This window comes from Bacillus sp. MMSF_3328 (assembly GCF_030733525.1).
Lineage (GTDB): Bacteria > Bacillota > Bacilli > Bacillales > Cytobacillaceae > Bacillus_AB > Bacillus_AB infantis.
The window spans coordinates 1-447898 of the sequence record NZ_JASHIV010000002.1; the positions used below are offsets into that span (position 1 = coordinate 1).

The window sequence follows — 447898 nt, forward strand, 5'->3', positions numbered from 1 at the left end:
TAGTAATGTTATAATAGGTAGATATCTAACTTTAGGACTGTAAAGGATTAAGGGATTCTTGTGAATAAACAGCGTTTATTATTCTAATAGTAAAAAATAAAACCGGGAAAGATTCCCGGTTTTATTTTTTTCCTATGTTTCAACTTAGTAATCTAATACAATGCCTGACCCGGCGTTTTTATGTGCAGTCCCCCATTATATTCTTTCTATATTAATGCCCAGCTGTTTTGTTTTCCTGCTCTTTATGCTGTGCAGACATTCTTGTCTTCTGTCCAAAGGAAAGTCATAAGGGCCCTTGACCAGGGTGTCCGCATGCTGGAATGGAATATGGCCTGCCTCTTCGATCAGCTCTCCGTCTTGAATGCATTCATACAATAAGCAGCGATTTTTCATATGTTTTTGCATGGACTCACCTTCACTTTCCTTTTCTTGCTTCTATTCTAAAGCAAAAGAGCTGAATTTTCACAAAAATAAATTCCCATTTTTTCTTTTCTTCCGCATATATTTCTCCCGGCTGTACAAAAAATATAACGATACTTTCCAAGGAGGAATGAAAATGAATATTGGCAGGGCAAAAGAAATTCTTATGTCTGCTGATCCTATTAAAGTCAGCTATGAAGGTGAATCTGTAATCATACAGCATGTGGATGAAAGGACAAGGACAGCGAGGATATATTCCAGGGCTGAACCTGAAAAGGAATTGGATGTATCTGTCCTGAATCTGATCGAGGGTTGAGATCATATTTTTAAAATATTATGAAAGTTCATTGACTTTTACTGGTTTAATATTGTAAAGTATAGAAAATTCAATAACTGTATTTCTTATCAAGAGAGGCAGAGGGTATGGCCCTGTGAAGCCTCAGCAACCTTCAATGGATAATATTGAAAAGGTGCTAATTCCTGCAGGTCCTTTATGGGCTTGAAAGATAAGAAGAATGACAAGTGCTGCATCCAAAAAGTCTTCTTCTTATAGAAGACTTTTTTTATTTTCCATGGAGCATGAAAGCATTGTGCAAAAAAGGAGTGAACATATTGGTGAAAACAGAAACATTATTGGCGCAGCTTGGCAATCGAAGCGATCAGCATACAGGAACCGTCAACCCTCCGGTTTATTTTTCTACAGCTTACCGACATGAAGGACTCGGCAAGTCCAACGGCTATGATTATGTCCGGACGGGAAATCCAACTAGGGAAATACTTGAGCAGGCAATTGCCAGCCTTGAAGGAGCTGATCAGGGTTATGCCTGCAGTTCGGGCATGAGCGCCATCTCCGTTGTTTTATCTCTATTCCGTTCAGGTGATGAGCTGGTGGTGTCAAAGGATCTTTATGGAGGCACCTACAGGCTGCTTGAGCAGGGTTTTGCCAAATGGGGGCTGGTTACAAAATACGCAGATACCTCTGATATCCATGCGGTAAGCAGGCAAATCTCGCCTCATACGAAAGCAATATTCCTGGAAACGCCGACCAACCCGCTCATGCAGCAGGCTGATATTGAGGCTATGGCTGCAATCGCCCGCCAGCATGGAATTCTACTGATCGTCGATAATACCTTTTTTACGCCGGTCCTTCAGCAGCCAATCAGACTGGGGGCCGATATCGTCATACACAGTGCTACAAAATATCTGGGCGGCCATAACGATGTGCTCGCAGGCCTCATTGCGGCACGAGGAGAGAAGTTATGTGCCTCCCTTGCCCATCACCATAATGCTGCAGGAGCAGTGTTAAGCCCATTTGATTCCTGGCTCCTGATGAGAGGGATGAAGACCCTTGCCCTCCGGATGAAGAAGCATGAAAGCAATGCTCGTAAACTGGCTGAATACTTGAACAGCCATGAATATGTAGAGGAAGTGCTGTATCCCGGAAAAGGCGGAATGCTCTCCTTCAGAATCCTTGAAGAAAATTGGGCAGATCTATTCCTGCAGAAGCTGAACCTTATTACTTTCGCCGAAAGTCTTGGCGGAACTGAAAGCTTTATTACTTATCCTGCCACACAGACACATGCTGACATCCCGGAAGAGACCCGATTAGCCAATGGAATCTGCGGCAAGCTCCTTAGATTTTCTGTTGGCATCGAAGATCCGGAAGATTTGATGAAAGATTTGGAACAGGCCTTCAGTGGCTGTGTGGAAGGGGAGAATGCAAAATGAACGAAGACTGTTATAGATTCGAAACAAAGCTATTGCACAATAAACATAAAACAGACCCGGTTACAGGGGCTGTAAGCGTCCCGATTCATCATGCCTCCACCTTTCATCAAAAGGATCTTGAGTCTTTTGGCAAATATGACTACTCAAGAAGCCTAAATCCGACAAGAGAGGCGCTTGAAGAAGTAATTGCAGGACTTGAAGGCGGAACCAGAGGATTTGCGTTTTCTTCCGGTATGGCGGCCATCTCCACTTGCTTTCTTCTTCTTTCCCAGGGAGACCATGTCGTCATTTCAGAGGATGTATACGGAGGCACCTACAGGATGGTCACAGAGGTCCTCTCGCGCTACGGAATTGATTACACCTTCGCAGATATGACTAATTTAGAAGAAGTAAAAGAGGCTGCCCTTCCACATACAAAACTATTCTATGTTGAAACACCTTCCAATCCCCTCTTGAAGGTTGCCGATATTAAAAGCATTGCTGAGATTGCCAGGGAAAAAGATGCTTATACGTTCGTTGACAATACTTTCATGACCCCCCAACTGCAAAAGCCGCTGGACCTTGGGGCAGATATTGTCCTTCACAGTGCGACGAAATTTATCTCCGGACACAGTGATGTCGTTGCCGGCCTTTGTGCAGTAAAAGATCCAGTGCTGGCTGAGAAAGTGGCCTTTCTGCAGAATTCCTTTGGTGCTGTCCTTGGTGTGCAGGATTGCTGGCTGGTGCTGAGGGGTTTGAAAACCCTTCATGTCAGACTGCAGCAGTCCATGATAACAGCAGAGAAAATTGCTCTTTTCCTTGAGAATCACCCACTTGTGAAAAAAGTGCATTACCCTGGGCTTGAGAGCCATCCGCAGTTTAAGCTGCAGAGAGAACAGGCTGCCGGGCCGGGAGCTGTGCTGTCTTTTGAGCTTGAAGACGAAGATGCGCTGCGGAAATTCTCTGATGCTCTGGAAATCCCGGTTTTTGCAGTAAGCCTGGGCGCTGTCGAGTCGATACTCTCCTGGCCAGCCCGGATGTCTCATGCCTCCATGCCTGCACCCGAAAGAAGCAGGCGCGGAATATCCGACTCCCTTCTCCGCCTTTCTGCAGGCCTCGAAAATCCGGATGATTTAATACACGATTTCAGCAGAGCACTTTCTGCCGCAGAGAGAACATGCCATACAGCGAGGGTAAAACTATGAGTCTGCTGGATAAAATGGAAAAAGAGATCATCATAGCAGATGGAGCGATGGGCACTCTCCTCTATTCCTATGGTACAGATTTCTGCTTTGAAGAACTTAATGTATCACAGCCAGGCCATATTCAAAATATCCACCAAGCTTATATAGATGCAGGTGCAACTTTGATCCAGACCAACACCTATGCAGCCAATTATCTCAAGCTGCAGCGCTACGGACTGGAGGACCATGTAAAGGAAATAAACAGTGCCGCTGTCACTGTTGCGAGGAAGGCTGCGGGAAATCATGCCTTTGTGGCCGGAACGATTGGCGGAAACCGCGGGATCAAACCCCACTCAATATCTATAGAAGAAATAAAAAGGAGCTTCAGGGAGCAGCTCTACTGCTTGCTGATGGAAGGGGTGGATGCGATCCTTCTTGAGACCTATTATGATCTCAAGGAACTGGAAACTGTCCTTTCGATCGCGAGGAAAGAAACAGCCCTCCCTCTCATTGCCCAGGTGTCACTGCAGGAGACGGGTATTATGCAGGATCACACTCCCATAAGCGAAGCGCTGTCCAGGCTGGATGCGCTCGGCGCGGATATCGTCGGGCTCAATTGCCGGCTTGGCCCCCATCATATGCTGCTGACGCTTGAGGAGGTGCCCCTGCCACAGAAGGCTTACCTGTCCGCATATCCGAATGCCAGCCTGCCTGCATACACGGATGGAAAATTCCATTACGAAGGCGATGCAGAATATTTCAGGCAGTCTGCCAAAGCTTTCAGGAACCAGGGGGTAAGGCTGCTTGGAGGATGCTGCGGCACCACTCCTGCTCACATCCGTGCATTTTCAGATGAATTAAAAGGATCTCCTCCTTTAGAGAAAAAGGAAGTCAGGGAACCAAAGGCTAAAATTCGGATTATGCCAAAAGAGGCCCAAAGGGATCTTCCCCCGCTCCAGGATCTTGTGAAAAAGAGACAGTCAGTCATCGTTGAATTGGATCCGCCAAGGAAATTGGAAACGGATAAATTTTTTGCCGGGGCTAAGGCTCTTCAAGACGCAGGCATTGACGCAATTACACTTGCCGATAATTCGCTTGCATCCCCCCGGATCTCAAATGAAGCACTCGGCTATTTGGCAAAGAACAGGCTGGGGCTTCGTCCGCTCATTCACCTGACGTGCAGGGACAGGAATATCATTGGGCTGCAATCCCATTTAATGGGCCTTCATACACTGGGACTCCATGACATTCTTGCCATTACCGGAGATCCTGCAAGGGTCGGCGATTTTCCCGGCGCATCTTCCGTATATGATATGTCCTCCTTCGAGCTGATTCAGATGATCAAGCAGCTGAATGAAGGCCGCTCGATTTCAGGCAAGGATCTTGGACAAAAAGCTGCATTTTCTGTTGCTGCTGCCTTTAACCCAAATGTCCGTTCTCTTGAGAAGGCAGTTCAGAGGCTCGAAAAAAAGGCGGAGTGCGGAGCGGATTATTTTATATCCCAGCCTGTATTTTCGGAAGAGAAGCTTATGGAAATATATGAGGCTACCAAACATATGGAACAGCCGATCTATATCGGCCTCATGCCTCTGACGAGCAGCAGGAATGCTGATTTCCTTCATAATGAGGTGCCGGGCATCAAAATATCCGACAAAATCAGGGAACGTATGAACAGCCTGAAAGATGACCCCCTCCAGTCAGTCCGCGAAGGGATCAGCATAAGCAAAGAGCTGATTGATGCAGCAGCAGAGCTGTTCAATGGCATCTATTTAATCACCCCGTTTATGAAGTATGAACTGACAGCGGAGCTTGCCGCATATGCGCGCAGCGAGAAGCTGAAGACAGCCAGGAGGAGCAGGAATGCCAAAGATTTCTCTATCTGAAAGAATGAATAATAAAATCCTGATCATGGATGGCGCCATGGGAACGATGCTGCAGAGAGCTGATCTTTCTGCTGAAGATTTTGGCGGCGAACAGTATGATGGCTGCAATGAATACTTGAATCTTACAGCACCGGGGGTTATTAAAGAAATCCACCTTGCCTATCTTAAGGCCGGTGCCGATATAATTGAAACCAATACTTTCGGGGCCACAAGCATTGTCCTTGATGAATACAGCCTTAAAGAAAAAGCCTATGAAATCAACAGAACTGCTTCTTTGATTGCAAGGAAAGCGGCTGATCAGATCAGCACTCCTTCATGGCCGCGTTTTGTTGCCGGATCTATGGGACCTACTACAAAAACACTTAGTGTCACAGGAGGAACGACATTTGAAGAGCTGGCATTGTCATATGAGGAACAAGCCTGCGGATTAATTGATGGCAAAGCGGACCTCCTCCTTCTTGAGACCAGCCAGGATATGCTCAACGTGAAAGCAGGATATATTGGGATACAAAATGCCTTCAAAAAAACCGGCATCACTCTCCCCCTTATTGTTTCAGGTACAATTGAACCTATGGGGACGACACTCGCGGGCCAGTCAATTGAAGCTTTTTATATTTCCCTAGAGCATATGAAACCGCTGGCTGTCGGCCTTAATTGCGCTACAGGACCTGAATTTATGCAGGAGCATATCAGGTCATTATCTTCGCTTGCAGATGCTGCTGTCAGCTGTTATCCAAACGCCGGGCTGCCTGATGAAGAAGGGCGCTACCACGAAACACCTGAATCGCTCGCAGAAAAGCTTGCAGGGTTTGCCTCACAGGGCTGGCTGAACATCGTCGGCGGGTGCTGCGGAACTACACCGGAGCATATCAAGGCAATTGCAGATAAAATGGAACATTTTGCACCGCGGAAAATCTCTGCAGCATCTGCCCATAAAGTATCAGGCATTGAGCCGCTCATCTATGATGACCCAACCCTCCGCCCCATCATGGTCGGCGAGCGGACAAATGTCATAGGATCCAGGAAGTTCAGAAGACTGATTGCCGAGGGAAAGTTTGAAGAAGCGTCAGAAGTCGCGAGGGCACAGGTCAAGAATGGCGCCCATGTTATTGATATATGCCTTGCTGACCCTGATCGGGATGAACTGGAAGATATGGAAAACTTCATTAAAGAAGTAACTAAAAAAGTAAAAGCACCGATTGTAATAGATTCTACAGATGAGAAAGTTATAGAAAAAGCCCTTATTTACCTGCAGGGAAAATCCGTGATCAACTCTATCAATCTGGAGGATGGCGAAGAAAGATTTGAGGCTATTGCCCCTCTTATACGCCTGTACGGGGCAGCAGTGGTAGTCGGAACCATAGATGAGAAAGGCATGGGAGTGAGTGCAGATAGAAAGCTTGAAATTGCTTCCCGCTCCTATACCCTTCTGGTTGAAAAATATGGGATTCCTCCTGAGGACATCATTTTTGACCCGCTCGTCTTCCCGGTTGGGACAGGTGATGAACAATACATCGGTTCGGCAGAAGCGACTGTTGAGGGTATCCGCCTAATAAAAGAACGCTTTCCAAAGACACAAACGATTCTTGGCATCAGCAATGTTTCTTTTGGCCTGCCTCCGGTTGGAAGGGAGATTCTTAATTCCGTCTTCCTCTATCACTGTACCCAGGCGGGATTGGACTATGCAATTGTGAATACAGAAAAACTTGAGCGGTTTGCCAGTATAGCAAGTGAAGAAATTGCTTTGGCAGAAAAGCTGTTATTTGAAACTACGGATGAAACACTCGCACAGTTCACAGAATTTTACCGGGGCAAGAAAAAGGAAGAAAAAAGCCTTCTTCCTGATATGAGCCTGGCTGAACGCCTTGCCTATTATATAAAAGAAGGTACAAAAGAAGGCCTCTTGGAAGACCTTAAAGCAGCCTTACTGGAGTACAGTTCCCCTCTTGAAATTATAAATGGACCCTTGATGGATGGGATGAAAGAGGTCGGCCGACTGTTCAACGACAACCAGCTGATTGTCGCCGAAGTGCTGCAGAGTGCAGAAGTGATGAAGGCCTCGGTTTCCTATCTTGAACCATTTATGGAGAAAGGAACTTCATCAGGCAAAGGGAAAATCATTCTTGCCACTGTAAAAGGAGATGTTCATGATATAGGCAAAAACCTTGTTGATATCATTCTCAGTAATAATGGGTACGAAGTAATCGACCTTGGCATCAAAGTATCACCTTCTGAGCTAGTTGAAGCAGTAAAAAAGGAAAAGCCCAATATGGTCGGACTCTCTGGCCTGCTTGTTAAATCCGCACAGCAGATGGTCATCACCGCTTCTGATATGAAACAGGCAGGCATTGATATCCCTATTCTCGTCGGCGGTGCGGCACTATCAAGGAAATTCACAGATACGAAAATATCGAGAGAATACAATGGCCTCGTGATGTATGCCAAAGATGCGATGAATGGATTATCAATAGCCGATCAGCTCCGTGATGAGCCGGAATACAACAGGCTCCTTGCCGAGCAAGAGGCAAAGCGGTCCCTCCCCCTCCCTTCTGCTTTAACAGAAAGAAAAACAGGAGCTCTTGCTGCACTTAAGGTGAGGCCTTCAGTCCGGTCTGATGTACCGGTTTTTGTTCCGCAGGATTTGGAGCGGCATGTCCTAAGATCCTATACACTTGGGCATATTGAGCCTTATATTAACCGGCAGATGCTTTTAGGGCATCATTTGGGGCTTAAGGGCAATATCAGCCGTCTCATTGAGTCAGGTGATGAGAAGGCATTGAAATTGAATGATACTGTAGATTCCCTTATCGTGCAGGCGAAAACTGAGGGCTGGATCATACCTAGTGCTGTCTATCAATTTTTTCCTGCTCAATCTGACGGGAACAAGGTCATCATCTATGATAAGGACGACCACAGCAGGATATTAGAGGTATTTGATTTTCCAAGACAGCAGACTGAGCCATTTTTGTGCCTTGCCGATTATTTGAAGCCTGCTGGTGGCGGGGAAATGGATTATGTCGCCTTTTTCTCTGTTACTGCAGGCAATGCTGTAAGGGAGACTGCCGAAATACTTAAAAAGGAAGGCCGCTTTCTTGAAAATCATGCCCTGCAGGCTTTGGCGCTTGAAACGGCAGAAGGTTTTGCTGAACTTGTCCACAGGCAAATACGTGACCGCTGGGGCTTCCCTGATCCTGTAGACTTTACTATGAAAGAGAGGTTTTCAGCAAAATATCAGGGACAGCGCTTTTCATTCGGCTATCCCGCCTGCCCGGAGCTTGAAGATCAGCGGAAGCTTTTTGATCTGATCAAGCCGGAGGAAATTGGCATAGACCTGACAGAAGGATTTATGATGGAGCCGGAAGCTTCGGTTTCAGCCATGGTTTTTGCCCATCCGGAAGCACGCTATTTTAATGTATTGAAAAACTGATATGGAGGCCTGCCAGTAACGGCAGGCTTTTTCGCTGTGCAGGCATTTAAAATTTTTAATCTTGTGTAATTAATGTTTGATTGACATACAGGAGCTGCGATGCTGTATTTTTTGTAAGGCTCTATTCGCATTGATTTTTGCTTTTTCGCAATCGTTATTTAAGCTCAATCCCCGCCCATCCATTAAAGAACGGAGGCTTCCCGGACCTGAATGGTAGATTCAGTGACAGGCTGAAATATAAGCGGAGAAATTCCCTCTGAGCTTGAAAAGCCTTTAAAAACAGTTTAAATAGAGGGAGAAATTCCGACTAACGACTCCAAAAACAGGAAAATGGGCTACTTTGCTCTTCTTGAACGGAAATTCTCCGCTTATTTCAAGGTTTGCTGTTCCCTCAAATAATTAAAAGAGACAATCTTTACGAAAAGAGCTCTAACGGGGGAGTATTTTTTACAAAAAAAGTAAATTATATAATGACTTCTTCTATTGAGGTGCAGAAAATGAATATTACTTTATCCATTATCCTGGCTGTTTGCGCCGGCTATTTGAAAGCATGGAAAAACTGGCGTGTCTTCCACCCTACCATGCTTTATACCTCTGTATTGGTGTTATTGTATAATTTTATCTGCAAAGATCATCTTTTGTGGAAGCACAGAAGCATTCCATTAGAATCACATTTTGCTGGCGAGCTGTTTCATGCATTCGCCATACTTCCGACCATAACAGTATTATACTTGACATTCTATCCGGAGAAGCATGGCCGGCTTCGGTATATTATCCTTTGGAGTGTCCTTTCCTTTGCAGCTGAATTCCCCTTTGCTGCAACAGGGATGATTGTTTTTGAGAATGGCTATCAATATTGGATGGAGCTTCTTTTTTACCCGGTGATGTACATCATGATCAGGCTTCATCATATTCGGCCATTAGTGTCCTACGGCCTGTCAACTGTGATCATCCTTTTGATGGTCTGGCTTTTTAAAGTGCCGGTCCAGCTTGCCTTTTAAATCAGGTGGCTATCTTGTACAATAGTCAGTATACTCATTTGTTTCTGACTACTTAGAGAAAGCTGGTGCAAATATGCATTATCATACCTATGCTGCAGGCGACAGCTGCATCATCCTTGAATTTGGCAGCAGCATCGACCCGGGAAGCAATCAAAAGGTCAGGAAAGCGGCTTCCCTTTTATCCAAAAAACCTTTCAGGGGCATGATTGAATGCGTTCCTGCCTTTCATACACTGGCTGTTCATTATGATCCTTATGCCGTCGGAACCTTATCTCCCTTTGAAGCAGCCTCATCCTTGATTGCTGAAATGCTTGCAGAGAAAATACAATTGGATGTCCACTCTCCGCGGCTCTTGGATATCCCCGTCTGCTATGAAGGAGCCCACGCCCCGGACCTGCCTTTTGTAGCCCGTTCAAATGGATTATCGGAGAAAGAAGTTATAGAGATACATAGTAAAAGAGACTATGAGATTTACTTTCTTGGCTTCTCACCCGGCTTCCCTTTCCTGGGCGGGATGGATCAGCGCATAGCGGCTCCGCGCAAAACTTCCCCAAGATTGAAGATTCCCTCCGGCTCGGTGGGCATTGCCGGCGGGCAGACAGGGATATATCCTTCGGAGACCCCTGGAGGCTGGCAGATTATCGGAAGAACACCGATAGCGTTATTCGATCCAAAAAGGGAAGAACCCAGCTATCTAAAGCCCGGAGACCGTTTGCGTTTCATTCCGATCAAAGAAGCAGAATTTCAGTCAGGGGGCGGCAGCCTATGGGAATAAAAGTTCTGAAGCCGGGACTGATGACAACTGTCCAGGATGCAGGGAGGAAAGGATACCAAAATCTCGGCGTATCGCCTTCAGGTGCGATGGATCTTTTCTCTTACACGCTTGCCAATCTGGCAGCAGGCAATTTCAATGATGAAGCAGCTCTTGAAATTACCTTGATTGGCCCCCGGCTGCTTTTCGAAAAAGATATCATCTTCAGCTTCTTTGGCGCTGAAACAGAAGCAAAGCTGAGCGGCAGCAATATTCAAGGCGGAAAGCCGATCGCCGCAAAAAAAGGAGATGTTCTTTCTTTTGGCAGGATGAAGGCAGGGTGCCGTACATATCTGGCCTTCCATGGCGGCATCTTGGTGCCTCGCCAGATGGGAAGCAGGAGCACATATCTGAAAGCAGGATTCGGCGGCCTGGATGGCAGGATATTAGAAAAGAACGATGTCCTCCCCATCAGACAAACCTCCTGCAGATTCAGCAGAAGCTGGAGCTTCTCACCCTCGCTCGCCTCTTATCTTCATCAGGATCAGATCAGGGTGATGCCCGGCAGGCAGTCTGAATGGTTTTCTTCTGATGCTATAAACCAATTTTCAGAACAGGAATTTACGATTTCTCCAGATTCTGACAGGATGGGATACAGGCTGAAGGGCCCTTCACTAGCAAAGGCAAGGGAAATTGAAATGATAACTGAACCAGTATCATTTGGAACAGTGCAGGTGCCTGCTGACGGCAATCCGATCATTCTGATGGCTGAAAGGCAGACAACAGGCGGGTACCCGAAAATCGCTCAAGTCCTGTCGGCAGACCTTCCTATACTGGCACAGAAAAAACCGGGAGATAAGATCAGGTTTGCGCCTGCCTCCTTGGATGAGGCACAAATGGCATATTTGGAACAGGTAAAAACAATAGGATCCCTTACAAAAACCGTCAATGAAAAATGGCAGAAAGAGGTGCACATTGTTGAAGAAAATTGACTTGAACTGTGATCTTGGCGAAAGCTTTGGAAGCTTCAAGATCGGATCTGATGAGGAAATCATGGCTTATATCACATCCGCGAATATTGCCTGCGGGTTCCATGCCGGAGATCCAGGGACAATGCGCAGAACAGTGAAGCTTGCCCTTCAGCATGGGACTGCCATTGGTGCACACCCGGGTTTGCCTGACCTCCAGGGGTTTGGCCGCAGAAAAATGGAAATTAGTCCGGAAGAAGCCTTCGACCTTGTCCTGTATCAAATTGGCGCACTCTCAGCTTTTGTGAAAGCAGAAGGCGGAAGGCTCAGCCATGTAAAGCCACATGGGGCGCTCTATAATATGTGTGCGGGAGATAAACGGCTTGCAGAGGCGGTAGCAAGGGCTGTCCAGAGTGCGGATGAGGAACTCGTGCTTTTTGGGCTCCATAACAGTGAAAGCACCTCGGCAGCGGAAAGGATTGGAATCAGAGCTGCGCAGGAGGTGTTTGCGGACAGGAGATATGAAGATGACGGTACGCTTGTTTCGAGATCAAGCAGTGATGCCCTGATCACTACTGCGGAAGAAGCAGTCGGCCAGGTACTGAGAATGGTTCTTGAAAACAAAACTGTCAGCCGGAACGGAAAAGAGATCATGATTAAAGCAGACACCATATGCCTCCACGGCGATGGTCTCCAAGCGCTCGAGTTTGCGGCGACGCTTCATGCCGCCTTAAAGGACAGAGGCGTTGAGGTTGCTTCATTCACATAAAAAGGGGGTCTCCCCCCTTTTTTCACCCTTCAGCATTGTGCTCTTCCCTGGATCTTTCTTCTTCTTCATCAACAAGAATATATGCAATCTGTTCTTCCATTACATGATGGAGGGCATCAAGCTCTTCCTCGCTCATCAGCTTCTTTTCATCCTTCATCTTTCTTCCTCCTTTTCGATAGGCATATGACAGGGCGCAGCCCTTTTGTACTTTCTCCTTATTTTTCCCTAATTAAACTTAAGCTGAAACTCTCATCCTCTTCTTATTCTTCCAGATAACGAAGCTCCGTTATTAAAAATGTCCCTTTTTCCCCCTCCTATGCAATAAGAGGTTTTCTTCGCTCCGTCATGTGCTATGTAGTAAGTAAGCTCGAAAACGTTATCCAGCAGAGAGCCAGTAAAAAAAAATCGGGGAAGTGTTAAGATGCAAAGCGTCTATAAATGCAAAAATTTTACTAAGACCGGAAAAGTCCTTCTTCCAAGTCCCTGGAGAAAAAAATTCGACCTTCTTCCAGGCCGGCTTGCCGACCTGGAGTTTGAAGATGAAGACAAGAAGATCTTAATCAGAAAAGCAGATCCGAAGAGTACTGAAAATAAAAGGCTTGTTTCTGATAATGGTTCCATCCATATACCAATGGAGCTGAGAAATCTGCTCGACCTAAAGGATCAGGAGGAATACTGCCTCTTCATTGATGAACAGGCCAAGCAATTCATTTTGCAGATCATGCCGGGCAAGACGGGTTAGCCCCCTTTTCTCCCGAAAAACAATGTAGGCAGCACCTGCATCAGGTCTGAAGCAATCTGTTTTTCTATTTTCCACCGCTTTCCTGGATAGCGCATTCCTGCCGGCAGCAACCTAAGATCAGGAGGTGGAAGCATGGACCCCATTAAGCCGGGAAGTGAAAAAATGCCAGATTTCAGGGAGCTGGATGACAGGCTCATTGCAGAGCATTCTTCGGTGCCTTTCCTCGTCATCAAGACCAATCTGGATCCTGAGAACTCAACAATAGAAAATCCATATTACAAAAATGAAAAACTGACAGACCGGATTGCCTTTGAGAGTTATTTTGATGAAGAGCAGCAGTAAGAAAAGCCCTGGATAACCAGGGCTTTTCTGCTTTTACAGCTTCAAAAGCCTGTCAGTAATATTCATAGCCGCAGCTGCCATGGTCCCCATACAGCATGGAGATCATCTTTTCTGAATCCTCTTCTGATACCTGCCGGTAATCATGGGCAAAAGCCTTGAATGTGTCGCAGAATCCTACATTATTTTCGCCTACACTCTCAGCCCAGCTGGAAAAATTACGGTAATCTTCAAGCGGATCATAAGATTCGAATTCGGCCACTTTATCATTGGATCCCAGTGTGGTGACTTCAATCCCTTTATAAGAATTAGGATCATGTTCTTCATACTTCACGCATGCATAGAAAATCATGCAGTCCAGCCCCTTTTTAATCTCTAGTTTGGGCCGGACAGGACATTTTATGCATTCCCGTCGACATATTTGCCATGGTCCGGTACAGCCAGATCGCCAAAATGATCGGCAAGCTTCTGCAGACCCTCTGCCAATTCCGGGCCGGACATCGGACGGCCATGCCCTGTTCCAGCGGCCGAAGGGTTCAAAGCAGCCAGCTTGATGACAGATTCTTCTGCGGCTTTCCAGTCGGTAGTTAGGTAACGGGGCGGCCCGTTCACTTCTTCTTCCTGGACAAGAACTTTATAAAGGGAATCCTGCCTCACCGTCACAAAAGCATCCCCTGCAATGAGCAGGCTGTCATCTTCTCTGAACAGGGATACATGGCCAGGAGAATGTCCTGGTGTATGGATCCATTTCCAGCCCGGCAATGGAGGAACAAAACCATTAGAAGGAAGCGGATGGATATATTCACTAATATCAATCCCTTCATGCGGAAAGAGCGGTGACATCTTGGCAATCATCCCGCCCTCGACACTGGCATCAGGCTTAGGATAATCTTTCTCCCCTGTCAGATATGGAAGTTCAAGCTCATGTGCATAAACTGGCACTTTCCAGGTTTTAAGCAGTCCGATTATCCCTCCAATATGATCAAAATGCCCATGGGTCAGGACGATTGCTTTCGGTGCGGCTCCCACGCCATAGAGATCTTCTGCTGCTTCAATAATTTTTTCAGCTGATTTTGGCATGCCTGCATCTATCAGCACCCAGTCACCTGAGCCATCGCTTAGCTCAGCATAAAAGACATTAACAATTTGAATCGGCAGGCAATGGACATCAGGGGTGATATTTTTCATATCTCCGCTTGTTGCAGAAGCAACCGGGAGAAAACGGTTGGATGATGAACTTTCTTTCATGGAATCAGCTCCTCTGCTAGTCTGCCTATCTTTACCCTTCTGAAGCCGAATTAGTCGCTCATACGCACTGTTTCAGGCGAAAAAAAAAGCACCCTGCCAGGATGCTCAGCCAGCCTGATTAATAGGCCTTGCCCGCAGCAATGCGGTATTGCCTGATGAAGTCCTCAGGGCTGATATAAACTTTATAGGGATAAAGGCCATGGTTTGTATGCAAGTATAAAAACCCGAAAGAAGACTGTTCCCGGTAGGAGACATCATAGATATCAGCCAGCCGGAACTCGCGGTCTTCTGCAACGACCCGGTCATCATAAAGGTGGAGGTGATATTCCGTTTCAATCACTTTTTGTACATTCCACTCCACTTTTCTGCTGTATATTCGATAAGGATGCGAACAGCGGTGTGCCAAATCGGTCAGTTTCCCTCCTTTATTAATATAGAGACAGGATTGCCTGGAACCCGGTTATGTATCATGGTAAATGAAGCTGCCCCGCTATTTCAACTAAAATGCGGCCCGGCTCAATGCCGGGCCTTGCCCTGCTAACGCCTGCTCTTGCTTTTTCGGTAGACGAGAAAGGCGACCACAATTGCCGCAATAATAATCAGCGGCAAGAATGAAAGCACAGTCTGCCAAAACGGATGTGTAGAGTCCATAAAATAATTCCTCCCTGTCCTTTTTATAGGTTTTACCCTATCCTGATAAGAAAATTCCATTACCGCCAAAACTTTATGATTGTGATTTTAAATAAATAGGATTATCATTTTCACTATAACTAAAACGTTCTGCTGGGGAGGCGATGAGTTTGGGGCAGAGAAACTGAAAATCGGAGAGATTGCAAAAAGGGCGAATGTAACGAAGCGGACGGTAGATTATTACACACAAATCGGCCTTATTAAAGCAAGACGGTCTGCTTCCAACTACCGCTACTATGATGCAGAAGCTCTTGACACCCTTAAATATATCGAACAGTGCAAAAGGAACAGCTTTTCACTGGAAGAAATAAAGAACAGGCTAAAGGAAAAAGAATCAGATCTTATCGATTATGAAACACTTAAAGTAAAGATATCCGGTTTGGATAAGGAGCTTTCCGAGCTGCTCCAAAATCTGGAGGATAAAGGACTGAAGAAGGAAGCTCTTAAAAAGCACCTTTCTGCTGAAAGCATATCCCTCATGCAGACCATTCTCCTGTTATTGATGTAGCCCTCCTGCCGGAACTTACAGTAGACTTTTTTACTCATCCAGGAGGTGTAAGCCTTACTCTGTAAGGCGATTCGTTGGACATATTTATCAATTTGGTATTAGTTGCACTTTTAATTGCTTTAACCGCTTTTTTTGTGTCAGCAGAATTTGCAATTGTCAAAGTCAGAAGTTCGAGGATTGACCAGCTGATTGAAGAAAATAAACCTGGGGCCCAGGCGGCCAGGCATGTGATTACCCATATGGATGAATATCTTTCTGCCTGCCAGCTGGGTATCACCATCACAGCGCTGGGTCTTGGCTGGCTTGGAGAGCCCACTGTCGAGAAGCTGCTTCATCCCCTTTTTGAAAGTTTGGAGCTTAATCCATCGCTAACCCATCTTTTATCTTTCGGAATTGCCTTTGCTTCCATTACTTTTCTGCATGTAGTGGTCGGCGAATTGGCTCCAAAGACCATGGCCATTCAGCTATCAGAAAGAATTACCCTGTTGTTTGCAAAGCCGCTGATTTTGTTTTATAAGCTGATGTTCCCTTTCATTTGGGCGCTCAATGGTTCAGCCAGGATCCTTACCGGCCTGTTCGGGCTTAAGCCTGCATCAGAAAATGAACTGGCCCATTCAGAAGAAGAGCTCCGGATCATTCTTTCCGAAAGCTATGAGAGCGGAGAAATCAATAAATCAGAGCTGACCTATGTAAATAACATCTTTGAATTTGATAACAGGCTTGCCAAGGAAATCATGGTGCCGCGGACTGAAATCGTCAGCCTTTCAATCGATGACAGCGTGGAGGATATCCTCGGTACCATCCGCGAGGAAAAGTACACACGCTATCCGGTCATAAATGGAGATAAAGACAATATTGAAGGAATCGTCAACATCAAGGACATCCTGACTGCCACTGTAAAAAGGGAAACGCTGACAGGTTCACCCATCACAGCTTTCATGAAGCCTGCCATCAGGGTCATTGAGACAATACCGATTCATGATCTTCTCCTTAAAATGCAAAAGGAGCGCACCCATATGGCCCTGCTGCTGGATGAATATGGAGGGACAGCGGGGCTTGTGACAGTAGAAGATATCATAGAAGAAATTGTCGGTGAAATCCGTGATGAATTTGATGCAGATGAAATCTCCGACATCCGCAAATTGGCTGAGGGGCATTATATCATCAGCGGAAAGGTTCTTATTGAAGATGTCAATGATCTCCTTGGCACAAACCTGCCTGAAGAGGATGTTGACACATTTGGCGGCTGGTTCCTTTCCCAGCGGTATGATGTCGTTCAGGGGGAAGAAATCATCGAGGAAAACTATTCCTTTACAGTCAAAGAACTGGAAGGCCATCATATTGTTTTTATAGAGGTCAGGAAACTGGCTGAAGAAGAAAGCCCTGAGTAAGGGCTTTTTTTTTGACTCCAACACTGCCCTCCTTACTCTTTTGCTGCCCGATAGGTGCATAAGCTTGTGACCAGCCCTACTGTCAGGACCGTGATAAGGGACAGCATGAAAGTATCGCCTGAAACCAGCAGGCCTCCGATTGATATGACAAGGCAATCAATCAATAAAATCACTATTCCCACATTTATTCCTGAAAGGTCTGCGATAAATTGCGCCAGCAGGTCTGTTCCCCCGGTGCTGGTGCCATAGCGGAGCATTAAGCCTATGCCGAGGCCGACCAGCGCCCCGCCGGCTATAGAGCCGATTGCAGGGTCGATATATGGAAGTGACCGGCTGACCGGGTTCATGATATCGATTAAAATGGAAGACAACAGCAAACCGTGCAGGCTGTTGAAAAAATAACCTCTATCCTTGAACCAGGCAAGAGCAAATATCGGAATGCTCATCAGCAGGATGGACAATCCTGCTTCAAATCCCCATAAGTAGTTGCAGATCAAACCCAGCCCGATGACACCGCCGTCGAGAACCTTGTTAGGGATTAGAAAACCGTTTATTCCCAAAGATAGAAGTAGGCATCCAGTAAGGACGATAGCCGTTTTTTTTAAAATCATGATTGAACACTCCTGGCTGATGCATGTCCTCTAGTATATGAAGCCAGTCCCCGGGATAGTATGAGCTTTTTTCATAACTGTCCTGGTTTAGGTGAATAGTAAGGAAAGTAACCTAATCTTAGGAGGATATTATGGTAAAGCAAACGCCAGATATGCCGGCATATGTTGGAAGCGAATATGACCGGCTGAAAAAAGTGGTTCTATGTGAACCGGAGCATATGACAATCAAAGATGTGATCAACGAGACCCAGCGCCATTTTCTGAAAGAAGGCATTGATATTGACAAGGCATTGGAGCAGCACCGCAATTTTGTCAAAACACTAGAGCAATACGGTGTGGAAGTTTCCCTCCTACCGGCCAGGGGCAAATATCCTGAACAGGTATTCACGAGGGATATCGGTTTTACGCTTGGCCAAACGGTGTTTGTGGCCGAAATGGCAAGCAGGATCAGGCAGGGAGAAGAGGATGTGTTCAAGGAATGGCTGGAGAAGGAGAGAATTTCCTATTTCAACCTGATAGGAGAAAAAATTGAAGGCGGAGATATCGTCATAGACCGCGACACTGTTTATGTTGGCTTGAGTGACAGGACAAATGAGAAAGCCGCTGCCCATTTGAAATCACTTCTGCCTGATCATGAGGTAATTACGGTCCCTTTTACAGATAAATTCCTTCATCTGGATTGTGTCTTCAATGTCATATCTGAAGACGAAGCCTTGATTTTCCCAGGAGAAATTGAGCCGAAAGCACTGGAATACATCAAATCCAGGTATCACCTGATAGAAGTAACCAAAGAAGAACAATTTTCCCTGGGCACGAATGTATTATGCATCGGGGACAAAAAGATCTTCAGTCTGACGGTAAATGAAAATGTCAACAGCCAGCTGAAAGAAAGAGGCTTCGAGGTGATCGAAGTGGATATAACGGAAATCATTAAGTCCGGGGGAGCCTTCCGCTGCTGCACCCTTCCTGTGTTGAGAGAAAGTCCCGGAATCAGAGGATAAAAATGATCATCAAGCCTCCCTTCCTTTCATAAGATTTATATATGACTGGTTGGGAGGCATAATCTGTGATAAATCTTTTACCTGCAATCATCCCTATACTATTATTGCTTATGATCATTGAAGAGGGATCCATATTTGGAATTTGCCGCTATATGAATGGACCAGGTAAATTCGAGAAATCATTGGCCGCCGGACTGAAACAGGCAAAGCAGAAGTTTTCAGAAAAAAATTAGCTCCGCGGACCAGGAACCCATTGTTTGAGTGACCTGGATATTATAAAATAAATACATTCCATAAAGACAGGAGTGTAGATTAAATGGCTAAATCCAAAGCGAAGAAGCTGCGCGCTAAAATGGTGCGTGAAGGAAAAAGAAATCCGGAAAGCAAAAGAAGCCCTTATGCATTGATTGCTATGTCTGAGAGAAGGACAAAAACAAAGAAAGATCTTTTATACAATTCCAAACATAAGGGCCAATCTGGGTCTTTTTATTTTGCACTTCGAATGGTGATGTCCGCCTAAAATACATAGCCTGGCAATTATCAGGAAAATTATCCTAACTTCTGTTATACTTTTTACAGGAAGAAAGCGAAAGCGAAAGGTGAATTCTGTGACAAAAAAAAATATCCAATTCTGGTCCCTTCAGATCCTTCTGATTGTGGCCATCATTTACGTATCATCCAAAATCTCCTTTTTATTTGAACCAATCGGAATCTTTGTGTCTACCTTGTTTTTCCCGATTATCATCTCAGGCTTCCTTTATTTTCTGCTTAACCCGGTCGTCAATTTCCTCCAGGCAAGAAAACTGCCGAGGACCCTTGCCATCATAATCATCTACCTGATTATCATCGGGCTTATCGTCCTGGTGATCGGCAGCCTTGTTCCTATCATTTCAAAGCAGGTTACAGCATTATTCAATGATCTGCCGACATATGCACAAAGAACAAGAATCTACATAGAAAATCTTTCAAGCTCGCAGCAGTTCAAATGGGTTATGAACCAGGACTATGTCCCGATTGAAAATCTGGAAAGGTCATTGATGGAGTTTGCCAACACAATCCCTGACAGGGTGACAAATGGAATTTCCAATGTATTCAGCCTTGTCGCCAATATTACAGTCACGATTGTAACGGTTCCCTTCCTGCTCTTTTATATGTTCAAGGATGGCGGAAGATTTCCGGCTGCCATATCCAAATTCCTCCCTCTTTCTTATCGGAGTGAAGGTTTAAAGACACTGAAGGAGACAGGTGAAACCCTGGCAGCATACATACAGGGACAGGTGACCGTAGCTTTATTCGTCGGGACTCTGGCCTTCATCGGCTATATGATCATTGACCTGCCATATGCCCTCGTTCTGGCGCTGATTGTCGCTGTTACGAATATCATTCCTTACGTCGGTCCATTTCTCGGCGGGGCGCCTGCTGTATTGATCGCACTGTTCGATTCCCCGGCCAAGGCCATCCTGGCGATTATCGTCATTGCCGTTGCCCAGCAGGTTGAAGGGAATATCCTATCTCCTCTGATACTCGGCAAAAGACTTGATACACATCCTGCTACCATTATCATTCTGCTGCTTGTGGCAGGAAACCTTGCAGGAATTCTGGGCATGATCCTTGCAATTCCGACGTATGCGGTTGTAAAAACAATTGTCATGAACTTTGTCCGGTTCCTTCGGGCAAAAAGAGAAAGTGTTGTCTCGGGCTCAGATACTGCCCTATAAAAAAGGAAGCAAACTCAGTTGAGTTTGCTTCCTTTTTATGGTGTTCTTACCTATTTTCCTTTTTTACAATTCTATCCCGCTTTTTTTGTCATATTCCATCAGCCAGGCATCTCTCCATTCACCTTCATGGTATTCGTTTTTCGGGAGAAGCTTTCTTTTTTGCATTCCGCAGCTCTCATAACAGGCAATGGCCCTTTCATTCCATGTCTGGGGATCCATGACTACCAGGTCTGCTCCCTTTTCTTTTATTAAATAGCTGATCATTGACTGAACGAGCAGCTTCCCGATTCCTTTTCCCCAACATTTTGACTCCCCGATGAACTGGTCTGTACCATAGACAGAAATACCCGGAAGGTATCCGTATTTCTCCCTTTCTTCTTCTTCCAGCGGATAAAACTGAATATATCCCAGTTCTGTTTCTTCCCATTCAAAAATACAGGCTGCCACATGCCGGTCCCGATTATAGAAATGCTCATCTACCATTTGCAGTGAATGAGGATTGTCTCTGCCTTCGTAATATTCCAGTACTGACGGATCCTGCAGCCAGCGTACAAGGTTTAATTTATCCCTTTCTTCCAGTTCTCTTACTTTCAGGCTGCCATTTTCAAATAATACACTCATTATAAGCCTCCACATTAATATTCACTCTATTATAAGAATTCTATAATCTTCTGTTCTTTCCTGTATGAACTCAGTTTTTTCTGTCAATAGTGGTAGAAAACACAGGAACGGGGTTCATAGATGAAGAAAGGCATTTATTTTATCAATGAAAAACTGGCAGCCGGAGATTATGCGCCTGAAATTGTACAGGAAATCCAAAAGAAGGCAGCGCAAAATTATATGAAATTAAACGGGATATTTCCTGTCAAGCTGAACCGCTGGCAGATTAATGAGCATTATGAAAACCTGCATGCCCTTTATTATGACTTAAAGGAAGGCAGAATGATGCTGGACTGCCTCGTATGTTATAATGAACAATCTGCTTCTGACTTCGCTGCTGCCTATCCAGCCAGATGGCTGCTGCTGAAAAGTTTTTTCCATGAAATATGCTTTTCAGAGGACCGGCTGCTGCCTGCAGCAGAGTAGATCAGAACAGAAAACCTCACATATGCGTTTTTAATATAGCGAAATAGGAAATATACATATTATAAAAACGAAATAGGAGGTCTGTCATGAAAAAATCGAAGTTATTGAAACCAATAGCAGCCGCCCTTCTGATGGTGCCGCTTGCTGCCTGCGGGAATGATGAGAATGAAGTCCAGGATCCGCCCCCTAGCGCACCTAGCCAGGAAGATGATTTGAATACAGATAATAAACAGCCGGTTGAGGATTTCTCCCGCATCAATTTTACAGATTTTGAGCTTGATGCTGAGTATCCGGATATGAAATCGTATGAAGTTGATTACGAATATGATCGAAATAATACGATGGAAGCTGAGATCAAAGATGGTTTAAATGATGAAGAATTAAACGGAGATGAAGCGCTGGACAAGCTGCTGGAAGCATTCAAGCAATTTACTTTTGATGAAGAGTCTTCTGAGGATGAGGTACTGGTACAGGTAATACAAGGCCTTGATCTTAACGAAGACTATGAAAATATTGAAGTTGAAGTAACTTTTACGGATGGTACAGAAAAAACTTATTCAAAATAAACGAAATCTGAAGGGACAGCTGGACTTAGCCCTTCAGATTTTTTACTGTGTTCCTGAATGGGAAATAAAAGGCTCTGCTGCTGAAAACGGTATTTGCGGCCCTCCTTCTATAATCTGAACAGTTATCCTCCGCTTAACTTTCTGGCATGATTCTTTGTGTTTAAGGCACAATAACAGAATCACGGGAAGGCGGTGAGCCATGTTGAAAAAAGAATCCATTTTTATTACCGTGTTTGTTTTATTAACCATGCTCCTCTGTGTTCCTTCAGGCTCAGCTGTATTCAGCGAACACCATCCCAACATGCAGCTCAGGATCATGGAGACGACGGACCTTCACTCTTACATATTGAATTACGAATATAAAAGCGGAAAAAAAGTGAAGAGCTTCGGATTTGTAAAAACCGTTAGCTTAATCAAAAAAGCGCGCCTGGAGAGACATAATACCCTTCTTTTTGACAATGGCGATCTAATCCAGGGAAGTGCTCTGGGAGATTATATTCATGAGCATCCCGGCCTGCCTCACCCTATTATCAGCATTATGAACGAGCTGCAGTATGATGCCGCGGCACCCGGCAATCATGAATTCAATTACGGGCTGGGCTATCTTAATAAAAAGCTGAAAGAGGCAGCCTTTCCTTATGTTAACAGCAATCTCTTTATCCAGGGTACAGAATCATTCCAGGAAGAGCTTCCCTATTTCTCCCCTTATGTGATTCTTCATCGGAACTTTACGGCAGATGATGGCAGAAAATATCCTGTCAAAATTGGTGTGATTGGTTTCATTACACCTGTTGTCCTGAAATGGGATGAAGAACATTTAAAAGGAAAGCTCAGCAATAAATCAATGGTCGAGTCAGCTGAGCATTATATTCCGATTATGAGGGAAAAAGGCGCAGATGTCATAATAGCACTGGCACATGCTGGTCTCGAAGCTGATGAACAGGTTAAGGATAAAAGCAGGAATTCAGTGCTCGGGCTGAGCAAGGTGCCTGGAATTGATGCCATTATGTTCGGCCATACCCACCAGGTCTTTCCGTCTCCTAAACTCAGGGACAGCAGCGGTCTGATCGATTCGGAAGCAGGCACAATCAATGGAATTCCGGCTGTACAGGCAGGTTCCTGGGGAAGCCATTTAGGGATTATAGATTTCAGCCTGGCTCTTGATGAAGGAAAGTGGAAAGTTGTATCAGCAGATTCCGAAGTCCGCCCCGTCTTTCTGCCTGATACACCGGGCCTTTCAGGCGGCATTGAAAACGATCAGAGAGCAGAACAGCTCGCAGAGGAGGTTCATACTAAAACAAAAAAGCATAAATGAGTGAACTGCAGGTAAATTTACTTTACTTCCAATCTCTCCTATTTTATACTAAAATGTATGAAATTAGACCTATTTCGATAGTAGGGGTGACTATTTATGCTGAAAGACAGCGAATATTTGCTTTTTATTAGGGAAATTGGCAGATTGATCACTGACTTTGAAAAATGCAAAGAGCCTGATATCCAGCAGAAAATCCTCCAGGATATAAAACTGCTGGGGTTTGCTCTCCAATAGTATAAGGTTAAAGATCTGCATTAGACTTTAAGACAACTAATGAAATTAGAAATCCCCTTCAGGCAAACAGAAGTTGTGATTGGGGGGAAACCCTCTGCTTCTGTTTTTCAATGAGCAAGTGGGCTTTGGGGGCCCTGACTAAGACCGTCTGATTCACTTTTCTGTAGCTAGATGGTGTTAGTCGCACTGACTAAGACCGTCTGATTCGCTTTTCTGTGGACAAGAGGGTATTAGTCGCTCTGACTAAGACCGTCTGATTCACTTTTCTGTGGCTAGATGGTGTTATTTGCTCTGACTAAGACCGTCTGATTCGCTTTTCTGTGGACAGACGGTTTTAGTCGCTCTGACTAAGACCCTCTGATTTACTTTTCTGTGGCTAGATGGTGTTAGTCGCTCTAACTAAGACCGTCTGATTCGCTTTTCTGCGGCTAGAGGGTATTAGTCGCTCTGACTAAGACCTCTGAATCGCTTTTCTGCAGCCAGAGGGTGTTAGTCGCTCTGACTAACACCCTCTGATTACTTGTCTCCGGACTGTTTTGAGTTTACCCCCTCTCTTTTTGTTCTTCCCTCCTCTTTTCATATACCTGCAGATTCATATAGATGGTATTCAGAACTGGCACTGGTAAACGGTGTTCAGCCGCTGCATCCAGGAGATATTTAAAGAAGTGGGCTGACTCGGTCTGCAAGCCTTTTTCCATGTCTCGCTGCATGGAAGATTTCATATGATATCCGACTGCATTTATTTTCTTAATGATATTTTCTTTTGCATCATCCGGAAGATTCGCTCCCAGGCTTTTCATGACAGGAAGGATTTCCAGAGCAAGCCCCTCTATGATGCTTCTCCCCTCTGCTGTATCCCTTATAGGACCGACTGGCGAACGTGTCAGCGTTGTAAGCCCGGACATCATGCTGATAAAAAGATACTTGCTCCACATTTCACTCACGATCTCACTGCTGTACCGGAAAGAAGCCTTTGTTCCAGCAAGTGCTTCACGTATTCGGGAAATCCGCCCGGTCTCCCTCCCGTCAATTTCGCCAAAAACAACCTCCTGTATATCGCTTTTCTGAACAATTTCTCCTTTTTCATCCAATGTTGATTCTATGAAGCAAAGACCTCCAAGGAGCCTCTCCTTTCCAAAGGCCCTTTCAAGCGTGTCCATATGTGCAATGCCATTCAGCAGCGGAAGGATGCATGTACCTTCTCCAGCAAAAGGCTTAATATTTCCGATGGCTTCCTCAAGGTGATAGGCTTTCACAGAAAGCAAGATCAAATCAAAGTTTTCTTCTGAAGGAAGCCCTGTTCTCAGAAGCTTTGGTTTCAACATCGCATCTCCATGTACGCTGTTGATGACCAGGCCGTTCTGCTGAAGCTGATCGTATTTCTTTTCCCTTACTAGAAAGGTAACATCTTCTCCTTTTTCAAGGAGCCTGCCTCCGAAATACCCTCCTACTGCTCCTGCCCCTGCAATCAATATACGCATATTCTTACCTTCCTTTCTCAGAAAACGGCTGCAAAACTAAATCCTGCATCATTCCGTTTATTTCCAGCATTATTTTTAATTTTAGCACAGCATCTAAGCAGAAGAGCCCGGAAATGCTCATCCAGGCTCTTACGCATAATTGATCTTAAGCAACTCTTCCTGTGATATCTTCTTCGAGTGCGATATTGTTCTTTCTTGCCCTTCCTGCAGCGTTATAGAAAAGAACAGTGATAATAACCGTAGCAATCGCAGCCCCTAAATACGATATATTCATTGAAAGGCCAAATCCGATTTTTGCGTTCAGGATATAAGTGACGGTGGCCATTGTCATGAAGATGCCCGGTATCATGGCAATCCAATAATTTTTTCTGGCAATGAAAAGGTACATGCTTGCTACCCAAAGGGCGATGACAGCAGTAGACTGGTTTGCCCAGGAGAAGTATCTCCAAAGAATCTCAAAGTCAATCTTTGTCAGTGCAAATGATATTACAAACAGCGGCAGGGCGATAACCAGGCGGTTGCCCAGCTTCTGCTGGCCGAAGCGGATATAGTCGGCAATGATCATCCTTGCACTCCGGAAAGCAGTGTCGCCTGATGTGATCGGCAGGACTATCACTCCGAGCACAGCCAGTGTTCCGCCGACAGCACCAAGAGTCAGTTTTGAAGCTTCACTTACTACTGCGGCAGGCCCGCCTGCTGCAAGCAGTTCATTCAAGCCTGCAGAGCCATTGAAAAGGCTCATTGCAGCTGCAGCCCAAATCATGGCAATAACGCCTTCTGCAATCATCATGCCATAGAAAATCTTTCTGCCTTGGTCCTCATTTTCTGTTGTCCTCGAAATGATTGGGGTCTGGGTCGCATGGAATCCGGATAAAGCCCCGCAGGAAATTGTCAGGAACAGAAGCGGGAAGATCGGTGCATTATCAGGATGCATGTTTGTCAGATTGATTTCAGGGATAGGCGCACCGCTGATGATGAGCGAAGCCCCTACTCCAAGCGCACTGATCAAAAGCAATGCTCCAAAGATGGGATAAAAGCGTCCAATGATTTTGTCAATCGGCAATAGTGTCGCCAGTATATAGTAGATAAAGATGGCACCAAGAATCAGGCCCATGCTCATCCACCCGTTCATCAAATTGTGAAGAAGCCCTGCCGGGGAAGTAACAAATACAGTTCCCACAAGAAGCAGCAGCAGAATGGCAAATGCATTCACAACATGCTTCATAAAGCTGCCGAGAAATTTTCCGGCCAGTTCCGGCAAGTGTGCACCCCTGTTGCGGATGGAAATCATACCTGTCAGATAATCATGGACAGCACCGGCGAAAATGCAGCCGAGCACAATCCACAGGAAAGCAACTGGTCCATATAATGCACCCATGATAGGTCCAAAGATCGGACCAACACCTGCTATATTCAGCAGCTGGATGAGAGAGTTTTTTTTCGTATTCATCGGCAGATAATCAACGCCGTCTTTGTGCGTATAAGCTGGAGTCTGCCTCTCCTTTTTAACGCCGAATACTTTTTCTACAAATTTTCCATAAGTGAAATACCCTGCTATAAGTAAAATGATGCCTGCTATAAAAGAATACAATTGAAATGCCTCCTTTTGTAATCGCTTACAGAAAGTATAAGGCACCTGGAGGAAAATGTGGCGGAATTGTGGCCAACATGTCAATAATCTGTCTTAAGATGCTGAAATAGAGAGGTGAAATGCAGGCACAATACTCCTGCCTGCATCACTAAATTTCCAGCCTGCTCCTTAATCCTTTGGCATAATTCCGGCTGACAGATAATATTTCTTCAGACCCCTCCACTTCAAGCTGGTAAGCGCCGTTAAACCATGGAGTCAACCTTGATACATAGGGCAGATGGACGATTGTGCTTTTATGTATGCGGAAAAAAGGAAATTGCTGCAGCCTGCTTTCAAGCTCCTTTAAAGGAGTTTTAACAGAATAGCTTCCGTTTTTCGCAACAATCCTTGAAACTTTATCATCACGAGAAATATATAGGATGGACAATGGGTCTATATAAGAGATATTGCCATCTTCCTCCACTGCCAGTTTCCCCGGGTTCACGGCTGCGGCTGTGCTGTCGCCTTCTTCTGCAAAAATCTTTCTGAGTCTTGATACAGTTTCTTTAACCAGCTCTTCGTCAAAGGGCTTCAGCAGATAATCAACCGCTTCATAGCGGAAAGCTTCTGCCGCAAACTGCGGGTAAGCTGTCGCAAAGATTATTTTTGGCACTTTTTTTAAATCATTCAGCGATCGGGCGGCTTCCATGCCATTCATTTTTGGCATTTCAATATCCAAAAATACAGCATCCGGCTGCAGCTGCAGACACTGGATGACTGCCTGTTCACCAGATTCTGCTTCCCCTATTACCTGAAGGTCTCCATATTCGTTCAGCAGGTGAACAAGCTCCTGCCTGCTGTATGGCTCATCGTCCGCAATCAGTATGCTGATTTTTCTTTCCATGCTATTCTTCTCCTTTGTCCGGCAGCACGAATGAGACTGTCGTCCCTTCATTCAGCCTGCTGTCAAAATTAAGTCCGGCTCTTTCCCCAAAGAGCATCGCCAGCCTCCTGTTTACATTATAAATTCCAAGTCCTGTCCCAGTCAGGGAAGGTACGATGCCCCTTGCCAGCTGGTGAAGGCGTTCTGTTTCGATACCTGCTCCATTGTCAGAAACGGAAACTTTTGTCCCTTCTTTTTTAACAGCAGCAGAAATAATGATCCTGCAGTCAGCTTCCTTATCCTTGATGCCATGCTTGACTGCATTCTCTACTAGCGGCTGGAGTGTCAGCGGCGGAATTTGAGCAGAAAGTGCTTCCTCTTCTATCCGGAATTCAGTTTTAAGCCTGTCAGAAAATCTTGCTTCCTCTATTTCCAAGTAGGCTTGTACATGCTTTAATTCTTCCTTCAATGTTGTACGTTCCAAAGTTGTACCCGTAAGATTCTGCCTCAGGAAATGGGAAAGCGACAAGAGCAGCTTGCGGGCTTTCTTTGGATCAATGCGAATCAGGGAAACAATTACATTCAAAGTATTAAACAAAAAGTGCGGGCTGATTTGTGCCTGCAGTGCCTTGATTTCTGCATCCTTCGCAAGCTGGTATGCTTTCTCTCCCCTTGCAGCATCGAGCTGATTGCTAAGGAGCATGCTCAGACCGGAAATTAATTCAATGACTACATTGGTAATTTCTTTTTCTGACTTAAAATAGAATTTCAAGGTGCCGATGGTCTGTCCCCTTTCCTTCAGCGGAGCAATGGCGGCAGCACCAAGCGGGCATGACGGACTGCTGCAGCTGATATCATTCCTGCCGGCAATGATCAAGGCTCCTTGGCCAAGCACCTTTCTGGTTATATCTGTTTGAATCAGATGTCCTGATTTGTGATGGTCATCAGCCACACCAATATGAGACAGGATGCGTTCATCATCTGTAATCGACACGGCGCTTGCATTGACTTCGTGGTAAAGGATGCGGCATACCTCTTCTGCCGCATCGCTGGTCATCCCTTTTCGCAGATGCTTCAAAGTCTGGCGTGCCAGGCGCAGGGATTTCTGCGCCTGGATGGCTGCAGCTTTTTCCTCTTCATTGACCACGCTTTTGATGATCAGCAGGAAAATGGCACAGCCGACTCCATTGGCGAGAATCATGGGCAGACCGATGGTTTCGACCAAAGCTGAAGCTTTGCTATAAGGCCTTGAGAGAAGAAGGATGATAAGCATCTGCACACTTTCGGCCAGGGCTCCGATAAAAAACGCTGTCGACAGCTTCACATGCCTGTTTCTCTTATGCAGGATGCTTGCAATGATCCCAGCAAAGATTGAAGCCAAGCCGCAGGAAAAAGCTGTAAAGCCGCCCAATGTAAAACGGTGGACTCCTGCCACCAATCCGGCGCCAATCCCTACCCTGTACCCTCCGAATAGTCCGGCAAGAACCACGCCGATCACCCTGGAGTTTGCAATGGCTTCATCTGAAGATAGCTCTGACGCCCAGCGGCTGAACTGCAGGGTATCCGTGTCAAAACTGACACCGGTATAGGTGCCGAATATACCGAAGAATCCAAAAAAAAGAACAGCGACCCACCGCTGTTTTGCCGTCAATGATTCCTGGTATATCATTTCGCGGAAAAAACGGAATCTGGTCAAAATGAAGGCAATGGTAACAATCAGGCCAAGCCTCTCGAGCATTGTCAGCAGCAGCTCGAACATACGGACACCTTCTTCCTACCAGTTAATTGCCCCTATTTTACTATAATTTCTGAAGCTTTACTATTATCCAGAAAAAGAGAACATAAAAAAGCACCTGCCGGAAAGGCAGGTGCTTCACTATTCAGGCTAATATTAAAAGCGCAACCATGACAACAGATGGGAGGCCGTAGTAAAGAGCATTTTTGATTAAGATCTCATTAGTATCCTGGTTCTCCCACCCTTTGTATTCTGGACGCCTGCGGGTATACCACTCGCCATATGTCTGCATGATTATCACCCTTTCTTTTATTAGTTCTATACCCGTGCAGGCAGAAAAGTACACATTTGGATTACAAGAAACGGATTAGATAATTTTCAAGCCCGGCTGGAAAAAGTACTTCCCTCTCATCAATAAAAGAAATAACTGGTATCCATTTTGCTTCCGACTTTCTCCCATTTTCGTTCACTGGAATGGACTCTTTTTCGTATAGTGACTCATTCACAAGCTCGGCCTCATAAAGCTGTGTCAATTCATGTCTCGTGATTCCATTAATAGAGTAAATGTTTTCTATGCAGGCAATATAATTCACTATATTGATCTCTGCTCCTATCTCTTCCATGAACTCTCTTTTCAAAGCATCTATCGAGGTTTCCCCAAGTTCTATTGTTCCTCCGAGCGGGCGGTAAAAGACTCCCTCACCCTTTGAATGCTTCCCGCTGAGCTTTTCCGCCAGGATGCGGCCGTCCTTATAAATAATGCCCAATGTATTTGCTCTTGGCCTGTCCACCATCATTCGAACTCCTTTAGTAAACTAAATATAATTTCAGTTGACATATAGTCGTTTTCCATCTTATTCTTATTTTAGTATAAAACAATTCTGGGAGGCATAATTCATGAAAAAGAAATTGACGCCGCTACATCTTTCATTGGCCGGTATGTTTACTGCCCTGATGGCAATTGGAGCAAATATCACATCATTCGTCCCATTCATGGTTATCGGAGGGGTCCCTATTACCCTGCAAACATTCATCGCGATCCTCTCTGGCGCCATCCTTGGCAGCAGGCTGTCAGCCATCGCCATGACTGTATATGCCTTGGTTGGCATCGCTGGTGTCCCTGTGTTTGCAAAATTCGGCTCCGGCTTTGCGACTGTCATCAGCCCGACATTCGGCTTCATCCTTACATATATTCTTGCAGCTTATGCAACAGGGAAGATAATTGAAAAAAATTCAAGCAAAGCATCTTATATCACAGCTGCGCTTACGGGACTGGCCATCAATTATATATTAGGGACAAACTATATGTATCTAGCCTATAAACTATGGTTTGCAGCACCGGAAGGCTTCACTTATGCGATGGCATGGATCTGGATGCTGGTTCCGCTGCCTAAGGATATCATACTTTCCGTACTGGCCGGCCTTCTTGCACTAAGACTGAATCGGAATGCGCTTTCTGGCAGCCGTTTGAATAAACTGAAACAGTCAGCATGATGCCATAAAGATTCTGTCATGATGGGCAGAATCTTTTTACTTTCAGCAGGTGCTGGAATTGTTTGTCCTTCCCGGCAGTCCGGCTGCATATACTATAGCAAACTGCTTTTGGGAGGTACTTATGTTTCAGCTTTTGGAAAAAACCATAATCATGATGGCTTCACTGAGGATTTTTTCGGGAAGCCTTGAAATTTTGGCTGCATTTCTGATCATCAAATACAATGATATTGAAAAAGCACTCGTATTGAACAGCTCTCTCGCCCTCGTTGGCCCGCTAATCCTGATTGCAACAACCACTATAGGGCTCATTGGCCTTGCCGATAAGGTTTCATTTACCAAGATGCTCTGGGTATTTGCCGGTGTCGGCTGCATATTGTATGGAGTGAAGAGCTGAGCGCAGCTTATATATGGATTGTAGGCTTATTAAAAGCTTAATTAATTAATTATCATTTTTCCAATCCCTTAGCTTTCAGCTGGAGTGGTGCCGTTGATTTCCGTGCACTTCGCTTTCTGCGGGGAGGCGCTGCTTTACCGAAGGACTCTGCGTGCCTTTCACTCCAATCAGCAGGGGTTTAATAATTTTTTGGGTTTTTGAAGAGGCCCTATAGGATCTGCAAAGACTAAAAGCTATTTTATTTTAAGCAACGGCTTCACCTCTGGAGAAAAAGTATATCCAATTAATGTTATCCAACATGGAAAAGGACCTGCCCGCTCATTACCGCGGCCGGTCCTTTTGTTATTTTTCAGCAGCTGCAAGTGCAGCATTGATATCAATCAGGCCATTGCCGAAGTAAGCATCCCTGCCTTCTTCCCCAATATCCCTCGCTGTACCTTTTATAATATTCATGACCTCTCTATTGGACAGATCAGGATTGACTGAAAGAATGAGCCCTGCAAGTCCTGCGACATGCGGGCTTGCCATGGATGTGCCTGAAAGGGCTGCATACTGATTTTTAAAATAGGTGCTTGGAATATACACACCTGGTGCAGTCACATCAATATAATAACCATAATTAGAAAAATCAGCTTTTTCACCCGTATAGCTTACAGCCGACACACTGAGCACTTCCGGAAAGGCAGCCGGAAATGATGGCTGTTCAGAGTTGTCATTCCCTGCAGCTGAAATGAGGACTGCTCCTTTGTCATAAGCATACCGGATCGCTTCCTCCAGGAAAGCAGACGGCTGGTAGTTGCCAAGGCTCAGATTGATCACATCTGCTCCGTGATCCGCTGCCCAGATAATGCCCTTGGCGATATCGAATGTATAACCGTAGCCCTTGCTGCCCATTGCCTTAACCGGCATGATCCGATTATTCCAGGTTATGCCTGCAATACCTTCCCCATTGTTAGTTTCAGAAGCTATAATGCCTGCAACGTGAGTTCCATGGCCATTGTCGTCGTCAAAATCGCTGCTGTTCTGCATAACATTATAGCCCTTCATCAATCGTCTCCTGAGATCAGGATGATCTATATCCACCCCTGTATCGACAACGGCAATAATGATATCTTCGTCACCCTTTGAGATATCCCAGGCTTTCTCAATATCGATGGCAGGCAGGTTCCATTGGTACTTTTCTCTATAAAGCAGGTCATTCGGAAGCTGAGTTTCATTTTGCATCAGGATGAAGTTAGGCTCTGCATAGGCGACATCAGTCCGTTCCCTGAAAAACTGCAGAAGGTCTGCGGTTGTCATACTGTCAGACTGAAAAACAAATATGGAATCCATGTGCCGGAAGAATTCTGCATCAAGTCCGGCTGCCAGACTGTCAAGCTCATCATCATCAGGAGGAGCGGAAAATTTAACAGTAGCTTCATGCTCTTTATAGTGGCTTTTCTCCTTCAGGTTATGATGGATGATCTTCACATCGTCATCCCCGTTCAGGATTGTTTTAATTCTTTCGCCCTGTTCTATTGCATTGATTCTCAGCAGGCGGCTTGAGCTTTGTTCTAAAGATTGTGTACGACCGGAGAGCTCCCCTTCATCTTTCCTTTCCTGGTTGTTGCCCGGCAGCTGGAATAACATCATAACAGCCGCAAACAACGCTGCAGCACTGATGAGGGCTGTGATTATTCTTTTCATTAAAGTGCACCTCGGGTTGTCAGTTTTCTCTTAGCGTGCTCATGAATGCTGCTAATCATGATGGTAAACATTCACATCGGACACAGCCTTAAGTTTGAATACAGGGAGTATACAAAAGCATCTTTTATAAAAAGCTAACAAAAAATCAACATCAAAGGAGACTGGAATGATCATTCGTATCTGGCTGATTTACTTATGGGATTTCCTTGATCCTGTCTATTATTGCTGTACAAGGTTGTTTCATTTAAAGCTGGAGGAAAAGTACAGCGTATTCCGGGTCAGAAAGACGAAATATCGAGGTCCCGATATCATCCTCTCAGACGGCTCCTCCCTCAAAAAAAATGATATTGTCATCAAAATCCATCTTCATAATTCGAGGCTTCTAAAGCAGCTTGTCCACATTAAAAGCCCGGTATCCAGAGGCAGAGCTTTAATCAGAATTGTCGGCGAATCCATGCCCTGTCTGGCTCTGCATCTTGAAAAGCATCCTGACAGCGACTTAATCAAGGGTGTCATAGGCATCACCATGATTAACAAAGGCTACCAGATTCTTGGCTTTGAACGTCATCCTTTGACACACAGGGGGTATATTCTCCTTAAGCAGCTGATGCAGGCACCGATTTATTTTTTGTCCCAGCCTAAAGCTAAATGGAAGGACTTAAAGGATGCAGCTCCTGCGTATCTCGTCATGACAAAGCAGCAGCTCGCAGCAAAATATCGTCAGTCCCTTGTACAGCAATAATAGCTGACTATTTTAGATCCTGCATTTACAGCTTTCTGCTGCATAGAAAAGGCACACTTCTTTTGGAAGTGTGCCTCATTATTATCTAATCCCTTTTCCATGTGGTGATGTTGTCAGTTTCAAGGATTCCCATCCTGACATCCCCGACATCCGGATCTTTGAAGAGCTTATCCCGGACCCTGTAGATAATATCATCTGCTATGGCCAGGGAAAGGCCGGCTTTCAGCTCAATATAGCTTTCAATATGATACTTCCTTCCTTCCTGGAGGATGCGCATATCTTTAATATCAACCACGTCCGGATCTGATAGGATGGTATCTGCCACCCGGTCTTCAATTTCCTTTGGTGCCGCAACACCAATCAGTCCAAGAGTATTTTCATATCCAATTTTGATGGCAATTCCCACCAGCAAAAATCCAATCAGGATTGTCCCTACCCCATCCAGGAAATAGAAGCCTGTCAAATGGGCAAGGATGATTGAAATAAGTGCCAGCAGAGCCCCGAAGGTCGCGATGATATCTTCATAAAAGACAAGTCTTGTAGGCGGTGCAGCAAGGCGGACATTCTTAAATGAAGTCGTAAATACGCTGAATCCCTTTGCCCCGCTTTTTGTTTCATGGGCAATCTCTTTCATTGCCTTCACAAGGACTCCCCCATCTGTCAAGATGGCAAGAATCATGATAATGATGTTCAGCCACAAATCAGAAGACTCATGGGGATGGACAATAAGGTCCCATCCTTTATGAATGGTTTCGTATGCCATAATGGAAATCACAATAACCGCGATCAAAACGAATAAATTGACCACACGGCCAAATCCGCTTGGAAATCTTTTTGTTGCTTCTTTCTCGGATATGGCGCTTCCGAAGAAGACGAATCCCTGGTTCAATGCATCCGCAACCGAATGAAGGGTCGTAGCAAACATGGCACCGCTGCCGCTTATTGCTGCTGCGACTCCTTTGGCGATGGCTAAAGCCGTATTCCCTACAGCTGCAATCCCTGAAGACTTATTCCCTCTTTTTAAAAACGCAAGCAGTGACATCACCCTCTATCTTTGTAGTCTTTGTTTTAATATTTATTTACCATGATAGAGCGAAAACCAAACCTCTCAAATAAAAGGGTGGCAATCATTAATTGATGATGCCGTTACCCGAAATAAGGATGCGGACCTCCGGTTTTACATCCACCTTTGCATAATAATCACTCCCCTTTATGTTTTCCCATATATCCGGGTGGAAAGCGATTAATTCTCTTCCAACTCCCAGTAAGTCAGCTTTTTCCTCTTTAAGAATACTGAAAACCCCCTTTGCATCATCAGACATTTTTTGCGAAATTTCCCTGGCAAGCTCCTTGGCAATCTTTTTTTCGTGCAGATGATCGAGGGGATATTCCTCAATATTAATGTCAATCGACAGAACTGCCTTGAATACTGCCCTGCCATAGCTATAGGTATAATGAAGGTCTCTTTTAACTTTGTTGACAGCAAAAGTGACCGTTTCGCCTTTTGACAGTTTATAAGCGAACCTGCATTCTTTGTTCATCTTGTCCATGAACAGCATCAAAAGACTGCTTTGCTCAGGGGTTATGACCTTTCCGGTAAATATCCTGTCATGAAACAGTGCGCTCCCGCTGACTTCAATCTTTTTATTCTCATCATTATTTTTAATATAAGGAACCATAAAGTCTTTGCCCTCGTCGAAGAGGATGGTACAAATATTCTGCACTGTCAGCTCCTGGATTTCGGTGCTTTTTTCACTGTTAAGAAGCAATTCATACAAAAACTCCCCAAGCAAGGGTTCATTTTTATGATTCTCCGCCAGCAGAGCGCCTGCACTTCCGTCAGCTACTGCCACTTTAGCAATGATGGGCGTCCGCGGAATACGGTAGACGATATCAAGGACTGTATAGATATCCCTTTTAGCCAGCTCTTCTCCAAGGATCAGCACTTTGCTTTTGGAAGGGTCAAATTCCCCCGCAAGTGACCGGTTGATTGTAAGCCTTGTATCCCGTATATTCAAGCCCTCTCCCTTTGCAATTTCATTGGTGGCCTCCTGCTGGGGATTAGGAACCTTGGTTGTATTGCGGATGATTGAAGTAGTTTCGTATTTACCGTCCTCAGTCAGATCAAAGGCGGAAATATAAACAAGGCGGGAATTTTTCAATAGCCTTTCATCCCAGCAGCCGCCTAGAATCAGCACTATGATAAGCAGCCATGCCAGCTTAATGGTCCTCAAAGGCCCGCACCCCCTTTCTTTAAAAATGCTGCTGCGATATGCAGGACTAAAGGAAGGGCAGAACTGAAAATAAGCCCGGCAAAGGACACCGCCCTGCCAATGCTGGTTATCTCCATTTCCCCTTGCGGAATAAAGGTTAGGATGAAAATGATGCCTGTAGCAGCAAGGACGGCTCTTCTGTGCTTGATTTTAAGCAGCTTGGAGAGGCCCATTCCTGCCAGGTATGTATAGCTGATAATCGTTGTTGCAGCTGCCGTCATCCAAACGGTTATAAAGACGAGATCAAGCCTTTCTATGATCTTGAAGGTGATGGCTTTAAGCATGTACAGGACAGGTTCCGGGATGAGTACGATCTCCTTCGGGCTGAACATGATAATGCTTGCCATAAACAGATATAAATAAAATACACTGATCACTATCTGGGCCAAAAAGGCTCCCTTTACTGCCCCCTTTTTTTCCGGCTCCCTGACGAATGCCAGGAAAAACAGTGCCGTTTCTACGCCGAGAAAACCATATACTGCTTCTTTTGCCCCCCTTAAAATCGGGAGAACTCCTTGTGAGGCAACAGGGAACATATATCGATAATCAATTTCAGGCTCCTTAAAAATGAATAGAGAAAGGATGAAAAGAAAGACAATGAATACCGAAGTGAATGAAAACAGAGAGACGATGCTGCTAAAGGAGCCGCTGCAGGCAGAAACGGCTATGAACATCAAAAGAAGAATAAGAAGCCAGCGAGGTGTATCAAGCAAAACCCACCGGCCGATGATATCGGCAAAGTTCAGATAAACCAGCAGAGCTGTAGATACAAAATAGCATATATAGCCGAGATTGATCAGAGCCCCGCCCCATTTTCCAAACACCTTCCCTGAGAAATCAAACAGTGTCTGATGGGGGAAGCGCCTGCAAAGCAGCCAATAGAAATAAATCAAGGAGAAAATAGCAGCGGCTGCCAGCAATAAAGATATCCAGCCGTCATTTTTTGCGGCCATATAAAGTGAATATGGCATGGACAGTATGCCTGCCCCTATTTGGGTCTGCAGCAGGAGGAAAAATAAATCCTGCTGGTCAATACGTGTCTTCACTTTCATTTCTTTTCCACCCCCTCGAGCTCCCCTGTTTAGTTAAAGAAGCTGCCATTGAATCCTTCGGCCTTTTCTTCATAAGCCATACAGGGACCCTTATGAATGTGTCTTTCAGCTCCTTCAGCCTGAGTGGTGCAAAAGGACTGAAATACGGAACACCAAATGATTTAAGCTGAGCTAGATGGATCACCAGCAGAAGCAGGCCGAACACAATGCCGATGAAGCCGAATATGCTTGCCAGAAGCATAAGCGGGAACCCGATAAACCGGAGGGTATTGCTCATTTCAATAGATGGAATGACAAAGGATGCAATTGCGGTCAAGGCCACTACTATGATCATGACATTGGAAACGAGGCCGGCTTCCACCACTGCAGTCCCAATAACAAGCCCTCCGACTATGCCAATGGTTTGTGCAATCGGCTGCGGCAGCCGTACTGCCGCTTCCCTCAGCAGTTCAAGGGCCAGCTGCATGAACATTGCTTCTATGACTGGAGGCACCGGCACAAAATTCAATGACGCCTGAAGTGTGTAAACAAGTTCAATTGGAACGATTTCATGATGATAGGAAACAACCGCCACATAGAAAGCAGGCAATATCAGCGACAAGATAAATGAGATAAGCCGCAGAAACCGGAAAAAGGAGCCCAGGTACCAGCGGTTGTTATAATCTTCCGGAGATTGAAAGAAAGCAAAAAATGTCACTGGCATGATCATCACAGAAGGGCTGCCATCCGTAATGAGCACAGCCCTTCCTTCCATCAAATGTGCAGCAGCTCTGTCCGGCCTTTCTGTATTCAATATCTGTGGAAACGGAGAAAAAGGATGGTCCTCGATGCAATCCTGGATAAATCCTGGACTCTGAATGCTGTCCATGGAAATGCTGGCAAGCCTTTTTGTAATCTCGGTTATCAGTTTTCCGGAGGTGAGGTTTTCTATGTAAATAAGTGCAGAAGCGGTATTGGTCGCTTTGCCGATCGTTATATATTTTACATTTAAATTGGGATTCTCGATGCGCTTCCTGATCAAAAGGAGGTTCTTGCCGATGTTCTCAATGAATCCTTCGTGAGAGCCCTGGATAATATGTTCATTGGCCGGGTCAGAAATTTCTCTGGAAAGGCTGGAAGCTGCAGAAAGAAGCACACCCTCGGAAGAATCATGCTCCATGGCAAAGCAATATCCTGTCAGAATCCCTTTCAGTGCATCACTCAGGATAGAAGTGCGTTGAACCTCCTGTGTTTGCGCCTGTTTCTCTATGAGATTTCCTGCTGATAGTGAAAGCGGCTTGATGATTCTTTCCTCAAGCCTGGCATCATCAACCATGCTGGAAAGAAAAAAGAGATAAAGAGTCCTTCCCTCTGCTTCAATGATCCTTTCCTTGAAGTCATCAGAGCCTTCCATCTTCTTCCTGACATGATCAGCGGATACCAGCTCTTCAGGCATTTCTTCAGGCTTCCATTGATACTTTTTTTCAGTAGTGTTTTTCTTTTTAAAAGCCATTGCTTACACCCCGGTTATGCTCTTTCTTTCAGTGCTGGATGTTTTTATTATGCAGTTTTGCCGGTAATTTACTCGTGTACTTTTTCCTTAACAAAAAAAAGAATGGGAATTCCCATTCTTTTTTCAGTCAAGCCTTGATAAGGCTTTGCGGGCAAGCAGCGATATGGTCATATCATCCATTGGAGGATTATGAAGGCCTGCCCTGATATCCAGATAATATTGCTGCAGAGGATTCTGTTCAGAAAGGCTTCTTGCGCCAACGACCCGAATTGCAAGGTCAGCAACTGTTAATGCTGCATTTGTAACAGCCAGCTTTACAGCACCGAGAAGAGGCTGCATGGACTCTCTTTCATTTTCTGCGGCCCTGTCCCATCTGTCTGCCGCTGCATAAAGAAACTCTCTTGCCCGCATCAGTTCAAGCTCGATCTCCCCTATTTTCTGCTGGACAGAAGGGATATCGCTGATGGTTCCCTGGATGCTATTGGGAGAATAACTTTTAGCAAAGCCAGCCGCAAAATCCTGGGCTGCTTGTGCAATGCCAAGATATACCGCTGGAATATGAAGAAGCCAGCCATTCGCCTTTTTGTCCTGCCCCAATATTTCAGCCAGGAATGTCTTATCAATGGAAACCTCATCAAGCACAAGATCATGGCTGCCGGTGCCTCTCATACTGACACTGTCCCATGTCTCCTCGATCGACAAACCTTCAGCCTCTCTGGGAACAAGGAAATTTCCTGTCTTGTCTTCACTTGGAATGAAGGCGCTGACAATAAAATAATCCAGAGCCGGAGCCATCGTTGTAAAGGTCTTTCTGCCGCTGATCACCCAGCTTCCACCCTTGAGGACTGCTGTAGTCTGGGGCCGCCCGCCCCGTGTCGGGCTGCCTGTCTGCCTTTCCGTTGCGGCACTGTTTATCAGCTTCCCGTCCAGGATTTCACGGCAAAGAAAGGAAAAAAGTTCGTCATCCCACTTCCTTTTCTCTCCCAGATTTTTCGTTATCCCCATATGCCATCCGATTGCAAGTGCAGTAGAACCATCTCCTTCTGCGAGCTTTTCCTGCAGCCTGATCATTTCTAGCAATGAGATACCCTTTCCGCCCCGGTCTGCCGGAACAGTAAGGGATGTGTAGCCGGAAGCTTTCAGGTCTAAAATATTTCTATGTGGGAAGCTCCCTCTATTTTCCTTTGATCGGCTCCGCTCCTTGAAGATGGCGGACAGCTCTTTCATCTGTTCGTATCTGTCTGCTTCACCCGCAGCTTTGATAAAATCGCGCACATTACTCCTCCTTAACTTTTCCATACAAAATCACGTTACTACTATTATTAATCAGATGGGGTTAGTGTGCAATTATTGTGAATTAAAATTGGGGGCAGGATGTGCTTGGTGCCACTATTGTGATATGAAATAAAAAAATAGTGGTCAAAGCCGGTGGAGGTAAAACCACTACCGTGAAGAAAAACAACGAAAATAGTGGCTTCAGCCGGTAGCGCTGAGACCAATATTTTGAAGAAAAATGAAAATAGTGGCTCCAGCCACAGGAGCTGGGACCACTATCCTGAAGCAAAATAAAAATAGTGACTCCAGCCACAGGAGCTGGGACCACTATCGTGAAGAAAAACGAAAATAGTGGCTCCAGCCACAGGAGCTGGGACCACTATCCTGAAGAAAAATGAAAATAGTGGCTCCAGCCGGAGGAGCTGGGACCACTATCCTGAAAAAAATAAAAATAGTGGCTCCAGCCGGAGGAGCTGGGACCACTATCCTGAAAAAAATAAAAATAGTGGCTCCAGCCACAGGAGCTGGGACCACTATCCTGAAGAAAAACGAAAATAGTGGCTCCAGCCACAGGAGCTGGGACCACTATCCTGAAGAAAAATGGAAATAGTGGCTCCAGCCGGAGGAACTGGAACCACTTTCCTGAAGAAAAATGAAAATAGTGACTCCAGTAAGATGTGCAGGAATCAACCACAATTTATTAAAAAAGAAACTCGATACCTCCGCTTCACTGACTGCTAATGCTTCGGATATTTACTCACCACATGAATCGCATTGATGATTCTTTTATTGATCCATTTCCGGTTTTCCTCTGTGTTCAGCTGTTCAAATACCATTTTCCTGCCTTCTTCTGTAGTTACATAATGGTTTGGCAGATTATTGAGGCTGATGGCGATAATATCGGCGCGGCACTTCATACATTGGCAGAAGGTTTGATAATCCGGGCTCAGCATAAGGACTTTTACGAGTGTTGCGACAATTTCTTCCATAACATTAACGTATTCCGGTTGTTTCAATCAATCTCCCGCCTTTTACAAGATGTCTGGTGGAACGGTAATTAAGTAAATAACGAATAAGGGCATAGACTGCACTCTTTTTTTCAATACTAATACACAATGATGACAGGCTAACTAATTATAAAGGAAGTGAGCGGTTTGAAAAAGTCGATACTGATTATATTATTGTTAAGTTTCCCTGCTCTGCTTTCCCCTTCTGCTGCAAATATCCGGCATATCTCAGCTGCACAGCAGACGCCAGCATATGCCAAATGGGGAAAGCTAGCGATGACCAATACAAAAATAAAGTATCCCGGAGCAAGAATCCTTGATTATCTTCATGTAGGCAGAACAACACAGGGATCCAACTGTACAGAAACCTTCAAACTTTGGCTTGCCAGGGACAATCGGGAATTCGGTGTCTTTGTCCGTATAACTTTTGATGAAAAAACAGAAAAAATCCGAGCAATTACCTATCAGGAGACGCCAAGATAGATAGGAGAAAAAATGCTGATAAGCATTAATTTATACCTATATGGCCCGAAAAGCAAGAAGCACGAAGAAAAAATCCGGGAAAAGTTCTCCGGGATTTTTCTTCGTGCATTTTTTCTTTATAATGATATAAAAAGGAGGCTGAATCAATGGCAGAAGAAGAAAAGACACAGCCGCACATTATGAAGGATCTGGATGAAGAAACCTTATTCATTGTATCGCAGACATTTAAAGCATTATCCGATCCGACCAGGCTCAGAATCCTGAACCTGCTTTTTCAAGGGGAGCACTCAGTGAACGAAATTGCTGAAAAACTTACTCTGCTTCAATCGACGGTTTCCCATCAGCTGCGGTTTTTAAAAAATCTCAGGCTGGTTAAATTCAGGCGTGAGGGCACTACCTTATATTATTCCCATGATGACGAACATGTGATGGGGATCCTCCTGCAAACCATCGAGCATGCCAGCCACCATTAATTGCATGTGCCATGCGCACTTGGGCAGCCTTTTTCATATCTTTCCACCTGGATGGTGCTGTGGTCGATTCCGTACTGGTTATGAAGGGCAGTCTGTGCTTCCCTAAGGACTTCATCGTGACGGCCTTCCTCTGTAATAGCGATATGGCAGCTGAGCATCGGCACTCCTGATGTGATCGACCAGATATGGAGATCGTGAATTTCTTTTACAGATGCGATGCCTTCCAGAGAGCTGCGGATGCTGGAGGCGTCAATCTGTTCAGGTGCTCCTTCCATCAATATATGGAAGGAATCCTTTGTAACTCTCCATCCGCTGATAATGATCAGGATGGCAACGATGACGCTTGCAATCGGATCTGCAATGCCCCAATTAAAGAAATAAATCAGCAAAGCTGCGGTGATGGCACCTACAGAGCCCAGCATATCGCCAAGTACATGGAGAAAGGCGCTTCTTACATTCAGGTTCTCATCTTTGTCGCCCTTCATCAGTATCCAGGCCGCAATGATGTTGACAATAAGGCCGAGAACCGAGATAGCAAGCATCCCCATGCTTTGGACTGCCGGCGGGTCCATAATCCTTTGGACGGCCTCATAAAAGATGTAAATGGAAATCGCGATCAGCGTCAGGCCATTCAATGCAGCTGCAATGATTTCAAATCTCTTATAGCCATAAGATTTTGCTGCAGTTGCCTGCTTTTCTCCAAGCTTTATAGCAAAAAAGCTCAGTCCCAGGGCGACAGCGTCGCTGAGCATATGGCCGGCATCTGATAAAAGAGCTAGGCTGTTTGTCAGGATGCCCCCTATAACTTCAACGACCATAAAAGAAGCGATGATGATAAATGAAAGAAAGAGCGCCCGTTTGTTGCTTGAATGTCCGTGAGAATGTCCGTGTCCATGATTATGATGGTGTCCCATTTCATTCCCTCCTTATATGAGTATATGTACATATATTATGCTATAAGTATGAAGGATGTTCAAATATTTTCTGGAGCTATCATTTATTTTCCCTGCTTTTTTCCGCATTTAAACCGTTTTATCTTCTGTTTCAAAAACCAGGACTAAATGAACTCATAAAAAGACGCCCTATTCCAGGCGCCCAGTCAGCTGTATATTCCAGGTAATAGATTATATTTGCCTGCTCTCCAAAGCCGTACCGTTCCCCTCATATTTGAGGGATCCTGTATACTCCACAATATCAGCAATGGCATTTTCACCTATCACAATATGATTTCCCCTTACCATCTTCACATTCGTATTTTCGAGATGTATATCTTCACCTTCTATCAAAGCTGCTTCAAGCCGGGAAGGAAAAAAAGATTGGAGCAGCCCTCTGAGCGGATTGTCTTTCTTTTGCCTGATTAGAATGCTTTTTCCTCTCATCTCTTGCACTTTGCACTCGCCCATGATAAAAGACTCTATGCTCTCTGCCGCCAAATGGCTGCCGATTATAAATTGGCCTTTTGATTTAAATTCCTCTGTTTCGACACCGCCGCCTGCAGTAAGCCTGCCATTAACAATAATTTTTCTGGATGCGAGCCTTCCGCCGATTCTTCCTTTTCCATTTACCTTAATTTCGTCCGCAACAGCCACATCGCCGGAAAAGCCTGCGCTCCCGTCGATAGACAGCGCTGCCCCTGAGAAGCTTCCGGCAATCGACGCATTTCCATTGATTTTAGCTTTTTCAAAAGATAGCAGATCTCCGTTGAATTGTCCTGAACCATTGCAATCAAATATGCGGCATTCAATATTGCCATTGACAGTGCCTTTTCCGTTGATGCTTACCTTATCATAGCTCCCGCCGTCCGAAGACCCAACCCCATTTATGGACAGCTTCCCTGCTCCTTGTAAAATCATTATGATCTCCTTTTAGAGTAGATTTTTGTATATCATATCATAATGATGGAATATTCATTATAACATTTTGAATATTTTAATATTTAATGAAACATTTTCAGCTCTTTCATCGTATAGATGACGAGGTGATAGTTATGAGCAGGAATACGATTGTCTTTATAGCTGCTTTAGCAGCTGAAGCTTTGGCCGCATGGGGAGTGGCAGCATATTTTTCTGTAAGGTTTATTGAAGTGCTCTTCTTTATTGGTGCCGCATTTGCTGCAGTCACTTTTATTTTTTCAACAAGCGGCGGTTCGCCCCAGAGGCACATCAACAGCATGGTGGGCGCCCAAACGGGGATCATCCAGAAAGATGAACCCTTCTTCTTCAGAAAAGGCCCGGTCTTTTTTGCATCTCTCGTCCTTGCTGTCATCGGCTTGATCTTCTTCGTCCTTCTTATTGCAGGAATCATTCCGCCAGCCTAGAAGAGTTCAGAGCATCGGGCGCGCCTAACGGCTTGCCTCTTGCTGCATAAAAAAATGCACCTCAGGCTTAAAAGCAGGGTGCATTTTCTAATTATAATTCAGCTTTCATGCTCAGCCCCATTTTCGCCAGGGCATTTTTCAATGTGCTATGTGTGTTGATTTTGCTGAAGTCGATTCCAAGCTGGATAGATGTCATGGCAACTTCCGGGCGGATGCCTGAGATGGTGGTCTTGATGCCTAGCAAGTCCAGCGTCTGGACGATATGATAGATTTGCTGCGCTACCATTGTATCAACGATCGGTACACCGGACAGATCGATAAACAAATAGGAAAGCTTAGCTTCTGTGCACTGAAGGGGCACGCTCTCTAATATTGCTTTGGCTCTTTCTGTATCAATATCGCCTATCAAAGGAAGAACGCCAATGGATCCGATGATCGGGATAATGGGTGCACCAAGCTGATGAATGAGATCCTGCTGTGCTCTCAGCCTGTTTCTGGTAATTTTGTAATACTGTTCAGCAAATTTCTGTGTGAGAATGTCAAAAGCTGAATGAATGACCAGACTCCACTGGAGGATATCCTCCTTGACAATCTCATCGTTCTTTTTCGCAAATTCCTCCACAAATTCCCAGTATGTATCTCTCACCTTGCCTAAAGCTGATATTACCTCATAGATCGGAGTATCGGTATCTGCCCTGCTTTCAGCAACTGTGCTCGCCCATTCCTGGACCAATTTTTCGAATAAAGACCGGTCATCCAAAAGAATGGTCGAAACGGTCTTATTAGTGAAGGCATTTTGCTCACGGAGCATTCTTTCAATCTTTATATCCGCTTCTGCTGAATAAATCGATCCTTTATCTTTTGCCCTGGTGCTCAGCCATTTGTCAGTAATTCTCTGAGAATTATTGCTGAGATATTCAAATAACATTTGGTTTTTCTGCATAATCAGCCTTCCCTTTATCTGGACTATTCTATATGAATATTATCATTATCTGCCTTTTGTATGATAAAGGTTTGCTTTTAAACAGTCAAATATTTGCAATGGGCATCATGCTGATACAGCCAGATTTTTTCCCTTCCCCTGTTAAATTTTGCTGGACATTTATGCTGCCCGTGAATATAATAATCTTTAAATCATTGGCAGATATTAACTCTTATACAAAGGCATTGAAGAGAAAAAGTAAAACAGATCCGTTTTTCCCAGAGAGCTTCGGCAGGTGAAAAGAAGCAAAAGCGGCTGTTTGAACAATGGTCTCCGAGCCCCGTACTGAACGCGATCTTCGCCAGTAGGCTGCGGCAAGTAGTGGTACTTGTTATCAAACCCACAGTATAAGGGCATCTATATGCCCCGTACTTGCAGAGGCCGAAAGGCGAATAAAGGTGGTACCGCGGGCAAGCCCCGTCCTTTTCTATATGTATAGAAAAGGACGGGGCTTTTTTATTTTATCCTAAGATCTGCCAATGGAAAAATGAGGAGGAGATTGAACATGGCAATTTTTATTGGCGGGGCATGGCCCTACGCAAACGGTTCCCTTCATCTTGGGCACATTGCAAGTCTGCTGCCCGGAGATATCCTTGCAAGATATTACAGAATGAAGGGCGAAGAAGTCCTGTATGTTTCCGGGAGCGACTGCAACGGAACACCCATAGCGATCAGGGCAAAACATGAAGGCAAATCAGCGAAAGAAATTGCTGACCGCTATCACAGGGATTTCGCAGCAAGCTTTGAACAGCTGGGTTTTACTTATGATTTATATACAAGGACAGATGCCCCGCATCATCATCAGACTGTACAGGAAGTATTTCTGTCGCTCTTGGAAAATGGCCATCTTGTTCCAAGAACGATAGAACAAACTTATTGCCGGACATGTGTCCAGTTTCTGCCTGACAGGTATGTAGAGGGAGTCTGCCCTTCCTGCGGCAGCCAAGCACGCGGGGATCAATGCGATGCCTGCTCAGCCATCCTTGAGCCGGCCGACCTTCTGGATAAATCCTGTAAAATATGCGGGACACCGCCGGAAATGAAAGAAACTGATCATTATTATTTCAGGCTGAGCCATTTTCAGAAGCAGCTTGAAGAGCTGTCCGAGGAGGCACGCTCCCGCCATTTGTGGAGGGACAACAGCAGCAGCCTGACAAGAAGATATTTAACTGAGGGGCTTCTGGACCGGGCTGCAACTAGGGATTTGGATGTTGGGGTGCCAGTCCCTATTGAAGGAATGGAGAAGAAAAAAATTTATGTATGGATTGAAGCGGTGATTGGCTATCTTTCTGCCAGCAGGGAATGGGCCCGCCAGCACGGCAAGGATGGCAGCAGGTTCTGGGGTAGTGATGTTATATCCTATTATGTGCATGGGAAAGACAATATCCCTTTCCATACCATCATCTGGCCAGCTATTCAAATGGGGATAGGGCTGCCTGGGGAACCAGCGCGGATGGTTTCCGGCGAATATCTTACACTAGAGAAAAAGAAGCTTTCAACAAGCAGGAATTATGCAGTCTGGGTCCCTGACATACTTGAAAGATATGAACCGGATTCAATCCGGTATTTCCTTGCTGTCAATGCTCCTGAGAACAGGGATGCTGACTTTTCCTGGCGGGAATTCGTTTACAGCCATAACAGTGAGCTGCTTGGGGCATATGGCAATCTGGTCAACAGAACTTTTAAGTTTATCGAAAAATATTATGACAGCATGATACCGGATGGAAAATTAAGTGAAGCTGTACAGGAGGATATTAAGCATTTATATGAGAAAACCGGAGAAAAGATCGAAGGCGCAAAGCTAAAAGAAGCGCTTGAGGATATTTTCGCCTTTGTACGCTCGGCCAATAAATATTTTGACAGTGAACAGCCCTGGAAAACGATTAAAAGCGACCCGCAAAAATGTGCAGATGCATTGCAGACCTGTGTGTACATCATCAAAAATCTGGCAAGGCTTCTGAACCCCTTCCTCCCTTTCTCCAGCAGGAAGATAAATAACATGCTGCAGGTGAATGCGCATACGCTGGAATGGAAAGAGGTTCGGGCTGCAGAGAAAAGGCTCGGCACTATCGCCCCCCTTTTCAGCCGCATAGAAGAAGGAAGGATCCCAGAGGAGCTGGATAGGCTGGAAGCAGCCCGTAGGAAATAGCTGCTGAAGAAGGTGCCTTATTTCATGAATACAGAGGTGGCTGAAAGCCACCTTTTATCGTATAAGCATTCTGTTTTTTCTATGCTCCTTTCGTGCCCCTGCTGAAGCAAACAGCCTGATTTCTTCCTCAGAATGAGGCAGCACCCCGGATACTGGAATGGGCTTGCCGTTTTCATCCACGGCAACCATGGTTAAAAAGGATTCGGTCGTCAGCGTTCGAATCCCTGTTAAAAGATTGGCTGCATGCACTTTCACATAGACTTCCATGGAGGTTCTCCCTGTTGAGGCAACAAAGGCTTCAAGAGTAAGGGCGTCACCGACTGAAGCTGAAGACAGGAAATCCACAGAGTCGATCGAAGCTGTTACTACCATGCTGCCGGAATGCTTCATTGCAGTAATGGCAGCAATTTCATCAATATAGGATAGCACTTTGCCGCCGAAAATTGTCTGAAGATGGTTTGTATCCGGCGGAAGCACCAGCCTGGTCTGAATGGTGCGGGAACGGTCTGCTGGATAAGCTTTTTTCATAGGTTTCACTCCTCGGGCTTATTGTATGAAAAAAATAAAAGGCATCCTTCATAGAGGATGCCTGCACATAAAAAATTTAACAAATAACAAAACTTTGCCATATTAAAAGCGCATCACTCTCCTATCACCCGTAGGACGGTTGTGTACTTCTTTATGGCAGGTCTCCTGGCTCAGCATCACAGACTCCTTCCGCCTTCCCGTCCGCTAAGGAACAGTGGCATCGAGGGAGGAGCCTCCGCATTACAGTGGCGGGACCGCGCCGGAATTCAACCGGCTTCCCTTTTAAGCTTGCAGCATGCTGCAAAGCACCATAAAGCATTTATTCAATTAAAGAAATCATATCATATTCTATCATTATCGGATATAGATTTCGGAGAACATTAAAAATGGGATTCAATCTTTTCAAGATCAAGTATCAGGGAATTGATCTCCTCGGAAGAGATGCGCAGCGGCATCTGGTCATTCAAGGTGATGACCTGGCCTCCCTCTTCGTCCCTATGCCTGTAGAGGTAGTCAAGAAGCTGGATAGCCTGATCCTTGGTCAAAATGGACTGAGTCTTAAAGTGTTTGATCATGCTGATGGAAAAATGTTCTGCCTGATCATCATATTCCCCTGAAATGATGTTTCCGCTGATATAATACATGACTGCCTCCTCCTGTTTTTAAGACTAGGATCCCCTGACAGGACGGAAATCATGCTAGAATGCAAAAAAGCGGCCGGAGACTCCTCCAGCCGCTGCTATTATTTACTATGCATTTTGAATTCCAAAAATAGTTCATTATAATGTGCGAGCATTTTTTTCCCAAGGTTCTCGTACACTTCCAGCTTTTCGGTCATTTCCGGGTCCGGATAGAAGCGCTTGTCACTGACAATTTCCTCCGGCAGGTAATTCAGCGCCTCTTTATTCGGCGTCGAATAGCCTACATATTCGGTATTCTGGGCAGCGACTTCCGGATCAAGCATGAAGTTCATGAACTGGTGGGCGGCATCCACGTTTTTTGCCGTTTTTGGAATGACCATATTATCAAACCACAGGTTCGTCCCTTCCTCAGGGAGAACATACTCAATATTGTCCTTTTTCCACATCAGCTCTGAAGCAGTTCCTGACCAGACAACACCTATGGCTGCTTCATCGTTTTCAAGCAGCATCCGGATTTCATCCCCGACAATGGCTTTGATATTCGGAGTAAGGGTATCAAGCTTTTCCTTCGCTTCCCTCAGATGCTTCTTATTTTGATCATTAAGGGAATAATTGAGGGAATTCAAGCCCATTCCCATAACTTCCCTTGCACCATCAATTAGGAGAATCTGGTTTCGCAGATCTTCATCCCAAAGGTCATTCCAGCTTGTAATTTCTTTGTCCCCAAGCAGATCTGTGTTATAGGCTATGCCGACCGTCCCCCAGAAATAAGGGATAGAGTATTCATTTTTTGGATCGAATGCCAAGTCCATGAACCTCGGGTCGATATATTTCAAGTTTGGAATTTTTGAATGGTCTACCGGTAAAAGCAAATCTTCTTCTTTCATTTTTTCAATTGCATATTCAGACGGAACCGCTATATCGTAGGCTGTCCCGCCCTGTTCAATCTTGGTCATCATGGCTTCATTGCTGTCAAAGGTTTCATAAATCACCTTGATGCCTGTTTCTTTTTCAAAGCGGTCCACGAGTTCTGCATCGATATAGTCTCCCCAGTTAAAGACCGTCAGCGTATTTCCGCTAGAATAGCCTTGTGAGGAATTAAGCCGGGAGACTGCATACAGCAGAAGTGCAGAAATGACAGCAATGACCAGCAGGGCTTTACCGAGCTGTTTCATTTTTTGACCCCCATTCCAGTCGGCTTCGCATTTTTCTGGGTGATGAAATAATAGCCGATCACCAGTATAAGTGTGAACAGGAACAGCAGCGTGGAAAGTGCATTGATGTTCAGCGAAACCCCGCGCCGGGCCAGAGAGTAGATTTCAACCGATAAAGTGGTGAAGCCATTCCCTGTTACAAAGAAAGTAACTGCAAAATCATCAAGTGAATAGGTTAGGGCCATAAAAAAGCCCGCAAAAATGCCTGGTGTGATATATGGCAGAACGACCTTGGACAGAACATCAAAGCGGCTTGCCCCTAGATCCCTCGCAGCGTCCACAAGTGTAGGGCTCATTTCCTGGATTTTAGGCAGCACCATTATAACTACAATCGGAACGCAGAAAGCAATGTGAGAGAGCAGGACCGATGTAAATCCGAGCTTGATTCCGATCATCGTAAACAAAATCAGGAAGGAAGCACCGATGATAACATCGGGGCTGACGATCAGAATATTGTTCAAAGATAAGAGTGTGCTCTTGACCTGCCGCTTTCTTACATAAAAAATGGCAAGTGCACCGGCCACTCCGATGATCGTTGATATGGCAGCCGACAACAGGGCAATGATGATTGTGTTCAGCACAATTATCAATAGCCTTGCATCAGCAAAAAGCTCTTTATACCAGTCCAGCGTGAACCCTTCGAAATGTGACATTGTCCCGCCGCTGTTAAAAGAATAAAACATTAGATAAAATATTGGCGCATAAAGAACAAAAAATACAAGGATCAGATAAAGTGATGACCATTTAGATAATTTCCCCATGCTATGCCCCCCTCCTGCGATTTCCGGTCAGCAGCATGATGATCACCATCGTAAGGATCAGGAATACGGCAATGGTGGAGCCCATCCCCCAATCCTGAGTGACAAGGAAATGCTGTTCTATGGCCGTGCCCAGGGTGATGACCCTGTTCCCTGCAATCAGGCGGGTAAGCATGAAGAGGGAAAGTGCAGGGATGAATACAACCTGGCAGCCAGATTTGACGCCATCCAGCGTCAGCGGGAAAATAACCCGTGTAAAAGTAGTCCATGGTGATGCCCCCAAATCATTGGATGCATCGATGAGCGATGAATTCAATTCGTTAAGCGAATTGAAAATCGGCAAAATCATAAAAGGCAGGAAGATGTATACCGATACAAAAACAAAACTGAAATCGGTAAACAGAATCTGCCTTGAACCTATTCCGATCACCTCAAGGAAGCTGTTGGCTGCCCCGTAAGTTCCAAAAATGCCGAGAAAAGCATAAGCCTTGAGCAGCAGATTGATCCAGGAAGGAATGATGATCATCAGAAGCCAGAGCTGCTTATGCCTGGTCTTCGTAAGCAGGTAGGCAGTCGGATAGGCAATCAGTAAAGAAAAGGCAGTGATCAGGAACGCATACCAGAAAGAGCTCAAAGTCATTTTCAGGTAAACGGGCGTGAAAAATTTCTGGTAGTTCCCGAATGTGAACTGCCCTTCTATATCAAAAAATGAATAATACAGCACCAAAAACAAAGGGGTCACGACAAATAAAACGATCCACAGCAAATATGGGATCAGATACAGGTTGCGTGTCTGATTAGTTCTCATGGCTTTCCTCTTGATAAGCCTCCAGCCTGCGGTCAAATTCTTCCTCAGATTCTCCCGGCCTCATGACATGGATGGCTTCCGGATCAAAATGAAGGCCTATTTCATCCCCTACTTTTGCCTTTCGTGTAGAATGGACAAGCCATTCATTCCCATCTTTATCAAAGCAGGAAATTTCATAATGAACTCCCCTGAATAGCTGTGAATCTACACGTACCTGAAGTTTGCCCTGCTCGCTCGGAGTAATTTCCATATCCTCCGGCCTGATGACCACTTCAACCCTTTCATTCAAATCGAAGCCGGCGTCTACACATTCAAATTTCCTGCCTGCAAATTCAACCTGATAATCGGTTAGCATGGTCCCTTCGACGATGTTGGACTCACCGATGAAGTCGGCCACAAACCGGTTGACAGGCTCATCATAAATATCAGTTGGCGTTCCGCTCTGCTCAATCCGGCCTTTGTTCAGCACAAAGATTTCATCAGAAAGAGCAAGCGCCTCTTCCTGGTCATGGGTGACAAATATAAACGTAATGCCAAGCCTTCTCTGAAGCTCCCGCAGCTCGTACTGCATTTCTGTACGCAGCTTCAGGTCCAGTGCAGAAAGGGGCTCATCCAGCAGGATGACTTCCGGTTTATTGACAATCGCCCTCGCAATCGCGACACGCTGCCTCTGCCCTCCTGACATCTCTTTGATTTCCCTCTGTTCATATCCTTCCAGGTTGACAAACTTGAGCGCCTCTTTCACCTGCTCATTGATTTGCTGGTTTTTCATTTTTTTGATGCGCAATCCGAATGCCACGTTTTCAAATACATTCAAATGCGGGAAAAGTGCATAGTCCTGGAACACGGTATTGACCTGCCTCCTGTTGGCAGGCACTTTATTGATTTTTTGTCCATTGAAGAAAATGGATCCTTCTGTCGGTTCGATGAAACCCGCAATCAGGCGCAGGATCGTCGTTTTTCCGCAGCCTGAAGGACCAAGGAGCGTGTAGAACTTTCCCCTTTCTATATCAAAGCTGACGGCGTCCAGAACCGGACTGTCATTGTCGTATTGTTTTGTAACATCTTCAAAGCGGATAATAAACTTATCTGTCATTTCAATCTCCTTTACTATATTAATAGTCCTTGTACCTCTAGAAGTTATGCCTTGTAGGCCAGTTTATCACTTTAGTATAATAGCGTAACTTATTATATACCAAAATTTGTCGAATGAAAGCATTTTTCAGCAATTCTCTTCAAATTCCCTTTTTTAAAAACAAAAGCAGTCGCTTCTGGCCGATTCGCCAGAAGGGACTGCTTTATGCACATGGTTATCAGTTCGCCAATTTATGCTCTTCCGCAGCCGAATATACCTGTTTCCTCTGTACCAGGCGCGGCGCTGCAGAAAGGAGGAGCCACAATACGGCTGTACATAAGACAGCTGACCCGAGCATCGTTATCCCATTAATCATGAGAGAATATACAAAAGGAGACATCCCTTCAGGTGCATAGCTTCCAAAGAAAATCATACCTGCAAGAAAGTGCCAGAAATATCTGCCCGCACTGCCAAGGAAAATGGCTGCAGCTGCCCATCCCAGAGCCTTACCCTTCCTGCCTTCAGCAAGGCTTTTTTGGATGGCAAGAGCTAAGAAGCCGGCACAGCCAATAAAGGCGAAAGCAACGAAGTATTCAATGAAAGTCTGCAGGGGCGTCACTATCCAGGCGTCGCCCATGACAATCTGGAGAATCCCCCATAAGAATCCGGAAATGGAGCCCGCTTTCCAGCCCCATCGCAATGAAAGTATGAAGATGGGCACCATTGCAATGGAAATGGATATTGCAGGCGTTAGTTTAATAGAAGGAAGCAGATCAAGAATAACAGCGAAAGCTGCAAAAAAAGATGCTTCAATCAAGGCAACCAGCCCTAATTTTTTCATAAAAAATTCTCCCCTTTTGTCCGAATTAACGCAAACCTCAAGGGAGAACTGATCAGGAAGCGGGCATACCTTCACCCATCCATCCACATCCCTGCGCTAGAATTATCTAACAGGTTCAAAGGGTCAGAACAAAAGTTCACTCTCAGCATTAAGCTCCCCTTGTGGTTACGTTATGTAATTAATACTATAATGCATTATATCTCATTCCATCAGGCAGGAAAAGGGCATATTCTGAAAAATCGTTTTGTCATGCCGGTCCTCCTTTCTCTTTTTCGAGCTTTTCATAAAGTTCAAGACTTTTGCTGCTGAGATACTCCAGCAGCTTAGGGTGCTGTCTGAAATAGTCGACAAATTCCCTTTGTTCTCTCTCCTGGAACTTAAGCACCTGTTCATAATGCTTGCTGCAATAATAAATCGTCCGGTCCCTGTTCCACTCCTTGAGGGGGATCAGGTCCCCCGCTGCCTGGCAATAAAGGCATTTTTTCATATGATCCTTCCTCTAAGTACAGATTAAGCTCCAGGCAGGAAAAGTTGTTTCCCGTCCATACTTTAGTATATTACAGAACGTATGTTCTATTCAATTCATCAGTTTTACTGGTTTTTATATGATCTAATCGGGTATTCAATTAATATATGAAGTATTCTGGTAATTGTTTAAATTTTCAAATTATAAGATTTTACATGCATACAGGAAGGAGGCTTTAAGATGAAGAATATCCTTGATATAAAAGGCAGGCTGAATCCATATTGGTTCAATAAAGTTATTTTCAAGGTTTATATCGCTGACGCAGTGGATGAGAAAACAGTGGAATTGGAAGGTCAGAAGCTTGTTGTGGTCAATGAAACTGAAAAATTGAAGCCCGGCGAGAAGCTCAAAGTCGAGTTTCTGAACATGTGGTTTGTTTATAGCCGGATACCACGCGCAGATCAGCCAGCCAAGCAGCCGCTTTAACTCAAAAGCCGCTTTTTTCTTCTCCTTCCTTCTTTTATTTTTATATTTCACTAGTGATGTTCTTCACTTTCTTTTATAATATGAAAATAAAAGAAAAAAGGAGATTTAACCTTGGATAAAGAAATCATTAAGTTTATCAGAAAGAATTATAATCTTTCACAGCGTGAATTCGCCAAAATGATTAATTGCAGCTTTTCACTGGTTGCTTTGATTGAAATCGGGAAACGCAATGTTTCAGACAATATAGAAAAAAAGATTAAAAATGCGTTCGGACTTGAAGCGCAGGATATTGAATCCATTACCAGCATCATTAAGGAAATCGGCCGCGGTATGCCTCCTTTCAGCTAAAAAGCCTGGATGGGAGGAAATACCTTTGCTTAGCCCTCCCCGCTTTGGCCGTTTTCCAGCTGGATTACTTGATACAGCGCAACAGATTTCCCTCTTTTAATAATATTCTACTAGTATTCAGATCCCCTTCAGATTTGATTTTCTCACCTTTCAGTTTTAATCTTGATTCTGAACCTGTCCCTTGCCAAGGAACATCCCTGATGCAGTCCTGACAGGAGAAATAAGGTGAAAATAGTTTGCCTCCCCAGGGGAAGAGATCAGGATTGGCTTCATTGTCCCATAAAGCCTTATTTTAATATATTCTGACTCTGTTCCTATCAGCGCATCCGCCAGATAACTCCCATTTATTACTGCTGAAGCTTCTGTTTCTCCTCTGATGCTCTGCAATTCCTGCACCTCCTCGATCATGCCCATTTCAGACATTGGGGAAGATATAGTGATGGAGTTTTCATCCTTGGCTTGGATGGAAACAAGAGAGCTTCATTTTCTCCAGCAAATATCATCGTCCGCTTGACACCTTGAAGAAGGTGCTTCCTATTGATGACTAACTCTGTTTTGCACCCTTCCGGCTTCAGTTTCTCAGAAGAGGGAAATCTGCCGGTCAAAAGCGAAGAGCAGAAACGGAATGTTGATGTGGCGAATACGGCCTGTGAATCAGATATATAAATGGCTGCTTCTCCGCTTGGTGACTTGCCTATCAATTTGAGCAATTCTGCTGCATTTCTTGCCGGGAGAGTAAATGACTGGCTGAACCCAGCAGAGCCGTCAGCTTTCCACATGGCAAGCCGGCTTGAATCTGTCGCCGTGAATGTCAGCCCGTTTTCATCAAATGCCAGATTGATGCCTTCCAGGATTGGCCTTGAGCTTGTTTTGGCCGCAGATGCAGCTGTATTCCTCAATCCTGCTGCAAGATCAGATGCTTCCAATGGATATATATAAGGAAACTCTACATGTGCTCTATCAGGAAACTGGTCTAGCGGGAAACCCGCAATCGCTGCGGAAATCTGCTTGTCCATTGAATTAATCAGGATTTTATGTGAAGTGGAAGCTTTGATGCTTAAACGGCCAGGTATTTTCCTGATGACTTCAGAAAGCATTCTTCCATCAGCTGCCAGCTTTCCATATTCCAATATATCCAGGCCAGAATCCCTGCAGTTTATTAATGGGTGCTCAAAGATCACAGAGCGGTCCCCGTTTCCGGAAGAGACAAAAAGGCCTCCGCTGTGTGCTTCTATCATAACGAGTTTGCCAGCGGCACTATGGCTTCCCCCTGCGATTCTTGCCGCCTCACTGATGCTTTCAAAAATACTCTCACCATTTACTTTAAATTCCATCAGGTCCACCTCCTTTGATATGAGAATAGCTCTCTTTCACTGCTAAATCCGCCTGCCTCTTTTAGACATTTCTTTTTTCCGCAATAAATCTTCTGCAGCCGTAAGGCTCCGCGTCAGCCATTCAGGTGCATCCGGCTGTTCAAGGATTTCTCTGATGCTCATCCACATCACTTCCTCGTTTTCATCAGGACAAACTGGACTGGCTTCACCGCTTTTGTATTCACACAGAAAAACAATGTCAATCACATGATATCCGTCATCCGTAATGAAAGAACTGCTGCATACATACTCCATTCCATCTTTAATCAGTACACCTGTTTCCTCCAGGATTTCTCTTTTTACTGTTCTTTCCAAAACATCTGTGGAATGACCTTCCTTCTCCGCCTTGCCTCCGATCAGAGCCAGCATTCCCCCGGCATGGCTTTCCTGGCTGCTTCTTTTTCCGATCAGCCATTTACCTCCTCTGTGGACTGCTCCTTCAACATTTACTATGAACATCACTTTCACACCTCTGCTTTATGTTAAATTTTCTTTCAACACCGAAGCTGCTATATAGTTCTTCAACCGTCCGAATCAAATAAGTCGGCGATGCATCAGCAGATTGAAAGAATTCATCCTCGGTACCATATCCGTAAAGGACAGCAGCTGAATCAATGCCTGAGTGATTTGCGCCGATCACATCATATTTCCGGTCACCAATCATTAAAATATTTTTCTTTTCATATTCCCTGAAATGCAGAAGCACGGATGATATGATATCCTTTTTATCCGAATAGCTGCCATCAAGCGAAGCACCTTCTATGTAATCAAAAATATGTGAGATTTGAAAATGAGATAAAATTCTTTCAGCAAACGCTATAGGCTTTGAGGTGGCGACGCACAGTTTGCAGTCTTTTTCTTTTAATGATAAAAGCAATTCTGATATTCCGGGATATAATTCGTTTTCATATAATCCTTTTTCTGTGTATCTCTCCCTGTAAAACTGCACCGCTTCGTCTGCTTCCTCTCTACTGAAAAGGCAATGTTCCTGAAAGGAATGGTGAAGAGGCGGGCCGATGAAAAGTTTGAGAATCTCCACGGGCGGAACAGGCCGACCCATCTTTTCTAAAGCATACCTGATCGAGCGTGCTATTCCCGGATATGGATCTGAAAGGGTCCCATCAAGGTCAAAAATAATAAGCGAATATGGTTTCATGTATTCCTCCTTTCCCTCACTTAATATTACCATAATTATCAAAACATTCAGGGAGTTATATAAGGGAAAAAAATAGACAGCTTATTAATGGAAGCTGCCTACCTTTTAAATACAATATATTTCTGTCCCAAATAATTCAACACTGTATATAATACAGTTCCCAACAGGACTGCCGCCGTTTCTGGATAGAATGCCAGATGATTGTCCAAAATCAATACCAGCTTCTTTGATAGGCTGTAGGAAATAAAATAGCAGCTTGCCGCAAGGCTCGCAAAGAGAAGACCGCTTTTTATAAAAGGCTGTGAGCTTTTAAATGTATAAGCTTTATTAAGAAAATAGCTTGTCACAGCACCAGCAGCATTTCCGAGGAGCGTGGAGAACCAGTACCCTGTCCCTGCCAACAGTAGAATATAAATGCTGCCTAGCCCAATCAGTGTATTGATTAGGCCGACAAGGAGGAACCGGACAAGTGTATCAGTTGGTTTCAGGAAGCTGGCGATACTTGATGCTGAATCCTTCATCCTGCTCCATCTCCCTGTTTTTCAGCTGAAGTGACGCAGGCAGTGTGTAGGTATCAATTTCGACTATGAATTTTGGCCGCCTTTTAGTTTCTTTGTAGATCTTCCCTATATATTCCCCGATCATTCCTATTGCGGTAAGCTGCACTCCGCCTATGAGCCAGATGGATGAAATGAGAGATGTCCAGCCGGCTTCAGTGCTGCCGGTAAACTTTAGAAAAAGAAAATAAGTCCCAAAAAGGATGCTGATTACAGAAGATACAAGACCTGCCATTAAAACGAGCCGGATCGGTGTCACCGAAAAGGAAGTCAATCCATCAAGGGCAAAGGATAGCATTTTTTTCAGCGGATACTTCGTCTCCCCGGCCATCCGCTCTTTCCGCTCATACATGACCTGGTCTGAGCGGAAGCCGATCAGGGGTATAATGCCTCTCAGGAACATATTTGCCTCCCCAAAATGTGCCAGCTCCTCGGCAGCGCGCCTGCTTAAGAGGCGGAAATCAGCATGATTATAGACCAGGCTGGCGCCAAGCTTTGCCATCAGTTTATAAAAACCCTGGGCAGTCGCCCGTTTGAAAAAAGTATCCTTTTCCCTTTTACTCCTAACTCCGTAGACTATATCACAGCCTTCATGATATTTAACCAGAAATTCCCTGATGGCACAGGGATCATCCTGAAGGTCTGCATCGATCGTGACAATGCAGTCCGAAGATTTCATGCTGGTGAAAATTCCTGCTAAAAGGGCATTTTGGTGCCCTGAGTTCCTGGACAGCTTAAGCCCTGTCACCCGTTCAGATTTCAGGCTTTCTTTATGGATGAGATTCCATGTCCTATCCCTGCTCCCGTCATCAACAAACAGAAGCTTGCTCGAGCTGGAAATCAGTCCTTCAGTTTCAAGGTCCTCCAGAAGCCTGCCAAGTTCCGCCATCGTATATGCCAGCATCTCTTCTTCGTTATAGCAGGGTACAACGATAGTTAATATAGTTTCAGTCATTCTGCTTCCTCCTAGATGTCTATATTGCCTTATACAAATAAATCTTCCAGGCAGCATCCCCGGATGTGAATTCTCTCTCCAGCTCCAGACCGTTTTCCATGCTGTTCATAATCGGCACGGCAGAAAAAAAATATTCACCTCCCATTTCTTTGAAAACAGCAGTATCCAATTTGAGATTTTTGAGCTTTTTATCAGAAGTTTTTTTGAACATATAATGCTTCCCCAGTTCTGCTGTAAAGATATAGCATCTCCCTCCCCATTCATCAAAATAGCGGCGAATGGTCTTATTTTTTGCCAATTCCTCCGCAATTATTTTCCTGAACTGGTGCTTATAGGTGAGCGGGTAGAAATTATTATACGTGTCCAGCGTATAAAAGCCGTTATACTGGGCAATTGCCGGATGGATGCCTATGCTTGCAACCCGGTAATCCTCCTTTGGCCTGTCTATGTAATTTCCTATTTCTTCGAATAAACTTTCTGCGTAGAATTCTTTCACCGAGGGCTTTCTGCTGTAAATAATTTCGTCATTGAAAGCTCCAAGCAAAAGAATCTGAGCGATAATGACGGCAAGGATGCTTTTTCTGCTTTTCGACGATGTCCAGACGATCCTTAAAGCGAGCGCAAATCCTATATATATGACAAGCGGCCGCAAAAAGTGAAACCTGGCAAAATTGAAGGTGTCCATAAAATGAAACCGCTCTGTCAATGGAAGCCATCCTTTATAAAACCAGAAAGCGTACCAGAAGGACAGAAGAAAATTAAAGGCAAACAAACATACGTAAATTCGCTCCTGCCTCCAGCTTTTATTCTTCCAGACAAGGAATAAAGCATAAAGGGTGACAGGCAGGATAATGAGCCCGTGAACTGTCATGACATGGGTATGGCCCAGAACAAAGTTTTTAAAGGCAAGCCTTACGCAATGGGCGAACGTAAGCCGAGCATGAAAATATTCATCACGGCTGTTGTCTTCTTCCAGAAAAAGAAATGAGTGGACAAGGCGGTATTCAACCAGCAGATATAAAAATGTCATGCCTGCAATAGCCGCAAGAAATCGCAGATTTGTGCCTTTTCCCCTGATAAGGTCAACCAGCCATAATCCTCCCATTGCTGCAAGGAAGAAGAAAAATCCGAGAACAAAGCTGGAGTAAAAAGGAAGCAGGGTGAGCGCCAGATAGCTTTTCCAGTCTGACTTCCCCTTCCGTATATTCAAAAATGCCCATAAGGCAAGGGGCATACCGAGAGTGCTCAGCATTCCGGATGGCCAAAATGGAGTCAGCGCGAATGCAAGTGCTGCCCCCACCCTGATGGCTGACCATTCAGGTGATCTGATAAAATGAGTTTTCAGCAAAAGATACATGCCCATGAATGCAGCACATCTTGTAAGGAGCTGATTAAGGGCATAGGCTGTCATGGTCGGAAAAATAGAAAACAGCCAAACGATGCCGCTGAGTTCAGTGCCAAAGGCATTGCGCGGCAGGCCGTTGATGACCTGCGGGATGACAGCCTCTGCCGTTCCATAAGTCTGCCCGCTTTCTCTGAGGACTTTATACCATGCCAGGTTAGAATCCAGGTTGTCATGGACTCGTATATGCGCATCTTCCCCGAGAATGAATAAGGGACTTACATACAAGGCAATGGCAGCAAGCGCCATGATGATATTTTTTCGGTCTTTCAGGAATAGATTTCCGGTCAATTCATACACCCCGCCAACTCTTGCATTGGTATTAAATTGTGCGGGCATCAGGAGAACTATTCCTTTTTTTCCTGATTAAAAGGTGCATATCCCGTTTGTCCCTGTTCATATGTTCAGTTGAGTGCACTTAATTCAGCTAAAATTCTGCTGGGAGGTATCAAGCATGATCAGAAAAGCGGTCATTCCGGCGGCCGGTCTTGGCACCCGTTTTCTGCCCGCCACCAAAGCCCAGCCAAAGGAAATGCTGCCGGTTGCCGACAAGCCTGCCATCCAATACATCGTGGAGGAAGCCATTCTTTCCGGCATTGAGGATATTATCATCATTACGGGAAGAAACAAACGTGCAATTGAAGACCATTTCGATAAGTCTATCGAACTTGAACTGATACTGAAGAAAACCGGCAAAACCGAACTCTTAGAAAAAGTGGAAGCAGCTTCGAATCTTGCTTCAATCCATTATGTAAGGCAAAAGGAACCATTGGGACTCGGGCACGCAGTTCTTTGTGCAAAACAATTCATCGGGAATGAGCCTTTTGCTGTCCTCCTCGGTGATGACCTGGTTGATTCCGGTACCCCTGCTCTCTTGCAGATGATCAGCCAATTCAAAGAAACTGGAACGTGCATGATCGGTGCAAAGGAAGTTCCCTGGGAGGACGTTTCCAAATACGGGATCATCGACTATTCCTTCAAAGCAGGCAATCTTTGTAAAATCGAGCAGCTGGTCGAAAAGCCTTCGAAGAACTCTGCTCCGACCAATCAGGCTATCATCGGGCGCTATGTTCTTACACCAGAGATATTTACTGTACTGGAGTCCCTTCAGCCTGACTTTTCTGGAGAAATCCAGCTGACTGAAGCTCTTTCGCAGCTTCTGAAAAAAGGGCCCATGTATTCATGTCTGATAGAAGGCAATCGCTATGATACCGGGGATAAATTCGGCTTTCTTCAGGCTTCAATCGAGTTTGCGCTTAAGAACGAAGAGATTAAAGAAAAGCTGGAGCGATATTTGTATAGTTTGCGGGAGAGAGAGAAGAGGCCGGAGAGCTGAAAAAAGACACTCTTTGGTGGAGTGTCTCAGAATCTAAAAAAAATGAAGCCAAACTGAGCGGCAAAATTAAAACTGGGAATTTAAGGGGAAAACTCGTTCTGGGAAAAAGTGAAGAGGACTTTCTAAAAACGGTAAGGCTTGAAAAAAGTTAATGACACATCAACGTGCAGCCGAGTCATGTATCCCCACGATGGATACATGATTTCTTTTATTCTTCCTAGTCATGTATCGCAGGAGCCTGTTGGGATACATGACTTTCTTTTTTTCTCCCCACTCATGTATCCCAGGAGCCTGATGGGATACATGACCATCCTTTTTTCTCCCTACTCATGTATTCCGGGAACCTGATGGATACATGACTCTCCTTTTTTTCTCCCCACTCATGTATCCCAGGAGCCTGATGGGATACATGACTTTCTTTTTTTTCTCCCTACTCATGTATCTCAGGAGCCTGATGGGATACATGACCATCCTTTTTTCTCCCTGCTCATGTATCCCAGGAGCCTGATGGGATACATGACCATCCTATTTTTCTCCCTACTCATGTATTCCAGGAACCTGATGGGATACATGACTTTCTTTTTTTCTCCCTACTCATGTATCTCAGGAGCATGATGGGATACATGACCATCCTTTTTTCTCCCTGCTCATGTATCCCAGGAGCCTGATGGGATACATGACCATCCTTTTTTCTCCCTACTCATGTATTCCGGGAACGTGATGGGATACATGACTATCCTTTTTTTCTCCCCACTCATGTATTCCAGGAGCCTGATCGATATATGGCTTTCCTTTTTTCCGCACGCCAAAAGACACTCCGCACAGGGAGTGTCTTTTGGCGTGTCATTTTTCAGTTGAAAACAGCTTTTTCTTGTCCCATCTGCCGTATTTATAGTACGAAAAAGCAATCACGCTGCTGATCATAAAGCTTGTTCCCATTCCGTATGCGATCCCCTCTTCCCCCATCCATTGTGAGAACAGCCAGGTCAAAGGGTATCTCAGCACCCAAAAGGAGATGATATTGAGCACAAGCACCTGGAACATGGCACCTGCAGCCCTTACTATGCCATTTAATACAAAATTAAGCCCGAGGAACGGATAAAAGAAAGCAATTGATACAAGATAGCCTGTACCAAACTCAACGGCTCCAGGCTCGGTAATGAACAGGGATATTCCCGCTTTTGCTAATAGCACAGCCGCTCCGGCAATCAAGAGCATTATGCCTAAATTGTAGAGTGAACCATAGAGCGCAATCTTATGGACCCTTTTCCACCGGCCTGCCCCAATATTCTGTCCTGCCATGCTGTTGACAGCTGTGCCGAGCGCCGAAGCCGGCAGCATGATCAGGCTGTCAATCCTCTGGGCTGCCCCAAAGCCTGCAACCGTGTCCGCCCCGAAGGAATTCACCACACTCATAATGGCCATTACACCCGCTGAGATCACCATCATCTGGAGTCCTGATGGTATGCCTAATTTTAGTATCGTCCACACTTCATCTTTACCGGGCATGAACGGTATCGAAAAAGGTGCGAGTTTTCTTTTTAAAACAATATACATGCCAGATATGAATGCGATCCCCTGGGCGGCAAGAGTGGCATAGGCAGCTCCATCGATCCCCCATCCCAGGATAGAAATGAACACAGGGTCCAATATGCTGTTTAGGACCACCGCGACCAGTACAAAAATCAGCGGCGTCCTGCTGTCCCCCAGAGAACGAAGAATCGTCCCGATAAAATTGTAGCCGAACAAAAAAAGGATGCCGAGGAAATTAATCTTTAAATACGAGTCTGCTTCAGCAATCATCGCCTCTGGGGTATCAAGCCACTGGAGAATAGGCTTTGAAGCAAAATAGCCTGCCGCTCCCAGCGCAAGGGAAAGCAGTGTGAGGATAATCACAAAACTGTTTAGATATTGCCTCAGACCTTTATCATCATCTCCTCCTTTTTGCTGCGACAAGATTGTCAAAGCTGCATTATTGATACCGATAATAAATGACAGCACCGTAAATATGACGGTGCTTGAAACCGCAATGCTGCCGAGTGACGCGGCTCCAAGCAGATTCCCCACCCAGAGGCTGTCAACAAACTGGTAAGAAACCTGCAGCAAGTTCGTCAGCATGATGGGAGTAGAAAAAATAAACATCTGCTTCAGAATATTCCCTTGTGTAAAGTCTTGCTGGGACATAAAAACCACACCTTCAATAATGATTGCTTCTATTATTTCTCTTTTTATGTATAAATTCTACTCAAACGTTTCGAATATCGGATTATTGCTTCACCATGGAATTTTTTGGTTTATATTTCGGTATAAGGGGGAATTTTCCATTTGGTATCTACTAATCAATCAATAAGGAGGACAAGATGGAAAAACAATTTTATGCCGCGAAAGGAAAACTCTTTCTGTTTATGCTGGTTGTATTGGCTGCAGGTGTATTTTTTGCCTGGCTGGCTGCAGATATGGTTTTACATGAAGAAAACAGGGAAACTTTTATGCTGATTATCTATTTACTGTTTGCTGTTTTATTGTTTGGATGTGCCCTGCTTTTTGCAGGAATGATTTATGACAAAGCCCCCTTGGTTTCTTTCAGCACAGAAGGTCTGGAAGTCAATGGTCCAGGCGGCCCCGGTCTCATCGTCTGGGAAGATTTTGAGGGTATCTTTCCATATGAGGTTCAAGGCAATGCTTTCCTTGGGGTTATCTTGAAGGATGAAGAAAAATACATTGAAAGGCTTCCAGCGAGAAAGAAAAGATTGGTGAAGATCAATCAAGGAACCGGTTTTCCACCTTTTAATATTAGTATGAATTCCCTTAAACAACGGAAGGAATTCATTGAAGAGCTGGAGAAAAGGGAAATACCGATTCTGGTTGTTGAGGAAGAACTGGAAAAAGAAAACATATAAAAGAATATCCCCCCTCGCTGATTGAGGCGGGATATTCTTTTCATATATTCATCTCTTTGCTTTTTTTAGGGGCCTTTGGCCAGATAAAATAACTAATGCAATAAATCAAATCTGCTGCTAGAACAATCGACCATATTTTCACGACACCGGATAGTGCTTCCGTTCTCCCAGGATCATCTATGATTAGCACGGTTCCCATCAGCAAGGCAGCTCCGATAAGATATGCGGCTCCATGCCTCGCAAAGCCTTTTATATTATGCCTTGCATGATCCATACCATATCTTTTTTCCGGCCGTTTCCCCTTTTTGGCGATGTAATATAAAAATCTTTCATCCGCCCACTGAATCATACTTTTTCCAAAGGCTATCGACACACCGATATATACGGCAGCCAATGCATGTGCCTGTGTTGCTTCTGAGCCTCTGTATAAGTCCGCACCCGCTGCTGCCAGCAGGATCAGATCTACAACAGGAGTCATCGCGAGCAGGATGAGACCGGTTTTCTTTTTTCCGAAAAGATAACGCATACAAAGGCCGGCCAGGATTAAAACCCAAAAGCCGACTTCACACCCTATGATAACCCACAATATCCAGTTCATACTTTCCCCTTCCAGTACTATTGTTGTTTAAACTCATCATAACACCACACTTTTAGTGATACAAGTGTATTATTAAAAATTGAAACCTGTTTTACGGTCTGCTACACTGAGACTATGCCTAAAATAGTTGATCATGAACAAAGGAAAAAAAGAATCGTCCAGGCCACCTGGCAGGTTATTTTGGATAAAGGGGTGGAAGGTGCGTCTGTCCGCAATATTGCAGCGGAAGCCGGTGTTTCTCTTGGCGCCCTGCGCCACTATTTCTCCACACAAGATGAACTGCTTGTCTATGCAATGAAACTGGTAAATGAAAATGTGATAAACAGGGTTTCGGAGATTGCATTGAAGGATTTGCCCCCAAGGGAAAAGGTTTATCAAGTCCTGCTTGAAATTGTTCCAACCACTGATGAGAAAATGGCAGAAATGGAGGTGTGGTTTGCGTTTGTTGCATACAGCAGGCAAAAGGAAGAATTTCGAATCCTGAAGCAGGGAATATATACGGGGATTGTTCAGATGATGGATTTTCTAAAGTCCCATGGAGAGCTGAAGGATGGCCAGGATCATGATCTTGAGACTGAAATGTTATACAGTTTCATTGACGGGCTGGCCCTGCACAGTATGCTCGAGCCTGAACGTCTGAAACCGGACAGAATAGAAAAAACTCTCCGCCGCTACCTGGATAGAATCCTAAAATGACCACAGATGACCGGATCTTTTAAAATCCGGTCATTTTCAGCATTGATTCAGTTCATGAAGATGCATATGACTGCTGCTCCCTGAAAGCTTTGAGCCATTCTGATGTGCACTCGATCAGCTCCGCAAAGCAGCGCCCGGCTGAATAGGTATGGCAGGCTCCTGTAACATAATGCAAGGAACATGATCCTTCCTTCCGCTTCCTGAATTCTTCCGCATATCTTCCTGAGTGGGATACCGGAATATCCTGGTCTGCTGTTCCATGTACAATCAGGACATCGCCCCTGTATGCCGCAAGCTCTTCCAAAGGTTCATATCTCTTCAGCGAAGAAAAGTAATTGTCCGTTAGCTGATAGCCCAAATAATCAAGTGAAGCTCCCTTGTCCAGTGCCTTTACCTTTTCACTGCCGACAATGCAGACGATATCCTGATATGGTCTTGCAGAAGCCGACCATATGATAAGCTTCCGGATGCGGACATCTTTTGCAGCAGCCAGCACGGCAACGGCTCCGCCGAGGCTATGGCCGATGAGAGAAATTGAATGAGGATTTGCATAATCAAGCTTCACTGCAAAATCGATAGCAGATAAAGTCTGCTCCAGCAAATCGGGAAGACCTGTTTCTCCGTACTCACCCGGACTCTCCCCGCAGCCCTCATAATCAAAGCGGAGGACAAGATACCCATCTGCAGTAAGACGGTTGGAAGTTTTAACAAATAGCCTGTCGACACCAATACGGCTTCCTGTAAACCCATGGCAGATGATGACCAGGGGATAGCGGCGGTTCTTGCTGAATCCTGCAGGAAAATCCAGCGATCCGCACAAGTGCTTATCCTTCCAGGGTATTAGAATACTTTCTGACATATATAGTCCCTTCCCTCTATTCATTAATATGTGATCTGTTTTCCTGATAAAGTTTTAACAGTTCTTCGTACGGCACCTGAAATAGCTGGCGGCCTTCTTGTTTGTATATACCCATGGACAGCAGCTCTGAAATCAGCTGGTCCTTTTTCTCTTCTTCTTTTATCATTATAGTTTCTTCCTTCATTAAAAAAGCCCCTTCTGACCGGTGGCCCGGAAGCAGAAGAGGCTTTATGCGCGTATGGCTGCCGCTTCTCTCATCTTCCAAGCTTCCGCTTGTTGGATTTGGCACAGTTCTCGCAAGGAGTCTGCTGCCGAGGCTTCATAGGGCCAATTCCCTCCGCCTCTCTGGATAAGAGTATTCCTATAAGTTTTGTTGGAATTAAATATACGCTACTTTCTTTTGATTGTCAAGATGTACTGCTGCAATTTCCTGTTCAGCTTTTTATTCAGCTGATATAGCCAATAGGTTTCCTGTCCGAAAGTGAAATGCAAATCACAGGTCCCGATTTTAACGGCATGAGTGTATATATAATGCCCCCTCTGGAACATCGGAAACCAGAAGAACTCTTTTTCAGTTACATCCATATGGAGTCTAAACCCTTGGATGAAGTCATCATATTCAAAGGCAAATCTCTTGAAGCGAAAGCAACAGTCTATCACTTCTTTCAGTCTATTTTCTATTCTTCTTGAATAAGAATAATAGAAGGTATATGGGAGGTGGGAATGATGCAGGGCAATCGCATTCTATCTTTATGGTACGCCCTTCTGGCAATTGCGTTCTGGGGTGTTTCATTTGTTTCAGTCAAATGGCTGGTATATTATTTGGCACCGGGTGCCCTGGTTTCCTTAAGATTTATGATTGCTGCCATCTTCCTGGGCTGCCTTCTCACAATATTCAAAGAATCCTTTTACATAAAAAAAGAGCATTTCGCCCATGTTTTTATTCTTTCGGTACTTGGGGTGTTCATCCATCAAATGGTACAAGCTTCTGCCATGCTCACCCTGGATGCCTCTGCTGCCGGGTGGATGATCTCTTTCACACCTGTTTTTACTAGTTTGCTTTCCTTCCTTTTCTTATCTGAAAAGCTTTCGCTCCTTAAAATTGGGGGAATGATGATTGCCGTTACAGGGGTTCTGGTTATCTCTGCAGAAAATTCAGGGGGTACGCTTCAATTCAGTCCTGGTCTTGGTTATTTCCTCCTGCTTTTCAGTACCTTTAATTGGGCTGTTTATTCGATTTTGTCCAAGAAATTTGCACTTCCCTATTCTTCTCTTGCTGTCACCTTTTGGACAAGCCTGATAGGCTGTTTGGCGACTCTGCCATTCCTTTTGAGAAATCGGGGGTATGAATTACTGTATACCCTCCCTTTGGACGGGTGGCTGCACCTGCTGTTTCTAGGCATTTTTGTATCGGCCCTGGGCTACTGGTACTGGGGAAGGGCGCTTGAGGTGCTCGAAGCGACACAGGTTTCGGTCATGATGTATTTGGAACCGCTGTTTACACTGCTGGCAGCAATCCTTATTCTCGGGGAAAAAATCCCATTATACAGCAGCATCGGCGGAGTTCTGATCATCATGGGAGTGTCGGCTGTTAACAAGCCGGTACTCGGCTTCCTTATGAAAAAGCTTTTTAAATACCCTGTAAAATAGAATTTAAAACCCTTTACCAAAAATTACATGTTTTTTCCCTTGCATAAATCTATACAGTCCGAACAAGTTTTCCTATAATGGAGATAGATTCATTTAGGAGGGAAATTGTTGAAATCCACTTTCAAAAAAATTTCGAAACCTGTCCCCCTTATTTCATTGGCCATTCTAATTGCTGCTGCTGCGCTGTGGTTCAGCCTATCCGGCAGCAAAGAAGTTACCATTCCCTTTTCTTCCATAGAAAATATCATTCAGGATCATCCTAGTGAAACTGTCCTATTAAAAGAAATGAAAAATGGCACTCTCCATTTGACCGCAGGTACAGCTGAGTATGTGTCACAGGTGCCTCCAAACAGCCAAATGGTTGCTAAACTGATTGAAAATTACAATATCCAGTACAGCTATTCTTCCGCAAATCCATTTACATTCTGGATTTTGGGTGGAACACTGATCCTTTTTGCAGGGATTGGCCTTTACCTTCATAAATCCGGCAAAGGAATATCCACCGCCAATTCGATGAAAAACAGCGCCAGCAAGGCAAAGCCCCTTCCTTCCATCACAATGGATGATATTGGCGGCCTTCAGGATGAAATGAAGGAGGAAATCCTCCAGACACTTTCCATCATTAAAGACAGGGAAGCATCAATCCAGCTTGGTGTGAAGCCGCCAAAGGGAATCCTGCTTTATGGACCTCCGGGTACAGGCAAGACGCTGCTTGCCCAGGCGATTGCCAAGGAAATCGGCGCTTCATTCTTTTCAACCAGCGGATCTTCTTTTAATGAAATGTTCGTCGGCGTAGGCGCCTCAAGGGTCCGAAGCTTATTCCAGAACGCCAGAAAGCACTCACCTGCAGTTGTCTTCATTGATGAAGTCGATGCCCTTGCAGGCAAGCGGAAGCAGCATGGCGGGGACGAAAGCGAGAAAACATTGACTGAGCTGCTTGTCCAGCTTGACGGCGGCCATTCAAATGACGGCATCCTGTTCATCGCTGCTACAAACCGCAAGGATATGCTGGATGATGCATTCCTCCGTCCAGGCAGGATTGACTTCTCTTTCCTAGTTCCGCTTCCGGATACAAAAGGAAGGCAGGAAATCATCAGCATTCACACAAAAGGCAAGCTTCTGGCAGAAGATGTAGCAGCTTCCCTGCCTGCACTGGCAGAAAGCACTTCCGGCTTCTCAGGGGCTGACATCAGCTCTCTCTTTGAGACAGCCAGCAGAAGGGCCATCCGGAACGGGAAAGAAAAAATAGATAAAGAAGACCTTGATTTTGCCATTGACCGGACGGTGCTTGGAAGCACAACACGCCCGCTTCAGGACCCCGAGACTAAAAAGAGGGTTGCCATCCATGAAGCCGGACATGCCTTGATTGCCGCCATCACCAAGCCTGGCTCAGTAAGAAAAGCAACAATCATACCACGTGGACAGGCGCTCGGATATGTTGCACCCATACCAAAGGAGCTTCATCTGTCCACCAGCAGTGAGCTGCTTGACCAGGTCAGCATGATTCTTGCTGGCGGAGTTGCAGAAAGGCTGTATCTCGGCGAGCATAGCATCGGTGTCAGCGGCGATGTCCAGCAGGCCAAGCATATACTTGAGCAAATGGTGGAAATCGGCTTATTCCAGGACGGTTTCAACCTGACCTTTGTCAAAGCGGAAAAGGAAGCCAAGATGCAAGAGCTGTTCCAGCAGGCTCTAGCTAAAACAGAAATGCTCATTAAAACGAATGAATATGAATTTGAATGCCTGGTTGCGGCCCTTCTGAAGAAAGAGACACTGGAAGGTGCAGAGGTTCAGGAAATTGTTGGCGAACCATCGAAGCAGCATGAGGCAGAACTTGTGACAGTATAGAATCAGCAGAAAGCAGCCCTCGGCTGCTTTCTTTTTTTTGATAAAAAACGCTTTGCCTATATTCCAGTATAAAGCATTGAAGAACAGCCATACTAGCGGTGTAGGAATTGCAAAGGTTTATCAGAAAAAATAGAGGCTCCTGCCGGGTACAGTCCCTATAAGCCATGCCTCATTCGTTCATTGATGAAGAATAAGTTGATGCTGTTTCTATTTAGAGTCTGAAAGGAGAATTCAATATGAAAGAACAATTAGAGCACATTAAACAGCTGCTGGAGGAAAATTTTGATCATCCTGAGTCACTGGATCTGGATTCGTGCATCCAAGAACTTGAAGCACTACAAGAAACAGCCGGGAATAAAAAGATTATGATCCAGGATCTCATCAACAGTCTGACCCATGCCCGAAACAGCAGTAAAGAGCTTCTGAATGAAGGGACCCCTTCCTCATCAGCAGCCTTCGGCCAGGCGTACCGGGCAGTTGAACAGGCCATCTCTTCGGTTTCTTTCACAGATAACGACCCATATTAAAAAAAAGGAGCGTTTCCGCTCCTTTTTTGCTGTTTTTCTCCATCTTAAAACAATTCAGCAGCTGATGCACCTGCAGGCAGCTCGAATGGATTTTCTTTGTTGATGCGGTCATAAAACATGATGCCGTTCAGATGGTCAATTTCATGCTGGACGATGACAGACGCAATCCCTTTTAGGCGCATCTCTACCTGCTCCCCTTTTTCATCGGAATATTTGATCTTGATTCTTTCATAGCGGGGAACATAGCCTTTAACCTCCCTGTCAACAGAGAGGCAGCCCTCACCCTCCGGAAGATAAACCATTGCAGCAGAGTGGCTGATGATTTTAGGGTTAAAGACCCTCAGCTCTTTTACTTCCCCTTTTTCATCCCTGAAGAAGGCAGCAAACATTCTCTTATCCTCCCCTATCTGGTTGGCTGAAAGGCCGACTCCGGGCCTGAGCTGATATTTGTAGGCCAATTCAGGATCCTGGCTGTTTTTTAGATATTCCATCATCATCTCCATGATAACATGGTCTTCCTGATTGAGAGGGACCGCCACTTCAGCTGTTTTTTGCCGAAGTATAGGATCTCCTTCTCTGACAATGTCTTTCATTCTAATCATTTTTCTGTCCTGGCTGTCCATAACTACCATTCCTTTGTTTTTTGTAATGTGTAAAGTCCTCTGCAGGCTCTTTAAAATGCCGTCTATCCATTTTCAAAATATTTGCTATAATGTTTTTGACAGGACTTTAAGTGTGGAGGCTGATGAAGTTGCGGGAGTTTGCTGAAAATCTATTTCTTCATTTTTTTATCATGATGATCATCCCGCTTATGCACAATGTTAGCATAAAGCATGAAAAAAGAGCATGGGTCATGTTTTTTGCTGCTGCTGCCTCCCTGGTGCTGACACTGGCATTTCCTGTGAGAATGTCCAATGGCCTTGAATTTGATATGAAGTTCATACCTGTATTTTTTTGTTTTTTCTATCTTGGACCTGTCGGAGGGTATTTGTCAATCGCGGCCCTTCTGATTCTCATGGCCCTTTTTAATATAGATAATCTTTATGTAACTCTCATAAATTATTTTATTATATCAATACCGATGCTGTTTATCCGGAAAAAATATCAGAAGATCAACATCCTTGGTAAAACCTTGGTTGCTTTTGCTTTTTACTTTTTAATCACGTTTACCAGGCTGATATATTTCCTGCAGACTGGCCATATTCAGCATGCAGTGAACCTTGCCCTTTTCTTTCTTTTATCATTTATAAGCCTTTGTGCTGCCATTTATATTATGGAAATGTACAGATTGCACTCAGAAATGGCTGAGAAACTACAAACAGCAGACAAATCCAATGCGATCAGCCAGCTTGCAGCCTCTGTTGCCCATGAAATCAGAAATCCCATGACGACAATCAGAGGATTTCTGCAGCTTATGAAGGAAGAGCAAAACCTGACGGACGGCCAGCGGTCATATGTAGCAACTTCACTTGAAGAGCTTGACAGGGCGAATCATATTATTTCAGATTTCCTTTCGCTCGCAAAACCTTCGATATCCTCAAAGGAAAAGCTGCCGGTAACAGATCTAGTGAGGGAAATTTCCGAATTCATCAGGCCTTTTGCCCTTTTATCCCAATCAGAAATCAGATGTCGTACCCAGGATGATTTATATATATGGCAATGCAAATGAATTTAAGCAGCTGATGATCAATCTTATAAAAAATGGGGTAGAATCAATGCCTGACGGAGGTTCTATCATTGTGACCGCAGAGCAGGATCAGAAGGAAGTTTCCGTAAAAATAAAAGATGAGGGCTCAGGTCTTTCACCTGGACAGCTCAAACAGCTGGGCAGCCCCTATTATTCAACTAAAACGAAAGGCACTGGCCTGGGGCTGCTTATTTCATTTGATATCATCAAACGGCTTGACGGGCATTACGAAATCATCAGCGAAAAGAATAAAGGGACTGAATTTATACTGATTTTCCCTGCACCTGAAAGAGAATCCAGCGGACAGCATCCAAATCAGCCATTGTAACCAAAGGAATACTGCCCAATAAGGCAGCGTTCCTTTTTATATAAGCAGTGCGTCCTCAAACGGAGCAAAAAAGACTCCTTTTGGCCCCAGCATATCTGTTTCTGAATCTCTTTTTTCTCCTTTTACCTCATATTCACCTTCAGGGAAATAATCGAACATTCCGCTCGATTTATGAAGCTCTATAAAACAGTCATGAAGCTCACACATTAATGTCTGGTATTCTTTATTGTCTAAGGGGTCTCCGTATTCATCCAGCTTAAAATTGGCCTTTATCAGCTCTTCAAATTCCAGATTGCCTGAAGAAGCTACATACAGGTCTACATCGCTGCAGTCTATGCAGAGCAGCATCGGGTCGTCCTTGATGTCCAAATACGCTTTTTCCACCATCTTTAACAGCATATCCTCTATTTCATCTGCATTTATAAGTGTTTTGGCTGTTTGCAGCATGAATATTACACCTCCAAAACCGAAACCATCCAATAGTACATGAGGTTTCGTCTGGGTTCTATTATAACAAATCGCACCCAATAAGTCGTCTTTCGAGCTGATGCGCCATAAAACGCCAGCATGCTTATTTTTTCGGTAAGAAAAAGGGCAGGCGTGTCAGATTATGCGCTTTCCCAAGAAATATTTCTTATTTCCTGTTAGGGGATATGCTGCAGGCGGAATGTTTTGGGTCTATCAGGGTAGATTGTTATTATACAAATGTGTACTTGGAAAGGAGAATGTAACATGAAAATTCTGATTGTTGGAGCAAATGGGCAAATAGGCAGACATCTGATTGAGAAACTGGCAGAAACTGAACATAAGTCAGTTGCCATGGTTCGTAAAGAAGAGCAGGAAAGCGAATTGAGAGAACTCGGTGCCGATGAAGTGGTCATTGGTGACTTGGAAAAAGACTTCTCGCACGCTTTCGAAGGAGTGGACAGTGTTATATTCACTGCGGGTTCCGGCGGGCACACAGGTGCGGATAAGACCATACTCATAGACCTTTGGGGTGCAATCAAGACGATTGATCAGGCGAAAGAGCATAATATCAGCCGCTTTCTTCTTGTCAGCAGCATGAATGCGGACACTCCTGATACAGGGATAGAATCCATGAAGCATTATTTTGTGGCTAAGAAACTTGCTGACGATCATCTGCGTTCATCAGGGCTGGATTATACAATCGTACGTCCGGGCGGACTTCTTAATGAGCCTGCGACGGGGAAAATTCTGCTGGAAGAAAAGATCAAGGAATTCAGCTCAAGGGAGATCACCCGTGAAGATGTCGCTGCGGTCCTGGCAGAAGCGGTTGACCTTGAGAATACCTATAAGAAAACATTTGAAATCCTGAACGGGGAAACACCGATTAAGGAAGCATTGAAGCAGGTATAAGGAAGAAAGCCAAAAGCAGGGTTGCTGCTTTTGGCTTTTTATATTTGTGTGAGATAGGATTTAGAAAAAGAATCTTTAGACTTTATCAATACTCCACATTGGAATGATATAGGTCGTTGAAGATAAGATACCTGGTAAAAAAAGCCAGTGTAGTCTGCTTCTATTTTGGTTTACCAGTAATAGGGGTGTTGATTTCCGTTCCAGGCACTTCGCTTTCCGCGGGGCGGCGCTGAGCCCTCTTCGCTCCGCTCATGCGGGGTCTCAGCCTTGCCGCTATCTCCCGCAGGAGTCTACGTGCCTTGCACTGCCATCAACTGTTCTCTGTTATTTTTTCTCAATACTTCTAGCCGATTACGGCTGTACTATAACCGCACCAATCATACCCCTCTCATATTCCCCCACACAAATGTATGCAGCTGGGGCAGAACCCTGACTTCTTTCATTTCTTCTTCAAGCATTGCTTTTTCGATCAGCCAGCTGTATTTCTTCAGCTGCTGGCTCAGGAATTCGTCATTATTTGCAGCAGACAAATGTTCGTTGCCTGCCTGCAGGTAAAGTGGAATTCCTGGATATCGCTTCATTACCTTTTTGCTGTATTCAAAATCATTCTCGTCAAAAATAACCACCTTCAAGCTCACCTGGTGTGTAAAGCGATCTGCCAGTCTTTCAAAAATATCATCAAGAATTTCGAAGTCTGTTATCATGCCAGAGCTTGGCGGCTTTGGCGAGATTGTCAGCTGATCTATGGAATAGAACCAGTCCTGCCAGCGGCTGCCCTGTGTTTCCAGACAGAGTTGAATATTTTCTTTTTTTAACAGGCTAATCAGTTTGTCGAGATTTTTAAGGAGGGCAGGATTGCCGCCGGAAATCGTGACGAATGAGAAGCCTTCCCCGCCGATTGCCTTAAGTTCATTCCAGATTTCTTCTGCATCCATCTGTCTGATCAGCTCCTTGCCTGTTCCATCCCAAGTGAAGGAAGAATCACACCACGAGCATGAATAGTCGCACCCGGCGGTCCTGACGAACATTGTCTTCTGGCCGATGACCATCCCCTCACCCTGGATGGTAGGCCCGAAAATCTCCATGACTGGAATCTTACTCATTCTCCATCCACTCCCTCCTCGCCTCTGCATAACTGGTCGGAGTTTCAAACAATCTCACGAATTCGACCTTTGCATCCTGCTGCGGCGAGTAATCCTTTAGGCAGGCAGACATTTGCTCATAAATCCAGACAACCATATTTTCAGCTGTGGTGTTCATCGGAGGAAGTGTTTCATTCAGATATTTATGGTCAAGGTGGACTTCAATTTGTTTTTTCCATATTTCTTTAATATCTCCAAAGTCTATCAAAAGGCCAATTTCATCCACATACCCGCTGATTCCGAAGATGACCTTGTAGGTATGCCCGTGAAGGTTTTTACATTTGCCTTCATAGCAATGGAGATGATGGGCAGCATCAAAAGTGAATTCCTTGCTTACTAATACTCTTTTTCTATGATATCTTAGCTGGTTTTGCTTTATATCTTCATTTATCTTCTGAAGCTTGTCGACGATCCGGAAGCCATACATATCAGACTCCCTGCCTTTCAGCAAGATAGTCTTCCAATCCGCGCTTGCGCAGCCTGCAGGCAGGACATTCCCCGCAGCCGTCAGCGATAACACCCTCATAGCAAGTCAGAGTCTGCTTTCTTACATATTCAAGCGCCCCCAGCTCGTCAGCCAGCTTCCATGTTTCCGACTTATTCAGCCACATGAGCGGTGTGTGAATGACAAATTGGCTATCCATTGAAAGATTCAATGTGACATTAAGCGATTTAACAAACTGGTCGCGGCAGTCGGGATAGCCGCTGAAATCTGTTTCGCATACGCCTGTAATGATATGCTTCGCTGCAACCTGGCTGGCAAGCACCCCTGCAAAAGATAAAAACAGCAGGTTCCGGCCTGGGACGAAGGTTGAAGGAAGCTCCCCCTCCTTCTCCTCTACCTTGATATCCTTCCTTGTCAAAGCATTAGGAGCCAGCTGATTTAAAAGGCTCATGTCAAGGACATGATGCTGGATAGCTAGGTCAGCGGCAATTTTTCTGGCGCATTCGAGCTCGGCAATATGCCTTTGGCCGTAATCAAAGGTGACTGCCTCCACCTCTTTGAAGTTCTTCTTAGCCCAAAAAAGGCAGGTCGTGCTGTCCTGGCCGCCGCTGAAGACGACGATTGCTTTTTCGTTTTTCATGGTTTGATCTCCTTTAACAGAAAAACAGCACCACTAAGAAAGCGGTGCTGTTTTCCTTAGTTTTTTTGAGAGGGTAGCTAGAACCTCTACCGTTTCAAGAACGGATTTTTATGCAGTTGTCGAAAATGACAGGTTTTATTCTACCATAAATATATGAGTCTATAAAAGATTGATTCTCTTTTTCTTAATAAAAATGTTTGATGCATGAGACACGTGGTATATAAATAATGCAAGCCAAAATATTAAAGGAGGGACTGGAAGCGATGGATCGCAGAACAGCGACTTCAAAATTGGTATTTGGCGCTGCACAAGAGGAAACTTTTACAGACAGGTCAATTGGGACACTTGTCCTGAATCGATATACGTAAACATCGATTCGGCTTTGATGTCTGGTTTCCATGATCCTTTTTCTCGTTAATGGCTATTACGAAGCTGTCTTTGCCTTTTAATCCCCATCCTCCGTGACATGGAGGCAAGGCCAAAACTAATCAGGAGGGACTGGTATCGATGATTCGGTTAACAGCGACTTCTCGTTTATCGTTTGGCATTGAGAGAAAGATCAATTTTGCTTACCGGTCAAAGGGTCCGCAGTTCTATGGCCGCTATATGATAATACGGTAAGGAGCAGAAAGCGCCGGCAGAATCCGGCGCTTTTTGTTTTATGCCGGAAAAATGGATTTCTCCCCTTTTTTGTGCTAGAATCCCCTTTAAATAACCAGCCGCAAGGAGTATTGACATGACAGCTTATCAAATTATTTTTTTGGATATTGACGGCACCATTCTTCGTCCTGATGATACCATACAGGAATCGACCAGGCATGCAGTCGCACAGGCAAAAGAAAAAGGCATCGAAGTGTTCCTTGCCACCGGCAGGCCATTGCATGAAATAGCAGAAATCGGAAAAGAGCTGAACATTTCCTCTTTTATCGGATATAATGGGGCCTTTGCCGTCCACAAAGGCAAAACGGTCCTGGATAAGCCGATGGACCGGCCAGTGATTGAAGAGTATTTGCAGACGGCAATAGAGTATAATCATCAAGCAGTGCTTTATTCGAGTGAACAAAACTTATTGACCGACAAAGATGCCGGTAAAATGAAAGACTTCCTTGCCAAGTTCCATCTTAACAAAAACGCACTGATCAAGCCTGAGCACTTCGATCAGATTCTTGGAATGACAGTCCTCTCTCTTAAAGAAGGAGAACAGCATCTTTATGAAAGGAATGGAATTCACCTTTCCCAGGTTAATGTAGATGGAATGCGCGACTGTTATGACGTGATCCGCGATACAGTCAATAAAGGTTATGCCCTGGAGGTCGTCATGAAAGAGCTTGGCATCCCCCGGGAGGCCTCGATTGCTTTTGGCGACGGAATGAATGATAAAGAAATGCTGAAATATGCCGGTGTAGGAATCGCAATGGGCAATTCACATCCTGACCTGTTGGAGTATGCAGACAAAAAGACGACCACAGTGTCAGATTCCGGCATTTTTAATGGGCTGAAAGAGCTTGGAATAGTAAATTGAATTGCAGCTGGAAACTATTTCCGGCTGCTTATTTTATTGGATTTCAGCTCTTCTTCCAAAGCCAGCATCGTTTCAGAGAGCTGCATCGTAATTTGCGACAGTTCATCTTTATCTTTTTTGCCGCTGCTCAGGTCGATAGGCTGTCCGATTTTAAGCAGGATAGGCTTGCCTGACAGCAGTGCTTTGACGCTTTCAGGTCCATAAAAGGCAGCAGGCACGATCACCGTCTTTGCCATGCTTGCAATTGTGACAGCCCCCCTTTTCAGGGATGCCTCCTCGCTCGACCTTGTGCCTGATGGAAAAATCCCGACTGTCTTCCCCTTTCTCAGAAGCTGGAGAGGAATCTTCAGTGTGCTTGTGCCAGGGTTTTCCCTATTAACAGGAAAAGCATTGATGCTTGTCAAGAACTTGCCTGCCAAACTCTTTTCAAACAGTTCTTTTTTTGCCATGAAGTGAATCTGCTCCGGGAAAACTCCAGCACCAAGTGCGACTACATCGACCCAGCTCCTGTGTGTACAGGCAATTACATACCCTTTTTCATCCGGCAGATTTTCCTTCCCTTCTATAATGAACTTCCCTCTTGATTTAAAAACTGCATTAGCCAGCCGGGCAAAAAAATTATACATCATGCTGACCCTCCCTTGTTGACAAGATTTATCATTATTTTAACACCAATTATTAGTATCTGGTACTAAATTTTACGAAAATAAAGAACGGGCTATTTAGGAGCCCGTTCTTTCCTCATTCAAATGAATCCACTTCAAGGAGGTCCCAGGAAGTAATGAAGCCTTGCGGTTTTTCATTATATCCGCCATGCTCTGTAACAATGATCCCTTCCAGCTTTTCATTCTTTGCATGATGGTCCTCGAACATATTTTCAATTTCAAAGATATCTAAATCTGCTGGAGCAAAGGCGATTTGATGCTTGAATTTCTTGTTATACAATTCCTTGATTTTCACTTCCTTAAGGCTGACAGTATCCTCAGAGAAATGCTCAGACATCCATTTCACGATTTCTGCTGAAGTAAGGAGCCAGCTGTATTCTTCTTTTTCGTTATAAATTGGGAATTGTGAATGCGAGAAACTATTGATAACCGAAAGCACATCTGAAAGCTTCCCTTCTTCATAAAAATAAAAGACCGGCTTGGCTGCTACCGAGATTGCAGTTTTAGGCTTTTCAAAATAATCGGCAATCTTTTCGATCTTTTCAACTGTTTCCAGATGGGGCTCTGCAATATAATAGCCAAGATCTATTTTTTCATGGACGATTGCGTTTCTCAGCTTGGCGAATTGGAAAAGATCAACCTCGTAACTTCTTACAAGTGAATGGCTTTTCCCCAAATCGACCAGCTTATGAAATTTGTCAGTGCGCGCGTTTTTAACTGATTGCTTCAATGCTTTGTGAATACGATTGAACGCAGCTTCAAAGCGCTCAGACAGGTTTTTCTCTGCTGTTTCTGCCATTATAATCTCTCCCAGGAATAAAATCTTTCGTTCATTTATTCCCTGATTCGCTGAAAAACTAACATCGGAAAAGAAAGTATTGATTTTCCTCATTAATATAATCTCAGCAAATATACTGAATGGATACTATTTTGTGACAATCTCAGATGGTTTAGATTCATTGCCGGATGAGCTGACTGCTGTGATATAGAAGGATGTTGCTTCTTCATTATCAATAACCATGCTCTTTCTTTCATGAGATGAAATACTGGCTGCATGGATGAAGTCTCCATTTTCTGTGCTGCTGTAAATGCGGTATCCTGAAATCTCACCGCTTCTGACTGCATGCCAGGTAAGCAGGCCCCCGCTTATTTTTACATGTTCAGGCGGTGGCGGTACTACCAAGGTTTCTGCTTTGTCTTCCTGTCCTGACTTAAGTACTGTGTAAACAACAAGCCTTTCTTCATGCGTGTTTGTTTTACGATTGTAAGTACCTGTGCACGTTATAAGGTTAAGCCTCCGTTCGTCTGAAGGACCAAACACTTCGCTGATGGGTGCGCGGTCATAAGGATAGCTTTTTAATTGCTGAACCTCAAACGTATAGCTTAGTCCATCCTGTGCTGTTACAATCACTGCATCCCCTTTTACAAGATCTTTTAAATAGAAAAAAACTGCGGGTCCTGCTTTACTGTCTACATGTCCAGCTATGACACTGCTTCCTTTTTCTCCAGGTTTTATTCCCGGTTCGAACCATCCGGCGGATTCGTTGTCATCAGGAACCCCCATTGCGCCATTCTCCAGGACGCCTACCTTGCCGACCGGGGCCTCGATTCCCAGAGAAGGGATTTTTATTGCTGCTGGTTCTATCCCTTTCAAATTCTCTTCTTCCTTGGTTTGAATCTTTATATCTACTGACTGGAATTCGTTTTTAATTTGTGACTTTTTTAGTTCCAGCTCCTGCTTTTGTTTAATTATGGGGGGATCCTCTATATCATTGCTGTCCTTATAGCTAAAGCCTCCGATGATAAAACAGATCAGGCTGCCGGCAAGCAATACGGCTGGTTTTTTCATGGCTTCACCTCTCTGTGTCGCGGTTAAATCAAAACCGGGAAGAGGCCAGCGAACTTCCCAATTTTGCTGCAATTATTTTACTGCTTTTTTTCTAAGAGAAAATACTCCTCCTGCTGCAAGCATCACACCGAGTACACTCCATAAAATTGTGGCTGCATCTGCAGGATTGCTTGCTCCGCCCAAGCCTGTCTTGGGCATAGTTTCCGGCATGGCTGCTTCAGCAAATTTTTCAGGCATTTGTGTAACAATTGCATTTCCCAGTACTTCCCCGATCGTGAACATAGCAGCAAATCCTTCACGGAAAGTTCCTGCTGACTCCTCATAATTGCCGGCTTTATATTGGTCAAAAGCCATGAGGACCTGGTTTTCATGGGCTTTTACAGCCGCTTCAGCGTCAGCTGCAGGAAGATTGCCGTCTGTTGCCGCACCGAGGAATCCGCCGAAATCTTTTGCAAATTGGTCAAGCTGTGCCCTGGCTGCTTCGGCAGCTTCTTTATCTCCTTCAAGCTCTGCTGCTGCAATTTTGCCCTGGGCATTAATGTGGTCAGTCTGCCAAACTTTTTCAAACTGCTGTGCACCAGCTTCACCGTAAATGCTGCCTATGGCCGCCTTGAAGTCTGCAGTGTTGGCATTTTCTGCCCAAGTGATGAAATCATAATCCTCTGACTGAGTATATCCTTTTTCCAATCCCATGACTGCCAATGCAAAGTGTTCGGAAGCGAGGCTATTAAGGGCTGACCTCAAATCGGCCGCTGGCGTGTCAGAAGACAAATTTGCAAACTTTTCCGGCATTTGAGCTGTGATGGCTGATGAAAGTGCTTTGCTGATGGAGAACATATGCTTGTACCCTTTACGGAAGCTTTTGTATGCTTCCTCGTATTCACCCTCAACATAATGATCAAAGGTTTGAATGACTTGGTCTTCGTGGAGGCTGACTGCTTTTGCAGCGGCTTCTGCCGGCAGCTTCCCTTCTGTTGCCTTGCCTAGGAAGGTGGAAAACTCTACAACAAATTCGTCCACTTCTTTTTCTGCTTCCTGTCTGGCAGCTTCATCATTATTCTTAGCTGCTTGCACGAAGGTGTCTGCATAGCCGTTATGTCCCCGGAAAATCCTTTCAAACTCAGCAGCTCCTTCCTCACCGTATATGGAGGCAATTGCCGGTGTCATGTCGAGTGCATTCTGGTCCAGCGCTTTTGTAAGTGCTTCCGCATCCGTGGCACCTTCAAAGGATTTGGTCATGGACGAAACGGCAAGTATATAATGCTCTGATAAAAGCTGATCAAGTGCTGCCCTTAGATCGGCTGCTGGTGTTTTTACCGTTGGGGTCTGTTCTGCGGCAGATCCTGCAGAAGGGAATAAAAGTGAAAGCCCCAGTACAGGAATAATCATTTTTTTCAGGTTTTGTTTCAAATTCATGTGATGCACTCTCCTTTTCATAAGTTATTTTTTTGATTACATCTACTAAACGCAGCGGATTTTCTTTTGGATCACATTATAGAGACATTTTTTAATATTTTCTCAATATGAAAACATGCAGGAAGTTTTTATAGAGCCATTTACACTTCATTTCTATCTAAGAAGCCGGATGCTTCAACCTGCCCACCGGCATATAAAGAAAGCCGGCTCCCTATTCGGAAAGCCGGCCTTTTATTGCTATAATTCAGAGCTTAAGACGATCTGCCCCTCTGGCAGGGAGTTGCCTGCTCTTGGCTCCAATGTCACTGCTATGGTATCCCAGTTTTCACTGCTGCTGTCTGCTGCTTGATAAAAGGCTGTACCTTTACTGGTGCTGTCTGGTACAAATGAACCTGCTGGAACAGGATTGCCGCCATTAATCAGCCACACCTGGTATACCTGTTCTCCTTCAGTCTGTTCTAGCCCTTCTGCATTAACAATGACTTTCAAGCCATTACTCTCCTGTATGAGATAGGCTTCAGCATTGCCGTCGAAGTTTTCCCCAGGCTGCAGGGCAATAGAAGAGATTTTTTCTTCCGCCCTTTGTACAGGCTCTTTCTCAGAGAGCTTTATTACTGCATAGCCATTTCCAATGACAGATAGAAGGAGTGCAGCAGCTAATGCTGGCATCTGCCATTTTCTCTTCTGTTTTGAAGTCAGTCCTGCCGGCTCATCAACTTTGTCTTCCTTAGCTGCTGTCTGCTTTTCTTCATTTTGGAATATTTCTTTAAATATACGGTCTTTCATGCCCTTTGGAGGCTGGACTTCCTCTGAAAGGAAGGGAAGATGGCAGGATAGCATTTTCAAATCCTCCATTTCTGCCCTGCATTCTTCGCAAGTCAGCAGATGCTGTTCGAATGCCTGTTTTTCTTCCTCTGAGAGTGTGCCATTAAAGTAGTCAATTGATAGTTCGCAATAATCTTTGTTCATGCCTTCTCCCTCCCTTCCGCAGCATCAAGAAATTTTCGGAGATTCCTAAGTGCCAGCCTTGCCCTGCTTTTGACAGTTCCAAGTGGAATATTGCAGGATTCAGAAATTTTCTGCTGTGTGAAACCTTTAAAATAAATAAGATCAATAATCCCTTTTTGGTCTTCAGACAGTTTTGAGACTGCACTATGTACCTTCATTCTTTCTTCTTTCCACTCTGTCTGCTCTTCCGCCGAGCTTTCCAGGCTGGCGGCCGGCTGAATTTCGTCAATAGGAACAGGACCCTTCTCCTTTTTCCGGATGATATCAATAGCTGTATTGCGCGCCATTGTAAACAGCCATGAACTGAATTTTCCTTTGTCTTCGGTATAATGTCCCTTGCCTCGCCAGATTTTTAAGAACACTTCTTGAAGGGCTTCCTCTGACAAATCTCTGTCTTCTGTCATTTTATATAAGAAAGAGAATAGGATTTTCTCGTATTTGTCATACAAATCCTCTAGTGCCTGCTTATCTTTACGAAGTATCTTTTCATAAAGCAAGCTGTCATTGCTTCTGCTCATCGTATTCCTCCTTCTTTTCAGGTTAGCTCTATCATTATATCGGAAAGTACTGTGCAGGAAGTAAATCAAATCTGCCCGCTCTATGCAAAAAACGAAAAGAAAAGGAATTTGGATCAGTTAAGATTATATTTTTTTCATATTCATGGCTTCGTCTTAAAAGGGTCATATTTTGTTCATACTTTTACGATACACTGATCTTGTGGCTGCAGGCCGCCTGCTTTTCCCCTTTTTAATATGGCCCTGCCTCTTTATCTTTGCTAACGGATATAGAGGCGGGCAAGCAAATGAATACCTCCCTTATCCTTCTGTTAAGGATTTTCCCGCCCGGCCAAAAAGCCGGGCATTTTTGTTATCAGCCTGAAGGTTAAATAGTGTGAATATTACGCCAATGAGGATATAATAAATACAGGCGATTAGAATACTATTTATTATTCTGCTCAAAGGTTTTAGGATGAACACAATTGAATATACTGTTTAAGATATGAGTGTATAATCCTGCTGCCGGCAGTACAGCCAGCTGCCAGGCAAGAAAAGGAGGGATGCGGGTGACGGAATTGGAAATTGGACAGCAGGCAGTTCTATTGAGAGAATCACACCGGAAAATGACAAAAGGAAAAATTCTCAAACGTGCTCTCCTCATTACGATAGGAGCAATCCTTATGGGAGTCGGGCTGGAGATTTTCCTCGTTCCCAACCAGGTCATTGACGGAGGAATAGTCGGCATTTCAATCATGCTGTCCCATCTTACAGGCGTTAAGCTCGGACTGATCATCTTCCTGCTCAATATCCCCTTTTTCTTTATCGGCTACAAGCAAATCGGAAAAACATTCGCGATTTCCACACTTTATGGTATTTTCATCCTTTCTATTACAACTGCCCTCCTTCATCCAGTGCCTGCTTTCACACAGGATATCCTCCTGGCATCTGTATTTGGGGGAATCGTGCTTGGAATCGGGGTCGGCATTGTCATCCGGTACGGAGGCTCCCTTGATGGAAGTGAGGTTCTCGCCATACTGGCCAATAAGAAACTTCCATTTTCAGTTGGGGAAATTATCATGTTCATCAATCTGTTTATACTTGGAAGTGCAGGGTTTGTCTTTACATGGGACCGGGCTATGTATTCTCTCATTGCTTATTTTGTTGCTTTCAAAACCATTGATATTACAATTACAGGACTGGAAGAATCCAAATCAGTATGGGTCATCAGCGACAACTACAGGCAGATCGGGAATGCCATCAACAGCCGCCTTGGGCGGGGTGTAACTTATCTTTCTGGAGAAGGCGCCTATTCCGGGGATGATAAAAAAGTGATATTTTGTGTCATTAACAGACTGGAAGAAGCAAAGCTGAAAGAAATAGTTGAGGGGCTTGATCCTTCTGCTTTCCTTGCCGTCGGAGACATTGCCGAGGTTCGGGGAGGAAGATTCAAGAAGCAGGATATTCATTGAGGATGTCCCGGACAGGATAGCCTCATTTTTTTGTGGATTTTTAAAAATAAATGAACGAATTCAGTTTTGAACCGTCTTATCTTTGTACTTATAAATTTTAAGAGGTGTTCATGATGACAGAATTCTATATCTTTTGGCTGGCTTCGGTATTTGGAGCCATACTTGTCATTCCTTACCAGACCAAAATATTGCATGGCCGCATCCTGGAAGCGGCAGAAAAGCAGCCGAAAAAGAAGCTGCCTCCCCTCCCGGTGCTTGCACTGATTGGTGCAGTGCAGACTGGAGTCCTCCTGGGGGCAGCCTCATTTACAGGCACCTATCTGGCTCCAAAGACAGATTTGCAATGGCCGCTGCTGGACTATTATTTATATGGCACGAGGATATCTTTTTCAATATGGCCTGTTATGCTGCTTAGTATCCTTGGCGGTGCAGCATCCGCCTTGGCAATCCTGCTGCTGGACCGGATATTCAGCAAAAAGATGCCTCAAGCGGAAGCGGAAACACCGACAAGAAAACAAGCTTTTCTTGCTTCCTTTTACGGCGGAATATCGGAAGAAGTGCTGATGAGGCTGTTTCTGATGACATTGGTTGTCTATATGCTTTCATTCCTGTCCAGTGGAGGCTGGATCTACTGGACTGGAATAATCTTGGCTGCCTTCTTGTTCGGTGCAGGCCATCTTCCGGCAAGCTATCAGATATACGGGAAATCATTCATCGTGACGCTGCGGACTATTCTCCTCAATATGGTGCCCGGCATCCTTTTTGGCTACTTATATTGGAAGTATGGGATTGAAATGGCCATGCTGTCCCATTTTTGTGCAGATATCGTCCTTCATGTCATCCTAGCCCCGCTTGCCGCAAATTCAAGGAAGCAGTAAGGACCAGCGATTCCTGCAGCTGAACACATTTTTAGATATGACAGCGGCAAGATGTATTTAGATTTCTTTAGGCAGTATGTACTCTTCCATCCAATCAGCAGACTTTCCTTCTGCAGTAAATCCTGCCGCATCCCGAAAACTTGGCGGGTACGGCCTGCTTCGAATATGCCCGCAAACATGCTGGAGGACATCTTCATATATAAGGGCATTACATTGCCTGAACCACTGTTCGATCGTTTCATTTCTAAAGCGGCATAATGGATAGCTGCTTTCTATTAACATTAGTATTTTAAAAACTTCTGTTTTTTCCATGCTTTCTCACCTGCTTTCTGCCTGATATCATCTTGGCAAATAATCGTGAAAGCTAAACAGAATTTATAATCATTTATAAACTGAAAAGAAAGGTGATAAGATGGCTGCTATTATAAAAATGCTGGAACAGCCTCCGCTGGACTTGCTGCTGCTGGCAGATCCTTCTGCTGAAGCTGTCAGGGACTATGCAGCTAAAGGAATTTGCTGGGGAGCGTACGAGGGGGAAGATCTGGCAGGAAGCTGCATCCTTCTTCTTACCAGGCCAAAAACAGCAGAGATCATCAATTTGGCCGTATATGAACACGCGCGGAGCCGTGGAATTGGGACACAGCTATTGAAGCATGCGATTAAATATACAGAGTCATCAGGATGCCTTACCCTGGAAATCGGAACAGGGAATTCAAGCTTACAGCAGCTTGGATTATATCAGAAGCATGGATTCCGGATAACAGGAATCGATTTTGATTATTTCACCAGACGTTACCCTGATGAAATCTGTGAAAACGGAATAGTCTGCCGGGACATGATCAGGCTCAGCTTGCACTTTTGACCCTCAATATGTTTCCCCGGTTTCGCTTTTCGTGATTAGGGAACAATATAGTGAGAGAAAATGGACAGGAGTGAGGAACATGGACAAATTGTACACAGCAAAAGCAACGGCTGAGGGCGGACGCAGCGGGAAGGTACGTACTGATGACGGCAATCTTGATTTTAACCTATCCATGCCAAAGTCTTTAGGCGGAAATGGAACAGAAAATGGAACGAATCCTGAGCAGCTTTTCGCAGCCGGCTATGCCTCCTGCTTTGATGGTGCCCTTAATCTAGTAGCCCGGCAGGACCGTAAGAAAATTGAATCAAAGGTAACAGCTGAAGTGACAATCGGGAAAGAAAACGATGGCGGCCTTGCCCTTGCGGTGGTTTTGAATGCGGCAGTCAGCGGCGTATCCCTTGAGGAAGCGAAGGAGCTGACAGAAAAGGCACATGGTGTCTGCCCTTATTCCAGAGCTACAAGAGGCAATATAGAAGTTACTGTAAACACAGAAACCTATTAAGCGTGAAGAATCCCCCGGATGATCCGGGGGATTTTCCTATTCTTCTATAATGTAACAATGACCGGGCCTTCTTTGGTCACTATAAGGGTATGCTCGATTTGAGCGACAAAGCTTTTTTCTTCGGTAACGTAGGTCCATCCATCACCAAGCTCCACTACTTCCTCAGCTGCTGTTGAAATGAACGGCTCAAACGCAATGACCATCCCCTCCCTGAGAAGCCCTGTATCCCATGAATCAAAATAATTAAGGACATGGTCAGGTTTTTCATGCAGTGAACGGCCGATTCCATGGCCAGTCAGGTTCATGATAACTGTAAATCCTTCATTGACAGCTGTCTGATGAACAGCTTTTCCTATTCCGTTCAGCTTTTTTCCCGGCCTGATTTTTTTAAGGCCGGCATCAAATGCCAGCTGGGCTGTCCTGCAAAGCTTTTTCAAGGTGTCATCAGCTTCGTCTCCTGCCACAAAAGAAAGGCCTGTATCCGCAAAATAGCCATTCTTTGATCCCGAGACATCTATATTGACCAGATCACCGTCCTTGATGATGCGGCTGCCCGGTATTCCGTGAGCAACCTCTTCATTTACACTGATGCATGTGTAGCCGGGAAAGTCATATTCTCCCTTTGGACCGGATATGGCCCCGTATTGTTCGAAAAGCCTGCCGGCATGCTCATCAAGCTCTTTTGTAGTAATGCCAGGCACTGTCTTCTCAATCAGTTCATCTCGGATTTTTGCAACAATGCTGCCGATCTCCTTAATTCCATTAATATCTTCTTCAGTTTTCACTATCATCTTTCGTGTTTCCCTTCTCTTTGAAATCTCTATATAAGATTACCACAAATTTTTTCTAATCAAAAACCATTATGAACAAGGTCTATCAGTGCATCAGATTGTTTTGAACTCATTATTGTAAAACTATGGTTAATATGTATTTCAGCAAAGCCAAGATCAAAGAAAAACGGCACCTGTATCAGGCTGCCGCATGTAACCGCATTCAGGAAACTGATATCCTAAAAAGAGGAGCCATGCTGGGTATATAGCTCCTCCTATTAGGGATTATCAAGATTGGGTATCCAATCCCTATCAGCATACTACCTCCTTTTTCGAATTGAGGCAAAAATGAATGTGCTGACAAGTAATTTTTTATGTAAAATACAAAAATCCCTTAACATTTCTAAATATTCTGAATATAATATAGAAAAATAAGGTATAAAAACATGCCGATGCTATAACAATATGTAAAGAAAAGGAGGTGAACAGCATGGGTCTTCTACAATCCTTCCAGGACTGGCTGGCTGCAAGGGAAGAAAACCGGATTGCCGGGATGCGGGCGGTCGACAAATGCCCTGACTGCTTTGGCCGCGGGTTCAATGCGTTCCATGCAAATGAATATGTGTATTATACCAATTCACTAGAATGCCCTGGCTGCAGCGGAAGCGGGCTTTATTCAGCCTGGGAGGAAAACAGGCAGTTTTAGCGGTCTAGCTGAATTTGGGACAGGCATCGATATGCTTGGTCCATGCTTTTCCTCTCTTCTGCTAAAAAATAGAAAACAGCCAATTGCTGAGTTTACTATGATCTATACTCCATTTAATAAAAGCCATGCGGTTAAGCATGGCTTTTATTCGCCCCCGGTTTCCTCTATCCAATTCTGAGACCATTGTTCAATTTCATAGAGTACTGGTTTAAGCGCCTCCCCTTTTTGGGTCAGCGAGTATTCTATCCTGACGGGTTTTTCCGGAAATACCTGCCGATGGACTACACCTTGCTTCTCCAAATCCTTCAGCCGCTCAGACAAAACTCTGCCGCTTATAGAAATAGAAGATTCTATAGTGCAGAATCTTTGCGGCCCTTGTGAAAGCTGATATATGATCAGCCCTGTCCACCTCTGGCTGAGTATGCTCATAGCCTTTTCAAATCTGGGGCAAATCTTTGAAGCGTTCATCTGAATTCACTCCTATAGCTACAGTATACATAAAAAAAAACAATTATAAAATTTTTGCTTTTCGTATGGCATTCTTCTTGACTGAATGAAGTTATTTTCATACACTAACTTACATAAAGTAAGTAGATTACAAAGGAGCTACTATTATGAATTTCCATGAAGCACCACTCACTTATGCTTCCCAAATAACACTCAAGGTCAGTGACCTTGAAAGATCGATTCTTTTTTATAAAGAAATAATCGGGTTAAAAGTGCTGCGGGAGGATACAGGAAGTGCTGAACTTACTGCTGACGGTAAAACAGTTCTGATTGTACTGGTGCAGCCGCCAGCTATAGAACAAAAGTCAGCCAGGTCTGCAGGCCTCTACCATTTCGCCCTCCTGCTCCCGGACCGCCCATCTCTCGCGTCAGCACTGGCACATCTGATCCAGACCGGCTGGCCTTTGCAGGGTGCTTCCGACCATCTTGTCAGTGAAGCGATTTATCTGGCCGACCCTGACGGAAATGGGATTGAGATATACGCGGACCGGCCCACAGAATCCTGGACCTGGGAAGGCGGAATGGTCAGGATGGACACTGCTGCACTGCATGCCGGGGAGCTCCTCGCCATGGAAGAAAAGATGCCTTGGAAAGGAATTCCGGGAGATACCATCATGGGCCATATTCATCTGCATGTGTCGGATCTGAAAGCAGCTGAAGAGTTTTATGTAAAGGGGCTGGGCTTCAATATTGCAGCTGAATACGGCGGGCAGGCTCTCTTTCTTTCCACAGGGAACTATCATCATCATATTGGCATTAACACATGGAATGGGATTGGTGCACCGCCGGCCAGAGAAAATGCTCCAGGTATGAAAGATTTTAAATTGCTCTATCCCGATACAAAATCAATCAGAGCAGCAGCAGAAAGGATCAGGAAGCTGGGCCAAAATGCTGAAATTCAAGGAGAGTTGGTTTTAACTGCAGATCCTTCAGGGAATAGGATTATATTATCACTCTAATTGGGTTAAAAAAATGAAATATTATTGTTAGCCTGCGTTTCTTTTTCACTCAGCTCTTATCCCAGAGATTAGGAGGAAGCTGGAATGATTTATGAAATGATAGCAGAGATTAAAATTCCCGAACTTAATGAAGGAATCGTTTGGTACAGTCCTTTTTTCAATAGAAAACCGGATCTGCTGCGGGATGGCGGCTTTGCAGAATGGTCTGTTGCTCCCGGCTGCGGTTTCAGGCTGGTCCAGGGACAGCCTGATTCAAAGAACAGCCTGCTCCGTTTAGGGGTATACAATCTTGAAACCGAGCTAAAACGCCTGAAGAAAGAAATCGGCATTGAGGTTGACGATCTTCAGATCAAAACCGAGCAAAGCATGCAAACCCGCTGGTGCACCATTAATGATCCCTGGATGAACAAAATTGGGTTATATGAATATTTAAATGAAAAACTCAAAAGCCAAGTGATTTTTTCTATACAGGATGATTGGAATGCTGCAGGTCCAGCTTAGATGTGAAGCTGGGCTGGATATGCAGTTTACATAATACATTTCTAGTCAACTTATTTATTGTTTGCCAGAATTCGCCAGAACAGCCTTTCCCAATTCCGCCATCCTATCCTGTCTTTCAGCTTCAGCGTGAAAGCTGTTCCCTTTCCTACTGGGTACCTCAGCCTTGTATTCTTTCTCCCGGCAATTTTCCCGCACAGCTCGGCCACTTCTGCGGGATCTCCGTATTTTTCAGAGCTTTTATTTAAATAATTTTCAAGCTGTGAATAGTATGCATAATAAGGAGAATCTGGCTGAAGAGACCGACTAGAAACCTTTTTACCTGTTGACCAGATGCCTGTATTGTATGAACCAGGTTCAATGAGAACAACATCAACATTAAAGGGCTTCATTTCAAGTCGGAGGCTTTCAGCCCACCCTTCGACTGCATGTTTGGAGGCGACATAGGGAGACAATCCCGGAAAACCCATTTTTCCGCTGATGCTGCTGATGGTGATGATCCTTCCCCTCTTTTGTTCACGCATATAAGGAAGGACAGCCTGAGTAACAGCAAAAACGCCAAATACATTGGTTTCAAACTGGCTCCTATATTCAGCAAGTTCAACTTCCTCTGCAAACCCTGCACCGGCAAATCCAGCATTATTAACCAGGAGATCAACTGAGCCAAGACCCTCCAGGTAGGTGCGGAACCGGAGAATAGATTCATCTGAAGCTACGTCGAGCTCATGCAAGTTTATCTTATCCACTGCCCCTGCCTTTTCAGCCTGTTTCAGCAGTTCTGCAGAGCTGGACTTGTCCCTCATTGCAGCTGTCACGCTATAGCCCATTTTTGCGAGCTCAATGGAAATTAGAAGCCCGAATCCCCTGGATGCCCCTGTAACAATGGCATTCTTTTTCCCGTTCATTCTCTTTCATCCTTTCCTTCGGTACACTTAGATTAGAGCACAGCAAAAAAAATCCGGCCAGGCCGGCCGGATTTTTTTATTGTCTATTCTGCGACCACTTGTTTGACCGTTGCATTTACACTTTCGCGATTCATCTTTTCCTTGCCTTCTGACAAGGCAGAAAGGGTCCCATGTGCAAGTGCAAGCGGAATCCTGCAGAAATTCAGGATCGGGGCAGACTTGATATCTTTTATATATGCATCTGCAAGTGCAAGATTCCTGCGGGCGTAACTGAACATCTGGTCATTGTCCCAGCCATCGGGATAAAAGCTAACGCCCCGCTCTTTATCTTCGATTTTGTTGCGGAGGATATTGACAGATTGGAGACCGCGGCCAAATGCAATCGCCAGGTCCTTTTTCGTTTCTGTATTATCATGCCATTTCCAAATGTCGGAAAGCATGACGCCGACAAGGCCCGCCACATAAAAGGTATAGTCATCGAGATCTTTTTCGTCCCTGATATTCCAGCCCTTCATCGTCCAGTCAGCCATGCCCTTTGCCATTGTGCTGGTAGAATCAAGAACCTTTTCTTTGATGCTTGCTGGACAAAGCCTGATCCAGTCATACAGGCGCAATGTCACTTCAGGCAGCTTGGATTTATACGGCTTGAAAAGGGATTTCATATCCTCGGCATTTACAGGCTTCTTCAGCAATTCACTGATTGAACGCAAAAGGTGGTCCTTTGACTCCGCTTCAAGTTCGGGATGGTCTTCAATCTCATCTATAGCCCTCATGCATAAATAAGCGGATGAAACGGTTTCCTTCAGGCCCGGGGACAGATAACTGATCGGGATCAAAAAGGTCCGGCTTGTCTCTTTCAGCATTTCATAGGCTTCTTCATGTAGCTTGGCAGTGTCATTCATATCCAATGTTCCCTTCATAATAGAAATATCTATCTTAAATCCTACCATAAAATCATCTTTTTGTTATGTAATAATACTTCCCAATCAAAATATTGGCTGAAAGGCAGGAATTTTATCATACATTCCTGGCTAATACCCCTTTATGCAGGATAGTAACCCACATGTACTATTGAAGGAAACGGGTGGAAAAAGCCCATAAAGTAATGAGCTCTTCCATTTTGGCATAAAGATATTTTAAGCGAAATAGATATCTTGTTAAAACATTTAAATGTCTATCTCTTTAAATCTCTTACTTATTAATAATTATTATAAAAAAGTATTGATTTTTTATTGAGAAGTGATATCATTGATTACATGGAACAAGCAATCTATTAAACTAAGAGGTGATGTTTTGATGACAAATAATAAACTGACTACAAGCTGGGGCGCCCCTGTTGGCGACAATCAAAATTCAATGACGGCTGGATCCCGCGGGCCGACCCTTATTCAGGATGTACATCTTCTTGAAAAACTGGCCCATTTTAACCGTGAACGTGTACCTGAGCGTGTGGTCCACGCCAAAGGAGCAGGTGCGCATGGCTATTTTGAAGTCACAAATGACCTGACTACATATACAAAGGCTTCATTCCTTTCTGAAGTCGGCAAGCGCACTCCGCTGTTTATCCGTTTCTCCACTGTAGCGGGGGAGCTCGGTTCAGCAGATACAGTCCGTGACCCGCGCGGTTTCGCTGTGAAATTTTATACAGAGGAAGGCAATTATGACATCGTCGGCAATAACACACCTGTTTTCTTTATCCGGGATGCGATTAAATTTCCTGATTTCATCCATACGCAAAAGCGTCATCCGCAGACACATCTGAAGAATCCGAATGCTGTCTGGGATTTCTGGTCCCTTTCACCTGAAAGCCTTCATCAGGTAACCATCCTGATGTCTGACCGCGGCATCCCTGCTACATTAAGGCATATGCACGGTTTCGGAAGCCATACCTTCAAATGGGTCAACCAGAAAGGCGAAGGTGTCTGGATCAAATACCACTTCAAGACTGAGCAGGGTGTTAAAAACCTGGCGCCTGAAGCTGCTGCGAAAATAGCCGGGGAAAATCCCGACTACCATACTGAGGATCTCTTCAATGCGATTGAAAATGGTGATTATCCTTCATGGAAGCTTTGCGTGCAGATCATGCCGGAAAAAGATGCTGAAACATACCGTTTTGATCCGTTTGACGTAACGAAAGTGTGGTCCCAGAAGGATTATCCTCTTATCGAGGTAGGCCGGATGGTATTGAACAAAAATCCTGAAAACTATTTTGCGGAAGTCGAGCAGGCAACCTTCTCTCCTGGCACTCTTGTCCCGGGTGTTGATGTTTCTCCTGATAAAATGCTGCAGGGGCGCCTGTTCGCTTACCATGATGCACACCGCTACCGTGTAGGTGCGAATCATCAGGCACTGCCGATCAACCGTGCCCGGAATGAAGTGAATAATTATCAGCGCGACGGCCAGATGCGTTTTGACTCAAATGGCGGCGGATCAGTCTACTATGAGCCAAACAGCTTCGGAGGCCCTAAAGAAACACCGGAAAATAAGCCCGCTCCTTTTGCCGTAACAGGTGCTGCGGACAGCGTTTCTTACGACCATAATGATCATTACACACAAGCTGGAGATCTTTACCGGCTTATGAGTGAAGAAGAGCGTTCCCGTCTTGTGGAAAATATCGTCGGTGCCATGAAGCCTGTTGAGAGCGATGAAATCAAACTTCGCCAAATTGAGCATTTCTTTAAAGCAGATCCTGAATATGGAACTAAAGTAGCAGAAGGACTGGGCCTGCAGGTGCCTGTAAAAGCATAAATCCTTGTCTGAATCTGCCCTTCTCTATTCTCAATAATCGACAATATTCTCAATTACAGGCACCTGCTTCGGCCGGTGCCTGTAATTATTTTATGAAAAGGCTCATCGCATGAATGGCTGTTATTTTGCCATTCATAACTGAATAAGGAAATCCACAGGTTGAAAATAAGTGGAGTCATTCCGGCTATCAGCTGAAAAACTTGAAAATGGGCAACTTCGCTCTGCTTTATCGGAAATCCTCCGCTTTTTACACCCGCCAGAGTTATAGTCAGCAGCCTAACCGGAGAATCTACGCTTATTTTAAGGCTTGCTGGTCAAAAGACCGGATTGTGAATTGCTTCTTAAAGAATGGTCATTCGTACAAGCTGCTGAAGCAATATAACCATCCACAGGAGAGTAAATCCACGAAATGAGCCTCTGGCGACAATCTATCATGATCTTGAATTGTATGTGGAACTGCAGATTTGGACGAACTTCCTTATGGAACCGCCCCTTCTTCGGAACATGCAAGGAATGTGAAGATGCACTTGTCTCAGAATAATCAATGCTGAATGAGAAGGTGAAATTAATGATTAAGAAGATATGCCCTAAATGCCAGACAGCTGAAAAACAATTGAAGCACAGCATAATCTGCAAGTGCGGCAGCCGGCTGAGGGCGAAGAATTAATACGAAGAATGGTGTTTTAATATGATGATCATAGAATTTCCTGAATGCCGGGCCAGCCAATAGAAGCACGATAAATAGTGCTCTTTTATTGGCTGGCTAATTTTATGCAGGGCACCGCCGAAACTTTAAAAGATGTAATCAAGACCAGCAGATCATTTCCCGGCAAGTTCATCTCTTTCTGGACATGGCGGCGGCTGTTCGAACCATTTGTTTTGGATAAGCAGGTCAAGTCCGTCCTCTGAATAGGCTGTTGTATCTGCAAAGCATCTCATATAATAAGACGCAACATCCCTCCTCAGTGTCATGGACAGTGCCTGCCCGTAGCGTGCCACCCCCAAGGCATTGAGAGTAGAAACCAGGAAAAGCATCAATTGATCTGAATACGGAGCATCAGTAGATTTTGTTACTTTCGAGTCCCAGGTCATCCCATTTGGCACCAGGTCCTCTTCAAGCAGGCTCTGTACTTTAGAAACAAATTCTGAAGCAAGTTCCCTGCCCCTTATGAAATATTCTTTTATTTGCGGGTCTCTTACGGTTTGGATGAACCCTGTAAGCAGCTCCTTGCCCATCTGGTTGGTGATGCCGTTATCAAACAGCTGGGCGGCTTCGATGGCAAGAAGCGGCCTTCTTTTTCCCATCCACCCCTTGACAAAGCTATGTTTTTCTACGATATCAAGCTTGTCTGGATATGGGATATAAGGAGGCCGCACAAATATCCCCTTCCCTTTCATGGTATCAAGAATCTCTTTCAGCACATGGTTAGCTTCCTCATAGAATTCAGAATAGAGTATGAAAACATCTTCTCTGGAAGAAATGTTCAGGCCCATGGTATGGGAAAGGACTGCAAACCTTGCTGCATTAAGCATGATATCACAATAAAACATATCGGTATATAGGCGGGCAGCATTCAGGTTAACATGCTGGTCAGCCGGAAAGGCACGGGGCACCGGAATATTTTCCTTGGCAAACAGCTGTGCCACTCTTTCCATATGGCTTTCCGCCAATTGGATGGTATGCTCCAGGCAAGCCTTGATATCCTGGTCGTCCACTCGCTGGAAAAAATGATATATCAAACAGATGGTTGCGCTGTCGTCCATATAAGTGTTCCACAAGTAAGCTATTTCAGCACTGGTCAGCCTTGGGTCATGATGTAATTCCATCTTCCGATCCTCCTTTGATAATGGTAGTATGTGCGAATGGTTTAAAGAAATTACAGTAATATGGAATTAAATTGGGAATCATTATATTTAAATTGAGTCAGCAGAAATCTTTTACCATTGAATTTTGCTCAAGTTTGCATATAAAAAACGCCCGGGAAGATTCCGGGCGCTGCCTTTGGGATTATATTTAGATTTAATCAGATGTTTTCTCTGAAATTTAAATTCTGACCAGCTTTTTTCTCCTGTATTATTTAAATTTACCTGCTGGAACCTTTCTGGATAAAAAAGTGATGGCGAGCAGCAGAATAATAAACAAGAGTGCCGTTAAAAAACTGCTTTCTCTGAAAACATTTTCAGCAAGCCTTTTTAATTTGTGAATGAGAGGCTCTTTTACTGCTTCTTCACGTTCATCCCTATATTGAACATGTTTGACAGTCGAGCCGGACAACACAGGCTCCCATCCATCCTTGCCTTCTTCGAGCCAAATTTCTATTATATCCCCCTTTGCGATATCCATCGGTGCAGGACCGGTGAATTGGTCAGCCATCCAGGAAGGAATATAATGATAATAAACCTCTAAGGCTACGTCCTGGTCAAAGCTTCCGGGCGCTTTTATTACTTCTGAGGGTAAAAGGGTCATTTTCCTGATCTGGAGAAATTTTTCGTTTGGCAAATCCTGAAAGAACGCATCTTTTTCCACCTTGCCAACGATATGCAATGGAGCCTGAAGCTTCATTTCTTCCACTTCAGCTGGATCGGGTGCAGCGAGAGCCTCTTCTCCTTCGTTTAAAATGAATAGAGCAAGAAGAACAGTTAAGGCCCTGACGATGGTTTTCATGAGAACCTCCCTATATATAAGCTTATTTATACAGCCGAAGATGCCCGACGATCATTTTGGCTTCTTCTTTATCCATCGGCGGCAGGGCTGATGCAGTGAGGCTTCCGGGAGCAACCTCTGTCCTTCCGGCATCTTTGATTGTTACATAGCCTTTCTCTTCAAGTTTCTTGAGCTCTGCTTCACGGCCGGAGAGCATAATTTTTGTTTGTCCGCTCATCAGCCATTCTTTGAAAAGTGGTTCTTCCATATAAGTGAGCACACTTATGGCTGCTGCATGGGCAGCCTGGGCAGCAGCTTTCCCGGCAGACATTTTTAAGTCAGAGTTAATCACATAATATTGCACAATTTGTTTCATATTGACCCTCATTTATTTCGTTTAGTTATATTCCAGCTCCAAATACATCCATGATTAAAGAGACTGCCAGCGGGCCAACGAAAATGGCAATGATCAGCCAGACGCCAGTTTCCATGCGTATTTCCTTTTTATCCAAAGACAGCTTTTTCATAGCAAAGTCGGTTAATAGCAGGATGAACCCGATGGTGACGAAGATGGATAAGGTCTTCAGGGAATGCGGCTGGATATTTTCATAAGCAAAAGCAGCAGCCAGCCCTGACGAGACAAGGATAGCTGGATTAATAACAGTCGTCAGTTTCATAGGTCCTCCACTTTTTTTCAGATGGTTTTTAACTGGTTGATTTTGTAAGTTCCCTTGTTTTCTCATAGTAATGCATATGTGAAATTCTGTCCAGATAAGAAATTCTTTTTTAATAGCGGCTTAATTTAAATATGCCTTTTTTTATGGACAAATAACAGAACCAAATCGCCTGCAGGAAGAACAAGGTCCCAAATACTTGTGCAGGAAGCAAAAGAGAAGCAGAAAGATTGGTTGCATCCCCTGCTGCCTGAGGAGACATCAAGCTCAGCAGCATGATCTCAAAGGCACTTGTGACGGATTCAACGAGCATGATCGATGCGATCAGGAGCAGGATATTTTGTATGAGCGAAGGGCTTCCTTTCTTTAAAAGAAAAGCAAAGCCGGCACCAAAAGAAATCAGCCAGAAGATCCCGTAAGCATTCCGCACCCAGAAAACCAGGTTAAGAATGATAAAGCCGAGCAGAATCAGAATCAGCACTTTGTCCTTTTTCTTCCCCAGTAGCCAAAAGGCGATAAAAGCCATAAAAGATGAAAAAACATATCCGGCAGCTCCAGTAAACACTCCCCCGAACCAATTAGAATGTCTTGTGTATGTGACACCTTCTGTATTGGCAAAAAGGGAGATATGATGGACTTCTCCCCCGAACAGGGCTACAAGCGCATGGCCGGATTCGTGGATGAGCGTATTGATGATGCCGGAATAGTCGCCGATGACCGGCATTCTTGTAATAAGGACGGCCAGTATTAAAAATATAAAAAACCGCCAGCTGAATTTGCTGCGAATAAAATTCATCCTTAGTCCTCTTTTCCTGGTATTCTTAGAGAAAATTATACCGGATATAACTTTAAAAAGCTTTTGTGGCTATTACTTTTTAAGTCTCTAAAAATGCTAACTATATAAACCACTTTGCCTGCAGCCTTATTTTAAGTTAGCTTTTCCATGCAGGCTGCTGATTTCCGTTCCAGGCACTTCGCTTTCCGCGGGGCGACGCTGAGCCTCCTCAGAGCAAGCTCTTGCGGGGTCTCAGCCTTGCCGCTATCTCCCGCAGGAGTCTGCGTGCCTCCACTGCAATCAACAGGGTTTAATAATTTTGTTGGCTAGTTTTCAGTGATAAACTGGGTAGTTCCTCCACGGCTGGATTGGCTGTACTAAAAATATTTCACTTACTTCTATAAGGAAATAAATAACTTTCCCCCGAAATCCCTTCATTTTGTCATCTAGTTACATAAGTTTTTCTTATGATTAACTATAATATTCTGATCATTCCTCACTTTCTTTTCAAAAGTTAAAATAGATAATAGCAGATACATAAGGAGGTTTATTATGAAGGCGATACATGTTACAGCGTATGGCGGCCCAGAGAATATGATTCTGGCAGAAGCTGAAAGGCCGGTGCCTGCTGCAGGGGAAGTTCTGATAAAAGTGAAGGCGGCCAGTGTGAATTTTGCCGATATCAAGACGAGATACGGAAAAAAAGGAGGCGGTCCACTCCCTTATATCCCGGGTATAGACTGTACCGGCACGATAGAAGCTTTAGGGAACGGTGTGGAAGGTCTTATTCCAGGTCAGCGGGTAATTGCGTTTCCTTCTAAAGGATCTTATGCCGAATATGCCCTTGCCCCAGCCATGCTGACCTTCCCCATCCCGAAAAGCATTTCAGATATACAGGCTGCAGCATGCCCGATTGCCGGAATAACGTCACTTAAGCTGCTTGAAGATATAGCACGAATCCAGCAAGGAGAAACCGTACTAGTGCATGCCGGCGCTGGCGGAGTCGGGACTACAGCCATTCAGCTTGCCAGGATACTTGGCGCTGGAAAAGTAATCACAACGGCTGGTTCCCCTGAAAAAACAGCATATGCCTTGGAAGCAGGAGCCGATTACGGAGTGTGTTATACAATCGAAGATTTTCCTGCAAAAGTAATGGAATGGACAGAAGGTAAAGGGGCTGATGTGATCCTTGATTCTGTTGCCGGTACAGTGACAGAAAAAAGTCTGGATTGCCTTGCACCTTTTGGAAGGCTTGTCAATTTCGGCAATGCTTCGGGAAATGCCGGAACTGTAGAGACAAATGATCTTCACAGCAGCTGCCGCTCCCTCCTTGGCTTCAGCTTTGGGACGGTGCGCAAAAAGAGGCCGCATCTTGTAAGGGCTTCAGCTGGAAAAATTATCGGTTTGCTGGAAACCGGCCGGCTCAGCATGAAAATTGGAGAAACTTTCAGCTTGTCTGAGGCAGCGGAGGCCCATACCAGGATAGAGAGCAGGCAGAGCCTGGGGAAAACTGTCCTGATAATAGACTAAAGATTCATAGCCTGCACCTATTTGCAGGCTATGAATCTTCTATATCGTCACACTTCTTTTAAGGCTTGCAGCAGCTTCCTTTATATCTGCAGCCTGGCTGATGCTTGTTATGACAGAAACGCCGTCTGCCCCGGCCAGAATAACAGCACGTGCATTGTGCGGTGTGATTCCGCCTATTCCTACAACTGGTATTGTGATAGCAGACTCTCTCAATTCCTGTATGAGAGCCATTCCCTGAACCGCCTTGGCATCTGCTTTTGTTGACGTCGGATAGATGGGGCCAAGACCCAGATAATCTGCGCCAGCCCTGACAGCTTCGTTCGCTTCCACAAGTGTATGGGCAGATACCCCCAAAATCTTATCCCCGATTTTCTCCCGTACTGCTTCGGCCGGCTCGTCCTCCTGCCCAATATGGACGCCGTCTGCGCCGATTTCACATGCCAGTTCTATGTCATCGTTGATGATAAAAGGAATGCCCCCTGTCCTGCACATCCGCTGAAGCTGCTCTGCAAGCACGTATTTTTCTTGCCTGCCAAGACATCCTGCCCCTTTCTCCCTGTACTGAAAAAGGGAGATCCCGCCTTTAATCGCCTCTTTCATAACCATATCCGGATTCTTAGTGCAGTTCGTGCTTCCCATGATAAAATAGACCTTTAACAGCTCTTTCATTCTTTGACTGTCAATTCGCGCCATATGCCAAGCCCTCTGCTTTCTGTCTATTGTTATATGCCCAGTGGTTTGTCGGGCCGTGGCCGCTCCCAAGGAGAAGATCATCTTCGATGGCTGCCTGGATGAAGTCTTTTCCAAGCCGGACACTCTCCTTTACAGAAAGCCCCTTCGCCAGTCCTGCCGTGATTGCTGCTGAAAAGGTGCAGCCGGTCCCATGGGTATTGACTGTATCCACCCTCCTGCCTTCAAACACATCAAAGCTGCTTCCATCAAAAAGCAAATCAGCAGCAGCTTCTTGATTTCCTGTTTCATGCCCCCCTTTAATGACTACATTGTGAGCGCCGAGCGCACATAATCTCCTGGCTGCTTCTTTCCGTTCGGCTAAAGAAGAGATTTTCATGCCGGTTATTGCTTCTGCTTCAGGAATATTAGGGGTGATGATTAGTGCGAGCGGGAGTAAATGTTCCTTCAGGGCTGCCATGGCGCTTTCCTGCAGGAGGCTAGCCCCTCCCTTGGCAATCATCACAGGATCGACGACCACCTTTGTCCATTGATAATGGCTGATAACAGCAGAAACAGCTTTAATGATGTCTGCATCAAAAAGCATGCCCGTTTTTAAAGCATCCGTCCCCATGTCGCTTCCAATGCTCTCTATCTGTTTACCTACAGCTTCGGCCGTCATCGGGAAGACCGCCTGCACGCCAGTGGTATTCTGAGCGGTGATTGCTGTCAGTGCTGACATGCCATAGACACCAAGTTCCTGGAAGGTCTTAAGGTCAGCCTGGATTCCGGCTCCGCCTCCACTGTCCGAACCCGCTATTGTCAATGCTTTGTTAATATTCATTTATATTTCTCCTTTGAGGACAGTAATGTCCGTCCTGTTTTCAAGATCCTCACCCTTAAGCAGGGCAAGGCTGTTAAGCAGCTCTATTTGAAAGGTTCCAGGTCCTTTGTTTCCCGCTGCTTCTGCAGCCATTTCTGCCGCTGCAGAGTATACAGCCAGCGCAGCCGCCGCGGCTTTCAGTGAGTCTGATTCAATTGCATGGAAAGCGCCTATCACCGATGACAGCAGGCAGCCCGTTCCTGTAACTTTCGTAAGGAGGCTGCTTCCGCCACTGATCCGGACAACTGTTATTCCATCAGAAATGATGTCCTCCTTCCCTGTAATAACAGTTACGGTGTTGAACAGTTTTGCAGCAAGAAGGGCTGTCTCTTCCGGGTTGCCGGCTTCCCCGCCGTCAACACCTTTAATTTCTCCTCCTTTTCCGGCAAGGTGAGATATTTCGGCTGCATTGCCGCGCAAAATGGAGATCGGCAGCTCTTCGAGAAGGTTTCTGCCTGTTTCAGTCCTGTAAGCTGTTGCACCTGCCCCGACCGGGTCAAGGATGATCGGCACTGAGTTTCTGCCCGCTGATTCTCCCGCAAGTTTCATAGATTTTACCACAGGGGAAGTAAGAGTGCCGATGTTCAGGACCAGCGCCCCTGCAATGCCGGCCATATCGGCAGCTTCTTCTGCAGCATGAGCCATGACAGGCGATGCCCCCAGCGCCAGCAGGCCGTTAGCGGTAAAATTGGTGACAACCATATTGGTGATATTATGTACAAGCGGCTTTTCAGCCCTAAGCTTTTCCAGCATCACTGCTATCTCTATTGTATTCATTCCCTTTTCTCCTTTCAGCAGCAAAAAAGCCAGGCCCTGAAAAGGACCTGGCAATTGTGCATAAAAATATAGCAAATAGTTCCACTTCGCTACTTTCCTACGCTGGCATCATCCAGATCAGGTCCAAAGGGTTAAAAAACGGGCCAGTTTTTCTCTCAGCCTGCTTTCCGCAGGCACCCCCAGTAGTTGCTTATTAGATTGACAATTACATAGTATCTTTTTTTGTCCCCGGCGTAAAGCGATAATCATTTACTAAACCATTTCTGCGGCAAAATGATAGATTGGCAGTTCAATGAAAACGGAAGTCCCTTCTCCTTCATTGCTCTCGGCCCAAACTTTACCATTATGCCTTGCGATGATTTCCCTTGTAATCGAAAGTCCGATGCCATTTCCGGCCATCCTGCTGTTACTGCTTGCCTTGGTATAGTTCCTGTCAAAAATAAATGGAAGCCTTGCAGCCGGGATGCCGCTGCCGGTATCTGACAGGCATATCCTGACACTTCCGCCCTGGGATGCCAGCCTGGCGCTAAGGATCAAACCGCCAGTCTCTGTATGCCTGATGCTGTTTGAGACCAGATTGGAGAAGGCCTGCAGCAGACGGGCGGGATCTGCCTCCACCAACGGAACATTCTCAACATTCGTGTTTTCCAGATCCAGGACAAAATAAAGTCCTTTCTTTTCGGCTTCAAATTTAAATTGCTTCCTAATATTGACCAGCATCTGGCCAAGGGGCAAATAATCCATCTCAAACCGTATTTGGCCAGCCTCCATACGGGAAAGATCAAACAAGTCGCGGATCAGGACATTCAGTTCATTCAGGCGGCTGACACTTCGCTTAAGAAATTCTCTTTTTTGCTCTTCTGATTCGGCAATACCCTCCTGCACAGCTTCTATATAGCCCTTAACGGCAGCAAGCGGAGACCTTAAATCATGAGAGATGTCTGATAATATAGTGTTCTTTGCCTGCCTTGAGCGGTCGAGTTCTTTATTGGCCCTCTCCAGGCGGATATTTGCTTCATTCAGCTCTTCGGTCCGCCGGGCAACCCTTGCTTCCATCCTCTCATACAGATCTGCATTTTCCAAAGATATGGCTGCCTGAGAGGCAATCAATTCAAGAACCCGGAGATTTTCTTTTGTGAATGCATGCGAAATCTGGTTGTTTTCCAGGTACATCATACCCTTTACTTCACCCTTATTCAGGATCGGCAGGCAAATGAGCGACTTCAACAGCATCCTTTTGACATAAGGATCCCCTGAAATCAGACTGTTTTCACAGGCATAATCAAGAATGATTCCTTCTCTGCTCAGCTCTGCAAGTTCTATTGCCTGTTCGGACAGCATTTCTCTTCCTTGGACCGGCTCGAAGCGTTTTGGCCGTTCACCCCCACCGGCATACTCCCCGATCGTCCAAATTCCATCCCGTTTAAAGAGCAGAATCCCCCTGTCTGCTCCGCTGTAATGCATGGTAACCTCCATTAGCCGGGCCAGCAGATTTTCAAGCACTACTTCCCTGGATATGCTCTGGGCGGCGGAAACAAGGGCATACTCATCAAACTGAATGGAATGACTGGTTTCCGGTTCCTTCGGTAAGGAAATTTTAACCTTCTTCCGAAGATCATCAGCCTTGGCTTCTGCACCCCAAAGGCGATAGCATTTAAAAGCTTCTGAGAAAAAGGAACTTGCCATCCTGCTATATCCCTGCGCAGAAAAGTATCGGCCTGCACATTCATTTGCAAGGGCAGCATCCTGCAGGAAGCCGTTCTTTTCGGCTTCCTGAATGCTTTCATCATAAATATTAAAAAGATTGGAATCCCTCTTGGCAATCCTTCGGTATTCTGCTTTTAAAAGCAAGTATTTATGACGGAAATTCGACGGGGAAAGAGCTGCCCAGCGTTTCATTTTTGATATAGAGTCCTTCAGTTTAGCCAAATGAAGAGCTTTTTTCTTTTTCTGCTTTTCATGTTCATAAAAACGGACAAGCCATAAACCATGATAGAAATGGTATTCAGGGACAATGACAAGCGTCAGCCTTTTGCTGATAAGCGGTGCCAGTTTCTGAATCAGTTCATCGGCATATTCAGTTTTCTGAAAAAGATAGCTCATCTGCAGCCGGATCGTATAATGGATGATTTTTGCAGAGTCATCATCGAGCACAGGAGTAAAGGTCCAGTCATGACTCTCTTTTTCCTTCTTCAAATAGAGGACCCATTCCTCCATCTCCGTCAAAAAACCGATTGAAATAGGATATTGAATCCTATTGACGAACATGATCTGATTCCGGATCCCATCCAGCGCCTCTTCAAGCGGCGATCCTTTCATAAATAATGTGATGACGATGAATGAACTATTAGCACCGGCAAGATGGATATTTCCTGCATCCAGGCAGTATCTCTGTGAATCCGTGAGGTGGTGGAGATTTTCTGAAATCGGGTGTCTCCAGTGGCTGACAAAGCTTCCAAAGACAAACTGCACACGGCCTTTAATGCCTGTGACACCAAAATGCTGAGACAGTTTGATCGCCAGCCTGCCATAGTCGTAGCTGCCCTTGAAATCGCTGAATCCCGCGCTTAATATCAGGCTGTAATTATTGAATACAAGGGCACTTAAGTCGGTTAATCCGTTGTTGAGCGTGTAGTTTAGTGCCTTCAGCATCAGCATGGTGGCAAGATTCTGGTCTGCATGGTAGGATGGAGCGTTCAGGTTGATGAGCGTCTGCAGGATTTGCCTTTTGTCCCGGTCCACCATTTCAGGAAGGGACATTATGTCTTCTTGTGATTTACCGCTTAAAGCAAATTTTGCACGGAGAAACTCCATCACAATAGCATGTTTGCCGATGCTTGGTGCAAAAGTGATTCCGTAAAGCTTAAGGCCTTCTATTCCTGAGCTGACCGCCTCTTTCACCCTGTGCATATGAGTGAATAAAGTGATTTGCAGATTATAAATTGATAACTTCTCATAATCAGTTTTTGCATTTTCAAGCACTATAGCGAAGGTTCTTTCAGCTTCAACCAATTTTCCTGTCAAATAAAAGCATTCACCAAGACCTTTGAATATGCGGAAAGTCAGTTCATATTTCCCGTTCCAATCTTCCCCGGCGAGCTTAAGTGCAGCCTGGAAATAAGAAAGCGCTTCCCGAAAGGCAGCAGCATCCTTGGCAAGTTCTCCTGCAGCGGCATTCCATTCTGCCAGCGGAGCCCTTTCTTTCATTTCAAGCTGTTCACTGCAGATATTCAAATGGTGGACAATCTGGAAAAGGCGTGACGGTGTATTCTCCTTCATGCCGACAAGCAGCCTGCCGATTTTCAAATGGGAGGCATTCTGTTCTTCCAGGTTCATAGACTGATAGACTGCCTGCTGGACGGTATCGTGAAGGAAGCTGTACTCTGTTGGCATAGCATTCACATAGCCGCTGGAATGAATATATTTATATAAAGGATCTCTAGGGAGAATAAAGCCAGATTCAAGGGCCAGCCAAAGAGATTCAGCGAGCCACCCTGGACGGTCTTTGAACAGGAGGGAAAGCGTTTTGAAATCAAATCTGTTGCCAAAGCAGGAGGCAGCCTTTAAAACCTCTTTTGCTTTTTCAGGCAGCTTCTGGAAACGCTCCAGCATAAAACCGGATATTCCGTCATCCACTGGCCTTTCCATTATTTTTCCGATATCAGCTTTCCATTTTCTTTCTGCTGGATCCCTGGTAATGAAGCCATCCTCAAAATATGAAAATAAAAGCTGGCTGATGAACAGCGGGTTGCCCCCGGTTATCCTGTGTAAGAGCCCTCCGAGTTCCAAAACCGTTTTCCCATCATCTCTCAGGGCATTTCCTACCCATGCATAAATCTCCTTTTGACTGAGCGTGCGAACCGGGATATGATGAATCTCTGCTGCTCCTTCTTCCAGCCTGGCAAGTGTCCTTCTTACTGGATGCCTGGACCCTGTTTCATTGTCCCTGTATGCACAAATAAGCATAAAATGGGGAATCATGCCCTTCAGCAGGAGATATTCGATCAGCTCAAGCGAAGCAATATCCGCCCACTGAAGATCATCAAGAAAGAGAACAAGCGGATGCTGTTCATCTGCAAACAGGCATATAAACTGGTGGATATGAAACAAAAATTGCTGATGGGCGTCGGCTCCATTTGGCCCTTCTTCAACCTGCTCTCCCATAAGCAAGCCCAGCTCTGGAAGGACTGAGAAAAGGACCGCATAATTTCCGGTAAAGCCGTCCTTCAATTTAGATGCCCACATCGCTCTGCGGCTTTCGCTCTCAAGCATTACCTGGAGAACGAGAGAACGGAATGCTGCAATGATCGGGGCATAAGGCATCTGCCTTTGCAGCATGTCATATTTTCCGGAAACAAAATAGCCTTTTTCCCGGATGAGCGGCTTTTGGATCTCGTGTACAAGAGCCGTCTTTCCCATCCCCGGTGAACCTGGCAGGAACACGGCGCCTGTACCCCCCCGGCTGACCTCCTCAAAAACATGAAGGATTTGTGCTTTTTCATTGTCACGTCCATACAGCTTCCTTCCGGGTTCAAACAGCATACTATCATCGTCTTTCCCAAGTGGATACACTTCTTGCCGCTTCCCGGACTTTAGATTTTCGAGGGCACGGAGAAGATCGGCGCGTATCCCGAAAGCGCTGCCGTATCGATTTTCAGGCATTTTTTCAAGCAGTTTCATGATAATTGACGCAATTACAGGTGGAAGATCAGGATTTGAATCACAGGGATTCTTCATACTTTTTGCCAGATGCTCGTACACAAGCTCAAGCGGTTCCTTCGCCTTGAAAGGCAATTCACCGGTAAATAATTCGTAAAATACTATTCCTGCTGAGTAGAAATCTGAACGATAATCAACTAGCCTGTTCAATCTTCCAGTCTGTTCAGGGGATATGTAAGGCAAATGAGCCAAATTGGCCAGGCTGGCAGCGTTCAAGGAAGGATGTTCTTCTTTTAATAGCGTCGACTGGCCGAAACCAGTAATTTTAATCCTGCCATCAACGGGGTTAAAAAGGATATTTCCCGGATTGACCGATTTATGGATAATATGCTGCTGGTGTACCTGCAGGATTGCCCCGGCCAGTTTTGCTGAAATGTCCAGCATCTCTGTAAGATCGGCATTCTTGATGCTGAGTTCACTTAGTGTTATACAAGGAAAGTATTTGCAGACCAGATATGGCTTTTTTAAGTGTATGATTAACTCTTCTGCTTTTAGGATGCTGTCTTCTTCCATTTCCTTTGTAAGCTGGTATTCGTGAACAAGAGCAGCAATCTCCATATCTGACAGCACATCGTTTTTATATGTCTTTATCAGCACCTGCTCCCTGCTTTTGACCGAGTAGCCTTTCAGGAAGATAAATTCTTCATTTGCAGTTTCTGCGGCAATCAGCTGGTATCCAGGTATATTAATGTTCTCAATCATAATGGTCACCCTCTTATTTAAGCGAAACTTTAATACGGCTTTAATAAAACTTTAACTTTCCATTTTATAATATAGCCAACGAGAAGAATGGTCTGGAGGTAAAGTATGAAGAAGGAAGAGAAAACGCTCTCTTATGAACAGGATTTGTATGAATGGATATGTTTGATGGCAGAAGCAAGAAAGCTTGGCATGACGGCTGAGGAAGTCAGGGAATTCTTCAAATCCGCCAAAAACCTCAACCTCCATTGAATTTATAGCCCATGCCCCTGACTGTGATAATATATTCCGGCCGGGCCGGGTCCTGTTCGATTTTCTTGCGGAGATTGCTGATATGGACCATAACAGTCCTGATATCCCCAAAGCTGTCTTTTCCCCAAATGGAATCGAATAAATGCTCTGCACTGAAGACACGGCCGGCATTTTCAGCGAGGCAGCAGAGCAGCTGAAATTCCTTTGCAGCCAGAGAGATGGGCTTTCCCTCCCTCGTCACTTCACAGCAGTCCCTGTCAATAGCCAGCTCTCCAAATATTAATGCCCGTCCATTACTAGCAGCCTTTGGGCTTCCTGACAGCTCTTTATATCTTCTAATATGGCTCTTTACCTTTGCAACGAGCACTGGCGGGCTGAACGGTTTCGTTATATAGTCATCGCCGCCTATCCTGTGACCTATTATCTGATCTATATCATCTTCCCTTCCACTAAGGAAAAGGATCGGAACCTTTGTCTTTGTTCTGATGATGCGGCAAACCTCAAATCCATCCATGTCCGGCAGCGCCACATCCAGGATGATCAAGTCCGGCTCCAGGCTTCCTGCCAGCTGCACCGCCTCTGCACCTGTTGCTGCAAAGGCAAGCCTAAAGCCTTCCTTAGATAAATAAGCCTTTTGAATATTCTGAATGTCAGGATCATCATCAACCAGCAGAATTAATTCACCAGTCATAGCACGCTTCCCCCTTTTTAAGCACAAGGAAAAAATTAACACTACTGATATATTATAGCACTCATTAGAGGTTTTATTGTATAAATCTTCTGACAGCAGGATTTATATGTTTGATGAGCTGGTCCCGGGGTAAAAAAGGAAGGAAAGCCAATCTATCGAAGGGACTGATAAACGATGAATCGATTAGCAGCGACTTCTGGTTTTGGCATCTTAATGGAAGGTTCTTTTGTTTTCCGTTCACAAGGAACCCTGGTGCTTAATCGGTGGACTTAGAACCGATTCGGCCCCAAAGCTGAACCTTCCGTGCCCCTCTAGGGGAAACTTAGCTGCTTATGCAGCAGAAAGCGCAGGCCATATGGCTTGCGCTTTTTCTATTGAAGATTGCAGCAGGAAACCGCACTTCTTGGGGTATCAGCAAAAAAATGGTAAGATATATTTAGGAAAACTAAACAAACAAAGAAGGTTGCAACATGCAAATCATTTCAAATAATAAGGGGTTCCTGGCTGCTTTTTTCATCGCTCTTGCCGGCGGTATAATTTTTACTCTCCTTCACCTGCCGATTCCCTGGCTGCTGGGCAGTCTGACGGCCATTCTTGCTGCCAGCCGGTTCATCCCCTTCAAGCTGGAATGGCCAAGAAAGCTGAGGGACGCAGGGATCCTCATGGTCGGATACAGCATCGGTCTGACATTCACAAAGGATGCAGTCAGCCAGATGTCAGGAAAACTGCCTAGCATGCTTGCCATGACCCTGCTTACCATTGCATTCTCGGTCCTCCTTGCCGTCATCGTTTCCCGCATATCCGGAATTGATTTTCCGACGGTCCTTACAGGAAGCATTCCTGGCGGGCTTTCGCAAATGCTTGTTTTTGCAGAAGAATCAGAAGGGATTGACTTGACGACAGTTACGTTTCTGCAGGTTGCAAGGCTGCTGATGATCGTCTTCTTTGTCCCTTTTTTAGTATTAGGTCCGCTTTTATCAGGAGAAGCGGGGCCTGCTGCTATCCTTCAGGAAGAAATACCGCAATGGAGTGCCTTGTTTCCGGCTGTCATACCCTTTATCTTCGCTTCACTGGCAGGTGCTTATCTGGGGAAAAAGTTAAGGCTGCCGACACCTTATCTGCTCGGCCCCATTGTCGCAACCGCTTTGATGGGGATATATTTTACGAGAGGACCTGCGCTTCCTCCTTCCCTGCTGGATCTGTCCCAGTTTTTCATCGGCGGCCATATCGGCCTCCTTATGAGGCCGGAAAAGCTCCATCACAAAACTAAAACCATCTCACTTGCCCTTTTAAGCGGCGCTCTGCTTATCGGTTTATCCCTTTTATTAAGTATCCTGCTGGCATTCGAGTACGATCTTTCATCTGCCACCAGCTTTCTCAGCCTTGCTCCAGGAGGAATGGACCAAATGGGAATCCTGGCACACGAGGTTCATGCAGATCTGGCCACAGTCACCGGCTATCAGCTTTTCCGGATCTTTTTTATCTTTTTCGCCGTCCCCCCTGCACTGCGCTGGTATTTCCGCCTTCGGACACGCAAGAGAACGGCAAAGAGGGCCTGACTATGACCATAGCAGTTCAGATAATGTAAAAATCACAGCCCAATAAACATGCGTTTTCGTAATGTAAATAGCAGGGTAATTAACACACCAAAAAAGCCTGGAATGTCCCCAGGCTTTTTATTTTTTTGACTTTATTCAGTAAACGCTCTCAATCGCTGAATGGTAGAACTGTGATTTGCGTTAAACTTTTTGATTTTTAAACAATGAAGTCAGGTTTTCTGCAATAGAGTGTTATAGAGGGAGAAATTCCTTTTATGTAATCGAAAACGCGAAAAACAGATTGCTTTTATTTGCATAGAGGGAAAAAACCCTCTTATTTTACCCAAAAACGACTTCTGACCTGCAATTAACAGTAAAATCTCCCCTTATTGCCTGTCACTTGTTACTCACTTTGTAGTTTCCCAGCTGTTGTATCTGTTATGATCGATCGTAATTGTATGAGCAGATCAAACTCTCAAGAAAGTTAAATAACACCCTAAATGGCACGATACAATCTTCATTGCCAATGTGCTATTTGGGGTGCTTGTTTCTTTGCCATTTTAGTTGTGCTGTCTTATCAAACAACCATATGTTTTATGCACTGAAATGTATGCTGACACATATGCCATTTACAGTATTTCTACAAGAACGCTCTGATCAGGCACTCTTTAGTATTATGTTGCTTTAATTTATAGTTACAGCGTGGCTGCCCATCATCTTCCATGCTTCGGCGAAAGCTTCTTTTTCAGCCTTTCTGTCTTTCGTTCCATAAGGATCATTAACATAGATATGATCCTCATCATAGCCAGTGATCACGACACTGTGCATGTTGAATGTCACCTCTACCGCTCCCTCGGGCGTGTCCCATTTTTCAAAGGAAGCAGCCGGCGTTAAACTGGCCGTTGTTATAATCCATACGGGCGAGCCCTCACTAACCTTTTTAAGGATTTCTTCAAAGTCCCGGCCTGTCAGGTTTTCCGCCTTATCGCCGGCATAAGACTGAGCCAGCTTGAGAATGGGTCCGCTGTAGACGCCAAGTCCAGGCCCGTTGGCCATGTCACCCACAAACCCTGTGTTTGGGCTGCCATAGCTGCCGTTACTATAGCGGAGCGGGACGGTATCTATATTGTCCGCCAATTCATTTTTCGTAACCTTATATCCTTTATAATTCATAAGCATGGCTAGGCTTGTCACCTCACAGCCGTTATAAAGCCGGGGGGCGGCCATTTGGTTGAACAATGGGACATCCAGCATCACTTCCTCCTTTATAATTTCATTCTTCGTTATCGGCGCATTCTTTGCTTTACTATGTAATTCTGCTGCCAGGGCCTTTCCCGGCTGCTCGTTTTCTGCATCCATCCAATGGTAGCCTCCCAGAGTAATAGAAAGACCCACTGTGGCGGCAATAGCGATTCCCCAAGCTTTGTTCATCTGCAAATTCTCCTTAGCTGCATACATTCTAGTAGTTTTATTATTAAGTCTGGAGAGGGGACTTTCAAGAAATTTGCCTCAATTTTAAAGTTAACTTAACCCTTTCGACACAATCCCTCCCTTCTTTTCCAGTTAAGTATAGATATGGGCGCCTCTGCTGATACTGCCATCCTCCCCTTTTTTCTGCCAGTTTCGTGCAATTTCTCTTTCTATGATAGATTCCGTCTAGTTTTGTGAGCTTTTGTCAGACGGCAGGAAAAAAGACAGCACTGCGGAATATAACAGGCAATGATAAAAAGCGGCTCTAATACGTTAGGTAAAATCATGTTTTATATTCAATATAATTGAAAGGATGTTTTTTATGGAAACTCAATTTATGAAAGCTTACACGATTAAAGAGGTATCAAAGAAAATAGGAGTTCCTTCCGGTACACTCCGGCAATGGGAAAAAGATTTGAATGGCCTTCTTGTAATTCCCCGGTCCAAGCAGGGGGTGCGCTTTTTTACTGATACAGAAATTGAGCTATTGGGAAAAATTAAAGAGATGCGCGAGAAAAATCTCAGCAAGGAAATGATCCGCCATCTTATGCAGATCCACCTGGACGGGCGCGGCGAAGAAGATGCCGCCCCATTGCCGGCATCTCCTCCAGCCGTTACAAGAAGCTTTGAGGCGAATCCTGTAAATGATATGGAACTCTTTATGGAAGCCCTTGATAGCTACAAAGAAAGCTTTCTTGCTGATATCCGTGCTGAAATCAGGAATGGCATCCGAAAGGAAGTGCTTGAAGAAGTAAAAAAAGAGATTTCCAGGGGATCGGTGCACACAGTCAAAACAATATCCGATTCTATTTATAAAACAGCTGAAGGCACGAAATCCCAGCTTAAAAGCCTGTCTCACAAAATCGAACAGGTTTCAGAAGATACCTCCGAAACATTCGGAGCTTTTTCAGAAGAGGTTGCGAGGGCTTCGGAAGGCACTTCTGAGCAGATCCGCCAATTGACGGCACGTGTGTCGGATTCCTCGGAAGCGGCTTCTGAAGAATTCAAAACGATGATCCACTATATTTCAAAATCTGCGGAAATAACGAATCACGAGATTACCAGCCTCATTGATACACTGAATAAGGACCGTGATGCCTATCTTCATGCCATGAATGAAGAGAGAGAGCAATATCGGGTGGATATCAAACAGCGAGAAGATATCTTCCAGGATTTTGTCGTCGGCTTCCGCCAGGCAGCTGCTGCAGAGGAAAAGGCAAAAAAAGGCTGGAAATTCTGGAAATAAGCCTATATTCCTGATTGATCATCTGAGACATTGGCACGAAATTTCTGCAGCCTGACAGTTATTGTTATATTTTAACATCCTCTTTATGCTACGCTTATTTTATGCATTAGTACTAGCAAAGGAGCGATTAGCGTGTTTAATGGAAACCATCAAGACAACCCGGAAGCATACAGGATTTTTTCAAAAGAGTTTATCCAAAACCCTTATCCCGGCTACCGTAAGCTCAGAGAAGAACAGCCAGTCTATAAAACCGTCATGCCTGATGGACAGACAGGCTGGGTCATTACGAAATATGAAGACGCAGTTGCAGCATTGAAGGACAAGCGCTTCATTAAGGACTTTTCCAAACTTTACGGCGGCCAGATGGATCATGAGAGCATCTTTACAGAGAATATGCTCTTCTCTGATCCTCCTGACCACAAACGGCTTCGCGGTCTGGTCCAGAAAGCATTCACTCCGAGGATGATTGAAAACATGCGCGGCAGGATCAAGGAAATAGCAGACCAGCTTCTGGACAGGATGGAAAACAAGGAAGAAATCACCCTGATCGATGATTATGCTTTCCCCCTTCCGATCATTGTCATTTCGGAAATCCTTGGTGTCCCAACAGAAGACCAGGACAAGTTCAGGATCTGGTCCAACTCTTTGATTGAAGGGTCAAATGGCGAGAATTGGAATGAAATCCAGCAGCATATGAATGAATTTGTCCAGTACCTGGGCGAATGGTTTGCATTTTTGCGCGATAATCCGCGTGATGACTTGATCAGCCAGCTTATCAATGCTGAAGAAGGCGGGGATAAGCTGACAGAAAAAGAATTGTATGGCGTCGTCTCCCTGCTGATTATTGCGGGCCATGAAACCACCGTCAACCTGATCGGAAACGGGATCCTGTCCCTGCTTGAAAATCCAGATCAGCTAAAGCTTCTGAGGGAGAAACCGGAACTCATCCATAATGCCGTAGAAGAACTTCTGCGCTACAATGGGCCTGTAGAATACAGCACGTCCCGCTGGGCAATAGAGGATGTCGAATTCCAGGGGCAGACGATCAGAAAAGGCGAGCTGGTCATTGCTGCACTGAATTCTGCCAATCGCGATGATGAGAAATTTGCGGATCCGGACGTACTGGATATTACGCGGGAGAAGAGCCCCCATCTTGCTTTTGGCAAGGGCATCCACCTGTGCCTCGGTGCACCACTGGCTCGTTTAGAAGGCGAGATAGCCATCCTAGCCCTGCTGGAAAGGTTCCCGGAAATCGGTCTGAATGCTTCACCGGATGAGCTAGAGTGGCGCCCTGGCATGATTGTCAGAGGCGTTAAAGAGCTTCCTTTGAGGGTCAGATAAAAATTAAAAGCAGCACCCCTGTCAGGGTGCTGTTTCACTTTAAGATTCTGTCACTTTCAAATAAATCTCTTCATATTCCTCAAAATCCAGCACCTCGATAACGTCAGACCAATGAAGGACCGTCCCGATAAAATCCTTGATATCAAGGCCGGGCATTTCATATGTCTCATCTTTATTTACAGTGCCTGTGGCATCTTCAATGAAAGTTACTTTATATCCCCTGTCATAAGCGCTGATGCTTGTAAAGAGACAGCAGAATTCTGTATTGAATCCGGTGATCACCAGCTTTTCGACATCCATTTTCTGCAGCAGCTCTGCCAGATTCGTCTCAAAAAAGGCACTCGGGGTCCTTTTGTCAATCACATAATCTGGATAATCGGCAAATTCCCCGATGATTTCAGCTCCTTCACCTTTTTCATACAGCGGGCTTTCTTCAACTCCATCCAGATGTTTAAGGAATATGACCGGTCTGCCCCTGTCTTTAAAATCCATTATAACTTTTTCCATTTTTTGCAGTTCATCTGAAAAATCCCCTGTCGTAACAATACCATTCTGCACATCTATCACCAGCAATGCTTCCATTTTTTCTCCCCCCTAATTGGCAATCCTCTACCAATTCTTCATTAGATTCGTAATCTCCTTCTATAAATAAGAAATCCAGGGGTGATGAATGTCCATTTGCCGGATGCCTTGCTTCAGCCAATACCTTTGTTCTTTGCTGAGAAAATCCCTCGCACTATGAAAATCTGCTTGATCTTTGGGACGGGCTTTCAGCTTGAAGAGAAGTACAACTTGCGGGTTTAGATAGGGGATATCATCTTCTGTGAACAGGATGGCTTCGGCAACTGGGCAGGAAATCCCAAAGTTGCGGCGGAAGATCCACCTTCCTTCTTCACGCTCGCTCAGGAGAATTTCCGTCTGTTGATTATGTACTCTATCTACTGCGTGAATTTCATGTACCGGAAGATTGAGGTATTCTCCATTCCAGGTGATGAGAGACCCATTGACAGCCTTGCGAAACTCCCAATCTGCGAGTTGGTCCCTCAAAGCTTTCTGGTCTTCCCGGAATATGCCGATTTCCAGATCTGCATGCGGCCTGGTCTGTTTCCCTATAAAAAGATCAATCGCCCAGCCGCCCGCAACAAACCAAGGCCTCTCAAATCCGTCCATCCATCCAGCTGCTTTTTTACACTCCGGGAACATTGGCCCATTCCTCCTCTTTCTTTCAAAGAAAAAAACCGGATGGATTGCATCCGGCAGATTTCTGGACTAGCGGCTTTTTTCTTTGAGAAAGAAGCTTCCCAAAGTGGTTATGCTGGAAACCAGCATGAAGAAAAACGCAGTGCCGGCAAGCCAGGAACCTTGAAAAATCAAACATATAGCCAGGGCACTGAAAAAAATGATCAGGCTGAGATCCATCAGACCTTCCTTTGTCATAGAATTACCTGCCTTTCGTTGTTCAGTAACTCTTTGTTGTCATTTTTTCCGCTCAGACGGTCTTTTTAAACATAATGCTGAAATAATGCCATACAGCACCAGCAGGACTCCAGCTGCAAGAAAGGCTGCGGCAGCTTTTGGAATGTTTTGTTCGGAAAGGCTGTCAGCCATTTCAAAGCCCAGGAATTGTATGCCGATCCCGTCACCATCAACATCTGTCCCTAGGTGCATAAGCTCTATGCCTTTACAGGACAATGCTAAGCCTAAAATAGTCAAGAAGATTAGCAGGACAGCTTTCATTTACAGCACTCCCTTTTTTAAGGCAGTTTGTCTCTTTATTCGGGCTGGTGCATGTCATTCCCTCCTTTTTGGCAAAAGAAATAGGTTTCTGCATCCAAAATTCTGTTATAGCTCTCTTCATAGGCTGTTTGTTTAGTTTTTTCAGCGTTCCAAAGGAAAAAGAATAGAAATATAAGTGCGGCCAGGACAAAAATTGCTCCGTACATTAGATAATGCATCACAATGGATAGGGTCCTGTTTTGTTTGGGAAGGCGGTATAAAGTGAAGTGTATTTGTTGCTTGATAGAGTGCGGCAGATATGACGGCTCATTTTGCAGAATTCTTTTCAGCTGTTCATCCTTGCATTTATCATGCATTGCCGATCCCCCTCTCCTCAGAAAGATAGACAGACAATTTGGCCCTTGCCCGGTTCAGCCTTGATTTTACTGTTCCTGTGCTGATTTCCAGCAGCTCTGCAATTTCCTTGACGGAGAAATCCTCATAATAGTAAAGGATGACTGGTGCACGGTGTTTTTCATCCAGCTCACCGATTGCTTCGCTAATGCTTTGGGCCGGATCGCCGAGAAACCGGTCTGATAGATAATATTCAATATCCTCCACAGGCACGACTGTTTGTTTTTTTCTCAGGATGTTATGGCACTCATTGATGAGGATGCGCGTGATCCAGGTTTTAAAATATTTGGGCTGCTTCAGTTTGCGGATGCTGCGGAAGCTCTTCAGGATCGTTTCCTGAATGGCATCTGCACAATCATTATCATTGGACAGCAGGCCTCGCGCCACCCGGTAAAGCGATAGTTCGCAAGATTCGATCAGTCTGACGAAAGATTCCTCATTTCCTTTTTTGGCAAGAATAATGTCTTTTTCTGAAAACACATTTATCTTCCTCCCTTTGCACATTAGACATTTTTTCGAATGCAAAGGTTCCATTTTTTATCTAAATTGGGCTTAATTACTTATGGAAATTGGAGAAAAAAGGAGCTTTTTGGGCAAATGGTATTCCCGATTTCTAATCAGTCCCAGGCCTAGGCAGGCCTGAGCTTCAGCCGTTTAGGAGAAAAGATATCCGATGCAAGTATTTTGAGCAATATATTAAATGAAAGGTGAGAATGGTGCAAAAAAATGTTCATAAAAAAAGAAGGCCCAATTTCGGCCTTCTCTCATTACCTCCTGCCGCGGCCAGGTCCCCGGCTTCCATTTGAAGCTGGACCCCGGTCTCTGCGACCGCCTGTTCCATCTGAACTTCTGGAGCGCTGGCTGTCACGGCTCCGCTCCCCGCTTGAGCGTATGCCATCAGGCCTTGGGTTTCTTTCAGCAGATCGCCCACCTGACGATCTCCGGCCATCACTAAGAGAGCGCCTGTCCCCTGATCGGCGGCCATTCTCTCTCCGCTCGTCATGTGTATAGCTGCGGATTTCGCCATCGGCTCTGCGTCCTTCACTCGAACGGTTGCGCCTCTCCCCTGATCGGGTGCTGCGGACTTCCCGGCTACCCCGCCCTTCCGTCCGGCCGCCAGTCCTTCTCCGTGATTCAGCGCCGCCAGCCCTGCGGTCCCTGTCAGAACGATTTTTAGGTTTATCTCCACTGCTGCTTTTTTCCCCATCAGCTGTTGTATTGGCAGTCGCAGTGCTTTCTTCTTTAGGCAGTCTTATATTCAGCTCCTGCTCGATCGCTTTTAAAGCCGCCTCATCTTTTTCTGCGTAGAAAGTGACAGCAAGCCCGTCTTTGCCTGCCCGCCCGGTGCGGCCGATGCGGTGGACATAGCTTTCGCTGTCCTGGGGGATGTCATAATTGTATACATGTGTCACGCCCTCCACATCAAGGCCCCTGGCCGCTACATCGGTTGCGATCAGAAACTGGATTTCAGCATTACGAAACTTCTTCATGACTTTTTCACGTTTCGCCTGGGTAAGATCCCCATGAAGTTCTTCGCATGAGAACCGCTGGGACTTCAAGGCATCGTATAATTTTGTGGCCCTGCGGATCGTCCGGCAGAATATGATCGCCATGAATGGCCTGTCTTCCCTGATCCTGCTGATAAGGGCATTCTGCTTGGCTCGGTCTGTCGTAAAAATAGCCAGCTGCTCGATAGCTTTTTCGGGAACAAATGTTTTTTCAATGCGTATGCTCTCCGGCTCCTTCAGATGCTTTTTGGACAATTTCCTGATATCGTCAGGCATGGTGGCTGAAAACAGCATCGTCTGCCTTGAAGCAGGTGTCTGGCTGATAATCAGTTCCATCTCATTTAGAAAACCGATATGCAGCATCTGGTCTGCTTCATCAAGAACAAGGAACGATACCTCATCAAGCTGGACAGTCCCCCTCCTGAGATGATCAAGAAGGCGGCCAGGCGTGGCCACTACAATCTGTGTCTGTCTTTGCAGCTTGTGCAGCTGTTTCTCGACATCCTGGCCCCCGTACACGGCCAGCACATTCAAGTCAGGCATGTCTTCGATCAGCTTTTTCACTTCGGATGTGATTTGCAGGGCGAGCTCTCTTGTCGGCGTGACAATCAATGCCTGCGTGCTTCCATTTGAAGGATCAATTTTTTCCAGGATGGGAAGAATGAACGCCAGCGTTTTTCCTGTGCCTGTCTGTGCCTGGGCGATGATATCCCTGCCTTCCAATACGATTGGAATCGCTTTTTCCTGGACAGCTGTCGGTTCATCGATTCCCTGGGCGGCCAGTTTATGTATAAGAGGATCTGAAATCCCAAGATGTTTAAAATTCAATCTAATCCCTGCTTTCTTTTGGACAATACTCCTATTATCTGCGATAGCTTCATCAAATAGCAACCTTTATCGGACCGTAAAAGAAAAAAGAGACCCGGGAGGCCTCTATAGGACAGAAGAATGCATAGCACGCTTAGTTTTCAATAGGTCATTGATGACAATCTTATCCGGAGGACTGATATTTTCAGGCAGCTGCTCCAACGGGAAAAACTCGACCTTCACTGCTTCCTCAGGATCTGGTTCAGCCGTTCCGTGGTATTTCGTGCAAATATAAGCAGCAATGACATTATAAACTTCGTCGCCATGAGGATACTTATAATATAATTCCTCGCCGGAATATACTTTGAAAAATGAAAGATCTTCTGCATGAAAGCCTGTCTCTTCCTTCAGCTCCCTGAGTGCTGTGCTTTCTAGTGATTCTCCCGGCTCAAGCGATCCGCCTGGAAGGCCCCAGCAGCCGTTATCCTTTCGCAGCTGCAGCAGCAGCCTGTCCATTCCATCCAATAGCAGGACACTGCTTCCCGCAGCAATAAGCGGCCGTGTCCCTACCATCTTTCTTAAATCCATTATATACCCCATGATTTTCCCCCTATATTAGTTTGGCAAGCTATGAACATCCTGCTAAATCCATTTAGAAAACCAGGCAACATAATAAGCAGCGGGCAAGAATAATGCCTGTGCAAACAGCGTCCCGGCGAATTTACTTGTCACCATGGTCAGTGAATAGCTCTTCAAATACACATAGCCGGCCTTTTTATTGGCGACCCTATCGGCGAGTATAGACGCTTTCGGATCAACAAAAAGGGTCAGCATAATGGTGGCGAAGCCATTGATGATGCCTGATGACATCATGGCTGCCCCCTGGTATTCAGGAGCCAGCGCCGAAGCATACAGTGCCGCAAGGATGCCCACTGTATAAATCCCGGAAATCAGGACATTAACGGCAAACAAGCGTTTAGGCACCGTCTGATAAGTGATGCCGTCCAGATAAGAGAGCCTCGGAAAACGGAAGCAGGCAGCTGTTTTTTTGAGGCTTGCTATTGTAAACCCTTTTTTCAGCACTTTGCTATATGATCCTTTTTCTTCCGACAGCTGGACAATGGTCCTCGAAAAAATGCCGATGAAGGTTGGGAACAGCATTATGCCGAGCACGACCCCGGCAGATGAGACGAATAAAAGGAATCGGTATTGGTCCTCCAGAAAGCCAAGCTTGTCCCCTTCAGGAGCTAAATCGGCCAATTTTGCTGTCATCGGCTGCTGAAAAAGAGTGGAAAACCTGGATATAAGGACAATCGAGCTGAAAAGGGACAAAGCAGTGGCAATAAGGCCGACCCTTGCCCCTGACAGCCTTGCCGAATAAGCCAGTGTTTCTACAGCCGTGATGACCAGCAGAAGCAGGGCTATGATAAGGAGTTTTCCTGTAATGAAAGCCGCCATGCTCCACCCTCCTTTTTATTTTATTTTAAACCAAAAGGAAGATGATGGGAAATATTATCTTTAAAAGTTAGCTTTATAAAGTTCCATGTTTATAATACTGATAAAAAATAGGACTTCATGATTAGCGGAAGTTCCATTTTGCAGGAATTGCTTGCTAAACTGACGGACCCGATCGAAAAATCTATGTAAAAAAAAATCCGCGCCACCCCATAAAAGGACCGGACCTTCCCGGACCTGAATGAGGGGATCGGTGACAGGCACAAAAATAAGCGGAGAAACTCCCGCTTATTTTTAAAGCTTGCTGCTCAAGGATCCATTGAATCATCTTATCAACAATAGACTTTAACATAGCCTAAAACTTCATTTCCATCACTGTTGATATATCATGAAAGCCAATTTTCTCGTACATCCTCTTGGCGGGATTTCCCTGAAAAACATTCAGCTGTACCTTTTCATATCCCTCCCGCCTGAACACTTCTACCGCGTGGGACATCAGCATCCTTCCAACCCCAAGCTTTCTGTAGGGCGGGAACACATAAAGAGAATACAAAAATGCCGCATTGTTTCCATTTACAGGATTCGTATCCCTTCCTGCCATCAGCCAGCCAAGGATATTGTAATCATGGACTGCCACATAAAAGAATGCCCCACTCTGCAGCGCCGGAATAAATGCACCCAATCCCTTTTGGGGATCATTCTGAAGATGCCCCATTGAGCTTTCCTCCATCACATGCACGGTTGTATATAGCAGCTGTTCTGTTTCAGTCCGATTTGCTTTTCGTATAAACAAAAGGCAGCACCCCGTTCATTTGCTTTCAGCATAATATATGCCGGACAAATGCCCATGGTGCCGACAATCCTGTTTCAGCCGGTATTTTCAGTTGGATTTGAATCCCAGACCTTTTTCTTCATTATTATCACCGCAATGGCGATTAAAGCAATGATGCCCAGGCTAACGAAAAATCCGGGACGGATATTCTTTTCAAGCAGAGTGCCGCTGACGGCTGCCAGGATCAGCAGCAGTGCCGCCGAACCCATCAATTTACTCCAAATCTTCGCTTTGAGAAGCTTAAATGAAGAAATGACGATAAAAAACCAGTTATATAGAAGCAGTATCCCTGCCGCTGTTGTAATATACTCATAAATCTTACCCGGCAAAAGCAGGGCGGTGATAATGGATAACAGCAGCCCGACAGAAGCCAGCCCCAGGGATGGCAGGGGCAGATCCTTCATTTTCTTGATTTTTTTTCCGAAGAAAGCCGGTGCATCCCCATCCTTAGCCAGTGTCACAAGAAGATTGGTCACTCCGAAGAGTGAAGCAGTCATGGTTGAAAACCCGGCAATGATGATTGCCCCGTTAAAAACATGCGGAAAGAATGGCAGATGATTTTTCGACAAAGCCGTAATGAACGGGCTTTCTTTCTCATGGAAAGCATCAATCGGCACCATCGCGACAGCAAGCCCCAGAGAGATCACATAAATAGATGCCAGGAGGATCAGCATCACACTCCCCGCCTTTGGTGCATCTTCCTTCTTTTTCAGCTGCATGGCCATCAGCCCGATGACTTCAATCCCCCCATAGGCATAGAAAGCATAAATAAGGGAAGACCAGAAGCCTTTAAAGCCGTCTTCAAAAAAAGCACCTGCAGAGTCCGGGATCCCAGGGCGGTCCGCATCGCTGTGCAGCCAGCCGAACATGGCGGCTGCCGCCAGAATGATGAACATGATGATGGCTGCCGTTTTTACGACTGCCAGGATATCCTCTATCTTATCAAAGCCTTTTGTACCAGTCAGTACAACAAGGATGGACAAAATGGCATAGCCGGCTGCAAATACCCATAAAGGCACATGCGGGAACCAGAAACGCGACAATATGGACAAGGCTGTCAGCTGGCTGCCCATGATCAGGATATTGGATGTCCAATAATTCCATCCGCAGCTGAAGCCGGCCCATTTTCCATAAGCCTTTTTTGCGTAATAGCAGAATGAACCTTCCTGCGGGTCTTTTGCAGTCATCTTTGCAAGCAGGTTAAAAACAATATAAGTTCCAAGTGCAGCCAGTATGAACGAAAAGACGATGGAAGGGCCAGTAATCTTAATGCCGATGGCTGAGGCCAGGAAATAGCCTGTCCCGATTGTACAGCCAACCCCTGTCAAGGACAGCTGCCACCATTTCAGATTTCCTTCCTTCCCTCCCTTGCTTCCTTTTCCTGAACTGCTTGGATCACAACTAGCACTGCTCATTTTCTGCCTCCCTCTTAGAGAAAAATGAATTATTGTCATTTATCCGACAAACACTATACAAGATTATCGTTTCTAATCTTCGGCCAGAAAATCCGGTGAAATAAATGGAATCAGGGAGGTGTTGTTTGTGTTCGAGAATAAAAATAGGAAAATGATTGGTGCAGGCGCTATTCTCTCAAGCTTTTTCAGCCTGATCATTATTGGAATGACGATTTATCATCATCTGAGGATTGAGGAATTAATTATGAGGGTTCAGAACGGACAAAAGGTGAATTAAAGGCTTGTTTTTCTTTTTTACGTGGCTGGAGGAGGAGTGACATTTTGAGGTAAGTCTGGAATCAGGCTGAATAGAGTCATGACTCCCCTTTTGGCAGTCGGATCGTGCATCTCAGGAGCCTGTTGGGGTACATGACTTCCCTTTGCACGGCCGGGTCATGTATCCCAGGAGCCTGTTGAAGTACATGACTTCCCTTTGCACGGACGGGTCATGTATCCCAGGAGCCTGTTGAAGTACATGACTTCCCTTTGCACGGCCGGGTCATGTATCCCAGGAGCCTGATGAAGTACATGACTTCCCTTTGCACGGCCGGGTCATGTATCCCAGGAGCCTGACGGAATACAGGACTCCCCTTGCACTGCCGGCTCATGTACCTCAGAAGCCCAATGTAATACAGTACAACCCGTTAGAATGGGGAGTCATGTACCAGCCCTGACTTCCCCTCCCTTCTCATAGAACCGCCATAGCCAATATTACTATCAGTTCAAACAAAAAAGCCACAGCCATCAAGGCCATGACTAATCGCTATCTTCACTTACAAAACTCAACCCCCCGGAATAATACCCTGCTACATCAGGATGACTTTCAAGCTCCTTCCTCCCTTTTTCTGTCAGGGAATAGGTTCCGCGGCTGATCCTTTCAAACCAGCTGTAGTAGTTTTTATGAAGGATTGATTGGGTTTTATCACCGGTGCCCATTTCGCGGAGCTTCTTTGGCGACAAGGGGCCAAAGCGCTTCAGGCAGCAGGCGATGTGGATGCAATTTTCTTTATAGGCGGTCATGATCTTTGTCTGGGTGACTCCTCCAACATTATAGAATCCGTTCCGCCCGTTGATTTCAGAAAGCAATTTATCCTTCCTTTTCTTGTTGAGGCGGGAGCTTTTTTTGCGGTCGAATGCTCCCGGTTCAATCTGAATCTCCATTTTGGCGGAGCCCGCCTGGAAAGAAACTAAGATAAGGCCGAGCTCAAGCCGCCGGATGAGGTGGCTGATATCATTCCACTTTTTCGAGCGCAGCCTGTACTTTGGCTTTGGGATCGCGATATACACCTGGTCGGACAGCTTTTGCCTTTTGGCCGCCTGCACCAGCAGCTCGACTGTCAGATTGAGCTTCAGCTCAACAATAATGAGCTCCTCTTCTTTCACAGCCACAACATCACAATCATGAACTTCTCCATAAACCTCGTAGCCGAGTGCAGAAAAATGCTTTTGTATGGGTCTGTATAAATCTGCTTCATATCTTTTCAAATTTGTGTTTTTCATTGCTGCTGCCTTTCTGTCTAATGGTTTCTCTTAAAGAAGTTCGAGGCAGCTATAAGGAGGATTCCTACTATAATGACAGGTATGGACAGATTGCTTACAGCTTCCGGCACATCCCCGATATCAAGCAGCGGATTGACGGCAAAACCAGCTGCAAAAAGGGCCATGCCAAGGAAATAGAGTGTCTTGCCTGTTTTTGAAAGGCGATTGATCATTATTATTTGCCTCCTTTATACTAAACGGCTTTAGTAGCCGGCATCTCCCTTTGTTGATGATTCATGCGGTTAAGGAGGCTGCCGGCCGAAGCAGCCAGAATCTGCTGAAACAGCATGCCCATGATAACCGGAACTGCGACCGGGGCCGGAAAATAGGCAATGGCCAGAACGGCACCTGCACTGATGTTTCTCATGCCGCTGTTATAGGTAAGCGAGATAATTCCTGCTGTTTCTTCTTTCATGACCCTCCCTGCAAGAAAACCAAGGAGGTAAGCAGTGATAGAAAGCATAAGGACAGCAGCTGCTATCCCCCCCAGTTTGCTGGACAGAGTCTCAAGATACGGGGCAATCGCTGAACTGTTGATGGCGACCACCACCCCGATGCCTATTTTGGAAAACGGTGATAGGAATGGATTCAATTTTTTCGGGGCTGTGCCTTTAGACAGCTGGTTGGCTGCCATCCCCGCAATGGACGGGAGCACAATCATCCAAATCAGCCCTCCCATCATATCGGCCGCATTCATTTCTACCGATGCACCTGCAAAGAGATGCAGAATGAATGGCACTGCAAACGGGGCAATCATAGTGTCGACAAGAATGATGCATAAAGTCAAGAAGGTCTTGCCTCTATAAAGAGTCACCCAGACGAGGCTGGTGATGCCGGTTGGAATGACAAAGGAAAGGATCAAACCTGTCTTAGTGTAGTCATCATCCGGGAAAAACAGGGCTCCAGCGCCAAATGCTGCTGCCGGCATCACCAGGTGAAGGAGCAGCAGGCAGATGATGATCGGAAGCGGATGCAAAATGACCTTCTTCAAATCGCTGAAGCTTGAGCCGAGACTTCCGGAAAATGTCATGAAAGCAAATAGCCATGGCACGATAAAGACAAGATGATGAAGCTGATCTGCAAATGTAATGCCGAAAAGGACGGCCAGAGGCGTCATGAACGGCATGAATTTTTGTAAAAATCGGTTTAGCTTATCCAGCATAATTTCTCCTCCGGCCTTTGTGGTTTAAAAAGAGGGTGAACGGGTATTACCCTTTTGGGGCTGGAGGATTTCCGCCTAGTTCATCGATCAGCCTTTCAGCTGTCCTTCTATACATATTGCCCATATGGACGAGCGAGAGGATCAGGAGGATTTGTTCAAGCTCGCTGCTTCCTGCTTCCAGCTCTTCTGCCTGTTCGCGGGCCAAGCGGCAGCGGAGCGGGACATCTTCTTTAAAGCCGGCCAGATTCTGTTCTGCCAGCTGGAGATAGCTGCTGTAAAATTCCTCGATCCGGAGATTCCCTTTCAATGCTTTATTATTCGCCCCATCCAGGGTCTGTTTGATATCCTGGATGGACAGGGAGCCTTTAAGCTGATAGATGAGGCTGATCATCATAAGCTGTTCACGGGAGTATTTTTTATTTTTGACCGGGGTAAACAGCTTTCCTTTGGCATAATTGTTGATCATCGTTTTGGTGAGGACCTTTTCCCCTTCATTGCGGGTGGCTGAACCAAATGTGTTCTCAAAAAGCTGGATCACCTGATCCATATACAGATCAATGCTTGGAAGCTCTTCAGGCAAAAGCTGCCTTTCAAAGCCAAGGGATTCGATCAGTTCTGTCATATTGTTTTTATCCATATTGTTTACCCTCTAGCTTTCTATGTAGTACGCTTCCTTTATTTTACCATAAGTGAGAACTATTTGTTGACGAGAAGGGATAATCGTTATATTATGATAAGTAGTTATCAATACTACGTATCGTTATGTAAGGGGGAATTGTCATGAATTCTTATATCCGCGAGCCAATCAACGGGCTCACACATCTTGCTGGCGCCATCCTGTCGTTCATCGGTCTGCTGGCAATGGTCATCAAAGCCTCGATGGTCACATCATCTGCCGTTGCAATCGCATCCTCTATCGCCTTTGGCGTAAGCATGATCCTTTTGTATTCTGCTTCAGCCACGTATCATATGGTGATTGCGAAGGACAAGGTAATCGCTTTCCTGCGCAGGCTTGACCACTCAATGATCTTTGTTCTGATTGCCGGGTCTTATACTCCCTTCTGCCTAGTGAGCCTGAACGGGACGACAGGCTGGGTCATTTTTTCCATTGTCACCCTTGTAGCCGTCTGCGGCGTCATTTTCAAAATGGTGTGGTTCAATTGCCCAAGATGGCTTTCAACTGTCCTGTATATCGCAATGGGCTGGATCATTGTATTGGCTTTCTCGCCGCTTTCAGAAGCCATGTCCTTTCATGGCGTATTCCTTCTATTGCTTGGTGGGATCTTCTACACGGTCGGAGGCATCATCTATGCAGTCAAGCCAAAGTTCCTGGAATTCAAACATATGGGCTTTCACGAAATTTTCCATGTCTTCATTATGATGGGCAGCATGGCCCACTTTCTCAGTGTTTACCTTTATGTGCTGTAAGCGAAGCTGAACGGATTATCCGTCGGCTTTTTTTATTGCCTTTTACACCAGGCCCTCAGTTATACTTATGCTGTTTATTTAGTAATGCAAAACCCTTAAATTCCTGTTCGCCTTTTGATGAGATTTCAGACAGCTCTTCCTGCGTCTGCCCCAATGCTGAAAGAACAGAACCGGCAGCCTGAATCCAGCTTCCTGATGTATCGAGCGATTTGCCGTCATTCCTCACTGCTGCGTCCGGATGTGTTAGAAAGGTGCTGAGGAAAAGCAATGTGCCGAAGGCCTGAAGGGAATTGCCGATAGCCTGCAGGAAACTGCCGATGATTTGAAAGGTTCTCCCTTCTGCTGTCGGATCATTCAGTTCGTCCCCAAGCACAGTAAGAGATCCGAGTGCCTGAATCAGATTTCCTGTAATGACCAGCTTTAACTCGCTTTCTTCTCCGGGATCTAAGACTAGTCCGGCAATTACGGATAAATTGCCGGCCGCCTGCAGTTCATTGCCTATTTTCTCCAAGGAAGGACGGTCTTGTCCGTCCGCCTCCAAAGCGCTTCCTGCAGCCTGCAATTCATTGCCTATAATAATCAGTGCCTCGGCGGCGCTGTCATCCAGAACAAGCCATTCAGACGTACCAATCGCGGCTATGATCGTCCCGGCAGCCTGTGTCCAGGCACCGGCAATCTCCTTTTTTTGATTTTTCATAACAGATTCCCGCCTGTTCTGCTGCTGGCTTACCAGGGGGCAGATGTCCGCCCTTTCACCAGTATATTCAAGAGCTGCTCAGCTGGTCAGCTTTCTGTTTAGTTTAAGCTATTATTTCTTATAGCCATATTTTTTTGGGGAGAGTATAATAGGGAATAAAATTCAGTATATTGGGATAATTAGACCAGAAAGGAGCTGGCTATGAAAGAAATAATGATCGGCATTCTTGCTTCCGTGTTTTTTGCGGTCACATTCATTCTGAACAGAACGATGGAGCTTGCAGGCGGGAGCTGGCTTTGGAGCTCCTCCCTAAGATTTATGTTTATGGTTCCTTTTCTTGTCATCATTGTAGCTTTGCGCGGTAATGGAAAGCAGCTATGGGCAGAAATGAGGAAACATCCTTTCTGGTGGCTGTTGTGGAGCTTTTTTGGATTCGTCCTTTTTTATGCCCCCATCACCTATGCGGCAAGCTATGGGCCAGGCTGGCTTGTTGCCGGTTCCTGGCAGCTGACGATCGTCGCTGGCACCCTGCTTGCCCCCTTATTTACTTCAGGCAGCATTGAAGGAAAAAGAAATAAAATTCCCTTTAGGGCCCTTTGCTTTTCGCTTATCATACTGGCTGGTGTCATCCTGATCCAGCTTCAGAAAGCAGACACTTTGTCTCCTGCTGAAATGGCCGCAGGAATCCTGCCGGTCGTAGTGGCAGCCTTTGCCTACCCGCTCGGAAACCGGAAAATGATGGAGCTTTGCGGAGGAAGGCTTGATACCTTCCAAAGAGTGCTGGGCATGACAATGGCGAGCCTCCCTTTCTGGCTCATCATCGCAGGTGCCGGCTACGCAAGTGCCGGACTTCCTTCCTCAAGCCAGCTTTTGCAGACCTTCATTGTCGCCATTTCATCAGGCGTTATTGCGACAACCTTGTTTTTCATTGCAACTGACCGGGCGCGCCATGATCAATCAAGGCTTGCAGCAGTGGAAGCGACACAGTCGACACAGGTGCTGTTTGTGATGGCAGGTGAAGTTCTCCTGTTTTCTGCACAGTCTCCTGACACCCTTTCTTCAGCAGGACTGCTGGTCATTGTAATCGGAATGGTGCTGCACAGCCGGTTCTCGCAATCTAAGGCTAAGCCCTCTCTGGCAATTCCTGCTTCACCTGTTAAAAAACAGGCTTGAAAACCCAAAGGACGAGACATTTCAATTGTCTCGTCCTTTTTCTGTTATTGAAAAATCATTGCTTTTATCCCCTGCAAGCATCCGGTGGAACGGGCATTTGCTAAGTGCACTGTCATCATCCCTTAAGAAATATTGCTGCCACTCATAATTATTATCGCTTCCATAACTGTTTAAATGAGGATGGGCTCCGATACTGTCGTAAGCTGCCAGCCGATCGCGAATTTTGCTTTTTACTTTAGAAGCACGCTCCGGGGCCGAATTGAACTCATCCAGCACCCAGCGGGGTGTGATTGCAAGCATGAAATAGGGAAAATATCTGCTTTGCCTTTTTACGTGCGCAGGTGTGGCGCAATACATGAAATACTGTTCTCCATGGCTGCAGAACTCCCAAAGCGGATCGTGAGGGTCCTCTGGAATATGGTCCGGCCATTTTTCCCTGTCCCTTTCTGCCAAAAGGTTCATCTGCTGCCAAAAAAGGGTTTCAAACTCCTCCACCGTCCCCTGCTCAGCCAGCTGTTCATTTGTTTCAAAAAAGACAATGAGCGAAGTATAACTGCCAAAGCTCCTTGAAAGTACTGTAAACTCCCTCATCATTTCTGCCAATTCGCCTGCTGAAGAAATATTCCGCGGATCTCCGGCAAATCCATAGCGCAGCTGCTGAAGGGCATGACCCTGGGTAGCCGGGATACAGGGGAATCGGTCTTTTTTATTGCCCAGCTTTGCCTGGAATGCCCTCAGTGCATCTTCTTCCCAGCAGTCTGTTTTTTTTAAGCCGGATATGTCGCTGATTAATTGCATAATCATCCCTGCCTCCTGTTTGCTTTTTCATCTTATTCAGGATGGGCCGTAAATGGGTTTGTACAGCGGAAAACCGGGCTTATACAGCGGAAAATTGAATACCCGTTTCACAGTTGGACAATACTGATAAGGTTTTTTACTAACTTAAACCAAGGAGATCATAATGGAACATATCGCTTACACCCAATCTGCCGAAAAAGTTTTGAAGCTCCCTACAAGTGCACGGCCATTGGTGAATCCTGATGATGTGTGGGTTCCAGAAGGGTACAAAGTGGAGGTGGCCGCTGCCGGCCTGTCCTTTCCGACCGGGATGGGATTTGCGGAGGACGGCACACTTTACATATTAGAAGGCGGAAGCACATGGCCGACAAGGCCTGCTCTCCCGCCAAGGATTTTAAGCCTGGATCCTGGTGGAATGCTCGATGTTTTTGCGGTGGAGACACTTGGCGGACCGCGCGGAGTCGTCTGCAGGGACGGGAAACTCTATGTATCCTGCAAAGGCGGCTATCTTGCACGCATTGTGGCATATGACAGAAAAACGAAGGAGCGCACCGTCCTTCATGAAAAAATACCAAGCGGCGGCTGGCATGAACCCGGAGGACCCGTTTTTGGGCCGCATGACGGATTATTGTATTTTGCCAATGGATCGGTTTCCCAAAACGGCGTCTGCCTCCCTGCAGGCTTTACAGTAGATTTGGCGAAACACCCCGAAGCCCATGATGTCCCCGGAGCGGATATTACCTTGACAGGGCATAATGTCACATCCCGAAACCCTCTCATGCCCTTCCCTTTCTTAACAGAGACAGGCGCTTTCAAGCCATTCGGGACACCAGCGCAGAAAGGGGAAAAAGTCAAAGGGGAATTATGGTGCTCAACGGGCCTCTGGAGATCTAATCCGGATGGAAGCGAACCTGAACTATTGGCCTGGGGACTCAGAAACCCATATGGATTGGCTTTCAGTGAAGAGGGCGAATTATATGCTTCAGACAACTGCCTGGAGGAAAAAGGCGAACGGTCGATCGCCGGCGACCCTGATAGAATCTGGCATATCCGCAATGCCAAAACAAAGCATGGAACAGTAAAAACACCTGACTGGTACGGTTTTCCCGATTACCGGGCAGATGGCGTGCCTGTATGGGATGAACGCTGTAAGCCGGCAAAAGGCAAGGCTGCCGAGCAGCTGATTGAGAATCCGCCTGAATGGGCCGGCCCTCCGGTTTACCTGGAGAAGCCTCATTCGGCCATGACGAAAATGGAGTTTTGCACATCCGATTTCTTTGGTCACCGCGGGAAGCTGTTTGTAACAGAATGGGGTACCTACGCTCCCCTCAACACCCCGCACGAGAAAGACCTTAATAACGGATTCAGGGTGGCGATGGTTGATGTTAAAACAGGAACTTCCGAGGTATTCCTCCGCAACCGTGCCCCTGGTGCCGCTTCCTATTCAGGCACAGGCGGAATAGAAAGGCCGGTTGACTGCAAATTTCATCCGGACGGAAAAAGCTTGTATGTACTTGATTTCGGATACTCCCCTGTGACAAAAGGATATATTCAGGCATATGGCCATACGGGAGTGTTATGGAAAATAACAAAAGAATGATTGGAGGGTATGAATATGCAGGAACAAAAGGCCATTCTTATTGAACTGGGTGAGGATTATATTGAAATGCAGAAAAATGAAATGGAAAAATGGTTTGAACATATCCTCACAGCCCAAACCGCTCTTGAGGTTATGCTGGCAAAAGCTGTGCCCGCAATCAGGGAGCCCCATATCAGGGAAGCCATTGAAAAAATCCAGGAATCACAGCAGCATCATGCGGAAAGTGCGGATAATCTTTTTCGCTTTATCGGCCGAACAGCAGATGACCGTAAAGACCGGATTCTCGGCACGGTGATCGGCAAAGTGGAGGAAGCTTTATTATCTTTTCAGGACTTCCTCGCAGGTGCAAAAGGTTCCTGGCAATCCCTGCATCACCTTCTCCTGTTAAACCAGCAGGCAATGGGCGCTTTTGCTGTTGGTGAACAGCTCGGTCTTTCTGTCGGGAGCAGAGAAGTTGCCGACGCATGCTTTCTGATCGTCCATGATAAAACGATGCACCAGCTGCTTTTGCAGGAATATATGCTGGAGATGGCTCCTATCTCAATTTTATATAAAGAACAGGTATAATCCCGCACAGAAGCGCATTGCCTATAAGGGGGTGGAAAAATGAGCAGAAAATGGTTTCCGGGAATATCAGCGGCAGAAGAGATGTCCTACCATTCGAGTACGGTCAAAATGGTGATGGGCGCGATCCTTGGAGGCTTGGCGGCAATATTCCAGTCAGCAGGGCTTTTCGGGGGTGCAGGCTATGCGCTCAGCATCCTGACCACATGGCCAATCATTATAGCCTGCTTTCTATCGGTGCGGATCGGCCTGCTTACATATTTGCTCACAATTATGATGCTTGCTGTCCTCCAGCCTTCTGAGCTTTTCGTATTCCCATTTACCACCGGCTTGCTGGGCATCAGCATCGGCATTGCCCTCAATAAGCTGAAACATACTTTTACTGCCGTCTTATTAGGGGCTGCCTCCCTGACAGCCGGTATCTTATTCCTTTTGTATGTAGTGGGTTTTCCGATTCTTGGCCCTTCCCTGTCAGGTTATTCCGCATTGCTGACCGTCGGACCAATATTCCTGTTTGGCCTTGCCTACAGCAGCATCTGGCTCTGGCTATCACTGGCAGCAATGAAGGCCCTTAACCGGACAGTACGGAAGAAATCGCCTGAGCTGACATGAAAAAAGGCTGCCATTCAAGGCAGCCTTTGATCATGGACTTCATCTTGTCCTTCTTCAGCTTTACGGGCAAAGTATTCTTTCAGCATGGCTTTGTTTTCAACAATATCTTCTAGTGTATACTGATCCAGCACCTTTAAAAAACTTTCAAGCGCATGGTTTAAGATGTGCTTCAGAGAACATACCGGAGTGATCACACATTTATTTTTATGGTCAAAGCACTCAACAAGATAAAAATCCTCTTCTGTCTTCCTGACGATCTCCCCAATATTGATTTCCGCCGGGAGCTTAGCGAGCTTAAATCCGCCGTTGCGGCCGCGCACTGTCCTTATATAGCCCATCTTTCCAAGATTATAGATGATTTTCATTAGATGGTTCTTTGAAATATCGTAAGCTTCAGCGATTTCTTTTATGTTGACGAGCTTATCATTTTGATGTGATGCGAGATATATTAATACTCTTATTGAATAATCCGAATAGGTTGTAAGCCTCATGATTTTCCCTCACATTCTGTTCTCCCCCCCATCTTATCATAATTGTGAACAAATCATAAACTTTGCTGTCCTGCCCTCCAAAAGATGTATTTGCAATATTGCTTTTTAGTTATTTGGCCACTAAAATAAAGATGTATTCAAAATACTACTTAAGCAAAGAAGGGATTCAGCAATGTTATCTCGAAAAACAATTGACACTATCGTATCAACCGTTCCTGTATTGGAAGTGAAGGGGACGGAAATAACAACCGTTTTTTACCGCAACTTATTTTCAAGCCATCCTGAGTTATTGAATATCTTCAATCATGCCAACCAGCAGAAAGGCAGGCAGCAGACCGCTCTTGCCAATACAATCCTGGCAGCCGCCGTTTATATTGATAACCTGGAAGCAATCATCCCTGCAGTGAAACAAATTGCCCACAAGCATAGAAGCCTTGGAGTCAAGCCGGAACATTATCCGATTGTAGGAGAACATCTTCTGGGAGCAATCAAAGAAGTGCTGGGCAATGCGGCAACTGATGAGATCATCGGAGCATGGGCAGATGCCTATGGCGTAATCGCCGACGCCTTTATCGGAATCGAGAAGGAAATGTATGAAGAAGCAGCCAGCCAGCCTGCAGGCTGGGAAGACTTTAAAGAGTTTACAGTTACAGATAAAGTAAAAGAAAGCGATGTTATTACCAGCTTCTACTTAAAGCCTTCTGACGGTTCAACTGTACCAGCCTTCTTGCCTGGCCAGTATATTACAGTTCGCATTGGCATCCCCGGTGAAGAATATCTGATGAACAGGCAGTACAGTCTTTCAGCAGCACCTGGCAAAGACTATTTCCGGATTTCTGTCAAACGGGAATCAGAAGAAAATACACCTGAAGGCAAGGTCTCCAATTACCTTCATGATGCCGTTGAAGCAGGCAGCATTATAGAAGTGACGGTCCCAGCCGGTGACTTTGTACTTGCAGCAGATGCTGATGAACCGGTTGTGTTCCTTAGCGGCGGTGTCGGCATCACTCCTTTCATGAGCATGATCAATTCTATTGCTGAACAAAACCCGGGACGCAAGGTAGAGTTTATAAATGCCTCCAGAAGCAGCAGTCACCAGCCCTTCAAAGAGGAACTTTCCTCACTTGAAGCTGAACTTGAAAACAGCAAGCTTCTGTATGTATACGAAAAAGCTAAGGAAACTGACCGCCAGGATGCCCGCTTTGCTAAAGAAGGCTATATCGATGCAGACTTCCTCCGCGAAATCCTGATTGATGGCGCAGACTATTATGTATGCGGGCCGGTGCCATTCCTCCGTGCAATTGTCAAAGGATTAAAAGAGCTGCATGTTGAAGAATCGAAGATTCACTTTGAATTCTTTGGTCCGTCATTGAATCTGGAAGTATAGGAATATTTGAAAAGAAAGAAGCCGGCGTCCCTTGATGGGCTCATCAGCTTCTTTTTTTTTGCGGTTTGAGAGCATATCTAGCGGCGGAGCTTGGGTACTCTCCGTGTGAAAAGGAGAAAATGCGGCTATTTTGGTGATTTTCAGGGAAATTCCGGCTGTTATTGTAAGCAGTCTTACAATATTGTAATTTTATTGAGTTGACAGCCGTAAGTGCTGGCTGCCTGGTTGGCTGACCCTTAGGAGCAGCAGCCAATTTCCGTTTTTTAATCGAAGTTCGGATCATTTCAATCATTTGCAGGATTATTTTAATCAATTCGCCCGATAATTCAATCAAACTGCCAATTATTCTACCACCAGGGCTCATTCGGCGGTTTCGATGGATCCCCGGCACAGCTGACCTTTCCTGAGCAGCAGCCAATTTCCGTTTTTTAATCGAAGTTCGGATTATTTTAATCATTTGCAGGATTATTTCAATCAATTTTCCCGATAATTCAATCAAACTGCCAATTATTCTACCATTTCAACAAAATCAGGGCACATTCAGCGGTTCCAATAACTCCCTTGCACAAACCCAGTTGCCTCAAATGATTTCGCCAACCTTGGGACAGCATCACCATACCGCCTCACTATCTTCCCTCACACTCTCCGCCATCCTCCTTATTTCCTCCGCCTTTTCCTCCTGCTTACTCTCGCTCAATCGGTATTCGTCCTCCAGCAGGCTCCAAAGCAGCCGGTCTTTTTTTTCGGCGGGAAGATCCAGCCTCTTTATGACCAACCGGCAGTTCCCGAGGAATTCTGTATACACTGACCATGTCTCGTCAAAGAGCACCTCTAATTCTTTTTTCAGCTTCCGTGTCAGCTTAGGGCTGGTTCCGCCTGAAGTCACAGCAATCTGGAGGCCGCCCCGCCGCACTCTTGCCGGGAAAGTGACATTGCCGGTTTCAAATTCGTCAACTACACAGACGAGCTGATTGGCCGGGAGAGCCTTCTGCAGCTCATCATTGGCACTCCGGTCGTTTGTGGCCAGAATGGCAAGGAAGGCATCCGTAAAATCTGCAGCCGCTGCCTTACGTTCAATGAGCCCATAACCTTTACTCTCGGCTATCAAAAGAGCTTCCTCCGAAAATGCGGGGGCAATGAAAGTGATGTCAGCTCCCTCCTCTTCAAGTACACGCGCCTTCCTGGCTGCAATCCTGCCGCCTCCTGCAATGACTACTTTTTTCCCTCTTAGATCAATGAACAGGGGCTGCATCCTTCTCCTCCTTCCCTGCTGCACGGGCAATGACGATTTCCTCTATCGCAGAATGCCTGCTCAATGCGCCGGTATGTACAATCTGGATGCCTTGCTTTTTCCTTTTCCTCACCGCATTCTCAATTTCACTGAGAAGGAGCCCGCCGAACAATAGATAAGGAACGACTATGACCCGTCCAGGGCTATCAGCACATGCTTCCTCAAGCCCTTCACCGAAGGATGGGGAACACGCAGCCAGAAAGCAGACCTTCACCGTGGCGCCAATCTTATCAGCGACGCCCTTTTTAATCTCTTCAAACGCTTCAAGAACAGAAGGATCGCTGCTCCCCCTCCCAACCAGCAAAACAGAATCGTCTTTGGAAAGCACCAATGCCTCCTGAAATATCAATTCACAAACTGCGTGAATGATCGCCTGCTGGACACCAAAGGGATCTGCCATTTCAACCGGTATATCCGGAAAATTATTTTTTAACTTTTCCAGAATATCCGGGATATCTTCTTTTATATGCCCCGCTGATAAAAGAAAGATCGGGACCACCCTGATAGAGGTGGCCCCCCGGCGAATACAATTTTCGTAAGCCTCGCCGATTGATGGTTCTGCAAGCTCCAAAAAACTGATTTCCTGGATCGGTGCGGCAGATTTCCCGATGATCCTATTCAAAAAGTCCCTTGCTTCCTGTGCCCCTTTTTTCGAGCGGGTGCCGTGGCCTATATAAAGGATCGCTTCCATGTTCCTCCTCCTATATTCCCTGGATGACCGGCAGCCTGGGCGCAATTTCTTCCTCAAACCAATGGAGTTTTTTGTGCAGCTTTACGACTTCCCCGATAACAATCATGCTTGGATTGCTTATCCCAGCCCGTTCAACCAGAGGCAAGATTGTCTCAAGCGTCCCTGCGACAGTCTGCTGGCCAGAAAGCGTGCCCCAGTGCACAAGGGCTATCGGCGTTTCCTTTTCCTTGCCGTTTTCAAGGAGCTTGTCGACAATATTAGGTAGATGGGAAACCCCCATATAGACACAAATTGTATCAACCGCCCTTGCAAGATGGGCCCATTGATGCTCTGCTTCCCTGTCACCAGCCTGGTGTCCGGTCACAAAGGCGAAGCTTTTGCTGAGGGTTCGGTGGGTGACAGGAATTCCTGCGTAGGCAGCAGCTCCGATGCCGGCTGTTATGCCTGGAACTACTTCAAAAGGGATATCATTAATGGCGCATTCCTCGGCCTCTTCCCCTCCGCGGCCGAACACGAAGGGATCTCCGCCTTTTAATCTCACAACATTCTGGCCTTTTTTGGCGAATTTAACAAGGAACCGGCTGATTGTTTCCTGTTTCATTGTATGATAATGAGGCAGCTTGCCGCAGTAAATCAGCTGGGCGCCTTCTTTTGCGTACTCCAGCAGCTCAGGATTAACGAGCCGGTCGTATAAAATAACATCTGCCTGCCGGATACAGCGCAGCCCTTTTACCGTTATCAGCTCGGCATCCCCCGGTCCTGCTCCGACCAAATATACTTTTCCTGGCATCACTACCACCCTTTCTCATCTTCATCAAAAATATAGCCTGCCGTTTTTGCAGCCCGCTTTTTTTCGCGGAGGGCCACTTCCTGTACGCCCGGTTCTTTTAAATAAAATTTCTCGAGCTCAACATCCAATTGGCGGAAGGCCGCCTCGTCATTTTCAGCGAGGATGACAGCGGATATCTCTTTTTCTTCCAGCTGTACACTGAATCTATAAAGGTAGGCCATGGGCTTCTCTTCCCAAAATAATATCAAGCTGCTGCTGGAAAAGCTCCAGACCGGCCCTGCCGACAAAATCGAAGAAGGATTCCCCTGCTGACTTTTCATTCTTGAAAAAGTGCAGCAATTCCTCAAGCACATCGGCCAGCTTTTCCGCTTCTACTTTCCCTTTCAGCTTTTCGTTGAATTTGCCGCCGGCATTAAGCGTTCCTCCTACATAGATTTCGTAAGCCTCCACCATTTCCTTGTTCTCATTCCGCACCTTCATTCCCTGCAGGCCGATATCGGCAATCTGCCTTTGGCCGCAGGAGTTCGGGCAGCCAACCATATGGATTCTGACCGGCACATCCAGGGTGATCCGGTTATCCAGCTCTTCAGCTATCACGCGCATCCTTTCTTTAGTTTCTACAAGTGCCAGATTGCAATATTCAATCCCGGTGCAGGAAACCGCGTGGCCGATAAAGGAATTGGGATTGATGGTGATGCGGCTGAAAATCGGCTCCTGGAGCAGTGCTTCAACGTTTTCCTCAGGTATATTGGGAATGATCAGGTTCTGCGAATTGCACGTCCTGATTTCTCCATTCCCATAATGGGCAGAAATGCGTGAAAGCTCGAATACTTCATCAGCCGACAAACGCCCCACCGGTACATTGAACCCAAGGAACTTCAGGCCGGGCTGTTTCTGGTCATGGATACCGTAAAAATAGCCGGCATTCCAGCCTCCTGCAGGCTCTGTTCCTTTTTCAGGAAGAGGCCCTGTGTACTCCAGCAGCTTTTCCTTGAATTTCTCCGGACCCCAGTCAGCCATAAGGAATTTGAGTCTGGCCAGATGCCTTTTTTCCCGGTAGCCGTAGTCCCTGAATATCGTTGTTACGGCAATGGCTGTTTCCAGTGTGCGCTCAGGTTCAATAAATACGTCCAGCGTTTCTGCCAGATAAGGCCGGGAAGAAAGTCCGCCGCCAACCTTCAGGTGGAACCCTTTTCTCTCATCGCCATCAATCACCTTGACCGCCGGGGTGAAGGATACACAGTTGATTTCCGCATTAGAAGCATTATGCAGATTAGCTGAAATTGACATTTTATATTTTCTAGGCAGATTGGAGAAATCTTCATTTTTCTGAAAATAGGTATATACTTCATTAACAATCTCAGTGGTATCAAACAATTCGTGCGGATCAAGCCCGGCAATCGGATTGCCGACGATTGTCCTTGTGATGTCACCGCATGCCCCTGCACTCGAAAGGCCTACAGCCTCCAGCCTGTTGAAAATATCAGGAATCTGGCTGATTTCAAGCCAATGGAATTGGATGGCCTGCCTTGTTGTTATATCAAAGACGCCGCGCCCGTAGTCCCGGGCAATTCCGGCCAGAGCATCTACCTGCGGCTTCGTCAGGATGCCGGAGGGGACGTTCACCCTCATCATGAAATAGCCGTCCTCCTTCGGGCGCTGCAGGTACAAGCCTGCCCATTTGAACAGGTCCCACTGATCCTTTGGAATGGATTCAAAGCCGTTTGCTGCATAATAGGGAATATCATTAAGAATTTCGAGTCCGTCTTTTTCCAGCTTTGCTTTCTCCGTTTTGTTCAGCTTTTCATTATCAGCCCAATGCTTTACATATGCCATTCTTGCCCCTCCTTAAATGATTCCCTGCTCTTTTAAGTAGATTAATATCTTTTCAGCTGCCTCTTCTGGAGAAAGCTGGTTAGTCCGAATGATGATTTCCGGGTCTTCCGGCTCTTCGTAAGGAGCATCGATCCCCGTGAATCCTTTAATCTCCCCGCGCCGTGCTTTTTGATACAGCTGCTTGGGATCCCGCTTTTCACATTCTTCCAAAGGGCAGTCAATGAATACTTCAATGAACTCCCCTTTTTCCGGAAAAAGGCTTCGCACCAGTTCCCTGTCCTTCCGGTAAGGCGAGATGAATGCTGTACAGACAATCTGGCCGCTGTCAGTAAACAGCTTAGCCACTTCACCGATCCGGCGGATATTTTCATTCCTGTCTTCTTCTGAGAATCCGAGGTCGCGGTTCAGTCCATGGCGGATATTATCGCCATCCAGGACATATTCATCAATGCCATCCTTGAAAAGCCGGTGGCTGACGATATTGGCTATGGTCGATTTACCTGATCCGGACAGCCCTGTCAGCCAGAGAACACAGCTGGCATGCCCGTTTTGCGCCCTCCTCTCTTCTTTTGTTACTGCTGCTTCATGCCATGTAAGATTCAGTGAATGTGCCATGTATTCTTCCTCCTTAAACCGTTTCTTTTTCCCGCAAGCCCTGAATCAGCACCTCAATTACTTCTTTCCTGCTGAAAGAGGATGGCGGGATTTCTCCGGCACGGAGCATTTCCCTGACCTTTGTGCCTGAAAGGATTACCCGGTCATCCGCTGTATGCGGGCAGGTCTTGTCGGAAGCCATGCCTTCACACACATTGCAATAGAAGCTGTGCTCGAAAAATAAAGGCTTGATCCCCAGCTCTTCTTCGGTAAACTCCCTGAATATATGTTGGGCATCATACGTTCCGTAATAATTGCCTACTCCGGCATGATCGCGCCCTACGATGAAATGGGTGCATCCGAAGTTCTTTCTGGCGATGCTGTGAAAAATAGCTTCCCTCGGCCCCGCGTACCTCATGGCTGCTGGATAGACTGCCAGCTGGACACGGGTTTCAGGATAATAATGCTCCAGCAGCACCCGGTAGCTTTTCAGGCGGACATCTGCCGGTATATCATCCTCCTTCGTATCCCCGACGAGCGGGTTAAGGAAAAGGCCATCGACTGTTTCAAGGGCAGCTTTCTGGATATATTCATGTGCCCGGTGCACCGGGTTCCGCGTCTGGAAGCCGACAACCGTGTTCCAGCCTTTTTCAGCAAATAAAGACCGCGTCTCCTTCGGTGTCAGCCAGACATCTGTGAAATCTCCTTTATCAGGACGCTTAATCAGTGTGATTTTTCCTGCAGCATAGGTGCCGCCTCTTTCAAAAAGCTTATTAACTCCTGGATGTGCCCGGTCAGAGGTCCGGTAGACTGAAAGTGCCTCTTTTTCCAGATCTGGCTGGTAAAGCTCGGAAAGTTCAAGGATCCCGTAGGTTTCTCCCTTATGATTCAGCCTGCAGATATCACCTTTATGAAGGTCAGCTGCTATATCCGGAATGATCGGCAGCGTGACCGGTATCGGCCATACTGTACCATCTGCAAGGCGCATACTTTCAACCACAGATTCGTAGTCCTCCTTTCCCAGAAAACCTGTCAGCGGGCTGAAAAGTCCACAGGCGATCAGCTCCAGGTCACTTAATGCAACTGAGTCTATCTCTATCTCCTGATTCGTGTTCTGGATCGGATAATCCGGATTGAATGCTTCTATGAGTTTGCCTCCATGAGGCATAGGTAGTGACATTTTCATCAGCCTTTCCTTGCTAGTTTATAAGTTTCATTTTCCGGCAGGGCCGTATTCTGCCTTCCCATCAGGAAACGGACACCCAATACAGAAATAAGGACTCCAGCCATGGCAACAATCGGATAAAAGTCATGCTTAATGATGATTTGGATCAAGGTATAGCTCAGTACCATCGACAGTACTGGCGACACAAGCCATACACCGAGGAGCCTGATGACAATTTCTTTCTGGAAAACAGAGCGCCCCTGGCCGGCAAAGCCGATTCCGATGATGGAGCTTGTCGTGATCTGGGTCAAGGGGACGGGAATCCCGAACAAGGATGCAGCAGTGACAATGCCTGCCCCGGTACCAGAAATGATGCATCCTTCTTCGAGCCGGATATCAGTGATTTTCTTTCCGTTTGTCTCCAGCACTTTACTGCCGAGAAAAACAGCGCCGGCGGCGACGAATATACCGCCCCAGAAAATCCCTGCCCCTGGCGGGAGGATGTCAGCACCAACAAGGGGGCCAACCGCATTGGCAACATTATTCATGCCGGCCGAAAAGGCTTCAAACAATCCCATGAGTGTGACCAGGAAGCCAAGGAAGCGGATGGTGCCCGGCTTTTTGGTCTTCTTGGTTGAGCGGAGTATCCTGATCAGCTTCGCTGCAATGACAGCAATGATAAAAGCGGCCAGCGGCGTAATCAGCCAAAAAGAAATGATCCACAAGAGCTTGGAAGCAAATAAAGATTGATAAGCAATCCCTGCCCCTACAACTGATCCGACTGTCACCTCACTGGTCGACAGCGGAATTCCGAAAATATTGGCCAGGAAAAGCGACAGTGCTGCAGAGGCAAGGACAATCAGGGCTATGCTCACGGTGAAAGTGCTTTTCGGCACAATCCCGCTTCCCATCGTTTTGACAACCTCGCCCCCTCCGAGCCAGGCGCCAAGGAATACGGCGGCTCCGCACAGCAGGAGAGCAGTCTTTCGGCTTTTGATGGATCCTGATCCGTATGCAATCCCCATCGAGGCAGCTGCCCCGCTTGCTCCTATATTCATGGCAAAGAATAGTCCAATGGTCATTGCTATTGCTGCAAGCATGGTCATGCCCCCCTTTCACCCGGAATGCAGGCCGCATTCCGTCTTGCCGGTCCCAGCCCACCTGCCTGCCCTGCTGTCCCCGCCAACTCCTGCAGCCCTTGTACAGGGAAAGCATCCAATGCTTGGATACCCATTGTCATGGAGGGTATTATATGGGAGATCTTTTTTACGGATATGCTCCCAAACTTCCTCCCAAGTCCAGTGAATAAGAGGGCAGATTTTTACATTTTGAAATTTGCTGTCCTTGTTTAAAAATTGCGCCCCAGCCCTGGATGCAGACTGATCCCTCCTCAGCCCGGAAATCCAGGCGATTTTGTCTTTCATGGCTTCCTGGAGCGGAATGATCTTCCGTATGCTGCAGCAGCGGTCCGGCTCTCTTTTCCACAGTGCCGGTCCATAGGCTTCACGCTGGTCATCCAAAGAAAGGGAAGGAAGCTTCCTTTCAATATTCAGCTCCGGAAAACGCTCCTGCACCCTTTCAATGACCTCATAGGTTTCCGGAAAATGGAGCCCGGTATCCAGGAAAATAATATGGGCATCAGGCTTTATCCCTGTGATAAGATCAATCAGTACAATCGCCTCAGCCCCGAAGCTTGAGGCGTAGCTGATATCTTGCGGGCTGTAATGGCTATAGGCCCATTCCAGCACTTTTTGTGCTCCTTTGAATCCATCGTTTTCAGGGAATGATGGCGGTTCCCAGCTGGTGTATGTTACGGTGGTGCTCATTTCAGTGCTCCTTTCATGGTGCCTTCTGTTTTTTGACTGATTTTTAACAAGAAAAAAGGCAGCCTTCCTCCCGCTTTTGGGAAAAAGACCGCCTCTAGTTTGTCTAGTCAGCGCGCTTTATTAGATTGAAGGCGAACCTTTTCATTCTTCTCAATTTGAATGACCTTGCCATCCTGCACCACAAGTGTGATGCTTCCAAACTTTACAGACTGCAGCATCCTTTGCAGATGTGCGGCCACTTCCTCCCAATCAGCATGCTTCAGATCGGCTCGCCTCCTTTTTGAATGGCTGGGATGGGGACAAGGAGGAAAAAGAAAACGCCTTTTCCAACAGGAAAAGGCGCATTTCGCATACTTGCACCTTATCTCCCAAAATGCTGGACATTTTGCTGGAATTGGCACCTTGCTTTTAGCAGGTTGCCGGGCTTCGATGGGCCAGTCCCTCAGCCACTCTAGATAAGTGATATAATCAGGAGCGTTTGCTCTGATTTATTTTATTGAAATTAATCCTACCATACCCATATGATTTGTCAACGAGTTAACGAAAAGTTTTCTAATAATTTTTTTAATTAGGAAAATATGCTCATTTTATCTGATTCTCAAATTCCCACTCCTCTTTCCCGATTAAATAAAGAACCAGCAGGATGTCTTCCAGCTGCCTGAATGACTTTCGTTCCGGATCGATATCGAGCTTTGGCAGGAGTGAATAAGAAAGTTTTTTTGTGAGCTCTTCTCTTTTGCCTATAGGGAGCTGGAGCAGCCTCTCACTATAGGTCTTTAAAAGCTTCCACTCCTCGGCGCCAATCTTCCTGACAGTCCACTCGTCCATATATATATCTTCCTTTTTCAGGCCTCTTTCCTGGATTTCTTTTTCAATCCCGGTCATTTTACCCGGCTTCTTCTTTTTCCGTTCATGCACGACCACTGTCCCGGCAGCCAGATCGCCGACCCGTTTATGCCTGGAATGAAAAAATACCATCAGAATGCCAAGCAGATAGTACACCGGCAGGGAGTCTATGATGCGGAGGAGATTTCGGATAAAGCTTGAGAGCAATGTGATGCTCTGGCCGTTATCCTGAATGACCCTTATTCCCATGATCTTTTTCCCCAGTGTCCTTCCTGCCCAAAAATATTCCAATGCAAAAAAATATCCCCAGTTGACCAGAAAAAGGCAAATTAGCATAATGGCGAACGGCCATGAAAGAAAAGTATCATCAAGAAAGAATGCTGCGGCACTGGAAGCATAAAAAGCAAATAAAAGAATGCTCGCCAGATTGAATACCATAAGGATCAGCTGATCGATGATGAGGGCCCCGGCCCTGCTGCCAAGTCCGGCAGGCTGGAATTGAAGCGATACAAATTCAGGTGTTTTGATAAGAATTGTTTCTGTTTGCATGATGCACCCCATTTCCTGGAAGTTTTGCCTGTATCTCACTCTCCCTATGATTTATAATGGAGATACAACTTTTATGGTTACAGGCAGGTGATTAGATTGAATAGTAAACAGTTCATCAAGCAGCATCGGGAAAACTGGCAGGAGCTCGAGGAGCTGCTCGCCAGGATGAAAAGACGAAAAGCCGCAGGAACTGATTTGGCCCGGTTTGACAGGCTGTATCAGAAAGCAGCACAGAATCTTTCATTCTCCCGGACTTTCTTTCCAGACGAAGAAGTGACTTTTTATTTAAATGATCTTGTCGCAAAGGCGCATAATCTTTTATATAAAAGCCAATCCTCCAGTATGGCCCAGCTGAAAGATTTCTTCCAGATCAAGTTTGTGCGGCTATTGTTCGAGCAATGGAAATTTGTCGTTGCCAGCATGCTCCTTTTCACATTGGGCGGTTTGGGGAGTTTCTTTGCTGTGATCCATGATCCGCTTTCAATCCATTCGATTCTCCCGGCCGAGATGTCCGGGGCAATTGATCCCCAGAGGCTCGGCGAGAATGAAGGTGCGGTCGATTCTGCGGTCATGTCAGCAAGCATCATGACCAATAATATCCGTGTCGCAATCCTCGCATTTGCCGGCGGTATCACCTTTGGGATTTTGACCGTTTATCTTATGATTTATAATGGCATCATTGTAGGCGCCATTGCCGGCCTGTTTTGGTCTCACGGAAAATCTTATGAATTCTGGGCCTATATTGTCCCCCATGGGATGATAGAGCTTACCGCGATATTCATCGCGGGCGGAGCCGGCCTGCTTATGGGATATAAGCTTCTGGTCCCGGGCAGATACTCCCGGGGCTATCAGCTGAAAACCAAGGCAAAAAGGTCGGTTCAGCTGCTACTGGGAACTATTCCGCTCTTCATCATCGCCGGATTGATCGAGGGGTTTATCACCCCTTCCCCGCTCCCGCTGGAAATGAAGTATATGGCTGCCTTCCTGACGGTCCTTGGACTGCTGTTTTATGCCTGGTCAGGCTGGCTCCTGGATCAAAAGCGAAAACGCCTGGTTCATCCCCTGCAAGCTCCATAAATATTTGCAGGGGTATATGCTATGGATGCTCTAAAAAACAGTTTCGCGCTCCCGACAGCTCACTGAGTGCCGGTGAGATAAACAAAATCTCTCCATGTAAATGGCGGAAATTAAAGAAGCCCCCGATTCAACACATTGATATAATGGGACACAGCAGCTGCTGCGAGACTTCCTTCAGGCGCTTCCGCCATTTGCAGGCCTTGTTTTTCCCATCTCAGCTTTTCCCGCTTTGCAAAAAGGATCTGCTGCTGCGCCATGCTTTTTAGCATGGCGCTTTTTATAGTGTCCGGCCGATCTTTGGCCCGGGCTGAAAGGATATTGTCTTCGATTCCGAGCATAAAGAACAGGTGCCGCTGCCGGATCCTTTTTAGATAAACAAGCGCACCTTCCTCCAGGGTGAAAGTCCTTACATCAGAAAAGAGAAGCAATAAGCTCCTTTTGTTCTGGACAGACTGCAAATATTGAAAGGCACCGCTATAATTGGATTCTGCAGCATCCGCCTGTATCGAATACAAAGATTTCAGGATGAAGTTTAAGTGCTGCATCCCTTTTGAAGGCGGGACATACGATTGAATGTCTTTTGAAAAAGCAAGGACGGAAACATAATCACCGTTTTTGAGCGCCGCGGCTGCGGTAGTCATTGCCGCTTCCAGCGCCTTTTCAAGCCTGTTGCCCGTTTCCAGCTCCGCACCCATGATTCTGCCGCAGTCAATCATAATGGTGACATATTTTCCGTGCTCCGGCTCATGGACATTGGCCATGACCTCCTGAAGCTTGGCCGTCTGCCTCCAATTGATTTTACGGGGATCATCTCCTGGCGCGTATGCCCGTATTTTTGAAAATTCCCCGGCTCCGCTCTGCTGCCTCCGGATTTTTTCTCCTTCATAAAGCAAATAGGACTGAGCATTCTCAAGATAGCGCCGGGTTTCGGTCAAATCAGGAATCACTTTGACCTGGCTTTCGGCTTCTTTCACCATCTGCTTTTCCCATAGGCCAAGGAAGCTGCTGCAGCGGATATAGATCCTGTTCAGCGTATAATGCCCCCTTATACTGGCTGCGGTTTCATATTGGACTGTCCCCCTCGTGTTTCCTGCGAGCTTTCTTTTAAGCGGAAATGGCCTGGCAAAGGAGTCGGAGAGATCATCAATGATCCGCAACGTTAAAGGCAGCCGGGAATGGTTTTCTATTTCAATGCCAACATCGGCAGGAAGCCCTCTTTCCATCTCTTCCGGGACTCTCCGTTTCAGCCTGATCTGAGAACTCTTAGGCAAAAAAGCCAGGTCGGCAAAGGAAAGCAGCAGAAAGCCGATATTGAGTCCTGCTGCCAGTTTCCACGGCACTCCCCAGATTGCTGCCGCAGCAGCCAGGGCCAGTGAAAGAATAAACATGCCGATGAGGAGCCGCTTTCCGGGAAGTATGCCTCTATCTCGGAACAGGAACCGATCCCACAAGCTCATCGATTGTCTGGTCAACAGTCCTTCCCTCCAATTCTGCATTTGGGGATAATTGGATCCTATGCCTTAAAGCAGGCTTGGAAACCATCTTGATGTCATCAGGGGTAACATAATCGCGGCCAGCAAGATAAGCCCATGCCCTACCTGCTTTTCCGATGGAAATGGCCGCCCTTGTACTGGCGCCGAACCGGATGGACTCTGCTTCCCTCGTCTTTCTGACAATCCTTATGACATAATCCAGAATATCCTGGCTTAAAGCCACCCTCTCGATATTTTTCCGTATGGACAGAAAGTCCTCGAGTGAAAGTGCCTGCATGATCGACCCGGCTTCCATCCGTCCTTCCAGCACAGACTGAAGCACAAGCTTTTCCTCATCAAATTCAGGAAAACCAATGATCAGTTTGAAAAGGAAGCGGTCCTGCTGGGCCTCAGGCAAAGGATACGTCCCTTCAAATTCTATCGGGTTCTGGGTTGCCGCAACAAAAAATGCTTCCGGGAGCTGATAAGTTTCCCCCTGAATCGTCACCTGCTTCTCTTCCATTGCTTCCAAAAGCGCAGCCTGTGTTTTCGCAGGTGTCCTGTTGATTTCATCAGCGAGCAGGACATTTGTAAAAACCGGCCCTTTCAGGGTTTGGAAGGAGCTTTCCTTCATGTTATAAATCATACTTCCGGTTATATCGCTCGGGAGGAGGTCGGGTGTGAACTGGATCCGGCTGAACTCACCGCCGAGAAGCCCGGCCAGTGTCTTGACCATCTGGGTCTTTCCGGTGCCAGGCACCCCTTCTATCAATACATGGCCCCCTGAGAGGATTGCGGCAAGCAGCAGCCTCAGGTTCAGCCCCTGTCCTTTTATTCGTTCTTCATACTGCTGGAGCAGTGAAGATGTATCTTGTTTCATCTGTTCTCCACCTCTTTCCTTAAATGATCCAGTTTTGCAGACCAGAGCAAATAATCTTTTTTATGCAAATTCTCTTCTTTCAATACAGAAGATATCCCCTTAGTGAGTGACTCTACCTCTTCTTGAGTCAAAGAAGATGCTTTTGCCAGGATGGAAACCCCGGCTTCTTCCCAGTCGCGGCTGAACGGGATGCCCCATTTTTCCTGGAGCAGCTCTTTTGTATATTCCGACTGGATTCTAAGCGAATCCTGGTAGCGCCTTCCCCTTAAATGCCATGCAGACAAGGCTGAAATCTTTTCATCTGTAAAACGGACCGTTTCCTCCCTCGGCCAGTCGACAGGGCCAAACCTTTTGCCTTTATAGAAGGCCCATAATATAGCAAGCAGGGCTCCCTGTACAAGAATCACGAGGAACCATTGCGGATAAGCCCCGGCCCCGGAAGAAGATTCCTGCCCATGCAAAAATTCATCTATGAATATATCCTGTGAGGCTGATTCGTCCAATAATGCCAGGATGAGCTCTAAATGGTTTTCATCCAGGACCATTCCATTAGTGAGCCAGGAAGGGGAATTGACGGCAATCAGGCTGCCTTTGCCGACGGGCCTTTTGACCGCTACCGCACCCAGTTCATCTGAAAGCAGAATTTCATCTCCACGTTCTTCTGTGATCCGGAATGCAGAGTGTATGGCTGCACTGTGCACCTTCCCGTCTTTATCAGCAACCTTCACGGCGTTATCCCCTTCAGCTGCCAATTGCTCTGTTTTTATCCCGAACATCGGTGCCGGATTTTCCTTGAATAGCAGAATTGTATGGCCATTCTCCAAAAATTCCGTATAAGCTGCCATCTCCTCCCGGTCAGGGACAAAGCTGGGCTCTGCCATGACCAGGAGGATGGGTTCTTCAGAGTTCGGGAGCAGACCGGGCTCCCTGCTCCATTTTCTGATGCTGGAGCGGTTTTGCTCCAAATATGTATACAGTCCCTTAATGCCTGTCGGCGAAGGGGATTTGGCAAGATAGGGAGGATAGCTGGCTGGGGCATCGCCGGCCAGGAAAAAGCTGGCCATAATAAACAGCAGCAGCGGAACTATCCAGTAAAAAGCCTTCTTAATCAGCTGATTCCGCAACTTCCGGATCCCTCCCTTCCTGCAGGTTTGCACTATTGTCCATAAGTCTCAATGCTTCTCTCTTGAATTGCTGAAACTCACTGGCTTTTATGCTTTGACCCCCATAGGCAGCCCTGTCGAAAAGTGCTGAAAGTGAGTAGAAAACCTCAGCCGTTTTAGTGTCGGTTCTTTTAAGCTCCTCATAATAATCCCAGTTCGTTTTCCATATTTTCGCATTCAGCCACCCGTATTCATTGAACCAGAGCAGAAGGGCCAGGAAAATATGGCGTGCTCCTTTTGTCAAGTCCCCGGATTCCTCATGCTTTCCGGCTTCTTCAAGATGCTTCTTATAGGACCAGCTGATTTCAGCGGCCCTGTCAAGAGGCTGTTGCTCCTGCAGGATCTTTTGCCTTTTGGCAGCCCTTGCTGCCGCAAACACGACTATTCCAATGAATAGGACTCCCGCCAGAATCATGATGAACGGAAAGGCGCCTGAAGAGCCGCTGGAAAACTCTATCTGCGGGAACAGCTCTTCAAGCCACGTGAAGAATTTTTCCCTCAGCTTCTCAAGAAAGCTCTCCCCTTGATTCTGATAGACAGTATATTCCCTGTCTTCCAATATCTCAGACAGTTCTTTTCTTGCTTGTTCAGCATCCTTCATTGTCTCCACCTCTTGCCGGTATTCTCAGCCTTCATCCTACTGCACCCTGCTGTAGTCCTCTATCATGCTGTTAAGATCATCGCCGCCCTGCCTTCCTTTCAGGTCGAAATACATCACAGAAAATCCGATATAATACAAACATGTTGTGACAAGGGTTGCCAGATTCAAGATGATATCAAACAGTACACTGCCTCCAAGGAGAAGGCCGGCCGTCATCTCGATCGCAAAAGATACGATTCCGATGATCAAAAACAGCAGGGCATAAATAAGGAGCATATGCCAGGAGCGCCCCTGGGTCAATGTCCAGCTTTCGGAGAAACCCGGTGCTTTTTTTTCCAGAACGGTATATCCAAAATAAAAGCTCCACCTTGTCAGAAGGTAGCCTACTCCAACGGCAAAAGCGAGTAAAAACAGCCCGGCAAAAATAATGCCTATCACAGGATGGACCATTGACCCGAATATACCCGTGATGGATATAAATACAATTGGCAGAATGATGATGGCGAATGTGATGATGCTAAAAAGGATGCTTGTTCCCAGAATCGGCCAAAACCGCCTGAAAGCCTTCTTGATCACCATTCCCGGGGTGAATTCCATTCCTTTTCTCACCTGATCTACCGCTATAAGGACCGCCGCCCCTGCCAAAGGGATCATCAAAGCTGACAGCAGGCCGGCAAAAACCAGGCCCAGATCGGCAAAAAGCGAACCCGGTGCGTAAATATCTGTACCTGCGGTATCAGTTTCAAAGCTTGCGGCAATCTGTTCAAACCAGCTTCCCCCGGCATTTATGTCCCTGAAAAAACTCTGTCCCGCTGCCAGGCTGAACAGTGCCTGGAGAAGATAGACCGGCCCTACCAGAATGAGAAAGATGGCTGTAAAGGAACCAAATTTATTCCTGGCCAGGCTGAAGGTAAGATCAAGGATCTGGCCGATGCCTTTTGGCTTGTTTAATTGTGAATTCATATTTCAGCCTCCTAAATGAATGGAGAGGACCCCAGATAAATATCCGGATTGCGGTGATGCCTCTCCTGGATGAAAAATTTGTCAATCTATTGGATATTCTAACATTTTTCTTCCAGCAGCGGGGAGTAAAACCTGGCAGTTTCCCAATATAGCAGGATACTATGATAGAAGTTTGTAATAAAAGACGGTTGTATGGAGGCTGCCGTCTTCCGAGCGGGCATAGCAGGGAATCATGCCTGATTCTGTATAACCCAGGGAACGGTAAAGAAGGTTGGAAGGATCTCCTTCCCTCGTATCGAGTACAATCAGCGAAACTCCGTCATCCATTGCCCTTTTCTCTGCAGCTTCCATCAGCCTGCGGCCAATTCCTTTGCGGCGGAAGTTTGTATGGGTCATCAGCTTGCCTATTTCAGCACGGTGGGTGCCATTTTCCTTTGTGCAAAATTGTAGCTGGACAGACCCTGCTATCATTCCTTCTTCTTCTGCTATCAATAGGGCAGTCTCTTTCAGCTGGAGTTCCTTCCAGTAGGAAAGGGCGGCTGCTTCATCCATCGGAGGCAGAAATCCAATCGACGCTCCGCTGTTGACTGCATCAGCCAGCAGCACGGACAGCTGTTTCAGTTCTTTTTCACCCAAGCTCTTAAGCTCTCTGACTTTCATTTTTAAATCCTCCTTTATTTTCTTTTCCAGATTCATTTGATTGTTCAGCCATGGAAAAAGGGGCCCATACATGGCCCCTTTCCTTCGCCTTTTCCATTTTATTCGCTGTCCTCAGCTATTTTTCCTTTTTTCAGGTCATAATAGGCCTTCATGATGCCCTGGCCGATTTTTTTATTGATAGAGTTTTTATCAGAAGACACATAAGGCACAACGATCGAGAAAGCAACTTCCGGATCACGTGAAGGCGAATAGCCCGCCAGTGTGAGATTATAGGTTGGAGTATCTTTGTACAGCTTTTTCTCTTCCATACTATAATAAAATGATTGCGCTGTGCCGGTCTTTCCTGCCAGGTCATATTCCCGGTAAGGGCTTCCGCTGAAATAGCTTGCTGCAGTCCCGCCCTGTTCCTGGAAAACCTTCTTGAAGCCGGCCTGAACCTGCTGGATTTCCCTCTCGCTCATGTCGATGCGGTTAAGCGTGACAGGCTCGAAGCCCTTATAGACAGGGCCAAGCTCTTTTGCAGGTGATGGTTCCCTGATTTCCCTGACAAGCTGCAGCTTCATGCGGTTCCCGTCATTGGCTATCGTCGATATATATTGTGCCAGCTGAAGAGCTGTATAAGTATCATATTGTCCGATTGATAAGTCGAGCAGAAGCCCGGGCCTGTAATCGGTGCCTGGAAGTCCGCTGGATTCGTTCGGAAGGTCGATCCCTGTCTTGACTCCAAGGCCGAACTGATTGAAATAATAGCGGAACTCCTCAAACGCTCCTGGATCGTACGGCAGCTTCATTCCTGGGGTATATTCCTTGCCGAGCGCCCTGATTGCCGTTTTAAACATATAAACGTTCGATGATTTCTTCAGTGCTTCAATATCATTAGGTGATCCCAGCGCAAGGCTGTATGATTTTTTCACTGGTGTCTGATACAAATTAAGGGGCTCATCTTTGAATCTGGTGCCGAGCTGAAGTACGCCCATTTCATAGCCGGCAAGGACAGTCGCCCCCTTGACAGCTGACCCGACTTCATACGATGAAGTGAAAGCGCCCAGTGCATAGTCATCCACCTTATAGCCGCCGTTTTCGTATTTAAGCTTCTTGCCTGATATAGCCAGGACTTCGCCTGTCCTAGGATTGGTCATGACAACGAAGGCACTGTCGAGGAATCTGCCTCCGCCGCTTGCTTTAGCAGCTTTCAGCTCACGCTCGATGACTTCCTCCACCTTCTCCTGCAGCTCAAGATCAATGGTCAGGATCAAATCCTTGCCGCTTTTTCCTGTTGATATCTCTACTGCTTCTTTCACTTTCCCGCTTTTATCCACTTTGTATTCTGTTTTCGTTTTTTCTCCAGCAAGCACATCTTCATATTGATATTCGATCTGGCTTTTACCGACCCGGTCATTCAGACTATAGCCGCGTGAAGTGAAATATTCCAGCCGGTCCTGAGGAAGGCCTTCTTCGCTTGAACTGATATTCCCAAGTATCGAGCGGAATGTATCGCCGTTTGGATATTCCCGCTTCCAGTCCGTGAAAACATCGACACCCGGCATATCCTGAAGATGCTCACTCACAAGGGCGGCTTCTTTACTGGTTACATTTTCATTTTTGACGATCTGCGGTGTGAGCGCATAGCCTTTTGCCATTTCCCTGAAGATGGCGGCTACCTTTTTATCCTGAGGCGTCATTTTAGCCAGATGATTTTCCGGAGAAATTCTTTTGAGCTGAAGCTTATAAAGGTCTTTGTCTGTCAGCTTCTCATTTTCCAGCTCTTTCTTTTTCAGCAGCGCCTTTGCCTCTTCTTCATGTGTCAGGATCCAAAAATCCTTCAGATCCCTTTCCGTCAGTTTTTCTGTGCTCATTTCAATATATTTGGCAAGCTCTTCCGCAACATTTTTGATGTCCTCTTGCTTCGTATTTTGATCTTTTATATAGGAAATGGCATTCTGCCCGACATTGCCGACAATTAGCCGCCCATCCCTGTCAAAGATTTTTCCCCTTGGGACAGATTCTTTGATGACATGATTCTCGGTCCTGTTCAGCTCGTTAACGAAATCCTCCCCTTTAACGATCTGGACGACGCCAAGCCGGACGATCAGAAGGCTGAAGCATACGAAAACAAAGAAGAAAAGCAGATTGAGCCGGAATGGCAGTTTGTTTTTTATCTTTTTTTTCTCTTTTTCCACTTCCACTTTTAAGGCCCCCTTTTATTTTTTGAACTCAAATGGCCTTGAGACAGACATATCAGCCATCTCGCCCTCTGCCTGTACAATCAAAAAGTATTCGCCCCCGCCTTCAAGAATGCGGACAGGATTTTCCATCGACACCTCGAGCCTGCCGTCAGCATCTGGTATGAAATAAATATCGTCCTCAATCGAACCTTCCGCTATATCAATATTTTCAGCCGGTCCGAACACAACGCCAGCGTTTGCGGAGGACTTCAGTGTAACCGTATACCGGCGGCCGGGAGTGAGACTTTCAAGCGAAATTCCGCCAGTGAACTTCTGTGTACTGTCCATTGAAATGAAAGCCTTACCTTTACCTTTTTCCATAGGTACGACCGTTTCCCCTTCCTGTTTTATGGAGATCACAGGTGTATTCTTTACGATTGATTTGATCCTCGCAGTATTGTTTGAATCCGAAGGGGCAAAGCGGATGGTATAGGCGTCTATGACGACTTGAATTCTCCCGCCTTCTTCCGCGGCCATTTTAATTTTATCTGAGAATTCTTCCTGATTTTCAAAAGTAATCCAGCTTTCCCTGGTATCTCCCTTAAAACGCGGCAGGAGAGCGTCAGTACCTGCATCAGGCTTAAAATAGAATTGGCCTTCAAGAAAACCGGAGGAGCTGCCGAAACTTTGGACTGTGCCGCTTAAAAGCTTCTCTCCCTTGAATTCTGCATATACTGTCTGGAAAGCCCCGTGCCTGCCTTCACTTTTAAGGTCCGATAAAATCATTGCCGCTACAGAATCGCCCGCCTCAGCTTCATCAGGGTCAAATATATTCCGTCCGGCGTCGATGGGGACCTCTTCTATAACAGCGTCCTGCGGCGTTGAACTCTGTCCTTCTGTCTGCAGGAGTCCCAGCTGATAGCCTGCAAATCCGCCTATAGACAGAAAGAATACACATGCAGTGAGCCATGCGGCAGCTTTGGGGAAAAGAGCTGGATAAGGTGCCTCTTTTTTTCTCTTTGCTGCGGCAATCTTTTGCCTGACCAGCCTTTTATCTTTCTCTGTAAAAACCGGGTCCTTAGAGATATAGGGATCAAAATGCTGCTTCAAATCTCTCAGCCTGTCATCCACTGAATTCATTCCCTTCTTCTTCAGAATAAAAGACTTTCAACTTATCCCGGCCCCTCCTGATCCTTGTTTTAACCGTTTCAATATGAAGATTCAGGATCTCCGCAATTTCCAGCATTGAAAATTCCTTTACATAGTAAAGGAGGATGCTCTCCCTGTATTTGACCGGCAATTTTAAGATATTTTCCATCAGGCGGTCCTGCCCATCTTTTTCAATCAGTTCATCCTCAGCCGATCTCTCCCTTTTGTCAAACCAGAATAGTTTGTCAGTAAACTGGAGATGGAGGTAATGCCAGCTTCGCAGATGATCTTTGCATTTATTTGCGGCAATTCGGAAAATCCACGTCTTAAAGGACGATTCACCCTTAAAATTTTCCAGATTCATATAAACGCTCAGGAATACATCCTGAAGAACATCCTCAGTCTGCGGCCAGCTTTTCGTATATGTATAAATAAATCGCTTCAATTTCTCGCCATACAAGTCCATGGCAAATTCTATGGCTTCGTCTTTTGTAAGCTTCAGCCAATCTCTATCGATGTCAGGGTTCAAAGGCTCCCTCCTTGCTGCCAAAAAAGCCGTTTGTAATATAGACGCAACACAACTGTAAAAAGGGTCAAAAAATAGGGAATTTTTTCTGGGGAATATGGGAGGACGCGCAGAAATCTTAAAAAATAGGGAAGCTCTGTCTGGATTGAGGATATACAGTCTGAGTTTAGCAGTGTGGGAATATATACTTCAGCTGATTCAGGATGATTCTGCATATATTTGCAGTTTTTCTGCCTGAATATGGAGGAGTTCTGCCAGCACTTTGAAGGATTCTACCTAAAACTCCTTTCTTTCTACCCGGAATCGGCAATAATTTTTCCAGCTTACAATTTTTTCAAAACTTAAAAAGAGCTGGAATCCATCCAGCTCTTCTCATTATTTGAACCATCCCTTTTCACGGGACCGTGTAATCGCTTCTATCCGGTTTTGTACTTCAAGCTTTTCCAGAATGGCAGACACATAATTGCGGACAGTCCCGCTTTTAATGGACAGCTCTGCTGCAATTTCATTTGTGTTCTTTCCGTCCGCGACCAGTTCCAGTACTGCTTTTTCTCTTTCGGTCAGCGGATTTTCTTCGGCATACATATCATCCATCAGCTCCGGGGCGTAAATGCGGCGGCCAGCCATGACACTGCGGATGCTGCCTGCCAGCTCTTCGCTCGGGCTGTCTTTGAGCAGGTAGCCGCTCACGCCGGCTTTGATCGCCGATTGAAAATAGCCTGTTCTGGCAAAGGTAGTCAGGATAATGACCTTGCAGATGCCTTTCAGTTCTTCCGCTGCCTCAAGTCCCGTTTTCAGCGGCATCTCAATATCCATGATGCAGATATCCGGCTGGTGCTGATGGACAAGGGCGACGGCTTCCTCGCCATTTCCTGCCTTGCCGACAACTTCCATATCATCTTCAAGGCTCAGCAGCGAACCAAGTGCACCAAGCATCATACGCTGATCTTCTGCTATGACAATACGAATCATTGCAGCTCCTCCTTTTGTCTGATCTTCACAACATTCGGCACCCGGACAATCAGTGTAGTTCCCCCGTCCTGGTACACCTCCATAGTGCCATTGACAAATTCAGCACGCTCCCTGATACCGAGCAGTCCGCTTCCTTTGCCAATGTCCCGGTCAGGATCAATGCCAACGCCATTGTCACTGACTGTGACTGCAGTTTCGTCATCGGCCTGCCTGATTTCCACGATAACCTCGGTAGCATTGGAGTGCTTCACCACATTATTCACTGCCTCCTTCAGGCACATGCTGAGGATGTTTTCCACAAACAGTGAAACATTGACAAGCTGCCGCTCCTGTTTAAGCACAAACGAAATCCCTGCAGCCCCGAGTATTTGTTCAATCAGGACTACCTCCTCCTTCAGCCGGATCCCCCTCATCTGCGAGACCATCTTCCTGACCTCATTCAGGGCGGTCCTGGCTGTCTGCTGCACATCTTTCAGCTCGGAACGGGCCTGCTCTGGATCTTTATAGACTAATTTCCCCGCCAGATCGCTCTTAAGCCCGATCAGTGAAAGCTTCTGGCCGAGCGTATCATGCAGGTCCCTGGCTATCCGCTGCCTCTCTTCCATCTTAACCAGCTCTGAAATCCGTTTATTGGCATCTTCCAGCTGCGACTCCAGCTTGCCCCGCATATTCCGGTTTTTGATGCTGAATGGCAGGAGGATGACGCTGAGCCAGCTGATGATTATAAATGGGATCTGCTTCACGAATAATGGATCCTGCAGGACAAACTGATAGTTGATTGCCGCAGAAGCCGCTGTCAGGTGAAGGATATAAAGAATGGCGAAAGCGGCCTTCCCTGTGATATTGCCGATGAAATAAGCAATGAAAAATGAAAAATACACATAACCGAAAAGTGTTGTCATCGCTGTTGAGATCCCGATCAGCACGATGGCCCAGATATAAACAGTCCATCCCCTCGAAAGGAAGGCCAGCCGGAAGAATAAATAAAAGATTACAGTTAAAATGATGCCGGCAACGATTTCCGCTGTTGATGAAGACTGAAAGATGAAATAGAAAGGCAGTATCGTTAGAATCGCCCATATATAAGGGGAAATCCCGGTGCTGCTGTTAAAGACAAGCAATTTTTTCTTCATTATACATCTCCAATATCTTTTGTATCCTTATTTTACATAAAAATGTCTTTTCAAAAAAGGACAGAGCCATGATATTCGGGCTCCGTCCTTTGAACTGGCTTTTTAAACTGAAACGCTTTTCTTCTTCTGTGCTTTCAGCAGGTGATGGATTTCCCTGAAAGAAACAAAGCTGCGGCTCTGTTCATTCCATAATCGGTATTTCAGCGACTTCAGACTAGTTGACAGTGTGATCGTCTGGACATTATTGAGCAGCGGTTCCTTATTATGGGCATCCTCCAGAAAATAGTTCGGAACCCTGGGGCTGAGATGATGGACATGGTGGAAGCCGATATTGCCAGTCAGCCACTGCAGGAGTTTCGGAAGCTTATAAAAGGAGCTTCCATCAACAGCTGCCCTGACAAATTCCCATTCTTCGTCGTATTCGAAATAAGAATCTTCGAACTGATGCTGTACATAAAACAGCCAGATGCCAAGCGCACCGGAAATATAGAAAATCGGTCCCTGGATAAGAAGGAAGGCCTTCCAGCCTACCAGCCAGCACATAAATGCAATCACAAGGACAATCAGGATGTTTGTGAGATAAGTGTTCATTTTTTCCTTAGGCCGTGCTCCCTTGCGGTTGAAGCGCTGGGCAATGAGGAACTCATAAATCGGTCCGAGGCCGAACATCACAAGCGGATTGCGGTAAGCGCGGTACTGCATGCGCTGCCAGAAGCTGGCGTCCAGGTATTCATCAACCGTCATGACCCAGATGTCACCGGTGCCCCTTTTATTCAGGTTGCCGCTTGTTGCATGGTGGACAGAATGGCTGTGCCTCCATTGATGGAAAGGGAATAGTGTCATCACTCCTGTGATCATGCCAAGCACTTCATTCGCCTTTTTGCTTTTGAAAAAAGAGTTGTGGCAGCAGTCATGGAAAATGATGAAGATCCTCACCAGAAATCCTGCATTCACAACAGTCAATATAAACGTGATCAGATAAGATATTTGCATGGTTTCATAGGCCAGATACCAAATGAGAAAGAAGGGCACCAGCGTGTTCATTAGCTGGAAGATACTGCTCTTTGTATCGGCTTTTTCGTAAGGAGAGATATTTTTCCTTGATAATTTGCCAGGTTTTGACGTTTTTTTATCCATATAGTTAATCCTCCTCGTACTTGCTTATTTCATTATGTAATACATGGAGGCATGATGTAAGGCATACATGTCATAGGGTGGACATGATAAATGTCATGGGTGGGGTTTAGAACTTCAAGTAGTTTCTTCCCCGCAAAGCACATACGGGGTCTTTAGCTTTCTGCTATTTTCGCTGGAGTCTGCTTATTCCTCTCAATCAACAAGGTCTCCATAAAATCAGATATCACTAAGTAAATACTACATTAAAAAGAGCACGGAAATTTTCTCCATGCCCTCTTTTTCCATGTTATTTAATAATCTTTTTATCCCTTCCCTGCCTGGAATCCGGGATACTGCGTCATACCTCCGTCAGCGAAGAGTGTGAGCCCGGTGACATAGCTTGCTTCTTTTGATGCCAGCCAGACGGCGCAGGCTGCGATTTCTTCGGGCTTTCCGATATAGCCCATCGGAATGAGCTCCAGGACGCCTTTTTCCAGTTCCGGATCCGAGAATTTTTCTGCGTTGATCGGTGTGTCGATGGCGCCGGGTGCAATGCAATTGACACGTATTCCTTTAGGGGCAAATTCTAGTGCGAGTGTTTCGGTCATCAGCTTCACGCCTCCCTTGCTGGCAGCATAATGGACGAAGTGAGGCCAGGGGATACGCTGGTGGACGGATGACATATTGATGATAGAGCCTTTTATGTCGTTCTCCAGCATATAGTTGATTGCTTCTCGGGAGCCAAGGAACTGACCTGTCAGGTTTGTGTTGATGACTTTATTCCAATCATCCAGTGATAGTTGCTCTGATGGAACTTCATTTTCAATCCCGGCATTATTGACCATAACGTCAAGGGAACCAAAGGTATGCACAGCATGTTCAATGATCCGCTTGACATCTTCCTCGCTGCCGACATCGCCCTGGATGCTGCTAGCCTTTCCTCCTGCGTTTTCAATCTTCTCAATGATTTCGTCGATATTATCATCATTGCTGTGATAATTAATGACGACATTCGATTTTTCTGCTCCGAATCTTTCGGCCATTGCCCGCCCAAGCCCTGAGTTTCCACCTGTTATCACGACTGTTTTTCCTTCAAGGTCTTTGTACATATCCATTCTCCTTTCCTTATCCTTTTGTAAATCCAATCAGCACTCCGCCTGCTATGATGAGCAGGCACCCTGTGATGATAAGGATTGTTTGCTTTTTGGATGTTTTCTCGCCGAGAAGGAAAATCCCTCCCAGGGTAGAGATGACGATTCCTGTCTGAGAAAGCGAGAAGCTTGTTGCCACGCCGATTTTCGGGAGCGACAGCAGAAGCGTCAGATTTCCGGCTGCCCAGATCAGCCCTGTCAGAAGATTCCTGACAGCATATTTATTGAACGGCTTATTTTTGATTGTGAGTGCCGTACCGCCAATCACCATTCCAAGCGCCTGCGGAAGCAGCGCAGACCATCCGTCGATTTCGAGCCAGTTAATGATGACAACATATCCGACAAAACCAACAGTTGAAATAAGCAGGGTGACCAGCCCTTTTTTCAGATTCTTAGACTCATCATTCCCCTCCTTCTGGCCCCAGGAAGTCATGACTGCTCCGGCGATGATCAGGACAAGGGCAATGATGCCGAGCGTAATCTGAACCCCTGTCGACCATTCATTGAAAACGACAATCCCGAAAAAGCTTGTCCCGATAAGCTGGAGTCCGGTCGATAGCGGAGTAGTCTTAGCGACTCCAAGGTACTTCACTGCCCCAAACTGATTTTTTTGTCCCAGGGACCAAAGCGCCCCTGAAGCAAGTCCTGCACCCCATACAAGCGGTGACAGTTCCGGTCTGACAAAGAGAAATACCGCTCCTGCAAAAATCAGTGCGCCGATGGTTGTCCCAAAGGTCTGGCTATTATCATCCCCTCCGAGTTTATTGCTGACCAATATAATGCTGCCCCAGCATGCTGCTGTTATGACAGCCAATAAAATTCCTGACATGTATGCGGTCCCCTTTCTCGCTGATAAAAAACAAGATGCTGATATTAGCTTTTCCCTGATTGGGCTAAAAATGAAACCTCGAGTTAATAAGCACAATAAAAGGATTTTTTTTACAGATAGCAGAGTAATTGGACATATCTTTGCGGACATATGATCTAAGATAAGTCGGGAAGGTGAAAGAAATGAGAAAAGACGGGCAGTTTATCTTCTTCGTAATTGAAACGTCTTCCATCAAAAAATTCCTTACTTTGGAGATGGGTTTTGGGACAGCTTTCTATTATGGGGCAAAGTTTATTTTCGCCAATGAGATTACTTCAATATGTACTAGCATTTTGGCAGTGGAGGCTTTAAAAAAAGGTCTGAAACAGCTCGAGAGGTAAAAAGTTCATACAGTTTGAAGTGTACTTGGATAGGTCTAAAAAGACACTGTTCGCTTTAATGTAAAATATTCCTTGGCTCTACAAAAATAAGGCCCGGCATAATGCCAGGGCCTTCTATTTCATTTCTTCAGCCTCATTCTTCCCATTGCGGCTGATTGCCTCAGGAGGGAAAATCATCCTGCAGATGATTCGGGCTGCTTCCAGTGTATTGAGCGGCGAAGAACTTTGCTCCTCTTTTTGAGGTCCATTTTCGGCCAAAATGAGGGCAGACCATGCGGCAGTGTCAAGATCTATGTCCTTCCAGGTCAATCCTTTTTGCCTCGCCTGTTCTAAACCCTGCACAATCTGCATATGTATATTTCTCCGAGCCTCCTGCAAAATGCCGGCCAATTCGGAATCCTTGGGCAGCAATTCAGGCAGCACACGATGAATGCCGACGGCTTCAAGCCTTTTGTAGTGCTCATCCAGCAGCCGGGCAAGGAGGAGAACCGGGTCTCCATTTAGCCAGTCGGGCTCAGGAATCATTAGAAAGTCGATTTTGTCCTGCAGCAGTGCCATCAGCAGCTGGCGCTTATCAGAGAAATAGCGGTAAAAGGTGCCTGTGGCCACATCGGCTGCGGCTGCTATTTCTTTTGCTGTTGTCATTTCGTAGCCTTTTTCTATGAATAGCCTCCGCCCGCTTTCCAGGAGTGCCTTTCGTTTTTGAAGTGCTCTTTCCTGTTTGGGCAGTGATGGGAATTCGCCCGGAAACGGGCCGGCATTTTTATCCGCCATAGGCTCACCTCCAAACTCATCATATCATATAAAGAACATAGCAGAGAGCTTAAAATCAGGTAGCAAAAAAACATGAACTGAAGTTCACCTTATTGTTTGACAGGGGTTTTTTATGGTGCAATAATGAACTTAATTTCACTAGGATAGTCCTTACGTCAAAGTTTATTTACTGATTGAAAATTTAACGATAAGGGGTCACACATATGGCAAAAGAGGGAGATACAATCAGATTTAAAAGGCATGACCTTACCATTACCGGAACGGTTGTGAAGGTTAAAGAAGAAAGCGTTCTTGTCCAAATAAGCGATGAGGATGCACTGCTGTTAAAAATTGATACACCAATAACGGTTGTATCGCATAAAAATTACAAGATTGTCTGAAAGCGTGATATGTATAATGGCGGCCGAAGATATTAATAGAAAAAAAGCTGCTGAGTTTATTTGCTTTTACATGAAAAAATACGCAGGATTTAAGCTATAAAGGTAGAATTGATTTATATGTTTAATCATTGTGCCAATTGATCAAAATTCATACCCTGGGAGGATTCTGGCATGGAAATCAGCAAAGACTCAAAGAAATTAGCGGTAGATTCACCTGTTTTGCTAAAAGGGATTGTAAAGGCTATTTACAAAGATACCGTTCATATCCAGATCGGCGGCAAAATCATTGCTCTGCCAGCTTCCAATATGCCCGCCGCTTCCTCTTAACCTGCAGCCTGATGAAGGCTGTTTTTTATACTCACATAGGAATTTTCACCTTGTAAAAGGAGCCGGTATACCGGCTCCTTTTGTGCAGACTTATTCAGAAACCCTTTCAACATATCTGAAATCCGGATTATTGAGCGGGCTGAACCGGATTCCCTTAATATTTTCTTTTACAACCGCATTCTGAGAAGAAAAGTAGATTGGGATGATCGGCATCTCATCCATCAGGACAGATTCAGCCTGATGCAGCAGTTCAAATCGCTTTGCTTCGTCCTGCTCTGTCAGTGACTGGTCAAGCAGCTTGTCAAATTCAGGATTGGACCAGTTTGTAAAGTTGCTGGAACTGCCTGAGCTGTACAGATCCAGAACAGGGTACGGATCCAGGAAGTCCCCTACCCAGCCCATGCGCGCCGCCTGGAAGTTTTTCTGCTTGAAAGTATTTATGAATGTTTTCCATTCCTGGTTCTCCAGCTTCACTTCAACCCCAAGGTTCACCTTGAACATTTCCTGCAGAGCTTCGGCAATCTTCTTGTGGTTTCCTTCTGAATTATATTTCAGGGTTACAGAAGGAAGCTCCTTCCAGCCTTCTTCCTTCATTCCTTCTGCAAGCAATTCTTTTGCTTCGTCCGCATCAAAAGAGTAGTAAGGTTTCTTCTCATCCCGGAAGTCCTTCCCTGACGGCCCTTCCACACCGTAGCCCACATAGCCGTAGGCTGGCTCTTCGCCGCCTTTAGAAATGTTTTTTGTGATAGCTTCACGGTCGATTGCCAGGCTGAAAGCTTTGCGGATTTTACTGTTATTGAAAGGCTCTTCATTTACATTGAATGTATATGTATAGACACTGAATTGCGGAGAGTTGATAAATTCCTTGCCCCCCTTTTCGATATCTATCGCATCGGCGGCAAGATTCTTGATCAAATCAATATCGCCTGATTTATACATCTGATATTCGGTGTTGGCATCAGCCACCATTTTAAAGTTTACGGATTCAATAGTAATATCTTTACTGTTCCAGTATTGGCTGTTCTTTTTCAGAGTAAGAAGATTATTATGTTCCCATTTGCCGAGTGTATAAGCGCCATTGGTCACAATGGTTTCCGGCCCTGCAGCCCAGTTTTCGTCTGCTTCGACTGTTTTCTGGTTCACCGGCATGAAGCCCTGTCCCATCAGTACTTTCGGAAAGAACTTGATCGGGGTGTCCAGCTCCACCTTCAGGGTATGATCGTCTTCTGCAGTAATTCCTACATCTTCCACAGAACCATTTTCCCTGTTATATTCTTCAGCCCCTTTTATGTAAAAAAAGCTAGAAGGATCATAGGCGCCTGTTTCAGGATTCAGGACCCTTTTCCATGCAAACTCAAAATCCTTTGCTGTCAGCGGATCTCCATTGGACCACTTCTGCCCGTCCCTGATTGTGAAGGTATATATTTTACCGTCTTCTGAAACATCAACCTTGCTGGCTGCCCCTTCCACTGCATTTCCGTCTTTATCATAGCGGTATAAGCCTTCATATAAGTTATCGATCACCCAGAAGGAAGTTGTATCAGATGCAAAAGCAGGATCAAGGGTATACGGCTCCCCTCCAAGATTGGCATTCAATACTTGTTCAACGTCATTTTCTCCGGATGCTGATCCTTCTTCACCATTGCTGCACCCTGCAAGAACAGCCAGCGCAAACAGCAGGATGGCCAGCGATACCAGTGATAATTTTTTCATAATTTTATCCTCCTTTTATTTTAGCGCTCTAAATCGATTTATCATATTAAAATACTAAGATTTAAATTAGCAATCCCCCCGTCCTTTATGGCTTATTCCGAAAATATCCTTTACTTCTTTACCATACTAAAAAACCTCCCGGCAAAGACAGCTGAGAGGAATGGTCTCTGCTTATCTTTCCGGTATACCGGTGGAATTGGCACAGTGTCAACAGACCTGCTGCCGAGGCTTCATCGGGCCAGTCCCTCCGCCTCTCTGGATAAGTGATATAGTTTTTTAGCTGTCAGAAATAAAAAAGCCCCTTCTGCAGATAGAAGAGGACAGTATGTATGAACAAGATCCCTTCTTATCTGCCAGGCCTTTGCCTGATGGATTTGGCACAGTGTCCGGATGAACCTGCTGCCGAGACTTCTTCGGGCCATACCCCTCCGTCTCTCTTGATAAGAAATTATAGATATATAATTTTTCGGTGCACTAAGAATAACCAATTTAGAAAATTTCGTCAACAGAAAAGATAAAAGTTCTACTTTTCTATATTTTCAAACAACAGAAGGGCTAAAGACATAATTAGGATAGTTCCTGCCTTATAATTCCTCCCTAAATTGCAAACACTATTTTCATACTGATTGAAGGAGTCTTCCTATGGACAAGAAAACCCCCCTTACATCGGCAGAAATCGCGATGCTCTGGACTACTTATATGAATGACAGCATGTCAAAATGTGTTCTTGGCTATATGATTACCCATGCAACAGAAGCTGAAATTGGCGCTGCCCTCCAATTTGCCATTGATCTTTCGACCAGCCACCTGCAATACCTGGAACCCCTTTTCAAAGAAGAAAAAATGGCTGTTCCGAATGGCTTCGGCGGAGGCGATGTCAATCCTGATGCTCCTAGTCTGTTTTCAGACACCTTCTGCCTGGCATATATCAACCATATGGCAAAAGCGGGAATGCTTGCTTACAGCGGCATGCTTGCTATGTGCGCCAGAAATGATATAAGGAAATTCTTTACCGAAGGATTGGCAGAAACAGCCTTGCTCTACAATATGACTACAAACCTGATGCTTGAAAAAGGGATTTACATAAGAGCTCCCTACATCTCGTATCCGCATGAAACGGATTATGTGGATACAAAGAAATATTTAAGCGGCCTGAACCCCTTTGCGACTAAAAGACCTTTGAATGCAGTGGAAATTTCTCATCTGACCGTGAATATACAGACAAATTCCATCGGGCTGCAGATTGCCGCAGCTTTTGCACAAACAGCTCGGCTGAAAGAAGTACAGGAATTTATGCTGAGAGGAAAAGAAATTTCCCAAAAGCATGTTGGCATTTTTACGAAGATTCTGCTGGAAAGCAATATACAGGCTGTAGGTTCACCTAATATAGCCGTATACGATACAACTAAGCAGGTATTTTCCGATAAGCTGATGATGTTTCATATGTCTTTGTTAAGTGCAACCGGGTCCGGAAATTATGCTACAGCAGGTGTTGCAAGCCAGCGTACTGATGTAGCAGCCAGCTATCAGCGGCTAGCCGTTGAGATTGCCCTGTATGCTAAAAGCGGAGCAGACATTATGATCAAGCACGGCTGGCTGGAGCAGCCTCCCGGAACGACAGACCGTGATGCATTGGCTAAAAAAGGAACACCCTGACCCCATCTTTAAAAGCTGGGGTTTGTGCTGTTCTTTTTTCGTTTGCTTCCATGATTGAATACAACCGGATTATACCAGCAGATAAGCAATTAAGGAACCTGGACAAAATATACCCAAGACTCAAGCTGGGAGAAAGTTTTAAGACTGAAAAAGGGACATCAGGCAAATCTAAAAAGGATACCAATGAGAGGAGGACTTCTCATGACACAGTCTAAAAAGCAGGAAGAAAGACAGTGGCGGCAGAGAAAAGAAACTCAGCATCCGCATGGTAAGGTTAAATCATTTGATCAGCTGGCTGATGAACCCGGCAAAGGCGGACGCTCCTGAAAGAAAGGGTCCGGGACATAGTCCCGGGCCTTTATTTAAACTTTACATTTCCTTTCTGGCGCTGAAGTTGCTAATAAACTGGGAAAGATGCTAGTAAAATCGAAAAGTTGCTAATATATGGTTTAAGTTGCTAATAAACTGAAAAAGTTGCTAATAAATCCCAAAATTGCTAATAACGCCCTTTTCTCATGATAGCCTGTGCTGTAACTGGCTTTTAGGAGCAAACCTGATCTATAACTGCTGCCATTCACCCCGCCTTTCATAAATCCAGACAAGCATTTCAGCATTCAAGCTGAACAATTCCTTATCTCTTGAAAAATAAGCCATAAAGATCAGCTGGATGCAGAGCAGCATTTCCCCAAAATACTTCTTTTCATGAGCCGTCAGACCGATTGTTTCATCATAGTACTTGAAAAGCATTTTTGAAAACAGCACCCACTGTTCCCTTTTTTCTTCATCACCAAAGATTTCGCATAATACACTGGTCGCACAATAGCAAATATCAAAAATTCGGTGGTTTACTTCAGCGATTTCAAAATCGATCATGCCTGAAAACCTGCCTTCATCAAAAAGAATGTTATAAAAATGTGCATCGCGATGAATCAGCTGCCTGGGAAGTGTGTCAGACATACTTCTGACAGCCGGCTCTACAGCAGCAATAATCTCTCTGATAGAATCCCCCCTTGCTAATGGGCTTTTCACCACCTCAGGGACAGCAAAACCATAGACAGTTTTATAAAGTTCCTTCTCCGGATAGCCAAGTTCGATTTCTTTCATTTCAGCATGAAAAGCCGCAATGGATGATGCCAGCAGCTGTGGTGCTTTTTCAGATATCAGTACTTCGTCAGCCTTGAAGTTTTCCCCTTTGCAATAGTTGTAAAGGCTGTATTCCTTGCCGCTATGAGTAAAGGATCGAGACCCATCTAATGCAAATAACAGCTGCTGGGCGGGTAGTCCTTTATCCTTTAAAATCCGGAGCAGCTCCCCTTCTCTCTCCAGATCATGACCGTTCGTCTTTTTGAGAATATAACGCATCCCGTCTTCAGAATTTAAAAGCGAAACACGGCCAGTCAGCTTCTCTTCCTTGCTTATTTTGAACTTATATTTGCTTTCCACAGCAGAAATTCTGTTCATTGGTTCCACTTCCATTATCGTTTTCTGAAATATATACAAATAAGGCCAAGGGTTTTCCTGCAAAAAAACAGGAATTTTGTACAATTTCCCCGCAGACAAGGATATGCGAGTATAATAAGGGTGGCAGTTTGCCACGCTTTCTTATCCAAGTCATTTTTGGGGGATCACATTTGATTACTTTGCTAAAAACGCTTTTAATAAACATGACGATATTATTCTCATTCACCTTTAATGCAAATTTATTTTTTCCTTTTCAAGTAAAGGAGCTGCTTTCCTTTAAGCACAAGCTTACTTACGGGCTGATTGGATCTTTGGGAGCAGTCTTTTGCATGCTGTATCCTATTGAGACACTTGGAGACACTCACTTCGATTTCAGGATGATCGCGATACTGATCATTTCTCTCTATGCCGGGCCTATACCAGGCCTGATCGTTGTACTTGTCGTCTCGCTGATCAGAATGGCCATTGGCGGTCCATTTATGATTACCGGTGTTGTGGTATCATTGCTTGCTATGCTGGTCGGGCTCGCTTTCCGGAAGAAATATATTGAAACTTCATATAAATTGATCATAAGCTCTGCAGCATTTGCAGTTTATGCAATCCTATATATCCTGGTCATTTACTTCAATATAAGATTTTTGGATTTATCTTTTTATCTCATGTACTTTACTGCTTTTTATATTACTTTCAGCAGTATTATACTGATTATCGAGAAACTCATTAAGACGAATAAGCAGATAGAAGAGGTTGTGTATCTGGACAAGCTGACGATGGTCGGACAGATGGCTGCTGCCATTGCCCACGAAATCCGGAACCCGCTTACAACAGTCAGGGGATTCATCCAGTATTTGAGCGAAAAGACGACAGATGATCAGGTTAAATCCTTTTCTCCACTCATATTGGAGGAATTGGACAGAACCAATAAGATCATCACTGATTATTTAAAAATCGCCAAGCCGGAACAATTCAATCTGACTGTCATGAATCTCGAAAAAGTCGTCAGGGATAGTGTGGACTTGCTCCGTCCGCTGGCGAATTACATTGATACTTCGATACTTTTTGAGGAACAGGGGCATCATTTTGTCCGCGGTGATGAGCACCATCTGAAGCAGGCCATCATGAATGTAATCAAAAATGCCATAGAATCTACAGAGAAAGACGGGCAGATTCAGATCACCATCCAGCCCAATCAGCTTTCGAACACGGTATCCCTTAAGGTTATTGACAATGGAATCGGCATGACAGAGGAACAGCTGAAAAAGATAGGTCTTCCTTTCTACACAACAAAATCAAAAGGAACGGGGCTTGGCAGCATGGTGACTAATAAGATCGTCAGGGAAATGGATGGTAGAATAGAATATGAAAGTGAAGTGAACAGGGGCACAGCGGTTACGATTATCCTTCCGCTTCAGCTTATTCCTGACCAAGCACATTAACGTGTCTTTTCAGACACATATGGTACAGGGGAAAAAATAACGTGTATAGTTAAGAGAGAATCCATAAACAGGAGATTTATGATGCTGAATAACTTGTATGATCCGGATTTTATCCGTTTTTGTGAAACAGCCACCCCTCTTGAAATGGTCACAAGGCTTACAGGAGGAAAAGTGCGCGGACTGGAAAACCTGGCACTCAGGTCCCTGAACAACCGGAGACAGCTGCCGAAGGTAGTTGTCAATGTCCTGCTTGTTTATTTTTATGACTCATATGCCCATCAGGTATACGACCGTAACAGCCTGGCACGGCTTTATGATTACTGGGCGACAAAGAATGTCCGCTCCTTTGCTGCGGCTCGCGATATGGCTTCTATAGATATCAGGTCAATCATTAATAATTAGAAACAGTCTCTTCAGAGGCTGTTTTTTTTTTCAGTTCCCTCACTTTCATCCACTTGGCTTCATAAAAAAACTGCTTCTGAACATGCTATTAATAGGTCTTTTTTATATTTTTGGCTCTTTAAGCATTGCTGGTGGTTTGAGGTCATATAGACAGAATTTTTACGGTGTAAAAGCAGGCTTTTTCAGAGCAGAATATCCTGCTGCCTTTCGGTGCGACAAACACAGCCGAGCCTTAATTTTAAAGAAGGGAATGAAGAGCGATGGGACGAAATGCTTCAGACAGAAAAGTACTATGGTTCATGTCTATTTTTTCAATCTGCATCCTCTTTTTCACCTTAAGGAAACCGCCCATTAAAGATTGGCTTCTTGCATACCTTTTCAATGCGTACACAAATGGGATCATTGATAAATATGTTGTCAGCAAGAAGCTTGTTTCCTATCCTGTCCGGTTTTTGCCAAAGCTGAGTGATATCAATATACTATTTGACTATCTGTTTTACCCGACAGCCTCCCTGCTTGCCAACCAGGTGACAAGCAGGGACAAAGGGGTGCTTCTTTTTGTTAAAATGATTGTCATTACTTTTATCATCTTTCGGATAGAATCATGGGCTGAACGGAGAACAAAGCTTGTTAAATGGCAGAAAGGATGGACAGGATACCATTCATTTGCTTCACTTACGATCAAGTCGCTTCTGAACCGGTATATTATTGAAACTATTCGAAAGGTCGACTATAAACAGCAGAGAGCGTTTTTGAATAAAAATAGACATTAAATTTCAAGATTTCTTACCGGGCAAGGTTTTGAACTTGTCCAGCTGGGTATTAAAAAAGTGTATGAAATATTAAAGGAGGAGTTGAATCAGCCATGTCCATGATTGAAAACCCATTCAAGGCAGAAACTGATGCAGCCGCCATTCGGTCAGGTGAAGTGGAGCCCAAGAAATTGGTTATCAGCTTAACAGGTAGCAGTTCTGTCGTCCCTCCTTCTACTAAAGGAACAGCCCCCGAATTCGATATTTTCGGGACAGGATTGAATGAATACCGCTAATACCCTATTTACCTCCCCAGCCTTCAATGAGAAGGCTTTTTTTTTTCGATTATTTTTCTATAAAGAAACGAAAAATAATAGACGATAAAATTATTATGTAAACAGAAAAAAGGAACAAGCTGCTGCCTGTCCCTCTTTTCTGTTTCAACTCTGCTTATTACTGATTAGAGCCTTGGTTGTATGCATTGCGAAGAATTTCCTTCATTTGGCCGCGCAGTGATTTGCGGAGGCTGTCAGCGCCTTTTCCAGAATCGGCATCCTCTTCGTAACTGTCTCCGAATCCGTTCAGATCAGGCTTGTCAAAGTCCTGTCCGTCCTCATATTGACCCTGAAATTCTGGTTGAGCATCGAAATTATCAGCTGCAAATTCATCTGCCCCAAATCCACAGCGTGGATCAAACTGCTGTTTCTGGAAAAGTTTTAAGAAAATAACAACTTCCATTTTTTCAGTGATTTTCTTAAAGCTGCCGCACAGATTGTGATCTTTAGCCAAATCAAGCTCGTTAATAATAGCTCCAAGCAGTTTCACTTCAATTGGCTCATTAAAGAACTCGGAATGATAGGAACCGAATTGGTCTTTATCTGCACCATGTCCTTTTTTGTCCAGGAAGCGGTTTTCGTGGACGCTGGACTTTTGGCTTGTTCTGTTATTTACAGGATTGAAGATGCGGACCTGCTGATTGGTGCTGAACTTGATGTCTACGCCATAATCTCTTACATATCCGCTGTATTCTTCTACATACTGAATGTTTTTGTGGACTACGCCGGTAATGAACACTTTTACCAGGTCTCTTCTGACAACAGAAGGAATTACCTTAGCCTGAGTCAGGTGTACGTTTTTGCGGATGGATTTGATTTCCTTTGCCGGAGTCGGCAGTTCGATATGCGCCTCTACATCAGCTTCAAGAAGAACTTCTGCCAGCACCACATTTGCATCAATGACAGGGAAGAATTGAAAGTCTCCGCGCGGCGGGAATGAGCGTGTAAAGGCATCAACTGTTTCTGTTTCCCCTTTGTTGGACGGCTTGCAGTATCCATCAATCTGATGGTTTGCCGGATATTTCGGCGTGTGCTTCGGCGGGCATCCATAGTTCATATTATGCTGATAGCTAGTTGACTTTTTCTTTTTTTGATCTGACATTCTCATATCACTCCTTGGAATTTTTTGCTGACAGGTCCTCCCGTTGAATAAGGGAGCTGAAGTTCTGAAAGCATTGTGAAGTTTCTTCACTCTCTTAATTTATATGTGATGCAGCTATACGCGGCTTGTACGGTTGCCAGTGGTAAAATGTCTATTTTGCAAACAAAACGGATGGCCGGCATCCAGCCATCCGTTTCTGCACTCTATTTTTCAGCCAAGGTCCCTGTTTCGATAACCGGTAAAACCGGCAGAAGCGAAAACAGCAGCAACAATCAGCAAAAACAGAGGTCCCCTATTTAATTCTTCTGCAGGCAATGACGGAACATAGCCAAATGGCGACAGCCTCGCAAGCCACTCGGGAAAGTTAAGCAAGCTTCCCAAATAAACGATAATGAAAGAATAGCCGAGTATAATCCATATGAGGCCAGTCAGCCTTGGGAGGTATCCAAGCAGAAGGACGGCCGCGCCTGCCATCAGCCAGACAGCTGGCAAATAAACAATACCGGCACTCAGCATACTTCCAAATGGAATCGGATCTTCCATAACGGACACAGCCGCCCCCCAAAGTCCAAAAATAGCCAGCATTTGCATGACAACGCTGGAAATCAGTGATAGGCACAAATAGCTTCCTGCCAGTCTCAGCCGTGAAATGGGTTTTGACAATAGTATATCGATTCTGTCGTTTCTCTCCTCGCTCTTAAGCCTTAGAAAGAAGATCAGCGGCGGAATGCATGTGATCATAGATATGACGGACATCAGCATCGTCATGAATTGTTCTGTCAGTGATATGCTGCTTGCAGGGTCAATCATCCTCTTGAGCATTTCATTTTCCGTGAAAAAAGACTCCAGATCCCCAAACACAGATCCGTAGGAAACACCAAGGATAAACAACCCCGCGGCCCAGGCAATAATGGCAGTCCGCTGCAGCCGGAACGCCAGTGCAAAGGGGCTGGACAGCAGCGGGGAGGCCTTTATCTTCCCTGGTCTTGACGGGAAAAGCCCTGCATCAATATCGCGTCTAAGATTGAAATAAAAAGCTGCTGCAGTTATCAGGAGGCCAGCGAAGACTGTGAGGATGACAGGATACCAATAGTCATTAACGTATACTTCCGTGAACACTATCCATCCGAGCGGCGAAAACCAGGACAGGCTGCCGCCGCTCACATCCCCGACAGCTCGTATCAGGTAGGCGATGCCAAGAACAGCAAAGGACCAGCCGGCTGTTCCCCTTGCATTGTCTGAAAGCTGGGCGAACAAAGCAGCTATCCCTGTAAAAAGGATGCCTGCTGCACCGATTGCAGCTCCATAAAGCAGTGAACCTTCCAGACCGATACTTTCAATTCGCAGGCAGTAAAGACCTAAACCAGTCATCATGGCCAAAACTGTATTCACAGCAAACAAAACAATGACAGCAGCTGTCAGATTGGCCATTCTGCCAACAGGCAATGAACGGATCAGCTCGATCCTTCCCTCTTCTTCATCATTCCGGGTATGCCTTGCCATCAGGAGGATGCTCATAATGGCTGCAGCCATGCTTGTGAATAGGAGCATCTGATGGGCCATCATCGGGCCGGCAGTATAGTTTTCCAGCCCAAAGCCAGGTCCTACCATCGCAGTCATAGCCGGATTCTTCATTGTTTCTGCAATGGCCTGGCGTTCAGCACCGGTCTTGTATAAATCAGTGAAAGCTGAAGCAGTCGCAATTGTCAGCCCTGCAAGCGCTAAGACCCAGACGGCTGCCCTGACTCTGTCCCTCCTGAGCAGAAAAAGGATTAGAAACCCTGTCCTGCTGAATAGTCTCTTTCCCATTCAGTTCCCCTCCTGCTTTTTTCCGCCATGATCCGGTGATGCTTCATAATGGCGCATGAAGAGTTCTTCCAGGGTCGGCGGCATGCTCTCCAGCTTTATGATGCCAAACTGGCTGACATATTGAAGTATCGCACCGAGATCTTCAGCATCTGCCTTCAGTGAAATAATTCCCCCATTGGCCTTAAGGTCATGAACCCCTTTCTGGCCCTCAAGATCCGGAACACTATTGCTGGTTTGAAAAACCAACTGTGTGCGGGTCAGGTGGCGGAGCTCGGCAAGCGATCCCGTTTCTATGATTTCTCCCTGCCTTATAATGCCGACCCGGTCGCACAGCTTTTCCACTTCGGAAAGAATATGGCTGGATAAAAGGACGCTTTTCCCCTGATTTTTTGCTTGCAGCACGCATTCCTGGAAGACGATTTCCATTAATGGGTCAAGTCCTGAAGTTGGTTCGTCCAGGATAAACAGTTCTGCGTCTGAAGAAAAAGCTGACACAAGAGCGACTTTTTGCCGATTTCCTTTTGAATAGGTCCTGCTTTTTTTTGAAGGATCCAGGTTAAACTTTTCCAGTAATTCCTTTGTCCGCTTTTTATCGGCAGTTCCCCTGAGCCTTGCAAAAAGGTCTAATATCTCTCCCCCTGTAAGATTTGGCCATAAATTGACGTCTCCAGGCACATAGGCAATCTTTTTATGAATATCTACAGCATCTTTCCAGGCATCCCTTCCAAACAGCCTTGCTTCTCCTGAGGTTGCCTTCAGGATACCGAGCAATATTTTGATTGTGGTGGACTTTCCGGCACCGTTCGGTCCTATAAACCCGTAAATTTCCCCTTCATTCACTTCAATGTTAATATCATTCAAGGCTGTAAACTTTCCGAACCTTTTTACAAGGCGGTTCGTTTCTAATAACGCCATTTTCATTCCTCCCCGCTTCGGCTCTTACTTCTTTTCATATTTATGAAATATTTTTATCGTTCGAGTTCATATTACATATAAATTCTACTTCTTACAAGAGTTTATGAACTATTTTATTTGTTATATTACATAAATTTCATTACAATAGGTTTGAGGTGAATAAATTGGACGGATTTCAGCGCAGAAAAGAACAAAAGCAGCGCCATATACTTGAGGCTGCCATTAAACTGTTTATGGACTCGGGAATTCATAAAGTGTCTATATCAGAAATTGCGAAGGAAGCACATGTTTCACAAGTGACCATATATAATTATTTTGAAAGCAAGCATAAGCTCATCCATGAGGTATTCCTCTATTATGTTGACAAAGCATCCAGTGAATTTGAGCAGCTAATCAGCAGCAATGATGCATTTCCGGATAAAGTGAAGAAAATCATTTTTAATAAAAAGGAAAATGCCAATGGAATCCACGAAGAGTTTTATCAATATATGATGAAGGAGTATTCTGTGGAAGGCAATTATATAGATAAAATCTATGAGGATAAAGCCATCCCCCTTTTCAAGGAGCTGTTCAGGCAAGGGCATGAACAAGGATATATCAATCCTGATCTTTCGTTTGAGAGTATGCTGTTCTATGTACAGATGATGAAGGAGTATTTTCAGCGGGAAGAGGTATACAGCAAGGCTTTGCCGCTGACTGAAGATATTACAAATATATTTTTCTATGGAATTATAGGGAAAAAGGAAGACCGCTAGAGCTGTCTTCCTTTTTCAATTGATTTCCGCTGATTTGCCTTTATCATGAAAGTTTGTCCTTTCAGCTGCATATATATAGGCTGTTCCTTCTTTTAAGGGACAATCTAATCAAGAATAGGCAGATGATCATGACTGGATTAATTATAATCTTTTTTCTCGTTCTGCTGCTGCCATTTACGCTGAAAGCTGTAGAACACAATCTGGAGATTTTCCTCTTTGCAATGGGAATTCTGGCGGCTTATATGAGCGGGATATTCAATGGCGAACTATTCCTTAAGGCTGCATGGGATCCAATTAAAATCACTGCGGCTGTCCTGGCTGCCGGTCTGCTGTTCAAATGGCTGAAGAGGCCGCTTGAAAGGATCATCATGGGGATAAGCAGAAGAATGCCATTCAGGCTGTTTTCCGCTTTAACGGTTGTCGTCCTGGGACTGGTTTCCAGCATCATTACCGCAATCATTGCCGCGCTGGTGCTCGTCCTGATTGTCGGCGCCCTCCGGCTTGAACGGCAGGCAGAGGTTCGCTTTACTGTGCTGTCCTGCTTTTCCATCGGCCTCGGGGCTGCCCTTACTCCTATTGGAGAACCCCTGTCAACCATAGCTATTTCAAAGCTGAATGAGGACTTCTTTTTCCTGGTAGAGCTGATTGGGCCTGAGGTAATCGCAGCCCTGCTTGCATTAGCGATTATGAGCATGCTCCTTATCCAGCCTCCTGAAAAACGGCCCGGAAGCTTCCGCAAAGAATCCGGAAATGAAACATATGAAGAAATACTGGCAAGAAGCATCAAAGTCTACCTGTTTGTTATGGGGCTGACCTTCCTTGGCGCCGGCTTTGAGCCGCTTATCAGGCATTACCTGATCGGCCAGAGTCCAGCACTTCTTTATTGGGTCAACATGATTTCCGCCATTCTCGACAATGCAACTCTAGCAGCAGCAGAAATCAGCCCTTCAATGGACCATTTTACGATTCAGTCCATCCTTCTCGGGCTCCTGATTTCAGGCGGCATGCTGATCCCCGGGAATATTCCCAACATCATCTCTGCCGGGAAGCTGAAAATCACCAGCAAAGAATGGGCAAGGTTTGGGGTCCCGGTCGGACTTCTAACTATGTTTGCCTACTATCTGGCCATCATGTGGCTGGAACATAGTTAAGAATCCCTTTATGCAGGGATTCTTCTTTTTTAGCCTCCTATGAATAGCTCTTGCTTATTGATCATCTGAGCCTTCAATCTGGCCCCAGTAATACAGAAAGCCTGCCGAAGACAGCATTGCCAGCAGGATCAGCAGCAGATTCATACTAACACCTCCATTATTTCATGCATTTTCTTATCATCCTCCAAAACATACAGCTTTTCCTCAAAAGGCTTGAGCAATTCCATTATTTGCGGCTTGCTTACTGTTTCGAAATACCGGTTCCATCTGAACATTTTCCTGAACATTTCCAATGTCGGCTTGTAGTTTGCTTTTTCCATATGAAGCTTTTGCTTGATGAACCGTTTAATGATCCTATAGATTCTTTGTCTATTAGGGGGATCCAGCAGAATGATCTGGTCCGCCTGCCTAAGGCTTTCCATGATCCAGGTGTGGTGAACACCTTCAATGATCCAGCTGTCAGAAGAAATAATTTCCTGTAACAGAGCATCCCTTTCCTTTTCAGTCCTTCGCTTGTCACCGTGCGGCCCCCTTTCCCATACCACATTGTCCAGTTCATAATGGGGAATTCCGAGCTGGGCAGATAACTTTCTGGCCAAAGTTGTTTTGCCGCTTCCAACAGAGCCGATAACATGGATTTTTCTATTCTCATTCATTAGGCATGCCACTCTTTCTATACCTCTTCGAGGAGTTCCTGATTCACTAACAGCTGAAGCAGAAACTGCCTGTCCTCAGGGAAAGAAAGGGGGATCCTTTCAAGCTCTTCTGTGCCTATCCAGGAAATATCATAAATAAGTCCATCAGGGTCCTGGATAACAGGTCTGCCGCCAGCTATTTTAATTTCAAAATAACCCACTTCCGAAAATTCAGTCTCTTTCACGAACAAAGGACGGATGATTTCAGCCAAATATCCTGTCTCCTCAAACACTTCCCTGATACAGCAATCCTCACTGCTCTCTCCCTGCTCCTGACCGCCCGATGGAACTGACCAGCGTTTTTCTTCATCAGGGGTTCCCTGCAGGACCATCAGCAGTTTTCCATTTTCAATACAAACACCAGCTGAACCAAACCACTTCTTCATTTGCCTTCCTAGTACCTCCCATTTACTGCTATATCAATATGCATTTCGATAATGAATGTATAAGTCCTTCTTTTTTGAGGAAAAAATAAGCAAAGAAAAAAACAGAGGATATTCACTCTGCTTTATACCGTATGTCCCCATATTTCTCGTATGCGTTTCTTTTCTTCTGATTTATCCATATATTCAAAGAGTCCCAGCAAATTTCCCCAAGGATCCGTAAAAGTGCCCCATTTTACCGGTACCCCGCTTCGCGACTGTATTAAAAAGGGTTCTATCATTAATTCATCCATCAGCCGCTGTCTTTCTGCTTCAATATTCTTGACCCCGAGGCGGATAGGCCCGCTTCCTTCTGCAGTATTCCCTGACGCCAGCTGCAGCCAGCTGCCAGGCACAAGCTCCCACTCAGCAAACCCTTTATGCGGAATAAAGTCAGGTGCTCTCTTGAGAAGGATGGTATACCAAGCCTCGCCTCTTTTAAAATCTGCCACTCGCAGCTGAGTGGTCATTTCAATGTACATATAGAACCTCCTCCTGGCGTTTTATCCAGTGTATCAGATAAAATCCGTGAGAAATTCTTCTTGATTGCTATTTTTTCAATCTTCTATAGATCTGTGGACATATTTCTAACATAGATTTTGTGCTGCAAACCCTCATCTGCTAAAAAGAATGACAGCAATAAAAACAGCGATTGGCACTTTTAAAATATCGGTCAAGTATTTTGACAGTTCCCTGAAGGTTCTTTTGCTTTTCAATCGATGCGTTCAGTTCTTTCCGAATTTCCATAAGTTTATCAAGCGGAATGCTTTCAGAAAGCAGAAAGTCTTCGATGCTTTCGGACAGCCATCCTGCCGTTTTGCCCTGGACTGGCAAGGAAAGTATCTTGCTTAAAAGCCTTCTTTTTTGTACAGTCCCGCGGGAACAGCAAGGACAGACTACCTTCTGCAAAATTTCTTCCAAGAGCCGATCCCCCTTCTCTTTTATATACGAATAGCTTATATGCTTTTGGAGAAGATTTCTGTATGCTTAACGGAGGATTTTTTACATTTATGTTACAAATTTTACTAGTTCTATTGTACGAGCTATGCTTCTTTATCCATTCAGTTAACGGCATTTTCATTATTTTTATGATGGTGAATGAACCAATAATCCATTGCGTATCTTTTAATTAGAATGAATTTCCTTCAAATTTAAAAAATAGCTTTGAGCAGAGGCAGGAAAGCTAGTATTGGAGAGTTTAGATGCTATAATTGAATAGTAATATCATTTTATATTTCTTATAAAACAGATGTTGTTTTATAAGAATCAGAGGGAGCACATGAATGGAAAACTGGAGAAATATTTGGGTAAAGACTGGTGCGAAGCGGATCATCATTTTTGCGATCATCCTCTTGCTCCTTATTTCACTTCACAGCATGATCAATATCATCCTGCTGACCTTTATTTTTTCCTTTTTAATGGACCGGCTGACCACCCTGCTTACAGATAAATGGAACCTTAACCGGCCGCTGGTGGTAATGTTTTTATACCTGGTTTTAATCGGCGGCCTGACACTCGCGGCCATTAATTATTTGCCTGTCATTTCACGGGAAGTAACACAATTGATTGCCCAGCTGCAGGCGTTTTATCTGCATCCCCATGAAAATGGATTCATCAATTATATTGTATTGTTCATTGAACAAAATGATATTAACAAATATCTTGAGCAAGGATTTACATTTTTGCTGAAATATTTTACTGATATAAGCAAAATCGGCATGCAAGTGCTGATATCCCTGCTGCTCAGCCTGTTTTTCCTTCTTGAAAAGAAGAAACTGATTGATTTTACCTTAAAATTCAAGACAAGCAAAGTCGCTGCTTTTTATGATGAAATTGAATATTTTTCAAGAAAGTTCTCCATGACATTCGGAAAAGTCATTGAGGCTCAGTTTGTTATTGCCATTGTCAACTGCATCCTGACAACACTGGCTCTTTGGATCATGGACTTCCCGCAGCTGGTGGCCCTGTCTTTAATGGTATTAGTCCTGGGTCTAATCCCTGTAGCTGGTGTCATTATCTCTATGATTCCGCTGACAATCATAGCCTATTCCATAGGCGGATTCATGCTCGTCGGCTATATCATCCTGGTCGTCATGGTCATTCATGCTATCGAAGCTTATATCCTTAATCCGAAGCTGATGTCTTCCAAAACAGAGCTTCCGGTTTTTTATACCTTCATTGTACTTATCTTCTCGGAGCATTTTTTCGGTATTTGGGGTCTGATCGTGGGTATACCTGTATTTATGTTTCTGTTGGATATATTGGGCGTCAAAGAAATTGCCCCAAAACAAACAAAGCAGGCCCGCGTCAGCTGACCTGCTTTGTTTCTGGACAAAAAGGATGCACCTGAAGGCTGCATCCTTTTTGTCATGCTATGAAACTCTCTTTACTTCAATATACAGAACCTGGTGTCCGTCTTTTTCAGTAATTTTGAAAATAAATCCTTCTGCCTCTACTTCAGTTCCAATTTCAGCATCGAAATCCTGCGAAAGGACCCACCCGCCGATCGTATCGATATCATCACTCAACAGTTCAATTCCGAGAAGATCGTTTACGTCCTCAAGCAGCATTTTGGCATCAAGGATATACTCATCTTCCTTCACCTTCCGGATTTCAGGAACTTCATCGTCATCGAATTCATCCCTGATTTCCCCAACGATTTCTTCGAGTATATCTTCTACCGTAACAAGTCCTGATGTTCCTCCATACTCATCCATAATGATTGCAATATGGGTACGTTCTTTCTGCATCTTTACCAGCAGATCATGAATCGGTATATTTTCAATCACATGCATAACAGGTTTGACGAACTCGGCAAGTTCGTGGATTTTACCGTCATCCAGGATTTTTGCAGTGAGGAATTCCTTCACATTAACATAGCCGATGATATGGTCTTTGTCTCCATTGACAACAGGATAGCGGGTATAATTCTCCTCTTCCACCGTCAGCATGATTTCTTCAAATTCATCCTCAATGCTGATCGTTATCATTTCGGTGCGCGGCACCATGATTTCTTTTGCAACTCTTTCATCGAATTCAAAGATATTGTTGACATATTTCAGTTCGTTCTGGTTGATTTCACCGCTCTTATAGCTTTCTGACAAAAGCAGGCGGAGTTCTTCCTCTGAATGGGCAAGCTCATGCTCGGACGCAGGTTTCAGGCCAAAAAGTCCGACAAGCAAACGTGCTGACCCGTTAAGGAACCAGATGAAAGGATACATCAGACGGTAAAACCAGATGATGGGCCTCGCAAAGAGCAATGTGATTCTCTCAGCCTTTTGAATGGCAAGAGTCTTCGGGGCAAGCTCCCCTACGACAACATGCAGGAAAGTGGCAATAGCAAACGCAAAAGCCAGAGTCAGAATATGGGAAAGCGATTCGCTTACTTGGAAATATTCAAGCACAGGGTGCAGGATCACTTCAAATGTCGATTCTCCCACCCAGCCGATGCCCAGTGCTGTCACGGTAATGCCGAGCTGGCAGGCAGAAAGATACTCATCAAGATGAGTCACGACTTTTTTTGCAGCCAGTGACCCGTTTTTCCCTTCTGCAATAAGCTGGTCAATCTTAGAAGATCTTACTTTAACGATTGCAAATTCCGTCGCCACGAAAAAGGCGGTCAATGCAATTAAAATAGCAAAAATGATCAAGTTAATAGTGGTCAATGAATAGCCTTACAGAGTAAGGCGTACACCTCCTGGAAAATTAGGTTCATGACCGCTGCGTATCCCCTGTCAGTTGATCAGGCAAGTCAGGAGAAATATTTCTATTACTCATGTTTTTTAAGAACTTTTCAGGCGCTGGTGTTGCAGCAGCCTTCAATCCATTACTTAAGCCGAATCCCGGCCAGGCTGCAGCGGCAATTCAATTTAGAACGTACAGGTTTCAGCAAACTAAATTTGGTGTAATAGTTTACAGAACCCCTTGCATCATAGGTTGCTGTTGAAAAGCCAAGCAGCTTTAATTGCTCGTTCCCAAATGAATCACCCCCTTACTGGCACGTTATAGTTAGTTCTTATTTTACTGTCATTTTTGGCCGGTGGCAATCTATTAGTCCTTCTGTCCATAAAATGTTCAAAAATGATAAATCAATGCCAGATGGTTATGCTAAATACTGGACAAACCATTTGGAAAAAATGGAGAGGTGAAAAGATGTCTTTTATTCAATTGTTGAAAAAAGGTAACAAATCATCCGGCATTGCTGCGATTGGCAATACTGTGCTGACGATTGCCAAAGGGGTAGCTGCTGCCATAAGCGGCAGCGGTACAATGCTTGCAACCACCCTTCACTCTGCAGCAGATGCCCTTAATCAGGGCTTTGTATTCATCGGCAGTGCCCTTGCTGAGAAGGAGCCGACGAAAAGATTTCCTACCGGCTTCGGGCGTGTTGTCAACCTGTTTGTCCTGGTTGCGGTCATCGTCATCGCGATCATGGCCTATGAAACAATCCACAAAGGCTGGGAGCTGATCCAGCACCCAAAAGAGTCCACCAATATCCTGCTTAATATTTCCATTATGCTTCTGGCAATAGGGGTTGATGGCTTCATTCTGGTAAAGGCAATGAAGGAAATCAATCATGAAACCCGCAGTGAGGCCAAAGGCTTTAGCATTGTCACGACTGCGTTCAAGAATAATGGCCTGGCATCGCCGCCGACCAGGCTGGTGTTTTATGAAGACCTGATTGCCACATTTGGCGCACTGCTGGCACTTGTCTCCATCCTGCTTGCTCACTTTACAGGTTTTTACTTTCTTGATGGAGTCGGAACAATACTGATCGGCTTACTGCTCACAGGAATCGCCGTAAAAATCGGCTATGAAAATACCATCGGCCTGATCGGGGTAGCCGCACCGAAAATCGTGGAGGACCGTGTGGCAAATATGATCCTTTCCGATCCTGATGTGGTCGATATCTTGGATATGCGGATCCTGCAGGAAGGCAGGCGCTTTCATGTAGAAAGCTACATCGAGCTGAGGGCTGGCCTTTCACTGGCAGATGCTGATGATATCAAATTCAGAGTACGCGACCTGCTGCTGACCGATACCGACATCGGCGATGCAACACTTGGCATACTGGAAACAGACAATGTCCAGACCTGGAAAGATGAAGATAAATAAATAAAGAAGAGGGAGACCTCTTCTTTTTTATTTGGTCCGGGTGTGGTAACCTTTTTCGCCATAGGGCTGAAAATGATTATGCCACTTCTCTTCCAGCTCTGCCAAAGCTTCCTTTTCATTATAATAGGGGTCTTCCTTCTTCTTTAGAACCTCAATCACCGAGATTTCGAAGGCATCCATCCCGTACTTCCTCCAGTCATCCTGAAGATGCTTATTTATATAAGAGCCTGTTTCCAGACTGAATTTCAATCCATTCAGTGTCTTTAGATTCCTGGTACTTCCAATAAACATTTTATGGTTGTGTTTGTTTTTTATTTGAAAAACACCCGCTTCCACTGGGACTTCCTTAAATTGATTTTTCAGTTCTTTTCTCCGGTCCATGATTATTTCCTCCTTCGGTTTATCTTTTCAGCCAATATGCGCTTCCATCGGCCTTTCTGTCCAGAAGGCCATATTCAATCAGATATCTTCTGATAAGTGCATAGTCTTCGTAAATGCTCTCAATAATGCTGTTTAACTCTTTTTCGCTGTAAACTATGCCAGCCTTCAGAAGCTTACTGATTTCCCTTATCACTGCAAGCCGCTGTTTTTCTTTTGGCGGGAACTTTACAAGGCCGCCTTCTATGCCATTGGGTAAAAATTTATCAACGATTTTTTGCTGCTCTTCCTCAGTTATGGCATATCTGTCATCAACCATAGATGCATGTATATGCGGGGGTATAAAAGCTGGCGCATACCGGTCCTTCTCCCTTAAGAGCTCCATGACGGCAAGGAAAGCCTTTGCCTGTCTCTCTTTTTCCTTTAGGGCAAAACGGTGATGCCTGATTGTCGATGCACTGCCTATGCCCAATTCCGCTTGCACCTCTTTATCTGCCATCCCTTGATAGAACAAGCGCAAAAGCTGGCTCTGGTGCTCTGTCACCCCGGTCCATTTCTTATCAAGTCCCAGCAAATAATCAAACACCGAAGAATGCGATCTCTCGATATGAAGACGTGTATATCTCTCAGCTTCATACAAGAGGTTTTCATAAGGATAGACAATACCCTTATCAAATTTCTCCCCGCATAACAAGCATAGAAAGCTCTCACTTTCTTCTCTGTATCCTTTTTTTATTTCTTCAAGACTCGCCTCCCAAAGGCTTGCTGATATATCCGGCATACAAACACCCCCAATAGATTAATGACCTCAATACAAACTTAATATATTTTTGTTTATAATTATACAAACAATATATATTTTTGTTTGTTATAAGTCAATAAAAAACGGCTATCCATTTTTGGATAACCGAATATATTTATAAGTTCTTTCCTGTCAGATAGCCCAGGCAGGCGAGTAGAATACCGAAGAAATAGGTGATGCCAATGTACAGGAAAAATGCTTTTTTCTTTTGTCCGATATGCAGCTGGATGGTTTCTAGCTTTAGTGTAGAAAAGGTTGTAAAAGCACCCATAAAACCGGTGCCGGCGAATAACAGATATTTCTGGTCCAAATGGGCTCCTGTCAGCAGGCCCAGCAGAAAGGCACCAGACAGATTGACGATGATCGTTCCAGTAGGAAGGGATTTCTCTTTGCTGTTGTATTTCCGGCTTATGGCAAACCGGGCCATGCTTCCGAAAAAACCTCCGATGCCCACCAGTGCAAAGTGATAGAAACTCATGAAGCCAGCTCCTCCTTTGCTATCCTGAATCCAAGCCTGCTGAACAGCAGCCCGCCGATCATACTGAGGATGATATAAAGAATCCCAAGGACCAGATGGCCCTTGTTAAATAAATCGACAGTTTCCACACTTAAAGTTGAAAAAGTCGTGAACGACCCGACAAAGCCTGTGCCAATAGCTGCCGTAAGCTCAGGAGAGACATTTATTCTTTTGAATCCAATGGTTGTCAGCCATGCGAGCACAAAGCTGCCGGCCAGATTGCAGGCCAGTGTGCTGTATGGAAAAACATTCTCCACGAACAGGCTGATCCCTATCCAGTATCTCAGTATGCTGCCTAACATTCCGGCGAGTCCGACATACATATAAATCATGGTGTTAACTCCTTTAATACTAATAATCTCTAACCGTACTTTTTAGTATAGCATTTTTCTTGTTTGTCTTGAAAATCATGAAAAAACTCCTTCCGGCTATAGGAGGAGTTTTTATTTGAATCCTTATTTGTCCAGGTATAACTGAAGAGCAACCAGTTCCCTTGCCAGTTTTTCTATTCTCTCAAGAACAATGGGTGATGCAATTTCATTGTCTTCATTAAAGTCCTTGCTGTGGACAAAAACTGAGCTGGCTGGGGTGGTTCCCTTAAGGTAGGAAATAATCGGCTTGAGCTGATATTCTGCTACAAGGAAATGCTTGTCGGATCCCCCTGTTGTGACAATACCGACTGCTTTTGAGTTAAAAACATCAACCGCGAGATGATCAAATAGATTTTTCAGCGCTCCTGTGATAGAGGCCTGATAGATCGGTGTGCCTATAATGAGGAGGTCAGCTTCTGATACAGTCTGCACAACCTTCCATGTATCACTGTTATAATAGGTCAGCGGCTTTCCTGTAACAAACTCAACGTTATAGTCCTTTAAGTCAAGCAGCTCTGTCTGAATAGATGGATACAATCGCTTTGCAGCAGCGAGTATCTCATGTACAGCCTTTGATGTTTTCGATCCGGTCAGGGATCCTGAAATGCCGACAAGTTTCACAGCCGATTCCTCCCAATGTCAGATTTATTATATGGCAAATTCCTTCAATTCATTATCAATATGCTCTTTTATCAAATGAAGGCACTCCTCTGCTGTCTTTGCAAAAATCCTTTTTCCATTCACGATTGCATAAGGGCGCCTGGCGCACATGCCGCAAAAGGAGAGGCAGCTGCTTTCAATAACGGCCACTTCAGGATACTCCCCTTCAAGGAGCCCTTCGAGATCCAATTCTGTAATCAGGCTCCCGTCGCAAATCTCCACCACTACTATACCCATCGCTGCTCACCTCCCTGCTTTTTAGGCATGCTGCCCTTTGTATAATTCCTCACCAAGGGTGATCACTTCGGTTTCAAGGTCGACACCATGCTTTTCCTTCACAGTTTTCCTGACATATTCTATAAGTGCCAGATAATCCTTTGCCGTACAATTATCTTTATTAATGATGAAGCCGGCATGCTTGCGGGAAACTTCTGCCCCGCCGATATTTTTACCTTGAAGACCGCTGTCCTGTATAAGCTTTCCTGCATAATGGCCAGGAGGACGCTTGAACACACTCCCGCAGGATGGAAATTCAAGCGGCTGCTTGCTTTTCCTCGCCTCCGTGTTTTCTTTTATCCTGGCTGATATATCCTCTTTGCAATCAAAGGACAGATTAAACTCTGCCTTCAGGATGATGAATTTTTTTTCAGCCATGATGCTTTTCCGATAGCTCAGCACAAGCTTCTCTCTTCCCAGTTCCAGGATGCTTCCTTCCTCTGTGAGAACTAGTGTTTTTTGAAGGACATCAGAGATTTGTCCGCCGTAGGCACCTGCATTCATGTAAAGGGCCCCTCCAGTCGTCCCAGGGATCCCGCATGCAAATTCCATTCCTGAAAGGCTATGCTCTAATGCTTTGAGTGAAACATCGATGATCCGGCTGCCTGCTTCGGCAATTACCGTCTCTCCAGTGACCGAAATCTTATTCATTTTTGACAATGACAGAACAAGCCCCCTGATTCCTCCATCCCTGATGATCATATTCGAACCGTTGCCTATCAGAGTCACAGGCACCCCCTGCCGCTTTGCCTGCTTAAGAATATAAGCTGCATCCTCAGGGCATGCCGCTTCAGCGTAAAGATCTGCCGGTCCGCCAAGCTTTGTATAAGCATGCTCCTTTAAGGGTTCATTAAGTCTAAAAGAAGAGTCCGGCAATTCTAAGGAAAGCAATTCATACAGATTTTTTAGCATATGATTCATGAAACCAGCTCCTTAAACAGCAGGCGGGCCGAATTTGCCATTATGGAAATCCCGGTATGCCTCCCTGATTTCTTCCATTGTGTTCATCACAAATGGACCATAGGGAACAATTTCTTCCTTAATCGGTGCACCGGAGTATACAAGCACCTTTGATTTTCTGCTGTTCGCCTTTATGGCAAGTTCGCTGCCTTTATTAACATCCCCGCCGTCCTTGTATGAAAGGGTCGCGACTCCATGCTTTTTCAGATTCACTTCATTTTTCCCAAAGTCCATATCCCCTGAGAGGACATACAAAAAAGCATTATGATTTTCAGGGATGGTCAGGGTATATTCTGCACCCTTAGTTAAGTTGATCTCAGAAAGAGTAATGGGGACTGCAGAACTAAGCGGACCCTTGACACCTGCTATGTCTCCGGAAAACACCTTGATGGAGCCTCCTTGGAAATCCACCGTGGGTGCATCCTCTCCGTAAACATTCTGATAGCTTGTTTCAGAATTTTTCAATTCCTTCGGCAGGTTAAGCCAAAGCTGCAGCGTGTGGGCAATATCATTTTCCACGCCCTCCTCGGCATGGCGCGCTGCCCAGCCGGCATTCATATACTGCACATCGCCAGGCTCAAGAATATCCCGGCCTCCTGCATTGTCGATATGCTCCAGCCTGCCATCCACAACATAGGTGACTGTCTGGAACCCCCTGTGCGGATGGTCAGAGAAAGCGCCCCTCTTAAACCAGTCCTCCGCCATCAGGATGAATGGATCAAATTCCATGAAGCGGTCAGCCGGCAGTACCCAGCCCTTCTGGATGAACGGGAAGCTCGCTTCTTCATACTCAACATACCAGTGGTCTTTGACGCTTCTTTTAAACAGGGGTTTTTCTTCCATTCTATCCATCTCCTTCTTCGTTCAAGTAATCGGTATTCTCAGTATTTGCCTCCATTAGAACACACATTAGTTGTTATATCAACCATTAAGCTTTCTTCTTGTACACGCCTTTTTTATCAGATGAAGCACACAGTCAGGATGGGTATAAACATTGATAAAATCGGCATCATATTTATGCAGCCAATACACCAGCTCGGAGTATTCCCTGGAGCGGCTGTAAAAAATGACAGGATGATTGCTGAAAAAAGAGAGCCTAAGCTGATTTGCCAGCATTGAGTCTATATCCACAATAACAACATCCGCATCATCAGGCACACTGCCGCGTGCATCCTTCAGGAATGATACCTCTAATTCTGGGTATGCCTGCAGCAGCAATATTAAGCTTTTCCCTACTCGCCCATTATCCGAAACAATTACTGCCTTCATCAGCTCAGCCCCCTTTTTGCTCTTCTATCATAATGTAGCATAATGCAGAAGGGTTTCCTTCCGTCATTCTGGCGAAAAGCCTATGCTGCTTTTGGCTGAGTGGACTAAGACTAAAGTTGCAGGGAGGTCTCCTGTGATTGAAGCTAACTTGCTATATATGAATTCCTTTTTTGCCAGCTTAGTATACTGAGTGATCCATTTACTTTCAAAGTCCACTTATTCAGTGCCGGTATGCATTGATTAGACTGTTTTCTATGCATGAGGTCTCTTTTGAAGCGAGGCTCATGCATCGATTAGACTCTTCTTATGTTCGCCCTCTTTCTGCAGGTCTCAAGCGTAACATGATTTTTTTTAAGATAAAAAAGACCCTTCCTATAAAGAAGGGTTCATCTGGTCATACGCCCATTTTTCTGCGGGTATTACTCGCCTTTTTAGTCATCTGGCTTTTCATTACCTGATTTTTAGCAGCTGACTTGGCGCCTTGTTTTCCATTTCCCTGCGCCTGTTTCTTTTTCTCGAGCTGCTGCTTCATTAATTCTTGAAGGCTTACTTTTTTCTTTTCGCCGTTTTGGTTATTTTCCTGGTTAGACATATTGTTTCTCCTTCAGTTCGTATTTCTTTTTATTATAATACAAGCCGCGGAAAATTTCTTTCATTTATTGAAAGATCATATAGCCTTCTGAACTCAGCCATGAATCAAGGGCCGTCCTGGTAAAATAAACCTTATATCCAATTCTAATAAATGGGATGGATCCTTCATCATAATTTTGCTGGTCAAAAGGCCCTAGTTTCTGAAAATCCTCCATGCTAATGCCTAAATAGGCTGCAGCTTCATCAGGCTTCATCAGCATTTGAGGCTGAACAGCTTCCTGAACTTCTGCTTCTGTGTTCTCCTTCTTCAATGCTGTGCCGATATACCAGCTTCCCCCTGCAATACTGATCGCCAAACAGAAAATAGAGCAAGCTATCCAATTGATTTTCATAAAAATTTCCTTTTCATTTTAAACCCATTATATCATTGTGCAGTTATTCTAAGAACGCTTATCAAGAAATTACAAATTAAAACATTCGCAATATCAAAAGTTTTTGCAGCTTCAGCTCTCCCTCACTCAGGCATTTTCATCCTTGGAAAACAAAAATAGAGCATCAATCCCCCGATCCCAGCCATAAAAAGGAATCCTAATATACTGCCTTCTATTAAGGCAAAAAAGCCAAACACCAAAAAAATGATCGACAGCCATGTAAGAAAGGAATTAATCGTATATTCATAAATCGCACTTATAAAGGTCAGAGTCCTTCCAAGGAACTGTCCTTCGCTTCCTGCCCTTTTTGCGTGAATCGCTGCAAGCAGCGTACTCCATAAGAGTAAAGCAGGCAGCCCCCACAAGAAAATCCATCCAAAAAGCCCCATAGAAATCCTCCCCGCCAAATCAGCAGCAGTCCCAGTTAAACAGCACCCGGTCAAACCGGCGTGCCTTCAGGTCGCTTACGTTAATAAAAAAATTACAGATGCCGACATCGCCCCAAATGACCGCGTATTTTTCACTGACCTTGTCATAATCGCTGTCCAGCTGGAACAGGAGGGTATCATATCTGCTTCCGTCCTCACGCGGATCCATCTGTGTGAAATAAGGGTAGCCGCCCATCTGATGGTGGACTTCTCCCCCAGGATTGCTGTAGTCATTATAAAGGTCGTCAACCTCTTCATATCCTTCTGGGATTTCTTCTTCTGCCAGCCTTTCGAAATAATTTAGGCTTGATTCCCCGATCACTTCATCAAACCGGTAATCCCCTGCTGCTATATACATACTTGAAGCTTTTCCTTTAATCATAAACTCTCCGCCTTCGAGAACTTCATATTCACAATTGGAACGGTGTTCATCTATAGCGGAAAAGTCTGTGACCAGATTTTCTTCATTTTCCTCCACATCCGCAAAAAATAGGACACGGAAGCCTGACTGGTCATCCTGCTGATCAAAATTCATCCCGAAAACATCATCATTTAAGTCGATGTAAAAAGATAGAATGCCTTTGTCCGGAAAATCCGGCAGTTTAGGGAGTTTGCCTAAATTTAGCTGGGCAAGCAAATGAAGGGGCTCCCCTGCTTGATTAAGAGGATATTGGGTGCCTTTTGGCAAGTAAGGATTTCCTCCAGCCTTGCTTTCCCAGAGCCGAAGCTCATATTCAGGCTTTACAAGTTCTAGCTGCACAAACTCTTTCCTCGTCTTTTCAAATGTTTCCCGATCATTATGGCGTATTAATTTTTCCTGTTTCATCAAACAAACCTCCTGATTTCAAAACATAGACTCTCATTTATTTTTTCTGGCGACAGTATTAAACGATGCTGCAGGGAGACAGTTCCTAGTCCATTTTCCTTTTTTCTTAAGAAGTAAGAAGTAACAGCTCAACCCAAATATAGAGTACTTTACAAACTGTAATCGTACAATAAAATTTTTCCGAAAATTCAACATATTATTCTATAATAAAAGCAGATAAAGAACTAAGGGGGAAATAGATTGAGTAAATGGAAAATCAGTCTTATGATCTTCGGAGGATTGCTTCTGCTATTTGCAGCTGTAACCGGTTTCAACACTTTAATGGTCAAATCCCGGCAGCCCGAACCAAAAGAAGCATCCTTAAATATCAATGAAGACCAGGCTGTCGGGCATTTATCAGAAGCAGTTACATACAAAACGGTTTCCTACCAGGACAGAACCAAATTTGACTGGAAGGAGTTTGACAAGTTCATTTCATTTCTGGAGGAAAGCTATCCACTCGTCCATCAGAAGCTGGAGCTTGAAAAAATCAACTCTTACGCACTCGTGTACAGATGGAAAGGAAATACCGGGAAGAACCCAATCGGCCTGACGAGCCATTATGATGTGGTGCCAGTCCTTTCAGGAACGGAAAATAAGTGGGAACAAGGACCTTTCAGCGGGAAGGTGGAGGGGAAGAAAATATGGGGCCGCGGTACCCTGGATGATAAAATCGGGGTCATCAGCATACTTGAAGCAGTGGAGCATCTCCTATCCGAAGACTATCAGCCTAAGAGGGATATCTATTTAATGTTCGGATTCGATGAAGAAATTGGCGGAGATGAAGGGGCCTTTGCCATCGCTGAAACTATGAAAAAGCGGGGTATCGAATTTGAATTTGTCCTTGATGAAGGCGGCGCCATTGTGGATGGGATGGTACCAGGCATCAGCCAGCCGGTCGGAGTTGTAGGGATTTCTGAGAAAGGCTCTGCAACAGCCGTACTATCGATTGAAGGCAGCGGAGGACATTCATCGCAGCCGAAAAACCATACGAATATCGGCCGTATATCCAGCGCGATAGCAAAGCTTGAGGAGAAACAGTTCAAAGGCGATCTGAAAGGCCCTGGCGAGGATCTATTCGATTTCACCGCACCGGAAATGAGCTTTCCGATGAAATACGTTTTTGCCAATAAAATGATCTTTGAGCCTGTCATTGAGCGTATTCTCCTGCAGCAGCCTGCATCAGCCGCCCTTATCCGCACTACGATCGCTCCGACCATCTTTCAGGCCGGGGAACAATACAATGCCCTGCCGGAAAAAGCAGAAGCAATCATCAACCTGAGAGTCATGCCGGGAGACACACTTGATTACATCCAGTCTTTCATAGAAGACACAATCGAGGATGAAGCTATTAAGGTTACCGTCACCGGCAGCGAAGCTTCCAAGGTTTCCAGCATTGACAGCTGGCAGTTCAAGACAGTGCAGCAGGCAGCAAGGAATGTCTATAAAGATGCCGTTATTGCGCCATACTTGATGTTCGCCGGCTCTGACGCCAAGCATTATGACTCTGTCTCCAAAAACACATACAGGTTCCTGCCTGTCCACATCACCTCAGAAGACCTGAACCGGATGCACGGAACAGATGAACATATTTCAATTGAAAACTATCTGAACGCAATTGCCTTTTATGCAGAAATCATGAGAGAGGCGGATGCAGCAGAATAGTTGCACTTGTCCTTTAAATGTCCATTTGCTGTGCTCGGCACAGTTCATGGGCATTTTTCATTTGTTCGGAACATTTTTACAGTGTATGATTCTCTTATCTGAAAAACTTTTAAAAAGGTGAATCTATTTATGTCCCGTACAATCGTCCGCAGTGCCGCCGCTGCACAGCTTTTCTTTCTCCTGTCTCTGCCATTCATTGGCAATCTGATTCAATATCTGCATCCGCTCGCTTTAATTGTCGTATGGGCCAGCATTACCAGCTTCACAATTACAGCTGGTCTGCTGATCCGCGGTGAAAAGCTGCCATTAAACAAATATCTAATTCTGCTCGTTTTTGCCTTATATAGCGCTTCCCTCCTGGTCCTGCTTTTTTTCAGGCCGGGTGATCATGCTAATGCAAACTATAACTTAGACCCCTTCAGTACGATTGAATTTTATTTAGCCGGACGGGTGGACTTCCTGGTTGCCTTTTATAATTTAGCTGCAAATGTCCTGCTGTTCGTCCCTTTTGGGCTTTTTCTCCTTTCCCTTTTGAAAAAGCGGTCTTTCTTTACTCTGCTGGCCGTTCCGTTTGCAGCTATATCGGCCATTGAGATAGCGCAGTTTCTGAGCAGGCGGGGCAGCCTGGACATTGATGATCTGATCCTGAACATGTCAGGAGTATTTTTGGGGTATGCTTTATTGCCGCTGCTAAAGAGATCTTACCGGATTAAGTGATTTAAAAAATCAGCAGCCATAAAAAAACCAATCAGCCAAAATAGCTGATTGGTTTTTTGGGTTTATGCAAGCTCAATCCCTCCAGTGACGCCATATACCTGGGCGGTCACATAGCTGGATTCTTCAGACGCAAGGAACACGTATACGCTTGATAGTTCGACCGGCTGGCCAGCTCGCTTAAGAGGTGTGTCCTGGCCAAATGTCGGGATGACTTCCTGAGGCTGCCCTCCGGAAATCTGCAGCGGTGTCCAAATTGGCCCTGGTGCCACAGAATTAACACGTATTCCTTTTGAAGCTACCTGTTTAGCCAGTCCCCGCGTAAAACCGTTGATGGCAAACTTAGTTGCAGCATAATCCAGCAGGTTCGGACTCGGATTATACCCCTGCACAGAAGAAGTGGTGATGATAGAAGCTCCTTCAGGCAAATGCGGAAGTGCCGCCTGAACGGTCCAGTAAAGGGAGAATACATTGATCTCAAATGTTTTGCGGAGCTGTTCGCTTGAAAGATCTTCAATATTTTCTACTGCCTGCTGCTTGCCGGCAACAAGGGCAAGAACATCAAGTCCTCCCAATTCTGATTGAGCCTGTCCGACCATGTCTTTGCAGAATGACTCTTCGCTTAAATCACCAGGAATAAGAACGGCTTTGCGGCCTTCAGCTTCAATCAGCTCTTTTACCTCTTCAGCATCTTTCTGCTCCTCAGGGAGATAATTGATTGCTACATCTGCACCTTCGCGGGCATATGCAATGGCTGCAGCACGGCCAATCCCGGAATCACCGCCGGTCACCAGTGCCTTTCTCCCCTTCAGTCGACCAGTTCCTTTATAGCTTTTCTCACCACAGTCAGGCTGAGGATCCTTCATCTCATTCTGAACCCCTGGCGGCTCCTGATACTGCTTCGGGAAATCTCCATTGAAGAATTGTTTTAGCGGATTTTCAGGTTTTGACATAGTCCAGCACTCCTTTAAAAAATATAGTCTCAATACATAAAAAGCCTGCTGCTGAGATTGTGCAGCACTTCACTATGTATTCGTACTAATAACATTCCCTTTTATGGTGGCGATAAACTAGCAGAGGGGGATTTTGATTGAGAGCGGAAATTTGTAACTAGTTGGATTTTATGTAGAACCATTCATTTTTTGTGTAGAATTCTAGTATTTTTAAGTAGAATTAATAAATTTTCAGATAGAATTAGGCTGATTTTATGTAGAATTACTAATCTTCCACAAATAAACCCGCCTTTTTGAGGGCGGGAATGATAATAATCAGGCGGAATGCTGCCAATCTGAGAAATACAAGCTCGGTAACCTCTCTGCACATGGCAGATTACGAAAAACCAGTCTAAATTAGGAAGCTGTTTAAGAAGGCTTGCATCACTTTTCGGCTGGTCATATTGCCAGCAGCCCGTATTTTTTAAAAATAGTTATACATGATCCTGTGAAGAATTTTCAGCAGACAGTCCCACTTAATCACAATAAGAGTCTGTGCTGCAGCGGCGCGCACAATGCTGGGTAAGTGCTTCAATAGCTTTTCTTACATCCGAAACTGTGATAAATATGGCATTTTCCTCACCAAAGAACAACGCTTTCACTTCGGTCCTGCACCAAAGAAGTCCATAGATCTGATTGATGAAGCCTGGCACACCTGCCGGGGTCTCTGTATTGGCAACGATTATTTCTATTTCCTTATAACGTATGCCTAAATTATGAAGAATCCTCCTGGCGGCACGCAAAGATTCCTGTGTCTGGCCCTCAGGGGCTCCTGCCACAAGCCTGACAAAATTCTTCCGGCTTTTATCCTTTGCCACCAGAATTCCTGTGATATTTACTGACATATGTGCTAATTTCTCCAATACAAGTGCCAGCTTTTTATCAGAAGCATAAAAGATAAATTGTCTTCGAATGTCAATGTCAATATTAAATTCATCAGAGCCATAGGGGTAGTTCATGTCATCCACTCCTTTACATAGATTTCCCTATATTCTATGAAAGGCAGTGGATTAAGGCTTGGACAAATATATTGCGTAAAAGGCACATTTCCTCATTCCTGAATGTAAAAAAGCCAGGATTCTTGTTCCCGGCTTTTTCGTTTACTTTTTCTTCACATCATCATTCGGTGAATCTCCTGTTGCTTTAAAGCCTTTGCTATTATTCGAGCCAAAGGTCTGGCCGTCATTTGTTACTTTAGCCCCTTCAGGAAAATTGTCCTTTGTTTTCATAGTCGTCACCCCTTTTGCTTATTATTGCACTGCAAAATAATATTATTCTTATGAAAATGGTTAAATTTTCTTAATATATTGACTGTTTATGGTATATAATAAATAATACTTATAAGTAATATAATCTTCAGGAGATAAATTTATGGCTAATCGAGGACGCAAGAAAGGCTCCATTGGGAAAAACAGCAAAAATCTGCTTTTAAAAATTGCTGCAGAGGAATTTGCAGAGAAGGGATTTCACGATGCCAAGATCAGCACAATTGTAAAAAAGGCAGGATTGACCCAGCCCTCCTTTTATCTGTATTTTCCAAGCAAGGAAGCAATTTTCCACGAACTGATCATGGAATTTCAGCAAAGGCTATCTAATTTAACAGAAGCAAGCCGAATAGAGCCAGGTGTAGAGTTGTCTCAGCTTCCCCTAAGAATTAAATCTGGACTTTATGGCATTTTCCATTTTTTCAATGAAAATCAAATGCTTGCTAAGATCGGTTTTTTTGTGAATCCCAATGCAGAAAGCATAAAAACGCAAATGGCTGCCCAAATCCATCACAACCTTCTTTCCGAGCAAAGAGCAGGCTACTTCCGGGAAAATGCTAACATGGAACTGGCTGCTGCGAGCCTTGCAGGTGCTATTGAAAGGCTTGCAGTCACAGAGATTTTTACGGGGAAGAAATCACCCGATATATTGGCAGAGGAAATAGTAGATCTCTTTCTCTACGGACTGATCAACAATAAGAAGGAAATGAACAGGGGGCTATCCTATGGAGGAAAAACAGCAAATTGATCCTGAATGGAGACTGTTAATTCTAAAAGCCAGACACTTAGGATTATCAAAGAATGAAGTGCGCCGCTTTATTCAAGGTTCAAACGGTTCAAAGACCCCCTTGAAGATACAGCTTGCCAGCAAATCAAAGCAAGAAGGAGACAAACAACATGAAATTCTTCCCCGGCAGCAAAGATAATATCCCTCATGAGCTAGATATAATGAATTCCCACCCGGAATTTTATACTATTGCCACAGGGAAGCCTATTCTATCACAAGAAGATATTATAAGGACTATCTAGAAGATTCTATGCTGAAAAAAGAAAGATATTTAATTGGCATTAATAACATTCCAGCAGGCATTATTGAATTTATCATGAAAAACACAAAGTTTTTCACCAAAAGATTCACGAATTTAAACATTTTTCAGCTAATTAGGGAATAAGCTGCCCATTAATCTGCATAGCTTTGTACTTTTGATTTAAATAAAAATATAAAGCCTTTGTTGCGGAGGCAAAGGCTTTATAAAAGAAAAAATTTATTGTTGATCCAGCAGTTTTTTCAGTTTGCCTGCCTGCTCCTTATCGGCAAGATAAAATCGTTCTCCTTCTTTAAGGACCGCTGTCCCGTCCTCTGTGTACCATAAATAAGCAAATTTCTCGGCAACTCCTTGTTTTGGCCGTTTTAAAACAAAAGCAGTATCTGCTGTTCTGCCGGGCTCCCCAATTGAATTTTTTACTGTCAAATCGTCCAATAAAGACCGGAGCTGCTGGATTTGAGCGGAATCATCCACTTCAGTATGAAACCGGACCCCTTCAACTCCAGCCTCATGAAAAGGTTTGCCGACTGACAAAACTTCTTCAGCCGAACAGCCAGCCAAAATAGCAGCCAGCATAAGTAATAACAGTATTAGAATGTTTTTCTTCACTTTCAAAAACCCCTTAGGCTTCTCTCTGGATAAGCTAAAAGGACATCACCCTTTTATGAAAATAAGCAGTGAGCTAACTTTATGAAGAACATTTTATAAGCATAGATGAAGTTTCATGCTCACCTGCCTGCAGCCTGCGGGAAGCTTTGGTAATGCCCAGCCAAAGCCATAAAAAAAGGAAGCCGTGAAAGGCTCCTTTCTTAAAGTTCTTTTAAGACAGCCATCTCCCTGCCGAATCTATCTCCCTTATCAATAAAACCAAGGCTTGCATATAAGTGATGTGCAGCCAGATTGTCAGGATGATAGCCAACCGCTATACTCCTGGCACCTGGCAGCTGTGCCATTTGCTCAATCATCAGGAGCGCGGCTGCTTTTCCAATCCCCTGCCCTTGCATACTGGAATCAATCATGATTCTGTATACCCAGATAGAATCCAATTCTTCTGGAACAGTATTATACATCAATAAGCCTGCCATTTTTCCATTATTTAAAATGGCAAAAGCTCTTAAGGTCTGTTCATAATGAGACTGCAGGATTGATACTGCATTAGGCTCCATATAAGCCTCCTGGTCACTGGCTACCTTCAGCTGGCAGCATTCATACCAATTTTCTTCATTGATTTCTTGTAAACTAATCATTGTTTTCCCCTTTCATCATAAGGGGAATGCTCGACTATTTTGTTAAGAAGCCGTATTCCCCTCTGTGCTATTATGCTTTCTTACTGAATTGTTTGGCATAATGAACGCCTCCTTTAACAAACTGGTCCAGTTATATACTGGCATTCTTATAATAGCAGCATTTTCTATCTTCGCCTATATTTCTCTTATAGGATTACCGCTTTTCTTTTAAAAGAGAATAAAGGTATGTATCATTTGCTTTTCCATCCTGATACATATACCCCCTCAGCAGACCTTCCTTTTCAAAGCCCAGCTTGCAAAGGAGCTTATTAGATGCATGGTTCTCAAGAAACACAACCGCCCCGATCCTGGACAGATCCATTTCTTCAAAACCGTAAGCAATTGCCTTTTCGGCAGCCTCTAAAGCATATCCTTTCCCCCAATAGCCAGGATGAAGCTCATAGCCTATTTCAGCGCGATGGTGCTTGGGGAGCCAAGAGTTAAACCCGATGGTGCCAATCAGCCTATCAGTTCCTTTTATTTCAATAGCCCAGCGGACTCCCCTTTTATCGTTGAAGTTTTTTTGAAAAGAACGGATCATTTCTTCAGCCTGTTCTACCCGCTGGAAAGCATCCTGTCCGTAATGGCGTACAACATCACTTCTCGAAAAATACTCAAACAGGCTTGCCGCATCCTCCATCACAATCTCCCTTAGCCTTAATCTCTCTGTCTTGAGTTCTTTAAACATTTATTCTCCCCCTCGGAAAGTCATTTTCTATTTTACAGATATTTTCCCAATTGTTAAATACTTACTTTTTCAGTTAGTATAATAGTGTAGACTTATAGGCAGGCAGGTGTACGATGAAAAAATACATAATGATGCTTCTGATTTGTTCAATATTTTTATCGGGATGTCAATTGAAGCCTCAAGCGGTATTAACAGAAGATGAGATGATGAATAAAGAAATGCTGAAACCAGAAGACCTGCTTTCTCCTGACGTAATGAAAAAGGATTTTGATTTCATGAAAACAAAAATCATTGAGATCCATCCCGACCCTAAAAGGAATATCGATAATTGGAATAAAGCTGTAAGGGATACCGAGAAAAAGCTTGAAAGGCTATTAACTGCCGGAGAATTTGCACAGGTACTCATGGCGTTTACAAGCAAACTGAAGGACGCGCATACTACTGTGTTTCCTTCTCCTGAAATGCTGAGGAAATCAAAAACCTTCCCGGCAGCTTTGGAATGGGTAAAAGAAGGACTGGTTGTCACCAAAAGTTTTGACTCTTCCCTAAAGGCTGGAGATCTTATACTAAAAATGGGCGGGCGTTCTCCTGAGGAATTGAATGAAAAGTTGAGCAAGCTGATTTCTGCAGAAAATGAATATTGGGAGAAAAAAACCAGCTTAGCATTGCTGCACTACGAAATCTTTCTTAAAGAAGCATCAATCGCTGAAAAGGACGATACAGTCAAAGCAACGATTGAACGAGATGGAAAACAGCTTAAGGCTGAAGTGAAATTATTAGAAAACAATTACAGCACCACTGGCCAATCAAAAGAATGGTTCAACTGGGAGATCCAGCAAGATCGGAATATAGCATATTTCAATCTGGACACATGCTTAGATACAATAGGCTATCAGTCTGCAGTAGACTCTTTTTTTCAGGAAACAGTTGAAAAAGGTATTGATAACATCGTTATTGACCTGAGGGGTAATGGTGGCGGAGATACGGACGTGACAAATAGTTTTCTCAAGCATCTTCCTGCTGCGAATATTCAAAGTATAGGATATATAACGAAGTACTCTAGCGAAGCGGCAAAAAAATATAGCTACAGACGGACTAAAGGTATGCAGAACATACCCTCAAGCAAAGTTGAAAATTTACAGGAGCCTCCTATATTCACTGGCAAGATTTATATTGCTTCAGATAGCGGCACATTCAGCTCTGCTGCTCAATTTGCAGTTATACTTCAGGACAACAATCTGGCTGAAGTCATCGGTGAACCTCCAGGCGGAAATCCGGAAGGTTTTGGCGATTATATTATCTTGAGCCTTCCATACAGCAAATTTGACCTGGGAGTTTCCCACAAGGAGTATTTCAGGCCCAATCCTGAAAAAAGCCATATCCCTTACATTGAACCAGATATATTGATAGAAAAAACAAGGAAAGATATCATCTCCGGACGGGATGGCCAGCTTGAACGGATTTTGGATTATGTAGAAAAGAATGGGCAGAGTTAACAAGAAGATTTGCGTAGAAAAAAAGTGAAAAGGACCTTCTCAAAAGGTCCTTTTCATCTGGCCATATAAAGAAGCAAAGCAACCGCAATATTCGGAAGTCCTATTAAAATAGAGGCAGCCGCTGTTCTTCTGCGCTTTTTTCTCTGCTCCGGAGGTTCTTCCACATGCAAATCAGCTTTGTACCTATGGGGTCCCATAATGATGCCTGAAATAAGAATGGATATTCCCAGGAAGAGCAGTCCAAGGGCTCCGGTCACCAAATGGGCATATTCCAAAATCTCTAATAATAACGAAGCTATAACACCAAGGATGGATATGAAAATCCCTATCAATAAATATTTCAAGCTGTTTCCCCCTTTTCCTTAGTTATAATACGAATCAGGCATCCATTCGGTTTCAGTTTATAGAAAATTCGAAATCATTAACTTTCTTTTTGGATTAACATTAGAGCTGAGGCAAGTTCCCTCTGTGTCAATGGTAATCTCCTTTTTGTCTCTTCATTTCCCAATACTGCATCTTCCGCAAAAAAAGCTGCGAAAGGTTGCCGCTGTCTTCTAGGAATCACATGAAGGTGAAAATGGTTCAGGTCATTGAAGATTCCTCCGTTTTGGCAAAGAGTAATACCGTCAGGTTTATAGAGCCGCTTTATCACTGTTGACAAATGCTGGGCAGCTCGAAAAACAGCCACGGCTGATTCTTCATCCAGATCAGTCAATTCTTCTGCATGCTTTTTGGGCAGAATCAGAACATGCCCCTCCCCGAATGGATCATGATCCAAGATACAGGAAATCAGGTTGTTTTCATATATTATAAAAACCGGCTCACTCTTGTGTGCCAGCCGGCATCCAAGACAATCATCCATAAACACCAGGGTCCCCCATTTTTCTTACAGTTATTGTCTCTATACACCTATCCAAATATTAACATATTTCTCAGCGAATGTTATAATACTCACTAAACATCTGAAAATAGTAATTCCGATTTTAGCGCGAATCATGCCTATTAAACTAATAAAATGAAAATAACTGTCGCCGGAGGTCCTTATGAGCTATAAAATTATATTTTTCGATGTGGATGGGACAATCACCCATCATGAAGACGGAAGCATTTCAGATAAGATGAAGGAAACGATATTTAAGCTGAAAGAGCAAGGGATCAAGGTTGCTGCTGCGACCGGCAGGCCCTTGTCATTGTGCAGGGAGATTGAGGAGCTTGGCATTGATACATTTGTGACTGCAAACGGCGGATATGTTAAGCACCGTGATCAGGTCATCCATAAGGTAACGCTTGATCCGCAGGTCATCCGCGATGTGGCTGCCTTTTCCCTAGCAGAAAACCATGGTTTATCCTACTTTACGGAAGAATTCAGCACCAATGGCGTACAAAGCGAAGAAATTCTAAAGACACTGAAGGAGACGCTGGCCTTCACAGATTATCCTCCATTCTATGAAAATATCCATGAACAGGAAGTCTATTTAATGTGCCTGTATGCAAACGAAGAAATGATGGAAAAATACATTCGCGCTTTCCCCGATCTTTCTTTTCAAAGATGGCATCCGTTTATAGCAAATGTGCTCCAGAAGGAAGTTTCCAAGTCTTTAGCCATCATGAAAGTGCTTGAATTCTTTGAGATTGAGCCATCAGAGATGGTTGCTTTCGGAGATGGAAACAATGATATCGATATGCTTGAACTGGCCGGTCTCGGGATAGCAATGGGGAATGGAACTGATGAGCTAAAAGCCATTTCTGATTTTGTCACCCGCAAATCCAGTGAGGATGGCATCGGATACGCTTTAAAAAAATTTGGGATGCTGGAGTGAATCTGAAAAATAATCTTGCCTTCAAACAGCATTCAGCCGTTAAAATGAACCCTGGATTCTATAATCTAGGGTTCTTTGAATCAGGCACTATATGATAAAATTCTTTAAACCAATCGGCAAACTTTTCGAGACCCTCGTCAATGGTGGTTACAGGCTTGTAGTTAATCAGTTTCTCCAGATCATCAACTTTGGCATACGTCTCCTGTACGTCCCCCGGCTGCATAGGCTTGAAGATCTTAATTGCCGGGATGCCCAATTTGTCTTCAAGAACCCTGATGAATTCTTTCAGCTCAACAGGCTGGCTATTGCCAATATTATAAATACTGAACGGCAAAGACTTCTCCGGTCTTCTCTCCATCAGCCGCCAAATTGATTCTGTTACATCATCCACATAGGTGAAATCTCTCTTCATATTGCCATAATTGTACACTTCGATCGGCTCTTTTTTGACTATTTTCTCGGCAAAGCTGAAATACGCCATATCCGGCCTTCCCCAAGGGCCATAAACAGTAAAAAACCTGAGGCCGGTTGCAGGAACTTTATATAGATGGCTGTATGTGTATGCCATTAGCTCATTGGCTTTCTTCGTCGCTGCATATAAACTTACAGGCTCGTCTGTCCGATCCTCCACTGAAAAGGGGATGGTTTTGTTATTTCCATAAACTGAACTGGAGGAAGCGTAAAGCAGGTGGTCAATTTTATATTTACGGCAGCATTCTAATATATTCATAAATCCAGTCACATTTGATTGGATATAGGCATGTGGATTTAACAGACTGTAGCGGACGCCCGCCTGGGCTGCGAGGTGAACGACGATTCGAGGCTCATGCTGTGTAAAAAGAGATTCAAGCAGCCTTTGGTCTTCAAGTGATCCTTTTGTAAAATAAAAACCAGAATAGTTATTTAATAATTGGAGTCTTGAATATTTCAGATCCTGATCATAATAGTCATTTATAGTGTCCAGGCCAAGTACGGGGAGGCCTTTTTCGAGCAGCTTTTTTGATAAATGAAAGCCAATGAATCCTGCACAGCCAGTAATAAAAATAGGATTTTTCTTCTGATGCACCCTTCAGACTCCTTTCCTTCATGCTTTAAAATGAACTTATGCCGACCCCTTTATAAATAAAACCCGCTCTTTTCATAGCTGAAGGGTCCAGGGCATTGCGTCCATCAAATAAATGGCTTCCTGACGCAAGCACTTTCGCCTTTTCCCAATCCATTTCTACTATTTCGTTCCACTCGGTAACAACCAGAATCGCTTCTGCGTTTTTCACTGCTGCTAAAGGCGAAGAGGCATAAAGAATATCAGGATAGATTTTTTTCATATTTTCTGTTCCTTTTGGATCAAAAGCTGTTATGATAGCTTTCTTATGCAGGAGGAAATCTATTATTCTAAGCGAGGATGCTTCCCTGATGTCATCAGTTTGAGGTTTAAAAGTGAGGCCGAGCAGAGCGATTTGTTTCCCTTCTAATGGTCCAAGAGCATCTGTAACCTTTTCCAGGAACCATTCAGCCTGGGTATCGTTAACATTTGAAACAGCCGTAAGAATATCCATAGGGGTTTTCTTTTCCGAGGCCATGGCAAGCAAAGCCTTTAAGTCCTTTGGAAAGCAGGAACCGCCGTATCCTATCCCCGCTCTAAGAAACTGCGGGCCAATCCGGCTGTCAAGACCCATTCCTTTTGCGACCTCATTAATGTTTGCCCCTGTTTTTTCGCATAGCCGTGCCAGTTCATTGATAAAGGATATTTTTGCAGCTAAAAACGCGTTCGAAGCATATTTAATCATTTCCGCGTCTCTTACTGATGTAAATAAAATAGTTGAGGAAACATCTTTATATAATCTTTCCATTGCTTTTTGGCATGGGCCCGGCTCGCATCCTATTACTATTCTTTCAGGATGGAGGGCATCCTCTAAAGCCTTCCCCTCTCTCAGGAACTCAGGATTTGAGACAAGGTCAAAAGGAATTTTTTTATCTTTTTCTGCAATCGCACTCCCTATTATTTTTTTGATATGGTCACCGGTGCCTACAGGAACGGTACTCTTAATGACAATAATTTTATAATCGTTCAGAAGTCCCCCAATCGACCTGGCAGCAGCCTCCACATAGGATAAATCGGCTTCTCCTTGAGGCGACGATGGTGTGCCGACTGCAATAAAAATATAATCACTTTTCCTTATACATTCTTCTAAATCACCTGTGAATAGTAGATTCCCATTTAGCTGAAGCTGCTGGAACTCGTTTTCTAACCCATCTTCATAAAAGGGAAGTCTATTCTGCTTCATCATGCTGATTTTTGTGGGATCCTGATCCATTACGAACACTTTGTGGCCGTATTTGGCAAATGCCACACTTGTCGTAATTCCGACATAGCCGGCTCCAATTACTCCTATATTCATCTTTTCACCCCGAATCCACTTCTGTCATTGCATTCCAGAAAGGTAATTTTCTATAAACTATGGCAGCCGGTACAGACTTGCAACCGTCAAAAACCCAGCAGAATGCAAACTCTAATGTGATTGATCTTCGAGGGCAAGCTTTCTGAGATAGCTTGAAATCTCTGCTTTCAGATCTTCCCGCTCTAACGCAAAATCGATCGTTGCCCTGATAAAGCCTGCCTTTGTTCCGATATCATATCGCTGCCCCTGGAAGCCGCAGGCTAGGACTGTTTCTGATTTATTTAAAATGTTCAGTGCATCTGTCAGCTGAATTTCCCCGCCAGAGCCTGGCGGTAAATCTTTAAGAATGCTGAAAATTCCTGGCGTTAAAATATATCGGCCCATAATAGCCAGCCTGGAAGGAGCCAATTCCTTTTTTGGCTTTTCTACCAATGCTTCTATATTGAACACATCTTGCTCTAAATTTCTGTTTATCGGTTTGATGATTCCATATTTTGACACATCCTCTTCAGCTACCTGCTGTACTCCTGCAACAGAACAATGATGGAGGTCAAAAACTTCTATAAGCTGCCGCAGGCAGGGTATCCTGGATTTGACAATATCATCACCGAGGAGGACAGCAAACGGTTCGTTGTTAACAAAACTTCTTGCACAGTAGATAGTATCGCCGAGTCCTTTCGGTTCTTTTTGGCGGATATAATGAATATTGGCCAGCTGGGATATTTTTTGGACCTCTTTTAACAGGCTTTGCTTGTTTTTTTTATAAAGGGTTTCTTCAAGCTCATAGGACTTATCAAAATGGTCTTCAATTGAACGCTTGCTCCGTCCGCTGATGATAATAATATCCTCTATTCCTGACAGCACCGCTTCTTCGACAATATATTGGATGGCCGGTTTGTCCACGATTGGAAGCATTTCCTTTGGCAATGCTTTTGTTGCAGGGAGGAATCTTGTTCCAAGTCCGGCAGCCGGTATGATTGCTTTTCTAATTTTCACCTGTCCTTCTCCTTTCCTAAGAATCTCATCATACTTGTTAACTATTTCTATGACAAAACAGACTAATGCGCATGTGGGATAGCACAGGTGTACAAAATATTGGTGAATATTCTAAAAAAACGGGGGAGCTGTCCTATACAAAAGTCTTTTAAAATCATAATTTAGTAAAAAGTACTCTCCCTTCAAATGACCCTGCTTTAATCCAACAAAGCTAAAATTCCGGCCAGGAGCTTATTACAGAAACTCTTTCGTTATTAATTTTGAGGGAAACTGCTTTTTAATTTTAGGAGGGATAGCGTGGAAAGGATAGAAATTGTCCCATGGGAAGTAACTGATTCCATGCATGAATTTTTTGTTCCAGAATATATTAACGAGCTTGCTGCCGAAGTTCTCAAATCCTACGACCTTTCCGTTCAGAGCATTACGGTGGTCACAACGAAGCCGGATAAAGGCGGAGCCATATGGAAGCTTGAAACCGGCTCTGGCCCGAAAAGCTTAAAGCTTTTGCACCGAAGACCCACAAGGAGCCTTTTCAGCCTCGGAGCCCAGGAGTACTTGGTTGATGTCCAGGATGCCAGGGTCCCGCCCATCTATAAAACAAAGGAAGGGCATAACTATGTTGAAGCAGGAGGAAAGCTCTGGTTTGCAGCTGAGTGGATAGAGCCCCTGGCGCCTGTTACCAAGGATTTGGAGGGTGCGAGGCAGCTTTGCTATGCACTTGGAGAGTTCCATCGCTTAAGTAAGGGATATACACCCCCTCCATCTGCTGAAATTGCTTCAAGAGTTTTAAAATGGCCGAAAAGCTACCAGAAAGTCCTCAACAAAATGGACTGGCTCCGAAATATAGCTGCTGCTTATAAAGAAATGCCGGCAAGCGAAAGTTTAAAAAACGCAGTCGGCCATTTTGAAGAACAGGCTAAGCAGGGAATAGAAAAACTAAAATCTTCAGCTTATGCCGATCTTGCAGCACATGGGAATGAGTTCTGGGGACTCGTGCATCAGGACTACGGCTGGTCTAATGGCCAAATGGGTTCTGGGGGGATGTGGATTATTGATCTTGACGGAGTTGCGTATGATTTGCCAATCCGCGATTTAAGAAAGCTGATAACAGGTTCAATGGCAGATTTGTACAGATGGGATATTACTTGGGTAAGGGAAATGATCAAAGCCTATCACGAAGCATACCCAATATCTCCTGAACTATATGACCTGTTATTGATAGATCTTTCCATGCCTAATGAATTTTATAAGAATTTAAAGGAAGCAGTATATGAACCTGAATTATTCCTGAATGAACAAACAACACAGCTAATACAGACAATCCTGGACACAGACCAGACGAAATGGCCTGTGCTGGAGGAAATTCAAAATGACTGGAAGGGAGCCCAATCACTATGAAAATATTAATGATCTGTACGGAGAAACTTCCTGTTCCTCCAGTTCTGGGCGGGGCAATACAAACCTATATCTCCGGAGTCCTTCCTCATATAGGAAAACATCATGATATTACTGTCCTTGGAATCAGCGATCCTTCCCTTCCCGATCAGGAAACACTGGACGGCATTGATTATGTGCGGGTTCCCGGCAAATTATTTGACCTTTATCGTGACGGAGTAGTTGGCTATATAGAAAAAAATCAATTTGACCTGATCCACGTCTTTAACAGGCCCCGCCTGATCCTTCCCGTTCGAAAAGCGGCCCCTCAGGCTAAAATTACCTTGAGCATGCATAATGATATGTTCGGTCCTGATAAAATAGCCCCCGAAGAAGCTGCGGCAGCACTAGAAGAGATTTCAAATATTGTTACGGTCAGCAATTATATCGGAAATGTGATTAAGGATCTTTATCCTCAGGCTGCGCCAAAGCTGCAAACGATTTATTCAGGAGTAGATACCCAGCGCTTCCTGCCGGGGAATCATCCAAAAATGCAGAAAATCCGAAACGAACTCAGAAATGCTCATGGGCTTGAAAACAAAACCGTTCTTTTATTTGCCGGGCGGCTCAGCAACAACAAAGGTGTTGACAGGCTGGTCAGGGCGCTGCCACAACTTTCACAAAAATTTAAGGATCTGGCTTTAGTTATTGTCGGCAGCAATTGGTTCAGCCAAAACCATGTCACAGATTATGTCGCCTATGTTAGGGCATTGGCAAGTAAACTCCCGATACCTGTTGTGACAACAGGTTTTGTCGCACCGAGCGAAATTCATAATTGGTTTGCAGCCGCAGACATGTTCGTCTGTACTTCTCAATGGCAGGAGCCGCTTGCGCGGGTTCATTATGAAGCGATGGCTGCTGGCCTTCCTATTGTCACTACCGCACGGGGAGGCAATCCGGAAGTTATATTACCAGGTGAAAATGGCTTGATTGTTGAAAATCCTGAAGATCCTGACTGTTTTACAGAAAAAATTTCTAATATTCTTTCCAGCAAACCATTGATGAAGAAAATGGGGCAAAAAGGGAGAGAATTGGCAGTATCTCAATATGAATGGCCGAGGGTCGCCTCTGAGCTGCTTGGCATCTGGAAGAGAACAAAATTTACGACTTATGGTGCAGCACCAGAAGCAGGGACAATTCCGGTGCTTCAGGAAACTCCATCCAATACCTCAGTCAGGGAAATCACAAATTCTGCCCAAGATCGTAACGAAGCTGCACCCCTGACTGAGAAGACTTCCTTTGAAGATAAAAAAGAAAGGAAAAAACCTCTTAAAGAAATGCCGGTAAAACAGAAGCAGAAAAAACCCAGCCCTGAAAGTATGGATTCTGCCAAGAGTAAGCGAAGCAGCAGAGAACTGCTTAAGCTATTGCAGGATGAATCTATGAAAAAGGAAAAACATGATTCAATTTACAAACTAATAAGGAACAAAAAAGACAATATTTCAGAGGTGAACATGAAAGAGACAGTCAATGATGCCGTCTCCTCCGTAAATTCAAAAGCAGGCAAAGTAAATTCTGAACAGCCACATACAAAAGAGACAACAAAAAACGATAGGCTTAGGGGTATTGTCAGAGAATGGATCAGGGAATCCGCAAAAACGACCCTGGACCGTCTCAAGGAAGAACAAACAAAAAAAGAAAGAAGTACTAATCGAAAGTAAGAATAACTATATTGCCCGCCGTACTTAAAAGGCGGGCTATTTGGGTTGCATATATATGTAAATAGAAAAATCCTCCTTAGCAAAATATTAATGCTGCCAAGGAGGATTGCTTTCAATCTTAATTACATTACAATGCTTCAATCTTCTTTTGGATAGTAACAAAAACCGGACACCCAGCAGTAAGCAGCTGGGTCAGGCCAAGTTTTGTATGTCTAATATTATAGTGCCATTCGGTCAAGTATGAAAGTCTCAATGAGCTTACGTCTTCTGATTCGCTTGTTCTCTGCCTCATTTCCTGATGAGGCAGCTTCTGTATCAACAAGCTGAGCATCTTCGTCGTCTTCTTCATCATCTTCATCTTCATCTTCATCGTCATCATCTTCATCTTCATCTTCATCGTCATCGTCATCATCATCATCTTCATCTTCGTCTTCATCTTCATCATCTTCATCTTCATCTTCGTCTTCATCTTCTTCTTCATCTTCGTCTTCATCTTCGTCTTCTTCTTCGTCTTCTTCTTCATCATCGTCTTCGTCTTCTTCTTCTTCGTCTTCTTCCTCATCTTCTTCTGCTAAGTCTTCTCCTTCTTCACCATCTCTTTCAAATTCTGTCTCAGTTCCATCTTCAAATTCAACTTTTAAAGTGACTTCCCCGACAGCTTCATTGTTCATTGAACCTGACAGAAAGCTCAACACATCTTCATAGGTTGAGTTTTCATTCAGTTCAATTCCCTCCGTGAACTCGATCTTGATTTTGGCCTTTACAACTTCTTTAGACATTTCTCTTTCCTCCCTTGGAGCTTTCTTGTTTAATACCTATAAGCTTTTGAATATACATGTCCAAAATTGTCATCAGGGTTTCTGAATCCTTAGTATTAGAATATGTTTCTCTTAAAAACTTGATATAGGACAACTTTCTCATGTTGCGTCTTTATATAAAAATTGGGTAAATGCCCCTGCTGCCTAAGAGCTGACTTGCCAAAACAGAAGCATGAAAAAAAGCATCAAAATGATGCTGAGATTGGGTTCTATATTTTTTGGGAGGTTATTTCCCTTCTGAAGTATTCTCCAAGTATCAAAAACGAAGACTCTTTATAATACAATCACCTAAAAATTTGAGCCCCCATGATCCCTGTTGTCTCCCATCATATAATTGGAATCATCGCCAGGCTTGGCATGAGGATGTGTGACATTGGGCGGGTTATTATTTATTTTCTTTCGCCGCCAGTCGATCAGAAAGGCAAATCCAAGGACAAGGAATATGAAAATAAACAGAAACCAAATCATGATTCTCCTCCTTTTCCATAGTACTCCAGCGGGATTTTCAACTTGCCAATTATCAGTGTATGATCCTCATCCACTTCATATGACATCTTAATTAGTTTATTCTGGCTCTTTTCAGCGAGTTTCGAATCGTCTCTAAATTCTTTTCCCTCTTTATAAACATACGGTAAAACCCTGCTATAGACCTTTACGGCCACACCATCATAATCTTTTTGCGGTATTTCATAGCTAAATCCGGTGATGGCATAATCTGTACCTTCAATGATCGTATAATTTTCTGCAAACATGAGCCTTGGCAGGATGGATACAAGAATGATAAGCAGCAGAAGCACCGCTGCCATCCCAGGTATGCTTTTGTTTTTAAAGTATATTCCCGCAACCAGTGTGAACACAAAGACCATCAGAAAGTCGGGAACCAATGCTGCCATCTGCAGGTCCTGCCCTTCTGGTCCGATAAGAGCGAAGCCTGCCGCCGACAGAATGATCATGGCCAGTCTAATGAGGAGATACATTCCCGTAATTCCCAATAATGTTAAACAAAAAAAAGAGAGGATATAATGATAAGGACGCCCACTGGCATTCATCGCTAGACCTCCTTCTATCTGGCTTTTTCAAATACAATGAAGTAAAGAAAAGGTAAGCCTTCAAAACATCGACGCAAGCAGCAGCTCATTCTCTCTCATAAATTCCCTATGCTTCTCTGCCCCCCTCTTCTGCCCCCAGCCGACAGAACAAAATGCATCAAAGAACTTATAAAAAGGAAGGATGCTTTCCAGATCAATCATGGGCCTTATGGTTTCATAGCCTTCTGTATAAGCCTCCCTGGAACCTTCATGACGTTCCCAGACATCCCGGTTTATCTTAGAAAAGTCCATTTCAGGAGATCCGGAACGGGCACTTTCAAAATCGATGATACCTGCCACATTATTGTCTTTCACCAGAATATTTCCCGGCCTGAAATCCATGTGGATGATACAAGGGCCATCAGGGGCGGGAAGTTCCTGCAAACTTTTATAAAAATGCTTCTGAGACATTTCAAGCAGACTATCAGGAAGCACCTTGGAGGCATGCAGGCCGAAATGTTCGAATGTCTCTCTGACCATTTCTCTCCACGCCTTAGGATCAAAGAGGGAATATGCCTTAGGAAGCGGCGCATTATGCAGCATTGCATGGTGCCTGCCAATCTTGAAGGCAAGATCCCCGTCCATACTCCGGGTGCATGGTTCGCCTTCGATTCCTTCAAGCAGCAGTGCACCTGCCATTTTTTCATCCCCTTCCCAATGATCAAGGACAGCAGGCACCGGGACATGTCCTCTTAATAATTGGAGCATTTCCAGTTCTCTTTCAAGCTTCTCCCTGGAAAATGGAATTTTTAAATATATCGTCTGTCCTCCATTAAGTACTAATTTGTACACAGTTGAACTGAAAGACTCGGGAACATTGCTGATTTGCTTTACACATATTTGAAATCGGTCAATATATTTCTGCATATATTCCATGGGTTCTCCTATTCTGCTATAAGCTTTTTACATAGCCTGTGCTTTTGGCCGCATAACCTGCGCTTAAATAAAACTGATGCGCTATTTCACGTTCTTCGCGGTTGCCGCTGTTCAGCACAATTCCTCCTGCGCCAAGCTTGACGGCCTTTTCCTCCATCTTAGCCAGGAGCATTTTACCTATACCTGACCCGCGGAAATCTTTGTGTATGACTAGCGCAGTCACTCGTGCATACAGACTGTCCTGGGTATACAGATAGCCTGTGTGAAAGCCAATCATTCCCATTAAGCTGTCTTTCGATACTGCAGCTAAAGTATAATGATCAGCAAGTGTTTGAATCTTCTTAAATCGATCTGCCATCCTTTCGATCGATACTGGATAGCCGAGCTGCTCTATTAGTTCAGTCAGCTCCGGAATATCTTCATATCTGGCCTCCCTGATTTCCATTTTTATCTCCTTTTATGGTTGCTTTTGTTTTTACATTCGACTAAAGAATAGGAATAACCTCTTAAAAAGTAATTTATTGTAAAATAAAAGCAGGGTCAGTGCCCTGCTTTTCCATCCAGTTCAATCTTTATGTTTTTGCTGCTGAATATGGTGTAGCTGTAGCCCTTGATTTCAAGCCGTTCAGGAATCACCTCCCGGCTTCCATCTCCTCTTAGATTAATAGTATGCTTTGTTGTATACAGTCTCGGTTCGGATAGTTCGGCTGTACGCATAAAGTATTCGTCAGCCTTGTATCTCTGGCCATCTTTGTCTATAAAATAACCGTCTGAATTGCCTGCTGATGAGGTCCTGCCTTTACCTTCAATTGTAAATTGCAGTTTTTCATATGCACGGCTTTCCGGCAATTCCTCAGTCAAGACTACTTGAGCCGTTTTGCCGGGTTCTATGCTGTCGATTGAGATGCTGTTTCCTTTATATTCAGCCTTGATGGGAAGGCTTTTCCCCTTAAGATCAATGCTTTTTGGTTCTTCTACTGAATATTGCAGAGCACCCAGATTTATTTTAATATCCTTTGGCTCTTCCCCGTATATAGAATCGAAGGAAGCTGTCACTGTATTCCACCCACCGCCTGATATGTCTCCTCCAGGACCGAAGAGCTGGTTGCTGACAAGGCCTTTCTCTGTTTCAATGCTGTCGATGGCAATATAATCAAGGATTTTATCACTATGGGTGTTTTGATATCTGTAAGTAATCATGGTCGCTGTAGGAGCAATGACGAGTTTTTCAAAAACAATTGGATTCCCATCCGCTTCTGTTTTGGCAGATAAAGGGTATTCCAAGCTGGGGTTTTTTACCACTGGAACCGTGAATGACCATTCCCCTTTCAAAGTTTCAAGTGTATTTTCTTTTCCCTCATCCCGATTTGATGCTTCAATAAATTTCTCCAGCTGCACAATTTTAAGATTAATGGTTCCTTCTGGCTGATCCATTGGCGCCACAGCAAGTTTTCCCCTAAAGGTATTTTTTTGATTGGAATAAAGATTCATTTGGCTTCTAATGGGCGAAAATGAGGGTTCATCCTGATCCCCCCAATACTCATCAGCATTCATGACTTGAATGCCGTCATAATCCGGCTTAAAAAGATCGTCGTTCTTCAAATTTTCTACTTCATAATAGATCAGAGTCTGGATATCATCTGCCGCCACACTTGTTATCCTCACTTTTACCCCGCCGCTTTCTGCTTCCAGATCCAGCTTTTCGCCAAGTCCTGACTGGATGTATTTCTGCTCCTGCTCACTTTCTTCGGTACTGAAATTCTGCCACCAATCTTTAAAAGTAGTGAATCCGCCATTGGCAGCTGCCGTACCGACAAATAAGGTAAGGCAGACAGCTGCCGCCAAACCGCCGATCATGCTGGCTTTGCTCTTCTTCTTCCTTTCCGATTCTGACAGCCTGACCCTTTTTGCCACATTCAGCATAAATTCTTCAGGCATGTCAATTTCTTGTGATCTTACAGATAATGCTGCCGTTATTTCCTGCAGCTGTATCATTTCAGCTCCACATTTTCCGCAGTGTCCCAAGTGGTCTTTCAATATTTTTTCGTCTCCATGCTGGAGTCTTCCTTCCAGGCTATCCATCATCAAGTTTTCTATTTCACTGCATGTCATGGCCAGCACCTCCATATTCTTTGCGAAGAATCAGCAATCCCCTATAAATACGGCTCTTAACAGTGCCGAGCGGAAGCCCGAGAATGCCTGCAATTTCTTCCTGAGAAAATCCTTGTATATATTTCAGCAGAATCGGCTCCCTGAATTTCTCATCAACCTGATCCAGTGCATCCAGCAAATCCAGACGGTCAGAGGGATGCTGCCCGGCCTCACTTCCTTCTATGGCATTTTCCTGCTGCCTGCGCTTATTCCTCCGGTAAATGTCCCTGCACTCATTGATGAAAATAGAAGTGACCCATGTTTCAAAATAACGGTCCTGCTTCAGTGTATCGATATGGTCATGAACCTTAAGAATCGTATTATGGAAAACATCCTCCACATCATGATGATTCTTCAAATAAGCCCAGCCGATTTTGTAAAACTTTGATTTGCGTGCCTCAAACCAGCTTAAAACGGCATCTATATCCTTTTCCTTAATTTTTTTCAGCATAATTGAATCCTTTATCGCTTTAATCACACTCTTCCCCCGGCCCCTTCTGCTGTATCTTTGTTAATTAGAGGAATGACGGCTGCAAAAAGTTCCCATTAATTTTAGTTTTCAATAAAAAAAGAGCTGCAGAGCAGCCCTCATCAAGACAGTCATAATCTCACTTGTATTTTTTTAATGAATATGATTGCTGTAAGGATCATAAATCCCTGTCAATAAAAGCACAGAAATACAAAGAATAATAGTAGCGAAAGCCAATGTTAATGAGGCTGCCTTTTTGTTCAGCTTTAAAATTGAACATCCTGTTATCAGGAGAACAGCACCCATGAACAGCAGTATGATGCCAGCTCCAACATTCATAAGAAAATCTCCCCGTGATCAATAAAGCCTCTGCACATAGCCTTCATTCAGTTCCTTTTCAACCTGCTCTGCAGAGACATTCGGTATCTTTGTATGAGCGACGATCATTTTAGCTGCAGATGGAAGCTCTTCTTTGTCTGCCCATGTTTCCGGGTTCCACAGCCCTGACCTGATAAAAGCTTTGGCACAATGGGTATAGCATTCCTTCACCCGGACCCCGATGCCGAACAAAGGCAGCTTACCATTCACCGCACTCATCTCAAGCAGCTCGTGGTCGCGGACTATAAAAGCCTCCCCATTAACCCTTAAGGTCTCACCAAGCCCCGGTATAAAAAAAACAAGACCAACATGGGGGTTTTTCAATATATTTTGGACAGAATCCAGCCTCTTATTTCCTGGCCTTTCGGGAATGAATAAGTGCTTCTCGTCAATTACGGCAACAAACCCCGGCATATCGCCTCTTGGAGAAACATCGCATTCGCCAGCACTGTTGGACGTTGCCATCGTTAGAAACGGTGACATACGGATGAACTCCCGGCAATGTTCATCGACTATTGGAATCACCTTGCTTTGTGCCCTTTCACTTGGAGAGCCGACGAAAGGACGGAACTCTTCAAATTCTTCCTTTGTTTGAATGACATTTTTAAAAATAGTATTCATTTTAATCACCTTTTTCATCAGATTTACGCACCGCCTGGCTGTCACTCTTCTTTTCTGTAAATGCCCATGTAAAAAATAGCCTGGCTCCAGTAATACAGATTGCGATACTCACGTTCCTTTGCCAATGGATGCTATCTCCACGAATCACATCATATAGACTGAATGAAAACATCCAGATCAGATATAGGACTGCGGTATGCCATTTAGGGTTCCTGATGCTTGTTCCCCCAATCTTCATTCCAGGAAAAATCCTTTTTTAATATGTCTAAAACTTCCAGACAAGTATATGTATTCAGTATAATAGACGAAATGCTGAGAATAAAGATTCAATTTTCCGCAAAAAAAAGAGAAGCAGTTTCTGCCTCTCCTTTCTTCTGTCTATAATACCTGATGAAGGCTTGAAAAAACTTGTATGTCGTTTAAATTCACCCCAAGCTTCACAAATGTCTGGGCAATTTCCGGCCGGATCCCTGTCAGCTTAACTGTCATCCCTGTTATCTGAATCGCTTTGACTGTCCTAAGAAGTTCATGAGCGATGCGGGTATCGATGAATTCTACACCTGACAAATCAATGACCATGCAATTCAGTGACCTGCTTGCACCATACTGCAGCGCTTTTTCCATGAGGTCATTCGTCCTTTTTCGATCAAGATCGCCAACTAGCGATATGACCGCTACGTCGTCAGAAACCCGGATAATTGGTATAGACAGCATCTTAACCTTCGCTTCTGCTGCCAGCAATCTCGTGCGCATCAAAGCAGATCCCTTTTCACTGGTCCAGCAGATGATATCATCGGCTGTTTTGTGAAATTGCCTGTCCCATTGTTCATAAAGGTCCTCAGTCCAATCTTTTTGTTTGGCCACCTTTCTGAGCTTTGCAGCAGTTTCCTCTCTGAAGGAGCATACCTGCTCTATCATTAGCTCAGCCGGTGTACCTGCCGCTAGCAGCTGATCCAGATTATCTTCCCAAAAGCCAATTGTTGTCTTCCTATATTCCTTGTCAGGATGAAAGGCCTCCGCAAACATATCAGCCAGATAGTTTCTCCAATGATGGAGCACATTTTTCCACTCAGGGGGCATATCCCGAAGTTTGTTTTCCAGGAAAACCTGATGAGTAATCTCTCTCATAATGCTGGTGTATTCCATAATCGTCTCTCCGTTCTTCATAGACTGCTAATAAGTTTTATTTTGTGACCTGATGAAGAAGGATTCGGCTATTGTTCCCTCTTAACCTACCTTTTCCAGTATGGGGGTTCATCAAACGAAAAAGGACTTAAAGAATGTGGCTGGTTTGACCCGGTAGGTCAAGAGCATAGAAACTTGACAAGTCAAAATGGTTTTCCAAAGATAACCATCATATAATAGAAGAATAAGGAGGTATGTTCATGTCGGATATAATTGTGTATTGGGGAGATGCGAAAATCAAGCTTTCCTGGACTAAAAGCAGTTCATTGCCGCCATTAAATAAGATTACCAGCATCCATAGCTTCTGTTTTTATAATGACCAATTACTGCTTGTTAATCTGAATGAACGGGGATGGGATTTCCCTGGAGGACATCTTGAGGAAAATGAGACACATGAGGAATGCTGCAGGCGGGAAGCCTGGGAAGAGGGCTATATAGAAGGAGATTGCACCCTTCTTGGGTATATCACTGTCAGCCATGAGGAAAATCCGCTTTGGAACGAAACCAGCCCGTATCCTAAGATAGGATTCCAGGCTATTTATAACATGGAAATAGAGCTGCTCCACCCTTTTGAAGGGAAATTCGAATCTGCAGAGAGAATGCTGATAGATCCTGATAGAACCTCTATATGGTATAAAGGCTGGAATTCGCTGTACGAAGAAATACTGGAAGATTCATTGGCCAGCCGGCAGCTTAGAGCAGTGCCTCCAGATATATAAGGGGGACATTCCGGGCCGCGAAGCTAGACATGGTAAAGCCTGGTTACCTTTGAAAGTATGATTCCATCAAATTCCAATTTATATAAATCAGGCTTGGAGGAACTTAATAAAAATCCCAATCCGTATTCTCTACTAAACTTACCCATCATAAGAGTCATAACAGCCCCATGCGTACCGATGGCAATTCTCCTGCCCTGATTTGTTCGAATCAGATGAAGCAATACTCTTGTTGCTCTATCTTGGCAAGCTCTATTCGACTCCCCGCCCGGCAAAGTGTAATCAGGGTCGGAAAAAGACCGCTCCAGCAGCGGCAGCAATTTCTCTTTACTTATAATAGCTTCATCCGGCAGGAACACTCTTTCCTTCAGATCCTCAAAAACATGGATGTCTTTATTGAGCCTTGCTGCGGCCCCCTCAATTGTCTGTACCGCACGCTGATAAGGACTTGATGCAAACATATTAACTCCTTCATCCAGAAGGCATTCACATACCTTTTGTGCATCTCTTTTTCCTTTTTCAGTCAACCCTCTTGATCTTTCATTTTCATTTTCTTTTGGCGACTCTCCATGCCTCACCATGTATATGTATGTTATCATAGCTTCCCCTTTGTCTTTTTTTAGACGCCTCTATAGGCCATTTAATCAGCAGGCAAACTAAATATTAAAAAGGAAAGGATTGCTGCCCTTTCCTTTCTCATTCATTTAAAGGGTGTCTTCCGTTTTATTACCGGTATCCAAATTTCGCTTTTGAATTGAGGGGATGAGGTATCTTTGCTTTCGTTCCAGAGAATTTCCGGACCTTCCGTCTGTTCATAACCTGATGAGGGAAACCATTCAGCATAAATGCGTCCCCATATATTCTGCAAAGTCTCAGGAAAAGGCCCCTTCGCTTCAAACACAGCCCAGGAGGAAGACTCAATCTTGAGTGATTCATATCGTGCTGGGCCCGGCTCTCCAGTGGCAGCACCAATATAATGGTCAAGCTCTCCTTTTTCCTTCATCCTTCCTTCTGAAAAGTGGACAGAAGCACTAATCAGGCCCCCGGGTTCCTGGTCGGACAATGCTTTCAGTTCCTGGATCTTATCTGGAGTCAAACTCCTCCACATTTCAGCGATTTCTCCGTTCACACCATTAAATTGGATTCGAACCCTTTTTTTAAGGCCCACAATATAAAAAGGACCCTTTTCTTCAAGCCGGAAGTTCATTTCATTTCCTCCTTTTATTGTCAACTGAAAGGACATCGGTGGAAATGCTTTTAGCCTATAGCCAGTTTTCCGAGCTTCTGATGGGGTAATCCCATGCATCTGGAAAAATGCCCTTGAAAAAGAATCCGGCGAGCTGTAGCCATACTTCACTGCAGCATCAATCACTTTTATCTTTTCATCAGCCAGCTCGAGCGCTGCCATGGTCAGCCGCCTTTTGCGTACATATTCTGATATGGAGACCCCAGAAAGGAAAACGAACATCCGCTTAAAGTGAAATTCCGAACAAAAGGCTTTTTTTGCTGCCTCCCTATAATCTATATCTCCTGTCAAATTTTCCTCAATATAGGCAATAGCTTCATTCAGCTGCTTTAGCAAATCCACTTGAATGACCTCCTTTCATATTTAATTTAACAGTTGAAGGAATTGAGCATCCGACTTTCTATGCACTCTAGTGCATGATTGATCTTGTTTTGCAGCTGTTCTTTATTTTCTCTTTTTCATAAGCAAGAAATAAGTAAAGAATCCCACAGTCGCCACTATAGACAGCAGGTGAGGAACAAAAAAGAATTCTGAAGGGACTACCCAAAACATTATAATTGACACGGCAATAACCGGCAGCATGATGAGCACCCACGCTCGAACAAGCTTATTATTCAGGCTAAAATCAAAGCGATCCATATAGCCTTCCTCCCTCTATACGTTTTTTATTACAAGGATGAGACTTAGGGCATTAACTAACCAAACGCAAAACCATGCGGATTGTCATTAATACATGTCCTTCAAATTCCTCCTCGAACTCTTTGATAAGCTCAAAACCTTTTGCCAGATAAAAATTCCTGCCGATCTCATTATCTTTTTCTACATTTATATAAATCTCTTTCACACCGGCCAGTTCTTCTATACCTTTGTTGAGGAGGGAGGTTCCAATCCCTTTGCCCTGTGCTTCCGGAAAAAGATAGATGGCACCCAACTCTGCTTTTCCTTCCTTGTTTACAGGTGAAAAGTTGGCAAAGCCGACAATCTGCCCTTCTGCCTCTGCAACAAAAAGATGGGATCTTTCAATTCTTTGCAGCATACGTTCACTGCTGTAGGCTGCAGCCAGGAATTGATCCTGCACCTCCCTGGGTATGATGCCTTCATAGGTGCTGTGCCAGCTTGTCTTTGCTACATTCTGTACCTGTTCTGTATCATTTGGTTCCATTTTACGGATGGTAAGTGTCATCTTTTATGCTCCTCTGCTAAAGTTGCTGATGGCTGTTATTTTACATCGTATTTGCTGTTCAAGACACCAGAAAAAAATAAGAAGAATAGCATATAGAGGGATTCCGGCAGGATCTGACGCTGCATGATGGCCTGCAGGGATGCTTATACAACCGGCTGTACAAGATATCCTGCTTATTGACCACCATGAGGCAGATAAAGAACCAACCAGCAAATAGATATATTAGACACCCAGTTAGAATAATCGTACCAGTTGTCTCCATAACCGAAAGGATTTCTTTTAAAACTGATTCTGCAAGATTCTGCCCATAACTATTGTGTCATAATATTTACCGTCAGACAGCAGCTTATCTCTTCTCAATACACCCTCAATTTCAAAGCCAACCCTTTTGTAAAGCTGGATGGCATTTTCATTTGTTTCCAGTACTTGAAGGGTGATTTTTTTAATATCTGCATCTTCCGCCCACCTGATAGAATCAATCAGAAGGCGTTTACCGATTCCATTTCCCCAATAATCTTTCAGAACGCATACTCCGAACTCCACTTTATGGGCCGTTCTTCTTAAATTGGAGCCTTCGCAGCGGGAAAAGCCGACAAGTTTGCCGTCCGCTTCAGCTACCAGAAAAAGATGGGTCTTCTGCTTGCTGTCATTTAAAATGACTTTTTTAAATCCTTCTTCACTGATAAAATCCTCGCCGCTCTCCCTGTCCAAGTTTTCCGTTTCGCCGTCTATTTTCACCCTCAGTTCAGAAAGGCTTTTGGCATCTTCTATTTTCGCTTCCCTTATCGAGAAAGCATGCTTTGCATCCTGCAGCAAAATAATCTCTCCTTGAGCATTAGTATCTTCTTAGGATTTCGTCTTTTAGAAAAATGGTTATACCATCCGCATTATGTGCAAAAAACGAATATAAAAAAGTCATTCGAACGCCTTTGCCATCTTTTCATTGAGCAGCTGGAATGATTGATTGAGCAGGTCTTTTGGAACCTCCTCATACAAGTCGCCAATGCTTACCTCATAATAGGAGGAATGGCTGTCTTTTTCTCTAAGATTTCCTGTAAAGCCTATCCCTGTCTCTTCCTGTATTTGAATCAGAATTGGTTCGATTTCTCCTTTCGGGTGCTCAAAATGGACATGAAACATATTGGATACCGGAATAGTTGGTAAAGTATATACGCCTTCACAGCTGTTGTACAATTGTGCAAGCTCTTTTGCTTCTTCATAATAAGCATCCATTTTCCCGGAACGCTGGTCATAATAATAATCAGCTGAAAGGATATATGGATAAAGGCTGATCAAATCGCCTCCGTGGCGCCGTTTCCAGACCTTTGATTTCTCCGTGAACTCTTTGCTCCCAGCAAGAACGGCACCGGCAATCCCGCCAATTCCCTTGTAAAGTGAGACATAGACACTATCAAATAGTGCACACACTTCTGCGGCTGTTTTTTTATAGTAGGGGAGCACTTCCAGTAAGCGGGCACCGTCCAGCTGCAGCTTAATCCCTTTTTCACGGCAATAGGCTGATATTTTTTCCAAATCCCCATAATCAGGAAGCTGTCCGCCGATCTCACGCTGAGGCAATTCAAGCAGCAGGCAGGCAACGTCCTCTTCCATGCCAGTGACATCATCAAGTTCAATCACCCTTGTTTGGTCTGCGAGCAGGACAGTTTCGATATGGTGCAGCTCTTTCAACCCATCTTCTTCATGAATTTCAAGATGGCTTAAAGGGTGGTAAGCAACCTTCGCAACGCCCTTTTCGTCGCACCAGATACGCAGAGCGATCTGCTGGGCCATTGTACCGCTTGGGAAAAAAACAGCAGCCTCCTTTCCGAGCAGGTTTGCCATTTTATCCTGAAAATCCTCGATTACCTTCCCATTCCCGTACATTTCACTCTCTATAGAACCGCTGATCTGTTCAAATGCCTTTTTCAGTACTTCTACATTCCGTTTGCCATGGCCTGCGAGCGGATATTTAACCAGGCTGTATGATTCTTGAAGCGATTTAGTATGCATATGTATTCTCCTGTCTTTTCAGAATAATAGAATTATATCCCAAAGCGAGCTGCCGGGTCTATGGAATGCTCTGTTCCAGGAAAAAAGGGCCGCCGCAAGGGCTGCCCTTCCCATTCTTATCTGTTTTTGAGTCTGTAAAATAATGAAGCAATCAGATTCGCTCCCCAGAATAGGAACCCTTGAGCATTATAATGCAGCAGCTGATTTTCAAAGGCCATGCTCTCATAAAACTCATCCTGGGCTTTTCCTTGTGCTTTCCGCTCCTGATCCATTTTCTTCAGCTCTTTAATATATCCATATTGAACGGGAGCAAGAATAAATGAAAGCAGCAGGTAAATGCCCGCAATCCATAAAAAGATCATACGGTCCATTTTTACAGCTCCTTTCCAGTGGTTTTCCTATATTTACGAATGGCGGTATGGAAAGGTTTCATTTTTTCAAAATATTTCCTTTATTTTTTGTTTAGCCCCTCATATTTGTTTGTTTAACCACAGGACAATTTTGTTTAAGCTAGGATGATATCTTCATGCAGAAATAAGGTTTTAAAAAAAGGAGAAAAAAAGCTGTCTTTTTAGTCTACAGCCTGACATAATGGTTTGTTTTTGATTATTATAGCGAATCGGTTGGATGGATCCCTCTGTTTCGATTTTCTGTGTTCAGAGGGTTTTAGTCCGCATGACTAGTACCCTCTGTTTCTTTTTTCTCTGTTCAGACGGTCTCCACTATGCCTATCGCCAGCCTCTCAGTAATTTTATTTGGTATATAGAAAAATTCCGTCTGCGAGCATAGATGAGTTTGCCATTTTTACATAAAAGCTATCATTTTCTATCCTTACCATCAGCCTTTCTTTAAGAAGCATCCTCAAACTGGCTATTATACAAATCAGCATAAAAGCCATTCTGCCCCAGCAGTTCCTCATGGTTTCCACTTTCGATGATGTCCCCATCTTTCATGACGAGAATCAGGTCGGCGTTTTTGATGGTGGACAGCCTGTGGGCTATGACGAAGGATGTTTTGCCTGCTGTCAGCTTATCCATTGCCTCCTGGATCAACACTTCTGTGCGTGTGTCTACAGAGCTAGTTGCTTCATCCAGAATCAGGAGCGGTGCATCTTTTACCATGGCCCGTGCTATCGTAATTAACTGCTTCTGTCCTGCTGAGAGATTTGCCTTATCATCGAGGATGGTATCATATCCCATAGGCAGCGTCTGGATAAAATGATGCAGGCCAACGGCTTTTGCAGCTTCCGCTACCTCCTGATCACTTATCCCTTTTCTGGAATAGACAATGTTTTCACGGATCGTCCCTTCAAACAGCCATGTATCCTGAAGCACCATGCAGAACAGGCTTCGCAATTTTTCACGGCTCAATTCTTTTGTGGGCACACCATCGATCAGGATTTCTCCCCCGCTTACTTCATAAAAGCGCATCAGCAGGTTGATGATGGTCGTTTTTCCCGCCCCTGTCGGTCCGACAATCGCCACTTTCTGCCCTGATTTTGCGAGAGCAGAAAAATCATTGATAATCATTTTATCTTCGCTGTAGCCAAAGCGGACATTTTTAAATTCAACTTCCCCTTTGACATCATTGAGAACCGTTTTCTTATTATCTTCATTTTCCAGCTCATCTTCAGCCAAAAACTCAAACACACGCTCACTTGCAGCTGCGGTGGCCTGAAGGTTTGCCGCTGCCTGTGCAAGCTGGGAAAGCGGCTGGGTGAACAATCTGATATAGATCATGAATGCGACGATGACTCCAAATGTTATTGATCCATTTACAGCCAATACTGCACCTGCCACACATACAACGACATAGCCTAAGTTGCCGACGAACATCATGATCGGCATCATGAGCCCAGAAAGGAACTGAGACTTCCAGGCGCTTTCATACAGCCTTGTATTGATTTTGTGGAAAGTTGCCTTAGCTTCCGGCTCTCCGTTATATACTTTTACCACGCTGTGCCCTGAATATATTTCTTCAATATGTCCGTTTAGCCTTCCCAGCTCTGCCTGCTGCTGGGCAAAGTATTTCTGGGACTTGGATATTAAGAAACTCATAAACACAAAACCGATCAATGTTGAAAGGATGGCAGAGACAGCCATGATCCAATTTGTATAGAACATCATGACGAGTGAGCCGAGGAACATCGTTATGGCTGATACCAATGTGCTTAAGCTCTGGTTCATCGTCTGCCCGATCAGGTCGACGTCATTTGTCACGCGGCTGAGAACATCTCCGGTGCTGCCTGAATCAAAGTATTTCAAAGGCATCCGGTTCATTTTAGAGGATAAATCGCTCCTTAAGTTTTTGGATACCCGCTGGGTAACTGTTGCCATGATGAATCCCTGAATATAATTGAACAGAAAACCCAGGCCATATAAAAAGGCGAGGATGGAAGCAATACTCACTACCTCATCCAAATTGATTTCTGTCATCAGCCCTTCTGCAATCAGGTCAGTGATCCTGCTGAGAAGGTCCGGGCCGATGATGCTGAAGATGGATGCTGCCATTGCCAGAACAAGGGCAGTCACAATAAACGGCAGATAGGCCCTGCAATAGGAAACCAGCTTCTTTATAGTCTTCTTGAAATTCTTCGGTTTTTGACCGCCTTCCGGCCCTTTGGCACCTGGTCCGCCCTTTTTTCCTGGCCTTTTGCGGTTATATTTTTTATCAGCCAATTTCCAGTTCCTCCTTTGACAGCTGAGAATAGGCAATCTCCTGATACACGCTGCAGCCGTCCAGCAATTCTTCATGTGTTCCGATGCCGGCAACCTTCCCTTGATCAAGGACTACGATGCGGTCTGCGTCTTTGATGGTACCGATCCGCTGGGCCACAATCAGGGTGGTGCTGTCACTGGTTTCTTTTTTCAAAAGTGACCGCAGCCGCCTGTCTGTTTTATAATCAAGTGCCGAGAAGGAATCATCAAACAGATAAATTTCCGGCTGCTTATAAATGGCCCTGGCAATGGACAGCCTCTGCTTCTGGCCTCCTGAAAGATTGGTTCCTCCCTGGGAAATCACGCCTTGATACTGGTCTTCCAGCTTTTCAACAAATTCAGAGGCCTGCGCTATTTCTGCCGCTCTTTCTATCTTCTCTCCAGGTTCTGTCCCGCCGGTGCCGTAGGCGATATTTTCCGATACTGTGCCGCTGAACAATACAGCCTTTTGCGAAACGTAGCCAAGCTTATTGCGGAGATCTTCCTGCCTGTATTCTTTTACGTTGATGCCATCGACCAGCACTTCGCCTTCTGTCGCATCATAAAAGCGGGGAATCAGGTTGAGCAAGGTGCTTTTCCCGCTGCCTGTTGATCCGATAAAAGCGACAGTCTCCCCTTTATGGGCGGTAAAGCTGATATTCTTCAGGATATAATCCGCCCCATCCGGATATTTGAAGCTGACATTCCGGAATTCAATCTCCCCTGCAGCTTTTGAATCATTCCCTTTTAAGGTGCCGTCAAGGATTTTGGAATCTGTTTGCAGCACCTCATTGATCCTCTTTGCGGATACCGTCGCACGCGGCAGCATCACAAAGATGATCGACAGCATCATGAAGGCCATTATGACCTGCATGCTGTAAGAAGAGAACACGACCATATCAGAGAAAAGGGTCAGTTTGTCTGGTGTAGCAGCATTGTTGATGATAAAGGCACCGATCCAATAGATGGCAAGATTGATTCCCGACATGATCAATGTCATAACCGGCATCATGATCGCCATGGTCCTTCCTGTAAAAAGATTGGTCCTCGTCAGCTCACTGTTTGCCTTTTCAAACTTATCTTCCTGGTATTCCTCAGCATTATAGGCTCTGACTACCCGGATTCCAGTGAGGTTTTCCCTGGTCACGCGATTCAGGTTGTCTGTTAAAGTCTGGATCACTTTAAATTTAGGGAGCGCTATGACAATGATGACAGCGAGCATCACCATAAGAACGGCAACAGCAATCCCGGTCGCTGCAGTCCACTGCCAGCTTTTGCCCATAATTTTCAAAATTGCCCAAACAGCCAGTATCGGCGCCTTAACAATCGCCTGCAATCCAACAGCGATCAGCAGCTGAATCTGGGTGATATCATTGGTGGAGCGAGTGATCAAACTTGGGGTTGAGAACCCATTGATCTCCTCCATAGAAAACGACATTGTTTTTTCAAACACCATTCCGCGCAGCCGTACGGCAAATCCGGCAGCCACCTGTGCGGCAAAAAAGCCGACTATCATGGCAGCAGCCATACTGCCGATGGCACATAAAAGCATGTAAGCGCCCTGAATAAGGACATCCCCCATACTGCTGCCTTCTGTCTGGACCAGCATGGTGATTTCATGCATATATTCAGGCAGCTTTAAGTCAAGCCAGACCTGTACAATGATAAATATGAGGCTGCACAGGACAAGCAGCCAATCTTTCCCTTTAAAATGCTTAAACATAGCAAGCATCCGCCAAATTCCCCCTTAGACTTTATCTAACAGTATTAGATATTAAGTGCAGATTAACCGAATTGCGCGGTTGAACATTATTCCATTTCTTTATGAATTTCTTCTATGCGCTTCACAATACGGACAAACTCTTTAGCATCATGTTCCCCGAGCTTCCTGAAGGTCTTTTCGACAATACGCTTTGCTTCTCCATGCTCTTCCATTACAAAAGTTCTGCCAAATGGAGTAATGGAAACAATCACGAGACGTTTGTCATTTTCGTCCCTGCTCCGCTCGATATATTCTTTCTTTGCCAGATTTTTGAGTGCGGCAGCGACTCTCGGGGTTGAAAGGCACAGCTTTTCACTCAGTTCACCTGAAGTAACCTCATTTTGTATAAAGGTCAGGTAGCCCAATATACTCCTTTCCCCATGAGAAAGGTCATTGACTTTCTTTTGGAAAGGCATCTTTGGTGATTTGCTTATATTCTGGAAAAATTCATCCACTAAATCTTTATAATCCATAATCAGCACCTTTTAATTTATTTTATCTAATACTATTAGATATCATAATGCCAAGAATGTCAACGACGTGAAACAGCAGCTAAAGGCAGCCAGCATAAACCCAAAATAAAAACCTTTAACATTGGTTATTTTACTGATATGGAGGTGATTGGAATGGCGGAAAAGGAATTTCCGAATGTGAGTCTTGGGGGTAAGATCGCCAAGGAAAAAGGGGACGGCGGAGACCAGGTGCACGGGCATGAAAAAGAAAATAAAAACGGAAGAGTCAATACAAACCCAAAAACGAATATGTGAGGGCTGCATGCCGGCAAGACAGGAGCATCTAAAGCTGTTCTCCTTTCTTGCCGGTTTTTTATACGAGGTTTAAGTTTCCAAAGATGGGGACATTGGAAACGAGACAGTCACAGCTGTGCCCCAGCCCTCTTTACTTTTGATCAGGAGCTCTCCTGAATCAGCCTTGACTAATTTATGGCAGATGGTCAAACCAAGGCCAGTTCCTTTTTCTTTAATTGAATAAAAAGGTTCTCCAAGCCGGGTTATTTTTTCGGCTGGAATTCCGGTTCCTGTATCAATCACCCTCATTCTTGCTCTGTTATCAGCGGAATCAACCACAACTTTTATTACTCCAGATGGCTGTGAAGCTTCTATTGCATTCTTAATAATATTTTCAGTGATGCGCTTAAGGTAATGCCGGTTAACAAATATGGAACAGGAAGCTTCCCTCTGTTTGTGGATCTGCAGTTTTTTCCCCTCTTTTCCGGCTTCAGTCTGAAGCGTCTTGACCGCTGTCTTTATTTCAGCAAAAAGATCGATCTCTTCTTTTCCTTGAAAATGTTGGGCAGCTTGAGGATTCGCCAATAAAAGCAGATCTTCTAAATATTCATCCATCCGGTCAATTTCTGTCATTATGACCTTTTCATATTCCTTAAAAGGAGTATTCCCCTGTTCACCGGCCAATTGCAGAAATCCCTTAACCACTGTCATTGGATTGCGGATTTCATGTGCAACACATGCAGCTAATTCACCCAGAACCTCCAGTTTTCCGCCTGCTTTATGTGCGGTTTCTTTAGTCGTAAAATTAACCACTTTGTCTCCTCCAAACAGCCACATATCAGTATGTATAAACTTACCATTTTAGTCATAATACCATAACTGGGTGAATGAAAATGTGGCTATCCAGATAAAGATGCATTGTTAGATGAATTTGACAATATATTGAAAAGCACAGCAAAAAAATGATTCCTTAAACACACTCAAACAGGAAGCCACTCTCAGTCTCTGCTATTCTCTTTATTAAAGACATAATGAAGGAGTCCTGAAATTGGAAGAAGACCATTTGAATGAACTGCTGAAAATACTGGAAAAATACCCGCAGACCGAAATAACCCTCACCCTTTCGACCCAGCAAAATATTCCCTACGCCATTATAAATTACGTAAAGAATGTATTTGTACTTGTAGACCAAGGAACACAAATGTCCTCTGTTTATACAGATAAATGGACATTAATATCAGCCATAAAAAGTTACTGGGATAACAAAAAGAAACTGGCAGGAGCCTAACATCACTTCCCTGGAACCAAAATAAGCATGTTTCCCCTTCAACTGTGCACTCTAAAAAGAGAAATTAAGAGTAGCCGCAAAAACCGAGGGGGTAAGTCTGCATGTGGAATGCCTTGTTTTGGGGAGGACTATCAGGATCTGCTGTCTTATTGGGGGCAATGGCATCAATGCTTTTGCCTATCCCGCAAAAAATCACAGGGCTGATCATGGCATTCGGTACAGGTGTACTGATTGGTGCAGCATCTTATGAACTGATTGGAAATGCCGTTCTTGAAGGCGGCATCCTAGCCACTAGCATCGGATTTCTCTCGGGCGCCCTCCTTTTTACCATCCTTGACAGCATAGTTTCCCGGAGAGGTGCAGATAAACGGAAACGGTCCAGCCATATGGCTGCAGGAAGCGGAGGAATGGCCATTTTTATCGGCACCGTCATTGATGCAATTCCTGAATCGATCATGATCGGAGCAAGTTTGATCGAGGGACAGTCTGTCAGCTTCCTCTTAGTCGCGGCCATATTCATCAGCAATATTCCGGAAGGACTCTCCAGTACTGCCGGCATGAAAAAAAGCGGATATTCCTATACAAAGATTTTTCTGCTCTGGTTCACTGTACTCGCCATCTCTGCCATTGCATCGCTTACAGGCTACAGCCTCCTTGCCGGGGCTCCTGCTGAAGTGATGGCGGGAATCGCTTCTTTTGCTGGGGGAGGCATCATTAGCATGATCGCTTCAACGATGATGCCGGAAGCCTATGAAGACAGCGGTCCTGTTACAGGGCTTGTCGCCTCCCTTGGGCTTCTTGTATCCATCATCCTGGATCATGCTTCTTAAGAAAGCTCCCGTTATTAAAATCACTTGTTCCCCCCCTCCTTAGCGAAAAGATGATGCTTTCATCTAGTACAAGCTCAGCCCCTCAATCATAAAATAATGTAGCGCCATGATGAGGGAGGTGGAGTCATGAGATGCAATTGCAGAAAATGCCGTGAACGTGCTGCAGCTGACAAAACGATTGTAAGCCCGACTGAAACAGTTGTTCGCAATAACACACGCACTAAAACAATCAGAAGGATTCACCCGACGGAAATTGTGAATGTTAACCGCACGATCATCCGCAATGAGAATTATTTCCCTGTCACTGAAAGGACAGTGAACGAAACTATTGTGGAAAATTTCGATTGCGGCAGGGACCCTAACAATAATCGCAACTGCCGCAGAATCTAAGCTTCCAGAATAATAGGCACCCTGCATGGGTGCCTATTTCAATTTTTTGATTAGATCGATAACATAATACAAAAGTGCAATCAAAAAAGAAACTAAGATGATAATGATGCAGCCAAATGTCACTGCGGCGAATTCCCCCGGTGAACTGTCATCAAAAATACTTGCAAAGATAAAAAACAGTATGATGCTGGATCCGATCCCAAGAAAAAAGATGCTGATATATCTAGCCATGGCCCCTCCTTATTTCTTAAGCTTTGTTTCTGCCATAACTGTACCCGCCATTAAAAGAACAAATATAATAACAAGATCTGGGATAAGCAGCGGCAGAAATTTATTTCCTTCAGATTCTGAAAATGTGTATTCCCCATCCCTGTCAGCTCTTACATATATCCCCCCCCCTGCTTCCACTGCAATCGATTCTTCTGTACTCACTCCTTTTATTGAGAAATATTTGCTTCCTTTCTTAAACTCATTGGAAAAATTGCCGCCCATAGGATACATATCTGAATAAGATGTCACTTGCCCGATTTCTGACTCGATTTCACTTTCTTCTATATATTCATCCTGTACTGTATACTGATAGCCTTCCCAGACAACAAAGCTGCTCACCCACTTGGTCGCTCCAGCGATAGCCGGACATGCTGCAATCAAAAGAAATAGAAGGCTAAAGGAAAAGAACATTCTCCGGATTCTCACTTTTCTTCTCCTAACCCGGCATTTCCATTTCTGCTGAGTATACCAAGATACTCTACCCAAGGGCCGACATCCTTACGATATCTTTCTGCCATAACCCTTGCGATCTGTGAAAGATGGGTCAGGTCATGCACTGCCCAGGTGGAAACCAGCTCCCTTGCCTTCACGGTTCCAAATGCAGGATGCTTTCCTGCAGCTTCCAGCCTGTCTTCGGTCACCATCAGTTCCCGCAGAAGAGCCAGGTTTTCAGCCCTGATCTCTTTAAATTCATGAAGCTTCCGGGCGACCGTCTGTTCCTCCTTTTTCAAGTGGGAAAAGCGGTCAAACGGAGGAAATGATTCTTCTTCCCCTTTTTCCAGCATAAACTTGAGGCGAGGCACCCAGTTATGCTTTTCTCCTTCAATCAAATGGTCGACCACTTCGACAGGATTCCAGGTTCCTTCCCCTTCATTGGCCCCAAGCCATCCAGGAGACAGCCCTCCCAGAAGTATCTCCAATACCCGGGGTGTACGCTCCAGCACTTCCATTGCTTCACCCAGCTTGAATTTCATCCCTTAACTCTCCCTTATGTTTATAATTTCTATAATTCTATTCCAGACTTTTACCAATTACCTGCTGTACATAAATTTCAGGAAAATAACAGTCTTGGATTTGCTCCGCTATTTGTACTATAGTAAGTGCAAACCGAAGGAGTGATATATATATGTTCATCAAGCTGACGAAAGAACAGCAGCAAACCATGGTTTCTGATATCCAGGAGTTTTTCCTGCAGGAGCGTGACGAAGAAATATCAGAATTTGCAGCTGAAAGGGTGCTCGATTTTGTAAAACAGACACTCGCCCCTCATTTTTATAACAGCGCAGTTTCAGATGCCAAAACCTTAGTGGAACAGCAATTCGCTTCAATGGAAGAAGAAATTCTGACGCTTCTGCGCCCGATAAAAAAATAGATGTGATTGCCTGGATATACTCCGGGCTTTCTTTACTTAATGGAATCCAATAGCTCCACGTTCACATGATCAGTATTATCAGGATCACTGTTAAAATCATAAATCTCCAGATTCCATCTGTCATTTGCCCGTTCATATCCCTCAGCTTCTATCCAGCGGTGCAATATTTCATAGCTTTTACGGATATCTGAGTTCGGCCCATGATGATGGATCGCAGCATACCGCTGAGGCGGAACAGTCTGACTTGTCATCCCTTCTGGCACCTGATCTTTTTGGTCAGCTGAAACCCCTATCCAATAACCATCTTCATCTTCCGAAGCCGGATTCACCACAAATGCGCCAATCTGCCGCCCGCTATCCTTTACACCTTGGATTTCGGAAACCCGCTCCTTCAGCCACTTAGCTGCCATGGGTATCTCCTCTATATATTGGCTTCCCTCACAAAGTACGCGAAAGCCTATCAGGTATACTTCCTCCATATCGACTATCCTTTTTTCATATTTCAAGTTCGCCTGCATTCTGCCAGCTCCTTTCTTCTCACACCTTATTTCGACAAGGAGAGCAGGCAATCCCCCTCATTCACTAAAATTTGGGCAAAAAAAATGAGCTGTAGCCAGCTCATTTTTGATCAGAATTCCTCATATTCAGCCGGGTCTTGGTCATGCAGCCTGCCGCCGGGATGGCTTAATTTTGAGATGGCCTCCATATCCTCCACATCCAGTTCAAAATCAAAGATAGAAATATTCTCTTTCTGTCTTTCAGCAGAGGAGGATTTAGGAATGGATACAGCTCCCAGCTGATAATGCCAGCGAAGAACCACCTGGGCTATGGATTTCCCATGCTTTTCAGCAATCTTTTGAATATCCCCATTTCCGAGAAGATCGCTGCCGCGGCCGAGCGGGCTCCATGACTCTGTCAGAATACCATGTTTCTCATGATAGGCGCGCTGTTCTTCCTGGTTGAAATAAGGATGCAATTCGACCTGGTTCATGCTCGGTTTAACCCCTGTCTCCTTCTCCAGCCGGTCCAAATGCTCCGGCAGGAAATTGCAGACACCGATTGAACGGACATACCCTTTTTTCTTTGCTTCTATTAAAGTTTGCCAGGCTTCAACATACAATTCTCTCTTCGGGTTTGGCCAGTGAATCAAATAAATATCATAATAATCCAAGCCAGCTCTGTAGAGGGATTCTTCAATTGCAATCATCCCTTTTGCTGATTCATGATAACGCCCCGGGAGCTTCGATGTGATGAGCAGATCCTCCCTGGAAACAGAGCTTCTTTTTACAGCCTCGCCGACTGTCCCCTCGTTTTCATAGTTATACGCAGAATCCAGAAGCCGGTATCCTCCCTCATCAATCGCCTTGCGGATCGACTCGGCGCCTGCACTCCCCTTCAATTGATATGTACCCAGCCCGATTGCCGGAATGGACAATCCATCATTAAGCTTTACTTCAGGTATCCCATTAACCATCTTCCATCACTCCTTTATCTGTCATACTATTACCTTACCATACTTTGGATTTTTTCCCCTGTTGGGGAGATTTGATTCTTCCCTCTTGGTATTCAGAAAACCGATCTCCTCCTGCAATTTTTGTTTTTCACTCCATATTTTTAAGGCAGCCTATTTGCTATTCTTGATATCTGGAGTGCTCTATAGACCTCTCTTGAAGCACTCTGAACGTTCCTTCCATCCTCTAGAGTGCTTCATAGACTTCGTTTGAATCACTCTGTACGCTTCTTCCATCCTCTAGAGTGCTTCATAGACTTCGTTTGAGGCACTCTGTACGCTCCTTCCATCCTCTAGAGTGCTTCATAGACTTCGTTTGAATCACTCTGTACGCTCCTTCCCATCTTTAGAGTGCTTCATAGACTTCGTTTGAGGCATTCTGTACGCTCCTTCCATCCTCTAGAGTGCTCCATAGACCTCTCTTGAAGCACTCTGTACAATCTTTCCTCCCTCTAGAGTGCTCTATAAACCTCTCTTGAAGCACTCTATCTGCTCTATTCCCACTCTGGAGTCCTCCAAAGATCAAACAATCCCCACCTCAATTCTCAACCTGCATCAATTTCACCCAAAAACAAAAAACCTCCCGCAAAGGAGGTTTTTCTACTATCAAATGCTTTCTTTCGCCTGCGATACACCGCCGCTGCGAATGGCAGCCACAAAGAATCCGATCACTGCACCCACTACGGCCGGCATGATCCATCCAAGCCCGACTTCATATAACGGCAGAATTGTGCTGAATACCTCTTCAACCGGTCCAAAGCTTAGGCCTGCAGCCTTTAACCCATCGAATAAGCTGACAATGAAAGTGAACAGCATACTTACCTGGTAAACTTCCTTTTTCCCTTTGAAAAGAGGATGAAGGAAGGTAAGGAACATCAGGCAGATGGCTAAAGGATAAATTCCTGTCAGAACTGGAACCGAAATGCTGATCAGCTGGCTGAGCCCGATATTGGAAAAGACGGCGCTGAATACAGACAAAATGACAACAAAAACTGTGTAAGAAACCGAAGGAAACACTTTATGGAAATAAGATGAACATGCTGTCACGAGTCCGATGCTCGTTGTCAGGCATGCCCCAAGAACAATGACGCTTAAAAGCAGGGCGCCGAATGAACCAAAATAATATTCAGATGCACCGGATAACACGGCTCCGCCATTATCAAGCCTTCCAAGCTCACCCACGCTTGATGCGCCAATATATGACAGTGAGGTATAGATAATAGCAAGAAGTGCTGCTGCAATAAGTCCTGCTTTAGCTATCGAAACCATGATCTCTTTTCTCGTGGCAGCTCCTCTTTCTTTTACTGCATCGACTACAATGATGCCAAATACGAATGCTGCCAGGGCGTCCATTGTCAGATAGCCTTCCTGGAAACCTTTAAAAAAGGTGTTAGCTAAATAATTTTCTCCTGGTGATTGGAAAGAACCCATAGGATTGAAAAAAGCGGCAATGATCAAAATGCCTACTACAATCAGCAGGATCGGCGTCAGGTATTTACCGACAATATCAACAATCTTGGAAGATTTTAAAGAAAAGAAGCCTGTTACTGCAAAAAACAAAACAGAAAAGACAATCAGCCCGATTGTGCTGTTCCCGGCTAAAAAGGGCTTTACGCCCATTTCAAATGAAACGGTTGCTGTCCTGGGAATCGCAAACAGCGGCCCTATGGACAGATACAAAAGCATCGTAAATACTGCGCTGAATGCTGGGTGCACCCTTCCTGCCAGCGACTGCAGATCGCTTTTGCCAGAAAAGCCAAGCGCCAATATCCCTAATAGCGGGAGCCCTACCCCAGTTACTATAAAGCCTGCATTGGCTGACCAGATACTGGTTCCTGCAGACTGTCCGAGCATCGCAGGGAAAATGAGATTTCCTGCCCCGAAGAAAAGTGCAAACAACATAAAGCCTACGGCGACGACATAAGAAAACGGTATTTTAGTTCCCATCCTATTCTCCTTTATGCTAAAGATTCTAGCTGCTTATTTTTCATCAACTTAAAAATTTCAGAAAATGATAAAAGCAGTTTAATAGTTACGTAATATATTGCATAACTCAAGATAACACACCATTAATCCGTATGCAATATATCGCATAAAGAAAATTGTCGAATTATGCAATATATTGAATTTTTCTTTCTAATTCTCTATACTAAATGTATAATCCAGTAAAATTTAAGAGTTTATGAAAATACTAGAGGTGAAAATAGATGCCCATCCCTGCCAATTTTGCTTCTCCTGCACGTGTATCAGCGAAAGACCGCGCCTTCCTTCAAATCCAGGAATGGATTATTGACGGCACCTTAAAGCCTCAGGAAAAATTAAACGATGGCGATCTTGCCAAGGCGCTCGGTGTAAGCCGCACACCGATCAGGGAAGCGCTTCAGCTGCTGAGCGTCCAGGGATTCGTAGAAATGTTCCCAGGCGTCGGCACTCAGGTCACTACCGTTAATCCGGAAGATATCAACAAGATTCTGCCGCCGCTTGGAGCCTTGCAGGCATTAGCAGCAGAGCTTGCAGCACCATACATGGACAGTTCGACGATTGAGAAATTGAGATCCATCAATCGTTCTTTTGCGGATTCCCTTCTACGGGGCGATACTTTTTCAGCACTGAAACAGGACGAACAATTGCACAATCTCATCATTGAAAAAGCGGATAATCCATACATCACCAGTTATGTTTCTTCCATGCAGGCACACGTAATGAGGCTTTATTATAATAAAACGATCATCTTGAAGCCCCGCTCAATCGATGAGCATGAGGATATCATCAAAGCTTTTGAAGAAAAAAATACGCATAAAGCTTCAGATGTAGCACGGACCAACTGGCTGAGGGCCATTGATGAATATTACGGTGAAAAATAAGATTAACAAAAAGGAAATGGCATATGCCCATTTCCTCTTTTTATTCTGCATCGGCCCTCAGATGTGCTCTTCTCACCAGCCTGGTGCCTATATAAGCAATAAAGGCAATGGCAAGATCTATCAAAAACAAGTAAAACAAGTTCATTCCCTTATTCAGCTCCACCATGCCGAGCGCTTTCTCTATCGAAGCAAAAACAAGCGAATACACTGCACTCAGAATGATAGTATACAGAATAAAATTTTTCCCATGACTGGTGCAGTACTGATAGATCAGCATAAATCCTACAGGCAGTACTGACATCGTGATGTTAAAAGCATGCGGGAAAATCGGCAGCATATAATAGGTGTGGACGAGCAAGGTATAATTACCGAGCACAATGTCCGTGTAGGTCCAAAGAGCATGTACAATAAATCCGAAAAAGAATATCTCAAAAATCCTCTTGCGATCCACTGTAAAATATAATAAAACAAGCGGCAGCACCAGAACTACTGCTACAGCCCAGAACTGCCATGTACCAGGACCGGAATAGCTTTTCCAATAAGAATCAACCAAGGAAGTCATCTCTTCGCTCAGCTGAAATATTTTATCCCAATATTCGCTATAGCTCATCTGCAGCACTCCATGACATGTATTTCAAGCCCGACTTTTACAGCTTGCCTTCTTATTGTTCGTAGAACTTATCTAGATATACACATAATTTCCATGAATCAAAATCAGAAAGAAAGGCACGCCAGCTCAGAACATAAACCTGGTAATATTCTCATTATCGACTGATTGCTTCCATTACTAAAAAAAGCCAAAATAAAGACACCCAATTTATATTAGGGTGTCTTCTCAGCACTATCCTTCCGTTTACCAGCGGGCAGTCAGCATCTTTCTTCTGGTATAAAACTCGACTCCGTCAGAGCCGTTGGCATGGAGGTCTCCATAGAAGGAATTCTTCCACCCGGAAAATGGGAAAAAGGCCATCGGTGCAGGTACGCCGATATTGACACCGAGCATTCCAACTTCAATGTTTTCCCTGAAATAGCGGACATTGCTTCCGCTGTCGGTGAACAGGCAGGCGCCATTGCCAAAATCTGATAGATTTGTCACCTCAATCGCTTCCTCAAGGCTTTTTACCCTTACGATGGAGAGAACCGGCGCAAAAATTTCTTCTTTCCAGATTTTCATGGTTGGATCCACATGGTCAAAGATGGTTGGTCCTATAAAATACCCATTTTCATGATAGGCTTCGTCTTTACGCCCATCACGAATAAGGACTGCTCCTTCTTTCTCGCCAACTTCAATGTAGTGCCTTGTCCGTACTTTATTTTCCTGGCGGATGACAGGTCCTAAGAAAATATCTTCATCCAACCCATTTCCTATTGTCAGGCTGTCTGCCTGCTCCTGCAGCTTTGCCGCGAGTTCGTCAGCGATGGAGTCTACAGCAACCACAACTGAGCAGGCCATACACCGCTCCCCTGCTGACCCATATGCAGCTGCAATAATTTCTTTAACAGCTCCGTCAAGGTCCGCATCCGGCATCACAATCGAATGATTCTTTGCACCAGCAAGCGCCTGGACCCGCTTGCCCTTCGCTGAAGCTGATTTATAGATATACTCGGCAACAGGCTGAGAGCCTACAAAAGAAATGGCCGGAACATCCTGGTGGTCAATAAGGCTGTTTACAACCTCGTGGGCGCCATGCACAATATTGAAAACACCTTCAGGGAGGCCCGCTTCGGCAAATAGCTCTGCCAAACGGTTTGCGAGTATCGGTGTCCTTTCGGAAGGCTTTAGCACAAAGGTGTTTCCGCACGCGATAGCCAGCGGGAACATCCAGCAAGGGACCATCATCGGAAAATTGAAAGGCGTGATGCCGCCGATGACGCCAACAGGGTAGCGGTACATGCCGGATTCAATATTTGTCGCAATATCGGGCAGCTGCTTGCCCATCATAAGAGATGGGGCTCCTGCAGCAAACTCCACACATTCGATTCCCCGCTGCACCTCTCCATACGCTTCTTTATAGTTTTTCCCGTTTTCCTGTGTGATCAGTTTTGCAAGTTCGTCCCAATTGTCTATTAAAAGCTGCTGATATTTAAACAGAATTCTTGCTCTTTTAGGAACTGGCGTTTTGCTCCATGTTTTATAGGCTTCCCTGGCTGCCTGTACGGCATCCTCCACGTCTTCCTTGGTGGAAATCGGTGTACGCGCCAGTTCCTCGCCGGTTGCAGGATTAGGGACAGCTTCAAACCTTTCTGTTTTTGCATCCACCCAATCGCCATTGATAAAGTTTTTTAAAATATTTGCCGTTTTCGTTGCCATAAAAATAGCTCCTTTCAGCATTAGTGACAGTCAGCAATTATACTTTCTCAGATGCAGAGGAAAAATGATAGTCGTAGCAAATATGATAAAGTTCCTCCAGTTCCAGCTGGCTGGGCACTTTGGGATTATTGGCCGGACTGCCGCTGTCAATAGCGTCTGCTGCCATTTTTCCGACGGCCTTCTCGAAGGCTTCCCCGTCAATTCCCCACTCCTTTAAGTTGGGTATATTTAATTTCCTGCATAACTCTTTTACAGATTGTACAGCTATTTCAGCTGCCTTAACACCGTCACCGCTTACAATATCAGGCCTGAAGATTCTGCCTATATCAGCAAGCCGTTCCACGCAGGCTTCCTGGCTGAATTCTAATACAGCAGGCAAAAGCATAGCATTTGAGATGCCATGCGGCACATGGAATAAGGCACCGATCGGACGGCTCATTCCGTGGACAAGGCAGACTGAAGCATTCGAAAAAGCCATTCCCGCCTGCAGTGAGCCAAGACTCATTCTTTCTCGCGCATCTAGATTCCCGCCATCACTGTAAGCGGTTAAAATATTCTCTGCAATGAGCTTCATGGCTGAGATGGCCATCGTGTCTGTCATGGGATGTGCTTTTTTAGATAAGTATGCTTCAATAGCATGACTTAGAGCATCAATCCCTGTAGCCGCGGTGATATTCTTTGGCGAAGATACTGTCAGCAGGGGATCCACAATTGCAGCATCCGGCAAGAAAGCAGGCTGCTTGATCATCATTTTAACATTGTTGGATGTATTAGTAATTACGGTTACATCAGTTGCCTCAGAACCTGTACCGGCTGTGGTTGGTATAGCAATATGCGGGACAGGGATTTGCTGTGCCAGTTTCTTACCCCCCAAATAATCGCCAATAGATCCGCCATTTACTGCCAGGACTGCTATTGCTTTTGCAGTATCGATACAGCTGCCGCCTCCAATGGAAATCACCAAGTCGCACTGCTCACTTTTAAAAAGATCCAATGCTTCTGACACATATTTATCAGTGGGTTCAGATGCAATACCCAGATAGACTTCGCTTTGAACACCTGCAACATGAAGCAAAGCTCTGCCTTCGGTCACATATCCAAGCTGATCCATTACATTATCACTAATGATCAATGCCTTCTTCCCTTTAAGAGCCGCTTGCGATCCTAAATTTTCAAAGGAGCCCCTCCCATAAAAAATGGACTCCGGCACCCGGAATACCGCTGGTTTTTTCAATGCTTTTACACCCCTTTTTCATAGACGGCCGCAATTCCATCCCAGGCGTTATTTTTACAAATCATCCGGCAGATCCTGGCTAATTAGGTGAAAGGGCTGGAGGAACAGACGTCAGAATAGTTAGATTATTAAAATTATATCATTAAATTAAGAATTCCCGTGTGTTATTATGCAAAATTTCTCCCCTAAACAAAAGAAAATCCATCCTTAATCCTTAGTTTCCCTATTGAAAATTGAATGTATATTCTCTCAGAGAGCGGGTAAACAATGAAGAGTGAAAATATAAATATAGCTTTGAATGGAGGATATTTTAATGACTGTCAAACTAGCAATTGTTTATTACAGCTCAACCGGAACGAACTATCAGATGGCCCAGTGGGCTGCTGAGGGCGCAAAGGAAGCAGGCGCTGAAGCCACAATCTACAAAGTGCAGGAACTTGCGCCAGAAAGCGTGATTGAAGGCGTTCCTGCATGGAAAGCACATTTGGAAGAAACAAAGGATGTGCCTGTAGTTACACCTGATGATATCGCTGAAGCGGATGCCATTATCTTCAGCACACCGACACGTTTCGGGAATATGGCAGCCCAGATGAAGCAGTTCCTCGATACAACCGGCGGCATCTGGGGTGCAGGAAAAACAGTCAATAAGGTTGTCAGCGGTATGACTTCCGCTCAAAACCCGCACGGCGGTCAGGAGGCAACCATCCTTTCACTTTATACAACCATGTACCATTGGGGTGCCATCGTCGTGACACCAGGATATTCAGATCAGTCTTTATTCCCTGCTGGCGGCAATCCTTACGGAGCAAGTGTGACTGTCGACCAAAACAATGAAATAGTTGGGGATAAGGATGCTTATAAGGGAGCGATTAAATATCAGGCGAAACGTGTTATCGGAATAGCTGAATCTGTAAAGAATGGCGCAGGGCAGCAGTAAAGCGAAGAAAGCAACCAGCTCGCCAGCTGGTTGCTTTTTTTTGAAACTGATTTATTGCCTGTGCTGAGTTCGTGTGAAACAGGATAAGAGCCTAAACCAACATGTAAAAGGCTTCACCTTAAATCCCCTGCCACTCCTGTCCAAACAGGTCTTTCTCTGTATCAAGCTTTATTGAAAGTTCAGCCGCCGCAGCCTCCAGAAATTCCCTGCAAAAATAATAGCTTTTATGCCGGATGAGCTTTCCATCCTCTATCTCCGCTGTTGCTATGTCCCATAATACAGGGCCGCAGCCTGCATCCCTTGTATAGATGACAGCATACCGTCCCCATAAGAAAGCAAGCTCTGCCGAGAGTCCAGCTGTACTGCTGCCCCAGTCGCCCATAGAGTTCTTCCTTATCTGTGTTTTTCCGATATCCATGCCCTGTCCGACCACTTCATTTGTTGCATATTTACCTAAAAGCTCGCCGATAGACTTAAAATCGCCTTTCACAAAATAGTCCATATACTGCTGGATAACTTGCTTTTTTTCATCCGCCAGCACTGCCTCTTGGAAAGGAAGATTCTCCACTGCTTTCTGCTTTTTGAGATTAGCTCTCGCCCGGCTTAACAAGGACTGGACACCGCCTTCTGTTGAACCGATCATTTCAGCGGTTTCCCGGATGGTGAAACGGTATACCTCTGCTAAAAGAATGGCTGCTGCCTGCTTCGCAGGCAATTGATGAATCAGAATCTCTACACTTTCAAGCACTTCTGAATAAGGTACGAGGTCTCCATCCGGAATTTTTTCGGACTCCATATCCAGGAGCTGAGGCGATTTTTTCCTGCAATGGTCTATCCAAATATTCGTCGCAATCCTGAACAGGTAGCTTTTTGCATTCATTGTCTGCCCGATTCTTGATAAAGAAGAAAACGCCTTTAACAATGTGTCCTGCAGCAAATCTTCCGCGTCCCAGGGTGAACCAGTCAGCTTCCTGCAGTAATGCCATAGCTGTTCCCGGTATGGCTGAACAATGCAGTCAAAAGAAGGTGCAAGCTCCTTCATATCTTTACTGATAGAAGACAAATCATTATGTTTTTCCACAAAAACTCCCCCTTTTTTATATCTAACTTGTAAGACGGAAAAGACTTGTGAAAACATACGGGCTGCATGAAATTTATTTCGTCATTTTTATAGCATAATTTCAGTTGTTTTTTTAGAATTTGAGAAAAATGCCTTCAGCTTCCAGCAAGCGGAATGAGGTAACTAAACGTCCGGCTCTCAGGAAATTCGTATTTTTCCAGTTTCATTCCTTCTGCTTTAAATCCGAACCGGTGAATCTGCCTCATATAGTGGAAGCAGGTGAAAGGATCATATACATTGCACTCTACTGCAGCAAATATTCTTGGCCCGAACGGCTCTGTATATAAGTCATCGAAAAAATCAATTTCTTTGCCGGGTATATTATGTAATAGGAAGCCCACTTCCCCGGCTATTGTATCTCCCTTTGATTCTAACGTTCTTACAAACACACCTGGCTTTGTCTCAATCCTCAATATCCTCAGTCTTTCGCTTATTTCAGACATTTTCTCTTGAAAAGGATGAAAAGCCCGTGGAACAGTGCACCTGAACCAGATGAAGCAATTGTCCCCCTCCCACTTAACGAGATGCAGATGCCGCTCTTCAGCATGCATGGAGCTCAAATATTGCTTCGCGATATTCATGGACGCAAGCTTTTCCTCTATTTCCCGCTTCCATCCGGATATCCATGTCTTCCTCTCTTCTTCTTCTGCCTCCAAATAGGATTGTATTTCTTCTATTTTTATATCAGCCTGCCGGAGAGAATGGATGATCATTGCCTTGTGTATCTGTTCTTCTGTATAGATACGATATCCTTTTTCACTGCGTCCTGCCGGCTGGATCAATTTTTTCCGGTCATAAAATCGGAGAGTACTCGGAGGAAGTCCAGTCCGCTCAGCAAACTTCTGTATATTCATTTCCAATGCAGTACCTGCTTTCTTTTATAAGGGATACGACCAGACATTGATCATGTTCCCATCAGGGTCATAGAAATGGAAACCGCCCCAGCCTGCTGTTGGATTGCCCGCAATTTCGGATGGGCTTAAGCCTTTTTCAGACAGCAGCTCATATGTTTGATAAAACTCATCAGGCCTAAGATCAAAATAATTTCTCGCTGAAGGACTCCCTTTTTCGAAAGCAGTGCCAGCAGCCGTTTCGAGCCATACACTGTCATGGAATATTTGTTTATGCTGAATCCAATCGTAAGCATCTTCCACCTGCATATGAGCAAATTCGCTCCCAAAACGTTTAGCCAGTCTAAGTCCTAAGTGCTCCTCATACCAGGAAATTGCTTCATCCAAATTTCTCACGCCTATTCTTGCATTAACAGGACCGAATCCCGTGATTCTCGCATCCGGAAATTGATCTGCCTCATCAGAATTATACACGGCTGTGATTCTAGCGTTTTCATATGCAAATATATCAAAGCTCTTTTGTCCGCCAGGAAGCTCAGCTATCGGAGTAACTTCAATCCCCTCATTTTTAAAATAAGAAAGGGACCTGTCGATATCCAAAATTTCAAAACATAGCCTCACATGGCCTTCAGTCCCGCTGTCCTTTCGAAAGTGCTCAAAATTCCCTTCAAAGGATTTCAGTGTCACAACCCCCAGTCTTGGCATCTTCAAAAAGGCCTTTTTGCCGACCGGCGAAATGATCTTATCCAGGCAGCTCCAGCCAAAATGCTTAGTGTACCATTCTACCCCTTCCTCAAATCCATCCCATGAAACCATGATAAAGCCGCCATCCCAACGAAATGTCATATTGCGAACCTCTTTTCATTTAAAATACGGAAAGTTCTTCCATACTTTATACTAAAGCTTAAAGTAAGTTTAAGGTCAAACAAAATTATTGATAAACTTAAAATGTTTGTTTGCTATTTTAAAATACATGCATTAGAATACAAATTGTAATCATTACGCTTTAATATGCTGTGCAGCTATTTTTTTACCAAGTAAATCGTAATGATTTCTAATTAGGGTACATAAAAGATTTAGAGAATAGGAGATTACACGATGAAAATAAAAAAATGGAAAAATGTCCTGCTCGGCACTATGCTTGTCTCCTCTGCTTTCCTGGCAGCCTGTTCAGATGCAGGTAATGAAGGAAAGTCCGGTAAGGAAAATACAGGAGAAAAACTTCAAGTGTTCACCACAATTTTTCCTCTTCAGGATTTTGCAAAGAAAATTGGCGGAGATCAAGTTGTGGTTGAGAGCATTTATCCCCCGAATATTGATGCCCACTCTTATGAGCCGGATATTAAAACGATGACTAATATAGCAGATGCAGACCTGTTTATCTATACAGGAGCGGGTGTTGAAGGATTTGCAGAAAAGGCGGAAAAAACACTTCAAGGCGAAAAAGTAAAAATTGTAAAAGCAGCTGAAGGAATCGAACTCTTAAAAACGGCGGATGAACACAGTTATCAAGACGAAGGACACTCTCATGAAGAGGAAGACCATGACCACTCTGAAGAAGGCCACTCCCATGAAGGAGAAGACCATGACCACTCTGGAGAAGGCCACTCCCATGAAGGAGAAGACCATGACCACTCTGGAGAAGGCCACTCCCATGAAGGAGAAGATCACGACCACTCTGGAGAGGGCCACTCCCATGAAGAAGGACACTATCACGGCGACCATGATCCCCACGTTTGGCTTGATCCATCAAAGGCTATAACACTGGCTGAAAATATAAAAAACAGTATGGCTGAATTAAAACCCGAAGCAAAAGAACAGTTTGAAGAAAACTTTAATACTTTGAAAGAACAGCTTACATCATTGGACGCTGACTTTAAACAAACGATAGCAGAAAGCAATACAAAATACATTCTTGTTTCCCATGCAGCATATGGATATTGGCAGGAGAGGTATGGGCTTGAACAAATCGCAATTGCAGGCCTATCCCCTACACAGGAGCCCAGCCAGAAGCAGCTTGCAAGGATAATAGAAGAATCCCGGAAGCATGAACTGAATTATATCCTGTTTGAACAGAATGTTGAATCTCGTGTGGCAAAAGTCATCCAGGAAGAAATCGGTGCGGAAAGCTTGACTCTTCATAATCTTGAAGCGCTCACCGAAGATGACATTAAAAATAATGAAGACTATTTCTCTATAATGGAGCGCAATTTAGAGACGCTTGAAACGGTTTTGAATTAAATTTTCCAAGCCGAAGTGTATCTTATTATAGAACTAATGGCCGGCGGTTAGCCGGCCTCTTCTTATTCGCCCTCCCCTACTTTTTCCATCCGGCTAAAACGGCATAAACCTTACTTATCTGTTAAAATACTGTTAAGTGACTATCTAAATTGCCACAGCCTGGAGGAATACACATGAGTTCAATCGGCCGCTTGCCGGAACATATGCAGCCGCTGGATGCACTCAAAAGCATCGGCGAAAACATCATCATTGCTGATAAAGATTACAAGGTAGCCTGGATGAATGACAATGCCAGGAAACTCCTTTCTCAAGCAGCCCCTTTATTTGGCTTTGCAGGATCGGAGGATTTGATCGGCCTTTCTATGGACCGGTTCCATCGAAACCCCGGTCACCAGAAGCAAATAATGAAAAGGCTGAAGGGCAGCCACCGTTCGAGGATCAATATAAAAGACCAATTTGTAACTGATATCGTCATAAGTCCCGTTAATGACAAAAACGGCCAGATCAATGGCTATATCGTCATGCTGATGGATGTTACAACTAAAAGTGAGGAAGACCGCAAAAAAGAAGTGCTTATTCAGGCTCTGTCTGTTCCAATGATCACTATTTGGGATTGCACGCTTGCTCTGCCGCTGATCGGCGGCTATGATAAAGAACGATCTGACTATGTTCTTGGCAGATTGCTTGAAAAATGCGTAAAAGATAAAATTAAATATGTCTTAATAGACTTGAGCGGCCTTTACGATTTTCAGGAGGAAACAAAATTTGAGCTTCAGAAGCTGTATGACTGCCTAAGGCTCATCGGCACAGAATGCCTCCTTGTTGGAATGACAGCTGAGCTCGCCAGAACCGCAGGTGACATCCATCCTTCCATACAATCATTCCGGTCTGCCCATGAAGGATTAAAATACTTGATCAAACGAAACTTCCCTTCAGAAACAGAGCTTTCTTCAAATTTTTTATAAGCAGCATAACACATTGTCCCCTCCCTATTATAGGCGGGGACTTTTATTTTTTTTCCTTCCTTGCCGATTGTTTGTACCGCTTCTCCATCCACAAAAAAATATTTGTTATCACTTTTGCTGTCAATAGGACAATCAAATACCCTCCGAACAAGTGGAAATAATGAGTATCTCCATACAACCGAAAAAGGCCAACTGCAATTAAAAATGGCTTAAAGACAAATGCTAAAAATACTGCTGTAAGGATGGAATACACATAATAGTTCTTTCCTTTATTCAATGTCCACTGATAAACAAGCATAAAAACTACAGGTATTAAGCTCGAATCTAAGGATATTCCGGGAGTCACCGGAACCAGCGGAAACGGATAATTCCAAAAGCCGCTGTTTTTGCCGTACCAGTCTGTATAATTGAAAAACACATGAATGCTGTAACCGTAAAAACCCAGCAGAAAAATCCTACTTCGATCTATTCTGAAATAAAGCACAATTAGCGGAACAAAGAAAAAAGCCGCCATCAGCCAGTATTCAAAGGATGCATACAGCGAATAATCCATCCAGTAAGAATTGAGGGCATCCTGCCCTTTTTCATTCATCTCTACAATTTTATCGAATTCTTCGACCCTTTTATTCTCCATCACTAATCATCCTTATGAGCTGCTTCATTAATATTATTTCATGGCTGTTCCAAAAATAATTATTTTGTTCTCCTAACTATAATATCAATCAATATTTTCAAAAATATTCCTCGGACTTTTGCCATCCAGTAATTAAGACTCATGGGGCACCCTGCAAGACTAACTATTCCCTCTTATCTGGCAGAATAAAGGCCATGGATCCCTATTAGTCAGATGAGATGTTTAAATGTTAATAATTAGAGAAAAATTAGAGAGTACACATTAAAAAGTCAAAGTTTTTATACAGCAAGGAGGAATAGTCATGAGCAGCAATAAAGCAGCTATTATAACAGGTGCAGGAAGCGGAATAGGACAATCAACAGCGGTACGTTTAGCAAAAGAAGGTGTAGATATAGCTGTTGTCGATATAAGTGAAAAAGGCGGTAATGAAACAGTCGAGATGGTTAAAGGGCTGGGTGCCAATGCTATCTTTATTAAAGCTGATGTCTCCAGGAAAGAAGAAGTTAAAAATTATGTAGATAAGACCCTTGAAGAATTCGGCAAGATAGATTATTTCTTCAATAATGCGGGTATTTCCGGCAGCGGCCAATTCTTTCTTAACACAAGTGCAGAAGAAATTGAGCAAATTGTTGGCATCAACCTCATGGGAGCGCTGTATGGCGTCCGCTATGTTGCTGAAGAGATGCTGAAGAAAGGCGGTGGTTCAATCGTTAATACCGCTTCCAGTGCAGGTGTAATCGGGCAGGATTCTGTTGTAACATATTCCGCAACAAAGCATGGTATCGTTGGATTAACGAAGAGCATGGTTGCTGAGTATGCAAAAGATGGTTTAAGAGTAAACGCTATTGCTCCAGGTCCGACTGAAACTCCCATGGTTAAGGCCTTTTATGAGGCAAATCCTGAAATGAAGGAGAATGCAACAGGCGGCATTCCCCAAAAGCGTTTAGGAACACCGGAAGAAGTAGCAGAGCTTGTCACTTTCCTTCTAACTTCCAAAGCAGAATATATTAATGGTGAAGTAATCAGAATTGACGGCGGCTTCACTAATACTAAATAGCAATAAGAATATGGCATAAAGCAGAGGGACCCCCTCTGCTTTTCATTATCTATCTGTATATACCTATAATACTAAAAGCAGCACACTATCCTGCCTCACTTAAGCATTCTTCAGGGAGCTAAACTTCTGCCCGGTTCTTTTGCATGGAAATGAATATATTGGTGATGATTTTAGCGACGAGGAAAAAAGCAATATAACATAAGAACAAATGGAAATAATTCACGCCCTTGAACATTCTGAAAAAATCTAAGCTGACTAATATAGGCTTAATGACAAAAGCAAATACAGCAGATAATAGCAATGAATATAAATAAAAGTTCTTCTTGTGGTTTAATGTCCACTGGTAAAGAAGGATGAACGTAACAGGAACAAATGATGCATCCAGGGCAAAGCTCGGGAGGACAGGCAGCAGTTCATAAGGATACTCCCACAGACCCAGCCTGATTCCGATTGAATTCGTATAAGCAAACCAAATATGATAATTCAGTCCATAAAAACCCAGGAGCAGTATTTTACTTCGGTCAATTTTAAAATACAGAAGGATCAGCGGGACAATAAGAATAATAATTACTGCCCATAGCTGCCAATCATTAAAGCTCGAATACTCTTTCCAATATTCAATCTGCTCACTGGAAAGAGCCCCTGCCTTTTCTCTTATATCCTTAAGCATCTCCCGCTGTCTCTCACCCATCAAATACACACCTTTACTTTGAATTTAGTTCTGTTATTCATGCCATGCTGATTTTTGGCCCATCTGTGAAACTTTGTTTAGCACAGCATGATAATGGGATACAAGAATAGGTTTTGGTGTTACGGAACAAATTATTCCAAGATGCATTAGAAAAGCGGACTCAAAAAAGAACGCAGACTATAAATGCCGTGTTCAAAGGCAATGTCTTATAAATCCTGCCAAAAAGCCTTAAAAACACTCTCCTGGAATGGCATCTATGAAGTGACAGCAGCCAAGACAGCCATTTAAGCTGGAAATATGCTTCTTTGTCATAAAACGAAAAAATGCCAGCTGCAATGAGCCGGCATTTACCTGGAAAACGGTAAGAACATATTTAATTGCTGTCCTGATTGACCAGTTCAACTATGTCCTTAATCGTATAATCTTTCAAATATTCGCCAAGATGCTCTTCTGCTCCGATGAAGATGCTGAAGAGAACGTTCCGCATATTGGCCCCTACTATGCATTGTTCGTTGGATTCCGGACATTTTGGCTGCAATGCGCCTTCAGAGGTGATTTTATAGATATCCCATAAACTGACCTCATCCAGCTCCCTTGCAAAAATAAATCCTCCGCCGGTGCCTTCCTTGGATTTGATAAAGCCATTCCTTTTTAAAAGGCTCAATACTTTACGGATCCGTACAGGATGGACCCCGGCGCTCTTGGAAATTGCCTCGCTTGTAGACATCCGGTCCAGCTGCAGCGCAAGATAGGCCAGGCTGTGAATGGCTAGTGTAAAGTCGCTGTTCATGGATAGCCTCCTAACTAAGCAGAGTTCCAAGCCATTCTGCTGTTTTATGCATCAGCAGATCAGTTGGCCAAATTCTGCATTTGCATGAATGAGAATGTGCGCAGTTTCCGCGGAAGGAAACTTCTGATTTCTTCATCATTATATCCGACCTGCAGCCTTTTTTCATCAATGATGATCGGCCTTCTAAGCATCTGCGGATTGTCAGCAATCAACTGATACAGCTCTTTAAGCGGAAGAGAATCTATTTCCATATCCAGCTGCTGATAAGCTTTTGATTTGGTTGAGATGATTTCTTCAGTCCCATTTTCCGTCATGCGCAGAATGGATTTAATTTCTTCAACAGAAAGCGGTTCGTTAATGATGTTTCTTTCAGTATACTCAATATTATGCTCTTCAAGCCATGCCTTTGCTTTGCGGCAGGATGTACAGCTGGATGATACATATAGATTGACCATTAATCATGCACTCCTTTAATGAAGATATAATGTTATATAGTGATTATTTTATGATTATAATTAAAGTGTAAAATAAAAAGTTACAGTTGCAGCAAAAAAATAAATACAAATTTAAATCCCTTACTGTAATTTTAATATTTACAGTTGAAAAAGTCAACCTGTTTCTTGCTTAGGGATCTGGTCATTGCATGATCTTTTACCAGCCCCCAGCGAGCTTCTTGATCCTAGTATAAAAGAAGAATACGTATTGTGACGGATTACTCCTTAGCCAGAGCTTCATGATCGGCAGCTGCAGGAGGTGCTTCAAACCAGGCATTTTTAATCATAAGCTGCATGCCATCCTCAGCGATCAGAGCAATTTCTACATTCATTCTGGTATATGCAGAAACAATATCCCTTCTTTGGCTGAGGGCTGCTGCTTCGCCATAATAACTGATTGCTGCCGACAAAAGGCCAGTTATATGGAAAAGCATCAGCTTATCAGAAAATGGCGGCACAGTTGAATCTGTCACTTCCGATTCAAAGACTTTGGGGACATGCAGGTTCTCTTCTTTCAGTAATGATGCAAGTATTTCAAAGTGCTTTACACAAAGCCCTCTTGCCCTTTCCATGTACGCCCTCACATCATTGGATTTGCAAACCTGGCTGAAGCCGAGCTCTAATACCATCTTCACCATCGTCTTCTGCATATTCAGAAAGACACCGCTGATTTCAATCGCATTAATGGGCCTGCGTTTTCCAAGCCAGCCCTTCATATAACCGTTTTTGATAAAATGCACTTTCTGTTTATTATGGAGCGTTGGAGCTTTATCAATTATACCTTTTTGAAGAGCCACCTCGGTAGTGCGGTCATACAGCTCCAGAGCTTCTGAGGTACATTGCATAAAGTATTGCCTGATATCCTTCCGTGAGCATACTGACGTCGCGCCTGCATATCTTGTAAGCCCATGAAGTGCCATGATATGTAAATAAACGATTTTAAAAGCATCCGTAAATAATCCAGGGGCATCTGCATTTACATCTTCTTCAGAAAAGCCTATCGGCAGAGGCTGATTCTCACTTTTCAGGAGCTTTTTAGTCTTTTCTAAATGCCGCTCTGACAGTTCAAGGGCGAACTCAAACACTTCCCGGATATTTTTGTCTTCTGCATCTTTCAGCATATGCTGAAGCACACAGCTTGATAAACTGTCATTTATGTATTGCGACCATATGACAGCATATTCAGAAGCATTCATTTTTGTTTGGTGCTGGATCTGTTCCATGCATTTCCCTCCCTGCTGTATATCCGTTATTTTTAACTTTTTTAATAAAATTATTTATCTTTAAACATAAAGGGAGGGTGCAGGTTTTTATTTCTATTCTGCCATTCATACAAAAAGGCCAAATCCCATGATCCGGCCCCGCTCAATTTTAAACCTTATTCCCTGACAAGAGTGCATCCAGTTTTCTCAGCTGAGAAGAGAACCCCTCAGCAGCCCCCATATCGATGATCTGCCTGATAGCTCCGCTGGAGGGAAATTCAGTGACGGACACATACTTGGTTTTCCCCTCTTCTTCACTAAATGTTGCCGTAATCAGGGTTTTTGGCAATGATTCATTAATATTTCCTTCTTCATCGGAGAAAGCATCAGTATGGACAATTTTCTCTGGTGCCGAGATTTCCTTATAGACAGCAAGCCCCCAAGATTCCATCCCATAAAATTCGCCCTGGCTTTTGTCCTTGCAGGTCATACCATAATGCCATATCCCGCCAGGTTCAAATTCAAATTTCTTATTCTTCGTTTCCCAGCCCTCAGGACCCCACCAGCTTTCCAGCAATTTGGAATCTGAGAATGCTTTAAATACTTCCTCCCTTGGCGCATCAAAAATCCACTCCATTATCAGGTTATTGCCTTCTTCCCTCATAATCAGCTTTCCGCTCATTTATTTCTGCCTCCCTTTTCGTTTATTCCGCGCTGCCTTTAACTTCTGTCCGTGTTTATATTCAACAGGCAGTAAGCATTTCCTTTAGGCAGGCTTCAATACATTTCGACAATTCTCTCTCAGAATGGCACCTGCACAATCAGCTCATTGCTGCATAGTTTATTGGAAATAACATTCCCTGGGAGAAAATGAACATGACTGCTTATCTGGATTACACTTCCCCGTCCCTTGCGTACGCTTTCGATGTGAATAAAAGCCCCCTTATGAAAAAAGACAAACATAACTTTATCAATATTCTGGGGATTGCCCAGCTGAATACCCTTGAAAATGTTTCCCTGCTTGATATATTTCTAAGCACCGGCAATGCTGTAGAACCCCATTACCACCAGAACGCTGCAGAATTGGTCTACTGCATATCCGGAAAGGCCACTGTTTCCCTGCTGAATCCTTTTACAAAGAATATCCAAAACTATACGATCGGACCAGGACAGGTTGCCAATGTACCGCAAGGCTGGTGGCATTACGAAGTAGCCCTGCAGGATAACACGCATCTTCTTGCTATTTTTAATGCACCTACGCCTGAAGTGATACTTGGTTCTGATATCCTGAAATTCACACCGGCCAATATTATGGCAAATACCTACTGTATAGATGAAAATCAGTGGAATGAGACGGTTGCCCAAGTGCAGCCTACAGCCTATATCGGACCCGCCAATAGCTGCAGCAAATCCAATAAAATGGCGCGCAGGCACCATTATTCTTATGGACATCAGGGTTCAACTTCCCAGCGATCCGCTTATAGCAGAGCAGGATACTGGCCCGTATATCCAGGATGAATGCTTTGATTCCACAAAAGGATTATTAAATTTAAATGCATCCCCAAAAAGAGGATAAATAAAATCCGCCGCTTTTATTAATAGAAAGTGGCGGACACCTTGACAGAGTTAAGAATAATTTTATTCATAGTTGTTTCTCTTCTTTACTTTTGCTGTACTTTTTCCCGGCTCCAGAACCTATGAATACAGTAAACATAATGCAGGAAAAGGTATAGACTCTCTCGTCTTCAATGGGGACAAGCTCAGTGAGCAACAGCCATGCTGCAAAAGGGAGTGTGATCGCCAATGCCCCGGCTGCCATTGTGCCTAATCTGTTGAAAAGTTTTTCACGAATTTTAAAGACAGGCTCTATTGCGAACTCTAAAAAGAGAGCCAGAGCTAATGGAATGGTTATAAACATCCTATTTTCCTTTCCATATTCCATAAATCCGGCCTTTTTTAATAATCCGGATACGAAGGTTCTTTTTTCTTATTCGCTGCCAGGATCAAAATTCCGGAAGTTATCAGGAGGCCGGGAATAATTAATGTGGGCAGACTCAATACACCAACGACAATAAAAATAACCGCTGCGGCTTTAGGATTTTTCTTTATAGTTAAAATGCCGGCCAGGTTAAGGAACAGCATAAGGAGCCAAAAAACGAGAAATATAATAAGCACAACCTCGACAAAATCCATAGTGCCGTCCGCTATTTCCCTGGCTGCTGCCGTTCCATCCTGCCCTGACATTTCCCGCTGGAATTTTGGATCGCTGCTGATAAGTTCAGTTAAAACATTCGCCGTATACCCCCTTGATACGAGGAAATAGAAGAGCCCTGCAGTAAAGTTTATCAAGACCGTGATGCCAAAAGAAATAAATCCCAGCAGTTTAGGCACCCTATAAGTTTCTTCTGCCAACTTTTTTCTCTCCCTGCTCAATCTGTATTTTTTCATTTATTTGAGTTTTTAGACAAACACACTTTTGGATTCCCACCAGGAATCATTTTCCTTTTTCATTGTAATCTTTGCCTCTTTATTATTCAATACTTCCGGTTATTCTTGTGCCAGGCAAATTCATTGCCTTTAAATAAGCGGACCTTTATATGGGATTTTCGGCATATTGATAAAGTCATAGCCGGCAATCTCATCTGCCTTAGTCAGGTATGCATGCAGACTTTCCACCAGCATCAAGTTCGGGATGCTGGTTTCTTTTTCTTTTATCAAAATGATCGGCTTTTGCAGTGCATACGCATATCCTAGCTCAAAGGCTGTCCCGCTGTCCACGGAATTTTCTTCATAGTCGTGAATGGCAACTACCACGTCAGCACGCCGCAAATATCTTAAATCATTCTGGAAAACAGTCTTCCTCCAGGGATCAGAAGCGAAAGTCAGCTGCGGGAACTGGTAAAACCTCGCCGAGAAGAAATCAGCCACATAGGGATTCTTCCTCAGTGCATTCTCGAGCCTTCCGATCCTTTCCAGCTGCTCTTCATTAAAAAAGGGGCTGGCGATAAAAACTCTTACCGTCCTGAAAAATTGATTATTTTCCATTGTTATTCCTCCGCATTTTTTTGTATATATATGTGCCGAAGGAATGTGATTATGTTAAATCCTTTCATTCGTCATCCTCATTATACAAAGCTGCCTGTTTCAGCCGCAGCCGGTAAATGTAAAAGACAGGTATTCCGCCGCAAACTGCGATAATCACACCCAGGACCAGACCATCATCCCATCCATAGCCAGGTGTAATGCTGATCAAATATGAAATGATGGCAGCCCCTCCGAGAATGGCTGCTATGCTTAAAATAAATAGCTTTTTCGGGTTTTTTCCCTGTCTCTCATGCTCTACGCTAACACTCATGGATAGATAAGCAAATACAACCGAGGTTCCGATAAAAACAAGCCAAAGCGGATTCCCACGCATAGCTTCCATGCCGCCTTGCATTAAATCGTATGCAAGAATGCAAAGGATTCCCAGCGTCTGGACGATATAGACTATCCGTACATGCTCCAAATTCCTTTGCTTCAAACGTTCATCAGTCATTTTTTTCATCTCAGCTCCTCCTCTTCCACCCAAAATAATTCGTCCAGCTTTGACTGGACTGCATAGCAGATCTGCAGGCACAGCTTTAAAGAAGGATTATACTTGCCCTTTTCAATCAAGCTGATCGTCTGCCTTGTAATTCCCACCCGGTCCGCCAGCTCTTGCTGGGTCAGCTCTGCCTGCAGCCGGGCCTGCTTTACATTATTTTTCATATATTTTTCCTCCACCCAGAATGTAACATATATATTCCTTTTTGTAAATTATATATTCCATTCTCATATGTGGAGTCTTACGAAAAAAAAGAGACAGGGTCGCCTGTCTCTTCAAACTTCTGCTAATGTTCTTCTCCCCGGTATTCGAGAATATCTCCCGGCTGGCAGTCCAGCGCCCTGCAGATGCTGTCAAGCGTGGAAAGCCGCACTGCCTTTGCTTTGCCGTTCTTTAGTATTGAGAGATTGGCCATGGTAATACCCACCCGCTCGGACAGCTCTGTAACACTCATTTTCCTTTTTGCCAGCATAACATCTATGTTAATGATTATTGCCATTCCTTCACCTCAGATAGTCAGTTCATTTTCATTTTTCATGGTTAGGGCGCTCCGCAGAAGCTCCTTCAGGACAGCTGCAAACACACTGATGACAAAAGAACAGAAAGCAATGGCTGCACCCATAAGGAAGACTCCTGGATGAAGGGCCCCGGCAGCTCCAACTCCGATGATCCCGGCAGCATATATAAGCCCCAAAGCAATGCCGCAATTCCTGATGCAGCGCAGCGACTGCACAGAGAAATCGGAAAAAGCAGTCTGCCCTTCAATGTATCTTAATAATTTCCATGATTCATACAGTGCAATGTAAAATGGAATCGCGGCCGCATACATGCCCAAAAGGACCGGCCATTTCAAATAAGCAAACTCAGGGTTCTCTGCAGCTGCATCACCTGCAAGTCCAGGCAGAAGAAAAATACAGAGGAGTGCCACGATCAACCCCATAATAAGGATGGCGGCTTTCAGGAAACTCGTTATAGCCTTGTTCATAAGGTACCTCCGGTTTAAGGATTATTAATAATATACTAATACAACATTTATCGTATTTCAATAAAAAAGGAGCATATGTCAGTAAAAGTTCATCGAAATTTAATATTAAACCATTGACTTCATTTATTGATTTACGATAAATTATCTTTACATATCAATAATGGAGGCGGTAAGTCGTGACATCCTTTTTACTTTTGGGAATCATCGGAGTTGCTTTTTTGCTTATTCTGTACAAAAGAAAACCCGCACTTGAGGGGAGTGCAGCCAATCGGAAGATGGTGCATTTATTGAGTCAGGCTCCCTGGTTTCAAAGCCATTGGAGAGCTGGTTTGTTTTTATTTGTTACCAATGCACTGCTATTTGCGGCAACACTCTTGATTTTGTATTCGCTGCTGTTTTTGAATATCCCTTATATTCACCTGCTGATCATGTTCCTGGCAGCAGCCTTCAGCATCCGCTTATGGCTTGATATAAAACTGGCTTGGAGAGGCGCTGCAAAAGAGCGGTTGAAAGCGGGCTTGATTGGAAGCAGCTTTTATCTGATTATTTTCGTTATCTTTCTCTATCAGTTTGCATCGGCAGAGCCTGAATTTCCTGGTGATGATCCCTTCATGCGGGCCATCGGTTTCTTCTTTGGAATGATTGTGGCTGCCACAGCAGCGATTTCCTGTGTAGCAGCTATAGGATTTTCCAGTAAAGGACATGAAAAAAGGCAGATATAGCATCTGCCAGAACATTACCGTATATATTGCACCGGCGGGACAGACTGTATCAGAATCAATCCATCATACTGTTCAGCCGGAACGAGGGTATTTGGATACGAACTCAGCAGTATCAAGCTGACAATCAGCATTGCTGCTCATGATAGACATTCAAATAGTGCTCCCTTATATTATAGATTTAAAGAACTGCGCGAGACAGTTCTTTCTATTACCAAGCAATTCTAAAGACCTTTTTCAAAGCAGACACATTCATGCACCCGTTTAAATCTCTTTTTAATTACTGCGGTTTCTTCCCCTGTATAATGGGCAAAAACCTGCACAGGATGCAGATTCTTCAAGCCTGCAGAGACAGCACCTTTCAGCTCGGAATCTCCTTCCATATAAACATGCAAGTACGATTCTTTTTGAACGAAGCCGTTGCTCTCATACCAAGCGCGAACCCAGTTATCATCACGGGTCCATGCTTCCATCCTGTTCAATCCCTGTTCCCTGGCGAGCCTTTCTGCTTCCTCCAGCAGGGCTGATCCAATTCCCCTCCGCCTAAAGTCGGGGTGGACAGCAATATGCCAAATCATGCCGCCCAGCCCGGTTCCGCGGGAGCAAACCGTCCTTTCTTCTTTCTCATATTCCAGATCAAGCAGCCCTGCTATCATTCCGTCCACTTCGGCAATAAGCTCAATCGCCGGATTTTCGTATCGTTCCTTTTCACGCAAAACATTGTCAAAATAAGCCGTATCCAAAAATGACAGCACCCTGCAGCGGACCCAGCCTTTCTCATCTTCCGGCTGATAGGTTTTGATAATCATAAATTCCTCCTTCAGGGCCGCTTACAGCAAGGCCCCTATTCCTTCTTTAAAAATATTCTTTGGCTGATACGACAAGTTCCTGAAATTCCTCTTTGGCTATTCAAGAGGCATCACCTCCAAAATTTTCATGATCTTACATTGAAAAATTGTTACCATGGAATGGTTCTTTATCAGGTATGGAAAATCCTTCTAAATCCTTAAATAGCCAACAAAAAGTAAGGGATATTCTTTAAACAAAAAAAGGCCCTCACATTTGGAGGACCTGATAGGCTTTTTAATGGATGCTTCTCTTTTTAAAACGTCCGCCCCTCACCTCAGTGATGTCAGCTATCGCTAAAAAGGCGGACGGATCAAGTTCTTCAAGGATACTGGTGAGCTTGGATTCTTCCAGTCTGTTGATGATGCAGAATATTACTTTTTTGTCGTCTCCTGTGTATGCGCCTTCCCCTTTCAGGTACGTGACACCGCGTCCCAGCCGGTCATTGATGGTATCGCCGATTATGTCAGCTTCTTCGCTGATGATCCAGACCGATTTGGATGCTTCGAGGCCGTCAGCGACAATATCAATCGCTTTTGCAGCGATGACATAGGCGAGTATAGAATACATGGCCCGGTCCCATGTGTAGACAAAGCCTGCAGAGCTCAGAATGAAGAAGTTGATGAACATGACGATTTCCCCGACAGAAAAAGGGACACGCTTGCTGATGACGATGGACAGAACTTCAGTCCCGTCAAGCGCTCCGCCATTGCGGATGACAAGCCCTACGCCAATTCCGAGGAAAATGCCGCCGAAAATTGTGGCTAAAAGAATATCCTCTGTAAAAGGAGGGATTGGGTGAAAGAATGAAGCAAAAAGGGAGAGCATGATGATGCCGTAAATGGCAGAAAGCGAAAATGTTTTGCCCATCTGCTTGTAGCCTAAATAAATGAAGGGCAAGTTCAAGACGAATAAAAATAAACCCAGCTTGATTCCTGTAATATGAGAAAGCATAATGGATATGCCTGTGATTCCGCCGTCAATTACCTGGTTGGGGATCAGGAAAATTTCAAGCCCGGTAGCCATCAGCAAAGCACCAAGCGTTATAAATACCATGCGCTGGATAATCTTGAGCCTGGAAAGCTTTTTATGACCCTTCTTTAATGTTATAAGTTCTTCCAAGTGGCACACCTCTATATTGTATTTGTTTTCAATTATACCTTAAGTCTGCTATTTTAGAGGTGTTTGAGGATCGGTTGATTGTTCACCGGACTTCCTCTCAATTTTAAAAAATCCGCAATTCCCTAACCAGATTTGCCACTTCAGCCGGCCTTACAGGCAAATCTGCCAATAAACCGATATCCACCCAAAGCGGCTCATAGGTGCCGCGGCCCTTTGCCAATTCGAATTCTTCTCCTGTCCCGCTCCCAAAAATACCAGCCCTCATCTCTGCAAAATAAAAATATTGCGGTCCATCAAAATCATGACGGACCAGCAGTCTGCCAACCTTCACTTCAATTCCCAGTTCTTCAAGGACTTCACGTGCTGCTGCCTCCTCAGCCAGCTCTCCAGGCTCTGCCCCTCCGCCGGGGAACACATAATATTCTTCACTTTCCCGGATCCGCTTAATGAGTGCCACTTTACCATCTTTTACAATAACTGCCCTGCCGCAGATTCTCATTTCTCTCTACTTCCCCTTCAATAAAATTGTTCAGAAAGCTTTACAATTTCTCTAATGACAGAACCAGCCTCTTCATTATTTTTTATAACAAAAAGATAATCTGCTTCATCTTCGGCGGGGTCTTCCTTACGGGCAGCCTGCTGCCGCTCCAGCACCTCTTTAAAGGTGGCTGCATTCCTGAAAATATTAGTGCTCCTGTTGCTTTCTGCAGCTCTTGCTTCCAGAATGGAATCCGGGATTTGGAAATGAACCATAATCCGGAAGAAATCTTCACTCGGAAATAGTTCATTCAATAGATAGTCCCTGTCTTTCCTGCTGAGATTAGAATTGCAGATGATCATATCCAGGCTGGTATTTTCTTTTGCATATTCGACAATAAATTTTGATAGCCCGTGCTTGAGGGTATTCGGCCCGCTTACAGGCTGAAGAGCTTCATAATATGTATGGATAAATGCCGCGTGGTTATCCTGGTCCATCACAAAAGAGCCTTTCAGCTCTTTCTTCAATTCTCCCGCAAATGTGCTTTTTCCGCTGTGTGTTTTCCCGACGGTCATGATTACAAATCGTTTCACAGTTTCAGCTCCCACTCGTAAAATCAGACAAAAAAAGGACCAGGAGGCCCTTTTACTGCGATACCATAAATTTCTCCTTGAATGAAGGACTCAGCTCGCTCCATACATCGAACAGATTGCCGTCCGGATCCCTGAACACAAAGTTCCTGCCAGCGTGTCCCCTCTCCTCGATCTCGCCTGTATGGACTCCTTGTTCACTGAACTCCTGATGAACCGCTTCAAGGGCAGCCTGCCCATCCACTTCAAACGTCAGAGAAAACCTTTCCGCTCCCGAAGCATCTGTGAAATTACTAGTTTGTGATTCTGCTGCTTTAACAAGAAAAAAGCTCTGGTTCGCCAAATTAAGGATAGCTTTGTCTTCATCAATATAATTCAGCTCTGCCCCCAGCTTTCCCGCATACCAATTTGCAGATGCCTGAACATCCTTAACCGGAATATAAGTAGTACCTACTCTCCAAATCTTTTTGCTCATAAGAACCCCTCCTGGAAAATTCAGTATATACAGAGATTCTCCATCCAGAAGCAGGATTCCTTTTATTCTGCTGCATTATTTGCCTTTTTTCTCGATGAAATTGAAATCCAGGCTGATGTATAAAGGATGATGATCAGGACCCCGCTGATTAGAAACAGATAAAAAGAGGCAGTCCTTCCCTCAGCAAAGCTGCTGTATGCCTGAGAAAAAGACGAGTGAAACAAAATATCCGATAAAAATCTGAAATGGCTGTATATGTTTGAACATTGCAATCCCTCCTGCTGACTGTTAGTATTATACCATAATTTCCCTTATATCTTATTCAACAGCACTGGAGGTATAGTATGTATCTAGGAGATTGGCTGATTATAATAGCCGTTGTTTTACTGACTTTGCTGGGTGTATTCTCTTTTACTCTGTTTATGCAAAGGACGGTGTCCCGTTCAGCGGCCTCCTATTCTTCTGATCAGGAGCTGCACGCCAAGCTGGATGAAATCATCAGATTGCTGAATAAGCTGGAAAAAGATAAATAATTATCTATGCCCTCCTGAACCGGGGGGTTTTCTTATTCTCCTGTTAAAAGCTAAAATGAAATGTAACTTTTTATAAAAAACACAAACCTGAACAGCGGGTGCCCCGTCTAATGGTTGGAAGGGAGCAAAGAACCGTGGAAGAAACTTTATCAGAAATATTATTGGCAATGGACAGGGAAGCAGCCATTGACCAGATTATGCAGCTTTATGGACAGGATATTCTCCAGCTTGCCTATACATATGTGAAGCAAAAAGATGTGGCAGAGGATCTGACACAGGAAATCTTCATTAAATGCTATAAAAACCTCCATCAATATAACCGAAAATCGATGCTGAAAACATGGCTTTGGCGGATTGCCGTCAATCATTGCAAAGACTATCTCAGAAGCTGGCACAACCGCCATATCATCCTTTCAGAGGAACAGGCAAAATCGGGCAGCGGCATGAAGGATGAAGTCGAGGCAGCCGTCATCAAAAAAGATGATGATTCACAGCTCGCAGCGGCAGTCATGAACCTGCCGGACCACTACCGAGAAGTCATTTACCTGCATTATTTCGAGGAGATGAGCATGAAGGAAATAGCGGCCGTCACTGGCATCAACCAAAATACGATCAAGACGCGCCTGAAGCGGGCAAAGCAGCTATTAAAAGAAAGACTGGAGGAGCTATGATGGAAGAGCGCTTGAAGAGATTAAAAAAAGCGATGGAAAATTCCGTTTTCCAGGACCTGTCATTTACCGGCAAAAGCCGTGAAGAGGTAAAGGCAAAGGCAAGAAATCTTCAGATAAAAAGTGATGAAGATGTTATCCTTGCTGTCCTGCAGCTGCTTGTCATTGAAAAGACAGGCTTTGAATTGACCAGAAGCATCATCTCAAGGGGAATTTCTAACTTTGAAAAAAACGAAGGCTTCCTCTATGCCCTGCTGCACAGGCTGGAACGGAAAAACTATCTTCAGTCCAGCTGGCAGGATTCACGCAAATACTACCAGCTGAATGACAGGGGCAGGAAACTCCTGGAGCAGTCAGAGAAAAAATCGGCCGGCAGGCGTACGGCCCTGCAGGAATTATGGGAGGGCTGAAATAATGGCTGCTGAAAAAGACGGCTTCCTCTCGGAGGTCAAAAAGCATATAAAATCCAAAGAAGCCAAGGTTTTTATCCATAAAGAGCTGGAGCACCATCTCCAGGAAACGAAATTAGGGCTGATAGCAGAGGGAATTGAAGAAAAAGAGGCGGAAGAAAAGGCAGTTCTGCAAATGGGCAGCCCGGCGGAGCTTGGGATGCAGCTTAATAAAATCCATAAGCCGAGGGTGGATTGGCTGCTGATAGGGCTGCTGGCTGCGGCTTTTGGGATGGGCATTTTACCTTTAATAAGTGTACAGGATGGAAATGCCAGTGATTTCGTTGCCCATCAGATCGTCTATATTGGTCTAGGTTTGCTGGCTGCACTTGCTGTCATGTTCTTTGACTATCGGAAACTTCAAAAGTGGAGCTGGCACTTGCTTACAATCGGGGTTTTATACCTAGTTTCATTGCTTATAGCTCCATTTTCTATCAGGGCCATAATAAACGGATTCCCATATTTCATGATCCCTGGAATTGGAGCATTCGGCGGAATGTCGATACTGCCATTTTTCTACCTCTTCTGGGCAAGTTTTTTTTCAAAAGAAAAACCAAATCTATGGATAGGCTGGCTTATATTTGCTATTACTTTATTTCTATTCTTATCTTTGCCGGGCTTCCCGATTGCCATGATGTACGGCTTCCTGGTCATGATATTGTTTATCAGAAGCGCAGTAACACGGAAAACCATCATCGCAACCACATCATCTGTCGGAGGCATCCTAGTCTTATTGGGCATATTAGCATGGTTCACAAGCAACGAGTATCAAAAAGTCCGCATATTCGCTTTCCTTAACCCAAAAGAATACTCAGAGACTTCGGGATTTATGTATATTAAGATAAGAGAAATGCTGGCTGAAGGCGGCTGGCTTGGCAATCCGGAAAAAACAGCATCCATTCCAAATTTGCATTCCGATTATGCCTTTGTTAATATCACCTATTTTTACGGATGGCTGATGGCTGGCCTGTTAATTGTCATTCTTGCCCTTCTTTTGGCCAGGATGGTATCTGTCGGCGGACAGATTAAAGACCCTTACGGCAAACAGCTTGTCACAGGGGCAATCGCCCTCTATTCTGTTCAGTTTCTTTACAATATCGGGATGACATTAGGGTTCCTCCCTATCATCTCGATATCCTTGCCGTTCATAAGCTATGGCCTTACACCGGCGATCCTTAATGCTTTTGTCATAGGCATCGCCCTCAGCGTCTACAGGCGAAAGGATTTTACTGCCGCTGCCTGCAAGTAATACTGAAAAAAAGACTTCTTTTCCGGAAGTCTTTTTCCATTCAAAGAAAGATTATTTAATCCTTTCCACAGCATATCCATAATGGCTGAAATCATTTTTAAATAGCTCTTGTACAAGCTTCTTTGTTTCATCATTATAAAAATCAGTGTAATCTGGGAGAGGTGTTTTAATGGTTTGTCTCGAAAATCTTGTATCGGCAAATGATTGCCTGCCATTGCTTTGCATCGCTTGTGTAAGGTGATGGGGGGACTTTACAAATTCATGCAAAGGCGAGTTCTTCAGCTTAAATTTTTGTTCGAGACTCTTTATTTCTGCGGTAAAGTTCTCCAGCCGGATATGATTTTTGACAAACAGCTCTTCATCCTGGATATACTGCTGGGCGATGTGGGGATCAAGCTTAGGATTATCAGCCCCGATTTCTTTTACCTTAAATAGAAACTCCTTGAAGGAAATGCCGGTATCCTTTGCTCCGGGAGCAATCTGATTCAGCAATGTCTCATTATAAATAGCGGCAAGATATGAACTTACCGCTCTTGTATAAGGATTGCGGACCAGTTTATAGGATTCCTTCTTATTAAAAAGGAGCTGCTCTGCTATACGCAATAAATACTGGGGCTGCTTCTGGTAAACCTGCAGCCTGTAGGTATGGACCCATGGATTATGCTTTAATGCCTCATCAAGCTTGCCGATCTGGAAATAAAACCACTTAATCAATGAAGTACATCCGCTTTTCGGGCTCCAGAAAAAAATGACCGGGAAATCCTGTTCGAATAAAGGCGGCCTGGAGTTGGTGAGTACATCCTTCAGCTTTTGTTCTTTTTTATTCATAAGAATCCTTCTGCCTCCCTCTTTTTATACTAATAAATGCAGGCTGGCCGCCCTGCGATTGGACCATAACCCGGTTTTTAGTATAAATATCCGCAAAAAATGAGAAAGCAAATAATGCTTTCTCATTCTTAAAAGGTTAAAGGAAGATCCTGTTCATACAGGATCGTTTTATTCGTTTTTATAGCTTCTTCCTTCTCATCCACTGGGTGGCTGCCCACTTGCTTCCCTTAATTACAGGCGCTCCGCCATGGAGAGTCAGATCATTTAAATCCTGATTATCATAGAAGTATTCAAAATAAACTGCCGAGCCTTTTTGCGGGTTCACAGAAAAATTCAGCTTAGGAAAATAGGTTTCCCCGCCTTCCTCGACATCATTCAGATACATAACAAGCGTGCTGATTCTTGGATTGCTTGCCGCCCTGCTAGATGAAGAGAAAAAGTCAAAATGAGCCTTATATTCCTGCCCGATGTGATAATTCAGCATCTGCAGTCCTTCCCCGTGTTCCACAGGAATGTTCATGATTTGCGACAGCCTTCTTTCAATTCTTGCCACCAGCTCATTTTCGCCTTCTTCAAAAAACATGCTGCTGCTCGTCCTGATATCGTCCACCGTGCGGGTGTTGCCGATTTTTGAACGCTTCAGCTTATCTTCGGACATCCTGATCAATCCTTCACATTCCTCATCACTCAGCACATTACCCAAAATCACAATCAGCGGTTCCTCTAATTTGGCAATGATATGAATCTCTCTATCTTCTGTTTGAATCTTATTACCAATATGATCAAAAATAGTCTGTTCTTTTACATGTGTTTCATTAGCATCTATTTTCAACTTTCATCGTCCTCTTATTCAATTTTTATATTTCTGAAATATTTGATAAATCAAAACCTGGAACCGCTTAAATAGGATTGCTGGCGATCGGGATGCCCATCACGAAATTCGTTTGAATTTCATCTTAATATTACACTGAGGGTAAAAGAATTTCTATCATTTTATTGCTGAATTAGACAAAATAGCATTCATTCAGGGAGCTTATACTCCATACTTTTCAGGTAGCAGCTCCATTACATTGCATTTAACAAGTTTCCCGTGATAAGAAAGAATAACATCCGTTTCCTTTCCATAGTCGCTGATCAGTTCCCGGCACATTCCGCATGGAGCGACTACCCAGCAATCTTCCATATCTACGTGAGGATGGGGATGGGCGACAGCCACAATCGTCTTCATTTCATGCTCTCCTTCAGAAATAGCCTTCCCCATCGCCATCGCTTCGCCGCAAACCGTGATCCTTCCTACATTTGCCTCCACATGGACGGCTGCAAAGATTTTGCCTGACGATGACCTGACAGCAGAACCGATATGGTGCCGCCCATACGGGTAATTTTTTTTGATGACTTCCTCTGCGGCGTGTATCAGTTCGTAATCTCTTTCATCAAGGTTATTTGTTTTAATCATAGGCACTTTCACCTCATATACAATTCACTGATTCTATTTTATCTTAAACATGCGGAATTTTCTATTTTGCAAAAACATTGAAACATTACAGGCTTTTTTCCGTAAAGTAGAACAGGAGGTTAAAGAATGAAAATTATTTTATGGATACTTGCCGGAGTTGTGCTGCTGGCAGCTGCATTATTTGGAATTGGAGTCTGGATGTATTGGAAGAATTTAAAAAATGAAGAACCTGGCTATCTTGTCTCTTTCATAAAAGAGAAGGCAAAAACAAAAAATGCTGCACTCGTTATAAAATACAATCAGGAGGAAATTGCCAATATCAATCCTGAAACAAGCCTGCCTTTGGCAAGCACAGTCAAATACATTGTGGCATTAGAATTCGCCAAGCAGGCAGCTGCAGGAAAAATAAATCCTGAGCAGCAAGTCAATCTGAAGGAGCTTGAAAAGTACTATGTGCCGAAAACAGACGGCGGCGCCCATGAGGCATGGCTCTCTGAATTAAAAGGAAATAATGCTACAATGCAGCAGGTCGCGAAAGGCATGATTGCTTACAGCTCGAATGCGAACACAGATTATTTAATTGAAATGCTTGGACTCCACCACATCAACTCTAATCTGGAAAGCATGAATTTAGAAAATCATGAACCGCTGTACCCGCTGGCCAGTTCCTTATTTATCCCAATGAAACTTATGGAAGAAAATAATCTGTCAAAAAAAGAAGCACTGGCCAAACTAAAGGAAATGCCTTTACAGGATTACCGCGATATGGCAATTGACATTCACAGATCCTGGAAGTCCGCTCCCCCAACAAATGAAGAAAAGTCCCAGCTCCTCAAAAAGCTAGATATGGACTTTCAGCAAATCTGGTCTGACCGACTCCCGAGATCAACGGCTGCAGATTATGCTTCTCTTATGGAAAAATTGAACAGTAAAACTTACCTGGCTGAAGACATACATATACATCTTGACCCGGTTCTCGAACAGCTGATGGAAGACCCCCGCAATCAGGAATGGCTTTTGCATGCAGGCCAGAAAGGCGGCTCTACTGCTTTTGTCCTTACAATGGCTATGTATGCTACAGATAAAGATAACAATCAAACTGAAATCACTTTTCTATCAAACAACCTGAGTCCCATAGAGCAGACAAAACTGACACGCAATATGAACAGCTTCCAGCTGAAGCTGCTGAAGGATGAAGATTTCCGGGAAAAAGTGCGTCAAGAGCTAAAAAATCTAAACTAACAATAAAATCGCCTGGGGCCGCTTATTATTTTTATTTGAGAAATAGCGGTCCAGCAGCTTTCTCCGCTGGAACCGTCATTATAGTTTTTCAGTGAAGTAGTGGTTCTAGCCCTCCCCCGCTGGAACCGTTACTTTGCTTTTTAAGAGGAATAGTGGTCCTAGCCCTCTCCGCTGGAACCATTATTTTGCTTTTTAAGAGGAATAGCGGTTCTAGCTTTCTATGCTGGAACCGTTATTTTGTATTTTAAGAGAAATAGCGGTTCTAGCTCTCTCTGCTGGAACCATTATTTGCTTTTTAAGAGAAATAGCGGTCCTAGCTCTCTCCGCTGGAACCGTTATTTTGCTTTTTAAGAGAAATAGCGGTTCTAGCTCTCTCTACTGGAACCATTATTTTAGTTTTTCAGCGAAATAGCGGTCCCAGCGCACCTCGCTGCAACCATTATTTTAGTTTTCCCAATGAAATCGCTTCCCGGCTCACTCCTTTCTTCCGCTGTTACTGTTTTCAGAGAAGCCATGGTCTTACCTTATCACTCTGAATTTAAACCACAAAAATCCCCCTATCTTTATTTCGTTTGAGGGTCGACTTTTCCAGACCCTTTTCAGTCGTTCTAGAAGCCAGAGAAATAAATTTAATCAAATTGTAAATAAAATACTTTTTAAAGTAACAAAAACGGGGAATAAAATGAATAGATTACTTATCTCTATAAAAATTTGAAATACCGGAGGGAATAACCATGAAAAAGTCGACAATGAACATGGCTGCAGGAATCCTGCTATCTGCTGGCGGAGCTGCACTGGCCATTGCGGCAATGAAAAAGCGCAGCGAAGAATCTGCCACTAATACAAGTACCTTTTCATACACAATCAAAGACGGCGTCATAGAAGACACGAGTATGCGTAACAGTGAGAGGATTGACCAGATTGAAAGTGTGGATGCCGATAAAGTGGATGCTGAAAAAGGGCTCACCCAGTATGACTCAGCCTTAAGGGCAGAATGGGTAGCCAATGGATTCCCCCAGACCCGGATGGAGATAGAACTGGAGGAACAGGACATCTAATGAAGGCCTAAAAAGGACTGGCAGAGTCCTTTTTTTCTGGGATCCATAAGCTCTTCACTCTCTTCTTAACCATTTATAACAAAACATAAATACCAGCTTAATATTTCCCTATTAATATAGAAATCAGCGGGGGCAGCATGCGTGGCTGCCATGGCATTTGGCGAAGGAGGAGCCAGGTGCAGGGACAATCCTTTAAAGGGGGCTGGAATTTATGTTTGAATTTATTACAAGGCTGCTGATTCTTACGCCTGTTTTAACCCTGTTTCCTTAATGGCGGCTGTCACATACAGCAATTATTCTGTCGCGTATTTTTCCTTTTTATAAATATTACATATAAAATCCTCTATGATTACTTTGTGGCTGCCCACCATATTCTCCGGAAACTCATCTGGGTGGTAAAATTTAATATTCCTCGATTCCTGCGGATCCATTTTCATCTCACCACTAAACGTTTCAGTAAAATATGCAATAGTGACTGCGTAAAATTGATCTCCATTTTCGGCCGTCACCAAATAATTCTTTCCCGAATAAACATTAATCAGCTTTAGAGAACCGACTGTCAGGCCTGTTTCTTCCCATACTTCCCGCATGCATGTTTCTTCTGCAGACTCCCCAAGTTCCATCAGCCCGCCAGGCAGGCCCCATGATCCTGCCGGAAACACCCTCTGCTGAAGCAGCAGCTGTCCCCTCTTATTGACCAATATCCCAACACTGCCTGTAAGAATAAGCGGCCTGTGGCCAACAATCTTCCTTAGCTCTTCTATATAGCCCATTTGTACGCCCCCATTCATGTGTTATTAAAGACTTTTTTATTGTAAAATTCTCCCACAGAAGAGATCCCTCTATGTTATATTGAAAAAAAGAGCAGGAGGACCTTTTTATGAAAATCACCAATACAATTCCTTTTTTTCTCGAAACAGGACATCTCTCCGCTGATTTTTTCAGGGAATACCATCGACAGTATCCTGATATTTTTGCACAGTATTTTCAGTATCACTGCAGGAATCATGAAAAACGCATACCAAAAAGCATTGAGCAGCTTGAGTCTGAAAAAACCCATATTCAAAGAGTGCAGGAAAATATCCTTCCCATTATTCACGAGACGGCCGCCAGGTTTAAAGCAGCTTATGGAGTCGAGTTTCCAATTGAAGTCAGCCTGATTGCCGGCATTTATGGATCAAATGCCTACACTTGGCGGCAAATAATCCCGAACATTACTTTTGCTCTGGAGCAGCTGACCGATGATAAGGAACATTTAAGGGCCATCGTTTCCCATGAATTCGGCCATGCTGCACAAAATATTCTCAGTGATCAGGCTGGAATGGACTGGAAAAGCGTTTCATGGAATAATCCCCTGATCTGGCTTAACCAGGAAGGCGCCGCCATCCATTTTTCGCGAAAAATTGCTCCAGGCCTTGCCTCCTCCGCCTATTTCAGCTTCAATGATCAAGGAGATGCCTGGTTATCCTTCGCCAAGTCCCACACCAATGAAATCATAAGAAAGTTCTATGGAGATTTCAAAAAGCTGCAGCATGAAGAGATATTCAGAGAATGGTTTTCCATCAGAGGCGGCCAATCATTCGGGTTCAGCAGATTTGGCTACTATGTTGGGGACTTATTTTTTCAAAGCCAGATTCAACGGCTGGGAGAAGAAAAAGCGATCATTGCCTGGTGCAAGACAGACTTTCTGGAACAGGTGCAGATCTGGCTGGAGAGCAAAAAATCACTTTCAAGCTGAAAGTGATTTCGTTGCCCCTACTTCAAAAATCTCAGGAGGTCTCCGTTCACAACATCATCGGACATACCAAGCTCTTTTCTGGCTGTTTCCAGATAAGGTTCGCACTTGCTGATAGCTGCTTCTTCCCCGGAGTCTATTTTCAGGCAGCTGCCGCTTTTATAAAGATAATCTTCTGCAATGAAGCTTCCATCCCGGAAAACAACTGGCTGATCGGGATTACGGGCAAAAAGATTGCGGCTGAAGCTGTAATGATCTTCGGGATTGATGCCAAGCAAATGGAGGAGAGTTGCTCTTATATCGATTTCGCCGCCAATTGTCGATATACTCTTCCCCTCTTGCCCCGGAATATGGATGATCAATGGAATCTTCTGCAGCTTCATCCTGTTGACAAGGGTATCTTCCTGTCGCAAAAGCTCCAGCACACCATGTTCATATTTGTCGGAAATGCCGTAATGATCCCCGTACAGCACAAACACCGTATTGTCGTATTCTCCACTGTCTTTCATTTCCTGGAAGAAGGTCTTGATCGCTTCATCCTGGTATCTGACTGTTGTAACATAGCGGTTTACCACCATCTCGCTTGTCTCAGCCTCAGGAATAAGCCGGTCCTCTTCCTCGAGCAGGAATGGAAAGTGGTTCGTTAATGTGATGAAGCGGGTGTAATACGGCTTTTCAAGGCTCTTTAAGTGCGGAATTGACTGCTGGAAGAACGGGATGTCCTTGATCCCATAGTTCACTGAATTTCCCTCTGTCACCTCATAATCGCCTTTAGAGAAGAAACGGTCATAACCAAGCGACTTATACATATCTTCCCTGTTCCAGAAGGCAGGCTCATTGCCATGCAGGACCGCAGCCTTGTAGCCTTCTTCATTTTTCAAAATATGCGGCAGGCTTTTGTACGTATTCTCAAATTTCCGGACAAAAGCCGATCCGCTCGACAAGGGATACAATCCGTTATCGACCATGAATTCTGAATCAGATGTTTTCCCCTGTGCGGTCTGGTCATATAGATTATTGAAATAAAAGCTATCCTTTGCCAGCGAATTTAGGAATGGGGTTATTTCCTCACCCTTTACCTTTTGATTAAGGACGAATCCCTGGGTCGATTCCATGCTGATGAGGACAACATTCATTCCTTCGGCAGCACCGAAATAATCGGAAGGCTCCGCTGTCCTGCCGTTTACGTACTCGGCAGAAGCCTTGGCATCAGATGCATCTGCAAATGCCTTTTGCAGGGGATATGAGGCGGCTACTCCTATATCATATAGATGATACGGATACAGTCCAATATTTTTGACAAGCTGAGGGCGGTTGTATGATTCTGTGAAAAGATGCGGCGCATTTACAAGCCCGATCACCCCGGTCATGAGGAATAGGGCGATGCAGGCACCACCATACTGCCATGCCGTTTTTCCTGTCACCGTCATTTTTGTCAGCTTCTTTTTCCTGATTAAAAGAAAATACAATAGCAAATCAATGAAAAGCAGCAAATCCCAGGGACTGATCAGTTCCAGGGTGCTCGGTCCCAGGCCGCCGACGTTTTTGAATTGGAAAAGAATCGGCACCGTGACGAAATCAGTGTAAAAACGGTAATATAAAAGATCGGAATAAAGGATGCCCGTCAACACCAGCATTATCAGCCATATTCCAGCAGGCTTCACTTTCTTTTTCCAAAATAGGCCGCCCCCGATCAAAAGCATCAGCAGCCCCAATGGTGAAATCGTGATCAGCATTACTTCAAGCAGGCTTGCAGCATGCAGATTAAAGCCGATGAAAGATACTGCAGCTGTTTTGAGCCACATAAAGAAGACGGCTACCCATACCGGCGTCAATTTTTTAAACTGTTTCATATTGATACCGTTTTTCGTTCTGTATTTTAAAAGCATGTTCCAGGATCTTCAATGCCTCTGCTGCTTCTTGTTCGCTTATGCTCCCCATGAAAGCTGCCTGAATCCAATTCCTTTTCAGCAGATATTCACTTTCATAGCTGATCAGCACACCTTTACTTTTGCAGTAATCACCTATTTTTTTGCTGGAAATAGTTTCCGGTACGAGTATTGTGATGATGCCAGGAGAATAGCTCTCATCCCCAAGAACTATCCACCCGTTTGCCGACAGCCTCTCCCTTGCCTGCTTTCCAATCCTTGATGTTTTTTCATAATCAATGAGACCGCAAGCTTTGTTAAGCGCCGTGACGAGATTAGAAGAGTGGGTATAAGGGATGCTTTCATGTTCCTGATACATTTTCAAGTCCAAATATCTTGGTATATGATTGCCGCCTAGAATCCTCTCCCTGTGAAAAACAATCGCCAGGCCGGGATAGGATCCGAATCCTTTGCCGCTGACCGCTGATGCAAGATAGATTTCCTTCAGATCAAGGGGCACTGCACCTGCCGAGCTGCAGGCATCCACACAAAGCTCAATCCCACGGCTGCCGCATAGCTCCTTAAGTGAATCTAAATCATATAAATAGCCTGTCGAAGTTTCACAGTGAACAGTCCAAATCCAGCTGATCGAAGAGTTGGATTTGATTAACTGTTCAATCTCATATAAATGGATCGGCTCATTCCATTCTTTTTCAATAGATTGAAAGGATAGCCCCTGCCTTTTGGCATGGTCAATCAGCCGGAAGCCAAATTCGCCATTCGCCAGAATCAGCCCTGTTCCCCGTAAGCAGGATAGCTGTGCAGCAACCAGATCATTGGAAAGGGTTCCTGTCCCGACGACAACTTCTGCATGGGCAGCCCCGGTCATGTGGCATAGACTGCTGCGGAGTTGATGGAGTTCTTTTTTAAACTCTTCGCTTCGATGGGATATGGCAGGCTCTCTGAATGCTCTTTCAGCCTCCGGATGGATCGAAACCGGCCCTGGCAGCAAAGAAATCCTCTTAGCAGGCTCAGTCTTTTTCTCCATGAGGCGGATAAAAGCTTTAGTCGAGCGTTCAAAGTTTTCCTTTGTTAAGTACATGGGCTGAAATTGTGCCCCCTCTTCCCCTGTTAAAGGGCCAAAAGGAATAAAGCCGATCCGCCTGTACAGTTTCAGCTGCCGGACTGTACCGGAAATAAGGGCCATCGTATACCCTTTTTCAAGGCAGAACTGTACAAGCCTTTCGCATAAATGATAAAAAACACGGCTGCTTCTGTATGCTTTCTTGATCGATAAAAGACGGACCTCGCAAGCTGTTCCCTTTACGGGGAGGCAGTCATCAAGTGACTCAAGCTTATAGTCTAGAGAAAATGGCCTTTTGGCACGGATGGCAATCATACCTACCACTTCCTCTCCTTTTTTGGCAATCATATATGTATTTTCCTGATGAAATCTATCAATCAATTCATTTTTATCATTTTTGCTGTGCTGCGGAATTTCCTCTACAAATGTTTGATAATTAAGCTGATGGATTTGTTCAAACTCGCTCTGCTCACTGGCAAGCTTATACGTTAAACTTTCCACGGTTGACCTCCTATGTCAGACATGATGATCCGGTTAACTGGCTGAGCTAATGGATAATATATTAATTAAAAAGTATAGACTACCTCGTAATACTATATATAATTTAACGTTTAAAAAGAGTAAAAAGTTTCATTTTCTAACATATTTCTTCTTTTAGCCTTTCTATAAATATTGCAAACCCGCAAAATAAAAAGGAACCCTCTATAAATCTGGGTTCCCGGACTTGCTTAAGACAGCGGTCTATTTCTTCCCGCCTCCGTTGTTCAGATAATTCGGCCTGTACCGGTCATCATCCCTGGCAGAATACACAAAGCTTATCCCCATCGCAAATGTGCCGAACATAAAGCCGAATAAATAGCCGGCGGAATGGAATCCCGAAACAAAGCTGACAATTGCCGCAGCAAGCAGAACCAGCAGAATAGACAAGAAAACTTTACCCATCCTTCGCCCTCCTTTTCCTTAATATACCATATCATATTTTCTAAAAAACTTCCTGTTTAAAGTGCCTTTAAGTGGCCGGATTCATTATAGTACTCTACAAGCCACCCTTTTTCATTAAATTTAAGGCTGCAGATGCAGGCATTTTCAAGCTTCGTTCTGCCAGAACCGATCACGCCTGATGAAAGCAGTGACAGCAGGGCATTTATGGATGCTCCGTGCGAAACAAGGATCACTCTTTTCCCGCTATAGAGCATGCTGATTTTATCAAGCCCTTCACTGAGCCGTGTATGATGGTCCTCTTTGCTTTCCATCTCTGGATAATCCCTATCGGGAAAAAGAGCGTGCCTCTCCACAGCTGTTAGACCTTCAGCTTGCCAAAACTTTTTTCAATGAATTCCTCCATTAACACCAAAGGCTTCTGGATATTTTGGTTAATGATTTCTGCAGTCTGTCTGGCTCTTTGCAGGGGGCTTGAAATGATAATATCCCAATTTTCATTAGCAAGGTGATCCCTGCACGCTGCTGCCTGGCGGACACCCATCTCATTTAACTCAATATCTGTTCTTCCCTGGATCCTGCCTTCAGCATTCCAGTCAGTCTGGCCATGGCGTACAAGGCAGATTTCAGTCATGTTCACTGCCTCCTGCTATTGGACTCTTATAATGCGAGAGTCTCTTCCCCATAATGACGTAGGCAGTTCCTGTTTGGTCAGGAAAAAAGGATTCTTTTATTGCTATCCACCCAAGTGACCTATACAATTGCAGGGCAGCAATGTTATCCCTTTGTGTTGTGAGAATTGCAGTCTTATTTGATACTTCCCCTAAAAGTCTTTGTTCAAGAAGGCGGCCGATCCCCTGCTTTCTGCTTTCAGGATGGACGGCCAGCTCCACCACTTCAAAGCAATCCTCCAGCCAAGTCAGCGCCTCTTCTTCAGAAAGCTCCTTTTCAATCAAACCTCTATAATATTGACCCTTTTGTGAGTAATAGCCATAAACGAAACCTGCCAGTCTGGCATCACCCTCATACGCCATTTCTCCCTGGAAGCCATCATAGCTGCCATGTCGCATCAGTCTTTCCAGAAAAGATTGATCTTCTTTATTCCAGACCAGATTATACAGGCTTGCAGCTTCGACCAGGCATCCTTCTTTCGTTTCCATTTTCTTCAGATGTATTTTGTCTTTATTCATATTCATGCCTCAACCTCCATTATTCAGGCAGTCAATCCTGCTCTAATTATGCGGAAAATATTCCATCGGCGCATTGCAATGCTTATATCCATTCCTTTTATAAAATTCGACCCCTTCCTCACTCGGCCAGACGATGATAAATTCATAATGGTTCTCTTCAATCCATGTATTGATGGCCGTGATCAGCCTGCTTCCGACTCCTTTTCCGCGATATTCCGGCATAGTATAGACATTGGTCATATAGGCGAAGGGATAGGTAATCCGGCCGGGCCTTGGAACTTTTTGTATTCTTTCTATGTACATATGTGATACAACTTTCCCATGATCTTCCGCGATCCAGATATACCAAATGTCTCCCTCAATAGCTTCCTCCAGAAAGAATCTGCATTCTTTCTCGAATTCCGGATAATCTTTTTCTGAAAAAGTGCCCTCCTCATAATCTTCATCTGAAAAAGTGCCCTCCTCATAATCTTCAAACGTGAAGTCCCATCTCATTCTAATCAGCTGATCTATATCCTTTCTTTCTGCGAGCCTTATTTGCATTTTACAGCCTCCATATTTTCATTAAGTAATTCTTCTGCAGCCTGCCATGGTTTTCCTTTATTTTAAAAAACTGCAGTGAATATTGGCAATTTTATGCTAAAATAAATTCCATTCAAATGATACTTATATAGAAAGGCGGTAAATGATGATTCAATTTTTCACCTATAACTGGCAGGTCAGGGATGAGTGGTTTCAATGGTGTGAACAGCTGAAAGAGGATGAACTGCTTAAGAAGCGGACGGGAGGAGCGGGGAGCATACTTCATACACTGCTTCACATAGCCGACGTTGAATACAGCTGGATCCGTGCTATCCAAGGTCTGGGCGATACCATCGTTGATTTTGAAGAATATCGCAGTCTGACTGAGGCCAGGCAGCTCTCCGACTCTTTCCGGAAGGATATCAGGAGCTATTTTGCCGAAGGTCTGATTGCTGCACCTGATTTTACTGTTTCTGTCCCATGGGATGATGAGGATTTTAGCAAAAACGAAATTCTTCATCATATTATTGCACATGAAATCCATCATATTGGACAGCTATCTGTTTGGGCACGGGAATTGGGACTAGCACCGGTCAGTGCGAACTTTTTAGGCAGAGACTTGTAAAATACCAGCTTAAAAGGCTGAAGCAGCAAAATAACCCTGTCTGTCTTTCTCTGAATTTTTAAAAGAAGATTGATCCTTTTTCACCGGCCCGCTTTTGGCCGAAAGTAAAAAAAAAACGCCCCTGCAGGCGTTGATTATTTTCGGCTGGCTTGCTCTTCATTTCCATTGATCATATTTCTGACATCCTCAACCATACTGTTGAAGGTTTCATTTACTGTATTTAAAAGAGTATCTTGCCCTCTTTCTACTGGCACGCCTGCTTGTTTCTCTTCCTTTTGCATAGATATCACCTCCCAGCCATAGAATGTGCCAAAAAAAGCAACATAATGCATGGGAAAATCAAAAATGCAAACTCTCTTCATCGAAAATGAAAAAGCGGGTGCCCGCATCTCCTGTCATCTTTCTATGATTCTCTGCTGGACATCCCCGCCCGGCTGACGTATACTAGCCATATTTATGCAAGAAATAGCAGATTGCTGGAAAGAAAGGTTTGAGATCATGCTTCAAAACCCAACAGGAAGAGAAAGGCTTGCCCTTGCTTTTCTCCTTAGTTCATTAGGAATTTTAGGGCCATTTAACATCGATATGTACTTGCCAAGCTTTCCCGATATCGGCAGAGACCTTGATGCCTCTGCGTCCCTTGTACAGCTCAGCTTGACCGCCTGTCTGATGGGGCTCGCTGCCGGTCAGATGATTGTCGGGCCGATCAGTGATGCACAAGGCAGGAGAACACCGCTTCTGATTGGGATTTCCCTTTTTAGCATCGCTTCATTATTTTGTGCGCTTGCACCAAATATCACTACGTTTATAGCTGCCCGTTTCTTTCAGGGGCTAACCGCTTCAGCCGGGATTGTCCTGTCGCGTGCAGTTGTGAGGGATGTATTCAGCGGTACAGAGCTGACGAAGTTTTTCTCACTATTAATGGTGATAAATGCTACCGCTCCGATGATTGCCCCTATGACCGGCGGCGCGCTCCTTTTACTGCCATTCGCCAGCTGGCACACCATTTTTTACTTTTTATGTGCGCTTGGACTTGCCATCGTTACACTCATTTCCATACGCCTGCCTGAGACGCTTCCTGCTGAAAAGCGCATTCCCAGCAGTCTGGGAGGCACAGTCAAGGCAATGGGCGGCCTATTTAAGGATCGCTCATTCATCGGCTATGCCCTGATTGTCGGTTTTGTACACGGAGGAAGCTTTGCTTATGTATCCGGAACACCATTTGTTTACCAGGGAATCTATGGCGTCTCTCCTCAGGTGTTCAGCATCCTGTTCGGTATCAATGGGATTGCCATCATCACCGGGAGCTTTCTGATCGGCCGCCTTGCCGGCATTGTACAGGAAAGGACCCTGCTTCGGACAGCCGTCTGCATCGCTGTGAGCGTGACTGCATTATTGCTGACTATGACCATCATTAAAGGGCCGCTGTTTATGCTGGTCATCCCGATATTCATCTATATGACGTCCATGGGGATGATCCTTACCAGCTCCTTTACGCTCGCCTTGAAAAATCAGGGGCACCGCGCCGGAAGTGCGAGTGCCGTTATCGGCATGATGCCGCTCCTCCTGGGCAGCATTGTCTCCCCTCTTGTCGGGATCAATGAAGCATCAGCCGTACCTATGGGAAGCATCTTATTTACCACTTCCTTCATCGGCTTCGTCCTTTTCTTTACATTGACGAAAGAAAAACAGTCTAATTTCAAGATTAATCCGGAGGGGTGAATCCCCTCCTTTTTTATAAATAATGCCCCGCCGCCAGAACTGCGAAGAAGATGGACATGATGGTAGCTGCAAGCCAGTCATGGTAATAAGCTTTGCTATCCCGATCGGTCATCCATAGTTCTAATCCCCGATTAAAGTTGAGTAATACGAAAAACCCGATGATGGGAGCGATTCTTACAAAAAGCGGAAAATTACCTTCAACTAGTACGAAAAAATGGAGATATAGAAAAATCACAAAAATTCCCGCTTCAGCCAGCTGGAAACCCTTTTTCCTTTCTTTAGATAAAATACCCTTAGATTTGATGGGGATGTTAAGATTCTTTTTAAAATAAATTTTGCTGATGAGGAGATTTACGATAAGGAATATTGCCAAAATAAAGATATTAATTATTTCCGGGCTCCCTTCTAAGGAAAGTCTCTTCGAATGATTATAATTATGAAATAAAAAAGCTAAAGTTGCAGATGTCCCTTTTAGTTTTACTGAGGGAAACCGCGAAATCTGAATTTTGCATAAGGATTCTACAAGAATTATCACTTTTTCTACCCAAAAAAGTAAGGATTCTACATAAAAATGTAAGGATTCCACATAAATTTGCAGTTATTATACCTTAAATACATACTTTCCCAAAAACACACCTCTTAGAATGCCAAATACCTGTCTATGCTGTACGCATGAATATATTCATGATTCACAGCAGATGACTATGTTAAAAGATTTTTCTGAAGGGTGATGTAAATGGACTTGAATTGGATATGGAAATCGATATTGATTGTATTGGCAGGCACCCTGCTGCTCAGGATCGCCGGCAGAAAATCAATATCCCAAATGACACTTGCCCAGACTGTAATCATGATTGGTATAGGTTCTTTATTGATACAGCCTCTCGCCGGAAAAAACATTTGGACAACAATTACTGTTGGAGCAATTCTGGTAGTAACCCTGGTTGTCATGGAGCTTTTACAGGTGAAGTTTGATAAAATTGAAAAATTCATTACTGGAAGAGCAAAAGTACTGATCAACAATGGAAATCTTGATGAGAAAGGCCTGAAAAAGGTAAGGCTGACGGTTGACCAGCTGGAGATGAAGCTTAGGCAGAACAATGTGTCCAGCCTGAATGATGTCAAATGGGCAACATTGGAGCCAAACGGGCAAATTGGATTCGAGCTGAAGGAAGATGCCAAGCCGGCTTTGAAAAAGGATCTCCAAATGCTTCAGCAGCAGATGAACCAAATGATCATGCTCCTGAAGGGAAGTACAGTCCCTATGCCTCCGAATGACTCATCTAAGCAGGATCTATTTGCCGAAGTGGCGAGAAAATCCCATACCACAGAGCCGCCAGAGCAGCTCCAGTAGATGGCGGCAAGAAATAGGCTTTTAGTTGTTCTTTCAACTGTTTTTGGGGTCTTTTTTGCGGCGTTATGTATTTTTTATCTTTTCAAAGACGATTCCTCCCGCTGGCAGGTAGCTCTTGGAGGAATCATCGTAAGCGCACTTCCCTTATTACTGATCTTATTAAAAAAAACGTTCCCGACTTCCCTGGTCTTCGGCTACTTTTTGTTCGTATTCTGCTCCATCTATCTGGGGTCGATTGCAAGCTTCTATCGCAAATATGCCTGGTGGGATAGCACGCTTCACCTTTATAAAGGAATCTTTGCCGGCATAGCTGCCGTCTTTGTTTTTAAGATATTATCCGGTGGAAAGGGAAATTCCCGCTCAATTTTATTCCTTTTCAGCTTTTCTTTGTCTGCTGCGGCCAGCATCCTCTGGGAAATTTATGAGTTTGCCGGCGACCAGCTTGTTACTGAAACGATGCAGCGCGGCGGCAATAAGGATACCATGATAGATCTCATTGCCGGTACTTCAGGTGCATTACTAGCAGGCATATACAATATCTTTAGGTTCAGGAAACTATAACGGCCGGCTCCTCAAAGGAACCGGCCTTATTTTCAGCTTTTTAAAATATCTTCGATTCTGTTAAGCTCTTCAGCAGTAAACTCCAAATTATCCAGTGCAGCTACATTTTCTTCAATCTGGGAGACCCTGCTTGCACCGATCAGGGCAGATGTCACCCTGCCTCCGCGAAGGACCCATGCCAGAGACATTTGTGCAAGGCTTTGCCCGCGTTCAGAGGCGAGTTCATGCAGCTTTCTGACTTTTTCGATTGTCTGCTCTGTCACCTGGTCCCCTTGAAGCGCACCGGTCTTGCTGGCAGCCCTGCTGTCAGCCGGGATGCCGTCAATATACTTATTGGTCAGCAGTCCTTGTGCAAGCGGACAGAAGGCAATTGACCCTGCACCATTCTTATCCAGAACATCCTGCAGGCCATCCTCGATCCAGCGGTTCAGCATTGAATAGCTTGGCTGGTGGATAACGAGCGGCGTCCCAAGTCTGTTAAGAATTTTCACTGCTTCTTCAGTCTGCTCTGCCGAATAACTGCTGATGCCGACATATAAGGCTTTCCCTTGTCTGACAATAGAGTCCAAAGCCCCCATTGTTTCCTCTAACGGTGTGTCCGGGTCAGGACGGTGTGAGTAGAAAATGTCCACATAATCAAGCCCCATCCGCTTCAAGCTTTGGTCCAGACTTGAAATGAGGTACTTCCTGCTTCCCCACTCCCCATAGGGACCGGGCCACATATAATAGCCTGCCTTCGTTGAAATGATCATTTCATCCCTGTAAGGAGCAAAATCCGACTTCATCATCCGGCCGAACATCTCCTCAGCCGAGCCTGCCGGAGGGCCGTAGTTATTGGCCAGATCGAAATGAGTAATGCCAAGGTCAAATGCCTTCCTGAGCATCTCCCTTCCATTTTCGTATGTATCAGTTCCCCCAAAATTATGCCATAAGCCCAGGGAGATGGCCGGGAGCCGGAGGCCTGAGCGACCGCTTCGATTGTATTTCATCGTCTCATAGCGTTTTTCTCCTGCAAGGTATACCATCGATCTTCCTCCTTCAAGTATTGCGTTCTTTTCTATATTAAACGCTTTCACGGCGCTGTACAAAGAAACTGCCCAAAGCATGATATCTTCTTAAATGAAAATAAAGATTAGCCGGGAACTAATCTTTATCTTAAGTCCATTACTTTATCTTTTGCCTTCTGGCTCTGCAGAAAGTGGTACAGTGCTCCAATCAGATTAGAGTCGTTTCCGAACTTGCACACCTCGGCTTTTACATCAAGAGAATGGATATCCGATTTCATGCTTGATAGCACCCGATTGATTCTATCGCAAAAATCATGCCGGGCCGAAATCGCACCGCCGATCAGGATTTTTTCCGGGTCAATGATATAATGCAGATTCAGAATCCCGACAGCCAGGCGTTTGTAGAAGCGGTCTATTTCTTCCTGAATCTCTTTATCTCCATTCTCTGCCATCTCAAACACTTTACGGCCGTCCAGTGTTTCTGGATCCAAACCTTTTTTGGCTGCTGCAATATTGACCAGTGCCCCAGTGGCACCAAGATCGCTCCAGCTTCTTCCTAAAGGACCCTCTAAATAATCCTCCATGATCATATAGCCGAACTCTCCGCCATGGAAGCTCGCTCCATGCCTGACTTTTTTGTCCAGGACAATGGCCCCGCCTATTCCTGTCCCGATGACGATGCAGATATAATCCCGGACATCCTTTGCTGCACCGATCCAGCCCTCTGCAAGGCCGGCACAATTAGCGTCATTTTCCAGTTCTGCGGGAAGCCCTGTCCTTCTTTCCACCAGCTCCCTGATGTTGGGGCCATGAACATAAGGGACGGCGCTCGCGCCATGGATCGTTCCGCTTGCCACATCGACTGCCCCAGGCATGCTCATCGCAATTCCTTCAACAGGGCTGATGAACCGGAGGTCCTCGACAGCGTTTCCGATTGCTTCAATAAATGCTTCAATACCTTCCTTTGGAGTCGGGATTGATGACTTTTTTATAATGCTGCCCGCTTCATCCATCAAAGCATATTTTATGGATGAGCCCCCTACATCAAATGCTGCATAATTTCGCATGCTCCTACCCCCATATATCCTTTCGCCAAAGGATCATTTTCCTTCTTTTACAGATGTGTTCCGCAGGATTCCCTGATGATCAGCTCAGAGTCGATCAGGGCAGGCCGCGGCTGGGATTTGCCGTTGATGAGATCGTTCAGCATATAAGCTGACAGTTTCCCAAATTTCTCTTTATCCTGTTTTACAGTCGACAGCTTGGGATCGCTGTAGCGGCAGGCAGCAATATCATCGCAGCCAATCACCCTTATATCGTGAGGGACGGAAAGCCCGGCTTCCTTAATGGCCCTTAATGCTCCAAGCGCCATTAAATCTGAGGCCGCAAAGACAGCCTCTGGCTTCCTTTTCCCCTCAAGGATCCTTTTCATGCAATCATAGCCGCTGTCTTCATGATAATCACCATATTGAATCCAGTCGTCCCTGATTTCCAGGCCGAACTGGTTCATGGCCTCAAGGAATCCCTTCTTCCGCAAGTTGGAAATGACAGATCCCTTCATTCCTCCTATAAAACCAACATCCCTGACTGAATTCAGGTAAAGATGTTCAATGACCTTTCGGGAAAGATTCACGTTATCTGTCATGACAAAGGCTGATTTCGGACCTGACAGTTCAATGTCGATCCCGATGCATGGAAAGTCAGCCTTAGCTAGCTCATGTACTGCTTCCTCTACTTCTTCCCCGGCAATGACGAGGCAGCCGTCCACATTGAAGTGTCTGCATCTTGCCATATAGCTTCCATTGTCCTGCCGGAAATTTTCATTGGAGAACATGAGGATATCATAGCCGAGCATGCCGATATTCTTTTTAAAAGAAGAAATGACTTCATTGAAATATGGGTGGGTCATGTCAACATTGATTTTGCCGGCATAAATCAGGCCAATCAGATTGGATTTTTTCGTGGCGAGCGACCGCGCTGAGAAATTTGGTTCATAATCCATCTCAAGAATGACATCCATTACCTTTTTCTTCGTTCTTTCGCTGATGCCTCCGTAATTATTGATGACCTTTGATACGGTAGCGGCAGAGACACCTGCAATTTCCGCAATATTCTTTATCGTTAGGCTCATGAGAATCCCTTCTGCTTCCAAATTATGTTCTTTGTTACTAGATTACTAGCTGTTCCCTTTCCTTTCAATCTCCAGAATCAGAAAGGTCCGATTATTTTACAGACCCTTCTGTAATGCTGGAAATGAAAAGCTTGTTAAACATCAGGAATATGACCAAAAGAGGTACGGTAGCCCAGAAAACACCTGACATGATCATCCCAAAATCAATATTATGGGTGTTGCTGAGATTGGCCAAAGCCACCTGAATTGTATACATTTCTGGGTCCCTCAGCACAGTAAATTGCCACAGGAACTCTCCCCATACAGCCGTAAACACGATGATCCCCAGCGTGGCGAAGGCAGGCAGAATGATGGGCAGGACAATGCTGCGGTAGATCCTAAAGTTAGAGCACCCATCCAGCTTGGCCGCTTCTATCAATTCATCCGGCACAGCTTCGTTCACATATTGCCTCATCAGGAAGATTCCCAGAGGATTCAGGAAGAACAGGAGCATCACCCCGGGAAGTGTATCCAGAAGACCAGCTTTGGAAATCAGGAAATACTGGGGGATGAGGCCGAGCTGCGGCGGAATAATCATGGTTACCAGGATTGAGATGAATAGAATATTTTTCCCGGGAAACTTGAACTTTGCAAATGCGAAACCGGCCAGTGAACTGATCGCCAGTACCACAAGCGTAACAACCACACAGATGATAAAGGAATTCCACATTGCGTTGAAAAAATCAATATTGCTCAGTACTTTCTTGAAATTGTCCACAAGCAGATTCCCAGGTGTCAGTGTCGGAGGAATCGTGTTGTATGCTGAGCTTGGACTCGTCGCCATTACAAACATCCAGTAAAAAGGGAAAAGGGAGACTAAAGAAGCAATACTCAGAAACAAGTAGATCGGCAGATTCCCTTTTCCTGGTTTCTTTTTGGCAGTGTTCATGCTCATTTCGCAGCCCTCCTTTTGCCCCGCCCATATCCGGATGTCAGCATCGTATTGATGGTTGCGAAAGCAGCGATGATGACAAGCAGAATGATGGCTGTTGCAGATGCTGTACCAAATGATTGAAGTTTGAACGCATCACGGTACAAATACATAACAATCGTCATTGCTTCATCCCTTGAAAATGCTCCGGCCCCAAGGAATACAGTAGGCTCTGAGAACAGCTGGAGCGCACCGACTGTTGAGAAGAAAACGGTCAGGAGAATAAACGGCTTCAGCAGCGGAAGTGTAATGTAAAAAAGCTGCTGCGTTTTGCTTGCTCCATCGATTGTTGCCGCTTCGTACAAGTCGTTCGGAATACTCTGGATCCCAGCCAGGAAAATGATCGTATTATAGCCGACCCATCTCCAGAAAACCATAATGGAGATGGCGATTTTTGTCCCCCATTCGGAAGCTCCCCAGTTGACCGGATCAAAGCCGAAAAGGCCCAATACATAGTTGGCCAGCGACGTTTCATGGTTGCTGAACAGGACGCTGAAGATCAAGGCCACTGCTACCATGGAGGTGATATAAGGCATAAAGATCGTAACCCGGAAGAAATTTTTAAACCGGATGAACGTAAGATTGAGCAGAAAGGCCAGAATGATACCGATAATCAGCTGTGGTGCTGTTCCTAAAAGCCCCATCACAATTGTATTGTAAACCGATTTCCAGAAGAGCGGATCTTCCAGTACAATTTTGAAGTTATTCAGACCGGCAAACGTCATTGGGCTTAGTCCGTTCCATTTCTGAAAAGCCAGGTATAAGCTGAATAGGGCCGGATAAAGGCCAATGATGGCAAAAATGATAAAAAAAGGTGCAATATATAAATAGCCGGATATCATATCTTTCTTTGATTCAGACAGACGCTTTTTCGTTCCAGTCATCTGGCCTGTACCCGTCTTGCTTTCTTTGGCAGCTGTTTGCATGTTTCCGCCTCTTTTCTATGCATAAATCAGGAAATGGCTCAAATAAGCCATTTCCCCTTTCATTCTTTATCTTCCTAGTAAGTCTTTTGCCCGTTTGATGGCAGCTTTCCATTCTTTTTCAGGATCTTTGCCGTTTTGAACATTCTTCAGGGCATTTACAACCTCCTGGTGAACCGGGAAGTACTTCTCGCCTTTAAAGACAGCGCCTTCGATATCCTGGGCAGCATTTGCAAATACAGTCGAAGTTACCTGTCCGCCAAAGAATTCATCTTCATTTGATTTGAAAGCATCCATATCATAGACAGCTGGTGCAGAAGGGAACAGTCCCTTGCTCTGGAAGGATTCAAGCTGCTGTTCAGGTGCAACAAGCCACTCGATAAAGTCATATGCTGCCTGTGCATTTTTTGTTTCCTTCGGTACAGCTATATAAGAACCGCCCCAGTTTGCAGCGAACTCCTTCGGCAGTGTGGCAACTCTCCACTTGCCTACTGCATCCGGCGCATTGCCTTCCATCCAGCCCTTCAGCCAGCCAGCTCCAAGCTCTGCTGCAAATTCGCCTTTATTGACAGCATTGGACCATTCAGGAGACCACATGTCATACTTTCCAACGATGCCCAATTCATTGAGCTTAACGGCATAATCGTACGCTTCCTTAACGGCATTACCGTCTTCTTCAAGCAGAAGCTCTCCATCAGGATTCAGATAAGTACTTTCTGCTGCATCCAAATAGGCACGGTACGCCATCTCGATGCTATCGACGAATGGTTTGCCGGTCTTTTCCTTCAACTGAATGCCAGCTTCCTGGAAAGCCTCCGGCGAATTGATGAGTGACTCCACCTCGGCAGGCTCTGTCGGAAGACCGGCTTCCTCGAATAGATCTACACGATAATACAAAGCCTTCGGCCCGATATCGGTCGGCATACCGAACAGGAAGTCTCCATCCGCATTTTCTCCGCCCTTCCATTTCCAATCCAGATATTGATCTTGTACATCCTTGGCACCTAAATCGTATAAGTTCTCGAAACGGTCCTGGGCAACTTTAAAGCGGTCGAACTGGTCAATTTCCAGCATGGCAATATCCGGCGCCCCGCTGCCGGCTGATAATGCAGTAAATAAGGCATCATGGTGATCTGCGGTCTCTGATGATTTCACTTTGATTTTGACATTCGGATTTTGTTCTGTATATTTCTTTGCAAGCTCCTCATAATTGGTAGCTCCGAAGGTCCAGAAGCTCAGGGTTACGTCGCCGCCTCCATCGGATCCTCCGGATGAAGTTTCCTCGCCGCTGCAAGCTGCAAGCGATAACGCAAGAACAGATGATGCTCCGAATGCCGCTATTTTTTTTAGGCTATTCCATTTCAAGTGAATCTCCCCCATTATTAGTAAGTAAATTTGAACCATCCCTTTGAGAACCTGCCCAATCCTGCCTTCAGCCACCCCCTCCAATAGAATCCCAGGACCTGTCTAAAATTTAATAAGTATGGAAACCGGTTTCCGTAATGGGTGGAAACCGCTTTCATTTGTTATTATAAGAGCCTGTTTTTCAGAAATCAACTATATTTTTGAAAATTTAGTCAATATTTTTTCTTGAAATTAGACTAATATAATAATACTCTCTTTAAAATCAGTTAATCAACGCTGTTATTAAACTAATTTCCAGGGTTTTTCTTCCTCACAGAAACCGATTTCCAAAATAAAAGAGAGCATTACGCTCCCTTTTTTCTTTATAAGCCTATAACGTTTCTCCATTGCTTTTTATTACTTCGCTATACCAATAAAAACTCTTCTTCTTTGTTCTTTTAAGGTCATGCTCGCCTTCTTCATGCTGATTAACATATACAAAGCCATATCTCTTCTGAAATCCATTAAGCCAGCTCAGCAGGTCGGTAAAGGACCAGACACAATAGCCAAGCAGCTCCACTCCATCGGAAATAGCTTCTTGCATGGACTGGATATGAGCACGGATAAAAGCAATTCTGTAATCATCATTCACCTTTCCATCTTCTTCTAGCTTATCGAACTCACCCAGCCCATTTTCACTGATCAGTACTGGTAGCTGGTATCTGCTTGTGATCCGGCGGAGTGCCACACGCAGGCCTTGCGGGTCGATTGTCCAGTCCCAGTTCGTTTTTTCCAGGGATGGGTTGTCAGCTGTTCTGTATAGTCCAGGCACACCTGAGGCCTTAGTGGTCCCTTTTTTGCCTGTGGTATTCATTTCACCTTCAGACACTCCCCCATCAAGCGGATTGGCTTCAAAGGTAGCGGTTTGATAATAATTGAGTCCCATAAAGTCCGGCTTCCCTTCTTGCAGGAGCTCCAGATCCCCTGCTTCCAGCGATGGTGCCAGCCCTTCCTTCTCTAAGTAATCCCACGCAGCTTTCGGATACTTCCCCCATGCGTAGACATCCATCCACCAGTGGCTGTTCAGCTCTTCTGCATTTTCGCTGGCAATGATGTCCTTTGGTTCAGGAGAGCGGGGGTACGAAGGCGTGTAGGCAAAACTTGGCCCGATTTTCCCTTCCGGTACATATGAGCGGAATGCTTTTATCACACTGGCATTTGCAAGATTGGCATGATGATTCACCTGGTAAAAAAGCTTGTCATCCTTTACCCCGGGCGGGTGCATGCTATTCCGGTAGCCGAACATGGTAAAGATATTCTGCTCATTCAGGCTGACCCAGTATTTGACCCGATCGCCGAAACGCTTAAACAGTTCTGTACTGTATGCTGTGAAGTCTCCAATGATCTGCCGGGATTCCCAGCCGCCGTATTCTTCCTGCAGTGCCTGCGGCAAATCCCAGTGATATAGAGTCACGATAGGTTCAATATCATGTTTGATCAGTTCATTGATCAGTGAATCATAAAACTCGATGCCCTTTTCATTCACTTTTCCTTTTCCTTCAGGAAAGATTCTCGCCCAGGCAACCGAAAAACGGTATGCCTTCAAGCCCATTTCAGCCATCAGCTGCACATCTTCTTTATAGCGGCGGTAATGGCCTACAGCTGTATCGCCTGTGGTCCCTTTAAATGTCTTTCCAGGGATCCGGACAAATTGATCCCAATTGGAGAGACCTTTGCCCTCTTCATTCCAGGCCCCTTCTACCTGATAGGCCGCAGAAGCGGCCCCCCAAAGGAAGTTCTGGGGAAAGGCCTTCAATTCTTTATGTATCATATTCACTGCCCCTTTCTTCATATTGAAACCGGTTTCCTAAAACAGTATAACAAATTCTGATAAAACAATATATTCAGAATTATACTTTTCTACACTTTTTCACAAAAAAAAAAACCGCACAGGGCGGTTATCAAATGGTCGTGCTATGTAAAACATCTGTTTCTCTTCCTGAATACTCCCTTTTCAATAAACCGTAAACTATATGATCTACATAATGATCATAGAGCCATTCTGCTTCTCGTATTAAGCCTTCTTCCGCGAAACCGAACCGCACCGGTAAAGCCCGGCTTTTCATATTGCCGGAAGCAGCCCTTACTTCTATCCTGTTTAGACCTGCTTTTTCGAACCCATAGTCTACCAGGGCTGAAAATGCCTTGCTCATGATTCCTTTTCCCTGGTACTTCTCGCCAAGCCAGTAGCCGATTACGCCGATTTTGTGAAGCGTGCTGATTTCATTAAATCCTATCGTGCCGGCTATTTTCCCCTTGTAAATGATGGCCGCAGCCTGGGGATGCCCTCTATTCTTCTCAAACGCATTAAGAGAAGATTGAATAAAGCTGGCTGAATCTTCTGCTGTCCTGGTATAGTCCAGCCAGCCCAGCCACTGCTTTAAATATTCCTTTGACTCGATGGTTAAAATGAATAGCTCTTCTGCATCCTCAGGCTTATAAAGCCTAAGTGAGATCTCTTCATCCAAATCCAAATTAAACATGAATACTCCCCCTTTAAGTTTTCACTATTTTACCATAATTTCCACTACTAAATATATCTTCTAATCAAAAAGGCTGACCATAAAAATGGCCAGCCTTTGTCAAATATCATTATTTTACTTTGCTCCTATACCATTCTGCAGCAGCTTCCGCTTCCTGTGATGTCAGCTGATGGCCATAATTCTCCCAGTGCAGCTCAACATCTGCATTGGCATCCTCCAGAAGAGATGTCAGTTCTTCTGATTCTGAAGACGGGCAGATCGGATCGTTTTTGCCGGCGGCGATGAAGACGGAGGTACCGGTCAGGTCAGGCAGCTCTACACCCCTTCTCGGCACCATCGGATGATGAAGGATTGCCCCCTTTAAGGCATCTTTATAGTGGAATAACAAACTGGCAGCTATATTGGCACCATTAGAATAGCCGACGGCGAAGATATTGCTGCGGTCAAACTCATATTTGGCAGCTGCCTCATCCAGGAATTCATTCAGCTCGCTTGTGCGGAAAACAAGATCTTCTTCATCAAATACACCTTCCGATAATCTCCGGAAAAAGCGCGGCATCCCATTTTCCAGCACATTTCCCCTTACGCTCAGCACAGAGGCTTCTTCATCTATAATGACAGACAGCGGAATCAGGTCCCTCTCATTTCCCCCCGTCCCGTGTAAGAGCAGGAGAGTCGGTTTATCCGGATTTGCACCCTTTCGAAAAATATGTTCCATCCCTATCACCTTCCAAAATGATTAATTGTATTGATCCTTCTCTGATTTCCCCTATTTTTAGGGTATTTAACCTTCTGATTTTTATCTTTAATTCGAGATAATTTTAAGATGCTTCTCCCATAATGTCAACAGATGCGTATTCTCTCTATATTTCATTTGTAAAAATCCTCCACTCTGATGCCTGGCACCATGTTATAATTTCCTATAGACAAGCTTAAAGGAAGTGTGCGTTTTGGCTGCTCAATCAACCGAACCTAAGAATTCATACAAAGACCTTTCCTCTGATTGCGAAAGCTGCTTCGGCCTCTGCTGCGTGGCTCTCCCGTTTGCAAAGTCTGCAGATTTTGCCATAGATAAAAGCAGCGGTGCTCCCTGCCCGAATCTGCAGGATGACTACCGGTGCAGGACCCATGAAGCACTAAGAGAGAAAGGATTTAAAGGCTGCACTGTATACGAGTGTTTTGGAGCCGGGCAGAAGGTCTCGCAGATCACTTACGCAGGCAAAGACTGGCGGAAAAACCCTGAGATGGCAACCGAGATGTTCGAGGTATTCCCTGTCATGCAGCAGCTCCATGAAATGCTTCTGTATCTGACAGAGGCACTTAGCCTGAAAGAAACACTTCCCCTAAAAGATGAACTTCAGTCTGCCTTGGACAGCATTAAGCTGCTGACATTGCTGGAGGCTAAGTCCATTATAAACCTCGATGTTCATGCACACAGAAGTATGGTCAGTGAATTGCTGAACAAAAGCAGTGAACTATACAGGAAAAATGTCCCTTACAATAGGTCCCCTAAGGTAATGTCCAAATTGAAAAGAAGCAGTGATTTTATAGGTGCCTCTTTGAAAGGGGAAGATCTCAGAGGAGCCAGCCTGCGAGGGGCACTATTGATTGCAGTAAATCTGCAGAATGCCGATTTGCGCAAATGCGATTTGCTTGGCGCAGATTTAAGGGATGCCAATATTTGCGGAGCAGACCTGAGAGGATGCCTTTTTTTGACGCAGGCACAAGTGAATGCTTCTATGGGAAACCTTTCGACTAAACTGCCACCCCCCCTTAAGATACCTGCCCATTGGAGCAGGTAATTTTTTGCACAAGATGCAAAGTATAAAATTTTTGATTCAGTTTACATAATAATTTTATTGAAAACAAACTAAGGGAGATTCAGTTTTGTGAATTTCCCTATTGCCTGTATTCTGCATTATATGAATTCTCACCTGAATGGACAGACAGCAGTGTATCGGCATAGCCTACAAGACGATTGACAATTTCATCACAAACAGCGTACACAAATTTATGCCTGCCTGCTATGTAAAGTGCCGGATCATCCCAAATAATCGTCGTATTGATGTTAAAATGCTTTGTATCGTATATATTATAATGGATGATTGCCTTCCCTGCTGCTCCGCCCGTCTGCGGATCCTGGTATCCCGGCAGGAACACATACCACTCCTCAGCAGTAGGGGACCGGAAATTTTTAGTGAATGATAGTCCTGCTATTGCGCTGCTGACTTCTTTCTTAGTCTCTTCATCCATTGCCTCGATTAGATTATTGCTCAACCAGTCTTCCTTCCTTCTATAACCAAATAATTATTTGTGATGGCTGTGTGCCTTGCGGATGCATGAACGGCAAAACCCCATTTCATCTTCATATGGAAACCAGGACTCACAGTTCAAGCATCTTTTATACAGCACCCGGTCAATCAGCAGATCATAGCCGTAATAAGTTTTCAGCTTTTCAATCCTCATGATTCAGCCTCCCTGCTCAGCATATGGGCAATATATGCAGGGAGGCTGGGCGATGCAGCTTGGGCTTTTTAAATCTCGATGATGATCGGCAGGATCATCGGCTTCCGTTTCGTTTCGGAGAATAAATATTGCCCGACTGCTCTCTTGATTTTCTGCTTGGTTGAATTTCTTTGGTAGTAATTTTCCTGCCTCAGATCATTCAACGTGCTTTTGACAATACTGTTCACCTTCCGCAAGAGATCATCAGACTCTCGCGTATAGACAAAGCCCCGCGATATGGTATCAGGCCCTGAGACAATTTTCCTTTCCTTCTTGCTGAAGGTGAAGACGATGACAAGCATCCCATCCTCTGACAGCTGCTTCCTGTCGCGGAGGACAACCTCGCCGACATCTCCGACACCCATTCCGTCAATAAGGGTATTGCCTGATGGCACCTCCCTGGTCTGGCGGGCTGTGCCATCTTGAATATCCACGACATCCCCGTTTTTCACAATAAATGTATGCCCCTCTTCTACACCTGCAGACTCAGCCAGCAGCCTGTGGTGATGAAGCATCCGGTATTCTCCGTGTATAGGAATGAAATACTTAGGCTTCATCAGAGTGAGCATCAGCTTGAGATCCTCCTGGTAGCCGTGGCCAGAAACATGCATTCCGGTCGAACTGCCAGAGCCATATATGACATTTGCGCCAAGCATATAAAGATTGTCAATTATCTTGGTCACACCCCGTTCATTCCCGGGAATAGGACCCGCTGCAAGGATGACCGTATCGCCCGGCAGGACTTCGGCATCCCTGAAATTATTTGTCGACAGCCTTGCAAGAGCGGCCATCGGCTCCCCCTGGCTTCCTGTACACAAAATACAAACCTTTTCAGGAGGCAGCGAATCGATATCCGATCCCTGGATCAGCATACCTTCAGGAATAGTCAGATAGCCTCGTTCCATTGCGACGCCCACTACATTGATCATGCTCCTGCCTAGAAGAGCCAGTTTGCGCCCCGTTTTGAAGCAGGCATCTGCCACCTGCTGGACCCTGTTCACATTTGAAGCAAAGGTGGAAATGATGACCTTTCTCTCCGCCTTAACGAAAGCCTCCAGAATATGGTCACCAACAATTCTTTCAGACGGAGAAAAACCGGTCCGCTCCGCATTTGTACTTTCAGATAGAAGAGCCAGTACACCGCTTGTCCCTAATTCCGCCATCTTATGGATATCTGCATACTGCTCATTCATAGGGGTCAGGTCGAATTTAAAATCCCCTGTATGGACGATCAATCCTTCCGGTGTTTGAAATGCAATCCCGAGGCAGTCCGGTATGCTGTGGTTGACCTTGAAAAAGCTTGCCCTGATGCTGCCGAGTTCCAGAACAGTGTCAGAGTCAATCTGAATCAGTTCAGTATCAGCAAGAATCCCATGCTCAGTCAATTTCAGTTCAATCAGGCCCAGAGTAAACCTTGTTCCATAGACAGGGACATTCACCCTCTTAAGAAAGTAGCCGATGCCTCCAATATGATCTTCATGCCCATGTGTAATAATCAACCCTTTTATCTTGGATCTGTTTTCTTCAAGATAAGAAATATCAGGAATGATTAAATCTATGCCCATCAGGCTTTCATCAGGAAATTTCCCTCCGCAGTCGATGACTATGATATCATCACCGGATTGCAGGACATACATATTCTTGCCGATTTCATTTACGCCGCCAAGGGCGAAAATAGACACCGCACGATCCTTCATCCACAAATCCTCCTCTTCTGCTCCTAGCTTGGCTGATTCCAGACTCTCTCCAGATTCAAAGGGACATATACCTTATCCCCGTTAATCTGCTTATGTACGATTGGCTGCTGGAAATAATGGTCCAAAGAGTATTCCTTTCCCTGATGCCTTGCTGTTATATTCTGCCCCAGCAGTTTTTCCAATCGGGTCTCTGATTGATGCATCATGATGCGCCCCCTTGTCAAAACGTTTTACATCGTTAATATGACCTGAACATGCTGATATTATTTCCATATAGCTGTAAAAAACATATGCAGATAGAATTTGGACATACTGCATATATTGTATGGTCATTACACATAGTTTTTGAAAGTATCCCCTGTGTATTGGAACGCCTGCTTTTTGCTGTTATTATCCTGCCTTGGTTTCTATAAAAAAAGACTGCTCCAATTTAGGAGCAGTCCTCATTCATAATACTTACATTCCTTGTTTCATTTTGGTTATTCCGCCAAGTAAGCCAGCCGGCAATAAAACCTGCCAATATATTGGCAGACATGTAAATTAAGTATTCCCCCCATAAATCTTCGTTTTCTCTGAATTCAGCCATGCTGGAAAAAACGATGAAGCCGACCAATATCCCCCAGCCTATTGCCCATTTAAACAGAAAAAGTGCCATACCTCTGGCCGCTTCTTTTTTCTGCCATCTGAGCAGCCGCTGCTTTCTGGTTATATGACGCTCTTTATAGACCAGCCAGGCTAGAATGGCCATTATTATGCCTGCTGTCAGCCGAATTGTAAAAGCAGCTGTACCCTGGTCAGCAGTGAAGGCTAAGAAGATTTTATAGAAAGATACGGACAATGAAAACAGAATCAATATAATTTTAAAAAACATCATGTTCAACATCTCTCCGGAAGTGGATTTATTTGGCTGAGCAATATTAAGGAAAATTGTTTATAATGGCAATTGAATTCAATATCGGGAAGGTATCTCATGTTTTATCAAAAATTTCTTACAGCCATTGCAGTTTCTTTGATTTTTTCTCTATCTATATATCTGATAGGCTTTATAGTAATAGGCCCGGAACCCCTGCTTGATACTTTGCTGGGACTTTTTCTTACCATTATGTTTTCGCTTGCCGGCACCTTATTTTACGGTCTGCCTGTTTCCCTGCTTGCTTCTGCTCCAGCCGCTCTTTTTAAAGGGAATATTGCACTGCAGACTTTATTTTCAGTCTTCATTTATGGTGCTTTTACCTTTCTGGCCTTTTTGTTGGCCGAAGAGAATCTACTATTAAGGCGTTCAGTCATCACCTGTTCAATATTGTTTTTCCTGCTGGATATCCTGTTTGACACCAGTAAGCGGCGATGGATTTTCTCCGTTTGGTCACGGAAAAATAAGAGAGCTGCTGAAAAGTAAATCCCGATGCAGCATTCTTTTTATCCAGAATTTAAAAGGCAGCTCAAAGCCGCCTTTCCTTCCCCTCCGCCTCAATCACAATATTAATGTAGCTTCCTTCTCCGCTATCTGTATAATGGTCCATTCCCGAGACATCTATATCAGCTGTAAGTTCAATGAAACGCTCCTCATTTGGATCAAGATGTATGCTGAAAGGACCTGCCTTATTCATAAGTGAAGCAAAAGGTATTTCAGTGTCGGGAAAATCGCTAAACGATAGACTGAAATCAGCACCGCGGCTGCTATAGTTCTTTAACGGTACTGTACAGGTTCCATGTAAGTGTTTCCTTTCTCCCATTTCAAAAGAGCAAGTACTCAATTCTTTTTCATACTTTACTGCGTATATCCCGCTTGCTGCTGTTCTTTGATACATATCCGCCAGGAACGGCGGCACCAGGGAAGCAGCCAGAATAGCTGCCAGAATGGCACGGCCCTTAAACATATCCAATGACTTGGCCAGCAGATAAAAGCTTCCAAGGAGCAATATAAGGACTAAGATACCTGGCAAATGAATTCCGCTTTCCAAAGTGACAGGGATATTGAAAATGGTGAGTAAGCCCTCTCCGAGCGGATACTTATGAGGAAAGGGGAAATTCAAAACCATGACGGTACCCAGAAGGACGAGAGCCGCTGTAAACATTCTCTTATTATTTATCATACAAAACACCCCGCTGCGTTTATCATCTCATCTATATACGATTTAATAAGGATAATGTTTCAATTCGCCCTTCTGTTTTTTGCAGGCAGATGCCTGCCTCCTTAGAAATGGTTCAATGTGAAGGCTTTTCTGCTTTGCCAGAGGTTTTGTTGACCGTTATTGATTAAGGCTGTACAAAACTATTTTTGAGTACAATTTTAATACAAACTATTCCCCGCAGGATCTGCTGCATACTCCTCGAGCTTATGTTCCTCAATAAGCTCCAGATTTCTTTTATTATGGGCGTATTCCAATATATGTTCCTTCATATTTGGATAAAGGATAATTTTGTGAAGCTCTGATAGCTTTACCCACCTGACTCCTGTTTGGTGCGGATCCGGATTATCCGGCATTTTAGCATGAGACCCTTCTTTTATTATGCATTCAAACATCAGACAGAGTGAGTGTGTCTCACCGAACCTGCCTTCAGCTGTATGCGGAGCATATTCATAAACAAATGCAAGCGGACCTGCTTCAATATCTATTGATGCCTCTTCCATTGCTTCCCTTCTGGCAGCTTCCCTGACCGTTTCTCCCGGTTCGGCGCCGCCTGCCGGCAGATTATAATGGAGGCCGTTTTCATCCTTAAATTCAATCAGCAGGATTGAGTCATTTTCCATAATGACGGCTCCTGCCCTGACTCTTATATGGTGCGGCATATTTTTCCCCCTTGATATAGGAATGACGATAATTCTTCTATTTTCTTCTCCTGTAGAATGTATTCGACACGCTGCTGCAATAATCATGCTTGATTTGTGAGATTTGGCTTTTCTGATTGAGTGTTTCCTTTAGTGGATATAATGTTACTACTATTTGGGAGAGGCTTATCATATGTACCTTTTACTGGTTATTCTTGTCTATATCTTATTTGCGGTCTATCTGGTCGACTGGAAGCGCTGGAATGAATTATATCCGACTATCCAGTATTTCATCATCTGCAATCTTTTATATAATTTCCTTTTCTATAATCATACTCTTTGGAGTTATCATGCAGTAACGGTTGACTGGCTTAACCACACGCTGATTGAATTGGCTTTCACTTTTTTTGTACTGCCCGTTGTCTTAATGATCTACCTTCGTTTTTATCCTAAAGGCAAAAAGAGTTTTGCTTATATAGCCATATGGATCGCTTACTTCACGGCTCTTGAATATGTCTTTTACAAAAAAGGGCTTTTTATCTACGAAAATGGCTGGAGTATCATATGGTCTGGAGTATTCAATATCATCCTTTTCACAATGATCAGGCTTCACAGCAAAAAACCAAAACTTGCATTAGCCTTATCCCTGCCTATAATCATCTTACTGCTATGCTTCTTTCACCCGGACTTAAAAGACTTAAAGTAAAATTGGGGTGCTGATAATGGAACCAAACCCAATACCTACACCAGTTTTTCTGATTATGGTGATCTTCATCTACCTCTCCATGGCCATCTATCTCAACAGAAAAAAATAACGTGCCAGGCACCTCAAATGGACACTTTGCTGCATTTTGTCTATACAGAGTGCCTGACACGGACTGTTTATAATCTTTTAGAAAGAATTATCCAAGATGTCCAGACAGCGATAATAATGATTGAGAGAAGAAGTCGAACGACCTCCAATGACGTGAGTGCGAGAACTTCTGTTTGAATGAAGATATTCAAAATAACCAGACATAGAAGCGAAAATAAAATGACATAATACAGCCCTTTTTGTTTAATCATCTTAACGCGTTCATCATTATTTTTGAATTGCGGTAACAAATATGCAATGCTGTATCCCATAAATGCCAGTGCTCCCCAGTTGGAAAGCTCAATCAGCTCTGTACTTCCTAAGCTGGATCCAGCCAAGAGCAGTACTAGCAGCCTTAAAAGAAAAATGCATACAAATAATCCGGCAAGCAGCTTATAATTTCTTCTTGTTGCCATCACTTTCTCTCCTTCATCATTTATTTGAAGGTTTCTATATTTTTCCTCCAGTACAATAAGTGTATTGTAAAGGACGCTTTACGTCAAGCTTCCTTTACAATGTTATTCTGCACCACCTATACATTTTTTTTGGTTTCCTCCAATGCCTAAAAATATCTCACATAAATCAGAAAATCCGTCCATTCTCCATTTTCAAAGGCGAACTTCTTTCGTGTGCCTTCATAATGGAAGCCGCTTCTTTCGGCAAGGGATATGGATGGGCGGTTATCGGTGTTGATATGCAGCTCAAGGCGGTGGAAGCCGAGTTTTTCATGAAATATCTCAGCTGCCACAGACACCGCTTCTGTAGCATAGCCTTTTTTCCAGAATTGGTTATGAAGGGAATAGCCCATCATTCCCCACTGATAATCCATTCTCAGGATAGTGAACAGCTCAACTTTACCAACATTAAGGCCATCTTTTTTCCTGAATATTCCAAGGTTTGTCATCTGGTCCTTCATGGCTGCTTCCGCAAAACCTCTGATCCATTTCTCAAACCGTTCTCTAGTGTTATGCTCCATAGTGATTGGTCTTCCTTCATCATACTTATATAATGAAGGGCTTCTGTCCGAGAATCCCTTATACCAATTTTCATAATCAGAAAGCTCGAATGGGCGTATGACCAGTCTTTCTGTCTCGATAGATGCTATTTGCAAATCCATTGCTACTCTCCCCTTTCATCCCTTCCACTTCAATGAAAGATTGGCAGAATCCTTCTTTTCTGAAGGCTCTATTCGCATAAAATGCTGCTATCTTTTTAAGAAGTGAGGAGACAAATGCTGCTCATCCTCTCAACATTCAAACAGCATAACCGTCAATCAGAGTGAGGGAATCTGTAACAGGGAAAAAATAAGCGGAGAAATTCCCCCTAAACTCGAAAAATCTCTAAAAATAGCTCAAATAGACGGAGAAATTCCGGCTATTGATTCAAAAAATAGGAAAATGAGCATTTTCGCTCTCCTTAACCGCAAAATCTACCCTTATTTACACCCGCCAGAGCCATATCTAGCAGCTTAACCGGAAATTCTCCGCTTATTTTAATGCTCCTGGTCATACACTTCAATAAGGATTCGCCAACCTGTTTCTTCAATACCTTTCCTTCAGTACCCTTAGCTGAGTAAACCTCTCTTTATAAAATTACAAATAAAGTAAATAATTCCGTATTATATTTTGAATCAACAACCTTTACGAAAAGAGCCTCTTTAAAAGAGTTTTAATACCAACTTGACAAATCGGATATATAGGGATTATAGTTGTACATAATATGTTAATTCACATTCTTTAGCCATAGCAGAATAATTGAGGGGGATGAGCATTTTGATGATGACAAAGGAAGAATCTCGCTGAAACCTTATTCTCGATAAATTGATCGCACTTGCACCATTCCAGGACAATAAAGAACTGGGGGAAATGACCTGCACAGAGCTTGAGGGGCTGTATTTAAGCCAGCTTTTCTCTGCCTCTTCACATCCCCACAGCGGACATAAATCGATCCGTCTAATCGGAAAAAAATAATTAAAAAAGGTGGAGAGCCACATTTGACTCTCCACCTTTCTTTATACAGTAAAGGATCACTGACAAGAGTTTACCGTTCCCCTTACTAAAACGGAACATTATTTCCTCATACTCTCCTCCTGACATGATATTCTCTTATTGTACAGGCCATCCTGCTTCATGTTCTATTGTTAATTTGCTTTTTCTCTATCCCTCAACCAAATGCCTGTGCTGCCAAAGCAAACAAACGGCCATTTCTTGCAGGCATGGCTTCCGCATGTAACACCATGACAGGAGGTGAAGCAGAAAGCGTAAACCCTCTGTTTTCAATCATTTCCCTAAAATCATCCTGACCTGACGGCACATCAATCCTCAGCTGTCCCTGATGGCCGTTGGCAAGCCGGTCAAGCAAAAGGGAGGCAGTTTCAGAATCATCTGCTGCAATGGGGCCAATAATGAGATTGACTGGGCCCTGAATCGAAAGACCATAACCAATCAGCTTTCCTTCTGAATCAAAAGCAAGCAGGCATTGTTTAGCCTGTGCTATTCTATTTTTCAGGAAAACCGTCCTCCCGTCCCCAAAGGCTGGTTTATCGAACTCTACTAGACTATCAAAATAATCAGGGCTGAATCTCTTGATGACCGAAACTTTCCCTTTACCAGAAACTGATGGCTGATTATAATCCCGGCATAGATATTTATGTATGGTGTCAACTTCTGAAAAGCCCATTTTAAGGTATAATGGCCTGCCTTCTTCAGTGGCAACAAGCAAAATGCTTGTTCCATCAGCGGCCAATTCCAGGCAGCCCTGCACCACCTTTTTGGCGAGACCTGTTCCCCTGAAGCCGGGATCTGTAATCACCAGCCCGAGCCATGCCAGGCTTTTATCATATGGGATCAGTGCGGCACAGGAAACAAGCTTCCCTGCCATAGTCTTATGGCCCAGAACAGTTCCAGATTTAAGGACCGTTAAGACTTCTTCCTGTTCATAGTCCCAGCCGACCGCTGCGGAAAGCGTGATCAACCCTTGAATATCATCTTCACTCAGTCGCATGAGGGAAATATCTCCTGCAATTTGCTTCATTTCCTTTTCCCTACCTTCTTTCTAAGCTGCTTATCTTTCAGTCAGGCTTTGAATGGTGTTCATGTGAATGCTGGATTCAGTCTTATTAAACTCTGCTTCACCCTTCACCAAGCCATCAGTTAAAGAAGGACATAATGATGACGGCAGCAATTGAAAACAGGAAAAAACCGATAATGACATATTTTATGATCTTAATCGGTTTCGGAAGGCTGCGCACATCTGCTGCATCCGGCAGCCCCTCAATCTTTTTCATATGATCCACTGCATCATTCATCGGTTCTTTTCCAGCCATTTTGCCATCCCCCTTCGCTCTTTCTACATATTATTCTCTGTTTCAGCCATCATTCCTTTAAAACAATGAGATTTTTTGTAAGAATAAAAAGCCTTCATAATCTTGTCGGTTTCCATAAAATTCAAATCCTTAAGGCTCATCCCGCCTGACATCAGGCTATTGATGATTTGAGCCCCGGCGAAATAGCCGCTCCTGCCCTCAGCCTCTGTTCCTATGAAGTATTTCTCAAGCATCCTCCTATCGAGAGGTCGGTCCAAATCATTAAGAATTACTTCTTCTAATTCTGCTAAAGATAATTGCAAGGTCCGATAATGATATGGACTCATCATCAAAGCTTCGGCAATTGATGCATCATCAGGACCCCTTCCTGATAATTCCACGGATGCCCACACAGCCAGACCTTCAGCAGCCGCCAGCTGCCCTGCAGTCAGTGCATTGAAATTCTCTTTGCCTTTCAGACGGTAAAAGCGGGCCATATGGCTGAATTCATGCGGTATGAGGATTTCGGGATCTTTTTCTTCCAGGAGCTCAAGTCCAAGGTAAATAAACGGATCACTGGACGGGAGAGCTGCACCGTCGCTGTAACCAATCCCAGTCAGCAGGTAGACAGTAAAATCCTCGTGAAAGTCAAAATAGGTACAGCATTTCTTTAAAATCGCCTCTATTTTTTTGAGCGGAAATTGTATCTGCCCTTTTTCAGACTGTAAGAGCAGATCCTGAAAATTCAATTGCCCGACAGTAGTTTGGATACTTTCTTCATCCAGTTTGTAAAGGCTGCTGAAGAGAGGATCAAACGCAGCTTTGTATTTATTATAGTAGGCCTGCCATGCTGGATATTTGCCAATAGCAGGCGCCAGCTCTGCCGCTTGTTTAAAATCATAGAATCCATCGACCAGTTTCATCCCGCAGCCCCCTTTTCCTTCTAATTTCTACAAAATAGAGAGAATGACCTTCAAAATAAGAAAAAGAGCCGAAAATCAGCTCTAAAGCAGACTTATTTAATAAGTTTATCCCGATCCGCAGCATGAGGAGGCTTTTCCATCCATTCATGATTAATAAGAATCTGTGCCCCGTCTTCTGCATATAAACCCACTTCAGCCAGAAGGCGGCTATAGTCAGCAGCAATATCTCTCCTTGGACTGGCAGACATTGCTGTACCGTAATTTCCTATTCCTGCAGCGGACATCATGTTCAGCTGGAACATCATTAATTTATCAGAAAAAGGCGGCTCCTGGCTGTCCGTTATCTCAGCATCCCAAGTGACCGGCGCAGGCAGATCATTTTCCTGCAGATACCGGCTGAATATTCTGGTATGTTTTTTGGTGATTTCTTTTCCCCGCACAAAATACTGCTTAACTTCTTCATCTTTAACGCATTGTGCAAATGCTGTTACAAGGGTCCCGCCAAAATAATTGGTCTGGATATTGGCGAATAGATGTGTGATCTCAATTGCGGTAAGCGGTCTCTGCTTACCGAGCCAGCCTGCAAGAAAGTGCTCCCCCTTTACCATCTCTGGTTTTGCAAGAGGAGGGATATAAGGCGACCGCACTTCAAGGCCTTTGGAAAGGAGCAAATCCTTCGTTTCATTCATCAATTCCATTGTTGATGATATACACGACATAAAATGCTCCCTGACATCATTCCGGTACGTTAAAGGCAGGATGGCGCCATAAGTCACCAGTGCCCCTTTAGCCATTTGCTCTGTATAATACAGAAAAAATTCATCAGAAAACAGCCTGGGTGCATCAGGATGGACATCATCATCAGTAAAGCCTGCGGGCACTGAATGCCCTTCTTCTTTGAAAATTCCCGATATCACTTTAATATGCTGTTCAGCTAAGTCGAGGGCATGGCTCAAGATGTTTTTCGTTTCACGATCCTCTGCACAAGCTATAAAATATTGATAAACACATCTGAACATGCTGTCTGATACAAAATTTGTCCATAATCCGCCAGTTTCTGATGAAGTCAATCGAATACGCTGTTTCTCCAAAAAAATACCTCCATCTTATTGATGGAAGTATTTTTCCCAAGTTCCCCGGCAGTTATGAATTTTTGTAGGATCTAAAATTGAACCTCTTGAATAACCCTTTATATCCGCATTTCCTTCTCTAAAGAGTCTTCTCCAATTCCTCCACCAGCTCGCCAAATTTCTTCATTGAATTTTCAATAGGCTCTGGTGAAGTAAGATCCACTCCAGTTTTCTTAAGCAGTTCAAGCGGGTAATCGCTGCTTCCGCTCTTCAGGAACTCGATATAAGACTCAAGCGTCTGTTTGTCACCTTCGAGTATTTTAGTGGCAAGATGGATGGCTGAAGCAAATCCGGTGGCATATTTGTACACATAAAACGGGCGGTAAAAATGCGGAATACGGGACCAGCCATATTTCACCTCTTCATCAAAGACAAGCTCTTCGCCATTGTATTCACGGAAGAGCTTTTCATAGATCCCGTTGAACACTTCGACATTCAGCGGTTTGCCCTGCTCTGCATATTCATGGGTGACCTTCTCAAATTCGGCAAACATAACCTGTGTAAAGAAGGTTCCCTTGAACTTATCGATAAAGTGATTGAGTAAATGCTTGCGCACATTTTCATCCTTCTCGTTATCGAGCAGATAGTTGATCAAGAGCACCTCATTGACCGTTGATGCCACTTCGGCAACGAAAATGCTGTAGCGCGCTGAGATCTGCGGCTGATGCTGGCTGCTCAGCTTGCTGTGCACCCCATGCCCGCACTCATGCGCCAGTGTGAATAAGCTGTTCAAATCATCCTGGTGGTTCAGGAGGATATAAGGATGAACACCATAGACACCCATATTATAAGCGCCTGATCTTTTCCCCGGTGTTTCGCGGACATCGAGATAGCGCGCATCTTTAAAGTCCTTCAATGTCTGGACATAATCCTCGCCAAGCGGTGCCAAAGCCTTCAGCATAATTTCATAAGCCTCTTCATAAGGAATTTCCTGTTTCACCCCGCTTACAAGAGGGACACTCAAGTCATACTGATGCAGCTCATCAAGCTTGAGCTTTTCTTTTCTCAGCCTGTTGTATTCATGCATGGGTGCGATATTATCCTTTGCCGATTGAATCAGGTTTTCATAAACCTCTTTCGGGACATTATCCCCGAAAAGCCCTTTTTCCAAAGCAGAAGGATAACGGCGAAGCTTGGATGTCGCCACATTATTCTTGATCGCAGCAGACAGGGTGGATGCAATTGTATTTTTCAGTTCGACATAAGGCTTGTAATAAGCTTTATAAGCTTCCTTCCGCTTTTCGCGGTCTTCATCTTCAATCAGCTTGCTGTACATGCCCCGCGTAAGGCGGACCTTCCCGCCATCATCTTTTGTTACCATCCCGAACTTGATATCAGCATTATTGATCATGCCATACGTATTGCTTGGGGATGAAAGCGCCTCGCCAAGCTGTGAAATAATTTCTTCCTGCTCTTTGGTGAGGACATGTGTTTTATACCGGAAAGATTCAAGCAAGTCTTCCTCGAAATATTTCAGGCCATCTTCTTCTGCGATATATCCCTTTAGCGTCGCTTCATCAAGCCCAAGAAGATATGGCATGAAAAATGAAGTGGCCGATCCGACTTTTACCCCAAGCTGTTTGACGCGGTCCTGCAGGGCCTGTGCAGCTGTATCCCTCGTATCCTGATCCACTTTAAACATACTGTAAGCATATACATGAGTAAATGTGTACGACAGCTCTTCACTTAGCTTTAAATATCGGTAAAGGTCTTGTGCATCATGAATATTGCCGTCATACTCTTTAAGCTTTTCAGCCATTTTCCCGACTTTATCGAAATCCTGCTCCCACAGCTTTTCATCACTATAGATATCCTCAAGATTCCACGTTTCTTCAACAGGCACATCCTGCCTGGAAGTGTATGCTGTCATACCCGTCACTCCTTTTGAAAAATACTTCTATTTATTATGTACGGAAAACCCGCTGAGGCTATTCCCCTTCAGAAATAAGTATTTTGTAGCCTGCAAGCTGGGGACCTTCTTCATAGCTTTCCCTGCTGATGATATAAAACCCTGATTCTTCAGGATCGGCAATCACCAGTTCATCCGGACTTTTATCCACCTGGGCAGCGTCCAGGCTGAAATATTTTTCCCCTAATAGGGCATGATCGAAATTCATAAAAAAACCTCCTTTTGAAAAAGATATCAGAACATTAAAGAAATACCAAAGCTTATGCTTTATTTTACCCTTATTGCCTGTAACTTTCTTTATCCTGTTTACGCCAGTATATATATAGGGAAAAGGAATCCTGGCAGCAAAGAAAGGTGATCATGATGTATAAATGGATCCTGGTGCTGACACTTGTTTTAGCAGGGTGCGGCACGAGCGCAGAAAATAATGAACCGGGTAAAGAAACAGAAAATAACACAAATGGAGGAGGGAGCGGCATTATTGCAGGCAGTGTAGAACCTGAACTTCACAAACAAAGCTCATTGAATTATATGTACACCATTAAAAACCAGACAGAAAAGGAAGTTGAAATGAAATTCCCCACTTCCCAGCGTTTCGACTATTCCGTAAAAGATAAAGACGGAACCGAAGTATTCCTGTTCTCAAGTGCGGCATTTTTCCTCCAGGCTGAGGGAAAAGAAATATTGAAGCCTGCTGAAGAGCTGAATTATGATATCAACCTCAGCCAGCTGAAGCTTGCCCCGGGAACGTACACGCTTGAAGCCTGGATGACACAGCAGGACGGGGAAGACTATAAAGTCACCGAGGAAATTACTGTTCAATAGACAATGTCCCCTGCATTTGCATCCTTGCAGGGGTGTTTTTATATCATTCTTATCACAGGCTCATGAAAGGAAAACACGTGAACGTGATGCTCAAAACATGCAAAAGAATAATGCGTCAGCTCTTTTCCTTCTGATTCCTGATAAGCATATTCCTTTTTTACGAAATCCTGCAGCTTTGACTTCATATAGACCCTGAACACTTCTCCCTCAAAAACTTCTTCATGATCCCAAACCGTATAATCATCATGAACGACAGAATAAGTAACATAATTCTTAAACTCAATATCTGCCCTTAAGGCTTTGCTGTCAGGATGCGGAAAGATCATCAGGTCTGTGGCATCTTTGCTTATAAGGACCGTAATGCGCAGCATCGCTCCTTCCATTCTCGGCTCGGAAATTTCATGAAATGAAATCGTGATATCCTTCATCTCCATTAAGTCTTTATATCGCATATATTCTCCTTTCCGAACCAGGATTTTACATACTATATAGTAAATATAAAAATTAATAATAATACCAGTAATAGATAGCCGCGCCTGCCGCCGCCATCCCTAGAAGCATGAAACTCCGCTTCCTGCTTTTTTTCCAAATATATAGGCTGGCGTTAACCATTCCGGCGAGAACTAAACAGAAAGACAAATTCCTCAAACCTTCATCAAAAAACAAGAAATTCACAAAGTTCAGAAGCAAGCCTGCAGACATCAGGCCTGCTCCTCCGCCAAGCGCATCTCTCCAGAATTCCCCTTTATCCTCATCAGGGCTCTTGCGGTATTCCTTTCTTACCGCAGCAAAGATCCAAAGAAAAAAAAGAACGACCATCACGAGCTTTATGTAGAACAATCAGCGCCCTCCTACTTAGCAGTATCTGCCAATTACTAAAAAGTTCTTGAATCCTGCATTCAATGGAATCAGCCATATAAAAAGACTAAGTATGGCAGTAAGTATAAGCAGAAGCTTAATCCCTTTTTCGGCAGCCAGCTGAATCATGTATATTGAATGAAAAAGAGTCCGCTGCTGACTAGCAGGAAAACCATCATTGGTCCTACAATGAAAAATAATGAATTCAAACCGTTCACTTCCAATTGGGGTCCATATCCTCTATACGGTCAATCCTGGGAAAAGTTCCCTAAATTCTGCATGCTATGGACTAAAAAGAAAAAGGCTGCCCTTTTATAGGACAGCCTTTACTGCTACTCAGCTTTGCTTGAATTTTCCTCTTCTATTTGATCTTCTGTTATTTGTTCTTTATCAGCTTCTTCAGCATCAGCATTTTGATTCTCTGCAGATTCATTCAGCTTGTACTGATATTTCGAGCGGTCCACCGGTTCAAAGCCTTCCGGTGTATAAAATCGGAGCAGGTCACCGTTAACAACTTTATCTGACAGTTTAAGCTTCTGCTCTACATTCAGCTTATATTTTTCCGCTTCTTCAAGCCTGTTTTCATCCAGCAGTTCACCTGTCTTGGAATCGTAGAACTTACCGCCTGTCGAAGTAATCTCAGGGCTTGCAAAATCTCCATTACGGAAAGGAACGATTTCATCATGCTCATCTGACAGAAGGTCTGTTCCAAACTGAATATTGTCTTTGTTCTCTATTCCAAGCAAGTGGAGTACGGTCGGCAGCAGGTCGATCTGGCCGCCATATTCATGATTGACTCCGCCTTCCATGCCAGGCACACGGATGAACAGAGGCACCCTTTGCAATCCTTGGCTGACAAAGTCATCGACTTCATGTCCAAGCACCTCTTCCATTGCCTTATTATGGTTTTCGGAAATCCCATAATGGTCTCCGTACATAATAATAATGGAATTATCGTATAGGCCTGCTTCCTTCAGATCCTCGAAAAACTGCTCCAGCGCCTCATCTGCGTATCGGGCAGTCTGGAAGTAATTGTCGACTGATTTATCCCCCGTTGTATGAGGGGCAATCGTAGCTTCAGCCTGATCCATCTTATAAGGATAATGATGAGTTACTGTAATGAACTTTGTATAGAAAGGCTGCTTCAATGATTGTAAATGGTCCATGGACTGCTCAAAGAACGGTTTATCCATCAGGCCGTATTCTGCCTGAGGGGCAGTCATATCATAATAGCTTGAATCAAAGAATTGATCGAAGCCAAAGGATTTGTATATTTCATCCCTGTTCCAGAAGCTTCCGGAGTTACCGTGGAAAACAGCGGATGTATAGCCATTCTGGCCCAGGATGGCAGGAGCAGCCTGATACGTGTTCGTACCCTTTGTTGTAAAAGCGGAGCCCTGAGGCAGTCCGTAAAGGGAATTTTCAAGCATGAACTCCGCATCAGCCGTCTTCCCTTGAGCTGTCTGATGGTAAAAATTATCGAAGTACATCGTATTCTGATCACTTGTGAGTGAATTCAGGAATGGCGTTACTTCTTCGCCATGCAGCTTATAATCAATCAGGAAATTCTGGATAGACTCAAGGTGAAGGTAAATGACATTCATTCCTTCACCGGCCCCGAAATATTTTTCATTGGGTTTGGCATGATTTGATTTTGTGAAGTTGATGACTTCTGTCACATCATTGCTGTCCGCAAAGGCCCTCTGTGCAGTTGATTTGGTACTTTGAACAGCATCATAGATTGTATAATTGTACATTCCAAGATATTTGACAATATAGTTGCGGTCAAATCCGCGCGTCAGCAGCTGCGGGCGATCTGACTCAGCCAGTCCAAGATTGAAGCTGGAAATAGCCAGGGACAGGAACATTAATGCCGCTGCTTTCCTGCGCGGCACAGCAGCCATATCCATTTTCACAAAACGGCTTGCCAGCAATACAGCCAGGAGCAGCAGATCAGCAAAATATAGGATATCATGCGGCTTTAACAGGGATGTCACACTTCCACTCACATCGCCGAAGTTTTGCGTCTGAGTCAATGTCGGCAGTGTCAGGAAGTCATTGAAAAACCTGTAAAACAGAACATTTGCATACAAGAGGAAAGACATGAGCAAGTCTATTCCAATCAAAGCAAAGTATTTCTTCCGCCCTTTAAAGAAAAAGGCAATTCCGAGGAACAGCATTGCTGATCCAAGCGGATTCAGCACAAGCAGGAACTGCTGCAGGACACTGTCAATTCCAAGGCTGAATTCATGGGCCTGCACTGTGTAAGTCTTAATCCACAGCATCAGAACGGCCAATGCATAAAAGCCTGCAAATTTAGTTAGTATATTCGCATTCATATAGTTTGTTTTCTTCAAGTATAAAACCCTCTTTCTATTGCAAAATCGAAATCTTGCACAGGGGAAGCCATTTCCCGTTTCACATCTTTGGCCCTTACATTGCAAATGAAGCACAACATAATGTGTAAGTGTACCATGTTTCTGTGCAAAAATGAACTGGAAACCGATTCAAACCAGCTTGTTCACAAAAAGCTCACATATATTATACGTATAAACAGCCCAAAAAGTTTCAGCGTGCTATGGACAGAAAATATCACAGACTCAAATATATATACCCAGGATTAGAAAGATATTCCTGGTTTGTTTGATTAAAAAGAAATAGTCTGCTAAAATTCAGGAGAAAAATTCATTATCCATTATATGGTATTAGCGTTGCCAGGGCGTAACGCGGAAATTATGCATTTTCTCCTGGCTGCGACAAATCTTGTTTTCCTTTGTCGAGATCAGGAGGTCACAAATGGAGGCAACTTTATGACTGGGCATATAGGGGAACTTTGGCAGAAATATTGCATAGAGGAAAATTTTATCGGAATCGGATCTACAAGAAAGGTTTACAGGCATAAGGACTATGCCATCAAAGTGCATCTTCATCCAATAGGATACAAGCAATCTCTAATGGAAAATGAAATTTTTCAATTTATGAAATCACAAGGATTGGGCAGCCTGTTTGCTGAAACCTTTTATGCTGATCCTTCTGTTGCCGTGCAAAAATACTATGAGCCTGTACCGTTAATCAATCTTCAATCTTTTGAGATTGATAGAGATAGAAACAAGGCATCCATTCAAGCCGGCTATGAAAAAGCATTGCGGATTCTTGATGCTGGATTCGACTCTTTTGATCTTAAAGACAGCAGCAATTATGGTTTTAATGAAGAGAAGCAGCTCGTTTTCATTGATTACGGCATGACAAAGACCCTGTATGAAGATGAGTGGGTCCCTTTGGCTGAATGCGGTGTCCTGCCGCAAATATATTTTGAACGGTGCATTTCATGCGGGACAGAAAAAGAGCTCCGCATGTATGGAGAACAGGATGAAGACAAAAGGTGCCTGCAATGCGGCAAAGAATGAAGCAAAGAGGCACCAGAGACTATCAATCTCTCAAATAAATTGCGGGGCAACGACATGTATGACAATATCAGCAAAGATATGGGCGATCATTGCATATTCCAGCCCCGCATACACGAATATCGCTCCGAACACGATACCTCCTATTCCATTTATAAGGAGCATTCCAAGAACAAGACCAAGAGTCATGTCGAAAGCCGAAGCTGCAACACCATAATGCAGCGCGCCAAATAAGAGAGCTGCGCTAAAGATGCTGATCCAGATGGCAGTTTTCCCAGGCTTCTTTTTCTTGATCTTCACTGTTAACCAGAGAAGCAGAGTGACAAAGAACAATCGGAACATGGTTTCTTCTGTAGTACCCGCTCCGAAAGAGCCTAAAAGACCCAGTTTCCAATCAGGTTCGTTTATGCTGGTATTATCAATACCGAGCGGCTTCGATATAAAGTAGCTTGTGATACAAATCACAATCCCTGTCAGGATTCCATAAAAGACAGCCTTTCCTGCATCTTTTCCATGCTTCCCCCAATCTCCTGTACGCATAATAAAAGATTCCAGTATGGGAATTTTAACAGCTGCCGTTCTCGCCATCAGCAGAGCGAGCAGGATTAGAATGCCAGCTTCGATTATGGTCTGACCTGCAAAAATCAGCGTAAATACTCCTTCGGACACACCCAGTTCCTTATGGAAACCTTCCCTGGCCATTGCATAAGGAGCTAATGCCAGTGCCCCTGCCAGGTTGATCGCGAGTAGCAGGAAATACACCCTCCAATTAACAAGCGGCTCTTTTATTGTTTGGACCTGGATTTCTTCTTCCTCATCTGAACACTCAGCCATTCTCAGCTTCAGCAGTTCAGCAAGTTCGTCTGATTGCTCGATATATATGAAGGCTTTCTTTACTTCTTTTTTTAATCCAAAATAACCTCTAGCGGTAACAGGCTGCTTAAAGATTATTTCATATCTAAGCTCATCCCCCATTCCAAATATCCTGGTCAGCACTCTCGGGAAAGCGGTCGCATGAAAGACACCCTTTTCGTAAATGATTCCCCCGCTTTTGTTATATTGAAGGGATGCTTTCTGTATGCTGTCAATCTCGCTGATATGGAAGGACAATTCCCTCCTCGCCCCGATTTTCATATCAACCCTGTTATTGCTGACGGTGATAGGTGTATTGCGGAGCCAGTTATAATCGCCGATCATATAAATGATGCTGTAAATATGGACCGCTGAAATAGTGTAAGCAAGGGCGGGCTCCTCATTTCTCAGATAGATATGAAAAACAATCATCTCAAGAATCTGTTCATGCAAAAGAGCGAGGAATAGCCAAAAATAATTGGAGCCTTTCAATAATGGAAAAACAGCTGTCTGATTTGCAGGCCTCGTCTTCCCCCATTGGAAAAGGCTGTAATACAGAATCTTCCCTTCTTTTAACACCATCGCTCCAAATGGGTTATGATCGATCCTTCCCTGTTTATATTTGATAAAAACAAATATCAGAAAAGCCTCGAGCAATACAGCCAGTATGGAAAGTGAAATCAGCATCTGTTTATCCATTTTAGCTCCCCCTTTATCAGTGTCTTCTCAGCTCCAGCCAAAAAATCACGTATTGCACAATGCCCATCCCGGCAAGAAGCATGACCGGGAAGTAAGGAATATGATTCAAGAAAGCTGTCAGTGCAATGGCAACTGGGATGAATGAGGCAAAAAAGATATACACCTTCCTGGTCGCCTTATAGGTGATCCACTGCTGACCTTCGTCCTCTTCCCTCAACTCCATCGGGATGATCTGCGGTTTCACCTTGCTGCCAGGGTTCAGCTTATTGTAGACAGGTATGGAAGCAACAAGGATGAGTATTGGAATGCCGAGGTACAGCGGATCAATATTCATCCATCCAGGAACACTTTCAGTATAATAATTGCCGATCATTATGATCCCGAGGCCCAGGATCAGCAGGCAATTAAAGAGTGGAGATTGAAAAATAGCTTTTAGCATGGTCATTCTTCCCCTTCTAAATGGAATATCTGTTCGACCGGGACTCCAAATACAGAAGATATCTTTAAGGCGAGTGTGATGGACGGGGCATAATCGCCCTTTTCAATCAGCCCGATCGTCTGCCGAGAAACACCGATCTTATCTGCAAGATCCTGCTGTGTGAAACGGAATCTCGCCCTCATTTCCCGAACGGAATTTTTTAACATGGTAATTTTCCCCTCCCTATGTCACCTTAAGAGTAAAGGATTATAGTCAAAATGTAAATGATAGTTGTCATTTATCCATAATTTTGTAACAATTAGAATAATAAATTTTGGTTTTTTGGAAGGAAAAAGATAGGGAGAATAGTAATAACAAGCGAGTACCTAGAAGGTTATTGGGGGGGCTTTCGTAAACAAGTGGCGATCTCAGCCTGGGCGAGATCGCTGCTTTCATTACAAATCATGTGTTGATTAGCCTCTATTCGATGCATGAGGGACTTCTTTTTTCTCACCTCATGTACTGTTTAGCCTCTATTCATACATATCATCGCTTCTTCTCAACTCTAGCTTAGTTTACACTCATTCGTTATCTGAAAAAACATATCAAATAAGCCCATCCTCAGCGAATGGGCTTTCTCTACTTGCTGTTGTAAAAAACCGGTGCACCGTCCACTCTTTCAAGCCATACCTTTGCTTTGCCGGCTGCTCCCTCTTTGATCCAGATTTCTCCCTGCAGTCTCCCGCTTTCTTTTCGCATCCATGCAATATACTTTCCTGTAACTTGAGGCTTGATATCCATGCTGCCTGGTTTTGGGAATGTGATTTGCTTTTGGATGCCTGATTTGATATTGATGTTGTATAGCTTTGAATACATCTCTGGGACCGGCCCTTCCTTCCAGTCTTTATTTTCCTTTACCCGGGCCGTGATCACCTCATCTGCTGTCAGCCAAGCGAGGTCAATATCTACATAACCTTCTGGGGTATAATCCTTTTGGCCTGCTGAAATTGGAATATCTGCTACCGACGTCCTTTTATCCTGGACTAGAAATCTGCCTTCACCTGAAATATACGCAATTTTATTTTCTGCCGGGGACCATTTAAACCAGTCCGGCTGGTTCAGCATCTTGCCGATAGTCTGGAAACGGGTTCCTCCTGCCGACAATACTATGAGTGTGTTGCTGTCTGCAGACCATGATGCGGTCGGGACTCCCAGAAAGCTTATCCACTTATCGTCTGTGCTCCACTTAAAATGATTTGCATCAATCGCGAACAATTTGTCAGGGTCCGTTTTAATCGTATAAAACGGCTTGATTTTTTCAGCGTTCAGTGCGGCATCCTTCTTTATTTTGAACAGCCTTACCGGCCCCCATCCTGTGGGCAGCAGTTCCGCTTGTGACGAGGCAATGAATCCCTTGCCGTCCGGCGTCCATGTAAAATCACTTACGCCCAAAGAGACATTTTCAAAGCCTTTTGGTATTCCGTTTTTTGTTTTTGTGATATTAAGGACTCCCCTGGAAGTGTAAGCAATCGTATTGGCATCCGGAGACCATTCGAAGTGATAGGTTTCGATTGTTTTATAGGGCTGATAGCTGCGGTTCTTCTGTAAATCATATATATACAGATAACGCTGTTCACCCTCTGCAGACAGATAAGCAATGAACCTTCCATCATAAGACCATTTCGGATCTGAAGCCTGTCCCCCTTCAGTCAAACGGGTTTCTTTTTTTCCCTCAGCAAGCCACAAATTACCGTCCCGTATAAAAACTGCCTTTAAATTTCCTTCAGCCTGGCTGGAAAGGGGCATGCTTGCAAAAATAATCACTATGCATAAAAAAATCCTTAATCTCATGGAAAATCCCTCCTGCCATTAGGGTGTCCCGATTAAGGATGAGCATTCTAATATTCAGCCTAAATCCTGCTTGCAGACCTGGCCATGCTCTGCATAAAACTTAAGGAGGACCAGTGCCTCTCCCCAGCCGGCTGCACATTTAACGCAGGCATCCAAGTCTTTTCTGGAGGAGGAATACCCTGTCTCCCGAACACTGACAAGCGTACCTTTATCAGCAGGCTCCAGTGTAAACGCCACCGTCGTCGTACTTTCACCTGGAGTCCATTGAAAAGTGAATCGCCTGCCCTGCTCTGCATGAAGGATCTTCCCTCCATCCTCAAGCACAAGTTTTTCCGGACCATAACTGTTCCATTTCAGGCGGATATCACCTGTGCCATCAGATTTCAAATTCAGGATCGTTCCATCGGTAAACCAGCTGTTCCAGCCTTCCCCAGTGGTTAAAATCCGAAATATATCATCTCTGTCTTTCCTGATCAAAATTCTATGTTCGATCTCTGGCATCTACTATTCCCCCAATTTATCAAGGCATAGAGCTTGTTATCAGCTCTATGACAAATGCTAGTACGGCCAGCAGCATGGTCATGATCGTACTGCTGAATAAAATGTTTTTACTTATCCTTATATATTTCTCAGGCTCCCTGAGCTGGTGGTAAATGAGGGAAACCAGAAGGCCAAGCATAATGGCTGCACCCCACAGAACCAATCCAGGTACAGTCGTCAGCTGTTCCCAATCTGCCATCCATAAAAATAGTATATACAGCTGTGATCCCAGGATAAATAAACCTGCGATCGCTCCTAGTTTTCTTCTCATAATAAAACCTTTCCTCTCAATTCTGACTGCTCACGCTGCGCTGAAAAGGGATATGGCACAAGACTTTCCCTATGCTTGAGGTCCCCTTCGCTTCTTTTTTGAAGATGATCTTATGTATTCCTTGTGCTGTTTCAGACAGCTCGATTACAGACACTTCTACTGCTTTTTCATTGCCTTCTTACTTTTATAATAGATTTGACGAAAAAAAGAACAGTAAGTTTCACATTAAAGAAAAAAGGACCTGTTAAAGGCCCTTATTTCCAGACTGTATCCAACTTATCTGCATAAAATAATATTGCCTTTCTATACTGGTGAATGCCTTCGTCTGAAGATGTTTCCGCCAGGCTTTCCAGCAGAAGGCCCATTGCTTCTCCATGGCTTCCTAAATTGTACAAAACCATAGAATAAAAAACGCTCATTGCACGGTTATCAGGGAATCTTTCCATCCCCTTCTCAAGCGTATATCTTGCCTTCTGATATTCTCCTAATGTACGGTAAGTGCTCCCCAATCCGAGCAGTGCCCCCTCCAGCTCTTTATCTGGAAGTCCAAGGCTGATGGCTCTTTCATAATAGGGAGCTGCATCCGCTTCTTCCCCCAGCAAATCAAAGCTCCAGGCAGTTTGATAGCTGATCAGCGCATCGCTGGGATTTCTGTCAGCAAGCTTCTTGAGGATAAGATTTGACTTCTTGAGCTCTCCCGATCCCCTAAGGTTAATTGCAAATTCAAGTTCTTCCATAGATTTATCCTCCGCCTGAAACAAGATAATATACCAATACTGCTATCATATTCGGGAGGCCGAACAGCAGGACACAGCCCCCTATTTTTTGCCGCTTCTTTCTATCATTCTTGCTTTCTGTGTGAAAATTAGCCCTGTTCTGCCCGCATATTAAAATTGAAATTAATGATACAGTCCCGCTAAGCATCACTAAAAGATTCCAGTCATCCGCCGCAAAAGAACCAGCCGCCGCAAGACCCGCCAGTACTATCCCTGTTAATAATGCTTTTCTCATTAAAACATCCCCTTTTCTTCATTATATTTATGAAGAGAAAGAGCCGTTAATCTTGTATTCTTCTTTTTTAAATGAACTTTATCCTTCCTCTTAAAAAAAAAAAAAAACGCCGCAACATTTTAATGCGGCATCTTACGATTTTAGAAAGCAGGCAAAGGGTCCTCAAAAGTCTTCCAGTCTGCCTCAGCTTCCTCTTCACTAATCAGGCAAACATCAAGCGAATCCTCAATGGCCCGGCGGTCCATTTTTATGCCGATCATGACCAGCTCTGTCTGCCGGTCCCCTGTTATTTCATCCCAGCTTTGCTTAAGCTTGGGATCTTCTGACAGTATTTGTTCCCGTTCGGCCTCGGGACGCGATGCAATCCATGCACCAGCCCCTTGCAGGATAAGCGACGGTCCAGCCTGAGAAAGAAGACCGGCAGTATCTTCCCTGCCTGCAACCCAAATGAAGCCTTTTGATCTGACAACCTCGACAGGCCATTGTTCAAGCCATTGCATAAACCGGTCAGGATGGAATGGCTTTCTTCTTCTATAGACGAAAGAAGAAATTCCGTATTCCTCGGTTTCCGGTATATGCTCTTGATTAAGCTCCTTAATCCATCCTGCATTTTGTCCAGCTTGTTCCAAGTCAAAAAGTTTTGTATTCAGCACGCGTTCCAGGGGCACTGCCCCCTGTATTGTTTCGATGATATCTGCTCCCGGGTTGAGCTTGCGGAGGACGGCTGTAAGCTTTTCGGCAGCTTTCCTGTCTGTTAAATCGATTTTGTTCAGCAATATCACATTGGCAAATTCAATCTGATCGATCAGCAGGTCCACCACTTCGCGCTCATCTGAATCCCCTGCCGCCTCCTGCCTGTCCAGAAGGCTTTCTCCTGACGTAAAGTCCTGCCAAAAACGGTATGCATCCACAACTGTCACCATGGTATCCAGCCTGCAAATGGAGGACAGATTAATTCCTAAGTCTTCGTCTGCATATGAAAAGGTCTGAGCAACAGGAACCGGTTCGCTGATTCCTGTTGATTCAATCACGATATAATCAATATCGCCTTTGGCCGCAAGCTTTTCAACCTCTATCATTAAATCCTCGCGCAGCGTGCAGCAGATGCAGCCATTCTGCATTTCAACCAGCTTTTCATCTGTCCTTGAGAAGCCGACCTGCTTCACCATTGCAGCATCAATGTTCACCTCGCTCATATCATTGACAATCACTGCCACCTTCAGGCCCTCACGATTTGCCAGAATGTAATTGAGCAAAGTTGTTTTTCCTGAGCCAAGATAGCCGCTCAAAACAGTAACAGGTATTTTCTTTATAGTCATAAAAACCTCTCCCTTAAACGTATTCATTACGATTTAAACATGATCATAAGCTGCTTGTAATTCTTTCTGCTGCCTGGCGTGCCCCCGAGATATTTCGGGCAATCGGCCCTATCTCCAGCTCTGCCAGTGCTCCTGTAACATAAAGTCCCTGAGACCATTGTAGTGAATGGCCAACAATCGGATAACCGCATTTTGCACAAGGCAGGCTATGCGTTTCAATAAAAGGGGCAAGCCATTCTTTTCCCGGAAGGCCGGCCTGAAAGCCGGTGGCCAAAACAACAGTCCCAGTCTGATGGATGAGCTCCCCTTCTTCATTGAACATAGAAATGCCCTCTCCGCTCCATTCAGCCCGCTCAACATGGCCATCAATAAGGTGAAGCTTTTCCTCTTTAGCCAAATGCTTGATTTTTGACAGAAGATCAAATGGAAGGGATCCCTTATTCCTTGCTTTTATAATCTGCCGGCGTTTTTCCTTCCAGGATTCCAGCTTGCGGAAGCCATATTGGTTTTTGGGACCGAGCCACCCTGGATCACTGTCAAAATCATGCACCCGGAATGGATGACGTTTAAGCAATGCTGCCTGGCCGGGATATTGTGTGCTTAAGCTTATAGCCAAATGTACCGCTGATATTCCCCCGCCAAGGACCGTTATAGGAACCTGGAGATGTTCAAGGGGCGGAATGCCTTTTTCGAAAATATGATATATGGAAGGACAGCCCTCTTCTTTTAGACTGATGGCCCATTCAGGAAGTAAGGGCTGTTCTCCAATCCCGATTGCAATGGCTAGATTTTTCGTATCTAATGTTCGTCCATCCTGAAGGGCAACACGCCAGCCTCCCTCTGTCTCCATTGCTTCTTTCACCCTGCCCTGCACCCAAGAATCCTTCATATCTGTATCCTGGATAACATGCTGGCAATGCTCATTGAATAATCTTAATGAAGGTCTCTTATACCTGCCATAGAATGCTTTCGTTTGTTCGGTATCACCGGCAAATTTCTGCAGGCTGAAAGGCCCGTCATCGATATGATGCACAGAAGGCGATCTCAAATAAGGCATCGAAATGGCAGCTGAGCAGTGGTTCCAATTAAATAGCGGCTCATGATGCGGATCAATAATTGACAGCCCTTCTAAGGATACTTTTTTCTTTCTCAGCAAGAAAGCAGCCAGCGTAACACCCTGAATTCCCCCGCCGACAATGACCCATTCTTTCATCTTTTGAATCCTCCTTGAAAAAAGCGCTTGGCTGATGTGATCTATGTAAGGTTCTGCCTCAGCTTTTTGTGTTTATTAGCAACTTTTTTCTTTTATTAGCAACTTTTCCAGTTTACTAGCAACTTTTTTCTTTTATTAGCAACTATTTAGTTTTATTAGCAACTTTTCAGTTTTATTAGCAACTTCAGTGCCGAATAAAACGTAATAGTTACGATTTATTAATTAAACCACAACTTCTAAACCTATGCAATCCCCACTTCTGATAAGGTTCCCCAACTTTCTATTTGCCTGCATCTGTTCTGGTTCTATTCACTAATCAGGATCTTCCTAGGACGATTTGCGCACCTCTTCTCCTGAATAAACAGGTATTCCAGCCTCCTTAACTGCTATAAATTGGGCAGGTATATTCCCATGGACAAACACATATAGTTAGCTTAGAATGTAAAGCGTAATAATTACGTTTACTTCAAATTCCGATACCCGCGGGTGCTGTTATTTAGGAGGCTTATATGGATCGAATAATGAAAAGCAATATGGGCGATCTGACAGGTATGATTATCGCTGTTGCAGCAGGCCTGTTTATCTTTTTGATTGTCAGTTTTCAAGAAGCAGTGGAGCTTCCCTCATCATTGCTCAATTTGAATACGATTTTTATCAGTATTTTGATAGAGGCGCTTCCATTTGTATTGATCGGTGTTCTTATAGCCGGGTTTATACAGATTTTTGTAACTGAGGACCATATTAAAAAATGGATACCTAAGAACAAATATATGGCGATATTGATGAGCTGTACGGCGGGAGCCCTTTTTCCAGCATGCGAATGCGGTATTGTTCCGATTATTCGAAGACTCGTAGGCAAAGGGGTGCCGATTTATGCGGGAATTGGCTTTATGCTTACTGGACCGCTTATTAACCCGATCGTTATTGCTTCTACATATATGGCATTTGGCAATGATGCGAAGATGGCCGGTCTTAGAATGGGGCTGGGTTTTGTCATTGCACTGGCATCCGCTTTTGCTGTCAGCCTTTTCTTCAAAGGCAATCAATTTAAAAAAGGCCTTCATACAGAGTCCGCGCAATCAATGAGCAAAGCTCCCTTCATGGACAGGCTTTGGTCGATGCTGACACATTCTATTGATGAGTTTTTTGATATGGCAAAATATTTAATCCTGGGGGCTTTCCTGGCTTCATTCGTACAGGTATACTTGCCTGCAAGGACACTGCTCGAGGCAGGGAGCGGCCCTGTCACATCCCTGCTGGTGATGATGGGCCTTGCTTATATTCTATCATTATGCTCTGAGGCCGATGCATTCATCGGGGCGTCATTCGGCAGCATCTTCCCTCCTGCCTCTGTTTTGGGCTTCCTGATTTTCGGTCCTATGATTGATTTGAAAAATACTCTGATGATGCTCAGCGTCTTCCGCAAAAGATTCGTCTTATCCGTCCTGCTGATTGTCGCGGCAGCCGTCTTTGCAACTTTGCTCATTGTACAGGGATTATGGTAAAGGAGGGAGAATAAATGGTCATACACTATCAGCAGGGCTTGAGGGCATTGATACTGCTTATCTTTTCTGCATTGATTTTCAAGCTGCATTATACAGGAGAGATCAGCAAATATATCAATCCCAAATATGAGAGCCTCAGCCAAATTGCATCTGTTATTTTTCTGGTCCTGTTTTTTATTCAAATCACACGTATATGGGGACAAAAGGAAAAAAAGCATCATCATCATGGTGAAATGGGATGCTGCCATCATGATGATGGAGGCCATGACTGCGGGCATCATCATGATCATGGCACCTCCCCTTTTACAGCAAGAAAGCTGCTATCCTATACGATCATCATCTTCCCCTTGATCACGGGCTTCCTCCTCCCGCCCAAGGTGCTGGACGCATCAATTGCGGATAAAAAAGGGGGAATGGCCATTTTATCGCATGGAAAGCAGAAGGCTGACCAGAGTAAAGCGGCAACAGAGGAGAATCAGACTGACCAGAATGAAGCAGCAAAGGACCAGCTTGAGGCTAAACAGGGTGACACTATAGACGAAAATGAACCTGATCCAAATCTGGAAGATCAGCCTGTTATGACAAATGACGAATACACCGCATACAAAAAAAGACTGGCAAAAAGCAATAGCATTCTTTTGAACGACGATGTATATGCCGCCTATTATGAGAGCATGCATGAAGATCTGGACAGCTATCTGGGGAAGGAAATAGAGCTGATGGGATTTGTCTATAAGGAAGAAGGCTTTAACGAGGACCAGCTTGTCATCTCCCGTTTCCTTGTTTCCCATTGCGTGGCAGATGCAAGCATCGTCGGCTTTTTATCACAATTTCAAGAAGCTTCAGGGCTGGAAGCTGACAGCTGGGTGAAAGCAAAAGGAATAATTGAGATGGCTGAATATAATGGTACAATGCTGCCGCTCCTTAAAGTGACAGAATGGGAATTGATCAGTGAGCCTGATCAGCCATATATTTATCCGATAACAATCAAGGTTATATAAGAGGGCGGACTATGATCCGCCCTTTTTCATGCCTGCCCGTCCGCAAGCCTTTTTATAAGCTTAATCTGACCTCTATGGCTGACTTCATCCTCGATGACGTGAAACCACATCCAATAGTGATTATATGCCAGCCCATTTTCCCAGTGATGATCCTTAAGGAGCCAGGCTTCATCTGCGTCCTTCAGTTTTTCCAATGTGTTTCTCCGGACTTCATCAAGTTCAGCCATGTAAAATGCCAGATCATTGCCTCTATACTTTTCTCTGGCCTGGTTTCCCAGTTCCAATGCAGTTTCCCATTTTCCTCTTTCATCCTCATTTAAGTCCCTTTTCTCAAATGTTATGATGGTGTGGACAAATTCGATCGCAGCCAAGTGCATCAGCAGGGCACCGATTGAATTAGAGGCCTCGTCGATCAAAAAATCGAGCCGGAATTGATCCAGGCCCTGGATTTCACTAAGTGTTACAGACCTGGAATGTTCAAGCATACTCACCACATCAGCAACTCTGCTGCGGTATCCTGCAGCAGGCTTTATCCGGTAATCAATCAATAGAACTCCCCCTTAAACCTCGACTATTATCATCTTATCAGTCAAGCAGAAAATGATAGACTGACTATTGAAGAATTTACAAGGTATACTTAAATGGACCATATGATCCACTAGTACTGCACGGCATATTAAAAACGGATTCCTCGAGTGAATCTATCCTTTTTTAACCGCAATGATTGCTGCGGATTTGGATGTGAGTAAAATTTCGGCTGAAGCCATTAAAGGATGATGAAACCAGAATTCCCGCACTGTATCAGGCTTTCCCTTCCATTCCTCAGGAAAATGCTCTTCAGGCGTGAAATCATCCATGAACAGCACCCCATTTTGATCCAGCATTTTTATCAGATCTTCACCTTCTTTTTGTTTGGCTGAAGCAGCATCAGCAAAAATTAATGTGCACCGCTGCCTCCTTCCAGTCGCCATGAAGAAAAATTGCCTGTTTATGATGAATGCCGCCTCTGACTTTTTCTATCCTCTCAAATGAATTGTCTATTGATACCAATTCAGCTTCAGGTGACAATCCCGAAAGAATCCAGGCGCTTCCAACACCAAGCCCTGTTCCGATTTCCAGAATTCTTCCTTGGCCTGCCTGAGCAGCCATAACAGACAGAAGCCTCCCAGCTTCATCTGTGCATGATTGTTCAAAGCCTTCATTGAACGCTGCCTCTTTTCTTTGCCGTACTATGTCCGGAATACCACGATCTGTATATTCGTTTATCATGAAGTAATCCCCTTTTACAATTGTCATTACCTTACCAATCAAATTTTTAGTGCTGCCCTAAATCTTTCGTTTGTAAATTATATCCCAAAAATAAACAGGATAAATGCTATACTGGAAAAAAAGAAAGGTTGTGGAAAGAATGTTTAACAGTGGAGATCTTATATTCCAGATTCTTATGTTAGCCGTAATGGCTGGAATGGTTTTTGCTGTCTATTTCCTGGTCCGCTGGATGGTTATAGGAAAACCCGAATCCAAAATGGAGCAGAAACTGGACAGAATCATCGAGCTGCTTGAGGAGGACAAAAAAAGCTAGCCTCCCCTGCCGGCCGGCCCGGAAATATGGAGGAATCTATTTCGGGGACTTATATTCATTGCTTCCTGGCCTGCTTTTAATAAGCATCCACGCTGCAATAGCCTCAGCTCTGCTTTTCCCCTGGTTTTTTTGGTCTGCATAATAATCACGGATAAACCGGTTGTATTCGAACTGCCGGCCAATCTCACGCTTATAGGAAGGATCCTTTTTCCGGCTTTCTTCCTCGTGCCACGCTGATACAGCATCATTATAGGTCTTTCCGGGATTATGCTTAAAATAATCTTGTATGTAAGTAGAAAAGTGAAAATGTGAACCTATGACACTCTTGAAAAAAGCACGGACTTCCTGTGAGCAAGTATGATTTTCAGAAATGACAGTATCAAGGCTTAATGGGGCTTTGGCTGCACGGAGCTTTGGCCTTCTTTTTATTATTGGACCTTTCTTCTCCCCTGTAGTCAGATATATCCCAATCCTTTCCGACAGCTCCGCCTTTCCGCCTGACGTACTCATCCCTTCTTTCCTGCAGAAAGCCTGAAGCTCTGTTTTCAGCCAATAATATTCACTGAATTCTTTATAGCTTATTTTACTGGTAAGTTCCGGCCTCATTTAACCCTCCACTATTTTTATTTACATTACCATTATAGAACAAACGTTCCTTTGAAACAAGGTTTAAGGAAAATAATTCCTCTGCTTAAATATGCGTTATTATGGGTAGATTGGTGAGAAAAGGACTTTCTAAAGGATAGGAGGCTGGCTGATGGCAAGAATGGACAAAACCCTTTCCCAGATCCAGGCCAAGTTTGCCGGCAGGAATCTGGGTTCTGGTGCATTGTTTGGCGTTGGTCTGGCAGCTTTCTTGGATGAAGCTGTTTTTCACCAGCTTTTACACTGGCACCATTTTTATGACCTTTCCACCACAGCCGCAGGACTGGTTTCTGACGGACTTTTTCATGCTTTCAGCTGGTTTGCTACAGTTGCAGCTTTATTTATGCTTGCAGACCTTCGCCGGCGGGCAGCCTGGTGGCGGAAGAGATGGATGAGCGGCGTCATGCTGGGTTCAGGCGGCTTTAATTTTTATGACGGGACTATCCAGCATAAGTTAATGAGAATTCATCAAATTCGCTATGAGGTTGAGATATTGCCTTATGATCTGGCTTGGAATGCTATTGCGCTCTTTTTCATTCTTTTGGGAACCATGCTTTTCCTGAAGACGAACAAACAGCTGCGAAGGGCAGGTGCTGCACCAGATGCACGGCAATAGCCATCTCCACCATGAAACAGTGGGCGGTGCTGGATTAGTCGCTGCCCAAAGTGCCCTTATTATGTTTTTTGTATCCCTGCTTCTCATGTACCTTGCAGTCCAATTTTTCGGGAAACGCGATTGGCCTTTATACAGGACAGTTCTCTGGGCTGCCGGAATCCTTTGCTGTATAGCGGCGGCAGGTCCAATAGCTTCCTGGTCCCACAATCAATTTTCGATGCACATGATGGGCCACCTGCTCCTCGGGATGCTCGGCCCCTTGCTGATGGTCCTTTCCGCACCTGTCACGTTATTTTTAAGGATGCTGCCTGCCCGATATGCGAGAAAGGGGGCCAGATTGCTAAAATCGCGCTTATTTAGGTTCGTTTCCCATCCGGCAATTGCGGCAATCTTAAATATTGGAGGGCTTTGGCTTTTATATATAACCGATTTGTTTACAAGGATGCATGCACAGCCTCTGCTTTACCTGCTGGTCCATTTGCATGTTTTTCTGGCAGGATATCTGTTTACGGCTTCGTTTGTCTCAATTGAACCCACTTCGCATAGAAAGAGCTTTATGCCGAGGGCAGCCATCCTGATTACAGCCCTGGCCGGCCATGGCATATTATCAAAATATCTATACGCCCATCCGCCGGCAGGTGTATCAGTTGATCAGGCTCAGAGCGGCGCAGTCCTCATGTATTATGGCGGCGATTTGATAGACCTGTTCATCATTATTTTTTTCTGCCTTGAATGGTATAAAGCGAGGCGCCCGAGGGAAGCCGGAATTGGCACCGCACCATCTTAGCATCGAGGCGCCGCAGAAAGAAAAGAGCACTGCCAGCTGGGCAGTGCTCTTCTCTTTCTATAGAACGTTTTGTTTATTCAGACGCTTCAGCGCCTTTTTCAGGCTGCCAAGGAAGACAAGCCCGTCCACCTCAAGTCCCAGATTAACCATAGTCTGTGCTATTTCAGGGCGGATGCCGGTAAAGATCACCTTGATGCCAAGAAGCTTGAGTGCATCAGTTACTTTAAAGAGCTCATTGGCCACCATTGTGTCCACGATCATCACACCTGATACATCCAGAATCAAATGTGAAATACCCAGTTCCCTAGACTTTTCAAGTGTTTCTTCCATTAGAAGCTGTGCCCTGTCAGTATCAATATCTCCAATCAGCGGGAGGATGGCCACAGAGTCTGTAATCGGGACAACCGGTACAGAAAGCTCAAGGAACGCCTTTTTGGAATTATTCAATGTTTCTGAATACGATCTCACATATGCCAGGCTGAAGGCATGGACCGCCGTATCCAGCAATGGATCGATTGTTTCTATAATTTCAAAAACGGTTTCTGCTGCCAGTTCATTTTTGAGAACTTCTCTTTTGATTACTTTCCATATGTATTTCCTGTATAAAGCCGTATCCATGAGGGCCTCATCAAGCGACACACCTTGAACACACAGATTTTTCCCTGTTTCGGCTCCCCAGTTTTCAAAAACTCCTGATACTTCTTCCCCTTTGGATGACTTGATAAGACTGTCTCCAAACATGCTGATAAAAGCAGCTCTTAAATTCAAAATCTCTGTTTCATATTTGCTGATTTCTTCTCTTTCTATATCTGTCAGATCAGCAAATCGCTCTGTTTGGACCTGTTTGGCAATCTGCATTTTTTCCTGGTTAATTCTTTCCCCTATATGTGCAAGTTCTCTTGTCATAAGCTCCCCCAACATGAATATACAAAGAATCTTTTTGTTTTTTTTATATTATTATACCGGCACTATTCCAAATTTCCTAGCTTTTCAATCATTTATTCTGCTTTTTACCAATATACATTTAACCGTTTTTTGGGCAGATTAAACGCTTTTTGAAAAATTAATATTCTCCAGGATATCTGAGATTATATAGAAAAGGAAGCTGCAGAATGACAGCTTCCAGAGGGTGAATTTATTTAAGTGAATTGATGGCTCTCTCCAGGGTGGAAGTAACACTGATCCTGTCAAATGAGATTCCCAGCTGCACTGCCGTCTGGGCAATTTCTGGCCGGATGCCAGATAAAGTGCTCTTCACGCCAATCAGTGTAAGCGTCTCTATCAGCTGAAAAATCTGATGGGCAACCATAGTATCAATCATGACCACCCCCGACAGGTCGATGAACAGATGGTTAACCTTTTTCTCATTGCATTCGAGCAGCGTGTGCTCAAGGATGAACTTGGCTCTTGCCGTATCGATATCGCCTACAAGCGGCAGCAATGCTGCATTATTATTAAGCGAAATGACCGGCGAGCTGAGTTCATTGATCATTTCCTGGCTGGCCTTGAGTCTGGCCTCAGAAAATTTATGGTTTTCCTGTGTGAACCAGGTCATCACCTTGCTGAACGCCTTGATGATCAATCTGTTCCAGGTGTTGATCTGCTCCTGAGTATACTTGCCTTCATTTTCCCCGGTAAATTTTCCAACCAAATCAAGATACTGTTCCTGGGTGTTAAAGAACTCTCTTAAAATAAAGTGGACTGGAGTGCTCAAGTGCTCTTCATCCTGGGCTATAGAAAGGATCCACTGCTCAAATTCATGGAAAAACTGATCTTCATCCATGATAAAAATTTTGCAAAAATGCTCGTGGAAATCATGATTTTGCTGCTTGATTGTACGAATAACATTTGGATTGGTCGAGCTGTATACTCCTTTTGGATCACTTTTGTCCAAAGAAGCATACCAGTCTTCTGTTAGCTGCCATGTTTTATCTACTAAGTATTCATGTAAATCTTCATTTCTATGCATAGCTTCCCCTGAGACCTCTCTATTTAAGATATTTTTCCTTTACTATTGTAGCATTTCTGCTTACAAGGGTCATCTTTTAAACTGCATTGGAAAGTTAATTCCTTTCAGGCATTCCTGCTTTTGTTGAGCATCTCTTTAAATGCCCAAATACTGTTAAAAAAAGAGGGTTCGCAGCGGCCATTTTCTTCCCAGCTCCATGAAGCCGAGAGGATCGAATGGGCATATCCCCAGCTGATCAGCTTATCCCTTTCCAGGCCGGCTTTCTCAGCGAATAGGTTAATCCTTTTTGAGATGATAGATTCAGCATTTGTTTCAGGCAGCCGGTTGAGAAGGTACTGTATAACATCATATTCCTTTTCCCCGATCAGCCCTTTTGGATCGATGATGATCCAGCCATTTTTCCCGCCATCCAGGATATTATAGTGATGCAAATCTCCATGAAGAAGGAAATTGTCTGCTGTATTCCTTATGTTCTCAGTAAATATGCTGTTTGCTTCATTCAGCATTGAAGCTGTTATTGGTCCCAGCCCTTCCGGATTTTCACGGAGAATCCGCTGAAGACTTTGATGCCGCTCCTCCATCCCAGGCAAATCAGACGAATCCTGTGCAGGAACCCAAAGGTTCTTCATCAGATTTGCGGCAATCCCAGCGGCTTCTTCGTCGTCTACAACTCCAGCGAGTGTTGAACCTGGGGACACCTTTTCAAGGAGGAGAATGCCTTTTTCCACGTCAGCTTCAAATATTTTCACGACGCCCGGCCCTTTAAGCTGCTCCAGGGCATATGCCTCTCCTTTTGATTCCCCGCTGGGTACGGAGAGTTTCAGAACTGCCTCTGTTCCATTTGCCATGATAACGGGCGCCGCAAAATTATAGGAAAGCTTATAATACTCCCCTATTTTAAGCTTCCACCGCCGCTCGCATTCTTCTATTAAATCATCAAAGTTAGAAAGCCATTGTATGCCTTTCTCTTTATGTACATTTATAATGGTTCTTTTAAACGCTTCTGGCAAGTCCATTAAGAAGATAGCCTCCCTGATTTGAAGCTTTTATAAAAAGATTTGACGGCGTCTGCAGCCTGGAAGGGAAACTGCAGCCAAACATACGCATGCAGTGAGTCGGGGATATAGGTAATGTAATGTTCCCGGATAAGGGAAGAAAAATGCTGGATGCTTTTTTCCGCCAGTCTGTTTTCAGACTCCTCCTGGCTAGGCAGCAAAAGAACAGGACAGCTGATTTTACAGTAATAGTCTTCCAGCCTGATATCCCAGCATGACGAAATAAAGCCGGCTAGGACATTCTTTGTAAAGCGATTCGCGAAGTATCCGTTTACTTTTTGTTCCATCGTGCTTCTTATAAATGTTTCTGTATGTCTGTTCCAGATTTTAGCTTCCTTGAATTCTCCTTTCATTGACGAAAGATACTCTTCAGCTGACGAGTAAACAAGCTCTTTTTCATTATAAATGCTTGCCAGGAGCTCTGTTCTTTCTATCTCTGCTTCTTCTTTTGTTCCTTCCAGCAAGCTGTATTCACCCCAGCGATCATATAAACCGCCTTCACAAACAAGCGACTGGACCATTTCGGGATGGGAGGCTGCGATGCTGAGCCCCACTTCTGCCCCCATGGAGCTTCCAATGATATGGCAGCATTCAATGCCTAATTCATTTAAAAGCAGGATGATATCATCAGCCATTTCTTCAATATGGTAGCCGCTTTCAGGTTTTTCCGATTTACCATGTCCCCTCATATCCGGTGCAATCACACTATAGTCTGCAGAAAAATGCGGTAATATTCCATGCCATGCCTGCCATGTTCCTCCGCTGAAATGCAGGCACAGAATGACTGGTTTTTCAGAAAGAATATGAGCCACATTCAAACTTATACCATTTGGCAATTGAACTCTTCCTTCCTTCATGACAGTCCCCTTTCCCGTTCTATTCTCGAATTAGGGTAAATCCCCATTCAACCTTAATGATTATTTTAAACTTTCTGTAATCAATTTCAAATCAATAACCTCTGCTGAATATGTCGATTTATTATTCAATCCCTCCTCTTGCCTTCCCCTCTAGATTCCGGTAATATATGTATATTAATTTACCGGAAGGGTGACAAAAGGGCGATGAACAACTAATTCTTTTTAGAAAATGTTCGTAATTCATTTATACGATTCTTTTCTGGATAGGATTGGTGCATCCCTTTTGTTACAGTAAGCAGAATCCCTCTGCTCTGCTTTACACCCAAGGAGCCTCCTGACCAGAAAAAGCCAGGAGGTTTTTTTATGACAGAAAATATGCTTGCAGAAAAAGCAGGCTTCGGAGCGCTGTTTCAAAATCGCGTTATCAGAACCATCCTGCTGTCCGTCTTTTTCCTGCAAATCGGGATCTGGGTCCGTAATTACTCAATCCTTCTTTATGTAATTGAAAAAACAAATGAAAACCCGGTAGCCGTGTCTCTTATATCAGTCGCCGAATTTGCGCCGATCTTCCTGTTTTCTTTTATCGGAGGGACATTTGCAGACAGGTGGAGGCCGAAAAGGACTATGGTATGGTGCGATTTATTAAGTGCTTTGTCCATATTTGCGGTGCTGCTGACCTTGCTCTTCGGAAGCTGGAAAGTGATCTTCTTTGCGACGCTTGTTTCTTCGATCTTATCCCAATTTTCCCAGCCTGCCGGCATGAAGCTTTTCAAGCTGCATGTACCGGCAGAATTGGTTCAGATGGGAATGTCTATTTACCAGACTGTATTTGCGCTTTTCATGATTCTTGGACCGATTATCGGAACCTTTGTCTATCAGCGTTTCGGAATCATGACAGCCATTGCTGTTATGGGTATAGCTTTTATCCTCTCTGCCCTCATTCTGCTTATGCTGCCAGCTGACAGGGAATTGGATGAAACATCTGAAAGAAAATCACTGTTCCAGGAAATGAAGGATGGCTTCCGCTATGTCTGGAGCAGCAAGCCGCTTACCCTGCTCGGAGGCTGCTTTGCGGCTGCCGGCCTTGCTATCGGCCTTACCCAGCCGCTGGGCGTCTTTCTCATAACTGACAGGCTTGGCCTGCCAAAAGAGGAGCTGCAATGGCTGATGACTGCATTTGGAGCCGGCATGATACTTGGCGGAGGCATTACTATAGCTCTTTCCAAGAAGGCTCAGCCCCAGCTGCTTCTTGCGCTTGGAATGGCAGCCAGTGCACTCGGCTTTATAGGAATGGGGCTGTCCACCGCTTTCTGGCTCACACTTGCTGCACAATTTTTCTCCGGACTGTTTATGCCGTGCATCCATATCGGCATTAATACGATGATTCTTCAAAATACAGAAGAAAACTTTATCGGCAGGGTCAATGGCATCCTGAATCCCCTCTTTATGGGAGCAACCGTCATTACCATGTCGATGTCCGGCTGGCTGCTCAGCAAGCTTTCCATCGTACTGATTTATGAAGCTTCAGCTGTGCTTTTGGCGGTTGGAATTCTTATCCTCCTGCCAATCATGGGCAGAAGCTCCGTTAAATCCGGGGTGAGCGAAAAGATTTAATATCAGCTTGAGGCGATTTAGCCTCAAGTTTTTTTTCTTTTTAAAAAGATGAAATGAATTCCAGGCAGATTGGCAATACTACCCTTGTGCTTAACAGAAAGGCGGCACTCTGATGAGAGATAACTTAAGGAGGTTTATGATGGGAATTTTAAGCGGCAACCCGAAGGAAGAACCGCTGCATTATGGCGAAGTATTTAGTATCTGGTCATCCCAGCTTGCAGGAAATGCAATGATTGCAGGTTATCAGACCATGATGAACCATGCAGGTGACGATGATCTTAAGAAGCTGTTGACTGAAGCGATTGAACTCGGCAAAGAAAATCGCAGGCAGGTAGAGGAATTGCTGAAAGAAAATGGAGTAGGCCTGCCGCCGGCACTGCCTGAACGGCCGGATGCCTGCCTGGATGACATCCCGGTTGGCGCAAGGGTTTCCGATATGGAGATAGCGGGAACACTTTCTGCTGATATTGCAGCAGGTCTTGTTGCCTGCAGCCAGGTTATAGGTATGTCAATCCGTGAAGATGTAGCTATGATGTTTGGACAGTTCCACATACAAAAAGCCCAGCTTGGCGCCAAGGTTTTGCGCCTGAATAAAGAAAAGGGCTGGCTGATCCCTCCTCCCCTGCATCTGTCTAAAGGGAAGGACTGCTAACTGCTAATCCAGTTCAGCTGTCCAGATTATGAGCTTTACTTTACTAATAAAATCAGTCTTGAGCCGTATAAAAATACAGCCGGGGCTGATTTTTGATTTCTGCAGAATTTCTTACACTAATAATAGAAAATGAGTGATAAGGAAAACTCTGATATGGCCGATAGTTAAAATACGCTTGTTTGCTCTGGATTGTATTTCCAGGGGTTATACTTGATCGCGCTCTGGCTGCTGTTTTAATCATTGTTTCTGATATGGAAATATTGTTTTTAGAGCTTCTTTAATAAACATCTGTTTTAGCATGATCAGCTGAGTGTCATTCAGGCGTTTCTTCCTTATTGCCGCCTTCACAAAAGCGAATACTTCCTTTTCTCCTGACTAGTCAGTCCGGCTGGCAGTCTTCTTGACATGGCATCATCCCAGGTTGCTTTCCTGGTTACATCTGCTGCTTTCCATTACTCGCCATCTCTATGACACTGCTGAAAATCTTGCTTAAACAAAGCGAATAGACTAATTTTCCCTAAGATTTAAAGGAGAATATTGGAAGTGCACCGAATATTGATAGAGGTTCCTCAGGTCAGCATGAGAGCCATTTTATAATCGGATAAAGGATGATACTTATGAAAACAGAAATTCTAGAGAAAAACAAAGAAAGCTGGAACCTTTCAGCAGAGCGCTTTTTTGGCCGAAATCCGCTCCCTGAGTATGGTCCCCTGGCCCCTGTAGAAGATGAACTGAACCTGCTTGGCGACCTTGCCGGGAAAAAGGTGCTGGATATCGGCTGCGGAAGCGGGCATTCTCTTCTCTATATGGACAGGCGGGGTGCGGCCGAGCTTTGGGGCATTGATTTGTCGCCGAAGCAGATTCATACGGCACAGCAGGTGCTCGGCGGTGCTGCAGCGCCAGTAAGACTTTTTGAATCCCCTATGGAGAATGATCCGGGGCTCCCTAATCAATATTTTGATATTGTCTATTCCATCTATGCTCTCGGCTGGACAACGAGCCTCGAGGAAACGCTGGGTAATATCCACAGGTATTTAAAGCCTGGCGGCACTTTCATTTTCAGCTGGGAACATCCCTTTTTCAGCAGAATCCGGAGCAAAGATTCCTCCATTATTATCGATAAGCCTTATCACGAAGAAGGCATTTATAACCATGAGGGGTGGAATACGCCTGCTTTTATGCAGCAGTATAAGGTAAGCACCTATATCAATGCGCTGGTCAGCCAAGGTTTTAAAATCGAGAGAGTGATAGAAGAAGCATGCCTATCTGAGGAAGACAGGAAAAGGCACAGCAACCGCTGGTATTCCTATGAAAAAGCCCAATATCTTCCGACAACTATCATTATTAAGAGCACAAAAGCTATTTAAAGGATAAGAGCCGGGTACGCCCATGAATCTTACTGCTTCATATGCAGCATCTTCACCGCTGCTTTGTATAGTCTTTTGTAACTATATGGGATTAAGAATATTAATGCGGAAACCGGCATGAATTATGGCAGATATGGAAAGATTATTGCCTAAACAGGCCCGATTATAGGCATATCAGGCATGATTGTGAAGGTATCCGGAATGATCGTCCTTGTTTTTTGATTTAATCTCTTTAAAAGTCGGGCGAAGCAGCTTCTAGTTGTAATGCTCACCCTTTATTTTAAAGACTTCCCCCTAAAATTGATGCCATTTTCCAACGGAACAATGCAATCCCTGTATCAATCCTCCCCTAACCCCTGCCGCGCCAAAAAGTCCATACAAAATTGTATGGACTTTTTTTCTAAATAAAAGCGGCTGCTTATGTTGTCTTGCTCTGCTCCCCGGGAACAGACAAGTCCCTTTCTTTGAAGCTGCCTGCCAGATAATCAATAATTTCCCTTCTTCGGATCAATCCTATGAAAACGCCGCTGTCGTCCGTAACAGGGACAAAATTCTGATTTAGTGATGAATTAATGATTTCTTCCATCTCACTGCTAACTAGCACTGGCTCATATGATCTATGAAGCGGCACATCCTTCAGCATCACTCCCTGGATCTCATTAAAGTCGACCCTGCCCATGCTTTTGAGCTTCCATAACAAGTCTCCTTCTGACAAGGAACCTACATACTTTCCTTCTTTATTTAATATCGGAAAGGTTGTATAACGGTGATACTCCATTTTTTCCATGGCTTGCCTCATTGTCCAATGGTCGTAGACAAAAACCAGTTCATTTTTAGGCAATAAAAAAAACGCGATATTCATTACAGCTGATTCTCCTTCTTCTTATCAGTGAACACCTGCAGCATTCAATCCGGCTTAATGGTTCCTTTGGGATTATTGGGCACAAACTGTCCCTTGGCAATGAATATGCCTAAAGAGCCACATTCCCTTTCTTCCCTGAAAACAGCCGCTCTAAAACGTACGCAGATAATATACAGCACAAAAAGACCTATCCTGGCTCCAGGCAGCTTCTGCAAATTTGGATGCAAGGGTGCTGCTCATTAGGCGGTCTAAAATGACCTCACTCGCTTTAGCCGACGAAGTTAGCTGACGGGCAGGATGGCGAAAGATCATTCTCATCCCTCCTGCTTCCTGCAGGATTAGCCCCAAAAATTGGTTCCTCCGCTCTCAATATGAGATTAAGCCGATTCACTTTTCAGGTGTTGAAATAATTTTACTTCCAACTTTCCGTATAAGCAAATTTCTGCATATCCCTTTTTTTATCTGACTTTCAGCATTCTGCAAAAAAATGAGTGAATCCTCTATTCTACAAAGACATCACCATGTTTTCAACCCGTTTATTTCTTTTTTTATTTCTTTTTTATTTTCCGTTGACAGCCATTAAGTTCGTGAGTAAGATAAGGCAGAACAGGATTTATTATTGGAAATCATGACTTAAAAATCCGGTTTCTCCTCCTCTGTTTTTGTATAAAACAAGAGGATCTGAGAATAAGAGAAACCATGATGGAATGCATGCATTATACCTTTTAAACACCACAGCAACGGGAGGATTTATGGGAAACACTTGCCGATATGTCATTAATGCAGTTGGAAAAGGCGGAGAAACCTACTATACGCAATGCAAAGATAAAAAAGAAATGGAAGAATGGATTTCTGAGCATCAGGACCGGATAGTGATGGAGGAAATCAAGGTGAAGGACAAAAATAAGCATCCGCTGCTGAAGCTGTTTTCAAAATAAAGCATAACACCCTATAGACTTGTACTGATAGAGAGCTTGCTGAAGCTCTCTATTTTCTACCTAGCCATTCTACTTTCACTTAAGCAAACATTGCCGAAGAAGTCTGGAAATAATCATGGGAAATGGCAAGGGAGGGGACCGCTGGATCCCCTCCCTTTTTCATTTTCAGTATGCTTTCACGCTTCCGAGAATCGAGATCATCTTCCCGTAAACCTCTTCTGATTCCTCCTGGTTCACATAATGAATGGTGAATCGAAGCAGCTTCCCGTCTACATTTTTGACAATGATGTTTGCCTGGTCAGTTTTGTTATGTGCGTGCAGCACCATCATACTGTCTCTATAAAATGGAAGCTGTACTGGTTTCATGTCTTCAGGCTTGCCAATCGTCCTAAGATATTCCATAGAATTTTTCTTTACTTCATCCATTGCTGATTTTCCGTCAAGAACTTCCACCCTGGCAAAATACCGGCTATTCTTCCCATATTCCAAAAGGAAGCGGCGCGGCTCTTCTGCATGAAATGTGTAACCTTTCTTGGGGGAAACGGACAATTTCACCTTTTCAGCATCATATGAAGCAATACTGCCTTTATTAACTGACAGATTCTGCCCTATTAGGATCAGGTCGCTCCTCAGTCCGTTTATTTTCTTGAGTTCAGCGACACTGAGACCGTATTTTTGTCCGAGTGTCCAGAGTGTGTCTCCTTTCTTCACTGTAATCTTTCCGGGAACCTCCAATCTGCTGCCTGCATAGATCAAATCGCTCTTTAATTTATTGAGATGCTTCAGCTGCCCGACTGTACTGCCATATTGCCTGGCAATGCTATAGAGAGTGTCCCCTTTTTTGATGGTATAAAACTCTTCAGCAGATGCAGTGCCCTGGCTGAATGTTAGAATGCCAAGGGCGACAAGCGCTGAAGCAGCCAGTTTTTTTACTTTTTTCATTTTAGAATCCCCCTTCTGTCAATCTTGTTGTATTTTGCCTTTACAACAGATTAGACGGGGAGAACAAAGAACCGTTTCAGGGGGACAAGCCCATTTTGCTTAAAGCATGATATCTTTTTATACGGCTTATATTTTAAGTACGGAATGTATTTTCCAATATTGACGCAGGTATTATCAAACCGCAGAAGTAATATCGACTATTCCAGTTCCCTGGTTTCTTTTCAGAAGGATGGCAAATATTTCATTTAGGACTGAGTTCTTTTTCAATAAGATGTTTTTTTGCAGAAGAAAGATTAGAGAGTAATTGCCGGGGTAAAAGTATCTTAGCTTCTCATTTATTAAGTGCTTTTCGCCAGACTTCCTTTGTATAAAGGAGGATTGGCGGGAGGTGATTAATTTTTGAGAAAGGCGTACAGCATAAAAGATCTGATAGCTTATCTGGATATGAAAGATTATCCGCTGTCTGAGGAGGCCATTCTGGATCTCATACAAAAACGGAAACTCCCCCATCAAAGACCTTTTGGCAGCATGATCGTTTTTGATCTGGATCATATAGACTGGTGGGTAGACCATCAGCGCAGCAATGGTTAGCTGTCAGCAGGCCCCGCTCTCTAAGAGCGGGGCTCAGTTCTGTTCACCGGGATCGGAACTTCGCAGCTTTTCATAGAGCAATTGGAAGCCATATAAAAGGACTGCTCTGAACTGCTGAAGCAGGATGAATTGCTGCTTAGTCATTTTTTTGAGAGAAGCAATTCCTGCCCACTCCAAAAACCGGACGCCTGGGAATGCATATAAAATATGAAGGACAAAATTGACGATCATATATAAACCAAACTTCCCGTACATATACTTCAATACCAGAAAGGACAAAACGAAATAAGGACCGATAACAAATGGTACATCTCCTCTTATCTTAGGATGGATACTGGATTGGAAAACCCACCACTTGCGTTTTGCTGCAGGTATATTCATGATCGCTGCAATGGTACATATGAATATAGATGCCGGAAGAAATCTTTTAAAAGACCTCTTTCCTATCAGGGGAATACTAGCCCAGGAAAGAAGCATCATCACAGCCAAAAGCAGTCTTTGCCGTTTCATATAAGCACCTCTTTTATGGAACAAACTATTTTGCGCCTTCCAGTTTACGTACCCATTTATAATACTGAATCAATAAAAAGAACAAAATTGGATCAGCAATGGCAGCATGCCACAGCTTCCACCACCCGTAGTGAAAATATCCCCACGGCTCAGGTAGCAAAGTGCAATATTCGTAAAGAAGAATGGCTATCACCCAGAAAACTACATAAAATATCCTTGTCAGTCTATCAGATCTAAAAGGATAGCGGCTGAGAAAGAGGACATTCACCGGGGGAAGCAGCAGTGTGTGTGCCAGCAGTCCGCCAATATCAGGATCCAGGCTGAAATACCAGTATCCATGGAGCTTAAATTCTATGATAACGTCGAAGGTTTGCTGAAATGCAATCGTAAATGCCCATATATGCAGCTTCTGATTGCCAGTCAGGGTTTTGCCGAACTTTACAGCTGCGATATTAAAAATGATAATTGAAATGATTAGTCCTGCCATATCTTTTCCCTACTTTTCAATCAGCAGGATTCTGCTTTTTTTTATTATGGCATTGTTAAACTTTGTTGTTGATTTTGGGCTCATTTCAGCTGTACTGAAATGCGTGTAAAACAGACTTTCACACGAATGAGCCCAAAATCAACAAGGTACACTAACATAGCCTTTATTATAAAATCTCCTCATTGGCGGCAGGTTATTCATGTGATGTTCAGATAGAGCCTTTCACATTCTGCAGGCTCTTTCCCCGTATAACTTTACAAATCATTGTCCCCTCATATCGCATACTCTCGTAAAAATGAGCATATGGTGAATTGAGGTGAATTTCATGATAAAAGTTGTAACAGTAAACGTTAAACATTACAAAGATCTCATCTACCTACTAATCGCGGCCGCCGTTTTCCTCTTTTCTATCATTATCTACACTCAATTCAGCTCAAAGTCACTGGAGCGCGTCATGAGAAATATTGAAATCAATGAACTGCTGACTTATTTTATCAGCTCGGCCAATCATTCCTTCGCTCCTGACAGCGATCCTTTCACATTTGAAAATGTGACAGATGCCTTATTTTCCCTTGCCACTAATGTAAAGCCTACGGATGCCCGTACCTTTCTCGGTACAGAGCTTCCCGGCCTTGTTTATTTTGATACAGAAATAGTGGTTGCCGGGGAAGGAACAGATCTTTCCACCCTTCCATTTGAATCAGCACCTCCAGCAGAAGTACTCATGAATGAGCGTGAAGTTGCAGAAGAAAAGCTGCAGCAGCCTGTGGCGGACAAGCCGGCACAACCGGCCAAAAAGCCTGAAAAAACAGATGTGCTGATATATCATTCACATAATATGGAGGCCTTCCTTCCGCTGCTGAAAAATACAAAAGACGCCAATAAAGCCGTAACTTCAGATGAACGGGCCAATGTGGTCGGACTGGGCAGCAAACTTTCAGATGCACTCCTGCAAAAAGGGATCGGAGCATCCCAGGATAAGACCAATATTAATAAAGAATTGCTTAAGAGAGAGTGGACCTACTCTTCTTCCTATAAAGTATCCAATGAAGTTGTCCACGCTTCTGCAGAAGCAAATCCAAATTTGAAATATTTCATAGACATCCACCGCGATTCTGCCCGGAAGGATAAAACGACTGCGACGATCAACGGCAAAACCTATGCACGTCTGTATTTCATCGTCGGCAAAGAAAATAAAAATTACCAGGCCAATCTGGAATATACAAAAAAACTGAATGCGAAGGTTGAAGAAAAATACCCGGGCCTCAGCCGTGGAGTATTCTTAAAGACAAAGCTTGAAGGAAACGGGGTATATAACCAGGATATATCCAACAGAGCCATTCTGGTAGAGCTTGGCGGGGTCGATAATAATCTGGAGGAACTCCACAGAACAGTTGATGCTTTATCTGAAGCTTTTGCAGATATCTATTGGGACGAGAACGGCGGCAGCAAGGAGTAATCCGCCGCGAACAGAGAAAAGCCGCACTTCTGAGGTGCGGCTCTCTTTGTTAGGTACTGCTCTTTTTGAAAGTCCAGTTGACAAGAAAAATCCCGAGAAAAATAAGTGCTCCTCCGGCATAGACATACCAATGGACAGCTTCCCCCAGCAGAAGCCATCCGGACAGCACGCCAAAGAATGGGGCAAGGAAAAGAAAGGCACTCGTTTTCCCCGGATCTCCTTTGCTTAATAAATAAAACCAGACAGCGAATTGGACAATAGATGCCATCAAAGCGAGCCATACAACAATGAAGATTGAAAGCGGAGTGATGTGCAGCTCAATCTTTTCCATGGTCAAGCTCATAAGCAGCAGGACGATTCCTCCGAAAAGAAGCTGATAAGCTGTCAAAACCCAGGTATTGAATTGCCCTCCCCACCTTTTAATAAGCAAGGTCGCGATTGCCCATGAAAAAGCTGCCCCAAGACCGAGCAGGGTGCCTGATTCCAGCCGAAATTGAAAGCCAAGTGTCAGGATCACACCCAGAAATCCAGCAATGACGCCTATCCATTGAATCTTTGTATATTTTAGGCCGAAAATGATCGTGCCCAGAACAACAACAATCAGCGGATTACTGAACGTAAGTATGGATGATTCCCCGGCAGTGATGGTCCTTAAGCTGAGAAAAATACACCCCATCACCCCTGCTGTCTGAAACAGGCCGATCGAGAACACCTTCAGCCATTCTGGCAATGCACTTGGCCGCGGCTTCCGCTGTACAATGACTGCCATCAGCACCCCGGCAATGGTAAAACGAAGCCCTGTCAGCATAAGGGGGGAAATATAATCAAGTCCGATTTTACCTATAGCAAAGGACGATCCCATAAGAGAGGTTGTCAAAAGTACCAGCAGCATATAAGTGAGGCGGTTCATATCAGCATCCCCCTGTTAGTATTAACTCTATGTACACTTATCTATTTTACAGGCAGACAGGCAGACAGCGTCAACAAATCCGTTTGCCGCCGGCGTAAAATAAGCAGGACCCTGATTTCTGGTCCTGCTGCATTTAGCGGAGTGCCTTCTTGATATTTTTCAAGTATGCCGAACGGATGAATACATAATAAACCAGCTGAATCAGTAAAAAGCTTCCCAGCACAAGGGCTGACTCCTTGAAGAGCGAGGTGCCGAACATATTCTGCATGCTGGTAAGAGCTACAGCACCGTGGACAGCTGCAACGCCTGACGGTACAAAAAACAGGAGCCCGATCTGCACTGAAACCACTTTTGACAGTTCATCATCCGTTAGTCCGATCTTTGCAATGCGGGAAAATTTCTTTTTATCCTCATCAAGATCGCTAAAGAGCCTGAAGTAAAGAAAGCTCCCGGCGGCAACAAAAAACACTGCTCCGATAAATAGGCCGACAAATAGGATGGCCCCATACCCTTGAACAATCTTATCCATTTCATGAGCTAGCGGAAAAAAGCTGTATTCTTTTCCAAGTCTGCTGATCGGAAGCTCTTTCGCCAGTTCTTCCCCGATATCTGATGTGCTTTTCCAATCTTCTGCATCAAAAGTATAAAAATGCTGTGTTTTGGCAGAACTTCGCAGCGCGGCAAACTTATTGTCTGATACAACATAAAAGCTTTCATAGGAAGGGAACGCAAATGATTGTGTATTTCCAGCTATGGAAATGGGCTCCCCGCTTTCTTTGAGGGTCAGATTTGTTTGTTTTTCTTTTTCAGCAGGTGTTTTCATAGGTATTATTTTGATTGCTTTGTCTCCTTTAGGATCTACTGCTTTCCCGCCTGCCGCTCTTGCTATCGGGTTATATTCAGAACTTTTCACAAACATCGCCTGACTGTCGCCGACAGTCTGGTAAAGCCCTTTTGCTCTAAGTTCGCGATAGGAGATCCCCTCTTCATTAAGCCTAGTCCGGATGAGCTCAACCTGGGATGCTTCCCTCTCGTTTCCTGCATAGCTGCTGTAGTCAAAAGCAAACGGATTCTCCTCCTGGACTGCCTTGGTCATAACTGTCCTGAAGCCGACCAGTGCGCCAATGGCTGAAAATGCCACAGTAGATACAATCGAAACAATGAAGAAGGTACGGGCGTTATCCTTCATCCTGTAAGCTAAATCAGAGAAAAGAAGCAGATTCGTCTTTTTGAACAGGATTGATGGATTCTTTTTTAAGCGGCCGATGATATACACGCTGAGCTGTGTAAAGAGAAAATAAGTCCCGATGATGACAACAGTGCTGACCGGCACCAATGCCACGCTTACATAAACCCCCTTCACCCTGAGCGCAGTAATATACCCTGCGGCAAGAAGCAAGGCAGATAGCAGGGCAAGCAGGCTGGAAGCGCGCGGTTCAGGCTTTGGAGCAGCGCTTCTTTTAATAAAAGCTGTCAGCTGATTCCCCCTGAACATGGAAACTGTGAAAAATGAAATAACTGCGAACAGCAGGACAAAAGCACCCGCTGTAAGGCCCAGCGCTTCAACAGGCATATAAAAAGGCAGGGACTTTTTTAAACCGAGTACATTTTCAGCTGCGAGCAGGATTGCCTTGGCAAGCACCATGCCAGTTCCGATTCCTGTCAGAATTGAAACCAGTCCGATCATCATGTTTTCCACGAAGATCATCTTTCTGAGCTGCATACCTGTCATTCCATGCATAACCAGCAATCCGAGCTCCTTTTTTCTCGATTTCAGGAATGCACTCATGCTGAAAAGGACAAAAAAGAAGGAAAACACATATATAACTGCTTCGGCAAAATGCAACCCGGTTGAAACATGCCCGCCGATCCCTTCTGTTTTAAGGCCCGGATGGAAGGCAAAAACCGCATAGACGAAAAATACCATGACCGAAAAGGCGCTGCTCAGCAGATAAGCCGCATACAGCCGTTTATTGCGGTGCACATTCTTAAACGCGAATTGACGAAAGGTCATGTGCATTCCCTCCCAGTATTGAAAGCATATCAATGATTTTCTGGAAAAAGGCCTGGCGGCTGTCTCCCTGGCGGATTTCATTATAGAGCCTGCCATCCTTGATAAAGATAACCCGGTCACAATAACTGGCAGCCAGGGCATCATGGGTGACAAGCAGCATGGTGGTACCGTCATTCCTGTTTATGTCTGACATAGTTTCCATCACATCGCGTGAAGCCTTTGAATCCAGATTCCCTGTCGGTTCGTCTGCCAGCAGGAGCTTCGGGGTATGAATGATGGCCCTTGCAATCGCCGCTCTTTGTGCCTGTCCGCCCGAAATTTCATAGGTCCTTTTGTTCATGATCGGCCGGATGCCAAGCTTGTCTGCGACCTTTTCTGCTTTCTCTTCCATTTCCCTGACGCGTACCCCTTCCAATGTAAGAGGAAGCATCATATTTTCTTTCACAGTCAGCGTCTCAAGCAGATTAAAATCCTGAAAAACAAAACCAAGCTCTCTCCGGCGGAATTTCGCAAGATCCCTTTTCTTCAGCTTGTTCGGATCTTTTCCTTCTATCAGGATTTCGCCTGATGTTGGAGAATCAATCGTGGATATCATATTCAGCAGTGTAGTCTTTCCGCTGCCTGAAGGGCCCATGATCCCAGCGAACTCCCCTCTGCTGATTTCCAGGCTGAGTTCTGACAGTGCCCGGTAAGAAACCTTTCCTGTATATACTTTACTTAGCCGATTTATCTGAAGCATCTTCATTTAATTTCTCCTCTCTTTCTTCTGATGCTTTAATAGTAAAGGAGAGAGATTGCTTCAGCTATCGAAGTTCCTTTCACGAGGCTTACAATCTTGTAAGATGCTGTTCGGCTCATTGAACAGGAAGCGAACAGCAGTCCCCTTTCCTTCTTCGGACTCCAGCTCCAGCTGAAATTGAAGCTTCATGCTGATTTCTGAAACCAGATACAGTCCCATTCCTGTAGACTCCGGGAAACGGCGCCCGTTTTCGCCGGTAAAGAAAGGCTGGAAGACACGCTCGATATCACTGGCCGGTATTCCATGCCCGCGGTCCTTCACTTCAAGGATGACAGTTTCTCCTTCCTGCCAGAAGGAGATGGTCACCTGTTGATTTGTACCTTTTGAATATTTGATGCTATTTATCAGAATCTGGGAGACTGCGAACTCGAGCCATTTTTTGTCAGAATGGACAATAAGATCAGCTCCAGCTGCAATTTCAGGATAAACTTCATTCCGGATGAACAAGCGCTTGTTCTCCTGCACCAGTTTCACAGCCAGCTCCCTTAGCCTGACAGGCTCTGCATGGAAATCATGCTCAAAAGATTTAAGCCTTGCATTGTACAGTACTGTTTCCAGACCTTTTTGAATTCTGTCCGTCTCTTCCCTGATGTTTTCACGGCTTACTTCGTCCTCATCCTGCAGCAGCAGTTCTATGACAGATAGAGGGGTCTTCATTTGATGCACCCACTGATTCATAAAGATAAGATGTTCGTTTTTATCTCTTTCCCATTGCGCCAGCTTGTTCTCATAAAGCTGGTATTGATTCAGCAAAAGCTGATCAAGAGCTTCTGCCATCGGATAGAAGCCTGTCGCAGAAATCGATTCATCGAGAGCCGCAAACGGATTTGTGAGCCGTGCATAATATCCCTTCATTCCTGCATAACGGAAAACCAGATAACCGCCGAGCAGGCAAAGCCCCAAAAAAACAGTATATAAGCTTACCTTTATGTCCCGGAATCCTGCCATACGATAGATAATAAGCACAGAAAAGAGCATGACAATATGGAGAAAGATGACCCCTGAATGATCCTTAAAAAAGAGCTTCAACACCAATCAGCTCCTTTTCCAGGTATTTTGAAGCAGATAGCCTGCTCCCCTGACGGTCTCAACCGCTCCGGTTATAGATATTTCCCTGAGCTTTTTTCTTACTCTGTTCATATTGACATTCAATGTGTTTTCATCCACATAAGCCTGATCATCCCACAGCTTTTCGAGCAGCGCTTCCCTGCTGGCAAAGCGGGGATATCTTTTCATCAGAATTTCCAGGACCGCACACTCATTCTTTGTGACCGAAGCCTGCTTTTCCTCAAAAACAAGCAGGAGTCTTTCAGGATAAAGGATAAGTCCCTCAGCTTCAATCTGCCGTTCCTTCACATTCAATGCATATTCCCCATATGCCCTCCTAAGATGGCTCTTGATTTTAGCCAGGACGACCTCATAATGAAATGGCTTGGTTATGTAATCATCGCCTCCATGCTCTAATGCCATAATCTGGTCCATCTCACCCGCACGGGCTGAAATGAATATGATCGGGCAGGTGGTCAACTGCCTGAGCTGGCGTGTCCAGTAAAAACCGTCATAGCTCGGCAGATTGATATCCATCAGGACCATCGCAGGCTGCTCTCTTTCAAAGCATTTAACTACCTCATCGAATTCCGTGCATACGGCCGCTTCATAGCCATACTTCATGAGATGCGACTTCAGCAGATCTGCTATTTTCACATCATCTTCCACAAGCAATATTTTGTGCATATCCTCTCTCCTGTTTACAATAAGTTTGATTTAATTTTAACAGCATGATGTTTTCTTCTGAATATAGCCGCAGACACACTTTCAGCCCTCATTTTATATGCTGGAAGAAGATATATCTGCGTTTTAAATAAACATTAAACCCGATCTTACCCAATATTAAACTGGCTCTCTTATAATAGTAATAAATAGTTTGAGCAATATTGAAGAAAGGAGAAGAATGATGATTGAATGGGCTCAATCTGCCAGTGCTTTCTGGCAGTATGTCGTTATTTTTATTTTCTCAGCTGCACCCTGGATGGACATTTCCATTGTGGTTCCGCTTGGAGTACTTTGGGGGCTGTCACCCTTTTGGACAGGAGTCCTGGCATTTGCCGGAAATCTTCTGCTGCTCATTTTGCTTGCCATCTTTTTTGAGCAATTTTTTCAGTGGAGGAATAGAAGGCGGGAGAAAAAAGGCGCAGCCGGCCCCACAAAAAGAGATAAACGTTCACAGCAGCTTTGGGAAAAATACGGTATCCCGGGCCTCGCCCTTCTCGCACCGCTATTGGTGGGGACTGATATTGCTGCCGTAGCCGCTTTTTCCCTCGGGGCTTCCCGTTCCCGGGTTCTTGCCTGGATGACCGTCAGCCTTGCTATGTGGACAATCGTGTTTGCGGCTGCTTCCGCCTATGGGGTCAGTTTGCTGGATTTCACCCAGGAAGCGCTGTTGGTTTCTCCTCCCGCAGTTTTACCCGGTAATGCCTCATAGATTTCGGGACTCCTCTTAATTCAAGGATGCCATGGTATATCAGCTCTCTGAGGCGGTACTCCAGGTAAAATAAATCTGTGTCCGGCAAATCTATATCTGTAATGGCTCCAATTAGGTGTCCAGCTCTGACAAAGCCATCTTCACTATCAGCTTCCATTTCTTTTATTGTTTCGAGGATTCTTGGGTCAAAATGGTCCTCTCGAACGGAGACAATGCTTCCGTTCTCCCAAATGCGCAAAACAGATTGAGTGCGGGCGAGTTTTTCCCACTCACTCAGCAGCTTCATCCGCTCTTTCTCGCTCAGGGGGGAGTTCTCTTTGCCCCTCTTAAAAATAAGCGACAGATTGTCGGGCTCCATTTGGCTTGTATAACGGGCAGGCCCATTATTCTTCAAGCCCATCTCTGTAAATTGGCCAGTGGAATTAATGACGATTATGTCATTTTTCTTGCCTTTTAGCAGATTCATTAAATAGCGGAGATTTGTCTGCTCATCCGCATTTTCGCCTGCCCATAGGTAGATGGGCACTTCTTCAGGAATATCAGCTATTTGCAAAAGCATATTGTCATTTTTCTGGTCCAGTTCAAAGTCTTCTATTTGGTAGTTGATATGGTCGAACATCCAGTCAGCACGATGTTTTTTCCCCTCTTCAGTATCCAGTTTCCATAGAGGCCCAATGCCAAGATATTCTATCTGGCTGATTACTTCCTCCCGCTGAGGCAGCATAACCCTTATGCTGCCGGCAGCGGATTCTGATGGTGCAATATGGACAGCGGTATATGATGGGCTTCTCCTGGTTCCCGTTTCTTTTTTATGCTTCTGAATCGCCCTGTTAATTATTTTGATCATTTTATAGTGATTTTCAAGACTCATGAAATAACCGCGGCCTTCCAGAGGCTGATGGTTTTCATGATAGAAATCAGAGAAATCCTCCCCTGGTGCCATCTCATAAGTCTGCTTCTCCAGTTCACGGAAACTATTGGAATCCAGAAATTCTGTCCTATTTATTTTGTAGACAAAAACAACATTCGGCTCAGCATAGAAATAAACAAAAGGAAATCGGATTCTTGTAGACATTCAGTCACTCTCCATTCCTGCAGCAGTATGGTGAAGATGCCATTCTTCCCCAAGAATCGCATAATAATATTCATCCCGCCATCCTTCTCCATGCGGAATGCACTTTTTGAAAAACCCTTCTCTCCTCATCCCGATTCTTTCCATTACTTTATAGGATGCAATATTTTCCGGCTGGCAGGTAGCAATGATTCTGTGGAGATTCTTTTGTTCGAACCCGTGCTTCAAAACAGCAGATGCTGCTTCAGATGCTAATCCCCTGTTCTGGAAATGTGGGTTCATTACCCAGCCGATTTCATAGGTATGTGTTCCAAAATAGGGATGAAAAACGATATGGCCGGCGAGCTGACTGTTTTCTTTAACAATGACTGGGTAGTTTCTGGCTTCAATCATATTTTCCTTTACAAACTTCATGGCAGCTTCTTGATTGAAAACACCTTCCGGCATATACTCCATGACTTGTGCATCAGAGGTATAAGTATAAAATTCCCGCCAGTCCTCCTCTTGAAAATCCCTGATGATCAGCCGTTCTGTTTCTATATACATTGATTATGCTCCTTTGTACTCAGATCAACTGACAATATTCGGCATTTTATAGAGGAATTCCTGCTGAGCTAATTTGTTTTCTTTATTTGAAGATGCAAACTGTTTTTCAGTGAAAGGACTTTAATATCAGACTAGAGATGCAGCTTACCCTTTGAGTTATGGCAGCAATATTTCCCGCGCTTCGGTATGTTCTCCATCCTCTCAGAAGATAGTGTCATAAATAAAAAAAGCCCCGCATGCAAGATTGCGGGGCCTTACTGAGCTTTACTTTTCCCAATGTTCTTTAATGAACTCATCACGCCCTGATTTTTCTCTGTCTTCCTTGTAATGGGCGGAATTTTTCTTATAATAGTCCTGATGATAATCTTCAGCCGGGTAAAAGGTTTCAGCAGGCAGCACCTTTGTGACAATCGGCTTGCTGAACTTTCCGCTTTCAGCAAGCTTATTGCGGGCAGCAATCGCTTTGTCCCTCTGAGTTTCATTATGATAGAAAACAGCAGTCCGATACTGGTCCCCGCGGTCATGGAACTGGCCGCCTTCATCGGTAGGATCTATCTGCTGCCAGAACAGTTCAAGCAGGTTTTCATATGGAAACACGTCAGGATCAAATTCGATCTGGACGACCTCATAATGGCCGCTGTCCCCTTTTTTCACATCTTCATATGTGGGATTAGCAGCATGCCCGCCGGTATAGCCGGAAATGATGCTATGTATTCCGTCAAATTGATCGAAAGGCTTGACCATGCACCAGAAGCAGCCTCCAGCAAAAGTTGCCAATTCTTTTCTCTCTGTCATTCACAAATCACCTTTTCTATTAAATATGAGAAGCTTTTCTACCAGTTTACCACCTCCACAGGCTTTTGGATATTCTCATGTTCAGTATAAGAAATTTTCACTGGGCAAATGTCCATTTTCAAAATTCCCCGCCATAATTGCGGGCAACTGCCCTCCTTCTGCATAGCATACAGAGAAAAAGAGACTGGAGGCTATGCAAATGAATCCTTATATGGCAATTCCTGAGTATGCATATCAGCAGCATGATGAAAGGTTCCTTCCGCTTCTGGCAATTGGTGCAGCTACCGGCGGGTTCGGTTTTGGCCGCCCTGGATGGGGCTATGGCGGGTATGGCTTTGGCTACGGCCGTCCCGGATGGGGCTATGGCAGGCCAGGCTGGGGATATGGACGTCCTGGATGGGGCTATGGTTTCGGACGCCCCGGCTTTTGGTATTAATTAAAATAGGAGAAGCATGCAAAGCAGATGTTTGCATGCTTCTTTTTTCAGACATACTTCTTAAAATCATATTTCTCGAATGCTTCTTCCCCTGTTTCCATATCCTTTACTTTATACTGGTTATTAGAGACTTCTTCTTCTCCCAGCAGAATTACTTTCCTGATGCTTTCCTTGTTAGCCCTTTCAAGAGCCTTGCTTATTTTCCGGCTGCCCAGCTCCAACTCTACTCTCCACCCTTTTTCGCGCAGATACTGTGCAAGAGCAAGGGATTCTTTTGGCGTATTGATTGGAATGATAAAATAATCTGCTGTACTTTCCCGTTCAGTCCAGGAAAGGCTTTGGCTGACTGCGGTAAAAATGGCATCCAACCCAAACGAGATTCCAACAGTTGCAACTTTTTTTCCGCTCCCTATGAAGCCGCCGATTGCGTTATCATATCTGCCGCCGCTCCCTATGCTTGAGGCAAGCGATCTATCCGTGAGGAATATTTCATAGATCGTGCCTGTGTATATGTCCAGGCCTCTTGCTAAAAAAGGATTAAAAACCGCTTTCCGGCTGGAATTCAAATAGGTTAGATAACCTTCCAGCTCCTTCAATTCCTGCAATCCTTCATTTAAGTGGACGTTTTTATCCTCCATTTCCTCATAGTAGGCAAGTTTTCCAATGTTCTTGTCAGAAATAAAGCCCGCAATTCTTTGAATCGCTTCGTACCCGATTCCCTTTGCTGCCAGTTCTTCAGAAACTTTCTGCCAGCCTGCTTTTTCCAGCTTATCGAGCACAAGGATTGCCTCATTGCGCTTCTCTTCCAGCACCCCGAATTCCTGCAGCATGCCGGAGAGCAGCTTGCGGTTATTATATTGAATTGTAATATCGAGGCCAATCCTCTGAAAGGCATCCAGTGCCATTACCATCAGCTCGGCTTCAGCAAGCTGGGAATCTGCCCCTGCTATATCAACATCACACTGTGTAAACTCGCGGAGACGCCCTGTCTTTATCGGGCCATCTCGGAAAACTCTGCCGATTTCATACCGCTTGAAAGGAAGCCGTATTCCAGGATTCATGGCAGCTGCTTTTGCAAATGGGATAGTCAAATCATACCTTAAAGCCAAATCTCTGCCGCCGCGGTCAGACAGCGTATACATCTCCTCAAGAATCTCTGCTCCCCCGCCATACTTAGAAGCGAGAAGGCCAGTATAGTTCAGAATCGGGGTTTCCAGCGGTTTGCATCCGTATTGAATGAATACATCCTCCAGTTCTCTTTGAATCCTCCGTCTTACAATCTCTTCTTCAGGCAAATAATCTTTAGTGCCTTTTACATTTTGATAATTCATCTTTTTCATCAGCGATTCCTCCAGATTAATTTTTAGAGATCATCCTCATCCTTTTAGAAATACAAAAAAACCGCACTCTTTTAAGTGGACACTTAAAATAATGCGGTTCATGATTAATAGCCTTCCTATTTGCGATTTTTTAAAAAATCGATAGCAAGGCTAGTTTTTATGATGATGGTTTTGTGAAAATGGACAACAGCTTCTATCCGGCTGCATAAGGATCACCTCTAATTTCCATATAATGTAGCATAGAGGAATAAAAATATCAACCGGATTCTAATGGCGGATATAAAAAACGGCGGATGCACTCACCTTCTATGATAAGATCTGCAAGAAAATCAGAAAAAAGGGCTATCACTGCCATTATGCCGGCAGCATCCTTATGTGAGTACATGCCCGCCAGATCTTCAGGCGTGATAATAACAGGATAAGGAAAGTTTGTATGGACGAGCTGCCTGGCATGCTCCTTAATGCTCCTGGACCTCAGTGAAAACTCATCAGAAGATACATACTCTTTCATCCCAGACCAGACCGGCTGCAGAAATTCAGGATATAAAGCAAGTGCGCGGTAATCACTTGCAATATCATAGCTGTGCTTCACAGTCATAAGATCCCAGAGTAACTCCTTTTGCCTGCTGTCAGCTTCCGGAAAATCGATCAGCCGGATGGATGGCAGTCCCGGTAAAATTCCCGGCTCTATCAATCCACCTGACAAGGCCACGCCCTTTATCGGCCTGTACCCCAAACTTTCCTGCCAGGCCAATGCAATCAAAAGAAGCTTGGGATTAACATAGTTGAAAGTAAATACTATTTTTTCAACTTTTTTCAGACTCTCCATACCCATAATACTCGCCCAGTCGTACCGTTCAGGCACGAAAGAAAGGGACGGTTCTCTCAAACTTGCTGCAGCCCTTTCTGCACTCATGGTGAGCATGCTGGAACGCACCTGCTGCCACCCTGTATAAAGAAATTTTTCGTATTGTGCCAGCGCCCGGAAGATAAAATTGATAATGGGCACCTTTAAAACTTGCTTTATATCACCATACAGCACCTTAAGTGAAGCTGAAGCGCTTTCCTCAAAAATTTCCGGAATGCCGAATTGTATTTTTTTCAATGTAGCCACCGTTTCCTTTTTCATTAAACATATGCTTAGAGGAACGGAATATGTAAGAACAGAAAACACTTCTTCCCAAGGCTTTAAAAGGGTGTGGATCACAGGATGCTGGCTGAAGAGGTCGGCAGATATAAATAAAAAATAGAGCTGCCTTTACAGCAGCCCGTTTAAAGCCCTTCCTTCTTCTCGCTTTCACGCCTCTTCCTCGATTCATGGTAGGCTTCATGCCGGAAATGGAGGATAGGATCTTCGCTGCATTCAATGCCTTCAGGTAGAATGGTTGGATCAAAAAACTCTTCATTTGAATCTTCGAGCCTGCGGTTGACCGTCAGCTCCCCAACCGCGATTTTTTGCCTGTCTCCCGGCCATAGCACTGTAGGATCACCTGTCGGGTCATCTTTTTCTCCCAGCTGCACAGATAATGTAAAGCGGACTGGACCTTTTGCCAGCCTCTCATCCAGCTCTGTTACGAGGTATGTTTCCCCAAGATGGCCGGCTGCTTCTTTTTTTGTATACATGCTGACGCCTTCTTCCGGCTCCCAGATGAATTTAACTGCCTGCCGTCCTCCCTCCCCGGTGGTGAGGTAAAAGGCATGGATAGAATAGTAAGGAGCTGCCGCATAGCTTGCAGGCAGTCTCACCTCCTGGATCAATTCAATGAACGCCTTGCTTTCAGGAAAGTCTTTAGCAATGCCTGCTAATGATTTAAGATCAGGCTTCCCCTTTCGGATAGAGGCAAACAGCTCGATGATTTTGGTGAAGGATTCAGGCGTTTTCGCAAAGAACAGCGGAACTGTCGTGCATACAAGGTTTGTAACGTCTCCGTCAGGCAGCTGGAATTGAACTGCCATTCCTTTAGGAGGAGTCAGGGCATCACTGTGTCCAGGATTTGTTGAGCTGTTGGAAAAACGGACGATAGCCGGCACCTCGCCACCCTGCAGATGAGGGGCAGACGTTAAATAGGCGGCTTTTCCGTTTGGCTTAAAAGTTCCTTTATAGGAGCTTCCCCGTGCATGCGCCCTTTTGCGGCCAGGGAACTTCCCGGCTGCTCCTTCAATACTGTCTATGGCACGTCCGGCAAGATTAGTATTTTCAATGCCATCCATTGGTTGGCCCCCTTTTCTCTTATTGATTACTCTATTCTTCCCCTGACCCGGCTACCAGAAACAAATGGGTGTGTGTTTTTTAAATGACCATAAGGAGTACTGAATAGCCGGCAAGGCCGATGCAGAAGGCCGCAAAGCTGCTTTCCCGCTCTTCGGGAAGCTCTTCCTTCAGCACATTCAGAACAACTCCTCCGGCCAGGAAAGCGACAAGGATTGAAATGATCAGGTCATGGACTTCCATAAAAGCTCCGATCACCCAGCCGAGCATAATTGCTGCAGTCAGGAGCTTGCGGCCGTATTTGTCATAAACTTCCCGGTGATCCCGCCTTAGCCCCCTGTCATTGGTGATGAAGTGAATGCTTAAAGCTATAAAATAAAAAAACATGCCCCATGGGCTTTCAAATTCCTCACGGATGAGGAGATAGCCGATGATGCTGTTGTAAATAAAAAAAGATCCGATGTGAATCCAGAACACGCCTGCCGAAGTCTGATTTTCCGTCTTGTCTTTCTTCTTCTTTTTAGAAACCTTCACAATCCGTTCAAGGCCATAGAATATCGCCAGCCCGATCATGGCAATCAGATAAATATGATTCTCAATATATTTTCCAGCATCCGTCCCGATCGAATCCTCCAGGCTCTCCTGATAGCCATTCAATTCCGGGAGCAGGTGCAGGAACACATAAGCAACGGCAATGCCGCCGGCTATGGAAAGGATCCTGCTCCTTGGGGTTTCTTCAATAAAATTCATATATTTTGATGAGAAATGGATGAGCGCAAAACCGATGGCAAAAACCATGCTGAGCCAAAAGAGCATAAGATCATTCCTTTTTAAGTTTGATGTCTGTTTCGGGATTGCCGATCTGCCGGGACGGCAGGTTTGCTTGGATCGCGCCGCTGCTGAAAATGTGAATTGGTAGAATATTTTTTGAAATGGTAGATTATCTGCTGAAAACGGTAGATTATCCTGCGAAATGATTGTATTATTTGCTGAATTGATTGAATTAACCGCCGAATAAATTAAAAAGCCAGCTGCACCTATAAAAAATCCCAATAAGATACTAGATTTATCACAAACCACATGCTTCCCGAAGCCTAATATTCCATATCCTGACTCCAGACAGTCTAAACACCCTTCTTAACGCAAAAAAGAGCAGCTTTCTGCCGCCCTTTCACTTCATCTGCCTATTTTACCGGTATCCAGAGCTCAGAATAGCAGTCCGGGCTGTAAGGGTCATCGTCATTGTAGACTTCCAGCTCTGGTGTCCCAGCATGCTCGTACGGGTTGGAAGGAAACCACTCTGAGAAGATTTGCTTCCAGGTATTCTGCATAGCATCAGGCATCTCACCATGCACCTCGAAAACAGCCCATTTGGAGGCAGGAATGATCAGCTCTTCTAATCCTTCCGGCTTCCCGCCTTTGCACTCTGCCGCAATCCAATAGTCCATCTTCGGCTCTCCGGTCTCACCCCTTTTATCGACACAAATTCCAAGAACATGTTCATTCAGCGTAAAAAGGATTTTATTGATGCCGTCTTCATGCACCTGCTTCCACATTTTTGGAATGCCTTTGAAATTCTCACCGTTTTCCATGGAAAATTCCTTTCTGATCCCTGCCGCTGTAAAGCTTTCTTTTTCAATGATTTTGTACTTCATTGGTTCCGCTCCCTTCAAGGTTACCTGTATGACCAGGCGATTATAGGCGTTCAGCTGTCCAGCCTTTTTCCGCGCATCTGTTGGTGTCAGCCCATGCTGGCGGCGGAAGGCTTTCGCGAACGCCTCAGGAGTGTCATAGCCATATTTCAGGGCGATATCGATGACCTTTTCATCTGATGTTGTAAGCTCCTGCGCTGCTAGCGTCAGCCTCCTCTTCCGAAGATATTCTCCAATCGACATATCTGTCAGTACCGTAAATGTCCGCTGAAAATGGAAGGAAGAAGCATTTGCCTCCAAGGCAATATCCTCAATTGAAATATCATCCAGAAGGTGTTCCTCCATATAATCGATCGCTTTCTGAAGCCCCTCAGCCCATCCCATATCGCTCACTCCTTGCTTTTATAGTAGCAGCTGATCATGCTGGCCTCCTGTCAATTCTTGCTCTTTAATGACAGCAATATCTTTTCTGAATCTATTCTATATAAAGTACAGATTTCCCTTTTGCAAGCGTGAAGATTTCTCTCTAGATGGAAGACAAAAGGAGCTTCTGGCTAAGCTCCTTTTGTATTGTTCTACATATTTGCTAATCCGATGAAAAGAGGCTTCAATCTTTTCCTCGCCCTGTACAATCTAGTTTTTACTGTACATGGCTTCAGGTTAAGCATCTCTGCAATCTCTTTTTCCTTCAGTCCCTTGCTTGCTTTGAGGTGCAGGATATCTCTGTAGCCATCCCCTAGAGTATTAATCGCCCGATTGATCTGCGCCTCCATCAGCTGGGCCTCTACCATGCTGTCAACCGCTTCGCTATTAACATTCCCCAGAGCTTCGATTGCCTCTAATTCCATAGGCTGGCAGCTTTTCTTCCGTTCCCTGCGTACAAAATCAATTGCTGTTCTGGCTGCAGTAACAGACAGCCATGCTCCCAGCTTCTCCTTGTCTATAATGGTGTGTGCCTTATTAAGTGCCTTAATGAATGTTTCCTGGACAGCATCTTCGGCTAAATAAGAGTCTCTTGTAATAGAATAGCTGATATGAAAGAGCCTTTTTTTATGAGTTTCATATGAATTTGCTATTTCTGCCCCAGTCATTTTTCCACCCCTCACTCCTCCAATGGCAGTATAAGAATCACCTTGAAAAGATCGCCGTCAGTCCCGATTTCAAGCTCTCCTTCATGTAAATCAATGATCGATTTGGCGATGGCCAGCCCCAGGCCTGATCCATCAGTATGGCGTGATTCATCTCCCCGTTTAAATCTTTCCGACAGCTCTTCTGCGTTATCATTAAGCTCATATTTGGAGACATTCTTGAAAGTGATTTCCGCTTTTCGGCCCGTCTCCCGGATAGAGATATACACACGGCTGTTTTCCAGTGAGTACTTCAGGATATTGCCGATCAGATTATCAAATACCCGCCAGATTTTTTGTCCATCAACCATAGCAGCCAGCGGTTTGTCAGGTTTTGTGACCCGGAAATTCAGGCTTGATCCCTGAATCATTTCATCATATTCTCCTAGGGACTGCTGAAGAAGCTGAACAAGGTCTGCTTTCGTTTTGGCAAGCTCGATATTTCCGCTTGCCATTTTGCTTACTTCAAACAGATCCTCAATCAAAACCTTCAGTCTTTGGGATTTGCGGTCTATGATTTCAAGGTACGCCTTCCTCTCATCCGCCTCGATGCCTTCCTGCTTCAATAGCTCTGTATAAGTGATAATCGACGTCAAAGGAGTCCGGAGATCATGGCTCACATTCGTGATCAGCTCTGTTTTCAGGCGCTCGCTCTTGGCTTCCTGGCTCTGGGAAGTTCTTACCGCTTCCTTTAATAGATTGACATTAGCAGCCAGGTCAGACAAAACAGATCTTCCGGAAACCTCGAGATCCGGACCCAGATTTCCCGAAGACAATTTCTCCGTATATTGGACGATGCGATTAAAATAGCCGATCTTTTTTACAAGGCTCATGGCAATCCGCGTGCCCAGACCAAAGAGAATGATAAGATACACAATGATAAATATTGGATCTATAAGAATGATGATGGAAAGGGCTCCCATGCCAAACACGAGGATGAACATGATGAGCATTTTGGTGCCTGTGCTCCATTGTAAAAAGGCATCTTCCAAAGCTCTTTTGGATTGTGTATAAGCACTTTTGAGAACACTTCCTCCTTCATGGAGAAGACTCTTTTTCCATTCATTTTGGAATCGGTTTCCGTCCCTCACTACAGCTAAAATATAGAAAAACTGCACCAATGCCAATCCCCACAAGAATGTTCCAGCTATAACAAATGCAATCAGCTCCAGCCTGTCATACGGGACTTCTATCCAGTTTCTGACGCAGTCTATAATGACAGGCATACAAAGTGATGCACCCAGGGCAGAAAGCAGGAAAAAGAGAATTCTGGTATCGATCGGCAGCTTATTATAAAAAGGCACCCATTTTCCCATTTCGGTTTTTAATGCCGCAGATCTGCGCGTGACCATTATCCAGAGAAGGAAAGCAGCCATACCAGCGGCAGCCATAATTCCAAGTACCAATTGATTTAGCTTATAAGCTTGGCTTTCATAATAAAATGAATTTGAAGGCCCTATACTGGAGGCAACAGCAATTTTCCCTTCATAATCGCCAATGGCATTCAGAAGGGGATCAATCATTTCAGTTTCATGGGGCAGAGTATAGAAAAATGAATCTGGCCCCACGTAAAAATTTGTTGCAAACTGCACTTCATCTCCACGGAAATACTCTTCTGCTGTCTCACCGCTTTTTAAATCAACATTTGTAACTACCTTTCCATTCTGGTCATTTTTAAAATAATACAGAAAGTTCTTTTTAACCGTTTGATATTCTTCCCGGTACTGTTCCCTTTGTTTGAAAAGCGCTTCAAGCCTTTCTTCCTTTTCCTTGACCACCTTAGGCCTGACATGGTCATCACTTTGAAAATTCTTTGTAATGTCAGCGATTTTTTCATCTCTTTCCTTGATAAAACCTTCTTCTGCTTCAATATTTCCGGAATCGGCCGCACCCATAATGACAGCTTCGTACTGTGCGTTGATATTATCTATCTGTGCCGGCAGGGAACCGTATCTCGTCCGATGTTCCTCAATTTCAGCGTCTGATACCGTTATGGCCTCTTTGGCTTCCGCTAAGTTAAGATCATGCAGCTCAAACATGCTTAAATATCCGGCTGCTTCATTAACTGAATACATGAAAGAATCTGAATGAAAAAAATCACGATGAGAATAATTGCTTGCTAAAAGAAAAGCTGAAAGCACCCCATTGATGAAAATGGTGAACAAAAGTGCCCATACGCCAATCATCAGCCTACCTTTCCATCTTGTATCCAACTCCCCAAACCACCTTTAAATATCTTGGATTTTTTGCATCGATCTCTATCTTTTCCCGTATTTTCCTGATATGTACGGCAACCGTATTTTCTGCATTATAGCCCGGTTCCTTCCAGACCAGTTCATAGATCTCCTGGATGGAAAATACCCGGCCGGCATTAAGCATGAGCAGCTCTACTATTTTATATTCTATCGGTGTAAGCTTAACAGGCTCGCCATTGACCTTGACTTCCTTTGTTTCCTTTTCAAGCGTCAGGCCATTCAGATCCACGACTTTTCTGATGCCTTCAAACGTCCCGAATGACACATATCTTCTCAGCTGTGACTTAACCCTTGCGACCAGTTCCATAGGATTGAAAGGCTTGGTTACATAGTCATCAGCCCCGACCTGCAGCCCCAGGATTTTGTCGGTATCCTCGCTTTTCGCGCTCAGGATGATAATCGGGATATTCTTTTTCTCCCTGATTTTATAAGTTGCTGAAATGCCGTCCAGATTCGGCATCATCACATCCAGGACGATCAGATGGACCTGGTGTTCATTGAGCATCTCGAGCGCTTCAATACCATCGCCCGCCTTCAGCACCGTAATTCCTTCGTTTTTTAAATAAATTTCAATCGCGTCCCGGATCTCTTTTTCATCATCTACCACAAGTACATTATAATTTTCCATTCCCCTATTCCTACCTTCTTAGCAGCTGCTTATATATCTATCATAAAGAGCAAATCTTAATATTCCTTTTATAAATATCTTAAGATTTTCTTAATATTGGATGTTGCTTCCACTATTGTATACTAGAAACCTAGCGGTGAAAGCAGCGAATAGAAAAAAGCCGCCGGGAGGCAGCTTAAGTGAAAGATAACGTATATAAGGTGAAAGCAAGTTCCTCCAGTGACTAATTGATCATGATTTCCGTTTATGGTGAAAATGGGCCCCTTTCGCTGGGCTGCTGTATATCTTTGAAATAGGATTTAAGGCTGGCCTTTAAAGCAATAAAAAAGCTTTACATGTTTTTGGGAAGTGATTCTGCTCCTAACACTGTTTTTCTATTTTCACGAAATAGCGGTTCCAGCTCCTCCGGCTAGGACCACTATTTTTCTATTTACATCATATAGTGGTTCCAGCTCCTCCGGCTAATACTACTATTTTTCTTTTAAAATAGTGGTTCCAGCCACTCTGCTTGTAATCACTATCCCTCTTTCTTACAAAATTCCCCTTACATTTCCTCCTTCCGGCCTCGCTACCCTGCCTTCCGCAAGCGGTCTCAGCACTTCCATAATGACTTGGACAACGCTTCTCCTTAATACTTCAAGGTTCCCGAATCCTTCGTTTCCCGGTACAGGCGCTCCGCTTTTGCACTGAATACGAGATATAAGATGAGCATGGCCGGAAGAACCAGCCAGGAAGCTCCTCTCATCAGTGCGAAGGGGGTCTCGAATAGAAACGCTGACCAGAAGCGGGCGCCTTCTTTTTCCCATAATCCCGGTGTAAAATAAAGCTCTTTGATATTCAGCAAAGCCATCGGTTCTATCGCGTCTGTAACGATCAGAGCGGTCAGGATAGGCAGGAAAGTCCAAAACAAAGTAAGATACATCTTTGACATGCGCTTGTACCGCCCAGCTTTTGAATCGGCATCAGAGAAGATATCTGCTTCAGCTTCAGATGAAGCCTGTATAAAGTACTGAGATCCTGAGGTTTTAGTTCCCGATATATGTTCCCATCCGCTGTCCCTAAAGAGCATCAGGTAATCATCGAAGTCGCCCTGCGAGGAAAATTGCCTGAAATCTATTTTATAATTAGCTCTTACTGGTTTTGCTTTGCGGAACCGGTATCCAAATGTCTTGGACTCAAGCAGAAATCCTTTGCCTGCCATCTTATTAAGCCAAAGCGCTTCTTTATCAAAATCAAAGAACCATTTGAACTTCCTCATTCTGTTCTCCTCCTATTCTTTTAACGCTTCCTCCGTGATCCTGGTCATGTGCTGCATTCTTTGATAATCCAGGAGCAGCATTTCCTTTCCTTTATCGCTAATGACGAATACCTTCCGCCTGCTGTCATCGCTTTTAACAGGCTGAATGAATTTCAGCTTCTGCAGATTTTCCAATGCTCCATACAATGTACCTGCAGCCATCCTGACTTCCCCGCCGCTCAGCTCTTCTACCTTCTGAAGGATAATGTAGCCGTGTGCCGGTTCGAGCAATGATAATAAAATATAATAAACCGTTTCTGTAAGCGGGAGATGCTTAGCTCTTTTCATATTGCCCTCCTCTTTATTCAGTTCAACTGTATAGTTTTATTTTATACAGTCAAACTGAATAATTCAACTGTATACTTACCTATTTTTCCATAAAACAGGAAAACCACCACAACCTGCAGAAAACATACTTAGTGACTGACAGAAAGGAGGAAACAAATTGACAAAACTCACTTCTATTCAGGGCTGGCTGGCACCACATTCAATCGAATGGTATGAACAGCTCGGCAAATTGGAAGGAAAATATCTGTATCCTTGGGATTCTTTCATTAATGAGCCGAATGGAGAATCTATATTTGACAGCGAGGCTGAAGAATTGTCGGTCAATCAGAAAGTTCTTGACGTGGGGTGCGGGGAAGGCCGTTTTACCATGCACTTTGCCTCATTTGCCAAGGAAATTGTGGGGGTTGATGCATCAGAGGCGTTCATCATGGAAGGGCATCGACAGCGGATGCCTAATGTATCTTTTATCAATGCAAATACAAAAAGCGGCCTGCCATTTGCCAATAAGGAGTTTGATTTTGCCTATATTAGAAAAGGACCCACTTCTGCTTACCCTCTTTTAAAGAGAGCGGTGAAAGACGGCGGGCATATCCTGGGCCTTCATCCGGGCGACAGTCAGGGCCGGGAATTGCCTGGTTTGTTTCCGGTTCTATTTGAAGAAAAAACGGGTACTCCCATTCTAAAAGGACTGGAGAATCGTGCAGAGAATTCCAATTTTACGAATGCGACAATTGAAGAGGTGACCAGTATTGAATATCTCAAGTCACCGCAGGACGTCATAAACCTGGCCTGTTTCGGACAGCTGCCATCTATAACAGCATTCGTTAAGGAAAAATACGGCTCTGAAATCACCAGGATTTTCAATCAGTATGCAGCTTCCAGAGGATTGGCCATTACTCATTCCAGATATATCGTCCGGGCAGCTGTTTAAAGCAAGGAAAAAAATGACCTGTTCTCTCCCTAAAGAAAGCACAGGTCATTCATAGCTTATCTTGTAAAAGACTCCCTCATCCTGTCTGCGGCCCATCTCTTAATCATCCCTTTAGGGGAAGAGCTGTTTTTCAAGGTTTGCACACGCCAATACATAGGCGGGTGGGGCATGAACTGAAATTCAATGAGGCGCCATATAAGCTTGTCGCGTTTAAGCGAGGAGATGACTCTCCTTTTTTCATCTTTTGCTGCACGGTATTCGGCTGACTGATTGACTTCATGATCCTGCCTTTCTGCCAGATCTGCAAGCCCGCCAGCCATTTGGCTATATCCTCCCTCAAGAAGCTGTGCCCCGAGCTGGTCTGCTCTTACTTCCATCCACTGGGAAATAAAAGATTGATAGATAGGCAGAAACATCATAAGGAGCCAGACGCCAATAAAAACCGGAACAGGATATTCAGTAATATCAGGAACCCTGTCTAAAAGAAGCCATGCACATAATGCCAGCATCAAAAAATAGGCAATCCTCCAGATTTGCGACCAGAGTACATCCCGCTTCTTAACATGTATGGCTTCGTGGGCAAGAATGCTTTCTATGCTTGATGGGGGCAGAGATAATGTAGCTGTTGTTATTGTTACCATCCCTCGTCCAATATTCATGCCAGTGGCAAGGCCATTATATTGCGGAGAGTCAGTTTCATATACCTTTACTCCCGGAATCCCCGCCTTTGCAAAAATCCTCTCAGCCATCTGCCTGATTTCTGCATTTTGAATTTCCTTTGCATCCATCGCTATTTTCAAAACTCTATCAGACAGGTATAAATTGATGAGCCAATACAGGAAAGCTGAGGCTGCAATGACCCAGGAATTCACCTCCAGGAAATAGAGGATAAGAATGATCGATGTGTATGCTGAGATTCCCTTGACTGTGACCGCATAGTAAAGCTTTCCCGCCAGCCGCTTCAAATTTTTCCAGTGGTAAAGAGGAAGAACAGCTGCAGCTTCTTTTCCTGTTTGACATTCCGGATAGCAGCTGATCATTTCTTTCAGCCTGTCTGTATCGGCTATATTGAGGTAGATCGTTTCATTTGCAGACCCTAAACGCTGAACTTGCCCCAGACTAGTTGTAAAATCGCTGTTTGAAGTAAATAGAGTCAGCAGGGGGTGAAGCCTCAGAATATCTGCCGCTTCTTCTTCCCTGTATTCTTTCAAAGCATACAGAGGCAGCTCTCTGCAATCGAGCCTGGAAACAATGAACAGCATATTGTTTTCTTCAGAAAAATAGATTCTTAAAGTAACAAAGACTATTACACGTTTTCCCAGTTCTGCCCAGGCAGCTATTAGGCCGAAAAGGAGAAATACCTTAAGCGGACTGGCCTCAGGACCAAATATCAGAAACAAAATGGCACCCAGAAAGACGGCCAGGCTGATTAGAATATCAGTCCAGATTCTAGCTGCATTCCGGCTGACTATCCATTCTTCAGCTTCAATCCGGCCCAACTCCTCTTTCAGCTCCCTGTACTTTCTATAGCCGGTTCCAGCCAGAAAAAGGGAGAAATAGGCAGTGGAAAGAAGGGAAATCAGCAGAAGGCTATCCAGAAATCCATTTTTATAAATCATCCAGCCGATAAAAGCAGCAGCCAGCAGGATTTCAGCGGCAGCTGCCCATTTTCGGTGATTAATCCCGATCAGCAGACCGATTCCGGCAATGGCAAATCCCCAAAATATCGGGAACATCATTTCAGTTATACTAGGCAGCATGATTCTCCTCCTTTAGCTGACAGGCTCCATGTCTTCAAGTTCCTTAATGACTTCCTCTTTGCTTAAATCAGGATGTTCAATCATCAGCACATAGCGGAGTCCCTCTTCATCCCAGCTGATCATGCGGAGTTCTTTCTCAAAAGAACCAGCTGTATTCCTTACAGTGACTTCCTCTCCGCCAGGATCCATATCCTCTCCTTCAGGAACCGGGAATGTTGAAATGCTGTAGCTCGGTATATCGTCTTTGGAATAATAGGCAGTCACCTCGGTCCGTGCCAATTCTCCGCCAAGCTCTGTCCATTCAATTCTCTCTAAGCTTTCTTCCAGGATCAGGATTGGCCTGCCCAGCTTTTCTGCAGCCTGCTCTGCAGTGCCCTCAGTTGCTTCCATACTGGAATCGATCGATACGATCTCAACATCTTCTGGCAGATTTGCCTTAAATTCATCAGCTGCAAAATCCGGGGAAAAATCAACACTTTCATAGATTACTTCTGATCGGTTATCCCCTGAATTGGAAACTGACTTTATCGGAAACCATGTTTTTTTGTCAACCCAGAATTCCATATCGCCAAGCAGGTTTTCCTTTGACTTGGCATTTATTTTCAAATGATAAACATCCCTTCCGATCATCTCTTCTTCACCGGCCACTTCATATGAATGCGTGCCGCTGAGATTTTCAAGCATACCGGTGATCTGCTCTTTTTGCGTCATAGCAGCTGGAAGCTCAGCTCCACTGATATCTATTGATTGTGCCGTATTGCTTCCTTCCTCATAGCTGATGAGCTGTTTGCCGTCATTGATGGCAATGAACCGCATTCCATTTTCTCCGCTGTTCTCCATGATGATTTTCCTTTTTCCGTCTTTGTCTGCATATTCTTCAAAAGACGCATCCTCGGTGAGTTCACCATCACTATAAATCTTGTAAGATCCTTTTCCAAAATAAGCTGCAGGTTCTTTTCCGGACTCCAGTACATTGGAAACGATCTCATCTGAAGAAACATTGATGCTTCCGCTGCAGCCTGATAGAATCATGACCGCTGCACCTGCTGCTGTTATCATCTTTTTAAATCTCATTCTTGGTTTCCTTCCTTTCTCTAATCCAGCAGGCAAAAAGGGTTCCATCACCTTCACTGGACCATACACTGATTTTTCCTTCATGCTGCTCCATCAGCATTTTGCTGATGCTCAGCCCGATACCGGAGCTCCCTCCACGAGCCCTTGAATCTTCACCCTGGACAAATGGGAGAAAGATAGTCTTCTGCAGCTGTTCCGGGATATAGCTTCCTTCATTTTGTACCAGAAGTACTGCTCCACCTTTTCTCCACTTTTCCAGTTCATTTCTAAATGGAGAGTAAACAGCTTCAGGCAGTGATTCATTTGCAGAGACAGCAGCTGCCAGGATGGTGCCGCCTTCACCGGTATGCCGGATGGCGTTTGCCATTAGATTATCAGCTATCCTTAGCATTTGGCTTGCATTCAGGCTGTATATCCCGCTGACCTTTGTTTCCACTTGCAGACTGATTCCTTTTTTTAGGCAGGGCTCTTCATATCCGGCCAATAGATATTCAAAAAACTCTTCACCTTCCACCTCTGCCAGTTCAATTTTTTTCTGGCCGGTCTGCAGGGATGCATAAAGGGCGAGATCATCGATCAGCTGCTTCATGTAGCCGAGCTTCTCCAGCAGTATTTCTTTATATTCACTGCTTTCCTCTGCACTTAATGGCCGGCTGCCAGTCAATGCTTCTGCATAAGCCTGGATAACAGTGAGCGGCGTTTTCATATCATGTGACAATGCTGCTAAAATAAATTCCTTTTCCTTCTGCTGCTGTACGATTTCCTCCTGGGACTTCTCCAGCTGAGTTTTCATCTGATAAAAGCCTTCGTAAAGTGCACCAATTTCATCTCCTGCAGTCTGTTCTTTTTCTATTGGCATTCCGCCGGCAAAACGCTCCATCTGGTTTTCAAGCCGCTGCAGGGGCCGATTCAGCTTTCGGTTTATCACGAGCGCTGCTGCCGCATACACTGCCAGCAGGAAGACGGCTAATGATGCCCCATAAAGGAGGGTGCGGTTTTCAACGCCTTTCATCCAGGTCTGCCGGGCAAAGGTGACCTCATAAATCCCTATCAAGTTGCCATCAGCAAATACCGGTTTTTTCACCACATAAGATATCATGTTTTTTTCCATTTCATGGAGCCCTTTATACAGATCTTCCGGCCTCCTCTGCTGGAGCCTGTTCACTGACAGGTCTTCAAGGGAGGAAAAAAGAGAGACTCCATCCGGGCGGTAAAGAGAAATTTTGAGCTTATCGCTGGATAGCTGTTTGATCTGTTCGTACCGGCTGGCCGGCTGGATCTGATAAAGATCATTGTTATCCAGTTTGGGGCTGAGCTCCTGCATTGTTTGCTGCACTTCCATGTATTCAGTAATATCTCTTTGTTTGTCCCACTCAGATATGCTCGAGTACAGCAGAAAAAGAAACAGCAGAGGAAGCAGCATCACGGCGAGATAACTGATTCTGAGCCAGGTTTTAATTTTCATCCTTATCTTCTCCAATGAAACGGTAGCCGGAACCCCAAACCGTCTGTATAAAAACAGCTGACCTGGAAGTATCCTTCAGCTTGCTGCGCAGGCTTTTGATATGCACGGTTACCGTATTGCTTGCAGAAATATCCTCCTGTTTCCAGATCATTTCAAGCAGAGCTTCTTTCGAAAAAGTTTCAAAAGGATTTTTAGCCAGGAGATGCAGCAGCTCATATTCCTTTGCAGTCAGATTCAGCAATTGACCGTCCAAGTGAACCGCTTTTTGAGAAAAGTCGATTGAAAGGCCATTATGATAGACATTCACCTTGCTGGTATCATTTACTCCCTGATATCTTCTGTACCTGCGTAAATGGGAGGTAATTCTGGCACTCAGCTCTTCAAGGCTGAACGGCTTTGTGATATAATCATCCGCTCCCAGGTTAAAGCCTTTCACCTTGCTTTCATCTTCTGACCTTGCACTGATGATCAGCATTGGAATTTCATGCGTCTTCCGGATGGTCCGCAGCAGCGTGAAACCGTCCAGCTCAGGAAGCATTAGATCGACAAGCACAAGATCAAAGGCCTCTGCAGCAAATTCCTCCAGCCCCTCTTTTCCGGTAGATGCCCATGCCACACTGAAACCATCCTTCCGTAAATAATCACTAATGATTTTGGCGATCTGCCCATCATCCTCCACGAGCAGCAGTCTTGCTTGCTTTGCCATATGTCCCTCCCCTTCCAGTCCATTATAGAAAATGATACCTGTATCTAAGAAAACTTTATAAACACTTCATAATTTCAAAAAAAAATAAAACTGCCAGGCCCGTTCCCAGCAGTTCAATTTCAAACCATCATTTACCTTTTATTCTAATTATTATATTGATATATTACAACACTATTAATTCTGTTTAAAAAGGGATTCGCCCCTTTTTGCAGAAAGTAGTATATAAAGGAGTGGTTCAGTGAAACCGGGAGAATTATATATTATGAAAGGTAGCGGCGGAAATTATAGTCTCGTCAGATTGGCCAAGGGAATTTATATGGGGAGCAAGAAAATGAAAAATCTTATAACAGAAGATTATTATGTTGATTTTCAATGCCTTTCTCCTGTGGAACAAAAAAACCAGGTTCAATCTCTTGAGGCGGACATATTTTTTAATAATGGCATCCATGTGTCTCCAATAGCAGCATGCGGAGAATGCGGTCAGAAGGTAATAGCCTCTGAATCTGATATTTGTACACGCTGCGGCACGATTTTCTGCCATACACATTCATGCAGCTGTTAATTGACGGCAGATGGGCCCACCCAATGGGACCATCTTTTTTTCGGTAAAAAAATATTTTCCTGGACTTGACCGGTCAGCCAGCTTCTCCACACAATTCCCCTGCATTTTTCTCCAGATACCGTAGCGTTTCAGCTACATCTGCCAAATACCGCCAAGCACTGCCATAAATAGACATAAATGCTTATCGATTGTGGCGGAATTACCTGTTAATATTAGAGTAAGAATTCAATAGGGGATCCTTCAGACTTTTCTTAGTCCCATCCCATCTTGCTGGATAGGAGGAATTAGGATGACCACAAAAAAAGAAATCCGGAATATGCTTTTGAATCTTATGTATTACAGGGATTGTGACATAACCCATATCTTTACGGAGCGGAATTTGCGTATGGAGGTCAGTTTTCTAAAAGAAAGCTACTGTTATTCTCTGATGGTTTCCGTGCCTGTTGAGTCTGTATTCAATCAGCGGACCTTGAGTTTTCAATCAATCGATTATGCAGCTGGTGCCATTGAACAGATCCTTTTTAATAATGACAACCCGAGCCCCTTTATTTTCGACCCTTCATCTGATGACCTGCCCATTACTCCTGCCGCCGAACCTATTTCCATCACGATTAAAGGATGTTAAGAAAAAAAGCACCGCTGACGCGATGCCAATTGCTTTACTAATTCAATCTGAACCTGCTTACTGATTCATTAAGCTCTTCTGCCATTTTCGCGAGCGATGCAGCTGATTCTGACATTTCATCCATGGATGCAAGCTGTTCTTCGGTTGAAGCAGAAACCTCCTGGGTGCTCGAAGCCGACTCCTCGGCTGCAGCAGCTATATCATCGATCGCCCGTACAATATGTTCGGCTCCTGCTGCAAGCTGCTGCACGGCGGCTGAAACCTCTTCGATCTGTGCTGTGACCCCTGATACAGAGTCCCCAATCTCTTTAAAACTCCCGCCTGCTTCCTCAACTGCAGATATTCCCCTTTCGACTTCCTTGCCTGCATCGGCCATCGAAGAAATGGCTTTTCCGGTATCCCGCTGAATGGCGGCAATAATACCGGATATTTGCTGCGCAGAATCTGCTGACTGCTCGGCAAGCTTCCTGACTTCGTCGGCGACTACTGCAAATCCTTTTCCAGCCTCACCAGCCCGCGCTGCTTCAATTGCTGCATTCAATGCAAGCAAATTGGTCTGATCCGCTATCCCGGTAATAGCCTCTATAATATGCGTAATATCATGTGACCGCTGTCCAAGCTTTTTAATAACCTCTTCCAGCCCTGCAAAGGTTTCATGAATAGAACTCATTTGTTCGATTGCAGAACCGATCGCCTTGCCGCCCTCTGCTGACAGGCTGACTGCACCAGCGGCAGTCTCGGAAACAGCAGCCGCATTATCTGCGATTTGCTTTACACCGGCAGACATGCGCCCTACTGTAATAGAAGCCTGCTCTACCGATTGCACCTGTTTATCAGAACCTGACGCCACGTTATTCATGGCAGCGGCAATCTGTCTTCCTGCAGCCCCTGACTGCTCTGCCCCTGCTGTCAGCTGTTCGGCCGAAGCTGCCACCTGTTCGGCATTTTCTGCAGTATCTTGGATAACTTTCCTCAAATTATGTGCCATCAGATTAAAAGAATCTGCCAATAGGCCGATTTCATCTTTGTTCCGGACGTTCAGCTTCCGGACTGCCAGGTTTCCGCCTGCAATTTCCTTTGCTTCAGCCGCAAGAAGCTTAACAGGCCTGGTAATGGTTCTTCCTGTCAGGATAGCGGCCAGGATGCCTATAAGGATGGCCGCAAATCCGATTAAGGAGACGGCAAGCATAATCCCTGCGGAATCCTTAGACACAGCAGACTGCCCATCTGCCATCAGCTCTTCCTGGTATAGGGACAGCTCTTTAACCTTCTTGTTAAAATTCTCCACGATCTGCTGTTTGGATACAAGTATCTCCAGCTGTTCCGTTTCTCCCTGCTGCTTTAGTTGAAAAACAGACTGGGAAAAAAGATAATATTGCAGTTCAAGTTTATTTAGGTCCTTAAATAATTCCTTCGATTTTTCCCGTTTGATTGTGGATTGAAGCTCCTTGCTTAATTTTAGATAGGCAGAGTGACCTTCCTCAAACTGCTTCAAATACTTCTCTTCGCCAAGTGCCAGGTAGCTGCCCTGATTGCTCTGCTGTTCTGCAATATTAATGTTAAGCTCTTTGATTTTCACTAGCTTTGCAGCCCGGTCATCTATCAGCTCTGAATATTGGCTGTCGATTGATTTAATTTGCGTAATACTGATCACCGACATCGCTGCCAGCAGTATAAGCACGCCAGAAAACCCCGCAAACAGCTTTCTCCCGATTGTCATTCTCATTAAGCTCCCTCTCTCTCTGTTGTCAGCTCGTTCATATGACTTATCGGCAGATTTTGCAGGTTTTTCAGTTAATGTGCTGAATTCGAACTATTCAGTTATTGAAGTAAATTCTAAGCCTGTTTTTCAACAGTGCGGACCTCTGCATTCCCTGCATTATTAGATTCTTTTTTCAAATTCCCTGATGATCTCATCTTCTTTATCATAATTAAAATTTTCCGCAGCTTGTTCTGCAGGCGAATTGTTAAGCTCCCATTCAATTGTCTTTTGAAGCCCTTCCCCGAATGAAATGCGTTCTTTATAGCCCAGTTCATTTCTTATCTTATCGGATGAAAGATCAATACTCTGCCTGGCATTTATGCCTAAGGGAAGCTGCCCTTCCTCCACCTCCACTACTGAGCCTTGCCAGCCCACCGCTTCTGCAATCCTGCTGACCCATTCTCTTTCCGAAAAATTATTTTCTGCGACATTATAAATTTTTCCGGCAGCCTTGGGGTTTTCGATAGCCGCTGCAATGGCATGGGCGACATTCTCAACATATCCCCTGCAGGTCTTCCACCGGCTGTGAACTTCATCTAATAATATATACGGCCTCTTATCTGCCATTCTCTTAATATATTGATAAAGTCTGTGCTGTCTGTCACCTGGCCCATACACCATTGGAAGCCTCAGGACTGTGCCTTTCAGCTTTTCGCTTTTCATATAGACTTTTTCTACGGGAATTTTGTCATAATGATAATAAAAGTGTTCCTCACTTACATTTTCTCTATAGGGATAAAGCTTTTCCCTCAATGGAGAATCTTCTTTGGATGGTGCAGGAACCGGTTCTCCCGGCTCCGTTCCGAGCAGCCGGCCAAAACTCCGGTACACATCTGCACTGCTGATGGCCACAAGCCGTTCTGCTGTTCCCTCAAAAATTCCCCTCACAGTCTCAGCATGCTTTTCAGTAAACGGAATCATATCAAGGACTATATCTGGACGGAAGCCTCTTAGCTCATCTTTATGATGAGTGATATCATTGATATCTCCCTTAAAGCGGATTATATCCTCCGGCATGGATACTTCAGTCTGCCCTCTGTTAAAAACTGCAACACTATGGCCTTTTTGATTAAGCTCTTCTATCACATACGGCCCCATAAATTTTGTACCGCCAATGATTAATACCTTCATTTGATGGCCCCCATTATGATAACTCTTTTATCATATAAACCTGCTTTACGGCAGGAGTAAATCCTATACCTGACAAAAGTTCATACGTTTCTCTGTTGTCCTTAACAGGAAAGTTAGGTATGACTCTTCGAATTTCATCACTGAAGTCCCCAAAAATTTCAGTCAGCAGAAAGGTGATGATTTCCTGCCAATCTTTTCTTCCTGGGTCAGCTTGAATTTGGAACAAAGTGGTTGCAGCATGCCTTCCTTCAGCTGTGAAACCTTTACGGAAGACAGCATAGCCAGCTGCACTTCCGTTATCCAATGCAATCAGAGCCTCGCCATCCTTTGCATTCTGCCAGGAAGTCTGCCATGGGGCAGTTCCTTTGTAGAAGCTCAGCGAGGAAGCCTCCTGGGGATAAACATACTCTGCAAGATAAGAATGCTGGTTATTCAATCTGACAGGATTTTGCTCCAGGCAGCCTTTCAGCTCCAAATATTCCAGACTATCAGCTTTCTGGTAGCCCAGTTTTTCATAAAGGGCAATTGCCTTGCTGTTCTCGCTGATTGCCTCAAGCGTGGCAAGCTGGACGCCTTCCTCTTTGTATATTTTAATAGATTCATCAATCAGCATGCGTCCGACCCCTTTGCTGCGCCAGGCAGCAGCAACACCTGTGCCGCCATTCCAGGCAATCTTCCTTCCCCTGCATTCCCGGATGCCGCTTTTTACAATCCCGATCGGCTTTCCTTCCGCAAAAGCGACAATAGACAAATCCGGCGACAGTCCTTCAGCTGCCATCCGTGCAACAAACTTTTCCGGTGTTGTCGATGCATCAAAGAAATATCCTTCAAACCCTTTGTTCCATGCCGTCACTGCTTCATTTATACTGCAATCCGACAAGCGCCTTATTTCAATCATTACTTTTCTCCTTTGAAGAAAGCTATTATTTTTTCCATTAATATTGCCGGCTGTTCAATCGCAGTCCAGTGCCCGCATTCAGGTATCACTTCTATTGCTGCATGGGGAATAAGGGAAAGCAGCAGCTCCTCCAGCATATCGGGGGTCAGTATATCCCTTACACCCTGTGCCTGCCATAACAGGGATATCAGCCAGAGCAGCTGGATTGATGCTGGATTCGTAATTTTGCAGAATATCTTCCCCGATCTGTGAATTTACAATAGTATTGCTTTTCGTCTCAGTTTTCCTGGAAAGATTGGCACTATCAAACAAATAATATGGATCGATGATCTGAAAGATATCTGCTGCAGCTGCCTTGCCTTCTTTATAGTCCTCTGTAACTTGATGGAAGCGCTCAAGCTCTGCTTCAGAGAGCCTTTCCATCAGCAGGCGGCCAAAATTTACGTAGCCTTCTGTTTTGGCACCGACAGCGGCGGTCAAAAAAAGCCTATTCACGTTTTCCGGATACTTGGAAGCATATAACAGGGCAAGCATCGACCCCCAGGATTCACCGACAAGATTCAGTTTGTCAATTTTGAGATGCTCTCTTAACGATTCTAAAGTTTCAACTTCTTCCCCCATAGTATAAAGGGCTTCTTCACGAAAAGAAGACTTGCCGCAGCCGCGCTGATCATAAAATACCAGCTTGAATTGTGAAGACAAGGGGGCAAGATGGGGGAGAAAAAAGCCATGCTCCCCGCCTGGTCCCCCATGCAAAAAAACGATTGGTTCGCCTTCCCCCATTTGCTTTACAAAAATAGACTCATTTCTTAACGTAACAAGAGCTGATCCCACAGATATTCCCCCTAAATAAACTAATTAGTCTATTTAATATTATCATTCTATTCTGAAATTTATCCAGTTATTTTTAGTTATTCGAACTTTTTTTTTCATTTGTACATACGCTGTATGATCTAGGCTAATGGAGGGGAAATAATGAAAGCTTTATTAGAGCAGGGGCCTGCATTGGAAACCATTATTCGCGGAAGCAGGGAGTATCAGCTGTTGAGGAAGCTGGCAGCAGAAATCAATGCCGACCCGGCAGCAAGGCAGCTGATCGAGGATTTCCGCAGCATCCACCACTTGCTGCAGGAAAAGCAGATCCGGGGAGAAAATCTGAGTCCTGCTGATATCCAGAAACTGCAGGTGCTGGAATCCGGTCTGATGCAAAATCCTAAAACCGCTTCATATCTGCAGGCAGAAGAACAAATCTTCAAGGCAATCCAGGAACTGAATATGATGCTGGCCAGGCCGATGGATGAGATTTATAGCGGAGTGTAGAACGGCAGCAATAAGCTTTTTAGATCAGCCCTCTTTTCATTTTAAAAAAGGAAAGCAAATTTGCTTTCCTTTTATATAAGGTCCAAGCTTTGCAAAATTATGGCCTGCCCTCCTCTTTATAGTATTGCCGCTCCTCTGTTCCAACTCCTTTGCCAGTAAAATTGGCGGCCAACTTCATTCGAAATATACCATGAGCCGAACTTACCGTCTTTTCCCCATGATCTTTATATGAAATAATGAATTTTTCTTTCCCTATTTTTTTGTGCTGACGTTTTCTTTTTACCACCTGATATCCTTTAATCTCTCCTTCCCATTTGCCTTCTCTCTCGGGGAAGCGGTCAGTCATCGATCCTTCTCCCATTGAAGCAAACTCTAGCGCTTCAATCTCAGAAAGGGGGCTGAGGATCTGATATCAGTAAAAGATAACCCCAAAGCAAACCGGCGCATAAAAGCGGAAGTACTATAAATAAGATGCTGCCTTCTCTCCTGAAAATCCGCCTGTCCAGTAATGCGTATAAAAGAGCGGCTCCCATACCATATATTGCTGCAATCGTATTTTGAAAAAGCAGTCCGTTTGCCAATCCGAAAAGCCCGTGGAGAAAGATATAAAACCAGTCTTTCCTCAGGACAGCTACCCGTTTCTGCAAAACTTCAAGCAGAAACAAAACAAGGTTCCCGTAAAAAAAGACAATCGCTCCTGCATACAGCATAAATAAAAGCAGCCAGCCAAGAAAGGCGGTTCCAAGTCCAGAGGCAGGTTCAGAATCATTGACAGCAAAAAAAGCAAACAATATGGAGACCGCTGCTGAGACAGCAAACGAAGCAGTCAATTTTCTCTGGATGAGTTTTCTAAGCTTCATTTATTGCTTCCTCCTTATTTCAGGCGCCTTCTTGACTTTATTTTTGTTTGAGTGACTCATTTCTCTCCTCTTGAGGCACTCTGAACGGGTTATCCGACCGGAAGAGTGACTCATATCTTTATTTTGAATCACTCTAACCAGCTTTTCCCCCTTCAGAGTGACTCATATTCTCCTCTTGAGACACTCTAACCGGCTTTTCCCACCATCAGAGTGACTCATATTCTCCTCTTGAGACACTCTAACCGGCTTTCCCCACCATCAGAGTGACTCATATTCTCCTCTTGAGGCACTCAAACCAGCTTTTCCCCCTTCAGAGTGACTCATATTCTCCTTTTAAGTCACTCTGACTAGTTTCACACTCCATCAGGGTGACTCATGACTCCCTAATCAGGGATATTCCTTACTTTCTAAAATCTCATTTTCCTTACCCTGCACAACATTTGGTAGGGATCTTTATGTGGCTCATCATTTTCTGTACTATTTATGCTGTGTGCTTCTTCAATCACCTTTGCTGCTGATGCAGCATCATCCTTAAATGAAGTTTTAATGATATATTTAACCGGTTTGGGATGTGTATCAATTGCGATGTCTTTGAATTACTCAAACTCACTAAGTTTATGTTGGATGGCTGCAGCCGGCATACTCCATGTGCTTCCCCGCTCCCCTTTTATTCCGTACGCCTTGCCGGTTTCCTGTTGAAGCGGTTCGCTTAATAAAAAAAGAAGGATATTCCCCAAAAGAACCAAACCTGCTTCAACCGTTTGCATGCGGTTTTGCTTTTTTGACTGCATTTTATTTCGATAGGTGCGCTGGAGCTTTCTAAAGATAAATTCCTTTTTCATTTTATCGCTCCTTATTTTCCGCTTCTATACACCTTTGCCTGTTCTATTGCAAATGCTAACGCCTCTCTTGAAAATAAATATTTAAGAAGCTCATCATAAGTGCTAGTTTGAAAGATAAGCTCTTTATCATTAAAAATATAAATTGCAGGACCGGTTAGCTGTTCTCCATTATTCAATTTGAGAGATTCTTGTGTTGTTATAGAACCGGCCAATTTCAAGTCTTCTTTGTGTGGTGTTTTAAGCGGTTGAAGAAATTCAGAATCTCCAATGGCAAGGATTGACCATTTGCCAGGTTTCTTGGAAAGCCACTTTGGGTCATTAAGTATTTGATCACTGTCCCTCAATACTTGTAATTCTTCAATCACTGGACTGTAAAACTTTGAAATGAGGTCTCTTGCTTTTACACTAACTTCCTGGCCAGTTCTGACCAGCAGGTCAGGCTCAATAATGAGCTGCCTTCCATTTATAGTGACAAATCCCAAATCGTGATCTATTTCTGATACTGTTCCTTCTATAACCTCTTTGAATATAATATTTTCCCTGATATATTTTTTCATAGTTACTACGTCATCTGTGCGTACGATCTCCTTTTGGTGGTCAAAAAGTAAGAAGGCTTTACTATTGTCAATTTTTAATTCAGGCAATAATTGTTTGTCAGCTTTGTTATAAAAGATTAGCATATTAGAAAATTCGGTTTGCAAATCAAGCTGTGCACGTTCGGCAGATTGAGTGTCCTCATCAACAATGAGAATAGAATAGGTTCCAAAATATCTAGCATAATATTCTTTTAATTTGACTTCGCTCGTTTTTAAAGGAATTATATAATCAGCTCTCTTTCCATCTTTCCAATATGCCTTTATGTTAATAGTCGACAGGCCAGTAGCATTTGGCATATAATGGTTGATTTTACTATCAGTAGTGCCTATAAATTTGCCATTATAATCCTGAGAACCTTTATTAAAATAAATCGGCTCCTCCCCTTCCGGAAACTCAATCCTCATTTCCTCATTCACCGGCACCTCCTGATATTTCAAAGATTTAGAGATATCCTTCATCTCTCTCTCCACCAGTCCGTCATTCCACCGGTAAGAACCCATGATTGCCTGCACCTCTGTATCTCCAACTGTGATCACCGGCATCGGCGGCTTTTCTTCCTTATAAACCTTTTCTTTATCAAAATAAAGCATCGTCAAAATGACGATAACTGCCCCGGCTCCCCATAGAAGCGGGCGAATCCAATGAAATCTCTTTTTACTGCTTTCTTTCATGAAAATCCCCCTATCGCCACATATACAAATCAAGATACTTTATATACGTTTTGGCAAGCAGAAAGTTGCAATTTTTCCCAAAATCTTCCCAAAAGAAAAACAGGCTGCTGAAAGCCTGCTTTTCATTCTGTTTATCTAAATAACGGCACCTTCCACTCTTTATCTACTGGATAATAACGCGTGCTAGATATGAGATGCAATGTCAGTTCTTCCGGCTCTTTCTCCAGATCATAAGCTTTGAGATCCAGAGAAATTTTGAAACGTCCATTTTTGTCTTTTTCGTTTAAAATGGAACCGCTGTGAAATAGGGGATAGACATTTCCTTTATCATCAGTCATTACCCATTCTCCAAAATCAGCGGAAGGCACTTCTTTTCCGCCCTCCATCTCAATTTCGAAATAGGATTCCTTTTGAATTGGCAGCAGTGACTTACGCAGCGAGTAATCATTTTTCTTCTTTGCTTTTTTAATTGTTATATGATTGCCTTCATACTCAAAGCTGACTGGTTTCTTCCGGAGATCATCCGGTTTAATTTTAATTGAAAAATCGGCTGGCAGGGTTTTGATTACGCCATCGAGTACAAGAGTATAACTGCTTTTATTTTTCTGCGGGATAAATGATTCATTCCAGCGTACTGCCCCAAGTTCATCCAGATCTTTGCTAGACCCTGATATCCAGCCTGTATCGCTGGGATGGCCCTGCCCCTCAGCGAAGGTATTGTGCTTATAAACGGCTTCATTTTTTTCATCCACAATATGATATTGAATCGCCGTTCCGAATCCAGAGAACATCCCGACATTTTCTTTGCCAAACTGTTCTTCAAGCTCTTTAATCCTAGTTTCCACGTCGGCTTTTTCCTTTTTCGTGAATGATGTCTCATAGATCAGCTCGTTTGAAGAAGGAGCAAATTGCACTTCTTTTAGATCAATTGAAACACCATTGAAAGCGGCGCTATGCTGGTCGAGCGCAAGCCTGCTTGTATATTTTTGCCTTTCCTTCAGGTCAACAGGCACTTCAACATTCCAGTTCCCCTGCTTACCGTTCAGCTCCTTAAGATCGACTTTAATCAAGACCTCTTCTAGACCGGTCCGATCCCTCAGCGAAAATTCTATTAATCCATACTCAGATCCCTCTGTCCAGCGCATTCCGTAGCCATCGATTTCTTTACCGTCTTGATCATAGGCTGCGATCCTGTTTTCTGTGTCATCCATATTGATACTGGTATCAAGCGGTTTTCCGTTTGAATCCAATACTTTAAAAGAAAGCGCAATTCTTGATGTATCCGCGACTACATCCTCTATTTTGAACGTTGTGTTCTGATCTGTTGCAGCAATATCCACCCGGGTCGCCATTCCCTCTTGAGATGCCAGCCTCAGACCGTCATCCACCTCATTGGAGGAAAATAGCCCGCCGACCCAGTCTGCAAAGCCAGGGACCGTGCTGATTCCTGCAGCCAGGAGCAGTCCGGCTGCCGCTGCGGCCATCCGTTTCCCTGAGACAAACTTTCTTTTTGGTCTGTATGATTCAAGCTGCCCAATGATGACATCTGCAAAATCGTCGGGAAGCTTTGGCATCTGCAGGGTTTCTTTCATGAATTCAGCTTCATGTTCAAATAAACCAGCAACTTCAGCACAAGACGGACAGCCTGCGATATGGCCTTTCAGTTCAGACTGTTCCTTTTCGGTTAAAAGCTGATCGGTATATTGAGAGATTTTATCCGCCGTTGGACAATTCATTATAATAGCCTCCCTGTTTTTTGACTGTTTCCCTCATTTTCTTTTTGGCCCTGTGAAGCTTGTTCCGGACCATGGATAAGGGCATGCCTGTCGTTTCTGCAATTTCCTCATATGGCAACTCATTGGCATAGCGAAGGAGTATAATAATCCTTTCATCCTCCGGCAGTGTGCTGATCAGCTTTTCCACCTGCCTATTTTTCTCTTTTTTCAGAAGAATCACTTCCGGGTGCTTAGTGTTGACGGCAGAGGCCTCGTTTATTTCCGCCTGCTTGATTTGGGAGCTTTTCTTCCTGAATTCATCCATGCAGTGATTCACTGCCACCCGGTAAAGCCAGCTTGAGAAGGCCCCTTTCTGGTCATACTTGCCAAGCTGATTGTAAATTTTGATAAATGCCTCCTGGACCAGATCCTGGGCATCCTGCGGGTTTTTTGTCATCCTCAGTATCGTTGCGTACAAAGGGTTTTTGTATTTATTGATGATGTGCCCGTAAGCCTGCTTGTTTCCGGCCAGCACCTGCTTTATCCAAAATGCTTCCTCTTCCATATGTACCTCCCGTTCCTTCCTGTCCTTTTTTCCGATTCTTCTATAATAACGGAAACTATGGTAAAAAAATCTCAAAGTTTTGCAAAAAAAATAGCAGCTGCAGGATATTCGCAGCTGCCTTGCTATTTTTCAGAGACTTTTTCGTATCGACAGATAATAAGAAAGCATCTGGATGGCCGGGATCAGCAGAATGATCAGGATGGGGTAGAAAGGGATCTTATCCTCGAGCACTGGATAAAAAAGCATAAGGGCTGCAGTAAACGGCACCGCAAAATACAGGGAGATATAGGAGCTTCTGCAGGCTCTGGCAGTCATCATTTTTTCCCGTTCATCCTGTTCCTCGAACTCAGGCGGCAGGAGAAGCAGAGCACCGATACTTGACCGCTTATTCTTGTTCTTGCTGTAAAGGAACCAGCTGATCAAACCCCCTATCAGCAAAAAAACGGCAACCGGTGTGATATTAATCGTCAATGACCAGGGCGGCTCAGGGTTCCGCAGCACCTCTGCAAACTGGGTCTGGGCATCGTACATTGCTATCATAGCCCAGGCAAATAACGCATATAAAACAAAATTTAATAAGACTGTCCAATTCGTTTTCATTTCTCTTCCTCCTTTAATAGCCAAAATACTTCTTCCATCTTCAGCTGGAATGCCTCGCATATCTTCAGGGCAAGCAGCAGGGACGGGATATAATCCCCTTTTTCAAGCGCTGCGATTGTTTGCCTCGTCACACCTGAAGCCTGGGCCAGCTTTTCCTGTGTCCAGCTGTTTCTGGCACGCAGCTCTTTGACACAATTGCCAATTTCCATAAAGCACCTCATTCACCGTCTCTTTGTTAAGTCAACTTAACATCAATTAAGTCAATTGTATAGAAGACTTTACATTATGTAAAGCCCATTTAACATTGACCTAAAAAAAGTGTATAACATTTATGTTTTTGGAAAAATTACTCATGAATATTAATTAGGAGGTATTAGAATGAAAAAGTTAAGATGGCTTTTAATAGGCGCTGCTGCGTCTGTGCTGATTACCGGCTGTGCCTCATCCAACCAGGGCAGCCAGGATGGAAATGACGGCCAATCCGGCACATTATCCATGAGAAATGTCACTGACAGCGATGCAACTGACAATGACAATAACTTAATGGACGACGAACAAAATAACAACAAACAGTATAACAACGGACTGGAAGATAATGGGCAGAACGGCAATGAACAGAATGGCAGCGATCAGAATGATCTTCGCAATTCAGAAGATGCCCAGCAGAAAATTGAAGCCATGAAAGAAGTTGATAAGGCGGTAGTCATTACAGCCGGAAGCAAGGCATATGCAGCTGTAAAGCTCGCAAATGGGGAAAATGCTGATGTAAATGATGAAATGAAAAAGAAGGTTTCCGATCAGGTTCAGGCAGCAGATCAGAATATCGATGAAGTTTTTGTTTCAAGCAATCCTGATTTCATGGAACGTATGCGCGGATATAGGGATGATATTCAGAATGGTAACCCTGTAAGAGGATTATTTGATCAATTTTCCGAAACAGTGCAAAGAATTTTCCCTGAATCACGATAACAGTAAATCGCCCGTTTCCAAATAGGAAGCGGGCGATTTTATTTGATACTGCAGGGTTCAAACAATAGTATATCCTATTTGCACTGAGTCACTCTGATAGATAGGAAGAGAGCCAGTCGATGCATCATGGCATATAAAAGAAGCCACTCATGTATAGAAAGAGGCCTAATCAATGCATGAAGACCCTTAAGAGAAGCCAATCATGTATAGATCAGGGCCTTTCAATGCATGACAACCCTCAAAAGAAGCCACTCATGTATAGATCATGGCCCATTCAATGCATGACGGCCATCAAAAGATGCCACTCATGTATAGGAAAGGTCTGCCAGATAAATGCAATCGAGTCTTGTTTCTTCAGCTTTGTTATCATTGACTTCTACATAATAAGCGCTGGCATTCCTTCTGGAGCTGACCGTTTGATAAAGCGACCCATCCACAAAGTGAAGTGCAGCCCCATCATCTGCCGCATAGCCCGGCTTCATGAGCGCTTCCCTGATATATTTTCTGTAAGCTGGCTTTCTCTTATTTTCCCCGTCATAGTGCGGGCAATGGCTGCCTCTTAGGATGCCCAAACCTTTAATGGGATACAGCGGTCCGTTAAGAGGATCTGTAAGGCCTTCTTCAAACCAGCAGATGCTTCCTGCGCTTATGCCGGCCAAAATGATTCCTTTTTGATAGCATTTCAACAGAAGTTTATCCAGTCCCCATTCTTTCCAAAGAATCATCATATTGCGGGTATTCCCGCCTCCAACGTAGATGATATCCTGTCCAAGCAAAAATTCTTCAGCATCATTGAAGTTTGGCTCAAACAGCGACAGATGGGCCGGTATGCACTTCATTTTTTCGAATGCCTCATAAAATCGGTCTATATAGTTTTGCTGGTCTCCGCTTGCCGTTGGCAGAAAGCATATTTTTGGTTTCTTATTTTGCGACTGCCCAATGATATATTGATCAAGAAGGAGGTTTTCAGGTTCCATGGAAAATCCTCCTCCTCCCATTGCGATGATCTGCCTCATTTTCATTTCCTCTCTTTAAGAATCTGAAATCTCAACCTCAGTGTCTATGATGATGCCTTGTTTAACATAGTAGATCAGTTTTTCCGCTTCCCTCTTTGCCCTCAGCCTGCCTGCTTCTGAAAGCTGCCAGTTCCCTTCTATTGTATGGATGTCGTCCACAGGGCAAAGCGAGTATTCTATCCAGTCCGGCATATAGGTTTTCATGGCCAGATATGCCCTTCTTATATGGCAGGAAGCTGTCACAACCAAAATCCTTTTTATTTTGTGGAGATTGAACTCCCGGTCAAGGACCAGCAGTGAAGCAAGCACATTTTCCTTTGTGTGGAGAGATTGATTTTCTATTAAAATATCTGCTGCCGGGATACCAAGTGCCAGAGCTTTCTCTTTTAAAAGGTCTGCCTCGCATAGCCGGGACGGTGCCCAGATTACGCCGCCGGAAAAAAGAAGCTTGCCTGCCCTGCCGCTGTTATACAGCTCGAGCGCCTTTGGCAGTCTGTATTCAGCAGCCTTGCTGCTTCCCAGGACGAATATGCATTCTCCCGATTTTTTATCATCCGCGATATTTTTATAAAGAAGATCCCCAATCTGCCTGTCTGATAACTGATTGAAATCAAGCTTTGATATTAGTGTTTTCATGGATTGCCCCTCTTTACTCACAAGTATATTATTCTCCAGCCTCTCTGAAATTCCTGTCATATTTATATTTTATGTAAGAAAGGCGGGCTGCTTTTCCGCCGTCCCGCCTTAAACCATTTTTAATAATAGTATGGGTAAGGCGGATAAGGGTAAGGATAGCCGTATCCATACGGTCCGGCGAGGGCGCTTCCCAATAGCAGGCCTCCTGCTAACCCTCCCAGGAATGGGAAACCGAACCCAAAGCCAAATGGACGTCCGAACCCAAATCCAAACGGACGGCCAAACCCGAATCCAAACGGGCGGCCGAAGCCGAATCTGCCAAAGCCTGGACGGCCAAAGCCAAAGCGGCTCAAATCTCCATGAGAAGCTGCTGCTTCAGGGCGATACATAAACTGCTGTTGATTCATCATGCCTTCTCCTCTCATATTCTATCTTTTTTTTCCATATGAGGGGCAGCAACAATGATGTCAAAGCCCCCTCATCGTATAGGTTTCAGTCTAGAATATGTCAGAGAAGGCCTCGTTGAATAGACATTTACCCAGGATTGGAGGCAAAAATTATAAATTCCTTATTCAGGACAAATTAAATAAGAACCTGCTGAAAAGACAGGTTCTTGCCAGAACTTATTTTAAAAGCTTTGCCATTATATATTCATCATGATAGTTCCCATCTATGAGTAAGGAGTTTTTCTTAACACCTTCAACTTCGAATCCTGCTTTTTTATATAACGCAAGCGCATTTTCATTTTCACTGACCACTGAAAGCTCCAATCTGTACAGGCTGGCTTCCTTCGCCCAGCTGTCAAGCTTCTGAAAAAGACTGTAGCCGATTCCTTGACCCCGAAAGTCTTTTTTAATGCCTATAACGAGGGCAGCAGAGTGGCGCACCCTGCCGGCCATTCCGCCATTGACAATTAAATACCCCGCCAGACGGCCGTCTTCTTCAGCTGCGAAAATGGCGGCATTATCCCGGCTGGAAAGCGCCTCGATCATCTTTTTTTGAATGTCTGCGGAAACATTCCGTTCCCCTGGCCCATACAGCATATATGACGATTCATTTTCCACATCTTTAATAAGCTCGGCAAAAGCTTCTCCATCCTCTGGTGCAAGCTTGCGGATCATCATGTCATTTCCTCCAATTATACCCCTTCGGCCGGAGCGAATTTTTTCTTTTGGATATAAATCAGCCTTGCTGACAGGCATATGCCCGCTGCCAAAAGACCGGCGGTAAGTCCGATCCAATATCCCGGGGCACCGAGGCTGGTATAATGGGCCAGCCCATATCCGAGCGGCAGGCAGATCAGCCAATAGGCAATAAGCGTGATGATGAATGCAAGATTAACATCCTTATAGCCTCTTAGCGCTGCCTGGGCAGTTGCCTGGATGGCATCTGAAATCTGGAAAAACAAAGCATAAATCAGGAAATGTGCCGTCAGGGATATTACTGCTGCATCATTGGAGTAAAAGCCTGCAACCTGATAGCGGAAAAGGACAACAAGAAGGCCAGTGACAAGTGCAATGACAACCGACAAATAAATGCCGATCCAGCTGTACGCCTTTGCATCTCTATTCCTCTTTGCCCCCACCTCATAGCCGACCAGCACAGTCTGTGCCATCGAAATGCTGATCGGAATCATATAAAGGAAGGAAACGATATTGAGTGCCGACTGATAGGAGGCAAGCGTCTCCACACTGAAACGGCTTAACAGAATCGTCACCACCGCAAACATGCTTGTTTCAAAAAAGATCGACAGACCCATCGGAACACCGATTTTTAAGATTTCCTTGCATTGGGACCATGAGAAGTCTCCCAAATTGGAAAACACCTTATACACTGCAAACGGCTGCTGTGTCCTGATAATGAAAATCGTCAGCGCTAGTATTACCCAATAGGTGGCAGCAGTAGCATAGCCTCCCCCTGCCCCGCCAAGCTCAGGAAAGCCCCAGTATCCAAAGATCAGGACAAAGTTCAGGAAGAAGTTAACAGGAAGCGCACAGAGAAGAATGACCATAACGACCCGTGTCTTCCCGAGAGCATAAATGAACGAGCGCAGAACATTGAATAAGAATAGAGGAATGATTCCAAAGCTTAATCCAATCAAATAACCTCTTGCCGTCTGTTCAACACCGCTCTCCAGATCCATCCGGTCCAAGATGTGTCCTATCAGGAAAAAACCGGCCGCAATGACAGCCAGTGCAATCATGATTGCCAGATACATGCCGTTCTTGACAACTGCCGCTACTTCTCCATGCTTTTTCTCGCCAAACCGCTGCGCCGCGATCGGCGAAACAGCCAGGAGAATTCCGCTCAGCCCTGTAAAAACAGGATTCCAAATCGATGACCCAATAGCAACCCCTGCAAGATCGGAAGCACTGTATTTACCGGACATAATGGTATTAAAGAAAACCATTGAAAACATCCCAAGCTGCGTAATCAAGATGGGAATCAATAATATGAAGATCTGTTTGATTTTTTCTTTTACTGTAAAAGTCTGATTCATGATGGTACTCCTTGGTAATCAAAGTCACAAGGATAATTATAAGCCAAAGAAAGCATCTGCGGGCGGAAAAAATGTAATTGTTAGAAAATCTCCTGTAGAAAGGAAGGGCAGTATGCTGGCTGTAAAAGCTTTTACCATTTATGGATAGCTCTTCCCAATCAAATTATAGCAGCCTGTTGATTGGAGTGGAGGGCACGCAGACTCCTGCGGGAGGCAGCGGCAGGGCTGAGACCCCGCATGAGCGAAGCGAAGAGGAGGCTCAGCGCCGCCCCGCGGAAAGCGAAGTGCCTGGAATTGAAATCAACAGCCCTCATTTATAAGCAAAAAAGCCTGCTGCTGCAGACTATTGCTAATGACTGTTCTTATTCTCAACATAAATCCACAAATAATAGACAACCCACATAACCAATATTGGCAGTATGGCAAAGCTGCGGAAAGGAGCATACAAGAGCATGCCTATACTCGCAAGCAGTGCCCACGGGGCCAATCGTGAATATTTCTTCCATTGCATATGCCTTTCCCCCTGCTAATTCCCGGTTCCCGCCGGCTGCAGATATTTTGTGAAATAGGCTCCGGCCAGCAGCAGGATTAGGGTCATCAACCAGTTGAAAATCCCAAGCCAGCCCATCCAGTACGAAATAAGATTGACTATGGCAATCAGGAAAAAGCAGATCGAGGTAAGGGCACTTTTTAAGCCGGTAACGCCTGCTTTTTTTCTTTTTTTTCTCAAAATTGATATAGAAAAAGGCAGACTTATAACGAGTATAATAGTCAGCAGGATCGGAATCATAGATTTCCCCTCTTTCTAACAAGATCTTGATTATATGTCCTCTAACTATTATACGGACAAGATATGAAAAAGTTTCACCCGCCCATGACCAGGCCGCCATCGACATACAGGCACTGCCCTGTCACAAAGCTTGAGAGCGGGGATGCGAAATAAAGGGCAGCATCTGCAATATCCTCCGGTGCTGCAAGGCGCTGCATCGGAGTGAGTTCAATAATACTGTTCCTTACATCCTCCTTTGTCCCGGCGCTCGAATCGGTCGGATAGGTTAGGCCTGGGGCAACTGCATTGACGGTGATTCCAAAACAGCCAAGCTCCTTCGCGAGATTCCTTGTGAATCCCAGCAAGCCTGACTTGGCGGTTGTATAGTCGTGATAGGGAATCACTGGAAATTTTACAAGGTTGCTCGCTATATTTACAATATTACCGCTCATCTGCTCTTTCATATAGGGAATGGCTGCCCTGCATACATTATAAGCGCCGCGGATACTTCCTTCCCACTGACGGTTATAGTCGTCCCACTCAAGCTCCCAGGCTGCCTTGCGTTTCTTGGGATTAAAAGAATAATGGCTTAAGGCATTATTAATGACCGCATCGATGCCCCCATAACTCTCGATAATATCGTTCATCATCCTTTTGACCTGCTCTTCATCAGTTACATCTGCCTGCATGGCAGCAGCCTGGCCGCCCGACTCCCTTATTTCCTTTGCGGCCGACTCGGCGGCCTCCCTGCTGGAAAGATAGTTAAGGATGACTAAAGCTCCCTCCGAACCCATCTTCCTGCTAATTGCTCTGCCGATTCCCCTGCTCGCACCGGTAACAAGGACCACTTTGTTTTTTACAAGCATGATTTCCCCTCCTATTCAACATCCGGATCATAGCGTTCCATATCTTCTTCTGCATTTCTTTCAATATCTATGACTCTTGCAAGCGACAGCAGATTGAAGCTTCCGTCATGATGCCAGCCCGGCTTTGCCCTATTCATCTCCCCGACCGGGCAGATTCTGCTGATTCCGGCCTCACCGAGTTTGGCGCTTATATCCATTAGTCTATCAGGCAGGACCGCCAGCCCGCATGACTGCATATACTTTTTATAGGGCTGAAGATTGCCTATGCATCCTTCAAGTTCCTGGACAGAAAAAATATGAACAAATCTATTTAAGGGAGATGCTTCAAAACCGCTTCCTTCATGAAAAACCACTGTCCAGCCTGTATTCATTCCATCTTTATAAACTGCGGTTCTGCTGCCTTTCAGTTTTTCCAGTTCATATTTTCCCCTTGTTCTTTGGATTGACAGGTGCTCTTCTTCTGACAGGACGGACCGGCGCCGCTTTTTTTCGTACCGGGCAAGCTCTGAGCCGAGCAGCTGGGCGAAACGCCGGGGCTCAACCGTCCCTCCTTCTTCTATGTAAACGGATTGCGGAGAGAGACAGCCCTGCTGGTCATAGATGCAAATGTCTTCCGCAAGCCTGCGGGCTGTCCTCGCATACAGATCAGGAGTCAAAGCTTCTTTTCCGATCATGCTGATGCTGATTTTATGCCCGTATGCCAGAAGGCGCTTCCCTTCAGGAAGCCTCTTTTTAATGCTATTCACTGTTTTGTCTGATCCATATACAATAACAGCTTCGGCTGATTCAAGAGCCGGCGCTTCCATTTCGGAATTCCCGCCATGCCATGGAAGAACCGCTGCGGCCTCTGCAAGATTTTCATCTAATTCTGCCAGGGATTTCAGAAATAAAACCGGCAGGACGGGCTCAGAAAAAGAAGTTTTTCCAAGGTGTGCAGATTTCATGAGAAACCCCATGATCAGGCTCCATAGCTGGACACCAGGAACATTGCCTGAAAACACATGGAAAATCAGATCTGGCCCATAAGCCCGGCTGAGCCCGCCGGACTTTCTTGGCCGGAATTCATCCAGCATTCCCGGAGAATCAAATTCTTCTTCCAGGAAGCGCAAGAGCTCTTTTTTTCGGAATGTCCTCATATACCTTTTCAGCTCCAGCCGGATCATTTCACTGTCATAGCCGGTGACGGCAGGAAGAAGCTTTTCGGCTAACTTTCTCAGATGATAATCAGGATTCAGCCATAGCTGGACCGCTGCATCAATTGTGCTGACTATGCTTGAAACCGGCAAATCTTTGAGGTATTGGCTGCGTTTTTCCAGTACAGCTTCAATTGTATGTTTCATTTCTTCGCCGCTGAGTTCGGGATATCTAAGCGAGAAAGTTTCTCCTTCCGCGTTATAAATCTTCTCTTTTACAACAGCTGGCTTGATTGATGACGGCAAATGGAAGATATCGACTGTTTCCGCCATCTTACCGGCCGCCCTTTGAGAGAAGCTGGTCGGCTGCAATGGAGCAGCCTCTTGCCTCAGAACCCTTTACTCTCCCGAGCAGCCTGAATCCATGCTCCGTTTTCATACCAAGATCTTCCGTCAGGACGGCCAGGCAGGAATTCCAGTTCGCCAGGTCATAGTGGGCAAGCACTCCCGCCTCTCCTTTTTTTACCGGTTCAAAAGTGGCTGGGTCCAGCACTCTCGTCTTCAGCCAGACCGGCCCGCACTTATCGGTTATTGCCTGTTTTCCCGCAAACCTGGAATGAATATTCTGGTCATAGATCTGAGAGCTGAGCTCCGTCATGCCGTACATGTTTATCTGCAGATCCTTTTCTATTCCAAAGAAACGTACATAATGATCAGCCATTTCTTCCGGGCTTATTTCCTTTGCCTGGCCTTTGAACCCGCCGGTATCAAAGATCCTGCTGCCCTCATGCATTAAAAATGACTGATTATTTTCTTTCAAAAAATCAAAAAAATGAACATAAGCATATGTTGCCCCCATGATCAGTACAGGTTCTCCCCTTTCTGACATCATGCCGAGCGACTCTGCTGCTCTCTGAAAGTCAAGGTCTTCTCCATTGTGGAAGAAGCGGCTGTACTCATTGCCGTAATAAAAGACAGCATTGGTAAGGTAGCGGGAAAGGGAAGAGTTTTTGTTATACTCATCTGATGGTGACAGTACAAAAATGGCCATCTTTTCCCGGTCAGGCAGTACAAAGTTTTTGAAAGGGCCTTTCATGGAGAGATCCCACAAGGATAAATCCGGATGAAAGTTCTTACCCTTAGCATCAGGATTGGTCGTCCCGCTGGTCATAAAGACTGCCTCCGCCTCTTCAGCCGGTTCGCAGGTTAGTGTCAGATCTTTAAAACCATGAACCGGCATAGGGGGAATTTCTTCCCATGTGTGCACTGTAAAGGGAGTCTTCCTTTTAGCCTGGCAAAAATCTTTATATAATAAGTTATTCTCATACTGATAGCTGAAAAGTTTAAGCGCCAGTGTGCCAAACCTCTCATCAGAATCTTTCCCTGCTTCGATAAAATCTTTAATTTCCGCTATCAAACTGATCGATTCTTTTTTCATCACTTGCCGCTCCTTTCTTAAACAGATTTGGGAGATTGACTAAAGACAGCTGAAGAAAGATGCTAGTGAATGCTCCGATTAAGATGCTGTTCGTCAGGAATGTCCCTGCTATTCCTGACGCATTCACAGCATATGAAGGCAGTGATATGGCCAGCAGCATGGAAAGCCCGACAATCATATAGTTGATTTGAGTAGCTTCCGCCTTTGCCAGAATCGAGATCCCTGTGAACACCAGCGTTGCGGCAGCCGGCAGGAAGATTCCGCCGACAACCGGGGCCGGCGTCAGAGCCAGGAGTGCGCCCGCTTTAGGCACAAGCCCGAGCACCAGGAAGATGACAGCAGCAGCCTTGACCGGGTATCTTGAGCCAACCCCGGTCAAACGCAGCAGGCCGACATTCTGCGCATAAGCTGTCGTCGGAAATCCGCCGATCAACGCTGACACAAAAGAGCCCGCCGACTCTCCCGCAAAACCGCCGCGGATCCTTTTGGCTGTCAGCTCCGTTTTCAGCATCGCAGAGGACGCCTGATAAACGCCCATTGCCTCTATTACAGCCACAAGATACGCAATGAAAAAGGTCAGGAAGGCTGCCCATTCAAATGTAAGTCCATACGGAAGCAACTGTGGAAGGCCAAACCATGCACTTTCCTTGATCAAGGAAAAATCAGCTTTTCCCAGCGAAAAAGCAAGTGCATCGCCTGCAATCAAAGCAATCAAAAACGAAAAAGACTTCCAAAGGCCTTTTCCGAACAAAGAAAGGCCAAGGACAATCAAAGCTGTTGTTATCGACAGCAGCAGGGTTGATGGACTGGCAAACCCTTCATCACCCGGTGAGCCTCCCAGAAATTCATGCAAAGTGAACCCGGCAAGCGAGATCCCGACTAAGAAAATGACGGTCCCGGAGATGACTGGTGTGAACAGGGCCCTCAAGCGCCCAAGCACCCCGGTTATTGATAAAAGGAACACAATGGCGGCACTCACCAGGATGCCCCCGGTTGCTGCAGCAAGCCCATTCGCTTTCCCTGCAGAAATCATAATGCTATCAAAAGCAGCCGAGGGACCCTGAATGATCGGAAGTCTCACCAGTTTTGTTGCCTGTATAAAGGTGACGATTCCGGCTGCAATGAAGATGCTGTTCACCATATTAGCCGATAATGCAAATGGCAGTCCGATCATAGCTGCCACAAAGATGGGATCCAGCCAGACATTCGAGACAAAAACGTGCTGGAGCCCATATAAAACGGTTTTTCCCGGCGGAAGCTTTTCTTCCAATCCTATTAATATCTCATCCGTGCTGGATTCTGTTCTTCTTTCGTCCATCTTCATTCTCCTCATCCTTTAAATTGACCTGTTCAAAAACGGTGTCCGTTTTTTCTTCAGAATGGCCAAAATAATGATTCCCAGTAGGGCTCCGGCAGTCGAACTGAAGATAAAGAGCGGAATAAAGCCGAATAGTGCGGCCTTCTGCCCCATGATCATGGTGGCAAGCGGATATGAAAGGAGCGCACCGATGATGCCGGTGCCAATCACTTCCCCAGTAAAGGCCATCGACAGCTTTTTTGTCCTGCTGTAGAGAAGCGCTGCAAGCAGCGCACCTGCCATGCTCCCTGGAAAAGCAAATACTGAGCCGGTTCCCATCAGATTCCTGAGCAGCGATATACAGAACGCCTGTCCCACGGCGTAATAAGGGCCAAGCAATACGGCTGACAGCACATTCAGCAGATGCTGGACCGGGAATACTTTTGTAAAGCCAAGCGGAATATACAGCATGCTGCCTGACAGCGTTCCCACTGCAGCCATCATTGCAGCAGCAGTTAATCTTTGTGTTTTACCCATACAAAAATCCCTCCATGCTAATTTGCACTGAGGGAATGGAGGCGGAGGGATTAACAGGCCGGCTCTTTGCCAGCCGCAGCATAAAATCCCGCACTTCCCTCCGCCGGCATAACCCGGATCAGGTATAAGGGTCAGGGCCGGAAAAGGCCCACTCTCAGCCGAACTCCTCCGGCTCCCCCAGTGCTTTTATGTATTAACTTATCTTGGATATAAGGCTGTTTAGACCTTTAACGGCCTGGCTTAGAGTTTTTAAAATGAAGTGCCGGCCATTTTACCGTTAATTCCTGCTGGTATAGGAATCTATCAAGAAGGAACTGATGTAGGCTTCCAATCAATTTTACGATTACAGCTCTTTTGATCCCCACTAAAAAAGCCCGGTCCCCATATGAAAGAAGGACCAGGCTTTTGCACACATAAAAAAGTACTGTTGCTCATTCTACTTTCCTACGCTGGCATGATCCAGTTCAGGTCCAAAGGGTTAAAAAACATCGGTTTTCCTCTCAGCCCGCCTGTGCGGACACCCCTAGCAGTCACACAATATCCAATTAAGAATCATCATAACTTTGTTACTGTCAAAAGTAAAGACAATGTTTATTTCTTCCTGCGCCTGATCAAAAAGAAAGCTGCGCCAATAACAGCCGCCGCAATCAGCATATACACCACATTAGAATACATATCCAGATACCCCACTGCCGTTTCCCATGAATCACCAAAGGCCGCTCCAATATTTACAAGGATTGTATTCCAGATCAATGTGCCGATGACTGTAAATAGCAGAAACAGCGGAAAATTCATTTTTGCCATCCCGGCAGGAATGGAAATCAGGCTTCTTACCAGCGGGATCATCCGGCATATCAGAATTGTCCAATAACCGTAGCGGTCAAACCATCCAAAAGCTTTATCTAAATCAGCCTTTTTCAGGCGGAGTATGCCTCCCCACCTGTCTATCATTCTCTCAAACCTGTTTCGGCTCAGAAAAAGGCCCGCCCCGTAAAGCAAAGCAGCGCCCACTGTCGAGCCAAGGGTAGCCGCTGCAATCGTTCCAGTAACAGTAATATTTGTTTGTGCCGTCATGAAGCCGCCAAATGTCAATATAATTTCAGACGGGATAGGGGGAAAAATGTTCTCAAGCGCAATCAGCAGGAAAATTCCTGCATAGCCGAATTGTTCAATCACATCTTTAATCCAGTTCTCCATAATACCTCCCAAGACGAAAAAGCATATCAGTTAATTAACGTTAAATTCTGATTCCTCCCCTTCAGGAAAAGGAAATTCCCTATAAGTTCAGGCCATTCAGATGAAATTAGAATAACTCATCCTGAAAAATAATCAAACAATAACTTGCACAAGACCAAAAACAAGAACATTTGTTCTTGAACTGCATATGTTTTATGGAGACCCTTAATGAGGAGGATGTCCATGAAAGCTATCCCTGATGCTTTTGCCTGCATGGCACGTTATCTTATGGAGGATGAGGAAGCATCTGCAGAATTGTGGAATAAAGTACTCCTTGCTGCTAAAAGAAACGGGTTGGGAAATGACGAGGAAGCTATATTGCCTGCTGCTGTAGAATCATTAAGGGTACTGTTGAGGAAAATGAAATCATCCCAGCCTGCAAAAAGTCCTGCCGCTTATTTTTACGTTGTCATAGATCGCAAGCTAAAGCTGCTGAAGGTACATTTTTAATTTTGTTAAGAACTTACCTGAGCCGAAAAAAGATCCGCCAGTGATTAGGGGCGGATCTTCTCTTTTATGCGTAATTAAAATTGGGATGGAGGCGGTGTCTGTCCAGACGGCATTGTTCCATGAATATAAATCGGGCCTGGCGCCAAAATTGGTATCTGCCCCATCGGCTCCGGGTTTTCAATATATTCGAACTGCCCCTGTCCATCCATGCTCGGCCCTTTTGCCCATCGGCCTTCTGCACTGTCTGTCCCTTTTGAGCAGTTCATGAACGAATAAGATACTTCCTGCTTTTCCTGCTGGCGGTTGAATGTGCCAGGCACAACCTTGCCGTCCCGTGCTTCAAGCTCTGAGATTGCTGCGAGCCATTGGTTTTGGTGCATAGTGTCACGGGCAATCAGGAAAGACAGCATGTCCCTGACCCCGCGGTCTTCTGTCATTTCATAAAGACGGACCGCCTGAAGGCGTCCTTGTGATTCGGCATTAAGGTTCGCGCGGAAGTCAGCCAGCAGATTCCCGCTTGCCACTGTATAGCGGGCTGTCCAAGGATAGCCCATGCTGTCGTCCGGCTTCGCACCAAGACCGGAAACAATCGCGTGCTGCACGTTCATTCCGCCCATTGCAGCCCTGATGATTGGATCCTGTGCTGCTTCTTCCTGTTCTTTAACAGGCGCTTTATCAAGCAGCTGCGCAATCATTGTAGAAAGCATTTCGACATGTGCAATTTCCTCAGTTCCGATATCAAGCAGCATATCGCGGTATTTTTGGTCAGCCCGGCAATTCCATCCCTGGAAAAGGTATTGGATCATAACGCTGATTTCACCGAATTGCCCGCCAAGGATTTCCTGCAGCTTTCTCGCATAGACCGCATCCGGTTTTTCAGGCTTTGCATTGTATTGAAGTTCTTTTACATGGTAAAACATGCTGGTCACCTCTCTTGTCTTTTAGTATCAAGGATAGCTTTACCAATTGGCCGGGAAACATGCTTGCATTTTGACAAATCATACTCTGACATTCATTAAATTGGTACAGGAACAAATGAAATTTCCTGACATAAAGTATGAAGCGGCCTATATACATGGCAAGAAAAGTGAAAACGGAGGTGCCCGTCATGAATAACCGACTGCCTGTCCCTCATTTGTATGCACCTGTAATGAATTTAATTGACACCGAAAAAGCATTGAAAAATGTGAAAGACTGCTTCGAGAAAGAGCTCTCTGAAAGGCTGAACCTTACAAAGGTATCAGCGCCGCTGCTTCTTGAAAGCAGGACCGGCATCAATGATAATCTTAATGGGGTGGAGAGGATGGCCACAATTGAGGCCAAAGACCTCGCGGAAACTTTAGAAGTTGTCCAGTCACTGGCAAAGTGGAAAAGAATGGCCCTTGCCCGGTACGGTTTTTCAGAAGGAGAAGGCTTGTATACCGACATGCGGGCAATCAGAAAGGACGAAGAGCTCGATCAGCTGCATTCCATTTATGTAGACCAATGGGATTGGGAAAAGGTCATCCCGAAAAATAAAAGAAACAAGCAGACACTTAAGGCTGAAGTAGTTTCCATTTATGAAAGCATAAAGGAAACAGAAAAAAAGCTTTTCTATTCCTGCTCGCATTTGGTGCCAGTTTTGCCAGAACAAATAAGCTTTATTACGTCACAGCAACTAGAAGACATGTTTCCCGATCTCCCTGCAAAACAGCGTGAAGACAGGATAGCAGAAAAGCTTGGTGCCGTCTTCATCATGAATATCGGCGGCTCTCTGCTTTCAGGCAGCAAGCATGACAGCCGTTCCCCGGATTATGATGATTGGAACCTCAATGGCGATCTGATCTTCTGGTACGCACCGCTGAACAGAAGCATTGAAATTTCATCCATGGGAATACGGGTTGATGAAAAATCACTCAGAAGCCAGCTCAAGGAGTGCGGAAATGAGGAAAGACTTGAGCTTCCTTTCCACAAGGCACTCTTGGACGGCAAGCTTCCTTTCACAATCGGCGGAGGAATCGGCCAGTCAAGATTATGCATGTTCCTGCTAAAAAAAGCCCATATAGGCGAAGTTCAGGCATCCGTCTGGAACAGCAGGATCAGGAAAGAATGCCAGGATGCCAATATCCCTCTTTTATAAACGGTGACAGGCACCTATACCAGTCAGCCAACTGGTATAGGTGCCTGTCACTACTGCTATTTCAGCTTCAAACAATAAACCGGCTCTGGATGATGCCCTTCCTCTACCTCTCCGGTTGGGACGAAGCCGGCTTTTTCGTACATTTTTATCGCTTTGTCATTGTTATGGATCACAGTGATATAAATTTCACTGCACTCCATGGACTCTGCCATCTCCTCAATGACGGCCTTCAGGACGGGACCGCTGTATCCTTGGCCCTGATACTGATGGCCGATCATTAAACTGACCAATTCATACCACTCTGTTTCCTTCCTGAACCCATATGAAGCAAACCCGATCAAATTGCTGCCATCGTAAATAGCTATTGGCGTATACCCAAACACCTGGCAGGCGCCAAGGAAAAAGGCATTCGATCCGACCCACCTTTCATAAATCTGGATTCGTGTTTCCTGCACTTCATCTGATTTAAGATTGATTACATCAAAGAAGTTTTCTTCCGTTACTTCCGCAAGTCTGATATCCATCATATCCCCCATTGGTAACAGCACCATGTTATTAATTTACCTCTCCAAGCGTCTTATAAAGCTCCAATGATTCTTTAAGAAAAATCTTACAAAAGCCTGTCTTTTCGTAAATCCGTTCCGCCCATGCATCAAGCTCTTCATGCGGAGGGTCATATACCAGCCCATTTTCTGTGCTGAGAAAACTTTTCCAATCATAAAACTCCCAATGGGCAGTTTCACCTGTTATGGGAACGCGGCATTCCAAGAGCGGTATAGGGTGTATTTGGCGGCTTGAATGCCCCGCAGCTATCCAAAATTCATCCCTGTCGACCGGCTCCAGATGATACGTCTGCATTGACTGCTTCCCGCCCGGCCTATGATAGGTGATTTCTGCTGCATTGCCGCTGCTTTTAATCTCAATGCCTGCCGCCGGAAAATACCCTTTTTGCGGAACTGTCGTGTCTCTATCAATCAGTACCGGCTGCAGCCACTGGTCGCCAAGGTCGCATAAAAAGCGGCTGCCTTTATCATCCTCGGCTACAACGGCGGCATGCGCCTTTTCCGTATGCAAGCTACTGCCGACAGGATAGGCCCTGATTCCTTCTTTATCAAACTCATCAAGCAGCCACAGGGCAAGATCAAAGCAGTTTCCAGTGATCCCAAACTCCTCACGGTGCTCTTTCATCTGAGAAACTTCCCTCTGCCCTATTCCTTTATGGTGCAACCATAGCTTAGTAAGCGTCTCCATTGGAAAGCTGTCAAATCTTTTCCATACAGAAAAAATTCTTTCTGGTGCTTTCATCACGCCACTCTCCCCTAATTATCCGTTTGGTTAATTCGACAATCAATGAAGGATTTCCTTTTACATTCAAAATAAAAAAACCGGCTATTGGCCAGTTTCACTAAAACCATCGTTTTCTTCTTCATCCATCCCCATATTTTCTTCCTCCCCATCTTCCTGCAGAAGTTTCCCTATCCATTCAGGAATCTCTTCTCCTCCGTTCTTGTGAAACACTTCGGTTACATCCTTCTCTTCCAGCCGGGACATGATATCATGAATATCATTATGGTCTCCCAATACATTGCCGAATCCCTGATTATGTTTCTTCAGGCTGGTAAAGCCTGATGGAAAGCTGTTTCCGAAGTTGACGCATGAGGCATCCTCGATGGATCCTATGTGAATGCTGTTGATTTTAAACAAAGGAGAAAAATATCTCATCACAGTTCCTCCGTTCCCGTGGTGCTTTCCAGAGCATATGGAGTCTCTTTTCCGTTGACAAGGATACGAATGCGGGCATCATCGCTGTTTTTTTCTGCTGTTTTAGTCCCTCTTGCATTTCCTTTTTTCCCGGTCTGCGGCTTCTGTTTGTTTGCTGGTGTGTAAAAGCTGTTTCCGAGATTCATCATCCCGCTCAGGCTTTTAACATCAATCCTGTCGAGAAAATAAGAAAGCTGATCCAGCTGGAAACTCTCTATATTCACTTCATTTATCTCCAAGTGGTTGTTATGCCCGCTGGACTTTTCTTTTTCAAGCTCTTTCAAACGGCCCTCCATATCAGCAAGGCGGCCGTTCAATTTTCCCAGTATGGTAATAAGAGCTTTGTCATCCAATTGCATAAGAGTTCATCCTTTTTAGTGTCACATCTTCTGCTTTTGAAGGCATATGGTATAAGAGGCATAAAAACCGGGAGGGGCACGGATGAAAAAAATGATTGGACCAGCAAAAATCCATTTTGACGATATTTTCATCGGACAAATCACTGACAGCTCTGGCGTATTCATGGGCAGAAACAGACAGAAGAATTGGTCCTCCGATATAAATGGCACCTCAGGCTTTGGCTCTGTAGCGGGAGATCTCAATAAGATTTCGGGCAATCTCCACCTTGTCCAGACAGAAGGCAAAAAGGGAAAAGAAAGCTATAAATAGGCTAAGAACCCTCTTTGCTTCGTGCCACCCGTGTATAATTCCGGCTGATTTTATTCCCTTTTCCCGCCACTTTGCCAAATCCTTCTGAGATTTTACCGGTATGCTGCCAGTATACTGGTGTATTCTGTCCATAAAATATCCCGGAACTGTTTTGGATCTGATTCACTTTTATCGTTTTAAATCTGATATTGGCCAACATCCCACCTCATCTTCAAAGCCGCCTTTTTCATATTCTTATTTTGCCGGCAAGGAAAATATGACCTTCATCCTGTAAAGCTTTTTCAGGAAAAATAAAAAGCCCTAGGAAATGGCTTAAAGATCCTGACTGTCATGTTCTTGCCCTTGTTCTTCCTCACCTTCAATCCGGTAAAAGAAGGCATCCATAAAATCGCTGTCATCAACAATATTGACATTATAGGCTGAGACGTTCTGGCTTCCAGTCACCAACCCGAAGCCTGTATTATCCTTCCTGTTCACCTGCCATCCGGATTGTGTATTGTCTCCCGTAAAGATGCCGGAATTGGCCGCCATGGAGGTTATATTAATGTTATTGAATTTTATTGAGATATTCTGTAAAGCTGACTTCATCATTATATCTGGGAGACAGGCTGAGGATTGATGTTTTCCGGCTGGGCAATCGGCGTATCTGCAACATCCGGATCATTGACAAAACTGAAGTTGCCAAGAGAGGCAGCGTTGATATATACCCCGTTTCCAGTATTCAATTTCCCTTGAGCGTTCCAGTCCGGCTGGCTGTTCTGCCCCGTGGAAATGATGGAATTGGATGACATGCTAATAACATTAACCTGATTAAAAATAACCGAAACAGGCAATTCCATCCCTCCTTTCTGCTTGTAATGCCACTATATGCATGATTAGATCGGTTTGTGTGCCACGGGCACTCAGGCTTTTACAGAAGCTTCACCACGAATATTCGATTCTGCATCCAAATGATGTTATAATGGATGAAACGGCTCATAAGGGAAGGATGACCAATTTGATAACTTCTTACGAGAAAATTACCATTTCCGGAAACAAGTATGCCGAGGTCTTCCTGAATATAACAGAAGACAAACGATTCATTATATCCATCCCTTCCATCAGCTGGTCAGCTGAAATCAGCCAGCTGGATGAATTGAAAGAACAATTTAATCATCTCCAGTCGTCACTGAATTTTCATATGTTTGAAGGGAACACAGAAGAGCTTGCTGCCGCCATTATTAAAGAAGCAGAAAAACATATCTGATTCTCTTTTTCAAACCGCCTGGCAGAGTGACTCTGTTAGGTGTATAAACATCATAAAGCCCCTCGATCCTACCCTACATTCTCTTTTTTTGCTAAAAAACCCATAAAGAAAGCACGGAAGAGGATATCCGTGCTTTTTCATATTCCATTTTTTATCTGCTACGATTGCTAAAGAATAAAGCCCGGAACATAGCCCGGGCTTTACGCTATTTAATTTTCCTGATGCTCAACCTTGACACGCTTAATAAAGAATGAAGCAATCAATCCCAAGATGGCCACACAAATGGCAAATATAAAAGCATCCTGGATGCCTGCTGTCAATGATAGCGGCAGCAGAGAAGGATCCTGCGGGTTTGCAGCTTCTTCCATATAGCTCTTTTGGCCCGCTGTCATGATGGAAATCGCGACAGCCGTCCCAATCGCACCGGCAACCTGCTGAAGTGTATTCATGATAGCCGTTCCGTCTGGATAAAGTTCTGGCGGCAGTTCATTGAGGCCATTTGTCTGAGCCGGCATGAATACCATCGCAATACCAACCATCATGAAGATATGCAGCATTACAATATATCCGGCTGACGTATCATTTGTAATTCCGGAGAACGCAAACATGACGATTGTGACAATCACAAGACCGCCGCGGACCAGCCATGTGGGACCATATTTATCGAACAAGCGTCCCATTACAGGGGACAGGATTCCATTGACCACTCCTCCGGGCAGCAAAACCAGCCCAGCCGCAAATGTAGTCAGCAGAAGTGAATTCTGCAAGTAGAGAGGAAGCATGATCATTGAAGATAATATGACCATCATTGCGATCAGCACCATCAGCAGGCCTAAATTGAACATAGGGTATGAAAAGGTGCGAAGATTGATCATAGGCTGCTTCATCTTTGTCTGGCGGATACAGAAGAGAATCAAACCGACTACTCCAAGCACAAGAGCAAGGATAACTTTCGGGCTCCCCCATCCGCCTTCTCCTTCACCGGCACTGCTGAATCCGAATACGATTCCACCGAAACCGATCGTTGATAAAAGGATGGACAGCAGATCGATCTTTGGCTTGGTAGGGCTGGAAACATTCTGCATATAAAATAGTCCAAAAATAAGAGCAAGAACAAAGAACGGCAATGAGATCCAGAAAATCCAATGCCATGTCAGATTCTGCAGAATCAATCCTGATATCGTCGGTCCGATTGCAGGAGCGAACATAATGACCAGACCGATGATCCCCATCGCCCCTCCCCGCTTATGCGGTGGTATGATGACAAGAATTGTATTGAACATAAGCGGCAGCAGAAGCGCTGTTCCGATTGCCTGGATGACACGAGCGAGCATCAGGATGCTGAACACAGGCGCAATTGCTGCAATGAATGTTCCAATGATTGAGAATACAAGCGATACTGCAAATAGCTGCCTCGTCGTAAACCATTGCAGGAGCAATCCTGAAATCGGCACCAATATCCCAAGGGTCAATAAATACCCTGTTGTCAGCCATTGAACGGTAGCTGCATCCGTTTCAAAAATCACAATTAGATCCCTGATTGCCATATTCAGGGCGGTTTCACTGAACAGGCCGATAAATCCTGCTATCAGGAAAGAAATAATAATAGGAACCGCTTTGATATCCTTTAATGCATTCGGCGCGGCTGCGCCTTGGTTAGTACTTTGCACAATGATTCTCCTCTCAACTTCTGCGCTGCTTTACTGGACTCTGAATACATATGTAAAATGTTCAGCTATATTCCGCAGCGGCTTGCCATTTCCATAGGTGTTAGAAAGCATGACCGCCCCTTCAATCATAGAGCTCACAAGCAGGGCGAGCTCCTTCGACCTCTCCTCAGAAAATCCGGAAAGCAGCAGTTTTTCTTTGTACAGCGATTGCCATTCCTTGTAAGTTTCCTGACAGGCCTGCCGGATTGGCTCACTCGTCAGAGCCGTTTCCGAAGCAATCAGTCCGATGTGCAGGCCGCTATTTTCATGGCTCAGGGGCACATCAAAGTATGAAGCAATTTTTTCGGCATGATAGCGGAAGGCTGCTGCCGCATCTTCAGAAGATGCCAGCTCTTTCTTTATCATCGTTTTTATTTCATTTCCAACATGCTTAACAGCTTCCACTGCAATCTCCTCTTTGCCGCCTGGAAAATGATAATAAATTGACCCTTTGGGAGCCCCGCTTACCTCTATAATTTGATTCAATCCGGTGCCATTATACCCCTGGCACTTGAATAGATTCGATGCCGCACACAAAATTGACTCTCGTGTCTTTCGCTTACCCTCCAAATTCATTCTCCTTTCGGAAAAATTATAACAACCGGTCTAAATAAATTTATGGGAATTCATGAGGAAAGTCAACAAAACAAAACTGAAAAAGCACATTTTTTTGAATGTGCTCTGTTATATATGAGTTGGCCTGTTAAGTTTTTTCCTATCCTTTAATCCTGCAGACAGCAGATAGAACGCTACCAGCAGCAGAACATAAGCTGCAAGAGGGAAGATAATGATCCACTGGGAGTGGTAAAGGAAAGAACGCGACTGTCCGATAAGGCCTGACCACTCATTGGTTATTGATAAATAAATGGTAGGAAAATACTGCTTTTCCGTTCCGCCCAGGAATAAATTAAAGATTCCCAGCTGTCCGATGATGTGCAGAACCTGGATGCATTCATTTACAAAAATCGCCGAGAAATCAGCCCGCAATGATGGAATGATATGCTTGCGAGAAAGATGCGAACTATTGCCTCCAAGCGTCCTTGCTGCCTCCACATAAGCCATTTTTTTAAGCTCAAGCGTCTTATTGAAAATAACATTGTAAACCCCATTAATGCCAAGTATGGTCAATAGGGCCCCTTGTATAAGGGTAAGCTGAAGCGGTGAAAGCTTGGGTTCAATATTGATGCCGAGCATGATGAAATAGATGAAGATAAATATAGGGATCCCGCTGAACAAGGAAATGTTGTTTAGTACCCCTTTTTTTGTCCGGATCCCCTGAAAGATTCCTAACGCTGCACCAATCACCAGCCGCAGAAGGGCCACACCCAACACAGTAAAAATAGTATATTTAGCACCATGCAGCAGGAGGGTCAAGATGTCATAACCCCATTTATCCGTCCCAAAAGGATGCTGCGCAGAAGGCGGAAGAGGCGAACTTACTAATTTCCTGTTACCTTCTTCATCTATGATATGGTCGATCTTTTTTGATTCGTTTAAATCATAGGGTGCAATCTCAGGCCCGGCTAGTGCGGCCAGCAGGAAGAAGGCAAGCATCAATAAACCTGCGGCTAGTGGAAGATTCCTCCTTTTTTTCATCTCTGCAGCCCCCTTTCAATCAGCCATAATAATAGCTTTAAAGTATATAAAGAAACGAGATATAGTAAAAGAAGGCTTAACAAGCTAAAGATAACCAGATTATATTGATACCCAAATTGAATCTGCTGGACAAACAACAGCGCTGTGATTCCCCTTGTGTTATATAAGTATTCAATAATGAAAAGATTCCCAAGCATGATGCTTAAAATCTTGTGAAGATCTGCTTTCAAGAGAGGAAGCACATTTAGGAATACATGAAAGAGATAGATACTCCCCTTTCGTAAGCCCTTAGCTTTCGCAGCCAGTATGTAATCTTCTCCTTTAACTTCATGGCTCCGCTCTGACAAGGAGCGAAGCAGATAAAACAAGGGAATGATAACAAGAGTAAATATAGGCAGAAATATAGCCGGCTCACTCATGGAAGAAGAAGCCACCTTTACTGTCTTTATTCCGGTTTCTTTGTGCACAAATACCGTCAGCAGCTGCAAAAGCAGAACAAGAATAAAATCAGGGAGCATTCCAGTGAAACCGAGAACCGCATTCAGCAACCTGCCTCCTTTTTTCCATAAAAACACACCAAATAAAACGGACAGAATGACAGCAATCACCGCACTTACAGTCAGATAGAGAAAGGAAGACAGCCAATATGGGATCAAATCCTCAAGGAGCGGCCTTTCCCGCTCTCCCTGCAAATATAGCCAGGATTCCCCTGACTTCAGCCCTTGAATAAAATCCCTGATTTCGTCAATCATCGGGATGATACTGAATACCACCTTCGCATCTCCATTATGGAACCCGAGAGGAAGCACTGCCAGAATTAAAATGAGCACCACACTCGTCAGGCTACGAAAAATAGTCGCCATAAGTACTCCTTCCTATGTATAAAGTCGGTTTCTATTATATATCAAGGGAGGATGCGGCAGGAGGAAATTTAGGAAGGTTAAAAGATTAAGCGGGTACATAGGGAATCAGGGCTGCAGTGCACTGAGGAACAATATTTTTGCTTGATATGCTGAAGCGATTGCCTTATGTAATTCACTTGAAGCACTAATTGTTTTTTCGTAGTCTGAGTGACTCATGTCTGCTTCTTGAGTCACTCTGTTCAGCTTTCACCCCCATCAGAGTGACTCATCTTCCCCTTGAGGCACTCTGTGCTGCTTTCACCACCTTCAGACTGACTCATATTCTCCACTTGAGGCACTCTGACCTGCTTTATCCCCATCAGAGTGACTCATATCCTCTTCTTGAGTCACTCTGTTCGGCTTTCTCCACCACCAGGGTGACTCATATCTTCCTCTTGAGTCACTCTGTGCGGCTTTCACCACCTCCAGAGTGACTCATATCCTCCACTTGAGGCACTCTGCTCTGTTCTCTCTCCATCAGAGTGACTCATATCTTCCTCTTGAAGCGCCCTGCCAGGCTTTCCCCACCATCAAAGTGACTCATATTTCCCTCCAGAGGCACTCTGCCACGTTTCCCCCACCATCAGAGTGTCTCAAATGTTAACAACCTATATTTCCCGAAGCTCCTCTGCCCGCTTCCGCATCTCTTCGTAAGTTTCCCCGTTCCTAAAATCCTCAAGCTCCAGGCCCAGACTTTCTACCGCATAGTAAAGGTGCTCCAGCCAGTCATGATCCCTGCATCTGATTGCTTCTTCGCATTCCCTTTCAATATAGGGAGAACTGTTTTCTTTTCCTAAGTCCCTGAAAACCTCAATTGAGTCGAGGGCACCAGGCCAGTTCCTGTCCTGCAGGAGACCTCCAGCCGCTGCAGCGCGTTTTCATTTCTTGGATAGCCTATTTTCCTTATGACTGCTACTCCATTTTCCCAGCAGGCTTTGCCATACTTTGGGATAATCATGCGGACTTTGTCTGCGGGGAGCTGTAATAAGATATCAGCCGCTTCTTTTTGAGTTTCTTCAGGAAGATGCCAGTTCAAATTGTAAACATGATAGATGATTTCCTCATCCTCCATATGGATAAATCCGCTCATAAATATCACCTCGTTACCTATTTTACCAGAAAAAGGCTGCGGAATTTCCGCAGCCCTTTAGTATCTAATGCTTCTTCTTCCCTTTTCCTTTCAGGTCAACTCCAATCGCTGCTCCGCTTCTGCTGGAGTCGGCCACTCCCTTGAATATTCCCTGTTTGTGATCAATCAGGATGCTTTGGACATTGCCTATCGTTTCTGGTTTCTCGCCGAATCGATGGCCCATTTCCTTCAGCCTCTGCAGGGCAGAAACTGGCACCCCTTCTTCAAACCGGTAGGACGATGGGTTATTCGTATAGATCCTCGGTTCTTCAACTGCAGCTTTCAGTTCCATATCGTACTCTATTGCATGGATGATCGTTTGCAGGACAGAGGTTATGATGGTCGGTCCTCCCGGTGATCCGACTGTCAGTACCGGCTTGTCATTTTCAAAGACGATCGTGGGAGTCATGCTGCTGAGCGGGCGCTTATTAGGCTGGACCTCATTTGCCCCTCCAGGCACAGCATCAAAATCAGTCAGTTCGTTATTCAGCATCACTCCAAAGCCCGGCACCATGATGCCTGTACCAAAAACCTGCTCAATCGTTGTTGTATAGGAAACCACATTCCCCCACCGGTCTGCTACCGTAAAATGGGTGGTTTCCCCATATTGTCTGTCTGCAGGCTGAGCTGCTGCACTGTAATCAGGTTTCCCGCTTTCATACTTCCATGGGTCCCCAGCTTCAGGCTTTGTATTCATTTCATCAAGCGATATTAACTGCTGCCGTTCTTTAATATAGTCCTTATCCAGAAGTCCTTTAACTGGAACCTCAACGAATTCCGGGTCCCCCGCATAAGCTGCCCGGTCTGCATAGGCAAGATGCATGGCTTCTGACATGAGGTGATATTTTTCCCAGGAGCGGACTGGATATTGGGAAAGGTCGAAGCCGTCCAGTATTTTGAGCATTTGCAGGAGGAAGACACCGCCTGAGCTTGGCGGAGGCATGCTGGCAATCTGATAGCCTTGATATTCCCCCCACACAGGCTTGTCTATTGCTGCTTCATATTTTTCTAAATCGTCCTTTACCATTGATCCGCCGAAATCCTGGACAGTCTTGGCAAGGGCATCCCCAATCGGCCCTTCGTAAAGCGCCTCGCTTCCATCTTTCCTAATTAGCTTAAACGCTTTGGCTAGATCTTTCTGGACCAGGATGTCGCCTTCTTCCAGCGGCTCGCCTCCTGGGAGAAACACTTCAGCAGCTGCTGACCGGGACAGCTTTTCTTTATTATCTTCTATTGCCGCTGCCAGTACCGGATCGATTGGAAAACCTTTATCAGCCAGTTTAATAGAAGGCTGGATCAATTTCTTCATAGGGATGGTTCCCCACATATCCAGTGCTTTTTCAAGGCCTTTCAAGGTTCCCGGTACACCGACTGCTGTTCCGCCCGAAGATCGTTCTGCAAAGGGAATCGGCTTTCCCTTTCCATCGAGGAACATATCCGGCTCTGCTCCGGCCGGGGCACGCTCACGGCTATTGATGATCGTTGTTTCTTTCGTTTTTCCATCATACACCATCATGAATCCGCCGCCTCCGATGCCTGACATCATCGGCTCAGTTACATTGAGGGCAAACTGAATTGCCACAGCAGCGTCAACGGCGTTTCCGCCTTTCTTCAATACATCAGCCCCAATCTCTGAAGCAAGCGGATGGGCTGCGGCGACCATGCCATCCTCACCTACAGCAACTTCGCCATATTTTTCATAAGGATCCTGTTTATGCTTTGCATCTGCAGCAGCAAGAGGAGCGAATACCAATATAAAACTGGACAAATACACAAATAAAACACTGGCGGCTTTTTTCATCTTATCCCTCCTATTGTTGGTTCATTTCTAACTTAAAAGAAGGAAGGCTGGATTGGCAAATTTGCGGCTGAATATTTAGAATTTTAAATATTTTTACCCATACAGATTCTATGTAAGTTGGGCCTAATGGCATTGAAAAATCCGAAGTTGCTAATATATCCCAATACTTGCTAATAAAATGTAAATCTTGCTAATATATCCAAAAAGCTGCTAATAAAATCACTTTCTTGCTAATAAAACGAAAAACTTGCTAATAAACCACACGCCGCATTCCGCCACGTTCCCTACATACGAAAAAAAGAGCCCACTCAGGCTCTTTCATCAAGAAATAAACAAAAACAGCTGTCTTTGCCCATCGGCATCCAGCCTATCTGTAAGGTCAATCCACTTCATTCTGGTTCTCCGTTCTTCAACCAGCTTGTTAATCTCCCGCTCGATCATTTGCATCCTTTGATAGGTTTCCGTCACTCCCAGGCTGAACTTTTCTGCCGCCTGTTTAAGCGGAGAGTGCTTGACCAGGAGGCTCATGAACTGGTCGGAGGTTTCGGACTGCTGTGCAAGACGGTCCTCTATGTTTGTGACATATTGGTAGAGATCCCGGTCTTCAGGGGGCAGCCCCGAGACAATCTCTCTTATGATTATATCGACGAGTCTTTCATTCATGCTAAACACCCCGCCATGTAAGATTTGTTCCTTTAGTTTATCATATTACCAGCTTGCTTTTTTGACTCCGGGGATTTGCCCTTTATGAGAATATTCACGGAAAGCGATCCGGGACATTTTAAATTTGCGCAGGTATCCGCGCGGACGGCCTGTCACCTCACAGCGATTCTTCAATCGGGTTGGGGATGAATCGCGCGGCAGCCTTCTCAGTGCCTCATAATCGCCCTTCTCCTTCAGTTCCCTGCGGATCTCAGCATATTTAGCGACCATCTCCTGCCGCTTTTTCTCTTTTGCTACTTTTGATTTTTTTGCCATTTTAACGAATACCTCCATGAATTAATACGTAACAATTACGATTTAAACAAGATAAAATAAAGATAGAACAGAGAGATCGGAAAAGGATAAATCGTAACCATTACTATCTATAACAAAACATATCGTACCATGAACCAGCCTTTCGTGTAAACCCGCCTGCTCGAAAACAAAAAGAAGCTGCCAAAAGACAGCTCCCTCCTCACTATGCAGCATGTGATCCTTTAGAAGAACCAGACTTCTTTTTTCTCCTGAAAAGCGGCACAATCATAACAAGAACAGCTATGATCATGAGCGTCAGGCCGATTGGGCGATCCAGCAGGATAGCCAGACTGCCGTCTGAGATAGTCAGTGTCTGCCTCAGTGCCTGCTCCATCATTCCGCCCAGGATAAAGGCAAGGATAAAAGGTGCCGCCGGGAAAGAGAAAATTCTCATAAGAAATCCAATGATGCCGAAGATCAGAAGCAGGTACAAATCAAACGTGTTGAAGCTCAAGGCATATACGCCTACCATACTGAAAGTTATAACGAGTGAAATCAGCATCGGCCTCGGAATTGTGAGCACCTTAGCTATATACGGCACAAGGGGCAGATTCAAAATCAAAAGAAACACATTGCCGATATACATGCTCGCAATAATGCCCCAGAATACATCCGGGTGATCCTGAACCAGCAGGGGTCCCGGCTGGATGCCCAGCACCAGGAAGGCCCCCAGCAGGACTGCAGTTGTCCCGGATCCCGGAATACCGAGGCTCAAAAGAGGGACGAAAGCTCCTCCGGTTGCTGCATTATTGGCTGTTTCCGGAGCAGCCAGCCCTCTGATGGAGCCTTTCCCGAATTCTTCCGGCTTTTTCGCAAGCTTTTTTTCTGTAATATAGCCGATGAAAGAAGCGATAGTCGCCCCTGCTCCAGGAAGGACGCCGAGGATGAAACCCAGTACCGATTGGCGGGCCATCGGTCCCTTCATCTCCTGGAAGTCTTCCCTGGTGATTTTCAGGCTGCCGATGTTCTCATTTTCCGATGAAGAAGTATTCTTCCTATTAAATATCAATGTACAAACCTCTGCCAGGGCAAAAAGCCCAAGAGCGATGATAAGGAAATCGATGCCTTCCAGCAGATAGGCGTTGTCAAAGGTGAAACGGGCTGTGCCTGTCTGCCCGTCGATTCCAATAGTCACGACAATGACGCCGAGAGTGGCCGAGATAAAAGCCTTTAGTGTGGATCCTTCTGACAAGCTGGAAATGGCCGTCAGTCCCAAAAGCATCAAAGCGAAGTATTCGACGGGGCCAAATGAAACGGCAACCGACGAAAGAAGCGGGGAAAACAGCATCAATAGAACAACGCTGACTGTCCCGCCAAAGAACGATGCAATGGCGGCAATGGCCAGCGCCTTGCCCGCCTTCCCCTGCTGGGCCATCGGATAGCCATCAAATGCGGTAGCAACCGTCCCCGATACTCCCGGTGCATTCAGCAGGATTGAAGAGGACGATCCGCCGAAGATCGCTCCATAATAGACTCCTGCCATCATCATCAGCGCAATGGCTGGGTCCATATTATAGGTGACCGGGATCATGATGGCAATCGCACTGATTGGGCCAAGGCCCGGCATCATGCCGATGAATGTACCGATGAAAACACCGAGGAATACAAATAAGATCCCCTGCAGGCTCAGTGCAACCTGAAACCCTGATAATAATCCTTCAAACGAACCCATAAGATCCCTCCTTTAAAATGGCAGAATGCCTGCCGGCAGTGAGATTTGCAGCAGATAATTGAACATCATGTAAATGGACAGCGAGAAGACGACCGAAACGATTGCGTTTGTCCATTTTTTCTTATAGCCCAAATACCAGGTTGTGATAAATATGAAAAGAGCCGTCATGACTACAAAGCCGACCATTTCAAAAAAGAAGATATAAACCAATATAAACGCGCAGACAGTAAGCAATGTCCTTGCTTCGCCTTCCGGTATCTTCCGCTTTTTCTTTTCTTCTTCCGTCTCCGCCTTCCTGGAAAAAAACAGCAGGACAGACAGCAGGAGAAGCAGAAAGCCCAGAGATTTTGGCACAAAGTCTGCATCAATTGCCGCATACGGATACTCAGGCAGCCTGAAGCTCAAAATAAGGTAAAACAGTGCAAACCCTATTAATACAAGGCCAATTTTTCGATTGATTGGCTTGAGCATGTATGATTCCCCCTTTATCTGATCAGCTTCAGCTCATCAAGCAGTTTATACAATTCATCGTTTTCCTTCTTTAGAAACTCCTTGTATTCGCCGCTGTCCATATAGAGCTCATTCCAGCCATATTTCTCGCGGATCTTTTTCCACTCCGGCGAATCATTCAGCTCTTTTAGCCTTTCTTCGTAATACTGAATTTGCTTTTCATCCATATTAGGAGGCCCAAAGAAGCCCCTCCAGTTCACAAAGGTTTCATTGATGCCCTGCTCAATGGCTGTCGGGAAATCCTCGAGTGTATCGCCCTTCAATCTTTCCGGAGAAGTTACTCCCAGCACTTTTATCTTTCCGGCACGCACCTGCTCGATTGTTTCAGAAGTACCGGCAGAATAAACGTCAACACTTCCGTTGAGGAGCTGTGTCAGTGCTCCGCCATCCTGGTCTGAAACATATTTGATTTTAGTCACATCCACACCGGCGGCTTTGGCAATCTTGATAAATTGGATATGGTCCATGCTTCCTGGAGATGAAACGCCAACCACCGAGATTTTGGAAGGATCTTTTTTCATATCATCAAACAAATCATTCAGATCATCCCATTTTGCATCAGCCCTGACAGCAAAGGCTGCATAGTCGGCAATCAGATTGGACAGCGGGGTAAAGTCGTCTACTCCGTATTTTGACTGCCCATTAAGTGGTACAAGAATAATAGGCGGAGACGAGACAAATATATTATGAGGGTTGCCTTCCTTTTTCATCATATACGCCCAGCCGACGGCTCCCCCTCCGCCCGGTTTATTGATGACAGGCATCCTTTGATCAATAAGCCCGTCCTTTTCTAGCGTCTGGGCAACCATGCGGGCTGTGGTATCCCAGCCTCCGCCGGCTCCAGCCGTAGCCACCACTTCGATCGGTTTGCTTGGCATCCATTTGCCATCCTTATAAATGCCTGCAGCTTCCTTGCTCGAGCAGGCTGACATCATCACCATGCAGAGCAGCAGTGCTGCTGCCAGAATCATTTTTTTCATCAAACTTATGCTCCTTTCCATGGGTGAAAACGTTTTCTTTTTTGTTATTGTAAAAAAATCAGAAAAGTTTGTATCTATTAAACAAGTATTGAGCGTTAAGAACTTTGCGGGCTTTTTGTTCATTTTGTTCACGGGGTTGAGAACACAAAAAAGCTGCACCCTCATCAGCTAACATGGGGTGCAGCTATTATAAACTATAGACTATAATCGATAATATTTTCTCTCGGGCCTTCCGACAATTCCATATTCCAGCTCAGCTTTTGCTTCATCGGAGGCTACCAGGTATTCCAGGTATCTGCGGGCAGTCGTCCTTGAAGCGCCCATTTCCTTTCCAAGTTCTTCTGCATTAACGCCTTGCTTCATACCGTCCAGGATTTCTTTCACTTTTTTTAAAGTGAGTGAATCGATTCCTTTGGGCATCTTTTCGGAAGCTATTACTGCCGCTGAACTGCTGCTTAAATAATGATCGATTGCTTCTTGCGTCAGTTCACTTTCCCGGCATTCGAGTAAATCTCTTTTTTTGTTCACTTTGCGGATTGCTTCCGTGAAACGTTCAAAGGTTACCGGCTTGATCATATAATCGATCACTCCGTATCTCAAGGACTCCTCTACCATCTGTTTTTCATTGGATGCGGTAATCATGATCACTTCAAGATTGGGAAAGCATTGTCTTATTTTAGGCAGTAGGCTGCTTCCAAGCTCGTCTGGCATATAGATATCCATAATCAGCAGATCTGCTTCCTTTTCCTCGAGCAGTTCCAGTGCTTCTGCAGCATTCAATGCTTTTCCAATACACTCGATGCCGTATAATTTTTCTATGAATTGCTCATGGATGGCAGCCACCCGGTAATCATCTTCTGCTATAATCGCTTTGATCATTCTTTCTCATCCTCTTATATTTTTGGCAGGAAAACAGTGAAAATCGTCCCCGCCTCTCCAGTCTTCATTTCAATCGTTCCATCCAGTTCCCCGACTGCCTGGCTGACGAGAGCAAGTCCATATCCCCTGCCGTCCTTTTCTTTTGTCGAGAAGCCTTTTTCAAAAATCCGCTGCTCATCCTCAGGCAAGATTCCTCCTCCATTATCTTCCACTTCAAAGACAATGTCATTACCGATATCTGTAGCAAAGAAAGAAATACGCCTGTCCGCCATCCCTTCTGTCGCTTCTATGGCATTATCAATCAGATTGCCGATGATCGTAATCAAATGGGTAACCGTCATTCTTTCCGGCAGCGGTTCAACCGCCGAACTGTCATCAATCGTAAAGCTTACCTTCTTTTCAGAGGCTTTCGCCAATTTTCCCAGCAGGACTGCCTGCAGGCTGCTGTCCCTGATCTGCTCGAACAGAATGTGATTTTGCTGATCATGGGCACCTGATTCCTCCTGAATCATACGGACCGCTTCCTCATACTGACCCAGCTGCATCATGCCGGACAGCACATATAATTTATTTGTAAATTCATGCGTCTGGGCGCGAAGGTCCTCAGAATATTGCCTCACTTCTGATAAAGTATTAAGCATCTCATTAATTTCGGTTTTGTCTCTGAAGCTGGCGACCGCCCCAATAACCTCATCGTTCTCAACGATAGGCGTCCGGTTCACAACGACTGGTTTTTCCTCGAGGAGTACTTCCACATCTTTTTCGGGCACACCTGTTTCCAAAACCTTATTCATGCCCGTTCCCTTGATTACATCAGCGATTCTCTTATTTACTCCGTCTTCATTTAGAGCGAGAATCCGGCGGGCAGATGGATTCATCATCGTGATGACACCATAACGATTCACAGCAATGATCCCTTCTTTCACCGAATCAAGGATTGCACTCCTTTCATGGTATAAGGAGGCAATTTCATGCGGCTCCAGACCCATCATATCTTTCCGGATATCTCTAGCAAGCAGTGTCCCTCCTGCTACTCCAAGGAGAATGGCTCCAAAAGAGATGAGCCCGATTTTCTTCAGCCTGCTTAAAGCCTCCTCCTCGATATCATCCATCAGGAAACCTACTGATACTATGCCTGCAATATCCCCATTGTCATCCACTATTGGCGCCTTCCCTCTAATTGAAGGTCCAAGCGTCCCAGTAGCCTTTGACACATATGCTTCTCCCTGTTCGAGGGCCCGCTCATTATCTTCACCAACCATCCGCCCGCCAATCTTTCCGGCATCCGGATGTGAATAGCGAATGCTGTCCGCATTTCCTATAACGATAAATTCAGCATCAATATCCTCCCTGATTCTCTCTGCCAGCGGCTGGATTTTTTCTGAGGGATTATCCTCTCCAAAAGCGTCCCTTACCCCAGGCATATGAGAAACCGCCAGCGCCACATAAAGGGCCTGCTTGCCCATACTTTCCTCTGTCTGTTCAAATTCTACATAAGCGTATAGCCCGGACAAAAGCACAATGACTCCCGCTATTAGCCATACAATCAATACGATAATCTTCGTGCGCATCGTAACCGCTTTCTTTTTTCTCATAAGCTGGCACCCCGAACTGTTTGTCTTCTATTATAATAGTCAATTTCAAATAGAGTGTCATATGTATTGGTGAAAACTGGACTCGCTTTATTTCGAGATTATCAAAATACTGTAATCTTCTTTTTTCCACCCGCAGCCGGTAAGGGTATAATTTGACTGCTTTTTCCCTTTTTCTATATCAACAGACTTGCATTCTCTTTCTTCAATCATTCCCGCTCCAAAACCATCTCTTCGTGTATCAAGAATAGAATGAATGACTTGCCCATCATATTCAAGATCATGAAGGATCGGGGCGCCTTCTTCTGTATAACTTACCACCCTGATGGTATCTTTACGCCCTTGCTGTACATGGACGATAAAGGAATTAAACCGGTCCAGGTTCTGGATTTCTCCGTGCATGGAGACAATATCATCTGTTGATGATTTGTAGTCCGGCATTTTAGCGAATGTTTCAATAGATTCCTTTTCTGTCTGGCATCCTAGGAGAAGGAAAGATAATAAAACGGATATGGAAAAAAGCCATTTATTCAATTTTACATCTCCTTCGATTTTTTATCAGTATATCATTAGTTCAATTTATCTCATATTAATAATGTTGAAGAAGAAATTACTGTAAAAAGAAAAAGGCCCTTAAAGAGCCTTTCATTTTTCTGTTACTTTTGAAAATATATATGCCTGTTCTTCTAATCCGCTAAAAGAGACCTGATCATTAATTTCGACCGGTTCTGTCACCCGTCCTGTTAACCGGATTCCTTCTTCTAGATCAATCAGCGCTACAGTATAAGGAGTCAGATAAGCAAACTCTTTTGAAGTTATATGAATAGTGGTGTGTGAAAAAACGGTTCCATCACCCGCTATCTTCCTGGTTTTGAACTCTATTGACCGGCAATTGGGACAGATCCATTTTCTTTGGACAAATTTAGTCTCACAGTTAGCGCACTCTGTAATGGCAATCTGGCTCATGCATAATTCACCCTTTCAAATAGATGGACTGTCGAATAAGCACCTGTCCCTCCAAGATTCTGCGCAAGGCCGATTCTTGCTCCATCCACTTGATTGCAGCTGCTGCCGCGGAGCTGGGAAACGATCTGGATGATTTGTGCCACACCTGTTGCACCGATAGGATGGCCCCTTGAAAGCAAACCGCCGCTTGTATTAACCGGTATTTTTCCTCCGTGTTTGGTGAGACCTTGTTCAACAGCCTCCCAGCCTTTTCTTTTTTCAAAAAAACCAAGTTCCTCGATGGCCAGGATCTCTGTCATGGAAAAACAATCATGGAGCTCCACTACGTCTATATCCTCTGGTCCTACCCCTGCTTTTTCATATGCTTTCCTTGCAGACTCACGAATGGCCGGCAGGCTTAAAAGATCTTCCGCTTCCTGCATTTGAGTGGTTCCAGAAGCCTGTGCAGAGGACCTAATGATAATCCCGTTTTCTCCTTTTGAAATTACCACTGCCGCAGCACCGTCTGTAGTCGGGGAACAATCAAAAAGACCGAGCGGTTCTGTAATTAAGCGGCTATTCAGAATTTCTCCCATTGAAGTTGGCTTCTGGAATTGGGCTTTAGTATTTTTTACAGCATATTGACGATTCTTCAGCGCTACCATCGCAAGATGCTCCTTGGTTGCACCTGTTTCATAGAAATATCGATTGGCAAGGGTGCCGAAAAAACCAGGAAAAGTAAGGCCTGCATGTTTTTCGTTTGAATCATTGTCCATTGCGGCATTGATCGCCCTGGTAGTCAACTCTGTTGTTGAATCTTTCATTTTTTCTACACCAGCCACCAAAACATGATCATATTCACCGCTTTGGACAGCCAGAAATGCCTGGCGGAATGCAATTCCGCCTGATGCACAGGCTCCTTCTACCTTTACAGTGGGTACAGGGCCAAGACCCAGGTCATTGGCTGCGATCGCTCCAAGTATTTCTTGATTTCCAAGGGATCCGGACATGAAATTCCCGATGAATACTGCGTCTATCCTGGGAAATTCCGCTTCCTTTAATGCCTCTACACATGCTTCCATCAAAAGGGTTTTTAATGTGGCATTCTCGTGCTTTCCAAAAGCCGTCATTCCTACTCCTGTTACTGATGCTTTATTCAATTAGCAACCCTCCCTTCCAGGCTTCTCAGCTCTCTTTTCAGGATTTTTCCATAGCTGCTTTTAGGCAATTCACTGACAATATGAATCTCTTTTGGCTTCTTAAAGCTTGCCAGATAGTTTCTGCAAAGCTCAAGCAGCTCTTCTTCTGTTGCAGCAGCTCCTTCATTCAGAACACAGTAGGCAATCACAGCTTCTCCCCACTTTTCATGAGGACGACCGACTACACAGGTTTCTTTTACGCCATTATGCTTATTCAGGATTTCCTCAATTTCACGGGGATAGATATTCAGTCCTCCAGAAATGATGACATCCTTTTTCCTGTCAACAATATGAAGATAACCCTGTTCATCCCTCCAGCCCAGGTCGCCGGTATGGAGCCAGCCATCGCGCAGCGTCTCTTCAGTTGCCGCCTTATTTCGCCAGTAGCCCTGCATGACGAGCGATCCTTTGCAGATAATCTCACCTATTTCCCCCTGCGGAACTTCCACTCCTTCATCATCAACAAGCTTCATTTCTACAAAAGGGCCTGCTGTGCCACACGACTCCAGTCTTCCGGCCAGTTCTCCGCGTGGCATGACAGTAATGGTCATGGGAGCCTCTACTAATCCATAAGTTTCAATGAAAATCGGTCCTGCCTTCTCAATTGCCTGTTTCAGCTTACTTGCTGCAATCGGCGATCCTGCCATATTGATAGATTTAATGCCTTTCAGTTTAGCTGCATCAAAGGAAGTATCTTGAATCATCAGGTTAACCATCGTAGGAACCATAAAAATGAAAGAAACCTGTTCTCTTTCAATATCATTCAAAAACTCTGATGGACTGAACTTGTCAAAGACAACCTGTGTCAGGCCGAACAGCCAGGAAATATGGGACAGAAAATTGCTACCATGAGTGAGTGGAGCTACATGGCCCACTACATCATCAGGGGTGATTTCACAGACAAGTGCGAGTGATATGGCACTAGAAATCATATTTCTGTGAGAAAGCATGACTCCTTTTGGCTTGCCTGTAGTACCTGAGGTGTACATGATGGCAAATAAATCATCTTCCACGGCTTCCATCTCAGGTTCGGCTCCTTCATGTTCCGATAGCCATCTTTCATATTCTTCCCCCGCATGGATGACAGGGCAGGAAGTATGAAGGGCACTTGTCAGGTTTTCCTCACCTATAAGGATTTTCGTTTCTGAGTTCTCAATGATATACTCAATTTCCTTTGAATGGAGCCTGTAATTAATCGGTACTTTAATGAACCCGCCGAATGCAGCTGCTAAATCAAGTTCTATGTGCTCTAAACGGTTGGACATCAAGATACCAATCCGGTCTCCTTTTTTGAGCCCTTCCTTTTTTAAGGCGAAACAGATCTGATACACCCTTTTTTGGAGCTGTCTATAAGTTAATTCACGGTTAACATCCTTTACAGCGAGCTTATCCGGACATCTTTTAAATACTTTATTGGCTAAATGGGCAATTGTCTGCATCATTCCGCCCCTCTTTCTTCATAAAAATTGAATAATGGAAAACCAAGCGGCTGAAATATCTCACGGACTGGCTGAATGCCTTCTGAAACAAGAATGGTAAATTCCAAGGTAATGGCGACGTTATTCTTCCCTTCCAGGAAATGACCGCCTGAAATATTCTTTTTATGATCCACAAATACTCCATGAAAGTGGATATCCAATTCTCCCGATTCATCTTTGCCAATGAGGCCGTTGCCTGACAAAAGCTCTACGGGTGCATCCCAGAAAATCGGCTTGGAATAGGCCATCCGGTTTTCCTCATAGTCGAGCTGGACGATGGACACAGTGGAAAGGGAGCCAATACATGAAATGGTTCCTGATGCAACGCTATGCTTGCTGCAAACTTTTTTTAGCCCCTCGATTAAATCTTCACCTGGGCCAAGGAAGCCCATAATTACTCCCCTTTTTTTGTCAAACACCGATTGCGAGAGACGTTTGATAGGCGGTTCCTTTTCCAGATTATCCAATTGCAGCGCCTCCGCATACTTTAAGCACCTGGCCTGTTGTATAGCCGGCTTCTTTTGATGCAAAATAAAGAACTGCTTCTGCAATATCCTCTGGCTGCCCCATCCTTTTCACAACCTGATTATTCAAATCATATGCAAGCCCTTTAGTGATTCTTGATTCGACAGCTCCTGGCGCTATGCTGTTGCATACGATCCCAAGCGGGCCCACTTCTTTCGCTACCCATTTGGTGAATGCGATGACTCCGCCTTTGGAAGCGGCATATCCAGGGCCTGACCTCCCCTTGGTGCTTCCCGGTTCAAAGCTGGAGGTATGTCCTCCCACCAGTCCCGAAATAGAGCTAATATTTATGATTCTGCCGTACTTGTGGTCTTTCATATGAGGATAAATTACTGCCTGGGTCAGGAAAAATGCTGCTTTAAGGTTCGTATCCATATCCCGATCCCATGCCTCCTCCGTCATTTCTTCCAAATCCAGGCGGCTGCAGGTTCCTGCATTGTTTACCAGGATATCGATACGGCCGAATTCTTCGTGCACATCATTAACCATTTGCTTAATTGCCTGCGGATCCCGGATGTCCAACTCGTATGATTTTGACTTCGATTTCGGATTAAGTTCTTTTATTGCCTGAAGGGTCTCTTCGCTGGAAAGCAAGTCCACCAGTATTACATGAGCGCCTTCCCTTGCCAAGGCTTTGGCACAGCCAGCCCCGATTCCTCCTGATGCCCCTGTCACAATAGCTACATGATTATCAATTCGCATGTTTTATTCCTCCTATTTTACGCCTAATAAATCAGGCAGAAATGTAGTGATTGCCGGTACATATGTGATCAATATCAAAACAATGATGCTGGCAACGACAAATGGCAGAATCGCCTTTGATAATTTGTTGATTGAGACATTTGCCAGACCGCAAGCCACGTAGAGGTTAACGCCCACTGGAGGTGTGAATAGACCTATTGCCAGGTTAACGGTCATAAATAAACCGAAAACTGTTGGATCAACATCCAACGCAATCATGACCGGAAGCAGGATTGGCACAAAAATATAGTAAGCAGAGATGGCATCCATAAATGCACCGGCAATCAAAAGAATGATATTGACCAGAAGCAGGATAATGTATTTATTGGAAGAGATGCCAAGCAATCCGTCAGAAATCTGCTGTGCAATCTGCTCTGTTGTAATTAAATAGGCAAAGATGGATGCAGCGCTAACGATAAACATCACGACTGCCGTCTGGACTGATGCATCTATAAAAATTTGTTTAATTTCGCGGATCTTCAACTCCTTGTAAATAAACACACCTACAAAAAGGCCATAAAAAACAGCAACCACCGCTGCTTCTGTCGGTGTAAAGATGCCTCCATAAATCCCTCCCAGAATAATGAAAGGAATCAGCAAACCCCAAAAAGCTTCGTAAAATGCTTTGAATACTTCCTGAGGGGTCGCTTTGGCTCTAGCGGCAGAAACTTCTATTTGTGCATTTTCCATGTCTGCAGCACGCAGTTTCATGTTCTTTATATTTCTTTTCCTCACTATCATGGCTGCAAAAATGAAGGCCACTCCAAGCAAAAGTCCAGGTACAATACCTGCAATGAAAAGCCTGCCAATTGATACGTTAATCTGATCTCCAGCGACAACGCCAAATACAATCAGGGCAATGCTTGGAGGAATAATGATGCCGATTGATCCAGAGCTAGACAGCAAAGCAGCGGCAGACTCTTTATTAAAGCCGTTTTTGACAAGAGCCGGGATCAATATACCGCCTATTGCTGCAACTGTAGCAGGGCCGGATCCAGAGATGGCTGCAAAAAATAGCGCTGTTATAACAGTGACAAGAATGATTCCACTTTTTCGATGTCCCACACAAACATCTGCAAAATGAATAAGTCTTCTGGAGATGCCCGCATATTCCATGATGACACCTGCAATAATGAAAAACGGGATTGAGAGAAGGGTAAATTTTGCAACAGAGGTGTACATGATATCTGCCACGAGATCCATTGATGAGAAGCCCATAGAGGTGACGAGAGACACGATGGATGCTGCAGCAAGGGCAATCGCAATCGGTACCCTTAGAAATAGCAGAAGAAAAAACATTCCAAAAAGGATTAAAGCTTCCATTCCCATCATTCACTTTCTGATTGTAGATTTTTTAATTCCTTAACCGTCGATTCAGCAGCACGAATGATGCAGAGGATGCTGCCAAGAGGGAATCCAAGCGTAAACATCCATTGTTTCCATCCTAGGGAAGGAGTCGTCTGGCCAATCTGCATCTGATACTGGACCATTTTCATTCCATAGAAGGCAAAAATGATAAAGACTGCAATTACAATTAATCCAGTAACAAGTGCCAATATTTTTTTCACTTTGAGATTCGACTTGTCAAAAAGAAGGGTGAAGCCGAGGTGAGAATGATTTTTCACCCCGACTGCAGCTCCGACGAATGTAAGCAGGACAAACAGATTTATCGTAATTTCCTCTGTAAAAGCCAGTGAATTATCAAGAAAATACCTGGACAGGACATTTCCGAAGGCTATTATCGACATGATGGAAGCGCTCAGGATCAATAGGCTGTTTTCAACCACCGAGAGCCATTTTGACATCTTATAATCACACCTTTTTTGCATTTATTTTTGGAACGCCTCAAGCAAATCTGCTCCCCAGACATCCTTATATTGATCGTAGATCGGCTGTGATACTTCCTTGAATTTTTCCAGGTCTTCTTCAGTTGGATAGTAGAAGGTCATGCCTGCATCCTTTAATCCCTGGATTTGCTCTTCTTCCACTTTTCTAGCTTCCTCGATCTGAAATTTATTGGCGTTATCCGCAGCTGTTTGGATGATCTTTTTATCTTCATCGCTTAAAGAATCAAATTTTTTCTTATTCATCCCAAGAATTAGAGGGTCATAGGAATAGTTCCACATTGTAATATAATCCTGCACTTCATTCAGTTTTGAAGAGGAAATAACATCAATAGGATTTTCCTGCCCATCAATTGTCCCCTGCTGGAGTGAAGTGAATACTTCAGAGAATGTCATTGTAGTAGGGTCTGCACCAAATTCCGACCATAAATCGGTATACATCTTAATGCCTGGAATCCTGATTTTCATCCCTTTAATATCATCTGGAGTCTTTATTTCCTTTTTGCTGTTTGTAACCTGGCGGAAACCATTCTGCCCGAAGCCCAGCGGTTCAACACCAATATCCCTAAGGATTTTTTTAACCTCTTCTCCCGCTTCGCCATTCAGTTTTTCATCTACCTCGCTCAAATCCTTAAACAGGAATGGGGCACTTAAAACACCCAGTTTGTCATTCAGTATGGAATAAATAATGGTAGAGTTGTAGGTAAAGTCAATTGACCCTTTTGAAAGAAGCTCAACTGCCTTGCCAGAATCCCCACCAGATAGTTGCTCATTTGGAAATACCTCAATGGTAATCCTTCCTTCCGATTCTTTTTCCACCTCATCAGCAAATTGCTCGGCAGCTTTGAACCAGGTTGATGTATTGCCGACAGTGACCGACATCTTCAATTTCACTTTTTTTCCGCCAGCTTCTGTACTGGAACCGCTGCTGCACCCGGCAATTAAAAGCATTATGATAGCGCTTACAACAAACCCAATATATATCTTACCTCTTCTCATTCAAAACTCCCCTTTCTTTATTTACATAACCTAGCAAGCTAGATATTTCCTTTGCTTTTTCTGAAGCTTTAGAAACGACAGTCTGGACCTTCTCTTCTGTAAAACGATAAGATACACCAGCAATACAGAGGGCAGATACGAGCTGATTGGAGTAATCATAGATTGGGAATGCTACCCCTCTTAAATATTCCTCCCATTCTTCGTGATCAACGGCATAACCCTGCATCTGAATCATTTTAAGCTCTTTTTTCATGGCCTCTTTGTCCGTAATTGTGTTTTCAGTGATGGGCTTCAATTCCTGGCGGTCAAGATAGTCTTCCAGCTGTTCTACTGTTAAATGAGCCAAATACAGTTTTCCACTGGCGACACTATACAATGGAGCAGTTTTGCCAGGTTCTACGACAATTCTCAAGGCAGAGGGACTTTCTATTTTATCCAAATAGTAGACTGTGTCATTGGTATAACCTGCAATTACAGCGCTTTCATTTACTTCATTTGCAAGTTCAGCTAAATATGGTTTTGCTATCTGGATTAAATCAAATTGCTCTAAACCCTTCGTTCCCATCGAATGAAGCTTTGGTGTCAGCTGATATTTGTCTTCCTGATTTTTAGCGATATAGCCTAAATTTTCTAAAGTGGAAACAAAGCGGTGTATCGTTGCCTTATTACTGTCCATAAAGTCAATCAGTTCAGAGAATGATCTTGGCTTTCCGGCGATCTCTTCAAGCATTTTTAAGGCCTTTTCAACCGTTTTAATATTTTGTTCGATAAGAATTCCTCCTGACTGTTTCAAATAATGAAACTTCAGTTCCACTTTTCACCATTATAGAATTTATATTTTTGAATAGTCAATATATTTTAAAAATTAAATTATATTAATTTTACACTTATTTTTTTTAAAAAATAAAATCAGCTATTCAGCCTGTTAGTGTTCCTTTTATGCTTGAACATAAAAAAAGAAGTACTATATCAATAGAACAATATTATGAGTCTATAAATTCACTTTGTATTTTCCCACAGTTTTATGAGTCTTATACTGTTTAGAAATACATTTACAGTGTTTTAATGTATTGCTACAATAAGACAAAAAATCATGAAGGGAGAATTAAATTTGCAGTCATTAAGTCAATCCCTCTCAAAGAATCTGCCATTACTCATTATATTGACCGCAGCCGTAACATTTTTTTCTCCTGTTTATTTAAAAACTCCTTCCTGGGTTCCCGGCGGTTTATTGGGAGTCGTCATGTTTTTCACTGGTCTTTCAATGAATATAGATGCAATAAAAGCTGTCAGATATAAGAAAAAAGAACTTTTTGTTGCTTCGTCTTTTAAATGGCTATTTACTGCCGGCATTTCCATTCTATTGGCTTTGCTGCTCTTCCGATCGCATCAATCAATCGCAGCGGGATTAATACTGACCGGCTCTGTACCCAGTGCCACAGCAGCTTCTCTTTATACCTTTCTTGCCGGCGGAAATACCTCCCTTGTCATTTCAGCTTCTCTATTGGACATTATAATCAGCCCGCTGGCAACTCCCCTTGCCATGAACACTTTTTCAGGGACTGCGGTTGCAGTATCTTTTCTGGATCTGCTTAAATCATTTCTTTTTATTGTGATTCTTCCCATTTCTGCAGGTATAGCTTTTCAGAAGCTGTTTCCCCGTATGTCATCAGCTTCTCCATCCATTACGAGAGTCGGTTCTTCTTTTTCACTCATCTTGATCATACATACACTTGTTGGCACGGGAACGAAAGCTTTGAAATCAGAAATTGAACTTCTTCCCCTGGTGGTGTTCGCTGTTGTCATTCAGGTCTTGCTTCCCATGCTGATTGCTTATTTGACTGCCAAAAAACTTAATATCCATGAAAAAGATGCAAGAGCCATTCTCTTTCAAGCAGGGCTTTGCAATTCTGCACTTGCAGCGATCCTCTCATTTGAGTATTTTGGAGAGCTTGCTGCGGTTCCCGCCATTATTAATATGATCACTAATTTATCTGCCGGCGCTCTTATCTCAAACTATTTTTCCAAGAAGGATGCCAGTTACTCCGCCAGTCTTAGCGAAACGCTTTAGTGGCAATTGGGAAAAAAAAAAGCTTGATCCTGCCCAGGATCAAGCTTTTTCCACTATTCTTCCTTCTCCACCCAGTTATCATTATCGTCTTTCTCATACTTTTTCTTCACCGCACTCCACGCCACCTTGAAGGCTGTTTCTTCTTCGTCGTATTCTTCACTTGCTGAGTTGAAGGCTTCCTTGAAGATTTCCTGGGCGTGATGCGGCAGATTGTCTTTGACGGAATCCGGCAGTTCGCTTAGTTTATCGTATGGCATAGTGATTCCTCCTCTTCTCTTGTCCTGTTAGGTATTTTTCCTGAATGGCATTTTCTTAAACACCAAAAGTTGAAATCATAGCAGGAACTGGAGGAGCGGATAAAACCATGGAATGACCAAAGAAGTAAGAATAGCCGAGAAACCCATGGCTGCGCTGGAGACTGCTCCCTGCACAGGGTCTTCTATTGCTGCCTGGCTTGTGCCGATCCCGTGGGCCACTGTTCCGATGCCAAGCCCTCTAGCGAAAGGATCGCTGATTCTTAGAAAAGATAGAATAACAGAGCCCATGACAGCCCCAAAGATACCGGCCGAGATGACGAAAACAGCAGCAAGCGGCGGGTCACCTCCGATTATTTTGGCAGCTTCGATTGCGACCGGAGTCGTGATCGCTTTCACGGCAGAGGTCGCCTGGATTTTTTCCGGGAGACCAAGCACTTTTGCCAGCAGTACGGCCGATGTGATGGTCGATAAGGTTCCAGCTGTCAGACCGATGACAGCAGGCATTAATCTTTCCCTGATCACCCTCCGGTTATGATACAGAGGAACGGCAAGAGCGACAGTGGCAGGACCAAGCATGAAGGTCATGATATTTTTAGCCGGCGTGTATTCTTCATACGTAATCCCTCCGGCAAGCAGCAGAAGGATCATGATAAGTGTAGCTGTAAAAACAGGCGTGGCAAATGGGGAAAGCAGCCGGGCAGAAAGCGCCTTTGCCCCGATATAGACGATAATCGTCAAAAGGATGCTAATGAGTGTGATCCCGCTCACCCTTTTCCGCCCCCTTCCCTGAAAAATAAGCTGCCAGGCCGGAAGTTATGATTAGCCCGATGACGGTACTGCCGATAATCATTATGAGAAGCTGCCAGCCGCTCGTCCGAATCAGTCCCCCGTAACTCATCAGCCCGACAGCTATCGGGATAAAAAAGAAAGCCAGGTGCCGGTTTAGGAATGCTGCCCCCTTTTCGATCTGGCTTACCTTTACGGCACCGGTCAGCAGGAGGATGAATAAAATCATCATGCCAAGTACGCTTGCAGGAAGGGGCAGGTGAAGAATTTCAACGATAAAATCTGAAACGGCGTAAATCATCCACAGCAAAAAAAGCTGCCATAAAAAGATAAGTGCATTTTTCACCATTCTAACCCTTCCCCCACTAGATAATCTACTATCCATAATAGAGGAAAAAGTGCAAAATTGCTTAGAATTTTATTCTATACATTCAGCCGTCGGACGGCTTTCCTTCCATGGAGGATCAAGTAAAGGACTGCAGCAATCAAGACAATCACTGTTCCTATCATGTAAATATAGCTGTAGCCTGAATGGGCCGCAGCAGTTCCGAGGATAAAAGAGCCAATGGCAAAGCCTCCGTCAAAAAAGACAAAGAAAGTCGCGGTTGCCGTCCCCTTTCTGCCTGCGGGAGCCGATTCCACTGCAATGGTTTGAAAACACGACACCAGGGTGCCAAAACCGATGCCGACAAATGCTCCTGAAAGCAGGAGCTGGAAGCTTGATGATGCCTGGCTCAGCATCCAGACGCCGATCCCAAAGAAGAGGATGCACGGATAAATCACTTTATTTTCCCCGAACTGATCAAACCATCTTCCGGTAAATGGGCGGGAAAGCAATAACGCTGCGGCATAAACGACAAAGAAATAGCTTGCTGCCTGGACGAGGTCCAGCTCTCTCGCATACACCGAGATGAAGGAAATGACGCTCGAATAGACAAAAGATAATGTAAAAGCAACGAATCCGATGGGCACTGTCTTCCGTTCAAAGAAGTCCGACAGCTTCATCTTTTTCCCTGCTGCTGCCTGCCGGGTCTGCCTGTCTTGCTGTTCTTTCAGCTCCATCATCAATCCGCAGGTAAGAGCAAGCAAGGAGCAGGCAATGCAAACCGCGAACAGTACGGTGTAACTGGCTGCTCCTATAATGGTCAGCCCGGCGAATGGTCCGATGACCATGGCAAGGTTCATGAAAGTGGCATAATAGCCCATCCCTTCCCCGCGGCGCGCAGCCGGAATAATGGCTGCAGCAATAGCTCCTGTTGCGGTGGTTGCCATACCAAAGCCCGCACCGTGGATGACCCGGATAATCAGCAGCACAAACGGTGATTTAACAAAAAGGTAAAGGATAGATCCAGCCAGGAAAATAGAGGCTCCGATGATCAAAATTTTCTTCGGGCCAAAGGTATCAAGCCATTTTCCAGAAAACGGCCTGAAAACTATCGCCGACAGAACAAACACCGTAATAACGAGCCCGATGGCCTGCCCTCCGCCCTGCAGTTCATCTGCTACATAAACCGGCAGTGTAACGGTCAGCATATAAAAAATTACAAATACAAAAAAACTGGCAAAGGAAATATTGATGAAATCCTTTGTCCAAAGCTGAGGTTTTTCCAACTGTTTCACATCTTTCTCCTGATATATGGATATATTTAACGCGGGAAAAGCTCCCCAAGTGATCTGAGGAGCTTTTCCCTATATTATAGGATATTTTCCTGTCTTTTATTAGAATGGGAACTCACGATTAGTTTTTTGGACAGATACCCATTTTGTTGTTGTAAATTCTTCAATGAGCCAAGGATTGCCGAAACGGCCGACGCCTGAAGCTTTATTGCCGCCGAATGGAATATCCGGCTGCGCATTAACAGTCTGATCGTTGATATGAGTCACACCGCTGTCAATCTGCAGTGCATATTGCTGCGCTTTTTCAAGATCCTGCGTAAAGATGGATGATGACAGTCCATACTCTGTTTCAGAGGCAATCCTGATCGCTTCTTCATCACTTTCAACCGGAATGATGGTTGCGATTGGCGAAAAGACTTCAGTCTGAGCAAGGGCAGAATCATTTTTCACATCTTTGAAAACGTACGGAGTCAAGATGTTGCCAACTCTTTGTCCTTCAAGCGCAATTTTCTCGCCGTTTGCAATGGCGGCTTCGATGACTGCCTGAGCCTTCTGCAGCTGCCTATCGTTGATCAGCGGTCCAACGACAGTTGCAGGATCCTTTGGATTGCCATAAGGAAGTGCTTTTGCTCTGTCGACGAATTTATTTGTAAATTCTTCAGCAATATCCTTATGGACAATGATCCTGTTTGTGATCATGCAGATCTGGCCCTGGTGGACGAATTTTCCGAAGATAGCAGCATCAACAGCACGGTCAACATCTGCATCTGAAAGGACGATGAATGGATTGTTTCCGCCAAGCTCCAATGCCACTTTTTTCAGGTTCCTTCCGGCAATTTCCCCGACATGTCTTCCGACAGCGGTTGAGCCAGTGAATGAAATAAAGCGTGGAATTGGGTGTTCAAGCAGATAGTCGCCTGTCCCATCTGTTTTCGGATCTGTGAGCAGAAGGTTCAGGACCCCTGCCGGCAGGCCGGCTTCTTCAAAAGCTTTTGTCAGGATGACGCCGCCAGTGATGCCTGTTGCCACATCCGGCTTATGCACAACTGCATTACCAAGGGCAATGGCTGGCGCTATGGTCCTTACTGACAGGTTAAGCGGGAAGTTGAATGGCGAAATGGAGGTGATGACACCCACCGGCACGCGGTACACGTGGTTTTCCTTCCCTTCAATAGTTGCCGGAACCTGGTTCACGACATTTACTTCATCAGCAAATTTGATCGCTTCCTCCAGCTCCTCAAATGTGATCTGCAGGGCAATATTGGCCGCAAGAATGGTTCCGCCTGTTTCTGAAGTATAAATATCTATAATTTCTTTTTTATGTTCTTCAAGATAGGCAATTACTTTCCTTAAAACTTCTTTGCGTTCCCCGGGGGTTGTCTTTGCCCATTTCTTTTGTGCTTTTTCAGCTGTAAGCATAGCCTGATCAATGTCAGCCTCATTTACAGTTTTTACAGTATAAAGCCTGGAATCGTCATATGGATTCAATACATCGATTGTATTGGCGCCGCTTCCCTCCAGCCATTTACCGTTAATATATTGTTTGGTGTAATCCTTAAAATTGACCATAAATCTCTCCCTCTCCCTGAAACTTACTGCAAAGAAGATTCCTAGGTTGCTATAGCAACATTTAGGGTCATGTCATCAGCAGCACTAGAATCTTAACACATATAAAGTTGCTATAACAACTTATGTGCTTAGCTGGCTAACCTTTTTAAAACAGGAGTTTATACCCAGAAACTTAAGGAGGACACCGTCCGTAAATAAGCTATACCGAAACAAATGTCTGAGGAGGAAAGCATGAAGGGACGCAAACGAAGGTATTTATTATTATCAAGTATATTGAGCAGCTTTCTGATCATCTCTGCCTGCAGCCCTACGGAAGCTGATAAAGAAAAAACACAGGCTGCCCAGCAGGAGGAAGATAAATACGAAAAACTCGCAAAGGATCAGAATAAGGAGTCAGAGCTGGAGCCGATTGAATTGACTTCCTACAGCGAAGAGGTTGGGCTGAAACTGAAGGAACCGGCTTACAAGGAATTTACCGTCAATGAGAAGGCGGTTATCGAGGGGACGATCGAAAAATCAGCCAGCCTGAAATCTGACTTTGTCTGGATCAAAGTCCATGCAGCTGAAGAGGGTCCGGCAGGCACTGACCACGAATATTACACAAAAATTGAAGACGGAAAATTTAAGCAGGAACTTCACTTCTTCAACGGTGAGGGAGAGTATCAGGTAAAGGTGCAGATTCCGAGTATGGATCAGGAAAACTATTATTATGATACTGCATCTTTCACGGTCCATAATGTGAATCCGCAGATCGTCCGCGATGTCACATATACCCCTTTCGGACAGGAGGATGAAATCAGCCTGGATCTTAAGTCCAGCTATGTTGAGGATAATGAGATCTTTAAGCTTGAGGGAAGCGCCGGCAGGCTTAGCGACAATGATACAATCATGATTAAACTGAATAAGGATGCTGATACCTGGACACATGTCCTGCCGGTTGAACAGGGCAAGTTCACCTACGATGTTCCCCTTCTATACGGAAAAGGTCTCCACGAGCTGGAAGTGCTTGTGCCTGACAAAGAACGGGAGAACTATTACCAGACTGCCACAACGCTTCTGATCGACAATCAGTCAGACAGGACCATGAAGCCAATCGAGTTTTATGAAGCTTACAGGGAACGTGGTGTCACACTGAAGTCTCCGCAGTTTGGAGGAGAAGAGTCCAATGGTGAATATACGGTAAAAGGAAAAATAGATCCTGAGGCTGATTTCGGACCTGAAACCACGCACATCTATGTTTCTACCAAAAAAGGCGAGGATGAAGCACTTGATGTCATTCCGGTAGAAAACTTTGAATTCGACGGCTCCTTCTACCTCCGCTTCGGGCCGGGCATTTATGAAGTAACGCTGAGTGTACCGGAAATCAAGGAAGAAAACAGTGACAGTTTCCGCTATTACGGCTTTGCTTCTTTTGAAGTGGAAGCAGAAAGCGAAGATCAGCGCGACCTTCTGCCATCAAGGGGTGTCGAGTCAGAAGCACCAGAAATCAAGACTCTTGCCGGCAAACTGACAGAGGGAAAAAGCACTGAGAAGGAAAAAATCAAAGCCATCTATGAATATGTCGCCAAAAATGTTTCCTATGATGTCGACAAATATGAAAATAGTACATTCAGCTGGGATGACAGCGCCCTGAAAACGCTGAAAACGAAAACCGGCGTCTGCCAGGATTATGCCTACCTCTCCACCGCACTATTGCGTGCCAGCGGGATTGAAGCAAGAATCATTGAGGGTACCGCGCGCGGCGGCTTCTGGCCTTCCAACCATGCCTGGGTCGAAGCAAAAGCGAACGGCAGCTGGATCGTCATGGACCCGACCTGGGGAGCCGGATATATTCAAGACGATCAATTCGTTGCCAAATATACCGATCAATACTTTGAGCCCAATCCGGCCGAATTTGAAAAGACCCATACAAGAAAAGGGGTCACCTACTAAAATATTTGGAGAGACAGAACCTTGGCGTACTGTCTCTTCTTTTTAAAAGGGTCATTTTCATATAGGGCGAAAGACCATAATATGGTAGTATGAAACTAGACAGAAGTGAAAATTCCGAAAAACCAAATGTCAAATCTTTAAAAAGGGGGAGTTGCAATTGACAGGTTTGGTCACTGTAGTAATGATTTTTTCCATCCCGCTTGTCGCCATCGTCACAAGCCATTATCAATCACTTGCCAAAACAAAAGTAAAAATCATTGAAAAAGAGCTGGAACTGGAAAAATTGAAACATGAGAATTATTTAATAGAAACGCAGAAGATGAGGATTGAATTGGAGAAGATGAAGCTGGAGGGGCCTTTGGAGGTAAAGTAACACATCAGTATCCTGTTGCAGAGGAATTTGTTCCTTCCCCTCTTTTCATTCAAAAGATGCTGCGGGAAGGAGTATAATATCCTTCAATGCTGAAGCCGGAGCTGAACAGGAAATTCACTTTGCCTTTCTACTCAAACAGGTCCTGAAGAGCTGCAGCAGGCTTCTTTTGCATTAAACTATCACCAAACTGAGGATCTGGTTCCCTATTTGCCTAAAATAGAATGTCCGGCAACCCTTTTGTTTGGGGCAGCATGACCGGTACCCGGTTCCCTATTGGGGGCTGCTTCAGCATCAGCATGCTCCACATTCAGTTTTCAGGCTGATACCCACTGCAAGCTATTATTTCAATGATTGATCAGCCAAGTATTGTTTCCGCTGAACTGCTGGCCCACCTTAAAAATGCTGTACAAACAAGACAGTTATCCATTTAGCTGTCTTGTTGACATGGCTTATGAATCAGTTTTTTGTACAGCGGGTAAAGGAAGGACAGAATTCAAATTTATTCTTTTGCTTGGTTTAACGCCATATAGCCAGCACCGATCACCCCTGCTTCTCCCCCAAACTCACAGATGCCAAGCTTTATTTTGCCTCTTAGATTGGCATATAATTTTTCCTTCATTTTATGGTTAATCTCATCTATCAGCCAGGGATTGCAGCAGATTACAGCTCCGCCAAGGACAATTGCCCCTGGATCCATGAGCTGAACGATGGAGGCGACAGCACTGGAAAAATGCTCAATCCAATCATAGATCACTTTAACAGCCATCTTTTCCTTATCTTTAAATTTTTCAAACAGATATTCTGCGTCCGCACTTTCACCATATATTAGCTTACTCCTGGCATCAAGAGCCCTGCCGCTGCAAAGAGATTCCAGTGTCATTTCCTTGGTCCCCTTTTCTTCGCTTGCCTGGCCGATGATCATTCTGCCCGCTTCGCCTGCATATCCATTGTCCCCCCTGATCATTTGACCGTTATAGTAAACACTCATCCCAATGCCAGTGCTCACTGTCATGTAGATAGAATAGCTTTTTCCTGCAGCAGCACCCTGTTCGGCTTCCAGCAACCCTGCTGCGTTGACATCATTGTCAAAGTAAACCTCAAGCCCAGGAAAGCAGGATTGTATGTACTCAATTCTTATTCCGTCAAGAACAGGAATGTTGTCCGCATCTTTTATTACTTGTGTCTGTTCATTCCATGGGACAGGCAGGGCAATTCCAATTTTCTTAGCATTTTTCTGAGGATCGACCCTTTCAGCCATCCGGAAGATTTCACTAAACATGTCATCTGCCGTTTTAAAACTCCTGGTTACTGCCGTCTCCATACGGATCACCGACAGCTCTTTTCCGATAAGTCCAACTCGAATATTTGTAGCGCCTATATCTACACCAATTACGTATTCATTCATTTAGACATAGCTCCTTACCCAGCAACTCTATGTTTATTATTTATTTTTGAGGAATCGTTCAATAAAAACAGTTAAGACCTGCTTCCATGCTGACAGGCAGGAACGAAACTCCATTTGAGTATATATCCTTTGATGTCCACCAATCTTCTATTTTTCTTTGCTCCTGTCAATCTGAAACTAATTTTCTCATTCACAGTATCCAGGTGCAAATATAATATGGATTGCACTAATACTGCAACTTTAGTGGAAGCAGAAAGATTGACTCCAAATTTTTAGAACAGCATTACAAATGGGTCCTCAATGCATCAAATAGAAAAAAATAAGCGGAGATTTTCCAGCTAAATACAGAATAGAGCTCAATTCGAGGTAAATAAGGGGAGATTTTCCGGTTATGCAAAATAAAATACCACATTATTACGTTTTTGGAGCCAATAAGCGGAATTTCTCCGTCTATTTGAGCTGTTTTTTATAGAAATTTCTATTTAAGAGGAATTCTTCCGTCTATTAATTAGACTGGGTTCTTGACCTGATACCTTACCCGATAAGATCGAATCCTCTGAGTGCCAGATGCGGGGATCAGCATCTTTTTTTCGACCAGTTGGGAAAGTACCTTTTTTACTGTCTTGGCACTTAGTTTTAGATACTTCTCGACTTCTTTTGGAGATATGTCTTCTCCTTTTCGAATCACTAGCCGAAGCACTTCCTTTTCAAGAAAGGACAAAGAAGTTTGGTCCAGCTCATCACCCATCCATCTGCCTATCACTTGCTGAACAACCTGTTGGCATCTGCGGGGATTCTCTTTTACTTGATCAAAAGAAAAGCGGATGACGGTCCATCTATCAATCACCAGCTGGTTTTGACGTTCCAGGCTGTCGGAAAATTGCCATCTGCTGATGTTCTTTAGGTGAGGGCCATACCCGTCGACCTCTAAACAAACCTTGATGCCGGGACGGATATAAGCAAAATCCAAATACCTTTTCCCATCATTGGAATTATCAATTTCATATTCAGGGTGTAGATAATTAAACTGGTAAAATACTGGCCACCACACTTGCTTCAAAAACAGCATTTCAGCATGTTTGTGACCTTCTTCCAGGCGCCGCAGCCGCTCACCGGTTCTTGCCTGTAAGTGTGAATGTAAAAATGCCTGATATTCTTCTTCAAATCCCATATATCCCTCTCCTATCAATAAGAAAATGAACAGCATAGGCTTTAAAAGCTTCCAATGAATCATATCCATTCTTGATTCATTTGTTTTAATAGGACGATTTTTGAATGACTTTGGAAAATAATGAGTGGTAAATGTAGTGAAAAAAAGAGGATTGGAAACAGGCAAACAGAATTGTGGAGCAGCAATGATAAAAGAATATTTCGATGATAACCCTTGGATAAACTAATTTTAGTGTATTAGATTTCTAACAATTGTCAATCAACTTATGCCATTCGACAATAATTCTTATCTAACATCTCCTAACCTTAAGAGAGATATGGGTTAAAACCTCACCTACTTATTATAGGCTCCAATTCATCTTGAGAAGGCACAAAACAAAAAAAGCGGGGCATCCATCCTGGATACCCTGCTCATAAACTTAGCTACTTGCTACTGAACATCATTACGCCCACCACATATCCCCAGGTGTTTCCCGGATCAGAACTTCATTCAGGTTCTTCACTGCGCGTGCAAACCCTTCATCAATCGACATCAGCGGATCTTCATGCTCGATGCTGACAACATAGTCATAGCCATACAGCCTCAGGGCGCTCATCATATCGCTCCATTCCTGGATGCTGTGGCCGCATCCGACGCTGCGGAACGTCCAGGCGCGTGTCTGAACTTCCCCATATGGCTGCATGTCTGTCAGTCCATACATATTGACATTATCCTGATCAATATAGGTGTCCTTGGCATGAAAATGATGAATGGCACCGGCTTTCCCGAGAATCTTAATCGCTGCGACCGGATCGATTCCCTGCCACCACAAGTGGCTTGGATCAAGATTCGCCCCGATGGCCGGGCTTGTTTCCTCGCGAAGCTTCAGCATGGTGTAAGGTGTGTGGACAAGGAAGCCGCCATGCAGCTCCAGTCCAATTTTAACATTATGCTCTTCTGCTAAAGTGCCGATTTCCTTCCAATATGGTATTAGCTTGTTTTCCCATTGCCATTTCAGGACATCCCCATATTCAGCCGGCCAAGGTACAACTGGCCAGTTTGGCTGTTTTGCTTCTTCACTGTCGCCTGCTGTGCCGGAAAAGGCATTGACGACTGGTACACCGAGGAGTGAAGCAAGCTTGATGGTTTTACGGAGTACCTCATCAGATTCTTCAGCAAAAGCTTTATCAGGGGAAATCGGATTCCCGTGGCAGCTGAATGCGCTGATTGTCAGCCCTCTTGATGTTACTGCTTCCAGGTAAGCTTTTCTTTTTGCCTCATCCTCAAGCAATTCGTCCAATGGGCAATGTGCATTTCCAGGATAGCAGCCTGTGCCGATTTCAACAGCGTCAAGACCAGCTCCTTTTACATGATCGAGCATTTCTTCGAAAGATTTTTGTGAAAATAAGACTGCAAAAACACCGAGCTTCATTCTGCCAGGACCCCCTTCTTAAGAGGAACAATCTGCTTAGTTTTCTGTGATTCGATTGCAGCAAGGATGATTTCAAGGCTCTTTAAGCCTTCTTCTCCGCTGATCAGCGGCTCCTTGTCTTCTGCTACACTTTTAACAAAATGATTGATCACATGGGAAGTTGTCTGTCCGCCTTCCTCATTTGTCTGGATTTTGTCCAGCTTATGCTGAACCGAACTGCCGTCACGGTAAACCTCTATCAGGGAGTATTCCGGATCTGCTTCAAGATGGAGGGTCCCTTTTTCCCCGTAGATGACAGTGGAGTTGTCGCTTCCGCCCATATATGACCAGCTTGCTGCCAGTGTGCCGACTGCTCCTGACTCTGATCGGAGAACACAGACCGCATTATCGTCCACTTCTGTATTTTCCTTCGCGTTGGTCGCGATCAGCGCACCGACTTCAGTAAATTCTCCGAGCAGATAGCGCAATAAATCGGCTTTATGTACGCCAAGATCGCCCATGGCACCGATAAAAGCTTCTTTTTTATTAAAGAACCAGCTGTCAGCGCCATCCGCACTCCATCCTTCTGGGCCGGCATGCCCGAAAGTTGTTCTGAAGCTGAAAATCCTGCCCAGCTTGCCGCTCTCAATAAGTTCCTTTGCTTTCTGATGCGCAGCAGTGAAGCGCTGGTTGTGGGCAATCATGAGTTTTTTTCCGTTTGCCCTTGCAGCCTCATTCATTGCTTCTGCTTCTTCCCTTGATGCAGCCATAGGCTTTTCACACAATACATGGCGGCCTGCATTCAGGGCTGCCAGCGTAACTTCTGCATGGAGGAAATTCGGCAGGCAAACACTGACCAGATCGATTCCTTCCATTTCAATCGCTTCTTTATAATCGGTGAATGCCCTGGCCCCATATTTTGCAGCTGTCTCTTCTGCTCTTTCCAGGTTGCTGTCGCATACAGCAGCGATTTCTACCAATGGATTTGCGGCATATTCCGGCAGGTGGCGATATTGGGCAATGCTTCCGCAGCCGATAACAGCAGCTTTTAATGTAGTCATAAGGATCAAACTCCTTTAATGGATAATTGTTTTTTTAGGTACTTAATGCTGATTTCAATGCTTTCAAATGGCGTTAAGCGGGTTGCATCCTGTTCTACTACCCACCACTTTACTCCTGCTTCATCCCCAAGACTGAGGATTTCCTCCAGGTCGATGCTTCCCGTCCCAAGCTCCGCGAAGAACTGTTCTTCATCTTTTGTCATATCCTTCAGATGCACAAGCGGTGACCTGCCTTTGTACCTTTTGATCCAGGCAGCCGGATCTTCCTTTGCTTTTGCCAGCCAGTAGACATCCAGTTCTGTCTGGAGCAGTTCAGGGTCGCTGTCATCAAAAATGGCCTCAAGCGCCATCCTCCCGTCACTCAATATTTCAAGCTCGAAATCATGGTTATGGTAGCATAAGGTGATTCCTGCATCCTTCAGCTTCCGGCCTGCTTCGTTCAGCAGGGGAATGAGTGATTGATAGCTTTCCTCTGTACGCTGATCCGGCATAAGGTAAGGGCAAACTGCATATTGAATTCCAACCGTTTTAAGATCGGAAATCACATTGTTCAGGTTGTCCTTAAGATCGGCCAGAGGGATATGGGCAGATACCGGCGCAAGATTAAGGTCGTCAGTCAATTCCTTCACTTTTTCTGCACTCAGCCCTCCAAAACCTGCAAATTCCACCCCGTCAAAACCGAGTTCTGCCACTTTCTTCAGGGTTCCCGCAAAATCTTTCTCCGTTTCTTCACGAAGTGTATAGAGCTGTACTGCAATTGGTATTCCCGACATCTTGATCCCCTCGCTTCCGAATAATTTCAAAATAAACTATTTGATTCCATCATAAGTGACCATCAATTATTTGAACATTCATGATATGATTAAAACATGCACTATTTTGCTATTTTGAGTGAAGGGGGTCATTTTTTGAAAACGGATACATTATTTTGCGGCTATTCATACCATACACAGCCCTTTTATTCTCATCATAAGTCCGGCTACCCTTCCTACCTGATCCGTCTGCAGACAGAAGGAGCATGCGAAGCGATCGTCAGAGGCAATCGCAGAAAATTGGAAAAAGGCGACCTGCTTCTCATCAAGCCTGGGGATCATTATGAACTGATGGTCGACAGCCTTCTTCCTGATAAGGCTATTTTGAGCGGCGACTATCATCTTATCTGTGAGGGTAAATGGATTGAAGATTGGTGGAAGAGATCTAATAAACCGGATGTGGCACGGATTGATGCAGATGAGCGGCTGCTTTCCCTCTGGAGACATCTGATCATTGAATTAAGGCGTCCTTCGAAGGAAGAGTTTAATGAACTGTCCGACTACCTTCTCCGCTCACTCTGCATCTTGCTTGAAAGATCGCTGAAGGAATCGTCTCTTTCTGCCCACAGGCCATATGCAGTCACAAGGATGCTCAGGTTCATTGAGGAGCATGCGCTTTCATCTTTTAAAGTAGAAGAAGCAGCTGCCCATGCCGGATTGAGCGTTTCGCGTGCTGTGCATCTCTTCAAGGAAAGCACAGGGAAAACGATCATGGAATATGCCATGGAAATCAGGCTCGCGGCTGCTGAGGAAAGGATGAAATATACCACCATGACACTGGAGCAGATTGCGGAAGAGTGCGGGTTTGGCACCTACCCCTATTTTCACCGGGTGTTCAGCAAAATGCATGGCAGGGCACCGGGGGTTTACCGGCGGATGGAATATGGAGGGATGGGGAGCGTGAAGAGCTGAGGGTTCTGGATGGAAGATGGTGTTGGTGGTATGAGGCACTCTGCACCTATATTTCCAGATTTAGAGTGTCTCATAACCCTGATATGAAGTACTCTGCACTATACTTCCAGCCTTAGAGTGACTCATGTCGCTGAAATGAAGCACTCTGCACTTATACTTCCAGCCTTAGAGTGACTCATGTCGCTGAAATGAAGCACTCTGCACCTATACTTCCAGCCTTAGAGTGACTCATGTCGCTGAAATGAAGCACTCTGCACCTGTACTTCCAGCCTTAGAGTGACTCATGTCGCTGGTTTGAAGCACTCTGCACTTATTCTTCCAGCCTTAGAATGACTCATGTCGGTGAAATGAAGCACTCTGCACCCAATTCTTCCAGCCTTAAAGTGACTCATGCCGATATAAAGCACACACCTGAACAGGTGGTCCAAAAGTTTATCATTTCCTCAGAAAGACAAATTTACTATCCCTCGACACACCAAAAAGGCGCATGCTCTTCATGCGCCCTTCTACAAATTATGCAATCTCATGAAAAGTAATTTCAGGCCGGCTGCCGATGCGGATATTAACCCCTGTCTGCCCCAGCCCCTCGCTGATATAGAAAGGCATGCCGTTATGATAGTGCAAGCCTTTGACCATATTCATGCGCACCAGCTTTCCCATCTTAGCCAGGTGATACGGTTTGGGCCAGTGAATCTGGCCGCCGTGGAAGTGGCCGGATAAAAGATAATCATATTTATAGTCCTTCATCTCAAGGACAACATTTGGATCATGCGTAAGCACCAGATTATACCCATCAGACACTCCTAAATATGATTTAGCCACATCATGATGCTTGGTACTGTAATTATCAATTCCAATTATATTTAACTTTTCTCCATTAATATCAATGACCGAATGCTCATTCTGCAGTGTCCTGCACCCGTTTTCCTCAAGGATCTTTTTTAAGGCTGCAAAATTCTTTCCCTTCAGGACATAATCATGATTGCCAAAAACAGCGTACATGCCATATCGCGGTTCGAGTTTATTAAACATTTGCAGGTAAGGGGCCAGTTTCGGCAAACTCCTTTTTCGGTCCATGAAATCCCCCGTCAGGGCAATAAGGTCGATATCCTTTCCGGCTATTCTCTCATAAAGTTCCTTTGGGCTGATTGAGATATTCTCCAAATGCAGATCAGACAAATGAAGAATCTTTATCTTATTGCTGGCAAGCACAATATCTGGCCGTTCGACTGATACTGTCCTGACAGCTATTTTACTTGTGTTTTTATTTGCTTTAAACAGTGAATAGACAAGGTAGACAGAAATAATCAAGAAAAAATATAATGACATTCGCACATCTCCTCCTACTTAACCAGTATAAGTGTCTCATTCCCTAAGTCCTAGTGGGAGTTGAAGGAAGTCTTCAAAAAAACTATGACTCTTTTACAAAAAAGATAGTACAATATACTTTCTGGTAAATGAGAAGGAGTGTTTTTATGAGATTGCTTGGCATTATAATTGGAATCATCGCTGCTGATAACCTGTTCCATCTGATTGACGCCTTTGCTTATGGCCTAAAGGCCGAAACCAGCATGGAACGGATTGGGGCTGTATTTTTTGGCGTCTGTGTACTGGGCATACTGATGCTCATCTTCCACCGCCTGTTTACCGCTGCCTTTTTCAATGGATTCACAGCGGCAACAGGTTTGTTCCTGAGCTTCGACATCGCCGTATTCCACTGGATCTTCCAGCTCCACCGGATCACCAACGGGCCTGAAGCCAACTGGCTGGAACCGCTGTTTGTTATTGGGGGATCTTTTTTGGTTTGGTATGGGATTAAGCGAGAACGGATGGGTGTTAGGGAAGTTTAAAAAGGCCTTGCTCATTAGTTATACTCGGTCTTTCCTAAACAGCCATCCTTATTTTCCCCTTCCGAAAAAGCACCAAGTTTGCTAAGATAAAAAGATAAAAATTAACTTGCGGGTGAATTACATGACTGAAACAACCGAACTAAAAGGATTTGACACAAGTATTGTGTATGACTACAAGGATTATCCTGACGAAAAAAGCGGGAGATGCGATAATTGCGATAATACCTTGTTCAAAAGCTCGGTGAAGGATTTTATTTTTCTCCGTGAATGCCGGAAATGCGGAATGAAGAAAAGTATATAAAGCTGTTGTAGGAGGCGCAAATTTTGCGTCTCTTTTATTTTTCGATGAAAGAAAAAACGCTCTATTTACCTGTTTATTATTGTTTACATCTCTTTGATCCCCGACTCATATACTGGACTAGCACAACCTTTAAGGAGTGAACGTCTGATATGAAAATAAAAACACTAAAAAGGCTGGTGGTTTTGTTGGGTATCCTCTTCATCTTTCTACTGCTCGGCTCTGTTTCTGCCGTCATTTATGCCAACTATTATGTCAATGACGGCGAAGTGACTGTGTCACAGGAGCTTTTCCCGGAGAATGAGCCGAAAAGAGTGCTTGCTCTGTTTGCACACCCTGACGATGAAATTATGGTCAGCGGAACCTTTTCTAAGCTGGGGAAACAGAAGGATGCATTTACTGCACTCGCGGTATTCACCAGGGGCGAAGCAGGTCCTGACGGAGGGGTTGTCCCAAGGGATAAGCTTGGGGCTGAACGCACAAAGGAAGTGAAGAAATCTGCTGAAATTATTGGCGTGGACCGTCTGGAGATTTTTGACTTTCCAGATGGAGGCTTAGAAGAAGTGAATGGTGAGGAGATTAAACAGGTTATCAGAGACTTGATTACAGAGATTAAGCCGACAGTATTGATTTCTTATGATGATGAAATTGGCTTATACGGCCATCCAGACCATGTGGTTACAGGCCAGCTGGTGCGGGAAGTGGCAAAGGAAGAGCTTTCCAAGGGGAATTCTTCTGTTAAAAGGCATTATATGGTTACTCTGCCGAAGCCGATGATTGAAGTGGCCCTTAAGCTCTCTCCAACTTTCAAGGAGAAGTATCCCAAGGATACCAGCAAGGGTCTTCCAGAGCCCGATATCGCTTTCCCGATGGCAACTGAAGCTGCTTCACGAAAAAAAGTCCTCCTCGCCCACCGGACCCAAAAAGAAGTGATTTCAAGTGTGCAGCCGTATTATGATAAAATTCCTGCATCCATCTATTACCGCATTTTTGACCGGGAGTATTTTCACCTGGCTGAATCAGCTGATCGGGAATGAAAATCATAGTGAAATGCCAACCTATATAAGGATCAATATGGAGAGGCGGTGATAGCAGTGGCAAAAAAGGGCATCCAAAATTCAAGCATTGAACAAATCCAAAAAGACCATGAAACGGAGTCTGCTTTCCAGAAGAACGACGCCAAAAAGAAACAGGGGCGGAAATGATTTAAGTTATAGGTTCAATAGAATGGCAGGAAATAAAGCTCAGCTATGATTCGTAATAGTGGTTGCAGCAGGCTCTGCTGGAACCACTATTTCAGCAAATAGCGGTCCTAGCCAGCACCGCTGGAACCACTATTTCACCCAAGATCAAAAATAGCGGTCCTAGCCAGCCTCGCTGCAACCACTATTTCACCTAAGAGATCCCAAATAGCGGTCCTAGCCAGCACCGCTGGAACCACTATTTCAGCAAAACACCAAAATAGCGGTCCCAGCCAGCTCTGCTCGAAGCGCTATTTCTGAAAAAGTTCCCAGTCCGCTTTCTATCTTAAAGAAATACCCTGTATAGTGCTATTTCTTCTGATCACTCTTCCTTTGACTTTGTGGTACCGCTGTATCAAGCGCTCCTGTTTCAAAGTCATATTCCTTGGATATTCCGGCAAATCTTCCAAGATCGTTTGTACGGTCTTCACCCTTTTGATTTTTAGCCATGAGGCTCACCTCCTCCACTGTAATTTCCCCTTTCCTGATTCCAATTATGTACATTCCCGCTAGCCAAATAATCTGTCTTGAATTTACTTATACTATGGATGAAAGGAGGCGGAACGATTGAAAAATAATAAGAAAAACCAACCTGATACAACACAGATTGCCGCCAGATACTTCAATGCATCCGATTATGAAGGGAACTCCCAGCTGGAGCAGGGTCTCGCTGAAACCCATGAACAAGTCGGGGATGATTATAATGAGGGAACTGTGGATCAGCTGAAGGAATAGGCAATGAAGCTGCTTGCCTTGCGCAAGCAGCTTTATTCCGTAATACCGGCTTTCTAAAGCTGATAACTCCGAGACCTTTCGTCGTCAGGAAATAAGACAATTAACTTCCCCTCCTTCTTCTGCTCTTTTAAAATAAGTACCAGGAGGGATAATGAAATGATAATCCGTGAAGCAGTAAAAGAAGATTTGCCGGACATTCTTGATATTTATAATGAAGCAATCCGCACACTGACAGCAACTTTTGACCTCGAAGAACAAAGCCTGGAACATCGGACGGCCTGGTTCGAAAAATACGGCGGCAGATATCCCCTGACGGTTGCAGAGGAAGATGGCCAAATTGCAGGCTACTGCTCCATTGGACCATTCCGCGATAAACAGGCCTATGAGAAAACAGCAGAGCTTTCTGTATACATATCATCCCGCTTCAGAGGGAAAGGGATCGGGAAGGGTCTGGTAGAGGATATGCTCTCCCGCGCAGCCAGCCTGGACTACCATACCATCATCAGCGGCCTCACTGCCGGAAATGAGGCAAGCGTCAGGCTCCACGAAAGGCTCGGATTTCACTATATCGGCATATTTAAGGAAGTCGGCTTTAAATTCGGGGAATGGCAGGATGTCCTTTTTTATCAGTATTTCTTCAATAAATGACAAAGGCCGGCAGAATGCCGGCTTTATAAAAAAACAAAAAATCGCCTAACTCATGGTTTAGACGATTTCATTTTATCTTACGCAGTTGATCGCAGTCTGCAATAGCTCGATATCCTTAACAATTTCTGACTTTAAGGCTTTGTCTTTACATCTGTTATATTCTTTTTTCATCCGTTGGATTTCCTCTAAAAAAATGTAGTATTCTATGCTGTTCATAATCGCCCTCTTACAATTTGAATTATTTACTACTCTTTACCCTTTTTACAAAAATGAAAACAACAAAATATGTCATTTTTTAGGTGACAGGCACCTATACCAGTTATAGACCACCTACAAAAAGCCCCCACACCAGTCATGCCGGGGCTTTCATTATAATTGATAAAAAATGCTGCGACTGAACAGCCTGCAATTATTCCTGTTTGTTATAGTGAATCGTGTATGTGAGTATATTGCCTTCCAGGCGGATGGCTACTTCCACAAGTCCGGATTGGGATATATAATTAGCGGAACTGCCGACTGATTCCTGTTTCTCCCATCCTGCCGGGCTGTTCTCTAAAGCTTTTAAATAATCCGAAAGGTTGCGGCTCGAAGCCTCCTCCCACCGGTATTCTTCATACCCGGAGCTGACAGTGACCGGCGTCAGGCCAACCGGATACAATATCTCTCCATATCCATGGGTGACATAAAGGGGCTCCGGATGAATGTGAGGTTCGACGTCTTTGAACCGCAAGCTGGCAATAGCCTGAAATATTTCTGCATACTCAAATTTAGGATAATCAAAGGAGAAGTAAACCCAGTCTTCGCCATCGGGCTGGATGAAAAAATGATAGCGGAGAGCCGTATCCATCATCTTGACATGCTCAATGTACATTATAGTTTTATAAGGGAAATGCTCCAGTTCTTGCCTGACGTACATTGGGCGGGAAGATACGATGCTGTCCATGTCCTGGTCTGATATGTTTTTGCCAAAGCCCGCCTTGGTTTCCGTCCCCTCCGCTCCCCTTAAAAACTCAAGTTCACCTTGCGATGTTTTCACTTTAATCCCCGGCAGGTCCCAAGTATAGGGGTGGCCACCCAGCATAATAAAAGAAGCATCTTTTGGCAGTTTTGACTCCTGCAGGGAAAGCAAAAGCAGAGCTCCGCAAATAATGAAAAGCAGGCATGCCGCCGCAATTGAGCCTGCCCTGAAAAAATTTGGCCCTATGTGACTGCCCTTCCTTGCAGAATGCATGATTCTCCTTTTCAATTGCTCGCTTTCATCTTTGCCAGGCACAAGCTCACGAAGAGCATTCCACTCGTGGTCATCATATTGACCTTTCAATTCCATCGCCTCCTTTCATCCACTTTTCCTTCTTCAGCATTTGTATGGCGCGCGAAAGAGTTTTGCGTACCTTCGCTTCCGACCAGCCCAGGATTTCAGCGATTTCCTTCGAAGTACATTCCTCTACCTTGCTTAAAATAATGACAATCCTGTAGTTGGGCTTCAGCTCCTGGATCTGTTTCATCAGTTCTTTTGCTTCCTCCTTCAGCTCCACAATCTTCTGTACATCCAAACCAGATGGAATATAGCTTTCCGCTAATCTCCTGAGAAAAATCCTCCTCCTTTTCTGCCGGCGGATTTCATCGAGCACCTTATGCTTGGCGATGGCAAACAGCCAGGTTTTCACAGACGATTTCTCCTCGAATCTATCTATGGCCGACCAGGCTTTCAGAAAAGTATCGTGTACAATATCATCACATCCCTCTTTTGTTCCGAGCATAATCCAAACAAACCGGAACAGTTCTGTGCCGTATTGCTCATACCATTCAAGGATCAGCCTTTCCTTGTGATTCCCCACACACTCACCTGCTTTTCATATTCTATATACTTAGTCGCCTTTAAGACAAAACTGTGACACTTTAAGAAGAGAAAAATTGAAAAACCTTTTTTATCCTTGATATAAGGGTAAAATAATCAGGATATAGTGGATATCAGGCTTCCGGTATGATACCATTTACAAGTTAAAGAAAAGGAAGTGACTGAAGATGATAAAAATTGAAATTCCAAATCCGGATTTGACTCTGACTAAAAACAAGCATGCCGATGAACAGACCTCCTCCGTACTGAGCAATCTTTACGGCTTTACGGATTACCACCGAATCCCCCGTGATAAAGGAGGATTGATCCTGTTCCTTGATTCAAATGAGGACCTGATGTTTGTAGGAAAAGCCCGTAAACTGAGGCAGCGTGTAAAGAAGCATTTTGAAGACACTGTTTCACCGATCAAGGATGTCCGCCATGATGTATACAAAATTGCCTTGATTTATGTAGAAGACCCAATGGACAGAGAAATTTATGAGACCTATATCATCAATACTCTCCAGGCCAAATATAATACAGATAAGGTTTTTTATAAATAACCTATGAACGAAAAAACGAAGCATCGCTGCTTCGTTTTTTTCTTATTTTCCCCAGTTCTTCAGATCATCTGTTGACATAATATTCAGCCAGGCGTCTTTTTCACTCTTATCTATTTCAGGGACCTTAATGGCATAGTGCACGAACCAAATTTCCCCTCCCTCGCTTTCAATCCTGCCTGTTTCATACTGGTCAGGATGGACTGCATCGTCTGTCACCTCGAATTCGTAAAACAGATTCTTAGCATCTTCCGTTAAGATCTGAAAACGGAGATTTCCGGCTACAGACTTCTCAAGAGCAGCTTTAAATTGAGCAGCATAATCCTGTACACGAGCCCCATTCGGATTGCTGAAGCGCTGGACTGTGATCAGCTCAGACCAGTTGTCGACCGTTTCTCCCGCAAGGACATATTCTTTGAGCAGCCCGTTTTGAGAATCGGTAAATCCGAGCTGCCATTCCTTTCCGTTGGCGATAAAGCTTTCCTTCTCTGCCGCCTCTTCAGCATCCTTTTCCTCCCCTGCAGCATCCACTTCCTCTATTGCATTTTTTACAGGAGCTGCTGTCATTTTATCTGAAGCTGGCTCGCTTTCCGCTGCTCCGGAACAGGCAGCGCTCATCATGATCAGGCCAGTCAATACTAATACCAGTTTCATATGCTTCAATAAGATCCCCTCAATTTCTGTAAGAATAGCTAAATTTTACCTGAGAGAATCCGAAACGGTCAATTTTCTTCAAGCGCTTGCCAAGACCATCCCGCAGAAGCAATCAGCAGCTGAGTGCGGATGCACAAGGAATCACTCCATGTCACACTGACGAGCCGGATGAAAACGGCGGCGCTGCCTGCTGACTTACTATATTGGTTTTTAAATCCGTTCTACCTTACTGCCGGACAGCCATTTTCGACTTTGCCTCCAGTCTCCTTTTATGCAAAATAGGCTCTGTATAGCCATTAGGCTGATTTCTCCCCTCAAAGATCAGCTCACAGGCCGCCTGAAATGCCACTGAAGTGCTGAAATCATCAGACATCCTCTTATAGCCCGGCTCATTCTCATTTTGTGCATCAACTATCTTCGCCATTTTCTTTAGTGCATTCATGACCTGCTCTCTAGAAACAATTTTATGGTGGATCCAGTTGGCCACATGCTGGCTTGATATCCTCAAAGTGGCACGGTCCTCCATCAGGCCGACATCATGAATATCCGGCACTTTTGAGCAGCCAATGCCCTGTTCCACCCAGCGGACCACATATCCAAGAATACCCTGGGCATTATTTTCGATTTCCACCTGGATTTCTTCAGATGACCAGGATCCGCAGGTTTCCACCGGTATTGACAGCATTTCATCTCTATACAGGGACGGGTTTTGACACTCTTTTTCCTGGATACCTTTTACATTAATCTGATGGTAATGCAATGCATGAAGGACGGCCGCTGACGGTGACGGCACCCAGGCAGTATTAGCCCCGGTCTTGAGCTGGGCACCCTTCTGCTCGAGCATCTCTTTCATTTTGTCAGGCATAGCCCACATGCCTTTGCCTATTTGAGCCTTGCCTGAAAAACCGGCTGACAGTCCTGTTGAAACATTGGATGTTTCGTATGCCTGCAGCCAATTGGACTTTTTCATTTCTCCTTTACGCACCATCGGGCCCGCTTCCATGCTTGAATGGATTTCGTCCCCTGTCCGGTCAAGGAAGCCTGTATTGATGAACACGATGCGGTCTTTGACTTCTTTTATACAACTCTTTAAATTCAGTGAGGTTCTGCGCTCTTCATCCATCAGGCCGATCTTCAAGGTATTCCTATCAAGCCCGAGCAAATCCTCTGTTTTATCAAAAAGCTCCCCTGCATACGCAACTTCCTCCGGCCCATGCATTTTAGGCTTAACGATATAAATAGACCCTTTCCTGGAGTTAGCCGGTTCCTCTGTGTTTAAAAGAGAATGCATCCCTGCCAGACTCGTAAAGACAGCATCAAGGATTCCTTCGTGCACTTCATTTCCTTCCTTATCCAGAACTGCCGGATTGGTCATCAGATGGCCGACATTGCGGACAAACAGAAGCGATCTGCCTGGCAGGGAAAAAAGATTGCCTTCAGGATCCCGATAGTGCCTGACACCGTTCAGTTTCCTAGATATGATCTTACCGCCCTTTGAGAAATCTGCGCTGAGCTCCCCTTTCATCAACCCTAGCCAATTCCTGTATACGAGCACCTTGTCCTCCGCATCAACAGCCGCAACTGAGTCCTCGCAATCCATGATCACTGTAACAGCTGCTTCCAAAAGAATATCTTTTATGCCTGCCGGATCACTTTTTCCAATATCAGATGCACGGTCAATCTGGATCTCAAAATGAAGTCCATGATGCTTCAGCAATACAGCCTCGGGATGATCCTTATCTCCCCTGTAACCGGCAAAAGCTTCCTGATCTTTTAATTTTGAGGATGACCCATCCTTCAAAGTAATGACCAAACTGCCTTCCTTCGCTGAATACCTGACAGCTTCCTTATGGGAGGCACCGTCAAGAGCGGCAGCCTGATCAAGAAATCCCTTTGCGAATTCAATTACTTTATTTCCGCGCACACGATTATACTCGATTGACCTTTCTGCTCCGCCTTCTTCACTGATCGCATCTGTCCCATATAAGGCGTCATACAAGCTCCCCCAGCGTGCATTGGCCGCATTGATGCTGTATCTGCTGTTATTGACCGGCACAACCAGCTGCGGACCTGCCTGCAGAGCAATCTCGTCATCCACATTTTCCGTGCGGATCTTGAATTCTCCCGGCTCCGGGAGCAGGTAACCGAGATCGAGCAGGAACTGTTTATACGCCTCAAAGCTGAAGTCATCGCGTTTTTCAGAATGGTAGCGGTCAAGCTCCCTTTGCAGCTCCTCCCTTTTGGCCAGCAGTCTTTTGTTCTCTGGTGTAAGCACTTCAATCAGCTGTTCAAAACCATTCCAGAATGCTTTTTCTTCCAGGCCGGTCCCGGGAAGCGCCTCCTTCTGTAAAAATTGATGCAGAGCCTCATCCACCTGCAAGTTTCCGATTTTCCGATAGTTTGCCATCCTTATCCTCCTTTGATTTATATTACACAACGCTGTTTCTCTAATCTGTTATAGTACAGAATAGCATAAAAAAAGAAGTCTTTACAATTATTTTTTTAAAATTAAAACTTTAATGAACAGAAATAAGACCGGCCCTATCCGGAACCGGTCATTCTTCTTCCTCTTCTTCATTTTCTTGTGCGGCTTCTTCTTTTACCTTATCAATTTTTTCGAATGCATTAGCAAGAAGAATGGCGGCGCTGATAATTTCGTCCAATATTTCGAGAAATTCGCCAAAGTCCACTTCGTTCTGCGAACATTCTCTGATCGCCCTCATAATATCTGTATAGAACCGCTTGTACTCCTTCTCATACCGGCTGTTGTCCATTTCCCTGATTGTTGTCCCGTCTATGCTGATGGCATGATAAATCAAGCTCGATAAAGTTTCAACAGCAGCCTCCAGCCGCTGCTCTTCCTTTTCCGATTCTCCGGGGAGATGATAAAAATAAACATCACATAAGGTTATATAGTAGCTTTCAATATTGGTATCCTGCTGTATATGCTTTAACTTGGCCATCGGCAGCCCTCCGCCTGTATGTTGCCCATCCTGCGGAATTTTATCCCTTGCTTGAAAGGTTTCCCGGCATTAATGGCCTGCTGGAAGAACTCGCCTCCCAGGAGATGATCGTAGTACTGTCCCGGACTTGATGTGCCTTAATTACATCTAGCATTTCTTTCACACCCTGCCCATCTGAAGCATACTTCAATGCCGACATGATCTTTTCCGGGTTTTCATACGGCAATCCAGGGCATTCAAGGAGGCCATCGGTCGTAAGGAAGATGGTATTTATGCCTGCTCTGAGCTCCCTCCTTCCTGTTGTATAACAGGGAACAGACAAATCAAAAGCATTGGCCCTTCCTGTCCATTCAAAAAATTGCCGCTGGTTCAGCTGATGCTGCCCCATAGCCGCCAGTTCGGGGTGAAAGAGGAATAGCACACAATCACCGATAGACAGCCACCAAAGATACTGACCTTTCCGAAAAGCAAACAGGCAGGCCGTTTCTCCTTGTACCTTGCTGCATTCCAACCTGAACGCTTCAGAAGCCAGAAGGGCCAATATAAACTTTTCCACACCAGGTATCGCAGCATCAGCTGGAAGCATCAGTATTTCTAATATGTCTGCCTTTTTTGACTGAATATGCTGCAGGACCAGCTCTGCACTTTCTGCTGATTCATGGGCATCCAGTATTATGGCAAACTCCCATTCCCGATTTCCATCAGCCCAGACAAGGCAGCCATCCTCATTTTTATACTGGCCGGCCTCTGTATTTCCGCCAAACCGCCCTATCGTGATGTGGGCTTCCTGCCTGACATCTGGATCATCCAGGTAAGGGGCTTCCTTCCCGGTCCAGCAAATATCAATCATGTTTTTGCTCCTCGAGGTAAGACTTGATCCTGCGGCAGATTTCACTGACCTCCTCTTCATCTCCCATCGGAGCATGCTCCCAGTCATACACACTCATTGGCCCCCAGTGTTTTTCCGGTGTGCCCGGGTAGCGCGGCACCAAATGCATATGCAGATGAGGAACGGCGTTACCTGATACAAGAGAATAAATATGCTCTGCTCCCTCGCTTTCCTTTAAGGCCCGGCTAATCCTCGCCATAGATTTCCCAAAAGCCGAAGCTTCCCCCATCGTTAAATCCGCCAGTGTCGGTGCATGCCTTTTCAAGTCAATCATCAAATGTCCAAGATAAACGGGCTTTCCGCCTCCGTCAATATGTCCAACATAAACAAACTCATCCTCATAGATTACACTTCCTGAAGTGTTGATTTTCCCCTGGTGCTTATTGCAAATAAAGCAATCACCCATACGATTTCCCTCCTTTGATAATTGGTATATTATAACTTCCGCTGGTTGTTGTCTATATTTTCTGATATTATAGCTTTTTTGATTGAAGGAGTGGATTCAGGCGTTCGAGCTGGCATCATCCCCTTTTTTTGGGGCTTAGTGGGCAGAAGTTCTTTTCAGAAGCACCGTCTATGACTCTTTTTCAGTTTAGAGGGCTCTAGTTTCTTGGACTAACACCCTCTGATTCTCTTTTTCCAATTTAGACGGTCCTAGTTCCCCCGACTAACACCCTCTGATTCTCTTTTTTCAATTTAGACGGTCTTAGTTCCCCTGACTAACACCCTCTGATTCCCTTTTTCCAATTTAGACGGTCCTAGTTCCCCTGACTAACACCCTCTGATTCCCTTTTTTCAATTTAGACGGTCTTAGTTCCCCTGACTAGCACCCTCACGCTTTGACCATTAAGATCTTAACTCATTCTTCTGCTAACTAAATAAGCCGGACAGAAAATGTCCGGCTTCCTCTTTTATGCTGATACATCCCTTTTATTGAACAGCCAGAAGGCAAGCGCATGGAAAATGGTGAAATACACAAGCAGGACGATGACCGAAAAGGTGAGCGTCATTCCTTCCACAGGTGGTACTCCGTCGAAATAAACAGTCAGATCCGTGTTGGCAAAAAGAATATATTTTGCCCAATCGAAAAGACCTGCCAGAATAAATGTTGCCGTCCCTCCTGTGAAAAGCAGAAACAGGGAAAGGCCGATGGCAAGTGAACTGTTGCGAAAAACCGCTGATATCATGAATGCCATCGTTGCGACAAGCAGCACATCAATACTTGCGAGCAGATAGGAAACTGCGAGATGTCCCGCTATGCCCCTTTCAACCACTTCTCCACCCGAATAGGCAAGATGAGGAATTTGTTCAGATGGAAGACCGAACAGAATCACACCGAGCAATGTGGCCAGCCCGTATATCAAAGCCAGCATGAAAAGCCCGAACAAAAAGACGGTTATGTATTTGGACAGGAGGATTTTCGATCTGCTGATTGGACGGATCAGCAGGAGCTTGATTGTTCCCCATGAAAATTCAGAGGCGACGATGCCTGCAGCTACGATGATGGTAAAGAGGCCTGCAAAGGATATCAATGCCTGGGCTTTCTCTACGAAAGACCATACCGAATATCCGGTTTGGGGAGGGATATCATTCTCAATCTGGTATTCCTTGATGGCAATTTGCCGTTTATAGAACATATCCAGATTGGCGTTGAAATTTTCTTCCATCTCAGTTTTGTCAGTCTGGATGCTTTGTTCCATAGTCTGTTTCCAGTCAGCCTGCGGCTCCTCTCCGCCATTCTTTACTTGGTCATATTTCTCAAATCCGGCATAGACCATTGTAAAGAGTATAACAAGCCCGACCATAACAAGCGTACCTGTTCTGCGGAAAATTTTTATCCATTCATTCTTGATTAAACTACCCATGCTTGACACCCCCACCCGTCACTTCAAGGAATCTGTCTTCCAATGTTTGCGAAGCCGCTCTCACCCCGTAGACCGCTATTCCGCGTTCAACAAGGCTTTCGACGATAACAGGCACTTCGTCTCTTGTGCAGCCCGCTGTAAAACCATCTGCTGTGCGGACAATGCCGAATTTGTCTTCTAAAAGAGACAATGCCTGGCTGAGATCGCCTGTTTCAAAAGCGTAAACCGACCCGGTCTGCACAAAATCATTTACCTGCTGCACTTCTGCCAGCCGGCCATCCTGGATGATGGCAATCCGGTCGCACATCATTTCCATTTCTGATAGCAAGTGGCTCGATACGATAACACTCATGCCTTTTTCCCTGGTGAGCATTTTCAGATGGTCCCTGATTTCCCTTATCCCGGCAGGATCCAGGCCGTTCGTCGGCTCATCCAGGATCAGGAGTTTCGGATCATGAAGCAGGCATTGCGCCAGTCCGAGCCGCTGCCGCATACCGAGCGAATAGGTGCGCACCTTGTCATGGATCCTATCCTGCAGACCGACCAGCCCAACTACTTCGTCAATCTTCTTTTTAGAGATATCTTTTTGCATCCGTGCATATTGCATAAGGTTCTGGTAGCCGGTCAGAAACTTGTACATTTCCGGGTTCTCCACAATTGCACCAATGTGGCTAACGGCACCGGCAAAGTCCTTGCGGATGCTTTTCCCGCAGACAACCACGTCACCCTCTGTAATCCCGATCAGGCCGACAATCATCCTGATCGTCGTCGTTTTACCGGCGCCATTGGGGCCGAGAAAGCCGAATACCTCTCCTTCGTTTACAGAAAAACTGAGTCCTTTGATGATTTCTTTTCCTTTGATCACTTTTTTTACATTGTCCAGCTTCAAAATGGGATCCAAAACTGTGCCTCCTATCATTCTCGTTCTAACCATAATACGGAAGAGGCTGGAAAAAGGTTCATTTTTTTAGCAGTTTTTAATATTTCCTCTCTTTTTCACCATTTGGATTGTTTGATAGACTAAGCAAACTGTCTTTCCCAGACAGGCATTAAATGCTTGCTGGCTTAAAAGCTGCCCTAGTCTTTATATGACTATTTTAGGGAAACTGTTAATATATTCGTCAAATTAAGCTAATTGTATTGTTTCTTTTGACAAAAAATTATAATATTTTTAATATACATACAAAAATGCGGTGAAATAAATGGAAATAACCAGGCACTTGTTTTTCAATTTGGCGTTGATTATCATTCTTCTTTTTTTCTCATTGGTTTGGTCAGAGAGAAGGCAAAGAATCTCTTTTTCCCGCGTGTCGTCCCTTATATGGCTATCACTGATGCTTTGGATGAGCCTGCAGTTTTCTTTTAAATCCTCGTCCGACTTCCAGTTTGACCTGAGGCTCATCCCGGTCCTGATCGGCGGCTTGTATGCCGGCCTTGGCCTTTGGCTCAGCGTGATTGCCATTGTCTTCCGCTCGTTCTTTGGACTTGGTACCGGTTTCTGGCTCAATGTTCTTTTGTATGTGCCGCTCGGATTTTTACTTTGGCGCATTTATCCTAGATTCAAAATACAGCCTCCGCCAAAAAGGATTGCCTTTTCGGTCCTCTTGACTGTTATTTTAAGTGTAGTGACAGTCATCGCTATGGAGATATGGTCTTCACCTGAAAGCAGGCTTGATGCCTGGGCCGCTCATCTGGCGGTTCCGACTGTCGGGGTCGCAATGATATCCTATATCATTGAATATGTCAGAAAGGATCTTGAGCTCAAGAAGAAACTGATAAAAACTGAAAAGCTGGAAGCTGTTGAGCAGATGGGTGCCGCGATTTCACATGAAATCCGCAACCCTTTGACAGCTGCGGCAGGCTTTGTACAGCTATTGATCGAGCACCCTCAGCCCCTTGAAAAAAGAAGGGAGTATCTGCATATCGTTAAAGGCGAGCTTGAATCAGCAGAAAGGGTTATAAAAGATTATTTAACTTTCACAAAACCTTCCCTCGACTATATAGAGGAAATTAACGTAAAAAAAGAAATCACGCAGGTAATCAACATTCTGACACCACTCGCTAATCAGAATTCTGTCAGAATTACAGCCAATTTTGCCATCCTTGGTTCCATTGAAGGAGACCGGCAGAAATTCCACCAGTCGATTCTCAATGTCCTGAAAAATGCCATTGAAGCGATGCCTAAAGGCGGCGACCTCCTTGTCGAGACCAATTATACGAAAAGCCAGATTTCAATATCGGTCAAGGATACCGGCGTCGGTATGACTCCTGAACAGCTGCAGAAGCTCGGCGAGCCTTATTATTCTACGAAAGGCTCAAAAGGGACCGGCTTGGGGATGATGGTTGTATTCAGCATCGTCAAAGCTATGAAGGGAACAATCAAAGTCGAGAGCAAAGTCGGGGCAGGCACCACCTTTTACTTTTCTTTCCCTGTTTTCAGCCCTTCTGCCAAAAATGAAAGATTTTAGAGGAGAAGCAGATTCTTCTCCTCCTTTTGTATTCCCTTCTTAGAATTTCTCCCCATAGACTTCAATATGGAGTCTCCGGATATGCGCTTCAAGGAGATCCCTTCCAGCAGGAAATATATCAATCCATTTCAGTCTGAAATACAATGATTTATAAAACATCATCAAATTGGTCCTGAGATGATAATAGGCGTTTCCATCACTTTTGCTTTTTCTGGTGTCCTCCTCGTATAGAGACAGCTCATTCAATTTATTGGCCAAGGTGTTTTCATTTGATTTTTCGAAGATAGCCGTGAGCGGGAAAATGAGCCGTTCGGGTTCATCATCAGTATAAACGCCGTCGTTCCTTGATACACAATGAAAAATCACATCCATCCCCTGTAAGAGCAGCTGCCCGCTGCAGGAGATAACCGGGTGGCGGACGAGCTCATTTAAGAGGTCTGCTGCATGAGCCATGCTGTGTGCCCAGCCCTTTTCTTGCACATACCCCCGAAGGTCTTTTTCTTTCTTCATATATTCCAATGTTTTTCCATATGTATACTGAACTGTTTGATCGGAGAGAAATCTCTCTGCAGCATCTTTTTGAATAACCAATGCCAGCACCAGGGAAGAAAAACTGCGGGTAAACACGCTGTCATCTCCCTCTGCCCCGAGATGGTAAAATAAATGACTGTCATCCTGGCAGACGGCAAGGATTTTTTCAAGCATTATATGTGAAAAGCTGCCTTCTCCAATAAGCCGGGCAAAACTGGAGTAAATCAGATGATCCTGCAGATATGGATCAGCTGATCCAATTTCTTCAAGCATAGCTTTTGCCAAATTCATTAGTTCCGATTCTGTTAGTGCAGCATCATATAATTCTTCTAATCTCTCCTTAAGCTTATACGATTTCTCCGGCGCACTTTCTTTGAAAGCCATACTTCTTCCCCCTCAATTTTTCATAACAGTAAAGATTCGACTCCAGGCCTTCCGCTTCCTGCTGATAAGCATGAAAAAGCAGCGCCGGCATTCAGCGCTGCTTTCTTTTCATTTTCTTTGTGCGTACATCATATTCTTTACTTCTACAATTTTGAATTTCCTCTCAAGATTTGTAAGCTGCGGAATCAGGTCAGTGATGCAGTCTGCATAAAATTCAGTGCTGATGAATTGGTCCTCACGGTTTTTATATACAATTTTATATCGGTTCATGCAGCTTCCTCCTGTTGTATGGGTTGTACTATTCTGTTCCCGTTTTTCTGCATGATTGAAACCATTAATCTTCAACCTGGATAATCTGGTCACGGTCAGCCTTCTTCAATGTATAAAGCCTGTAGGCATGGCTGATGATGACCTTGATGATTGCATAGGCAGGAACAGCGACGATCATCCCGATCAGACCAGCAAGATTGCCCGCAACCAACAGGATCAGGATAATGGTAAGCGGATGGACATCCAGCTTTCTCCCCATGATGAGCGGAGAAGATACATTTCCGTCTATTTGCTGGACCACTATCACCACGAGAATGACTTTCAGCGCCATAAAAGGCGACATAGTAAACCCTACGATGACTGCCGGGACTAGGGCAAGAAATGGCCCCAGGAAGGGAATGACATTTGTTAACATGGCCACAATAGCCAGAATAAGAGAATAATTGATTCCAATAATCAGATAGCCGATATACATCATGACACCCACAATGAAGCTGACGATTGCCTGGCCCTGTATATAGGAGCTGAGGGCTTCATCCATATCCTTTAGTATTTTCCTTGTCTCTGCAGCCTGGAAATACGGCAAATATCTGACCATGCCCTTTGAAGCCCCTTCGCTGTCCTTCAGGAGATAAAAGACAATGAAAGGCACTGTTACAATTACGGTTACAACACTCGTGACGATGCTGAACACACCCGTCAGGCGGGAGCTTAAATCCGAGAAGTTTGATTTGAAATATGAACTCATCTGTTCTGTAATATAGTCGAAGGTAATATAATCGTTTTCCTGGAAACGGGAAAACCATGCGCTGTTCTGAAGCTCATCCGCTTTGTTTCTAAGCCCCTCTATATATTGCGGGTAATTGTCCATCAGATCTTTGAACTGGCGCTGCAGCTCGGGCCCCACAAAGTACACAAGTGCGGCTGTCCCTCCAATGACGATAAGGTAGATCAAGAGGATGGAAACAACCTTTGGAACCTTTTTCCTATTAAGGAAATAAACGATCGGGCGCAGCAGATAATAAATAACCCCCGATATCAGAAAAGGCATAAATAAAGTTTCAAAGAATATTTCAATCGGTGTAAAAATAAAATCGATTTTCGTTGCGAGGAAGATAATAACCATCACTATAATAATTCCATAGCCGATTTTAAACCATTTAGAGCCTGGCAAAGTATCACATCACTTTCATTATGTATAAAAGACTTATACCCTCTCTTTCATTTCATCATTCATCCGTACTCTAACTTCTGACCATTCATTAAATAAAGCCAGATTCTTTTAAGTAATTTATACATCTACCCTTTTCTCCATCAAATATGCAGCCTGTGTCTCAAAAGCCACGCCCATTATCAGTGATACATGATAACCTAGAGCCATGTATAAACAACATAAACGAGATTGGTTAATTAAAATAAGAAAAGCCAGAAAGCTGACCCAGGAGACCGTGGCTACAAAGGCGTTCATCGACAGGGCTTATTATGCACAAATTGAAAGCGGGGTGAGGAATCCCAGTGAGGAAATCAGGCAAAAGATTGCCCAGATCCTGAACTTCCACTCTTCTGCCTTTAATGCGGATGATGAAAGTCCTTTCCGTTATGCCCTGGAGGCTGCACCCATGATCATCGCTCATTGTGACATGGATTTAAAATATACATGGATTTTCAATTACCATCCCTTATTCCCGCCTGAATCTCTCATAGGGAAACGGGACGATGAGCTTGGCCTTGGGATAGGGGGACAAATGTATGCACAAATGAAAAGAACTGTCATAGAAAGACAGATTTCAATCCGAAAAACAGTCTCCTTTTCACTTCCGGACAATTATCTTTATACATATATGATCTTTGCCCACCCACTCTTTGACAGCACAAAACAAATCATAGGTGCTGCCACCATACTAACAGAGCTGTCCAAAATAACACTGACAGAAGACACTGATGCACCATCCGGATAATTTCTGTACACAAAAAGGGCGAACCAGGACGGTTCACCCTTTTCTAATCATTCTTCCTCAAGGCTCTCAATGGCCTGCTTTACATTTGCAAAGGTCGGTACAGAGGTAAGATCGATTCCTTCTGTAACAGCCTGCTGCGCAAGATCCGGCCGGACCCCTGAAGCGATTGTATTCACCCCTACTAGACGGAGCACACTCCGGATATCAAATACATACTTTGCGATTTGGGCGTCTATATTGACAATGCCGGAAAAGTCCATGATCAGGCATTCTATCTGCAGTTTTTTAATTTCCGGCACCACTTTTTCCATAATCAGCTTGGCCCGGTCATAATCAATTGAGCCAATCAGCGGAAGAACGGCAATGCCATCTTGTATCGGAACAACAGGTGCAGTCAGTTCATTGACCTCATCCCGTGCTTTTTCCAAAAGTAATCCGGAAAATCGTTCAAAAGCAAATACAGTTTCATTGATGCTGATATCCAGAATCAAATTTACCTTTTTTATCAGAAGTACAACTTCGTCCATGCCTAAATCAAATTCTTTTCCTATCCTGGTCACTTTGTCGATAAACACTTGCCTGGAATCAGGATAGCGCATTACAATGTCCGAGATGCGGCCGCCTTTCTTTGCCTGCCGTTCTCCATTTTCCTTACTCCAATCCAGCAAGCCTTCAGGCATCTTCTCAGTTTCGGACACAATGGACTCCCCAATAAACTTCATAAAAGATTCATAAGTCTTTTTGGCATTCTGAATTTCTTCCTTTGGCACCTCAAAGTCAAATTCCTGAACGATGCTATCCACCAATTCATCTGCCAGTGATTGTGCATAGGTCTTGAAATATGAAGAAATTTTGTCAAATGGCTTCATGTGTCGATTCCTCCTAGTTACGATGTCTCTATTATATCGCATTATAAAGCATGGGACATCATCCAGAGTTAATTAGTTAATGCAGGACCTGCAGAAATGTATCCCAATAAGCTTTAACAACAGGTTTTTCAAAAAATCCCCTGTATTGTGGGAAAAGCTTCCCAACGTTTCTTCCCAGGAAAACCAGGGAATGATAGAAGTAATTCTATTAATCTACTGGAGGAGAATATTCATGAATAATCAATTGATTGGCGGCTATGATTCGATCGAGGAGCTTACGGAAGCACTCTCTTCAGCTAAGGACAACGGCTATAACAGCAGAAAGCTGGTAATCGTTTCAAAGGACGGATCCAATATTGAAGCACTTGCTGAAACATACGGGGCCATTGCCAAAATCATCGGCTCACAGGAACTCGGAAACCAGCGCTTTCTGGATTCCGCTAAAGCCTTGTTTTTAGGTGCAGATCCGGGAACCAGCTCAGGTATCCACTCAAACGATGAATACGCGAGCTATGGTGCAGCTGATAAAGATGCAGAAGAGTTTGCGCAGAGGGTATTTGACGGGCAATATGTCCTGTTTGTTGATAACACCATTGAAGAAGATGAACTGCTTCGCCCTTCCCATGAAGGGAACCAGCTTGGAGATACTCCAGGAGATGAACCATCTGCCAGAAGGGAAGAATATTGATCGGAAATCCCGGCGTTTGCCGGGATTTCATTTTTTATTGGATCCCCGTACGATAGGACAATTCACAACTCTGCTTCCAAAGAAAAAAGCCCCCTGTTTCCAAAGGGAGCTCCCCGTTCCTTAAATGACCAGCTCACGTCTTTCAAGATAGCGGTCAAGTTTTCGTTTAACGCGCTGGAGGGCGTTGTCGATTGATTTGACGTGAGTATCCAGTTCCTCAGAGATCTCAATATAAGAGTGGCCGGCAACGTATAGATCGAGAACCTTCCGTTCCAGATCGCTCAGCTTCTCGGCTATTTTCTCTTCGATGTCTGCAGTGTTCTCCTGGTTCACAATCAGAATGGCCGGATCTGTAACCATGGTTCCCGGGAGGATATCCATGAGTGTGTGCTTGGATTCATCTTCATATATCGGCTTGTCCAGTGAAATATAGGAATTAAGCGGCATTTGCTTCTGGCGGGTGGCCGTTTTTACAGCGGTGATGATCTGCCTTGTAATGCACAGCTCAGCAAACACTTTGAATGAAGCAAGCTTGTCCTCCTTGAAATCACGGATGGCTTTATATAGCCCGATCATGCCTTCCTGAAAAAGATCATCTTTGTCTCCGCCGATCAAAAAGAATTTGCTCGCCTTCGCCCTGACAAAGTGCCTGTATTTTTTCATAAGATATTCAGATGCCATACCATCCCCATTTTGAAAAAGGACCACCAGTGTTTCGTCTTCATAGTTTGAATAGTCTTCTATCAGTTTTACTGCGATGCTTGCACTCACTCATATCCCTCCATCTATCATTCTGAGTCTGAAGTTTGACTGACAATACCATTATTGTTTTTTCTAAAAAGTCCGTCTATTAACTTATTTCTATCTTAAACCATTTTCCGCCTAAAAGATATGAACAAATAGCGAGCTTTCTTTACAAACTATGACACTCAGTGAAGCACAGGCAGAAGATTGGACGTCTATTGCTGTGGATTTAAGCTGGCTGCATGGGATGCTGTCGAAAATTTTTATGTATACAGCATTAAATGTGCATCACCATCTTGTCTTTCACTTTCGCCGCACCGCCAATTTCCAGTCTTTCAATTTCCCCTGAATCATCTGCGGCTGATAGATTTGCCTTTATGATAGAGGGCAGCCCCATTGTTTCTCCCTGGTGAAAAAAATGAGGGCCGGCTGCAATTTTTTGATGATGATAAAGATAGCCGCATAGAGCGCCGCTGGCAGTTCCTGTCGCACTTTCCTCTGGTATGCCGGCTGCAGGAGAAAGATTGCGGCAGACTGCCGCAGGACTGCCTTTTTCATTGAAAGCAAACAGATGATACCCTATTGCCTGATACTTTCTGCTGATCTCAGCCACCCGCACGAGATCAGGCCGGATCGATTCCAGAACATCACGGGAACGGATAGGGACCATAATGTCCGGCAGTCCGGCAGAAACTATCTGGACCGGAAGACCTTCAGCAAGATCATCAAGGCTGATTCCCAAGGAAGCTGCAGCCTCTTCTGGAGGAAGAGCTGTTCCCATTTTCGGAAGAGGCTGTTCAAGGAAGATCTCTCCCGTGTCACTCGCTCTTGCTTTAAGAAGGCCTGCATGACATTCAAATGTGTGCTCTCCAGGGGGAATCCTGCCTGCCTTGACAAGCAGATGGAAGGAGGCGACAGTAGCGTGTCCGCAAAGGTCGACTTCGTTCTCCGGTGTAAAGTACCTCAAGGATATTTCACCTGCTCTTGAACGGCTGATAAATGCCGTTTCAGAAAATCCCGCCATTGAGGCAACTTTCTGCATCTGGACGGTGCTCAGGCCATCTGTGTCGAGAACCACTCCTGCCGGGTTTCCTCCCTTATTGTCCCTGCAGAATGCATGTACTATATAGACGTTTACTTTCATATAAAAGTTTCCTTCCTTTCCATTATAAAAGCCGCTTCCTGTAAAGAAAGCGGCCTTTTTTCTGTTATGCCTGCTGCAGATCCCTTACGAATTGGTCTATGAAATGCTGCGGGTTGAGTTTTTCGCCGGTTGCTTTTTCTATCTTTTCATTCCAGTGGAGGGCCGCTCCCGGCTTGAAAAATTCTTCAAGCAGATAGCTTCCTGCTTCTTTAGAAAGAATATCACCCTTCAGATTTTTCTTGATATGCTGTTCCAGCTGTGAGGTTGTAAGTTCCCCCAACAGATAATTTTGATAGTATACAGGCACAAGGGTAAAGTGGATCTTAGCTGCCCAGTGCGGGATATCCTGATTTCCCGGCGGATTCAGGAATTGGACCTCTTTGACGATTTTCCACCAGAGACGGTTCAGATCCTGGTCCGGATTTTCATATAGTTCTTTTTCAAACAGCGAAAAAGTGATGAACCAGCGGGCTGAAATGAGCATCTGCCTTCTGAGCGCCAATTTCAGCTCGCCAGCCAGTTCTTTTAATTCCTGCTCATTAATGCCGAGGAATTTCCCCAGCCACTCCGGATTCCGGCCCATCCGTCCGTAAAGCATCGCAATCGCTTCAGTCGTCAATGTATGTGCCGGTGCTCTGAGCAGGAAAGGAAGATCCCGGTCAATATATTTGAAATATACGGCATGCCCGAACTCATGCAGCATGGTGGTCGACCAGTAGTCACTGCTGCTGTTGTTGCACAGGACCCTAACGTCCCCTCCCCTGTCAATATCTGTACAGAATGCATGCTGATTTTTCTTTTCCCGCGGGTATAAATCGCTGTTTTCCAGCATATCCCCTATCTCCATTCCCATGGAAGCAAATGTAGCAGCTGTCAGCTCCTCCAGATTCTTCCCTTCATAGTAAGAATCCAGGTTCAGTGCTTTAGAAGGAGGAGCCTCCTGAAAGAATGGATCCGCATAATGCCAAGGCCTGATTTCATCTATTGATATGGAAAGGCGTTCTGCAATTTCCTCATCCATTTCCCGCTTCAGCTGATGGAATGGTTCATCCGAAATTTTCTTCAGCTCATCGAAGATAGCAAAAATAACGTCCCTGTCCAGCTCCTGGAGTTCAAAGCTCATTTCATGAAAATTTCTGTAGCCAAGCTTCATGGCTGTTTGGTTCCTTAATTTCACAAGGTCAATTAGCTTCTTTTCGACTTTGCTGCCAATTGTCTTGCTTGCATGCCAGGC

Annotated in this window: 509 protein-coding genes, 2 pseudogenes, 12 riboswitches and 1 other annotated feature (1 of these 524 cut by a window edge); of the genes and pseudogenes, 146 read left to right on the forward strand and 365 right to left on the reverse strand. The window is 44.6% G+C overall.

Going from position 1 to position 447898, the window contains the following annotated elements:
• Positions 1-556 precede the first annotated feature (556 nt).
• The 9 genes from RBB45_RS03450 to RBB45_RS03490 all read left to right on the forward strand — a co-directional run bounded on the left by RBB45_RS03450 (position 557) and on the right by RBB45_RS03490 (position 12110).
• Positions 557-736 carry an H-type small acid-soluble spore protein gene (locus RBB45_RS03450; protein ID WP_035402568.1) on the forward strand — a complete coding sequence of 60 codons (180 nt, stop codon included), beginning with the start codon at positions 557-559 and terminating at the stop codon, positions 734-736.
• A gap of 83 nt (positions 737-819) precedes the next feature.
• A riboswitch (SAM riboswitch) is annotated at positions 820-933 on the forward strand.
• Between the two features lie 66 nt (positions 934-999).
• Positions 1000-2148 (forward strand): methionine biosynthesis PLP-dependent protein, encoded by a 1149-nt coding sequence (locus RBB45_RS03455; protein ID WP_371931555.1) that lies wholly within the window; start codon positions 1000-1002, stop codon positions 2146-2148.
• Positions 2145-3332, forward strand: a complete 1188-nt coding sequence (gene metC / locus RBB45_RS03460) for a cystathionine beta-lyase (protein ID WP_009793773.1) — start codon at positions 2145-2147, stop codon at positions 3330-3332. Before RBB45_RS03455 ends, metC begins: the two co-directional genes overlap by 4 nt.
• Positions 3329-5194: a bifunctional homocysteine S-methyltransferase/methylenetetrahydrofolate reductase gene (locus tag RBB45_RS03465; protein WP_129612177.1), complete on the forward strand. Its 1866-nt coding sequence runs from the start codon at positions 3329-3331 to the stop codon at positions 5192-5194. Before metC ends, RBB45_RS03465 begins: the two co-directional genes overlap by 4 nt.
• Positions 5172-8621 (forward strand): methionine synthase, encoded by a 3450-nt coding sequence (gene metH / locus RBB45_RS03470; protein WP_094768992.1) that lies wholly within the window; start codon positions 5172-5174, stop codon positions 8619-8621. The genes RBB45_RS03465 and metH overlap by 23 nt, the downstream gene beginning before the upstream one ends.
• 497 nt (positions 8622-9118) lie before the next feature.
• A complete protein-coding gene (locus RBB45_RS03475) occupies positions 9119-9622 on the forward strand; it encodes a CBO0543 family protein (RefSeq protein ID WP_306009099.1) in 504 nt (167 codons plus the stop codon).
• 73 nt (positions 9623-9695) lie between these two features.
• Positions 9696-10397 (forward strand): 5-oxoprolinase subunit PxpB, encoded by a 702-nt coding sequence (gene pxpB / locus RBB45_RS03480; protein WP_306009100.1) that lies wholly within the window; start codon positions 9696-9698, stop codon positions 10395-10397.
• A complete protein-coding gene (locus RBB45_RS03485) occupies positions 10388-11365 on the forward strand; it encodes a 5-oxoprolinase subunit C family protein (protein ID WP_306009101.1) in 978 nt (325 codons plus the stop codon). Before pxpB ends, RBB45_RS03485 begins: the two co-directional genes overlap by 10 nt.
• Complete coding sequence (locus tag RBB45_RS03490; RefSeq protein WP_009793767.1) at positions 11352-12110, forward strand: LamB/YcsF family protein; 759 nt, start codon at positions 11352-11354, stop codon at positions 12108-12110. Before RBB45_RS03485 ends, RBB45_RS03490 begins: the two co-directional genes overlap by 14 nt.
• A gap of 22 nt (positions 12111-12132) precedes the next feature.
• On the opposite strand, the gene RBB45_RS03495 is transcribed toward RBB45_RS03490, so the two are convergent.
• Positions 12133-12267, reverse strand: a complete 135-nt coding sequence (locus tag RBB45_RS03495) for a hypothetical protein (protein WP_009793766.1) — start codon at positions 12265-12267, stop codon at positions 12133-12135.
• Positions 12268-12531: 264 nt separating this feature from the next.
• Here RBB45_RS03495 and RBB45_RS03500 point away from each other — a divergent pair, with 264 nt between their 5' ends.
• Together RBB45_RS03500 and RBB45_RS03505 are read left to right on the forward strand one after the other, a co-directional pair.
• Complete coding sequence (locus tag RBB45_RS03500) at positions 12532-12852, forward strand: AbrB/MazE/SpoVT family DNA-binding domain-containing protein (RefSeq protein ID WP_009793765.1); 321 nt, start codon at positions 12532-12534, stop codon at positions 12850-12852.
• A 132-nt stretch (positions 12853-12984) separates the two neighbouring features.
• The gene (locus RBB45_RS03505; protein ID WP_009793763.1) at positions 12985-13194 is read left to right on the forward strand and encodes a hypothetical protein; all 210 of its coding nucleotides are present in this window, start codon (positions 12985-12987) and stop codon (positions 13192-13194) included.
• Between the two features lie 52 nt (positions 13195-13246).
• Here the strand turns inward: RBB45_RS03505 and RBB45_RS03510 are convergent, their stop codons facing one another.
• The 3 genes from RBB45_RS03510 to RBB45_RS03520 all read right to left on the reverse strand — a co-directional run bounded on the left by RBB45_RS03510 (position 13247) and on the right by RBB45_RS03520 (position 14845).
• A complete protein-coding gene (locus RBB45_RS03510) occupies positions 13247-13543 on the reverse strand; it encodes a hypothetical protein (protein WP_009793762.1) in 297 nt (98 codons plus the stop codon).
• A 47-nt stretch (positions 13544-13590) separates the two neighbouring features.
• Entirely contained in the window at positions 13591-14439 is an 849-nt protein-coding gene (locus RBB45_RS03515) for an MBL fold metallo-hydrolase (protein ID WP_371931548.1), read from the reverse strand.
• 118 nt (positions 14440-14557) lie between these two features.
• Positions 14558-14845 (reverse strand): hypothetical protein, encoded by a 288-nt coding sequence (locus RBB45_RS03520; protein ID WP_022543871.1) that lies wholly within the window; start codon positions 14843-14845, stop codon positions 14558-14560.
• 423 nt (positions 14846-15268) lie between these two features.
• Here RBB45_RS03520 and RBB45_RS26245 point away from each other — a divergent pair, with 423 nt between their 5' ends.
• Entirely contained in the window at positions 15269-15637 is a 369-nt protein-coding gene (locus RBB45_RS26245; protein WP_224950349.1) for a MerR family transcriptional regulator, read from the forward strand.
• 74 nt (positions 15638-15711) lie between these two features.
• Positions 15712-17028 (forward strand): hemolysin family protein, encoded by a 1317-nt coding sequence (locus RBB45_RS03525; protein WP_009793757.1) that lies wholly within the window; start codon positions 15712-15714, stop codon positions 17026-17028.
• A gap of 32 nt (positions 17029-17060) precedes the next feature.
• Here RBB45_RS03525 and RBB45_RS03530 read toward each other — a convergent pair whose 3' ends face one another.
• Positions 17061-17639, reverse strand: a complete 579-nt coding sequence (locus RBB45_RS03530; protein WP_022543873.1) for a YitT family protein — start codon at positions 17637-17639, stop codon at positions 17061-17063.
• A gap of 131 nt (positions 17640-17770) precedes the next feature.
• On the opposite strand from RBB45_RS03530, the gene RBB45_RS03535 reads away from it, so the two are divergent.
• The 4 genes from RBB45_RS03535 to RBB45_RS03550 all read left to right on the forward strand — a co-directional run bounded on the left by RBB45_RS03535 (position 17771) and on the right by RBB45_RS03550 (position 20358).
• Positions 17771-18640: a dimethylarginine dimethylaminohydrolase family protein gene (locus RBB45_RS03535; protein WP_009793755.1), complete on the forward strand. Its 870-nt coding sequence runs from the start codon at positions 17771-17773 to the stop codon at positions 18638-18640.
• Between the two features lie 65 nt (positions 18641-18705).
• The gene (locus RBB45_RS03540; protein ID WP_022543874.1) at positions 18706-18873 is read left to right on the forward strand and encodes a hypothetical protein; all 168 of its coding nucleotides are present in this window, start codon (positions 18706-18708) and stop codon (positions 18871-18873) included.
• Between the two features lie 83 nt (positions 18874-18956).
• Positions 18957-19160, forward strand: a complete 204-nt coding sequence (locus RBB45_RS03545) for a hypothetical protein (RefSeq protein ID WP_306009102.1) — start codon at positions 18957-18959, stop codon at positions 19158-19160.
• Between the two features lie 88 nt (positions 19161-19248).
• Positions 19249-20358, forward strand: coding sequence for an AI-2E family transporter (locus tag RBB45_RS03550; protein WP_094768986.1), 1110 nt, complete (start codon positions 19249-19251; stop codon positions 20356-20358).
• A 63-nt stretch (positions 20359-20421) separates the two neighbouring features.
• On the opposite strand, the gene RBB45_RS03555 is transcribed toward RBB45_RS03550, so the two are convergent.
• A complete protein-coding gene (locus RBB45_RS03555; protein ID WP_306009103.1) occupies positions 20422-20979 on the reverse strand; it encodes a GNAT family N-acetyltransferase in 558 nt (185 codons plus the stop codon).
• A gap of 120 nt (positions 20980-21099) precedes the next feature.
• Between RBB45_RS03555 and RBB45_RS03560 the strand changes: the two genes are divergently transcribed.
• From RBB45_RS03560 to RBB45_RS03575, 4 genes are all read left to right on the forward strand, one after another.
• Positions 21100-21444, forward strand: coding sequence for a hypothetical protein (locus tag RBB45_RS03560; protein ID WP_306009104.1), 345 nt, complete (start codon positions 21100-21102; stop codon positions 21442-21444).
• A gap of 86 nt (positions 21445-21530) precedes the next feature.
• On the forward strand, positions 21531-22010 hold the full coding sequence (locus tag RBB45_RS03565) for a YusW family protein (protein ID WP_306009105.1): 480 nt from the start codon (positions 21531-21533) through the stop codon (positions 22008-22010).
• 199 nt (positions 22011-22209) lie between these two features.
• Positions 22210-23325, forward strand: a complete 1116-nt coding sequence (locus tag RBB45_RS03570) for a metallophosphoesterase (RefSeq protein ID WP_148949441.1) — start codon at positions 22210-22212, stop codon at positions 23323-23325.
• Between the two features lie 96 nt (positions 23326-23421).
• Positions 23422-23559 carry a hypothetical protein gene (locus tag RBB45_RS03575; RefSeq protein ID WP_009793745.1) on the forward strand — a complete coding sequence of 46 codons (138 nt, stop codon included), beginning with the start codon at positions 23422-23424 and terminating at the stop codon, positions 23557-23559.
• A 542-nt stretch (positions 23560-24101) separates the two neighbouring features.
• Here the strand turns inward: RBB45_RS03575 and RBB45_RS03580 are convergent.
• The 5 genes from RBB45_RS03580 to RBB45_RS03600 form a co-directional block, all read right to left on the reverse strand.
• A complete protein-coding gene (locus tag RBB45_RS03580; RefSeq protein ID WP_009793744.1) occupies positions 24102-25040 on the reverse strand; it encodes a ketopantoate reductase family protein in 939 nt (312 codons plus the stop codon).
• Positions 25041-25185: 145 nt separating this feature from the next.
• Positions 25186-26631: a carbon starvation CstA family protein gene (locus RBB45_RS03585; protein ID WP_009793742.1), complete on the reverse strand. Its 1446-nt coding sequence runs from the start codon at positions 26629-26631 to the stop codon at positions 25186-25188.
• 148 nt (positions 26632-26779) lie between these two features.
• Positions 26780-27514 carry a LytR/AlgR family response regulator transcription factor gene (locus RBB45_RS03590; RefSeq protein ID WP_094768980.1) on the reverse strand — a complete coding sequence of 245 codons (735 nt, stop codon included), beginning with the start codon at positions 27512-27514 and terminating at the stop codon, positions 26780-26782.
• Position 27515: 1 nt separating this feature from the next.
• Positions 27516-29252, reverse strand: coding sequence for a sensor histidine kinase (locus RBB45_RS03595; protein WP_101547785.1), 1737 nt, complete (start codon positions 29250-29252; stop codon positions 27516-27518).
• 329 nt (positions 29253-29581) lie between these two features.
• Complete coding sequence (locus RBB45_RS03600) at positions 29582-30025, reverse strand: NUDIX hydrolase (RefSeq protein ID WP_101547786.1); 444 nt, start codon at positions 30023-30025, stop codon at positions 29582-29584.
• A 100-nt stretch (positions 30026-30125) separates the two neighbouring features.
• On the opposite strand from RBB45_RS03600, the gene RBB45_RS03605 reads away from it, so the two are divergent.
• Both RBB45_RS03605 and RBB45_RS03610 read left to right on the forward strand, forming a co-directional pair.
• Entirely contained in the window at positions 30126-30722 is a 597-nt protein-coding gene (locus RBB45_RS03605; RefSeq protein ID WP_094768977.1) for a biotin transporter BioY, read from the forward strand.
• Positions 30723-30843: 121 nt separating this feature from the next.
• Positions 30844-31116 (forward strand): YqhV family protein, encoded by a 273-nt coding sequence (locus RBB45_RS03610; protein WP_022543878.1) that lies wholly within the window; start codon positions 30844-30846, stop codon positions 31114-31116.
• A gap of 342 nt (positions 31117-31458) precedes the next feature.
• On the opposite strand, the gene RBB45_RS03615 is transcribed toward RBB45_RS03610, so the two are convergent.
• A complete protein-coding gene (locus RBB45_RS03615) occupies positions 31459-32802 on the reverse strand; it encodes a S8 family peptidase (RefSeq protein ID WP_306009106.1) in 1344 nt (447 codons plus the stop codon).
• A 166-nt stretch (positions 32803-32968) separates the two neighbouring features.
• Here RBB45_RS03615 and RBB45_RS03620 point away from each other — a divergent pair, with 166 nt between their 5' ends.
• Positions 32969-33544 (forward strand): YkoP family protein, encoded by a 576-nt coding sequence (locus tag RBB45_RS03620; RefSeq protein ID WP_094768975.1) that lies wholly within the window; start codon positions 32969-32971, stop codon positions 33542-33544.
• An 85-nt stretch (positions 33545-33629) separates the two neighbouring features.
• Here the strand turns inward: RBB45_RS03620 and RBB45_RS03625 are convergent, their stop codons facing one another.
• The 5 genes from RBB45_RS03625 to RBB45_RS03645 form a co-directional block, all read right to left on the reverse strand.
• Positions 33630-34586 carry a cation diffusion facilitator family transporter gene (locus tag RBB45_RS03625; protein ID WP_009793732.1) on the reverse strand — a complete coding sequence of 319 codons (957 nt, stop codon included), beginning with the start codon at positions 34584-34586 and terminating at the stop codon, positions 33630-33632.
• A gap of 88 nt (positions 34587-34674) precedes the next feature.
• Positions 34675-35778 (reverse strand): Ger(x)C family spore germination protein, encoded by a 1104-nt coding sequence (locus RBB45_RS03630; protein ID WP_253616965.1) that lies wholly within the window; start codon positions 35776-35778, stop codon positions 34675-34677.
• Positions 35775-36869, reverse strand: a complete 1095-nt coding sequence (locus RBB45_RS03635; RefSeq protein ID WP_129612168.1) for a GerAB/ArcD/ProY family transporter — start codon at positions 36867-36869, stop codon at positions 35775-35777. The genes RBB45_RS03630 and RBB45_RS03635 overlap by 4 nt, the downstream gene beginning before the upstream one ends.
• On the reverse strand, positions 36847-38361 hold the full coding sequence (locus RBB45_RS03640) for a spore germination protein (RefSeq protein WP_306009107.1): 1515 nt from the start codon (positions 38359-38361) through the stop codon (positions 36847-36849). The genes RBB45_RS03635 and RBB45_RS03640 overlap by 23 nt, the downstream gene beginning before the upstream one ends.
• A 123-nt stretch (positions 38362-38484) precedes the next feature.
• Positions 38485-39660 carry an acyl-CoA dehydrogenase family protein gene (locus RBB45_RS03645; RefSeq protein ID WP_306009108.1) on the reverse strand — a complete coding sequence of 392 codons (1176 nt, stop codon included), beginning with the start codon at positions 39658-39660 and terminating at the stop codon, positions 38485-38487.
• A 370-nt stretch (positions 39661-40030) separates the two neighbouring features.
• On the opposite strand from RBB45_RS03645, the gene RBB45_RS03650 reads away from it, so the two are divergent.
• Positions 40031-40246 carry a hypothetical protein gene (locus RBB45_RS03650; RefSeq protein WP_306009109.1) on the forward strand — a complete coding sequence of 72 codons (216 nt, stop codon included), beginning with the start codon at positions 40031-40033 and terminating at the stop codon, positions 40244-40246.
• Positions 40247-40373: 127 nt separating this feature from the next.
• Here the strand turns inward: RBB45_RS03650 and RBB45_RS03655 are convergent, their stop codons facing one another.
• The gene (locus RBB45_RS03655) at positions 40374-40652 is read right to left on the reverse strand and encodes a late competence development ComFB family protein (protein ID WP_232217719.1); all 279 of its coding nucleotides are present in this window, start codon (positions 40650-40652) and stop codon (positions 40374-40376) included.
• A 138-nt stretch (positions 40653-40790) separates the two neighbouring features.
• Here RBB45_RS03655 and RBB45_RS03660 point away from each other — a divergent pair, with 138 nt between their 5' ends.
• The gene (locus RBB45_RS03660) at positions 40791-41126 is read left to right on the forward strand and encodes a YqzG/YhdC family protein (protein WP_022543881.1); all 336 of its coding nucleotides are present in this window, start codon (positions 40791-40793) and stop codon (positions 41124-41126) included.
• Between the two features lie 179 nt (positions 41127-41305).
• A complete protein-coding gene (locus RBB45_RS03665; protein WP_165352571.1) occupies positions 41306-41599 on the forward strand; it encodes an ArsR/SmtB family transcription factor in 294 nt (97 codons plus the stop codon).
• Here the strand turns inward: RBB45_RS03665 and RBB45_RS03670 are convergent.
• Positions 41596-42513: a cation diffusion facilitator family transporter gene (locus RBB45_RS03670; protein ID WP_009793721.1), complete on the reverse strand. Its 918-nt coding sequence runs from the start codon at positions 42511-42513 to the stop codon at positions 41596-41598. The two genes, RBB45_RS03665 and RBB45_RS03670, sit on opposite strands and share 4 nt — an antisense overlap.
• A 210-nt stretch (positions 42514-42723) precedes the next feature.
• A complete protein-coding gene (locus RBB45_RS03675; protein WP_094769943.1) occupies positions 42724-43452 on the reverse strand; it encodes a polymer-forming cytoskeletal protein in 729 nt (242 codons plus the stop codon).
• Positions 43453-43586: 134 nt separating this feature from the next.
• On the opposite strand from RBB45_RS03675, the gene RBB45_RS03680 reads away from it, so the two are divergent.
• Positions 43587-43916: a hypothetical protein gene (locus RBB45_RS03680; RefSeq protein WP_009793719.1), complete on the forward strand. Its 330-nt coding sequence runs from the start codon at positions 43587-43589 to the stop codon at positions 43914-43916.
• 91 nt (positions 43917-44007) lie between these two features.
• On the opposite strand, the gene RBB45_RS03685 is transcribed toward RBB45_RS03680, so the two are convergent.
• On the reverse strand, positions 44008-44859 hold the full coding sequence (locus RBB45_RS03685; protein ID WP_094769942.1) for an STAS domain-containing protein: 852 nt from the start codon (positions 44857-44859) through the stop codon (positions 44008-44010).
• Positions 44860-45074: 215 nt separating this feature from the next.
• Positions 45075-45326: a binding site (T-box leader), on the forward strand.
• Between the two features lie 77 nt (positions 45327-45403).
• On the opposite strand from RBB45_RS03685, the gene metG reads away from it, so the two are divergent.
• Entirely contained in the window at positions 45404-47047 is a 1644-nt protein-coding gene (metG, locus tag RBB45_RS03690) for a methionine--tRNA ligase (protein ID WP_306009110.1), read from the forward strand.
• Positions 47048-47101: 54 nt separating this feature from the next.
• Here the strand turns inward: metG and RBB45_RS03695 are convergent, their stop codons facing one another.
• The 8 genes from RBB45_RS03695 to RBB45_RS03730 form a co-directional block, all read right to left on the reverse strand.
• A complete protein-coding gene (locus tag RBB45_RS03695) occupies positions 47102-47575 on the reverse strand; it encodes an acyl-CoA thioesterase (protein WP_009793715.1) in 474 nt (157 codons plus the stop codon).
• Positions 47576-47713: 138 nt separating this feature from the next.
• A riboswitch (cobalamin riboswitch) is annotated at positions 47714-47903 on the reverse strand.
• Positions 47904-47955: 52 nt separating this feature from the next.
• Positions 47956-48219, reverse strand: coding sequence for a hypothetical protein (locus tag RBB45_RS03700; protein WP_148949432.1), 264 nt, complete (start codon positions 48217-48219; stop codon positions 47956-47958).
• 98 nt (positions 48220-48317) lie between these two features.
• Positions 48318-49391 carry an ABC transporter substrate-binding protein gene (locus RBB45_RS03705; protein ID WP_009793712.1) on the reverse strand — a complete coding sequence of 358 codons (1074 nt, stop codon included), beginning with the start codon at positions 49389-49391 and terminating at the stop codon, positions 48318-48320.
• Positions 49388-50191 (reverse strand): ABC transporter permease, encoded by an 804-nt coding sequence (locus RBB45_RS03710; protein ID WP_009793711.1) that lies wholly within the window; start codon positions 50189-50191, stop codon positions 49388-49390. Before RBB45_RS03710 ends, RBB45_RS03705 begins: the two co-directional genes overlap by 4 nt.
• 1 nt (position 50192) lies before the next feature.
• Positions 50193-50996 carry an ABC transporter permease gene (locus RBB45_RS03715; protein ID WP_009793710.1) on the reverse strand — a complete coding sequence of 268 codons (804 nt, stop codon included), beginning with the start codon at positions 50994-50996 and terminating at the stop codon, positions 50193-50195.
• Positions 50986-52092, reverse strand: coding sequence for an ABC transporter ATP-binding protein (locus tag RBB45_RS03720; RefSeq protein ID WP_306009111.1), 1107 nt, complete (start codon positions 52090-52092; stop codon positions 50986-50988). The genes RBB45_RS03715 and RBB45_RS03720 overlap by 11 nt, the downstream gene beginning before the upstream one ends.
• A gap of 217 nt (positions 52093-52309) precedes the next feature.
• Complete coding sequence (thiT, locus tag RBB45_RS03725) at positions 52310-52912, reverse strand: energy-coupled thiamine transporter ThiT (RefSeq protein ID WP_306009112.1); 603 nt, start codon at positions 52910-52912, stop codon at positions 52310-52312.
• A gap of 71 nt (positions 52913-52983) precedes the next feature.
• Positions 52984-53082, reverse strand: a riboswitch (TPP riboswitch).
• Positions 53083-53159: 77 nt separating this feature from the next.
• On the reverse strand, positions 53160-53399 hold the full coding sequence (locus RBB45_RS03730) for a hypothetical protein (protein ID WP_009793707.1): 240 nt from the start codon (positions 53397-53399) through the stop codon (positions 53160-53162).
• Between the two features lie 219 nt (positions 53400-53618).
• On the opposite strand from RBB45_RS03730, the gene RBB45_RS03735 reads away from it, so the two are divergent.
• The gene (locus RBB45_RS03735) at positions 53619-53864 is read left to right on the forward strand and encodes a hypothetical protein (protein WP_009793706.1); all 246 of its coding nucleotides are present in this window, start codon (positions 53619-53621) and stop codon (positions 53862-53864) included.
• Positions 53865-53975: 111 nt separating this feature from the next.
• The gene (locus tag RBB45_RS03740; RefSeq protein ID WP_009793705.1) at positions 53976-54212 is read left to right on the forward strand and encodes a helix-turn-helix transcriptional regulator; all 237 of its coding nucleotides are present in this window, start codon (positions 53976-53978) and stop codon (positions 54210-54212) included.
• Between the two features lie 156 nt (positions 54213-54368).
• Here the strand turns inward: RBB45_RS03740 and RBB45_RS03745 are convergent, their stop codons facing one another.
• The 7 genes from RBB45_RS03745 to RBB45_RS03775 all read right to left on the reverse strand — a co-directional run bounded on the left by RBB45_RS03745 (position 54369) and on the right by RBB45_RS03775 (position 59904).
• On the reverse strand, positions 54369-54635 hold the full coding sequence (locus RBB45_RS03745) for a hypothetical protein (protein WP_371931549.1): 267 nt from the start codon (positions 54633-54635) through the stop codon (positions 54369-54371).
• Complete coding sequence (locus RBB45_RS03750; protein WP_306009114.1) at positions 54617-55546, reverse strand: DNA polymerase III subunit beta family protein; 930 nt, start codon at positions 55544-55546, stop codon at positions 54617-54619. The genes RBB45_RS03745 and RBB45_RS03750 overlap by 19 nt, the downstream gene beginning before the upstream one ends.
• Positions 55547-55588: 42 nt before the next feature.
• Positions 55589-56044 carry an NUDIX hydrolase gene (locus RBB45_RS03755; protein ID WP_224950375.1) on the reverse strand — a complete coding sequence of 152 codons (456 nt, stop codon included), beginning with the start codon at positions 56042-56044 and terminating at the stop codon, positions 55589-55591.
• A complete protein-coding gene (locus tag RBB45_RS03760) occupies positions 56025-56741 on the reverse strand; it encodes an HAD hydrolase-like protein (protein ID WP_148949429.1) in 717 nt (238 codons plus the stop codon). Before RBB45_RS03760 ends, RBB45_RS03755 begins: the two co-directional genes overlap by 20 nt.
• A 98-nt stretch (positions 56742-56839) precedes the next feature.
• Positions 56840-57262, reverse strand: a complete 423-nt coding sequence (locus RBB45_RS03765; protein WP_009793701.1) for a GtrA family protein — start codon at positions 57260-57262, stop codon at positions 56840-56842.
• A complete protein-coding gene (locus RBB45_RS03770; RefSeq protein WP_022543885.1) occupies positions 57216-58253 on the reverse strand; it encodes a glycosyltransferase family 2 protein in 1038 nt (345 codons plus the stop codon). The genes RBB45_RS03765 and RBB45_RS03770 overlap by 47 nt, the downstream gene beginning before the upstream one ends.
• A gap of 19 nt (positions 58254-58272) precedes the next feature.
• Positions 58273-59904, reverse strand: coding sequence for a DUF6044 family protein (locus tag RBB45_RS03775; protein ID WP_253619089.1), 1632 nt, complete (start codon positions 59902-59904; stop codon positions 58273-58275).
• A gap of 205 nt (positions 59905-60109) precedes the next feature.
• Between RBB45_RS03775 and galU (RBB45_RS03780) the strand changes: the two genes are divergently transcribed.
• Positions 60110-60991 (forward strand): UTP--glucose-1-phosphate uridylyltransferase GalU, encoded by an 882-nt coding sequence (gene galU / locus RBB45_RS03780; RefSeq protein ID WP_306009115.1) that lies wholly within the window; start codon positions 60110-60112, stop codon positions 60989-60991.
• Between the two features lie 843 nt (positions 60992-61834).
• On the opposite strand, the gene RBB45_RS03785 is transcribed toward galU (RBB45_RS03780), so the two are convergent.
• The gene (locus RBB45_RS03785) at positions 61835-63175 is read right to left on the reverse strand and encodes an MATE family efflux transporter (RefSeq protein WP_009793697.1); all 1341 of its coding nucleotides are present in this window, start codon (positions 63173-63175) and stop codon (positions 61835-61837) included.
• 176 nt (positions 63176-63351) lie between these two features.
• Here RBB45_RS03785 and RBB45_RS03790 point away from each other — a divergent pair, with 176 nt between their 5' ends.
• Positions 63352-63891: an STM3941 family protein gene (locus tag RBB45_RS03790; RefSeq protein WP_009793696.1), complete on the forward strand. Its 540-nt coding sequence runs from the start codon at positions 63352-63354 to the stop codon at positions 63889-63891.
• A gap of 40 nt (positions 63892-63931) precedes the next feature.
• On the opposite strand, the gene RBB45_RS03795 is transcribed toward RBB45_RS03790, so the two are convergent.
• Positions 63932-64489 (reverse strand): hypothetical protein, encoded by a 558-nt coding sequence (locus RBB45_RS03795; RefSeq protein WP_009793695.1) that lies wholly within the window; start codon positions 64487-64489, stop codon positions 63932-63934.
• A gap of 114 nt (positions 64490-64603) precedes the next feature.
• Here RBB45_RS03795 and RBB45_RS03800 point away from each other — a divergent pair, with 114 nt between their 5' ends.
• The gene (locus RBB45_RS03800) at positions 64604-65185 is read left to right on the forward strand and encodes a TetR/AcrR family transcriptional regulator (protein WP_009793694.1); all 582 of its coding nucleotides are present in this window, start codon (positions 64604-64606) and stop codon (positions 65183-65185) included.
• A 52-nt stretch (positions 65186-65237) separates the two neighbouring features.
• On the opposite strand, the gene RBB45_RS03805 is transcribed toward RBB45_RS03800, so the two are convergent.
• Both RBB45_RS03805 and RBB45_RS03810 read right to left on the reverse strand, forming a co-directional pair.
• Positions 65238-66044: an alpha/beta hydrolase gene (locus RBB45_RS03805; RefSeq protein WP_035402322.1), complete on the reverse strand. Its 807-nt coding sequence runs from the start codon at positions 66042-66044 to the stop codon at positions 65238-65240.
• Positions 66045-66060: 16 nt separating this feature from the next.
• Positions 66061-66228, reverse strand: coding sequence for a Fur-regulated basic protein FbpA (locus RBB45_RS03810; protein WP_084520832.1), 168 nt, complete (start codon positions 66226-66228; stop codon positions 66061-66063).
• Positions 66229-66295: 67 nt separating this feature from the next.
• Positions 66296-66400, reverse strand: a riboswitch (SAM riboswitch).
• Between the two features lie 367 nt (positions 66401-66767).
• Here RBB45_RS03810 and RBB45_RS03815 point away from each other — a divergent pair.
• The 3 genes from RBB45_RS03815 to RBB45_RS03825 all read left to right on the forward strand — a co-directional run bounded on the left by RBB45_RS03815 (position 66768) and on the right by RBB45_RS03825 (position 70069).
• The gene (locus tag RBB45_RS03815; protein ID WP_094769495.1) at positions 66768-67694 is read left to right on the forward strand and encodes a DMT family transporter; all 927 of its coding nucleotides are present in this window, start codon (positions 66768-66770) and stop codon (positions 67692-67694) included.
• Positions 67695-67802: 108 nt separating this feature from the next.
• Positions 67803-69542 (forward strand): AAA family ATPase, encoded by a 1740-nt coding sequence (locus RBB45_RS03820; protein WP_009793688.1) that lies wholly within the window; start codon positions 67803-67805, stop codon positions 69540-69542.
• 236 nt (positions 69543-69778) lie between these two features.
• Positions 69779-70069: a hypothetical protein gene (locus RBB45_RS03825; protein WP_253616995.1), complete on the forward strand. Its 291-nt coding sequence runs from the start codon at positions 69779-69781 to the stop codon at positions 70067-70069.
• A gap of 44 nt (positions 70070-70113) precedes the next feature.
• Here RBB45_RS03825 and def read toward each other — a convergent pair whose 3' ends face one another.
• Positions 70114-70692 (reverse strand): peptide deformylase, encoded by a 579-nt coding sequence (def, locus tag RBB45_RS03830; RefSeq protein WP_009793686.1) that lies wholly within the window; start codon positions 70690-70692, stop codon positions 70114-70116.
• Between the two features lie 122 nt (positions 70693-70814).
• Here def and RBB45_RS03835 point away from each other — a divergent pair, with 122 nt between their 5' ends.
• Positions 70815-71738 (forward strand): histidine kinase dimerization/phospho-acceptor domain-containing protein, encoded by a 924-nt coding sequence (locus RBB45_RS03835; RefSeq protein ID WP_306009116.1) that lies wholly within the window; start codon positions 70815-70817, stop codon positions 71736-71738.
• A 46-nt stretch (positions 71739-71784) separates the two neighbouring features.
• Complete coding sequence (locus tag RBB45_RS03840; protein WP_306009117.1) at positions 71785-72084, forward strand: ATP-binding protein; 300 nt, start codon at positions 71785-71787, stop codon at positions 72082-72084.
• A gap of 36 nt (positions 72085-72120) precedes the next feature.
• Here RBB45_RS03840 and RBB45_RS03845 read toward each other — a convergent pair whose 3' ends face one another.
• Positions 72121-72531 carry a hypothetical protein gene (locus RBB45_RS03845; protein WP_240684124.1) on the reverse strand — a complete coding sequence of 137 codons (411 nt, stop codon included), beginning with the start codon at positions 72529-72531 and terminating at the stop codon, positions 72121-72123.
• Between the two features lie 285 nt (positions 72532-72816).
• On the opposite strand from RBB45_RS03845, the gene RBB45_RS03850 reads away from it, so the two are divergent.
• Positions 72817-73461, forward strand: a complete 645-nt coding sequence (locus RBB45_RS03850; RefSeq protein WP_009793683.1) for an SDR family oxidoreductase — start codon at positions 72817-72819, stop codon at positions 73459-73461.
• Positions 73462-73838: 377 nt separating this feature from the next.
• On the opposite strand, the gene queE is transcribed toward RBB45_RS03850, so the two are convergent.
• The 3 genes from queE to queC are packed head-to-tail and all read right to left on the reverse strand — an operon-like array spanning position 73839 to position 75688.
• Complete coding sequence (queE, locus tag RBB45_RS03855) at positions 73839-74564, reverse strand: 7-carboxy-7-deazaguanine synthase QueE (RefSeq protein ID WP_009793682.1); 726 nt, start codon at positions 74562-74564, stop codon at positions 73839-73841.
• A complete protein-coding gene (gene queD, locus RBB45_RS03860) occupies positions 74557-75030 on the reverse strand; it encodes a 6-carboxytetrahydropterin synthase QueD (RefSeq protein WP_101547809.1) in 474 nt (157 codons plus the stop codon). The genes queE and queD overlap by 8 nt, the downstream gene beginning before the upstream one ends.
• A 1-nt stretch (position 75031) precedes the next feature.
• A complete protein-coding gene (queC, locus tag RBB45_RS03865) occupies positions 75032-75688 on the reverse strand; it encodes a 7-cyano-7-deazaguanine synthase QueC (RefSeq protein ID WP_101547810.1) in 657 nt (218 codons plus the stop codon).
• Between the two features lie 50 nt (positions 75689-75738).
• Positions 75739-75781, reverse strand: a riboswitch (PreQ1 riboswitch).
• Positions 75782-76424: 643 nt separating this feature from the next.
• Between queC and RBB45_RS03870 the strand changes: the two genes are divergently transcribed.
• Positions 76425-77210, forward strand: a complete 786-nt coding sequence (locus RBB45_RS03870) for an HAD family hydrolase (protein WP_101547811.1) — start codon at positions 76425-76427, stop codon at positions 77208-77210.
• A 14-nt stretch (positions 77211-77224) separates the two neighbouring features.
• Here the strand turns inward: RBB45_RS03870 and RBB45_RS03875 are convergent, their stop codons facing one another.
• From RBB45_RS03875 to RBB45_RS03900, 6 genes are all read right to left on the reverse strand, one after another.
• Positions 77225-77836 (reverse strand): lysophospholipid acyltransferase family protein, encoded by a 612-nt coding sequence (locus tag RBB45_RS03875; RefSeq protein WP_035402537.1) that lies wholly within the window; start codon positions 77834-77836, stop codon positions 77225-77227.
• Positions 77837-77951: 115 nt separating this feature from the next.
• Complete coding sequence (locus RBB45_RS03880) at positions 77952-78674, reverse strand: CBS domain-containing protein (protein WP_022543894.1); 723 nt, start codon at positions 78672-78674, stop codon at positions 77952-77954.
• 126 nt (positions 78675-78800) lie between these two features.
• Complete coding sequence (locus RBB45_RS03885; protein ID WP_306009118.1) at positions 78801-79724, reverse strand: class F sortase; 924 nt, start codon at positions 79722-79724, stop codon at positions 78801-78803.
• A gap of 72 nt (positions 79725-79796) precedes the next feature.
• Positions 79797-81140, reverse strand: coding sequence for a copper amine oxidase (locus RBB45_RS03890; protein WP_306009119.1), 1344 nt, complete (start codon positions 81138-81140; stop codon positions 79797-79799).
• 237 nt (positions 81141-81377) lie between these two features.
• The gene (locus tag RBB45_RS03895; protein WP_306009120.1) at positions 81378-82109 is read right to left on the reverse strand and encodes an anti-sigma factor; all 732 of its coding nucleotides are present in this window, start codon (positions 82107-82109) and stop codon (positions 81378-81380) included.
• Positions 82106-82666: an RNA polymerase sigma factor gene (locus tag RBB45_RS03900; protein ID WP_009793671.1), complete on the reverse strand. Its 561-nt coding sequence runs from the start codon at positions 82664-82666 to the stop codon at positions 82106-82108. The genes RBB45_RS03895 and RBB45_RS03900 overlap by 4 nt, the downstream gene beginning before the upstream one ends.
• A 602-nt stretch (positions 82667-83268) precedes the next feature.
• Here RBB45_RS03900 and RBB45_RS03905 point away from each other — a divergent pair.
• Together RBB45_RS03905 and RBB45_RS03910 are read left to right on the forward strand one after the other, a co-directional pair.
• Positions 83269-84114, forward strand: coding sequence for a YitT family protein (locus RBB45_RS03905; RefSeq protein ID WP_371931556.1), 846 nt, complete (start codon positions 83269-83271; stop codon positions 84112-84114).
• A gap of 110 nt (positions 84115-84224) precedes the next feature.
• Positions 84225-84992, forward strand: coding sequence for a CPBP family intramembrane glutamic endopeptidase (locus RBB45_RS03910; RefSeq protein ID WP_306009122.1), 768 nt, complete (start codon positions 84225-84227; stop codon positions 84990-84992).
• A 57-nt stretch (positions 84993-85049) separates the two neighbouring features.
• Here RBB45_RS03910 and RBB45_RS03915 read toward each other — a convergent pair whose 3' ends face one another.
• Positions 85050-85304 carry a hypothetical protein gene (locus RBB45_RS03915; protein WP_306009123.1) on the reverse strand — a complete coding sequence of 85 codons (255 nt, stop codon included), beginning with the start codon at positions 85302-85304 and terminating at the stop codon, positions 85050-85052.
• Positions 85305-85404: 100 nt separating this feature from the next.
• Here RBB45_RS03915 and RBB45_RS03920 point away from each other — a divergent pair, with 100 nt between their 5' ends.
• On the forward strand, positions 85405-85854 hold the full coding sequence (locus RBB45_RS03920) for a GNAT family N-acetyltransferase (protein ID WP_253617003.1): 450 nt from the start codon (positions 85405-85407) through the stop codon (positions 85852-85854).
• A gap of 79 nt (positions 85855-85933) precedes the next feature.
• Positions 85934-86356 (forward strand): organic hydroperoxide resistance protein, encoded by a 423-nt coding sequence (locus tag RBB45_RS03925; RefSeq protein ID WP_009793666.1) that lies wholly within the window; start codon positions 85934-85936, stop codon positions 86354-86356.
• Between the two features lie 44 nt (positions 86357-86400).
• Here RBB45_RS03925 and map read toward each other — a convergent pair whose 3' ends face one another.
• Positions 86401-87147, reverse strand: coding sequence for a type I methionyl aminopeptidase (map, locus tag RBB45_RS03930; RefSeq protein ID WP_009793665.1), 747 nt, complete (start codon positions 87145-87147; stop codon positions 86401-86403).
• 469 nt (positions 87148-87616) lie between these two features.
• On the opposite strand from map, the gene RBB45_RS03935 reads away from it, so the two are divergent.
• Positions 87617-87832 carry a hypothetical protein gene (locus tag RBB45_RS03935; protein WP_009793663.1) on the forward strand — a complete coding sequence of 72 codons (216 nt, stop codon included), beginning with the start codon at positions 87617-87619 and terminating at the stop codon, positions 87830-87832.
• 144 nt (positions 87833-87976) lie between these two features.
• Here the strand turns inward: RBB45_RS03935 and RBB45_RS03940 are convergent, their stop codons facing one another.
• Positions 87977-88300 carry a winged helix-turn-helix transcriptional regulator gene (locus tag RBB45_RS03940; protein ID WP_009793662.1) on the reverse strand — a complete coding sequence of 108 codons (324 nt, stop codon included), beginning with the start codon at positions 88298-88300 and terminating at the stop codon, positions 87977-87979.
• Positions 88301-88446: 146 nt separating this feature from the next.
• Between RBB45_RS03940 and RBB45_RS03945 the strand changes: the two genes are divergently transcribed.
• Together RBB45_RS03945 and RBB45_RS03950 are read left to right on the forward strand one after the other, a co-directional pair.
• Entirely contained in the window at positions 88447-89298 is an 852-nt protein-coding gene (locus RBB45_RS03945) for a VOC family protein (protein ID WP_101547816.1), read from the forward strand.
• 84 nt (positions 89299-89382) lie between these two features.
• A complete protein-coding gene (locus RBB45_RS03950; protein WP_009793660.1) occupies positions 89383-89799 on the forward strand; it encodes a VOC family protein in 417 nt (138 codons plus the stop codon).
• Between the two features lie 50 nt (positions 89800-89849).
• Here the strand turns inward: RBB45_RS03950 and RBB45_RS03955 are convergent, their stop codons facing one another.
• On the reverse strand, positions 89850-90701 hold the full coding sequence (locus tag RBB45_RS03955; protein WP_129612774.1) for an SDR family oxidoreductase: 852 nt from the start codon (positions 90699-90701) through the stop codon (positions 89850-89852).
• 83 nt (positions 90702-90784) lie between these two features.
• The gene (locus RBB45_RS03960; protein ID WP_035402531.1) at positions 90785-91603 is read right to left on the reverse strand and encodes a squalene/phytoene synthase family protein; all 819 of its coding nucleotides are present in this window, start codon (positions 91601-91603) and stop codon (positions 90785-90787) included.
• A gap of 394 nt (positions 91604-91997) precedes the next feature.
• Here RBB45_RS03960 and katA point away from each other — a divergent pair, with 394 nt between their 5' ends.
• Positions 91998-93449 carry a catalase KatA gene (katA, locus tag RBB45_RS03965; protein ID WP_009793657.1) on the forward strand — a complete coding sequence of 484 codons (1452 nt, stop codon included), beginning with the start codon at positions 91998-92000 and terminating at the stop codon, positions 93447-93449.
• Between the two features lie 819 nt (positions 93450-94268).
• Here the strand turns inward: katA and RBB45_RS03970 are convergent.
• The 5 genes from RBB45_RS03970 to RBB45_RS03990 all read right to left on the reverse strand — a co-directional run bounded on the left by RBB45_RS03970 (position 94269) and on the right by RBB45_RS03990 (position 97563).
• The gene (locus tag RBB45_RS03970; protein WP_306009124.1) at positions 94269-95276 is read right to left on the reverse strand and encodes a DUF3231 family protein; all 1008 of its coding nucleotides are present in this window, start codon (positions 95274-95276) and stop codon (positions 94269-94271) included.
• A gap of 247 nt (positions 95277-95523) precedes the next feature.
• Complete coding sequence (locus RBB45_RS03975) at positions 95524-96114, reverse strand: hypothetical protein (protein WP_306009125.1); 591 nt, start codon at positions 96112-96114, stop codon at positions 95524-95526.
• A 22-nt stretch (positions 96115-96136) separates the two neighbouring features.
• The gene (locus RBB45_RS03980; protein ID WP_022543897.1) at positions 96137-96469 is read right to left on the reverse strand and encodes an aminoacyl-tRNA hydrolase; all 333 of its coding nucleotides are present in this window, start codon (positions 96467-96469) and stop codon (positions 96137-96139) included.
• A gap of 25 nt (positions 96470-96494) precedes the next feature.
• Positions 96495-96770 carry a hypothetical protein gene (locus RBB45_RS03985; RefSeq protein ID WP_094769513.1) on the reverse strand — a complete coding sequence of 92 codons (276 nt, stop codon included), beginning with the start codon at positions 96768-96770 and terminating at the stop codon, positions 96495-96497.
• Positions 96771-96879: 109 nt separating this feature from the next.
• On the reverse strand, positions 96880-97563 hold the full coding sequence (locus tag RBB45_RS03990) for a M50 family metallopeptidase (protein WP_094769514.1): 684 nt from the start codon (positions 97561-97563) through the stop codon (positions 96880-96882).
• A gap of 531 nt (positions 97564-98094) precedes the next feature.
• Here RBB45_RS03990 and RBB45_RS03995 point away from each other — a divergent pair.
• Positions 98095-99072 carry a quinone oxidoreductase family protein gene (locus RBB45_RS03995; RefSeq protein WP_129612772.1) on the forward strand — a complete coding sequence of 326 codons (978 nt, stop codon included), beginning with the start codon at positions 98095-98097 and terminating at the stop codon, positions 99070-99072.
• A gap of 39 nt (positions 99073-99111) precedes the next feature.
• On the opposite strand, the gene thiE is transcribed toward RBB45_RS03995, so the two are convergent.
• The 4 genes from thiE to RBB45_RS04015 form a co-directional block, all read right to left on the reverse strand.
• Positions 99112-99765 carry a thiamine phosphate synthase gene (gene thiE / locus RBB45_RS04000; RefSeq protein ID WP_094769516.1) on the reverse strand — a complete coding sequence of 218 codons (654 nt, stop codon included), beginning with the start codon at positions 99763-99765 and terminating at the stop codon, positions 99112-99114.
• The gene (gene thiD, locus RBB45_RS04005; protein ID WP_094769517.1) at positions 99752-100585 is read right to left on the reverse strand and encodes a bifunctional hydroxymethylpyrimidine kinase/phosphomethylpyrimidine kinase; all 834 of its coding nucleotides are present in this window, start codon (positions 100583-100585) and stop codon (positions 99752-99754) included. The genes thiE and thiD overlap by 14 nt, the downstream gene beginning before the upstream one ends.
• Positions 100586-101401 (reverse strand): hydroxyethylthiazole kinase, encoded by an 816-nt coding sequence (thiM, locus tag RBB45_RS04010; protein ID WP_050767298.1) that lies wholly within the window; start codon positions 101399-101401, stop codon positions 100586-100588.
• Between the two features lie 77 nt (positions 101402-101478).
• A riboswitch (TPP riboswitch) is annotated at positions 101479-101592 on the reverse strand.
• A gap of 61 nt (positions 101593-101653) precedes the next feature.
• Positions 101654-106822, reverse strand: a complete 5169-nt coding sequence (locus tag RBB45_RS04015; RefSeq protein ID WP_306009126.1) for an AAA family ATPase — start codon at positions 106820-106822, stop codon at positions 101654-101656.
• Between the two features lie 105 nt (positions 106823-106927).
• Between RBB45_RS04015 and RBB45_RS04020 the strand changes: the two genes are divergently transcribed.
• Positions 106928-107071, forward strand: a complete 144-nt coding sequence (locus tag RBB45_RS04020) for an anti-repressor SinI family protein (protein WP_009793644.1) — start codon at positions 106928-106930, stop codon at positions 107069-107071.
• On the opposite strand, the gene RBB45_RS04025 is transcribed toward RBB45_RS04020, so the two are convergent.
• Positions 107058-107762 carry a response regulator transcription factor gene (locus RBB45_RS04025; RefSeq protein ID WP_009793643.1) on the reverse strand — a complete coding sequence of 235 codons (705 nt, stop codon included), beginning with the start codon at positions 107760-107762 and terminating at the stop codon, positions 107058-107060. The two genes, RBB45_RS04020 and RBB45_RS04025, sit on opposite strands and share 14 nt — an antisense overlap.
• Positions 107763-108232: 470 nt before the next feature.
• On the opposite strand from RBB45_RS04025, the gene RBB45_RS04030 reads away from it, so the two are divergent.
• A complete protein-coding gene (locus tag RBB45_RS04030) occupies positions 108233-109321 on the forward strand; it encodes an AbrB family transcriptional regulator (protein ID WP_009793641.1) in 1089 nt (362 codons plus the stop codon).
• Positions 109322-109984: 663 nt separating this feature from the next.
• Here the strand turns inward: RBB45_RS04030 and RBB45_RS04035 are convergent.
• Positions 109985-110731 (reverse strand): C39 family peptidase, encoded by a 747-nt coding sequence (locus tag RBB45_RS04035; protein WP_022543901.1) that lies wholly within the window; start codon positions 110729-110731, stop codon positions 109985-109987.
• A gap of 361 nt (positions 110732-111092) precedes the next feature.
• On the opposite strand from RBB45_RS04035, the gene RBB45_RS04040 reads away from it, so the two are divergent.
• Positions 111093-112016 (forward strand): MerR family transcriptional regulator, encoded by a 924-nt coding sequence (locus RBB45_RS04040; RefSeq protein ID WP_306009127.1) that lies wholly within the window; start codon positions 111093-111095, stop codon positions 112014-112016.
• Between the two features lie 132 nt (positions 112017-112148).
• On the forward strand, positions 112149-113357 hold the full coding sequence (locus RBB45_RS04045) for a cytochrome P450 family protein (RefSeq protein WP_148949415.1): 1209 nt from the start codon (positions 112149-112151) through the stop codon (positions 113355-113357).
• 39 nt (positions 113358-113396) lie between these two features.
• Here RBB45_RS04045 and RBB45_RS04050 read toward each other — a convergent pair whose 3' ends face one another.
• The 11 genes from RBB45_RS04050 to RBB45_RS04100 form a co-directional block, all read right to left on the reverse strand.
• Complete coding sequence (locus RBB45_RS04050) at positions 113397-113939, reverse strand: isochorismatase family protein (RefSeq protein ID WP_094769522.1); 543 nt, start codon at positions 113937-113939, stop codon at positions 113397-113399.
• Between the two features lie 60 nt (positions 113940-113999).
• The gene (locus tag RBB45_RS04055) at positions 114000-114560 is read right to left on the reverse strand and encodes a nucleotidyltransferase domain-containing protein (RefSeq protein ID WP_306009128.1); all 561 of its coding nucleotides are present in this window, start codon (positions 114558-114560) and stop codon (positions 114000-114002) included.
• A 66-nt stretch (positions 114561-114626) separates the two neighbouring features.
• Positions 114627-114794 (reverse strand): hypothetical protein, encoded by a 168-nt coding sequence (locus RBB45_RS04060; RefSeq protein WP_009793635.1) that lies wholly within the window; start codon positions 114792-114794, stop codon positions 114627-114629.
• Positions 114795-114833: 39 nt separating this feature from the next.
• Positions 114834-115094, reverse strand: coding sequence for a hypothetical protein (locus tag RBB45_RS04065; protein ID WP_009793634.1), 261 nt, complete (start codon positions 115092-115094; stop codon positions 114834-114836).
• Between the two features lie 35 nt (positions 115095-115129).
• Positions 115130-115450, reverse strand: coding sequence for a hypothetical protein (locus RBB45_RS04070; protein WP_009793633.1), 321 nt, complete (start codon positions 115448-115450; stop codon positions 115130-115132).
• On the reverse strand, positions 115443-115967 hold the full coding sequence (locus RBB45_RS04075) for a sigma-70 family RNA polymerase sigma factor (RefSeq protein ID WP_022543903.1): 525 nt from the start codon (positions 115965-115967) through the stop codon (positions 115443-115445). The genes RBB45_RS04070 and RBB45_RS04075 overlap by 8 nt, the downstream gene beginning before the upstream one ends.
• Before the next feature lie 287 nt (positions 115968-116254).
• A complete protein-coding gene (locus RBB45_RS04080; protein WP_253619093.1) occupies positions 116255-117829 on the reverse strand; it encodes a DEAD/DEAH box helicase in 1575 nt (524 codons plus the stop codon).
• 99 nt (positions 117830-117928) lie between these two features.
• On the reverse strand, positions 117929-118402 hold the full coding sequence (locus RBB45_RS04085; RefSeq protein ID WP_101547826.1) for an NUDIX hydrolase: 474 nt from the start codon (positions 118400-118402) through the stop codon (positions 117929-117931).
• 42 nt (positions 118403-118444) lie between these two features.
• Complete coding sequence (locus RBB45_RS04090; RefSeq protein ID WP_306009129.1) at positions 118445-119260, reverse strand: lipid II flippase Amj family protein; 816 nt, start codon at positions 119258-119260, stop codon at positions 118445-118447.
• Between the two features lie 352 nt (positions 119261-119612).
• Entirely contained in the window at positions 119613-120050 is a 438-nt protein-coding gene (locus RBB45_RS04095; protein WP_306009130.1) for a GNAT family N-acetyltransferase, read from the reverse strand.
• Between the two features lie 74 nt (positions 120051-120124).
• Positions 120125-121504 (reverse strand): amino acid permease, encoded by a 1380-nt coding sequence (locus tag RBB45_RS04100; RefSeq protein ID WP_009793625.1) that lies wholly within the window; start codon positions 121502-121504, stop codon positions 120125-120127.
• Between the two features lie 127 nt (positions 121505-121631).
• Here RBB45_RS04100 and RBB45_RS04105 point away from each other — a divergent pair, with 127 nt between their 5' ends.
• A complete protein-coding gene (locus tag RBB45_RS04105; protein WP_022543907.1) occupies positions 121632-121781 on the forward strand; it encodes a hypothetical protein in 150 nt (49 codons plus the stop codon).
• Between the two features lie 518 nt (positions 121782-122299).
• Here the strand turns inward: RBB45_RS04105 and RBB45_RS04110 are convergent.
• Genes RBB45_RS04110 through RBB45_RS04125 form a run of 4 tightly spaced genes read right to left on the reverse strand, consistent with a single transcriptional unit; the run spans position 122300 to position 124881 of the window.
• The gene (locus RBB45_RS04110; protein WP_306009131.1) at positions 122300-123043 is read right to left on the reverse strand and encodes a DUF2161 domain-containing phosphodiesterase; all 744 of its coding nucleotides are present in this window, start codon (positions 123041-123043) and stop codon (positions 122300-122302) included.
• Between the two features lie 17 nt (positions 123044-123060).
• The gene (locus RBB45_RS04115) at positions 123061-123255 is read right to left on the reverse strand and encodes a hypothetical protein (RefSeq protein WP_009793622.1); all 195 of its coding nucleotides are present in this window, start codon (positions 123253-123255) and stop codon (positions 123061-123063) included.
• Positions 123256-123275: 20 nt separating this feature from the next.
• Positions 123276-124244: a bile acid:sodium symporter family protein gene (locus RBB45_RS04120; RefSeq protein WP_224950413.1), complete on the reverse strand. Its 969-nt coding sequence runs from the start codon at positions 124242-124244 to the stop codon at positions 123276-123278.
• 46 nt (positions 124245-124290) lie between these two features.
• On the reverse strand, positions 124291-124881 hold the full coding sequence (locus RBB45_RS04125; protein WP_306009132.1) for a DUF1836 domain-containing protein: 591 nt from the start codon (positions 124879-124881) through the stop codon (positions 124291-124293).
• 143 nt (positions 124882-125024) lie between these two features.
• Between RBB45_RS04125 and trhA the strand changes: the two genes are divergently transcribed.
• On the forward strand, positions 125025-125672 hold the full coding sequence (gene trhA, locus RBB45_RS04130) for a PAQR family membrane homeostasis protein TrhA (protein ID WP_009793619.1): 648 nt from the start codon (positions 125025-125027) through the stop codon (positions 125670-125672).
• 55 nt (positions 125673-125727) lie between these two features.
• Here the strand turns inward: trhA and RBB45_RS04135 are convergent, their stop codons facing one another.
• On the reverse strand, positions 125728-126369 hold the full coding sequence (locus RBB45_RS04135; RefSeq protein ID WP_022543908.1) for a DUF6944 family repetitive protein: 642 nt from the start codon (positions 126367-126369) through the stop codon (positions 125728-125730).
• Between the two features lie 201 nt (positions 126370-126570).
• Here RBB45_RS04135 and RBB45_RS04140 point away from each other — a divergent pair, with 201 nt between their 5' ends.
• The gene (locus RBB45_RS04140; RefSeq protein WP_009793616.1) at positions 126571-127542 is read left to right on the forward strand and encodes a DMT family transporter; all 972 of its coding nucleotides are present in this window, start codon (positions 126571-126573) and stop codon (positions 127540-127542) included.
• 21 nt (positions 127543-127563) lie between these two features.
• Here RBB45_RS04140 and RBB45_RS04145 read toward each other — a convergent pair whose 3' ends face one another.
• Positions 127564-128346, reverse strand: coding sequence for a YqcI/YcgG family protein (locus RBB45_RS04145; protein WP_009793615.1), 783 nt, complete (start codon positions 128344-128346; stop codon positions 127564-127566).
• 157 nt (positions 128347-128503) lie between these two features.
• Here RBB45_RS04145 and RBB45_RS04150 point away from each other — a divergent pair, with 157 nt between their 5' ends.
• From RBB45_RS04150 to RBB45_RS04160, 3 genes are read left to right on the forward strand one after another with little or no spacing between them, the layout of a single operon-like run.
• Positions 128504-129940: a PQQ-dependent sugar dehydrogenase gene (locus RBB45_RS04150; RefSeq protein WP_094767536.1), complete on the forward strand. Its 1437-nt coding sequence runs from the start codon at positions 128504-128506 to the stop codon at positions 129938-129940.
• 15 nt (positions 129941-129955) lie between these two features.
• Complete coding sequence (locus tag RBB45_RS04155; RefSeq protein WP_022543909.1) at positions 129956-130507, forward strand: hypothetical protein; 552 nt, start codon at positions 129956-129958, stop codon at positions 130505-130507.
• A gap of 39 nt (positions 130508-130546) precedes the next feature.
• Complete coding sequence (locus RBB45_RS04160; RefSeq protein ID WP_009793612.1) at positions 130547-131116, forward strand: hypothetical protein; 570 nt, start codon at positions 130547-130549, stop codon at positions 131114-131116.
• Positions 131117-131130: 14 nt separating this feature from the next.
• Here RBB45_RS04160 and RBB45_RS04165 read toward each other — a convergent pair whose 3' ends face one another.
• Positions 131131-131607 (reverse strand): RrF2 family transcriptional regulator, encoded by a 477-nt coding sequence (locus RBB45_RS04165; RefSeq protein ID WP_009793611.1) that lies wholly within the window; start codon positions 131605-131607, stop codon positions 131131-131133.
• A gap of 172 nt (positions 131608-131779) precedes the next feature.
• Here RBB45_RS04165 and hmpA point away from each other — a divergent pair, with 172 nt between their 5' ends.
• Positions 131780-132994 (forward strand): NO-inducible flavohemoprotein, encoded by a 1215-nt coding sequence (gene hmpA / locus RBB45_RS04170; RefSeq protein WP_094767538.1) that lies wholly within the window; start codon positions 131780-131782, stop codon positions 132992-132994.
• 43 nt (positions 132995-133037) lie between these two features.
• On the opposite strand, the gene RBB45_RS04175 is transcribed toward hmpA, so the two are convergent.
• The 12 genes from RBB45_RS04175 to RBB45_RS04230 form a co-directional block, all read right to left on the reverse strand.
• Entirely contained in the window at positions 133038-133493 is a 456-nt protein-coding gene (locus RBB45_RS04175) for a hypothetical protein (protein ID WP_129612762.1), read from the reverse strand.
• A 111-nt stretch (positions 133494-133604) separates the two neighbouring features.
• Entirely contained in the window at positions 133605-134246 is a 642-nt protein-coding gene (locus tag RBB45_RS04180) for a precorrin-2 dehydrogenase/sirohydrochlorin ferrochelatase family protein (RefSeq protein ID WP_009793608.1), read from the reverse strand.
• The gene (locus tag RBB45_RS04185) at positions 134227-134976 is read right to left on the reverse strand and encodes a sirohydrochlorin chelatase (RefSeq protein WP_224950415.1); all 750 of its coding nucleotides are present in this window, start codon (positions 134974-134976) and stop codon (positions 134227-134229) included. Before RBB45_RS04185 ends, RBB45_RS04180 begins: the two co-directional genes overlap by 20 nt.
• A gap of 10 nt (positions 134977-134986) precedes the next feature.
• Positions 134987-135766 carry a uroporphyrinogen-III C-methyltransferase gene (gene cobA / locus RBB45_RS04190; RefSeq protein WP_009793606.1) on the reverse strand — a complete coding sequence of 260 codons (780 nt, stop codon included), beginning with the start codon at positions 135764-135766 and terminating at the stop codon, positions 134987-134989.
• Between the two features lie 2 nt (positions 135767-135768).
• Positions 135769-135987: a DUF3906 family protein gene (locus RBB45_RS04195; RefSeq protein ID WP_009793605.1), complete on the reverse strand. Its 219-nt coding sequence runs from the start codon at positions 135985-135987 to the stop codon at positions 135769-135771.
• A complete protein-coding gene (locus tag RBB45_RS04200; RefSeq protein ID WP_129612761.1) occupies positions 135971-137602 on the reverse strand; it encodes a nitrite/sulfite reductase in 1632 nt (543 codons plus the stop codon). The genes RBB45_RS04195 and RBB45_RS04200 overlap by 17 nt, the downstream gene beginning before the upstream one ends.
• Positions 137603-137614: 12 nt before the next feature.
• Positions 137615-138217: an adenylyl-sulfate kinase gene (gene cysC / locus RBB45_RS04205; protein ID WP_224950417.1), complete on the reverse strand. Its 603-nt coding sequence runs from the start codon at positions 138215-138217 to the stop codon at positions 137615-137617.
• Between the two features lie 13 nt (positions 138218-138230).
• Positions 138231-139376, reverse strand: coding sequence for a sulfate adenylyltransferase (gene sat, locus RBB45_RS04210; protein WP_248137673.1), 1146 nt, complete (start codon positions 139374-139376; stop codon positions 138231-138233).
• Between the two features lie 5 nt (positions 139377-139381).
• Positions 139382-140461, reverse strand: coding sequence for a sulfate permease (locus RBB45_RS04215; protein ID WP_306009133.1), 1080 nt, complete (start codon positions 140459-140461; stop codon positions 139382-139384).
• Positions 140462-140476: 15 nt separating this feature from the next.
• The gene (locus RBB45_RS04220; RefSeq protein ID WP_094767547.1) at positions 140477-141187 is read right to left on the reverse strand and encodes a phosphoadenylyl-sulfate reductase; all 711 of its coding nucleotides are present in this window, start codon (positions 141185-141187) and stop codon (positions 140477-140479) included.
• A gap of 107 nt (positions 141188-141294) precedes the next feature.
• Entirely contained in the window at positions 141295-141426 is a 132-nt protein-coding gene (locus tag RBB45_RS04225) for a YezD family protein (RefSeq protein WP_009793599.1), read from the reverse strand.
• A gap of 119 nt (positions 141427-141545) precedes the next feature.
• Positions 141546-141649: riboswitch (SAM riboswitch) on the reverse strand.
• A 120-nt stretch (positions 141650-141769) separates the two neighbouring features.
• Positions 141770-142582, reverse strand: coding sequence for an RDD family protein (locus RBB45_RS04230; protein ID WP_306009134.1), 813 nt, complete (start codon positions 142580-142582; stop codon positions 141770-141772).
• 96 nt (positions 142583-142678) lie between these two features.
• Between RBB45_RS04230 and RBB45_RS04235 the strand changes: the two genes are divergently transcribed.
• The gene (locus tag RBB45_RS04235) at positions 142679-143659 is read left to right on the forward strand and encodes a stage II sporulation protein M (RefSeq protein WP_009793595.1); all 981 of its coding nucleotides are present in this window, start codon (positions 142679-142681) and stop codon (positions 143657-143659) included.
• A 110-nt stretch (positions 143660-143769) separates the two neighbouring features.
• On the opposite strand, the gene RBB45_RS04240 is transcribed toward RBB45_RS04235, so the two are convergent.
• The 15 genes from RBB45_RS04240 to RBB45_RS04310 all read right to left on the reverse strand — a co-directional run bounded on the left by RBB45_RS04240 (position 143770) and on the right by RBB45_RS04310 (position 159593).
• Positions 143770-145047, reverse strand: coding sequence for a DUF58 domain-containing protein (locus RBB45_RS04240; protein WP_306009271.1), 1278 nt, complete (start codon positions 145045-145047; stop codon positions 143770-143772).
• Between the two features lie 34 nt (positions 145048-145081).
• Positions 145082-146011 carry an AAA family ATPase gene (locus RBB45_RS04245; RefSeq protein WP_009793593.1) on the reverse strand — a complete coding sequence of 310 codons (930 nt, stop codon included), beginning with the start codon at positions 146009-146011 and terminating at the stop codon, positions 145082-145084.
• A complete protein-coding gene (locus RBB45_RS04250; protein ID WP_009793592.1) occupies positions 146008-147135 on the reverse strand; it encodes a DUF4350 domain-containing protein in 1128 nt (375 codons plus the stop codon). Before RBB45_RS04250 ends, RBB45_RS04245 begins: the two co-directional genes overlap by 4 nt.
• Positions 147116-147775 carry a DUF4129 domain-containing protein gene (locus tag RBB45_RS04255; protein WP_009793591.1) on the reverse strand — a complete coding sequence of 220 codons (660 nt, stop codon included), beginning with the start codon at positions 147773-147775 and terminating at the stop codon, positions 147116-147118. Before RBB45_RS04255 ends, RBB45_RS04250 begins: the two co-directional genes overlap by 20 nt.
• Before the next feature lie 36 nt (positions 147776-147811).
• Complete coding sequence (locus tag RBB45_RS04260) at positions 147812-148738, reverse strand: hypothetical protein (RefSeq protein ID WP_009793590.1); 927 nt, start codon at positions 148736-148738, stop codon at positions 147812-147814.
• A 159-nt stretch (positions 148739-148897) separates the two neighbouring features.
• Positions 148898-149398 carry a GNAT family N-acetyltransferase gene (locus RBB45_RS04265; RefSeq protein ID WP_022543916.1) on the reverse strand — a complete coding sequence of 167 codons (501 nt, stop codon included), beginning with the start codon at positions 149396-149398 and terminating at the stop codon, positions 148898-148900.
• 98 nt (positions 149399-149496) lie between these two features.
• Positions 149497-151584: a peptidoglycan D,D-transpeptidase FtsI family protein gene (locus RBB45_RS04270; RefSeq protein ID WP_009793588.1), complete on the reverse strand. Its 2088-nt coding sequence runs from the start codon at positions 151582-151584 to the stop codon at positions 149497-149499.
• A 15-nt stretch (positions 151585-151599) separates the two neighbouring features.
• Positions 151600-152703: a hypothetical protein gene (locus RBB45_RS04275; RefSeq protein WP_306009135.1), complete on the reverse strand. Its 1104-nt coding sequence runs from the start codon at positions 152701-152703 to the stop codon at positions 151600-151602.
• Positions 152687-153241, reverse strand: coding sequence for a sigma-70 family RNA polymerase sigma factor (locus RBB45_RS04280; protein WP_248137586.1), 555 nt, complete (start codon positions 153239-153241; stop codon positions 152687-152689). Before RBB45_RS04280 ends, RBB45_RS04275 begins: the two co-directional genes overlap by 17 nt.
• Before the next feature lie 372 nt (positions 153242-153613).
• Entirely contained in the window at positions 153614-154210 is a 597-nt protein-coding gene (locus RBB45_RS04285; RefSeq protein WP_009793584.1) for a response regulator transcription factor, read from the reverse strand.
• Positions 154207-155343: a sensor histidine kinase gene (locus RBB45_RS04290; protein WP_009793583.1), complete on the reverse strand. Its 1137-nt coding sequence runs from the start codon at positions 155341-155343 to the stop codon at positions 154207-154209. The genes RBB45_RS04285 and RBB45_RS04290 overlap by 4 nt, the downstream gene beginning before the upstream one ends.
• 102 nt (positions 155344-155445) lie before the next feature.
• Entirely contained in the window at positions 155446-156480 is a 1035-nt protein-coding gene (desA, locus tag RBB45_RS04295) for a Delta(5) desaturase DesA (protein WP_009793582.1), read from the reverse strand.
• Between the two features lie 302 nt (positions 156481-156782).
• Positions 156783-157568: a glucose 1-dehydrogenase gene (locus RBB45_RS04300; protein WP_009793581.1), complete on the reverse strand. Its 786-nt coding sequence runs from the start codon at positions 157566-157568 to the stop codon at positions 156783-156785.
• 16 nt (positions 157569-157584) lie between these two features.
• Entirely contained in the window at positions 157585-158439 is an 855-nt protein-coding gene (locus RBB45_RS04305) for a GRP family sugar transporter (RefSeq protein WP_009793580.1), read from the reverse strand.
• A 494-nt stretch (positions 158440-158933) separates the two neighbouring features.
• A complete protein-coding gene (locus RBB45_RS04310; protein WP_253617037.1) occupies positions 158934-159593 on the reverse strand; it encodes a TetR/AcrR family transcriptional regulator in 660 nt (219 codons plus the stop codon).
• A gap of 203 nt (positions 159594-159796) precedes the next feature.
• Between RBB45_RS04310 and RBB45_RS04315 the strand changes: the two genes are divergently transcribed.
• Both RBB45_RS04315 and RBB45_RS04320 read left to right on the forward strand, forming a co-directional pair.
• Positions 159797-159973 (forward strand): YkvS family protein, encoded by a 177-nt coding sequence (locus RBB45_RS04315; RefSeq protein ID WP_009793576.1) that lies wholly within the window; start codon positions 159797-159799, stop codon positions 159971-159973.
• Between the two features lie 171 nt (positions 159974-160144).
• Complete coding sequence (locus RBB45_RS04320) at positions 160145-160300, forward strand: hypothetical protein (RefSeq protein WP_009793575.1); 156 nt, start codon at positions 160145-160147, stop codon at positions 160298-160300.
• A 90-nt stretch (positions 160301-160390) separates the two neighbouring features.
• On the opposite strand, the gene RBB45_RS04325 is transcribed toward RBB45_RS04320, so the two are convergent.
• On the reverse strand, positions 160391-162013 hold the full coding sequence (locus RBB45_RS04325) for a peptide ABC transporter substrate-binding protein (protein ID WP_306009136.1): 1623 nt from the start codon (positions 162011-162013) through the stop codon (positions 160391-160393).
• A gap of 168 nt (positions 162014-162181) precedes the next feature.
• A riboswitch (SAM riboswitch) is annotated at positions 162182-162279 on the reverse strand.
• 77 nt (positions 162280-162356) lie between these two features.
• Positions 162357-162460: riboswitch (SAM riboswitch) on the reverse strand.
• A gap of 195 nt (positions 162461-162655) precedes the next feature.
• Here RBB45_RS04325 and RBB45_RS04330 point away from each other — a divergent pair.
• Together RBB45_RS04330 and RBB45_RS04335 are read left to right on the forward strand one after the other, a co-directional pair.
• Positions 162656-163669, forward strand: coding sequence for a DUF3231 family protein (locus RBB45_RS04330; protein WP_094767552.1), 1014 nt, complete (start codon positions 162656-162658; stop codon positions 163667-163669).
• Positions 163670-163870: 201 nt separating this feature from the next.
• Positions 163871-163996 (forward strand): DUF6254 family protein, encoded by a 126-nt coding sequence (locus RBB45_RS04335; protein WP_009793569.1) that lies wholly within the window; start codon positions 163871-163873, stop codon positions 163994-163996.
• Positions 163997-164227: 231 nt separating this feature from the next.
• On the opposite strand, the gene RBB45_RS04340 is transcribed toward RBB45_RS04335, so the two are convergent.
• The gene (locus RBB45_RS04340; RefSeq protein ID WP_165352603.1) at positions 164228-165130 is read right to left on the reverse strand and encodes a phosphotransferase enzyme family protein; all 903 of its coding nucleotides are present in this window, start codon (positions 165128-165130) and stop codon (positions 164228-164230) included.
• A gap of 170 nt (positions 165131-165300) precedes the next feature.
• On the opposite strand from RBB45_RS04340, the gene RBB45_RS04345 reads away from it, so the two are divergent.
• The 4 genes from RBB45_RS04345 to RBB45_RS04360 all read left to right on the forward strand — a co-directional run bounded on the left by RBB45_RS04345 (position 165301) and on the right by RBB45_RS04360 (position 168016).
• A complete protein-coding gene (locus RBB45_RS04345; RefSeq protein ID WP_094767554.1) occupies positions 165301-166566 on the forward strand; it encodes an ATP-binding protein in 1266 nt (421 codons plus the stop codon).
• A 78-nt stretch (positions 166567-166644) separates the two neighbouring features.
• Entirely contained in the window at positions 166645-166968 is a 324-nt protein-coding gene (locus RBB45_RS04350; protein WP_009793566.1) for a hypothetical protein, read from the forward strand.
• A 260-nt stretch (positions 166969-167228) separates the two neighbouring features.
• Positions 167229-167741, forward strand: coding sequence for a CBO0543 family protein (locus RBB45_RS04355; protein WP_022543924.1), 513 nt, complete (start codon positions 167229-167231; stop codon positions 167739-167741).
• 92 nt (positions 167742-167833) lie between these two features.
• Positions 167834-168016, forward strand: coding sequence for a hypothetical protein (locus tag RBB45_RS04360; protein ID WP_009793564.1), 183 nt, complete (start codon positions 167834-167836; stop codon positions 168014-168016).
• A 157-nt stretch (positions 168017-168173) separates the two neighbouring features.
• On the opposite strand, the gene RBB45_RS04365 is transcribed toward RBB45_RS04360, so the two are convergent.
• From RBB45_RS04365 to RBB45_RS04375, 3 genes are all read right to left on the reverse strand, one after another.
• The gene (locus tag RBB45_RS04365) at positions 168174-169157 is read right to left on the reverse strand and encodes a CsxC family protein (RefSeq protein ID WP_009793563.1); all 984 of its coding nucleotides are present in this window, start codon (positions 169155-169157) and stop codon (positions 168174-168176) included.
• A gap of 210 nt (positions 169158-169367) precedes the next feature.
• Positions 169368-170966, reverse strand: coding sequence for an ABC transporter permease (locus RBB45_RS04370; protein WP_129612753.1), 1599 nt, complete (start codon positions 170964-170966; stop codon positions 169368-169370).
• Positions 170967-171881: an ABC transporter ATP-binding protein gene (locus RBB45_RS04375; protein ID WP_022543925.1), complete on the reverse strand. Its 915-nt coding sequence runs from the start codon at positions 171879-171881 to the stop codon at positions 170967-170969.
• A gap of 164 nt (positions 171882-172045) precedes the next feature.
• On the opposite strand from RBB45_RS04375, the gene RBB45_RS04380 reads away from it, so the two are divergent.
• Entirely contained in the window at positions 172046-172636 is a 591-nt protein-coding gene (locus RBB45_RS04380) for a TetR/AcrR family transcriptional regulator (RefSeq protein WP_022543926.1), read from the forward strand.
• Positions 172637-172761: 125 nt separating this feature from the next.
• The gene (locus RBB45_RS04385) at positions 172762-173787 is read left to right on the forward strand and encodes a DUF1646 family protein (RefSeq protein WP_035402480.1); all 1026 of its coding nucleotides are present in this window, start codon (positions 172762-172764) and stop codon (positions 173785-173787) included.
• A gap of 140 nt (positions 173788-173927) precedes the next feature.
• Here the strand turns inward: RBB45_RS04385 and RBB45_RS04390 are convergent, their stop codons facing one another.
• The 4 genes from RBB45_RS04390 to RBB45_RS04405 form a co-directional block, all read right to left on the reverse strand.
• Positions 173928-174443 (reverse strand): AAA family ATPase, encoded by a 516-nt coding sequence (locus RBB45_RS04390; RefSeq protein ID WP_009793556.1) that lies wholly within the window; start codon positions 174441-174443, stop codon positions 173928-173930.
• A gap of 17 nt (positions 174444-174460) precedes the next feature.
• The gene (locus RBB45_RS04395; protein WP_129612751.1) at positions 174461-174868 is read right to left on the reverse strand and encodes an NUDIX domain-containing protein; all 408 of its coding nucleotides are present in this window, start codon (positions 174866-174868) and stop codon (positions 174461-174463) included.
• 122 nt (positions 174869-174990) lie between these two features.
• A complete protein-coding gene (locus RBB45_RS04400) occupies positions 174991-175386 on the reverse strand; it encodes a VOC family protein (RefSeq protein ID WP_009793554.1) in 396 nt (131 codons plus the stop codon).
• A gap of 139 nt (positions 175387-175525) precedes the next feature.
• Positions 175526-175825, reverse strand: a complete 300-nt coding sequence (locus RBB45_RS04405) for a hypothetical protein (protein ID WP_009793553.1) — start codon at positions 175823-175825, stop codon at positions 175526-175528.
• A 362-nt stretch (positions 175826-176187) separates the two neighbouring features.
• On the opposite strand from RBB45_RS04405, the gene RBB45_RS04410 reads away from it, so the two are divergent.
• Positions 176188-177219, forward strand: a complete 1032-nt coding sequence (locus RBB45_RS04410; protein WP_009793552.1) for an AI-2E family transporter — start codon at positions 176188-176190, stop codon at positions 177217-177219.
• A gap of 57 nt (positions 177220-177276) precedes the next feature.
• Here RBB45_RS04410 and RBB45_RS04415 read toward each other — a convergent pair whose 3' ends face one another.
• Positions 177277-178569 (reverse strand): hemolysin family protein, encoded by a 1293-nt coding sequence (locus RBB45_RS04415; RefSeq protein ID WP_022543927.1) that lies wholly within the window; start codon positions 178567-178569, stop codon positions 177277-177279.
• A 487-nt stretch (positions 178570-179056) separates the two neighbouring features.
• Here RBB45_RS04415 and RBB45_RS04420 point away from each other — a divergent pair, with 487 nt between their 5' ends.
• Positions 179057-180019: a cation diffusion facilitator family transporter gene (locus RBB45_RS04420; RefSeq protein WP_022543928.1), complete on the forward strand. Its 963-nt coding sequence runs from the start codon at positions 179057-179059 to the stop codon at positions 180017-180019.
• A 27-nt stretch (positions 180020-180046) separates the two neighbouring features.
• Here the strand turns inward: RBB45_RS04420 and RBB45_RS04425 are convergent, their stop codons facing one another.
• The 13 genes from RBB45_RS04425 to RBB45_RS04485 form a co-directional block, all read right to left on the reverse strand.
• Entirely contained in the window at positions 180047-180400 is a 354-nt protein-coding gene (locus RBB45_RS04425) for a GIY-YIG nuclease family protein (protein WP_253617051.1), read from the reverse strand.
• 19 nt (positions 180401-180419) lie between these two features.
• Positions 180420-181178, reverse strand: coding sequence for a DUF2087 domain-containing protein (locus tag RBB45_RS04430; protein WP_009793548.1), 759 nt, complete (start codon positions 181176-181178; stop codon positions 180420-180422).
• 136 nt (positions 181179-181314) lie between these two features.
• Positions 181315-181677: a fluoride efflux transporter FluC gene (locus RBB45_RS04435; protein WP_009793547.1), complete on the reverse strand. Its 363-nt coding sequence runs from the start codon at positions 181675-181677 to the stop codon at positions 181315-181317.
• Positions 181674-182048, reverse strand: a complete 375-nt coding sequence (crcB, locus tag RBB45_RS04440) for a fluoride efflux transporter CrcB (RefSeq protein ID WP_129612744.1) — start codon at positions 182046-182048, stop codon at positions 181674-181676. Before crcB ends, RBB45_RS04435 begins: the two co-directional genes overlap by 4 nt.
• A 123-nt stretch (positions 182049-182171) precedes the next feature.
• The gene (locus RBB45_RS04445; RefSeq protein WP_094767565.1) at positions 182172-182708 is read right to left on the reverse strand and encodes an NADPH-dependent FMN reductase; all 537 of its coding nucleotides are present in this window, start codon (positions 182706-182708) and stop codon (positions 182172-182174) included.
• A 27-nt stretch (positions 182709-182735) separates the two neighbouring features.
• Positions 182736-182984 (reverse strand): YuzB family protein, encoded by a 249-nt coding sequence (locus tag RBB45_RS04450; protein ID WP_009793544.1) that lies wholly within the window; start codon positions 182982-182984, stop codon positions 182736-182738.
• A gap of 21 nt (positions 182985-183005) precedes the next feature.
• Positions 183006-183944: a UDP-N-acetylmuramate dehydrogenase gene (murB, locus tag RBB45_RS04455; RefSeq protein ID WP_009793543.1), complete on the reverse strand. Its 939-nt coding sequence runs from the start codon at positions 183942-183944 to the stop codon at positions 183006-183008.
• A gap of 12 nt (positions 183945-183956) precedes the next feature.
• Complete coding sequence (locus tag RBB45_RS04460) at positions 183957-184826, reverse strand: pirin family protein (RefSeq protein ID WP_009793542.1); 870 nt, start codon at positions 184824-184826, stop codon at positions 183957-183959.
• Between the two features lie 78 nt (positions 184827-184904).
• Complete coding sequence (locus RBB45_RS04465; protein WP_009793541.1) at positions 184905-185252, reverse strand: hypothetical protein; 348 nt, start codon at positions 185250-185252, stop codon at positions 184905-184907.
• Positions 185253-185646: 394 nt separating this feature from the next.
• Positions 185647-185844, reverse strand: a complete 198-nt coding sequence (locus tag RBB45_RS04470) for a hypothetical protein (RefSeq protein WP_009793540.1) — start codon at positions 185842-185844, stop codon at positions 185647-185649.
• Between the two features lie 64 nt (positions 185845-185908).
• On the reverse strand, positions 185909-186235 hold the full coding sequence (locus tag RBB45_RS04475) for a MerR family transcriptional regulator (protein WP_022543929.1): 327 nt from the start codon (positions 186233-186235) through the stop codon (positions 185909-185911).
• 122 nt (positions 186236-186357) lie between these two features.
• Complete coding sequence (locus RBB45_RS04480) at positions 186358-186663, reverse strand: hypothetical protein (protein WP_009793537.1); 306 nt, start codon at positions 186661-186663, stop codon at positions 186358-186360.
• 19 nt (positions 186664-186682) lie between these two features.
• Positions 186683-187528: a YwqG family protein gene (locus RBB45_RS04485; RefSeq protein WP_306009137.1), complete on the reverse strand. Its 846-nt coding sequence runs from the start codon at positions 187526-187528 to the stop codon at positions 186683-186685.
• Between the two features lie 240 nt (positions 187529-187768).
• On the opposite strand from RBB45_RS04485, the gene RBB45_RS04490 reads away from it, so the two are divergent.
• Positions 187769-189232, forward strand: coding sequence for a M20 family peptidase (locus RBB45_RS04490; protein WP_306009138.1), 1464 nt, complete (start codon positions 187769-187771; stop codon positions 189230-189232).
• A gap of 129 nt (positions 189233-189361) precedes the next feature.
• Positions 189362-189949 carry a VanZ family protein gene (locus RBB45_RS04495; protein ID WP_129612739.1) on the forward strand — a complete coding sequence of 196 codons (588 nt, stop codon included), beginning with the start codon at positions 189362-189364 and terminating at the stop codon, positions 189947-189949.
• Between the two features lie 62 nt (positions 189950-190011).
• Here RBB45_RS04495 and RBB45_RS04500 read toward each other — a convergent pair whose 3' ends face one another.
• The 3 genes from RBB45_RS04500 to RBB45_RS04510 all read right to left on the reverse strand — a co-directional run bounded on the left by RBB45_RS04500 (position 190012) and on the right by RBB45_RS04510 (position 192167).
• The gene (locus tag RBB45_RS04500; protein ID WP_129612738.1) at positions 190012-190899 is read right to left on the reverse strand and encodes an SDR family oxidoreductase; all 888 of its coding nucleotides are present in this window, start codon (positions 190897-190899) and stop codon (positions 190012-190014) included.
• Positions 190900-191414: 515 nt separating this feature from the next.
• Positions 191415-191897 (reverse strand): hypothetical protein, encoded by a 483-nt coding sequence (locus RBB45_RS04505; protein ID WP_009793531.1) that lies wholly within the window; start codon positions 191895-191897, stop codon positions 191415-191417.
• 141 nt (positions 191898-192038) lie between these two features.
• The gene (locus RBB45_RS04510) at positions 192039-192167 is read right to left on the reverse strand and encodes a hypothetical protein (protein ID WP_009793530.1); all 129 of its coding nucleotides are present in this window, start codon (positions 192165-192167) and stop codon (positions 192039-192041) included.
• Positions 192168-192309: 142 nt separating this feature from the next.
• On the opposite strand from RBB45_RS04510, the gene RBB45_RS04515 reads away from it, so the two are divergent.
• On the forward strand, positions 192310-192951 hold the full coding sequence (locus tag RBB45_RS04515; RefSeq protein WP_094767574.1) for a TetR/AcrR family transcriptional regulator: 642 nt from the start codon (positions 192310-192312) through the stop codon (positions 192949-192951).
• Complete coding sequence (locus RBB45_RS04520; RefSeq protein ID WP_009793528.1) at positions 192929-193129, forward strand: anti-repressor SinI family protein; 201 nt, start codon at positions 192929-192931, stop codon at positions 193127-193129. The genes RBB45_RS04515 and RBB45_RS04520 overlap by 23 nt, the downstream gene beginning before the upstream one ends.
• Positions 193130-193468: 339 nt before the next feature.
• Here RBB45_RS04520 and RBB45_RS04525 read toward each other — a convergent pair whose 3' ends face one another.
• The 3 genes from RBB45_RS04525 to RBB45_RS04535 form a co-directional block, all read right to left on the reverse strand.
• Complete coding sequence (locus RBB45_RS04525) at positions 193469-193858, reverse strand: hypothetical protein (RefSeq protein WP_148949391.1); 390 nt, start codon at positions 193856-193858, stop codon at positions 193469-193471.
• Positions 193859-194058: 200 nt separating this feature from the next.
• Complete coding sequence (locus RBB45_RS04530; RefSeq protein WP_094767578.1) at positions 194059-194496, reverse strand: GNAT family N-acetyltransferase; 438 nt, start codon at positions 194494-194496, stop codon at positions 194059-194061.
• Positions 194497-194689: 193 nt separating this feature from the next.
• A complete protein-coding gene (locus tag RBB45_RS04535; protein ID WP_306009139.1) occupies positions 194690-195223 on the reverse strand; it encodes a GNAT family N-acetyltransferase in 534 nt (177 codons plus the stop codon).
• A gap of 113 nt (positions 195224-195336) precedes the next feature.
• Between RBB45_RS04535 and RBB45_RS04540 the strand changes: the two genes are divergently transcribed.
• Positions 195337-196719 carry a S41 family peptidase gene (locus RBB45_RS04540; RefSeq protein WP_306009140.1) on the forward strand — a complete coding sequence of 461 codons (1383 nt, stop codon included), beginning with the start codon at positions 195337-195339 and terminating at the stop codon, positions 196717-196719.
• 53 nt (positions 196720-196772) lie between these two features.
• Here the strand turns inward: RBB45_RS04540 and RBB45_RS04545 are convergent, their stop codons facing one another.
• Together RBB45_RS04545 and RBB45_RS04550 are read right to left on the reverse strand one after the other, a co-directional pair.
• Positions 196773-197063: a DUF5316 family protein gene (locus RBB45_RS04545; RefSeq protein ID WP_009793522.1), complete on the reverse strand. Its 291-nt coding sequence runs from the start codon at positions 197061-197063 to the stop codon at positions 196773-196775.
• A 77-nt stretch (positions 197064-197140) separates the two neighbouring features.
• Positions 197141-197581 (reverse strand): HIT family protein, encoded by a 441-nt coding sequence (locus tag RBB45_RS04550; protein WP_148949627.1) that lies wholly within the window; start codon positions 197579-197581, stop codon positions 197141-197143.
• Between the two features lie 181 nt (positions 197582-197762).
• Here RBB45_RS04550 and RBB45_RS04555 point away from each other — a divergent pair, with 181 nt between their 5' ends.
• Complete coding sequence (locus RBB45_RS04555) at positions 197763-198539, forward strand: Cof-type HAD-IIB family hydrolase (protein WP_009793520.1); 777 nt, start codon at positions 197763-197765, stop codon at positions 198537-198539.
• Between the two features lie 58 nt (positions 198540-198597).
• On the opposite strand, the gene RBB45_RS04560 is transcribed toward RBB45_RS04555, so the two are convergent.
• The 3 genes from RBB45_RS04560 to galU (RBB45_RS04570) form a co-directional block, all read right to left on the reverse strand.
• Positions 198598-199605 carry an NAD-dependent epimerase/dehydratase family protein gene (locus tag RBB45_RS04560; protein ID WP_129612733.1) on the reverse strand — a complete coding sequence of 336 codons (1008 nt, stop codon included), beginning with the start codon at positions 199603-199605 and terminating at the stop codon, positions 198598-198600.
• Between the two features lie 25 nt (positions 199606-199630).
• Positions 199631-200938 (reverse strand): UDP-glucose dehydrogenase family protein, encoded by a 1308-nt coding sequence (locus RBB45_RS04565; RefSeq protein ID WP_009793518.1) that lies wholly within the window; start codon positions 200936-200938, stop codon positions 199631-199633.
• A gap of 111 nt (positions 200939-201049) precedes the next feature.
• Positions 201050-201934, reverse strand: coding sequence for a UTP--glucose-1-phosphate uridylyltransferase GalU (gene galU, locus RBB45_RS04570; RefSeq protein ID WP_306009141.1), 885 nt, complete (start codon positions 201932-201934; stop codon positions 201050-201052).
• A 339-nt stretch (positions 201935-202273) separates the two neighbouring features.
• On the opposite strand from galU (RBB45_RS04570), the gene RBB45_RS04575 reads away from it, so the two are divergent.
• Both RBB45_RS04575 and RBB45_RS04580 read left to right on the forward strand, forming a co-directional pair.
• Positions 202274-203332, forward strand: a complete 1059-nt coding sequence (locus tag RBB45_RS04575; RefSeq protein WP_276537491.1) for a CotS family spore coat protein — start codon at positions 202274-202276, stop codon at positions 203330-203332.
• Positions 203329-205029, forward strand: a complete 1701-nt coding sequence (locus RBB45_RS04580) for a glycosyltransferase family 4 protein (RefSeq protein ID WP_253617070.1) — start codon at positions 203329-203331, stop codon at positions 205027-205029. Before RBB45_RS04575 ends, RBB45_RS04580 begins: the two co-directional genes overlap by 4 nt.
• Before the next feature lie 218 nt (positions 205030-205247).
• Here the strand turns inward: RBB45_RS04580 and RBB45_RS04585 are convergent, their stop codons facing one another.
• From RBB45_RS04585 to RBB45_RS04635, 11 genes are all read right to left on the reverse strand, one after another.
• Complete coding sequence (locus tag RBB45_RS04585; protein ID WP_306009142.1) at positions 205248-205808, reverse strand: hypothetical protein; 561 nt, start codon at positions 205806-205808, stop codon at positions 205248-205250.
• Positions 205809-206135: 327 nt separating this feature from the next.
• Positions 206136-206315, reverse strand: coding sequence for a hypothetical protein (locus RBB45_RS04590; protein ID WP_009793511.1), 180 nt, complete (start codon positions 206313-206315; stop codon positions 206136-206138).
• The gene (locus RBB45_RS04595; protein ID WP_022543935.1) at positions 206312-206896 is read right to left on the reverse strand and encodes a hypothetical protein; all 585 of its coding nucleotides are present in this window, start codon (positions 206894-206896) and stop codon (positions 206312-206314) included. The genes RBB45_RS04590 and RBB45_RS04595 overlap by 4 nt, the downstream gene beginning before the upstream one ends.
• A 60-nt stretch (positions 206897-206956) precedes the next feature.
• On the reverse strand, positions 206957-207811 hold the full coding sequence (locus RBB45_RS04600; protein WP_306009143.1) for a phosphotransferase: 855 nt from the start codon (positions 207809-207811) through the stop codon (positions 206957-206959).
• A gap of 16 nt (positions 207812-207827) precedes the next feature.
• A complete protein-coding gene (locus tag RBB45_RS04605) occupies positions 207828-208256 on the reverse strand; it encodes a GNAT family N-acetyltransferase (RefSeq protein WP_009793508.1) in 429 nt (142 codons plus the stop codon).
• A gap of 95 nt (positions 208257-208351) precedes the next feature.
• On the reverse strand, positions 208352-209923 hold the full coding sequence (locus RBB45_RS04610; RefSeq protein ID WP_224950472.1) for a DUF4179 domain-containing protein: 1572 nt from the start codon (positions 209921-209923) through the stop codon (positions 208352-208354).
• Positions 209910-210440, reverse strand: coding sequence for an RNA polymerase sigma factor (locus tag RBB45_RS04615; protein WP_009793506.1), 531 nt, complete (start codon positions 210438-210440; stop codon positions 209910-209912). The genes RBB45_RS04610 and RBB45_RS04615 overlap by 14 nt, the downstream gene beginning before the upstream one ends.
• Before the next feature lie 144 nt (positions 210441-210584).
• Entirely contained in the window at positions 210585-210770 is a 186-nt protein-coding gene (locus RBB45_RS04620) for a hypothetical protein (RefSeq protein ID WP_224950474.1), read from the reverse strand.
• A gap of 18 nt (positions 210771-210788) precedes the next feature.
• Entirely contained in the window at positions 210789-211430 is a 642-nt protein-coding gene (locus tag RBB45_RS04625) for a pyridoxamine 5'-phosphate oxidase family protein (RefSeq protein ID WP_129612725.1), read from the reverse strand.
• A gap of 1 nt (position 211431) precedes the next feature.
• Positions 211432-211668 (reverse strand): hypothetical protein, encoded by a 237-nt coding sequence (locus RBB45_RS04630; RefSeq protein ID WP_129612724.1) that lies wholly within the window; start codon positions 211666-211668, stop codon positions 211432-211434.
• 140 nt (positions 211669-211808) lie between these two features.
• Entirely contained in the window at positions 211809-212576 is a 768-nt protein-coding gene (locus RBB45_RS04635) for an STAS domain-containing protein (RefSeq protein ID WP_165352601.1), read from the reverse strand.
• Positions 212577-212815: 239 nt separating this feature from the next.
• On the opposite strand from RBB45_RS04635, the gene RBB45_RS04640 reads away from it, so the two are divergent.
• Positions 212816-213334 (forward strand): NUDIX domain-containing protein, encoded by a 519-nt coding sequence (locus RBB45_RS04640; RefSeq protein WP_224950476.1) that lies wholly within the window; start codon positions 212816-212818, stop codon positions 213332-213334.
• A 23-nt stretch (positions 213335-213357) separates the two neighbouring features.
• Here the strand turns inward: RBB45_RS04640 and RBB45_RS04645 are convergent, their stop codons facing one another.
• From RBB45_RS04645 to RBB45_RS04690, 10 genes are all read right to left on the reverse strand, one after another.
• Complete coding sequence (locus RBB45_RS04645; RefSeq protein ID WP_253617080.1) at positions 213358-213930, reverse strand: histidine phosphatase family protein; 573 nt, start codon at positions 213928-213930, stop codon at positions 213358-213360.
• A 101-nt stretch (positions 213931-214031) separates the two neighbouring features.
• Complete coding sequence (locus RBB45_RS04650; protein ID WP_009793498.1) at positions 214032-214919, reverse strand: AraC family transcriptional regulator; 888 nt, start codon at positions 214917-214919, stop codon at positions 214032-214034.
• A gap of 102 nt (positions 214920-215021) precedes the next feature.
• Complete coding sequence (locus tag RBB45_RS04655) at positions 215022-215216, reverse strand: hypothetical protein (protein ID WP_129612719.1); 195 nt, start codon at positions 215214-215216, stop codon at positions 215022-215024.
• A gap of 52 nt (positions 215217-215268) precedes the next feature.
• On the reverse strand, positions 215269-215760 hold the full coding sequence (locus tag RBB45_RS04660) for a GNAT family N-acetyltransferase (RefSeq protein WP_129612718.1): 492 nt from the start codon (positions 215758-215760) through the stop codon (positions 215269-215271).
• Between the two features lie 279 nt (positions 215761-216039).
• Positions 216040-216576: a GNAT family N-acetyltransferase gene (locus RBB45_RS04665; protein ID WP_129612717.1), complete on the reverse strand. Its 537-nt coding sequence runs from the start codon at positions 216574-216576 to the stop codon at positions 216040-216042.
• Positions 216577-216675: 99 nt separating this feature from the next.
• The gene (locus RBB45_RS04670) at positions 216676-217770 is read right to left on the reverse strand and encodes a threonine aldolase family protein (protein ID WP_306009144.1); all 1095 of its coding nucleotides are present in this window, start codon (positions 217768-217770) and stop codon (positions 216676-216678) included.
• Between the two features lie 116 nt (positions 217771-217886).
• Positions 217887-218141, reverse strand: a complete 255-nt coding sequence (locus tag RBB45_RS04675; RefSeq protein ID WP_009793491.1) for a DUF3949 domain-containing protein — start codon at positions 218139-218141, stop codon at positions 217887-217889.
• A 477-nt stretch (positions 218142-218618) separates the two neighbouring features.
• The gene (locus RBB45_RS04680; protein WP_224950480.1) at positions 218619-220448 is read right to left on the reverse strand and encodes an ABC transporter ATP-binding protein; all 1830 of its coding nucleotides are present in this window, start codon (positions 220446-220448) and stop codon (positions 218619-218621) included.
• Complete coding sequence (locus tag RBB45_RS04685; RefSeq protein WP_224950482.1) at positions 220441-222198, reverse strand: ABC transporter ATP-binding protein; 1758 nt, start codon at positions 222196-222198, stop codon at positions 220441-220443. Before RBB45_RS04685 ends, RBB45_RS04680 begins: the two co-directional genes overlap by 8 nt.
• A gap of 77 nt (positions 222199-222275) precedes the next feature.
• The gene (locus RBB45_RS04690; RefSeq protein ID WP_009793488.1) at positions 222276-222701 is read right to left on the reverse strand and encodes a MarR family winged helix-turn-helix transcriptional regulator; all 426 of its coding nucleotides are present in this window, start codon (positions 222699-222701) and stop codon (positions 222276-222278) included.
• Positions 222702-222854: 153 nt separating this feature from the next.
• Here RBB45_RS04690 and RBB45_RS04695 point away from each other — a divergent pair, with 153 nt between their 5' ends.
• Positions 222855-222995 carry a hypothetical protein gene (locus RBB45_RS04695; RefSeq protein ID WP_022543939.1) on the forward strand — a complete coding sequence of 47 codons (141 nt, stop codon included), beginning with the start codon at positions 222855-222857 and terminating at the stop codon, positions 222993-222995.
• 69 nt (positions 222996-223064) lie between these two features.
• On the opposite strand, the gene RBB45_RS04700 is transcribed toward RBB45_RS04695, so the two are convergent.
• Positions 223065-223787 carry a sensor histidine kinase gene (locus tag RBB45_RS04700; protein WP_187445369.1) on the reverse strand — a complete coding sequence of 241 codons (723 nt, stop codon included), beginning with the start codon at positions 223785-223787 and terminating at the stop codon, positions 223065-223067.
• A 235-nt stretch (positions 223788-224022) separates the two neighbouring features.
• On the opposite strand from RBB45_RS04700, the gene RBB45_RS04705 reads away from it, so the two are divergent.
• From RBB45_RS04705 to RBB45_RS04715, 3 genes are all read left to right on the forward strand, one after another.
• On the forward strand, positions 224023-224262 hold the full coding sequence (locus tag RBB45_RS04705; protein ID WP_224950484.1) for a hypothetical protein: 240 nt from the start codon (positions 224023-224025) through the stop codon (positions 224260-224262).
• Between the two features lie 101 nt (positions 224263-224363).
• Positions 224364-225092 carry a ZIP family metal transporter gene (locus tag RBB45_RS04710; RefSeq protein ID WP_306009145.1) on the forward strand — a complete coding sequence of 243 codons (729 nt, stop codon included), beginning with the start codon at positions 224364-224366 and terminating at the stop codon, positions 225090-225092.
• Positions 225093-225218: 126 nt separating this feature from the next.
• A complete protein-coding gene (locus tag RBB45_RS04715) occupies positions 225219-225482 on the forward strand; it encodes a CotD family spore coat protein (protein ID WP_129612712.1) in 264 nt (87 codons plus the stop codon).
• 33 nt (positions 225483-225515) lie between these two features.
• Here RBB45_RS04715 and RBB45_RS04720 read toward each other — a convergent pair whose 3' ends face one another.
• From RBB45_RS04720 to RBB45_RS04730, 3 genes are read right to left on the reverse strand one after another with little or no spacing between them, the layout of a single operon-like run.
• On the reverse strand, positions 225516-225713 hold the full coding sequence (locus tag RBB45_RS04720; protein ID WP_224950487.1) for a hypothetical protein: 198 nt from the start codon (positions 225711-225713) through the stop codon (positions 225516-225518).
• Between the two features lie 9 nt (positions 225714-225722).
• Positions 225723-226178, reverse strand: a complete 456-nt coding sequence (locus RBB45_RS04725) for a hypothetical protein (RefSeq protein WP_306009146.1) — start codon at positions 226176-226178, stop codon at positions 225723-225725.
• Positions 226175-226726 carry a DinB family protein gene (locus RBB45_RS04730; protein ID WP_129612709.1) on the reverse strand — a complete coding sequence of 184 codons (552 nt, stop codon included), beginning with the start codon at positions 226724-226726 and terminating at the stop codon, positions 226175-226177. Before RBB45_RS04730 ends, RBB45_RS04725 begins: the two co-directional genes overlap by 4 nt.
• 152 nt (positions 226727-226878) lie before the next feature.
• Here RBB45_RS04730 and RBB45_RS04735 point away from each other — a divergent pair, with 152 nt between their 5' ends.
• A complete protein-coding gene (locus RBB45_RS04735) occupies positions 226879-227124 on the forward strand; it encodes a DUF2164 domain-containing protein (RefSeq protein ID WP_009793479.1) in 246 nt (81 codons plus the stop codon).
• A gap of 32 nt (positions 227125-227156) precedes the next feature.
• Here the strand turns inward: RBB45_RS04735 and RBB45_RS04740 are convergent, their stop codons facing one another.
• The 3 genes from RBB45_RS04740 to brnQ all read right to left on the reverse strand — a co-directional run bounded on the left by RBB45_RS04740 (position 227157) and on the right by brnQ (position 230581).
• Positions 227157-227642: a GyrI-like domain-containing protein gene (locus tag RBB45_RS04740; RefSeq protein ID WP_306009147.1), complete on the reverse strand. Its 486-nt coding sequence runs from the start codon at positions 227640-227642 to the stop codon at positions 227157-227159.
• 110 nt (positions 227643-227752) lie between these two features.
• Entirely contained in the window at positions 227753-228598 is an 846-nt protein-coding gene (locus RBB45_RS04745; protein ID WP_224950493.1) for an aldo/keto reductase, read from the reverse strand.
• A 642-nt stretch (positions 228599-229240) separates the two neighbouring features.
• Entirely contained in the window at positions 229241-230581 is a 1341-nt protein-coding gene (gene brnQ / locus RBB45_RS04750; RefSeq protein WP_094767614.1) for a branched-chain amino acid transport system II carrier protein, read from the reverse strand.
• Between the two features lie 260 nt (positions 230582-230841).
• On the opposite strand from brnQ, the gene RBB45_RS04755 reads away from it, so the two are divergent.
• Entirely contained in the window at positions 230842-231498 is a 657-nt protein-coding gene (locus tag RBB45_RS04755) for a GntR family transcriptional regulator (RefSeq protein ID WP_009793475.1), read from the forward strand.
• Positions 231499-231538: 40 nt separating this feature from the next.
• Here RBB45_RS04755 and RBB45_RS04760 read toward each other — a convergent pair whose 3' ends face one another.
• The 3 genes from RBB45_RS04760 to RBB45_RS04770 all read right to left on the reverse strand — a co-directional run bounded on the left by RBB45_RS04760 (position 231539) and on the right by RBB45_RS04770 (position 235043).
• Complete coding sequence (locus RBB45_RS04760) at positions 231539-232108, reverse strand: CBO0543 family protein (protein ID WP_224950495.1); 570 nt, start codon at positions 232106-232108, stop codon at positions 231539-231541.
• A gap of 243 nt (positions 232109-232351) precedes the next feature.
• A complete protein-coding gene (locus RBB45_RS04765) occupies positions 232352-233809 on the reverse strand; it encodes a CoA-acylating methylmalonate-semialdehyde dehydrogenase (RefSeq protein WP_009793473.1) in 1458 nt (485 codons plus the stop codon).
• Positions 233810-233846: 37 nt separating this feature from the next.
• A complete protein-coding gene (locus tag RBB45_RS04770; RefSeq protein WP_306009148.1) occupies positions 233847-235043 on the reverse strand; it encodes an iron-containing alcohol dehydrogenase in 1197 nt (398 codons plus the stop codon).
• Between the two features lie 313 nt (positions 235044-235356).
• On the opposite strand from RBB45_RS04770, the gene wrbA reads away from it, so the two are divergent.
• Positions 235357-235980 carry an NAD(P)H:quinone oxidoreductase gene (gene wrbA / locus RBB45_RS04775; protein WP_187445368.1) on the forward strand — a complete coding sequence of 208 codons (624 nt, stop codon included), beginning with the start codon at positions 235357-235359 and terminating at the stop codon, positions 235978-235980.
• 118 nt (positions 235981-236098) lie between these two features.
• On the opposite strand, the gene RBB45_RS04780 is transcribed toward wrbA, so the two are convergent.
• The 3 genes from RBB45_RS04780 to RBB45_RS04790 form a co-directional block, all read right to left on the reverse strand.
• A complete protein-coding gene (locus tag RBB45_RS04780) occupies positions 236099-237061 on the reverse strand; it encodes an RNA polymerase sigma factor (protein WP_022543945.1) in 963 nt (320 codons plus the stop codon).
• A 134-nt stretch (positions 237062-237195) separates the two neighbouring features.
• Complete coding sequence (locus RBB45_RS04785) at positions 237196-237954, reverse strand: MerR family transcriptional regulator (protein WP_306009272.1); 759 nt, start codon at positions 237952-237954, stop codon at positions 237196-237198.
• 24 nt (positions 237955-237978) lie between these two features.
• Positions 237979-238797: a VOC family protein gene (locus RBB45_RS04790; RefSeq protein ID WP_306009149.1), complete on the reverse strand. Its 819-nt coding sequence runs from the start codon at positions 238795-238797 to the stop codon at positions 237979-237981.
• 252 nt (positions 238798-239049) lie between these two features.
• Here RBB45_RS04790 and RBB45_RS04795 point away from each other — a divergent pair, with 252 nt between their 5' ends.
• Both RBB45_RS04795 and RBB45_RS04800 read left to right on the forward strand, forming a co-directional pair.
• Complete coding sequence (locus RBB45_RS04795; protein WP_306009150.1) at positions 239050-240192, forward strand: metal ABC transporter solute-binding protein, Zn/Mn family; 1143 nt, start codon at positions 239050-239052, stop codon at positions 240190-240192.
• A gap of 173 nt (positions 240193-240365) precedes the next feature.
• Positions 240366-241157 carry a PAS domain-containing protein gene (locus RBB45_RS04800; RefSeq protein WP_009793466.1) on the forward strand — a complete coding sequence of 264 codons (792 nt, stop codon included), beginning with the start codon at positions 240366-240368 and terminating at the stop codon, positions 241155-241157.
• A 43-nt stretch (positions 241158-241200) separates the two neighbouring features.
• Here the strand turns inward: RBB45_RS04800 and RBB45_RS04805 are convergent, their stop codons facing one another.
• Positions 241201-241791 (reverse strand): hypothetical protein, encoded by a 591-nt coding sequence (locus tag RBB45_RS04805; protein ID WP_009793465.1) that lies wholly within the window; start codon positions 241789-241791, stop codon positions 241201-241203.
• Positions 241792-242092: 301 nt separating this feature from the next.
• On the opposite strand from RBB45_RS04805, the gene RBB45_RS04810 reads away from it, so the two are divergent.
• Positions 242093-242848 (forward strand): SDR family NAD(P)-dependent oxidoreductase, encoded by a 756-nt coding sequence (locus RBB45_RS04810; RefSeq protein ID WP_009793464.1) that lies wholly within the window; start codon positions 242093-242095, stop codon positions 242846-242848.
• Between the two features lie 118 nt (positions 242849-242966).
• Here the strand turns inward: RBB45_RS04810 and RBB45_RS04815 are convergent, their stop codons facing one another.
• The 5 genes from RBB45_RS04815 to RBB45_RS04835 all read right to left on the reverse strand — a co-directional run bounded on the left by RBB45_RS04815 (position 242967) and on the right by RBB45_RS04835 (position 246707).
• Positions 242967-243539, reverse strand: coding sequence for a hypothetical protein (locus tag RBB45_RS04815; RefSeq protein WP_009793463.1), 573 nt, complete (start codon positions 243537-243539; stop codon positions 242967-242969).
• Between the two features lie 373 nt (positions 243540-243912).
• Positions 243913-244329 (reverse strand): RrF2 family transcriptional regulator, encoded by a 417-nt coding sequence (locus RBB45_RS04820; protein WP_009793461.1) that lies wholly within the window; start codon positions 244327-244329, stop codon positions 243913-243915.
• Between the two features lie 59 nt (positions 244330-244388).
• Positions 244389-244784, reverse strand: coding sequence for a transcriptional regulator SpxA (gene spxA / locus RBB45_RS04825; protein WP_009793460.1), 396 nt, complete (start codon positions 244782-244784; stop codon positions 244389-244391).
• A 257-nt stretch (positions 244785-245041) separates the two neighbouring features.
• Positions 245042-246046: a DUF3231 family protein gene (locus RBB45_RS04830; protein ID WP_306009151.1), complete on the reverse strand. Its 1005-nt coding sequence runs from the start codon at positions 246044-246046 to the stop codon at positions 245042-245044.
• A 148-nt stretch (positions 246047-246194) separates the two neighbouring features.
• Positions 246195-246707, reverse strand: a complete 513-nt coding sequence (locus tag RBB45_RS04835; RefSeq protein WP_094767624.1) for an SRPBCC family protein — start codon at positions 246705-246707, stop codon at positions 246195-246197.
• 194 nt (positions 246708-246901) lie between these two features.
• Here RBB45_RS04835 and RBB45_RS04840 point away from each other — a divergent pair, with 194 nt between their 5' ends.
• Entirely contained in the window at positions 246902-247543 is a 642-nt protein-coding gene (locus tag RBB45_RS04840; RefSeq protein WP_306009152.1) for a cupin domain-containing protein, read from the forward strand.
• 124 nt (positions 247544-247667) lie between these two features.
• On the opposite strand, the gene RBB45_RS04845 is transcribed toward RBB45_RS04840, so the two are convergent.
• The 7 genes from RBB45_RS04845 to RBB45_RS04875 all read right to left on the reverse strand — a co-directional run bounded on the left by RBB45_RS04845 (position 247668) and on the right by RBB45_RS04875 (position 250596).
• Positions 247668-247967 carry a hypothetical protein gene (locus RBB45_RS04845; protein WP_148949361.1) on the reverse strand — a complete coding sequence of 100 codons (300 nt, stop codon included), beginning with the start codon at positions 247965-247967 and terminating at the stop codon, positions 247668-247670.
• 14 nt (positions 247968-247981) lie between these two features.
• Positions 247982-248437 carry a DUF4064 domain-containing protein gene (locus RBB45_RS04850; RefSeq protein WP_306009153.1) on the reverse strand — a complete coding sequence of 152 codons (456 nt, stop codon included), beginning with the start codon at positions 248435-248437 and terminating at the stop codon, positions 247982-247984.
• Positions 248438-248602: 165 nt separating this feature from the next.
• The gene (locus RBB45_RS04855) at positions 248603-249070 is read right to left on the reverse strand and encodes a nucleoside 2-deoxyribosyltransferase (protein WP_009793454.1); all 468 of its coding nucleotides are present in this window, start codon (positions 249068-249070) and stop codon (positions 248603-248605) included.
• Between the two features lie 64 nt (positions 249071-249134).
• On the reverse strand, positions 249135-249572 hold the full coding sequence (locus RBB45_RS04860; RefSeq protein WP_306009154.1) for a hypothetical protein: 438 nt from the start codon (positions 249570-249572) through the stop codon (positions 249135-249137).
• Entirely contained in the window at positions 249569-249775 is a 207-nt protein-coding gene (locus RBB45_RS04865; RefSeq protein WP_306009155.1) for a helix-turn-helix transcriptional regulator, read from the reverse strand. Before RBB45_RS04865 ends, RBB45_RS04860 begins: the two co-directional genes overlap by 4 nt.
• Positions 249776-249897: 122 nt before the next feature.
• Positions 249898-250110, reverse strand: a complete 213-nt coding sequence (locus RBB45_RS04870; RefSeq protein WP_009793451.1) for a helix-turn-helix domain-containing protein — start codon at positions 250108-250110, stop codon at positions 249898-249900.
• Between the two features lie 9 nt (positions 250111-250119).
• Positions 250120-250596 (reverse strand): DUF2975 domain-containing protein, encoded by a 477-nt coding sequence (locus RBB45_RS04875; RefSeq protein ID WP_009793450.1) that lies wholly within the window; start codon positions 250594-250596, stop codon positions 250120-250122.
• Between the two features lie 329 nt (positions 250597-250925).
• Between RBB45_RS04875 and RBB45_RS04880 the strand changes: the two genes are divergently transcribed.
• Positions 250926-251318, forward strand: a complete 393-nt coding sequence (locus RBB45_RS04880; RefSeq protein WP_222928994.1) for a hypothetical protein — start codon at positions 250926-250928, stop codon at positions 251316-251318.
• Positions 251319-251539: 221 nt separating this feature from the next.
• Here the strand turns inward: RBB45_RS04880 and RBB45_RS04885 are convergent, their stop codons facing one another.
• From RBB45_RS04885 to RBB45_RS04905, 5 genes are all read right to left on the reverse strand, one after another.
• Positions 251540-252124 carry a GNAT family N-acetyltransferase gene (locus RBB45_RS04885; RefSeq protein ID WP_306009156.1) on the reverse strand — a complete coding sequence of 195 codons (585 nt, stop codon included), beginning with the start codon at positions 252122-252124 and terminating at the stop codon, positions 251540-251542.
• A gap of 274 nt (positions 252125-252398) precedes the next feature.
• Positions 252399-253283, reverse strand: coding sequence for a YitT family protein (locus tag RBB45_RS04890; RefSeq protein WP_224950519.1), 885 nt, complete (start codon positions 253281-253283; stop codon positions 252399-252401).
• 103 nt (positions 253284-253386) lie between these two features.
• Positions 253387-253782 (reverse strand): NUDIX hydrolase, encoded by a 396-nt coding sequence (locus tag RBB45_RS04895; protein ID WP_306009157.1) that lies wholly within the window; start codon positions 253780-253782, stop codon positions 253387-253389.
• A gap of 17 nt (positions 253783-253799) precedes the next feature.
• Positions 253800-254354, reverse strand: coding sequence for an AAA family ATPase (locus tag RBB45_RS04900; protein WP_306009158.1), 555 nt, complete (start codon positions 254352-254354; stop codon positions 253800-253802).
• A gap of 52 nt (positions 254355-254406) precedes the next feature.
• Positions 254407-254826: a VOC family protein gene (locus tag RBB45_RS04905; protein WP_129612695.1), complete on the reverse strand. Its 420-nt coding sequence runs from the start codon at positions 254824-254826 to the stop codon at positions 254407-254409.
• Positions 254827-255170: 344 nt separating this feature from the next.
• Between RBB45_RS04905 and RBB45_RS04910 the strand changes: the two genes are divergently transcribed.
• The 4 genes from RBB45_RS04910 (at position 255171) to RBB45_RS04925 (ending at position 257725) form a co-directional block, all read left to right on the forward strand.
• Positions 255171-255359 (forward strand): DUF4083 domain-containing protein, encoded by a 189-nt coding sequence (locus RBB45_RS04910; protein WP_306009159.1) that lies wholly within the window; start codon positions 255171-255173, stop codon positions 255357-255359.
• 134 nt (positions 255360-255493) lie between these two features.
• Positions 255494-256030, forward strand: coding sequence for a sigma-70 family RNA polymerase sigma factor (locus RBB45_RS04915; RefSeq protein WP_009793440.1), 537 nt, complete (start codon positions 255494-255496; stop codon positions 256028-256030).
• Complete coding sequence (locus tag RBB45_RS04920; protein WP_306009273.1) at positions 256030-256437, forward strand: PadR family transcriptional regulator; 408 nt, start codon at positions 256030-256032, stop codon at positions 256435-256437. Before RBB45_RS04915 ends, RBB45_RS04920 begins: the two co-directional genes overlap by 1 nt.
• Positions 256438-256441: 4 nt before the next feature.
• Entirely contained in the window at positions 256442-257725 is a 1284-nt protein-coding gene (locus RBB45_RS04925) for an FtsW/RodA/SpoVE family cell cycle protein (RefSeq protein WP_187445367.1), read from the forward strand.
• Positions 257726-257776: 51 nt separating this feature from the next.
• Here the strand turns inward: RBB45_RS04925 and RBB45_RS04930 are convergent, their stop codons facing one another.
• The 3 genes from RBB45_RS04930 to RBB45_RS04940 all read right to left on the reverse strand — a co-directional run bounded on the left by RBB45_RS04930 (position 257777) and on the right by RBB45_RS04940 (position 260009).
• A complete protein-coding gene (locus RBB45_RS04930) occupies positions 257777-258553 on the reverse strand; it encodes a sulfotransferase family 2 domain-containing protein (protein ID WP_009793437.1) in 777 nt (258 codons plus the stop codon).
• 178 nt (positions 258554-258731) lie between these two features.
• Positions 258732-259385, reverse strand: a complete 654-nt coding sequence (locus RBB45_RS04935) for a 2OG-Fe(II) oxygenase (protein ID WP_009793436.1) — start codon at positions 259383-259385, stop codon at positions 258732-258734.
• A 201-nt stretch (positions 259386-259586) separates the two neighbouring features.
• Entirely contained in the window at positions 259587-260009 is a 423-nt protein-coding gene (locus RBB45_RS04940; protein ID WP_306009160.1) for a cytidine deaminase, read from the reverse strand.
• Between the two features lie 126 nt (positions 260010-260135).
• Between RBB45_RS04940 and RBB45_RS04945 the strand changes: the two genes are divergently transcribed.
• Both RBB45_RS04945 and RBB45_RS04950 read left to right on the forward strand, forming a co-directional pair.
• Positions 260136-261251 carry a serine hydrolase gene (locus tag RBB45_RS04945; RefSeq protein ID WP_306009161.1) on the forward strand — a complete coding sequence of 372 codons (1116 nt, stop codon included), beginning with the start codon at positions 260136-260138 and terminating at the stop codon, positions 261249-261251.
• A 734-nt stretch (positions 261252-261985) separates the two neighbouring features.
• The gene (locus RBB45_RS04950) at positions 261986-262309 is read left to right on the forward strand and encodes a hypothetical protein (protein WP_009793433.1); all 324 of its coding nucleotides are present in this window, start codon (positions 261986-261988) and stop codon (positions 262307-262309) included.
• Between the two features lie 293 nt (positions 262310-262602).
• Here the strand turns inward: RBB45_RS04950 and RBB45_RS04955 are convergent, their stop codons facing one another.
• Positions 262603-263082 carry an NUDIX hydrolase gene (locus RBB45_RS04955; protein WP_306009162.1) on the reverse strand — a complete coding sequence of 160 codons (480 nt, stop codon included), beginning with the start codon at positions 263080-263082 and terminating at the stop codon, positions 262603-262605.
• 107 nt (positions 263083-263189) lie between these two features.
• Here RBB45_RS04955 and RBB45_RS04960 point away from each other — a divergent pair, with 107 nt between their 5' ends.
• Positions 263190-264047: a hypothetical protein gene (locus tag RBB45_RS04960; RefSeq protein WP_306009163.1), complete on the forward strand. Its 858-nt coding sequence runs from the start codon at positions 263190-263192 to the stop codon at positions 264045-264047.
• Positions 264048-264064: 17 nt separating this feature from the next.
• Here RBB45_RS04960 and RBB45_RS04965 read toward each other — a convergent pair whose 3' ends face one another.
• The 7 genes from RBB45_RS04965 to RBB45_RS04990 form a co-directional block, all read right to left on the reverse strand.
• Positions 264065-265897, reverse strand: a complete 1833-nt coding sequence (locus RBB45_RS04965) for an LTA synthase family protein (protein WP_306009164.1) — start codon at positions 265895-265897, stop codon at positions 264065-264067.
• The gene (locus tag RBB45_RS04970; RefSeq protein ID WP_224950531.1) at positions 265884-267497 is read right to left on the reverse strand and encodes an aminotransferase class V-fold PLP-dependent enzyme; all 1614 of its coding nucleotides are present in this window, start codon (positions 267495-267497) and stop codon (positions 265884-265886) included. The genes RBB45_RS04965 and RBB45_RS04970 overlap by 14 nt, the downstream gene beginning before the upstream one ends.
• A 240-nt stretch (positions 267498-267737) precedes the next feature.
• Positions 267738-267938 (reverse strand): hypothetical protein, encoded by a 201-nt coding sequence (locus RBB45_RS04975; protein WP_009793428.1) that lies wholly within the window; start codon positions 267936-267938, stop codon positions 267738-267740.
• Between the two features lie 56 nt (positions 267939-267994).
• On the reverse strand, positions 267995-268249 hold the full coding sequence (locus tag RBB45_RS26250) for a histidine phosphatase family protein (RefSeq protein ID WP_371931550.1): 255 nt from the start codon (positions 268247-268249) through the stop codon (positions 267995-267997).
• Between the two features lie 47 nt (positions 268250-268296).
• Positions 268297-268569: a histidine phosphatase family protein gene (locus RBB45_RS26255; RefSeq protein ID WP_371931551.1), complete on the reverse strand. Its 273-nt coding sequence runs from the start codon at positions 268567-268569 to the stop codon at positions 268297-268299.
• Positions 268562-269131 (reverse strand): GNAT family N-acetyltransferase, encoded by a 570-nt coding sequence (locus RBB45_RS04985; protein ID WP_262382957.1) that lies wholly within the window; start codon positions 269129-269131, stop codon positions 268562-268564. The genes RBB45_RS26255 and RBB45_RS04985 overlap by 8 nt, the downstream gene beginning before the upstream one ends.
• Positions 269132-269167: 36 nt before the next feature.
• The gene (locus RBB45_RS04990) at positions 269168-269668 is read right to left on the reverse strand and encodes a GNAT family N-acetyltransferase (RefSeq protein ID WP_306009165.1); all 501 of its coding nucleotides are present in this window, start codon (positions 269666-269668) and stop codon (positions 269168-269170) included.
• Positions 269669-269813: 145 nt separating this feature from the next.
• Here RBB45_RS04990 and RBB45_RS04995 point away from each other — a divergent pair, with 145 nt between their 5' ends.
• Positions 269814-270272 carry a DinB family protein gene (locus tag RBB45_RS04995; RefSeq protein WP_306009274.1) on the forward strand — a complete coding sequence of 153 codons (459 nt, stop codon included), beginning with the start codon at positions 269814-269816 and terminating at the stop codon, positions 270270-270272.
• A gap of 134 nt (positions 270273-270406) precedes the next feature.
• Here the strand turns inward: RBB45_RS04995 and RBB45_RS05000 are convergent, their stop codons facing one another.
• Entirely contained in the window at positions 270407-270553 is a 147-nt protein-coding gene (locus RBB45_RS05000; protein WP_156917012.1) for a hypothetical protein, read from the reverse strand.
• A 217-nt stretch (positions 270554-270770) separates the two neighbouring features.
• Between RBB45_RS05000 and RBB45_RS05005 the strand changes: the two genes are divergently transcribed.
• A complete protein-coding gene (locus RBB45_RS05005; protein ID WP_306009166.1) occupies positions 270771-271994 on the forward strand; it encodes a Bcr/CflA family efflux MFS transporter in 1224 nt (407 codons plus the stop codon).
• 13 nt (positions 271995-272007) lie between these two features.
• Here RBB45_RS05005 and RBB45_RS05010 read toward each other — a convergent pair whose 3' ends face one another.
• Positions 272008-272529, reverse strand: coding sequence for a DUF4181 domain-containing protein (locus RBB45_RS05010; RefSeq protein WP_306009167.1), 522 nt, complete (start codon positions 272527-272529; stop codon positions 272008-272010).
• 201 nt (positions 272530-272730) lie between these two features.
• On the opposite strand from RBB45_RS05010, the gene RBB45_RS05015 reads away from it, so the two are divergent.
• Together RBB45_RS05015 and RBB45_RS05020 are read left to right on the forward strand one after the other, a co-directional pair.
• Positions 272731-273348 carry a DUF421 domain-containing protein gene (locus RBB45_RS05015; RefSeq protein ID WP_022543958.1) on the forward strand — a complete coding sequence of 206 codons (618 nt, stop codon included), beginning with the start codon at positions 272731-272733 and terminating at the stop codon, positions 273346-273348.
• A complete protein-coding gene (locus RBB45_RS05020; RefSeq protein ID WP_094767648.1) occupies positions 273349-273909 on the forward strand; it encodes a DUF2238 domain-containing protein in 561 nt (186 codons plus the stop codon).
• Positions 273910-273941: 32 nt separating this feature from the next.
• Here the strand turns inward: RBB45_RS05020 and mgrA are convergent, their stop codons facing one another.
• The 9 genes from mgrA to RBB45_RS05065 form a co-directional block, all read right to left on the reverse strand.
• Complete coding sequence (gene mgrA, locus RBB45_RS05025) at positions 273942-274934, reverse strand: L-glyceraldehyde 3-phosphate reductase (protein ID WP_129612684.1); 993 nt, start codon at positions 274932-274934, stop codon at positions 273942-273944.
• A 125-nt stretch (positions 274935-275059) separates the two neighbouring features.
• The gene (locus RBB45_RS05030; RefSeq protein ID WP_009793415.1) at positions 275060-275983 is read right to left on the reverse strand and encodes an ROK family protein; all 924 of its coding nucleotides are present in this window, start codon (positions 275981-275983) and stop codon (positions 275060-275062) included.
• A gap of 47 nt (positions 275984-276030) precedes the next feature.
• Positions 276031-277047, reverse strand: coding sequence for a LacI family DNA-binding transcriptional regulator (locus RBB45_RS05035; protein ID WP_022543959.1), 1017 nt, complete (start codon positions 277045-277047; stop codon positions 276031-276033).
• Positions 277048-277138: 91 nt separating this feature from the next.
• A complete protein-coding gene (locus RBB45_RS05040) occupies positions 277139-277981 on the reverse strand; it encodes a carbohydrate ABC transporter permease (protein WP_009793413.1) in 843 nt (280 codons plus the stop codon).
• Positions 277978-278943, reverse strand: coding sequence for a carbohydrate ABC transporter permease (locus RBB45_RS05045; RefSeq protein ID WP_009793412.1), 966 nt, complete (start codon positions 278941-278943; stop codon positions 277978-277980). Before RBB45_RS05045 ends, RBB45_RS05040 begins: the two co-directional genes overlap by 4 nt.
• Positions 278944-279009: 66 nt before the next feature.
• A complete protein-coding gene (locus RBB45_RS05050) occupies positions 279010-280344 on the reverse strand; it encodes an ABC transporter substrate-binding protein (protein WP_371931557.1) in 1335 nt (444 codons plus the stop codon).
• 331 nt (positions 280345-280675) lie between these two features.
• Complete coding sequence (locus tag RBB45_RS05055) at positions 280676-282115, reverse strand: glycoside hydrolase family 1 protein (protein ID WP_009793409.1); 1440 nt, start codon at positions 282113-282115, stop codon at positions 280676-280678.
• A gap of 130 nt (positions 282116-282245) precedes the next feature.
• The gene (locus RBB45_RS05060; RefSeq protein WP_306009168.1) at positions 282246-282827 is read right to left on the reverse strand and encodes a GNAT family N-acetyltransferase; all 582 of its coding nucleotides are present in this window, start codon (positions 282825-282827) and stop codon (positions 282246-282248) included.
• A gap of 109 nt (positions 282828-282936) precedes the next feature.
• A complete protein-coding gene (locus RBB45_RS05065) occupies positions 282937-283545 on the reverse strand; it encodes an alpha/beta hydrolase (RefSeq protein ID WP_094767654.1) in 609 nt (202 codons plus the stop codon).
• Positions 283546-283777: 232 nt separating this feature from the next.
• Here RBB45_RS05065 and RBB45_RS05070 point away from each other — a divergent pair, with 232 nt between their 5' ends.
• The gene (locus RBB45_RS05070; RefSeq protein WP_094767655.1) at positions 283778-284629 is read left to right on the forward strand and encodes a pentapeptide repeat-containing protein; all 852 of its coding nucleotides are present in this window, start codon (positions 283778-283780) and stop codon (positions 284627-284629) included.
• A gap of 97 nt (positions 284630-284726) precedes the next feature.
• Here RBB45_RS05070 and RBB45_RS05075 read toward each other — a convergent pair whose 3' ends face one another.
• The 5 genes from RBB45_RS05075 to RBB45_RS05095 all read right to left on the reverse strand — a co-directional run bounded on the left by RBB45_RS05075 (position 284727) and on the right by RBB45_RS05095 (position 287903).
• Positions 284727-285080, reverse strand: a complete 354-nt coding sequence (locus tag RBB45_RS05075; protein WP_224950823.1) for a hypothetical protein — start codon at positions 285078-285080, stop codon at positions 284727-284729.
• A 54-nt stretch (positions 285081-285134) separates the two neighbouring features.
• Entirely contained in the window at positions 285135-285293 is a 159-nt protein-coding gene (locus tag RBB45_RS05080; RefSeq protein ID WP_170939438.1) for a hypothetical protein, read from the reverse strand.
• A 68-nt stretch (positions 285294-285361) separates the two neighbouring features.
• A complete protein-coding gene (locus RBB45_RS05085) occupies positions 285362-287029 on the reverse strand; it encodes a ribonuclease J (RefSeq protein ID WP_306009169.1) in 1668 nt (555 codons plus the stop codon).
• Positions 287030-287052: 23 nt separating this feature from the next.
• Positions 287053-287235 (reverse strand): hypothetical protein, encoded by a 183-nt coding sequence (locus RBB45_RS05090; RefSeq protein ID WP_224950552.1) that lies wholly within the window; start codon positions 287233-287235, stop codon positions 287053-287055.
• A gap of 224 nt (positions 287236-287459) precedes the next feature.
• The gene (locus RBB45_RS05095; RefSeq protein ID WP_306009170.1) at positions 287460-287903 is read right to left on the reverse strand and encodes a hypothetical protein; all 444 of its coding nucleotides are present in this window, start codon (positions 287901-287903) and stop codon (positions 287460-287462) included.
• A 96-nt stretch (positions 287904-287999) separates the two neighbouring features.
• On the opposite strand from RBB45_RS05095, the gene RBB45_RS05100 reads away from it, so the two are divergent.
• Complete coding sequence (locus RBB45_RS05100) at positions 288000-288425, forward strand: hypothetical protein (protein ID WP_306009171.1); 426 nt, start codon at positions 288000-288002, stop codon at positions 288423-288425.
• A gap of 43 nt (positions 288426-288468) precedes the next feature.
• Here RBB45_RS05100 and RBB45_RS05105 read toward each other — a convergent pair whose 3' ends face one another.
• Together RBB45_RS05105 and RBB45_RS05110 are read right to left on the reverse strand one after the other, a co-directional pair.
• Positions 288469-289122 carry a hypothetical protein gene (locus RBB45_RS05105; RefSeq protein ID WP_306009172.1) on the reverse strand — a complete coding sequence of 218 codons (654 nt, stop codon included), beginning with the start codon at positions 289120-289122 and terminating at the stop codon, positions 288469-288471.
• A 197-nt stretch (positions 289123-289319) separates the two neighbouring features.
• Positions 289320-289820 (reverse strand): NUDIX domain-containing protein, encoded by a 501-nt coding sequence (locus RBB45_RS05110; protein ID WP_306009173.1) that lies wholly within the window; start codon positions 289818-289820, stop codon positions 289320-289322.
• Between the two features lie 172 nt (positions 289821-289992).
• Here RBB45_RS05110 and RBB45_RS05115 point away from each other — a divergent pair, with 172 nt between their 5' ends.
• The gene (locus tag RBB45_RS05115) at positions 289993-290505 is read left to right on the forward strand and encodes a CBO0543 family protein (protein WP_306009174.1); all 513 of its coding nucleotides are present in this window, start codon (positions 289993-289995) and stop codon (positions 290503-290505) included.
• A 176-nt stretch (positions 290506-290681) separates the two neighbouring features.
• On the opposite strand, the gene RBB45_RS05120 is transcribed toward RBB45_RS05115, so the two are convergent.
• The 8 genes from RBB45_RS05120 to RBB45_RS05155 form a co-directional block, all read right to left on the reverse strand.
• The gene (locus RBB45_RS05120; protein ID WP_306009175.1) at positions 290682-291068 is read right to left on the reverse strand and encodes a hypothetical protein; all 387 of its coding nucleotides are present in this window, start codon (positions 291066-291068) and stop codon (positions 290682-290684) included.
• 146 nt (positions 291069-291214) lie between these two features.
• Positions 291215-291769, reverse strand: a complete 555-nt coding sequence (locus RBB45_RS05125) for a GNAT family N-acetyltransferase (protein WP_306009176.1) — start codon at positions 291767-291769, stop codon at positions 291215-291217.
• 1046 nt (positions 291770-292815) lie between these two features.
• Complete coding sequence (locus tag RBB45_RS05130; RefSeq protein ID WP_306009177.1) at positions 292816-293685, reverse strand: GNAT family N-acetyltransferase; 870 nt, start codon at positions 293683-293685, stop codon at positions 292816-292818.
• A gap of 115 nt (positions 293686-293800) precedes the next feature.
• Positions 293801-293977 (reverse strand): hypothetical protein, encoded by a 177-nt coding sequence (locus RBB45_RS05135; protein WP_009793391.1) that lies wholly within the window; start codon positions 293975-293977, stop codon positions 293801-293803.
• 23 nt (positions 293978-294000) lie between these two features.
• On the reverse strand, positions 294001-294879 hold the full coding sequence (locus tag RBB45_RS05140) for a hypothetical protein (protein WP_306009178.1): 879 nt from the start codon (positions 294877-294879) through the stop codon (positions 294001-294003).
• 92 nt (positions 294880-294971) lie between these two features.
• Entirely contained in the window at positions 294972-295970 is a 999-nt protein-coding gene (locus RBB45_RS05145; RefSeq protein WP_306009179.1) for a DUF3231 family protein, read from the reverse strand.
• Between the two features lie 118 nt (positions 295971-296088).
• Positions 296089-297879, reverse strand: coding sequence for an oligoendopeptidase F (pepF, locus tag RBB45_RS05150; RefSeq protein ID WP_306009180.1), 1791 nt, complete (start codon positions 297877-297879; stop codon positions 296089-296091).
• A gap of 58 nt (positions 297880-297937) precedes the next feature.
• Complete coding sequence (locus tag RBB45_RS05155) at positions 297938-298126, reverse strand: hypothetical protein (RefSeq protein WP_009793387.1); 189 nt, start codon at positions 298124-298126, stop codon at positions 297938-297940.
• A gap of 152 nt (positions 298127-298278) precedes the next feature.
• Here RBB45_RS05155 and RBB45_RS05160 point away from each other — a divergent pair, with 152 nt between their 5' ends.
• Positions 298279-298743, forward strand: a complete 465-nt coding sequence (locus RBB45_RS05160; protein ID WP_094767669.1) for a BsuPI-related putative proteinase inhibitor — start codon at positions 298279-298281, stop codon at positions 298741-298743.
• A 38-nt stretch (positions 298744-298781) separates the two neighbouring features.
• Here RBB45_RS05160 and RBB45_RS05165 read toward each other — a convergent pair whose 3' ends face one another.
• The 3 genes from RBB45_RS05165 to ltaS form a co-directional block, all read right to left on the reverse strand.
• A complete protein-coding gene (locus RBB45_RS05165) occupies positions 298782-299195 on the reverse strand; it encodes a hypothetical protein (protein ID WP_224950578.1) in 414 nt (137 codons plus the stop codon).
• 52 nt (positions 299196-299247) lie between these two features.
• Positions 299248-299583, reverse strand: coding sequence for a hypothetical protein (locus tag RBB45_RS05170; RefSeq protein ID WP_148949333.1), 336 nt, complete (start codon positions 299581-299583; stop codon positions 299248-299250).
• 350 nt (positions 299584-299933) lie between these two features.
• A complete protein-coding gene (gene ltaS / locus RBB45_RS05175) occupies positions 299934-301940 on the reverse strand; it encodes a lipoteichoic acid synthase (RefSeq protein WP_306009275.1) in 2007 nt (668 codons plus the stop codon).
• Between the two features lie 471 nt (positions 301941-302411).
• Here ltaS and RBB45_RS05180 point away from each other — a divergent pair, with 471 nt between their 5' ends.
• Positions 302412-303008, forward strand: coding sequence for a protein kinase (locus tag RBB45_RS05180; protein ID WP_306009181.1), 597 nt, complete (start codon positions 302412-302414; stop codon positions 303006-303008).
• 30 nt (positions 303009-303038) lie between these two features.
• Here RBB45_RS05180 and RBB45_RS05185 read toward each other — a convergent pair whose 3' ends face one another.
• The 10 genes from RBB45_RS05185 to RBB45_RS05230 all read right to left on the reverse strand — a co-directional run bounded on the left by RBB45_RS05185 (position 303039) and on the right by RBB45_RS05230 (position 311179).
• Positions 303039-304556, reverse strand: coding sequence for a CPBP family intramembrane glutamic endopeptidase (locus RBB45_RS05185; protein WP_253617154.1), 1518 nt, complete (start codon positions 304554-304556; stop codon positions 303039-303041).
• A 16-nt stretch (positions 304557-304572) separates the two neighbouring features.
• The gene (locus RBB45_RS05190) at positions 304573-305001 is read right to left on the reverse strand and encodes a hypothetical protein (protein ID WP_009793375.1); all 429 of its coding nucleotides are present in this window, start codon (positions 304999-305001) and stop codon (positions 304573-304575) included.
• Positions 304998-305201, reverse strand: coding sequence for a helix-turn-helix transcriptional regulator (locus tag RBB45_RS05195; protein ID WP_101548104.1), 204 nt, complete (start codon positions 305199-305201; stop codon positions 304998-305000). The genes RBB45_RS05190 and RBB45_RS05195 overlap by 4 nt, the downstream gene beginning before the upstream one ends.
• Before the next feature lie 412 nt (positions 305202-305613).
• Positions 305614-306825: a TolB-like translocation protein gene (locus RBB45_RS05200; RefSeq protein WP_306009182.1), complete on the reverse strand. Its 1212-nt coding sequence runs from the start codon at positions 306823-306825 to the stop codon at positions 305614-305616.
• A 54-nt stretch (positions 306826-306879) separates the two neighbouring features.
• Complete coding sequence (locus RBB45_RS05205) at positions 306880-307326, reverse strand: SRPBCC family protein (RefSeq protein ID WP_009793372.1); 447 nt, start codon at positions 307324-307326, stop codon at positions 306880-306882.
• Between the two features lie 19 nt (positions 307327-307345).
• The gene (locus tag RBB45_RS05210; protein ID WP_009793371.1) at positions 307346-307636 is read right to left on the reverse strand and encodes a hypothetical protein; all 291 of its coding nucleotides are present in this window, start codon (positions 307634-307636) and stop codon (positions 307346-307348) included.
• Between the two features lie 254 nt (positions 307637-307890).
• The gene (locus RBB45_RS05215) at positions 307891-308373 is read right to left on the reverse strand and encodes a tetratricopeptide repeat protein (RefSeq protein ID WP_009793369.1); all 483 of its coding nucleotides are present in this window, start codon (positions 308371-308373) and stop codon (positions 307891-307893) included.
• Between the two features lie 4 nt (positions 308374-308377).
• The gene (locus tag RBB45_RS05220) at positions 308378-308647 is read right to left on the reverse strand and encodes a DUF5316 domain-containing protein (protein ID WP_148949328.1); all 270 of its coding nucleotides are present in this window, start codon (positions 308645-308647) and stop codon (positions 308378-308380) included.
• Between the two features lie 140 nt (positions 308648-308787).
• A complete protein-coding gene (locus RBB45_RS05225; RefSeq protein WP_306009183.1) occupies positions 308788-309966 on the reverse strand; it encodes a GTP-binding protein in 1179 nt (392 codons plus the stop codon).
• A 43-nt stretch (positions 309967-310009) separates the two neighbouring features.
• Positions 310010-311179 (reverse strand): FAD/NAD(P)-binding protein, encoded by a 1170-nt coding sequence (locus tag RBB45_RS05230; protein WP_306009184.1) that lies wholly within the window; start codon positions 311177-311179, stop codon positions 310010-310012.
• A 509-nt stretch (positions 311180-311688) separates the two neighbouring features.
• On the opposite strand from RBB45_RS05230, the gene RBB45_RS05235 reads away from it, so the two are divergent.
• Positions 311689-312684 (forward strand): permease, encoded by a 996-nt coding sequence (locus RBB45_RS05235; RefSeq protein WP_306009185.1) that lies wholly within the window; start codon positions 311689-311691, stop codon positions 312682-312684.
• Positions 312685-312698: 14 nt separating this feature from the next.
• Entirely contained in the window at positions 312699-313685 is a 987-nt protein-coding gene (locus RBB45_RS05240; protein WP_306009186.1) for a TIGR03943 family putative permease subunit, read from the forward strand.
• A gap of 26 nt (positions 313686-313711) precedes the next feature.
• Here the strand turns inward: RBB45_RS05240 and RBB45_RS05245 are convergent, their stop codons facing one another.
• The 3 genes from RBB45_RS05245 to RBB45_RS05255 all read right to left on the reverse strand — a co-directional run bounded on the left by RBB45_RS05245 (position 313712) and on the right by RBB45_RS05255 (position 314954).
• The gene (locus RBB45_RS05245) at positions 313712-314233 is read right to left on the reverse strand and encodes a DinB family protein (RefSeq protein ID WP_129612658.1); all 522 of its coding nucleotides are present in this window, start codon (positions 314231-314233) and stop codon (positions 313712-313714) included.
• Positions 314234-314386: 153 nt separating this feature from the next.
• Positions 314387-314569, reverse strand: a complete 183-nt coding sequence (locus RBB45_RS05250) for a hypothetical protein (protein ID WP_306009187.1) — start codon at positions 314567-314569, stop codon at positions 314387-314389.
• A gap of 43 nt (positions 314570-314612) precedes the next feature.
• On the reverse strand, positions 314613-314954 hold the full coding sequence (locus RBB45_RS05255) for an O-methyltransferase (protein WP_306009188.1): 342 nt from the start codon (positions 314952-314954) through the stop codon (positions 314613-314615).
• 139 nt (positions 314955-315093) lie between these two features.
• On the opposite strand from RBB45_RS05255, the gene RBB45_RS05260 reads away from it, so the two are divergent.
• On the forward strand, positions 315094-315267 hold the full coding sequence (locus RBB45_RS05260; protein ID WP_240684106.1) for a DUF4083 domain-containing protein: 174 nt from the start codon (positions 315094-315096) through the stop codon (positions 315265-315267).
• A 36-nt stretch (positions 315268-315303) separates the two neighbouring features.
• On the opposite strand, the gene RBB45_RS05265 is transcribed toward RBB45_RS05260, so the two are convergent.
• On the reverse strand, positions 315304-315873 hold the full coding sequence (locus RBB45_RS05265) for a DUF6434 domain-containing protein (RefSeq protein ID WP_129612656.1): 570 nt from the start codon (positions 315871-315873) through the stop codon (positions 315304-315306).
• Positions 315874-316024: 151 nt separating this feature from the next.
• Between RBB45_RS05265 and RBB45_RS05270 the strand changes: the two genes are divergently transcribed.
• Both RBB45_RS05270 and RBB45_RS05275 read left to right on the forward strand, forming a co-directional pair.
• Positions 316025-316528, forward strand: a complete 504-nt coding sequence (locus tag RBB45_RS05270; RefSeq protein ID WP_129612655.1) for a DUF2243 domain-containing protein — start codon at positions 316025-316027, stop codon at positions 316526-316528.
• Positions 316515-317315, forward strand: coding sequence for a cytochrome c oxidase assembly protein (locus RBB45_RS05275; protein WP_240684104.1), 801 nt, complete (start codon positions 316515-316517; stop codon positions 317313-317315). The genes RBB45_RS05270 and RBB45_RS05275 overlap by 14 nt, the downstream gene beginning before the upstream one ends.
• Positions 317316-317372: 57 nt before the next feature.
• On the opposite strand, the gene RBB45_RS05280 is transcribed toward RBB45_RS05275, so the two are convergent.
• From RBB45_RS05280 to RBB45_RS05295, 4 genes are all read right to left on the reverse strand, one after another.
• Complete coding sequence (locus tag RBB45_RS05280) at positions 317373-318221, reverse strand: STAS domain-containing protein (protein WP_306009189.1); 849 nt, start codon at positions 318219-318221, stop codon at positions 317373-317375.
• A gap of 229 nt (positions 318222-318450) precedes the next feature.
• Positions 318451-319284 (reverse strand): STAS domain-containing protein, encoded by an 834-nt coding sequence (locus tag RBB45_RS05285; protein WP_009793355.1) that lies wholly within the window; start codon positions 319282-319284, stop codon positions 318451-318453.
• A gap of 104 nt (positions 319285-319388) precedes the next feature.
• Entirely contained in the window at positions 319389-320300 is a 912-nt protein-coding gene (locus RBB45_RS05290) for an aminoglycoside phosphotransferase family protein (RefSeq protein ID WP_306009190.1), read from the reverse strand.
• Positions 320300-321196 carry an alpha/beta fold hydrolase gene (locus RBB45_RS05295; RefSeq protein WP_306009191.1) on the reverse strand — a complete coding sequence of 299 codons (897 nt, stop codon included), beginning with the start codon at positions 321194-321196 and terminating at the stop codon, positions 320300-320302. Before RBB45_RS05295 ends, RBB45_RS05290 begins: the two co-directional genes overlap by 1 nt.
• Positions 321197-321559: 363 nt before the next feature.
• Here RBB45_RS05295 and RBB45_RS05300 point away from each other — a divergent pair, with 363 nt between their 5' ends.
• From RBB45_RS05300 to RBB45_RS05310, 3 genes are all read left to right on the forward strand, one after another.
• Entirely contained in the window at positions 321560-322810 is a 1251-nt protein-coding gene (locus tag RBB45_RS05300) for an MFS transporter (protein ID WP_022543980.1), read from the forward strand.
• A gap of 139 nt (positions 322811-322949) precedes the next feature.
• Positions 322950-323462, forward strand: coding sequence for a DUF3231 family protein (locus tag RBB45_RS05305; RefSeq protein WP_094767687.1), 513 nt, complete (start codon positions 322950-322952; stop codon positions 323460-323462).
• Positions 323463-324079: 617 nt separating this feature from the next.
• Positions 324080-324829, forward strand: coding sequence for a class I SAM-dependent methyltransferase (locus tag RBB45_RS05310; protein WP_224950606.1), 750 nt, complete (start codon positions 324080-324082; stop codon positions 324827-324829).
• 418 nt (positions 324830-325247) lie between these two features.
• On the opposite strand, the gene RBB45_RS05315 is transcribed toward RBB45_RS05310, so the two are convergent.
• Complete coding sequence (locus tag RBB45_RS05315) at positions 325248-325691, reverse strand: CBS domain-containing protein (RefSeq protein ID WP_009793348.1); 444 nt, start codon at positions 325689-325691, stop codon at positions 325248-325250.
• 255 nt (positions 325692-325946) lie between these two features.
• Positions 325947-326085, reverse strand: a riboswitch (cyclic di-AMP (ydaO/yuaA leader).
• 358 nt (positions 326086-326443) lie between these two features.
• On the opposite strand from RBB45_RS05315, the gene RBB45_RS05320 reads away from it, so the two are divergent.
• Positions 326444-326629: a hypothetical protein gene (locus RBB45_RS05320; RefSeq protein WP_035402415.1), complete on the forward strand. Its 186-nt coding sequence runs from the start codon at positions 326444-326446 to the stop codon at positions 326627-326629.
• Between the two features lie 165 nt (positions 326630-326794).
• On the opposite strand, the gene RBB45_RS05325 is transcribed toward RBB45_RS05320, so the two are convergent.
• Complete coding sequence (locus RBB45_RS05325; protein WP_224950608.1) at positions 326795-327571, reverse strand: LysM peptidoglycan-binding domain-containing protein; 777 nt, start codon at positions 327569-327571, stop codon at positions 326795-326797.
• A gap of 399 nt (positions 327572-327970) precedes the next feature.
• Here RBB45_RS05325 and RBB45_RS05330 point away from each other — a divergent pair, with 399 nt between their 5' ends.
• On the forward strand, positions 327971-328162 hold the full coding sequence (locus RBB45_RS05330; RefSeq protein WP_022543984.1) for a hypothetical protein: 192 nt from the start codon (positions 327971-327973) through the stop codon (positions 328160-328162).
• 33 nt (positions 328163-328195) lie between these two features.
• Here RBB45_RS05330 and RBB45_RS05335 read toward each other — a convergent pair whose 3' ends face one another.
• Both RBB45_RS05335 and RBB45_RS05340 read right to left on the reverse strand, forming a co-directional pair.
• Positions 328196-328672, reverse strand: a complete 477-nt coding sequence (locus RBB45_RS05335; RefSeq protein WP_224950610.1) for a hypothetical protein — start codon at positions 328670-328672, stop codon at positions 328196-328198.
• Positions 328673-328697: 25 nt separating this feature from the next.
• Positions 328698-329159, reverse strand: coding sequence for a hypothetical protein (locus RBB45_RS05340; RefSeq protein WP_129612649.1), 462 nt, complete (start codon positions 329157-329159; stop codon positions 328698-328700).
• A gap of 325 nt (positions 329160-329484) precedes the next feature.
• On the opposite strand from RBB45_RS05340, the gene spoIIP reads away from it, so the two are divergent.
• Positions 329485-330618 (forward strand): stage II sporulation protein P, encoded by a 1134-nt coding sequence (gene spoIIP / locus RBB45_RS05345; protein WP_050767291.1) that lies wholly within the window; start codon positions 329485-329487, stop codon positions 330616-330618.
• 49 nt (positions 330619-330667) lie between these two features.
• Here spoIIP and RBB45_RS05350 read toward each other — a convergent pair whose 3' ends face one another.
• The 5 genes from RBB45_RS05350 to RBB45_RS05370 form a co-directional block, all read right to left on the reverse strand.
• Positions 330668-331528, reverse strand: coding sequence for a DMT family transporter (locus tag RBB45_RS05350; RefSeq protein ID WP_248138783.1), 861 nt, complete (start codon positions 331526-331528; stop codon positions 330668-330670).
• Between the two features lie 133 nt (positions 331529-331661).
• The gene (locus RBB45_RS05355; protein WP_306009192.1) at positions 331662-333542 is read right to left on the reverse strand and encodes an FtsX-like permease family protein; all 1881 of its coding nucleotides are present in this window, start codon (positions 333540-333542) and stop codon (positions 331662-331664) included.
• On the reverse strand, positions 333517-334281 hold the full coding sequence (locus RBB45_RS05360; RefSeq protein ID WP_306009276.1) for an ABC transporter ATP-binding protein: 765 nt from the start codon (positions 334279-334281) through the stop codon (positions 333517-333519). Before RBB45_RS05360 ends, RBB45_RS05355 begins: the two co-directional genes overlap by 26 nt.
• Before the next feature lie 60 nt (positions 334282-334341).
• Complete coding sequence (locus RBB45_RS05365) at positions 334342-335370, reverse strand: sensor histidine kinase (protein WP_094767693.1); 1029 nt, start codon at positions 335368-335370, stop codon at positions 334342-334344.
• Positions 335371-335376: 6 nt separating this feature from the next.
• Entirely contained in the window at positions 335377-336075 is a 699-nt protein-coding gene (locus RBB45_RS05370; protein WP_009793335.1) for a response regulator transcription factor, read from the reverse strand.
• 220 nt (positions 336076-336295) lie between these two features.
• Between RBB45_RS05370 and RBB45_RS05375 the strand changes: the two genes are divergently transcribed.
• Positions 336296-336823: a small multi-drug export protein gene (locus tag RBB45_RS05375; protein ID WP_022543988.1), complete on the forward strand. Its 528-nt coding sequence runs from the start codon at positions 336296-336298 to the stop codon at positions 336821-336823.
• On the opposite strand, the gene RBB45_RS05380 is transcribed toward RBB45_RS05375, so the two are convergent.
• The 3 genes from RBB45_RS05380 to msrA all read right to left on the reverse strand — a co-directional run bounded on the left by RBB45_RS05380 (position 336765) and on the right by msrA (position 339236).
• Complete coding sequence (locus tag RBB45_RS05380; RefSeq protein ID WP_306009193.1) at positions 336765-337898, reverse strand: DUF1835 domain-containing protein; 1134 nt, start codon at positions 337896-337898, stop codon at positions 336765-336767. The two genes, RBB45_RS05375 and RBB45_RS05380, sit on opposite strands and share 59 nt — an antisense overlap.
• Positions 337899-338441, reverse strand: a complete 543-nt coding sequence (locus RBB45_RS05385; RefSeq protein ID WP_224950622.1) for a GNAT family N-acetyltransferase — start codon at positions 338439-338441, stop codon at positions 337899-337901.
• Between the two features lie 264 nt (positions 338442-338705).
• A complete protein-coding gene (msrA, locus tag RBB45_RS05390) occupies positions 338706-339236 on the reverse strand; it encodes a peptide-methionine (S)-S-oxide reductase MsrA (protein ID WP_306009194.1) in 531 nt (176 codons plus the stop codon).
• A gap of 265 nt (positions 339237-339501) precedes the next feature.
• On the opposite strand from msrA, the pseudogene RBB45_RS05395 reads away from it, so the two are divergent.
• Positions 339502-339666, forward strand: a pseudogene (locus tag RBB45_RS05395) (hypothetical protein); the annotation flags it as partial.
• 53 nt (positions 339667-339719) lie between these two features.
• On the opposite strand, the gene RBB45_RS05400 reads toward RBB45_RS05395, so the two are convergent.
• The 10 genes from RBB45_RS05400 to RBB45_RS05445 all read right to left on the reverse strand — a co-directional run bounded on the left by RBB45_RS05400 (position 339720) and on the right by RBB45_RS05445 (position 350468).
• Complete coding sequence (locus RBB45_RS05400; protein ID WP_306009195.1) at positions 339720-341012, reverse strand: histidine--tRNA ligase; 1293 nt, start codon at positions 341010-341012, stop codon at positions 339720-339722.
• A gap of 256 nt (positions 341013-341268) precedes the next feature.
• Positions 341269-342117, reverse strand: a complete 849-nt coding sequence (locus RBB45_RS05405) for a halocarboxylic acid dehydrogenase DehI family protein (RefSeq protein WP_306009196.1) — start codon at positions 342115-342117, stop codon at positions 341269-341271.
• A gap of 167 nt (positions 342118-342284) precedes the next feature.
• The gene (locus RBB45_RS05410) at positions 342285-343223 is read right to left on the reverse strand and encodes a catalase family peroxidase (protein WP_306009197.1); all 939 of its coding nucleotides are present in this window, start codon (positions 343221-343223) and stop codon (positions 342285-342287) included.
• A gap of 79 nt (positions 343224-343302) precedes the next feature.
• Positions 343303-344037, reverse strand: coding sequence for a membrane protein (locus RBB45_RS05415; RefSeq protein ID WP_009793326.1), 735 nt, complete (start codon positions 344035-344037; stop codon positions 343303-343305).
• A gap of 368 nt (positions 344038-344405) precedes the next feature.
• Complete coding sequence (locus RBB45_RS05420) at positions 344406-345257, reverse strand: effector binding domain-containing protein (RefSeq protein WP_306009198.1); 852 nt, start codon at positions 345255-345257, stop codon at positions 344406-344408.
• 191 nt (positions 345258-345448) lie between these two features.
• Positions 345449-345964 carry an RNA polymerase sigma factor gene (locus RBB45_RS05425; protein ID WP_248138775.1) on the reverse strand — a complete coding sequence of 172 codons (516 nt, stop codon included), beginning with the start codon at positions 345962-345964 and terminating at the stop codon, positions 345449-345451.
• A gap of 11 nt (positions 345965-345975) precedes the next feature.
• The gene (locus tag RBB45_RS05430) at positions 345976-348213 is read right to left on the reverse strand and encodes a sensor histidine kinase (RefSeq protein ID WP_306009199.1); all 2238 of its coding nucleotides are present in this window, start codon (positions 348211-348213) and stop codon (positions 345976-345978) included.
• Positions 348191-348883 (reverse strand): response regulator transcription factor, encoded by a 693-nt coding sequence (locus tag RBB45_RS05435; RefSeq protein WP_009793320.1) that lies wholly within the window; start codon positions 348881-348883, stop codon positions 348191-348193. Before RBB45_RS05435 ends, RBB45_RS05430 begins: the two co-directional genes overlap by 23 nt.
• A gap of 628 nt (positions 348884-349511) precedes the next feature.
• Entirely contained in the window at positions 349512-350141 is a 630-nt protein-coding gene (locus RBB45_RS05440; protein ID WP_009793318.1) for a DUF2812 domain-containing protein, read from the reverse strand.
• Between the two features lie 12 nt (positions 350142-350153).
• Positions 350154-350468 carry a PadR family transcriptional regulator gene (locus tag RBB45_RS05445; RefSeq protein ID WP_306009200.1) on the reverse strand — a complete coding sequence of 105 codons (315 nt, stop codon included), beginning with the start codon at positions 350466-350468 and terminating at the stop codon, positions 350154-350156.
• Positions 350469-350625: 157 nt separating this feature from the next.
• Between RBB45_RS05445 and RBB45_RS05450 the strand changes: the two genes are divergently transcribed.
• Positions 350626-351399 (forward strand): class I SAM-dependent methyltransferase, encoded by a 774-nt coding sequence (locus RBB45_RS05450; protein WP_306009201.1) that lies wholly within the window; start codon positions 350626-350628, stop codon positions 351397-351399.
• A 56-nt stretch (positions 351400-351455) separates the two neighbouring features.
• Here RBB45_RS05450 and RBB45_RS05455 read toward each other — a convergent pair whose 3' ends face one another.
• Genes RBB45_RS05455 through RBB45_RS05470 form a run of 4 tightly spaced genes read right to left on the reverse strand, consistent with a single transcriptional unit; the run spans position 351456 to position 356404 of the window.
• Complete coding sequence (locus RBB45_RS05455; protein ID WP_306009202.1) at positions 351456-353159, reverse strand: M56 family metallopeptidase; 1704 nt, start codon at positions 353157-353159, stop codon at positions 351456-351458.
• A gap of 12 nt (positions 353160-353171) precedes the next feature.
• Positions 353172-354233, reverse strand: a complete 1062-nt coding sequence (locus RBB45_RS05460) for a LolA family protein (RefSeq protein WP_253617183.1) — start codon at positions 354231-354233, stop codon at positions 353172-353174.
• Positions 354223-355698 carry a HAMP domain-containing sensor histidine kinase gene (locus tag RBB45_RS05465; protein WP_306009203.1) on the reverse strand — a complete coding sequence of 492 codons (1476 nt, stop codon included), beginning with the start codon at positions 355696-355698 and terminating at the stop codon, positions 354223-354225. The genes RBB45_RS05460 and RBB45_RS05465 overlap by 11 nt, the downstream gene beginning before the upstream one ends.
• Positions 355688-356404, reverse strand: a complete 717-nt coding sequence (locus RBB45_RS05470) for a response regulator transcription factor (protein WP_129612633.1) — start codon at positions 356402-356404, stop codon at positions 355688-355690. Before RBB45_RS05470 ends, RBB45_RS05465 begins: the two co-directional genes overlap by 11 nt.
• Before the next feature lie 851 nt (positions 356405-357255).
• On the opposite strand from RBB45_RS05470, the gene RBB45_RS05475 reads away from it, so the two are divergent.
• Complete coding sequence (locus RBB45_RS05475) at positions 357256-357591, forward strand: hypothetical protein (RefSeq protein ID WP_009793310.1); 336 nt, start codon at positions 357256-357258, stop codon at positions 357589-357591.
• 37 nt (positions 357592-357628) lie between these two features.
• Here the strand turns inward: RBB45_RS05475 and RBB45_RS05480 are convergent, their stop codons facing one another.
• From RBB45_RS05480 to RBB45_RS05495, 4 genes are all read right to left on the reverse strand, one after another.
• Entirely contained in the window at positions 357629-359317 is a 1689-nt protein-coding gene (locus tag RBB45_RS05480) for a methyl-accepting chemotaxis protein (protein ID WP_129612630.1), read from the reverse strand.
• A 156-nt stretch (positions 359318-359473) separates the two neighbouring features.
• On the reverse strand, positions 359474-360484 hold the full coding sequence (locus RBB45_RS05485; protein ID WP_306009204.1) for an SDR family oxidoreductase: 1011 nt from the start codon (positions 360482-360484) through the stop codon (positions 359474-359476).
• A 13-nt stretch (positions 360485-360497) separates the two neighbouring features.
• Complete coding sequence (locus RBB45_RS05490) at positions 360498-361382, reverse strand: GNAT family N-acetyltransferase (protein ID WP_306009205.1); 885 nt, start codon at positions 361380-361382, stop codon at positions 360498-360500.
• Between the two features lie 78 nt (positions 361383-361460).
• Entirely contained in the window at positions 361461-362216 is a 756-nt protein-coding gene (locus RBB45_RS05495) for an alpha/beta fold hydrolase (RefSeq protein WP_306009206.1), read from the reverse strand.
• 141 nt (positions 362217-362357) lie between these two features.
• Between RBB45_RS05495 and RBB45_RS05500 the strand changes: the two genes are divergently transcribed.
• Entirely contained in the window at positions 362358-362702 is a 345-nt protein-coding gene (locus RBB45_RS05500; protein ID WP_009793305.1) for a YlbF/YmcA family competence regulator, read from the forward strand.
• Between the two features lie 386 nt (positions 362703-363088).
• Here RBB45_RS05500 and RBB45_RS05505 read toward each other — a convergent pair whose 3' ends face one another.
• The 7 genes from RBB45_RS05505 to RBB45_RS05535 form a co-directional block, all read right to left on the reverse strand.
• Positions 363089-363562, reverse strand: coding sequence for a hypothetical protein (locus RBB45_RS05505; protein ID WP_306009207.1), 474 nt, complete (start codon positions 363560-363562; stop codon positions 363089-363091).
• 596 nt (positions 363563-364158) lie between these two features.
• Complete coding sequence (locus RBB45_RS05510) at positions 364159-364404, reverse strand: hypothetical protein (protein WP_306009208.1); 246 nt, start codon at positions 364402-364404, stop codon at positions 364159-364161.
• Positions 364405-364415: 11 nt separating this feature from the next.
• Positions 364416-365672, reverse strand: coding sequence for a hypothetical protein (locus tag RBB45_RS05515; RefSeq protein ID WP_306009209.1), 1257 nt, complete (start codon positions 365670-365672; stop codon positions 364416-364418).
• A gap of 131 nt (positions 365673-365803) precedes the next feature.
• A complete protein-coding gene (locus RBB45_RS05520; protein WP_306009210.1) occupies positions 365804-367408 on the reverse strand; it encodes a DUF4179 domain-containing protein in 1605 nt (534 codons plus the stop codon).
• Positions 367386-367952: an RNA polymerase sigma factor gene (locus tag RBB45_RS05525; RefSeq protein WP_022543997.1), complete on the reverse strand. Its 567-nt coding sequence runs from the start codon at positions 367950-367952 to the stop codon at positions 367386-367388. Before RBB45_RS05525 ends, RBB45_RS05520 begins: the two co-directional genes overlap by 23 nt.
• Positions 367953-368081: 129 nt before the next feature.
• Positions 368082-368552: a hypothetical protein gene (locus RBB45_RS05530; RefSeq protein ID WP_306009211.1), complete on the reverse strand. Its 471-nt coding sequence runs from the start codon at positions 368550-368552 to the stop codon at positions 368082-368084.
• Entirely contained in the window at positions 368549-368761 is a 213-nt protein-coding gene (locus RBB45_RS05535) for a helix-turn-helix transcriptional regulator (RefSeq protein ID WP_009793295.1), read from the reverse strand. The genes RBB45_RS05530 and RBB45_RS05535 overlap by 4 nt, the downstream gene beginning before the upstream one ends.
• A gap of 169 nt (positions 368762-368930) precedes the next feature.
• Here RBB45_RS05535 and RBB45_RS05540 point away from each other — a divergent pair, with 169 nt between their 5' ends.
• On the forward strand, positions 368931-369521 hold the full coding sequence (locus RBB45_RS05540) for a YhcN/YlaJ family sporulation lipoprotein (protein WP_306009212.1): 591 nt from the start codon (positions 368931-368933) through the stop codon (positions 369519-369521).
• 305 nt (positions 369522-369826) lie between these two features.
• Here the strand turns inward: RBB45_RS05540 and RBB45_RS05545 are convergent, their stop codons facing one another.
• The 13 genes from RBB45_RS05545 to RBB45_RS05605 all read right to left on the reverse strand — a co-directional run bounded on the left by RBB45_RS05545 (position 369827) and on the right by RBB45_RS05605 (position 380910).
• Positions 369827-370537, reverse strand: a complete 711-nt coding sequence (locus RBB45_RS05545; protein ID WP_306009213.1) for a Type 1 glutamine amidotransferase-like domain-containing protein — start codon at positions 370535-370537, stop codon at positions 369827-369829.
• A 15-nt stretch (positions 370538-370552) separates the two neighbouring features.
• Entirely contained in the window at positions 370553-371173 is a 621-nt protein-coding gene (locus tag RBB45_RS05550; protein WP_253617190.1) for a YdcF family protein, read from the reverse strand.
• A gap of 119 nt (positions 371174-371292) precedes the next feature.
• Entirely contained in the window at positions 371293-371562 is a 270-nt protein-coding gene (locus RBB45_RS05555) for a hypothetical protein (protein WP_050767296.1), read from the reverse strand.
• Between the two features lie 234 nt (positions 371563-371796).
• Positions 371797-372297: a GNAT family N-acetyltransferase gene (locus RBB45_RS05560; protein WP_306009214.1), complete on the reverse strand. Its 501-nt coding sequence runs from the start codon at positions 372295-372297 to the stop codon at positions 371797-371799.
• Positions 372298-372311: 14 nt separating this feature from the next.
• Positions 372312-373673, reverse strand: a complete 1362-nt coding sequence (locus RBB45_RS05565; protein WP_306009215.1) for an MATE family efflux transporter — start codon at positions 373671-373673, stop codon at positions 372312-372314.
• Positions 373674-374022: 349 nt separating this feature from the next.
• The gene (locus RBB45_RS05570; protein ID WP_306009216.1) at positions 374023-374184 is read right to left on the reverse strand and encodes a hypothetical protein; all 162 of its coding nucleotides are present in this window, start codon (positions 374182-374184) and stop codon (positions 374023-374025) included.
• A 15-nt stretch (positions 374185-374199) separates the two neighbouring features.
• On the reverse strand, positions 374200-374463 hold the full coding sequence (locus RBB45_RS05575; RefSeq protein ID WP_306009217.1) for a hypothetical protein: 264 nt from the start codon (positions 374461-374463) through the stop codon (positions 374200-374202).
• 74 nt (positions 374464-374537) lie between these two features.
• Positions 374538-375308, reverse strand: a complete 771-nt coding sequence (locus RBB45_RS05580) for a 3-oxoacyl-ACP reductase (RefSeq protein ID WP_306009218.1) — start codon at positions 375306-375308, stop codon at positions 374538-374540.
• 11 nt (positions 375309-375319) lie between these two features.
• Entirely contained in the window at positions 375320-376813 is a 1494-nt protein-coding gene (locus RBB45_RS05585) for an acyl-CoA reductase (RefSeq protein ID WP_306009219.1), read from the reverse strand.
• The gene (locus RBB45_RS05590; RefSeq protein WP_306009220.1) at positions 376776-377879 is read right to left on the reverse strand and encodes a LuxE/PaaK family acyltransferase; all 1104 of its coding nucleotides are present in this window, start codon (positions 377877-377879) and stop codon (positions 376776-376778) included. The genes RBB45_RS05585 and RBB45_RS05590 overlap by 38 nt, the downstream gene beginning before the upstream one ends.
• The gene (locus RBB45_RS05595) at positions 377842-379197 is read right to left on the reverse strand and encodes a solute carrier family 23 protein (protein ID WP_253617198.1); all 1356 of its coding nucleotides are present in this window, start codon (positions 379195-379197) and stop codon (positions 377842-377844) included. Before RBB45_RS05595 ends, RBB45_RS05590 begins: the two co-directional genes overlap by 38 nt.
• Positions 379198-379215: 18 nt before the next feature.
• Entirely contained in the window at positions 379216-379713 is a 498-nt protein-coding gene (gene thiW, locus RBB45_RS05600) for an energy coupling factor transporter S component ThiW (protein ID WP_306009221.1), read from the reverse strand.
• 78 nt (positions 379714-379791) lie between these two features.
• Positions 379792-379902, reverse strand: a riboswitch (TPP riboswitch).
• 235 nt (positions 379903-380137) lie between these two features.
• A riboswitch (TPP riboswitch) is annotated at positions 380138-380248 on the reverse strand.
• Positions 380249-380304: 56 nt separating this feature from the next.
• Positions 380305-380910: a DedA family protein gene (locus RBB45_RS05605; RefSeq protein WP_253617200.1), complete on the reverse strand. Its 606-nt coding sequence runs from the start codon at positions 380908-380910 to the stop codon at positions 380305-380307.
• Positions 380911-381132: 222 nt separating this feature from the next.
• Here RBB45_RS05605 and RBB45_RS05610 point away from each other — a divergent pair, with 222 nt between their 5' ends.
• The gene (locus RBB45_RS05610; RefSeq protein WP_306009222.1) at positions 381133-381399 is read left to right on the forward strand and encodes a hypothetical protein; all 267 of its coding nucleotides are present in this window, start codon (positions 381133-381135) and stop codon (positions 381397-381399) included.
• 74 nt (positions 381400-381473) lie between these two features.
• Here RBB45_RS05610 and RBB45_RS05615 read toward each other — a convergent pair whose 3' ends face one another.
• A complete protein-coding gene (locus RBB45_RS05615) occupies positions 381474-382319 on the reverse strand; it encodes a manganese catalase (protein ID WP_094767729.1) in 846 nt (281 codons plus the stop codon).
• A 215-nt stretch (positions 382320-382534) separates the two neighbouring features.
• Here RBB45_RS05615 and asnA point away from each other — a divergent pair, with 215 nt between their 5' ends.
• Positions 382535-383518 (forward strand): aspartate--ammonia ligase, encoded by a 984-nt coding sequence (gene asnA, locus RBB45_RS05620; RefSeq protein WP_219620051.1) that lies wholly within the window; start codon positions 382535-382537, stop codon positions 383516-383518.
• Between the two features lie 56 nt (positions 383519-383574).
• On the opposite strand, the gene RBB45_RS05625 is transcribed toward asnA, so the two are convergent.
• The 4 genes from RBB45_RS05625 to RBB45_RS05640 form a co-directional block, all read right to left on the reverse strand.
• On the reverse strand, positions 383575-384045 hold the full coding sequence (locus tag RBB45_RS05625; RefSeq protein ID WP_306009223.1) for a GNAT family N-acetyltransferase: 471 nt from the start codon (positions 384043-384045) through the stop codon (positions 383575-383577).
• A 28-nt stretch (positions 384046-384073) separates the two neighbouring features.
• Complete coding sequence (locus RBB45_RS05630; RefSeq protein WP_306009224.1) at positions 384074-384823, reverse strand: hypothetical protein; 750 nt, start codon at positions 384821-384823, stop codon at positions 384074-384076.
• Between the two features lie 84 nt (positions 384824-384907).
• The gene (locus RBB45_RS05635; protein WP_009793272.1) at positions 384908-385240 is read right to left on the reverse strand and encodes a hypothetical protein; all 333 of its coding nucleotides are present in this window, start codon (positions 385238-385240) and stop codon (positions 384908-384910) included.
• Positions 385240-385638, reverse strand: coding sequence for a hypothetical protein (locus RBB45_RS05640; protein ID WP_306009225.1), 399 nt, complete (start codon positions 385636-385638; stop codon positions 385240-385242). Before RBB45_RS05640 ends, RBB45_RS05635 begins: the two co-directional genes overlap by 1 nt.
• 82 nt (positions 385639-385720) lie before the next feature.
• On the opposite strand from RBB45_RS05640, the gene RBB45_RS05645 reads away from it, so the two are divergent.
• On the forward strand, positions 385721-385948 hold the full coding sequence (locus tag RBB45_RS05645; protein WP_009793270.1) for a hypothetical protein: 228 nt from the start codon (positions 385721-385723) through the stop codon (positions 385946-385948).
• A 1-nt stretch (position 385949) separates the two neighbouring features.
• On the opposite strand, the gene RBB45_RS05650 is transcribed toward RBB45_RS05645, so the two are convergent.
• From RBB45_RS05650 to RBB45_RS05660, 3 genes are all read right to left on the reverse strand, one after another.
• Positions 385950-386147, reverse strand: coding sequence for a hypothetical protein (locus RBB45_RS05650; protein WP_009793269.1), 198 nt, complete (start codon positions 386145-386147; stop codon positions 385950-385952).
• A 113-nt stretch (positions 386148-386260) separates the two neighbouring features.
• Complete coding sequence (locus RBB45_RS05655) at positions 386261-386539, reverse strand: hypothetical protein (protein ID WP_253617210.1); 279 nt, start codon at positions 386537-386539, stop codon at positions 386261-386263.
• The gene (locus tag RBB45_RS05660) at positions 386539-386787 is read right to left on the reverse strand and encodes a hypothetical protein (protein WP_009793267.1); all 249 of its coding nucleotides are present in this window, start codon (positions 386785-386787) and stop codon (positions 386539-386541) included. Before RBB45_RS05660 ends, RBB45_RS05655 begins: the two co-directional genes overlap by 1 nt.
• A gap of 158 nt (positions 386788-386945) precedes the next feature.
• On the opposite strand from RBB45_RS05660, the gene RBB45_RS05665 reads away from it, so the two are divergent.
• Positions 386946-387194: a YueH family protein gene (locus RBB45_RS05665; RefSeq protein ID WP_101548457.1), complete on the forward strand. Its 249-nt coding sequence runs from the start codon at positions 386946-386948 to the stop codon at positions 387192-387194.
• Positions 387195-387403: 209 nt separating this feature from the next.
• Here the strand turns inward: RBB45_RS05665 and RBB45_RS05670 are convergent, their stop codons facing one another.
• The 23 genes from RBB45_RS05670 to RBB45_RS05780 all read right to left on the reverse strand — a co-directional run bounded on the left by RBB45_RS05670 (position 387404) and on the right by RBB45_RS05780 (position 409505).
• Entirely contained in the window at positions 387404-388864 is a 1461-nt protein-coding gene (locus RBB45_RS05670) for a DHA2 family efflux MFS transporter permease subunit (RefSeq protein ID WP_371931552.1), read from the reverse strand.
• A 30-nt stretch (positions 388865-388894) separates the two neighbouring features.
• Complete coding sequence (locus tag RBB45_RS05675) at positions 388895-389473, reverse strand: TetR/AcrR family transcriptional regulator (protein WP_224950674.1); 579 nt, start codon at positions 389471-389473, stop codon at positions 388895-388897.
• A 114-nt stretch (positions 389474-389587) separates the two neighbouring features.
• Positions 389588-390499: an ABC transporter permease gene (locus RBB45_RS05680; RefSeq protein WP_306009226.1), complete on the reverse strand. Its 912-nt coding sequence runs from the start codon at positions 390497-390499 to the stop codon at positions 389588-389590.
• Positions 390496-391362 (reverse strand): ABC transporter permease subunit, encoded by an 867-nt coding sequence (locus RBB45_RS05685; protein WP_306009227.1) that lies wholly within the window; start codon positions 391360-391362, stop codon positions 390496-390498. Before RBB45_RS05685 ends, RBB45_RS05680 begins: the two co-directional genes overlap by 4 nt.
• Positions 391363-392194: 832 nt before the next feature.
• Complete coding sequence (locus RBB45_RS05690; RefSeq protein ID WP_248138751.1) at positions 392195-392491, reverse strand: hypothetical protein; 297 nt, start codon at positions 392489-392491, stop codon at positions 392195-392197.
• Between the two features lie 64 nt (positions 392492-392555).
• Complete coding sequence (gene ggt / locus RBB45_RS05695; protein WP_306009228.1) at positions 392556-394331, reverse strand: gamma-glutamyltransferase; 1776 nt, start codon at positions 394329-394331, stop codon at positions 392556-392558.
• Positions 394332-394652: 321 nt separating this feature from the next.
• Positions 394653-394994: a hypothetical protein gene (locus RBB45_RS05700; protein ID WP_306009229.1), complete on the reverse strand. Its 342-nt coding sequence runs from the start codon at positions 394992-394994 to the stop codon at positions 394653-394655.
• A gap of 45 nt (positions 394995-395039) precedes the next feature.
• A complete protein-coding gene (gene rpsN / locus RBB45_RS05705; RefSeq protein ID WP_022544009.1) occupies positions 395040-395309 on the reverse strand; it encodes a 30S ribosomal protein S14 in 270 nt (89 codons plus the stop codon).
• Between the two features lie 202 nt (positions 395310-395511).
• On the reverse strand, positions 395512-397020 hold the full coding sequence (locus RBB45_RS05710) for a tripartite tricarboxylate transporter permease (protein WP_009793255.1): 1509 nt from the start codon (positions 397018-397020) through the stop codon (positions 395512-395514).
• A 12-nt stretch (positions 397021-397032) separates the two neighbouring features.
• Positions 397033-397491: a tripartite tricarboxylate transporter TctB family protein gene (locus RBB45_RS05715; protein WP_009793254.1), complete on the reverse strand. Its 459-nt coding sequence runs from the start codon at positions 397489-397491 to the stop codon at positions 397033-397035.
• A gap of 14 nt (positions 397492-397505) precedes the next feature.
• Complete coding sequence (locus tag RBB45_RS05720; RefSeq protein ID WP_129612614.1) at positions 397506-398510, reverse strand: tripartite tricarboxylate transporter substrate binding protein; 1005 nt, start codon at positions 398508-398510, stop codon at positions 397506-397508.
• Positions 398511-398711: 201 nt separating this feature from the next.
• Positions 398712-399389 (reverse strand): response regulator, encoded by a 678-nt coding sequence (locus tag RBB45_RS05725; RefSeq protein ID WP_094767739.1) that lies wholly within the window; start codon positions 399387-399389, stop codon positions 398712-398714.
• Positions 399390-399403: 14 nt separating this feature from the next.
• Positions 399404-400984, reverse strand: a complete 1581-nt coding sequence (locus tag RBB45_RS05730; protein ID WP_148949285.1) for an ATP-binding protein — start codon at positions 400982-400984, stop codon at positions 399404-399406.
• Between the two features lie 87 nt (positions 400985-401071).
• The gene (locus tag RBB45_RS05735) at positions 401072-401515 is read right to left on the reverse strand and encodes a DUF4362 domain-containing protein (protein WP_306009230.1); all 444 of its coding nucleotides are present in this window, start codon (positions 401513-401515) and stop codon (positions 401072-401074) included.
• Between the two features lie 111 nt (positions 401516-401626).
• Positions 401627-401947 (reverse strand): Zn-ribbon domain-containing OB-fold protein, encoded by a 321-nt coding sequence (locus tag RBB45_RS05740; RefSeq protein ID WP_306009231.1) that lies wholly within the window; start codon positions 401945-401947, stop codon positions 401627-401629.
• Positions 401944-403086, reverse strand: coding sequence for a thiolase domain-containing protein (locus RBB45_RS05745; protein ID WP_306009232.1), 1143 nt, complete (start codon positions 403084-403086; stop codon positions 401944-401946). Before RBB45_RS05745 ends, RBB45_RS05740 begins: the two co-directional genes overlap by 4 nt.
• Positions 403083-404567 carry a class I adenylate-forming enzyme family protein gene (locus RBB45_RS05750; RefSeq protein WP_332273586.1) on the reverse strand — a complete coding sequence of 495 codons (1485 nt, stop codon included), beginning with the start codon at positions 404565-404567 and terminating at the stop codon, positions 403083-403085. Before RBB45_RS05750 ends, RBB45_RS05745 begins: the two co-directional genes overlap by 4 nt.
• A complete protein-coding gene (locus RBB45_RS05755) occupies positions 404564-405070 on the reverse strand; it encodes a PPC domain-containing DNA-binding protein (protein WP_306009233.1) in 507 nt (168 codons plus the stop codon). The genes RBB45_RS05750 and RBB45_RS05755 overlap by 4 nt, the downstream gene beginning before the upstream one ends.
• Positions 405063-405830: an SDR family NAD(P)-dependent oxidoreductase gene (locus RBB45_RS05760; RefSeq protein ID WP_306009234.1), complete on the reverse strand. Its 768-nt coding sequence runs from the start codon at positions 405828-405830 to the stop codon at positions 405063-405065. The genes RBB45_RS05755 and RBB45_RS05760 overlap by 8 nt, the downstream gene beginning before the upstream one ends.
• Before the next feature lie 12 nt (positions 405831-405842).
• A complete protein-coding gene (locus RBB45_RS05765) occupies positions 405843-407192 on the reverse strand; it encodes a TRAP transporter large permease (protein WP_306009235.1) in 1350 nt (449 codons plus the stop codon).
• 5 nt (positions 407193-407197) lie between these two features.
• A complete protein-coding gene (locus RBB45_RS05770; RefSeq protein WP_306009236.1) occupies positions 407198-407674 on the reverse strand; it encodes a TRAP transporter small permease in 477 nt (158 codons plus the stop codon).
• Positions 407675-407698: 24 nt separating this feature from the next.
• Complete coding sequence (locus RBB45_RS05775) at positions 407699-408712, reverse strand: DctP family TRAP transporter solute-binding subunit (protein WP_306009237.1); 1014 nt, start codon at positions 408710-408712, stop codon at positions 407699-407701.
• Positions 408699-409505: an IclR family transcriptional regulator gene (locus RBB45_RS05780; protein ID WP_306009238.1), complete on the reverse strand. Its 807-nt coding sequence runs from the start codon at positions 409503-409505 to the stop codon at positions 408699-408701. The genes RBB45_RS05775 and RBB45_RS05780 overlap by 14 nt, the downstream gene beginning before the upstream one ends.
• A gap of 318 nt (positions 409506-409823) precedes the next feature.
• Here RBB45_RS05780 and RBB45_RS05785 point away from each other — a divergent pair, with 318 nt between their 5' ends.
• Entirely contained in the window at positions 409824-410783 is a 960-nt protein-coding gene (locus RBB45_RS05785) for a bile acid:sodium symporter family protein (RefSeq protein WP_306009239.1), read from the forward strand.
• Positions 410784-410836: 53 nt separating this feature from the next.
• On the opposite strand, the gene RBB45_RS05790 is transcribed toward RBB45_RS05785, so the two are convergent.
• The 5 genes from RBB45_RS05790 to RBB45_RS05810 all read right to left on the reverse strand — a co-directional run bounded on the left by RBB45_RS05790 (position 410837) and on the right by RBB45_RS05810 (position 415012).
• A complete protein-coding gene (locus RBB45_RS05790) occupies positions 410837-411040 on the reverse strand; it encodes a ChaB family protein (RefSeq protein ID WP_306009240.1) in 204 nt (67 codons plus the stop codon).
• A gap of 75 nt (positions 411041-411115) precedes the next feature.
• Positions 411116-411808 (reverse strand): LrgB family protein, encoded by a 693-nt coding sequence (locus tag RBB45_RS05795; protein WP_009793246.1) that lies wholly within the window; start codon positions 411806-411808, stop codon positions 411116-411118.
• Entirely contained in the window at positions 411786-412175 is a 390-nt protein-coding gene (locus RBB45_RS05800; protein WP_009793245.1) for a CidA/LrgA family protein, read from the reverse strand. The genes RBB45_RS05795 and RBB45_RS05800 overlap by 23 nt, the downstream gene beginning before the upstream one ends.
• A 74-nt stretch (positions 412176-412249) precedes the next feature.
• Positions 412250-413437 carry an MFS transporter gene (locus RBB45_RS05805; protein ID WP_009793244.1) on the reverse strand — a complete coding sequence of 396 codons (1188 nt, stop codon included), beginning with the start codon at positions 413435-413437 and terminating at the stop codon, positions 412250-412252.
• A gap of 108 nt (positions 413438-413545) precedes the next feature.
• The gene (locus tag RBB45_RS05810) at positions 413546-415012 is read right to left on the reverse strand and encodes an aldehyde dehydrogenase family protein (protein ID WP_306009241.1); all 1467 of its coding nucleotides are present in this window, start codon (positions 415010-415012) and stop codon (positions 413546-413548) included.
• A 231-nt stretch (positions 415013-415243) separates the two neighbouring features.
• Here RBB45_RS05810 and RBB45_RS05815 point away from each other — a divergent pair, with 231 nt between their 5' ends.
• Entirely contained in the window at positions 415244-416944 is a 1701-nt protein-coding gene (locus RBB45_RS05815; protein ID WP_306009242.1) for a transglutaminase domain-containing protein, read from the forward strand.
• A 157-nt stretch (positions 416945-417101) separates the two neighbouring features.
• A complete protein-coding gene (locus RBB45_RS05820; RefSeq protein WP_022544013.1) occupies positions 417102-417317 on the forward strand; it encodes a hypothetical protein in 216 nt (71 codons plus the stop codon).
• Positions 417318-417816: 499 nt separating this feature from the next.
• Here the strand turns inward: RBB45_RS05820 and RBB45_RS05825 are convergent, their stop codons facing one another.
• The 5 genes from RBB45_RS05825 to RBB45_RS05845 form a co-directional block, all read right to left on the reverse strand.
• Positions 417817-418722, reverse strand: coding sequence for an ROK family protein (locus RBB45_RS05825; RefSeq protein WP_306009243.1), 906 nt, complete (start codon positions 418720-418722; stop codon positions 417817-417819).
• A gap of 508 nt (positions 418723-419230) precedes the next feature.
• Positions 419231-419893 (reverse strand): BlaI/MecI/CopY family transcriptional regulator, encoded by a 663-nt coding sequence (locus RBB45_RS05830; RefSeq protein ID WP_165352590.1) that lies wholly within the window; start codon positions 419891-419893, stop codon positions 419231-419233.
• A gap of 442 nt (positions 419894-420335) precedes the next feature.
• On the reverse strand, positions 420336-421304 hold the full coding sequence (locus tag RBB45_RS05835) for a sugar phosphate isomerase/epimerase family protein (protein WP_129612608.1): 969 nt from the start codon (positions 421302-421304) through the stop codon (positions 420336-420338).
• Positions 421301-422344, reverse strand: coding sequence for a Gfo/Idh/MocA family protein (locus RBB45_RS05840; RefSeq protein ID WP_022544015.1), 1044 nt, complete (start codon positions 422342-422344; stop codon positions 421301-421303). Before RBB45_RS05840 ends, RBB45_RS05835 begins: the two co-directional genes overlap by 4 nt.
• A gap of 5 nt (positions 422345-422349) precedes the next feature.
• A complete protein-coding gene (locus tag RBB45_RS05845) occupies positions 422350-423117 on the reverse strand; it encodes a sugar phosphate isomerase/epimerase family protein (protein ID WP_306009244.1) in 768 nt (255 codons plus the stop codon).
• A 135-nt stretch (positions 423118-423252) separates the two neighbouring features.
• Between RBB45_RS05845 and RBB45_RS05850 the strand changes: the two genes are divergently transcribed.
• Positions 423253-424068, forward strand: a complete 816-nt coding sequence (locus tag RBB45_RS05850; protein ID WP_022544016.1) for a helix-turn-helix domain-containing protein — start codon at positions 423253-423255, stop codon at positions 424066-424068.
• A 513-nt stretch (positions 424069-424581) separates the two neighbouring features.
• Here the strand turns inward: RBB45_RS05850 and RBB45_RS05855 are convergent.
• On the reverse strand, positions 424582-425397 hold the full coding sequence (locus RBB45_RS05855; protein ID WP_129612606.1) for a metallophosphoesterase: 816 nt from the start codon (positions 425395-425397) through the stop codon (positions 424582-424584).
• 146 nt (positions 425398-425543) lie between these two features.
• Between RBB45_RS05855 and RBB45_RS05860 the strand changes: the two genes are divergently transcribed.
• The 4 genes from RBB45_RS05860 to RBB45_RS05875 all read left to right on the forward strand — a co-directional run bounded on the left by RBB45_RS05860 (position 425544) and on the right by RBB45_RS05875 (position 427421).
• Complete coding sequence (locus tag RBB45_RS05860; protein ID WP_129612605.1) at positions 425544-425918, forward strand: hypothetical protein; 375 nt, start codon at positions 425544-425546, stop codon at positions 425916-425918.
• Between the two features lie 121 nt (positions 425919-426039).
• Positions 426040-426219 carry a DUF8096 family protein gene (locus RBB45_RS05865; RefSeq protein ID WP_009793231.1) on the forward strand — a complete coding sequence of 60 codons (180 nt, stop codon included), beginning with the start codon at positions 426040-426042 and terminating at the stop codon, positions 426217-426219.
• A 149-nt stretch (positions 426220-426368) separates the two neighbouring features.
• Positions 426369-427253, forward strand: coding sequence for a PIG-L deacetylase family protein (locus RBB45_RS05870; protein WP_306009245.1), 885 nt, complete (start codon positions 426369-426371; stop codon positions 427251-427253).
• A gap of 57 nt (positions 427254-427310) precedes the next feature.
• Positions 427311-427421: a biofilm-forming protein gene (locus RBB45_RS05875; RefSeq protein ID WP_101548278.1), complete on the forward strand. Its 111-nt coding sequence runs from the start codon at positions 427311-427313 to the stop codon at positions 427419-427421.
• A 345-nt stretch (positions 427422-427766) separates the two neighbouring features.
• Here the strand turns inward: RBB45_RS05875 and RBB45_RS05880 are convergent, their stop codons facing one another.
• On the reverse strand, positions 427767-427907 hold the full coding sequence (locus RBB45_RS05880) for a hypothetical protein (RefSeq protein WP_022544018.1): 141 nt from the start codon (positions 427905-427907) through the stop codon (positions 427767-427769).
• 111 nt (positions 427908-428018) lie between these two features.
• On the opposite strand from RBB45_RS05880, the pseudogene RBB45_RS05885 reads away from it, so the two are divergent.
• Positions 428019-428192: pseudogene (locus RBB45_RS05885) on the forward strand (YozQ family protein); the annotation flags it as partial.
• A 156-nt stretch (positions 428193-428348) separates the two neighbouring features.
• A complete protein-coding gene (locus RBB45_RS05890) occupies positions 428349-428840 on the forward strand; it encodes a GNAT family N-acetyltransferase (RefSeq protein WP_009793226.1) in 492 nt (163 codons plus the stop codon).
• Positions 428841-429249: 409 nt separating this feature from the next.
• Here the strand turns inward: RBB45_RS05890 and RBB45_RS05895 are convergent, their stop codons facing one another.
• Both RBB45_RS05895 and RBB45_RS05900 read right to left on the reverse strand, forming a co-directional pair.
• Positions 429250-430161 carry a hypothetical protein gene (locus RBB45_RS05895; RefSeq protein WP_306009246.1) on the reverse strand — a complete coding sequence of 304 codons (912 nt, stop codon included), beginning with the start codon at positions 430159-430161 and terminating at the stop codon, positions 429250-429252.
• Positions 430145-430678, reverse strand: coding sequence for an RNA polymerase sigma factor (locus RBB45_RS05900; RefSeq protein WP_009793223.1), 534 nt, complete (start codon positions 430676-430678; stop codon positions 430145-430147). Before RBB45_RS05900 ends, RBB45_RS05895 begins: the two co-directional genes overlap by 17 nt.
• Positions 430679-430865: 187 nt before the next feature.
• Between RBB45_RS05900 and RBB45_RS05905 the strand changes: the two genes are divergently transcribed.
• Entirely contained in the window at positions 430866-431240 is a 375-nt protein-coding gene (locus RBB45_RS05905) for a GIY-YIG nuclease family protein (RefSeq protein WP_306009247.1), read from the forward strand.
• Between the two features lie 42 nt (positions 431241-431282).
• Here the strand turns inward: RBB45_RS05905 and RBB45_RS05910 are convergent, their stop codons facing one another.
• The 7 genes from RBB45_RS05910 to RBB45_RS05940 form a co-directional block, all read right to left on the reverse strand.
• Entirely contained in the window at positions 431283-431891 is a 609-nt protein-coding gene (locus tag RBB45_RS05910; RefSeq protein WP_306009248.1) for a hypothetical protein, read from the reverse strand.
• 226 nt (positions 431892-432117) lie between these two features.
• Positions 432118-434298 carry a malate synthase G gene (locus RBB45_RS05915; RefSeq protein ID WP_306009249.1) on the reverse strand — a complete coding sequence of 727 codons (2181 nt, stop codon included), beginning with the start codon at positions 434296-434298 and terminating at the stop codon, positions 432118-432120.
• A 148-nt stretch (positions 434299-434446) separates the two neighbouring features.
• Positions 434447-434854, reverse strand: coding sequence for a hypothetical protein (locus RBB45_RS05920; protein WP_148949268.1), 408 nt, complete (start codon positions 434852-434854; stop codon positions 434447-434449).
• A gap of 40 nt (positions 434855-434894) precedes the next feature.
• Entirely contained in the window at positions 434895-435704 is an 810-nt protein-coding gene (locus tag RBB45_RS05925; RefSeq protein ID WP_306009250.1) for a PP2C family serine/threonine-protein phosphatase, read from the reverse strand.
• On the reverse strand, positions 435697-436149 hold the full coding sequence (locus RBB45_RS05930) for an HIT family protein (RefSeq protein ID WP_224950716.1): 453 nt from the start codon (positions 436147-436149) through the stop codon (positions 435697-435699). The genes RBB45_RS05925 and RBB45_RS05930 overlap by 8 nt, the downstream gene beginning before the upstream one ends.
• Before the next feature lie 505 nt (positions 436150-436654).
• A complete protein-coding gene (locus RBB45_RS05935) occupies positions 436655-437608 on the reverse strand; it encodes an ABC transporter permease (RefSeq protein ID WP_009793216.1) in 954 nt (317 codons plus the stop codon).
• Positions 437601-438527 (reverse strand): ABC transporter ATP-binding protein, encoded by a 927-nt coding sequence (locus tag RBB45_RS05940; RefSeq protein WP_371931553.1) that lies wholly within the window; start codon positions 438525-438527, stop codon positions 437601-437603. The genes RBB45_RS05935 and RBB45_RS05940 overlap by 8 nt, the downstream gene beginning before the upstream one ends.
• Before the next feature lie 415 nt (positions 438528-438942).
• Between RBB45_RS05940 and RBB45_RS05945 the strand changes: the two genes are divergently transcribed.
• A complete protein-coding gene (locus RBB45_RS05945) occupies positions 438943-440076 on the forward strand; it encodes an ATP-binding protein (RefSeq protein ID WP_306009252.1) in 1134 nt (377 codons plus the stop codon).
• Positions 440077-440115: 39 nt separating this feature from the next.
• On the opposite strand, the gene RBB45_RS05950 is transcribed toward RBB45_RS05945, so the two are convergent.
• From RBB45_RS05950 to RBB45_RS05960, 3 genes are all read right to left on the reverse strand, one after another.
• Positions 440116-440991: a DUF2785 domain-containing protein gene (locus RBB45_RS05950; RefSeq protein ID WP_306009253.1), complete on the reverse strand. Its 876-nt coding sequence runs from the start codon at positions 440989-440991 to the stop codon at positions 440116-440118.
• Positions 440992-441099: 108 nt separating this feature from the next.
• A complete protein-coding gene (locus RBB45_RS05955) occupies positions 441100-441261 on the reverse strand; it encodes a hypothetical protein (protein ID WP_022544023.1) in 162 nt (53 codons plus the stop codon).
• 64 nt (positions 441262-441325) lie between these two features.
• Positions 441326-442387 (reverse strand): AI-2E family transporter, encoded by a 1062-nt coding sequence (locus RBB45_RS05960; protein ID WP_224950835.1) that lies wholly within the window; start codon positions 442385-442387, stop codon positions 441326-441328.
• A gap of 253 nt (positions 442388-442640) precedes the next feature.
• On the opposite strand from RBB45_RS05960, the gene RBB45_RS05965 reads away from it, so the two are divergent.
• Positions 442641-443219 (forward strand): helix-turn-helix domain-containing protein, encoded by a 579-nt coding sequence (locus tag RBB45_RS05965; protein ID WP_306009255.1) that lies wholly within the window; start codon positions 442641-442643, stop codon positions 443217-443219.
• A gap of 47 nt (positions 443220-443266) precedes the next feature.
• On the opposite strand, the gene RBB45_RS05970 is transcribed toward RBB45_RS05965, so the two are convergent.
• The gene (locus RBB45_RS05970) at positions 443267-444088 is read right to left on the reverse strand and encodes an STAS domain-containing protein (protein WP_094768899.1); all 822 of its coding nucleotides are present in this window, start codon (positions 444086-444088) and stop codon (positions 443267-443269) included.
• A 232-nt stretch (positions 444089-444320) separates the two neighbouring features.
• Between RBB45_RS05970 and RBB45_RS05975 the strand changes: the two genes are divergently transcribed.
• Positions 444321-444776 (forward strand): YflT domain-containing protein, encoded by a 456-nt coding sequence (locus RBB45_RS05975; protein ID WP_170939538.1) that lies wholly within the window; start codon positions 444321-444323, stop codon positions 444774-444776.
• A gap of 120 nt (positions 444777-444896) precedes the next feature.
• On the opposite strand, the gene sigH is transcribed toward RBB45_RS05975, so the two are convergent.
• The 3 genes from sigH to RBB45_RS05990 form a co-directional block, all read right to left on the reverse strand.
• Complete coding sequence (gene sigH, locus RBB45_RS05980; RefSeq protein ID WP_009793205.1) at positions 444897-445547, reverse strand: RNA polymerase sporulation sigma factor SigH; 651 nt, start codon at positions 445545-445547, stop codon at positions 444897-444899.
• A gap of 250 nt (positions 445548-445797) precedes the next feature.
• Positions 445798-446664 (reverse strand): PhzF family phenazine biosynthesis protein, encoded by an 867-nt coding sequence (locus RBB45_RS05985; RefSeq protein ID WP_306009256.1) that lies wholly within the window; start codon positions 446662-446664, stop codon positions 445798-445800.
• Positions 446665-446728: 64 nt separating this feature from the next.
• Positions 446729-447898: the 3' portion of a M2 family metallopeptidase gene (locus RBB45_RS05990; RefSeq protein WP_306009257.1), read on the reverse strand. It continues 420 nt past the right edge of the window; 1170 of the gene's 1590 nt are visible here — the last part of the coding sequence; its start codon lies off the right edge, out of view; its stop codon occupies positions 446729-446731.

What these genes read in the sequence shown, in the direction of transcription:
- RBB45_RS05350 (WP_248138783.1), bottom strand. Translation starts at nt 331,528, where the DNA reads ATGAACCGCCTCACTTATATGCTGCTGGTACTTTTGACAACCTCTCTT.
- RBB45_RS05305 (WP_094767687.1), top strand. Translation starts at nt 322,950, where the DNA reads ATGGGAATTTTAAGCGGCAACCCGAAGGAAGAACCGCTGCATTATGGC.
- RBB45_RS05040 (WP_009793413.1), bottom strand. Translation starts at nt 277,981, where the DNA reads ATGAGCATGAACACTGCCAAAAAGAAACCAGGAAAAGGGAATCTGCCG.
- RBB45_RS05730 (WP_148949285.1), bottom strand. Translation starts at nt 400,984, where the DNA reads ATGAGAAAAAAGAAAGCGGTTACGATGCGCACGAAGATTATCGTATTG.
- RBB45_RS03755 (WP_224950375.1), bottom strand. Translation starts at nt 56,044, where the DNA reads ATGTTCATAGTAAATGTTGAAGGAGCAGTCCACAGAGGAGGTAAATGG.
- RBB45_RS04030 (WP_009793641.1), top strand. Translation starts at nt 108,233, where the DNA reads ATGCAAATCATTTCAAATAATAAGGGGTTCCTGGCTGCTTTTTTCATC.
- RBB45_RS03900 (WP_009793671.1), bottom strand. Translation starts at nt 82,666, where the DNA reads ATGAGCAGAAGCAATGACAGCTTGCTTTATGAAAAGATACTTCGTAAA.
- RBB45_RS05120 (WP_306009175.1), bottom strand. Translation starts at nt 291,068, where the DNA reads ATGGCAACAAGAAGAAATTATAAGCTGCTTGCCGGATTATTTGTATGC.
- RBB45_RS03730 (WP_009793707.1), bottom strand. Translation starts at nt 53,399, where the DNA reads ATGAAAAAATGCCTTTATTGCCAGGCAGCGGGGGACCTGATCCCCCTC.
- RBB45_RS04720 (WP_224950487.1), bottom strand. Translation starts at nt 225,713, where the DNA reads ATGGCTAGATATATCAGCATCTTTTTTCTTGGGATCGGATCCAGCATC.
- thiT (WP_306009112.1), bottom strand. Translation starts at nt 52,912, where the DNA reads ATGAAAAAATTAGGGCTGGTTGCCTTGATTGAAGCATCTTTTTTTGCA.
- RBB45_RS03920 (WP_253617003.1), top strand. Translation starts at nt 85,405, where the DNA reads ATGGCTGCTATTATAAAAATGCTGGAACAGCCTCCGCTGGACTTGCTG.
- RBB45_RS05180 (WP_306009181.1), top strand. Translation starts at nt 302,412, where the DNA reads ATGACTGGGCATATAGGGGAACTTTGGCAGAAATATTGCATAGAGGAA.
- RBB45_RS05460 (WP_253617183.1), bottom strand. Translation starts at nt 354,233, where the DNA reads ATGAGATTTAAAAAGATGATAACAGCAGCAGGTGCAGCGGTCATGATT.
- RBB45_RS05190 (WP_009793375.1), bottom strand. Translation starts at nt 305,001, where the DNA reads ATGACCATGCTAAAAGCTATTTTTCAATCTCCACTCTTTAATTGCCTG.
- RBB45_RS04595 (WP_022543935.1), bottom strand. Translation starts at nt 206,896, where the DNA reads ATGAATGCCAGTGGGCGTCCTTATCATTATATCCTCTCTTTTTTTTGT.
- RBB45_RS04320 (WP_009793575.1), top strand. Translation starts at nt 160,145, where the DNA reads ATGGAAATCAGCAAAGACTCAAAGAAATTAGCGGTAGATTCACCTGTT.
- RBB45_RS04550 (WP_148949627.1), bottom strand. Translation starts at nt 197,581, where the DNA reads ATGGATGATTGTCTTGGATGCCGGCTGGCACACAAGAGTGAGCCGGTT.
- RBB45_RS05185 (WP_253617154.1), bottom strand. Translation starts at nt 304,556, where the DNA reads ATGGATAAACAGATGCTGATTTCACTTTCCATACTGGCTGTATTGCTC.
- RBB45_RS05110 (WP_306009173.1), bottom strand. Translation starts at nt 289,820, where the DNA reads ATGCCGCACCATATAAGAGTCAGGGCAGGAGCCGTCATTATGGAAAAT.
- RBB45_RS03765 (WP_009793701.1), bottom strand. Translation starts at nt 57,262, where the DNA reads ATGAAGGATTCAGCATCAAGTATCGCCAGCTTCCTGAAACCAACTGAT.
- RBB45_RS05855 (WP_129612606.1), bottom strand. Translation starts at nt 425,397, where the DNA reads ATGTCATTATATTTTTTCTTGATTATTTCTGTCTACCTTGTCTATTCA.
- RBB45_RS04145 (WP_009793615.1), bottom strand. Translation starts at nt 128,346, where the DNA reads ATGATTATGCAATTAATCAGCGACATATCCGGCTTAAAAAAAACAGAC.
- RBB45_RS04920 (WP_306009273.1), top strand. Translation starts at nt 256,030, where the DNA reads ATGGAAGAGCGCTTGAAGAGATTAAAAAAAGCGATGGAAAATTCCGTT.
- RBB45_RS04350 (WP_009793566.1), top strand. Translation starts at nt 166,645, where the DNA reads ATGATGCTGAATAACTTGTATGATCCGGATTTTATCCGTTTTTGTGAA.
- RBB45_RS05865 (WP_009793231.1), top strand. Translation starts at nt 426,040, where the DNA reads ATGACTGAAACAACCGAACTAAAAGGATTTGACACAAGTATTGTGTAT.
- RBB45_RS05080 (WP_170939438.1), bottom strand. Translation starts at nt 285,293, where the DNA reads ATGAGGATTGAAAAGCTGAAAACTTATTACGGCTATGATCTGCTGATT.
- RBB45_RS05815 (WP_306009242.1), top strand. Translation starts at nt 415,244, where the DNA reads ATGAAGGGACGCAAACGAAGGTATTTATTATTATCAAGTATATTGAGC.
- RBB45_RS04040 (WP_306009127.1), top strand. Translation starts at nt 111,093, where the DNA reads ATGGAAACTCAATTTATGAAAGCTTACACGATTAAAGAGGTATCAAAG.
- RBB45_RS04735 (WP_009793479.1), top strand. Translation starts at nt 226,879, where the DNA reads ATGTTCATCAAGCTGACGAAAGAACAGCAGCAAACCATGGTTTCTGAT.
- RBB45_RS05975 (WP_170939538.1), top strand. Translation starts at nt 444,321, where the DNA reads ATGAATAATCAATTGATTGGCGGCTATGATTCGATCGAGGAGCTTACG.
- RBB45_RS05625 (WP_306009223.1), bottom strand. Translation starts at nt 384,045, where the DNA reads ATGATGGATATCAGACTTGCGGAAGTAACGGAAGAAAACTTCTTTGAT.
- RBB45_RS05480 (WP_129612630.1), bottom strand. Translation starts at nt 359,317, where the DNA reads ATGAGAATGACAATCGGGAGAAAGCTGTTTGCGGGGTTTTCTGGCGTG.
- RBB45_RS05515 (WP_306009209.1), bottom strand. Translation starts at nt 365,672, where the DNA reads ATGAAAGAAAGCAGTAAAAAGAGATTTCATTGGATTCGCCCGCTTCTA.
- RBB45_RS03505 (WP_009793763.1), top strand. Translation starts at nt 12,985, where the DNA reads ATGGACCCCATTAAGCCGGGAAGTGAAAAAATGCCAGATTTCAGGGAG.
- RBB45_RS04635 (WP_165352601.1), bottom strand. Translation starts at nt 212,576, where the DNA reads ATGGAATACACCAGCATTATGAGAGAGATTACTCATCAGGTTTTCCTG.
- RBB45_RS03990 (WP_094769514.1), bottom strand. Translation starts at nt 97,563, where the DNA reads ATGAATTTTATTCGCAGCAAATTCAGCTGGCGGTTTTTTATATTTTTA.
- RBB45_RS03590 (WP_094768980.1), bottom strand. Translation starts at nt 27,514, where the DNA reads ATGGAAAGAAAAATCAGCATACTGATTGCGGACGATGAGCCATACAGC.
- RBB45_RS03530 (WP_022543873.1), bottom strand. Translation starts at nt 17,639, where the DNA reads ATGATTTTAAAAAAAACGGCTATCGTCCTTACTGGATGCCTACTTCTA.
- RBB45_RS05555 (WP_050767296.1), bottom strand. Translation starts at nt 371,562, where the DNA reads ATGTATCGCCCTGAAGCAGCAGCTTCTCATGGAGATTTGAGCCGCTTT.
- RBB45_RS04515 (WP_094767574.1), top strand. Translation starts at nt 192,310, where the DNA reads ATGGCTAATCGAGGACGCAAGAAAGGCTCCATTGGGAAAAACAGCAAA.
- RBB45_RS04760 (WP_224950495.1), bottom strand. Translation starts at nt 232,108, where the DNA reads ATGAGCTATAGCGAATATTGGGATAAAATATTTCAGCTGAGCGAAGAG.
- RBB45_RS03950 (WP_009793660.1), top strand. Translation starts at nt 89,383, where the DNA reads ATGATTTATGAAATGATAGCAGAGATTAAAATTCCCGAACTTAATGAA.
- RBB45_RS04510 (WP_009793530.1), bottom strand. Translation starts at nt 192,167, where the DNA reads ATGAAAACAAAGGACAATTTTCCTGAAGGGGCTAAAGTAACAAATGAC.
- RBB45_RS03560 (WP_306009104.1), top strand. Translation starts at nt 21,100, where the DNA reads ATGAAGAAAGGCATTTATTTTATCAATGAAAAACTGGCAGCCGGAGAT.
- RBB45_RS04800 (WP_009793466.1), top strand. Translation starts at nt 240,366, where the DNA reads ATGAGTTCAATCGGCCGCTTGCCGGAACATATGCAGCCGCTGGATGCA.
- RBB45_RS05960 (WP_224950835.1), bottom strand. Translation starts at nt 442,387, where the DNA reads ATGGTTATTATCTTCCTCGCAACGAAAATCGATTTTATTTTTACACCG.
- RBB45_RS05915 (WP_306009249.1), bottom strand. Translation starts at nt 434,298, where the DNA reads ATGGCAAACTATCGGAAAATCGGAAACTTGCAGGTGGATGAGGCTCTG.
- RBB45_RS03890 (WP_306009119.1), bottom strand. Translation starts at nt 81,140, where the DNA reads ATGAATTTGAAACAAAACCTGAAAAAAATGATTATTCCTGTACTGGGG.
- RBB45_RS03735 (WP_009793706.1), top strand. Translation starts at nt 53,619, where the DNA reads ATGAAGAATATCCTTGATATAAAAGGCAGGCTGAATCCATATTGGTTC.
- RBB45_RS05290 (WP_306009190.1), bottom strand. Translation starts at nt 320,300, where the DNA reads ATGGACTTGCCAGAAGCGTTTAAAAGAACCATTATAAATGTACATAAA.
- RBB45_RS04260 (WP_009793590.1), bottom strand. Translation starts at nt 148,738, where the DNA reads ATGAATTCACAATTAAACAAGCCAAAAGGCATCGGCCAGATCCTTGAT.
- RBB45_RS04050 (WP_094769522.1), bottom strand. Translation starts at nt 113,939, where the DNA reads ATGGAAGCATTGCTGGTGATAGATGTGCAGAATGGTATTGTTACGACA.
- RBB45_RS05935 (WP_009793216.1), bottom strand. Translation starts at nt 437,608, where the DNA reads ATGGGTAGTTTAATCAAGAATGAATGGATAAAAATTTTCCGCAGAACA.
- RBB45_RS05285 (WP_009793355.1), bottom strand. Translation starts at nt 319,284, where the DNA reads ATGCATAGAAATGAAGATTTACATGAATACTTAGTAGATAAAACATGG.
- RBB45_RS05375 (WP_022543988.1), top strand. Translation starts at nt 336,296, where the DNA reads ATGATTGAATGGGCTCAATCTGCCAGTGCTTTCTGGCAGTATGTCGTT.
- RBB45_RS03640 (WP_306009107.1), bottom strand. Translation starts at nt 38,361, where the DNA reads ATGGCTTTTAAAAAGAAAAACACTACTGAAAAAAAGTATCAATGGAAG.
- RBB45_RS03705 (WP_009793712.1), bottom strand. Translation starts at nt 49,391, where the DNA reads ATGAAACAGCTCGGTAAAGCCCTGCTGGTCATTGCTGTCATTTCTGCA.
- RBB45_RS03750 (WP_306009114.1), bottom strand. Translation starts at nt 55,546, where the DNA reads ATGGAATTTAAAGTAAATGGTGAGAGTATTTTTGAAAGCATCAGTGAG.
- RBB45_RS04340 (WP_165352603.1), bottom strand. Translation starts at nt 165,130, where the DNA reads ATGAACAGAATTTCTGCTGTGGAAAGCAAATATAAGTTCAAAATAAGC.
- RBB45_RS04785 (WP_306009272.1), bottom strand. Translation starts at nt 237,954, where the DNA reads ATGAATATACAGAAGTTTGCTGAGCGGACTGGACTTCCTCCGAGTACT.
- RBB45_RS04325 (WP_306009136.1), bottom strand. Translation starts at nt 162,013, where the DNA reads ATGAAAAAATTATCACTGGTATCGCTGGCCATCCTGCTGTTTGCGCTG.
- RBB45_RS03995 (WP_129612772.1), top strand. Translation starts at nt 98,095, where the DNA reads ATGAAGGCGATACATGTTACAGCGTATGGCGGCCCAGAGAATATGATT.
- thiD (WP_094769517.1), bottom strand. Translation starts at nt 100,585, where the DNA reads ATGAATATTAACAAAGCATTGACAATAGCGGGTTCGGACAGTGGAGGC.
- RBB45_RS05830 (WP_165352590.1), bottom strand. Translation starts at nt 419,893, where the DNA reads ATGGGATTTGAAGAAGAATATCAGGCATTTTTACATTCACACTTACAG.
- RBB45_RS05750 (WP_332273586.1), bottom strand. Translation starts at nt 404,567, where the DNA reads ATGATGCAGACAATTGCCCATTTAGCCAATAAAGTATTTAAAAGATGT.
- RBB45_RS04655 (WP_129612719.1), bottom strand. Translation starts at nt 215,216, where the DNA reads ATGGATCGCTTTGATTTTAGCCTGAATAATAAGCTTGTTCGAGCGTGG.
- crcB (WP_129612744.1), bottom strand. Translation starts at nt 182,048, where the DNA reads ATGATTTATATGTATGTCGGACTCGCCGGAATGTTAGGCAGCATACTG.
- rpsN (WP_022544009.1), bottom strand. Translation starts at nt 395,309, where the DNA reads ATGGCAAAAAAATCAAAAGTAGCAAAAGAGAAAAAGCGGCAGGAGATG.
- RBB45_RS04765 (WP_009793473.1), bottom strand. Translation starts at nt 233,809, where the DNA reads ATGGCAACGAAAACGGCAAATATTTTAAAAAACTTTATCAATGGCGAT.
- RBB45_RS04995 (WP_306009274.1), top strand. Translation starts at nt 269,814, where the DNA reads ATGATTCAATTTTTCACCTATAACTGGCAGGTCAGGGATGAGTGGTTT.
- RBB45_RS05310 (WP_224950606.1), top strand. Translation starts at nt 324,080, where the DNA reads ATGAAAACAGAAATTCTAGAGAAAAACAAAGAAAGCTGGAACCTTTCA.
- RBB45_RS03975 (WP_306009125.1), bottom strand. Translation starts at nt 96,114, where the DNA reads ATGAAAACCATCGTCAGGGCCTTAACTGTTCTTCTTGCTCTATTCATT.
- RBB45_RS05890 (WP_009793226.1), top strand. Translation starts at nt 428,349, where the DNA reads ATGATAATCCGTGAAGCAGTAAAAGAAGATTTGCCGGACATTCTTGAT.
- RBB45_RS03835 (WP_306009116.1), top strand. Translation starts at nt 70,815, where the DNA reads ATGAAGTTGCGGGAGTTTGCTGAAAATCTATTTCTTCATTTTTTTATC.
- RBB45_RS05140 (WP_306009178.1), bottom strand. Translation starts at nt 294,879, where the DNA reads ATGAAACTGGTCGATGGATTCTATGATTTTAAACAAGCGGCAGAGCTG.
- RBB45_RS05845 (WP_306009244.1), bottom strand. Translation starts at nt 423,117, where the DNA reads ATGTCGGGAATACCAATTGCAGTACAGCTCTATACACTTCGTGAAGAA.
- RBB45_RS03620 (WP_094768975.1), top strand. Translation starts at nt 32,969, where the DNA reads ATGATCATTCGTATCTGGCTGATTTACTTATGGGATTTCCTTGATCCT.
- RBB45_RS04460 (WP_009793542.1), bottom strand. Translation starts at nt 184,826, where the DNA reads ATGGAAGAAAAACCCCTGTTTAAAAGAAGCGTCAAAGACCACTGGTAT.
- RBB45_RS03610 (WP_022543878.1), top strand. Translation starts at nt 30,844, where the DNA reads ATGTTTCAGCTTTTGGAAAAAACCATAATCATGATGGCTTCACTGAGG.
- RBB45_RS05650 (WP_009793269.1), bottom strand. Translation starts at nt 386,147, where the DNA reads ATGTTGGCCAATATCAGATTTAAAACGATAAAAGTGAATCAGATCCAA.
- RBB45_RS03565 (WP_306009105.1), top strand. Translation starts at nt 21,531, where the DNA reads ATGAAAAAATCGAAGTTATTGAAACCAATAGCAGCCGCCCTTCTGATG.
- RBB45_RS03495 (WP_009793766.1), bottom strand. Translation starts at nt 12,267, where the DNA reads ATGAAGGATGAAAAGAAGCTGATGAGCGAGGAAGAGCTTGATGCCCTC.
- RBB45_RS05075 (WP_224950823.1), bottom strand. Translation starts at nt 285,080, where the DNA reads ATGGATGAAGAGACTAAGAAAGAAGTCAGCAGCGCAATAGCAGGACTA.
- RBB45_RS03980 (WP_022543897.1), bottom strand. Translation starts at nt 96,469, where the DNA reads ATGAAACAAATTGTGCAATATTATGTGATTAACTCTGACTTAAAAATG.
- RBB45_RS04495 (WP_129612739.1), top strand. Translation starts at nt 189,362, where the DNA reads ATGTCCCGTACAATCGTCCGCAGTGCCGCCGCTGCACAGCTTTTCTTT.
- RBB45_RS04390 (WP_009793556.1), bottom strand. Translation starts at nt 174,443, where the DNA reads ATGAATGAGAATAGAAAAATCCATGTTATCGGCTCTGTTGGAAGCGGC.
- RBB45_RS05610 (WP_306009222.1), top strand. Translation starts at nt 381,133, where the DNA reads ATGAAAGCTATCCCTGATGCTTTTGCCTGCATGGCACGTTATCTTATG.
- RBB45_RS05465 (WP_306009203.1), bottom strand. Translation starts at nt 355,698, where the DNA reads ATGAAAATTAAAACCTGGCTCAGAATCAGTTATCTCGCCGTGATGCTG.
- metH (WP_094768992.1), top strand. Translation starts at nt 5,172, where the DNA reads ATGCCAAAGATTTCTCTATCTGAAAGAATGAATAATAAAATCCTGATC.
- RBB45_RS05195 (WP_101548104.1), bottom strand. Translation starts at nt 305,201, where the DNA reads ATGTTAAAAAATTCCGTTCGGGAAATGAGGGCGAGATTCCGTTTCACA.
- RBB45_RS05420 (WP_306009198.1), bottom strand. Translation starts at nt 345,257, where the DNA reads ATGGGATGGGCTGAGGGGCTTCAGAAAGCGATCGATTATATGGAGGAA.
- RBB45_RS05275 (WP_240684104.1), top strand. Translation starts at nt 316,515, where the DNA reads ATGCACGGCAATAGCCATCTCCACCATGAAACAGTGGGCGGTGCTGGA.
- RBB45_RS04555 (WP_009793520.1), top strand. Translation starts at nt 197,763, where the DNA reads ATGAGCTATAAAATTATATTTTTCGATGTGGATGGGACAATCACCCAT.
- RBB45_RS04690 (WP_009793488.1), bottom strand. Translation starts at nt 222,701, where the DNA reads ATGGATTATAAAGATTTAGTGGATGAATTTTTCCAGAATATAAGCAAA.
- RBB45_RS03880 (WP_022543894.1), bottom strand. Translation starts at nt 78,674, where the DNA reads ATGGCAGAAACAGCAGAGAAAAACCTGTCTGAGCGCTTTGAAGCTGCG.
- RBB45_RS04065 (WP_009793634.1), bottom strand. Translation starts at nt 115,094, where the DNA reads ATGAAAGCTGTCCTGCTAATCTTCTTGACTATTTTAGGCTTAGCATTG.
- RBB45_RS03635 (WP_129612168.1), bottom strand. Translation starts at nt 36,869, where the DNA reads ATGAAAGTGAAGACACGTATTGACCAGCAGGATTTATTTTTCCTCCTG.
- trhA (WP_009793619.1), top strand. Translation starts at nt 125,025, where the DNA reads ATGAATTCTTATATCCGCGAGCCAATCAACGGGCTCACACATCTTGCT.
- RBB45_RS03905 (WP_371931556.1), top strand. Translation starts at nt 83,269, where the DNA reads ATGACAAAAGGAAAAATTCTCAAACGTGCTCTCCTCATTACGATAGGA.
- RBB45_RS05210 (WP_009793371.1), bottom strand. Translation starts at nt 307,636, where the DNA reads ATGAGAAGAAAACTAGGAGCGATCGCAGGTTTATTTATCCTGGGATCA.
- metG (WP_306009110.1), top strand. Translation starts at nt 45,404, where the DNA reads ATGGCAATTTTTATTGGCGGGGCATGGCCCTACGCAAACGGTTCCCTT.
- RBB45_RS04365 (WP_009793563.1), bottom strand. Translation starts at nt 169,157, where the DNA reads ATGTCAGATCAAAAAAAGAAAAAGTCAACTAGCTATCAGCATAATATG.
- RBB45_RS04485 (WP_306009137.1), bottom strand. Translation starts at nt 187,528, where the DNA reads ATGAAACAGGAAAAATTAATACGCCATAATGATCGGGAAACATTTGAA.
- RBB45_RS05415 (WP_009793326.1), bottom strand. Translation starts at nt 344,037, where the DNA reads ATGCTCTTTTGGCTCAGCATGGTTTTTGCCATCGGTTTTGCGCTCATC.
- RBB45_RS05320 (WP_035402415.1), top strand. Translation starts at nt 326,444, where the DNA reads ATGGGAAACACTTGCCGATATGTCATTAATGCAGTTGGAAAAGGCGGA.
- RBB45_RS05520 (WP_306009210.1), bottom strand. Translation starts at nt 367,408, where the DNA reads ATGAATTGTCCAACGGCGGATAAAATCTCTCAATATACCGATCAGCTT.
- RBB45_RS05490 (WP_306009205.1), bottom strand. Translation starts at nt 361,382, where the DNA reads ATGATTGAAATAAGGCGCTTGTCGGATTGCAGTATAAATGAAGCAGTG.
- RBB45_RS05445 (WP_306009200.1), bottom strand. Translation starts at nt 350,468, where the DNA reads ATGAAAAGAGCTAAGCATCTCCCGCTTACAGAAACGGTTTATTATATT.
- RBB45_RS03485 (WP_306009101.1), top strand. Translation starts at nt 10,388, where the DNA reads ATGGGAATAAAAGTTCTGAAGCCGGGACTGATGACAACTGTCCAGGAT.
- RBB45_RS03715 (WP_009793710.1), bottom strand. Translation starts at nt 50,996, where the DNA reads ATGAGAACTAATCAGACACGCAACCTGTATCTGATCCCATATTTGCTG.
- RBB45_RS04195 (WP_009793605.1), bottom strand. Translation starts at nt 135,987, where the DNA reads ATGGCCTACCTTTATAGATTCAGTGTACAGCTGGAAGAAAAAGAGATA.
- RBB45_RS05160 (WP_094767669.1), top strand. Translation starts at nt 298,279, where the DNA reads ATGATGTATAAATGGATCCTGGTGCTGACACTTGTTTTAGCAGGGTGC.
- RBB45_RS05500 (WP_009793305.1), top strand. Translation starts at nt 362,358, where the DNA reads ATGAAAGCTTTATTAGAGCAGGGGCCTGCATTGGAAACCATTATTCGC.
- RBB45_RS04120 (WP_224950413.1), bottom strand. Translation starts at nt 124,244, where the DNA reads ATGCTGGATAAGCTAAACCGATTTTTACAAAAATTCATGCCGTTCATG.
- RBB45_RS04645 (WP_253617080.1), bottom strand. Translation starts at nt 213,930, where the DNA reads ATGATAACATACATATACATGGTGAGGCATGGAGAGTCGCCAAAAGAA.
- metC (WP_009793773.1), top strand. Translation starts at nt 2,145, where the DNA reads ATGAACGAAGACTGTTATAGATTCGAAACAAAGCTATTGCACAATAAA.
- RBB45_RS04990 (WP_306009165.1), bottom strand. Translation starts at nt 269,668, where the DNA reads ATGCAAATAAGGCTCGCAGAAAGAAAGGATATAGATCAGCTGATTAGA.
- RBB45_RS05775 (WP_306009237.1), bottom strand. Translation starts at nt 408,712, where the DNA reads ATGAGAAGAGGTAAGATATATATTGGGTTTGTTGTAAGCGCTATCATA.
- RBB45_RS04430 (WP_009793548.1), bottom strand. Translation starts at nt 181,178, where the DNA reads ATGCCGGATATATCAGCAAGCCTTTGGGAGGCGAGTCTTGAAGAAATA.
- RBB45_RS03535 (WP_009793755.1), top strand. Translation starts at nt 17,771, where the DNA reads ATGGTAAAGCAAACGCCAGATATGCCGGCATATGTTGGAAGCGAATAT.
- RBB45_RS05725 (WP_094767739.1), bottom strand. Translation starts at nt 399,389, where the DNA reads ATGATCAAAGCGATTATAGCAGAAGATGATTACCGGGTGGCTGCCATC.
- RBB45_RS03670 (WP_009793721.1), bottom strand. Translation starts at nt 42,513, where the DNA reads ATGGGACACCATCATAATCATGGACACGGACATTCTCACGGACATTCA.
- RBB45_RS05540 (WP_306009212.1), top strand. Translation starts at nt 368,931, where the DNA reads ATGAAAAAGTTAAGATGGCTTTTAATAGGCGCTGCTGCGTCTGTGCTG.
- RBB45_RS05720 (WP_129612614.1), bottom strand. Translation starts at nt 398,510, where the DNA reads ATGAAAAAAATGATTCTGGCAGCAGCACTGCTGCTCTGCATGGTGATG.
- RBB45_RS04305 (WP_009793580.1), bottom strand. Translation starts at nt 158,439, where the DNA reads ATGTCAGGAATTTTATTGGCTGTCATAACAGCAGCATGCTGGGGCAGC.
- RBB45_RS04950 (WP_009793433.1), top strand. Translation starts at nt 261,986, where the DNA reads ATGAAAAAGTCGACAATGAACATGGCTGCAGGAATCCTGCTATCTGCT.
- RBB45_RS04640 (WP_224950476.1), top strand. Translation starts at nt 212,816, where the DNA reads ATGTCGGATATAATTGTGTATTGGGGAGATGCGAAAATCAAGCTTTCC.
- RBB45_RS03510 (WP_009793762.1), bottom strand. Translation starts at nt 13,543, where the DNA reads ATGATTTTCTATGCATGCGTGAAGTATGAAGAACATGATCCTAATTCT.
- RBB45_RS04290 (WP_009793583.1), bottom strand. Translation starts at nt 155,343, where the DNA reads ATGAAGAAAAAATTGCTTGTCTTTAACAGCAGCACCGGGATTTCCCCT.
- RBB45_RS03745 (WP_371931549.1), bottom strand. Translation starts at nt 54,635, where the DNA reads ATGTCTGAAATGGGCATGATCGAGGAGGTGCAGGAATTGCAGAGCATC.
- RBB45_RS05135 (WP_009793391.1), bottom strand. Translation starts at nt 293,977, where the DNA reads ATGGCTGGAAAAGAACCGATGAATGATGCAGTGGATCATATGAAAAAG.
- RBB45_RS03875 (WP_035402537.1), bottom strand. Translation starts at nt 77,836, where the DNA reads ATGTATAATTTTTTTGCCCGGCTGGCTAATGCAGTTTTTAAATCAAGA.
- RBB45_RS03960 (WP_035402531.1), bottom strand. Translation starts at nt 91,603, where the DNA reads ATGAATGACACTGCCAAGCTACATGAAGAAGCCTATGAAATGCTGAAA.
- RBB45_RS03785 (WP_009793697.1), bottom strand. Translation starts at nt 63,175, where the DNA reads ATGTCCCAGCAAGACTTTACACAAGGGAATATTCTGAAGCAGATGTTT.
- RBB45_RS04255 (WP_009793591.1), bottom strand. Translation starts at nt 147,775, where the DNA reads ATGAAGGATGCTGAACAAGCAAGAAAAGAACTGTCTGAGATATTGGAA.
- cobA (WP_009793606.1), bottom strand. Translation starts at nt 135,766, where the DNA reads ATGCCAGGAAAAGTATATTTGGTCGGAGCAGGACCGGGGGATGCCGAG.
- RBB45_RS04070 (WP_009793633.1), bottom strand. Translation starts at nt 115,450, where the DNA reads ATGCATGATAAATGCAAGGATGAACAGCTGAAAAGAATTCTGCAAAAT.
- RBB45_RS05340 (WP_129612649.1), bottom strand. Translation starts at nt 329,159, where the DNA reads ATGGCAGGACTAATCATTTCAATTATCATTTTTAATATCGCAGCTGTA.
- RBB45_RS04795 (WP_306009150.1), top strand. Translation starts at nt 239,050, where the DNA reads ATGAAAATAAAAAAATGGAAAAATGTCCTGCTCGGCACTATGCTTGTC.
- RBB45_RS04450 (WP_009793544.1), bottom strand. Translation starts at nt 182,984, where the DNA reads ATGGGTATAGTAGTGGTGGAGATTTGCGACGGGAGCCTGATTACAGAA.
- RBB45_RS05255 (WP_306009188.1), bottom strand. Translation starts at nt 314,954, where the DNA reads ATGATAAACGAATATACAGATCGTGGTATTCCGGACATAGTACGGCAA.
- RBB45_RS03935 (WP_009793663.1), top strand. Translation starts at nt 87,617, where the DNA reads ATGGGTCTTCTACAATCCTTCCAGGACTGGCTGGCTGCAAGGGAAGAA.
- RBB45_RS05835 (WP_129612608.1), bottom strand. Translation starts at nt 421,304, where the DNA reads ATGAAGCTCGGTGTTTTTGCAGTCTTATTTTCACAAAAATCTTTCGAA.
- RBB45_RS05640 (WP_306009225.1), bottom strand. Translation starts at nt 385,638, where the DNA reads ATGCAATTGGATGACAAAGCTCTTATTACCATACTGGGAAAATTGAAC.
- RBB45_RS05905 (WP_306009247.1), top strand. Translation starts at nt 430,866, where the DNA reads ATGATAAAAATTGAAATTCCAAATCCGGATTTGACTCTGACTAAAAAC.
- RBB45_RS04410 (WP_009793552.1), top strand. Translation starts at nt 176,188, where the DNA reads ATGGAAAACTGGAGAAATATTTGGGTAAAGACTGGTGCGAAGCGGATC.
- RBB45_RS05860 (WP_129612605.1), top strand. Translation starts at nt 425,544, where the DNA reads ATGAGATTGCTTGGCATTATAATTGGAATCATCGCTGCTGATAACCTG.
- RBB45_RS04165 (WP_009793611.1), bottom strand. Translation starts at nt 131,607, where the DNA reads ATGAGGCTTACAACCTATTCGGATTATTCAATAAGAGTATTAATATAT.
- RBB45_RS04585 (WP_306009142.1), bottom strand. Translation starts at nt 205,808, where the DNA reads ATGTCTAAAGAAGTTGTAAAGGCCAAAATCAAGATCGAGTTCACGGAG.
- RBB45_RS04810 (WP_009793464.1), top strand. Translation starts at nt 242,093, where the DNA reads ATGAGCAGCAATAAAGCAGCTATTATAACAGGTGCAGGAAGCGGAATA.
- RBB45_RS03720 (WP_306009111.1), bottom strand. Translation starts at nt 52,092, where the DNA reads ATGACAGATAAGTTTATTATCCGCTTTGAAGATGTTACAAAACAATAC.
- RBB45_RS03945 (WP_101547816.1), top strand. Translation starts at nt 88,447, where the DNA reads ATGAATTTCCATGAAGCACCACTCACTTATGCTTCCCAAATAACACTC.
- RBB45_RS04910 (WP_306009159.1), top strand. Translation starts at nt 255,171, where the DNA reads ATGTATCTAGGAGATTGGCTGATTATAATAGCCGTTGTTTTACTGACT.
- RBB45_RS04625 (WP_129612725.1), bottom strand. Translation starts at nt 211,430, where the DNA reads ATGAATACTATTTTTAAAAATGTCATTCAAACAAAGGAAGAATTTGAA.
- RBB45_RS05265 (WP_129612656.1), bottom strand. Translation starts at nt 315,873, where the DNA reads ATGAGGCCGGAACTTACCAGTAAAATAAGCTATAAAGAATTCAGTGAA.
- RBB45_RS04375 (WP_022543925.1), bottom strand. Translation starts at nt 171,881, where the DNA reads ATGGCGTTATTAGAAACGAACCGCCTTGTAAAAAGGTTCGGAAAGTTT.
- RBB45_RS04535 (WP_306009139.1), bottom strand. Translation starts at nt 195,223, where the DNA reads ATGTTTAAAGAACTCAAGACAGAGAGATTAAGGCTAAGGGAGATTGTG.
- RBB45_RS04730 (WP_129612709.1), bottom strand. Translation starts at nt 226,726, where the DNA reads ATGAAATTCAAGCTGGGTGAAGCAATGGAAGTGCTGGAGCGTACACCC.
- RBB45_RS05485 (WP_306009204.1), bottom strand. Translation starts at nt 360,484, where the DNA reads ATGAAGGTATTAATCATTGGCGGTACAAAATTTATGGGGCCGTATGTG.
- RBB45_RS04575 (WP_276537491.1), top strand. Translation starts at nt 202,274, where the DNA reads ATGCATGAATTTTTTGTTCCAGAATATATTAACGAGCTTGCTGCCGAA.
- RBB45_RS05550 (WP_253617190.1), bottom strand. Translation starts at nt 371,173, where the DNA reads ATGAAAACACTAATATCAAAGCTTGATTTCAATCAGTTATCAGACAGG.
- RBB45_RS04905 (WP_129612695.1), bottom strand. Translation starts at nt 254,826, where the DNA reads ATGAGCAAAAAGATTTGGAGAGTAGGTACTACTTATATTCCGGTTAAG.
- RBB45_RS05335 (WP_224950610.1), bottom strand. Translation starts at nt 328,672, where the DNA reads ATGAAACGGCAAAGACTGCTTTTGGCTGTGATGATGCTTCTTTCCTGG.
- RBB45_RS04685 (WP_224950482.1), bottom strand. Translation starts at nt 222,198, where the DNA reads ATGCTTGCTATGTTTAAGCATTTTAAAGGGAAAGATTGGCTGCTTGTC.
- RBB45_RS04940 (WP_306009160.1), bottom strand. Translation starts at nt 260,009, where the DNA reads ATGATTAAAACAAATAACCTTGATGAAAGAGATTACGAACTGATACAC.
- RBB45_RS04090 (WP_306009129.1), bottom strand. Translation starts at nt 119,260, where the DNA reads ATGGCGGCTTTCATTACAGGAAAACTCCTTATCATAGCCCTGCTTCTG.
- RBB45_RS04110 (WP_306009131.1), bottom strand. Translation starts at nt 123,043, where the DNA reads ATGAAAAACACAAATTTGAAAAGATATGAAGCAGATTTATACAGACCC.
- RBB45_RS05760 (WP_306009234.1), bottom strand. Translation starts at nt 405,830, where the DNA reads ATGCGAATTGATAATCATGTAGCTATTGTGACAGGGGCATCAGGAGGA.
- RBB45_RS05955 (WP_022544023.1), bottom strand. Translation starts at nt 441,261, where the DNA reads ATGAACCGATATAAAATTGTATATAAAAACCGTGAGGACCAATTCATC.
- RBB45_RS04035 (WP_022543901.1), bottom strand. Translation starts at nt 110,731, where the DNA reads ATGAACAAAGCTTGGGGAATCGCTATTGCCGCCACAGTGGGTCTTTCT.
- RBB45_RS05840 (WP_022544015.1), bottom strand. Translation starts at nt 422,344, where the DNA reads ATGACTACATTAAAAGCTGCTGTTATCGGCTGCGGAAGCATTGCCCAA.
- thiM (WP_050767298.1), bottom strand. Translation starts at nt 101,401, where the DNA reads ATGAATACAATAGAGATAGCAGTGATGCTGGAAAAGCTTAGGGCTGAA.
- RBB45_RS03910 (WP_306009122.1), top strand. Translation starts at nt 84,225, where the DNA reads ATGATGACAGAATTCTATATCTTTTGGCTGGCTTCGGTATTTGGAGCC.
- RBB45_RS05005 (WP_306009166.1), top strand. Translation starts at nt 270,771, where the DNA reads ATGCTTCAAAACCCAACAGGAAGAGAAAGGCTTGCCCTTGCTTTTCTC.
- ltaS (WP_306009275.1), bottom strand. Translation starts at nt 301,940, where the DNA reads ATGAATGCGAATATACTAACTAAATTTGCAGGCTTTTATGCATTGGCC.
- RBB45_RS03545 (WP_306009102.1), top strand. Translation starts at nt 18,957, where the DNA reads ATGGCTAAATCCAAAGCGAAGAAGCTGCGCGCTAAAATGGTGCGTGAA.
- brnQ (WP_094767614.1), bottom strand. Translation starts at nt 230,581, where the DNA reads ATGGGAACTAAAATACCGTTTTCTTATGTCGTCGCCGTAGGCTTTATG.
- RBB45_RS03645 (WP_306009108.1), bottom strand. Translation starts at nt 39,660, where the DNA reads ATGGAAAAGTTAAGGAGGAGTAATGTGCGCGATTTTATCAAAGCTGCG.
- RBB45_RS05740 (WP_306009231.1), bottom strand. Translation starts at nt 401,947, where the DNA reads ATGAGCCAGATTGCCATTACAGAGTGCGCTAACTGTGAGACTAAATTT.
- RBB45_RS03790 (WP_009793696.1), top strand. Translation starts at nt 63,352, where the DNA reads ATGGAAAAACAATTTTATGCCGCGAAAGGAAAACTCTTTCTGTTTATG.
- RBB45_RS04565 (WP_009793518.1), bottom strand. Translation starts at nt 200,938, where the DNA reads ATGAATATAGGAGTAATTGGAGCCGGCTATGTCGGAATTACGACAAGT.
- def (WP_009793686.1), bottom strand. Translation starts at nt 70,692, where the DNA reads ATGGACAGCCAGGACAGAAAAATGATTAGAATGAAAGACATTGTCAGA.
- ggt (WP_306009228.1), bottom strand. Translation starts at nt 394,331, where the DNA reads ATGAAAAAAGCCGCCAGTGTTTTATTTGTGTATTTGTCCAGTTTTATA.
- RBB45_RS04425 (WP_253617051.1), bottom strand. Translation starts at nt 180,400, where the DNA reads ATGGACCGGAGAAAAGAACTGAAAAATCAATTTAAGGAAGTCCCAGTG.
- RBB45_RS05315 (WP_009793348.1), bottom strand. Translation starts at nt 325,691, where the DNA reads ATGAATATCGCGTTTTTTTTATTGCCTAAAAATGAACTGGTTTTTGTC.
- RBB45_RS03850 (WP_009793683.1), top strand. Translation starts at nt 72,817, where the DNA reads ATGAAAATTCTGATTGTTGGAGCAAATGGGCAAATAGGCAGACATCTG.
- RBB45_RS04085 (WP_101547826.1), bottom strand. Translation starts at nt 118,402, where the DNA reads ATGGGGTATATAATGGATTTAAGAAAGATGGTAGGGACACGGCCGCTT.
- RBB45_RS04580 (WP_253617070.1), top strand. Translation starts at nt 203,329, where the DNA reads ATGAAAATATTAATGATCTGTACGGAGAAACTTCCTGTTCCTCCAGTT.
- RBB45_RS04400 (WP_009793554.1), bottom strand. Translation starts at nt 175,386, where the DNA reads ATGTACATTGAAATGACCACTCAGCTGCGAGTGGCAGATTTTAAAAGA.
- RBB45_RS04755 (WP_009793475.1), top strand. Translation starts at nt 230,842, where the DNA reads ATGCCCATCCCTGCCAATTTTGCTTCTCCTGCACGTGTATCAGCGAAA.
- RBB45_RS04945 (WP_306009161.1), top strand. Translation starts at nt 260,136, where the DNA reads ATGAAAATTATTTTATGGATACTTGCCGGAGTTGTGCTGCTGGCAGCT.
- RBB45_RS04865 (WP_306009155.1), bottom strand. Translation starts at nt 249,775, where the DNA reads ATGAAAAATAATGTAAAGCAGGCCCGGCTGCAGGCAGAGCTGACCCAG.
- RBB45_RS04505 (WP_009793531.1), bottom strand. Translation starts at nt 191,897, where the DNA reads ATGAACTACCCCTATGGCTCTGATGAATTTAATATTGACATTGACATT.
- RBB45_RS04740 (WP_306009147.1), bottom strand. Translation starts at nt 227,642, where the DNA reads ATGCAGGCGAACTTGAAATATGAAAAAAGGATAGTCGATATGGAGGAA.
- RBB45_RS03665 (WP_165352571.1), top strand. Translation starts at nt 41,306, where the DNA reads ATGAAGGATCTGGATGAAGAAACCTTATTCATTGTATCGCAGACATTT.
- RBB45_RS04220 (WP_094767547.1), bottom strand. Translation starts at nt 141,187, where the DNA reads ATGAGCACCACCGTAACATACACCAGCTGGGAACCGCCATCATTCCCT.
- hmpA (WP_094767538.1), top strand. Translation starts at nt 131,780, where the DNA reads ATGTTATCTCGAAAAACAATTGACACTATCGTATCAACCGTTCCTGTA.
- RBB45_RS04600 (WP_306009143.1), bottom strand. Translation starts at nt 207,811, where the DNA reads ATGGAATATATGCAGAAATATATTGACCGATTTCAAATATGTGTAAAG.
- RBB45_RS04025 (WP_009793643.1), bottom strand. Translation starts at nt 107,762, where the DNA reads ATGACTGGTGAATTAATTCTGCTGGTTGATGATGATCCTGACATTCAG.
- RBB45_RS04875 (WP_009793450.1), bottom strand. Translation starts at nt 250,596, where the DNA reads ATGAACAAGGCTATAACGAGTTTCCTGAAAGCCGCCATCCTTATTATG.
- RBB45_RS05225 (WP_306009183.1), bottom strand. Translation starts at nt 309,966, where the DNA reads ATGACTATAAAGAAAATACCTGTTACTGTTTTGAGCGGCTATCTTGGC.
- thiW (WP_306009221.1), bottom strand. Translation starts at nt 379,713, where the DNA reads ATGGGTAAAACACAAAGATTAACTGCTGCTGCAATGATGGCTGCAGTG.
- RBB45_RS04185 (WP_224950415.1), bottom strand. Translation starts at nt 134,976, where the DNA reads ATGGAAGCGATCCTTTATATAGGCCACGGCACCCGCTCGAAAAAAGGG.
- RBB45_RS03500 (WP_009793765.1), top strand. Translation starts at nt 12,532, where the DNA reads ATGCAAAGCGTCTATAAATGCAAAAATTTTACTAAGACCGGAAAAGTC.
- RBB45_RS04265 (WP_022543916.1), bottom strand. Translation starts at nt 149,398, where the DNA reads ATGAAAGTCAGAGAGCTTAAGAGCTTGGGTGAAAAAGAACTGAAACAG.
- RBB45_RS05570 (WP_306009216.1), bottom strand. Translation starts at nt 374,184, where the DNA reads ATGCAATGGAAGAAATATTCACGATTGGCCCCGTGGGCACTGCTTGCG.
- RBB45_RS05765 (WP_306009235.1), bottom strand. Translation starts at nt 407,192, where the DNA reads ATGGAAGCTTTAATCCTTTTTGGAATGTTTTTTCTTCTGCTATTTCTA.
- RBB45_RS05680 (WP_306009226.1), bottom strand. Translation starts at nt 390,499, where the DNA reads ATGAAAAAAAGGAGGAATCTTCCACTAGCCGCAGGTTTATTGATGCTT.
- RBB45_RS04830 (WP_306009151.1), bottom strand. Translation starts at nt 246,046, where the DNA reads ATGGAACAGATCCAGCACCAAACAAAAATGAATGCTTCTGAATATGCT.
- RBB45_RS04855 (WP_009793454.1), bottom strand. Translation starts at nt 249,070, where the DNA reads ATGGAAAATAATCAATTTTTCAGGACGGTAAGAGTTTTTATCGCCAGC.
- RBB45_RS05630 (WP_306009224.1), bottom strand. Translation starts at nt 384,823, where the DNA reads ATGAAAGCACCAGAAAGAATTTTTTCTGTATGGAAAAGATTTGACAGC.
- RBB45_RS03795 (WP_009793695.1), bottom strand. Translation starts at nt 64,489, where the DNA reads ATGAACTGGATATTGTGGGTTATCATAGGGTGTGAAGTCGGCTTTTGG.
- RBB45_RS03695 (WP_009793715.1), bottom strand. Translation starts at nt 47,575, where the DNA reads ATGAAAAAAGCTTATCCAGCAGACCGTTCCCGCACCATTCAGACCAGG.
- RBB45_RS04100 (WP_009793625.1), bottom strand. Translation starts at nt 121,504, where the DNA reads ATGAGCAGTGCTAGTTGTGATCCAAGCAGTTCAGGAAAAGGAAGCAAG.
- RBB45_RS04315 (WP_009793576.1), top strand. Translation starts at nt 159,797, where the DNA reads ATGGCAAAAGAGGGAGATACAATCAGATTTAAAAGGCATGACCTTACC.
- queE (WP_009793682.1), bottom strand. Translation starts at nt 74,564, where the DNA reads ATGAGTAAGATTCCAGTCATGGAGATTTTCGGGCCTACCATCCAGGGT.
- RBB45_RS03925 (WP_009793666.1), top strand. Translation starts at nt 85,934, where the DNA reads ATGGACAAATTGTACACAGCAAAAGCAACGGCTGAGGGCGGACGCAGC.
- RBB45_RS04310 (WP_253617037.1), bottom strand. Translation starts at nt 159,593, where the DNA reads ATGGCGGATAAAAATGCCGGCCCGTTTCCGGGCGAATTCCCATCACTG.
- RBB45_RS05385 (WP_224950622.1), bottom strand. Translation starts at nt 338,441, where the DNA reads ATGTATATAGAAACAGAACGGCTGATCATCAGGGATTTTCAAGAGGAG.
- RBB45_RS03985 (WP_094769513.1), bottom strand. Translation starts at nt 96,770, where the DNA reads ATGAAACTGACGACTGTTATTAATCCAGCTATCCTTGTCTCGTCAGGG.
- RBB45_RS03685 (WP_094769942.1), bottom strand. Translation starts at nt 44,859, where the DNA reads ATGCAGAAAAACCAAATGTTATTTGAATATCTCAGCAATAATTCTCAG.
- RBB45_RS05950 (WP_306009253.1), bottom strand. Translation starts at nt 440,991, where the DNA reads ATGGCTTTCAAAGAAAGTGCGCCGGAGAAATCGTATAAGCTTAAGGAG.
- RBB45_RS04245 (WP_009793593.1), bottom strand. Translation starts at nt 146,011, where the DNA reads ATGAAACAAGATACATCTTCACTGCTCCAGCAGTATGAAGAACGAATA.
- RBB45_RS04695 (WP_022543939.1), top strand. Translation starts at nt 222,855, where the DNA reads ATGGCGGAAAAGGAATTTCCGAATGTGAGTCTTGGGGGTAAGATCGCC.
- RBB45_RS05880 (WP_022544018.1), bottom strand. Translation starts at nt 427,907, where the DNA reads ATGGCTAAAAATCAAAAGGGTGAAGACCGTACAAACGATCTTGGAAGA.
- RBB45_RS05920 (WP_148949268.1), bottom strand. Translation starts at nt 434,854, where the DNA reads ATGGCCAAGTTAAAGCATATACAGCAGGATACCAATATTGAAAGCTAC.
- RBB45_RS05435 (WP_009793320.1), bottom strand. Translation starts at nt 348,883, where the DNA reads ATGGAAAATTATAATGTACTTGTGGTAGATGATGAAAAAGAGATCCGG.
- RBB45_RS03515 (WP_371931548.1), bottom strand. Translation starts at nt 14,439, where the DNA reads ATGAAAGAAAGTTCATCATCCAACCGTTTTCTCCCGGTTGCTTCTGCA.
- RBB45_RS05045 (WP_009793412.1), bottom strand. Translation starts at nt 278,943, where the DNA reads ATGCAAACAGCTGCCAAAGAAAGCAAGACGGGTACAGGCCAGATGACT.
- RBB45_RS05965 (WP_306009255.1), top strand. Translation starts at nt 442,641, where the DNA reads ATGTATAAACAACATAAACGAGATTGGTTAATTAAAATAAGAAAAGCC.
- RBB45_RS03680 (WP_009793719.1), top strand. Translation starts at nt 43,587, where the DNA reads ATGAGCAGGAATACGATTGTCTTTATAGCTGCTTTAGCAGCTGAAGCT.
- RBB45_RS05970 (WP_094768899.1), bottom strand. Translation starts at nt 444,088, where the DNA reads ATGAAGCCATTTGACAAAATTTCTTCATATTTCAAGACCTATGCACAA.
- RBB45_RS05215 (WP_009793369.1), bottom strand. Translation starts at nt 308,373, where the DNA reads ATGGAAGAACTTGAATTTGCAATTAACCTTAGGGGATCGGGAGAGCTC.
- RBB45_RS04355 (WP_022543924.1), top strand. Translation starts at nt 167,229, where the DNA reads ATGGGACGAAATGCTTCAGACAGAAAAGTACTATGGTTCATGTCTATT.
- RBB45_RS04805 (WP_009793465.1), bottom strand. Translation starts at nt 241,791, where the DNA reads ATGGAGAATAAAAGGGTCGAAGAATTCGATAAAATTGTAGAGATGAAT.
- RBB45_RS03840 (WP_306009117.1), top strand. Translation starts at nt 71,785, where the DNA reads ATGCCTGACGGAGGTTCTATCATTGTGACCGCAGAGCAGGATCAGAAG.
- RBB45_RS03770 (WP_022543885.1), bottom strand. Translation starts at nt 58,253, where the DNA reads ATGACTGAAACTATATTAACTATCGTTGTACCCTGCTATAACGAAGAA.
- RBB45_RS05605 (WP_253617200.1), bottom strand. Translation starts at nt 380,910, where the DNA reads ATGGAGAACTGGATTAAAGATGTGATTGAACAATTCGGCTATGCAGGA.
- RBB45_RS05690 (WP_248138751.1), bottom strand. Translation starts at nt 392,491, where the DNA reads ATGAGCGGATTTATCCATATGGAGGATGAGGAAATCATCTATCATGTT.
- RBB45_RS05280 (WP_306009189.1), bottom strand. Translation starts at nt 318,221, where the DNA reads ATGACAAGAGAACTTGCACATATAGGGGAAAGAATTAACCAGGAAAAA.
- RBB45_RS03600 (WP_101547786.1), bottom strand. Translation starts at nt 30,025, where the DNA reads ATGATGGTGGACAGGCCAAGAGCAAATACATTGGGCATTATTTATAAG.
- RBB45_RS05250 (WP_306009187.1), bottom strand. Translation starts at nt 314,569, where the DNA reads ATGCTGGATCAAAATGGGGTGCTGTTCATGGATGATTTCACGCCTGAA.
- msrA (WP_306009194.1), bottom strand. Translation starts at nt 339,236, where the DNA reads ATGACAGAGAGAAAAGAATTGGCAACTTTTGCTGGAGGCTGCTTCTGG.
- RBB45_RS03845 (WP_240684124.1), bottom strand. Translation starts at nt 72,531, where the DNA reads ATGCTGCAAACAGCCAAAACACTTATAAATGCAGATGAAATAGAGGAT.
- RBB45_RS05590 (WP_306009220.1), bottom strand. Translation starts at nt 377,879, where the DNA reads ATGAAAAAAGAATCGATCAGTTTGATAGCGGAAATTAAAGATTTTATC.
- RBB45_RS04370 (WP_129612753.1), bottom strand. Translation starts at nt 170,966, where the DNA reads ATGGGAAAGAGACTATTCAGCAGGACAGGGTTTCTAATCCTTTTTCTG.
- RBB45_RS05615 (WP_094767729.1), bottom strand. Translation starts at nt 382,319, where the DNA reads ATGTTTTACCATGTAAAAGAACTTCAATACAATGCAAAGCCTGAAAAA.
- RBB45_RS05230 (WP_306009184.1), bottom strand. Translation starts at nt 311,179, where the DNA reads ATGAAAGAATGGGTCATTGTCGGCGGGGGAATTCAGGGTGTTACGCTG.
- wrbA (WP_187445368.1), top strand. Translation starts at nt 235,357, where the DNA reads ATGACTGTCAAACTAGCAATTGTTTATTACAGCTCAACCGGAACGAAC.
- RBB45_RS04335 (WP_009793569.1), top strand. Translation starts at nt 163,871, where the DNA reads ATGACACAGTCTAAAAAGCAGGAAGAAAGACAGTGGCGGCAGAGAAAA.
- spxA (WP_009793460.1), bottom strand. Translation starts at nt 244,784, where the DNA reads ATGGTCAATCTATATGTATCATCCAGCTGTACATCCTGCCGCAAAGCA.
- RBB45_RS04895 (WP_306009157.1), bottom strand. Translation starts at nt 253,782, where the DNA reads ATGAGAATCTGCGGCAGGGCAGTTATTGTAAAAGATGGTAAAGTGGCA.
- RBB45_RS04745 (WP_224950493.1), bottom strand. Translation starts at nt 228,598, where the DNA reads ATGGTTAATGGGATACCTGAAGTAAAGCTTAATGATGGATTGTCCATT.
- RBB45_RS04420 (WP_022543928.1), top strand. Translation starts at nt 179,057, where the DNA reads ATGTCTTTTATTCAATTGTTGAAAAAAGGTAACAAATCATCCGGCATT.
- RBB45_RS05985 (WP_306009256.1), bottom strand. Translation starts at nt 446,664, where the DNA reads ATGAAAGTAAACGTCTATATAGTACATGCATTCTGCAGGGACAATAAG.
- RBB45_RS04630 (WP_129612724.1), bottom strand. Translation starts at nt 211,668, where the DNA reads ATGAAGATTGGGGGAACAAGCATCAGGAACCCTAAATGGCATACCGCA.
- RBB45_RS05240 (WP_306009186.1), top strand. Translation starts at nt 312,699, where the DNA reads ATGGTCATACACTATCAGCAGGGCTTGAGGGCATTGATACTGCTTATC.
- murB (WP_009793543.1), bottom strand. Translation starts at nt 183,944, where the DNA reads ATGAATCATATGCTAAAAAATCTGTATGAATTGCTTTCCTTAGAATTG.
- cysC (WP_224950417.1), bottom strand. Translation starts at nt 138,217, where the DNA reads ATGGCACATTCACTGAATCTTACATGGCATGAAGCAGCAGTAACAAAA.
- RBB45_RS05575 (WP_306009217.1), bottom strand. Translation starts at nt 374,463, where the DNA reads ATGATTCCGATCCTGCTGACTATTATACTCGTTATAAGTCTGCCTTTT.
- RBB45_RS03760 (WP_148949429.1), bottom strand. Translation starts at nt 56,741, where the DNA reads ATGAAACCATATTCGCTTATTATTTTTGACCTTGATGGGACCCTTTCA.
- RBB45_RS04845 (WP_148949361.1), bottom strand. Translation starts at nt 247,967, where the DNA reads ATGGAATATGGAAAGGAAAATAGGATGTTTATAACCATTCCATTAGCT.
- RBB45_RS03465 (WP_129612177.1), top strand. Translation starts at nt 3,329, where the DNA reads ATGAGTCTGCTGGATAAAATGGAAAAAGAGATCATCATAGCAGATGGA.
- RBB45_RS04670 (WP_306009144.1), bottom strand. Translation starts at nt 217,770, where the DNA reads ATGCATACTAAATCGCTTCAAGAATCATACAGCCTGGTTAAATATCCG.
- RBB45_RS05115 (WP_306009174.1), top strand. Translation starts at nt 289,993, where the DNA reads ATGTACCTTTTACTGGTTATTCTTGTCTATATCTTATTTGCGGTCTAT.
- RBB45_RS05580 (WP_306009218.1), bottom strand. Translation starts at nt 375,308, where the DNA reads ATGCTTGTAAAAAACAAAGTGGTCCTTGTTACCGGTGCGAGCAGGGGA.
- RBB45_RS04240 (WP_306009271.1), bottom strand. Translation starts at nt 145,047, where the DNA reads ATGTTTATTCTTTCACTGGCCCTGGCTGCTGCGGCAGCAATCTGGGGA.
- RBB45_RS05940 (WP_371931553.1), bottom strand. Translation starts at nt 438,527, where the DNA reads ATGATAGGAGGCACAGTTTTGGATCCCATTTTGAAGCTGGACAATGTA.
- RBB45_RS05020 (WP_094767648.1), top strand. Translation starts at nt 273,349, where the DNA reads ATGGCGGCAAGAAATAGGCTTTTAGTTGTTCTTTCAACTGTTTTTGGG.
- RBB45_RS04020 (WP_009793644.1), top strand. Translation starts at nt 106,928, where the DNA reads ATGAAGAAGGAAGAGAAAACGCTCTCTTATGAACAGGATTTGTATGAA.
- RBB45_RS04480 (WP_009793537.1), bottom strand. Translation starts at nt 186,663, where the DNA reads ATGGGGCTTTTTGGATGGATTTTCTTGTGGGGGCTGCCTGCTTTACTC.
- RBB45_RS05205 (WP_009793372.1), bottom strand. Translation starts at nt 307,326, where the DNA reads ATGCCAGAGATCGAACATAGAATTTTGATCAGGAAAGACAGAGATGAT.
- RBB45_RS05100 (WP_306009171.1), top strand. Translation starts at nt 288,000, where the DNA reads ATGTTTTATCAAAAATTTCTTACAGCCATTGCAGTTTCTTTGATTTTT.
- RBB45_RS04975 (WP_009793428.1), bottom strand. Translation starts at nt 267,938, where the DNA reads ATGGGTAAAGTTTTCTTGTCTATTCTGCTGGTTCTGCTTGCTGCGGCA.
- RBB45_RS04435 (WP_009793547.1), bottom strand. Translation starts at nt 181,677, where the DNA reads ATGAGTTTCTATCACTTTGCACTGGTGGGCATCGGAGGTTTTTTCGGA.
- RBB45_RS05825 (WP_306009243.1), bottom strand. Translation starts at nt 418,722, where the DNA reads ATGAATGAATACGTAATTGGTGTAGATATAGGCGCTACAAATATTCGA.
- RBB45_RS05910 (WP_306009248.1), bottom strand. Translation starts at nt 431,891, where the DNA reads ATGAAACTGGTATTAGTATTGACTGGCCTGATCATGATGAGCGCTGCC.
- RBB45_RS03580 (WP_009793744.1), bottom strand. Translation starts at nt 25,040, where the DNA reads ATGCGTATATTGATTGCAGGGGCAGGAGCAGTAGGAGGGTATTTCGGA.
- RBB45_RS04230 (WP_306009134.1), bottom strand. Translation starts at nt 142,582, where the DNA reads ATGCAAACAGAAACAATTCTTATCAAAACACCTGAATTTGTATCGCTT.
- RBB45_RS05235 (WP_306009185.1), top strand. Translation starts at nt 311,689, where the DNA reads ATGGATCGAATAATGAAAAGCAATATGGGCGATCTGACAGGTATGATT.
- RBB45_RS05710 (WP_009793255.1), bottom strand. Translation starts at nt 397,020, where the DNA reads ATGGGTTCGTTTGAAGGATTATTATCAGGGTTTCAGGTTGCACTGAGC.
- RBB45_RS05380 (WP_306009193.1), bottom strand. Translation starts at nt 337,898, where the DNA reads ATGTCTACAAGAATCCGATTTCCTTTTGTTTATTTCTATGCTGAGCCG.
- RBB45_RS05050 (WP_371931557.1), bottom strand. Translation starts at nt 280,344, where the DNA reads ATGGTTCAAATTTACTTACTAATAATGGGGGAGATTCACTTGAAATGG.
- RBB45_RS05060 (WP_306009168.1), bottom strand. Translation starts at nt 282,827, where the DNA reads ATGTTTAATTTGGATTTGGATGAAGAGATCTCACTTAGGCTTTATAAG.
- RBB45_RS04965 (WP_306009164.1), bottom strand. Translation starts at nt 265,897, where the DNA reads ATGAAACAGTTTAAAAAATTGACGCCGGTATGGGTAGCCGTCTTCTTT.
- RBB45_RS05260 (WP_240684106.1), top strand. Translation starts at nt 315,094, where the DNA reads ATGTTTAACAGTGGAGATCTTATATTCCAGATTCTTATGTTAGCCGTA.
- RBB45_RS03710 (WP_009793711.1), bottom strand. Translation starts at nt 50,191, where the DNA reads ATGGGGAAATTATCTAAATGGTCATCACTTTATCTGATCCTTGTATTT.
- RBB45_RS04330 (WP_094767552.1), top strand. Translation starts at nt 162,656, where the DNA reads ATGGACAAGAAAACCCCCCTTACATCGGCAGAAATCGCGATGCTCTGG.
- RBB45_RS03450 (WP_035402568.1), top strand. Translation starts at nt 557, where the DNA reads ATGAATATTGGCAGGGCAAAAGAAATTCTTATGTCTGCTGATCCTATT.
- RBB45_RS04590 (WP_009793511.1), bottom strand. Translation starts at nt 206,315, where the DNA reads ATGATTTGGTTTCTGTTTATTTTCATATTCCTTGTCCTTGGATTTGCC.
- RBB45_RS04150 (WP_094767536.1), top strand. Translation starts at nt 128,504, where the DNA reads ATGGAACATATCGCTTACACCCAATCTGCCGAAAAAGTTTTGAAGCTC.
- RBB45_RS04520 (WP_009793528.1), top strand. Translation starts at nt 192,929, where the DNA reads ATGGAGGAAAAACAGCAAATTGATCCTGAATGGAGACTGTTAATTCTA.
- RBB45_RS05645 (WP_009793270.1), top strand. Translation starts at nt 385,721, where the DNA reads ATGAAAAAAATGATTGGACCAGCAAAAATCCATTTTGACGATATTTTC.
- sat (WP_248137673.1), bottom strand. Translation starts at nt 139,376, where the DNA reads ATGTCACTACCTATGCCTCATGGAGGCAAACTCATAGAAGCATTCAAT.
- RBB45_RS26250 (WP_371931550.1), bottom strand. Translation starts at nt 268,249, where the DNA reads ATGGAAAGCAAAGAGGACCATCATACACGGCTCAGTGAAGGGCTTGAT.
- RBB45_RS05000 (WP_156917012.1), bottom strand. Translation starts at nt 270,553, where the DNA reads ATGCAAAAGGAAGAGAAACAAGCAGGCGTGCCAGTAGAAAGAGGGCAA.
- RBB45_RS05440 (WP_009793318.1), bottom strand. Translation starts at nt 350,141, where the DNA reads ATGAGGAAGTTCAAATGGTTCTTTGATTTTGATAAAGAAGCGCTTTGG.
- RBB45_RS04135 (WP_022543908.1), bottom strand. Translation starts at nt 126,369, where the DNA reads ATGAAAAATCAAAAAAAGGAGATTGCCGGTGCCTGGACACAGGCTGCC.
- RBB45_RS04200 (WP_129612761.1), bottom strand. Translation starts at nt 137,602, where the DNA reads ATGGCATATGTAAAGCATTGGGCTGATAATGAAAAGCTGAACAAAACG.
- RBB45_RS04675 (WP_009793491.1), bottom strand. Translation starts at nt 218,141, where the DNA reads ATGGACCGTATGATCTTTTTATGGATTGCGGGCATTTACCTGCTGCTT.
- RBB45_RS04160 (WP_009793612.1), top strand. Translation starts at nt 130,547, where the DNA reads ATGAGCAGAAAATGGTTTCCGGGAATATCAGCGGCAGAAGAGATGTCC.
- RBB45_RS04060 (WP_009793635.1), bottom strand. Translation starts at nt 114,794, where the DNA reads ATGACAAAGGAAGGTCTGATGGATCTCAGCCTGATCATTTTTTTCAGT.
- RBB45_RS03825 (WP_253616995.1), top strand. Translation starts at nt 69,779, where the DNA reads ATGAAAGAACAATTAGAGCACATTAAACAGCTGCTGGAGGAAAATTTT.
- RBB45_RS04115 (WP_009793622.1), bottom strand. Translation starts at nt 123,255, where the DNA reads ATGATCAATCGCCTTTCAAAAACAGGCAAGACACTCTATTTCCTTGGC.
- pxpB (WP_306009100.1), top strand. Translation starts at nt 9,696, where the DNA reads ATGCATTATCATACCTATGCTGCAGGCGACAGCTGCATCATCCTTGAA.
- RBB45_RS04660 (WP_129612718.1), bottom strand. Translation starts at nt 215,760, where the DNA reads ATGACACTTACCATCCGTAAAATGGAACCAAATGATACAGAACAGGTA.
- RBB45_RS03555 (WP_306009103.1), bottom strand. Translation starts at nt 20,979, where the DNA reads ATGAGTGTATTATTTGAAAATGGCAGCCTGAAAGTAAGAGAACTGGAA.
- RBB45_RS04985 (WP_262382957.1), bottom strand. Translation starts at nt 269,131, where the DNA reads ATGAATATGAATAAAGACAAAATACATCTGAAGAAAATGGAAACGAAA.
- RBB45_RS03675 (WP_094769943.1), bottom strand. Translation starts at nt 43,452, where the DNA reads ATGATTTTACAAGGAGCAGGGAAGCTGTCCATAAATGGGGTTGGGTCT.
- RBB45_RS05095 (WP_306009170.1), bottom strand. Translation starts at nt 287,903, where the DNA reads ATGATGTTTTTTAAAATTATATTGATTCTGTTTTCATTGTCCGTATCT.
- RBB45_RS05505 (WP_306009207.1), bottom strand. Translation starts at nt 363,562, where the DNA reads ATGAAGCTTAGAAAACTCATCCAGAGAAAATTGACTGCTTCGTTTGCT.
- RBB45_RS03805 (WP_035402322.1), bottom strand. Translation starts at nt 66,044, where the DNA reads ATGTCAGAAAGTATTCTAATACCCTGGAAGGATAAGCACTTGTGCGGA.
- RBB45_RS05560 (WP_306009214.1), bottom strand. Translation starts at nt 372,297, where the DNA reads ATGATGATCCGCAAGCTTGCACCAGAGGATGGAGAAGCTTTTGCCGAG.
- RBB45_RS04125 (WP_306009132.1), bottom strand. Translation starts at nt 124,881, where the DNA reads ATGGATAAAAACAATATGACAGAACTGATCGAATCCCTTGGCTTTGAA.
- RBB45_RS04955 (WP_306009162.1), bottom strand. Translation starts at nt 263,082, where the DNA reads ATGGGCTATATAGAAGAGCTAAGGAAGATTGTTGGCCACAGGCCGCTT.
- RBB45_RS05635 (WP_009793272.1), bottom strand. Translation starts at nt 385,240, where the DNA reads ATGAGATATTTTTCTCCTTTGTTTAAAATCAACAGCATTCACATAGGA.
- RBB45_RS03815 (WP_094769495.1), top strand. Translation starts at nt 66,768, where the DNA reads ATGATGCAGGGCAATCGCATTCTATCTTTATGGTACGCCCTTCTGGCA.
- RBB45_RS04275 (WP_306009135.1), bottom strand. Translation starts at nt 152,703, where the DNA reads ATGAATTCAGTGGATGACAGGCTGAGAGATTTGAAGCAGCATTTTGAT.
- RBB45_RS03615 (WP_306009106.1), bottom strand. Translation starts at nt 32,802, where the DNA reads ATGAAAAGAATAATCACAGCCCTCATCAGTGCTGCAGCGTTGTTTGCG.
- RBB45_RS03895 (WP_306009120.1), bottom strand. Translation starts at nt 82,109, where the DNA reads ATGAACAAAGATTATTGCGAACTATCAATTGACTACTTTAATGGCACA.
- RBB45_RS04395 (WP_129612751.1), bottom strand. Translation starts at nt 174,868, where the DNA reads ATGAAGAAGTGGTTTGGTTCAGCTGGTGTTTGTATTGAAAATGGAAAA.
- RBB45_RS05700 (WP_306009229.1), bottom strand. Translation starts at nt 394,994, where the DNA reads ATGAATGAAAGACTCGTCGATATAATCATAAGAGAGATTGTCTCGGGG.
- RBB45_RS03605 (WP_094768977.1), top strand. Translation starts at nt 30,126, where the DNA reads ATGAAAAAGAAATTGACGCCGCTACATCTTTCATTGGCCGGTATGTTT.
- RBB45_RS04300 (WP_009793581.1), bottom strand. Translation starts at nt 157,568, where the DNA reads ATGTACAAAGACCTTGAAGGAAAAACAGTCGTGATAACAGGTGGAAAC.
- RBB45_RS04815 (WP_009793463.1), bottom strand. Translation starts at nt 243,539, where the DNA reads ATGGGTGAGAGACAGCGGGAGATGCTTAAGGATATAAGAGAAAAGGCA.
- RBB45_RS05325 (WP_224950608.1), bottom strand. Translation starts at nt 327,571, where the DNA reads ATGAAAAAAGTAAAAAAACTGGCTGCTTCAGCGCTTGTCGCCCTTGGC.
- RBB45_RS05015 (WP_022543958.1), top strand. Translation starts at nt 272,731, where the DNA reads ATGGACTTGAATTGGATATGGAAATCGATATTGATTGTATTGGCAGGC.
- RBB45_RS03915 (WP_306009123.1), bottom strand. Translation starts at nt 85,304, where the DNA reads ATGGAAAAAACAGAAGTTTTTAAAATACTAATGTTAATAGAAAGCAGC.
- RBB45_RS26255 (WP_371931551.1), bottom strand. Translation starts at nt 268,569, where the DNA reads ATGACTGAAATCTGCCTTGTACGCCATGGCCAGACTGACTGGAATGCT.
- RBB45_RS04835 (WP_094767624.1), bottom strand. Translation starts at nt 246,707, where the DNA reads ATGAGCGGAAAGCTGATTATGAGGGAAGAAGGCAATAACCTGATAATG.
- RBB45_RS04140 (WP_009793616.1), top strand. Translation starts at nt 126,571, where the DNA reads ATGAAAGAAATAATGATCGGCATTCTTGCTTCCGTGTTTTTTGCGGTC.
- RBB45_RS03650 (WP_306009109.1), top strand. Translation starts at nt 40,031, where the DNA reads ATGAAAATAGTGGCTCCAGCCGGAGGAGCTGGGACCACTATCCTGAAA.
- RBB45_RS05790 (WP_306009240.1), bottom strand. Translation starts at nt 411,040, where the DNA reads ATGCCATACGATAAACTAAGCGAACTGCCGGATTCCGTCAAAGACAAT.
- RBB45_RS04840 (WP_306009152.1), top strand. Translation starts at nt 246,902, where the DNA reads ATGACTGCTTATCTGGATTACACTTCCCCGTCCCTTGCGTACGCTTTC.
- RBB45_RS04605 (WP_009793508.1), bottom strand. Translation starts at nt 208,256, where the DNA reads ATGGAAATCAGGGAGGCCAGATATGAAGATATTCCGGAGCTGACTGAA.
- RBB45_RS05300 (WP_022543980.1), top strand. Translation starts at nt 321,560, where the DNA reads ATGACAGAAAATATGCTTGCAGAAAAAGCAGGCTTCGGAGCGCTGTTT.
- RBB45_RS05685 (WP_306009227.1), bottom strand. Translation starts at nt 391,362, where the DNA reads ATGGCGACTATTTTTCGTAGCCTGACGAGTGTGGTGCTCATTTTAATT.
- RBB45_RS05510 (WP_306009208.1), bottom strand. Translation starts at nt 364,404, where the DNA reads ATGAAAAAGGAATTTATCTTTAGAAAGCTCCAGCGCACCTATCGAAAT.
- RBB45_RS03625 (WP_009793732.1), bottom strand. Translation starts at nt 34,586, where the DNA reads ATGTCACTGCTTGCGTTTTTAAAAAGAGGGAATAAGTCTTCAGGGATT.
- RBB45_RS04870 (WP_009793451.1), bottom strand. Translation starts at nt 250,110, where the DNA reads ATGGCAATAATCATTAACATAGATGTTATGCTGGCAAAAAGGAAAATG.
- spoIIP (WP_050767291.1), top strand. Translation starts at nt 329,485, where the DNA reads ATGATAAAAGTTGTAACAGTAAACGTTAAACATTACAAAGATCTCATC.
- RBB45_RS05360 (WP_306009276.1), bottom strand. Translation starts at nt 334,281, where the DNA reads ATGCTTCAGATAAATCGGCTAAGTAAAGTATATACAGGAAAGGTTTCT.
- RBB45_RS04860 (WP_306009154.1), bottom strand. Translation starts at nt 249,572, where the DNA reads ATGAAAAAAATGACTGATGAACGTTTGAAGCAAAGGAATTTGGAGCAT.
- RBB45_RS05130 (WP_306009177.1), bottom strand. Translation starts at nt 293,685, where the DNA reads ATGAAGCAAATTGCAGGAGATATTTCCCTCATGCGACTGAGTGAAGAT.
- RBB45_RS04470 (WP_009793540.1), bottom strand. Translation starts at nt 185,844, where the DNA reads ATGTCTAACCAGGAAAATAACCAAAACGGCGAAAAGAAAAAAGTAAGC.
- RBB45_RS05220 (WP_148949328.1), bottom strand. Translation starts at nt 308,647, where the DNA reads ATGAGAAAAGCATTATTAACAGGGATAGTACTGGCGGGTCTTGCGGCG.
- RBB45_RS05085 (WP_306009169.1), bottom strand. Translation starts at nt 287,029, where the DNA reads ATGAAGGATCGTGCGGTGTCTATTTTCGCCCTTGGCGGCGTAAATGAA.
- RBB45_RS05165 (WP_224950578.1), bottom strand. Translation starts at nt 299,195, where the DNA reads ATGCGATATAAAGACTTAATGGAGATGAAGGATATCACGATTTCATTT.
- RBB45_RS04360 (WP_009793564.1), top strand. Translation starts at nt 167,834, where the DNA reads ATGTCCATGATTGAAAACCCATTCAAGGCAGAAACTGATGCAGCCGCC.
- RBB45_RS04465 (WP_009793541.1), bottom strand. Translation starts at nt 185,252, where the DNA reads ATGAAGGCAGTAATTGTTTCGGATAATGGGCGAGTAGGGAAAAGCTTA.
- RBB45_RS04620 (WP_224950474.1), bottom strand. Translation starts at nt 210,770, where the DNA reads ATGAATGTTGGAGCTGGCATCATACTGCTGTTCATGGGTGCTGTTCTC.
- RBB45_RS03800 (WP_009793694.1), top strand. Translation starts at nt 64,604, where the DNA reads ATGCCTAAAATAGTTGATCATGAACAAAGGAAAAAAAGAATCGTCCAG.
- RBB45_RS03475 (WP_306009099.1), top strand. Translation starts at nt 9,119, where the DNA reads ATGAATATTACTTTATCCATTATCCTGGCTGTTTGCGCCGGCTATTTG.
- RBB45_RS04540 (WP_306009140.1), top strand. Translation starts at nt 195,337, where the DNA reads ATGAAAAAATACATAATGATGCTTCTGATTTGTTCAATATTTTTATCG.
- RBB45_RS05530 (WP_306009211.1), bottom strand. Translation starts at nt 368,552, where the DNA reads ATGAAAACGAATTGGACAGTCTTATTAAATTTTGTTTTATATGCGTTA.
- queD (WP_101547809.1), bottom strand. Translation starts at nt 75,030, where the DNA reads ATGTATGGCTTCCGGATCGTCGACAAGCTTCAGAAGATAAATGAAGAT.
- RBB45_RS05055 (WP_009793409.1), bottom strand. Translation starts at nt 282,115, where the DNA reads ATGATACATAAAGAATTGAAGGCCTTTCCCCAGAACTTCCTTTGGGGG.
- RBB45_RS05035 (WP_022543959.1), bottom strand. Translation starts at nt 277,047, where the DNA reads ATGAGCCTAACGATAAAGAATATTGCGGAAATTGCAGGTGTCTCTGCC.
- RBB45_RS04960 (WP_306009163.1), top strand. Translation starts at nt 263,190, where the DNA reads ATGAAAATCACCAATACAATTCCTTTTTTTCTCGAAACAGGACATCTC.
- RBB45_RS03700 (WP_148949432.1), bottom strand. Translation starts at nt 48,219, where the DNA reads ATGTATTATATCAGCGGAAACATCATTTCAGGGGAATATGATGATCAG.
- mgrA (WP_129612684.1), bottom strand. Translation starts at nt 274,934, where the DNA reads ATGGTATACCTTGCAGGAGAAAAACGCTATGAGACGATGAAATACAAT.
- RBB45_RS04530 (WP_094767578.1), bottom strand. Translation starts at nt 194,496, where the DNA reads ATGATTAGTTTACAAGAAATCAATGAAGAAAATTGGTATGAATGCTGC.
- RBB45_RS05105 (WP_306009172.1), bottom strand. Translation starts at nt 289,122, where the DNA reads ATGATAAATAATAAGAGAATGTTTACAGCGGCTCTCGTCCTTCTGGGT.
- RBB45_RS03970 (WP_306009124.1), bottom strand. Translation starts at nt 95,276, where the DNA reads ATGGAATTACATCATGACCCAAGGCTGACCAGTGCTGAAATAGCTTAC.
- RBB45_RS05870 (WP_306009245.1), top strand. Translation starts at nt 426,369, where the DNA reads ATGAAAATAAAAACACTAAAAAGGCTGGTGGTTTTGTTGGGTATCCTC.
- RBB45_RS05655 (WP_253617210.1), bottom strand. Translation starts at nt 386,539, where the DNA reads ATGATGAAGTCAGCTTTACAGAATATCTCAATAAAATTCAATAACATT.
- RBB45_RS04715 (WP_129612712.1), top strand. Translation starts at nt 225,219, where the DNA reads ATGAGATGCAATTGCAGAAAATGCCGTGAACGTGCTGCAGCTGACAAA.
- RBB45_RS03955 (WP_129612774.1), bottom strand. Translation starts at nt 90,701, where the DNA reads ATGAACGGGAAAAAGAATGCCATTGTTACAGGGGCATCCAGGGGATTC.
- RBB45_RS05660 (WP_009793267.1), bottom strand. Translation starts at nt 386,787, where the DNA reads ATGGAATTGCCTGTTTCGGTTATTTTTAATCAGGTTAATGTTATTAGC.
- RBB45_RS04710 (WP_306009145.1), top strand. Translation starts at nt 224,364, where the DNA reads ATGTGGAATGCCTTGTTTTGGGGAGGACTATCAGGATCTGCTGTCTTA.
- thiE (WP_094769516.1), bottom strand. Translation starts at nt 99,765, where the DNA reads ATGGCGCGAATTGACAGTCAAAGAATGAAAGAGCTGTTAAAGGTCTAT.
- RBB45_RS04790 (WP_306009149.1), bottom strand. Translation starts at nt 238,797, where the DNA reads ATGACATTTCGTTGGGATGGCGGCTTTATCATGGTTTCATGGGATGGA.
- RBB45_RS05930 (WP_224950716.1), bottom strand. Translation starts at nt 436,149, where the DNA reads ATGGGTGATTGCTTTATTTGCAATAAGCACCAGGGGAAAATCAACACT.
- RBB45_RS03595 (WP_101547785.1), bottom strand. Translation starts at nt 29,252, where the DNA reads ATGTTCGAGCTGCTGCTGACAATGCTCGAGAGGCTTGGCCTGATTGTT.
- RBB45_RS05270 (WP_129612655.1), top strand. Translation starts at nt 316,025, where the DNA reads ATGGCAAGAATGGACAAAACCCTTTCCCAGATCCAGGCCAAGTTTGCC.
- RBB45_RS04885 (WP_306009156.1), bottom strand. Translation starts at nt 252,124, where the DNA reads ATGATTATCAAAACCTATCAGCCGGAAGATGAGAAAGGCTGGGTCCGC.
- RBB45_RS05425 (WP_248138775.1), bottom strand. Translation starts at nt 345,964, where the DNA reads ATGACTGGGGCAGAAATAGCAAATTCATATGAAACTCATAAAAAAAGG.
- RBB45_RS05125 (WP_306009176.1), bottom strand. Translation starts at nt 291,769, where the DNA reads ATGGATTTGCAAATAGCATCTATCGAGACAGAAAGACTGGTCATACGC.
- RBB45_RS05455 (WP_306009202.1), bottom strand. Translation starts at nt 353,159, where the DNA reads ATGCTGCCTAGTATAACTGAAATGATGTTCCCGATATTTTGGGGATTT.
- RBB45_RS05370 (WP_009793335.1), bottom strand. Translation starts at nt 336,075, where the DNA reads ATGCACAAAATATTGCTTGTGGAAGATGATGTGAAAATAGCAGATCTG.
- RBB45_RS05400 (WP_306009195.1), bottom strand. Translation starts at nt 341,012, where the DNA reads ATGAAAAAGATGAATTATCAAAATGTAAAAGGCACTAAAGATTATTTG.
- RBB45_RS05470 (WP_129612633.1), bottom strand. Translation starts at nt 356,404, where the DNA reads ATGGCAAAGCAAGCAAGACTGCTGCTCGTGGAGGATGATGGGCAGATC.
- RBB45_RS04055 (WP_306009128.1), bottom strand. Translation starts at nt 114,560, where the DNA reads ATGTTCCCGGAGTGTAAAAAAGCAGCTGGATGGATGGACGGATTTGAG.
- RBB45_RS05475 (WP_009793310.1), top strand. Translation starts at nt 357,256, where the DNA reads ATGACCACAAAAAAAGAAATCCGGAATATGCTTTTGAATCTTATGTAT.
- RBB45_RS03940 (WP_009793662.1), bottom strand. Translation starts at nt 88,300, where the DNA reads ATGAACGCTTCAAAGATTTGCCCCAGATTTGAAAAGGCTATGAGCATA.
- galU (WP_306009115.1), top strand. Translation starts at nt 60,110, where the DNA reads ATGATCAGAAAAGCGGTCATTCCGGCGGCCGGTCTTGGCACCCGTTTT.
- RBB45_RS04215 (WP_306009133.1), bottom strand. Translation starts at nt 140,461, where the DNA reads ATGCTTGCAGCAATAGCAATGACCATTGGACTATTCTTTGCCATGAAT.
- RBB45_RS04285 (WP_009793584.1), bottom strand. Translation starts at nt 154,210, where the DNA reads ATGATTCGTATTGTCATAGCAGAAGATCAGCGTATGATGCTTGGTGCA.
- RBB45_RS03455 (WP_371931555.1), top strand. Translation starts at nt 1,000, where the DNA reads ATGAAAGCATTGTGCAAAAAAGGAGTGAACATATTGGTGAAAACAGAA.
- RBB45_RS05200 (WP_306009182.1), bottom strand. Translation starts at nt 306,825, where the DNA reads ATGAGATTAAGGATTTTTTTATGCATAGTGATTATTTTTGCAAGCATG.
- RBB45_RS05800 (WP_009793245.1), bottom strand. Translation starts at nt 412,175, where the DNA reads ATGGTGAAAAATGCACTTATCTTTTTATGGCAGCTTTTTTTGCTGTGG.
- RBB45_RS03810 (WP_084520832.1), bottom strand. Translation starts at nt 66,228, where the DNA reads ATGAAGGAAGAAACTATAATGATAAAAGAAGAAGAGAAAAAGGACCAG.
- RBB45_RS05090 (WP_224950552.1), bottom strand. Translation starts at nt 287,235, where the DNA reads ATGATGCATCAATCAGAGACCCGATTGGAAAAACTGCTGGGGCAGAAT.
- RBB45_RS05535 (WP_009793295.1), bottom strand. Translation starts at nt 368,761, where the DNA reads ATGGAAATTGGCAATTGTGTCAAAGAGCTGCGTGCCAGAAACAGCTGG.
- RBB45_RS04475 (WP_022543929.1), bottom strand. Translation starts at nt 186,235, where the DNA reads ATGAAAATCAATTGGATAGCTTGCTCTATTTTCTGTTTGGCGATCAGT.
- RBB45_RS03575 (WP_009793745.1), top strand. Translation starts at nt 23,422, where the DNA reads ATGCTGAAAGACAGCGAATATTTGCTTTTTATTAGGGAAATTGGCAGA.
- RBB45_RS04930 (WP_009793437.1), bottom strand. Translation starts at nt 258,553, where the DNA reads ATGAATAAAAAAGAACAAAAGCTGAAGGATGTACTCACCAACTCCAGG.
- RBB45_RS04155 (WP_022543909.1), top strand. Translation starts at nt 129,956, where the DNA reads ATGCAGGAACAAAAGGCCATTCTTATTGAACTGGGTGAGGATTATATT.
- RBB45_RS04610 (WP_224950472.1), bottom strand. Translation starts at nt 209,923, where the DNA reads ATGACATGCAGTGAAATAGAAAACTTGATGATGGATAGCCTGGAAGGA.
- RBB45_RS05525 (WP_022543997.1), bottom strand. Translation starts at nt 367,952, where the DNA reads ATGGAAGAGGAAGCATTTTGGATAAAGCAGGTGCTGGCCGGAAACAAG.
- RBB45_RS04500 (WP_129612738.1), bottom strand. Translation starts at nt 190,899, where the DNA reads ATGTCAAAACCTGAAAATCCGCTAAAACAATTCTTCAATGGAGATTTC.
- RBB45_RS04820 (WP_009793461.1), bottom strand. Translation starts at nt 244,329, where the DNA reads ATGAACAGCGACTTTACACTAGCCATTCACAGCCTGGCCTATCTTGCG.
- RBB45_RS05355 (WP_306009192.1), bottom strand. Translation starts at nt 333,542, where the DNA reads ATGACCTTTCGTCAATTCGCGTTTAAGAATGTGCACCGCAATAAACGG.
- RBB45_RS05155 (WP_009793387.1), bottom strand. Translation starts at nt 298,126, where the DNA reads ATGAATTTCGATCATGCCCTATTAGGGGAAAAATATTTCAGCCTGGAC.
- RBB45_RS03870 (WP_101547811.1), top strand. Translation starts at nt 76,425, where the DNA reads ATGACAGCTTATCAAATTATTTTTTTGGATATTGACGGCACCATTCTT.
- RBB45_RS03570 (WP_148949441.1), top strand. Translation starts at nt 22,210, where the DNA reads ATGTTGAAAAAAGAATCCATTTTTATTACCGTGTTTGTTTTATTAACC.
- RBB45_RS05715 (WP_009793254.1), bottom strand. Translation starts at nt 397,491, where the DNA reads ATGCTCAAGCCAATCAATCGAAAAATTGGCCTTGTATTAATAGGGTTT.
- RBB45_RS05810 (WP_306009241.1), bottom strand. Translation starts at nt 415,012, where the DNA reads ATGGTCAATTTTAAGGATTACACCAAACAATATATTAACGGTAAATGG.
- map (WP_009793665.1), bottom strand. Translation starts at nt 87,147, where the DNA reads ATGATAGTGAAAACTGAAGAAGATATTAATGGAATTAAGGAGATCGGC.
- RBB45_RS03885 (WP_306009118.1), bottom strand. Translation starts at nt 79,724, where the DNA reads ATGAAAAAACCAGCCGTATTGCTTGCCGGCAGCCTGATCTGTTTTATC.
- RBB45_RS05030 (WP_009793415.1), bottom strand. Translation starts at nt 275,983, where the DNA reads ATGCGAAATTATGCAGCATTTGATGTAGGGGGCTCATCCATAAAATAT.
- RBB45_RS05065 (WP_094767654.1), bottom strand. Translation starts at nt 283,545, where the DNA reads ATGGAACATATTTTTCGAAAGGGTGCAAATCCGGATAAACCGACTCTC.
- RBB45_RS05925 (WP_306009250.1), bottom strand. Translation starts at nt 435,704, where the DNA reads ATGATTGATATTTGCTGGACCGGGAAGGAAGCCCCTTACCTGGATGAT.
- RBB45_RS04180 (WP_009793608.1), bottom strand. Translation starts at nt 134,246, where the DNA reads ATGCAGCCCCTGTTCATTGATCTAAGAGGGAAAAAAGTAGTCATTGCA.
- RBB45_RS03775 (WP_253619089.1), bottom strand. Translation starts at nt 59,904, where the DNA reads ATGGCGCTTGCTGCCATTGCCTTGTATGTAAGTCCCTTATTCATTCTC.
- katA (WP_009793657.1), top strand. Translation starts at nt 91,998, where the DNA reads ATGACAAATAATAAACTGACTACAAGCTGGGGCGCCCCTGTTGGCGAC.
- RBB45_RS05295 (WP_306009191.1), bottom strand. Translation starts at nt 321,196, where the DNA reads ATGAAGGAAGGAAGAGTTCAATTGCCAAATGGTATAAGTTTGAATGTG.
- RBB45_RS05410 (WP_306009197.1), bottom strand. Translation starts at nt 343,223, where the DNA reads ATGGATGGCATTGAAAATACTAATCTTGCCGGACGTGCCATAGACAGT.
- RBB45_RS05565 (WP_306009215.1), bottom strand. Translation starts at nt 373,673, where the DNA reads ATGAATCAGACTTTTACAGTAAAAGAAAAAATCAAACAGATCTTCATA.
- desA (WP_009793582.1), bottom strand. Translation starts at nt 156,480, where the DNA reads ATGGATAAAAAAACGTCAAAACCTGGCAAATTATCAAGGAAAAATATC.
- pepF (WP_306009180.1), bottom strand. Translation starts at nt 297,879, where the DNA reads ATGACAGCATACACTTCCAGGCAGGATGTGCCTGTTGAAGAAACGTGG.
- queC (WP_101547810.1), bottom strand. Translation starts at nt 75,688, where the DNA reads ATGAAAAACGAAAAAGCAATCGTCGTCTTCAGCGGCGGCCAGGACAGC.
- RBB45_RS05770 (WP_306009236.1), bottom strand. Translation starts at nt 407,674, where the DNA reads ATGTCAAAATGGCTCTCGGTGGTTGAAAACAGCCTATTGATCCTGAGC.
- RBB45_RS05945 (WP_306009252.1), top strand. Translation starts at nt 438,943, where the DNA reads ATGCTTTGGATGAGCCTGCAGTTTTCTTTTAAATCCTCGTCCGACTTC.
- RBB45_RS04015 (WP_306009126.1), bottom strand. Translation starts at nt 106,822, where the DNA reads ATGATTGAGAACATTAATATACCTGGATACCAGCTGATTGCCGCAGAA.
- RBB45_RS05545 (WP_306009213.1), bottom strand. Translation starts at nt 370,537, where the DNA reads ATGAGGCAGATCATCGCAATGGGAGGAGGAGGATTTTCCATGGAACCT.
- RBB45_RS04925 (WP_187445367.1), top strand. Translation starts at nt 256,442, where the DNA reads ATGGCTGCTGAAAAAGACGGCTTCCTCTCGGAGGTCAAAAAGCATATA.
- RBB45_RS05595 (WP_253617198.1), bottom strand. Translation starts at nt 379,197, where the DNA reads ATGGACGAAAGAAGAACAGAATCCAGCACGGATGAGATATTAATAGGA.